Source organism: Bradyrhizobium sp. B117 (assembly GCF_038969555.1).
GTDB lineage: Bacteria > Pseudomonadota > Alphaproteobacteria > Rhizobiales > Xanthobacteraceae > Bradyrhizobium.
The window spans coordinates 57,672-509,577 of the sequence record NZ_CP152414.1; the positions used below are offsets into that span (position 1 = coordinate 57,672).

414 protein-coding genes, 5 tRNA genes, 7 pseudogenes and 2 riboswitches (1 of these 428 running past the window's edge) are annotated in these 451,906 nt (G+C 65.1%); of the genes and pseudogenes, 227 read left to right on the forward strand and 199 right to left on the reverse strand.

Annotated elements, in window-relative coordinates; genetic code table 11:
• Positions 1–1,148: the 5' portion of a gamma-glutamyltransferase gene (gene ggt / locus AAFG16_RS00295; protein ID WP_342736409.1), read on the reverse strand. 604 nt of this gene lie to the left of the window's left edge; 1,148 of the gene's 1,752 nt are visible here — the first part of the coding sequence; the start codon lies at positions 1,146–1,148; its stop codon lies beyond the left edge, outside the window.
• Positions 1,149–1,249: 101 nt separating this feature from the next.
• Between ggt and AAFG16_RS00300 the strand changes: the two genes are divergently transcribed.
• The gene (locus AAFG16_RS00300; protein WP_342736411.1) at positions 1,250–2,635 is read left to right on the forward strand and encodes an MFS transporter; all 1,386 of its coding nucleotides are present in this window, start codon (positions 1,250–1,252) and stop codon (positions 2,633–2,635) included.
• A 182-nt stretch (positions 2,636–2,817) separates the two neighbouring features.
• Here the strand turns inward: AAFG16_RS00300 and purH are convergent, their stop codons facing one another.
• The 3 genes from purH to rsmB form a co-directional block, all read right to left on the reverse strand.
• Positions 2,818–4,410, reverse strand: coding sequence for a bifunctional phosphoribosylaminoimidazolecarboxamide formyltransferase/IMP cyclohydrolase (gene purH, locus AAFG16_RS00305; RefSeq protein WP_342736413.1), 1,593 nt, complete (start codon positions 4,408–4,410; stop codon positions 2,818–2,820).
• Positions 4,411–4,434: 24 nt separating this feature from the next.
• A riboswitch (ZMP/ZTP riboswitch) is annotated at positions 4,435–4,516 on the reverse strand.
• A 161-nt stretch (positions 4,517–4,677) separates the two neighbouring features.
• Complete coding sequence (locus tag AAFG16_RS00310; RefSeq protein WP_283087131.1) at positions 4,678–6,396, reverse strand: heparinase II/III family protein; 1,719 nt, start codon at positions 6,394–6,396, stop codon at positions 4,678–4,680.
• A gap of 155 nt (positions 6,397–6,551) precedes the next feature.
• Complete coding sequence (gene rsmB, locus AAFG16_RS00315) at positions 6,552–7,898, reverse strand: 16S rRNA (cytosine(967)-C(5))-methyltransferase RsmB (protein ID WP_283083032.1); 1,347 nt, start codon at positions 7,896–7,898, stop codon at positions 6,552–6,554.
• Positions 7,899–8,087: 189 nt separating this feature from the next.
• On the opposite strand from rsmB, the gene AAFG16_RS00320 reads away from it, so the two are divergent.
• Together AAFG16_RS00320 and AAFG16_RS00325 are read left to right on the forward strand one after the other, a co-directional pair.
• Positions 8,088–8,288: a succinate dehydrogenase assembly factor 4 gene (locus AAFG16_RS00320; protein ID WP_342736415.1), complete on the forward strand. Its 201-nt coding sequence runs from the start codon at positions 8,088–8,090 to the stop codon at positions 8,286–8,288.
• Between the two features lie 42 nt (positions 8,289–8,330).
• Positions 8,331–8,921 (forward strand): thermonuclease family protein, encoded by a 591-nt coding sequence (locus tag AAFG16_RS00325; protein ID WP_283083034.1) that lies wholly within the window; start codon positions 8,331–8,333, stop codon positions 8,919–8,921.
• A gap of 55 nt (positions 8,922–8,976) precedes the next feature.
• Here AAFG16_RS00325 and AAFG16_RS00330 read toward each other — a convergent pair whose 3' ends face one another.
• Positions 8,977–9,492, reverse strand: coding sequence for a L,D-transpeptidase (locus tag AAFG16_RS00330; protein ID WP_283083035.1), 516 nt, complete (start codon positions 9,490–9,492; stop codon positions 8,977–8,979).
• Positions 9,493–9,912: 420 nt separating this feature from the next.
• Positions 9,913–11,859, reverse strand: a complete 1,947-nt coding sequence (acs, locus tag AAFG16_RS00335; RefSeq protein WP_342736419.1) for an acetate--CoA ligase — start codon at positions 11,857–11,859, stop codon at positions 9,913–9,915.
• 404 nt (positions 11,860–12,263) lie between these two features.
• On the opposite strand from acs, the gene AAFG16_RS00340 reads away from it, so the two are divergent.
• A complete protein-coding gene (locus tag AAFG16_RS00340; protein ID WP_342736421.1) occupies positions 12,264–13,433 on the forward strand; it encodes a DNA topoisomerase IB in 1,170 nt (389 codons plus the stop codon).
• 149 nt (positions 13,434–13,582) lie between these two features.
• Here the strand turns inward: AAFG16_RS00340 and AAFG16_RS00345 are convergent, their stop codons facing one another.
• Positions 13,583–14,038, reverse strand: coding sequence for an SRPBCC family protein (locus AAFG16_RS00345; protein ID WP_283083038.1), 456 nt, complete (start codon positions 14,036–14,038; stop codon positions 13,583–13,585).
• Positions 14,039–14,150: 112 nt separating this feature from the next.
• Between AAFG16_RS00345 and AAFG16_RS00350 the strand changes: the two genes are divergently transcribed.
• Entirely contained in the window at positions 14,151–15,245 is a 1,095-nt protein-coding gene (locus AAFG16_RS00350; RefSeq protein WP_342741095.1) for an adenylate/guanylate cyclase domain-containing protein, read from the forward strand.
• 43 nt (positions 15,246–15,288) lie between these two features.
• Here the strand turns inward: AAFG16_RS00350 and AAFG16_RS00355 are convergent, their stop codons facing one another.
• The 4 genes from AAFG16_RS00355 to tsaD all read right to left on the reverse strand — a co-directional run bounded on the left by AAFG16_RS00355 (position 15,289) and on the right by tsaD (position 19,264).
• The gene (locus AAFG16_RS00355) at positions 15,289–15,702 is read right to left on the reverse strand and encodes an EVE domain-containing protein (protein WP_283083039.1); all 414 of its coding nucleotides are present in this window, start codon (positions 15,700–15,702) and stop codon (positions 15,289–15,291) included.
• Positions 15,703–15,796: 94 nt separating this feature from the next.
• The gene (locus AAFG16_RS00360) at positions 15,797–16,912 is read right to left on the reverse strand and encodes an alpha/beta hydrolase (protein WP_342736423.1); all 1,116 of its coding nucleotides are present in this window, start codon (positions 16,910–16,912) and stop codon (positions 15,797–15,799) included.
• 109 nt (positions 16,913–17,021) lie between these two features.
• Complete coding sequence (locus AAFG16_RS00365; protein WP_342736425.1) at positions 17,022–18,002, reverse strand: NAD(P)H-dependent glycerol-3-phosphate dehydrogenase; 981 nt, start codon at positions 18,000–18,002, stop codon at positions 17,022–17,024.
• 188 nt (positions 18,003–18,190) lie between these two features.
• Entirely contained in the window at positions 18,191–19,264 is a 1,074-nt protein-coding gene (gene tsaD, locus AAFG16_RS00370; RefSeq protein WP_342736427.1) for a tRNA (adenosine(37)-N6)-threonylcarbamoyltransferase complex transferase subunit TsaD, read from the reverse strand.
• Between the two features lie 141 nt (positions 19,265–19,405).
• Between tsaD and AAFG16_RS00375 the strand changes: the two genes are divergently transcribed.
• From AAFG16_RS00375 to AAFG16_RS00390, 4 genes are all read left to right on the forward strand, one after another.
• Positions 19,406–20,152: a uroporphyrinogen-III synthase gene (locus AAFG16_RS00375; protein ID WP_342736429.1), complete on the forward strand. Its 747-nt coding sequence runs from the start codon at positions 19,406–19,408 to the stop codon at positions 20,150–20,152.
• Positions 20,153–20,216: 64 nt separating this feature from the next.
• Positions 20,217–21,422 carry a hypothetical protein gene (locus AAFG16_RS00380; protein WP_342736431.1) on the forward strand — a complete coding sequence of 402 codons (1,206 nt, stop codon included), beginning with the start codon at positions 20,217–20,219 and terminating at the stop codon, positions 21,420–21,422.
• Positions 21,423–21,457: 35 nt separating this feature from the next.
• Positions 21,458–23,290, forward strand: a complete 1,833-nt coding sequence (locus tag AAFG16_RS00385; protein ID WP_342736433.1) for a heme biosynthesis HemY N-terminal domain-containing protein — start codon at positions 21,458–21,460, stop codon at positions 23,288–23,290.
• A gap of 100 nt (positions 23,291–23,390) precedes the next feature.
• A tRNA-Thr gene (locus tag AAFG16_RS00390) sits at positions 23,391–23,466 on the forward strand.
• A gap of 43 nt (positions 23,467–23,509) precedes the next feature.
• On the opposite strand, the gene AAFG16_RS00395 is transcribed toward AAFG16_RS00390, so the two are convergent.
• Entirely contained in the window at positions 23,510–23,665 is a 156-nt protein-coding gene (locus tag AAFG16_RS00395) for a hypothetical protein (RefSeq protein WP_342736435.1), read from the reverse strand.
• A gap of 81 nt (positions 23,666–23,746) precedes the next feature.
• Entirely contained in the window at positions 23,747–24,802 is a 1,056-nt protein-coding gene (locus AAFG16_RS00400; protein WP_342736437.1) for a polysaccharide deacetylase family protein, read from the reverse strand.
• Positions 24,803–25,054: 252 nt separating this feature from the next.
• Here AAFG16_RS00400 and AAFG16_RS00405 point away from each other — a divergent pair, with 252 nt between their 5' ends.
• Both AAFG16_RS00405 and AAFG16_RS00410 read left to right on the forward strand, forming a co-directional pair.
• Positions 25,055–25,348: a hypothetical protein gene (locus tag AAFG16_RS00405; protein WP_342736439.1), complete on the forward strand. Its 294-nt coding sequence runs from the start codon at positions 25,055–25,057 to the stop codon at positions 25,346–25,348.
• A 172-nt stretch (positions 25,349–25,520) separates the two neighbouring features.
• Positions 25,521–25,736 carry a cysteine rich repeat-containing protein gene (locus tag AAFG16_RS00410; RefSeq protein WP_027561760.1) on the forward strand — a complete coding sequence of 72 codons (216 nt, stop codon included), beginning with the start codon at positions 25,521–25,523 and terminating at the stop codon, positions 25,734–25,736.
• A gap of 131 nt (positions 25,737–25,867) precedes the next feature.
• Here AAFG16_RS00410 and AAFG16_RS00415 read toward each other — a convergent pair whose 3' ends face one another.
• Entirely contained in the window at positions 25,868–27,556 is a 1,689-nt protein-coding gene (locus AAFG16_RS00415) for an MFS transporter (RefSeq protein ID WP_283083048.1), read from the reverse strand.
• A 136-nt stretch (positions 27,557–27,692) separates the two neighbouring features.
• Here AAFG16_RS00415 and AAFG16_RS00420 point away from each other — a divergent pair, with 136 nt between their 5' ends.
• The 7 genes from AAFG16_RS00420 (at position 27,693) to AAFG16_RS00450 (ending at position 35,711) form a co-directional block, all read left to right on the forward strand.
• Entirely contained in the window at positions 27,693–29,063 is a 1,371-nt protein-coding gene (locus AAFG16_RS00420; RefSeq protein ID WP_342736442.1) for a hydrolase, read from the forward strand.
• A gap of 35 nt (positions 29,064–29,098) precedes the next feature.
• Positions 29,099–30,469: a cytochrome P450 gene (locus AAFG16_RS00425; RefSeq protein ID WP_342736444.1), complete on the forward strand. Its 1,371-nt coding sequence runs from the start codon at positions 29,099–29,101 to the stop codon at positions 30,467–30,469.
• A 50-nt stretch (positions 30,470–30,519) separates the two neighbouring features.
• On the forward strand, positions 30,520–31,929 hold the full coding sequence (locus tag AAFG16_RS00430; RefSeq protein ID WP_342736446.1) for an adenylate/guanylate cyclase domain-containing protein: 1,410 nt from the start codon (positions 30,520–30,522) through the stop codon (positions 31,927–31,929).
• A 366-nt stretch (positions 31,930–32,295) separates the two neighbouring features.
• Complete coding sequence (locus AAFG16_RS00435; protein WP_342736448.1) at positions 32,296–32,796, forward strand: TerB family tellurite resistance protein; 501 nt, start codon at positions 32,296–32,298, stop codon at positions 32,794–32,796.
• Positions 32,797–33,022: 226 nt separating this feature from the next.
• Positions 33,023–33,802, forward strand: coding sequence for an SDR family oxidoreductase (locus AAFG16_RS00440; RefSeq protein WP_283083053.1), 780 nt, complete (start codon positions 33,023–33,025; stop codon positions 33,800–33,802).
• 180 nt (positions 33,803–33,982) lie between these two features.
• A complete protein-coding gene (locus tag AAFG16_RS00445) occupies positions 33,983–34,777 on the forward strand; it encodes a glutamine amidotransferase (protein WP_342736451.1) in 795 nt (264 codons plus the stop codon).
• A 121-nt stretch (positions 34,778–34,898) separates the two neighbouring features.
• The gene (locus AAFG16_RS00450) at positions 34,899–35,711 is read left to right on the forward strand and encodes an enoyl-CoA hydratase (RefSeq protein WP_342736453.1); all 813 of its coding nucleotides are present in this window, start codon (positions 34,899–34,901) and stop codon (positions 35,709–35,711) included.
• A 112-nt stretch (positions 35,712–35,823) separates the two neighbouring features.
• Here AAFG16_RS00450 and AAFG16_RS00455 read toward each other — a convergent pair.
• A tRNA-Ala gene (locus tag AAFG16_RS00455) sits at positions 35,824–35,899 on the reverse strand.
• Between the two features lie 188 nt (positions 35,900–36,087).
• Here AAFG16_RS00455 and AAFG16_RS00460 point away from each other — a divergent pair.
• The 3 genes from AAFG16_RS00460 to folD are packed head-to-tail and all read left to right on the forward strand — an operon-like array spanning position 36,088 to position 37,648.
• Positions 36,088–36,378, forward strand: coding sequence for a YggT family protein (locus AAFG16_RS00460; protein WP_283083056.1), 291 nt, complete (start codon positions 36,088–36,090; stop codon positions 36,376–36,378).
• Positions 36,379–36,393: 15 nt separating this feature from the next.
• On the forward strand, positions 36,394–36,753 hold the full coding sequence (locus AAFG16_RS00465; RefSeq protein ID WP_342736455.1) for a DUF167 domain-containing protein: 360 nt from the start codon (positions 36,394–36,396) through the stop codon (positions 36,751–36,753).
• 10 nt (positions 36,754–36,763) lie between these two features.
• The gene (gene folD, locus AAFG16_RS00470; protein ID WP_283083058.1) at positions 36,764–37,648 is read left to right on the forward strand and encodes a bifunctional methylenetetrahydrofolate dehydrogenase/methenyltetrahydrofolate cyclohydrolase FolD; all 885 of its coding nucleotides are present in this window, start codon (positions 36,764–36,766) and stop codon (positions 37,646–37,648) included.
• Between the two features lie 69 nt (positions 37,649–37,717).
• Here folD and ppa read toward each other — a convergent pair whose 3' ends face one another.
• The gene (gene ppa, locus AAFG16_RS00475; RefSeq protein ID WP_235541995.1) at positions 37,718–38,254 is read right to left on the reverse strand and encodes an inorganic diphosphatase; all 537 of its coding nucleotides are present in this window, start codon (positions 38,252–38,254) and stop codon (positions 37,718–37,720) included.
• Positions 38,255–38,433: 179 nt separating this feature from the next.
• Entirely contained in the window at positions 38,434–38,943 is a 510-nt protein-coding gene (locus AAFG16_RS00480) for a GNAT family N-acetyltransferase (protein ID WP_342736458.1), read from the reverse strand.
• Positions 38,944–39,210: 267 nt separating this feature from the next.
• On the opposite strand from AAFG16_RS00480, the gene AAFG16_RS00485 reads away from it, so the two are divergent.
• The 4 genes from AAFG16_RS00485 to AAFG16_RS00500 are packed head-to-tail and all read left to right on the forward strand — an operon-like array spanning position 39,211 to position 42,370.
• Positions 39,211–40,110, forward strand: a complete 900-nt coding sequence (locus AAFG16_RS00485; protein ID WP_342736460.1) for an alpha/beta fold hydrolase — start codon at positions 39,211–39,213, stop codon at positions 40,108–40,110.
• The gene (locus AAFG16_RS00490; protein WP_283083059.1) at positions 40,107–40,574 is read left to right on the forward strand and encodes a DUF2269 domain-containing protein; all 468 of its coding nucleotides are present in this window, start codon (positions 40,107–40,109) and stop codon (positions 40,572–40,574) included. Before AAFG16_RS00485 ends, AAFG16_RS00490 begins: the two co-directional genes overlap by 4 nt.
• Positions 40,575–40,582: 8 nt before the next feature.
• The gene (locus AAFG16_RS00495) at positions 40,583–41,902 is read left to right on the forward strand and encodes an SDR family oxidoreductase (protein ID WP_283083060.1); all 1,320 of its coding nucleotides are present in this window, start codon (positions 40,583–40,585) and stop codon (positions 41,900–41,902) included.
• 60 nt (positions 41,903–41,962) lie between these two features.
• Complete coding sequence (locus AAFG16_RS00500; protein WP_283083061.1) at positions 41,963–42,370, forward strand: DCC1-like thiol-disulfide oxidoreductase family protein; 408 nt, start codon at positions 41,963–41,965, stop codon at positions 42,368–42,370.
• Between the two features lie 5 nt (positions 42,371–42,375).
• Here the strand turns inward: AAFG16_RS00500 and AAFG16_RS00505 are convergent, their stop codons facing one another.
• From AAFG16_RS00505 to AAFG16_RS00530, 6 genes are all read right to left on the reverse strand, one after another.
• Complete coding sequence (locus AAFG16_RS00505) at positions 42,376–43,623, reverse strand: NAD(P)/FAD-dependent oxidoreductase (RefSeq protein WP_283083062.1); 1,248 nt, start codon at positions 43,621–43,623, stop codon at positions 42,376–42,378.
• 162 nt (positions 43,624–43,785) lie between these two features.
• Complete coding sequence (typA, locus tag AAFG16_RS00510; RefSeq protein ID WP_342736463.1) at positions 43,786–45,612, reverse strand: translational GTPase TypA; 1,827 nt, start codon at positions 45,610–45,612, stop codon at positions 43,786–43,788.
• Between the two features lie 239 nt (positions 45,613–45,851).
• Positions 45,852–46,136: a hypothetical protein gene (locus tag AAFG16_RS00515; RefSeq protein WP_342736465.1), complete on the reverse strand. Its 285-nt coding sequence runs from the start codon at positions 46,134–46,136 to the stop codon at positions 45,852–45,854.
• A complete protein-coding gene (locus AAFG16_RS00520) occupies positions 46,133–47,590 on the reverse strand; it encodes a radical SAM protein (protein WP_342736467.1) in 1,458 nt (485 codons plus the stop codon). Before AAFG16_RS00520 ends, AAFG16_RS00515 begins: the two co-directional genes overlap by 4 nt.
• On the reverse strand, positions 47,571–48,287 hold the full coding sequence (locus AAFG16_RS00525) for a prolipoprotein diacylglyceryl transferase family protein (RefSeq protein WP_342736469.1): 717 nt from the start codon (positions 48,285–48,287) through the stop codon (positions 47,571–47,573). Before AAFG16_RS00525 ends, AAFG16_RS00520 begins: the two co-directional genes overlap by 20 nt.
• A 225-nt stretch (positions 48,288–48,512) precedes the next feature.
• Complete coding sequence (locus AAFG16_RS00530) at positions 48,513–49,277, reverse strand: Crp/Fnr family transcriptional regulator (protein WP_342736471.1); 765 nt, start codon at positions 49,275–49,277, stop codon at positions 48,513–48,515.
• 187 nt (positions 49,278–49,464) lie between these two features.
• Between AAFG16_RS00530 and AAFG16_RS00535 the strand changes: the two genes are divergently transcribed.
• A complete protein-coding gene (locus AAFG16_RS00535) occupies positions 49,465–49,848 on the forward strand; it encodes a response regulator (RefSeq protein WP_283083068.1) in 384 nt (127 codons plus the stop codon).
• A gap of 4 nt (positions 49,849–49,852) precedes the next feature.
• On the opposite strand, the gene AAFG16_RS00540 is transcribed toward AAFG16_RS00535, so the two are convergent.
• The 3 genes from AAFG16_RS00540 to AAFG16_RS00550 form a co-directional block, all read right to left on the reverse strand.
• Complete coding sequence (locus AAFG16_RS00540) at positions 49,853–50,566, reverse strand: hypothetical protein (RefSeq protein ID WP_342736473.1); 714 nt, start codon at positions 50,564–50,566, stop codon at positions 49,853–49,855.
• 111 nt (positions 50,567–50,677) lie between these two features.
• Positions 50,678–52,219 carry an alkaline phosphatase D family protein gene (locus tag AAFG16_RS00545; protein WP_342736475.1) on the reverse strand — a complete coding sequence of 514 codons (1,542 nt, stop codon included), beginning with the start codon at positions 52,217–52,219 and terminating at the stop codon, positions 50,678–50,680.
• A gap of 190 nt (positions 52,220–52,409) precedes the next feature.
• Positions 52,410–53,855 (reverse strand): TAXI family TRAP transporter solute-binding subunit, encoded by a 1,446-nt coding sequence (locus AAFG16_RS00550; protein ID WP_283083071.1) that lies wholly within the window; start codon positions 53,853–53,855, stop codon positions 52,410–52,412.
• A gap of 152 nt (positions 53,856–54,007) precedes the next feature.
• Between AAFG16_RS00550 and AAFG16_RS00555 the strand changes: the two genes are divergently transcribed.
• The gene (locus tag AAFG16_RS00555; protein WP_283083072.1) at positions 54,008–54,298 is read left to right on the forward strand and encodes a 4a-hydroxytetrahydrobiopterin dehydratase; all 291 of its coding nucleotides are present in this window, start codon (positions 54,008–54,010) and stop codon (positions 54,296–54,298) included.
• A 101-nt stretch (positions 54,299–54,399) separates the two neighbouring features.
• Entirely contained in the window at positions 54,400–54,783 is a 384-nt protein-coding gene (locus tag AAFG16_RS00560; RefSeq protein ID WP_342736477.1) for a YkvA family protein, read from the forward strand.
• A gap of 156 nt (positions 54,784–54,939) precedes the next feature.
• Here the strand turns inward: AAFG16_RS00560 and AAFG16_RS00565 are convergent, their stop codons facing one another.
• The 3 genes from AAFG16_RS00565 to AAFG16_RS00575 form a co-directional block, all read right to left on the reverse strand.
• The gene (locus AAFG16_RS00565) at positions 54,940–56,100 is read right to left on the reverse strand and encodes a TAXI family TRAP transporter solute-binding subunit (protein WP_342736479.1); all 1,161 of its coding nucleotides are present in this window, start codon (positions 56,098–56,100) and stop codon (positions 54,940–54,942) included.
• Positions 56,101–56,118: 18 nt separating this feature from the next.
• Positions 56,119–56,904, reverse strand: a complete 786-nt coding sequence (locus tag AAFG16_RS00570) for a hypothetical protein (protein WP_342736481.1) — start codon at positions 56,902–56,904, stop codon at positions 56,119–56,121.
• A 518-nt stretch (positions 56,905–57,422) separates the two neighbouring features.
• Complete coding sequence (locus AAFG16_RS00575; RefSeq protein ID WP_342736483.1) at positions 57,423–58,397, reverse strand: NADPH:quinone oxidoreductase family protein; 975 nt, start codon at positions 58,395–58,397, stop codon at positions 57,423–57,425.
• A gap of 218 nt (positions 58,398–58,615) precedes the next feature.
• Here AAFG16_RS00575 and AAFG16_RS00580 point away from each other — a divergent pair, with 218 nt between their 5' ends.
• The 6 genes from AAFG16_RS00580 (at position 58,616) to argG (ending at position 64,541) form a co-directional block, all read left to right on the forward strand.
• A complete protein-coding gene (locus AAFG16_RS00580) occupies positions 58,616–59,455 on the forward strand; it encodes an SDR family oxidoreductase (protein ID WP_342736485.1) in 840 nt (279 codons plus the stop codon).
• Between the two features lie 117 nt (positions 59,456–59,572).
• The gene (locus AAFG16_RS00585; protein WP_342736487.1) at positions 59,573–60,217 is read left to right on the forward strand and encodes an invasion associated locus B family protein; all 645 of its coding nucleotides are present in this window, start codon (positions 59,573–59,575) and stop codon (positions 60,215–60,217) included.
• A 200-nt stretch (positions 60,218–60,417) separates the two neighbouring features.
• Positions 60,418–61,620: a 23S rRNA (adenine(2503)-C(2))-methyltransferase RlmN gene (gene rlmN / locus AAFG16_RS00590; protein WP_342736489.1), complete on the forward strand. Its 1,203-nt coding sequence runs from the start codon at positions 60,418–60,420 to the stop codon at positions 61,618–61,620.
• A 134-nt stretch (positions 61,621–61,754) separates the two neighbouring features.
• Positions 61,755–62,249 carry a hypothetical protein gene (locus tag AAFG16_RS00595; RefSeq protein ID WP_283083080.1) on the forward strand — a complete coding sequence of 165 codons (495 nt, stop codon included), beginning with the start codon at positions 61,755–61,757 and terminating at the stop codon, positions 62,247–62,249.
• Between the two features lie 83 nt (positions 62,250–62,332).
• Positions 62,333–63,109, forward strand: coding sequence for a phosphatase PAP2 family protein (locus AAFG16_RS00600; protein WP_283083081.1), 777 nt, complete (start codon positions 62,333–62,335; stop codon positions 63,107–63,109).
• Between the two features lie 94 nt (positions 63,110–63,203).
• Positions 63,204–64,541, forward strand: coding sequence for an argininosuccinate synthase (gene argG / locus AAFG16_RS00605; protein ID WP_342736491.1), 1,338 nt, complete (start codon positions 63,204–63,206; stop codon positions 64,539–64,541).
• A gap of 193 nt (positions 64,542–64,734) precedes the next feature.
• Here the strand turns inward: argG and AAFG16_RS00610 are convergent, their stop codons facing one another.
• The 11 genes and pseudogenes from AAFG16_RS00610 to AAFG16_RS00660 form a co-directional block, all read right to left on the reverse strand.
• Complete coding sequence (locus AAFG16_RS00610) at positions 64,735–66,966, reverse strand: OmpA family protein (RefSeq protein ID WP_342736493.1); 2,232 nt, start codon at positions 66,964–66,966, stop codon at positions 64,735–64,737.
• Positions 66,967–67,132: 166 nt separating this feature from the next.
• The gene (locus AAFG16_RS00615) at positions 67,133–67,393 is read right to left on the reverse strand and encodes a hypothetical protein (RefSeq protein ID WP_283087134.1); all 261 of its coding nucleotides are present in this window, start codon (positions 67,391–67,393) and stop codon (positions 67,133–67,135) included.
• Positions 67,394–67,476: 83 nt separating this feature from the next.
• Positions 67,477–67,863 (reverse strand): annotated as a pseudogene (locus AAFG16_RS00620) (VOC family protein).
• A 24-nt stretch (positions 67,864–67,887) separates the two neighbouring features.
• A complete protein-coding gene (locus AAFG16_RS00625) occupies positions 67,888–68,712 on the reverse strand; it encodes an FkbM family methyltransferase (protein ID WP_342736495.1) in 825 nt (274 codons plus the stop codon).
• A 227-nt stretch (positions 68,713–68,939) separates the two neighbouring features.
• A complete protein-coding gene (locus AAFG16_RS00630) occupies positions 68,940–70,895 on the reverse strand; it encodes an ABC transporter ATP-binding protein/permease (protein WP_342736497.1) in 1,956 nt (651 codons plus the stop codon).
• A 53-nt stretch (positions 70,896–70,948) separates the two neighbouring features.
• Complete coding sequence (locus AAFG16_RS00635) at positions 70,949–73,087, reverse strand: ATP-binding protein (RefSeq protein WP_342736499.1); 2,139 nt, start codon at positions 73,085–73,087, stop codon at positions 70,949–70,951.
• Between the two features lie 190 nt (positions 73,088–73,277).
• Positions 73,278–74,060: a succinate dehydrogenase iron-sulfur subunit gene (locus AAFG16_RS00640; RefSeq protein WP_283083087.1), complete on the reverse strand. Its 783-nt coding sequence runs from the start codon at positions 74,058–74,060 to the stop codon at positions 73,278–73,280.
• Between the two features lie 102 nt (positions 74,061–74,162).
• Complete coding sequence (sdhA, locus tag AAFG16_RS00645) at positions 74,163–75,998, reverse strand: succinate dehydrogenase flavoprotein subunit (protein WP_342736501.1); 1,836 nt, start codon at positions 75,996–75,998, stop codon at positions 74,163–74,165.
• A 3-nt stretch (positions 75,999–76,001) separates the two neighbouring features.
• The gene (gene sdhD, locus AAFG16_RS00650; RefSeq protein ID WP_027561806.1) at positions 76,002–76,406 is read right to left on the reverse strand and encodes a succinate dehydrogenase, hydrophobic membrane anchor protein; all 405 of its coding nucleotides are present in this window, start codon (positions 76,404–76,406) and stop codon (positions 76,002–76,004) included.
• Entirely contained in the window at positions 76,403–76,801 is a 399-nt protein-coding gene (gene sdhC, locus AAFG16_RS00655; RefSeq protein WP_027561807.1) for a succinate dehydrogenase, cytochrome b556 subunit, read from the reverse strand. Before sdhC ends, sdhD begins: the two co-directional genes overlap by 4 nt.
• Positions 76,802–77,201: 400 nt before the next feature.
• A complete protein-coding gene (locus tag AAFG16_RS00660; protein WP_283083089.1) occupies positions 77,202–78,107 on the reverse strand; it encodes a LysR family transcriptional regulator in 906 nt (301 codons plus the stop codon).
• Positions 78,108–78,328: 221 nt separating this feature from the next.
• Here AAFG16_RS00660 and AAFG16_RS00665 point away from each other — a divergent pair, with 221 nt between their 5' ends.
• The gene (locus AAFG16_RS00665) at positions 78,329–79,186 is read left to right on the forward strand and encodes a sulfite exporter TauE/SafE family protein (protein ID WP_283083090.1); all 858 of its coding nucleotides are present in this window, start codon (positions 78,329–78,331) and stop codon (positions 79,184–79,186) included.
• A gap of 119 nt (positions 79,187–79,305) precedes the next feature.
• Here the strand turns inward: AAFG16_RS00665 and AAFG16_RS00670 are convergent, their stop codons facing one another.
• Positions 79,306–80,835, reverse strand: coding sequence for a malonyl-CoA synthase (locus AAFG16_RS00670; protein WP_342736506.1), 1,530 nt, complete (start codon positions 80,833–80,835; stop codon positions 79,306–79,308).
• Between the two features lie 95 nt (positions 80,836–80,930).
• Between AAFG16_RS00670 and AAFG16_RS00675 the strand changes: the two genes are divergently transcribed.
• From AAFG16_RS00675 to AAFG16_RS00690, 4 genes are all read left to right on the forward strand, one after another.
• A complete protein-coding gene (locus tag AAFG16_RS00675; protein WP_283083092.1) occupies positions 80,931–81,692 on the forward strand; it encodes an SDR family oxidoreductase in 762 nt (253 codons plus the stop codon).
• A 350-nt stretch (positions 81,693–82,042) separates the two neighbouring features.
• Complete coding sequence (locus AAFG16_RS00680; RefSeq protein WP_283083093.1) at positions 82,043–82,597, forward strand: fasciclin domain-containing protein; 555 nt, start codon at positions 82,043–82,045, stop codon at positions 82,595–82,597.
• A gap of 184 nt (positions 82,598–82,781) precedes the next feature.
• Positions 82,782–83,411: a cytochrome b/b6 domain-containing protein gene (locus AAFG16_RS00685; RefSeq protein WP_342736508.1), complete on the forward strand. Its 630-nt coding sequence runs from the start codon at positions 82,782–82,784 to the stop codon at positions 83,409–83,411.
• A 12-nt stretch (positions 83,412–83,423) separates the two neighbouring features.
• Positions 83,424–84,206, forward strand: a complete 783-nt coding sequence (locus tag AAFG16_RS00690; protein WP_283083095.1) for a molybdopterin-binding protein — start codon at positions 83,424–83,426, stop codon at positions 84,204–84,206.
• A gap of 120 nt (positions 84,207–84,326) precedes the next feature.
• On the opposite strand, the gene AAFG16_RS00695 is transcribed toward AAFG16_RS00690, so the two are convergent.
• Positions 84,327–85,529: a YbfB/YjiJ family MFS transporter gene (locus AAFG16_RS00695; RefSeq protein WP_283083096.1), complete on the reverse strand. Its 1,203-nt coding sequence runs from the start codon at positions 85,527–85,529 to the stop codon at positions 84,327–84,329.
• 131 nt (positions 85,530–85,660) lie between these two features.
• Here AAFG16_RS00695 and leuB (AAFG16_RS00700) point away from each other — a divergent pair, with 131 nt between their 5' ends.
• Both leuB (AAFG16_RS00700) and AAFG16_RS00705 read left to right on the forward strand, forming a co-directional pair.
• A complete protein-coding gene (gene leuB, locus AAFG16_RS00700; protein WP_342736512.1) occupies positions 85,661–86,773 on the forward strand; it encodes a 3-isopropylmalate dehydrogenase in 1,113 nt (370 codons plus the stop codon).
• A gap of 130 nt (positions 86,774–86,903) precedes the next feature.
• The gene (locus tag AAFG16_RS00705) at positions 86,904–87,542 is read left to right on the forward strand and encodes a DapH/DapD/GlmU-related protein (RefSeq protein ID WP_342736514.1); all 639 of its coding nucleotides are present in this window, start codon (positions 86,904–86,906) and stop codon (positions 87,540–87,542) included.
• Between the two features lie 182 nt (positions 87,543–87,724).
• Here AAFG16_RS00705 and AAFG16_RS00710 read toward each other — a convergent pair whose 3' ends face one another.
• Positions 87,725–88,108 carry a hypothetical protein gene (locus tag AAFG16_RS00710; protein WP_283083099.1) on the reverse strand — a complete coding sequence of 128 codons (384 nt, stop codon included), beginning with the start codon at positions 88,106–88,108 and terminating at the stop codon, positions 87,725–87,727.
• Between the two features lie 157 nt (positions 88,109–88,265).
• Entirely contained in the window at positions 88,266–89,054 is a 789-nt protein-coding gene (locus AAFG16_RS00715; RefSeq protein WP_342736516.1) for a hypothetical protein, read from the reverse strand.
• Positions 89,055–89,170: 116 nt separating this feature from the next.
• Between AAFG16_RS00715 and AAFG16_RS00720 the strand changes: the two genes are divergently transcribed.
• Positions 89,171–90,205, forward strand: a complete 1,035-nt coding sequence (locus tag AAFG16_RS00720; RefSeq protein WP_027561821.1) for an aspartate-semialdehyde dehydrogenase — start codon at positions 89,171–89,173, stop codon at positions 90,203–90,205.
• A gap of 47 nt (positions 90,206–90,252) precedes the next feature.
• Here AAFG16_RS00720 and AAFG16_RS00725 read toward each other — a convergent pair whose 3' ends face one another.
• The gene (locus tag AAFG16_RS00725) at positions 90,253–90,894 is read right to left on the reverse strand and encodes a carbonic anhydrase (protein WP_342736519.1); all 642 of its coding nucleotides are present in this window, start codon (positions 90,892–90,894) and stop codon (positions 90,253–90,255) included.
• A 111-nt stretch (positions 90,895–91,005) separates the two neighbouring features.
• Between AAFG16_RS00725 and AAFG16_RS00730 the strand changes: the two genes are divergently transcribed.
• Both AAFG16_RS00730 and AAFG16_RS00735 read left to right on the forward strand, forming a co-directional pair.
• Complete coding sequence (locus tag AAFG16_RS00730) at positions 91,006–91,887, forward strand: CoA ester lyase (protein ID WP_283083103.1); 882 nt, start codon at positions 91,006–91,008, stop codon at positions 91,885–91,887.
• 220 nt (positions 91,888–92,107) lie between these two features.
• Positions 92,108–92,860, forward strand: coding sequence for a hypothetical protein (locus AAFG16_RS00735; protein WP_283083104.1), 753 nt, complete (start codon positions 92,108–92,110; stop codon positions 92,858–92,860).
• 162 nt (positions 92,861–93,022) lie between these two features.
• Here AAFG16_RS00735 and AAFG16_RS00740 read toward each other — a convergent pair whose 3' ends face one another.
• Positions 93,023–93,778: an SDR family oxidoreductase gene (locus tag AAFG16_RS00740; RefSeq protein ID WP_342736521.1), complete on the reverse strand. Its 756-nt coding sequence runs from the start codon at positions 93,776–93,778 to the stop codon at positions 93,023–93,025.
• A gap of 190 nt (positions 93,779–93,968) precedes the next feature.
• On the opposite strand from AAFG16_RS00740, the gene AAFG16_RS00745 reads away from it, so the two are divergent.
• Both AAFG16_RS00745 and AAFG16_RS00750 read left to right on the forward strand, forming a co-directional pair.
• Complete coding sequence (locus AAFG16_RS00745; protein ID WP_342736523.1) at positions 93,969–94,862, forward strand: AraC family transcriptional regulator; 894 nt, start codon at positions 93,969–93,971, stop codon at positions 94,860–94,862.
• Positions 94,790–95,647, forward strand: a complete 858-nt coding sequence (locus AAFG16_RS00750; protein WP_342736525.1) for an N-acyl homoserine lactonase family protein — start codon at positions 94,790–94,792, stop codon at positions 95,645–95,647. The genes AAFG16_RS00745 and AAFG16_RS00750 overlap by 73 nt, the downstream gene beginning before the upstream one ends.
• Positions 95,648–95,652: 5 nt before the next feature.
• Here AAFG16_RS00750 and AAFG16_RS00755 read toward each other — a convergent pair whose 3' ends face one another.
• The 4 genes from AAFG16_RS00755 to AAFG16_RS00770 form a co-directional block, all read right to left on the reverse strand.
• Positions 95,653–96,072 (reverse strand): hypothetical protein, encoded by a 420-nt coding sequence (locus AAFG16_RS00755; protein ID WP_342736527.1) that lies wholly within the window; start codon positions 96,070–96,072, stop codon positions 95,653–95,655.
• A 280-nt stretch (positions 96,073–96,352) separates the two neighbouring features.
• Complete coding sequence (locus AAFG16_RS00760) at positions 96,353–97,138, reverse strand: hypothetical protein (protein WP_342736529.1); 786 nt, start codon at positions 97,136–97,138, stop codon at positions 96,353–96,355.
• A gap of 82 nt (positions 97,139–97,220) precedes the next feature.
• Positions 97,221–97,826, reverse strand: a complete 606-nt coding sequence (gene leuD, locus AAFG16_RS00765) for a 3-isopropylmalate dehydratase small subunit (protein ID WP_283022723.1) — start codon at positions 97,824–97,826, stop codon at positions 97,221–97,223.
• 81 nt (positions 97,827–97,907) lie between these two features.
• Complete coding sequence (locus AAFG16_RS00770; RefSeq protein WP_283083108.1) at positions 97,908–98,306, reverse strand: metallopeptidase family protein; 399 nt, start codon at positions 98,304–98,306, stop codon at positions 97,908–97,910.
• Positions 98,307–98,465: 159 nt separating this feature from the next.
• On the opposite strand from AAFG16_RS00770, the gene AAFG16_RS00775 reads away from it, so the two are divergent.
• Positions 98,466–98,759, forward strand: coding sequence for a hypothetical protein (locus AAFG16_RS00775; protein WP_342736533.1), 294 nt, complete (start codon positions 98,466–98,468; stop codon positions 98,757–98,759).
• Between the two features lie 44 nt (positions 98,760–98,803).
• Positions 98,804–99,064 (forward strand): hypothetical protein, encoded by a 261-nt coding sequence (locus AAFG16_RS00780; RefSeq protein ID WP_342736535.1) that lies wholly within the window; start codon positions 98,804–98,806, stop codon positions 99,062–99,064.
• A 4-nt stretch (positions 99,065–99,068) separates the two neighbouring features.
• Here AAFG16_RS00780 and AAFG16_RS00785 read toward each other — a convergent pair whose 3' ends face one another.
• Positions 99,069–99,368 carry a DUF1330 domain-containing protein gene (locus AAFG16_RS00785; protein WP_283083111.1) on the reverse strand — a complete coding sequence of 100 codons (300 nt, stop codon included), beginning with the start codon at positions 99,366–99,368 and terminating at the stop codon, positions 99,069–99,071.
• A 177-nt stretch (positions 99,369–99,545) separates the two neighbouring features.
• Here AAFG16_RS00785 and AAFG16_RS00790 point away from each other — a divergent pair, with 177 nt between their 5' ends.
• Positions 99,546–100,109, forward strand: coding sequence for a hypothetical protein (locus AAFG16_RS00790; protein ID WP_342736538.1), 564 nt, complete (start codon positions 99,546–99,548; stop codon positions 100,107–100,109).
• A 109-nt stretch (positions 100,110–100,218) separates the two neighbouring features.
• Here AAFG16_RS00790 and AAFG16_RS00795 read toward each other — a convergent pair whose 3' ends face one another.
• The 7 genes from AAFG16_RS00795 to ffh form a co-directional block, all read right to left on the reverse strand.
• Positions 100,219–100,428 carry a hypothetical protein gene (locus AAFG16_RS00795; protein WP_283083113.1) on the reverse strand — a complete coding sequence of 70 codons (210 nt, stop codon included), beginning with the start codon at positions 100,426–100,428 and terminating at the stop codon, positions 100,219–100,221.
• A gap of 91 nt (positions 100,429–100,519) precedes the next feature.
• A complete protein-coding gene (gene leuC, locus AAFG16_RS00800; RefSeq protein WP_342736540.1) occupies positions 100,520–101,926 on the reverse strand; it encodes a 3-isopropylmalate dehydratase large subunit in 1,407 nt (468 codons plus the stop codon).
• A gap of 326 nt (positions 101,927–102,252) precedes the next feature.
• Complete coding sequence (gene rplS, locus AAFG16_RS00805) at positions 102,253–102,633, reverse strand: 50S ribosomal protein L19 (protein WP_018643929.1); 381 nt, start codon at positions 102,631–102,633, stop codon at positions 102,253–102,255.
• 108 nt (positions 102,634–102,741) lie between these two features.
• Positions 102,742–103,497, reverse strand: a complete 756-nt coding sequence (trmD, locus tag AAFG16_RS00810) for a tRNA (guanosine(37)-N1)-methyltransferase TrmD (protein ID WP_342736546.1) — start codon at positions 103,495–103,497, stop codon at positions 102,742–102,744.
• Positions 103,498–103,614: 117 nt separating this feature from the next.
• Complete coding sequence (gene rimM / locus AAFG16_RS00815) at positions 103,615–104,172, reverse strand: ribosome maturation factor RimM (protein ID WP_342736548.1); 558 nt, start codon at positions 104,170–104,172, stop codon at positions 103,615–103,617.
• A gap of 9 nt (positions 104,173–104,181) precedes the next feature.
• The gene (gene rpsP / locus AAFG16_RS00820) at positions 104,182–104,514 is read right to left on the reverse strand and encodes a 30S ribosomal protein S16 (RefSeq protein ID WP_027561838.1); all 333 of its coding nucleotides are present in this window, start codon (positions 104,512–104,514) and stop codon (positions 104,182–104,184) included.
• Between the two features lie 87 nt (positions 104,515–104,601).
• Positions 104,602–106,149, reverse strand: coding sequence for a signal recognition particle protein (gene ffh / locus AAFG16_RS00825; RefSeq protein WP_342736550.1), 1,548 nt, complete (start codon positions 106,147–106,149; stop codon positions 104,602–104,604).
• Positions 106,150–106,615: 466 nt separating this feature from the next.
• Between ffh and AAFG16_RS00830 the strand changes: the two genes are divergently transcribed.
• Entirely contained in the window at positions 106,616–107,680 is a 1,065-nt protein-coding gene (locus AAFG16_RS00830; protein ID WP_342736552.1) for an MBL fold metallo-hydrolase, read from the forward strand.
• A 192-nt stretch (positions 107,681–107,872) separates the two neighbouring features.
• Here AAFG16_RS00830 and AAFG16_RS00835 read toward each other — a convergent pair whose 3' ends face one another.
• Positions 107,873–108,574 carry an SIMPL domain-containing protein gene (locus tag AAFG16_RS00835; protein ID WP_342736554.1) on the reverse strand — a complete coding sequence of 234 codons (702 nt, stop codon included), beginning with the start codon at positions 108,572–108,574 and terminating at the stop codon, positions 107,873–107,875.
• Positions 108,575–108,579: 5 nt separating this feature from the next.
• Positions 108,580–109,347: a GyrI-like domain-containing protein gene (locus tag AAFG16_RS00840; protein ID WP_283083120.1), complete on the reverse strand. Its 768-nt coding sequence runs from the start codon at positions 109,345–109,347 to the stop codon at positions 108,580–108,582.
• Positions 109,348–109,586: 239 nt separating this feature from the next.
• Here AAFG16_RS00840 and dapF point away from each other — a divergent pair, with 239 nt between their 5' ends.
• Both dapF and mtaB read left to right on the forward strand, forming a co-directional pair.
• A complete protein-coding gene (gene dapF, locus AAFG16_RS00845) occupies positions 109,587–110,462 on the forward strand; it encodes a diaminopimelate epimerase (RefSeq protein WP_283083121.1) in 876 nt (291 codons plus the stop codon).
• On the forward strand, positions 110,462–111,715 hold the full coding sequence (mtaB, locus tag AAFG16_RS00850; RefSeq protein ID WP_342736556.1) for a tRNA (N(6)-L-threonylcarbamoyladenosine(37)-C(2))-methylthiotransferase MtaB: 1,254 nt from the start codon (positions 110,462–110,464) through the stop codon (positions 111,713–111,715). The genes dapF and mtaB overlap by 1 nt, the downstream gene beginning before the upstream one ends.
• 132 nt (positions 111,716–111,847) lie before the next feature.
• Here the strand turns inward: mtaB and AAFG16_RS00855 are convergent, their stop codons facing one another.
• Together AAFG16_RS00855 and AAFG16_RS00860 are read right to left on the reverse strand one after the other, a co-directional pair.
• Positions 111,848–112,957 carry a DUF2336 domain-containing protein gene (locus tag AAFG16_RS00855; protein WP_342736558.1) on the reverse strand — a complete coding sequence of 370 codons (1,110 nt, stop codon included), beginning with the start codon at positions 112,955–112,957 and terminating at the stop codon, positions 111,848–111,850.
• A gap of 273 nt (positions 112,958–113,230) precedes the next feature.
• On the reverse strand, positions 113,231–113,932 hold the full coding sequence (locus AAFG16_RS00860; protein ID WP_342736560.1) for an RNA pseudouridine synthase: 702 nt from the start codon (positions 113,930–113,932) through the stop codon (positions 113,231–113,233).
• A 225-nt stretch (positions 113,933–114,157) separates the two neighbouring features.
• Between AAFG16_RS00860 and ftsY the strand changes: the two genes are divergently transcribed.
• Both ftsY and AAFG16_RS00870 read left to right on the forward strand, forming a co-directional pair.
• The gene (gene ftsY, locus AAFG16_RS00865) at positions 114,158–115,105 is read left to right on the forward strand and encodes a signal recognition particle-docking protein FtsY (RefSeq protein ID WP_342736562.1); all 948 of its coding nucleotides are present in this window, start codon (positions 114,158–114,160) and stop codon (positions 115,103–115,105) included.
• A 148-nt stretch (positions 115,106–115,253) separates the two neighbouring features.
• Positions 115,254–115,856 (forward strand): septation protein A, encoded by a 603-nt coding sequence (locus AAFG16_RS00870; RefSeq protein WP_283083126.1) that lies wholly within the window; start codon positions 115,254–115,256, stop codon positions 115,854–115,856.
• A 9-nt stretch (positions 115,857–115,865) separates the two neighbouring features.
• Here the strand turns inward: AAFG16_RS00870 and AAFG16_RS00875 are convergent, their stop codons facing one another.
• The 5 genes from AAFG16_RS00875 to ccmA form a co-directional block, all read right to left on the reverse strand.
• Complete coding sequence (locus tag AAFG16_RS00875) at positions 115,866–116,459, reverse strand: DsbE family thiol:disulfide interchange protein (RefSeq protein WP_342736564.1); 594 nt, start codon at positions 116,457–116,459, stop codon at positions 115,866–115,868.
• Entirely contained in the window at positions 116,456–116,641 is a 186-nt protein-coding gene (ccmD, locus tag AAFG16_RS00880; RefSeq protein ID WP_342736566.1) for a heme exporter protein CcmD, read from the reverse strand. Before ccmD ends, AAFG16_RS00875 begins: the two co-directional genes overlap by 4 nt.
• Positions 116,638–117,423 (reverse strand): heme ABC transporter permease, encoded by a 786-nt coding sequence (locus AAFG16_RS00885; protein ID WP_283083129.1) that lies wholly within the window; start codon positions 117,421–117,423, stop codon positions 116,638–116,640. Before AAFG16_RS00885 ends, ccmD begins: the two co-directional genes overlap by 4 nt.
• A gap of 92 nt (positions 117,424–117,515) precedes the next feature.
• Positions 117,516–118,184 carry a heme exporter protein CcmB gene (ccmB, locus tag AAFG16_RS00890; protein WP_063198473.1) on the reverse strand — a complete coding sequence of 223 codons (669 nt, stop codon included), beginning with the start codon at positions 118,182–118,184 and terminating at the stop codon, positions 117,516–117,518.
• 274 nt (positions 118,185–118,458) lie between these two features.
• Entirely contained in the window at positions 118,459–119,061 is a 603-nt protein-coding gene (gene ccmA, locus AAFG16_RS00895; protein WP_342736570.1) for a heme ABC exporter ATP-binding protein CcmA, read from the reverse strand.
• Between the two features lie 240 nt (positions 119,062–119,301).
• Between ccmA and acnA the strand changes: the two genes are divergently transcribed.
• From acnA to AAFG16_RS00910, 3 genes are all read left to right on the forward strand, one after another.
• A complete protein-coding gene (acnA, locus tag AAFG16_RS00900; protein WP_342736572.1) occupies positions 119,302–122,022 on the forward strand; it encodes an aconitate hydratase AcnA in 2,721 nt (906 codons plus the stop codon).
• A gap of 218 nt (positions 122,023–122,240) precedes the next feature.
• Entirely contained in the window at positions 122,241–123,017 is a 777-nt protein-coding gene (locus AAFG16_RS00905; protein WP_342736574.1) for a DUF1223 domain-containing protein, read from the forward strand.
• A gap of 633 nt (positions 123,018–123,650) precedes the next feature.
• The gene (locus AAFG16_RS00910) at positions 123,651–124,022 is read left to right on the forward strand and encodes a DUF2794 domain-containing protein (RefSeq protein WP_283083133.1); all 372 of its coding nucleotides are present in this window, start codon (positions 123,651–123,653) and stop codon (positions 124,020–124,022) included.
• Positions 124,023–124,132: 110 nt separating this feature from the next.
• Here AAFG16_RS00910 and AAFG16_RS00915 read toward each other — a convergent pair whose 3' ends face one another.
• The 4 genes from AAFG16_RS00915 to AAFG16_RS00930 form a co-directional block, all read right to left on the reverse strand.
• Positions 124,133–124,663 (reverse strand): N-acetyltransferase family protein, encoded by a 531-nt coding sequence (locus tag AAFG16_RS00915; RefSeq protein ID WP_342736576.1) that lies wholly within the window; start codon positions 124,661–124,663, stop codon positions 124,133–124,135.
• Positions 124,664–124,885: 222 nt separating this feature from the next.
• Positions 124,886–125,677, reverse strand: a complete 792-nt coding sequence (locus AAFG16_RS00920; RefSeq protein WP_025575992.1) for a Bax inhibitor-1/YccA family protein — start codon at positions 125,675–125,677, stop codon at positions 124,886–124,888.
• Positions 125,678–125,947: 270 nt separating this feature from the next.
• The gene (locus tag AAFG16_RS00925) at positions 125,948–128,518 is read right to left on the reverse strand and encodes an FtsX-like permease family protein (protein WP_342736581.1); all 2,571 of its coding nucleotides are present in this window, start codon (positions 128,516–128,518) and stop codon (positions 125,948–125,950) included.
• The gene (locus AAFG16_RS00930) at positions 128,515–129,237 is read right to left on the reverse strand and encodes an ABC transporter ATP-binding protein (RefSeq protein ID WP_092217832.1); all 723 of its coding nucleotides are present in this window, start codon (positions 129,235–129,237) and stop codon (positions 128,515–128,517) included. Before AAFG16_RS00930 ends, AAFG16_RS00925 begins: the two co-directional genes overlap by 4 nt.
• Positions 129,238–129,292: 55 nt before the next feature.
• On the opposite strand from AAFG16_RS00930, the gene AAFG16_RS00935 reads away from it, so the two are divergent.
• The 12 genes from AAFG16_RS00935 to AAFG16_RS00990 all read left to right on the forward strand — a co-directional run bounded on the left by AAFG16_RS00935 (position 129,293) and on the right by AAFG16_RS00990 (position 143,318).
• On the forward strand, positions 129,293–129,928 hold the full coding sequence (locus AAFG16_RS00935; RefSeq protein ID WP_283083136.1) for an arylesterase: 636 nt from the start codon (positions 129,293–129,295) through the stop codon (positions 129,926–129,928).
• A gap of 174 nt (positions 129,929–130,102) precedes the next feature.
• Positions 130,103–130,639 (forward strand): RNA 2',3'-cyclic phosphodiesterase, encoded by a 537-nt coding sequence (gene thpR / locus AAFG16_RS00940; protein WP_027561862.1) that lies wholly within the window; start codon positions 130,103–130,105, stop codon positions 130,637–130,639.
• A 122-nt stretch (positions 130,640–130,761) separates the two neighbouring features.
• Positions 130,762–131,946, forward strand: a complete 1,185-nt coding sequence (gene zapE / locus AAFG16_RS00945; RefSeq protein ID WP_342736585.1) for a cell division protein ZapE — start codon at positions 130,762–130,764, stop codon at positions 131,944–131,946.
• 244 nt (positions 131,947–132,190) lie between these two features.
• Positions 132,191–133,159 carry a malate dehydrogenase gene (mdh, locus tag AAFG16_RS00950; protein WP_008145224.1) on the forward strand — a complete coding sequence of 323 codons (969 nt, stop codon included), beginning with the start codon at positions 132,191–132,193 and terminating at the stop codon, positions 133,157–133,159.
• 220 nt (positions 133,160–133,379) lie between these two features.
• Positions 133,380–134,576, forward strand: a complete 1,197-nt coding sequence (sucC, locus tag AAFG16_RS00955; protein ID WP_342736587.1) for an ADP-forming succinate--CoA ligase subunit beta — start codon at positions 133,380–133,382, stop codon at positions 134,574–134,576.
• A gap of 4 nt (positions 134,577–134,580) precedes the next feature.
• Complete coding sequence (locus AAFG16_RS00960; protein WP_283083139.1) at positions 134,581–135,060, forward strand: DUF1579 family protein; 480 nt, start codon at positions 134,581–134,583, stop codon at positions 135,058–135,060.
• A gap of 36 nt (positions 135,061–135,096) precedes the next feature.
• Positions 135,097–135,981, forward strand: a complete 885-nt coding sequence (gene sucD, locus AAFG16_RS00965) for a succinate--CoA ligase subunit alpha (protein WP_342736589.1) — start codon at positions 135,097–135,099, stop codon at positions 135,979–135,981.
• Positions 135,982–136,118: 137 nt separating this feature from the next.
• Positions 136,119–139,088, forward strand: coding sequence for a 2-oxoglutarate dehydrogenase E1 component (locus tag AAFG16_RS00970; protein ID WP_283083141.1), 2,970 nt, complete (start codon positions 136,119–136,121; stop codon positions 139,086–139,088).
• A 158-nt stretch (positions 139,089–139,246) separates the two neighbouring features.
• Entirely contained in the window at positions 139,247–140,488 is a 1,242-nt protein-coding gene (odhB, locus tag AAFG16_RS00975; RefSeq protein WP_283083142.1) for a 2-oxoglutarate dehydrogenase complex dihydrolipoyllysine-residue succinyltransferase, read from the forward strand.
• Between the two features lie 52 nt (positions 140,489–140,540).
• The gene (locus tag AAFG16_RS00980; RefSeq protein ID WP_342736591.1) at positions 140,541–141,296 is read left to right on the forward strand and encodes an SDR family oxidoreductase; all 756 of its coding nucleotides are present in this window, start codon (positions 140,541–140,543) and stop codon (positions 141,294–141,296) included.
• 57 nt (positions 141,297–141,353) lie between these two features.
• Positions 141,354–142,754, forward strand: a complete 1,401-nt coding sequence (lpdA, locus tag AAFG16_RS00985; RefSeq protein WP_342736593.1) for a dihydrolipoyl dehydrogenase — start codon at positions 141,354–141,356, stop codon at positions 142,752–142,754.
• Positions 142,755–142,787: 33 nt separating this feature from the next.
• On the forward strand, positions 142,788–143,318 hold the full coding sequence (locus AAFG16_RS00990; protein ID WP_342736595.1) for a hypothetical protein: 531 nt from the start codon (positions 142,788–142,790) through the stop codon (positions 143,316–143,318).
• 218 nt (positions 143,319–143,536) lie between these two features.
• Here AAFG16_RS00990 and AAFG16_RS00995 read toward each other — a convergent pair whose 3' ends face one another.
• Both AAFG16_RS00995 and AAFG16_RS01000 read right to left on the reverse strand, forming a co-directional pair.
• Positions 143,537–144,127 (reverse strand): DUF4337 domain-containing protein, encoded by a 591-nt coding sequence (locus tag AAFG16_RS00995; protein ID WP_283083146.1) that lies wholly within the window; start codon positions 144,125–144,127, stop codon positions 143,537–143,539.
• Positions 144,128–144,252: 125 nt separating this feature from the next.
• Positions 144,253–145,218, reverse strand: coding sequence for a tyrosine recombinase XerC (locus tag AAFG16_RS01000; RefSeq protein ID WP_342736597.1), 966 nt, complete (start codon positions 145,216–145,218; stop codon positions 144,253–144,255).
• Positions 145,219–145,341: 123 nt separating this feature from the next.
• Here AAFG16_RS01000 and AAFG16_RS01005 point away from each other — a divergent pair, with 123 nt between their 5' ends.
• A complete protein-coding gene (locus AAFG16_RS01005; protein WP_342736599.1) occupies positions 145,342–147,552 on the forward strand; it encodes a primosomal protein N' in 2,211 nt (736 codons plus the stop codon).
• 617 nt (positions 147,553–148,169) lie between these two features.
• On the opposite strand, the gene AAFG16_RS01010 is transcribed toward AAFG16_RS01005, so the two are convergent.
• Positions 148,170–148,670 (reverse strand): septal ring lytic transglycosylase RlpA family protein, encoded by a 501-nt coding sequence (locus AAFG16_RS01010; protein ID WP_342736601.1) that lies wholly within the window; start codon positions 148,668–148,670, stop codon positions 148,170–148,172.
• A 660-nt stretch (positions 148,671–149,330) separates the two neighbouring features.
• Here AAFG16_RS01010 and AAFG16_RS01015 point away from each other — a divergent pair.
• The 6 genes from AAFG16_RS01015 (at position 149,331) to AAFG16_RS01040 (ending at position 156,315) form a co-directional block, all read left to right on the forward strand.
• Positions 149,331–149,891, forward strand: a complete 561-nt coding sequence (locus tag AAFG16_RS01015; protein WP_283083150.1) for a F0F1 ATP synthase subunit delta — start codon at positions 149,331–149,333, stop codon at positions 149,889–149,891.
• Positions 149,891–151,420 carry a F0F1 ATP synthase subunit alpha gene (gene atpA / locus AAFG16_RS01020; RefSeq protein WP_283083151.1) on the forward strand — a complete coding sequence of 510 codons (1,530 nt, stop codon included), beginning with the start codon at positions 149,891–149,893 and terminating at the stop codon, positions 151,418–151,420. Before AAFG16_RS01015 ends, atpA begins: the two co-directional genes overlap by 1 nt.
• A gap of 172 nt (positions 151,421–151,592) precedes the next feature.
• On the forward strand, positions 151,593–152,465 hold the full coding sequence (locus tag AAFG16_RS01025) for a F0F1 ATP synthase subunit gamma (RefSeq protein ID WP_283083152.1): 873 nt from the start codon (positions 151,593–151,595) through the stop codon (positions 152,463–152,465).
• A gap of 85 nt (positions 152,466–152,550) precedes the next feature.
• The gene (gene atpD / locus AAFG16_RS01030; protein ID WP_027561880.1) at positions 152,551–153,984 is read left to right on the forward strand and encodes a F0F1 ATP synthase subunit beta; all 1,434 of its coding nucleotides are present in this window, start codon (positions 152,551–152,553) and stop codon (positions 153,982–153,984) included.
• A 93-nt stretch (positions 153,985–154,077) separates the two neighbouring features.
• A complete protein-coding gene (locus AAFG16_RS01035) occupies positions 154,078–154,485 on the forward strand; it encodes a F0F1 ATP synthase subunit epsilon (RefSeq protein WP_283083153.1) in 408 nt (135 codons plus the stop codon).
• Between the two features lie 150 nt (positions 154,486–154,635).
• On the forward strand, positions 154,636–156,315 hold the full coding sequence (locus tag AAFG16_RS01040; protein WP_342736609.1) for an adenylate/guanylate cyclase domain-containing protein: 1,680 nt from the start codon (positions 154,636–154,638) through the stop codon (positions 156,313–156,315).
• Positions 156,316–156,599: 284 nt separating this feature from the next.
• Here AAFG16_RS01040 and AAFG16_RS01045 read toward each other — a convergent pair whose 3' ends face one another.
• The 10 genes from AAFG16_RS01045 to proB all read right to left on the reverse strand — a co-directional run bounded on the left by AAFG16_RS01045 (position 156,600) and on the right by proB (position 166,494).
• Entirely contained in the window at positions 156,600–157,100 is a 501-nt protein-coding gene (locus AAFG16_RS01045) for an RNA pyrophosphohydrolase (protein WP_342736611.1), read from the reverse strand.
• Between the two features lie 152 nt (positions 157,101–157,252).
• Positions 157,253–157,759, reverse strand: coding sequence for an RNA pyrophosphohydrolase (locus AAFG16_RS01050; protein WP_342736613.1), 507 nt, complete (start codon positions 157,757–157,759; stop codon positions 157,253–157,255).
• Between the two features lie 77 nt (positions 157,760–157,836).
• Positions 157,837–159,069, reverse strand: a complete 1,233-nt coding sequence (locus AAFG16_RS01055; RefSeq protein WP_342736615.1) for a divergent polysaccharide deacetylase family protein — start codon at positions 159,067–159,069, stop codon at positions 157,837–157,839.
• A gap of 226 nt (positions 159,070–159,295) precedes the next feature.
• Complete coding sequence (locus AAFG16_RS01060; protein WP_027561886.1) at positions 159,296–160,654, reverse strand: S41 family peptidase; 1,359 nt, start codon at positions 160,652–160,654, stop codon at positions 159,296–159,298.
• Positions 160,651–162,009 carry a peptidoglycan DD-metalloendopeptidase family protein gene (locus tag AAFG16_RS01065; RefSeq protein WP_342736619.1) on the reverse strand — a complete coding sequence of 453 codons (1,359 nt, stop codon included), beginning with the start codon at positions 162,007–162,009 and terminating at the stop codon, positions 160,651–160,653. Before AAFG16_RS01065 ends, AAFG16_RS01060 begins: the two co-directional genes overlap by 4 nt.
• Before the next feature lie 35 nt (positions 162,010–162,044).
• Positions 162,045–162,527: a 23S rRNA (pseudouridine(1915)-N(3))-methyltransferase RlmH gene (rlmH, locus tag AAFG16_RS01070; protein WP_027561888.1), complete on the reverse strand. Its 483-nt coding sequence runs from the start codon at positions 162,525–162,527 to the stop codon at positions 162,045–162,047.
• Positions 162,528–162,622: 95 nt separating this feature from the next.
• Positions 162,623–162,979, reverse strand: a complete 357-nt coding sequence (gene rsfS, locus AAFG16_RS01075) for a ribosome silencing factor (protein WP_092217824.1) — start codon at positions 162,977–162,979, stop codon at positions 162,623–162,625.
• A gap of 203 nt (positions 162,980–163,182) precedes the next feature.
• On the reverse strand, positions 163,183–163,827 hold the full coding sequence (locus AAFG16_RS01080; RefSeq protein ID WP_283083158.1) for a nicotinate-nucleotide adenylyltransferase: 645 nt from the start codon (positions 163,825–163,827) through the stop codon (positions 163,183–163,185).
• A gap of 20 nt (positions 163,828–163,847) precedes the next feature.
• Positions 163,848–165,155, reverse strand: coding sequence for a glutamate-5-semialdehyde dehydrogenase (locus AAFG16_RS01085; RefSeq protein ID WP_342736622.1), 1,308 nt, complete (start codon positions 165,153–165,155; stop codon positions 163,848–163,850).
• 217 nt (positions 165,156–165,372) lie between these two features.
• Positions 165,373–166,494: a glutamate 5-kinase gene (proB, locus tag AAFG16_RS01090; RefSeq protein WP_235541890.1), complete on the reverse strand. Its 1,122-nt coding sequence runs from the start codon at positions 166,492–166,494 to the stop codon at positions 165,373–165,375.
• A 198-nt stretch (positions 166,495–166,692) separates the two neighbouring features.
• On the opposite strand from proB, the gene AAFG16_RS01095 reads away from it, so the two are divergent.
• Entirely contained in the window at positions 166,693–167,658 is a 966-nt protein-coding gene (locus AAFG16_RS01095; RefSeq protein ID WP_342736624.1) for a Bug family tripartite tricarboxylate transporter substrate binding protein, read from the forward strand.
• 147 nt (positions 167,659–167,805) lie between these two features.
• On the opposite strand, the gene AAFG16_RS01100 is transcribed toward AAFG16_RS01095, so the two are convergent.
• The 3 genes from AAFG16_RS01100 to AAFG16_RS01110 all read right to left on the reverse strand — a co-directional run bounded on the left by AAFG16_RS01100 (position 167,806) and on the right by AAFG16_RS01110 (position 171,470).
• Positions 167,806–169,440: an alkaline phosphatase family protein gene (locus AAFG16_RS01100; protein WP_342736626.1), complete on the reverse strand. Its 1,635-nt coding sequence runs from the start codon at positions 169,438–169,440 to the stop codon at positions 167,806–167,808.
• Positions 169,441–169,701: 261 nt separating this feature from the next.
• Positions 169,702–170,742, reverse strand: a complete 1,041-nt coding sequence (gene obgE / locus AAFG16_RS01105) for a GTPase ObgE (protein ID WP_342736628.1) — start codon at positions 170,740–170,742, stop codon at positions 169,702–169,704.
• Positions 170,743–170,990: 248 nt separating this feature from the next.
• Complete coding sequence (locus tag AAFG16_RS01110; RefSeq protein ID WP_283083163.1) at positions 170,991–171,470, reverse strand: MaoC family dehydratase; 480 nt, start codon at positions 171,468–171,470, stop codon at positions 170,991–170,993.
• A gap of 261 nt (positions 171,471–171,731) precedes the next feature.
• Between AAFG16_RS01110 and AAFG16_RS01115 the strand changes: the two genes are divergently transcribed.
• On the forward strand, positions 171,732–172,646 hold the full coding sequence (locus AAFG16_RS01115) for a DMT family transporter (protein WP_342736631.1): 915 nt from the start codon (positions 171,732–171,734) through the stop codon (positions 172,644–172,646).
• Between the two features lie 179 nt (positions 172,647–172,825).
• Here the strand turns inward: AAFG16_RS01115 and AAFG16_RS01120 are convergent, their stop codons facing one another.
• From AAFG16_RS01120 to rplU, 3 genes are all read right to left on the reverse strand, one after another.
• A complete protein-coding gene (locus AAFG16_RS01120) occupies positions 172,826–173,419 on the reverse strand; it encodes a GNAT family N-acetyltransferase (protein WP_342736633.1) in 594 nt (197 codons plus the stop codon).
• A gap of 152 nt (positions 173,420–173,571) precedes the next feature.
• Positions 173,572–173,841 carry a 50S ribosomal protein L27 gene (gene rpmA / locus AAFG16_RS01125; protein ID WP_018643862.1) on the reverse strand — a complete coding sequence of 90 codons (270 nt, stop codon included), beginning with the start codon at positions 173,839–173,841 and terminating at the stop codon, positions 173,572–173,574.
• A 102-nt stretch (positions 173,842–173,943) separates the two neighbouring features.
• Positions 173,944–174,318 (reverse strand): 50S ribosomal protein L21, encoded by a 375-nt coding sequence (gene rplU, locus AAFG16_RS01130; protein WP_235541884.1) that lies wholly within the window; start codon positions 174,316–174,318, stop codon positions 173,944–173,946.
• A 331-nt stretch (positions 174,319–174,649) separates the two neighbouring features.
• Here rplU and AAFG16_RS01135 point away from each other — a divergent pair, with 331 nt between their 5' ends.
• Complete coding sequence (locus AAFG16_RS01135; protein WP_342736639.1) at positions 174,650–175,771, forward strand: ROK family protein; 1,122 nt, start codon at positions 174,650–174,652, stop codon at positions 175,769–175,771.
• 276 nt (positions 175,772–176,047) lie between these two features.
• Here the strand turns inward: AAFG16_RS01135 and AAFG16_RS01140 are convergent.
• Positions 176,048–176,910 (reverse strand): annotated as a pseudogene (locus tag AAFG16_RS01140) (alpha/beta hydrolase).
• A 136-nt stretch (positions 176,911–177,046) separates the two neighbouring features.
• Between AAFG16_RS01140 and AAFG16_RS01145 the strand changes: the two are divergent.
• The 8 genes from AAFG16_RS01145 (at position 177,047) to AAFG16_RS01180 (ending at position 184,343) form a co-directional block, all read left to right on the forward strand.
• Positions 177,047–177,136: transfer RNA gene (locus tag AAFG16_RS01145), tRNA-Ser, on the forward strand.
• A 155-nt stretch (positions 177,137–177,291) separates the two neighbouring features.
• Positions 177,292–178,245: a LysR family transcriptional regulator gene (locus AAFG16_RS01150; RefSeq protein WP_342736641.1), complete on the forward strand. Its 954-nt coding sequence runs from the start codon at positions 177,292–177,294 to the stop codon at positions 178,243–178,245.
• A 165-nt stretch (positions 178,246–178,410) separates the two neighbouring features.
• Entirely contained in the window at positions 178,411–179,820 is a 1,410-nt protein-coding gene (gene leuC / locus AAFG16_RS01155) for a 3-isopropylmalate dehydratase large subunit (protein ID WP_342736643.1), read from the forward strand.
• Positions 179,821–180,456 carry a 3-isopropylmalate dehydratase small subunit gene (gene leuD, locus AAFG16_RS01160; RefSeq protein ID WP_342736645.1) on the forward strand — a complete coding sequence of 212 codons (636 nt, stop codon included), beginning with the start codon at positions 179,821–179,823 and terminating at the stop codon, positions 180,454–180,456.
• A complete protein-coding gene (leuB, locus tag AAFG16_RS01165) occupies positions 180,453–181,592 on the forward strand; it encodes a 3-isopropylmalate dehydrogenase (protein ID WP_342736647.1) in 1,140 nt (379 codons plus the stop codon). The genes leuD (AAFG16_RS01160) and leuB (AAFG16_RS01165) overlap by 4 nt, the downstream gene beginning before the upstream one ends.
• Positions 181,592–182,641 carry an ABC transporter substrate-binding protein gene (locus AAFG16_RS01170; protein WP_342736649.1) on the forward strand — a complete coding sequence of 350 codons (1,050 nt, stop codon included), beginning with the start codon at positions 181,592–181,594 and terminating at the stop codon, positions 182,639–182,641. Before leuB (AAFG16_RS01165) ends, AAFG16_RS01170 begins: the two co-directional genes overlap by 1 nt.
• Positions 182,642–182,685: 44 nt before the next feature.
• A complete protein-coding gene (locus AAFG16_RS01175) occupies positions 182,686–183,471 on the forward strand; it encodes an ABC transporter ATP-binding protein (RefSeq protein ID WP_342741096.1) in 786 nt (261 codons plus the stop codon).
• Entirely contained in the window at positions 183,468–184,343 is an 876-nt protein-coding gene (locus tag AAFG16_RS01180; protein WP_342736651.1) for an ABC transporter permease, read from the forward strand. The genes AAFG16_RS01175 and AAFG16_RS01180 overlap by 4 nt, the downstream gene beginning before the upstream one ends.
• Before the next feature lie 23 nt (positions 184,344–184,366).
• Here the strand turns inward: AAFG16_RS01180 and AAFG16_RS01185 are convergent, their stop codons facing one another.
• Positions 184,367–185,260 (reverse strand): LysR family transcriptional regulator, encoded by an 894-nt coding sequence (locus tag AAFG16_RS01185; RefSeq protein WP_342736653.1) that lies wholly within the window; start codon positions 185,258–185,260, stop codon positions 184,367–184,369.
• A 109-nt stretch (positions 185,261–185,369) separates the two neighbouring features.
• Here AAFG16_RS01185 and AAFG16_RS01190 point away from each other — a divergent pair, with 109 nt between their 5' ends.
• Both AAFG16_RS01190 and AAFG16_RS01195 read left to right on the forward strand, forming a co-directional pair.
• Positions 185,370–187,010 carry an FAD-dependent oxidoreductase gene (locus tag AAFG16_RS01190; RefSeq protein ID WP_342736655.1) on the forward strand — a complete coding sequence of 547 codons (1,641 nt, stop codon included), beginning with the start codon at positions 185,370–185,372 and terminating at the stop codon, positions 187,008–187,010.
• Between the two features lie 25 nt (positions 187,011–187,035).
• Complete coding sequence (locus AAFG16_RS01195) at positions 187,036–188,016, forward strand: tripartite tricarboxylate transporter substrate binding protein (protein WP_342736657.1); 981 nt, start codon at positions 187,036–187,038, stop codon at positions 188,014–188,016.
• Between the two features lie 30 nt (positions 188,017–188,046).
• Here AAFG16_RS01195 and AAFG16_RS01200 read toward each other — a convergent pair whose 3' ends face one another.
• Positions 188,047–189,465, reverse strand: a complete 1,419-nt coding sequence (locus tag AAFG16_RS01200) for a PLP-dependent aminotransferase family protein (RefSeq protein ID WP_283083203.1) — start codon at positions 189,463–189,465, stop codon at positions 188,047–188,049.
• A gap of 107 nt (positions 189,466–189,572) precedes the next feature.
• Between AAFG16_RS01200 and AAFG16_RS01205 the strand changes: the two genes are divergently transcribed.
• The 3 genes from AAFG16_RS01205 to AAFG16_RS01215 all read left to right on the forward strand — a co-directional run bounded on the left by AAFG16_RS01205 (position 189,573) and on the right by AAFG16_RS01215 (position 192,619).
• Complete coding sequence (locus AAFG16_RS01205) at positions 189,573–190,445, forward strand: DMT family transporter (RefSeq protein ID WP_342736661.1); 873 nt, start codon at positions 189,573–189,575, stop codon at positions 190,443–190,445.
• 287 nt (positions 190,446–190,732) lie between these two features.
• On the forward strand, positions 190,733–192,172 hold the full coding sequence (locus AAFG16_RS01210; protein ID WP_342736663.1) for a DUF1254 domain-containing protein: 1,440 nt from the start codon (positions 190,733–190,735) through the stop codon (positions 192,170–192,172).
• A 75-nt stretch (positions 192,173–192,247) separates the two neighbouring features.
• Positions 192,248–192,619 carry a hypothetical protein gene (locus AAFG16_RS01215; protein ID WP_342736665.1) on the forward strand — a complete coding sequence of 124 codons (372 nt, stop codon included), beginning with the start codon at positions 192,248–192,250 and terminating at the stop codon, positions 192,617–192,619.
• A 26-nt stretch (positions 192,620–192,645) separates the two neighbouring features.
• Here AAFG16_RS01215 and AAFG16_RS01220 read toward each other — a convergent pair whose 3' ends face one another.
• From AAFG16_RS01220 to AAFG16_RS01230, 3 genes and pseudogenes are all read right to left on the reverse strand, one after another.
• The gene (locus tag AAFG16_RS01220; protein ID WP_283083207.1) at positions 192,646–193,860 is read right to left on the reverse strand and encodes an EAL domain-containing response regulator; all 1,215 of its coding nucleotides are present in this window, start codon (positions 193,858–193,860) and stop codon (positions 192,646–192,648) included.
• Positions 193,861–194,144: 284 nt separating this feature from the next.
• A pseudogene (locus tag AAFG16_RS01225) lies at positions 194,145–194,544 on the reverse strand (hypothetical protein).
• A 352-nt stretch (positions 194,545–194,896) separates the two neighbouring features.
• Positions 194,897–196,060 carry a hypothetical protein gene (locus tag AAFG16_RS01230; RefSeq protein ID WP_342736667.1) on the reverse strand — a complete coding sequence of 388 codons (1,164 nt, stop codon included), beginning with the start codon at positions 196,058–196,060 and terminating at the stop codon, positions 194,897–194,899.
• Between the two features lie 342 nt (positions 196,061–196,402).
• Between AAFG16_RS01230 and AAFG16_RS01235 the strand changes: the two genes are divergently transcribed.
• Positions 196,403–197,023, forward strand: a complete 621-nt coding sequence (locus tag AAFG16_RS01235) for a LuxR C-terminal-related transcriptional regulator (protein WP_342736669.1) — start codon at positions 196,403–196,405, stop codon at positions 197,021–197,023.
• A 48-nt stretch (positions 197,024–197,071) separates the two neighbouring features.
• Here the strand turns inward: AAFG16_RS01235 and AAFG16_RS01240 are convergent, their stop codons facing one another.
• From AAFG16_RS01240 to AAFG16_RS01255, 4 genes are all read right to left on the reverse strand, one after another.
• A complete protein-coding gene (locus AAFG16_RS01240) occupies positions 197,072–197,320 on the reverse strand; it encodes a hypothetical protein (RefSeq protein WP_283083211.1) in 249 nt (82 codons plus the stop codon).
• A gap of 97 nt (positions 197,321–197,417) precedes the next feature.
• Entirely contained in the window at positions 197,418–197,795 is a 378-nt protein-coding gene (locus tag AAFG16_RS01245; RefSeq protein WP_342736671.1) for an Hpt domain-containing protein, read from the reverse strand.
• 151 nt (positions 197,796–197,946) lie between these two features.
• The gene (locus tag AAFG16_RS01250) at positions 197,947–198,645 is read right to left on the reverse strand and encodes a Crp/Fnr family transcriptional regulator (protein WP_283087136.1); all 699 of its coding nucleotides are present in this window, start codon (positions 198,643–198,645) and stop codon (positions 197,947–197,949) included.
• A gap of 177 nt (positions 198,646–198,822) precedes the next feature.
• On the reverse strand, positions 198,823–199,533 hold the full coding sequence (locus AAFG16_RS01255; RefSeq protein ID WP_283083213.1) for a Crp/Fnr family transcriptional regulator: 711 nt from the start codon (positions 199,531–199,533) through the stop codon (positions 198,823–198,825).
• Here AAFG16_RS01255 and AAFG16_RS01260 point away from each other — a divergent pair.
• The 7 genes from AAFG16_RS01260 (at position 199,532) to AAFG16_RS01290 (ending at position 205,916) form a co-directional block, all read left to right on the forward strand.
• On the forward strand, positions 199,532–199,897 hold the full coding sequence (locus AAFG16_RS01260) for a hypothetical protein (RefSeq protein ID WP_342736673.1): 366 nt from the start codon (positions 199,532–199,534) through the stop codon (positions 199,895–199,897). The genes AAFG16_RS01255 and AAFG16_RS01260 overlap by 2 nt on opposite strands.
• A 366-nt stretch (positions 199,898–200,263) precedes the next feature.
• Entirely contained in the window at positions 200,264–203,089 is a 2,826-nt protein-coding gene (locus AAFG16_RS01265; protein ID WP_342736675.1) for a hybrid sensor histidine kinase/response regulator, read from the forward strand.
• Between the two features lie 24 nt (positions 203,090–203,113).
• Positions 203,114–203,587 carry a chemotaxis protein CheW gene (locus AAFG16_RS01270; RefSeq protein ID WP_342736677.1) on the forward strand — a complete coding sequence of 158 codons (474 nt, stop codon included), beginning with the start codon at positions 203,114–203,116 and terminating at the stop codon, positions 203,585–203,587.
• Between the two features lie 31 nt (positions 203,588–203,618).
• Positions 203,619–204,005, forward strand: a complete 387-nt coding sequence (locus AAFG16_RS01275) for a response regulator (RefSeq protein ID WP_027563594.1) — start codon at positions 203,619–203,621, stop codon at positions 204,003–204,005.
• Between the two features lie 60 nt (positions 204,006–204,065).
• Positions 204,066–204,944 (forward strand): protein-glutamate O-methyltransferase CheR, encoded by an 879-nt coding sequence (locus AAFG16_RS01280; RefSeq protein ID WP_342736681.1) that lies wholly within the window; start codon positions 204,066–204,068, stop codon positions 204,942–204,944.
• A gap of 2 nt (positions 204,945–204,946) precedes the next feature.
• A complete protein-coding gene (locus AAFG16_RS01285) occupies positions 204,947–205,264 on the forward strand; it encodes a hypothetical protein (RefSeq protein ID WP_027563592.1) in 318 nt (105 codons plus the stop codon).
• 148 nt (positions 205,265–205,412) lie between these two features.
• The gene (locus AAFG16_RS01290; protein ID WP_342736688.1) at positions 205,413–205,916 is read left to right on the forward strand and encodes a response regulator; all 504 of its coding nucleotides are present in this window, start codon (positions 205,413–205,415) and stop codon (positions 205,914–205,916) included.
• Between the two features lie 54 nt (positions 205,917–205,970).
• On the opposite strand, the gene AAFG16_RS01295 is transcribed toward AAFG16_RS01290, so the two are convergent.
• Complete coding sequence (locus tag AAFG16_RS01295; RefSeq protein ID WP_283083217.1) at positions 205,971–206,261, reverse strand: hypothetical protein; 291 nt, start codon at positions 206,259–206,261, stop codon at positions 205,971–205,973.
• A gap of 150 nt (positions 206,262–206,411) precedes the next feature.
• On the opposite strand from AAFG16_RS01295, the gene AAFG16_RS01300 reads away from it, so the two are divergent.
• Positions 206,412–207,047 carry a response regulator gene (locus AAFG16_RS01300; RefSeq protein WP_283083218.1) on the forward strand — a complete coding sequence of 212 codons (636 nt, stop codon included), beginning with the start codon at positions 206,412–206,414 and terminating at the stop codon, positions 207,045–207,047.
• A 154-nt stretch (positions 207,048–207,201) separates the two neighbouring features.
• Here the strand turns inward: AAFG16_RS01300 and AAFG16_RS01305 are convergent, their stop codons facing one another.
• The 3 genes from AAFG16_RS01305 to AAFG16_RS01315 form a co-directional block, all read right to left on the reverse strand.
• The gene (locus tag AAFG16_RS01305; protein WP_342736691.1) at positions 207,202–210,798 is read right to left on the reverse strand and encodes a PAS domain S-box protein; all 3,597 of its coding nucleotides are present in this window, start codon (positions 210,796–210,798) and stop codon (positions 207,202–207,204) included.
• Positions 210,776–211,195, reverse strand: a complete 420-nt coding sequence (locus tag AAFG16_RS01310; RefSeq protein ID WP_342736693.1) for a response regulator — start codon at positions 211,193–211,195, stop codon at positions 210,776–210,778. Before AAFG16_RS01310 ends, AAFG16_RS01305 begins: the two co-directional genes overlap by 23 nt.
• 246 nt (positions 211,196–211,441) lie before the next feature.
• Entirely contained in the window at positions 211,442–212,146 is a 705-nt protein-coding gene (locus AAFG16_RS01315) for a GntR family transcriptional regulator (RefSeq protein WP_342736695.1), read from the reverse strand.
• Between the two features lie 94 nt (positions 212,147–212,240).
• On the opposite strand from AAFG16_RS01315, the gene AAFG16_RS01320 reads away from it, so the two are divergent.
• The 6 genes from AAFG16_RS01320 to AAFG16_RS01345 all read left to right on the forward strand — a co-directional run bounded on the left by AAFG16_RS01320 (position 212,241) and on the right by AAFG16_RS01345 (position 218,641).
• Positions 212,241–213,260, forward strand: a complete 1,020-nt coding sequence (locus AAFG16_RS01320; protein ID WP_342736697.1) for an ABC transporter substrate-binding protein — start codon at positions 212,241–212,243, stop codon at positions 213,258–213,260.
• Positions 213,260–214,021 carry an ABC transporter ATP-binding protein gene (locus tag AAFG16_RS01325; protein ID WP_342736699.1) on the forward strand — a complete coding sequence of 254 codons (762 nt, stop codon included), beginning with the start codon at positions 213,260–213,262 and terminating at the stop codon, positions 214,019–214,021. The genes AAFG16_RS01320 and AAFG16_RS01325 overlap by 1 nt, the downstream gene beginning before the upstream one ends.
• 11 nt (positions 214,022–214,032) lie before the next feature.
• Positions 214,033–214,893 (forward strand): ABC transporter permease, encoded by an 861-nt coding sequence (locus AAFG16_RS01330; protein ID WP_342736701.1) that lies wholly within the window; start codon positions 214,033–214,035, stop codon positions 214,891–214,893.
• Entirely contained in the window at positions 214,890–216,629 is a 1,740-nt protein-coding gene (gene araD / locus AAFG16_RS01335; protein ID WP_342736703.1) for an L-arabinonate dehydratase, read from the forward strand. The genes AAFG16_RS01330 and araD overlap by 4 nt, the downstream gene beginning before the upstream one ends.
• Before the next feature lie 124 nt (positions 216,630–216,753).
• On the forward strand, positions 216,754–217,473 hold the full coding sequence (locus AAFG16_RS01340) for a ribonuclease activity regulator RraA (RefSeq protein WP_342736705.1): 720 nt from the start codon (positions 216,754–216,756) through the stop codon (positions 217,471–217,473).
• Between the two features lie 76 nt (positions 217,474–217,549).
• A complete protein-coding gene (locus AAFG16_RS01345) occupies positions 217,550–218,641 on the forward strand; it encodes an SMP-30/gluconolactonase/LRE family protein (RefSeq protein WP_342736707.1) in 1,092 nt (363 codons plus the stop codon).
• Positions 218,642–218,795: 154 nt separating this feature from the next.
• Here AAFG16_RS01345 and AAFG16_RS01350 read toward each other — a convergent pair whose 3' ends face one another.
• Positions 218,796–220,895 carry a S9 family peptidase gene (locus AAFG16_RS01350; RefSeq protein ID WP_342736709.1) on the reverse strand — a complete coding sequence of 700 codons (2,100 nt, stop codon included), beginning with the start codon at positions 220,893–220,895 and terminating at the stop codon, positions 218,796–218,798.
• A gap of 281 nt (positions 220,896–221,176) precedes the next feature.
• Here AAFG16_RS01350 and AAFG16_RS01355 point away from each other — a divergent pair, with 281 nt between their 5' ends.
• Both AAFG16_RS01355 and AAFG16_RS01360 read left to right on the forward strand, forming a co-directional pair.
• Positions 221,177–222,613 carry an MBOAT family protein gene (locus AAFG16_RS01355; protein WP_342736711.1) on the forward strand — a complete coding sequence of 479 codons (1,437 nt, stop codon included), beginning with the start codon at positions 221,177–221,179 and terminating at the stop codon, positions 222,611–222,613.
• A complete protein-coding gene (locus AAFG16_RS01360) occupies positions 222,613–223,713 on the forward strand; it encodes a hypothetical protein (RefSeq protein ID WP_342736713.1) in 1,101 nt (366 codons plus the stop codon). The genes AAFG16_RS01355 and AAFG16_RS01360 overlap by 1 nt, the downstream gene beginning before the upstream one ends.
• 191 nt (positions 223,714–223,904) lie before the next feature.
• On the opposite strand, the gene AAFG16_RS01365 is transcribed toward AAFG16_RS01360, so the two are convergent.
• The 3 genes from AAFG16_RS01365 to AAFG16_RS01375 form a co-directional block, all read right to left on the reverse strand.
• Positions 223,905–225,092: an aminotransferase class V-fold PLP-dependent enzyme gene (locus AAFG16_RS01365; protein WP_342736715.1), complete on the reverse strand. Its 1,188-nt coding sequence runs from the start codon at positions 225,090–225,092 to the stop codon at positions 223,905–223,907.
• A 107-nt stretch (positions 225,093–225,199) separates the two neighbouring features.
• Positions 225,200–225,922 carry a thermonuclease family protein gene (locus tag AAFG16_RS01370; protein ID WP_342736717.1) on the reverse strand — a complete coding sequence of 241 codons (723 nt, stop codon included), beginning with the start codon at positions 225,920–225,922 and terminating at the stop codon, positions 225,200–225,202.
• A 248-nt stretch (positions 225,923–226,170) separates the two neighbouring features.
• Positions 226,171–227,898, reverse strand: coding sequence for a hypothetical protein (locus tag AAFG16_RS01375; RefSeq protein ID WP_342736719.1), 1,728 nt, complete (start codon positions 227,896–227,898; stop codon positions 226,171–226,173).
• A 427-nt stretch (positions 227,899–228,325) separates the two neighbouring features.
• Here AAFG16_RS01375 and AAFG16_RS01380 point away from each other — a divergent pair, with 427 nt between their 5' ends.
• Positions 228,326–229,177, forward strand: a complete 852-nt coding sequence (locus AAFG16_RS01380; protein ID WP_283083234.1) for a caspase family protein — start codon at positions 228,326–228,328, stop codon at positions 229,175–229,177.
• Positions 229,178–229,431: 254 nt separating this feature from the next.
• Here AAFG16_RS01380 and AAFG16_RS01385 read toward each other — a convergent pair whose 3' ends face one another.
• From AAFG16_RS01385 to AAFG16_RS01395, 3 genes are all read right to left on the reverse strand, one after another.
• A complete protein-coding gene (locus AAFG16_RS01385; RefSeq protein ID WP_283083235.1) occupies positions 229,432–230,319 on the reverse strand; it encodes an HlyD family efflux transporter periplasmic adaptor subunit in 888 nt (295 codons plus the stop codon).
• Between the two features lie 332 nt (positions 230,320–230,651).
• Positions 230,652–231,779: a beta-propeller fold lactonase family protein gene (locus AAFG16_RS01390; protein ID WP_342736722.1), complete on the reverse strand. Its 1,128-nt coding sequence runs from the start codon at positions 231,777–231,779 to the stop codon at positions 230,652–230,654.
• Positions 231,780–231,904: 125 nt separating this feature from the next.
• Positions 231,905–232,042 (reverse strand): hypothetical protein, encoded by a 138-nt coding sequence (locus AAFG16_RS01395; RefSeq protein WP_342736724.1) that lies wholly within the window; start codon positions 232,040–232,042, stop codon positions 231,905–231,907.
• 132 nt (positions 232,043–232,174) lie between these two features.
• Here AAFG16_RS01395 and AAFG16_RS01400 point away from each other — a divergent pair, with 132 nt between their 5' ends.
• From AAFG16_RS01400 to AAFG16_RS01410, 3 genes are all read left to right on the forward strand, one after another.
• Positions 232,175–232,351, forward strand: a complete 177-nt coding sequence (locus tag AAFG16_RS01400; RefSeq protein ID WP_342736726.1) for a hypothetical protein — start codon at positions 232,175–232,177, stop codon at positions 232,349–232,351.
• Positions 232,352–232,446: 95 nt separating this feature from the next.
• Positions 232,447–232,569, forward strand: a complete 123-nt coding sequence (locus tag AAFG16_RS01405) for a hypothetical protein (protein ID WP_342736728.1) — start codon at positions 232,447–232,449, stop codon at positions 232,567–232,569.
• Positions 232,570–232,727: 158 nt separating this feature from the next.
• Positions 232,728–234,827: a methyl-accepting chemotaxis protein gene (locus AAFG16_RS01410; RefSeq protein WP_342736730.1), complete on the forward strand. Its 2,100-nt coding sequence runs from the start codon at positions 232,728–232,730 to the stop codon at positions 234,825–234,827.
• Positions 234,828–234,941: 114 nt separating this feature from the next.
• Here the strand turns inward: AAFG16_RS01410 and AAFG16_RS01415 are convergent, their stop codons facing one another.
• On the reverse strand, positions 234,942–235,280 hold the full coding sequence (locus AAFG16_RS01415; protein WP_342741097.1) for a hypothetical protein: 339 nt from the start codon (positions 235,278–235,280) through the stop codon (positions 234,942–234,944).
• 284 nt (positions 235,281–235,564) lie between these two features.
• Between AAFG16_RS01415 and AAFG16_RS01420 the strand changes: the two genes are divergently transcribed.
• On the forward strand, positions 235,565–236,659 hold the full coding sequence (locus AAFG16_RS01420; protein WP_342736732.1) for a phosphatase PAP2 family protein: 1,095 nt from the start codon (positions 235,565–235,567) through the stop codon (positions 236,657–236,659).
• 44 nt (positions 236,660–236,703) lie between these two features.
• Here the strand turns inward: AAFG16_RS01420 and AAFG16_RS01425 are convergent, their stop codons facing one another.
• Together AAFG16_RS01425 and AAFG16_RS01430 are read right to left on the reverse strand one after the other, a co-directional pair.
• Positions 236,704–239,367, reverse strand: a complete 2,664-nt coding sequence (locus AAFG16_RS01425; protein ID WP_342736734.1) for an EAL domain-containing protein — start codon at positions 239,365–239,367, stop codon at positions 236,704–236,706.
• A 234-nt stretch (positions 239,368–239,601) separates the two neighbouring features.
• Positions 239,602–240,297, reverse strand: a complete 696-nt coding sequence (locus AAFG16_RS01430) for a hypothetical protein (protein WP_342736736.1) — start codon at positions 240,295–240,297, stop codon at positions 239,602–239,604.
• A 170-nt stretch (positions 240,298–240,467) separates the two neighbouring features.
• On the opposite strand from AAFG16_RS01430, the gene AAFG16_RS01435 reads away from it, so the two are divergent.
• The 4 genes from AAFG16_RS01435 (at position 240,468) to AAFG16_RS01450 (ending at position 243,625) form a co-directional block, all read left to right on the forward strand.
• Complete coding sequence (locus tag AAFG16_RS01435; RefSeq protein ID WP_342736738.1) at positions 240,468–241,496, forward strand: LysM peptidoglycan-binding domain-containing protein; 1,029 nt, start codon at positions 240,468–240,470, stop codon at positions 241,494–241,496.
• 145 nt (positions 241,497–241,641) lie between these two features.
• Positions 241,642–242,919, forward strand: coding sequence for a Spy/CpxP family protein refolding chaperone (locus AAFG16_RS01440; protein WP_342741098.1), 1,278 nt, complete (start codon positions 241,642–241,644; stop codon positions 242,917–242,919).
• 77 nt (positions 242,920–242,996) lie between these two features.
• Positions 242,997–243,227, forward strand: a complete 231-nt coding sequence (locus AAFG16_RS01445; protein WP_283083245.1) for an AbrB/MazE/SpoVT family DNA-binding domain-containing protein — start codon at positions 242,997–242,999, stop codon at positions 243,225–243,227.
• On the forward strand, positions 243,224–243,625 hold the full coding sequence (locus tag AAFG16_RS01450) for a PIN domain-containing protein (protein WP_342736741.1): 402 nt from the start codon (positions 243,224–243,226) through the stop codon (positions 243,623–243,625). The genes AAFG16_RS01445 and AAFG16_RS01450 overlap by 4 nt, the downstream gene beginning before the upstream one ends.
• Positions 243,626–243,701: 76 nt before the next feature.
• Here AAFG16_RS01450 and AAFG16_RS01455 read toward each other — a convergent pair whose 3' ends face one another.
• The 3 genes from AAFG16_RS01455 to AAFG16_RS01465 all read right to left on the reverse strand — a co-directional run bounded on the left by AAFG16_RS01455 (position 243,702) and on the right by AAFG16_RS01465 (position 249,569).
• Positions 243,702–244,529 carry a hypothetical protein gene (locus AAFG16_RS01455; protein ID WP_342736743.1) on the reverse strand — a complete coding sequence of 276 codons (828 nt, stop codon included), beginning with the start codon at positions 244,527–244,529 and terminating at the stop codon, positions 243,702–243,704.
• A gap of 265 nt (positions 244,530–244,794) precedes the next feature.
• Positions 244,795–247,242 carry an adenylate/guanylate cyclase domain-containing protein gene (locus AAFG16_RS01460; RefSeq protein ID WP_342736745.1) on the reverse strand — a complete coding sequence of 816 codons (2,448 nt, stop codon included), beginning with the start codon at positions 247,240–247,242 and terminating at the stop codon, positions 244,795–244,797.
• A 254-nt stretch (positions 247,243–247,496) separates the two neighbouring features.
• A complete protein-coding gene (locus AAFG16_RS01465) occupies positions 247,497–249,569 on the reverse strand; it encodes an AsmA family protein (RefSeq protein WP_342736747.1) in 2,073 nt (690 codons plus the stop codon).
• Positions 249,570–249,792: 223 nt separating this feature from the next.
• Between AAFG16_RS01465 and AAFG16_RS01470 the strand changes: the two genes are divergently transcribed.
• Positions 249,793–250,467: a Crp/Fnr family transcriptional regulator gene (locus AAFG16_RS01470; protein ID WP_235541835.1), complete on the forward strand. Its 675-nt coding sequence runs from the start codon at positions 249,793–249,795 to the stop codon at positions 250,465–250,467.
• Between the two features lie 5 nt (positions 250,468–250,472).
• Here AAFG16_RS01470 and AAFG16_RS01475 read toward each other — a convergent pair whose 3' ends face one another.
• The 6 genes from AAFG16_RS01475 to AAFG16_RS01500 form a co-directional block, all read right to left on the reverse strand.
• Complete coding sequence (locus AAFG16_RS01475) at positions 250,473–250,757, reverse strand: type II toxin-antitoxin system RelE/ParE family toxin (RefSeq protein WP_342736750.1); 285 nt, start codon at positions 250,755–250,757, stop codon at positions 250,473–250,475.
• On the reverse strand, positions 250,754–251,062 hold the full coding sequence (locus AAFG16_RS01480) for a hypothetical protein (protein ID WP_283083252.1): 309 nt from the start codon (positions 251,060–251,062) through the stop codon (positions 250,754–250,756). Before AAFG16_RS01480 ends, AAFG16_RS01475 begins: the two co-directional genes overlap by 4 nt.
• 30 nt (positions 251,063–251,092) lie before the next feature.
• Positions 251,093–254,242, reverse strand: coding sequence for an efflux RND transporter permease subunit (locus AAFG16_RS01485; RefSeq protein ID WP_342736752.1), 3,150 nt, complete (start codon positions 254,240–254,242; stop codon positions 251,093–251,095).
• Positions 254,242–255,171 (reverse strand): efflux RND transporter periplasmic adaptor subunit, encoded by a 930-nt coding sequence (locus tag AAFG16_RS01490; protein WP_283083254.1) that lies wholly within the window; start codon positions 255,169–255,171, stop codon positions 254,242–254,244. Before AAFG16_RS01490 ends, AAFG16_RS01485 begins: the two co-directional genes overlap by 1 nt.
• A 158-nt stretch (positions 255,172–255,329) precedes the next feature.
• Positions 255,330–256,004 (reverse strand): OmpA family protein, encoded by a 675-nt coding sequence (locus AAFG16_RS01495; protein ID WP_342736754.1) that lies wholly within the window; start codon positions 256,002–256,004, stop codon positions 255,330–255,332.
• 146 nt (positions 256,005–256,150) lie between these two features.
• The gene (locus AAFG16_RS01500; RefSeq protein WP_342736756.1) at positions 256,151–257,686 is read right to left on the reverse strand and encodes a caspase family protein; all 1,536 of its coding nucleotides are present in this window, start codon (positions 257,684–257,686) and stop codon (positions 256,151–256,153) included.
• A gap of 383 nt (positions 257,687–258,069) precedes the next feature.
• Here AAFG16_RS01500 and AAFG16_RS01505 point away from each other — a divergent pair, with 383 nt between their 5' ends.
• Positions 258,070–258,876: an N-acyl homoserine lactonase family protein gene (locus AAFG16_RS01505; protein ID WP_342736758.1), complete on the forward strand. Its 807-nt coding sequence runs from the start codon at positions 258,070–258,072 to the stop codon at positions 258,874–258,876.
• Positions 258,877–259,175: 299 nt separating this feature from the next.
• On the opposite strand, the gene AAFG16_RS01510 is transcribed toward AAFG16_RS01505, so the two are convergent.
• Positions 259,176–259,919, reverse strand: a complete 744-nt coding sequence (locus AAFG16_RS01510; RefSeq protein WP_342736760.1) for a methyltransferase domain-containing protein — start codon at positions 259,917–259,919, stop codon at positions 259,176–259,178.
• A 57-nt stretch (positions 259,920–259,976) separates the two neighbouring features.
• Positions 259,977–260,519 carry a MarR family transcriptional regulator gene (locus tag AAFG16_RS01515; RefSeq protein ID WP_283083259.1) on the reverse strand — a complete coding sequence of 181 codons (543 nt, stop codon included), beginning with the start codon at positions 260,517–260,519 and terminating at the stop codon, positions 259,977–259,979.
• A gap of 110 nt (positions 260,520–260,629) precedes the next feature.
• On the opposite strand from AAFG16_RS01515, the gene AAFG16_RS01520 reads away from it, so the two are divergent.
• The 5 genes from AAFG16_RS01520 (at position 260,630) to fahA (ending at position 266,265) form a co-directional block, all read left to right on the forward strand.
• Positions 260,630–262,249: an FAD-dependent oxidoreductase gene (locus AAFG16_RS01520; RefSeq protein ID WP_342736762.1), complete on the forward strand. Its 1,620-nt coding sequence runs from the start codon at positions 260,630–260,632 to the stop codon at positions 262,247–262,249.
• 8 nt (positions 262,250–262,257) lie between these two features.
• Positions 262,258–262,482, forward strand: coding sequence for a DUF2783 domain-containing protein (locus AAFG16_RS01525; RefSeq protein ID WP_342736764.1), 225 nt, complete (start codon positions 262,258–262,260; stop codon positions 262,480–262,482).
• 22 nt (positions 262,483–262,504) lie between these two features.
• Complete coding sequence (locus tag AAFG16_RS01530; protein ID WP_342736766.1) at positions 262,505–263,461, forward strand: MBL fold metallo-hydrolase; 957 nt, start codon at positions 262,505–262,507, stop codon at positions 263,459–263,461.
• 2 nt (positions 263,462–263,463) lie between these two features.
• On the forward strand, positions 263,464–264,810 hold the full coding sequence (gene hmgA / locus AAFG16_RS01535) for a homogentisate 1,2-dioxygenase (RefSeq protein WP_342736768.1): 1,347 nt from the start codon (positions 263,464–263,466) through the stop codon (positions 264,808–264,810).
• 180 nt (positions 264,811–264,990) lie between these two features.
• Positions 264,991–266,265, forward strand: a complete 1,275-nt coding sequence (gene fahA / locus AAFG16_RS01540; protein ID WP_283083264.1) for a fumarylacetoacetase — start codon at positions 264,991–264,993, stop codon at positions 266,263–266,265.
• A 121-nt stretch (positions 266,266–266,386) separates the two neighbouring features.
• Here fahA and AAFG16_RS01545 read toward each other — a convergent pair whose 3' ends face one another.
• Both AAFG16_RS01545 and AAFG16_RS01550 read right to left on the reverse strand, forming a co-directional pair.
• The gene (locus tag AAFG16_RS01545; RefSeq protein ID WP_283083265.1) at positions 266,387–266,698 is read right to left on the reverse strand and encodes a DUF1272 domain-containing protein; all 312 of its coding nucleotides are present in this window, start codon (positions 266,696–266,698) and stop codon (positions 266,387–266,389) included.
• A 73-nt stretch (positions 266,699–266,771) separates the two neighbouring features.
• Entirely contained in the window at positions 266,772–267,251 is a 480-nt protein-coding gene (locus AAFG16_RS01550; RefSeq protein WP_342736771.1) for an Lrp/AsnC family transcriptional regulator, read from the reverse strand.
• A 122-nt stretch (positions 267,252–267,373) separates the two neighbouring features.
• Here AAFG16_RS01550 and hppD point away from each other — a divergent pair, with 122 nt between their 5' ends.
• Entirely contained in the window at positions 267,374–268,492 is a 1,119-nt protein-coding gene (gene hppD / locus AAFG16_RS01555; RefSeq protein WP_342736773.1) for a 4-hydroxyphenylpyruvate dioxygenase, read from the forward strand.
• 135 nt (positions 268,493–268,627) lie between these two features.
• Here hppD and AAFG16_RS01560 read toward each other — a convergent pair whose 3' ends face one another.
• From AAFG16_RS01560 to AAFG16_RS01575, 4 genes are all read right to left on the reverse strand, one after another.
• Positions 268,628–269,734, reverse strand: coding sequence for a CaiB/BaiF CoA-transferase family protein (locus tag AAFG16_RS01560; protein ID WP_283083267.1), 1,107 nt, complete (start codon positions 269,732–269,734; stop codon positions 268,628–268,630).
• Between the two features lie 207 nt (positions 269,735–269,941).
• A complete protein-coding gene (locus tag AAFG16_RS01565; RefSeq protein WP_342736775.1) occupies positions 269,942–270,742 on the reverse strand; it encodes a xanthine dehydrogenase family protein subunit M in 801 nt (266 codons plus the stop codon).
• A 14-nt stretch (positions 270,743–270,756) separates the two neighbouring features.
• Entirely contained in the window at positions 270,757–273,099 is a 2,343-nt protein-coding gene (locus tag AAFG16_RS01570) for a xanthine dehydrogenase family protein molybdopterin-binding subunit (protein ID WP_342736777.1), read from the reverse strand.
• 83 nt (positions 273,100–273,182) lie between these two features.
• The gene (locus tag AAFG16_RS01575) at positions 273,183–273,668 is read right to left on the reverse strand and encodes a (2Fe-2S)-binding protein (protein WP_027563543.1); all 486 of its coding nucleotides are present in this window, start codon (positions 273,666–273,668) and stop codon (positions 273,183–273,185) included.
• 342 nt (positions 273,669–274,010) lie between these two features.
• Here AAFG16_RS01575 and AAFG16_RS01580 point away from each other — a divergent pair, with 342 nt between their 5' ends.
• Both AAFG16_RS01580 and AAFG16_RS01585 read left to right on the forward strand, forming a co-directional pair.
• A complete protein-coding gene (locus tag AAFG16_RS01580; protein ID WP_342736780.1) occupies positions 274,011–276,050 on the forward strand; it encodes a HAMP domain-containing methyl-accepting chemotaxis protein in 2,040 nt (679 codons plus the stop codon).
• 386 nt (positions 276,051–276,436) lie between these two features.
• A complete protein-coding gene (locus AAFG16_RS01585; protein WP_342736782.1) occupies positions 276,437–278,470 on the forward strand; it encodes a HAMP domain-containing methyl-accepting chemotaxis protein in 2,034 nt (677 codons plus the stop codon).
• 196 nt (positions 278,471–278,666) lie between these two features.
• Here AAFG16_RS01585 and AAFG16_RS01590 read toward each other — a convergent pair whose 3' ends face one another.
• On the reverse strand, positions 278,667–279,050 hold the full coding sequence (locus AAFG16_RS01590) for a DUF3175 domain-containing protein (protein ID WP_342736784.1): 384 nt from the start codon (positions 279,048–279,050) through the stop codon (positions 278,667–278,669).
• 175 nt (positions 279,051–279,225) lie between these two features.
• Between AAFG16_RS01590 and AAFG16_RS01595 the strand changes: the two genes are divergently transcribed.
• The 3 genes from AAFG16_RS01595 to AAFG16_RS01605 all read left to right on the forward strand — a co-directional run bounded on the left by AAFG16_RS01595 (position 279,226) and on the right by AAFG16_RS01605 (position 283,331).
• Positions 279,226–280,713, forward strand: a complete 1,488-nt coding sequence (locus AAFG16_RS01595) for an MFS transporter (protein ID WP_283083273.1) — start codon at positions 279,226–279,228, stop codon at positions 280,711–280,713.
• A gap of 3 nt (positions 280,714–280,716) precedes the next feature.
• Positions 280,717–281,532 (forward strand): trehalose-phosphatase, encoded by an 816-nt coding sequence (gene otsB, locus AAFG16_RS01600; RefSeq protein WP_283083274.1) that lies wholly within the window; start codon positions 280,717–280,719, stop codon positions 281,530–281,532.
• Positions 281,533–281,867: 335 nt separating this feature from the next.
• Positions 281,868–283,331: a trehalose-6-phosphate synthase gene (locus tag AAFG16_RS01605; protein ID WP_283083275.1), complete on the forward strand. Its 1,464-nt coding sequence runs from the start codon at positions 281,868–281,870 to the stop codon at positions 283,329–283,331.
• Between the two features lie 130 nt (positions 283,332–283,461).
• On the opposite strand, the gene AAFG16_RS01610 is transcribed toward AAFG16_RS01605, so the two are convergent.
• A complete protein-coding gene (locus tag AAFG16_RS01610) occupies positions 283,462–283,803 on the reverse strand; it encodes a hypothetical protein (RefSeq protein WP_342741099.1) in 342 nt (113 codons plus the stop codon).
• A 196-nt stretch (positions 283,804–283,999) separates the two neighbouring features.
• Here AAFG16_RS01610 and AAFG16_RS01615 point away from each other — a divergent pair.
• Positions 284,000–284,089 (forward strand) — tRNA-Ser (locus tag AAFG16_RS01615).
• 55 nt (positions 284,090–284,144) lie between these two features.
• On the opposite strand, the gene AAFG16_RS01620 is transcribed toward AAFG16_RS01615, so the two are convergent.
• Positions 284,145–285,551: a DHA2 family efflux MFS transporter permease subunit gene (locus AAFG16_RS01620; RefSeq protein WP_342736787.1), complete on the reverse strand. Its 1,407-nt coding sequence runs from the start codon at positions 285,549–285,551 to the stop codon at positions 284,145–284,147.
• Positions 285,552–285,814: 263 nt separating this feature from the next.
• Here AAFG16_RS01620 and AAFG16_RS01625 point away from each other — a divergent pair, with 263 nt between their 5' ends.
• The 3 genes and pseudogenes from AAFG16_RS01625 to AAFG16_RS01635 form a co-directional block, all read left to right on the forward strand.
• Positions 285,815–286,123, forward strand: a complete 309-nt coding sequence (locus tag AAFG16_RS01625; RefSeq protein ID WP_283087138.1) for a hypothetical protein — start codon at positions 285,815–285,817, stop codon at positions 286,121–286,123.
• 20 nt (positions 286,124–286,143) lie between these two features.
• Positions 286,144–287,034: a sigma-70 family RNA polymerase sigma factor gene (locus tag AAFG16_RS01630; RefSeq protein ID WP_342736789.1), complete on the forward strand. Its 891-nt coding sequence runs from the start codon at positions 286,144–286,146 to the stop codon at positions 287,032–287,034.
• Between the two features lie 9 nt (positions 287,035–287,043).
• A pseudogene (locus AAFG16_RS01635) lies at positions 287,044–287,306 on the forward strand (hypothetical protein); the annotation flags it as partial.
• A gap of 124 nt (positions 287,307–287,430) precedes the next feature.
• On the opposite strand, the gene AAFG16_RS01640 reads toward AAFG16_RS01635, so the two are convergent.
• Positions 287,431–288,384 carry a LysR family transcriptional regulator gene (locus tag AAFG16_RS01640; RefSeq protein ID WP_342736791.1) on the reverse strand — a complete coding sequence of 318 codons (954 nt, stop codon included), beginning with the start codon at positions 288,382–288,384 and terminating at the stop codon, positions 287,431–287,433.
• Positions 288,385–288,482: 98 nt separating this feature from the next.
• On the opposite strand from AAFG16_RS01640, the gene AAFG16_RS01645 reads away from it, so the two are divergent.
• Together AAFG16_RS01645 and AAFG16_RS01650 are read left to right on the forward strand one after the other, a co-directional pair.
• Positions 288,483–289,664, forward strand: coding sequence for an MFS transporter (locus AAFG16_RS01645; protein WP_342736793.1), 1,182 nt, complete (start codon positions 288,483–288,485; stop codon positions 289,662–289,664).
• 11 nt (positions 289,665–289,675) lie between these two features.
• A complete protein-coding gene (locus tag AAFG16_RS01650; RefSeq protein ID WP_283083282.1) occupies positions 289,676–290,710 on the forward strand; it encodes an aldo/keto reductase in 1,035 nt (344 codons plus the stop codon).
• On the opposite strand, the gene AAFG16_RS01655 is transcribed toward AAFG16_RS01650, so the two are convergent.
• Positions 290,707–292,332, reverse strand: a complete 1,626-nt coding sequence (locus tag AAFG16_RS01655) for an amidohydrolase family protein (protein WP_342736796.1) — start codon at positions 292,330–292,332, stop codon at positions 290,707–290,709. The two genes, AAFG16_RS01650 and AAFG16_RS01655, sit on opposite strands and share 4 nt — an antisense overlap.
• Positions 292,329–293,147, reverse strand: coding sequence for a uracil-DNA glycosylase (locus AAFG16_RS01660; RefSeq protein WP_342736798.1), 819 nt, complete (start codon positions 293,145–293,147; stop codon positions 292,329–292,331). The genes AAFG16_RS01655 and AAFG16_RS01660 overlap by 4 nt, the downstream gene beginning before the upstream one ends.
• A gap of 519 nt (positions 293,148–293,666) precedes the next feature.
• On the opposite strand from AAFG16_RS01660, the gene AAFG16_RS01665 reads away from it, so the two are divergent.
• The 4 genes from AAFG16_RS01665 (at position 293,667) to recQ (ending at position 298,940) form a co-directional block, all read left to right on the forward strand.
• Positions 293,667–294,968 carry an O-acetylhomoserine aminocarboxypropyltransferase/cysteine synthase family protein gene (locus tag AAFG16_RS01665; RefSeq protein WP_342736800.1) on the forward strand — a complete coding sequence of 434 codons (1,302 nt, stop codon included), beginning with the start codon at positions 293,667–293,669 and terminating at the stop codon, positions 294,966–294,968.
• A gap of 12 nt (positions 294,969–294,980) precedes the next feature.
• Complete coding sequence (locus AAFG16_RS01670) at positions 294,981–295,976, forward strand: homoserine O-succinyltransferase (protein ID WP_342736802.1); 996 nt, start codon at positions 294,981–294,983, stop codon at positions 295,974–295,976.
• A gap of 105 nt (positions 295,977–296,081) precedes the next feature.
• Entirely contained in the window at positions 296,082–296,825 is a 744-nt protein-coding gene (locus AAFG16_RS01675) for a polysaccharide deacetylase family protein (RefSeq protein ID WP_342736804.1), read from the forward strand.
• 249 nt (positions 296,826–297,074) lie between these two features.
• Positions 297,075–298,940: a DNA helicase RecQ gene (recQ, locus tag AAFG16_RS01680; protein WP_342736806.1), complete on the forward strand. Its 1,866-nt coding sequence runs from the start codon at positions 297,075–297,077 to the stop codon at positions 298,938–298,940.
• 186 nt (positions 298,941–299,126) lie between these two features.
• Here recQ and AAFG16_RS01685 read toward each other — a convergent pair whose 3' ends face one another.
• Positions 299,127–300,143: a 1-aminocyclopropane-1-carboxylate deaminase gene (locus AAFG16_RS01685; RefSeq protein WP_342736808.1), complete on the reverse strand. Its 1,017-nt coding sequence runs from the start codon at positions 300,141–300,143 to the stop codon at positions 299,127–299,129.
• Positions 300,144–300,303: 160 nt separating this feature from the next.
• Between AAFG16_RS01685 and AAFG16_RS01690 the strand changes: the two genes are divergently transcribed.
• Positions 300,304–300,768, forward strand: a complete 465-nt coding sequence (locus AAFG16_RS01690) for an Lrp/AsnC family transcriptional regulator (RefSeq protein ID WP_152102070.1) — start codon at positions 300,304–300,306, stop codon at positions 300,766–300,768.
• A 100-nt stretch (positions 300,769–300,868) separates the two neighbouring features.
• On the forward strand, positions 300,869–301,429 hold the full coding sequence (locus tag AAFG16_RS01695) for a hypothetical protein (RefSeq protein WP_027563499.1): 561 nt from the start codon (positions 300,869–300,871) through the stop codon (positions 301,427–301,429).
• A 16-nt stretch (positions 301,430–301,445) separates the two neighbouring features.
• Here the strand turns inward: AAFG16_RS01695 and AAFG16_RS01700 are convergent, their stop codons facing one another.
• Both AAFG16_RS01700 and AAFG16_RS01705 read right to left on the reverse strand, forming a co-directional pair.
• Positions 301,446–303,026: a diguanylate cyclase gene (locus AAFG16_RS01700; protein WP_342736813.1), complete on the reverse strand. Its 1,581-nt coding sequence runs from the start codon at positions 303,024–303,026 to the stop codon at positions 301,446–301,448.
• Between the two features lie 236 nt (positions 303,027–303,262).
• Positions 303,263–304,165, reverse strand: coding sequence for a hypothetical protein (locus tag AAFG16_RS01705; protein ID WP_342736815.1), 903 nt, complete (start codon positions 304,163–304,165; stop codon positions 303,263–303,265).
• A 183-nt stretch (positions 304,166–304,348) separates the two neighbouring features.
• On the opposite strand from AAFG16_RS01705, the gene AAFG16_RS01710 reads away from it, so the two are divergent.
• A complete protein-coding gene (locus AAFG16_RS01710; protein WP_283083293.1) occupies positions 304,349–304,597 on the forward strand; it encodes a hypothetical protein in 249 nt (82 codons plus the stop codon).
• A 167-nt stretch (positions 304,598–304,764) separates the two neighbouring features.
• Here the strand turns inward: AAFG16_RS01710 and AAFG16_RS01715 are convergent, their stop codons facing one another.
• Entirely contained in the window at positions 304,765–305,700 is a 936-nt protein-coding gene (locus AAFG16_RS01715; RefSeq protein ID WP_342736817.1) for an alpha/beta hydrolase, read from the reverse strand.
• 135 nt (positions 305,701–305,835) lie between these two features.
• Between AAFG16_RS01715 and AAFG16_RS01720 the strand changes: the two genes are divergently transcribed.
• A complete protein-coding gene (locus AAFG16_RS01720) occupies positions 305,836–306,723 on the forward strand; it encodes a branched-chain amino acid aminotransferase (protein ID WP_342736819.1) in 888 nt (295 codons plus the stop codon).
• Between the two features lie 151 nt (positions 306,724–306,874).
• Here AAFG16_RS01720 and AAFG16_RS01725 read toward each other — a convergent pair whose 3' ends face one another.
• Together AAFG16_RS01725 and phaR are read right to left on the reverse strand one after the other, a co-directional pair.
• Positions 306,875–307,495: a class I SAM-dependent methyltransferase gene (locus tag AAFG16_RS01725; protein ID WP_342736821.1), complete on the reverse strand. Its 621-nt coding sequence runs from the start codon at positions 307,493–307,495 to the stop codon at positions 306,875–306,877.
• 106 nt (positions 307,496–307,601) lie between these two features.
• Positions 307,602–308,192 (reverse strand): polyhydroxyalkanoate synthesis repressor PhaR, encoded by a 591-nt coding sequence (gene phaR / locus AAFG16_RS01730; protein ID WP_342736823.1) that lies wholly within the window; start codon positions 308,190–308,192, stop codon positions 307,602–307,604.
• 315 nt (positions 308,193–308,507) lie between these two features.
• Here phaR and AAFG16_RS01735 point away from each other — a divergent pair, with 315 nt between their 5' ends.
• The 3 genes from AAFG16_RS01735 (at position 308,508) to AAFG16_RS01745 (ending at position 311,639) form a co-directional block, all read left to right on the forward strand.
• The gene (locus tag AAFG16_RS01735; protein ID WP_342736825.1) at positions 308,508–309,686 is read left to right on the forward strand and encodes an acetyl-CoA C-acetyltransferase; all 1,179 of its coding nucleotides are present in this window, start codon (positions 308,508–308,510) and stop codon (positions 309,684–309,686) included.
• 239 nt (positions 309,687–309,925) lie between these two features.
• Positions 309,926–310,651 carry an acetoacetyl-CoA reductase gene (gene phbB / locus AAFG16_RS01740; protein WP_283083299.1) on the forward strand — a complete coding sequence of 242 codons (726 nt, stop codon included), beginning with the start codon at positions 309,926–309,928 and terminating at the stop codon, positions 310,649–310,651.
• 118 nt (positions 310,652–310,769) lie between these two features.
• A complete protein-coding gene (locus AAFG16_RS01745; RefSeq protein WP_283083300.1) occupies positions 310,770–311,639 on the forward strand; it encodes an EamA family transporter in 870 nt (289 codons plus the stop codon).
• Between the two features lie 73 nt (positions 311,640–311,712).
• On the opposite strand, the gene AAFG16_RS01750 is transcribed toward AAFG16_RS01745, so the two are convergent.
• Positions 311,713–312,135, reverse strand: a complete 423-nt coding sequence (locus AAFG16_RS01750; protein ID WP_283083301.1) for a cupin domain-containing protein — start codon at positions 312,133–312,135, stop codon at positions 311,713–311,715.
• A 23-nt stretch (positions 312,136–312,158) separates the two neighbouring features.
• A complete protein-coding gene (gene gloB / locus AAFG16_RS01755; RefSeq protein ID WP_342736828.1) occupies positions 312,159–312,926 on the reverse strand; it encodes a hydroxyacylglutathione hydrolase in 768 nt (255 codons plus the stop codon).
• A 108-nt stretch (positions 312,927–313,034) separates the two neighbouring features.
• Here gloB and AAFG16_RS01760 point away from each other — a divergent pair, with 108 nt between their 5' ends.
• Complete coding sequence (locus AAFG16_RS01760; protein WP_342736830.1) at positions 313,035–313,781, forward strand: methyltransferase domain-containing protein; 747 nt, start codon at positions 313,035–313,037, stop codon at positions 313,779–313,781.
• A gap of 53 nt (positions 313,782–313,834) precedes the next feature.
• On the opposite strand, the gene AAFG16_RS01765 is transcribed toward AAFG16_RS01760, so the two are convergent.
• Positions 313,835–314,608, reverse strand: coding sequence for a DUF4167 domain-containing protein (locus AAFG16_RS01765; RefSeq protein ID WP_342736832.1), 774 nt, complete (start codon positions 314,606–314,608; stop codon positions 313,835–313,837).
• Between the two features lie 463 nt (positions 314,609–315,071).
• Positions 315,072–315,962, reverse strand: coding sequence for a peptide chain release factor N(5)-glutamine methyltransferase (gene prmC, locus AAFG16_RS01770; protein WP_342736834.1), 891 nt, complete (start codon positions 315,960–315,962; stop codon positions 315,072–315,074).
• A 91-nt stretch (positions 315,963–316,053) separates the two neighbouring features.
• On the opposite strand from prmC, the gene AAFG16_RS01775 reads away from it, so the two are divergent.
• Positions 316,054–316,479, forward strand: a complete 426-nt coding sequence (locus AAFG16_RS01775; RefSeq protein WP_342736836.1) for an HIT family protein — start codon at positions 316,054–316,056, stop codon at positions 316,477–316,479.
• Positions 316,480–316,544: 65 nt separating this feature from the next.
• On the opposite strand, the gene AAFG16_RS01780 is transcribed toward AAFG16_RS01775, so the two are convergent.
• Both AAFG16_RS01780 and AAFG16_RS01785 read right to left on the reverse strand, forming a co-directional pair.
• On the reverse strand, positions 316,545–317,486 hold the full coding sequence (locus AAFG16_RS01780; RefSeq protein ID WP_342736838.1) for a DUF5996 family protein: 942 nt from the start codon (positions 317,484–317,486) through the stop codon (positions 316,545–316,547).
• A 141-nt stretch (positions 317,487–317,627) separates the two neighbouring features.
• Positions 317,628–318,321 (reverse strand): annotated as a pseudogene (locus tag AAFG16_RS01785) (ABC transporter ATP-binding protein).
• 32 nt (positions 318,322–318,353) lie between these two features.
• Between AAFG16_RS01785 and AAFG16_RS01790 the strand changes: the two are divergent.
• A complete protein-coding gene (locus AAFG16_RS01790) occupies positions 318,354–318,833 on the forward strand; it encodes a MarR family transcriptional regulator (RefSeq protein WP_342736840.1) in 480 nt (159 codons plus the stop codon).
• Positions 318,834–318,843: 10 nt separating this feature from the next.
• On the opposite strand, the gene prfA is transcribed toward AAFG16_RS01790, so the two are convergent.
• From prfA to AAFG16_RS01805, 3 genes are all read right to left on the reverse strand, one after another.
• Positions 318,844–319,929, reverse strand: a complete 1,086-nt coding sequence (gene prfA, locus AAFG16_RS01795; protein WP_342736842.1) for a peptide chain release factor 1 — start codon at positions 319,927–319,929, stop codon at positions 318,844–318,846.
• 57 nt (positions 319,930–319,986) lie between these two features.
• On the reverse strand, positions 319,987–322,254 hold the full coding sequence (gene ptsP, locus AAFG16_RS01800) for a phosphoenolpyruvate--protein phosphotransferase (protein ID WP_342736844.1): 2,268 nt from the start codon (positions 322,252–322,254) through the stop codon (positions 319,987–319,989).
• A gap of 354 nt (positions 322,255–322,608) precedes the next feature.
• Complete coding sequence (locus AAFG16_RS01805; RefSeq protein ID WP_283083310.1) at positions 322,609–323,865, reverse strand: aspartate kinase; 1,257 nt, start codon at positions 323,863–323,865, stop codon at positions 322,609–322,611.
• Positions 323,866–324,014: 149 nt separating this feature from the next.
• Here AAFG16_RS01805 and AAFG16_RS01810 point away from each other — a divergent pair, with 149 nt between their 5' ends.
• The 3 genes from AAFG16_RS01810 (at position 324,015) to AAFG16_RS01820 (ending at position 326,283) form a co-directional block, all read left to right on the forward strand.
• Positions 324,015–324,482, forward strand: coding sequence for a PH domain-containing protein (locus AAFG16_RS01810; RefSeq protein WP_342736846.1), 468 nt, complete (start codon positions 324,015–324,017; stop codon positions 324,480–324,482).
• Between the two features lie 14 nt (positions 324,483–324,496).
• Positions 324,497–325,270 carry a bifunctional 2-polyprenyl-6-hydroxyphenol methylase/3-demethylubiquinol 3-O-methyltransferase UbiG gene (gene ubiG / locus AAFG16_RS01815; protein ID WP_167381064.1) on the forward strand — a complete coding sequence of 258 codons (774 nt, stop codon included), beginning with the start codon at positions 324,497–324,499 and terminating at the stop codon, positions 325,268–325,270.
• Positions 325,271–325,383: 113 nt separating this feature from the next.
• The gene (locus AAFG16_RS01820) at positions 325,384–326,283 is read left to right on the forward strand and encodes an EamA family transporter (protein ID WP_283083312.1); all 900 of its coding nucleotides are present in this window, start codon (positions 325,384–325,386) and stop codon (positions 326,281–326,283) included.
• 153 nt (positions 326,284–326,436) lie between these two features.
• On the opposite strand, the gene AAFG16_RS01825 is transcribed toward AAFG16_RS01820, so the two are convergent.
• Genes AAFG16_RS01825 through AAFG16_RS01840 form a run of 4 tightly spaced genes read right to left on the reverse strand, consistent with a single transcriptional unit; the run spans position 326,437 to position 328,911 of the window.
• A complete protein-coding gene (locus AAFG16_RS01825; protein ID WP_342736850.1) occupies positions 326,437–326,919 on the reverse strand; it encodes a DUF1178 family protein in 483 nt (160 codons plus the stop codon).
• Complete coding sequence (locus tag AAFG16_RS01830; protein WP_342736852.1) at positions 326,916–327,794, reverse strand: carbon-nitrogen hydrolase family protein; 879 nt, start codon at positions 327,792–327,794, stop codon at positions 326,916–326,918. Before AAFG16_RS01830 ends, AAFG16_RS01825 begins: the two co-directional genes overlap by 4 nt.
• Positions 327,791–328,066: a glutaredoxin 3 gene (gene grxC / locus AAFG16_RS01835; protein ID WP_342741100.1), complete on the reverse strand. Its 276-nt coding sequence runs from the start codon at positions 328,064–328,066 to the stop codon at positions 327,791–327,793. Before grxC ends, AAFG16_RS01830 begins: the two co-directional genes overlap by 4 nt.
• A gap of 35 nt (positions 328,067–328,101) precedes the next feature.
• Positions 328,102–328,911 carry a ComF family protein gene (locus tag AAFG16_RS01840; RefSeq protein ID WP_342736854.1) on the reverse strand — a complete coding sequence of 270 codons (810 nt, stop codon included), beginning with the start codon at positions 328,909–328,911 and terminating at the stop codon, positions 328,102–328,104.
• 207 nt (positions 328,912–329,118) lie between these two features.
• On the opposite strand from AAFG16_RS01840, the gene AAFG16_RS01845 reads away from it, so the two are divergent.
• Positions 329,119–329,988, forward strand: coding sequence for a methyltransferase domain-containing protein (locus AAFG16_RS01845; RefSeq protein ID WP_342741101.1), 870 nt, complete (start codon positions 329,119–329,121; stop codon positions 329,986–329,988).
• A 219-nt stretch (positions 329,989–330,207) separates the two neighbouring features.
• Here the strand turns inward: AAFG16_RS01845 and AAFG16_RS01850 are convergent, their stop codons facing one another.
• Positions 330,208–330,618 (reverse strand): (deoxy)nucleoside triphosphate pyrophosphohydrolase, encoded by a 411-nt coding sequence (locus tag AAFG16_RS01850; protein ID WP_283083317.1) that lies wholly within the window; start codon positions 330,616–330,618, stop codon positions 330,208–330,210.
• Between the two features lie 139 nt (positions 330,619–330,757).
• Here AAFG16_RS01850 and AAFG16_RS01855 point away from each other — a divergent pair, with 139 nt between their 5' ends.
• Entirely contained in the window at positions 330,758–332,116 is a 1,359-nt protein-coding gene (locus AAFG16_RS01855) for a TadE/TadG family type IV pilus assembly protein (protein WP_283083318.1), read from the forward strand.
• Between the two features lie 156 nt (positions 332,117–332,272).
• Here the strand turns inward: AAFG16_RS01855 and argJ are convergent, their stop codons facing one another.
• On the reverse strand, positions 332,273–333,514 hold the full coding sequence (gene argJ, locus AAFG16_RS01860) for a bifunctional glutamate N-acetyltransferase/amino-acid acetyltransferase ArgJ (protein ID WP_342736857.1): 1,242 nt from the start codon (positions 333,512–333,514) through the stop codon (positions 332,273–332,275).
• Positions 333,515–333,631: 117 nt separating this feature from the next.
• Positions 333,632–334,564, reverse strand: coding sequence for a peptidylprolyl isomerase (locus tag AAFG16_RS01865; RefSeq protein ID WP_342736859.1), 933 nt, complete (start codon positions 334,562–334,564; stop codon positions 333,632–333,634).
• A gap of 353 nt (positions 334,565–334,917) precedes the next feature.
• On the opposite strand from AAFG16_RS01865, the gene secA reads away from it, so the two are divergent.
• A complete protein-coding gene (gene secA / locus AAFG16_RS01870; protein WP_283083321.1) occupies positions 334,918–337,758 on the forward strand; it encodes a preprotein translocase subunit SecA in 2,841 nt (946 codons plus the stop codon).
• A gap of 330 nt (positions 337,759–338,088) precedes the next feature.
• On the opposite strand, the gene AAFG16_RS01875 is transcribed toward secA, so the two are convergent.
• Positions 338,089–338,532 carry a MarR family transcriptional regulator gene (locus tag AAFG16_RS01875; protein ID WP_342736861.1) on the reverse strand — a complete coding sequence of 148 codons (444 nt, stop codon included), beginning with the start codon at positions 338,530–338,532 and terminating at the stop codon, positions 338,089–338,091.
• Positions 338,533–338,711: 179 nt separating this feature from the next.
• On the opposite strand from AAFG16_RS01875, the gene AAFG16_RS01880 reads away from it, so the two are divergent.
• The 7 genes from AAFG16_RS01880 to AAFG16_RS01910 all read left to right on the forward strand — a co-directional run bounded on the left by AAFG16_RS01880 (position 338,712) and on the right by AAFG16_RS01910 (position 346,248).
• The gene (locus AAFG16_RS01880) at positions 338,712–339,896 is read left to right on the forward strand and encodes a substrate-binding domain-containing protein (protein WP_342736863.1); all 1,185 of its coding nucleotides are present in this window, start codon (positions 338,712–338,714) and stop codon (positions 339,894–339,896) included.
• Between the two features lie 155 nt (positions 339,897–340,051).
• On the forward strand, positions 340,052–341,566 hold the full coding sequence (locus AAFG16_RS01885; RefSeq protein WP_342736865.1) for an amidase: 1,515 nt from the start codon (positions 340,052–340,054) through the stop codon (positions 341,564–341,566).
• Positions 341,567–341,602: 36 nt separating this feature from the next.
• Positions 341,603–342,460 carry a branched-chain amino acid ABC transporter permease gene (locus AAFG16_RS01890; protein WP_027563457.1) on the forward strand — a complete coding sequence of 286 codons (858 nt, stop codon included), beginning with the start codon at positions 341,603–341,605 and terminating at the stop codon, positions 342,458–342,460.
• Between the two features lie 2 nt (positions 342,461–342,462).
• A complete protein-coding gene (locus tag AAFG16_RS01895) occupies positions 342,463–343,680 on the forward strand; it encodes a substrate-binding protein (RefSeq protein WP_342736867.1) in 1,218 nt (405 codons plus the stop codon).
• Positions 343,681–343,750: 70 nt separating this feature from the next.
• Complete coding sequence (locus AAFG16_RS01900) at positions 343,751–344,839, forward strand: branched-chain amino acid ABC transporter permease (protein ID WP_342736869.1); 1,089 nt, start codon at positions 343,751–343,753, stop codon at positions 344,837–344,839.
• Positions 344,829–345,560, forward strand: a complete 732-nt coding sequence (locus AAFG16_RS01905) for an ABC transporter ATP-binding protein (protein WP_235541745.1) — start codon at positions 344,829–344,831, stop codon at positions 345,558–345,560. The genes AAFG16_RS01900 and AAFG16_RS01905 overlap by 11 nt, the downstream gene beginning before the upstream one ends.
• Positions 345,553–346,248, forward strand: a complete 696-nt coding sequence (locus AAFG16_RS01910) for an ABC transporter ATP-binding protein (RefSeq protein WP_342736873.1) — start codon at positions 345,553–345,555, stop codon at positions 346,246–346,248. The genes AAFG16_RS01905 and AAFG16_RS01910 overlap by 8 nt, the downstream gene beginning before the upstream one ends.
• 219 nt (positions 346,249–346,467) lie before the next feature.
• Here AAFG16_RS01910 and AAFG16_RS01915 read toward each other — a convergent pair whose 3' ends face one another.
• The 4 genes from AAFG16_RS01915 to AAFG16_RS01930 all read right to left on the reverse strand — a co-directional run bounded on the left by AAFG16_RS01915 (position 346,468) and on the right by AAFG16_RS01930 (position 350,959).
• Positions 346,468–348,006, reverse strand: a complete 1,539-nt coding sequence (locus tag AAFG16_RS01915; protein ID WP_342736875.1) for a murein L,D-transpeptidase family protein — start codon at positions 348,004–348,006, stop codon at positions 346,468–346,470.
• Between the two features lie 487 nt (positions 348,007–348,493).
• On the reverse strand, positions 348,494–349,456 hold the full coding sequence (locus AAFG16_RS01920) for an acetyl-CoA carboxylase carboxyltransferase subunit alpha (RefSeq protein ID WP_283083331.1): 963 nt from the start codon (positions 349,454–349,456) through the stop codon (positions 348,494–348,496).
• Positions 349,457–349,811: 355 nt separating this feature from the next.
• Positions 349,812–350,795, reverse strand: coding sequence for a site-specific tyrosine recombinase XerD (gene xerD / locus AAFG16_RS01925; protein ID WP_342736877.1), 984 nt, complete (start codon positions 350,793–350,795; stop codon positions 349,812–349,814).
• Positions 350,796–350,812: 17 nt separating this feature from the next.
• Positions 350,813–350,959, reverse strand: coding sequence for a hypothetical protein (locus AAFG16_RS01930; RefSeq protein ID WP_014439243.1), 147 nt, complete (start codon positions 350,957–350,959; stop codon positions 350,813–350,815).
• Positions 350,960–351,120: 161 nt separating this feature from the next.
• Here AAFG16_RS01930 and AAFG16_RS01935 point away from each other — a divergent pair, with 161 nt between their 5' ends.
• The 3 genes from AAFG16_RS01935 (at position 351,121) to AAFG16_RS01945 (ending at position 354,275) form a co-directional block, all read left to right on the forward strand.
• On the forward strand, positions 351,121–351,744 hold the full coding sequence (locus AAFG16_RS01935) for a shikimate kinase (protein WP_342736879.1): 624 nt from the start codon (positions 351,121–351,123) through the stop codon (positions 351,742–351,744).
• Positions 351,741–352,889, forward strand: coding sequence for a 3-dehydroquinate synthase (aroB, locus tag AAFG16_RS01940; RefSeq protein ID WP_342736881.1), 1,149 nt, complete (start codon positions 351,741–351,743; stop codon positions 352,887–352,889). Before AAFG16_RS01935 ends, aroB begins: the two co-directional genes overlap by 4 nt.
• A gap of 81 nt (positions 352,890–352,970) precedes the next feature.
• Positions 352,971–354,275 carry an HlyC/CorC family transporter gene (locus AAFG16_RS01945; RefSeq protein WP_283083336.1) on the forward strand — a complete coding sequence of 435 codons (1,305 nt, stop codon included), beginning with the start codon at positions 352,971–352,973 and terminating at the stop codon, positions 354,273–354,275.
• A 162-nt stretch (positions 354,276–354,437) separates the two neighbouring features.
• On the opposite strand, the gene AAFG16_RS01950 is transcribed toward AAFG16_RS01945, so the two are convergent.
• Entirely contained in the window at positions 354,438–354,716 is a 279-nt protein-coding gene (locus AAFG16_RS01950) for a BolA family protein (protein ID WP_283087141.1), read from the reverse strand.
• Positions 354,717–354,855: 139 nt separating this feature from the next.
• On the opposite strand from AAFG16_RS01950, the gene AAFG16_RS01955 reads away from it, so the two are divergent.
• Entirely contained in the window at positions 354,856–355,491 is a 636-nt protein-coding gene (locus tag AAFG16_RS01955) for a DnaJ domain-containing protein (protein WP_342736883.1), read from the forward strand.
• A 187-nt stretch (positions 355,492–355,678) separates the two neighbouring features.
• Here the strand turns inward: AAFG16_RS01955 and AAFG16_RS01960 are convergent, their stop codons facing one another.
• Positions 355,679–356,773 (reverse strand): citrate synthase/methylcitrate synthase, encoded by a 1,095-nt coding sequence (locus AAFG16_RS01960; RefSeq protein ID WP_342736885.1) that lies wholly within the window; start codon positions 356,771–356,773, stop codon positions 355,679–355,681.
• A gap of 79 nt (positions 356,774–356,852) precedes the next feature.
• On the opposite strand from AAFG16_RS01960, the gene AAFG16_RS01965 reads away from it, so the two are divergent.
• Positions 356,853–358,067: a citrate synthase family protein gene (locus AAFG16_RS01965; protein ID WP_342736887.1), complete on the forward strand. Its 1,215-nt coding sequence runs from the start codon at positions 356,853–356,855 to the stop codon at positions 358,065–358,067.
• Positions 358,068–358,271: 204 nt separating this feature from the next.
• Here AAFG16_RS01965 and AAFG16_RS01970 read toward each other — a convergent pair whose 3' ends face one another.
• Positions 358,272–358,931 carry a DedA family protein gene (locus AAFG16_RS01970; protein ID WP_342736889.1) on the reverse strand — a complete coding sequence of 220 codons (660 nt, stop codon included), beginning with the start codon at positions 358,929–358,931 and terminating at the stop codon, positions 358,272–358,274.
• A gap of 334 nt (positions 358,932–359,265) precedes the next feature.
• On the opposite strand from AAFG16_RS01970, the gene cobS reads away from it, so the two are divergent.
• From cobS to AAFG16_RS02005, 7 genes are all read left to right on the forward strand, one after another.
• A complete protein-coding gene (gene cobS / locus AAFG16_RS01975) occupies positions 359,266–360,264 on the forward strand; it encodes a cobaltochelatase subunit CobS (RefSeq protein ID WP_018643488.1) in 999 nt (332 codons plus the stop codon).
• Between the two features lie 163 nt (positions 360,265–360,427).
• Positions 360,428–362,335, forward strand: a complete 1,908-nt coding sequence (gene cobT / locus AAFG16_RS01980) for a cobaltochelatase subunit CobT (RefSeq protein WP_342736893.1) — start codon at positions 360,428–360,430, stop codon at positions 362,333–362,335.
• Positions 362,332–363,405: an esterase-like activity of phytase family protein gene (locus tag AAFG16_RS01985; RefSeq protein WP_342736895.1), complete on the forward strand. Its 1,074-nt coding sequence runs from the start codon at positions 362,332–362,334 to the stop codon at positions 363,403–363,405. Before cobT ends, AAFG16_RS01985 begins: the two co-directional genes overlap by 4 nt.
• Positions 363,406–363,509: 104 nt before the next feature.
• Positions 363,510–365,321 carry a hypothetical protein gene (locus AAFG16_RS01990; RefSeq protein WP_342736897.1) on the forward strand — a complete coding sequence of 604 codons (1,812 nt, stop codon included), beginning with the start codon at positions 363,510–363,512 and terminating at the stop codon, positions 365,319–365,321.
• 117 nt (positions 365,322–365,438) lie between these two features.
• A complete protein-coding gene (locus tag AAFG16_RS01995) occupies positions 365,439–366,134 on the forward strand; it encodes a hypothetical protein (protein ID WP_283083343.1) in 696 nt (231 codons plus the stop codon).
• 120 nt (positions 366,135–366,254) lie between these two features.
• Positions 366,255–367,367 (forward strand): NADH:flavin oxidoreductase/NADH oxidase, encoded by a 1,113-nt coding sequence (locus AAFG16_RS02000; protein ID WP_342736899.1) that lies wholly within the window; start codon positions 366,255–366,257, stop codon positions 367,365–367,367.
• 277 nt (positions 367,368–367,644) lie between these two features.
• Positions 367,645–368,052, forward strand: a complete 408-nt coding sequence (locus AAFG16_RS02005; RefSeq protein WP_342736901.1) for a hypothetical protein — start codon at positions 367,645–367,647, stop codon at positions 368,050–368,052.
• A gap of 176 nt (positions 368,053–368,228) precedes the next feature.
• Here the strand turns inward: AAFG16_RS02005 and AAFG16_RS02010 are convergent, their stop codons facing one another.
• Entirely contained in the window at positions 368,229–368,474 is a 246-nt protein-coding gene (locus AAFG16_RS02010; protein WP_342736903.1) for a PilZ domain-containing protein, read from the reverse strand.
• A gap of 310 nt (positions 368,475–368,784) precedes the next feature.
• Positions 368,785–370,116 carry a DUF2235 domain-containing protein gene (locus tag AAFG16_RS02015; protein ID WP_342736905.1) on the reverse strand — a complete coding sequence of 444 codons (1,332 nt, stop codon included), beginning with the start codon at positions 370,114–370,116 and terminating at the stop codon, positions 368,785–368,787.
• A gap of 270 nt (positions 370,117–370,386) precedes the next feature.
• On the opposite strand from AAFG16_RS02015, the gene AAFG16_RS02020 reads away from it, so the two are divergent.
• Positions 370,387–370,932 (forward strand): hypothetical protein, encoded by a 546-nt coding sequence (locus AAFG16_RS02020; protein ID WP_342736907.1) that lies wholly within the window; start codon positions 370,387–370,389, stop codon positions 370,930–370,932.
• Positions 370,933–371,137: 205 nt separating this feature from the next.
• Here AAFG16_RS02020 and ftsZ read toward each other — a convergent pair whose 3' ends face one another.
• From ftsZ to AAFG16_RS02035, 3 genes and pseudogenes are all read right to left on the reverse strand, one after another.
• Complete coding sequence (gene ftsZ / locus AAFG16_RS02025; RefSeq protein WP_342736909.1) at positions 371,138–372,397, reverse strand: cell division protein FtsZ; 1,260 nt, start codon at positions 372,395–372,397, stop codon at positions 371,138–371,140.
• A gap of 50 nt (positions 372,398–372,447) precedes the next feature.
• Positions 372,448–373,017, reverse strand: a complete 570-nt coding sequence (locus tag AAFG16_RS02030; protein WP_342736911.1) for a hypothetical protein — start codon at positions 373,015–373,017, stop codon at positions 372,448–372,450.
• A 124-nt stretch (positions 373,018–373,141) separates the two neighbouring features.
• Positions 373,142–373,279 (reverse strand): annotated as a pseudogene (locus AAFG16_RS02035) (DUF2235 domain-containing protein); the annotation flags it as partial.
• 313 nt (positions 373,280–373,592) lie between these two features.
• Here AAFG16_RS02035 and AAFG16_RS02040 point away from each other — a divergent pair.
• The 3 genes from AAFG16_RS02040 to AAFG16_RS02050 are packed head-to-tail and all read left to right on the forward strand — an operon-like array spanning position 373,593 to position 377,051.
• Positions 373,593–375,077, forward strand: a complete 1,485-nt coding sequence (locus AAFG16_RS02040) for an ATP-dependent endonuclease (protein WP_342736913.1) — start codon at positions 373,593–373,595, stop codon at positions 375,075–375,077.
• On the forward strand, positions 375,064–375,330 hold the full coding sequence (locus AAFG16_RS02045) for a hypothetical protein (RefSeq protein ID WP_342736915.1): 267 nt from the start codon (positions 375,064–375,066) through the stop codon (positions 375,328–375,330). Before AAFG16_RS02040 ends, AAFG16_RS02045 begins: the two co-directional genes overlap by 14 nt.
• On the forward strand, positions 375,327–377,051 hold the full coding sequence (locus tag AAFG16_RS02050; protein ID WP_342736917.1) for an ATP-dependent helicase: 1,725 nt from the start codon (positions 375,327–375,329) through the stop codon (positions 377,049–377,051). Before AAFG16_RS02045 ends, AAFG16_RS02050 begins: the two co-directional genes overlap by 4 nt.
• Positions 377,052–377,211: 160 nt before the next feature.
• Here AAFG16_RS02050 and rpmB read toward each other — a convergent pair whose 3' ends face one another.
• Positions 377,212–377,520 carry a 50S ribosomal protein L28 gene (gene rpmB / locus AAFG16_RS02055; RefSeq protein WP_092220416.1) on the reverse strand — a complete coding sequence of 103 codons (309 nt, stop codon included), beginning with the start codon at positions 377,518–377,520 and terminating at the stop codon, positions 377,212–377,214.
• Positions 377,521–377,993: 473 nt separating this feature from the next.
• Between rpmB and AAFG16_RS02060 the strand changes: the two genes are divergently transcribed.
• The 5 genes from AAFG16_RS02060 (at position 377,994) to AAFG16_RS02080 (ending at position 384,888) form a co-directional block, all read left to right on the forward strand.
• Entirely contained in the window at positions 377,994–378,857 is an 864-nt protein-coding gene (locus tag AAFG16_RS02060) for a DUF3108 domain-containing protein (protein WP_342736919.1), read from the forward strand.
• Positions 378,858–379,515: 658 nt separating this feature from the next.
• Complete coding sequence (locus AAFG16_RS02065; protein ID WP_342736921.1) at positions 379,516–382,905, forward strand: helicase-related protein; 3,390 nt, start codon at positions 379,516–379,518, stop codon at positions 382,903–382,905.
• Between the two features lie 111 nt (positions 382,906–383,016).
• Entirely contained in the window at positions 383,017–383,259 is a 243-nt protein-coding gene (locus tag AAFG16_RS02070) for a S4 domain-containing protein (protein WP_283083357.1), read from the forward strand.
• A 132-nt stretch (positions 383,260–383,391) separates the two neighbouring features.
• Entirely contained in the window at positions 383,392–383,730 is a 339-nt protein-coding gene (fdxA, locus tag AAFG16_RS02075; RefSeq protein ID WP_342736923.1) for a ferredoxin FdxA, read from the forward strand.
• 345 nt (positions 383,731–384,075) lie between these two features.
• On the forward strand, positions 384,076–384,888 hold the full coding sequence (locus AAFG16_RS02080) for a CarD family transcriptional regulator (protein WP_283083358.1): 813 nt from the start codon (positions 384,076–384,078) through the stop codon (positions 384,886–384,888).
• Positions 384,889–384,984: 96 nt separating this feature from the next.
• On the opposite strand, the gene AAFG16_RS02085 is transcribed toward AAFG16_RS02080, so the two are convergent.
• From AAFG16_RS02085 to cyoA, 8 genes are all read right to left on the reverse strand, one after another.
• Positions 384,985–386,382, reverse strand: coding sequence for an adenylate/guanylate cyclase domain-containing protein (locus tag AAFG16_RS02085; RefSeq protein ID WP_342736926.1), 1,398 nt, complete (start codon positions 386,380–386,382; stop codon positions 384,985–384,987).
• Positions 386,383–386,512: 130 nt separating this feature from the next.
• Positions 386,513–387,046, reverse strand: coding sequence for a response regulator transcription factor (locus AAFG16_RS02090; RefSeq protein WP_027565016.1), 534 nt, complete (start codon positions 387,044–387,046; stop codon positions 386,513–386,515).
• The gene (locus tag AAFG16_RS02095) at positions 387,036–388,427 is read right to left on the reverse strand and encodes an ATP-binding protein (RefSeq protein WP_342736930.1); all 1,392 of its coding nucleotides are present in this window, start codon (positions 388,425–388,427) and stop codon (positions 387,036–387,038) included. The genes AAFG16_RS02090 and AAFG16_RS02095 overlap by 11 nt, the downstream gene beginning before the upstream one ends.
• Complete coding sequence (locus tag AAFG16_RS02100; RefSeq protein ID WP_342736932.1) at positions 388,399–389,247, reverse strand: SURF1 family protein; 849 nt, start codon at positions 389,245–389,247, stop codon at positions 388,399–388,401. The genes AAFG16_RS02095 and AAFG16_RS02100 overlap by 29 nt, the downstream gene beginning before the upstream one ends.
• Positions 389,244–389,624, reverse strand: a complete 381-nt coding sequence (gene cyoD, locus AAFG16_RS02105; RefSeq protein ID WP_283083362.1) for a cytochrome o ubiquinol oxidase subunit IV — start codon at positions 389,622–389,624, stop codon at positions 389,244–389,246. Before cyoD ends, AAFG16_RS02100 begins: the two co-directional genes overlap by 4 nt.
• The gene (cyoC, locus tag AAFG16_RS02110) at positions 389,621–390,250 is read right to left on the reverse strand and encodes a cytochrome o ubiquinol oxidase subunit III (protein ID WP_027565013.1); all 630 of its coding nucleotides are present in this window, start codon (positions 390,248–390,250) and stop codon (positions 389,621–389,623) included. Before cyoC ends, cyoD begins: the two co-directional genes overlap by 4 nt.
• Positions 390,251–392,248 (reverse strand): cytochrome o ubiquinol oxidase subunit I, encoded by a 1,998-nt coding sequence (cyoB, locus tag AAFG16_RS02115; protein WP_283083363.1) that lies wholly within the window; start codon positions 392,246–392,248, stop codon positions 390,251–390,253.
• Positions 392,249–392,259: 11 nt separating this feature from the next.
• Positions 392,260–393,420 carry a ubiquinol oxidase subunit II gene (gene cyoA / locus AAFG16_RS02120; protein ID WP_342736936.1) on the reverse strand — a complete coding sequence of 387 codons (1,161 nt, stop codon included), beginning with the start codon at positions 393,418–393,420 and terminating at the stop codon, positions 392,260–392,262.
• A gap of 180 nt (positions 393,421–393,600) precedes the next feature.
• Here cyoA and AAFG16_RS02125 point away from each other — a divergent pair, with 180 nt between their 5' ends.
• On the forward strand, positions 393,601–394,929 hold the full coding sequence (locus tag AAFG16_RS02125; protein ID WP_283083365.1) for an MFS transporter: 1,329 nt from the start codon (positions 393,601–393,603) through the stop codon (positions 394,927–394,929).
• 194 nt (positions 394,930–395,123) lie between these two features.
• Here the strand turns inward: AAFG16_RS02125 and AAFG16_RS02130 are convergent, their stop codons facing one another.
• The 3 genes from AAFG16_RS02130 to AAFG16_RS02140 all read right to left on the reverse strand — a co-directional run bounded on the left by AAFG16_RS02130 (position 395,124) and on the right by AAFG16_RS02140 (position 397,737).
• Positions 395,124–396,515, reverse strand: a complete 1,392-nt coding sequence (locus tag AAFG16_RS02130) for a M48 family metalloprotease (protein WP_283083366.1) — start codon at positions 396,513–396,515, stop codon at positions 395,124–395,126.
• Positions 396,516–396,646: 131 nt separating this feature from the next.
• Positions 396,647–397,498: a thermonuclease family protein gene (locus AAFG16_RS02135; protein WP_342741102.1), complete on the reverse strand. Its 852-nt coding sequence runs from the start codon at positions 397,496–397,498 to the stop codon at positions 396,647–396,649.
• Between the two features lie 71 nt (positions 397,499–397,569).
• On the reverse strand, positions 397,570–397,737 hold the full coding sequence (locus AAFG16_RS02140; RefSeq protein ID WP_342736939.1) for a hypothetical protein: 168 nt from the start codon (positions 397,735–397,737) through the stop codon (positions 397,570–397,572).
• On the opposite strand from AAFG16_RS02140, the gene AAFG16_RS02145 reads away from it, so the two are divergent.
• From AAFG16_RS02145 to AAFG16_RS02160, 4 genes are all read left to right on the forward strand, one after another.
• Positions 397,736–398,941, forward strand: a complete 1,206-nt coding sequence (locus AAFG16_RS02145) for an ABC transporter substrate-binding protein (RefSeq protein ID WP_342736941.1) — start codon at positions 397,736–397,738, stop codon at positions 398,939–398,941. The genes AAFG16_RS02140 and AAFG16_RS02145 overlap by 2 nt on opposite strands.
• Positions 398,942–399,108: 167 nt before the next feature.
• Positions 399,109–399,897, forward strand: a complete 789-nt coding sequence (locus tag AAFG16_RS02150) for an enoyl-CoA hydratase (RefSeq protein ID WP_283083370.1) — start codon at positions 399,109–399,111, stop codon at positions 399,895–399,897.
• Between the two features lie 2 nt (positions 399,898–399,899).
• Positions 399,900–400,649: a hypothetical protein gene (locus AAFG16_RS02155; RefSeq protein WP_283087143.1), complete on the forward strand. Its 750-nt coding sequence runs from the start codon at positions 399,900–399,902 to the stop codon at positions 400,647–400,649.
• An 84-nt stretch (positions 400,650–400,733) separates the two neighbouring features.
• The gene (locus AAFG16_RS02160; protein WP_342736945.1) at positions 400,734–402,587 is read left to right on the forward strand and encodes an acetate--CoA ligase family protein; all 1,854 of its coding nucleotides are present in this window, start codon (positions 400,734–400,736) and stop codon (positions 402,585–402,587) included.
• 84 nt (positions 402,588–402,671) lie between these two features.
• Here AAFG16_RS02160 and AAFG16_RS02165 read toward each other — a convergent pair whose 3' ends face one another.
• Together AAFG16_RS02165 and AAFG16_RS02170 are read right to left on the reverse strand one after the other, a co-directional pair.
• The gene (locus AAFG16_RS02165; RefSeq protein ID WP_342736947.1) at positions 402,672–403,481 is read right to left on the reverse strand and encodes an SDR family oxidoreductase; all 810 of its coding nucleotides are present in this window, start codon (positions 403,479–403,481) and stop codon (positions 402,672–402,674) included.
• Between the two features lie 156 nt (positions 403,482–403,637).
• Positions 403,638–404,696, reverse strand: coding sequence for a polysaccharide deacetylase family protein (locus AAFG16_RS02170; protein WP_342736949.1), 1,059 nt, complete (start codon positions 404,694–404,696; stop codon positions 403,638–403,640).
• Positions 404,697–404,861: 165 nt separating this feature from the next.
• Here AAFG16_RS02170 and AAFG16_RS02175 point away from each other — a divergent pair, with 165 nt between their 5' ends.
• From AAFG16_RS02175 to phoB, 12 genes and pseudogenes are all read left to right on the forward strand, one after another.
• Positions 404,862–406,256, forward strand: coding sequence for an OmpA family protein (locus AAFG16_RS02175; RefSeq protein WP_342736951.1), 1,395 nt, complete (start codon positions 404,862–404,864; stop codon positions 406,254–406,256).
• Between the two features lie 2 nt (positions 406,257–406,258).
• Entirely contained in the window at positions 406,259–406,555 is a 297-nt protein-coding gene (locus tag AAFG16_RS02180; protein WP_342736953.1) for a hypothetical protein, read from the forward strand.
• 358 nt (positions 406,556–406,913) lie between these two features.
• Positions 406,914–407,504 carry a TetR family transcriptional regulator C-terminal domain-containing protein gene (locus tag AAFG16_RS02185; protein ID WP_342741103.1) on the forward strand — a complete coding sequence of 197 codons (591 nt, stop codon included), beginning with the start codon at positions 406,914–406,916 and terminating at the stop codon, positions 407,502–407,504.
• On the forward strand, positions 407,501–408,427 hold the full coding sequence (locus AAFG16_RS02190) for a haloalkane dehalogenase (RefSeq protein ID WP_283083376.1): 927 nt from the start codon (positions 407,501–407,503) through the stop codon (positions 408,425–408,427). Before AAFG16_RS02185 ends, AAFG16_RS02190 begins: the two co-directional genes overlap by 4 nt.
• Before the next feature lie 632 nt (positions 408,428–409,059).
• Positions 409,060–410,115, forward strand: a complete 1,056-nt coding sequence (locus tag AAFG16_RS02195; protein WP_342736955.1) for a UPF0104 family protein — start codon at positions 409,060–409,062, stop codon at positions 410,113–410,115.
• A gap of 134 nt (positions 410,116–410,249) precedes the next feature.
• Positions 410,250–411,548 (forward strand): ATP-binding protein, encoded by a 1,299-nt coding sequence (locus AAFG16_RS02200; protein WP_342736957.1) that lies wholly within the window; start codon positions 410,250–410,252, stop codon positions 411,546–411,548.
• Positions 411,549–411,692: 144 nt separating this feature from the next.
• Entirely contained in the window at positions 411,693–412,706 is a 1,014-nt protein-coding gene (gene pstS, locus AAFG16_RS02205) for a phosphate ABC transporter substrate-binding protein PstS (RefSeq protein ID WP_283083379.1), read from the forward strand.
• Positions 412,707–412,891: 185 nt separating this feature from the next.
• A complete protein-coding gene (gene pstC, locus AAFG16_RS02210; protein ID WP_167381106.1) occupies positions 412,892–413,881 on the forward strand; it encodes a phosphate ABC transporter permease subunit PstC in 990 nt (329 codons plus the stop codon).
• A 1-nt stretch (position 413,882) separates the two neighbouring features.
• Positions 413,883–414,742: pseudogene (pstA, locus tag AAFG16_RS02215) on the forward strand (phosphate ABC transporter permease PstA).
• Positions 414,739–415,557, forward strand: coding sequence for a phosphate ABC transporter ATP-binding protein PstB (gene pstB / locus AAFG16_RS02220; RefSeq protein WP_027564822.1), 819 nt, complete (start codon positions 414,739–414,741; stop codon positions 415,555–415,557). Before pstA ends, pstB begins: the two are co-directional and overlap by 4 nt.
• 11 nt (positions 415,558–415,568) lie before the next feature.
• Positions 415,569–416,285 (forward strand): phosphate signaling complex protein PhoU, encoded by a 717-nt coding sequence (phoU, locus tag AAFG16_RS02225; RefSeq protein WP_283083381.1) that lies wholly within the window; start codon positions 415,569–415,571, stop codon positions 416,283–416,285.
• A 22-nt stretch (positions 416,286–416,307) separates the two neighbouring features.
• Entirely contained in the window at positions 416,308–417,015 is a 708-nt protein-coding gene (phoB, locus tag AAFG16_RS02230) for a phosphate regulon transcriptional regulator PhoB (protein ID WP_008143479.1), read from the forward strand.
• 105 nt (positions 417,016–417,120) lie between these two features.
• Here phoB and AAFG16_RS02235 read toward each other — a convergent pair whose 3' ends face one another.
• On the reverse strand, positions 417,121–417,633 hold the full coding sequence (locus AAFG16_RS02235; protein WP_027564820.1) for a GcrA family cell cycle regulator: 513 nt from the start codon (positions 417,631–417,633) through the stop codon (positions 417,121–417,123).
• Positions 417,634–418,088: 455 nt separating this feature from the next.
• Between AAFG16_RS02235 and AAFG16_RS02240 the strand changes: the two genes are divergently transcribed.
• The 3 genes from AAFG16_RS02240 (at position 418,089) to AAFG16_RS02250 (ending at position 421,515) form a co-directional block, all read left to right on the forward strand.
• On the forward strand, positions 418,089–419,291 hold the full coding sequence (locus tag AAFG16_RS02240) for an aspartate aminotransferase family protein (protein ID WP_283083382.1): 1,203 nt from the start codon (positions 418,089–418,091) through the stop codon (positions 419,289–419,291).
• Complete coding sequence (argF, locus tag AAFG16_RS02245) at positions 419,291–420,214, forward strand: ornithine carbamoyltransferase (protein ID WP_283083383.1); 924 nt, start codon at positions 419,291–419,293, stop codon at positions 420,212–420,214. Before AAFG16_RS02240 ends, argF begins: the two co-directional genes overlap by 1 nt.
• A 293-nt stretch (positions 420,215–420,507) precedes the next feature.
• The gene (locus AAFG16_RS02250; RefSeq protein ID WP_342736964.1) at positions 420,508–421,515 is read left to right on the forward strand and encodes an Hsp33 family molecular chaperone; all 1,008 of its coding nucleotides are present in this window, start codon (positions 420,508–420,510) and stop codon (positions 421,513–421,515) included.
• Between the two features lie 143 nt (positions 421,516–421,658).
• Here AAFG16_RS02250 and apaG read toward each other — a convergent pair whose 3' ends face one another.
• Positions 421,659–422,051, reverse strand: coding sequence for a Co2+/Mg2+ efflux protein ApaG (apaG, locus tag AAFG16_RS02255; protein ID WP_027564816.1), 393 nt, complete (start codon positions 422,049–422,051; stop codon positions 421,659–421,661).
• A gap of 185 nt (positions 422,052–422,236) precedes the next feature.
• Here apaG and AAFG16_RS02260 point away from each other — a divergent pair, with 185 nt between their 5' ends.
• From AAFG16_RS02260 to AAFG16_RS02270, 3 genes are read left to right on the forward strand one after another with little or no spacing between them, the layout of a single operon-like run.
• Positions 422,237–423,469, forward strand: a complete 1,233-nt coding sequence (locus tag AAFG16_RS02260; RefSeq protein WP_283083385.1) for an OpgC domain-containing protein — start codon at positions 422,237–422,239, stop codon at positions 423,467–423,469.
• Positions 423,469–424,251, forward strand: a complete 783-nt coding sequence (locus tag AAFG16_RS02265; RefSeq protein ID WP_342736966.1) for an SGNH/GDSL hydrolase family protein — start codon at positions 423,469–423,471, stop codon at positions 424,249–424,251. Before AAFG16_RS02260 ends, AAFG16_RS02265 begins: the two co-directional genes overlap by 1 nt.
• A gap of 12 nt (positions 424,252–424,263) precedes the next feature.
• The gene (locus AAFG16_RS02270) at positions 424,264–425,256 is read left to right on the forward strand and encodes an SGNH/GDSL hydrolase family protein (RefSeq protein WP_342736968.1); all 993 of its coding nucleotides are present in this window, start codon (positions 424,264–424,266) and stop codon (positions 425,254–425,256) included.
• Between the two features lie 123 nt (positions 425,257–425,379).
• Here the strand turns inward: AAFG16_RS02270 and AAFG16_RS02275 are convergent, their stop codons facing one another.
• On the reverse strand, positions 425,380–426,567 hold the full coding sequence (locus AAFG16_RS02275; protein ID WP_342736970.1) for an O-succinylhomoserine sulfhydrylase: 1,188 nt from the start codon (positions 426,565–426,567) through the stop codon (positions 425,380–425,382).
• 75 nt (positions 426,568–426,642) lie between these two features.
• Positions 426,643–426,722, reverse strand: a riboswitch (SAM riboswitch).
• 110 nt (positions 426,723–426,832) lie between these two features.
• Here AAFG16_RS02275 and AAFG16_RS02280 point away from each other — a divergent pair.
• From AAFG16_RS02280 to AAFG16_RS02295, 4 genes are all read left to right on the forward strand, one after another.
• Positions 426,833–427,939 (forward strand): 2'-deoxycytidine 5'-triphosphate deaminase, encoded by a 1,107-nt coding sequence (locus AAFG16_RS02280; protein ID WP_283083388.1) that lies wholly within the window; start codon positions 426,833–426,835, stop codon positions 427,937–427,939.
• 174 nt (positions 427,940–428,113) lie between these two features.
• The gene (locus AAFG16_RS02285; RefSeq protein ID WP_342736973.1) at positions 428,114–428,527 is read left to right on the forward strand and encodes a PAS domain S-box protein; all 414 of its coding nucleotides are present in this window, start codon (positions 428,114–428,116) and stop codon (positions 428,525–428,527) included.
• A gap of 105 nt (positions 428,528–428,632) precedes the next feature.
• Entirely contained in the window at positions 428,633–429,685 is a 1,053-nt protein-coding gene (locus AAFG16_RS02290) for a hypothetical protein (RefSeq protein ID WP_342736975.1), read from the forward strand.
• Positions 429,686–430,021: 336 nt separating this feature from the next.
• Complete coding sequence (locus tag AAFG16_RS02295; protein ID WP_342736977.1) at positions 430,022–431,467, forward strand: MATE family efflux transporter; 1,446 nt, start codon at positions 430,022–430,024, stop codon at positions 431,465–431,467.
• Here AAFG16_RS02295 and AAFG16_RS02300 read toward each other — a convergent pair.
• From AAFG16_RS02300 to AAFG16_RS02320, 5 genes are all read right to left on the reverse strand, one after another.
• Positions 431,464–431,949 (reverse strand): hypothetical protein, encoded by a 486-nt coding sequence (locus tag AAFG16_RS02300; protein ID WP_342736979.1) that lies wholly within the window; start codon positions 431,947–431,949, stop codon positions 431,464–431,466. The genes AAFG16_RS02295 and AAFG16_RS02300 overlap by 4 nt on opposite strands.
• Before the next feature lie 113 nt (positions 431,950–432,062).
• Positions 432,063–432,461: an SRPBCC family protein gene (locus AAFG16_RS02305; RefSeq protein ID WP_283083393.1), complete on the reverse strand. Its 399-nt coding sequence runs from the start codon at positions 432,459–432,461 to the stop codon at positions 432,063–432,065.
• A gap of 124 nt (positions 432,462–432,585) precedes the next feature.
• Positions 432,586–432,945 (reverse strand): VOC family protein, encoded by a 360-nt coding sequence (locus AAFG16_RS02310; RefSeq protein ID WP_342736981.1) that lies wholly within the window; start codon positions 432,943–432,945, stop codon positions 432,586–432,588.
• Positions 432,946–433,001: 56 nt separating this feature from the next.
• Positions 433,002–433,841, reverse strand: a complete 840-nt coding sequence (locus AAFG16_RS02315) for an AraC family transcriptional regulator (protein WP_342736983.1) — start codon at positions 433,839–433,841, stop codon at positions 433,002–433,004.
• Between the two features lie 96 nt (positions 433,842–433,937).
• Positions 433,938–434,516 (reverse strand): methylated-DNA--[protein]-cysteine S-methyltransferase, encoded by a 579-nt coding sequence (locus AAFG16_RS02320; protein ID WP_342736985.1) that lies wholly within the window; start codon positions 434,514–434,516, stop codon positions 433,938–433,940.
• Positions 434,517–434,690: 174 nt separating this feature from the next.
• Here AAFG16_RS02320 and AAFG16_RS02325 point away from each other — a divergent pair.
• Positions 434,691–434,764 (forward strand) — tRNA-Gly (locus AAFG16_RS02325).
• A gap of 4 nt (positions 434,765–434,768) precedes the next feature.
• Here the strand turns inward: AAFG16_RS02325 and AAFG16_RS02330 are convergent.
• Positions 434,769–435,761 (reverse strand): alpha/beta hydrolase, encoded by a 993-nt coding sequence (locus AAFG16_RS02330; RefSeq protein WP_342736987.1) that lies wholly within the window; start codon positions 435,759–435,761, stop codon positions 434,769–434,771.
• A 188-nt stretch (positions 435,762–435,949) separates the two neighbouring features.
• On the opposite strand from AAFG16_RS02330, the gene AAFG16_RS02335 reads away from it, so the two are divergent.
• The 11 genes from AAFG16_RS02335 (at position 435,950) to AAFG16_RS02385 (ending at position 446,297) form a co-directional block, all read left to right on the forward strand.
• Positions 435,950–436,531 carry an XRE family transcriptional regulator gene (locus AAFG16_RS02335; RefSeq protein WP_342741104.1) on the forward strand — a complete coding sequence of 194 codons (582 nt, stop codon included), beginning with the start codon at positions 435,950–435,952 and terminating at the stop codon, positions 436,529–436,531.
• Complete coding sequence (locus AAFG16_RS02340) at positions 436,531–437,043, forward strand: N-acetyltransferase family protein (RefSeq protein ID WP_342736989.1); 513 nt, start codon at positions 436,531–436,533, stop codon at positions 437,041–437,043. The genes AAFG16_RS02335 and AAFG16_RS02340 overlap by 1 nt, the downstream gene beginning before the upstream one ends.
• Positions 437,044–437,045: 2 nt before the next feature.
• Complete coding sequence (locus AAFG16_RS02345; protein ID WP_342741105.1) at positions 437,046–437,510, forward strand: GNAT family N-acetyltransferase; 465 nt, start codon at positions 437,046–437,048, stop codon at positions 437,508–437,510.
• Positions 437,511–437,600: 90 nt separating this feature from the next.
• Positions 437,601–438,641: a LacI family DNA-binding transcriptional regulator gene (locus AAFG16_RS02350; protein ID WP_283083400.1), complete on the forward strand. Its 1,041-nt coding sequence runs from the start codon at positions 437,601–437,603 to the stop codon at positions 438,639–438,641.
• Between the two features lie 81 nt (positions 438,642–438,722).
• Positions 438,723–440,177, forward strand: coding sequence for a xylulokinase (xylB, locus tag AAFG16_RS02355; protein WP_342736991.1), 1,455 nt, complete (start codon positions 438,723–438,725; stop codon positions 440,175–440,177).
• Complete coding sequence (gene xylA / locus AAFG16_RS02360; RefSeq protein WP_342736993.1) at positions 440,178–441,500, forward strand: xylose isomerase; 1,323 nt, start codon at positions 440,178–440,180, stop codon at positions 441,498–441,500. It abuts the gene before it with no gap.
• Between the two features lie 12 nt (positions 441,501–441,512).
• On the forward strand, positions 441,513–442,271 hold the full coding sequence (locus tag AAFG16_RS02365; RefSeq protein WP_342736995.1) for an ATP-binding cassette domain-containing protein: 759 nt from the start codon (positions 441,513–441,515) through the stop codon (positions 442,269–442,271).
• The gene (locus tag AAFG16_RS02370; RefSeq protein WP_342736997.1) at positions 442,271–443,353 is read left to right on the forward strand and encodes an ABC transporter permease; all 1,083 of its coding nucleotides are present in this window, start codon (positions 442,271–442,273) and stop codon (positions 443,351–443,353) included. The genes AAFG16_RS02365 and AAFG16_RS02370 overlap by 1 nt, the downstream gene beginning before the upstream one ends.
• A 94-nt stretch (positions 443,354–443,447) precedes the next feature.
• Entirely contained in the window at positions 443,448–444,380 is a 933-nt protein-coding gene (locus AAFG16_RS02375) for a sugar-binding protein (protein WP_027564792.1), read from the forward strand.
• Between the two features lie 93 nt (positions 444,381–444,473).
• The gene (locus AAFG16_RS02380) at positions 444,474–445,451 is read left to right on the forward strand and encodes an aldo/keto reductase (RefSeq protein ID WP_342737001.1); all 978 of its coding nucleotides are present in this window, start codon (positions 444,474–444,476) and stop codon (positions 445,449–445,451) included.
• A 3-nt stretch (positions 445,452–445,454) separates the two neighbouring features.
• The gene (locus AAFG16_RS02385) at positions 445,455–446,297 is read left to right on the forward strand and encodes an amidohydrolase family protein (RefSeq protein WP_283083406.1); all 843 of its coding nucleotides are present in this window, start codon (positions 445,455–445,457) and stop codon (positions 446,295–446,297) included.
• 188 nt (positions 446,298–446,485) lie between these two features.
• On the opposite strand, the gene AAFG16_RS02390 is transcribed toward AAFG16_RS02385, so the two are convergent.
• From AAFG16_RS02390 to AAFG16_RS02405, 4 genes are all read right to left on the reverse strand, one after another.
• Positions 446,486–446,851 carry a nuclear transport factor 2 family protein gene (locus AAFG16_RS02390; RefSeq protein ID WP_342737003.1) on the reverse strand — a complete coding sequence of 122 codons (366 nt, stop codon included), beginning with the start codon at positions 446,849–446,851 and terminating at the stop codon, positions 446,486–446,488.
• A gap of 112 nt (positions 446,852–446,963) precedes the next feature.
• Positions 446,964–447,314 (reverse strand): RidA family protein, encoded by a 351-nt coding sequence (locus AAFG16_RS02395; protein ID WP_011083946.1) that lies wholly within the window; start codon positions 447,312–447,314, stop codon positions 446,964–446,966.
• Positions 447,315–447,447: 133 nt separating this feature from the next.
• Positions 447,448–448,365, reverse strand: coding sequence for a PHB depolymerase family esterase (locus AAFG16_RS02400; RefSeq protein ID WP_342737005.1), 918 nt, complete (start codon positions 448,363–448,365; stop codon positions 447,448–447,450).
• Positions 448,366–448,368: 3 nt separating this feature from the next.
• Positions 448,369–450,027: an FAD-binding dehydrogenase gene (locus tag AAFG16_RS02405; RefSeq protein ID WP_283083409.1), complete on the reverse strand. Its 1,659-nt coding sequence runs from the start codon at positions 450,025–450,027 to the stop codon at positions 448,369–448,371.
• 264 nt (positions 450,028–450,291) lie between these two features.
• Here AAFG16_RS02405 and AAFG16_RS02410 point away from each other — a divergent pair, with 264 nt between their 5' ends.
• The 3 genes from AAFG16_RS02410 (at position 450,292) to AAFG16_RS02420 (ending at position 451,732) form a co-directional block, all read left to right on the forward strand.
• The gene (locus AAFG16_RS02410; protein ID WP_283083410.1) at positions 450,292–450,813 is read left to right on the forward strand and encodes a hypothetical protein; all 522 of its coding nucleotides are present in this window, start codon (positions 450,292–450,294) and stop codon (positions 450,811–450,813) included.
• Positions 450,814–450,991: 178 nt separating this feature from the next.
• The gene (locus tag AAFG16_RS02415; RefSeq protein ID WP_283083411.1) at positions 450,992–451,117 is read left to right on the forward strand and encodes a hypothetical protein; all 126 of its coding nucleotides are present in this window, start codon (positions 450,992–450,994) and stop codon (positions 451,115–451,117) included.
• A 24-nt stretch (positions 451,118–451,141) separates the two neighbouring features.
• Positions 451,142–451,732, forward strand: coding sequence for an SCO family protein (locus tag AAFG16_RS02420; protein WP_283083412.1), 591 nt, complete (start codon positions 451,142–451,144; stop codon positions 451,730–451,732).
• Positions 451,733–451,906: the final 174 nt, after the last annotated feature.

Consider the following 451,906-nt stretch of genomic DNA (forward strand, 5'->3'; position numbering starts at 1 on the left):
GCGAGATCCTTCGACGGCGTGGCGCGATCGGCAGAGATGCCCGCGCGCAGCTTGGCGGCGTAGTCCTTCGCGATGAGCGTCTCGGTTGGCGCGGTGACGAAGGCGGGATCGCCGAGATGGCGCGCGCGGTCCGCATAGGCGCGCTTCATGGCCTCGATCAACAGATGCAGCGATGCCGCCGAGCCCTGCTTCAAACCGGCGAGCTGATAGCCCTCGAGGATGTTGAGTGTCTCCACCAGAACCACGCCACCAGAGGACGGCAGCGGCATCGAGACGATGTCGTAGCCGCGATAGGTGCCGCGCACCGGCGTGCGGATCACCGCCTGATAGGAGTTCAGATCCGCCGCCGTCATGATGCCGCCGGCATCGGTGACGGCCTTGGCGAGCTTTTCCGCAACCGGCCCTTCGTAGAAGCCGCGCGGACCCTGCGTCGCGATCGCCGCCAGCGTGTCGGCAAGGTCGCTCTGCACCAGCCTGTCGCCTTCACCGAGCGAGGTGCCGTCGGGCCGCGAGAAGATCTTCGTCGAGGACGGCCAGCGCACGAAACGCCGGTGCCAGCCCGGGAGCGTGTCGGCGAGGTCGTCGGTGATGACGAAGCCGTCGCGCGCGAGCGCGATCGCAGGCTCGAGCAGTTGCGCCAGCGTGAACTTGCCCGAGCCATATTTCTCAAGCGCCAGGGAAAGACCGGCAACGGTACCGGGGACGCCGATGCCCAGTGCAGAGTCTCGCGACTTCGTGACATCAGGCTTGCCGTCCGTGCCAAGGAAGATCTGCGGCGTGGTCGCTGCTGGCGCCGTCTCGCGATAGTCGATCGTGATGTCTTCGTTACGCTCGGCCGAATGGATCACCATGAAGCCGCCGCCGCCGATATTGCCGGCGCGGGGATAGGTCACGGCCATTGCAAAGCCGGTGGCGACCGCGGCATCGACCGCATTGCCGCCGCGTCGCAGGATATCGGCGCCGACACGCGCAGAGATATTCTCCTGCGCCACCACCATGCCGTGCTCGGCGGAGATCGCGTGCACGGTGTCGAGCGCCGGAGGAACGTAGGGTTTTCGCGCATCCTGTGCGGTCGCGGGCGCAAGGCCAAACGCCAAGGTGGCGATGATCGCGATAAATGTGCGCCGTGTCGAATATGACGACATCATCAAACTCTCGCTACGCCCTGGAGCCAATTCACATGCGTCCCTGTCATGCTATACGGGTTGCGCCGTGGACGAGGCAAACTGTTCGTGATGGGGATTTGATGATGACGACGATTGCCTCGGATGCGCGTCTGGATGCGCAGCGGACCTACCCGCCGCGCGCCGCCGTCGTCAGCTGGATCTTCTTTGATTGGGCCGCGCAGCCTTATTTCACGTTGATCACGACTTTCGTGTTCGCGCCCTATTTCGCCACCAGCGTTGCGCCAACTGCTGCCACGGGCCAATCGCTGTGGGGCTTTGCGATGGCGGCCGCGGGCCTCGCGATCGCGCTGATGTCACCCGTGCTGGGCGCCATCGCCGATGCGTCCGGCCGCAGGAAGCCGTGGATTGCGGGATTCGGTGCCGTGCTGGTGCTGGCATCCTGCACGCTGTGGATCGGCAAGCCCGGCGATCCCTCGATCATTCCGCCGCTGCTCACCGCGGTGGCGCTCGCCAGCGTCGGCGCGGAATTCGCCACCGTGTTCAACAATGCGATGATGCCGACCTTGGTGCCGCCGGATCGGATCGGCCGGCTCTCCGGCACTGGCTGGGCCACGGGTTACATCGGCGGCATCGTCAGCCTGATCATCGTGCTCGGCTTCCTCGCTGCGAATCCCGAGACCGGACTCACGCTGCTCGGCTTCAAGCCGCTGTTCGGGCTTGATCCCGCAACCCACCAGGGCGACCGCGCCGCCGGGCCTTTGACCGGGATATGGTTCATCATCTTCGTGACGCCGATGTTCCTGTTCACGCCGGACTATCCGGCAAAGCGGCCGGTGCGCGAGGCGCTGCGCGAAGGACTATCGGAGCTGAGGCAATCGATCAGGAGCCTGCCGCAACAGAAATCGCTCGCGGCGTTCCTGCTTGCCAACATGATCTACACCGACGGCCTGGTGTCGCTGTTCGCGTTCGGCGGCATTTACGCCGCGGGCACGTTCGGCTGGCACACGATCCAGATCGGCACCTTCGGCATCATGCTCGCGATCGCCGGCACGTTCGGCGCGTGGCTTGGCGGCAAGCTGGATGATCGTCTCGGACCGAAGCGCGTCATCGCCGGCAGCCTGCTGATCCTGCTGCTGGCGGTGGCGGCGATCCTCCTGGTCGACAAGGACAGCGTGCTGTTTGTGAAGGTGACGCCGCCGCAAGCAGGCGCCCCCTTGTTCTCGAGCGCGGCCGAGCGCGCCTATCTCGTGCTGGGCTGTCTCATCGGCGCGGCCGGCGGCCCGCTTCAGGCCGCCTCGCGCACGCTGCTGATCCACCTCGCGCCGAAGGACCGCATCGCGCAGTATTTTGGTCTGTTCGCGCTGACCGGAAAGGTGACGTCCTTCATCGGCCCGCTGCTGATCGGGATGATCACCGCTGCAACGGCGAGCCAGAAGGCCGGCATGGCCGTGCTGGTGGTGTTTTTCGTTACGGGGCTGGGGTTGTTGATGCGGGTGCGGGAGAATTAGCTCCGCTGTCGTCCCGGACAAGCGCAGCGAAGCGGAGCGCAGAGCCGGGACCCATAACCACAGGGCGTGATTTGGCGACGACACGTAGTTACCAGCTCGCGCTGCGATTTCTCCCTGGGGTTATTGGTCCCCGCGTTCGCGGGGACGACCCGTTGAGAGTTCGGTGCACGACGGCGGGGGCCTCAATGCCTGAAATGCCTTGTGCCCGTGAACACCATGGCGATGCCGTGCTCGTCGGCAGCCTTGATCACCTCGTCGTCGCGCATCGAGCCGCCGGGCTGCACCACGGCGGTGGCGCCGGCTTCGATGCAGGCGAGCATGCCGTCGGCGAACGGGAAGAACGCGTCCGACGCCACGACCGAGCCCTTGGTGAGCGGCTCGGCGAGCTTCAGCTCGTTCGCGGCATCCTGGGCCTTGCGCGCGGCGATGCGGGCTGAATCGACGCGGCTCATCTGGCCCGCGCCGATGCCGACGGTGGCGAGATCCTTGGCGTAGATGATGGTGTTGGACTTGACGTGCTTGGCGACCCGGAACGCGAATTTCAGGTCGCGCATCTCGGCATCGGTCGGCGCGCGCTTGGTCACGACCTTGAACGTCATGTCGTCGACCACGGCGTTGTCGCGGCTCTGCACCAGGAGGCCGCCGGCAACCGTCTTGGCCGTGAGGCCGGGCGCGCGCGGATCGGGCAGGCTGCCGGCGAGCAGCAGGCGCAGGTTTTTCTTCCCGCCGATGATGGCGATCGCCTCCTCGCTGGCATCGGGCGCGATGATCACCTCGGTGAAGATCTTCGTGATCTCACGCGCGGTGTCGGCGTCGAGCGGACGGTTCATCGCGATGATGCCGCCGAACGCCGAAGTGGAATCGCAGGCGAGCGCCCTGCGATAGGCCTCGACGAGATTCGCGCCTTCGGCGACGCCGCAAGGATTGGCGTGCTTGACGATGACGCAGGCCGCGGTGCGCTTGGCGTCGAACTCGCCGATGCATTCATAAGCCGCATCGGTGTCGTTGATGTTGTTGTAGGAGAGCTCCTTGCCCTGCAGCTGCCGCGCGGTCGACACGCCCGGGCGCTTGTCCGGCGTGGCATAGAACGCGGCGGTCTGGTGCGGGTTCTCGCCATAGCGCAGCGACTGGATCAGTCTGCCGCCGAAGGCGCGGAAGTCGGGTGCGTCGATCTCGAGCTGGCGGTTGAACCAGTTCGAGATCGCGGCGTCATAGGCCGCGGTGCGCGCATAGGCCTTTGCGGCCAGCCGCCGGCGCAGCTTCAGCGTGGTCGCACCCTTGTTGGCGGCGAGCTCGTCGAGCACAGCCTTGTAGTCGTCGGCCTCGACCACGACGGCGACGTCGTCATGGTTCTTCGCCGCGGCGCGGATCATCGCGGGGCCGCCGATGTCGATGTTCTCGATGCAATCCTCGAAGCCCGCACCCTTCTCGACGGTGGCCTCGAACGGATAGAGATTGACGACGAGCAGGTCGATCGGCGCGATGCCATGCGCCTTCATCGCCTCCGCATGCTCCTTGTTGTCGCGGATCGCGAGCAGGCCGCCATGCACCTTCGGATGCAGCGTCTTAACGCGGCCGTCCATCATCTCGGGGAAGCTGGTGAGGTCGGAGACGTCCTTCACCTTGAGGCCGGCCGCGGCGATCGCTTTCGCAGTGCCGCCGGTCGAGACCAGCTCGACATCGTGCGCGGCAAGCGCTTTGGCGAACTCGATCAGGCCGGTCTTGTCGGAAACGGAGAGAAGGGCGCGGGTGACGCGGCGGGGTTGGTCAGTCATGAGCAAGATCCTCAGCTAAGGGAGTGTCTATGCCCAGGCGCGCGGCAGATATGTGTCGCGCTTCCCGATGGTGCTCCATCCAAGGTCGCCAGTCGCGCGAGCGAGGGCTCGATAGCAGCTTTTGACGCGTGTCTCAACGGGTAGAGCCATTTCCGTTCCGATGGAATCGGAACGGGGCTCTACGTTCTTGTTTTGACGCGTTTTCTTTACGCGAACCGGTATCCACGTCGCTCGAAAACGCTTTGGATAGGACCGGATCGCGCCTGTTTACAGCGGAAGTTCCGGCTCGCGCCGGGCGTTACGGCGGGCATTGGTGACGGTCGGCGAGGCGGTGGAGCGGACAAAGCTCCAACGGATCGAGGGCGCTTGCCGCGCGTCCTGGCGGATCACGATCTGGGCGGTGCGGCGGGGGCCGTCATTGCCGGCCAGGAACACGCTGTCTTCGAGATCGACCTTGTCGTCCAATGCCTCAAAGGTCCAGACGTCGCGGTTCGGCAGCACCAGCATGACGCCGCGCGCATCCGACAGCCGGCTCGCCTTGACGGCCGGATGCAGATGGAAGCGCAGCGCGAAATCGGCGTCCGCGCCCTTGAAGCGCCCGCCCTGCGGCGGCGACAGCGTGTCCTCGCCGTCGATGCGCGCGCCGTCATTGGCGATCATCAGTACGCGGCGATGGATCGCGCCGAATTTAGAGAGATAGCCGTCATGCGAGGTCGTCAGCAGCGTGCCGTTCTGCACCACCTCGCGATAGCTCTCGACCTCGACCGGCCCGCTGGTGACGGGCGAGCCGTGCAGCAGCCGCTTCATCGCCGACATCTCGACGAACTGGCATGAGGATGTGTCGTGATAGGTCAGCGTCGAATGCGCCGCGGTGCCGCGCGCGAACGGTCGCCAATTGTCACGGCCCGTGGTCGGCATGCCGCAATTGGTGACGATGCGGCTGATGCCGGACGACAGTTCGAACGACAGGCAGCCGGCATGGGCGTCGTGGCTGACGCCAGCCGGCGGCGGCGGGCCGGTGTCGATAATCACAGTGGTCTGGCCGGCATCGAGGCGCTGGAAGCCGGTATGCGGCATGTTCGCCATCGGCGCGCCGTGGGTGTCGTCATAGGCGAGCAGCGTCGCGAGCAGGTCCGAGGGCGTCGCGCTCATGCCGTTGAACAGCGCGAAATTACCGTCGCCGTGGCGGAAGAAGCGCAGCATCGGCATCATGCGGTCGATCGCATTGAGCAGCGCCGGCGGCGGCGCGATGTTGCGCGCGGCGAAAGTCTGCCGCAGCGGCAACAGGTCGATCAAGAGCTCGATCAGCGCGCCCGGGTTGCGCGAGATGTGTCCGCCATCGGGCAGGATCTGCCGCTGCAACTCGTCCGAGAGTTTTTTCGAGACGCTGCGGATGTGACGCGCCTGATTGGCGAGGCACAGTGCCGTGTAGCACAGCGCGATCAGCACCTGGAGCTTCGGCACCCCGTCGGGGATGTCGACCATGCTGTAACGCAGCAAGCGGATCTCGCGCGCGAGCGCGCGCAAGTAACGGCGATAGAATTTGTTGTCGGTGTCGCCCAGCACCAGCGGCGCCTGCGACAATAGCGAGATCACGCGCCGCGCCAGCACGTCCGCGCGTCGTGCGACCGGGCGGCGCTTGTTGGCGGGGTTTGCGATCCAGTCCTCGACCAGCGCGCGCGCATTGGCCCGCGTCAGCGCAGTGTCGGCGGCACGTAAATGGCGCAGCCAGCCGAAGCCGAGCAGCGCGACCTCCCAATCCTCGGACGGCGGCTCGAGATCAAAGATCGAGCGGCCATGGCAATTGACGATCTTGCCGGCGAACACAAAGCGGCCGGCATAGATCTCCGCGGCGCGGGTCGCATCCGCGGTACGCAGATCATGCGGCGCGATGATGAGCCGGTCGGTACGGCCGGGCCAGACCCGCGACAGCGCAACGGGGCCGCCGGTCGCGCGCGCGAGCATGTTCCGCGCGAAGCGGTTCATCACCAGCGTCGAGATACGTCTGCGTTGAGCGACCGACACGCCTTGCCTTGGAGGGGAGAGGATTCCGACGAATCCTTATTAATCCCAAAATCGGACGGCTGACACCACCTTGAACGGTCCGAATCAGGATCGTGGTGGCAAAATCCGGTGCAAAATCAGGATTTAACGAGCCGGGCCGCGTAAAATCCGTCGAGCCCGCCGAGCTTGGGATCGGGGTTCGGCAGATGGCTGGGCAGGGTGCGGAGGTCGCCCTCGGAGGTGACGATCTCGCTCAGTCCCGACACCTCGGAAGCTTCGATCGGCACGCGCCGCAGGCCGGACTCGGCCTGGAGCAGGGCAGCGATCGCCTGCTCGCCCTCCTCCGGTTCCAGCGAGCAGGTGCAGTAGACCAGCGTCCCGCCGGGCTTCAGCAGCGAGATGGATTTCTTCAGCAACCGCTGTTGGAGCGCGGCCAGCGTCGCGATATCGGATTCCTGCCGGAGCCACGCGACATCGGGATGACGGCGGATCGTGCCGGTCGAGGTGCAGGGCGCATCGATCAGGATGCCGTCAAAACCTTCTGACGGGCCGGCCCATTCCACGGCGTCGGCGACGATAGTCTCGGCCTGGAGCGACAGCCGCGCCAGATTCTCGCGCAGCCGCGCCACCCGGGCCGGCGAGCGGTCGATCGCGGTGACCTGCGCGCCTGATAACGCCAGCTGAGCGGTCTTGCCGCCGGGCGCGGCGCAGAGATCGGCAATGGACTTGCCCTTGGTGTCGCCGAACAGCCGCGCCGGCAGCGCGGCGGCGGCATCCTGCACCCACCATTGTCCTTCGGCAAAGCCCGGCAGCATCGTCACCGAGCCGTGCAGCAGCATCCGCACCGTCCCGGTCGGCAGCGTCTCGCCATGCAGCCGGCTCGCCCATTGCGCGGCGTCCGACTTGACGGTGAGATCGAGCGAGGGCTCGTGGCCGAGCGCCAGCGCCATCTCCCTCGCGGTCGCCTCGCCGTAATGCGCGCTCCAGCGCGCGAGCAGCCAGGGCGGCAGATCCAGCGATTGATTGGCGACTTCCTCGACCAGCGCCTTGCCCTCGCGCGCGCAGCGGCGCAGCACGGCATTGACGAGACCTGCATAGCGCGCAGCGCGGCGATCTGATTGCACGAGGCGCACGGAGAGATCCACCGCAGCGTGATCGGGCACGTCCATCCAGAGGATCTGTGCGGCGCCGATCAAGAGCGCGCTCTGCGCGCGCGGCGCATCGGAAGGAATGCCCTTGTCGAGCAGGCGGGACAGCACATGGCCGAGTGTGCCGAGCCGGCGCAGCACGGTCGCGACCAGGCGGCGCATCAGCGCGCGGTCGCGGTCGGCCAGTGTCTTCAGTCCAGGGTGAGCGCCGCCGCCGTCGAGCTGGTCGTCAAGCGTGCGATGCTTGTGCAGCACGCCGTCCAGGATGTCGGCGGCAATCCGCCGTGCCGCAAGACCAGGCACTTCGGACGGAGGGGCGAAACGTTGAGATGGCATGCGGAAGCAAGGTTCTGAGCGAGCGGCAGTTCCGCCGCGATGGGCGCATGCCTTAACGAATCCACATCTGGCACGCGAATATGCCAAATGTAAGAATGGCATCTCGCCTTTGCAGGCCACGATCACCATTTCAGCAATGCGATATTGGACCTCGCGTGTGCCGTGATCCTGCGCTAGGAACCGTCCACGATGAGTGACCAGCCCTCCGCTCCCGATCGCAAGCAGCTTTCGCCGGCCGCCCAGCGCGCGCTGGCCGAAGCCGAAGCGCGCCGGCAGGCTGCGGCTAAGGCGCATGCCGAAGCGGCGCCCAAGGAATTGCAGGGACCGAAGGGGCCTGAACCCACCCGCTACGGCGATTGGGAGCGGAAAGGGATCGCCTCGGATTTTTAAGGCATCTTGCCGGTTCAGCCGACTCAGCCCTAGCGTGCGCGGATGTCGCGCTTCGACCCCAATCATCCCTACCGGCGCTCATACAGCGGCTCGCCGTTCAGCCGCCGCTTCTCCGGATTGCTGCCGTGGATGTTCGTGGTCGGCGTCGTGACGGCGATTGTGCTCGGCTTCCGCCAGGGCACGATCTGGCCCATTCCGCATGCGGATGACGGACAGTCGCGCGATGCCAAAATCATCCTGCAGCAGTCCGGCAATTCCGACACGCGCCTGGCGGTCGATGTCATCAGGACCGTCGACGGCGATACTTTCCTCGCGCGCGTGCATCAGCAGGGTGGCCGCGATCTCGTCGCACGCGTCCGTCTGCGCGGTATCGACGCGCCCGAGATGAAAGCATCCTGTCAGGACGAGCTGGATAAGGCCGAAGCCGCCAGCGACGCGCTGCGCAACCTGCTCGGCCAGGGCGGTGTGACGATCTACAATCTTGGCCAGGACAAATACGGCCGCGTGCTTGCCGACGTCGCGACCAGGCGAACCGCCAACGTTTCAGCGGCGTTGCTCGCCGGCGGTTACGCGCGCAGCTACAATGGTGGCCATCGCGACGGCTGGTGCGCCCGCAGCTGGCGCTTCTGGTAGCAAAAAAGCCGCGTCGGATGACGCGGCTTTCTGTGTCCTGTCCTGATCTGTTCGATCAGCGCGTCACGACCACCGTCGTGCCGACCGAGACACGGCCGTAGAGATCGGTGATGTCGTCGTTGAGCATGCGGATGCAGCCGTAGGAGACGAAGCCGCCGACCGAGCCCGGCACGTTGGTGCCGTGGATGGCGTATTCGCCGCCGGCCAGCGTCATCGCCGCAACGCCCATCGGATTGCGCGGCGAGCCGCCCGGAATCACGTCCGGCATGTTCGGCTTGTCGCGCTTGACCTCGGCGGGCGGCGACCAGGCCGGATTGCGATACTTTCCGTCGATGCGGGTGGTGCCGGCCCACTGCTTGCCGGACCTGCCGACGCCGACCGGGTAGCGCACGGCGTGGCCGTTATCGAGGATGAGATAGAGCCGTCGCTCGCTGGTTTTGACCACGATGGTGCCCGGCGAATAGTCGGCGAGATGCGCTCCCACCATTTCCGGCCGCGCCTCGGCCGCCGTCGACATCAAGACCCCTGCTCCGATGGTGGCGGCCAACGCCACCGCAATCCTCATCGACATCGAATTTCCCCTTGAACGGATTCGTTGAAATCTACGCACAACCGGCAATCCCCAGCATGCCCAGACAATCTTAACCGCGCGCGTTAACCGGATGGTTTCCACGCGCGGCCGCCAAGGGCCCGCCAGCGGGGGGAACAAAGGAAATGTTCGAAATAAAGTAAATGACAAGAAAACAACACTCGACCGGAAAGATGCGGCCATGCCGGCTCGCGCCCTGACAAGAGCGTGAGGATGTGAACCGGCGTTGTTGAGGGGGCGTGGAGCGGGTGACGCGGTCTCGTGTCCCGGACGCGCTGCAACGCGTAGCGTTGCTGCGCAGAGCCGGGACCCAGTGTTTCCTTAGGCGCGGCTGGATGGGCCCCGGCTCAGCAGCGCACCGCGAAGGCGCGCTGCGCTGCGTCCGGGGCACGAGAGCGTGCCTTACGCCGACTTCTTGTTCTGCCGGTTCTTGACGAGGTCGTCGACCACGGCGGGATCGGCCAGGGTCGAGGTGTCGCCCAAGCTGCCCGGCTCGTCCTCGGCGATCTTGCGCAGGATGCGGCGCATGATCTTGCCGGAGCGCGTCTTGGGCAGGCTCGGCGCGAACTGGATCTGGTCGGGCGAGGCGATCGGGCCGATCTCCTTGCGCACCCAGGTCACGAGCTCCTTGCGCAGGTCGTCGGTCGGCTCGACGCCGGCCATCAGCGTGACATAGGCGTAGATGCCCTGGCCCTTGATGTCGTGCGGGAAGCCGACCACGGCGGCCTCCGAGACCTTGTCATGTGCGACCAGCGCGCTCTCGACTTCCGCGGTGCCCATGCGATGGCCGGAGACGTTGATGACGTCGTCGACACGGCCGGTGATCCAGTAATAGCCGTCGGCATCGCGCCGGCAGCCGTCGCCGGTGAAGTATTTGCCCTTGTAGGTCGAGAAATAGGTCTGCTCGAAGCGGGCGTGGTCGCCATAGACCGTGCGCATCTGGCCGGGCCAGGAGCGCGTCAGGCAGAGATTGCCGGTGGTTTCGCCCTCCAGCACCTTGCCGTCGGCATCGACGATTTCGGGCACGACGCCGAAGAACGGCTGCGTCGCCGAGCCCGGCTTCAGCTTGGTCGCGCCCGGCAGCGGCGTGATCAGGATGCCGCCGGTCTCGGTCTGCCACCAGGTGTCGACGATCGGGCAGCGATCGTCGCCGACGACGCGGTAATACCACTCCCAGGCTTCGGGATTGATGGGCTCGCCGACCGAGCCGAGCAGGCGCAGGCTCGCGCGCGAGGTCTTCTTCACGGGCTCGTCGCCCGACTGCATCAAGGCGCGGATCGCTGTCGGCGCGGTGTAGAAGATGTTGACCTTGTGCTTGTCGATGACGTTCCAGAACCGCGAATTGTCCGGATAGTTCGGCACGCCTTCGAACATCAGCGTGGTCGCGCCGTTGGCCAGCGGTCCATAGAGAATGTAGCTGTGGCCGGTGACCCAGCCGACGTCGGCGGTGCACCAGTAGATGTCGCCGTCGTGATAGTCGAAGACGTATTGATGCGTCATCGAGGCGAACACGAGGTAGCCGCCCGTGGTGTGCAGCACGCCCTTGGGCTGGCCGGTCGAACCTGAGGTGTAGAGGATGAACAGCGGGTCCTCGGCGTGCATGTGCTCGGCCGGGCATTCCGTCGTCACCATCTTGGCAGCGTCGTGATACCAGAGATCGCGCGACGGATTCATCTCGACCTGGCCGCCGGTGCGCTTGACCACGACGACCCAGTCGACGCCGTCGGCTTTAGTGAGCGCTGCGTCGACATTGGCCTTGAGCGGCACCTTCTTGCCCCCGCGCAGGCCTTCATCGGCGGTGATGATGACCTTGGATTGGCAATCGTTGATGCGCTGGGCGAGGCTGTCAGGCGAGAAGCCGGCGAACACCACCGAGTGGATCGCGCCGATCCGCGCGCAGGCCAGCATCGCATAGGCCGCTTCCGGGATCATCGGCAGATAGATGGTGACGCGGTCGCCTTTCTTGACGTTGCGGGTGCGCAGGATGTTGGCCATCCGGCAGACCTCGTCATGCAGCTCCTTGTAGGTGATGTGCTTGGACTGCGAGGGATCGTCGCCTTCCCAGATGATCGCGGTCTGGTTGGCGCGGGTGTGCAGGTGCCGGTCGATGCAGTTCCAGGCGACGTTGAGGACGCCGTCCTCGAACCATTTGATCGAGATGTTGCCGGGCGCGAAGGAGACGTTCTCGATTTTCGTCGGCGCCTTCATCCAGTCGATGCGCTTGGCCTGTTCGGCCCAGAATGCGTTCGGGTCCGAGATCGAGCGGGCGTACATCTCCTTGTACTTGGCCTGGTCGACCCAGGCGCGCTTGGCCCACTCCGCCGGGACGTCGTAAATCTTCTCGGACATGTTTCCCTCCACCTACGCCAAGCCGAACGCATGCGACTGGCAAGCCGACCTGATCGTTGAATCGATTATGCGTCGGGCTAACCGGCCCCGACAAGCCGCACAAGCTGGACCTTCGGCGAGCGGCCCGCCATACGGCGGATCAAGCTGCGCGGGCCGGCTGTCGCAAATCTGAAACAGGCCGGAGCGGCGGCTTACGGCTCTTTACCCAAATCTCCGGAATAGGCCCCGCGCAGGGCGCCCATGCGCCTGATGGAGGTATTTAGGAACCGTCTGTCACTGATTCGGGACTCGCAATACGGTTCGGAACACCCTAAGTGGCTAACCCGGGTCCAAAAGAGACCCCAGGGAACAAAAATCAGAACAGCGGCATTGAACGACAACAAACAGGGTCAAGGCATAACACTATGATGGATCAGCAGAATCTCGGGACGATGCGGCCCGCTTCAGCCGATCCTGCCGCTATTGCGCTGGCTAAGGCCCTTGGACAATGGCCGAAATCGGCCGGTTCCGCCCGCCCCAGCCCGAAAAAAGTCTTCGACCAGGCGCCCGCGGCGACGGTCGAGGCCCTCGCGAGGGAGCTGGGCCTGCGGCTCGGCGACCAGAATGAGCTCACCATCCGCCGTATCAGGCGCGGCAAGGGCTATTCCTTCGTCCGTCCCAACGGCGCCCATATCCGCGACGCCCGCACCATCCGCCGTCTGCACGCCATGGCGGTGCCGCCGGCCTATCGCGAGGTGCGCTACTCCGCCGATCCGAACTCGCATCTCCAGGCCGTGGGACGCGATGCCGCGGGGCGGCTGCAATATCGCTATCACGCCGACTGGGAAAAGGTTCGCGAGCACCGCAAGGCGCATCGCCTGGAAAAGCTCGTCGGTGCGCTGCCAAAGATCCGGCGCAAGGTCTCGGCGTTCCTGTCGGGCGAGGAGCCGACGCGCGAATTCGCGCTCTCGGCCGTGATCGAGCTGATCGCGCGCACCGCGATCCGCCCCGGCAATGAATCCTATGCCCGCCTCAACGGCACCCGCGGCGCCACCACCCTGCTGAAGTCCAACGTCACGCTGGAAGACGACTGCTTCGTGCTGACCTTCAAGGCGAAGGGCGGCAAGGCGGTGCGGAAAGAGTGCGACGCGGCCAAGCTGGTCCGCGCCATCGGCATTTTGCAGGGGGTTCCCGGCAAGCGCATGTTCCAGTATCGCGATGCCTACGGCATCGTGCGCGCGGTCAACACCACGCAGGTGAACGCGTTCCTGCGCGAGATCGCCGGTATCAAGATTTCGCTGAAGGATTTTCGCACGCTGATGGCCTCTGCCGTCGTCGTGGAATCGCTCTCGCGGATCACGCCGGCGACCAGCCAGCGCGGCCGCAAGAAGCAGGTGCTGGACGCGATCCGCGCCGCCGCCGACAAGCTCTCCAACACGCCGGCGATCTGCCGTAAGAGCTACGTCCACGACACCATCGTCACGGCCTTCGAGGAGGGCATCCTCGAGCGTTTTGCGGCGACGATGAAAGGCCAGCGCTCGCAAGCGCGGCGCGAGCAGCTGCTGGCGCAGGTGGTGGCGACCGCGGCGGTTTAAGTCGTGCTGCCGCAACTGTCGTAGGGTGGGCGGAGGCGCAAAGCGCCGTGCCCACCATCTCTCCATGGTCGCAAAAATGCGTGGGCACGCGGAGCCTGTCATCGGGCGCGCGTTCGCGCGACCCGGTGGCTTTGCCCACCCTACGAGAGCTACGCCTTGGTTGATACACCCATGTCCGGGCCGGGATCGCCGCCCGCGGCCGCAGTGGTGAGCCGTCCCAGATAATGGGCCCACCCCGTCGCGTGCGCGGCCGCCTGCTCCTCGGTCGGCAGGCCGCTATGGGTCATGCGCAGCAGGGTGCCGCCGTCGCGTTCGATCAGGTCGATCTCGATCAGGCTCGAGCCGGGCGGCACTTCCTGTCCGCCCTCCCAGCCGAACGTGTAGGCGAGGCGGTGCACCGGCACGACCTCGCGGAAGGCGCCGCGGCCGACGCCGCCGCGCGGGCCGATGCCCCTCAGCAGATAGAGCCCGCCGGGATGCGGCTCGGTGGTCGCATCCGAGCCCATCCAACTCAGGATCTTCTCGGGGTCGGTCAAATAGGCAAAGACGGTGGCGCGGGGGGCTGCGATCTGGGTCTCGCGTCGCACTACGAAGGATTCGGTCATCGGCGATCATCCATGGTCTTGCCTTGGGCTGACGATGGGACATGGCGGCGCTACGGGGCTCCGTCAAGGATTGCTCGTGACAAAGTCGGTCTCGCTTCGCCATCATCGGATCATGCAGCTCTCCCCTACCCTCGCCTGGCTCGTCGACGCCGCCTCGGACAGTCCCGGGGCCGACCGCCTGCTGGCGGAACTCGGCGCGCATCTGGTCGCCGACGGCGTGCCGCTTGCGGCCGGCAGCCTGACGCTGGAGGTGCCGCATCCCCTGATCGCGAAGCGGACCTGGCTGTGGCGCGCCGACACCGGCCGGGTGATCGAAGCGCTCGGCTTTGCACCGGGCGGACTCGCGCCCGACCTACCCAACGATGCCGGCCGCCGCTGGCTGCGCGACATCGCGGCCGGCGAGGTGCACGAAGACGTCGTCGGGCGACAAGATGGCCCGCTGCTCGGCTGGATCGGACCGCGGCCGTTCACATCGGGCGAAATCGCGCGATTGCGCGAAGCGGCGCGCTTTGCCGCGACGCCGCTTGCCGTGCTCGCCGCCCGCGCCACCTTGCGCGCGACGCTGGAGGCCTATCTCGGCAAGCGCAGCGCGGCGCGCGTGCTGGCCGCGCCGCTGCGGCGCGATCTCGGCGAGACCATCCAGGCGGCGCTGCTCTATGCGGATCTGCGCAATTTCACGACCTTGTCGGAGACCACACCACCTGCCGATGTCATCGCGGCGCTCGATGCCTGGTTCGATCGCATCGCCGGCGCGGTCCATGCCTTTGGCGGTGAGGTGCTGAAATTCATCGGCGATGGCGTGCTTGCGATCTTTCCAGTGGTCGAGGCGTCACCGCGCCATGCCTGCGATGCCGCGCTGCGTGCCGCAGGCGCGGCCGAAGCCGGCATGGCGTATCTCAACGCGGAGCGCAGCGCGCAAGGACTGCCGCCGCTGTGGTTCGGCGCCGCGCTTCATCTCGGCGAGATCCTGTGGGGGAATATCGGCGCCGCCAATAGGCTCGACTTCACCGCGATTGGTCCCGCCGTCAATCTCGCCAGCCGGCTCGAGGGATTGTGCAAGCCGCTGGGCAGGACCGTGCTGGTGTCGGGCGCGCTTGCGGCGGAGACGGAGATGCAGCTGATCGCGCTCGGACTGCACAAGCTGCGCGGCATTGCCTCGCCGTGCGAGGTGCTCGCGCTGCCGGAGACGCAAGCGCGGATTCCGTAGGGTGGGCACGCTTCGCTTTGCCCACCCTACAATTCGTGGCGGATTAGACCCCGCCCATCTTGCAGACCAGCTTCCACTCCTCCGCGGTCACCGGCTGCACCGACAGGCGCGAATATTTCACCAGCGCCATGTCTGCGAGCTTCTTCTCGGCCTTGATCGCGGCCATCGTCACCGGCGTCTTCAAGGGCTTGTCAGCCTTGATGTCGACGCAGACGAACTTCTCGGTCTTGTCGGTCGGATCAGGGTAGGCCTCCTTGATGATCTCCGCGATGCCGACGATCTCCTTGCCCTCGTTGGAATGATAGAAGAACGCCTTGTCGCCCTTCTTCATGTTCACGAGGTTCTGGCGCGCGGTGTAATTGCGCACGCCGGTCCAGGCTTCGCCCTTGGCGCCCTTCGCGACCTGCTGGTCCCAGGACCACACCGAGGGTTCGGATTTCACCAGCCAGTAGTTCATCGCAATCTGCCCCGTTCCTGGATACGCCGGTGCGATGTTTAGGGCACGCGGATGCCCGCGACAAGCGCGGGCATCCGCGGGTCCATCGCAGCCCTCACTCCTTCAGATATCGATCGAAGAACCTTGCGATGTCGGTGAAGGCTTCCTTCGTCTCGGGCACGTTGATGTTGAACTGGTACTGCGCGTGAGACTGACCCTCATAGACGTTGAGATCAGCGATCACGCCGGCGCGCCGCAATTTGCGATGCGTGCGAACCGTGTTGCTGAGGAACAGATCGCGCGTGCCCGATGTCAGGATGGTCGGCGGAAAGCCCTTGAAGTCGCCGTAGATCGGCGAGATGTAGGGATTCTTCAGGTCCGTCCCGTTGGCATAGAGCTTTGCGGCGCGGCCGAGCCAGCCGTCCCAGGTCACCAGCACGTTGTCGACCCACTCGTTGCTGGCATAGGTGTCGCCGACCTTGTCGATGTCGGACCACGGCGTGCCCGGCGCGATCGCCGCCGGCCTCGGCAGCTTCTCGTCCCTGGCCCGCAGCACCATCGCGAGCGTCATCGCGCCGCCCGTCGACGTGCCGAAGATCGCCATGCGGCGGGAGTCGTGGTCCCTGGTGACCTCCTTCCAGACCGCCATCGCATCGTCCATCGCGGCGGGATAGGGAAAATCGGGCGGCATACGGTAGTCGACCGAGATGACCTTGAAGCCGCCAAAGCCCGCCATCATGATCGCCTCCGGCAACGCGGCTTCACCCGGCCCGAACACATAACCGCCGCCATGGACGTGGACCAGGAGGCGCCGCCGGTTCTCGGGCGGGATCTTGCTGGGCGTGACGATGAAACAATGCACGCCGGCAATCTTGGTCTCCTCGACCTTGACGCCGAGCTTCTCCTTCATCGTCGGAACGTTCGCGATCGACAGCTTTGCGCGCCGCTCGATCAGTTCCTTCCACTCCGCCGGGGTTTTGGGATCTGCATTGAAGTGCGGCGGAAATGGCGCGCCGATCATGGCCTGCATGTCGGAGCTGACGTCATTGGAGGGATTGGCGATGGATTTGACGGGCGCGACCCGCTTGCCGTTTTCGGCATTGGCGGCCGCCTCGTTCTTGGCGAGCTCGTCATAGGAGATCGCGGCCTCGGTGTAGGCAGCGGTGGGTAGGGCAGTGGCGACAAGCGTGATGATGGCGATCGAAACGATCGCGTGCTGCGGTTTGCGCATGCGGTTTCCCCTGGGATCCGTTTGATTATTGTTGGACCGGGATCCTGCGGTGTACCGCTAGGCTAGACCAGCGTGCAGAGGCCGTGAAGTACTACCCGACGCTCGGGTGCTATTCCTCGGCTTTGAAGGGGCGCGTCAGCAATCCCTCAATCGCGGCGTCGATCGTCAGCCGGCCGTCCAGGATGGCGGCGACGGCCTGCGAGACCGGCATGTCGACGTTCCGCGCCGCCGCGAGCTCGACCAGCACCGGCGCGGTGAACGCGCCTTCCGCCAGCTTGCCCGCCGGCGCGGCCTCGCCGCGGCCGAGCGCGATACCGAGCGCGAAATTGCGCGATTGTGCGGTCGAGCAGCTCAGCAAGAGGTCGCCGAGGCCGGAGAGGCCCGAGAGCGTTTCCGTGCGCGCGCCGCAGGCGCGCCCAAACCGCGCCAGCTCGCTGAAGCCGCGCGTGGTCAGCGCGGCGAGTGCCGAGGCGCCGAGGTTGCGGCCGACCACGATGCCGGCGGCGATCGCCAGCACGTTCTTGGCGGCGCCGCCGATCTCGACACCGCGGATGTCGGTGGAGTGATAGGGCCGAAACGTCGGCGAGCCCAGCGCCTGCACCAGCGCGCTCGCCAAGGCTTCGTCCTTCGCCGCCAGCGTCACCGCCGTGGGCAGGCCGCGCGCGACGTCGTCGGCAAAGCTCGGGCCCGACAGGATCGCCGGTTGCGCGTGCGGCGCGGCTTCAGCGATGACATCAGTCATGAATTTGTGGGTGCCGTGCTCGATACCCTTCGCGCAGGCAATGATCGGCGCCGGCTTCGCCAGATGCGAGGCGAGCATGTTGACCGCACCGCGCAGATGCTGAGCCGGAGTTGCGATCAGGATCATGTCGGCACCTGCGGCGTCGGCAAGCTCGTGCGTGACGGCGATCTCAGGCGCCAGCCGTACGCCGGGCAGCCGCGGATTCTCGCGGGTCGATGCGATCCGCGCCGCATGCTCCGCAGTGCGCGCCCACAGCGTCACGTTCCGCCCGGCGCGCGCCGCCACGGTCGCCAGCGCCGTGCCCCAGGCGCCGGCCCCGATCACAGCGACGGACTGGAACGCGGTCATGGCTCGATCTCTCCACTCCCTCTCCCCGCTTGCGGGGAGAGGGCTGGGGTGAGGGGGAGGCTCCGCGGGGACGGTGACAGAGAGACTCGCGGAGAGTCCCCCTCACCCGGATTGCATCTGCGATGCAATCCGACCTCTCCCCGCCCGCGGGGCGAGGTGAAGCTGAGCCCGTGGCGACACCACACCATTCAGTATCCCGCCCGCGTTTTGCTGTAACCCGCCGGCGCCGTCGCGTTGGCATCGAGCAGCCAGCGTGCGCGCGGCTGGGCTTCCATCGTGTCGGTCAGGCCGAGCGCCAGGCGTTCGGCGCCGGCCCAGGCGATCATCGCGCCATTGTCGGTGCAGAGCGCGGGCGGCGGCATGATCAGCTGCGTTCCGGCCCGTTGCGCAACGTCTTGCAGGGCGCCGCGGATCGCCTGATTGGCGGCGACGCCGCCGGCCGCCACCAGCGCGCGCGGCGCGCCGAACTGCTCGCGAAAGAGCTTCAGGCCAACACTCAACCGGTCGGCAGTCGAATCGAGCACTGCGGCCTGGAAGCTGGCGCAGAGATCGCTGATGTCCTGCGGCGTGATTTTGCCGAGCCGGCTCGCCTCGGTGCGCACCGCGGTCTTCAATCCCGACAGCGAGAAATTGGCGTCGGGGCGCCCATGCATCGGCCGCGGAAACGCAAACCGCGTGGCATCGCCGCTCGCCGCCGCGCGCTCGACCTGTGGGCCGCCCGGATAGGGCAGACCCAGCATCTTCGCGACCTTGTCGAAGGCCTCGCCGATCGCATCATCCACGGTGGTGCCGAGCCGCACATATTGACCGACGCCGGTGACCGCGACGATCTGGGTATGGCCGCCGGAGGCGAGGAAGAGGCAATAGGGAAATTCGATCCCATCGGTGAGGCGCGGCGTCAGCGCATGCGCCTCCAGATGGTTTACCGCGACCAGCGGCGTGTCATGCACCATCGCGATCGCCTTCGCGGTGGTGAGCCCGACGATGACGCCGCCGATCAGGCCCGGTCCCGCGGCCGCCGCGACACCGTCGAGCTCGGCGAAGCCGATGCCGGCCTCGCTCATGGCGTGGTCGATGATGCCGTCGAGCAGGTCGACATGCGCGCGTGCGGCGATCTCCGGCACCACGCCGCCGAAGCGGGCGTGTTCCTCGACCTGCGAGCGCACGATGTTGGACAGGATTCTGCCGGCACCGTCGGCCGCCCGTTCGATCACGGCCGCCGCGGTCTCGTCGCAGGTGGTTTCGATGCCCAATACCAGCATTGGCGAATTGTTATCCAATTTGCGCCCTTGCGCTCATCCGGAAAGCAGAGTTCTGGTAACGCGGTAGCATTCCGGGGTCGGCTTGCGCAATCGTCACGCGCGGCCGTCCTCGTCAATGCGTCGTGCCCGGGAACACCAGCGATGTCCATTCTTGTCACACGGCCGCATCCTGACAATGAGGCGACCGCCGACAATCTGCGTGCGCGGGGGCATGCGGTGCTGCTCGCGCCGGTGCTCAAGTTCGAGCCGGTCGCTTTCCATGACGAGAGCGAGGCGGGCTATGGCGCCATCATCGTGACGTCAGCCAATGCGATCCGCGCCGTGGCGCCGCAGTTGCGGGATCTCGGGCTTGTGGAGCTGCCGGTGTTTGTCGTCGGCGAGCATACGGCCGCTGTTGCGCGCGAGACCGGCTTCACGAATGTGATCGTCGCCGGCGGCGATGCCGCTTCCTTGCGCGACAAGGTGATGCAGAGCGCGCGCGAGAAGCTGCTAGAGGCAAAAAGCACGCTGCTTTATCTCGCGGGTGCGGATCTGTCGCGCGATCTCGGCGGCGAGCTCGGTGCGGAAGGATTCAGCGTGGTGACGCAGACGACCTATCGCATGGCGCCGGTCAAAATTCTTCCGCGCGAGGTCTGCGATGGATTCGCTGCTCAAGGGATCGAGGCGGTGCTGCATTACTCCCGGCGCAGCGCGCGGGCGTTCCTGGATGCGGCGCGCGACGAAGGCGTTGAAATTTCGGCATTGGCGATCCCACAATGCTGCCTGTCCGAGAACGTGGCCGCTGTGCTGCGCGAGGCCGGTGCGTCGCAGGTTCTGGTGGCTGCAACGCCAGACGAAAATGCCTTATTTGATACCTTGGAGCGTGCTTTGAGGACCCGTTTGGCGTAAGAGGTCGGGCCGAATCCGACGTAATCGGGTCCGCTCTGGTATGGAAGTGTGAGGAACCGTCACGATGGCCGACGACAAGCCTGAAGATACAGGATTGGCCCCCGAGTCCGGCCGTGCCAAGCGGACACCGCCGACCATCGACCTCGAGGCGACTGATGTCTCGACCCAGCCGCAGGAGACGGCGGGTGAGCCTGAAGCTCCGCCGGAGCCCGCCGAGCCCGAGCAGGCAAAATCCGAGCCGGCCACTGCCGAGCCGGAGCACGTCGAGGAGCAGGCCGCGGCCGCGCCCGCTCCCGCCTCGCCACCGGTTTCGCCCTGGGTCATTGCGCCGTTCGCCGGTGCCGTCGCTGCCGCGCTCGTCATCGCCGTCGGCTGGCTGCTGGGCTGGCCTGCCGTGCAGGCGCCGCCTGCCGCGCCGCAAGTGACGAGCGCGACCGTCGATGCGCTCGCCGGTCGCGTCGCCGCGGTCGAAGCCAAGGCGGGCAGGCCCGCCGTCGATCCCGCCATGGCGGCGCGGATCGACGCGCTGGAAAAATCCGCAAGCTCCTTGCGCAGCGACATCGCCAATCTGCGCACGCAATCCGACAAGACCGCGAGCGCCCTGAACGACACGAAATCCGCACCAAGCATTGCCGCGCCCGATCTTGCCGCTCTCAACGAGCGCGTCGCGCAGCTCGAGCGCGCCAGCAGGACCGAGAGGGCGGAGCTCGCGCAGCAGGGCGAGAAGATCGCCAATGCGAAGTCAGCGGACGACAAGCCGCTGCGCCATGTGGTGGCAGCGGCCCTGCTCGACGTCGCCGTTCGCCACGGCGATCCCTATCAGTCGCAGCTGTCCGCAGCGCGGTCGTTCGCAGCCAAGCCCGACATGCTCAAGCCGCTCGATGCGTTTGCGGCGGCGGGCATCCCGACGCCGGTCGCGCTGAGCCGCGAGCTGCTCAACATCGTGCCCAAGCTCTCGCCGCCGGCGGAAGCGCCGGCCGCGAGTGCCGGCATCGTCGAGCGTCTTCAGGCCGGAGCATCGAAGCTCGTTCGCATCGAGCGCACCGACGGGGTCGGCAACGATCGCGGCGCGATTGTTGCGCGGGTCACGGCTGCGGCGCTGCGCAACGATTTCGTCGAGGCGCGGCGCGAGCTGAAGACGCTGCCGGAAGCCGATCGTGCGCCGGCGCAGACCTGGCTCGACAAGGCCGATGCGCGCGACGCCGCGCTCGCCGCCTCACGCAAATTCGCAGACGACGCCATGGCGGATCTCGCCAAGCCTGTTCAATAAGGTTCGCGCAATAATCAGCGCGTATAGGGATCGCCATGCTTCGCATCGTCCTCTTCCTTGTCCTGATTGCGCTGGCAGCGGCCGGCGCGGCCTGGGTTGCCGATCAGCCTGGCGATCTCGTCCTGACCGCAGGCGGTTTCCGCGCCTCGACGACGTTGCCGAGGTTCGTGTTCCTGCTTGGCGTCTTTGCCGCTGTTGTCGTGCTGGTCTGGAGCATCGTGACGATGGTCTGGCGCGCGCCCGGGCGCTTGCGCCGCCGCAGCCGCGAGAAGCGCCACGCACGCGGCCGCCACGCCATCACCCACGGCCTGCTCGCGATCGGCCATGGCGATATCGGGCTTGCGCGCCGTCATGCCGAATCTGCCCGGCGGCTTGCGCCGAACGATCCGCTGGCGCTGCTGCTGCACGCGCAGTCGGCCCAGCTCGAAGGCAACCGCGACGAGGCCCAGCGCGTCTTCCGCGCCATGGCCGAGCGCGAGGATACCCGCCTGCTCGGCCTGCGCGGCCTGTTCATCGAGGCGCAGCGCGCCGACGATGCGGTCGGTGCCGTCATGATCGCGGAAGAAGCGATCAAGCTGTCGCCGTCCTCGACCTGGGCCTCGCATGCCGTGCTCGGCTTCCGCTGCGCACGCGGCGACTGGAGCGGCGCGCTCGCGATTCTCGATTCCAATCTGGCCGCGGGCCTGATCGACAAGAAGGCCTATCGGCGGCAGCGCGGCGTGCTGCTCACCGCACGCGCGCTGGAACTCGAGACCATGGACCGCGACGTGGCGCGCGAGAGCGTGATGGAGGCGATCAAGCTAGCGCCGACTTTGGTGCCAGCCGCGGTGCTTGCCGCGAAATTCGAGAGCGAGGCGCATCAGGTGCGCCGTGCCATGAAGCTGGTCGAGGCCGCCTGGCTCGCCAATCCGCATCCCGATCTCGCCGATGCCTATGCGCATGTGAAGCTCGGCGATTCCGCGCGGCAGCGCTTGCAGCGGGTCGAGACGCTCGCGGCCAAGACATCCGCCGACAAGATGGGCCATGTCGAGGGCCAGCTCGCGATCGCGCGTGCCGCGATCGATGCGTCCGAATTCGCGCGGGCGCGTGAGGTGCTGGCGCCTTACGTCAACGATCCGACCCAGCGCGTGGCGCTGCTGATGGCCGAGCTCGAGCGCGCCGAGCATGGCGACAGCGGCCGGGCCCGCGCCTGGACATTGCGCGCGGTGCGTGCCCGCCACGATCCGGCCTGGACCGCGGACGGCTATGTCAGCGACCGCTGGCGGCCGGTCTCCCCGGTCACCGGCCGGCTCGACGCCTTCCAGTGGCATACGCCGGTCGCGAGCCTTCCGTCCGACAAGGGCACCACGATCGAATCCTCGGCCTTCGAGGAGGCCATGCTGGCCGCCCCGCCGCCGAAGCGGGTGACGGCGGCTCCGACCGAAACCCCGGTGGAACCGCCCGCGGCCACGCCCGTTCCGGCGCCGGCCGCCCAGGACAATTCGCCTCCCGAGGCCAAGGAGGTCGTCGACGAGCCCATCAAGGAAATCGTCAAGGAAGCTCCCAAGGAAGCTTCGAAGGAAGCTTCGAAGGAAGTCGCCAAGGAGGAGCCGGCCGCCCCGCCCGCCGAGCCGGTCAAATCGGCCGCCGAAATCGCCGAATCATCGCCGGTTGCGGCAACCCCGGTGTTCCGGACCCGCGCCGACCTCGGCATGCCTGCTTCCGTGCCGATCCAGGCCGTCATTCCGATCGTCCGCGCCCCCGACGATCCCGGGATCGACGATGACGGCCCGACCGATGAATTTACGGAACAAATCGGCACGCCCAAGGGCCACGCCAAGGCCCAGGCCGGCGGCTGGCGCGGATTCTGGTCCCGCTGGGGCGCGTGAGGCGCATTTCGCCTCCCGCTTGTTCTTGCCAATTCGGGCCGTGCCCGATATCAGGAGCGCGCGTATCGGGACCGGCCTCGCCGAGATCCCGGCAGGGTTCGCCGCAATAGCTCAGTCGGTAGAGCACGTCATTCGTAATGACGGGGTCGGGGGTTCGAATCCCTCTTGCGGCACCAGCGCCTAAATGTCCGGCCCGGAGACATAGGTCACGGATCGTACCTAAGAGATGGGTGACAACCTCGTGCCGAACGGGTTGTCGAGGGGGTGCAGGGTTTTCTGCTCCAGGTCGAAATATCCCAAATCATAGTGCATGAAGCTGACGAGCCAAATGCCGTCGTCGACCTCCTTGATGCCGGGCTTGACCCGGGCGTCCACGTCTTCGGCCTTGATCCAAGAACGTGGATGGCCGGGACGAGCCCGGCCATGACGCAAGAGATCCGGATCTGATCAGTCTCGTTACTGCGAAACCGTCTGCACCACGCTCGAGATCGGACGCTGGGTCGTGCTCGCGGTCGGCACCTTCATGTCCTTCATCAGCGCCTCATCATATTCCGGCAGCGTCTGAAGCGTCGTCTTGGCCTTCATCTGCACGACCTTGTAGCCGCCGGCCTTGAGGCGCGCGAGCAGCGCCGGCAGCGCTTCGCCGGTGTGCTTCTGGAAATCGTGCATCAGGATGATGCCCTTGCCGAGCTTGTCGAGCCGCGTCATCACCGTCTCGATGATCTTCTCCGGCGTCGCGCCCTTCCGGAAGTCGAAGGAGTCGATGTCGGTCGAGAACATCGCGACGTTGCGGGTGCCGAAATAGCTCACGATCGCCGGGTTGTGCTGAAGCTGGGGGAAGCGGAAGAACGGCGCGGGGTTGGCACCGAGCGCGAATTTCACCGCGCTGATGCCCTTTTCGACCTCGTCCTTGGCCATCTGCTCGGTCATCTTCTTGCCGTTCAGATTGACGTGCGACCAGGTGTGAGTGCCGACCGTATGGCCCTGGGCCAGCACCTGGCGCAGGATTTCGGGATGATAGGTCGCATGCTTGCCGACCGAGAAGAACAGGCCCTTGGTGCATTCATCCGCGAGCGCCTTCAGCACCGCGGGCGTGTTCACCGGCCAGGGACCGTCGTCGAAGGTCAGCACGACCTCCTTGTCGGTGAGGAAGTCGAACTGCTTGAAATGATCGAAGCCGAAGCCGGGGCCGCCGGTGGTGTCGATCTCGACCACGCGGGAGACGCCCAGCGCGTTCGGATTGGCGCAGGCCTGTTTCGGCTGCATCGGCATGGCCGGGGCGGGCGCGGGTGCCTGGGCAAATGCCGTCGGCCTGGCCGCGACCGTGGCGGTGGTCTCGACGTCGTCCCTGGCGACGAGCTTCGCCGGTGCCGGCAACGGATCGGCGGCACGGGCGGCAACTGTCTTGGGGGCGCCCTGGTCGGCGCGCGCGGAATAATAAAACCAACCGCCGGCGGCGATGACGACCGCGGCAACTACACTGGCCAGCATCAGGCCCAACGCATTACGCATCGCTACTCTTTCCAATTACGCAACCAAACCGGCGGAATCCCCCGCGCGACGAGCCATTAATGCGAAGGAACAGTTAACGTGACACCAACACGACAGCGGATGCGGTGGAATTTCAGCGGGGTGCGCCAAAGTGACCGATGTCACAGAAGGGGGGCTGCCCGTGACCGTCATCACAGTGGAAACTGTTTTGCCGGAGCATCGTAGTTCCCATCAACAAGGGCCCGCCGTCCGCGGTGCCAATGGGAGCTTCAAATGACCAAGTCCTTCTCGGCCAAGATCCGCGACACCAGCCTGGCGCTGGGCTTTGCCGCCATGGTGTCCATCGTGTCGACGACCTCGAGCTTCGCCTTCTCGGCCGAAGCGCAGCAGATGTGCACCGGCGATGCCTTCCGCCTCTGCTCGTCGGAAATCCCCAACATCCCGAAGATCACCGCATGCATGATGAAGCATCGCTCGGATCTGAGCGCCGGCTGCCGCGCGGTGATGGACAAGGACCTCGCCAAGGGCGCCTCACGCAAGGTCGCTGACGCTCAGGACAGTCATTAAGAGAACTTGCAACGCCGCAAGCGTCGCGATCTGCGAGCTCCCCACCGATGTGCCCCGGCGTCAAGCCGGAGCCACGCGGCGGCGAAGGTGTCTGCTGCCAATAAAGCCGTTGCGGCTGAGAGATCGTCGCACTAGCTTCGCCCCACTTTCTTTCGGGTAAAGGCATTACGCGATGACCAGATTTCTTTTCACTGTTTCTTTGCTTCTGTGCGCATCGGCTGCGTCCGCGCAACAGCAGCCCGGTCACGATGCCTGTGCGCGTGATGTCAGCCGTCACTGCCGCGCCGTGATGAACAATGGCGATGGCGCCGTGCTCGCCTGCCTGAAGCAGAACCGCTCCCGCCTCAGCAAGGCCTGCGACAAGGTGCTGACCGACCACGGGCAGTGACTGTCATTCCGGGGCGCGCGAAGCGCGAACCCGGAATCCACCGAGTGGCATATGCGTTGGGAAATGGATTCTCTGATGCGCAATCGCGCATGATAGTTCGTGCCTGACGGTCCGCCCCGGAATGACGCGGCTTACGTGCTGCTCCCCGCCGCAGTCGCGACCACCGGCAGCACCTCCTTGCTGCCGCGGTCCGGCGTCTCTTCCTTCCAGCGCACCGAGCCGAACGGCCGTTCCAGCATGCGGCGGACGCGCACCGGCTCGGGGCCGATGTGGAAATCGATCGCCTGTTGATGCAGCGCGCGTTCGGACAGCGTCGAGCGGTTGCGCTGGCGTAGGTAATCGAACCAGGTCGGGCAGTGATAGCGCTCGGTCCACAATTCGGGATCGGCGATGTCGCGCGCGATCGACCAGCCATAGGCGCCGTTGCGCTGCCTCGAGAGCTGCACGTCCTGCATCACATTGTGAAAGGCGCGCGCATTCTCCTGGGACACGCGATATTCGATCTCGACCACCAGCGGCCCGCTGCGCCCGGTGATCGACAGCTTCACCTCGGGATCGGCCAGCACGTCGGCGTCCTCGTTGCGGGCGCCGACGCGCGGCATGGTGAGCCAGATCCCGAGCAGCGGCGAGATCAGCATCAGGCCGGCAGCAACCAGCAGCGCGACCTCGACGCCGGCATAGTCGGTGAGATGGCCCCAGCCCCAGGCGCCGATCGCGATGCCGCCGGAGATCGAGGCCTGGAACGCCGCGAGCGAGCGGCCCGCCACCCAGCGCGGCGCCGAGAGCTGCACGCCGATATTGAACAGCGCGACCGCCGCCATCCAGACCGCGCCGGCGAGCACCAGCGCGGTTGCGGTGAGCACCGGCTCGGTGCTCACGGCAAGGGCGGCCATCGCGAACGCCATCGAGATGGTGCAGGCGCGGATCGCGGCCTCGCCGCTCATGCGCTTGCGCAATTCGTGGATGTTGAGCGCACCGACCACGGCGCCCATGCCGAACGCGCCGAGCATGATGCCGTAAGTCTGCGCGCCGCCATGCAACAGGTCGCGCGCGACCAGCGGCATCAGCGCCATGATGGCGCCGCCGATCAGGCCCATCACCAGCGTGCGCAGCAGCACGATCTTGATCGGCGGCGAATTGGTGATGTAGCGGAAGCCCGAGACCATGGCGCGGTTGAGCTTTTCCCGCGGCAGGCGCGACGGCTCCACCGAGCGGCGCCAGAGCAGCAGCACCACCAGCAGCGGCAGATAGAGGATCGCATTGCAGGCGAACGCGGCGACGGCGCCGAGTGCGGCGACGATGACGCCGCCGACCGCGGGACCGAAGCTGCGCGCGATGTTGTAGCTGATGCCGTTCAGCGCGACGGCCGAGGGCAATGCTTCGGGCGGCACCTGCTCGCTGACCGAGGATTGCCAGGCCGGCCCGAACAGCGCGTTGCCGCTGCCGACGACGAAGCAGAAGGCGAGCAGCGTCTCCGGCGTGATCAGTTTGAGCCCGGCCAGGATGGTGAGCGCGGACGCGCCCGTCAGCGCGATCGCGAGCGACACCAGGGTCACGATGCGGCGGTCATACATGTCGGCGATGGCGCCGGCCGGCATCGAGATCAGCATGATCGGCAGCATCAGGGCGGTCTGCACCAGCGCCACCTGGTCGGCGGAAGCCGACATCTGCGTCATCGCCCAGGCCGCGCCCACGCCCTGGATGAGGAGGCCGAGATTGGAGAGCAGGCTGGCGAGCCAGATGCGCCGGAACACGGTGAACCGCAGCGGCGCGGTGATGCCGTCGGCGGCCAATTTCTGACGGTTCGGCTGCTCGGTCATATCCCCTTCCATATGGGCTGGCAGAAGTGGTCTAACGTGATTCCGGCAGGTCCAGTGATGCCCGCGAAAGTCCTTCGCTGTCCAGTGGTTAGGCCGGTATAAGCGGTGCAAAGATAGTCTTGCCGGGGAGGAACAGATGAAGCTGTCGCGACGGACAATTCTGCAAGGGGTGAGCAGCCTGCCTTTCGCGGTTGCGAGCTTGCGGACGGGGGCGCTGGCCCAGACCGCGCCCGCGGCCCAGACCGTCGAGGTGCCGCCGATCCTGTTCGTCCATGGCAATGGCGACTATGACGCGCTCTGGATGACGACGCTTTGGCGGATGGAATCCAACGGCATCGCGCGCGATCGCATGATGGCGATCAATTTCACTGATCCCCTGGCGCGCAGCGACGACACGGTCGAGCAGGCCGGTCGCTCCTCGATCGAGGACCAGCGCCGCGAGCTTGCCGCCGCCATCGCGGACCTGAAGCGCCGGACTGGCGCTCCGCGCGTGGCACTGGTCGGCAGCTCGCGCGGCGGCAATGCGATCCGCAACGTCATCAGAAGCGGCGGGGCCGGCGACGTCAGCTACGCCGTCTTGTGCGGCACGCCCAATCACGGCGTGTTCGCGACCGACGATCAGCCCAACAACGAGTTCAATGGCCGCGGCCCGTTCCTGCGCGGCCTGAACGAGGGCGAGAGCGAGGTGACGCCGGGCGTTGCCTTCCTGACCTTGCGCAGCGACGGCATGGACAAATATGCGCAAGCCGACGGCCGCTTCATCGGCAAGCCCGGCACGCCGACCAATGTGACCAACGAGGGGCCGGAGCTCAAGGGCGCCACCAATCTCGTGCTCGGCGCGCTCGACCATCGCGAGGTGGCCTTCCACCCGCGCGCCTTCCGGGAGATCTACAAGTTCATCGCGGGACGCGAGCCCGCGCGGATCGCGATCGTGCCGGAGCAGAGCGTCAGGCTGAGCGGCCTGGTCACGGGCACCCCGGGCGGCGCGCCGACCAATCGTCCGGTCGCGGGCGCAACCGTCGATGTCTTCCGCGTCGATCCCCAAACCGGCGAGCGCATTGGCAATGCGGTGCACAGCGCGAAGACCGGCGTCGACGGCCGTTGGGGACCGGCGCAGGTCGATCCTTCATGGTCGCTCGAATTCGTCCTGACATCGTCGGAGGCGCCGACGACGCACATCTACCGCTCGCCGTTCCCGCGCTCGTCCGATCTCGTGCATCTCAGGCCTGCGCGCCCGCTCGGCCCCGCAGACAAGGATGCCGGCGCGGTCGTGATCATGTCGCGCCCGCGCGGCTATTTGGGCCTGCCGCGGGACGTGGTGCTGTTCGACGGCAAGGAGCCGGCCGACGTCAAGCCGGGCGTGCCCACGGATGCGGCGGCAACCTTGCGTCTGCCCGCCAGCGAGGTCGGGCGTAACATCGTGGCCCAGTTCGGCGAAGAACGGATTGTGGCACGGCTCTGGCCTGCCGCCGAGAACAGGATTGCGATTGCCGAGCTGACTTACTAGCTATTGACCTGCGCCATATCTCTCGGGAGGGAGCCATGAATATCGCCAGTGTGCGTCGGCCCATCGTCCCCCCGGCCCCGCCGCGCGCGCCCGACGACATGTCGTTCCTCGGCCGCGTCGCGGTAATCAGGCGCAACATGATCGCAACCTGGGGCCAGCGTGCCTACGAGGAAGAGGTCATCAAGGGCCGCTTCTTCCTCCGCAACAGTTTCATCCTGAACCAGCCGGATGCGATCCGGCACGTGCTGCTCAGCAATTACGAGAATTACACGCGCACGCCGGCCGGCATCCGCATGCTGCGTCCCGTGCTCGGCGACGGCCTTCTGATCGCGGAAGGCCATTCCTGGACGTTTCAGCGCCGCACGCTCGCGCCGGCCTTCACGCCGCGCGCGACCGCGAATCTGGTTCCGCACATGACCGCGGTGCTCGACGAGACCATTGCGAAGCTCGAAACGCGCACGAGCGAGCCGGTCGATCTGCGCGAGATCTTGCAGCGCATGACGCTGGAGATCGCCGGGCGGACGATGTTCTCGTTCGGGATGGATCGGCACGGGCCGACCTTGCGCAATTTCGTCATGGAGTACGGCGAGCGGTTGGGACGGCCGTATTTCCTCGACATGCTGTTGCCGGTGTCCTGGCCGACCCCGATGGATTTCGCCCGCGCCCGCTTCCGCGAGCGCTGGACCGAATTCGTCGCGATGCTGATCGCCGAGCGGCGCAAGATGGGCAAGAAGGACGGCGCGCCGCCGCGCGACCTGTTCGATCTCATGGACGCCGCACGCGATCCCGAGACCGGCAAGGGCTTTTCCGACGAGCAGCTCGTCGACGAGGTCGCGACCATGATCCTCGCTGGTCACGAGACCACCGCGACCGCGCTGTTCTGGGCGCTCTATCTGCTCGCGCTCGATCCGGAGACGCAGGAGGAGGTGGCGCTCGAGACAAGCGGCGAGCATCTCGACAGCATGGCCGACATCGACCGGCAGAAATTCACCCGCGCGGTGATCGAGGAGACGATGCGGCTCTATCCGCCCGCTTTCCTGGTCGCGCGTGCGGCGCGCGAGAAGGACAATGCGGCCGGCGTCGAGATCGGCAAGGGCGACATCATCATGATCGCGCCCTGGCTGCTGCACCGGCACGAGAAGCTGTGGGACCAGCCGAATGCGTTCATTCCAAAACGATTCATGTCGGCGGAGGCGCCCGATCGCTTCGCCTATCTGCCGTTCGGCGCGGGGCCGCGCGTCTGCGTCGGCGCGCCGTTCGCACAGGCCGAATCGGTGCTGGCGCTGGCGCGCCTGATCGGCGCGTTCCGCGTCGAGCTCGCGGATACGACGACTCCAGTGATTCCGCTCGGCGTCGTCACGACCCAGCCGGACCACTCACCCATGTTCCGCATCACGCGTCGGTGACAGGCGATGGCCTGGCCGATGGCGTGATCCAAGAGAGATAGAGTTGCGCCATGAGCGACATCCAGGCCCAGTTTTCCGTTCTGAAGCAGACCGCCGACGCCAAGGTGGTCGATGCGATCGCGCAGATGATCGCGGACGGCGAGGATCACGAACTCAACCGCGTCAATGTGCTCGACTTCGCGAGGCACCATGGCGTCGACGAAGAGCACGCGATCTCCACCTTCCTGCACGCGGCGCGGCTCGGATTGTTCGATCTCGGCTGGAACGTGTTGTGCCCCGGCTGCGGCGGCGTGCTGGGCGCCCACACGACGTTGAAGGCGCTCAAGCCGGACGATTACCACTGCGCGCTCTGCGCCTGCGGCTACAAGGCTTCGGTCGACGATCAGGTCGAGGTCTCCTTCACCGTGAATCCGCGTGTCCGGCGCATCGCCGCGCATGACCCCGATACGCTGCCGGTGTGGGAGTATTTCAAGCAGGTGTTCTGGAGCTCGGGCGTCGACTTCAACAAGGAATCGTTTGCGACGCTGGCTAACGAGGTGACGCTGGATACGATGGAGCTGCCGGCCGGCGAGAAGGCGACGATGTCGCTGCAGCTGCCGAACGACTTCATCATCATCTTCGAGCCGGTGACGCACGCCGCCCAGTTCATCGACGTCCAGGGCGAGCCGACCAAGGATCGCCAGCAGCTCGCCATCATGTACAACAAGGTGCAGGCGCCGACCGGGACCACGACGATGCGGCCGGGTCCGCTGCGGCTGTCGCTGGAGAACCAGGCCGGCGTGCGCGTGCTGCCGTCTGTGTTCATCGCGGCCGAGGCGCTTCATCATCTCATCGGCAAGCGCAAGCCGTTCCTCACCGCCAAGCGCATGCTGTCGAACCAGACCTTTCGCGACGTGTTCAAGGCGGACAATCTCAGCCTCGATCAGCGACTCCAGATCACCTCCCTCACCTTCCTGTTCACCGACCTGAAGGGCTCGACCGCGCTCTACGAGCGCGTCGGCGATCTCGCCGCCTTCGATCTCGTGCGCGCGCATTTCCACGCGTTGCTCGAGATCATCTCCTCCGAGAAGGGCGCGGTGGTGAAGACCATCGGCGATGCCGTGATGGCGACCTTCGTCCGTCCCGAGCACGCGATCGTTGCCGGCCTGCGGATGCGCGCGGCGATGGACGAGCTCAACAGGCAGCGCGGCACCGCCGACCTCATCGTCAAGATCGGCATCCATGAAGGGCCGTGTCTCGCCGTGATGCTGAACGAGCGGCAGGATTATTTCGGGCAGACCGTCAACATCGCCGCGCGCGTGCAGAGCCTGTCGACCGCGCAGGAGATCCACATCACGGGCCCGGTGCTCGATGCTCCCGCGGTCGCCGAGGTGCTCGAGCGTCGCGCGATCAAGCCGATCCAGAAGCAGGCCGCGCTGCGCGGCATCGCCGACAAGATGGTGGTGTACGAGATACCGTGAGTGATGGTCGCGGTCCCACACACTCTCCGTCATTGCGAGGAGCACTTGCGACGAAGCAATCCAGAATCTCTCCGTGGCGGCAGTCTGGATTGCTTCGCTACGCTCGCAATGACGACGTGGAGATGGATGCGCACTGCACTTTCCTTCGTCATGCCCGGGCTTGATCGGGGCATCCACGTCTTTGCTAGCGGATATACGTGGATGGCCGGGACAAGCCCGGCCATGACGGTGAATGAGGCAGCCCAGATTGCCGAAACGTAATGGCGCGCGCAACTGACGCACATTGCGCCGGTTGGGTTTCCCGCTCATATAATGCTGGTCACGACCGCGCTTGTTGCGGCGTCATCGATTTCGGTAGGACCTTATATGCTCGACGGCCTGCGCCAGTTCATCGCCGACATTGTCGCTCCGCATGATCAGAATCGCGCCTTCGACGACGGCGATTATCGCCTGGCCGCGACCGCGCTGCTGGTCCACGTGGTGTCGCTGGATGGCCAGCCGACGGCAGCCGAGCAGCGCAAGCTGCACAGCCTGATTGAAAGCCATTTCGGGCTCGATCGCGGCACCGCGGACCGGCTGATCGCGGATGCGACCCAGGTCGAGGGCGAGGCGGTCGATCTGTATCATTTCACCAGCGTCATCATGCGCTCGCTCGACGAAGAGGGCCGCAAGCGCATCGTCCGGATGATGTGGGAGCTGGTCTATGCGGACGGCCAGGTCAGTGAGTTCGAGGACAACGTCGTCTGGCGCGCCTCCGATCTGCTCGGGATCTCCCAGCGCGACCGCATCGACTTGAAGCATGCCATTGCCGAGCGCGCCGGTGGCCAAAACGGTAGCCAGGTCAAGGACGACGCCATCGGCGGCTGAGCCGATTCGGCCCGGCGGCCTGCCGGTTGTACCGACCACATGACGAAACTTTAATGTAGCCGCCGCAGCGCCGGTATCGGCTTCACCCGCAAATTCCGCGGTTTTCCTGCGCGCCCTGTCGCCGGTTCAAGCGGCCATGCTGACAGCACCGCTTGCCTGCCACGCATGGCCTATGCTCTCGTTCCGGCATTGCGGGGCAAAAACTTCAATTCAAGAGACGTCGATCGTGACTGAGCGGGTAACGTTGATCACCGGTGCCTCGGCGGGGATAGGTACGGAGCTGGCGCGCGTGTTCGCCGCCAATGGCCACCGTCTCGCATTGACGGCGCGACGGGCGGACCGGCTTGAGGCGCTCGCGAACGAGCTGTCCACCAAGTGCGGCAAGAAGCCGATCGTGATCGCCTGCGATCTTCAGGACACCGACGCCGGCGAGAGGATCGCTGCGGCGCTTGCGGCCGAAGGTGTCGAGCTCGACCATCTTGTCAACAACGCCGGCTTCGGCGTGTTCGGCGATGCCATCGAGCGCGACCGCGACGAGCAGGTCGGCATCGTCGACGTCAACGTCAGGGCGCTGACCGATCTGTCGCTGCGCTTTGCCGATCAGCTGATCCGGAACAAGGGCGGCCTTCTCAATGTCGGGTCGGTCGCGGGTTTCCTGCCCGGCCCCGGCATGGCCGTCTACTACGCCTCCAAAGCCTATGTGATTTCCCTGACCGAAGCGCTGCGGGCGGAGCTTGCGCCGCGCGGCGTTCGCGTCACCGTGCTTTGCCCGGGTCCGGTGCCGACCGAATTCCAGGCACGCGCCGGCGTCGGCTCCGGACATGATACGGCGCTGCTCAATGTGTCGGCCACGGCGGTTGCGCGTGAGGCCTATCGCGGCCTGATGGCCAACAAACGGGCAGTGCTGCCCGGCCTCGGCATCAAGATCGTGCCCTTCGCGCTGCGATTCTTTCCGCGCGGCTTCATCCTGTCCGCCACCAGCCGGTTTCAGCGGCAGCGGCGCTGAATTTGTTGTTTTGACGCGTTTTCGAGCGAACCGGTATCCGCTTCGCTCGAAAACGCTTTGAGCGCCCCCGTAGTGGCCCGGAGCTTGCTTTAATCTCGAGGCGTGTGTGCGCGAACTCACACGATGTTAACCTTCGCTTAGCTATGCTGGCGAACTGAACCGATAGCACTCGCAGAGGCCATGTCGTTCCGGACGGACAGGTTTGGTGGCGCAGAACTGGTACCCTTCCGAAAGAGGGCGCCGGGCGCCGCCGCCTCCGAACCCCTTCTGCCGGTGCTGATCGTCCTGCATCAGGAATCCTCGACACCCGGCCGCGTCGGCAATGCGATGCGCGCGCTCGGCCATGGTCTCGACATTCGCCGTCCTCGCTTCGGCGATCCCTTGCCTGAAACGCTCGACCGCCATGCCGGCGCCGTGATCTTCGGAGGCCCGATGAGCGCCAACGATCCCGACGATTACATCCGCCGCGAGATCGACTGGATCGAAATTGCGCTCCGCGAACAGCGGCCGCTCCTCGGCATCTGCCTGGGCGCGCAGATGCTGGCGATGCAGCTCGGTGCGCGCGTCGCGCCGCATGCGCAGGCGCTGACCCAGATCGGCTACTATCCGATCCGCCCGACCGCCGCAGGACACGCGCTCTGCCCGGACTGGCCGGCGCAGGTCTATCACTGGCATCGCGAAGGCTTCGAACTGCCGCGGGGCGCCGAATTGCTGGCGGAAGGCGATGATTTTCCGATCCAGGCGTTCCGCGCCGGCAATGCCTTCGGCGTGCAGTTCCATCCCGATGTGACCTACGCGATGATGCATTGCTGGACCACGCGCGGCTATGACGGCCTCAGCGCGCCTGGCGCGCGCGAGCGGCATCATCATTTCGCGGATCGCGCCGTGTACGATGTGGCGGAACGCGCCTGGCTCGATCATTTCATCGACGGCTGGCTGGCGCGCCGCGTGGTGCTGGCGCAAGCCGCCGAGTGATCGCGTCTTCGCGCAATTCCCTGGCGCAATTCCTTGGCGCAAGTTCTTGCCTCTTCCCTCGATATGCTAGGCTTGCTGCCAACGAGCACGCCCGAACGCGTGCCGGCAAAGGGAGAGCGCCATGGCCTACGAGCACATTCTCTACGAGGTGAGCGACAAGATCGCGACCATCACGCTCAACCGTCCCGATCGCATGAATGCGTGGACGCCGATCATGGAGCGCGACGTGCGCCATGCGATGGAAGCCTCGAGCGCCGACGACAATGTCCGCGTGATTGTGCTGACAGGCGCGGGCCGTGCCTTCTGCGCCGGCGCCGACATGGATGCGCTGAAAGGGCTCGATCCCAACGACGTCAGGCGCGCATCGAACCTGCCGCCGTTCGACATGAATCGCAGGCCGGACTGGCAGACGCGCTACGGCTTCTATCCATCGATCGGTAAGCCCGTCATCGCGATGCTCAACGGCGCGACCGCCGGCATCGGCCTCGTCCACGCGCTCTATTGCGACCTGCGCCTTGCCGCCGACAATACGGTGTTCACGATGGCATTCGCGCGGCGCGGATTGATCGCCGAGCACGGCATGTCGTGGATGCTGCCGCGCATCGTCGGCCACGCCAATGCACTGGATCTCTTGCTCTCGGCGAGGCGCGTCTCCAGCGAGGAGGCGCTGCGGATCGGGCTGGTGAACCGGCTGTGCTCGCCGGAAAAGTTGCGCGAGGAGACCTACGCCTATGCGCGCGACCTCGCCGATTTCGTCTCGCCGAGCGCGATGGCCGTGATCAAGCGTCAGCTCTACGAGGTGCCGTTCCAGACCCTGGCCGAGGCGACGATCGAGGCCAACAGGGAGATGATGGTGGCGCTGAACGGGAGCGATTTCCGGGAGGGCGTCGCGAGCTTCATGGAGAAGCGGCCGCCAAGGTTTACGGGGAGGTAAGGGGGAGCTGATCGGAGACAGTCCGTCTTCGCCCTGCGGGCTTCGCCGGACACCACGCTTCACCCATCAGGCTCCGCGCGGCTGCGCCACGCGTAGCCTGATGGGCGAAGCGTGGTGGAGCCAGGCGGGATCGAACCGCCGACCTCGTCATTGCGAACGACGCGCTCTCCCAGCTGAGCTATGGCCCCTTTGCTGGCCGCTCTGGTAAACGCGGCCGACAACCGGGCGCCATTTAAGTCCCCGCCAAGGTCAAGTCAAGGACGGGGTGTAAGGGGGTTTTAGCCATCCGGGCACCGACTTCCCTTGTTTGGGCCGGGGGGAACCGATATCTAGCGAAAGACGTCAATCCCACCCGCAGCCAGAGTCTTCAAAAGCCATGCGTGCCGTTCTCGACATCGTCATCATCGTGCTCGACCTCTACGTCTGGCTGCTGATCGCCTCTGCGATCCTGTCCTGGCTGATCGCCTTCAACGTCGTGAACACCCGCAACCAGTTCGTGTCGGCGGTGGCGGAGTTCCTGTACCGGATCACCGAGCCGGTCCTGGCGCCGATTCGCAATTTTCTGCCGAGCCTCGGCGGCCTCGACATCTCGCCGATCATCGTGATTCTGATCATCATGTTCATCGAGCGGGTGATTCTGTACTACATCTACCCTAACGTGATCTGAGCAGGCTGGAGCGCCTTGGTTGCCAACGACGCTTTTAGGGAACCTTGGCGCTACTCTGCCGCAGGGATCAGCATCGCGCTGCGGGTGACGCCGCGCGGCGGCCGCGACGACATCGACGGGATCGAGCAATTGGCCGATGGCCGCAGCGTGCTCAAGGTGCGGGTGCGCGCAATCGCCGATGGCGGCGAGGCCAACAAGGCCGTTCTGGTGCTGCTGGCGAAATTGCTTGGCGTGCCCAAGGCCAATGTAAGACTGCTATCCGGTGCCACCTCCCGGCTGAAGCAGATCGCGGTTGACGGCGATCCGGGGCGGCTCGGCGAAGCTCTGCGCCGGCTGGCCCAAGCCAAATCAGCAGACGCCAAATCGACAGACTGAGGGAACTGACATGACGGCCAAGATCATCGATGGAAAGGTCATTGCCGCGGAGCTCCGCGCGCGCGTCGCCGATGAGGTCGCCCGGGTCAAGCGCGAGCACAATCTGGTGCCGGGCCTTGCGGTGGTGCTGGTCGGCAACGACCCCGCCAGCGAGGTCTATGTCCGCTCCAAGCACACCCAGACCCAGGCGGCCGGCATGGCTTCGTTCGAGCACAAGCTGCCGGCCGACGTCTCGCAAGGAGATCTGCTCGCGCTCGTCGCAAAGCTCAACCGCGATCCCGCCGTACACGGCATCCTGGTGCAACTGCCGCTGCCGAAGGGGCTCAACACCGAGGCCGTCATCAATGCGATCGATCCCGCCAAGGACGTGGACGGCCTGCATCCGAACAATGCCGGCCGCCTTGCCGGCGGCTTCGAGGCGCTGTCGCCCTGCACGCCGCTCGGCTGCATCATCCTGACCAAGAGCGTGCACGCCTCGCTCGAAGGCCTGAACGCCATCGTCATCGGCCGCTCCAACCTGGTCGGCCGTCCGCTGGTGCAATTGCTGCTGAACGAGAATGCCACGGTGACGATCGCGCATTCCCGCTCGCGCGATCTGCCCGGCCTCGTGAAGCGCGCGGACCTCGTCTACGCGGCAGTTGGAAAGCCGGAGATGGTGCGCGGCGACTGGCTGAAGCCGGGCGCAACTGTGATCGACGTCGGCATCAACCGCATTCCGAAAGAGGACGGCAAGACCCGTCTCGTCGGCGATGTCGCCTATCAGGAAGCGCTTGGCGTTGCCGGCGCAGTGACGCCGGTGCCCGGCGGCGTCGGCCAGATGACGGTGGCGTGCCTGCTGGTGAATACGCTGCGCGCTGCGTGCGCGATCGCCGGGCTGCCGAAGCCGGCGGTGTAGGGTTTCTTCACCTCGCCCCGCTTGCGGGGAGAGGTCGGATTGCGAAGCAAGCGGGGCGAGGGGGAAAGATCAGCCCTTCTTCTTCTTCTCGCGCTCGATGCCTTCGAGGATCAGCTTGTGGGCTTCGTCCGGGCCGCCCCAGCGCAAGATCTTCACCCACTTGCCCTTCTCGAGATCCTTGTAGTGCTCGAAGAAGTGCTGGATCTGCTGCAGCGTGATGTCGGGCAGGTCGGAATACGACTTCACCTTGTCGTAGCGCTGCGTCAGCTTCGACGACGGCACCGCGAGAATCTTCTCGTCGCCGCCGGCTTCGTCTTCCATGAACAGCACGCCGACCGGGCGCACGCTCATCACGGCGCCGGGGATGATGGCGCGGGTGTTGATGATCAGCACGTCGCAGGGATCGCCGTCGTCGGACAGCGTGTGCGGGATGAAGCCGTAGTTACCGGGGTAACGCATCGGCGTGTACAGGAAGCGGTCGACCACCAGCGTGCCGGCCTCCTTGTCCATCTCGTATTTGATCGGTTCGCCGCCCACGGGGACTTCGATGATGACATTGACGTCGTGGGGGACGTTCTTCCCGATCGAGACCGCATCGATACGCATTCAAGGCTCCGTTATTGCCGAGGTTTAAATCGCGCCCGGCAGCGATTTTGGCGCTGTCATACGCGGGCTTGGCCCGCCGATCCATCGTGTTTTTGTGAAATAATGAATCCCGCGATCACCGGCGGAAAAGGCTGGCGGTATCGGCGGAGGGAAAGGCTGCCGGTTAGAGTTTCAGCAGCTTAATTGGTCCAAGCGAAGGCAACCTTGTCGAGCGACTTCGGCCCGAAACGCTCGGAGGAACGCGCCACCATGCGGCCGCCCAGGGCACGGTAGAATTCGGTGGCGGGATCGTTGTCCGAGAGCGCCCACACCACCATGCTCTTCAGGCCGCTCTGCATCAAGTCGCGGCGAGCGGCGGCGAACAGGCGACGGCCGAAGCCGAGGCCCTGGAATTCGGGGCGCAGATAGAGCTCGTAGATCTCGCCGTCGAAGTGCAGGCTGCGCGCGCGGTTGCGACCATAGTTCGCATAGCCCGCGATCTTGTCGCCGAACACGAGCACGCTGACGCGGCTGCCCTTGCGGATCGCGCTGTCCCACCATTGCGGGCCGCGGCGGTTGATCAGCTTCTCCAGCTCGGCGCCGGGAATGATGCCCTGATAGGCGGAACGCCAGGCTTCGTCATGGGTGGACGCCACTGCAGTTGCATCTGCAGTTTTGGCCGGCCGGACCTCGATCAGGGTTGTGCTCATGGGCGTGATCAAACCAAGTCGCCGCGCCGGCGGCAAGACCTATCGTTAATTATCGGTTAACGTGTGGACTTTGTGCATCAGTATTTGAACCATGTTGTACCGAAAAAAGACAGGACGCCAGTTCGAATGGCATCGCAGCGCCGTGCGTCGGTGCAAAATTGCCTTGCGGCAACGAATGAACGGCAATGGCAGCGCAGAAAGTCCGCCCAGAATGATTCGTTCCTACTAGTCTCGCTGTCGGTTGTCCGTGTTCGCCTTTGGCAATTCATGCGACTCTTCAACGCTCTCGCTCTCCTGCCTGTGCTGGCCTTGCTGACGGCGGCACCGCTGTGTGCAGAGGTCACATTCGGTGCGTCGGGGGAGGAGCGCGAACCGTTTCGCCGCCAACAATGGCGTGTGCCATCGCCCGAGGCCGACATTGCCGCGCATGCGCTGTTGTTTCGCCCAGCCGGCGCTGGTCCATTCCGGCTCGCAGTGATTGCGCATGCCTCGACGCAGAACGTGTTGCGTCGCGCGCAAATGCCGCAGCCGGAATACCGCGCGCTCGCGGCCTTTCTCGTCGCACGTGGCTTCGCCGTGCTGGTGCCGGAGCGGCTCGGCCATGGTGCGACCGGCGGCCGCTATGTCGAGGACCAGGGCGGCTGCGACGAAGCGGATTACGCGCGCTCCGGCCGCGCGACGGCGGACGAAATCTTGCGCGCGTTGAAATTCTTGCGAAAGCAGGATTTTATTCGCAAGGACGCAGCCATCGTGATCGGCCATTCCGCCGGCGGCTGGGGCGCGCTGGCGCTGGCCAATGCCGATCCGAACGCCGTCGCTGCGATCGTTGCGTTCGCGCCGGGCCGCGGTGGCCATGCCAATGATGAGCCGAACCGGATCTGCGCGCCGCATACGCTTCTGGCGGCAGTGGCTGAGTTCGGCAAGGCGGCGCGGATTCCCGTCACCTGGCTCGTTGCCGCAAACGACAGCTATTTTGCACCGGCATTGTCGCAGAGAATGGCCGATGCGTTTCGCACCACCGGCGGCAACGCCCTCTTCCACACGCTGCCCGCCGTCGGCAGCGAGGGGCACTGGATGATCGAGACCGAGGCCGGGGTCAAAGCCGCAAGCAGCGAGCTCGCGCGCGCGCTGAACCCGTCGAGGCCTGTGGCGACCAAGAAGCCATGACGCTGTATTTCCTGGTCAAATTCTTTCATGTGCTCGGCGCCGTCATTATCCTCGGCACCGGAACCGGCATTGCCTTCTTCATGCTGATGGCGCATCGGACACGCGATGTCGCGTTCATCGCGCGCACCGCGTCGGTGGTGGTGATCGCGGATGCGATCTTCACGCTTTCGGCCGTGCTGCTCCAGCCGCTCACGGGCGGCCTGCTGATGACGCTGTCGGCGACGCCGATCACCGAGCGCTGGCTGCTGGCCTCGCTCGCGCTCTACGTCTTTGCCGGCCTGTTCTGGGTCCCCGTCGTCTTCATGCAGATCGAGATGCGCGATCTCGCGCGCAAGGCCGCCGAGCAACGCAGCGCGCTGCCGGAGCGCTACTTCTTGCTGTTCCGCCGCTGGTTCGCGTTCGGCTTCCCCGGCTTCGGCGCGACGATGCTGATCCTGTGGCTGATGATCGCCAAACCATTTTGAGAGACGTGATGAGTGAGCGGACCATTTTGGTGCTCGGCGCCTCCGGCCTGATCGGGCGCTTCGTCACCGACGATCTTCGCGCGCGGGGCTTTCGTGTCGTCGGCGTCGCGCGTAGCCTGTCGCCAGCGCAGAAGACGAGCGCGCTGGATCTCGAGCTGCCGATCCTCTCGCTCGATGCGGCCGCGCTGACGCGCCTCTTCAGCGAGCGCGCGGTGGATGTCGTCGTCAACTGTCTCGGCGTGCTCCAGGATGGCCCTGGCAGCGACACCAATGCCGTGCATCGCGATTTCGTCGCGCGTCTGCTTCAGGCCGTCGGTGGCAGCGGCCGTGTGATCCGGCTGGTTCACATCTCGATTCCCGGGACCGCAGAGGCCGATCGCACCGCCTTCGCAACGACCAAGCGCGAGGCCGAACGCCTGATCGCGGCCTCCGGCATTCCCCACGCCATTTTGCGGCCGGGCTTCGTGGTCGCGCCCTCAGCCTATGGCGGCAGCGCCATGCTGCGCGCGCTCGCCGCCTTCCCGCTCGACCTGCCTGCGAAGGAGATGGCGACGCCGTTTCAGCCCGTGGCGATTGAGGATATTTCGGCCACCATCGCCTGGCTCGCCGCACGCGACATCGGCGATGCCGGCGTGAAAGCCGTGACCTGGGACCTGATGCAGCCTGAGCCGATTACCATGGCCGGCGTCATCAAGCAGTTCCGCCACGCCTTCGGCACGGACGGCTGGCCTCGCCTCGCGATGCCCTCGCTCATGCTCGATCTCGGCGCGAGGATCGGCGATCTCGCCAATTATCTCGGCTGGATGCCGCCGATGCGCTCCACCGCCATCGCCGAGCTGCGCCGCGGCGTGAGCGGTGATCCCTCGGCATGGATCGCCGCCACGGGCATCGCGTCGAAGTCGCTCGCCGAGACGATCGGGCGCCATCCCGCCGCCATCCAGGACAAATGGTTCGCGCGGCTGTTCCTGATCAAGGCGCTGATTGTCGCCAGTTTGGTCGCGTTCTGGCTCGTCTCCGGCTTCATCGCGCTATTCGTGTCCTACCGCGCCGCCGTAGGCATCCTGACGGTACACAACTTCCCGCCGGCGCTGGTCGATCCCATCACCATCGGCACCAGCCTGATGGACATGAGCATCGGCATGCTGATCGCCTTCCGCCGCACGGCCGCGATCGGGCTGGTGACGGGCATTGTTGCTTCGCTCGGCTACATGGTGGGCGCAGCGATCCTCACGCCCGACCTCTGGATCGAGCCGCTCGGCGCGCTGGTGAAGACAGGGCCGGCGATCGTGCTGATGCTGGTCGCGCTCTTGATGCTGGATAATCGATAGCGTTTTTGAGCGAAGTGGATCCCGGTTCGCGTGAAGAAAATGCGTGAAAAAGAGAGTCTGATGAGCAAATGGCCCGATGACGACGTGATCCTGTTCGACGGCGTCTGCGTCTTCTGCTCGCGCTGGGTGCGTTTCGTCGCCAAGCGCGACACGGCGAAGCGCTTTCATTTCACGCCGATCCAGTCGGACTATGGTGCCCGGCTGGCGCGCACATTCGGCATCGATCCCAACGACCCTGATACCAATGCCGTCGTCCATGGCGGCGATGTCTTCATGAAGTCGGACGCCGCGCTGACAGTGCTCTCTCAGCTCCCAGGCTGGGGCTGGGTGCGCATGCTGTTCGCCGTGCCGAAGCCGCTGCGGGACCCCGTCTACAGCCTCATCGCGCGCAACCGCTATCGCATTTTAGGGAAGTACGACGCGTGCTTCGTGCCGGATGCGGATCTGCGGGCGCGGGTGATCGAGTAAATTCGTCACGGCTTGGCGAGAGCGGCCAGCACTTCCTTCGCCGCGCGCTCGCCGCTGTCGCGCGCGCCGTGGGCTGTCGAGAAAAAGTGCGGCGATGTCGCCTCGCCCGCAAAGAACAGCCGACCGTCGACCGGCGCGGCCAGCACGGCGCGATCGCCGGCGTGGCCAGGGAGCGCATGCGAGTAAGCGCCGCGAGCGAGGCGGTCGTGGCCCCAGCGCGACTCTGCCAGCGGCTTCAGCTTGCGGCGGATGTCGTTGCCCAAATAGTCCGCGATCTCGTCGATGCTCTGCGCCGCGAAGGCGCCCTCGCCGGCGTCCTCCAATTCGCGCGCGAAGCTGCCGCCGAAAAATCCGTCGATGCAGGGCTGGCCGAACGGGCGGATGTGGTAGGTGCCCATTGCGGTGCGCATGGTGGCGCCGCGCAGATTGCCTTCCTTTGGAAAGGCTTCCGCATCCTGCAGCGCCAGCACCACCTTGTCGTCGACGCCGAGCGGCAGGCCACATGCGGCGTCGACCTTGGCCGGCAGCGGCGGCGAGAAGCGGATTGCTTCATTCGCAATCAGGTTGGTCGGCACTGTGACGATCACCCTGTCCGCGGTGAGCGTGCCCGATGACGTCTCGATCCGGATGCGCTTGCCGGAATGGTCGATCAGCGAGACGTTGCAGTTCAGTGCCACCGGGCAGGAGGCTCCATAGGCCGCGATCAGCGCACCATAGCCGGCGCGGACGCGCCAATTGAAATAGGTGTCCTCGTAGGCGTCCATATCGAGGATCGAGACCCGATCGAGCTCAGAGCCGTTCACATAGGTCGAGACGGCATTGATCATCGGGTTCCAGCGATTGCCCGGCTCGAGATAGCGCTCGGCCGGCGCATCCTCGCCCGCTTCCGCAGCTTCGCTGACGCGCTCGTAGAATTCGTCGATCGTGCGCGCGAACTCATCCCGCTCACGCTCCGGAAACACCTCGCCAAAGGCACGGTCACGCCAGGGCGGCAGATCCGTGTTGACCTCGAAATTCAGGCTCTTGGCGATTGCGACGAACGAGTTCTTGTCGGCCGAGTGCAGCCAGCCGCAGCCGACGTCGAAGATGACTTCGGGCGAGGCCTGCACGGTCCAGGCGCGGCCGCCGAGCCGACCCCGTGCCTCCAGCACGATCACGGAGAGACCCGAGCCATCAAGCGCATGCGCGGCGCCGAGACCAGCGGCACCGGCCCCGATGATCGCGACGTCGACGGAGGAAGGGAGGGAGCTCATGGGTCGGCTCTAGCACGTTCGCTGAAGCGCCACCACAAAACGAACTGTCATCACCCGCGAAGGCGGGTGATCCAGTATTCCAGAGACGATTGTGAAGTACGGAGAGGCCGCGGCGTACTGGATTCCCCGCCTTCGCGGGGAATGACAGTTGGCGGCGTGGCCTTAAGCCACCGCTTCCTTGGCCTTTTCCGCGCGCTTGCGCTCGTTCGGGTCGAGGTGCTTCTTGCGCAGGCGGATCGACTTCGGGGTGACCTCGACGAGCTCGTCGTCCTCGATATAGGCGAGCGCCTTTTCCAGGGTCATGCGGATCGGCGGGGTCAGGCGCACCGCTTCGTCCTTCGACGTCGTGCGGATGTTGGTGAGCTGCTTGCCCTTGAGCACGTTGATCTCGAGATCGTTGTCGCGGGTGTGCTCGCCGACGATCATGCCCTTGTAGACCTTCCAGCCTGGCTCGATCATCATCGGACCGCGGTCTTCCAGCTTGAACATGGCGTAGGCCACCGCCTCGCCCTGGTCGTTGGAGATCAGGACGCCGTTGCGGCGGCCCTGGATCTCGCCCTTGTACGGGGCGTAGCCGTGGAACAGGCGGTTCATGATCGCGGTGCCGCGGGTGTCGGTGAGCAGCTCGCCCTGGTAGCCGATCAGGCCGCGGGTCGGCGCGTAGAACACCAGGCGCTGACGGTTGCCGCCGGACGGCTTCATCTCAATCAGCTCGGACTTGCGCTCGCTCATCTTCTGCACGACGACGCCGGAATGCTCCTCGTCGACGTCGATCACGACCTCCTCGATCGGCTCCATGGCGCCGCCGGTGGCTTCGTCCTTCTGGAACACGACGCGCGGACGCGACACCGAGAGCTCAAAGCCCTCACGGCGCATGGTCTCGATCAGGATCGCGAGCTGCAATTCGCCGCGGCCGGACACTTCCATCGCGTCCTTGTCGGCGGATTCGACGACGCGCAGCGCGACGTTGCCCTCGGCTTCGCGCAGCAGACGGTCGCGGATCATGCGGCTCGTCACCTTGTCGCCTTCGGTGCCGGCGAGCGGGGAGTTGTTGACGATGAACGACATCGACACGGTCGGCGGATCGATCGGCTGCGCCGGCAGCGGTACCTCGACGGTCGGATCGCAGAAGGTGTCGGCGACGGTGCCCTTGGTGAGGCCCGCGATGGCGACGATGTCGCCCGCTTCGGCTTCCTCGAGCGGGGTGCGCTCGAGGCCGCGGAACGCCAGGATCTTCGTGATGCGGCCGGACTCGACCAGCTTGCCATCGGCATGCAGCACCTTGACCTGCTGGTTCGGCTTGAGCACGCCGGACGAGATGCGGCCGGTGATGATGCGACCGAGATAGGGGTTGGCCTCGAGGATGGTGCCGATCATGCGGAACGGGCCTTCCTCGACCTTCGGCGGCGCGACGTGGCGCAGCACCAGCTCGAACAGCGGCTCCATGCCCTTGTCCTGCGGACCCTCGGGGCTATCCGCCATCCAGCCTTGCTTGGCCGACCCGTAGAGGATCGGGAAGTCGAGCTGCTCCTCGCTGGCGTCGAGCGCCGCGAACAGGTCGAACACCTCGTTGATGACCTCGGTCGGGCGCGCGTCGGGGCGGTCCACCTTGTTGATGACGACGATCGGCTTGAGGCCAACCTTCAGCGCCTTGGAGACCACGAACTTGGTCTGCGGCAGCGGGCCTTCGGCGGCGTCGACCAGCACCAGGGCGCCGTCCACCATGTTCAGGATGCGCTCGACCTCACCGCCGAAATCGGCGTGGCCGGGGGTGTCGACGATGTTGATGCGGGTGTCCTTCCACTGCACCGAGGCCGCCTTGGCCAGAATGGTGATGCCGCGCTCGCGCTCCAGGTCGTTGGAGTCCATGGCGCGATCGGTCACCTTCTGGTTTTCGCGGAACGTGCCGGATTGCTGGAGGAGCTTGTCGACAAGGGTCGTCTTGCCGTGGTCGACGTGGGCGATGATGGCGACGTTGCGGAGGTTCATGAGTGAGCTTCTTTGCGGTCGAACAATGGGTTAAGCGCGATCTCGCCGGTCGGACCGGGACCTCTTCACGGACAACGCTGGAAACGTGGAAAACGGGGCCGGCTTCGCCCAAAAAGGAAGCCCGGTCAGCTCGACCGGGCACCCTACGCGTTTGCGGCGCAATATATGCAAAAACCGCCAAAAAACAATGTGTTCTTTGCTGGTTGGTTGATTGAATTTTGTCCGGGCATTCCCGGGGCCTAGGGCTGGGTTCCGGGGTGGGCGGGGGCCTTCCGCCCCTTGATCGCCGCCCAGATCAGGGCGACGCCTCCGATGCCGACGACGAGGCCCAGGAAGACCAGCGGCGCGATGTCCGAATCGATCTTGCCCCCGTCGATCACCGAGTCTGCGCCGAACAGCAGGGCGCAGAGGCCCGGCAGCAGCAGGACGAGCCCCGAGATCACCATGAGCGCGGTCAGGCAGCCGCTTCGTGCCTCGCCGGCCGTCGGAACGGGTGGCAGAACCGGCGGAGGCGTGTCGCTCATCGTGGTGCCTCCTCGCGCTGCCTTGCCTCGCGATAGGTCTGCCCTTCGAGCCCGGCGCGGATGCCGTCGATCTTGCCGTTCCGATAGAACAGATTGTAGGTGTCGAACGGGATGATCGCGCCCTGCTCCGTCACGAAATGGATGCAGCTCCGCTTGACGTTGCCGATGCAGAAATTGAAGCGGTCGAGAAACTGCACGATGGTGACGCGGAAGACGTTCTCGTAACTGAGTCCTTCCGGCACCTGAAAGCTCGGCAGGCAGCACAAGAGCTCGCAGACGCGCTCGGAGGTGTTGAGCGGGCCCGACGACAGCGAGAACAGGTCCAAGAACTTTTCCTGGAATTTCTCCCTCAGCATCGGATATTTTTCCGGGCTGATGGTGTTGGGCATCACCGCGACCAGCTGCTCCTGCGGGATCAGCGAGGTCAGCGGCAGCACCTTCTCGCCATTGCGCAGGCCGTAGCCGATCGAGATGCTCTCGGGATTGCAGGGCAGCGGGATCATGTCCTTGTCGCCGAACACACCGGTCTCGACGACGCGGTTGCGGATCTCCGACAGCATGATGCGGTCGGTAGCCTTGTCGAAATTCTCGTTGCGGCCGGCATCCTGCACCGGCTGGAGCGTGACGCCGCGCACGCATTTCCAGGTGAGGGCGTGGCGGACGATGTCGCCGATCTCGGTGTCGTTGACGCCGCGCTTGATGGTCGCGACCAGCGTGGTCGACACGCCGTAATGCTCGAGATTCTCCAGCGCCTGTTGGCGGATTTTCCGCAAATCCGCGCCGCGTAAATTGATCAGCGCATCGCGCTGAAGCGAATCGAACTGGAGATAGATCTCGAGCCCGCGCCTGTTCTCGGCGAGCCGCGCCACGAAATCCTTCTCGCGGGCGATGCGCAGGCCGTTGGTGTTGATCATGACGTGGCGGATCGGGCGGGCGCGCACCGCGTCCAGGATCTCGAAGAAATCCGGATGCAGTGTCGGCTCGCCGCCGGAAATCTGCACGAGGTCGGGCTCCCCTTCGCTGGCGACCAGCGCGTCGAGCATCTTCTCGATCGTCGCGAGCGGAGTGAATTTCGTTCGGGCCGGCGCGGAGTCTGCAAAGCAGACCGGGCAGGTGAGATTGCAATGCTCGGTGATCTCGATCAGCGCCAGGCAGGAATGCTGCTCGTGGTCGGGACAGAGGCCGCAATCATAGGGACAGCCGTATTCGGTGCGCTGCTGGAATTGCAGCGGCCGGTCGCCCGGCTTGATGAAATCCTTGCACAGGCGCCAATAGGCCGCGTCGGTGGACACGAGCGTCGACTGGACGCCGTGCTCCCGGCAGCGCTTCTCGTACCAGACCTCGTTGTCGAGGATCTGGATCTTGGTCGGCACCAGTTTCAGGCAGGTTTCGCAAAGGGATTGGGTCTGGCCCCAGAAGATGTAAGGGCGCGACTTACGCAGCGGCGCGTTCATGCACAGGCCTCGCTTGGCGCGCCGTCGCCAGCATGACGGCGGCGTAGAGCAGGATGGAGAGCGACAGCAGGTGAAACAGCGTGAAGGGGCCGATCAGCGGGCCGTAAGGCTTGAGGAATTCCCACAGGAAGCGCTGCGCTCCATAAAAAGCGAGAACCAGGTAGAATCCATTGGTGATCACAAACGCATTCCGGTTCACGACCGCCAGCACATAGAGCTGGGCGAACAGGGCCATCGCCGCGCTCTCGTAGAGCTGCACGGGATGGCGCAAAATGCCGTCGCCGAAATCATGGCCCCAGGGCAATGCCATCGCCGTGCCATAGGTGAAATCGTCGAGGCCCGCGAAATAGCAGCCGAGCCGCCCGATCGCGATGCCGAGGGCGAGCGGCAGGGCAAACCGCGCACCGGTGCGGACCGCGATCCCTGCGGTCCATTTGTAGAGCTCGATCGCGACGATGCCGCCGGCGAGCGCGCCCTCGACCGAGCGCGCAGTGCCGCTCTGCCCCGACAGCCACAGATTGACCGAGCCGAACAGATAGGCGCCAAGGCCGGCGCCGAACACCAGCGCGGCGATGTAAGGCAGCTCGAACGATTGCGCCGGAAACCGCAAACGCTGTCGCGACAGCCAGTAAACGGCGGCTGCGGCCGCCAGCCACGCCGCAATGTCGAAGATCGTGTGAAGAAAAGCCCCGCTCATGCGGGGACAACCATAGCACGATCACGTTTAAAGGCGCGGCGCGCTTTTTTTGTGCCCTCTCCCCTTGTGGGAGAGGGCAGCTCCGTATCAGCCACAACCTCATTTGGGTGAGGGGTTGTCTCCGCGAATTCAGCCGCCGCGGTGTGCGCGGATAGAGACCCCGCATCCGGCTTTGCTTCGCAAAGCCACCTTCTCCCACAAGGGGAGAAGGAAGAAGCAAGACCCTTAGCTGGCCTCTCGCTCCTCGGTCGGATACACGCCCCGCAGCACCTCCTCGAAGTGCATCTTCACCGCGTCGTTGCACAGGCAGGCGCGCAGGCGCAGGCCGTCGCGGTTGCGGACCAGGATTGAGCCGCGCCGTGTGTCGAGCACGCCTTCCGCCTTGAACGATTGCAGCACGCGGCTCGCATAGCTGCGCCCCACTCCGAGTAGCGTCGCGAGCTGTTCGTGGGTCAGCGGCACGCTGCTGTCGTCGCCGGTACGCTCCATCGCCGCCAGAATCCATTTGGCCGTGCGCTGCTCGATCGAGTGGATGGCGTTGCAGGCGGTGGACTGGAAGATCTGCGCCAGCATGCAGTCGGCGTAGCGGGCAAAGATGTTGCGCAGCGAGGCCGAGCGTTGCTTGGCCGCTTCGAGCTTGCCGACATGGATGCGCGCAAACGGTCCGCCGAACTTCACGCAGATGCGTGTATAGGCCGGCAGGAATCCCTCGCTGACGATGCCGCCCACCGCGCCCTCGCGGCCGACCAGAATGGTCTCGACATCACGGCCGTCTTCGTTGGGGACGAGAAAAGTCGCAAGCGATGGTCCGCAGGGAAAGTGCACGACCTGGACGTCGTCGCCGGGACTGTAGAGCAGCTCGCTCGCCGCAGCCTTGTCAACGGTGACGTGCGGCGCCAGCAGCGCGTAATCCGCCGCGCTCAAGCGCCGCAACAGATTGTTGAGAGGCCTGGTGTCGACCTCGGTTGTCTTGCTGATGCGCGCGTCCATCGTCGATCCCCTGCTCTCCTTTCAACACTAGCGAGCTCCGCGTCCTGGCTGTGTGCACAAGTGGACAGACGTTAAAACTGTTCTGTGGTGAGTTTCGTTCCGGGAACCCTCCGATGCGCTGGGCGCAGGCGTCGGGCTGAGGCTGTCCTTAAGGCACAAAAACATGCAGCCCTCGATAGCCAGCACCATGATACCTGCCTCCCCGAACGGCTCGGCCGACGTGCCCAGCGATATCCTGATCGTCGAGGACGATCCGATCATCGCGATCGATTTCGAGGATCGCCTGCTTGGATTTGGCGCGAAGAGCGTGCGCACCGTCGGATCGGTGGCGCAGGCGCTGAACGCGATCGCGGCGCGTGCACCGGATTTTGCGCTGCTCGACGTCGAGTTGAGCCGCGAGAAGAGCTTCGCCGTCGCCGAGCGGCTGGCGGCGGCGCAAATCCCGTTCGTGTTCGTGACCGGCTACGGCGCCGAAACCCGGATCCCGGCCGAATTCAAGGCGCGGTCCCGGCTGCAAAAGCCCTGCTCGAGCGAGGCGCTGGAGGCCGCGCTGCGCTCGCGCGGCGCCTGACGTCTCATTTGCCGGAGCGGATGCAGAGCTCGGCGAGTTCGCTCTCGACGCCGCGGAAGTATGTATGCGCAAGCGGCGGCGGTGATGAGCTCTTCCCGATCGCGTCTTGCTGGGCGAGCGCTGCCTGCTCGGACAATTGCAGGAAACGTTTCAGCACGGACGACTTGGTCTTCGCAACGAATTTTTCCAGCGCGTCTTCGGTCGCCCCGGTCGGATTGCGATCGAGCAATTCCTTGTTGCCGGTCGCGACCGGCGACACCGCGCCGAGCTTGATCCGGCTGAGCAGAACGTAGCGGTCGAAATGCTCGAAGATCAGATCGAGGCTCCGGGCCTGTCGCATCGGCTCCTCGATCGCAAGAAAGCGTTTGACGTCTGCATTGCGCTCGAGGCGTTCCCGCTCGGCTGCGCCGGGGAACGGATTGGCGGCGTTCTGCCGATCGATGAGGGTGCCCGTGCTCTCCAGCATGCGCGTGCCCCATGAAATGACGATGTCGCGGCCGCGCGGCTCAAGCTGATCTGCCGCAAGCCCCTTTTCGGCCAGGCACGCGGGATCCGCGCTGGCGCGCAATGCCTTGCCGAGCTCGACGGTCAGCGCCTTGCCGTAAGGCGATGCGAAAGCCTCGCGCACCAGCGCGGCCCTGTCCTGGGTCTGCGCCCATGCCGAAGACGCTGCGCTCAGCAGGAGCGCGATGACGATGGTTCGGCGGCTGAACAGCACAGATCAACTCGAAAATGGCTCGGACGGCATCAGGCTCGTGAAAATGACGAGCCTGCAATGGTCGTCCGGGCCGACCGGATGGTTCACCGCCATCCGGCTCGACGTTGGCCTTTACGCAAGCTTCGGATCGAGCGTGGTCGACCACAGCGCGACGTCGGTGCGATCGCGCAAGGTCACCGTCATCCGGCCGGAGGCGCCGTCGATCTTGACGTGACCGAAGAACTGCATGCCGGCCGAGGGCGGCAGGTTCTGCTTGTCGGGGCCGGGCGCTTTGACGAAACGCACCTCGGGCCCAAAGGTGTTGTCGAGCGCGTTCGGACCGAAGGTGCCCGCATGCAGCGGGCCCGAGACGAACTCCCAGAACGGCTCGAACTCCTGGAATTGGGCCTTGTTCGGATCGTAGTAATGCGCCGCGGCGTAGTGCACGTCCGCGGTCAGCCACACCGTGTTGTTGATCGGCGCCATCTTGATGAAGCGCAGGATGTCGGCGATCTCGAATTCGCGGCCGCGCACCGGGCCGTCACCCTGCGCGAAAGCCTCCGAGCCGCCCTTCGGCGTATCAGGCACGACGAGGCTGAGCGGCATGTCGGAGGCGACCACCTTCCAGGTCGCGCGCGAGTTGAGGAGGCCGCGCTTGAGCCAGGCGATCTGGTCCGGGCCAAGGAAGTAGCTGGCCGGGCCATAAGCGGTTTCGAGATTGGCCCCATTCGGGCCGCGATAGCTGCGCTCGTCGAGCATGAAGACGTCGAGATGCGGACCATAGGAGATCTGGCGGTAGACGCGGCCGGGCTCGACGATGCTCTCGCGCATCGGATACATCTCGTGGAAGGCGCGGCCCGCCCGCGCGGCGAGCAGCGTGATGTCGCGCTCCTTGTAGGTCGCCGGCAGCTCCTTCGACAGCGACCAGTTGTTGGTCACCTCGTGATCGTCCCACTGCACGAAGATCGGCACTTCGGCATTGAAGGCGCGGACATTGTCGTCGGTGAGATTGTATTTGTGCGCGGCGCGGTACTCGTCCAGCGTCTCCGCGACCTTGGCCTTCTCGGGGATGGTGACGTTCTTCCAGATCTTGCCGTCCGCGAGCTTCACCTCGGATTGAATCGGGCCGTCGGCATAGATGGTGTCGCCGGAATGCAGGAAGAAATCCGGACGATGCTTACGCATCGCCGAGAAGGTGAACATGCCGCCGTCGTCGGGATTGATGCCCCAGCCCTGGCCTGCGACGTCGCCGCCCCAGACGAAGCTGACGTCGCGGCGGTCGGCCGGCGCGGTGCGGAAGCGGCCGACCACCGGCTCGCCCTCGATCGCGGTGTGCGAGAGATCGCGAAAGCGGACACGGTAGAAGATGTCCTGGCCGCCCGGCAGGTTCTCCAGCAGCATCTTGGCGGTGAAGTCGCTTTCGGGAAGGGCCGCGATCGGCGGCAGCGCGCGGGCGTCCTTGAATGACTCGGTCGTTGCCACCTCGACCAGCATCTGCGCGGGCCGATCGGTGCGCGCCCACACCACGCCACCGTCGACGGTGACGTCGCCCGATTGCACGCCATGCGTCACCGCCGGCCGGTCGGCCGCGCGCGACAGATGGGGCATCGCGATCGCGCCAAGCGCGCCGGCGCTGGTGGTGAGGAAACGGCGGCGGGAGAATTTGATCTTCATGGGCTGGCTCGCAGGCTGGCTGTGTGCGCATCTCGCGCCGTCATTCCGGAGCGCGCGAAGCGCGAATCCGGAATCTCGAGATTCCCCGGTGCGCAATTGCGCACCTGTGGTCTGGTCCTTCGGACCATCCCGGAATGACGGCGCAAGCTATATTGAGATAATGTGACGCAGCAATTACGCGCGCAAGCGTTTACGCGTTGCCGGCGGCGCGGAATTGCGCGCCCGTCCGTTGCAGGTTCTGGGACAGGCTGAGAAGCACGGCCTTGCGGTCGGCGACCGCGGCGTGGAACTGGTCGAGCGCGATGTTGAAAGCCGTGAGCGCGGCTTCCTCGATCGCGCCGTGATCGAAGCAGCGCAGCGTGTCGCGCAGGATGTCGTCGGCCTCGGTCTGCATCTGGTCGAGCTCTTCGGCCGTCTCGGACTTGCGCGCCGCCGCGATCATGTCGAGCAGGCGGTCGCGCAGATGGCTGTTGTTGTCGCGCTCGTCCTTCTTCAAATAGCCCGCAAACCAGGCGCCAAGCGAGCCCATGGCCGAAAGCGCCATCAGGCCCCACCAGATGAAATCGCTGTACCTGTCGAGGAAGGTCTTTTCCTCGCCGTCGACGAAGGCGGCGGCGCCGGGATGCACGGGGATCACGGCGTCCTTGTCGGTGTCGGGCGTCTCGATCTTGGCCGCCAGCGGGAATTCCGTCACCAGTTGCTGGCGCACGGCGAAGAGCTGGCGGGTGAATGCCGCGATGGTGGTTTCGGAGATGCCTTTGCGCGCCACGATGTGGTGCGAGAAGCTGATGGTCTTGACCTCGTCCTCGGGCCGGTCAGGCGAGCCGCCATAGGTGCCGGCGGGAATCTCCGAGGCTTCATAGACCGGATGGTTCTGCGCGATCGCGTCGGCGGAATCGATCGCGATGAAGGTCGGCGTGCCGCCGTCCCTGGCCGAGGCCGCGATCGCATCCGCCGTGATCTTGCTGTTGACGGGGCCGGCGGCGAGATAGGCATCGGCCTTCTGGGCCTTGATCGCCTCGGCGGCTTCATTCGCCGGGAACTGGATGATCTCGACCTTGGCGGGATCGACGCCGTATTGCTGCAGGATCACCTTGAGCAGATTGACGTTGGCCTGGGTGCGGCCGACCACGCCGACGCGATGACCGGCGAGCTGCGCGATCTTGGTGATCTTCGCGCCCTTCTTCTTGCCCTTGCCGGGCACGGACCACAGCACCACGACGTTCTTGCGCAGGGTCGCGACCGCTTGCGCGTTCTTGGGAACGTCGACGTCGCCGCGCACGATGGCGAGATCGACCTTGCTCTCCGCAAGCGCCTCGGCGCTGGCGGTGGCGCCGTCGGTCTGGATCGGCCGCAGCCGCACGTAACTCTTGTTCTGCGAGAAAGCCTGGGTCAGCGCCTGCACGACCTTGACGTCGTCGCTGTTCGCGGGGCCGACCGCGATCTTCAGCGTCACCGGCCGCATCGCGAAATAATAGCCGCCGGTGATTGCGCCGATGATCGCAAGCACCAATGCGAGGGAGACAAGCGCGGTGCGCCGCGCCGCTGATCGCGGCGACGTCGAGTTGGGCGTTTCGGCCAGGTCCGATTCCCCGGTCATCGATCTCCCGAACAGGCGCTTGAGGCTCAGTTTCATCTCGGCCGGCGATTTACGCCCGTAATTATAGCAAAATTCTTGTCCGGACGGGTTACATCTCCGTCATGGTTAGCGGATGGGCCAAATCCCCTGTGAACCTGGGCCATATGCACGGTGTTAGGGTAAAGTTCCCCTGAAGGACGGAGGCGATCATGGCAGAGCGGCTGACGGCGGAAGCACGCAAGCAGGCGCTGGGCGCCATACCGGGCTGGACCGAGGTCCCGGGCCGGGACGCCATCGGGAAAACCTTTGTCTTCAAGGATTTCAACGAGGCGTTCGGCTTCATGACGCGCGCCGCGCTGGTCGCCGAGAAGATGGACCATCACCCCGAATGGCGGAACGTCTACAAGACGGTGGAGGTGGTGCTCTCGACCCATGACGCCGGCGGCGTCACCAGGCTCGATATCGAGCTCGCCCAGAAGATGAACGCCATCGCCGGCTGACACCGGGCTTACATCTTGTCGGCGCCGGCAGCATCCCCATGTTGTGATCAGCAATGGATGCGGCGATCTGCCGCCCTGGCTGAACGGGGAGTTTGCAGGACATGGCTGCCGAACACAGCGTCGGTTTCGAGCCCGCCGATCGGCTCGCGGAGGATCGCGAGAGCGTTCGCCGTCGCTTCTGGCGCAAGCTGAAGCGTGTCGCCGCGCACCTGCCGTTCGCGGAAGATCTGCTCGCGGCCTATTATTGCGCGTTCGACCGGCAGACGCCGCGCCACGTCCAGGCCTCGCTGCTGGGCGCGATCGCCTATTTCATCCTGCCCTTCGACTTCGTTCCCGACGTGATGCCGATCCTCGGTTTCACGGATGATGCCGCCGTGCTCGCCACGGCCATCCGCATGGTTGCGAGCCACATCACCAGCGAGCATCGCGAAGCCGCCCGCGCCGCGCTGAAGCGCGGCGTGGACGAAGCGGAGGTGGCGCAGTAGGGGCAGTTCGACCAAGTCCACTGCTGTCATTCCCCGCGAAGGCGGGGAATCCAGTACGCCGCAGCCTCTCGATTCAATCGCTGACGTCCCGGAGTACTGGATCGCCCGGTCAAGCCGGACGATGACGGCTGTATGTGGAGCGACGAGACGCGCCCGCTACTTCTTCCCCGCCTCCGCCCGCGCGTTCTCCGCGTCCCACGCCTGGAATTGCTTGAACAGCGTTTCCTTGTCGGCATCTGACACTTTCGCGGCCGCGGGATTCTGCTTCAGGAATGCCTCGAAGCGCTGGCGCGTCACCGGCTCGACGCCGTGCTTGTCGAGCCATTGCTGCGCCACCGGCAATCTGTTCCAGCCGGCGAGCGGGGCGGGGAGCGAGACTTCCTTCCACTTGGGATGGAACGGCGGGTTCTGGAGCGCGGGGAATTTGGTGAAGAACGCGTCCACGAACAGCGCGAGCTTACGGTAACGCTCGGTGTTCGGCGCCCAATTATAGGCCGCGAGCACCGCGGGCACCGCGATCGTGTCCACGCTCTCGCCCTCCTTGATCAGGTTCGGATAGTCCTTGGCCGTGAGCGTCGCCGGCAGATAGTCGCTCTGCAGCGGCTTGGCGTAGTCGACCTTGGCGAGATGGAAGCGGCCGTCATTGCCGAAGGTCGAGACCGATTTGTACGGCTTGCCTCCGACCACGATGACGGCGTCGATCTCGCCGGACTTCAGCTTCTCCATCGCGATGCGCTGCTCGACATAGACGAAGTTCGCCTTGATCCCGAGCCGCTCGAACACCGTCAGTGCGGTGACGAAGGTCCCGCCATTGGGCAGGTCGACGCTGACCTTCTTGCCCTCGAGGTCCTTCAGCGTCGCGATCGACTTCGGCGCGATGACCTGCATCTCTTCATTGTAGAGCTTGGTCACGTAAGTGAACTGTTTCTTGATGTCCTTGGCAAAGCCCTTGCGCTCGAGATAGTCGAGCGTGTCGGCGCGCACGACGCCGAGATCGACGCCTTGCAGGAACAGGATGTCGGCGACGCTCTGCACCGAGCCGCGGCCGACGATCGGCAGCACGCGGATCTTGTTGCCGTCGTCGAGCACGGAGGCAAGGTCGGCGCCGAATTGCACATAGGTGCCGCCGATCGTGCCTGTGATCAGCGTGACGGTATTGGCGTTCAGCGCCTGCTTGGTCGAGTTCGAGCCGAACTGGAAGATGGCCTTCAGGCTGTCCGAGACCTTGGCCGGATCATATTCGGTCTGCTCGGCGCGGGCGGTGAAGGCACAGACGGTCATGATGGCGGCGAGCGCCACTCGATAGACGTTACGCATGGTGTCCTCTGAAGAGTTCTAGTTCGAGAGCTGGCCGAGGCGCTGCCGCGCCTCCGCCGATCCGAGGCTTGCGGCGCGCTGGTACCAGTCGCGTGCGGTGGACGCGTCGCCAATGACGGTCCGCGCATCGCTGGTGCCGAGCACCGCAGGATCATAGGTTTGCGCCAGCAGCAGCGCGGCGGTTGCATCCCTCGCGTTGGCCGCGCGCTCGAGCAGCAGGCGCGCCGCGGCGATGTCGCCGACGCCGATCAGGCTCCGCGCGCGCGTCATCAATCCTGCCAGCGTGTCGGCGTCGAGCGTCCTGACGGGTTCGGGCGGTGGTGGTGCCGGCTGCGCCGCGACAGGCGCGGGCGCTTGCACGGGCGTCTGGGCTTGCAGCGCAGTCTGGTAGGCGCTCGCGATCGCTTCGCGGCTTGGCGCCGGCGGCGCCGGAACAGTCTGCGCGTCGGCGCTCGCCAGCACCGCATTGGTGACGCGGGCCGCGTCCTTGACCGGGGTCTGCCGTGCAGCCGGCGGTGGAGGGGCGAGGGTCTGCAGCGTCGAGGCGCCGGCATAGGCGGCGACGAGATCGCGCAGGTCGGATTGAAACACCCCGGCCAGGATCGTGGCCGCGGAAACCGCCAGAACCATCCCGAGAATGGCCGGGATGAACCTGGTTCTCGAGCGCAGCGCCTGCGGCGCAAATTCCCGCGGGTCCGGCGCCCCGAGCGGGTCGGACAGGAACAGCGGCATTGGATCGTCCTGTGGAAGATCAGCCCGTGCGGCGCGCGCACGGATGTAGTCCGCGGTGGACGATTGTGACACAGATTTATCGGAGTCGAACGCTCGCGACTCCCTGGACTGACGGTACGCCGTCGTCTCCATGGTGATGCTCCCCATTACTGACGCTACTCAGGGGCATCCCGGCTTCAGTCTTCTTATTATTGTCCAGAAGCGCCCCGCGAACTGGAACCGGTAAATCGCCGTCTGAATCAGCCCAAAAAACGACAGCGGTTTGCGCGAATCAGGAAATATTTGGGTTTGATTGCGGCAAGGCCGGGGAATGCACCGCCATTTTGGCGTATTCCGTTGAGGGTAGATTTACCAAGCGGGCCATGTGCGACGTCGCGCGAACAGCCGCGAGCGCCCATGCTGCCTGTCCCATCATCGGTGTCATGCCCCGCCACCGGGTCTCGCCTTCGGCGAGCCCGATGACAGGCTCCAGCGGGGCAGCCAGCACGCCGCTGCCTCGCGGTTAAGTCACTCGCGTCTCTGGAATATGCAGTCGCCTGGTCAAGCCGGGCGACGACAGTGAGTGTGTGAGGATTGCGTAGGTCGCATCCTCACGGATGCAGGATCACCTTGCCCATGGCCTGACGTCCCGCCAGCACCTTCAGAGCGTCGGCGGTCTGCGCCAGCGGGAAGGTGCGGTCGACATGCGATGAAATCTTTCCTTCCGCGGTCCACTTCACGAGCTTTTCGAGATTGGCGCGGTTCTTCTCCGGGTTGAGCCGGGTCCAGGCGCCCCAAAACACGCCGCGGATGTCGCAGCCTTTCAGCAGCGCAAGGTTCAGCGGCATTTTCGGAATGTCGCCGGCGGCAAAGCCGATGACGAGGAAACGGCCTTCCCAGGCGATCGAGCGCAGCGCCTGCTCGGCATACGCACCACCAACCGGATCGAAGATGATGTCGACGCCCTTGCCGCCGGTGAGTTTTTTCAAGCCTTCCTTCAGATCTTCCTTGGCGTAGTTCAGCGTCAGCTCGGCGCCGTGCGCCTTGGCGAATTCGAGCTTCTCGTCCGACGAGGCGCAGGCGATCACCTTCAGGCCCATCAGCTTGCCGAGCTCGCAGGCAGCGAGGCCCGTGCCGCCGGCAGCTCCAAGCACCGCGAGCGTCTCGCCCGGCTTCGGGCTCGCGCGATCTTCCAGCGCATGCAGCGCGGTGCCGTAGATGATGATGATGCCGGCCGCGCGGTCATAGTCGAGATTGTCCGGAATCTTCACGATCGACGCCGCCGGCAGCGCGATCTTCTCGCGCGCGCCATTGTGGCCGCAGGAGGCGACGACGCGATCGCCGACCTTGAGGTCAGTGACGCCAGGGCCGATGCTCTCGATCACGCCCGCGACTTCCGCGGCCGGCGAGAACGGGAACGGCGGCTTGATCTGGTACTTGCCCTGGATCATCAGGAGGTCGAAGAAGTTCAGCGCCGCCGCCTTGATCGCGATCACGGCTTCGCCGGGACCCGCCACCGGATCCGGCACCTCGGCGAGCACGAGATCGTCGGGCTGGCAATATTGCGAGCAGAGGATGGCTTTCATGGCGGCACCTTGGGGCGTTTCGAGTGGAGTTATGGTTGGGCCGGTTTTGCCGGATTTGGGCAGTGGCGACAATCCGGATTCTTTGCCGGATGCCATGTTCGGCCTATCCTCGTCATTGCGAGCGAAGCGAAGCAATCCAGACTATTTCCGCAGGACGGATTCTGGATTGCTTCGCTTCGCTCGCAATGACGGAGTGTTCGGAGACAAGGATTCAAACGATGTTTGAAACAGGTCTGCTCAGGGACAAGCGCATTCTCGTCACCGGCGGCGGCTCGGGGCTTGGCGCTGCGATGGGGCGCCGCTTCCTCGCGCTCGGCGCTGAGCTCGTGATTTGCGGCCGCAAGCTCGACCGGCTCGAAGCAACCGCGCGCGAGATGCGCGAAGAGATCGGCGGCAGGGTCACGACGATCGTCTGCGACATTCGCGATGGCACGGCTGTCGACAGCATGATGGACGCGATCTGGCGTGAAGCGCCGCTCGACATCCTCGTCAACAATGCTGCCGCGACCTTCATCGCTCAGAGCGAGCATCTCTCCTTCCGCGCAGCGGATGCCATCCTCGCACCGACGCTGCACGGCGCGATGTATTGCACGCTCGCCGCCGGCAAGCGCTGGATCGAGCGCCAGCACAAGGGCGTCGTGCTCTCGATCCTCTCGACCTCCACCATCACCGGCCGCGCCTTCACCGTTCCCTCGGCGATGGCGAAGTCGGCGGTGCTGGCGATGACCAAGAGTCTCGCCGTGGAATGGGGCCCGAAGGGCATCCGCACCGTCGCGATCGCGCCGGGCCCGTTCCCGACCGCCGGCGCATCGGGGCAGCTCCGCCCCGAGGGCCGCGACGAAGGCTGGACCACGCGCAACCCGCTTGGGCGTACCGGCGAGCACGGCGAACTCACCGATCTCGCCAGCTTCCTGGTCTCCGACCGCGCCGGCTACATCAACGGCGAGATGGTGGTGATCGATGGTGGCGCGCATTTGCGCAGTTCCGGCGCGGAGGATTTGTTGCGTTGGACCGACGCGCAATGGGCCGCGCAGCGCGCCGCGCGATCCAGGGCCTAGTCGCCGCGACTTCCGCTAACTGCCTTCCCAAATTGAGCTTTCCCGGCTATCCCTGCGCCGGGGACAACGCGCAGCCGGGCCATCTTCCAGTCACAATATTGAGGGAACCACTCCAGCATGTGGCGGGTGCTGATTTTAGCTTTGATGAGTGGCGTGCTGACCGGGGGAATCGCCGATTCCGCGCGGGCGCAGACGGCGCAACCCGCGCCCAAGCCTGCACCGGCTGCACCGAAAGCGGCTGCGCCGGCCGCAAAGACGGCGGCAAAGCCCGAGAGCAAACCGGCGGCCCCGCCCGCTGCGGTTGCCGGCGGCGCGGAGCCGACGCTGATCGGCCAGTTCGGCACCTGGGGCGCTTATTCGGCGACGCCCAACGGCAAGAAGGTCTGCTTCGCGCTGGCGAAACCCTCGTCGTCGAAGACCAATCCGCCGAATCGGCCGCGCGATCCGGCCTATGCCTTCGTCTCGACCCGGCCGGCGGAGAAGGTGAACAACGAAGTCTCGGTCATGATCGGCTACGCGCTGAAGCCGGGGTCGGAATCCTCGGTCGAGGTCGGCGGCGCCGCGTTTGCGATGTACACGCAGGGCGACGGCCTCTGGATCAAGAACGCGGCCGAGGAGGAGCGGATGGTCGAGGCCATGCGCAAATCCGCCGATCTCGTGGTCAAGGGCGTCTCGGCCAAGGGGACGGAGACGACCGACACCTTCTCGCTGAAGGGTCTCGCCCAGGCGCTCGACAAGATCGCCCAGGATTGTAGGCGGTAACGCCTAGTCGTTAAGGCTGAGGGCGATAAGGTCGCAATCGGCAGTTCCGGTTGCTATATAGGGGCGGTTCCAGATTTCTTCCGTCATTCCGGGGCGCGCGAAGCGCGAACTACGATGCCCGGTTGGGCACCTGAGAATCTCGAGGTTCCGGGTTCAGCTCTTCGAGCTGCCCAGAACGACCACAGCAATTAGGCCCATAGATGCAACCGACGACCGAGCCGCACAACGCAATCCTGGTGGAGAAGACTCCACTCGAAACCTATGTGCCGCCGGCAAAGCCGTCGCTGATCGGCCTGTCTCGCAATGAACTCGCCGATCGCCTCGGCGAGGTCGGCGTCGCGCCCGCCCAGCGCAAGATGCGCGTGCAGCAGCTCTGGCACTGGCTCTATTTCCGCGGCGCCCAAAGCTTCGACGAGATGACCTCGATCTCGAAGGGCATCCGCGCCGATCTCGCGCAGCATTTCACCGTCAACCGCCCCGAAGTCGTCGCCGAGCAGATCTCCAACGACGGCACCCGCAAATGGCTGCTGCGTCTGCCGAGCGGCGACAATGTCGAGAAGGCGCATGAAGTCGAGTGCGTCTACATCCCCGAGACCGATCGCGGCACGCTCTGCGTCTCCTCGCAGGTCGGCTGCACGTTGAATTGCTCGTTCTGTCACACCGGCACGCAGCGCCTGGTGCGCAACCTCACCGCCGGCGAGATCGTCGGCCAGATCATGGTCGCGCGCGATCGTCTGAACGATTGGGCCGATCGCGAGGACGGCACCCGCCGCGTCACCAACATCGTGATGATGGGCATGGGCGAGCCGCTCTACAATTTCGATGCGGTGCGCGATGCGCTTCTCATCGTCGGCGACAATGAAGGTATCGGTATCTCCCGCCGCCGCATCACGCTGTCGACGTCGGGCGTGGTGCCGAACATCGTGCGCGCCGGCGAGGAGATCGGCGTCATGCTCGCGATCTCGCTGCATGCGGTGCGCGACGAGCTGCGCAACGAGCTGGTGCCGCTCAACCGCAAATATCCGATCAAGGAGCTGCTGCAGGCCTGCCGCGATTATCCCGGCGCCTCGAATGCGCGCCGCATCACCTTTGAATATGTGATGCTCAAGGGCGTCAACGATTCGCTCGACGATGCAAAGCTGCTGGTGAAGATGCTCAAGGGCATCCCGGCAAAAATCAACCTGATCCCGTTCAATCCCTGGCCCGGCACGGCCTATGAATGCTCGGACTGGGACCAGATCGAAAAATTCTCCGAATACATCTTCAACGCCGGCTATTCCTCGCCGGTGCGTACGCCGCGCGGCCGCGACATCCTCGCCGCCTGCGGCCAGCTCAAGTCGGAGACCGAAAAGCTCTCGGCCCGCGAGCGCCAGGCGCTGCGCGCCATGGCGATGACGGATTAGCTAGACATGTGCGTGCTCTCGCCTCCTCGTCATTGCGAGCGAAGCGAAGCAATCCAGACTGTCACCGCGGAAGCAGTCTGGATTGCTTCGTCGCAAGTGCTTCTCGCAATGACGGAAGTGGTGGTTTTGGCATCATGTCCCTGATCGGCCGCCTCATCGTCATCTTCATCGGCTTCCTCGCCGCCTGCTTCGTCGGCGGGATGATCGTCGTCATTGCGCTGCTGTTTCCGGAGTTCGCCGATCTCGGCGCCGGCCCCGTGGATCAGGGCGCCATCGACATCCTGCTCGGCTTCGGCTTCATCTTCGTCTCGGGCTTTGCGCTGGTGCCTGCGGCGGTGATCGTCGCGATCACCGAGGCGCTCTATATCCGCAGCGCGCTCGCTTATGCCGTCGGCGGCGGTCTCGTCGGGCTCGCCTGCTATCTCGGTCTCGTTCCCTTCCACCCCGACACCTTGCAGTTCGAAGGCATCGTGCGGCGGCATCTGGAAATCATGACCGGCGCAGGCATCGTTGCCGGCGCGGTCTATTGGCTGATTGCCGGCCGCAATGCCGGCGCCTGGCGCATCCCGCCGCCCCCGCACAAGCCGCCTCCGCCGCTGCCGTCGAATTCGCGGCCGGATGTGCGGTGACTTTCTCACCCTCCCCTGGAGGAGGAGGATGGGCACTTCCGTTGGGGTTTCCATCCCTGCCCCACTCCGCTAAACCGCGCGCCATGAACCGGACTGGACTCTTCATCGCCCTGGCGCTGTGGCTCGTGATCGGCGTCGTTTTCGGCCTTTATCCCGAGCTCGATCTCAAGCTCGCGTCACTGTTCTTCGACCCCGAGACCAAGACGTTTCCGCTCAAGCTGAATGAATGGGCCGGCGTCGCGCGTGATGCCGCGATGTGGGTCTCCTGGGCGTTCGTGCTGCCGCCGCTGGTCGCGCTCGTGGTCAAGATGATCCGGCCCGACCGTCCCTTGATGGTGTCGGGGCGCGCGATCGTGTTCCTGCTCGTCACCATCATCCTGTCGGCCGTCATCATCACCAACCTCACCTTCAAGACCTATTGGGGCCGGCCGCGCCCGGTGGTGGTGACCGAGTTTGCCGGCGACCAGCAATTCGTGGCGTGGTGGGATCCGCGTGGCGACTGCGCGCGCAACTGCTCTTTTTTCTCGGGTGAGGGCGCGACCGCCTTCTGGACGCTGGCGCCGGCCGCGCTGGCGCCGCCGCCATGGCGGCCGCTCGCCTATACCGGCGCGGTCGTCTTCGGCCTCGTCACCAGTGGCCTGCGCATGGCTTTCGGCGGCCACTTCTTCACCGACGTCTCGACCGCCGGCCTCGTCACCTTCGTGGTGATCTGGCTCTTCTACGCGCTGATTTACCGCTGGCCGCGAACCCGGTTCTCGGACGCGGCGGTCGATGCCGCCCTGACCCGGCTGAACATGCCCGCCTACCGGCTGCGCCAGCGCCTGTTCGCCCGCAGAGCGGGCGCCGAACCCTCGGTTTGAGCCATTAAATGGGTGCCGAGCCCGGCGAAATTTGTTATTCGCCCGGTCAAGTTCCTTCCTGACACCAGCCCTTTGAGACCCGATTGGAAGCCCCATGACCACGATCCTGAAAAGCCTGCCCAAGGGTGAGAAAGTCGGCATCGCGTTTTCCGGCGGTCTCGACACCAGCGCGGCGCTGCTCTGGATGAAGCAGAAGGGGGCGCGCTGCTACGCCTACACCGCCAATCTCGGCCAGCCCGATGAGGCCGACTACAACGAGATCCCGCGCAAGGCCGAAGCGTTCGGCGCCGAGAAGGCCGTGCTGGTCGATTGCCGCACGCAGCTGGTGCACGAAGGCATCGCCGCGATCCAGTCCGGCGCCTTCCACATCTCGACCGGCGGCATCACCTATTTCAACACCACGCCGCTCGGACGCGCGGTGACCGGCACGATGCTGGTCGCGGCGATGAAGGAGGACGGCGTCAACATTTGGGGCGACGGCTCGACCTTCAAGGGCAACGACATCGAGCGCTTCTACCGCTACGGCCTGCTCACCAATCCTGCCTTGCGCATCTACAAGCCCTGGCTCGACCAGCAGTTCATCGACGAGCTCGGCGGCCGCGCCGAGATGTCGGCGTTCATGACGGCGCAGGGCTTTGCCTACAAGATGAGCGCGGAGAAGGCGTATTCGACCGACAGCAATCTGCTCGGCGCGACGCACGAAGCCAAGGATCTCGAGAGCCTCGACAGCAGCATCAAGATCGTCAACCCGATCATGGGCGTGCCGTTCTGGCGTGACGACTGCACTGTGAAGGCCGAGAAGGTCGTGGTGCGGTTCGAGGAGGGACAGCCGGTCGCGCTGAACGGCCAGACCTTCACCGATCCCGTCGCGCTGTTCCTCGAAGCCAACGCTATCGGCGGTCGCCACGGCCTCGGCATGAGCGACCAGATCGAAAACCGCATCATCGAGGCCAAGAGCCGCGGCATTTACGAGGCGCCCGGCATGGCGTTGCTGCACATCGCCTATGAGCGCCTCGTCACCGGCATTCACAACGAGGACACCATCGAGCAGTACCGCATCAGCGGCATGCGTCTTGGCCGTCTGCTGTATCAGGGCCGCTGGTTCGACTCGCAGGCCTTGATGCTGCGCGAGACCGCGCAGCGCTGGGTCGCGCGCGCCGTCACCGGCGAGGTGACGCTGGAGCTGCGCCGCGGCAACGATTATTCTATTTTGAACACGGAAAGTCCGAACCTCACCTATGCGCCTGAAAGGCTCAGCATGGAGAAGGTCGAGGATGCCGCCTTCACGCCGGCCGACCGCATCGGCCAGCTTACCATGCGCAACCTTGATATCGCGGATACGCGTACCAAGCTCGGTCTCTACTCGAAGACCGGCCTGCTCTCGAGCAGCGAAGGCTCGCAGATCTTCAAGCTCGAGAGCGACAAGGGCTGACACTCTCGCTCTCGTAGGGTGGGCAAAGCGCAGCGTGCCCACCACCTTTCCACGAAGGCAGTGATGGTGGGCACGGCGCGTGCGCGCCTTTGCCCACCCTACGAGTTCGCGGCCCGTGTCACCAGGCCGCGCGTAATCGCCCAAAACAAAAATGGCCGGGATCGCTCCCGGCCATTTGCATTTGTATGTGCCGTTACCGCGGCGGCGCGGTGCCGGGCGGGGGCGGCGGCAGCGAGGCCGTGCCGCCGTTGAGCAGCGGCGTGATGCGGCGGATGGTGACGCGCCGGTTGATCAGGCTCGGCCCTTGCGTCTGCTCCTTCAGATACTGCTCGCCGTAGCCCTGCGACGTCAGGTTCTCGGCGGGCACGTTGAACTGCTGCGTCAGCAATTCGGCCGCCGCCTGCGCACGGCGGTCCGAGAGCGACAGATTGTCGACCTCGTTGCCGACCGCGTCGGTGTGTCCCTCGATCAGGAACACCTCGCGCGGGTTGCGCTGGATCGCCTGGTTGAGGCCGTCGGCAATCACCTGAAGCCGGGCCGCCTGGTCCGGCGGGATGGTCCACGATCCCGTCTCGAAGTTGATCGTGTTGACGTCGATGCTCGGCATCTGCATGCGGACATTGGGGCTGTAGCGGATCTCGTCGAGCGAGTAGCGCCGATCGATCCGCTGCACCGGCGGTGCCTGCATGGTCGCGTAGATCACGTCCGGCGATGCTTCCTGGGCATCGACGATGTAGCGATCGTAGGGGATGTTCACGACCGGCGGCGGCACGTCGACATAGAAGCCGCCGACCGACCGCGGATCGCGGTAGCTGTTGTCGATGATGACGATCTCGCGCCCGCCAGGGTCCCTGCGGATTCGCCGTAGCAGCGAACCGTCCGGGCCGACCACGGTGATCACCTCGCTGCCATCGGGACGGATCACGACAGTGCGGGTTTCGCCGCCTTCGTTGAAGGTGCGGATGTCGCGGGCACCATAGCGGAAGCGGTAGAGATCGTTGCCGCGGACATAGGACTGCCCGCCCGGATCGCTGATGATGATGCGATCCGGCTCGGTGTAGACGGTACGGCCGCCCTCGATGACCTCGCGCCGCTGGTTGTGCATGTCGGCGATGGTCGCGCCGATCACGGCGCCGGCCACCACGCCAGCACCGATCGCGAGCGGCGTCAGGTCACGCTGCGGCGGACGCGGCGGAGGCGGCAACGGTGCTGCGATCGTCGGCGCGGCCTGGAAGGCCGGGGCGACCGTCGGCGGACGGTATTGGGCCCGGTCGGGCGGAGGCGTAGCAGCCGCGGAGCCGGGGACGACCGTCGGAGCTGCAGCGCCGGCGGGTGCCGCGGGCCGGGGCGGGAGACCGCCCGCCTGGGGCGGCGCAGCCGGAGCTCCGGCCGCGGGCGCGCCAGCAGGAGGCGTTCCACCCTGTTGGCCGGGCGTCGGCGTCGGGGCTGGAGCCGCGCCGGGCGTCGGCGTCGGCGTGGGAGCCGCGCCGGGCGCTGGCGCCGCCGCACCAGGGCGTCCGGGCGGCGGGGTCGGAGTGCCAGTGGGAGCCGGCGTGGCCGTGGCTCCCGGAGCCGGCGATCCCGCGGCCGGCGGCGCGCCCGGGCGTCCGCCGCCGGGCGGCGGTCCGCCGGGACGGCCTGCTGGCGTGCTGCCCGGAGCCGGCGTTGCGGTCGGCGCAGGCGTTGCCGCCGGAGCGGGCGTCGCTGTCGGAGTGGGAGTAGGCGCGGGCGCGCCGGGACGGGCCGCAGGCGCAGCCGCTGCAGGCGGGGTCGCGGGTGTCGGCGTCGCCGTCGGCGCAGGTGTAGGTGCAGGCCGCGCCGGGGGAGCCGCGGCCGGAGGCGGCGGCGTCGGAGTCGGCGGGTGAGCTGCGGGCGCCGGGGTCGTCGGAGCATGCTGCTGCGGAGCCGCGGCAGGCGGCGGCGCTGGCGGCGCTGGCGGCGTCGGCGCCGGACGAGCTGCAGGCGGTGGTGGAGGCGGCGGTGGCGGGGCGTGCTGCTGCGGAGCCGCGGCCGGAGGCGGCGACGGCTGCTTCGGAGCGGCAGGCGGTGGAGGCGGCGGCGGCGCAGCCGGGCGGGCCGCAGGCGGAGGCGGTGGCGGCGGAGGCGCTGCTGGGCGTGGCGGTGCGGCGGCAGGCGGCGGCGCGGCCGGCGGGTGAGGCGGTGCGGCAGCCGGCGGCGGCGCAGCTGGTGGGTGAGGCGGTGCAGCGGCGGGCGGCGGTGCGGCCGGACGTGCGGGCGCTGCAGGCGGCGCAGCCCCTGGCGGTGCCTTCGGCGGCTGCTTCGGTTTTCCGTCAGGGCCCGTTTCTTGAGTCTGGGCCTGCGCGACCACGAGCGGCGAAGCGCTTTGCGCATGCGATGCGGAGCTTGCCAATTGCATCGCGGTCAGAGCCGTGGTCGCAAGCAGCACGAAACGAAGGTTGGTCATGTGGTGAACTTCCCCGGAAGGTTCTTTGACGAAGTGTTGGGATGAACAGCTACGCGTTAGGCCGGATTGTGGCGAGCGAAGCAGTGGCGGGCCGATTTATTTCTGCATGTAAATCACGTCACTATAGCGACGTTCATTGCGCATTCAGACGCTGGTTGCAATCGCCTCACATGTGATGGTTCGTCTCATGTGTGATCCGCGGCGAAGTTGCATCCGTCGCAGGATTCGGCGTGAGCGGCCCGTTCGGTCCGCGTGGTGGAATCTCCTCAGGGATGCGGCCCGGCAGTTCGTCGGGCCGCGGTGATTCGCCGGGCTCGCGCACAGGCGGCGTGATTTCAGGCTGCGGGTTGCCCGGCGGAATTCCCGGTGGCGGCTCGCTCGGAGTGCCCGGTGTCGACGGCGGAATCTCGGGCGGTTCGATCGGCATCGGCATCATCAAGATCAGTTGTCCGGAAAACGACAACGATGATGCCGCGCCGATGTTCCTTGTCGCGGCATCTCGGAATCCGCCTATTCCGGCGCGTGGCAGACGGCTTCGATGTTGTGGCCGTCGGGATCGAGCACGAACGCGCCGTAATAGTTCGCGTGATAGTGCGGGCGGATGCCGGGCGCGCCGTTGTCGCGGCCGCCGGCGGCCATCGCCGCCTTGTAGAAGGCATCGACCGTGGCGCGGTCTTTCGCTGCAATCGCGACATGCACCGGCTTGTTCATCGCGCCCTCGGCACCGAACCAGAAGTCCGGCTTGCCGTCCGCGCCGAAGCCGGCTGCTGCGGCGTGACCGGTCTGCTCGGCCGTGACTTACATGATCAGGCCGTAGCCGAGTGGCGCCAGCGCCTTGGCATAGAACGCCTTCGCGCGCTCATAGTCGGAGACGGAAAAGCCCAAATGGTCGATCATCGCAAGCTCCGTTGTTCGTTCCTGTCAGCGCGACAGGAAGGTATTGCTCCGCGTCTTGCGCACGATCGCAAAGCCGCGCGCGACCATGTCGGCAATACAATCCTGCTGCCATTCGTTTTGTGACAGATGTTCGATCACCACCGCGCGCGGCCACAGCGATTGCGGCGCGTCGCGGAAGAAGCCGATCAGAACACGGTCCTCAAAGCCCTCGACGTCGATCTTGAGTGAATCGACCTGTGCGACGCCGGCCTCCTCGAGAATGCGCGTGAGCCGCAGCGACGGCACCTTGATCGCCTCGGCACTGGCGGTACCGGTGACGACATGCGTGGCGCCGAGATTGCCGCCGCCGCTCTCGATCATCAGTTCACCGTCGCTATCGCCGGCCGCGGCCTGCACCAGGCTCACCTGCGTTGCTCTCGATGCGGCATGGTTGAACGAGAGTCGTCCGAATGTCAGCGGATGCGGCTCGATCGCAACCACCTTGCCTGATGGGCCAACCTGCCGCGCCATGACCAAGGCAAAGGTGCCGACATTGGCGCCGACATCGACGAATGTGCCGCCCGCCGGCGTATGCTGGCGCAGGAAGTCGAGCTCGTCGAGATTGTAGTCGGGATTGAACAACGCGCCGCGCTCGGTCGCGCTGCCCTGGTGATAGAGCCGGAACGAGGCGCCCTGGTACTGCACGTCGACCGGGCCGCCGCGCAGCAGGTTCACCAGCCGCGACATCCACGGCCGGAACGCCCCGCGCTTCAGCCCCGACTGCTGCGTCAGGCGAATGATCGCGGCCTGCGCCGCATTCGGCGCAAACGCGCCGAACGGCGCGGTCGATGGGGCGGTGTCGGGCGTCAAGCAGGCGGTCCTCATTGCAGGCGGCGCATGCATAGCCGGTTTTGGTGGAGGCCACAATTTCAGTGTCGTCCCGGGGCGCGAAGCGAACCCGGGACCCATAACCACAGGGAGGCGTGTGGCGCGAGACGCCCACTCCGAGTCTTCGCCAAACCTCTCCCTGTGGGTATGGATCCCGGATCTTCGCTCCGCTTCGCTGCGCTTGTCCGGGACGACAGAGAGAGCGAGCCTCACGCTGCTTTCTTCGGCGCCTTGCGCTGCCTCAGGAATCGCCCGAGCAGTCTGCGCTTGCCTTTGCGCGGGATCAAATCCACGTCGCTGACGAGTTTTGCGCCGCCCTTGCGGCGCTCCAGCACGATCTTGCGGCTGTGGAAGGCTTCCAGCTCGACGCGATGCGCGACGCTGACGATGGTCGCCTTCGGCAGCTCGTCGGTGACCATTTTCATCATCTTGTCCTGGCTCTTCTCGTCGAGCGCCGAGGTCGCTTCATCGAGCACGACGATGTCGGGGTTGTGCAGCAAGAGCCGCGCGAAGGCGAGGCGCTGCTTCTCGCCGCCCGACAGCGTCTGGTCCCACGGCCCCTCTTCCTCGATCTTCTCCTTGAGATGATCGAGGCCGACCTTGTGCAGGGCCTCGCCGATCTCCGCCTCGCTCCAGTTCTCGGCAGCACCTGGATAGGCGACAGCACGGCGCAAGCTACCCGACGGCACGTAGGGCCGCTGCGGCAGCATGAACAACCGCCGGTCGGCATGGAAATTGACGCTGCCGCCGCCCCAGGGCCACAGCCCGGCGATGGCGCGCACCAGCGTGCTCTTGCCGGTGCCGGATTCACCGGCGACCAGAAGGCGCTCGCCGGGCTCGATCACCACTTCGGTCTCGCCGACGACAGCCGTGCCGTCATCGAGCGTGACGGAGAGATCCTTCAGCTCTAGCATGGCGTCGTTTTTGGTTTCACCGCGCTTGATGCGGCCGAAGCCGTCGCCCTGTTCGGCGCGTTCGAGACCGTCGAGCGACATCATCAGCGAGGCGATGCGGCGCGCGCAGGCATTCCAGTCAGCGAGCCGCGGATAATTGTCGACCAGCCAGCCGAATGCGCTCTGCACGATGGTGAAGGCGGACGCCGCCTGCATCACCTGCCCGAGCGTCATGCTGCCGTCGAGGAATTTTGGCGCGCAGAGCAACAGCGGCACGACGGGAGCAACGAGGCTCGAACCCTGCGACACCAGCGTGGTGCGCATGTGCTGGCCCGCAAGCAGCGCCCATTGCCGCAGCACGCTGGTAAAATTGCGGTCGATGCCGTCGCGCTCTTCCTCCTCGCCGCCGAGCAGCGCGATGCTCTCGCCGTTCTCGCGCACGCGCGTGAGCGTGTAGCGAAAATCGGCTTCCGCCTGGTTCTTGTCCTCGGACACCTGCACGAAGCGCCGCCCGATCACCATGATCGAGCCCGAGGCGATCGCGGCGTAGAGGATCGCGGCGATCACGAGAAAGCCGGGTATGGTGATCGCCGAGCCGCCGAGCGTCACGGTGAGCGCGCCGCCGATGGTCCAGAGCACGACGATGAAGGTCGCGGCCGACAGCAGCGCCGAGGTCACGCCGGCGAGGAAGTCGACCGGCGAATCGGTCGCGATGCGCAGATCCTCGGCGATGCGGTATTCCGGATTCTCGTGGTCGCCGCCGACGAGATTGAGCTGATAGTAGCGGCCATTCTTGAGCCAGCGCGTCAGCACGCTTGCAGTCAGCCAGGCGCGCCAGCGCCGCTGGATGCCCATGCGCGCGAACACTTGCGCGACGCCGAACACGATGCTGCCGATCGCGAGCGGGAAGAACACGGCGGTGAGATGAAACACGCTCGCCGCATCGCGCTTTTCGATGGCGTCGAAGATCGCGCGATTCCAGACATTGATGCCGTACTGGAAGCCGACGGTGAGGACGATCAGCACGACGAGGCCGATCGAGAACGGCCAGGCCAGCCGGTCGCCGTTGCGGCCCCAGAAGCCGCGCGCGCTGATCCAGAAGCGCGTCAGCAGATAATCCTTGCGGACCTGCTCGGCCTCCTCCGGCGACAGCTCGGGGTCGGGCTCGAGCAATTCGGGCGGTGGCGGGGCGACGTCATCGCCACTCTCGCCGGTGATCTCGACGATGGGCGGCTTGTCGCCCTGTTCGCGCTTTGCGGCCGGCTTCTGCATGCGCGGACAACGCAAAGGAAATCAACCGGTTCCCCTCGGTTCCGGAGTACCTGTCATTCCGCGGCGCCGTCGCGCACCCGGCGCAGCCGCGCAGCCCTGTAGAGAACCTGCGACAGCTCCTCGATCGAATAGGGCTTTTGCACGAGGTCGAAGCCGAGGCTGCGCTCCTGCGCGAGCGCCTCGCTGTAGCCGGTCGTCAGCACCACCGGCACGCCGATGCCGCGGTCGCCGATTGCGTGCGCGAGGTCGAGCCCGGTCATCCCCGGCATCACCACATCCGAGAACACGACGTCGAAACGGTCTGCATCGACGACGAGTTCGGCGAGCGCGTCGGTCGCGTTGTCGACGAGCGTGATGCTGTAACCGAGCTCGGTGAGGCCGTCGGCGGCGAAATTCGCCAGCTCGATATTGTCCTCGACCACCAGCACCGACATGCCGCTGCCGGCCAATGCCGGCGCGGTGTTCGGCGCCTGACGCTGCGGCAGCAGGTCCGCCGGCACGCGCGGCAGATAGAGCGAGAAGGTGCTGCCCTGGCCGACCTCGCTGATCACGGTCACCTCGCCGCCGGACTGCCGGGCGAAGCCGAACACCTGCGACAGGCCGAGGCCGGTGCCGTGGCCGACCTGCTTGGTGGTGAAGAACGGCTCGAAGATGCGGCCGAGCCGCGCGGCGGGAATGCCGATGCCGGTGTCGCTGACCGCGATGCTGACGAAGCCGTGGCTGCCGACAAGGTGGGCCAGCGAGTCCGGCACGGTCGTCGCCGGCTGCACGGCGAAGGTGATCCTGCCCTTGCCCTGCATGGCGTCGCGCGCATTGGTCGCCATGTTGATCAGCGCGGTCTCGAACTGGCCGGCATCGGCATTGACGAGGCAGGGCTCGGCCGGCAGCCGGATCGCGATCTCGATCGCCGAGCCGAGCAGCGTGGCGAGCATGTCGTGCAGCGATCGAATCCGCGCGCCGACGTCGAACACTTCCGGCTTCAGGGTTTGCCGCCGCGCAAAGGCGAGCAGCTGCGAGGTCAGCTTGGCCGCGCGCGCGACCGCGTCCGCGATGGCGGTGACGTAGCGCTGCCGCCGCTCCTCGGTCAGCTGCGGCCGGTTCAACAGGTCGACCGAGGCGCGGATCACCGTCAGCAGATTGTTGAAGTCGTGCGCGACGCCGCCGGTGAGTTGCCCCAGCGCTTCCAGCCGCTGGCTGTGCTTGAGCGCCTCCTCGGCCTCACGCCGCGCGGCGGCCTCGGCCTGGAGATGCTGGGTGCGGCGGAATGCCAACGCCAGCAGCAGGAACAGCAGCGCGGTGGCGGGCACGCCGAACACCAGATGCTGGCCGATGGTGGCGTACCAGCGCGCGCGAATCGCCGAGGTCTCGAGGCCCGCGCTGACATAGATCGGATATTCGGCGACGCGCCGGTAGCCGATGCGGCGCTCGATCCCGTCCGAGGCCCAGTCGATGGTCATGAGGCCGTGGTCCGGGTGAGCTGCGATCTTCTGGCCGACCGGCCCGGCTGGATCGAGCCGGAGATCGCGGTCGAGCCGCGGAAAATGCGCCAGCACCGTGCCGTCGGTGCGCCCGATCGCGAAGAAGCTGCCGGGGTCGGTGCCGATCCTGCCATAGAAGCTCTCGAAATATTCCGGCAGGACGGAAGCCTGGATCACGCCGATGAAACGGCCGTCGTCGGAGTCGCGGCGGCGGCTGACGCCGAAGAAGCGCGCGCCCTGATAGGGCGGACGCGGCGTCAGCGGCGTGCCGATGAAGGTGCCGATGCTATGGTCGACATGGGCGAGGAAATAGTCGCGGTCGGCAAACCTCTGCTCCGGCGGCGGCGAGACGAGGCTGTTGACCAGCGACCGTCCATCCGCATCGAAGATCCAGGCCGATTTCAGCTGCGGCAGCGAATCGGTCAGTCGCTTCAGGCGCTGATGCAGCGCCGGCTCGCGCGCGCGGATCGCATCGTCGGGAAGGCCGCGCACGACCTCGTTGATCTCGGCGAGGCTGCGGTCGATGGTCTCGAACACCTTGAGCGCGTGCTCATGGGCGACGTCGAGCGTGCGCTCGATCTCGCGGTCGGCGATGTCGTTGGTCGAGGTGTAGGAGATCCTGGAGGCGAAGACGAACAGCGCAATCGGGAGCGCCAGGGATGCAGCCATCATCCACTGCAACAGTCTCAGCGAGTTGCGTTGCGCGCCCTGCACGGTCGCTCCCGGTCCCTGGCCGGAGAGCTTACTTGAATTTCCCGCCGGGAAGGAAGCGGCTTATGAATGGAACCTTTGGTTGTGTTCCAAGGATTCGCGCGCGACGCGGGCCGTGGTAAATTCTACTCAAACTGACGTCGATCGTGGAATGCCCCGGCCGCGGCGGCCGGGGTCGTGGCATGATTGAGGCCTAGATCTGCCGCTCGACCATCTTGAGCTTGAGCTCGGCGATGGCTTCCGCCGGGTTCAGGCCCTTCGGGCAGGCCTTGGCGCAGTTCATGATGGTGTGGCAGCGGTAGAGGCGGAACGGGTCCTCGAGATTGTCGAGCCGCTCGCCGGTTGCCTCGTCGCGGGAGTCCGAGACCCAGCGGTTGGCCTGGAGCAGCGCAGCGGGGCCGAGATAGCGCTCGCTGTTCCACCAATAGCTCGGGCACGAGGTCGAGCAGCAGGCGCACAGGATGCACTCGTAGAGGCCGTCGAGCTTCTCGCGGTCCTCGTGGCTCTGGCGCCATTCCTTCTGCGGCGTCGGCGAGGTCGTCTTCAGCCACGGCTCGACCGAGGCATACTGCGCGTAGAAGTTGGTGAGGTCGGGGACGAGGTCCTTCACGACAGGCTGATGCGGCAGCGGATTGATCTTCACCGCGCCGTCCTTGACGTCGTGCATCGAGCGGGTGCAGGCCAGCGTGTTCTGGCCGTCGATGTTCATGGCGCAGGAGCCGCAGACGCCTTCGCGGCAGGAGCGGCGGAAGGTCAGCGTCGGGTCGATGTGGTTCTTGATCCAGATCAGCCCGTCCAGCACCATCGGACCGCAATCATGGGTGTCGACGTAATAGGTGTCGACGCTCGGATTCTTGCCGTCGTCAGGATTCCAGCGATAGACGCGAAACTCGCGCAGCTCGGTCGCGCCCGCGGGCTTCGGCCAGGTCTTGCCGCCGGTAATCTTGGAGTTCTTCGGAAGTGCGAATTCAACCATTAGTCCTGCCTCTGGTTTCTTTCGTCATGCGCGGGCTTGACCCGCGCATCCATCGTTGAAGGATGGATTGCCGGGTCGAGCCCGGCAATGACAAGCAGCAAATCAATACACGCGCGCCTTCGGCGGGATGTACTGCACGTCGTTGGTCATGGTGTAGTCGTGAACCGGGCGGTACTCGATCTTGACCTTGCCGGAATCGTCCAGCCAGGCCAGCGTGTGCTTCATCCAGTTCTTGTCGTCGCGCGCGGAGAAGTCCTCGCGGGCATGGGCGCCGCGGCTCTCGGTGCGGTTGGCGGCCGAGTTCATCGTCACCACCGCCTGCGAGATCAGATTGTCGAACTCCAGCGTCTCGACGAGGTCCGAATTCCACACCAGCGAGCGGTCGGACACGGCGATGTCGGTGATGCCGCTGTGGACCTTCTGGATCAGGTTTTGGCCTTCGCTCAGGACTTCGCCGGTGCGGAACACTGCGCAATTGTTCTGCATCACGTGCTGCATGCCTTCGCGCAGCTTTGCGGTCGGCGTGCCGCCGGAGGCGTAGCGATAATGGTCGAGGCGGCCGAGCGCGAGCTCGGCCGAGTTCGCCGGCAGCTCCGGCTGCTTGGCATTGGGTGTGAGCTTCTCGGCGAGGCGCAGCGCCGCGGCGCGGCCGAACACCACGAGGTCGATCAGCGAGTTGGAGCCGAGGCGGTTGGCGCCGTGCACGGAGACGCAGGCCGCTTCGCCGATCGCCATCAGTCCGGGGATCACCGCGTTATCGTCGCCGTCCTTCTTGGTCAGCACTTCGCCGTGATAGTTGGTGGGGATGCCGCCCATGTTGTAGTGCACCGTCGGCACGATCGGGATCGGCTCGCGCGTCACGTCGACATTGGCGAAGATCTTTGCGGATTCGGAGATGCCCGGCAGCCGCTCGGCGAGCACTGCGGGATCGAGATGGTCGAGATGAAGGAAGATGTGGTCCTTCTTCTTGCCGACGCCGCGGCCTTCGCGGATCTCGATGGTCATCGCCCGCGAGACGACGTCGCGCGAGGCGAGGTCCTTCGCCGACGGCGCGTACCGTTCCATGAAGCGCTCGCCCTCGGAGTTGACGAGATAGCCGCCTTCGCCGCGCGCGCCTTCGGTGACGAGACAGCCCGAGCCGTAGATGCCGGTCGGGTGGAACTGCACGAACTCCATGTCCTGCATCGGCAGGCCGGCGCGCAGCACCATGCCGCCGCCGTCGCCGGTGCAGGTGTGCGCCGAGGTGCAGGAGGCGTAGGCGCGGCCGTAGCCGCCGGTCGCGAGGATCACAGTCTGGGCGCGGAAGCGGTGCAGCGTGCCGTCGTCGAGCTTGAGCGCGATGACGCCGCGGCAGGTGCCCTGGTCGTCCATGATCAGGTCGATGGCGAAGAATTCGATGAAGAACTCGGCCGCGTGGCGCAGCGACTGGCCATACATCGTGTGCAGCATGGCGTGGCCGGTGCGGTCGGCAGCGGCGCAGGTACGCTGCGCCTGACCCTTGCCGTAGTCCATGGTCATGCCGCCGAACGGACGCTGATAGATCTTGCCGTCCTCGGTGCGCGAGAACGGCACGCCCCAATGCTCGAGCTCGTAGACCGCGTCGGGCGCGTTGCGCACCATGTATTCGATCGCGTCCTGGTCGCCGAGCCAGTCCGACCCCTTCACGGTGTCGTACATGTGCCAGCGCCAGTCGTCCTTGTGCATGTTGCCGAGCGAGGCGGAGATGCCGCCCTGCGCCGCAACCGTGTGCGAGCGGGTCGGAAACACCTTGGTGATGCAGGCGGTGCGCAGACCGGCTTCGCTGCAGCCGACCACGGCGCGCAGGCCCGCGCCGCCGGCGCCGACCACGACGACGTCATAGGTGTGGTCTTCGATCGGATAGGCTTTGCCGTTGGTGGCGGGAGCGCCGTTGCCCTTGCCATTCGTCTCGTTGGCCATGGGTTACACTCCGGATGACAGTTGGAGAATCGCGTAGATCGAGGCGAGCGCGACCGCGATCGAGAAGAAATTGTTGAGCATGATCGCGGTGAGCTTCAGCTTCTCGTTGTGGACGTAGTCCTCGATCACGACCTGCATCCCGATCTTCATGTGCCAGGCGCTGGCGATGATGAAGAGCACCATGATGATGGCGACCGGGAGCGAGCCGAGGATCTGCTTGGCGCCAGCCTGGTTGCGGCCGAGCAGCATCATGATGATCACCAGCACCGGGATCATCAGCAGCGTCATCGCCACCGCGGTGAGGCGCTGGCGCCAGAAGTCGGACGTGCCGGAATGCGCCGCGCCGAGATTGCGGACGCGGCCGAGCGGGGTGCGCATGCTGCGCTTCGGCGTATCGGTCGCGCTCATCGTCCACCTCCGATCGCGTAGGCGATGATCCAGATCAGCACCGTCAGGGCGATGCCGCCGATCGCTGCCCCCCAGGTCAGCGCCTCGCGCTCATTGGCCTTGAAGCCATAGCCGAGGTCCCAGACGAAATGTCGGATGCCGCTAAGCATATGGTGCATCAGCGCCCAGGTGTAACCGAACACGATCAGCCGGCCGATGATGCTGCCGGTGAAGGCCTGGACATGGGCATAGGCGGCGGGGCCGGAGGCCGCCGCGATCAGCCACCAGGCCAGCAGCAGGGTTCCGACGTAGAGGGCAATACCGGTGGCGCGGTGGACGATGGACAGGGCCATCGTCAGCGTCCAGCGGTAGACTTGCATATGTGGTGAAAGCGGTCGTTCGATCCGTGCGGTCATGGGCTTTGATGTTTTATGGCGGCCCAACAGGGCGCGCGCGGGGATCGCGAGAGGTCGGCTCTATTTACGGAGTCGGTTTCGCCTGCGCAATCACCAAATCGCCATAAATCGAACCTGCGTTCAGCTCTAGACCCTTGATGAAACAAGGCCAATCAGGTCTTGGTATACCAGAAGGTCGGTCCGCCAACGAAGAAGGGAATCCATATTCATCATTTCGAAAGTGCCGAGGCGCGTTGAAATTGCTATTGGAACACCTCTAAACGGACCATGCGTCCAAACCGGGCAGAGATCGGCCAAAGGCGTCGCCAGCCTCATTCACCCGGGCGCCGACCTTCCCCCTCACCATCCGATTTGATCCGGTCCGGATATGCGCAACCTGCATTCCACCCCGCCGCGGAGATCAGCGGCTGAGCGGATCGCTTCCGCGCCACCGCTCGACCAGGAAATCGATGAAGGCGCGAATCTTCGTCGAGCCCAGTCGCGACGGCTGATACAGCGCGTTCAGCGGCGCCGGCGCAGGCTCGTGCTCGCGCAGCAGACGTCGCAGGCGTCCTTCCGCCAGTTGTTTCTCCACCTGCCATGACGGCACGCGGACGATGCCCGCGCCGTTCTCGGCGGCGGCGGCGAGCGCATCGAGGCTGTTGACCCAGAGTCGTCCCGAGATGCGGATTCGCGTTCCGCCGTTCGCCTCGCGGCCGAATCGCCAGGTTGCGGCGCCCGGCGCGTCCGAAAACACCAGGCAATCATGCTGCGCCAGATCGGCAGGCGTATGCGGCTCGCCGCGGCGTGCGAGGTAATCGGGCGAGGCGCAGTGAATCATCTGCACTTCCGCCAGCTTTCGCATCACCAGTTGCGAATCCGGCATGCGCCCGACGCGAAGCGCCAGGTGAACGTCCTCCTCGATCAAATCGACATTGCGATCGACCAGCAGCAGGTCCACCGAGAGCGACGGATAGGTGCGCAGGAAATCGCCGAGCAGCGGTGCGATCAGCAGGCGCCCCATCAATGTGGGCGCGCTCACGTTCAGCCGTCCGGACGGCTCGCGGCGATTTCCGGCCAGGCCCTCTTCGATCTCCTTGAGCTCGCCCAGGATCGATTTGGCGCGCTCGTAGAGCATGCGTCCATCCTCCGTGAGCGCGAGCTGCCGCGTCGTCCGCATCAGCAGGCGCGTGCCGAAGTGGCGCTCGAGCGCGGAAATCTGCCGGCTCACCGATGTCAGAGAGCTCGGCAACGATCGCGCCGCCGCCGACAGACTGCCGTGGTCCACGGCCCGCACAAAGGTCGCCATCGCCGCAATCTGGTCCATGGCCATCCTTCCGCATATCGCAAGAGAGTATATCGACTGTCAGAGATAGCGCCGAAAAACGGAAGGGTCTACGTTGCGGTGGCTCCAAGCAGTCCGGGACTTCCCATGCCCACCCATGTCAGCCTGACGTCCATCCCCCACCGGCGCACCGCGCCCGCCCTCGCCGCCGCAGCAGCCGTCTGCGTCGCGCATTCGCGAGAGCTGCCGACGGATCGCCGCCGGTGAGTGGCCTCGAGGTTTTCGACGTCGTCGAGCTCGCGCTGCTGTTGATCGCAACCGGCGCGCTCTCGGGATTCCTGGCCGGCGTGTTCGGCATCGGCGGCGGCGCGATTCTCGTGCCGGTGTTCTACGAGTGCTTTCGCATTGCCGGCGTTCCGCTGGAGGTGCGCATGCCGCTCTGCATCGGCACCTCGCTGGCCGTGATCATCCCAACGTCGATCCGTTCGTTCCAGGCGCATTACAAGCGCGGTGCGGTCGACATGTCGATCCTGCGGGTGTGGTCGCTGCCGATCGTGATCGGCGTTGTCGCCGGCAGCGTGATCGCGCGCTATGCGCCGGAAAAACTGTTCAAGATCGTGTTCGTCTGCGTCGCCTGGTCGGCGGCCGCGCGTCTCATCTTCGCGCGCGAAGGCTGGAAGTTCGGCGATGATCTGCCGAAGGGCCCGCTGATGCGCGTCTACGGCTTCTGCGTCGGCATCCTCTCGACGCTGATGGGCATCGGCGGCGGCCTGTTCTCGAATCTCTTGATGACCTTCTATGGCCGTCCGATCCATCAGGCCGTCGCGACCTCATCGGCGCTCGCCGTGCTGATCTCGATCCCCGGCGCGCTCGGCTACATCTACGCCGGCTGGCCCGCGGCGGCGACGTATCCGAGCGTAGCGGCGCTGCAGATTCCCTTCGCGCTCGGCTACGTCTCGCTGATCGGCGCCGTACTGGTGATGCCGATGAGTCTCGTCACCGCGCCGCTCGGCGTGAGAGCCGCACATGCGATGTCGAAGCGGACGCTGGAGGCTGCGTTCGGGTGCTACCTGTTTGTCGTCGGCAGCCGGTTTGTGATGAGCCTGGTGGGCGGGCAGTAGCCGCCCCGCACTCCGTCATTGCGAGCGCAGCGAAGCAATCCAGAATCTCTCCGCAGAGGCAGTCTGGATTGCTTCGTCGCAAGAGCTCCTCGCAATGACGAGGCGAGAGAGCCGTCCCCTCATTTCTTCGCGTAAATATCCTTGTACGTATCCCGCAGCACGTTCTTCTGCACCTTGCCCATCGTATTCCGCGGCAGTTCGTCGACGACGAACACCCGCTTGGGCATCTTGAATTTGGCGAGCCGCCCGTCGAGCGCCTTCAGCACGGCGGCTTCGGTGATATCGGCGCCCTTGTTGCAGACCAGCACCGCCGTGACACCTTCGCCGAAATCGGCATGCGGCACGCCGATCACGGCGGACTCGATCACGCCGGGCATGGCGTCGATCTCGCTCTCGATTTCCTTGGGGTAGACGTTGAAGCCGCCGGAGATGACGAGATCCTTGCCGCGGCCGAGGATGTGGACATAGCCCTTGTCGTCGATCTTGCCGAGGTCGCCGGTGATGAAGAAGCCGTCGGGCCGGAACTCCGACTTGGTCTTCTCGGGCATGCGCCAGTAGCCCTTGAACACGTTCGGGCCCTTGACCTCGATCATGCCGATCTCCTCGCGCGGCAGCTCCTTGCCGGTCTCGGGCTCGGTCACGCGCACGGAGACGCCGGGGAGGGGAAAGCCGACCGCGCCGGGCACGCGCTCGCCGTCATACGGGTTCGACGTATTCATGTTGGTCTCGGTCATGCCGTAGCGCTCGAGCACGGCATGGCCGGTGCGCGCCGACCATTCACGATGGGTCTCGGCCAGCAGCGGCGCGGAGCCCGAGATGAACAGGCGCATATGCTTGGTGGTTTCGCGCGACAGCGCGGGATTTTGCAGCAGTCGCGTATAGAAGGTCGGTACGCCCATCAGCGCCGTGGCGCGCGCCATCAGCTTGATGATGAGGTCCGGATCGAGCTTCGGCAGGAAGATCATCGAGGCGCGGGCGAAGAGCGTCACGTTGGTCGCCACGAACAGGCCGTGCGTGTGGTAGATCGGCAGCGCGTGGATCAGCACGTCCTTGTCGGTGAAGCGCCAGTAGCCGACGAGCGAGAGCGAGTTCGACGCGAGGTTATCGTGCGTCAGCATCGCGCCCTTGGAGCGGCCGGTGGTGCCCGAGGTGTAGAGGATCGCGGCGAGATCGTCGCCGGCCCGGGTCACCGTCGCAAAATCGCTGCTGGCCTTGTCGGCGGCGTCCGTCAGCGAGCCCTTGCCGTCAGCTCCAAGCGTCTCGACCCTGGCCTTCGCCTTGGCGACGATCGGGGTAAGACCCTCGGCCTTGGAGGGATCGCAGACCACCAGCGACGGCTCGGCATCGCCGATGAAGTAATCGAGCTCATTCAGCGTGTAGGCGGTATTGAGCGGCAGATAGACCGCGCCGGCCCTGACAGTGCCGAGATACAGCACGATATTGGCGACGGATTTCTCCACCTGCACCGCGACGCGGTCGCCAGGTTTCACGCCGCGCGCGGCCAGCACATTCGCCATCTGCCCGGCCCGCGCGATCAGATCGCCATAGCTGATATGGCCACCGTCCTGCGTCTCGATCGCGAGGCGTTTGGGGTCGTCGAGGCCGTCGAACAGGCGGGAAAACAGGTTGGCGTTGGCTGCTTGGTTCATGCAAGATTTCCTCGACCGCAAGACTGACAAGGCCGGTCAAAACCGAGGGCTGGATTAGCAAAAACCGCCCCATTGAAGCAACGGAGACAGTTTGCATGACCAAAAACGGGAAACGCGTGGCCTGGGTCACGGGCGGCGGCAGCGGGATCGGGGAGGCCGGCGCCGAGGCGCTGGCGGCCGACGGCTGGACCGTCGTGGTTTCGGGCCGCCGCCAGTCAGCCTTGGATACCGTGGTTGCGAAGATCACCAAGGCCGGCGGCGCGGCCGAGGCCATCGCGCTGGACGTGGCTAACGCGGACCAGGCCCAGAAGGCGGCCGATCAGATCGTCGCGAAGCACGGCCGGATCGACCTGCTCGTCAACAATGCCGGCATCAATGTCCCCAAGCGCAGTTGGAAGGACATGGAACTGGAGGGCTGGGACAAGCTGGTCCAGGTCAATCTCAACGGCGTGCTCTATTGCATGCGCGCGGTGCTGCCGACCATGCGCAAGCAGCAGGACGGCTCGATCATCAACGTCTCATCCTGGGCCGGCCGCCACGTCTCCAAGATGCCGGGCCCGGCCTACACCACGACAAAACACGCGGTGCTGGCCTTGACCCATTCCTTCAACATGGACGAGTGCATCAACGGCCTGCGCGCCTGCTGCCTGATGCCGGGCGAGGTGGCGACACCAATCCTGAAGCTGCGCCCGGTGGTGCCGAGCGAGGAGGAGCAGGCGAAGATGCTGCAGTCCGAGGATCTCGGCCGCACCATCGCGTTCATTGCCTCGATGCCGCCGCGCGTCTGCATCAACGAGCTGCTGATCAGCCCGACGCATAATCGCGGATTCATCCAGACGCCGCAGAGCAGGGATTGAGGCGGGCAGACTGCTGCAACGGGCACACTGCCTTAACGGGCACACTGCCGTAGGGTGGGCAAAGCGAAGCGTGCCCACGCGTCTCAAACGCTAAGAGGTGGTGGGCACGGCGCTTCGCGCCTTTGCCCACCCTACGGCACTGTCTGCTCGGCTCGCGCGCATCGCACGGGCACGCCGCCCCATAGTTTCACCCATCACAAAGAATTTTTCCTCGAAACCGCATCTCAGGCCGTCCCGTAGTTCGGCCAACGACGGCGCTGCTGCTTCACCTCGAGACTGCCGCAAGCCGCCTTCGTTGCCCCAACTCAACGCCGGCCCTTGCCGGTCACCATTCAATCGGGAGACTTTCCATGTCGAAGCGTATTGCCTATCTCGCTGCTGCCGCCTTCAGCGCTCTGGCCATCACCGCGACCGTCGTCGCGCCTGTTCGTGCCGAGGAGAAGACCGTCATGGTCGGCGGTGCCGCGATGTTCCCGTCCAAGAACATCGTCCAGAACGCGGTCAACTCCAAGGACCACACCACGCTGGTCGCGGCCGTGAAGGCTGCCGGTCTCGTGCAGACGCTGGAAAGCAAGGGCCCGTTCACGGTGTTCGCGCCGACCAACGCCGCCTTCGGCAAGCTGCCGGCCGGCACCGTCGACAATCTGGTCAAGCCCGAGAACAAGGCGACGCTGACCAAGATCCTCACCTACCATGTCGTGCCCGGCAAGCTCGAAGCCTCCGATCTCACCGACGGCAAGAAGCTGAAGACCGCCGAGGGCGAGGAGCTCACGGTGAAGAAGATGGACGGCAAGGTCTGGATCGTCGATGCCAAGGGCGGCACCTCGATGGTGACGATCTCCAACGTCAACCAGTCCAACGGCGTCATCCATGTGGTCGACACCGTGCTGATGCCGGCGACGTAACACCGCGCAGCCCGGTTTCATCCCCCGAACCGGATGCGACGAAAACGGCGAGCCGGGGGCACCCGGCTCGCTTTATTGTGACCGGCATAGCCTGACGGTATCGATTCGATGCCGGACAGGGCGTAACGAAAGCGGCCGCAGCGGCGTATATTCTGTGTCAGACCACGTTCAGGACGGAACCATCATGTCGAGCCTCACAGTCTCAGGCGAGCAGGTCAGCGCCACCCCGGCCAAGGTGATCCAGCCGGCCTGGGTTCGCGTCATGCACTGGATCAATGCCCTCGCCATGATCCTGATGATCCTGTCGGGCTGGCAGATCTACAACGCTTCGCCGCTGTTCGGCTTCAGTTTTCCGCGCGAATACACGCTCGGTGGTTGGCTCGGCGGCGGCCTGCTCTGGCATTTTGCCGCGATGTGGCTGTTGATGATCAACGGCCTTGCCTATCTCATCACCGGCTTTGCCACCGGCCGCTTCCGGAAGAAGCTGCTGCCGATCACGCCGTCAGGCGTGCTCCACGACGTCAGGGCCGCGCTGACCTTCAAGCTCGGTCATGACGACCTCACCGTCTACAATTACGTGCAGCGCCTGCTCTATGCCGGCATCATCGTGGTCGGCGTGCTGATTGTGCTCTCCGGCCTCGGAATGTGGAAGCCGGTTCAGTTCTATTACCTGGTGATGCTGTTCGGCGATTATCCGACCGCGCGCTACGTGCATTTCTTCTGCATGGCCGCGATCTGCGCCTTCCTCGTCATTCACGTTTTGCTCGCGCTGCTGGTGCCGAAGAGTCTGCGCGCGATGATTATCGGGCGATAAAGGAGAATAGCGATGGCCAAGCGTTCATTCCTGATCCCCGGCGTCGACAAGCGGCTGCTGATCAAGGACTCCATCAAGGCGATGCCGGATTTTACCCGTCGCCGCTTCATCGCCGGCGGTGCCAGCCTGGGGGCGCTGACGCTGCTCACCGGCTGCGACGTGATCGACTCGTCCTCGGCTGAGACCATGCTGGCCAAGGTTTCGAAGTTCAACGATGCCGTGCAGGGCTTCATCTTCAATCCCGATGCGCTGGCACCGACCTTCCCGGAGAGCGCGATCACAAAGCCGTTCCCGTTCAACGCCTATTACGATCTCGACGACGCGCCCGATGTCGACGGCAAAGACTGGAAGCTCGAGGTGCGCGGCCTCGTCGACAACAAGAAGTCCTGGACGCTGGACGAGCTCTACAAGCTGCCGCAGGTGACGCAAATCACCCGTCACATCTGCGTCGAGGGCTGGAGCGCGATCGGCAGCTGGACCGGCACGCCCTTGCGCGATTTCCTCAAGCTGATCGGCGCCGACACGCGCGCGAAATATGTCTGGTTCCAGTGCGCCGACAAGGACGGCTACAACTCGCCGCTCGACATGCGCAGCGCGCTGCATCCGCAGACCCAGATGACGTTCAAATATGCGAACGAGATCTTGCCGCGCGCCTATGGTTTTCCCATGAAGATCCGCGTGCCGACCAAGCTCGGCTTCAAGAACCCGAAATACGTGGTCTCGATGGAAGTCACCAACGACTACAAGGGCGGCTATTGGGAAGACCAGGGCTATAATTCGTTCAGTGGGAGCTAGCTCCGCTGCCGTAGTGCCGTAGGGTGGGCAAAGGCGCGGAGCGCCGTGCCCACGCAGTGTTGGTGGGCACGCTTCCGCCTTCGCTCCTCGAGCTACGGCGGACAAGTCGCTTTGCCCACCCTACGGCACCGATGACTTGGCCGGCCCCACCTTGCGCTGGCACAGCGCTGCAACCGCCCCCAAGGCCAGCAGCGCTGCCGACACATTCAGCGCGTAACTCAAGCTCCCCAGCGCATCCGTGATCGCACCCACGACGATCGGGCCGAGCGTCTGGCCGACGCCGAACGAAATCGTCATCGCTGCGATCGCGGTTGGCCACATCTGCGGCGGATAGTTGAAGCGGACGAAGGCGGTGGTCGAGCCGACCACGGCGAAGAAGGCAACGCCGAACACCACCGCTGAAATCGCAAGCCATGTCGGGGAATGCCCGAGCATCGGCAAGCCGGCGCCGAGCGCGTTGGTGCCGAGGATGATCGCGGTGGCAAGCCCGCCGCGATCGAGCGCGAGCACGCCGCGCCAGGCCCAGGGCGTGACGAAGGCGCTAAGACCGATCAGGCCCCAGAATGCGGCCTGTGCCGCCGCACCGCCGCCGCCGTCGCGGACATAGGCGATCATGAAGGTCATGTAGGCGATGTAGCCCGCACCGAACAGGAAATACGCGGCGAGATAAATCAGCACGGGCAGGATCGCGAAGGTGGCGTGGCTGCCTTCGGAGAAGCGCGCGCCGCTCTCGATGCGAGTCAGGAACAGCGGCACGGTCATCGCCGCCGAGAGCAGCGTCAGCGCCCACCATACGATCCACCACGAGCCCGGCCCGAAATATTGCAGCGTGAACGGGGCGATCAGCCCCGAGGAGAGGATGCCGATGCCGGGCCCGGCATAGAACAGGCTGAGCAGGAAGTTGGCCCGCTCCGGGTGCGACTGCGCGATGGTTGCGGCGAGCGCGCCGCCGGCGACGAAGCCGGCCGCGGCGCCGAGGCCCAGCACGAGGCGGGCGAGGCTCAGCGCGACGAAATTGCCCGTCAGCGCGCAGGTGGCGAGCGCGGCGACGCAGGCCAGGGTCCCGCCGCGGATCGCCGCCGCCCAGCCGACCCGCTGGATCAGCCGCGACGCCGCAAGCGCGCCGACGAGATAGCCGACGGCATTGATGGTGTTCATGAAACCCGCCGCCGAGTAGGACCAGCCGAGGTCCTCCCGCATGTCCGGCAGCACCAAGGCATAGGCAAAGCGGCCGATGCCGAGCCCGACCGTCGCCGCCAGCGACAGGGTCAGGATCAGCCGCGCGGGATGTGCGTCGGGTCGAGGGCGGTCAGGCGCGTGCAAGGGGTTCTCCGGCCGGTGCAGTGTGGCAGGCCCGGTGCGCCTTGCACAGGCGCGGTGCGGCAATGGTGTCTTGCCAAGCACGCAACGCCGCTCTAGCACTCCGGCCGAATTCGATCTGAGAGGAAACGACCATGGCGACCCACAAATTGCTGCTGCTCCCCGGCGACGGTATCGGCCCCGAGGTGATGGGCGAGGTGAAGCGGCTGATCGATTGGCTCAATTCGGCCGGGATCGCCAAGTTCGAGACCGACACCGGCCTCGTCGGCGGCTCGGCCTATGACTCCCACAAGGTGTCGATCTCCGAGGGCGACATGGCCAAGGCGCTGGCCGCCGACGCCATCATCTTCGGCGCGGTCGGCGGCCCCAAGTGGGACGCGGTTCCCTACGAAGTGCGTCCCGAAGCCGGTCTGCTCCGGCTGCGCAAGGATCTGGCCCTGTTCGCCAACCTCCGTCCCGCCGTGTGCTACCCGGCGCTGGCCGATGCCTCCAGCCTGAAGCGCGAGGCGGTCGAGGGCCTCGACATCGTCATCGTGCGCGAGCTCACCGGCGGCGTCTATTTCGGCGAGCCCAAAACCATCACCGATCTCGGCAATGGCCAGAAGCGCGCCGTCGATACCCAGGTCTACGACACCTATGAGATCGAGCGCATCGGCCGCGTTGCCTTCGAGCTTGCCAGGAAGCGCAAGAACAAGGTGACGTCGATGGAGAAGCGCAACGTCATGAAGTCGGGCGTGCTCTGGAACGAGGTCATGACTCAGGTCCACAAGCGCGAATACCCCGACGTCGCGCTCGAGCATCAGCTCGCCGATTCCGGCGGCATGATGCTGGTGAAGTGGCCGAAGCAGTTCGACGTCATCGTTACCGACAATCTGTTCGGCGACATGCTGTCCGATATCGCGGCGATGCTGACCGGCTCGCTCGGCATGTTGCCCTCGGCTTCGCTCGGCGAGGTGGATGTGAAGAGCAAGAAGCGCAAGGCGCTGTACGAGCCGGTGCACGGTTCGGCGCCTGACATTGCCGGCAAGGGCCTCGCCAATCCCATTGCGATGATCTCGTCGTTCGGCATGGCGCTGCGCTACTCCTTCGACATGGGCGATCTCGCCGACAAGGTCGACGCCGCAATCGCCGCCGTGCTGGCGAGCGGCCTGCGCACCGCCGACATCAAGTCGGAAGGCACGACGGCTGCTTCCACCACGCAGATGGGCGAAGCGATCCTGAAGGAATTGCAGAAGCTGCACGCCTGACGGCAAGCACCGCACTCGTAGGGTGGGCAAAGCGAAGCGTGCCCACCAATAGATTGCGATGAGAGAGAGATGGTGGGCACGGCGCGCTGCGCCTTTGCCCACCCTACGGCAGCTGCTTCCGGAGCCATTCATGGATGCCTCACCCCGCCCCAAGATCGCAGAAACCGTCATCCATGAAACGGTGCGCCAGCGCGAAGCGCAGATCGGGCGCCGCTGCGAGATCCTCGCCAACACCCGCATCGAATATGCCTCGCTCGGCGACTACTCCTATCTCGGCGAGTCCTGCGACGTCGCTGACGCTGCCATCGGCAAATTCACCGCGATCGCCAATTCGGTGCGGATCGGTGCGCCCAATCATCCGATGGGCCGCGCGTCCCAGCATCGCTTCACCTATGTCCCCGAATATTACGAGGCGAGCGCGACGCGTGACCGCGACTTCTTCGCTGATCGCCGCGGCGACCGCGTCATCGTCGGCAATGACGTCTGGATCGGCCACGCTGCGATTCTGCTGCCGGGTGTCACGGTCGGCGACGGCGCGGTGATCGCGGCGGGCGCGGTCGTCAGCCGCGATGTCGCGCCCTACACGATCGTCGGCGGCGTTCCCGCGCGCCCCATCCGCAAGCGTTTTCCCGATTCCGTCGCGGCGAGCCTGCGCCGTATCGCCTGGTGGGATTGGCCGGACGAGCTCATCTTCGAGCGCCTCGGCGATTTCCGCTCCGAGGCGATCGAGGAATTTTGCCGACGCTATGACCCGGCTGCCAACGCGTAGCCTCAGCTGTCATTGCGAGGAGCGAAGCGACGAAGCAATCCAGAATCGTTCCGCAGAGAGATTCTGGATTGCTTCGCTGCGCTCGCAATGACGATGTAGAGGCAAGTGTGCCCTATGACACCTCGCAAAATCAAAAAGGCCGGGCGTGAAGCCCGGCCTTTTGATTCGGTCGCCGCGTCGCCTCAGTACAGCGGGAAATTCCGCGGATAGCCGCCGACGTCGGCCGGCGTCGAGAGCGGCTGGCGATCGATCGGACGGTTGTTGTTCTCGCGTGCGAAGGTCGGATAGCCGATCTCCGGCGGGAAAGCGTAATCCATGAACTTGCGGTCGCCCGGATTGACCTCGGTGCCGCCGTCGAGCCAGGAGCGCTTGCTCACATAGATGCGGGTGCGACCCTGCTGGTAGACCGAGTTGGGGCCGCTCGGGCCGTAATAGACCCGGCCGCGCTCGTCATAGCGCTTGGTCTTGGTGTCGGCCGCAGCCGGCGTCGCGAAGGCCGCGGCAATGACGGCGCCCGCCGCTAGCCAGGTCGCCAATTTGGTTGCCGCAGAAAATGTCGAGCTCATCACGTCCCCTTCAGGCGGCAGGCCGCCAGTCGATTTCGCCCTATACTAGCCCGGCCGGGGTGGTTGCAACTAGGTCTATTGGGTCACACCGGGTGGGAATAATCGTGCGCGCCGGCAAAAAGTTGCATCAATACCAGCCACTTGAGCTTGATGCCGATCAAAGCGCCCCGCGCAATTGCGCGTTGGCCGCGCCCAGCAGCCAGTCGGAGGCAGCAGCGCCCTCGCAGGCGCGGCGCTTCAGCTCGGCATGGGCGAAGAATTCCGCCAGTTTCGGCTCGTTGCCCGAAGCCAGCAGCGTCAGCCGGTTCAGCAGGCAGGCGACCGCCGCGCGCCGGGCGGGCAGCGTGTCGCCCTGGCAGGAGAAGCCGGAGATCTGCAGCGCCGGCTCCTCGTTGCGCTTGAGGTAGCCGAGGCAGGACGGCGCCGCCTTGTCCATGCCGACCGGCCGGAACAGGGCCACGGGGCCGAATTTGGTGTCGATCAGTCCGGCCTGCTCGAGCGGGGTGGCCGAACCCAGGCCCATCTGGATGGCGAGGTCCGCTGCCGCCGGACGGGCCACGTCGAATTCGCCGCCTTCCCGGTAAATCTCGAGCTCGGCTACGGGCTTGTCCGCCTCGCCGGCCCAGCGCATCACATCCCTACGGCCGCCTTCGGGATGCCTGAGGATGGTGTAAGAGGCTGTTTTATCTGATGAATCAAGCCGGCTCACAGCGAAGGCCGGATGCGAGCGGTCGGCCACGGTCCAGCCGGGCCTTGTGGCCGGCTCATCGTCCCGCATGTCGGGCAGCTGGTTGAGGGCCGCCAGCGCCAGGATGGCAAACAGGGCGAGCGCCCCCACATAGGCGAACAGGCGCGCCAGCGTGCCGACGACCTCGTCGGCGAAGGCTGCAAGCGCCAGATAGAGCTGGGTAGGAGTTTCGGCCGTCCTGGCCTCAGGCGATTGCATCCACGGCCTTCAGGCATGGTCCAACGTTGTCTTGGGGCCGGTTCTCGCATAGAAGCGCTGCTCTTCCTGTTTAAGCGTCAGCTTCGGGAACGGGCTTTTTCATCGGAGAGTGAACGATGGGTTACAAAGTCGCAGTCGTCGGCGCGACCGGCAATGTCGGACGGGAAATGCTCAACATCCTCGATGAGCGCAAATTCCCTGCGGACGAGGTCGTGGCCTTGGCGTCACGCCGCAGCGTCGGCGTCGAGGTCTCCTATGGCGATCGTACCCTGAAGGTCAAAGCGCTCGAGCATTACGACTTCTCCGACGTCGACATCTGCCTGATGTCGGCGGGCGGCTCGGTGTCGAAGGAATGGTCGCCGCAGATCGGCGCCGCCGGCGCGGTCGTGATCGACAACTCCTCGGCTTGGCGCATGGACCCGGACGTGCCGCTGATCGTGCCCGAAGTCAACGCGGCTGCGACCGAAGGCTTCAAGAAGAAGAACATCATCGCCAACCCGAACTGCTCGACCGCGCAACTCGTGGTCGCGCTCAAGCCGCTGCACGACAAGGCGACGATCAAGCGCGTCGTGGTCTCGACCTATCAATCGGTGTCGGGCGCCGGCAAGGACGCGATGGACGAATTGTTCTCCCAGACCAAGGCCGTCTACACCAATGACGAGCTGGTCGCGAAGAAATTCCCAAAGCGCATCGCCTTCAACGTCATCCCCCACATCGACGTCTTCATGGAGGACGGCTACACCAAGGAAGAGTGGAAGATGATGGCGGAGACCAAGAAGATTCTTGATCCCAAGATCAAGCTCTCCGCGACCTGCGTGCGCGTGCCCGTGTTCGTCGGCCACTCCGAGGCCGTCAACATCGAGTTCGAGAATCCGATCACCGCCGATGAAGCGCGCGAGATCCTGCGCAAGGCGCCCGGCTGCCTCGTCATCGACAAGCAGGAGCCCGGCGGCTACGCCACGCCGTATGAAGCGGCCGGCGAGGACGCGACCTATATCAGCCGTATCCGCGAGGACGCGACGGTGGAGAACGGCCTGGTGCTCTGGTGCGTGTCCGACAACTTGCGCAAGGGCGCAGCCCTCAACGCGATCCAGATCGCGGAAGTCCTGATCAACCGCAAGCTGATCAGCGCGAAGAAGAAGGCGGCGTAACCGGCGAATGGTGAGTTGCGAATAGCGAGTGGACCATTCGCCACTCGCTATTCGCCATTCGCTCTCTTGAATTCCTTCGCCGCCTTGTCCAGCACGAACAACGTGCCCTCGGCGACGCCGAAATAGGCGCCGTGCAGCTGCATCTGGCCGCCCTCGACGGCCTTCTGCACGAACGGGAATGTCGTCAGGTTTTCCAGGCTGCGGAACACCGCGGCCTTCTCGATGCGCTCGACGAACTGCGCCATGGTCTCGTGGTCGCGTTGCTCCACCACCTCGCCCGGCTTGATGAACATCTGCATCCATTTGCCGATGAAGTCGCCGGGCGTGAGCGGCTCGATCTTGTCGACGAAGGCGCGGATGCCGCCGCATTGCGCGTGGCCGAGCACCACGATGTGCTTCACCTTCAGCACCGTCACCGCATATTCCAGCGCCGCCGAGACGCCGTGCGCGTTGCCGTCGGGCTGGTACACCGGCACCAGGTTGGCGATGTTGCGGACCACGAACAATTCGCCGGGGCCGACGTCGAAGATCACCTCGGGCGAGACGCGGCTGTCGCAGCAGCCGATCACCATCACTTCTGGGAACTGCCCCTTCACCGACAGCTCGCGGTAGCGGCTCTGCTCGGTCGGCAGCCGCTGGGTGGCGAAGGCCTTGTAGCCTTCCAGCAAATGCTTCGGGAATGTGATCATGACCTATGCCTAACCATAGAGCCGGGGAACGAACAAGCCTTTCGAATAGGCAGGCCAAGTGCTATCGGCTCGGGGCAGAATGGACACGAGGAAACCGGAAGGAACGTCAGCATGACCCGCCCGCGCCGCAGCCATCTGTTCATGCCCGGATCCAACCCCCGTGCGCTGGAGAAGGCGAGGAATCTCGCCGCCGACGGTTTGATCCTCGATCTCGAAGATTCCGTCGCGCCTGACGCCAAGGCGGTGGCGCGCGACGGCATCGCCGCCGCGATCGCGGCCAAGGGGTTCGGCAAGCGCGAGATCCTGATCCGGACCAACGGCCTCGACACGCCGTGGTGGGCCGACGACGTCGCGATGGCAGCCAAGGCCTCGCCGGACGGCATCCTGGTTCCAAAGGTCTCCAGCGTCGAGGACCTCGACACGATCGGCCGCAAGCTGGCCGAGCTCGGCGCGGCGCCGACCGTGAAGGTCTGGGCGATGATCGAGACCGCGCGCGCGGTGCTGCATGCCGAGGAACTGGCCGCGGCCGGGCGCGATCCGAAGACGCGGCTGTCAGGCTTCGTGTTCGGCCCGAACGACATCTCGCGCGAGACGCGCATCCGCATGCTGCCGGGCCGCGCCGCGATGATCCCGATGATCTCGCACTGCATCCTGGCGACGCGCGCTCACGGCCTCGAGATCCTCGACGGTCCCTATAGCGACATCGCCAATTCCGACGGCTTTGCCACCGAATGCGCGCAGGGCCGCGATCTCGGCTTCGACGGCAAGACGCTGATCCATCCCTCGCAGATCGAAGCCTGCAACGTGATCTTCACGCCGCCCGAGGAGGAAGTCGCGCGCGCGCGAAAGATCATCGCGGCGTTCGAGCTGCCGGAAAACGTCTCGCGCGGCGCGATCCGCCTCGACGGTGCGATGGTCGAGCGTCTGCACGCCGACATGGCGCGCCGCACGATCGAGATCGCGGACGCGATCGCTGCGATGAGCAAGGGCTGAGATTGCCCTGAGCGCTTCGTCCTGCGCGACGACAGGGGGGAATTTGCGGCTGGGAACTCAGCTAATCCATTGATTTGGCTGATGCTGCGGCGCTGCTTTCGATCACGACCGCGCGAATAAGCGTCGCGGCCGCCGCCGTTGACTTGCGCAAGGCCCACGTCGCAAGGTAACTCCAGCAACAGTTGAACATATTTGGCCCAACCTTGGACGAGGTGTCCCCATGACGGCGCTTGCGGAAGTCGCGGCTCCTGCCAACCTGGTTGACGAACTCACGGCACACGCGGTGCGCAGCATCGAGGCCGCCGATCATTCCGCGGCTCCGTTTCCGCACATCGTCTTCCGCGAGTTCTTTCCGGAGGACTTCTACCGTGACCTGATCCGGAGCGTGCCCACTCAGGGCTACGATCCGATCACCGGGACCGGAACGCGCATGGCGCTGCGCCTCTACGGCGAGAACGTCGACAAGATCGAGCCGTCGCTGCGGCCGGCATGGGCTGCGGTGTCGGCCATGCTGACGTCGAAGAGCGTCGAGGAGGCGATCCGCAAGCGGCTGCATGACGGGCTCGAGATTCGCGCCCGTGGCGACAAGGTGGCCGGCGCCGACGATCTGACCTTGGTGGCAAAGCCGGTCGTCTACGTGGACAGGGACGGCTATCAGATCAAGCCGCATCCGGACACGCGCAAGAAGGTCGTGACGATGCAGCTCTATTGCCCCGCCGACGCCAGCCAGGAAGCCTTGGGGACGACGCTCTACAAGGCCTCGCTCAAGGGACTGCTTCATGTCGGCTCGTATTGCCTGGAGCCGGTGAAGACGATCCCGTTCCTGCCCAATGTCGGCTACGCCTTCGTGGTCCTGAAGGCCTATCACACGCTGACCAGGATGAGCTGGCACGGCCGCCCGCCGATCCAGACCGATCGCGACCGCGTCACCATCCTCAACACGTTCTATGTGAACGAGAAGGTCGGCTTCTAGAGCATGATCCGGAAAAGTGTGCAGCGGTTTTCCGAAAAGATCATGCTCAAACAACAACCTAAAGCGCGATGACGATTCGTCCCAATCTCATCGCGCTTTAGGCGTTTGATCTGGACCGCGCCGGGTTCGCGACTCGATCGCGAACCCCCAGTGCCGCCTCGCTCAGATCGTCTGGCCCCCGGACACCTCGATGCGCTGGGCCGTGACCCACCGGTTGTCGGGACCGAGGAGACTTGCAACCATCGGTCCGATGTCGTCGGGCAGGCCGACGCGGCCGAGCGCGGTCATTTGGGCGAACTGCTGGTTCAAATCCGGCATGTCCCGGACTGCGCCGCCGAGAAAATCGGTTTCGATCGCACCCGGGGCGACGACGTTTGCGGTGATGCCGCGTCCGCCGAACTCTCTGGCCATATAGACCGTCAGAACCTCGATGGCGCCCTTCGCGGCAGCATAGGCTGAGAAGCCGGGGAAGGATACGCGCGTCAGCCCGCTGGAGAAGTTAATGATCCGGCCGCTATCGGCGAGCAATGGCAGCAAGGCCTGCGTCAGAAAGAACGGTCCTTTGACGTGCGTGGCGAAGAGAGCGTCGAATTGCTGCTCTGTCGTTTCGGCAATCGCGGCCATTTCACCCTGACCGGCGTTGTTGACGAGGTGATCGAGCATCTCGGCGCGCCAATGCTCCGTCAGTGCCGCTCGGACTTTTGCGACGAACGCTGGAAAGGTCGATACGGCGGTGACGTCAAGCTCGAGCGCGACGGCCTTGCGTCCCAGCGATTCGATCTCGGTGACGACGTCGCGAGCGGCTGCGGCTCCGCTGCGATAGGTCACGATCACATCGCCGCCGTGCTGCGCGATCGCGATCGCGGTATTGCGGCCAAGGCCGCGGCTGGCGCCGGTGACGAGAGAAATGGTGGGCATTGGCAGGTCCTCGAAAAGTTGCGGTGAACTCCGTTTGCCCGCCATCGATCATCCATTGTTGCCGGATTCTCGGATTGCCTTGCCCAACCCTCCCGAATGCAGCCGCGGGGGCTTGCCCAAAACTCCCGTTTCTCTGCCCGATCCGCTGGCCCGGATTGCTCGCGCGCCGAGCCCGGCCTAGAATTGGCGGGTGACCGAAACGCTGCTTCAGATCGCCAGCCGTTATTCCGCAGCTCATGCCGACGACAAGGGCCTTGCCTCCACGCCTTTCGCCGGCATCTCGATCATCCGCGAGAGCGCGCCGAGCGCACTTCAATATGCGATCTCAAAACCTCTCGTCGCTATGGTCCTGCAAGGGGCGAAGCGCGTCGCGACCGGCCGGACGTCTCTCGATTTCGGTGCGGGCGCTTCGCTGCTGATCGCGAGCGACGTGCCGACGGTCAGCCAGATCACGCGCGCGACAGTGGCGGCGCCCTATCTGTCGCTCGTCGTCGAGCTCGATCCTGTTGTCATCGAGGGGCTGGTCGTCGAGATGGGGGCGGTACCGTTCGTTCCATCCCAGCCGGTGCGTGTCGAGCCGACGGAGCAGGAGGTTGCAGACGTGGCGCTGCGGTTGCTGCGGCTGATCGACCGTCCTTCTTCCCTGCCGATTCTGCAGCGCCAGCTGGTGCGAGAGCTGCATTACTGGCTTTTGGCCGGCCGGCACGGTGGCGCCATCAGGGCGCTCGGCATCGCCGACAGCCACGCACAGCGGATCGGTCGTGCCGTTGCGATCATTCGCGCCGGCTACGCCAAGCCCCTGCGCATCGACCGGCTCGCCAAGGCCGCGGGCATGAGCCAGTCGGCGTTTCACTTGCACTTTCGCAGTGTCACGTCATTGACCCCACTCCAGTTCCAGAAGCAGCTTCGCTTGATCGAGGCCCGTCGCGCGATGCTGGCCGATGGCGCGCAGATCGCGACCGCGGCGCATCTGGTCGGCTACGAAAGCGTCACGCAGTTCACGCGGGAATATTGCCGGCTGTTCGGCATACCGCCCGGGCGCGACATGCGCGAGACGAAGCGCCGCGTCGAATCGGCGGCTTGAAGAGTTCCCCAATGGCGACGATTGACAGGATCTACATCCTCGACGGAGGCATTGCAGAGGTCGCAGACGGCTCGATCTATTCTCCGGGTATCAACGTCGGCGTCCCCATGACGTTGAGCTGCAATGCCTACCTCATCAGCCATCGCGGCGAATGGCTGATCTGGGATACGGGCATAGAGGATAAGCTGGCGAAGCATCCGGAAGGACGCATCATTGCCCATGGCATACGCGGCATCGTGCGTCGTCCCATCGCGGACCAATTGGATGAAATCGGGGTGCGGCCCCGCGATGTCAGTACGATCCTCCTTTCCCACGCGCATTTCGATCACATCGGAAATGTCGATCTGTTCGAGAATGCGAGATGGATCGCCCAGCGGGCCGAGTTCGAGGCCATGTTCGGAAACGAGCCTGAAGAATTCGGCTATTCGCTGCAGCACTACGAGGCGCTGAAGGAGCGGCCTTACCAGATCGTCGATGGTGACCACGACATATTTGGCGACGGCGCCGTGCGGATGATCTTCACGCCCGGCCACACTCTCGGGCATTGCTCGCTGATGGTGAGGCTGCCGCGGCGCGGCGTCGTGCTGCTGAGCGGCGACGTCGCGCACAATCGGGAAAACCTCCGGCACATGCGCGTGCCGTCCTTCAATGCGGACCAGCAGGCAACGGTCGCGTCCATGGCCAGAGTCGCCGAGCTGCTTCGCGTCGAGAACGCCGAAATCTGGATCAATCACGATACGGCACAGAGCGAGGCATTGCCTCACGCGCCAAGCTGGATCGCGTAAACGCGTCAATGCGGCGCGACGTCGGCGCGTTCGAGCGATTCCAGTGTCGAGGCATTGCCGCAATAGCCGTGATAGTTTTCCGCGGCGGTGCCGTCGGCGAGGTCGCGGTCGCACTGGCCCTTGTGATCGCAGAGCGAGCAGACCCGTTCCATGTCGCGCAGCAGCAGCGGCTGTGCGCGTCCGAGCCCCTCCGCGCTGATGCCGAGTTGCTCCAGCATCTTCGGCAGCTCGTCGGCGGCATGCTTGCCGTGACGGACCAGCTCCTCGAGGTCGTCCGGGGCAATCCTGAGATCGCTCGCGATCCGGTCGAAATCTCCACGGTCGAGCTGCCGCATCTCGTTCATCTCGCGGCGATGCTTCAGCCAGGCGGCAAAGGACTCGATGAGGTCCTGGACGAGGGGATACGGCCTGCTTGCGGTGCTCATGCGAGGCTCCATAGGGATCGTGGAACTGGAGCGAGACTACGCACAATGATGCAGGGGCGCGTTGCGCTGGATCAAATTCGACTCGTCTCCCCGACGCGGCAACGCGATCGAATGTAAGGCCGCGAACCCTCCACATCGTCATGGCCGGGCATAGCCGTCCGAAGGACGGCGTCGCTTCGCTCGCCTATGTCCCGGCCATCCACGCTTTGCGCAAGAAGAACGTGGATGCCCGGGACAAGCCCGGGCATGACGACCGACGATGGGTCCGAGCGCAGAAGAGCTACGCGAACCGCTCCGCTGCCCATGCATAGAGGCTGCCGGGTACCGCCGGCTGCTTGCTGCGTTCCTTGCCCGAGATGTGGAGGCCGATCACGTCGGGGTCGGTGACGATGCCGAGATAGCTCGATGGCTCGAAAAACAGTTTCGGCTCGGAATGCACCGCGTAGAACGATTTCTTCGGCAATGCTTTTTGAAGATCGCCCGAACGCTTGGCGAGGATGGTGAGTGCCGGCGGCCCGTAGATGGCGATGCGAAGGTCGGACAGGCGCTGCGAGCCGCCGCTCAGCCGTCGCATCGCAAAGCTCAGGCGATGGCTGAGCGAGAGCCATTCCGGGGTGAGCTCCTCCTGCTCCATCAGCGCTTCGAAGGCGCGAACGATCTGGTGTCCGCGCGGCAGATAGAGCACGGAGTTGCCGAGCCGGCGCGATCGCTCCCAGGCGAAGTACGGCTTTGCCGGATCGATCTCGACAGGCCTCAGCAGCACCACGTCGGCATCGAGCCAGAGGCCGAGGCCCATCGCCATCAGCTTCATGCGGAAGAAGTCGCTGAACTGGAGCGTGGTCCAGTCGCGCCAGCTGCCGTCCGGCTGCGGCGGCCGCAGGCGTTCTGAGAACGCGTGCGGCAGCACCGCCTCGGCATCGGCGTTCGCAACGCCCGCGGGCAGGCCGGGAATGGGGTCGAAGCTGTAGAGCGTGACCTTGTGCCCAGCGGCCAGCTGCGAGCGCAGACAGGTCTGGCGCAGCGCATCCATCGGGCCGTGCCAGAAGGTGACGATGTCGGGTAGCATCAGGGAAAAGCTATAGGCGATATCGAGGGCAAAGAAAAAGCCCCGGCGCGCCAGGCGCCGGGGCTCGAATGGGATGTCGATCTCAGGCCCAGGCGCGTTCGCGCTTGAGCTTGTCCTCGTAGCTGTCGATCGAGGCCTTCTTCTCCATGGTGAGACCGATGTCGTCGAGGCCGTTGATCAGGCAGTGCTTGCGGAACGGGTCGATCTCGAACTTGACCTTGCCGCCGTCCGGACCGCGGATCTCCTGGTTCGGCAGGTCGATCGTCAGCGTCGCGTTGGCGCCGCGCTCGGCGTCGTCGAACAGCTTGTCGAGGTCTTCCTGCGAGACGCGGATCGGCAGAATGCCGTTCTTGAAGCAGTTGTTGTAGAAGATGTCGCCGAACGAGGTCGAGATCACGCAGCGGATGCCGAAGTCGAGCAGCGCCCAGGGCGCGTGCTCGCGGCTCGAGCCGCAGCCGAAATTGTCGCCGGCGACCAGCACCTTCGTGTTGCGATAGGCGGGCTGGTTGAGGACGAAATCCGGGTTCTCGCTGCCGTCGTCCTTGTAGCGCTGCTCCGAGAAGAGCCCCTTGCCAAGGCCGGTGCGCTTGATGGTCTTCAGGTACTGCTTCGGAATGATCATGTCGGTGTCGACATTGATGATCTTCAGCGGCGCCGCGACGCCTTCCAGCGTGGTGAACTTGTCCATGGTTGCGCTTTCCCGGGTGGTTCTGGGGGAACCGGTATTTATCGCGATCGGGGCCAAAATCCTAGGCCGATTTCGGCAGATCTAGTCTGCTTTGGCCTCAATTGCCGCCATATCGTCGTCCGAGAGGCCGAAATGGTGGCCGATCTCGTGGATCAGGACGTGGCGGACGATGTGGCCGAGGCTTTCGTCGTGCTCGGCCCAGTAATCCAGGATCGGCCGGCGGTAGAGCCAGACCATGTTGGGCAGCCGCGCCACGTCGCCAAAACTCTGCTGGGGCAGGCCGACGCCCTGGAACAGGCCGAGCAGGTCGAACTCGCTCTCGCATTCCATCTCGTCGAGGACCTCGTCGGTCGGGAAGTCGTCGACGCGAAGAATCACGCCCTCGCAGAGCTTAAGAAACTCCGCCGGCAGGCGCTCGAATACGTCATGAGCCATCGCTTCCATCTCGGCCAGCGAGGGCGCTTTCAATTCCGTCCACATGCGCTTCTCTTAGCGCGGGTTCCGCGGCGATGCATCCGGCTTTATAGGTGGGCGTTGACGCCGCGCGCGAAAACGAGGAGCGTATGGCGCTTCAAGGGGTTGGCAGAGGTCGGTGGTGGTATGATGCGGGCGGGAACAGCGATACCGGTTCTACTGTGCATGGGGTTGTTTTCGACTTTTTTTGACGGCGCTCGAAGCCAGGTCCAGGCGCAGGCGGCCGGCCCCGAGATCCGGCTGGCCCAGGCGGCCTCGCCCGACGACGTCCCCTCGCTGCGCAGGCGGCCTCCGGCGCGCTTGCGCGTCACGCCCTATTACAGCCCCGACGGCGTCTATCCGCGCTACAACCCCGGTCCCGATGCGGTCCGTGAATGCAACGTTGCCTATGTGCAGGAGCACAGGCCCAGCGGCACCGTGATCACGCCGCATATGAGCTGCTACTGGCGGCGGGGCTGACGGGCCGGTTCAACGGGCAGCGCGGAGGCCTCGTGAGGGTGGTCATGGCGAGATGGATTGCACTAGCCGCCGTTGCCGTCGCGCTTGCCACCGGCCTGCCCCGTGCGTCCGCAGCACATAGGGTGACGATCCCCGAGGCCTCGGCGGGGATCGCGGTTTTCAATGCGCGACACGCGCGAACCCGTGAGATTGTGAGGCCTGCCGTGCGCCGTGATCCTCGCTATTACGCGCGGCCGGTTTACTACCGTCCCTATCCCTACGCCGTGCCTGCTCCCTTCGTGCTCGGCTACGGGCCGTTCTGGTGATCCGCTAACCGGACGGCGCAAATCCCTTGACCAGCAGCACCGTCGCCTGTGCGCCCGCCTTGCGATCGCGCGAGATGTCTTCGTACTCGGGTGAATTCGAGAAGGCGAGAAACGCAGCTTCGTCGGGAAACGACATCATGACGAGCTTGTCGTGCGGCCATGTGCCTTCGAGCACGCGCGGATGTTCATCGGCGGCGAGCAGGCGTCCGTTGTACTTCCTGAACACGTCGAAGAACCGCGCCTGATAGCGTTCGTAGGCTGCGCGGTCCGTCATCTTCAATTGCGCAATCGCATAGACAGTCATCTCGAATCCTCACCTCGCGGCCCTGCGTCGCAGCGCGTTGCCAGCAACGTCGTTCATTCACGGGGCGTTCACGTCGCTGTCCCTAACTTAATCTTGGGAGCGACTGCAAATGAACAGGGATGACTCGGGCCGGTCACGAGCGTCGCAACTCCGCTGTTCAGTCTCAGGGAGAAGTCCATGCTGAGGAGTTTGGGTCTCAGGGCAAGCCCGATGCGCTTGCTCGGGATCGCGGCGGCTGCGACGTTGATGCTGTCGACCGGCACTGCGCGACGTGCTGAAGCGCTGACCTTGATCAATCCGGTGACGTCACCCGCGACGAAAGCTGCGACCGACGGCCTCGTCACGCAGGTTCGTCACGGCGGTGGTGGCGGACATGGCGGTGGCTTCCACGGCGGAGGTTTTCACGGCGGTGGCGGCTTCCACGGTCGCGGCGGACATTTCGGCGGCTTTCGCGGCGGTGGCTTCCATGGTGGCGGTTTCCATGGTGGCGGCTTCCGCGCCGCGCCGGCGTTTCACGGCGGTGGCTATCGCTACGGCGGATTCCACCGCTACGGCGGCTTTCATCGCTACGGCATCTATCGCCCGCATTACGGCTATCGCCACTTCCACCGGCGCTATTATTACGGCGGCTACTATCCCTACTACCACTATCCGCGCCGCTGCCGGATCATCTGGACCTATTACGGCCCGCGCCGCATCTGCCGCTGGCATCGCTGGCACTATCCGTATCGCTATTGGTGATGTGATCGGAGTCGTCATGCCCGGGCTTGTCCCGGGCATCCACGATCTTTCTATGCACGCCTAAGAACGTGGATGGCCGGGACAAGCCCGGCCATGACGGAGAAACTCGCTAGAGCCAGTCCTTCAGCTTCCACGACGAAGCCTTCCAGCGCATCAAATTCTCGACCTTCCACTGCCGAAACATCGCCGGCGGCCAGCGGCTGAGCTTCGAGGTCTCCTCGACCTCCGGCTTGGCGACGATGCGCAACGGCGTGGCGCGCCGGCGGTGCTGGCGCGTCGCCTCGCTGATCAGATCGACATATTCAGGCTTGTTGGCCATCAGAAGTGTCCTCGCGAGATCGTCGCGAGGACACTGTCGGCGCTGCCGATTAACGGCGGTTTGCCGGGTTAGCTCAAATTGCAGGGATGGCTTAGCGCCAGTCCCTGACGTCGACGAAGTGACCCGCGATCGCCGCTGCGGCGGCCATCGCCGGCGACACCAGATGGGTACGGCCCTTGAAGCCCTGGCGGCCTTCAAAGTTGCGGTTCGAGGTCGAGGCGCAGCGCTCTTCCGGCTTCAGCTTGTCCGGGTTCATCGCAAGGCACATCGAGCAACCGGGCTCGCGCCATTCGAAGCCGGCCTTGATGAAGATCTTGTCGAGACCCTCAGCCTCCGCCTGCTCCTTCACGATGCCGGAGCCCGGCACCACCATGGCGTTGACGTTGGCCGAAACGGTCTTGCCTTCCGCGATCTTGGCGGCGGCGCGCAGGTCCTCGATGCGGCCATTGGTGCAGGAGCCGATGAAGACGCGGTCGAGCTTGATGTCGGTGATCTTGGTGCCGGCGGTCAGGCCCATGTACTTCAAGGCGCGGTGCTTGGAGAGACGCTTGGCCTCATCCGCGATCTTGTCGGGATCGGGCACGATGCCGGTCACCGAGATCACGTCCTCAGGGCTGGTGCCCCAGGTCACGATCGGCGGCAGTTTTGCCGCATCGAGGCGCAGCTCGTGGTCGAAATGCGCGCCTTCGTCGGAGCGCAAGCCCTCCCAATAGCGCATCGCCGCGTCCCAGGCCGCGCCCTTCGGCGACTTCGGCCGGTCGCTCAGGAAATCGTAGGCCTTCTGGTCGGGCGCAACGAGGCCGGCGCGGGCGCCGCCTTCGATCGACATGTTGCAGACCGTCATGCGGCCTTCCATCGACAGCGAACGGATCGCATCGCCGGCGTATTCCAGCACATAGCCGGTGCCGCCCGCGGTGCCGATCTCGCCGATGATGGCCAAGATAATATCCTTGCCGGTCACGCCGTTGGGCAATTTGCCGTCGACGGTGACGCGCATGTTCTTGGCCTTCTTCTGGATCAGTGTCTGCGTCGCCAGCACGTGCTCGACCTCCGAGGTGCCGATGCCGTGCGCGAGCGCGCCGAACGCGCCATGCGTCGAGGTGTGGCTGTCACCGCAGACGATGGTGGTGCCGGGCAGAGTAAAGCCCTGCTCGGGGCCGATGACGTGGACGATGCCCTGGCGCTTGTCGAACTCGTTGTAATATTCGATGCCGAATTCCTTGGCGTTCTCGGCGAGCGCCTTGATCTGCTCGATGCTTTCAGGATCGGGATTGGGCTTGGTGCGGTCAGTGGTCGGCACGTTGTGATCGACGACCGCGAGCGTCTTCTCGGGCGCGTGGACCTTGCGCCCCGTGGCGCGCAGGCCTTCGAACGCCTGCGGCGAGGTCACCTCGTGCACCAGATGGCGGTCGATATAGAGAAGGCAGGTGCCGTCGTCGGCTTCGTGCACCAGATGGTCGTTCCAGATCTTGTCGTACAGGGTGGTCGGCTTGGACATGAGCGTCAGCTCCGAAGGAATGTGTGTAAGCGATGAGCGCGGCGAGCGCGCGGGCAACCAAATCGTCAGCGCAGCTTTTAGGCTGCGCGCGTAAGCTCTGACGTTGCCGAGGTCGCGAAGCGTCCGAAGAACCGGCCAGGCAGCCGCGAGCGATCGTCGATGACGATGCGTTGGGGGCTTACGAAGCTGGTCAGATCTGGAAACATTCTAGGAATATATAGCAGGCCGATTTGGAAGCGCGAGGGCTTTGACGCGCACGGCTGACGCAACAAAAAAGCGCGGAGCCGAGCCCCGCGCTTTTGAAAAGCTTGCCTGGTGGCGAAAGCTTACTCGCCGACGGCGGCCTGACGGTCCTGCTTCTCGACGATGCGGGCCGACTTGCCGCGGAGGTTGCGGAGGTAATAGAGCTTGGCGCGACGCACCTTGCCGCGGCGCACCACCTTGATCGAGTCGATCATCGGGGAGAGCAGCGGGAATACGCGCTCGACGCCCTCGCCGTAGGAGATCTTGCGGACGGTGAAGCTCTCGTTGAGGCCACCGCCGGAACGGCCGATGCAGACGCCTTCATAGGCCTGCACGCGGGTGCGGTCGCCTTCGACGACCTTCACGTTGACGATCACGGTGTCGCCGGGGGCGAATTCCGGGATCTCCTTGGTGGCGGAGAGCTTCTCGAACTGCTCTTTTTCAAGCTGTTGGATCAGGTTCATGGGGTAATCTCCATCGGCGCGCCCAGCCGCAGATCGGGGGCTGCGCGAAATTCGTCTATCCAGCCATTGCGGATGTGGCCGCTCCTATAAGGCAAGCCGGAGCGTTTGTCACCCGTCTGTCTTGTTTTTTGGCGTTTTTTGGCGACGGGGCCGATTCGGGGGCTTGGGCGGGATTTGGGCCCATAAATCCGGCCGCCGGGCCTCTGTCAGGGCCTCGGATTGCGCCCGCCGCCAGCTAGCAACCTTGGCATGGTCGCCGGAGGTGAGGATGTCGGGGATCGGAACCCCCTCGAACAGCTGCGGGCGGGTGTATTGGGGATATTCGAGCAGGCCGTCCGAGAAGCTTTCCTCGGTTCCCGAGGCTTCCTTGCCCATCACCCCAGGCAGCAGCCGGACGCAGGCGTCGATCAGGGCTAAAGCTGCGATTTCGCCCCCGGACAGCACGTAATCGCCGATCGAGACCTCCTCCAGGCCGCGGCCGTCAATCACCCGCTGGTCGATCCCTTCGAACCGACCGCAGACGATCAGGGGCCCGGGGCCTTGCGCGAGCTCTTTCACGCGGCCCTGGGTCAGTGGCCGACCGCGCGGGCTCATCAGCAGGCGCGGCCGATCCGGAGCGATCTCGGCGGCATCAATCGCGGCCGCCAGAACATCCGCCCGCAGCACCATGCCCGGCCCGCCGCCGGCCGGCGTGTCATCGACGCTGCGATGGCGGTCGGTCGCAGAGGCCCTTATGTCCCGCGCCTCGATCTCCCACAGCCCGCCCGCCAGCGCCCGGCCGGCCAGGCTCACGCAGAGCGGCCCCGGAAACATCTCCGGAAACAGCGTCAGCACCGTCGCGCGCCAGGGTGAGGGGGTTGTCATGGTCTCTCAACTCTCGTCGTCCCGGGGCGCGCGAAGCGCGAGCCCGGGACCCATAACCACCGCTCTTCGTTTTGCGATGATCGGGGCCATCAGCTTAGCCAAAACCACGGCCTGTGGTTATGGGTCCCCGCTTTCGCGGGGACGACTCGCGGAGGGATCGTTGCCTTCGTCGTCGCCCTCGATCTCCTGCGGCAGCGCAATCACGACGCGGCCGCCTTTGAGATCGACCTCGGGCACTACCGCATTCGAGAACGGCAGCAGCATCGTCGGCCCCTTGAGCGGCGCGATCTCGATGATGTCGCCGGCGCCGAAATTGTGGATCGCGAGCACGCGGCCGAGCGCATCGCCGTCGGTGGTGACGGCGGCGAGCCCAATCAGATCGGTGTGGTAATATTCGTCCTCGTCCGTCGCGGGCAGTTTCTCGCGCGCAACGTAGAGCTCGATGCCGTTGAGGCGCTCGGCCTCATCGCGGGTCGTGACGCCCTTGAACGTCGCGACCAGATGATCCTTGGCCTCGCGCGCCGTTGCGACCTCGAACTGGCGCTTGCCGTCCTTGGCGAGAAGCGGACCGTAGCGGCGGACGGCAAACGGATCTTCGGTGAAGGTCCATAGTTTGACCGCACCGCGCACACCATGCGCGGCGCCGATCCGCGCGACGCAGACCAGCGCCGACATGATCTGGCCTTAGGCCTTCGCGGCGGCTTCGGCCTGCGCCTTGCGCTCCTTGCGCGGCACGGCCTTCTCGGGGTTGTTGCGCGCTTCGCGCTTCTTGACGCCGGCGGCATCGAGGAAACGCATCACGCGGTCCGACGGCTGCGCGCCCTTGGCGAGCCAGGACTTCACCTTCTCCATGTCGAGCTTCAGGCGGGTCTCGTTGTCCTTCGGCAGCAGCGGATTGAAATAGCCGAGACGCTCGATGAAGCGGCCGTCGCGGGGAAAACGCGAATCGGCGACGACGACGTGATAGACGGGACGCTTCTTGGTGCCTGCGCGGGCGAGGCGGATAACGACGGACATTCAGTTCTCCTTCAAAGTACGTTTTGTTCGGTTGATTGGTATTTTCGCGCCGCGCGAGACCGGTTGCGATCCCGTGCGACGAATTCCTCATTTCTTCTTGCCCGGGAAACCGCCGAGGCCCGGCAGCGTCGGCTTGCCGCTCAGCCCGGTCAGTCCGGGAAGGTTGGGCAGGCCGCCGCGAAGACCGGGCGGCAGATCCTTCGGCAGGTTGGGCAGACCCTGTCCGCCGCCGCTCTGCATCTTCTCCTGCAGCGCCTTCATCTCTTCGGGCGAGGGCATCTTCATGCCGCCGCCAAATCCCATGGCCTGCGCGATACCGGCGAGCGGGCCGCGCTTGCCCGAGCCCATGGCCTTCATCACGTCGGCCATGTTCCGGTGCATCTTCAGGAGCTTGTTGACGTGCTCGACGCTCTGGCCACTGCCGGCGGCGATGCGCTTCTTGCGGCTGGCCTTGAGCAGGTCGGGATGGCGGCGCTCGTCGCGCGTCATGGAATCGATGATCGCGACCTGGCGCTTCAAAATCTTGTCGTCGATGCCGGCGGCCGCGATCTGGTTCTTCATCTTGGAGATGCCGGGCATCATACCCATCAGCCCGCTGATGCCGCCCATGTTGGACATCTGCAGCAGCTGCTCGCGCATGTCGTTGAGGTCGAACTGACCCTTGCGCATGCGCTCGGCAGTGCGCGCGGCCTTCTCGGCGTCGATGTTTGCCGCGGCCTTCTCGACCAGCGAGACCACGTCGCCCATGCCGAGGATGCGGCCGGCGATACGGTCAGGATGGAAGTCCTCCAGCGCGTCGGTCTTTTCACCAGTGCCGATCAGCTTGATCGGCTTGCCGGTGACGGCGCGCATCGACAGCGCGGCGCCGCCGCGGCCGTCGCCGTCGACGCGGGTCAGCACGATGCCGGTGAGGCCGACGCGCTGATCGAAGGCGCGCGCGAGGTTCACCGCGTCCTGGCCGGTGAGACTGTCGGCGACCAGCAGCACTTCATGCGGATTGGCCGCTGCTTTGATGCTGGCTGCTTCCGCCATCATCTCTTCGTCGAGCGTGGTGCGGCCGGCGGTGTCGAGCAGCACGATGTCGTAGCCGCCGAGCTTGCCGGCTTCCAGCGCGCGTTTTGCGATTTGCGGCGGCTGCTGGCCCGCCACGATCGGCAGGGTCGGGATGTCGAGGTCGCGGCCGAGGACGGCCAGCTGCTCCATCGCCGCCGGGCGATAGACGTCGAGCGAGGCCATCAGCACCTTGCGCTTGTCGCGCTGGACCAGGCGGCGGGCGAGCTTTGCGGTGGTGGTCGTTTTACCCGAGCCTTGCAGACCGACCATCATGATCGGCACCGGCGGCACGGAATTGACGTCGATGGTCTGGCCTTCCGCGCCGAGCGTGTTGACCAGCTCGTCATGGACGATCTTGACCACCATCTGGCCGGGCGTGACCGACTTGACGACGGTGGCGCCGATCGCCTGCTCGCGGACGCGCTCGGTGAAGCTGCGCACCACTTCGAGCGCGACGTCGGCTTCCAGCAGCGCGCGGCGCACCTCGCGCATCGCGGCGTCGACGTCCTTTTCGGTCAGCGCACCGCGCCCCGTCAGACGATCGAGAATGCCACCAAGCCGTTCCGACAGATTGTCGAACAATGCCGTTGTCCTGTTGCTGTCCCCTGATGAGGGGCGCGCCGTTATTTTCCGCTGTCATGCCCCGGCTTGACCGGGGCATCCAGTACGCCGCGGCACCTCGGTTCTCGCCGAGCCGCCGCTGGAATACTGGATCCCCCGCCTGCGCGGGGGATGACCACTCACTTGGGTAAGCAATCTTCCAAACACCTTTACGCCCGAGGGCGCACAGCGCTGTCGGGCGTTGACCTCCGGCCTCCAGGGCCGGTCGGCGGGTCGAAAAGAAAGCCTTTCCGAGAAAGTGGCGGGGTTAAACGCCGCTCCCGCCCAAAAGTCAAGGAAAGTTAGGGTGCCGGGGCGCCTTTGCCGAGGCCAGGTCCTGAAATAAGGCCTTGAAATCTGGCCACTTCCGGCGACGGGTTCCTTTTTCGCCCGTCCCGCCCATATAGCCGGTCATGACTTCCCTCCGCTATCATCACTGAAGCCGCCCGTGCGCATCACCCGCCGCCGCCTGTTCGGGGTGCTGGCCGGGGCCGGCGCCCTCGTCGGTGTTCCGTCCTTTTGGATGTCCCGCATGAAAACCTATGATGGTCCCGTCTCCGATCATTTCGACGGCCTGCACTTCTTCGACCCCAACGGGGCGTCGCCACGATCGCTCGGCGAGGTCCTGCGCTGGCAGTTCGGCGGCGGCCGCAAGCGCGAGACCTGGCCGGACTGGGTCCCCAGCCCCCATGCCGACATCCCGCCCCCGCGGGTCGATGGCGACAAGGTGCGGCTCTCCTTCATCGGCCATGCCAGCTGGCTGATCCAGGCCGGCGGGCTCAACATCCTGGTCGACCCCGTCTGGTCGATGCGGGTCTCGCCGGTCGCCTGGGCGGGTCCGAAGCGGCACAACGATCCCGGCATCGCCTTCGAGAAGCTGCCGAAGATCGACGTCGTGCTGGTCTCGCACGGGCACTACGACCATCTCGACATCGCGACGCTGTCGCGGCTCGCCAAGAATTTCGCCCCGCGCGTGGTCACCCCGCTCGGCAACGACGTGACGATGCGGAGCTCCGATCCCACCATCAAGGTGGAAGCGTTCGACTGGCACGATCGCGTCGAGCTCGGCGAAGGCGTTGCGGTGCATCTGGTGCCGACGCGGCACTGGACCGCGCGCGGCGTGTTCGATCGTAACAAGGCGCTGTGGGCGAGCTTTGTCTTGGAGACGCCGGCAGGGAAAATCTATGTCGTCTGCGATTCCGGCTATGGCGATGGCGGGCATTTCCGTCGCGTCGCGGAGAAGCACGGGACGTTACGCCTCGCGATCCTGCCGATCGGCGCCTACGAGCCGCGCTGGTTCATGCGCGACCAGCACATGAACCCGGAAGACGCAGTGAAGGCGCTGGCCGATTGCGGCGCCGAGGCCGCGCTCGGGCATCATCACGGCACGTTCCAGCTGACGGACGAAGCGATCGACGCGCCGGCGAAAGCGCTAGTGGAAGCACTGGACGTCGCGAAGATTCCGCAGGAGCGGTTCGTCGCGATGAAGCCGGGGCAGGTGGTGGAGATTTAGCGTCAATCTCCGCTGTCGTCCCGGGGCGCGACGAAGTCGCGAGCCCGGGACCCATAACCACAGGGAGACGTTTGGCGAGGACTCGGAGTTACCGCCTGCGCGCAACAACCACTGCCTGTGGTTATGGGTCCCCGCCTTCGCGAGGACGACACCATTGGTGTTGCGGCGATGTGCCTCTTACGAAGCCCCGTCTTACTGCCCCTGCTTGATCGCCCAGCTCACATTCACCGTCACCGACAGCGTCTCCTCGCCCGGCGCGACCGCAGCAGGCGCAGCCATTGGCGCTGTCGCCATCCGCGCCTTGAACAGCGGCACCGGGCCGCCACCCTCGGATACACTGAGCGGCGCGCCCAGCGTCACGCCGGTGGCCTTGGCGTAGATCTCGGCCTTGCGGCGCGCATCGGCCACCGCCTGCTCGCGCGCATCGTCGAGCAGTTTTGACGCCTGCGTCACCTCGAACGAGATGTTGCCTATGTCGTTGGCGCCGGCGCCAACCAGCGTGTCGATGATGCCGGCGACCTTGGTCACGTCGCGAATTTTCACGGTGACGCGGTTACTGGCGCGGAAGCCGACGACAGGAGAGGCGCCGGTGGATTTGTTCTGGCCGTATTGCGGCTGCAGCGACAGCCGCGAGGTCTGGTAATCCTTCTCGGCGATGCCGGCGCCCTTCAGCGCCAGCAGCACCTTGCCCATCGCGGCGTTGTTGGCGTCGGAGGCCTCTTTCGCCGTCTTGGCGTCATTGGCGACGCCGGCATCGATCTGCGCAAGGTCCGGCGCTGCGGAAACATTGGCTTCGCCGCTCACCGTAATGGCGGAGGGAAAATCATCGGCGAGGGCAGGCGTTGCCAGCAGCGTGGCGGCGAAAGCGGCAGCGAGTACGGCAGGCTTCTTCATCTCTCTCACTTCAATGGCACGAACACGTTGATCACGAGCTTGTCCTCGGCCGTCTTCAGGGGATCGGTGAGGTACTCCTCGATGAAGGTGTCCTTGGCTTCCAGCTTCTTGTCGTCGAGGTGATTGGTGATCGCCTCGTAGGTGTTGTCCATGTTGTCGTAGGAGCCGCGATGGACGAATTTCAGCGCCTTGCCCTCCGGCGACTTGCCGATGCTCATGTCCTTGGACAGGTTCTTCGGATCCTGCTCGACCGGAATCTCGGCGAGGAAGGTGAAGCCGGTGTCGTCGGTCGAGGTGTAGACGATCATCGAATTGCCTGATGGCTTGATGCCCTGCTTGTCCAACAGCGTGTTCAGCGCCTTGAAGGCGTCGATCAGGGTGTCGAAGGCCGAGTCCCAATTGGCAGTGCCCTTGACCATCACGACCTTCTTGGCCTCGAGCGTGGTCTCCTGGCCGAACGGGTCGGCGGTCTGCACCGGGGCGGGCGTGGCCGCGGCTGCGGGCGGCGGGGCTGCCGGGCTGGGTGAGGCGCTGGCTGCGGGCGAAGGCGTAGCTGCAGGTGCCGGTGAGGCGCTCGCGGCCGGCGCCGGGCTTGCCGCTGGCGCGGGCGAAGCGCTTGCGGCCGGGGCGGGCGATGCCGACGGGGCCGGCGAAGGGCTTGCTGATGCGGCTGGTGCCGGGCTCGGGGTCTGCGCCAGGGCGCCGGACAGGCCAATCGACATGGCCGCCGCCGGGATCAGCGCGGCCAGAGCGAGACGACGAAAGCTGATCATTTTACTCTCCCCAAGACCTTGTACACCAAGGCCTAAATCCATCCTTGCGCCCGCCCGCGCGTCCCTCCCCGCGCGAGTCGCGCCGTTCTAACACGCGAGCGCCGAATTCGTCCCATGACAGATGCGTCATGGCAGCTCACCTTGGCAGTTCACCTTGGCAGACACCCTCGGTCGCCGCCAAATGACTGGCCAAGCCGGCAAGGATCGCCATATAAGGCAGGCGAAATTCGGGAATTTTCATGAGCGCGCTGGCCAACCACGCATTTGCCAAGATGAACGGCATCGGCAACGAGATCGTCGTTGTCGACATGCGCGATTCTGCCTCGCCCGTGACGCCGGACGACGCCCGCGCGGTGGCGTCCGCTCAAGGCGGCGTGCCCTACGACCAGCTCATGGTGCTGCAGAAGCCGCGGCTCGACGGCACCGAGGCCTTCATCCGCATCTACAACAATGACGGCTCCGAGGCCGGCGCCTGCGGCAACGGCATGCGTTGCGTGGTGCGGCGGATTTTCGAGAGGACCGGCCAGACCACGGCGACGTTCGAGACCGCGGCCGGCCTGCTCAATGCCTGGCAGGGTCCGGCGCCCGATCTCTACACCGTCGACATGGGCGCGCCGAAGTTCGGCTGGCAGGACATTCCGCTGGCTGAGGAGTTTCGCGATACCCGCTACATCGAATTGCAGATCGGGCCGATCGACAATCCGATCCTGCATTCGCCCTCGGCCGTGAGCATGGGCAATCCGCACGCGGTGTTCTGGGTCGACGACGTCAACGCCTACGACCTCGGCCGCTTCGGTCCGCTGCTGGAAAATCATCCGATCTTCCCCGAGCGCGCCAACATCACGCTGGCGCATATCGTCGATCCCCAGCACATCACGATCCGCACCTGGGAGCGCGGCGCAGGCCTGACCCGGGCCTGCGGTTCGGCGGCCTGTGCGACTGCGGTCGCGGCTGCGCGGCTGAAGCGCGCCGAGCGCAATGTCGAGATCACGCTGCCCGGCGGCAAGCTCGGCATCGAATGGCGCGAGCGCGACGATCATGTGCTGATGACCGGCACGGCGACCTTCGAATACGAAGGCAATTTCGATCCGGCGCTGTTCGCGCCGGTCGGGTAATGGCCGTCGACGTCGTCAGCTTCGGCTGCCGCCTCAACGCCTTCGAGGCCGAGGTGATCCGCCGCGAGGCCGAGGGCGCGGGGCTCGAAGACACCATCGTCATCAATAGCTGCGCCGTCACCAATGAGGCCGTGGCGCAGGCGCGCCAGTCGATCCGCAAGCTGAGGCGCGAGCGGCCTTCGGCGCGCATCGTCGTCACCGGCTGCGCGGCGCAGACGCAAAGCGCGATGTTCGCCGACATGGCCGAGGTCGACCGCGTCGTCGGCAATGACGACAAGCTGCGCGGCGAAGCGTGGCGCGAGGCGCGCAACGCTTTCGACCTTGGCGCCAGCGAGAAGATCGCCGTCAGCGACATCATGGCGGTCAAGGAGATGGCGCCGCATCTGATCGACGGCTTTGCGCGCGGCCTGCCGCGCGTGTTCGTGCAGGTTCAGAACGGCTGCGACCATCGCTGCACCTTCTGCATCATCCCCTATGGCCGCGGCAATTCGCGTTCGGTGCCGATGGGCGCGGTGGTCGATCAGGTGCGGACGCTGGTGGAGCGCGGTCATGCCGAGATCGTGCTGACCGGCGTCGATCTCACCAGCTACGGCACTGACCTGCCCGGCGCGCCGAAGCTCGGGATGCTGACCAAGCAGATCCTGCGGCATGTGCCCGAGCTCAACCGCCTGCGTATCTCCTCGATCGATTCGATCGAAGCGGACGCCGATCTGCTGGATGCCATCGCTGACGATGCGCGGCTGATGCCGCACCTGCATCTGTCGCTGCAATCCGGTGACGACATGATCCTGAAGCGCATGAAGCGGCGGCATTCGCGGAAGCAAGCGATCACGTTCTGCGACCAGGTCCGCCGCCTCCGCCCGGATATCGCGTTGGGTGCCGACATCATCGCGGGATTCCCGACCGAGACCGAGGAGATGTTTTTGCGCTCGCTCGATCTGGTCGAGGAGTGCGGCCTGACATTCCTGCACGTCTTCCCCTATTCGCCGCGCCCCGGCACGCCGGCCGCGCGCATGCCGCAGGTCGCGGGTGGCGCGATCAAGCAGCGCGCGAAGCGGTTGCGGGCGGCCGGTGAGGTGGCGCTACGGCAGCGGCTGCAAGCCGAGATCGGCGCGACGCGCGATGTGCTGATCGAGAGTGACGGGCAGGGACGCACGGAGCACTATCTGCCGGTGGCGATTGCGGGCGGACGTGTGGGCAGCGTCGTGCAGCTGATGATTGCCGGCAGCGATGGCGAGCGGCTGACCACGTAATCAGTGTCGTCGCCCGGCTTGACCGGGCGACCCAGTACGCCGCGGCCTCTTCGTATTCCATAATCGTCTCTGGAATACTGGATCACCCGCTTTCGCGGGTGATGACACCGTCAATTTGGCGAATGGCACGCCTTACTGCGCCCTGACCTGCCAGAACCTGAGCGTCCGCCGCGCGTTCTCCGGCGTCATCCGCGCAAAATGCCCTTGCGCTCTGACTATGTCGGCCGGCTTCATCGCGCCGGTGGCGTAACGGCTTTCGAGCACGGCGGCCGTGGTTTCCCAGCGGAGCTGCGCGGCCTTGCACGGCACCAGCAGGCCGTCGTCGCGCAGGCTCTGCATCAGCGGGCGAATCACCTCGACGGTCGAGCCGGACAGCGCGGCCAGAGCCGCGACGGTCTCCTCATAGCGCCGTTGCATGGCGAAGCCGAGCAGCGTCGCCTCGTTGAGCTGGCCGGCGGCCTTGAGACTGGCGATCGCGCGCTTGGCGCCTTCGAAATCGCGGACTGCAGACATCTCGCGCTCGACGCCGACCGTGACGGCCGTGATCGCGCCCTGGATTTCCTCGAACAGATGTGGCGGCGCGCGCGACAACAGGCGGGTGCGCACCGCATCCGTTGCCGAGCGCAGCAATTGCCGGCGCAGGTCCGACGGCAGATCGACGCGGACGCCGACACTGACGGCGAGCTCGGGATCGCTCTCGGCCTGTCCGACGATGAGGGCAAATCCGTTGCCTGAGACGCGCGCGCCCGGATTGGTCGCGAGGCGCCGGCTGACGCTGGGATAACGCCGCGCCAGCAGCGCGTCGGTGACGATCTCCTTCAGCCACCAGCGCCCGGCGACCGCGAGCAGATGCGGCTCGCCCTTGCTGGAGGCGATCTTCACGAGCTCGCCGTCGTCGAGGCGTGCGGATTCTTGCAGCACGGGGCCGGCGATGCGGATCTCGTCATTGTTGGCGAGGCGGCGGATGACGGAGGGCGGCGCCTGCGCGATCGGCGCGAGCTGCGCGCTGATCTCGGCCAAGGCAACGCGCGCGCCGATGTCGGCGATGGCGCGCAGCTCGATGGTGCCGATCAGGCGCTCGAGCACATCGTCGAACAGCGCGATCTGCTCGTCGTCAAAGCTGCCGGCGGAAGAGAGGAACAGATCGGTGACGCGCCGGGCGGTTTCCAGGCCCTTTTCCGCCGAGCCCATCCGAATCGCGGATTCGACCTCGTCGATGATCGATAGTTCGGCCTTGGACATGACGCGCAGCTCGTCCTGAGCGGATTGACGGAAGCTTGTTCTAAGCAACCGCTATCATTAGAGGCGAGCGCTGAAGGTTTCGTAAACCATGGGGCGGGAGCGGTTGGCGTTGGCGAGCCGCCGCCGCGAATGCGGTGCGCTCCCTCCCCCGCTTGCGGGGGAGGGCTGGGGAGAGGGTGTCTCCACAATCGAGAACCCCCAAGAGGAGAAAGCCCTCACCCGCGCCTTCGGCGCGACCTCTCCCGCAAGCGGGAGAGGTGAACGGCACCGCTGCTACTCCCCATTCCACCCGCACGCCCTGAGCTTCTCATGCATGTGCGGCGGGGCCGGCGCGACCACGCGGACCGGCTCCTTGTTCCGGGAGATCGGCACCACGATCTCGCGGGAATGCAGGTGCAGCTTCGGCTCGCCGAAGCGCGGGCCGTTGCCGTAAATGTTATCGCCGAAGATCGGCCAGCCGGATGCGGCCGAATGCACCCGCAATTGGTGGGTCCGCCCGGTCACCGGTTCCATGACGAGCCAGGTGAAACCGTCGCCCCGCCCCATCACCTTCCAGTTAGTGACGGCCTTCTGGCCTTCAGGGTCGGGCTTCTGCCACCAGCCGCGCTCGGCATTGAGCCGGCCGAGGGCTAAGTCGATCGTGCCTTCGTCCTCGGCAGGGCCGCCCTCGACCACCGTCCAGTAGGTCTTGCCGATCTTGCCGTGTTTGAACAGCAGGCCGAGCGACGCGGTCGCCTTGCGATGGCGGCCGAGCACGAGGCAGCCGGAGGTGTCCTTGTCCAGCCGGTGGGCCAGCACCGGCGGCCGCGGCAGGCCGAACCGGAGCGCATCGAAGGAATCCTCCAGATTGGGGCCGCCCTTGGGCCCGCGATGCACGGGAAGGCCGGCCGGCTTGTCGATCACCAGCATCAGGCCGTCGCGGTGGAGCACACGGGCCAGGATCTCGTCGGCGGTCAATTGGGGAACATCGAGCAATCGCAGGACTTTCGGTCAAGACTTTCGTTTGGCAGCCGGAACGGCTAACACACCACCAGTGCGGTGGATTTGGCATTCGCTCAGCGGCAGCCGCGAAATGCGAAGCGAATGCCAAATCCAGGGCCGCACTGGCAACAATATTTTCTCGTGCCGCTCTTCGATTTGAAGTTCCTAACCGGACTTGCGGCAAGAGAGTAGGAACTTCAAATCGGCGGCACGAGAACCATGAACGATACCACGTCAGATCCCCCCAAGCTGAGCTGGTGGCGCCGCCTGTCCAACGGGCTGAAGCGCACCTCGTCCTCGCTCGGGACCGCGGTCGCCGATCTCGTCACCAAGCGGAAGCTTGACCGCGCCATGCTCGACGACATCGAGGACGTGCTGCTGCGCGCCGACCTCGGCACTTCGGTCGCGGTGCGGATCGCGGACGCGGTCGGCACCGGGCGCTACGACAAGGCGATCTCGGCGGACGAGGTCAAGGACGTCGTCGCGACCGAGGTCGAGAAGGTGCTGGCGCCGGTCGCAAAACCCCTTGTGATCGATACGGCGAAAAAGCCGTTCGTCATTCTCGTCGTCGGCGTCAACGGCTCCGGCAAGACCACGACCATCGGAAAACTCTCGCAAAAATTCGCCTCCGAAGGCCGCAAGGTGATGCTGGCCGCCGGCGATACGTTTCGCGCTGCCGCCATCGAGCAGCTCAAGGTCTGGGGCGAGCGCACCAAAACGCCGGTCATCGCCGGCGCGCAGGGCTCAGATTCGGCGAGTCTTGCCTTCAACGCGCTGACGGCGGCGAAGGAGCAGGGCATCGACGTGCTCCTGATCGACACCGCCGGCCGGCTCCAGAACAAGGCCGAGCTGATGAACGAGCTCGAAAAGGTCGTGCGCGTGATCCGCAAGGTGGATGACACTGCGCCGCATGCCGTGCTGCTTGTGCTGGACGCCACCGTGGGCCAGAACGCGCTGTCGCAGGTCGAGGCCTTCCATCGCACCGCCGGGGTCACCGGCCTCGTGATGACCAAGCTCGACGGCACCGCGCGTGGCGGCATCCTGGTGGCGCTCGCGGAGAAATTCAAACTGCCGGTGCATTTCATCGGCGTCGGCGAGGGCGTCGACGATCTCGCCGCCTTCACAGCGCGCGATTTCGCCCGCGCGATCGCCGGAATCGAGTCATAGGTTTTCTTTCGTCATCCCCCGCGAAGGCGGGGGATCCAGTATTCCGAGGCGCCTGTGGTCTGCAACGAGCGGCGCGGTGTACTGGATGCCCCGCCCCCAGTGCGCAATTGCGCACAAGGCGGGGCATGACAGCAACAAAGGTCAGGTAATGGACAAGACCCAGCCGCATCCGCTGTTCAAGCTTGCCACCGAGCTCGGTCCGCTGCTCGTGTTCTTCTTCGTCAATGCGAAGTTCAATTTGTTCGCCGCCACCGGCGCCTTCATGGTCGCGATCGTCGCGGCGATGATCGCGTCCTATGTGGTGACGCGTCACATCCCGATCATGGCGGTTGTCACCGGCGTCATCGTGCTGGTGTTCGGGACGCTGACCCTGGTGCTGCATGACGAGACCTTCATCAAGGTCAAGCCGACCATCATCTATGGCCTGTTCGCCGCGATCCTCGGCGGCGGCCTCCTGTTCGGCCGCTCCTTCATCGCCGTGATGTTCGACCAGATGTTCAATCTGACGCCGCAGGGCTGGCGCATCCTCACGCTGCGCTGGGCGCTGTTCTTCGCCGGCATGGCGGTGCTGAACGAGATCGTCTGGCGCACCCAGAGCACGGACTTCTGGGTGAACTTCAAGGTGTTCGGGGTGACCACGATCACGATGATCTTCGCCATCGCCCAGATGCCGCTGACCAAGCGCTACGGCATCGAGCCGGCCTCGCTGGAGGCGAGCGAGGCTGAGGCGGGGGATGTGAGGAAGGGGTGACGGTCTTGGCTAAGATCCCGCCTTCAACGCCTTCTCCATCTGCGGCAACAGCACCGTCCGCAGATTGTCCGGCGTGATCGGCCCGACCAGCTTGTAGACGATCGTGCCCTCGCGGCCGACGACAAAGGTCTCCGGCACGCCGTAGACACCCCATTCGATCGAGGCGCGGCCGTTGGCGTCGACGCCGACGCGGCCGAACGGGTTGCCGTAGCGCCCCAGGAAACGCCGCGCGTTGTCGGCGCTGTCCTTGTAGTTGATGCCGACGAGCTCGAAGCGCTTGTCTTTTGCCAGTTCGGTCAGCAGCGGCGCCTCGTCGTGGCACGGCACGCACCAGGACGCCCAGACATTGACGAGGCTGACCTTGCCCTTGAATGCGGCAGGATCGAGCCCCGGCACCTGCGCATTGCCGGTCTGTAGTCCCTCGAGCGGCGGCAGCGTGGTCTGCGGCGCCGGACGACCGATCAGCGCGGAGGGGATTCGCGAGGGATCGCCGCTGCCGAGCCGGAACCAGAACAGGAGCGCAAGCGCTATGAAGGCGAGCAGCGGCAGCACCATCAGGAAGGTGCGGCGCTGCGGTGCCGCGGGTGTCGATTGTTCGCTCATGATCGATCCGTCGCGCTGCGGCCCGAGCGGCGCGTGACGCCGCTGCGGTCAAGCTCGCGCAGGCGCTCGGTCTGGCTGCGATAGTCGAGCACGATCCAGCCGACCAGGATTGCGACCACGAGAGCCACGGCGGCATAGGACGTCACGATGAAGGACGCATAGGGACCAAGCGACATCGTCATGCGGCCCCTTTTGACGCGTTTTCTTCACGCGAACCGGTGCCCATTTCGGTTGAAAACGCGATGCGGCTTGCCTGCATCATCTGCAGCGAGCGGACACGTCGGCGTAAAATCTCGTTGCGCATGGCGGCCAGATGCAGCGTGACGAACAGCAACGTGAACGCGATCGCCATCACCAGCAGCGGGACCAGGAACGACTTGTCGAGCGTCGAGCCGCCCATGCGCATCACCGAGGCCGGCTGGTGCAGCGTGTTCCACCAGTCCACGGAGAACTTGATGATCGGCAGATTGATCGCGCCGACCAGCGTCAGCACGGCGGCGGCGCGCGCCGCGCGCGAGGGATCGTCGACCGCGCGCCACAGCGCCATCAGGCCGAGATACATCAGGAACAGGATCAGCACCGAGGTCAGCCGCGCGTCCCATTCCCAATAGGTGCCCCACATCGGCCGGCCCCACAGCGAGCCCGTCAGCAGCGCGAGGAAGGTGAAGCTGGCGCCGATGGGCGCTGCCGCCTTCGCGGCGACGTCGGCGAGCGGATGCCGCCACACCAGCGTGCCGAGCGAAGCGATGCTCATCACGCCCCACACGAACATCGACAGCCAGGCATTGGGCACGTGGATGAACATGATCTTGACGGTCGCACCCTGCTGATAATCGTCGGGTGCGAGCGCCGATTGATAGAGGCCGATCGCGAGCAGGATGACGGTCGCGGCCGCAAGCCACGGCAGCAGCCGCGCGGTCAGCGCGAGGAACCGTGTCGGATTGGCGAGGTCGATCAGCGTCATGGTCTTTTGATTAATCACAGGTCAGCGCTCACGCAATCAGCATAAAAGCGCGCAGCGAAAGTTGATCGGGGTCAAGGACGGCCGAGCCATGGTCAGTCGAGCCCGTGCCGCAGGCTTGCCGCCGCCGCGAACGGGCCGATCACGAGGCTGACCAGCGACAGCGCGCACAGGATCGAGAACGGCGCGCCGAACGTCATGGGGCCGACGATCACGGCCTGCGAGGCCGCAACGCCGAAAATCAGCACTGGGATAGACAGCGGCAGCACCAGCACCGCCATCAGGAGCCCGCCCCGGTGCAGCGTCACCGCCAGTGCCGCGCCGATCATGCCGGTGAAAGTGAGGGCCGGAGTGCCTGCCAGCAGCGTCAGCGCCACCGCAGCGGTGGCGACCATGTCGAGATTGAGCAACAGGCCAAGCACGGGGGTTGCGACAATCAGCGGCAGCCCCGCCGCTAGCCAATGCGCCAGCGCCTTAGCCGCGCAGGCGAGTTCCAGCGGGGTCCGGCTCATGGTGATCAGGTCGAGCGAGCCGTCCTCGTGATCGGCCATGAACAGCCGGTCAAGCGTCAAAAGGCTCGCCAGCAGTGCGCCAAGCCACAGGATCGCGGGCCCGAGCCGCGACAGCAGCGCCAGATCGGGTCCCACCGCGAACGGCATCAGCACGACGACGGTCAGGAAGAACAGCACGCCGATCAGCGCCCCGCCGCCGACGCGGAGCGCGATCCTGATGTCCCGGCGGATCAGGGCGGAGAGGGCGGTCATGGGGGGCCTCCCGCGAGGCGGCCATGGGAGCCCGGCTCGCGCTCCCGGCAAACCGCGCTCCCTCCCCCCTTGCGGGGGAGGGCGGGGGAGAGGGGTAGCTCCGGGCGCGGTGCCTTTGAGGGGCGGATTGCAAACAGCAATGCACCTGCTTTCCCGACGCTTGAACCGAGAGGTCTTGCCGTGCGGCACCCCTCTCCCTGACCCTCCCCCGCAAGGGCGGAGGGAATGCAGAGAGCAGCGCCCGGCCGCTCGGAAAACTGAGGGTGCTTCGATTTCACGCCATCCCCCCGATCCGCAGCTCCCGCGATTCGATCCCGAGCGGCGCATGGGTCGCTGCGATGATCATCCCGCCGTGCCCCAGATGCTCCCGCATCAGCCCCCCGAACATCTCCTGGCCGGCGACATCCAGCGCATTGGTCGGCTCGTCCAGCAGCCAGATTGGCCGACGGACCGTCAGCAGCCGGGCCAGCGAGAGCCGGCGGCGCTGGCCGGCGGAGAGGAACGCGGCGGGCAGGTGGGTGGCGTGGTCGAGGCCGACAATGGCAAGGCTTTCAGCGGCGTCACCGCGCTCGCCGCCCAGGAAATCAGCCCAGAATGACAGATTTTCAGCCACGCTCAGCGCAGGCTTCAGGGCGTCGCGATGGCCGAGATAGTGGCACTGCTCGGCCAGCGTCATGTCGGCGTCGCCCCCGTCCAGTACGATCGTGCCGCCGGCCGGAACGAGCAGGCCGGCGATCAGCCGCAGCAGCGAGGTCTTGCCCGAGCCGTTGCGGCCGACCACCGCCACGGCTTCGCCGGAGACGGCCTCGAAATCGAGCCCGGCAAACACCTCGCGGCCGCCGCGCACGCAGGTGACCTCTCGCCCGGACAGCTGCATCTTGCCTGGTATCAACCCGTCCACCGTCGGGCCTCAGGAAAACTTGGGGTAGCGCATCAGAATTTTTGGCTCGCGACTTGCTGGGTTCGATTGTGGCTGTGGCGGCGCGGTTAGAAAGCTTCTATAAGCCCGGAACTACTTGATGCAGCAACTCAACCTGCCCCTGCAAGCGACCCAGCCTGCTATGCTGACGGTGTTAAAATACCCTGCCGGGTATAACTGACAATTGGGATTTCCTACATGACCTCGCTCGACAGCTTCAAATGCAAAAAGACCCTCAAGGTCGGCGCCAAGACCTATGTCTATTACAGCCTGCCCACGGCCGAGAAGAATGGTCTGAAGGGAATTTCGAAACTCCCCTATTCGATGAAGGTCCTGCTCGAGAATCTCCTGCGCAATGAGGACGGCCGCTCGGTCAAGAAGGAAGACATCGTCGCGGTGTCGAAGTGGCTGCGCAAGAAGTCGCTGGAGCATGAGATCGCGTTCCGCCCGGCCCGCGTGCTGATGCAGGACTTCACCGGCGTCCCGGCCGTCGTCGACCTCGCCGCGATGCGCAACGCGATGCAGAAGCTTGGCGGCGATGCCGAGAAGATCAACCCCTTGGTGCCGGTCGATCTCGTCATCGACCACTCCGTGATCGTGAACTTCTTCGGCGACAACAAGGCTTTCGCCAAGAACGTCACGGAAGAGTACAAGCAGAACCAGGAGCGCTACGAGTTCCTGAAGTGGGGCCAGAAGGCGTTCTCGAACTTCTCCGTCGTGCCGCCCGGCACCGGCATCTGCCATCAGGTCAATCTCGAATATCTCTCCCAGACGGTCTGGACCAAGAAGGAGAAGATGACGGTCGGCAAGAAGACCGGCACCTTCGAGGTCGCCTATCCCGACTCGCTGGTCGGCACCGACTCCCACACCACCATGGTCAACGGTCTCGCCGTGCTCGGCTGGGGCGTCGGCGGCATCGAGGCGGAAGCCTGCATGCTCGGACAGCCGCTGTCGATGCTGCTGCCGAACGTCGTCGGCTTCAAGCTGAAGGGCGCGATGAAGGAAGGCGTCACCGCGACCGACCTCGTGCTGACCGTGACGCAGATGCTGCGCAAGCTCGGCGTCGTCGGCAAGTTCGTCGAGTTCTTCGGCCCCGGTCTCGACAATCTCTCGGTCGCCGACAAGGCGACGATCGCCAACATGGCGCCCGAATACGGCGCGACCTGCGGCTTCTTCCCGGTCGACGCCGCCGCGATCGACTACCTCAAGACCTCCGGCCGCGCGCCCGCGCGCGTCGCGCTGGTGCAGGCCTATGCCAAGGCGCAGGGCCTGTTCCGCACCGCCAAGTCGGCCGATCCGGTGTTCACGGAAACGCTGACGCTCGACCTCGCCGATGTCGTGCCGTCGATGGCCGGCCCGAAGCGTCCCGAAGGCCGCATCGCGCTGCCGTCGGTCGCAGAGGGCTTCTCGCTCGCGCTCGGCACCGAGTACAAGAAGGCCGAGGAGCCCAACAAGCGCTTTGCCGTCGAAGGCAAGAAATACGAGATCGGCCATGGCGACGTCGTCATCGCCGCCATCACCTCCTGCACCAACACCTCGAACCCGAGCGTCTTGATCGGCGCGGGACTGCTGGCGCGCAACGCGGCCGCAAAGGGCCTCAAGGCCAAGCCGTGGGTGAAGACCTCGCTCGCCCCGGGCAGCCAGGTGGTCGCGGGCTATCTCGCCGATTCCGGTCTGCAGGCCGATCTCGACAAGGTCGGCTTCAACCTCGTCGGCTTCGGCTGCACCACCTGCATCGGCAATTCCGGTCCGCTGCCGGAGGAGATCTCGAAGTCGATCAACGAGAACGGCATCGTCGCCGCGGCCGTGCTCTCCGGTAACCGCAACTTCGAAGGCCGCGTGTCGCCGGACGTGCAGGCGAACTATCTGGCTTCGCCGCCGCTGGTCGTCGCGCATGCGCTCGCCGGCAGCGTCACCAAGAACCTCGCGGTCGAGCCGCTCGGCGAAGGCAAGGACGGCAAGCCGGTTTACCTCAAGGACATCTGGCCGACCTCGAAGGAAATCAACGCCTTCATGAAGAAGTTCGTGACCGCCTCGATCTTCAAGAAGAAGTATGCCGACGTGTTCAAGGGCGACACCAACTGGCGCAAGATCAAGACCGCCGAGAGCGAGACCTATCGCTGGAACATGTCTTCGACCTATGTGCAGAACCCGCCCTATTTCGATGGCATGAAGAAGGAGCCGGAGCCGGTCACCGACATCGTCGAGGCGCGCATCCTCGCCATGTTCGGCGACAAGATCACCACCGACCACATCTCGCCGGCCGGTTCGATCAAGCTCACCTCGCCCGCCGGCAAATATCTCAGCGAGCACCAGGTGCGCCCGGCCGATTTCAACCAGTACGGCACGCGCCGCGGCAACCATGAAGTCATGATGCGCGGCACCTTCGCCAACATCCGCATCAAGAACTTCATGCTGAAGGGCGCTGACGGCAACATTCCGGAAGGCGGTCTCACCAAGCACTGGCCCGACGGCGAGCAGATGTCGATCTACGACGCCGCGATGAAGTACCAGCAGGAGCAGGTGCCGCTCGTCGTGTTCGCCGGTGCCGAATACGGCAACGGCTCCTCGCGCGACTGGGCCGCGAAGGGCACGCGTCTGCTCGGTGTGCGCGCCGTGATCTGCCAGAGCTTCGAGCGCATCCATCGCTCCAACCTGGTCGGCATGGGCGTGCTGCCGCTGACCTTCGAGGAAGGCACCTCGTGGCAGTCGCTGGGTCTGAAGGGCGACGAGAAGGTCACGCTGCGTGGCCTCGTCGGCGACCTCAAGCCGCGCCAGAAGCTGACCGCCGAGATCGTCTCCGGCGACGGTTCGTTGCAGCGCGTTTCGCTGCTCTGCCGCATCGATACGCTGGACGAGCTCGACTATTACCGGAACGGCGGCATCCTGCACTACGTGCTGCGCAAGCTCGCGGCCTAAGCGCGAATTTGTGAACAGTGGCTCACCGCGACGTGAGTAGAAGGTTAAACGAAGGCGGCCTATCACAGGGCCGCCTTCGCGCGTTTGCGGCATGCTTCAGATGGGCCCGCCCGGCGGAAATCCCGCCCAGGACGGTTGAATCTGCCGCGCCCCGTAAGATTACGGTGACCTTCAGGCGATAAGTTTCCCCTAACGACTGACGATGTGTGACGTTCGACATGACGACAATGATGGCTTCTAATCTGGCTTCGCGCTGGTCCGGTGCATTCTGGTCGGGAGCGCTCAGCATCTGCGCCATCGTCGCCATCATCCGTCCCGCGCACGCCGATCCGCGCGCCGTTGTCGAATTGTTTACCTCGCAGGGCTGCTCGTCGTGCCCGCCCGCCGACAAGATCATCGGCGATCTCGCCAGCGACCCCTCGATCATCGCGCTGAGCATGCCGATCGATTATTGGGACTATCTCGGCTGGAAGGACACGCTGGCGGATTCGCGTTTCTCGGCGCGGCAGCGTGCCTATTCGCGCATGCGCGGCGACCGCGAGGTCTACACGCCGCAGGTCGTCGTCAACGGCTCGGCGCACGTCATCGGCAGCGATCGTGCCGGCATCGAGAATGCGATCGGCAAGACCGACAAGAGCGGTGGCGTGATGAGCGTGCCGGTGACGATGTCGCTCTCGGGCAAGCAGATCAACGTGTCGGTGGCCGCGAGCAAGGAGCCGGCGGTCTCGCATGGCGAGGTCTGGATCTGCTCGGTCGCCAAATCGGTGCCGATCTCGATCGGCCGCGGCGAAAATCGCGGACAGCAGATCACCTATCACAACGTGGTGCGCAATTTGCTCAAGGTCGGCGACTGGACCGGTCGCTCGGAAAGCTGGACCGTGCCGCTCGAGAACCTCGCGCGCGACGGCGTCGACGGCGCGGTGGTCTATGTCCAGGACGGCAGCCGCGACAAGCCCGGCCCGATGCTGGGCGCGGCGTACACGTCGCTGCACTGATTCTCTCTAGCGTCGCACTCGCACCAACTCGTCATGTGGAGAGCGAGAGTATGCGCGAGATCGTCTCAGGAGATCTTGTCTCCCGTCATTCCGGGGCGCGCGAAGCGCGAGCTATGGTGCGCAATTGCGCACCTGAGAATCCATCGATCCACAATCCGAGCTGAGAAATGGATTCCGGGCTCGCGCCAAGCGGCGCGCCCCGGAATGACAGCGCGTCAGAAACAATCCGACCCAAACAAAAAAGGACCAACTTGCGTTGGCCCTCCTTGTCGCGCGTACAGACCCGATCCTGTTCGACCCCGGGGGGCTGGGGGCTGAGGAATCCGGAACCGAAAGGACCGGGCCAACGCACTCGAATCTTTTCGCAGTGCAGGGCGGCGGGCGCTTGGCGGAAAAGCGGCGACAGTATGATTCCTGCTAACGATCCCGTGACGCTTTGCCGCGACAAAGTTCCACTTTTGCGTGTGGGCGGATTCGTACCCCATCAGGCCGGTTGAGCCCAGAGCTCTGTCCCGGATTCGCAAGAGCCCTTGCGGCGCGGAGCGGTTGGCGCAATCATGTGATTGTCATGATCCGCGGTTCCGGGGACGGTTTCGCGGGCGCGGTCATGCTGTGTGCGATGAGGAGGCGCCCATGAGCCTGACGACGGAGGATGCCGATCCGAGCGAGCAGCGCGCGGCGGCGCGGCCCGTCGCGGCGAATGCGCAGCCGAACCGGGTGACGTTCAACCGGCTCGAGCTGCACCGTATTCTCAATCTCTACGGCCGCATGGTCGCCGACGGCGAGTGGCGCGACTATGCTATCGACTTCCTGAAGGACCGCGCGGTGTTCTCGGTCTATCGCCGCGCCTCGGAAGTGCCGATCTACCGCATCGAGAAGGACCCGCGCCTCGCGCGCAAGCAGGGCATGTACAGCGTGATCTCGGCAACCGGCCTGATCCTGCGCCGCGGCCACGAGCTCGAGCGCGTGCTGCTGGTGATCGACCGCAAGCTGGCGGTGGTCTAGCAGCACGACCGGTGCCGTAGGGTGGGCAAAGGCGCAAAGCGCCGTGCCCACGTCCTTTCTCTATCGCCGCGAATGGTGGGCACGCTATCGCTTTGCCCACCCTACGAGACCTACCTTGTCGGCACCGTCTTCGCGCCCTCGCCGAGGTCGCGCTGCATCATCACCGTGTCCAGCCAGCGGCCGAACTTCAGCCCGACATTGGGATGGGTGCCGATCATCTTGAAGCCGCCCCGGGTGTGCACGCCGATCGAGCCGGCATTGGCGGAATCGCCGATCACGGCGATCATCTGGCGGAAGCCGCGCGCCTCGCATTCGGTGATCAGCCGGTCCAGCAGCAGCGAGCCGATGCCGCGGCGGTGGAAACTCGGATCGAGGTAGATCGAGTTCTCGACCGTGAAGCGATAGGCCGGCCGTGGCCGGTAGGCGCCGGCATAGGCATAGCCGGCGATGCGGCCGTCGAGCACGGCGACGAAATAGGGATAGCCGCCGTCGATCAGCGCGCGGTAACGGCGCGTCATCTCGGCTAGGTCGGGCGGATCCAGCTCAAACGTCGCGGTGCCCTCGCGGACGGCCTGCTGGTAGATGGCGGTGATGGCGGAAAGGTCGGCCTCAAGCGTGGGCCTGATTTCAGGTGCGGACATGGGGGCGAGATTAGAGCCTTCCCGCTGGTGCTGGAAGGGGCCCGGCTGTCTCTACACCCGTCATTGCGAGCGCAGCGAAGCAATCCAGAGATGCGTCCGCGGAGGGACTCTGGATTGCTTCGTCGCAAGGGCTCCTCGCAATGACGAGGAGAGACCACCGCCCCCAAACAAAAACCCCGGCCTCTCGGCCGGGGTTCGTGTCCGTTCTCTCGGGTCTGGCGCTTAGTCGCGCTGGCCGAGGAGCTGCAGCAGCAGCGTGAACAGGTTGATGAAGTTCAGGTACAGCGACAGTGCGCCGGTGATGGCCGCACGCTCTGCGATGTCACCGCCGGCCGAGGCGTAGCCGTAGATGTAGTCGTTCTTCAGCCGCTGGGTGTCCCAGGCGGTGAGGCCCGCGAACACCAGCACGCCGACCACCGACACGATGAACTGCAGCATCGAGCTCGCCAGGAACAGGTTCACCAGGCTCGCGATGATGATGCCGATCAGGCCCATGAACAGGAACGAGCCCATGCCGGTCAGGTCACGCTTGGTGGTGTAGCCGTAGAGGCTCAGTGCACCGAAGGTCGCCGCGGTGATGAAGAACACCCGCACGATCGAGGTGTGGGTGAACACCAGGAAGATCGACGACAGCGAGATGCCCATCAGCGCCGAGAACACCCAGAACAGGATCTGGGCGGTCGAGGGGGCAAGACGGTTGATGCCCGCCGAGATCACGAACACCATCGCGAGCGGCGCGAGCATGAACAGCCACTTCAGGGGGCTGACGAACATCGCGTAGCCGAACGGGGTCAGGAACAGCTTGCCGACACGGACGGCTTCCGGCGTCGGAACGTCGGTCACGGCAGCCATGTAGACACCGAGCGCGGCCAGGCCGGTGATGGCGAGGCCAATGCTCATGTAATTGTAGATGCGCAGCATGTAGGCGCGCAGGCCGGCGTCGACCGTCGCGGCGTCAACACGCCCGGCGGCCCTGCCGAAAGGAGAAGCGTAGTTACGGTCTAGGTCCGACATGGTCGAATTCCCGTTGGTTGGCCGGTCCGGCATGAGGGTCGCCATGCCGCCGGTTCGTCAAGTTCTATCCGGATACCGAGGTCTGCCGACATTAAATTTGGCTAACAATCGGGGGCTCCGAACCCATTCGATATGTGGGAAACTAACACATTCGCTGCAACCGTCCACGCGCGGCTGAATGTCGCCCTCGGGCACAATCCTGGCGAGCGGACGTGGTTAATCGCAGGAATCGTGCGATTCCGCTACCGCACGGCCTCCCGCTACATTTTGTCACAAATTCCGCAACACCGTAGCCGGCTTTTTGTTCAACGCCAGCAGCGTGCCGGCAAGCCCCAGCCCCACGGTGACGACCAGTGCGGCCGCGACCACGCCGGCGGCGCTGCCGGCCTGCCAGACGAAGCTCAGGGTCATCAGCCGCGTCACGATCATCCAGGCGGCGATACTACCGGCGATCACGCCGAACACCGCGGTGGCGAGCCCGATCAGGAGGTATTCGAGGGCATAGGCGCCGAGCAGCCGCAGCCGGGTTGCGCCCAGCGTCTTCAGGATCACCGCATCATAGACCCGGTGGCGGTGGCCGGCGGCGAGCGCCCCGCCCAGCACCAGGATCGCCGAGATCAGGGTCACGGCGCTGGCGCCGCGGATCGCCAGCGCAAGGTTGGTCACGACCGAGCCGACCGTCTCCATCACCTCGCGCACGCGCACGCTCGTCACCATCGGATAGGCATCGGCAACCTGCTTGATGATCTTGCCGTCGCCGGCCGCATCGCCCCCGGTTTCGGTCAGCGTCGCGATGTGGGTGTGCGGCGCGCCCTTGAAGGCGTTCGGCGAGAACACCAGCACGAAATTGATGCCCATGCCCTGCCAGTCGATGGTGCGCAGATTGCCGATTTTGGCCGGAATGTCGCGGCCGAGCACGTTGACGACGATCTCGTCGCCGAGCTTGAGGTCGAGCCCGTCGGCGATCTTCTTCTCCATCGAGACCAGCAGCGGACCGGAATAGTCGGGGCTCCACCATTTGCCCTCGACCACCTTGGAGCCCTTCGGCAGCTCGGCGGTATAGGTCAGGCCGCGGTCGCTTTGCAGCACCCACTCCGAATCCGTGGTGGGCTTGAGGTCCTCGGCGCGGACCCCGCGCGCGGCGACGATGCGCCCGCGCAGCATCGGCACATCCTCGACCTTCGCGCCGGGCGCGATCTGCCGCAGATAATCGTCGAACTGCTCGGCCTGCGTGCTCGGGATGTCGATGAAGAAGAACGAGGGGGCACGATCAGGGAGCGCCGCCAGGAACTGCCGGCGCAGATTGCCGTCGATCTGGGTGATGGTGACGAGCACGGCCAGTCCGAGACCGAGCGACAGCACCACCGAGGGCGTCAGCGCGCCGGGCCGGTGGATGTTGGCGATCGCCAGCCGCAGCATCGGCAGCCGCGTCCGCGGCAGCCGCCGCGCAATTCCCATCAACAGCGCGGCGATGCCGCGCAGCAGGGCGAACACGACGACGGAGGATGCCACGAACACCGCGGCGATGCGCTTGTCGAACGAAAGCCCGATCACGACCGCGACGAGCAGCGCGATCACGACGCCCATGAACACGAGATAGCTCGCGCGTGGCCGGTGCCATTCGGAGCTGATGGTGTCGCGGAACAGCGCGGCCACCGGCACGTCGTGCACCCGCCCGAGCGGCCACAGGCCGAACGCGAGCGCGGTGAGCAGGCCGTAGACGAAGGACAGCGCGAGCTCGTCGGCATGCACGGCCGGCACTACCGGCAGCGGCAGCAATTTTCCGAACAGGCCGACGATCGCGAACGGCATGGCGGCGCCGAGCGCAAGGCCGATCACCGAGCCGATGGCGGCGAGCAGGAGCACCTGCGCGAGGTAAATGCCGAAGACGTCGCGGCCGGTGGCGCCGACCGCCTTGAAGGCCGCGATCACCTCGAGCTTGCGGTCGATATGGCTCTTCACGGCATTGGCGACGCCGACGCCGCCGACCAGCAGCGCGGCGAGGCCGACCAGCGTCAGGAACTGCGTGAAACGGTTGATGTTGCGCTCGAGCTGCGGCGAGGCGTTGGAGCGGCTGCGAATCTCCCAGCCGGCCTGCGGCGCCGCGTTGCGCGCATCGTTGATGAAGGCTTCGGTGGCGCGCTCGCTGTTGGCGCCATCGGGCAGCTTCACCCGGTAGACCCAGCGCACCAGGCTGCCGGGCTGGATCAGCCCGGTGGCGCGCAGGCCGGCCTCGCTGATCAAAAAGCGCGGACCGAAGCCGATGCCGCCGGCGAGCTTGTCGGGCTCGGCCTCGACGGTCGAGCGGATCTGGAAGGTGGCCGAGCCGATGGTGACGCGGTCGCCGGTCTTGAGGGACAGTCGCGCCAGCAGCGTCGGATCGGCCGCCGCGCCGAACGCGCCATCGCGCTCGGCGAGCAGATCCGACAGCGGCATCGGCGGGGACAGCGTCAGCTGTCCCAGCATCGGATAGGTGCCGTCCACCGCCTTCATCTCGACCAGCGCGAGCTTGCCCTCGGCGGAGCGCGCCATGCCGCGCAGGGTCGCGGCGGTCGAGACGGTGCCGCGCGAGCGCAGGAAGCTGACCTCTTCGGGCTTGGCCTCGCGCTGGAACAGCACGAAGGAGACGTCGCCGCCGAGCAGCGTGCGGCCCTCGCGGGCGAGGCCGTCGGAAAGGCTCGCCGAGACCGAGCCGACGCCGGCGATGGCCATCACGCCGAGCGCGATGCAGGCGATGAAGACGTAGAAGCCGCGCAGGCCGCCGCGCAATTCGCGCAATGCGTAACGCAGCGACAGCGCGACGGCGCTCGGCTTCGCGAACGGTTCGGCGACAGTGCTCATGCCGGCGCGGTCTGCGTGTCGATGCGGCCGGAGCGCAGGCGGATCACGCGATCGCAGCGATGCGCCAGCGAGGAATCGTGCGTGACCAGCACCAAGGTCATGCCGCGCTCGGCATGCTTGCTGAACAAGAGATCGACGATCTGCTTGCCGGTGGCTTCGTCGAGATTTCCGGTCGGCTCGTCGGCGACGAGGATGGCCGGATCAGGCGCCAGCGCGCGGGCGAGCGCGACGCGCTGCTGCTCGCCGCCGGACAGCTGCGTCGGATAATGATGCAGGCGGTCGCCGAGCCCGACCGATTGCAGCTCCTGCGCCGCGCGCTTGGCCGCATCGGGATTGCCGGCGAGCTCGAGCGGCACGGCGACGTTCTCCAGCGCCGTCATGGTCGGGATCAGATGGAAGGACTGGAATACGATGCCGACCTGTCGGCCGCGGAAGCGGGCCAGCGCGTCTTCGTCGAGGGCATTGAAAGGCGTGCCGTTCACCACCACCTCTCCGCTATCAGGACGCTCCAACCCCGCCATCACCATCAGCAGCGTGGATTTGCCCGAGCCTGACGGGCCGATCAGGCCGATCGTCTCGCTACGGCCGACCCGCAGGCTGATATCCTTGAGAATGTGAACGCGTGCCGCGCCCGTACCCAATGAGAGATTGACGTTGGAGATGGCGATGGTGTCCGACGAGGTGTCGGCAAGCGAAGAGGGATCGATGCGAGTGTCCATGGTCCGGTCATATGGCAAGTCCGCACGCGCGGTCGAGAGGCGTTGCGGATTCTTCATGCACATAGCCGTGTTGATGCTCGCTTTGATGACGATGGCGAACCCGGCCTGGGCGGACGCGACAAAGCCGGTCAAGCTTGTCGTTCTCGGCGATTCCTTAAGCGCCGGCCTCGGCCTCCCGGGCCAGGAGGCATTCCCTATAAAACTTCAAAAAGCCTTGCAAGCCAAGGGTATAACCGTCGACATGACCAATGCGGGGGTGTCCGGCGACACCTCCTCCGGCGGCCGCGACCGGCTCGACTGGTCGGTGCCCGACGGAACCGATGGCGTGATCGTCGAGCTCGGCGCCAACGACGCGCTGCGCGGCATCGATCCCGACTTGACGCGCAAAGCGCTGACCGACATCGTTGCGCGTCTGAAGGAGCGCAAGATCCCGGTGATGCTGTGCGGCATGCTGGCGCCGCCGAATTACGGCGCCGAATATGCTGCGCGCTTTAATTCGATTTATCCGGATCTGGCGAAAACATTCGACGTGCCGCTCTATCCGTTCTTCCTCGACGGCGTCGCGGCCGACGCCAAGCTCAACCAGGCCGACGGCATTCATCCGACAGCGGCCGGCGTCGACATCATCGTCGGCAGGATCATGCCCACCGTGGAGGCATTCGTTGGCACGATCCACGAGCAACGACGTTGAAAAACAGGCAGCGCTAACCCTAATTCCCAGGGTTTTTCCGGGGTGAGGCGCGGCATGCTTCGCAGAGTCACACAACTGCGATAGGAATCAGGGTACCGGTGATTCGTCGCCGGCTCTAATTTGGATATGGTCCTTGCCTCGAGGGTCGTACCCAAGCATCGGGAGTGCTGAACGATGCCGCGTTTGTTCACTGGTCTGGAAATTCCGGCCGAGATCGGCCAGTCGCTTTCCAATCTCAGGGGCGGCCTTCCCGGCGCCCGGTGGATCGATCCCGAAAATTATCACGTCACCTTGCGCTTCATCGGCGATATCGACGGCGCCTCCGCCAACGAGATCGCCTCGATGCTGTTTCGCGTCGACCGCAAGCCGTTCGAGGTGAAGGTGCAGGGACTGACCAGCTTCGGCGGCCGCAAGCCGCGCGCGGTGGTCGCCACCATCGCGCCGAGCAAGCCGCTGATGGAATTGCAGGCCGAGCTCGAACGCATGATGCAGCGGATCGGTCTCGACCCCGAGGGACGCAAGTTCATCCCGCACGTCACGCTGGCTCGTTTGCATGACGCCACCGACCGCGACGTCGCCGACTATCTCTCGATCCGTGGCTACTTCCCGAGCAAGGCCTTCATGGCCGAACGTTTTGTCTTGTTCTCGTCGCGCGCATCGACCGGCGGCGGTCCGTATGTCGTCGAGGACGCCTACGAGTTGTGTGAGTAGCGCCGACGCCGCGATGTACGAAATAGTGGGTCCGCACGCCGCTGCGTCCGGGACACGGAACGCATAGGCCCCGCACCAATTCACGGCTTGCAATTTCCGCCCATCTCTGGCGGTAAAGAGCCATGCTCTCCACCCCGAACTCCTCATTCCGCGAGGCCTACCAGGCCCAGATCGCATCCGGCGCGATCGAGCCCGATGCCGCGCAGGCCGAGGTCGCCGAGGCCTATGCGGCGCTCGACCTGCGGCTTGCGAACTACAAGCCGCAGCGCAAGCAGGGCCTGCTCAGCCGCCTGTTCAGCAGCGACAAGGACGATGCGCCGCGCGGGCTCTACATCCATGGCGAGGTCGGCCGCGGCAAGACCATGTTGATGGATCTGTTCTTTCAGCAATCGAGCGTCGAGTACAAGCGCCGCGCGCATTTCCACGAGTTCATGGCGGAAGCGCATGAGCGCATCTACGACTATCGCCAGGGCATCGCGCGCGGCGAGATCGCCGACGGCGACGTCATCGCGCTGACGGCGACGGCGATCTTCGAGGAGAGCTGGCTGCTCTGCTTCGACGAATTCCACGTCACCGACATTGCCGATGCGATGATCCTGGGGCGCCTGTTCGCCAAATTGTTCGAGCTCGGCACCGTTGTGGTTGCGACCTCCAACGTCGCGCCCGACGATCTCTACAAGGGCGGCCTGAACCGGTCGCTGTTCCTGCCCTTCATCAAGCAGATCACCGACCACATGGACGTCGCGCGGCTCGACGCCCGCACCGACTTCCGCCTGGAGAAGCTCCAGGGCGTGCCGATGTGGCTGACGCCGGCGGATGGCGATGCGGACGCCGCGCTCGACCGCGCCTGGTCCAGGATGACCGGCAACGCCAAATGCAAGTCGCGCGATATTTCGATCAAGGGCCGCACCCTGCACGTGCCGTGCTCGGCCCATGGCGTGGCGCGCTTCAGCTTCGCCGATCTCTGCGAGAAGCCGCTCGGCGCATCCGACTATCTCCGGCTCGCGCACGACTACCACACCATCCTGGTCGACCATATTCCAGTGATGGACTTCTCCCAGCGCAACGCCGCCAAGCGCTTCATCACGCTGATCGATACGCTCTATGACAATGCCGTGAAGCTGATGGCCTCGGCGGACGCCAACCCGATCTCGCTCTACCTCGGCACCGAGGGCAACGAGGCCATGGAGTTCAAGCGGACCGCCTCGCGCCTGATCGAGATGAGCTCGGAATCCTATCTGGCGCTGGCCCACGGCCGCAAGGATTCCACCGCCAGCGGCTCCACCAAGGGGCTGGTGGAGACTTAAGTCCTATTTGCCAGCGCTGTCATTCCGGGGCGCGCGAAGCGCGAGCCCGGAATCCATACTCCCGATGGTGGTTATGGATTCCGGGCCTGCGCCTGTCGGCGCATCCCGGAATGACGGCGTAGAGTTTGCTGGCCGGATTCTCAGCAAGCCCGACAAATGGGCATCCACCGACTTGAACGAGGGAGGCGAAAGGGATAACCACCCATCAGTTTTCCCTCCTTACGTGTCTAAAGGACAGGTTCACATGGCGCGCGACAAGATTGCTTTGATTGGCTCCGGTCAGATCGGCGGAACGCTGGCTCATCTCATCGGCCTGAAAGAACTGGGCGACGTGGTGATGTTCGACATCGCCGAAGGCGTGCCGCAGGGCAAGGCGCTCGACATCGCACAGTCCTCGCCGGTCGACGGTTTCGACGCGCATTACACCGGCGCCAATTCCTACGAAGCGCTCGACAACGCCAAGGTCTGCATCGTCACCGCCGGCGTGCCGCGCAAGCCCGGCATGAGCCGCGACGATCTCCTCTCCATCAACCTCAAGGTCATGGAGCAGGTCGGTGCCGGCATCAAGAAGTACGCCCCCGACGCGTTCGTCATCTGCATCACCAACCCGCTCGACGCGATGGTCTGGGCGCTGCAGAAGGCCTCGGGCCTGCCGCACAAGAAGGTCGTCGGCATGGCCGGCGTGCTCGACTCCGCGCGCTTCCGCTACTTCCTGGCCGACGAGTTCAACGTCTCGGTCGAGGACGTCACCGCCTTCGTGCTCGGCGGCCATGGCGACACCATGGTGCCGCTGGTGAAGTACTCCACCGTCGCCGGCATCCCGCTGCCCGACCTCGTCAAGATGGGCTGGACCTCGCAGGCGCGCCTCGACGAGATCGTCGACCGCACCCGCAACGGCGGCGCCGAGATCGTCAACCTGCTCAAGACCGGCTCGGCCTTCTACGCGCCGGCCGCGTCGGCGATCGCGATGGCCGAGAGCTATCTGCGTGACAAGAAGCGCGTGCTGCCCTCTGCCGCCTATCTCAATGGCGAATACGGCGTGAAGGACATGTATGTGGGCGTGCCCGTCGTGATCGGCTCCAAGGGCGTCGAGCGCGTCGTCGAGATCGAGCTCGCCGGCAAGGACCGCGAGGCCTTCGACAAGTCGGTCGGCGCGGTGCAGGGCCTGGTTGACGCCTGCAAGAAGATCGCACCCGATCTTCTCGGCCGCTAAGGCGCAAACAATCCCGCCGAAGACCGAAACCCGGTCTTCGGCGGTTTCACTTCCGGGGCCCGGCTGACCGGGCGGGCTTTCGGCAAGTTCAGCAATTCCGCAGTCCAGAGATCTCGAAGTCAAAGAATCCGGGTTGCAGTTCCTGTGGTATATGGTATGCCAGCCACAAGACTGAGGTGGGCCCATAGGGTCACCGCCCGCGGGTTCAGGGAGCGACCATATGAATATCCATGAATATCAGGCCAAAGCGCTGCTGGGTGAGTTCGGCGTACCGATCTCCAAGGGCGTCCCGGTTCTCAAGGCCGCCGACGCGGAGGCCGCCGCCAAGGCGCTGCCCGGTCCGGTCTATGTCGTGAAGAGCCAGATCCACGCCGGCGGCCGCGGCAAGGGCAAGTTCAAGGAAGCCTCAGCCGGCGACAAGGGCGGCGTCCGCATTGCCAAGTCGGCCGCCGAGGTTTCCGAGTTCGCCAAGCAGATGCTGGGCGCAACGCTGGTGACCGTGCAGACCGGCCCCGCCGGCAAGCAGGTCAACCGCCTCTACATCGAGGACGGCTCCGACATCGACAAGGAGTTCTATCTCTCGATCCTGGTCGACCGCGAGACCTCGCGCGTCTCCTTCGTCGTCTCGACCGAAGGCGGCGTCAACATCGAGGACGTCGCGCACAATACCCCTGAGAAGATCGTGACCTTCTCGGTCGATCCCGCGACCGGAATCATGGGCCATCACGGCCGCACGGTCGCGAATGCGCTGAAGCTCTCCGGTGATCTCGCCAAGCAGGCCGAAAAGCTCACCGCGCAGCTCTACGCCGCCTTCGTCGCCAAGGACATGTCGATGCTGGAGATCAACCCGCTGGTCGTGACCAAGCAGGGTCAGCTCCGCGTGCTCGACGCCAAGGTGTCGTTCGACGACAACGCGCTGTTCCGTCATCCCGAGGTGCTCGCGCTGCGCGACGAGACCGAGGAAGACGCCAAGGAAATCGAGGCGTCCAAGTACGACCTCAACTACGTCACGCTCGACGGCAACATCGGCTGCATGGTCAACGGCGCCGGTCTCGCCATGGCGACCATGGACATCATCAAGCTCTACGGCATGTCGCCGGCGAACTTCCTCGACGTCGGCGGCAGCGCCAGCAAGGAGAAGGTCGCGGCCGCGTTCAAGATCATCACCGCCGATCCCAACGTGAAGGGCATCCTGGTCAACATCTTCGGCGGCATCATGAAGTGCGACGTGATCGCCGAGGGCGTCACGGCTGCGGTTCGTGAGGTCGGCCTCAGCGTGCCGCTGGTGGTCCGCCTCGAAGGCACCAATGTCGAGCTCGGCAAGAAGATCATCCGTGAATCCGGCCTGAACGTGGTGCCGGCCGACAATCTCGACGACGCCGCGCAGAAGATCGTGAAGGCCGTCAAGGGAGGCTAAGGCCATGGCCCAGGACCATCTCGCCGCATCATCTCCGCTTGCAGAGCATGCGCGTCTCGCCGCGTTCGCCGGCGAATGGGATGGCGAAGAGACGGTCTTCCCGTCGCGCTGGACCAAAGGCGGACCGGCGACCTCGCGCACCGTCGCGCGCATGGATCTCAACGGGTTCTACCTGATCCAGGACTCGGTGCAGATGCGTGACGGCAAGCAGGTCTTCGCGACCCACGGCATCTTCACCTACGATCGTGACGACCGGACCTACAAACTGTTCTGGTACGACTCGCTCGGCTACACGCCGCCCTCGCCCGCTTCCGGCGGGTGGGTCGGCAAGACCCTGACGCTGGTGCGCGGCTCGCTGCGCGGCAATGCGCGCCACGTCTACGAGATCATCGACGACAATTCCTACTCGTTGAAGATCCAGTTCTCGCCGGACGCGGAAGGCTGGGCTGACGTCCTCACCGGCGTCTACCGCCGCATCCACTGACCCTCTCACTCTGTTAGTTTCGCGAAAGCAGACCTCATGTCCATCCTGATCGACAAGAACACCAAGGTCATCTGCCAGGGCTTCACCGGCAAGAACGGCACCTTCCATTCCGAGGCTGCGCTCGCCTATGGCACCAAGATGGTCGGCGGCACCTCGCCCGGCAAAGGCGGCTCGATCCATCTGAACCTGCCGGTGTTCGACACCGTGCGCGAGGCGCGTGAGAAGACCGGCGCCGATGCGTCGGTGATCTACGTGCCGCCGCCGGGCGCGGCGGATGCGATCTGCGAAGCCATCGACGCCGAGATCCCGCTCATCGTCTGCATCACCGAAGGCATTCCCGTCATCGACATGGTGCGCGTGAAGCGCTCGCTGGCCGGCTCCAAGTCGCGCCTGATCGGGCCGAACTGCCCGGGCGTCATGACCGCCGGCGAGTGCAAGATCGGCATCATGCCCGCCAACATCTTCAAGACCGGCTCGGTCGGCATCGTCTCCCGCTCCGGCACGCTGACTTATGAAGCCGTGTTCCAGACCTCCCAGGAAGGCCTCGGCCAGACCACCGCGGTCGGCATCGGCGGCGATCCGGTCAAGGGCACCGAGTTCATCGACGTGCTCGAAATGCTGCTGGCCGATCCCAAGACGGAATCGATCATCATGATCGGCGAGATCGGCGGTTCCGCCGAGGAGGACGCCGCCCAGTTCCTCAAGGACGAGGCCAAGCGCGGCCGCAAGAAGCCGATGGTCGGCTTCATCGCCGGCGTCACCGCACCTCCCGGCCGCCGCATGGGCCATGCCGGCGCGATCATCTCGGGCGGCAAGGGCGACGCCGGTTCCAAGACCGAAGCGATGCAATCGGCCGGAATTACCGTCTCTCCGTCGCCCGCACGCCTCGGTCACACGCTTGCCGAAAAGTTGAAAGGCTAATTCACTTCTTCGTGCTTTTCCGGGCGAAGTTTCGCAGCAAATAGGGTAAATGGTGCCAGTCGCGTCGGGCCTCTGCCGGGGAGCCCGACGCCAGCGCCGTTTGTTATGCGCGAACCGAAATCGCCAGGAACTCAAGTATGTCTCGCCAGGACGCGAACGCAGCCTTTGCCCTCTCTTCGTTTTTGCAGGGCACCAACGCCACCTACATCGACGAAATCTACGCCCGCTACGAGAAGGACCCGTCCTCGGTCGATGCCGAGTGGCAGGAGTTCTTCAAGAGCCTCAATGACCAGCCGGGCGACGTCCGCAAGAACGCGGAAGGCCCGTCCTGGGAGCGCGACAACTGGCCGCTGACCCCGAACGACGACCTGACCTCCGCCCTCGACGGCAACTGGGCTGAGGTCGAGAAGGCGGTCGGTGCCAAGATCGCCGCCAGGGCGCAGGCCAAGGCAGGTGACAAGGGCGCCGACATCTCCTCCGCCGACGTGCTTCAGGCGACGCGCGACTCCGTCCGCGCCCTGATGCTGATCCGCTCCTACCGCATGCGCGGCCACTTCCACGCCAAGCTCGATCCGCTCGGCATCGAAGCCCAGCGCAACCGCGAAGAACTCGATCCCCGCACTTACGGCTTCAGCGAAGCCGACTTCGACCGCAAGATCTTCCTCGACCATGTGCTCGGCCTCGAATTCGGCACGCTGCGCGAGATCACCGCGATCTGCGAGCGCACCTACTGCCAGACGCTCGGCGTCGAGTTCATGCATATCAGCAATGCCGCGCAGAAGGCCTGGATCCAGGAGCGGATCGAGGGACCCGATAAGGAGATCTCGTTCACTCCTGAAGGTCGTCGCGCCATCCTGACGAAGCTGGTCGAAGCCGAGGGTTTCGAAAAGTTCTGCGACACCAAGTTCACCGGCACCAAGCGCTTCGGACTCGATGGCGGTGAAGCGCTGATCCCCGCGCTCGAGCAGATCATCAAGCGCGGCGGCAATCTCGGCGTGAAGGAAATCGTGCTCGGCATGCCGCATCGCGGCCGCCTCAACGTGCTGACGCAGGTGTTGGGCAAGGCCCATCGCGCGCTGTTCCACGAGTTCAAGGGCGGCTCGGCCAATCCCGACGCGGTCGAAGGTTCGGGCGACGTCAAGTACCACCTCGGCGCCTCATCGGACCGCGAGTTCGACGGCAACCGCATCCATCTGTCGCTCACGGCCAACCCCTCGCATCTCGAGATCGTCGATCCCGTCGTGCTCGGCAAGGTCCGCGCCAAGCAGGACCAGCACGGCGATCCGCCGGATATGCGCATCTCCGTGATGCCGCTCCTGATGCACGGCGACGCCGCGTTCGCCGGCCAGGGTGTGGTCGCGGAGTGCTTTGGCCTCTCGGACCTGAAGGGCTACCGCACCGGTGGCTCCGTGCACTTTATCGTCAACAACCAGATCGGTTTCACCACCTATCCGCGTTACTCGCGCTCCTCGCCCTATCCGTCGGATGTGGCGAAGATGATCGACGCCCCGATCTTCCACGTGAACGGCGACGATCCGGAAGCCGTCGTGTTCGCCGCCAAGGTCGCCACCGAATTCCGGCAGAAGTTCCACAAGCCGGTCGTCATCGACATGTGGTGCTATCGCCGTTACGGCCACAACGAGGGCGACGAGCCCGCGTTCACCCAGCCGGTGATGTACAAGCGGATCGCGGCCCATCCCTCGACCCTCACTCTCTACTCCAAGCGCCTGATCGCCGAAGGCGTGGTCACCGAGGGCGAGGTCGACAAGCTGAAGGCCGACTGGCGCTCGCGGCTCGATGCCGAGTTCGAGGCCGGCACCTCCTACAAGCCGAACAAGGCCGATTGGCTCGACGGCAAGTGGTCCGGCTTCAAGATCGCCGACCAGGAAGAGGATGCGCGGCGCGGCGTCACCGGCGTCGACATCGCCACGCTGAAGGATATCGGCCGCAAGATCACCAAGGTGCCGGATGGCTTCCGCGTTCACCGCACCATCCAGCGTTTCCTCGATAACCGCTCGAAGGCGATCGACACCGGCGCCGGTATCGACTGGGCGACCGGCGAAGCGCTGGCGTTCTGCTCGCTGCTCAATGAAAACCATCACGTCCGCCTGTCCGGACAGGATTCGGAGCGCGGCACCTTCTCGCAGCGCCACTCGGTCCTGATCGACCAGGAAGACGAGAGCCGCTACACGCCGTTCAACCATCTCGGCCACGAGCAGGGCCATTACGAGGTCATCAACTCGCTGCTGTCGGAAGAGGCCGTGCTCGGCTTCGAATACGGCTACTCGCTCGCCGAGCCGAACACGCTGACCCTTTGGGAAGCCCAGTTCGGCGACTTCGCCAACGGCGCGCAGGTCGTGTTCGACCAGTTCATCTCCTCGGGCGAACGCAAATGGCTGCGCATGTCCGGCCTCGTCTGCCTCTTGCCGCACGGCTATGAGGGCCAGGGACCGGAGCACTCCTCGGCGCGCCTCGAGCGTTACTTGCAGATGTGCGCGGAAGACAACATGCAGGTGGTCTACCCGACCACGCCGGCGAACTATTTCCATGTGCTGCGCCGCCAGCTGCATCGCGAGATCCGCAAGCCGCTGATCCTGATGACGCCGAAGTCGCTGCTGCGCCACAAGCGGGCGGTGTCGCGTCTCGAAGAGCTGGCGAAGGGTACGACCTTCCACCGCATCCTCTATGATGACGCCCAGATGCAGCCGAACGAGGCGATCAAGCTCGTTCCGGACGAGAAGATCCGCCGCATCGTGCTGTGCTCCGGCAAGGTCTATTACGACCTCTACGAGGAGCGCGAGAAGCGCGGTATCGACGACATCTATCTGATGCGCGTCGAGCAGCTCTATCCGGTGCCGCTGAAGGCGCTGGTGGCCGAGCTGTCGCGTTTCAAGAAGGCCGAGATGGTGTGGTGCCAGGAAGAGCCCCGCAACATGGGTGCCTGGCACTTCATCGAGCCCTATCTGGAATGGGTGCTGAACCAGGTGAACGGTGTGAGCCGGCGTCCGCGTTATGTCGGCCGCGCCGCTTCCGCCGCGACCGCGACTGGTCTGATGTCCAAGCATCAGGCGCAGTTGAAGGCATTCCTGGACGAAGCACTGAGCTAGACAATTTGGACTGAGTCATGCCCCGCGAAAGCGGGGCATCCAGTACTCCGCGCCGTTTGTGATGATCACCAACGTCTCGGCGTACTGGATCGCCCGCTTTCGCGGGCGATGACATTTGAAATTCATGACCGCATTGGCGATCCCTTAAGGAAAAGACCATGACTGAAATTCGTGTGCCGACGCTCGGCGAATCCGTCACCGAGGCCACCATCGGCCGCTGGTTCAAGAAGGCCGGCGATCCCGTCGCTGTCGACGAGCCCTTGGTGGAGCTCGAGACCGACAAGGTCACCATCGAGGTCCCGGCGCCCTCCGCGGGCACGCTGAGCGAGATCATCGCCGCCGATGGCGCGACCGTTGCGGTCGGCGCGCTGCTCGGCCAGATCACCGACGGTGCCGGCGCTGCCAAGCCCGCCGCCGCACCTGCCAAGCCTGCTGCAGCTCCGGCTCCCGCCGCTGCTGCTCCCGCGCCTGCTCCGGCCGCGAAGGCGCCGCCGGCCGATGCGCCGCTCGCCCCGTCTGTGCGCAGGATTTCGGCCGAGAGCGGCATCGACGCTTCCACCGTTCCGGGCTCCGGCAAGGACGGCCGCGTCACCAAGGGCGACATGCTGGCTGCGATCGAGCGTGCGGCCTCCGCGCCGACGCCGGTCAACCAGCCCGCCGCCGCCGTTCAGGTGCGTGCGCCGTCGCCGGCCGATGACGCCGCCCGCGAAGAGCGCGTCAAGATGACCCGCCTGCGCCAGACCATCGCGCGCCGCCTCAAGGACGTGCAGAACACCGCGGCCATGCTCACGACCTTCAACGAGGTCGACATGACCAACGTCATGGCGCTGCGTGCCCACTACAAGGACGCGTTCGAGAAGAAGCATGGCGCCAAGCTCGGCTTCATGGGCTTCTTCACCAAGGCCGTCGTGCAGGCGCTGAAGGACATCCCGGCCGTCAACGCCGAGATCGACGGCACCGACCTGATCTACAAGAACTACTATCACATCGGCGTCGCCGTCGGCACCGACAAGGGCCTCGTCGTGCCCGTGGTGCGCGACTGCGACCACAAGTCGATCTCCGACATCGAGAAGGGCATCGCCGATTTCGGCCGCCGCGCCCGTGACGGCCAGCTCAAGATCGACGAGATGCAGGGTGGTACCTTCACCATCACCAATGGCGGCATCTACGGCTCGCTGATGTCGACCCCGATCCTGAACGCGCCGCAGTCCGGCATCTTGGGCATGCACAAGATCCAGGAGCGCCCGATGGTCGTCGGCGGCAAGATCGAGGTCCGCCCGATGATGTACCTGGCGCTGTCCTACGATCACCGCGTCATCGACGGCAAGGAAGCCGTCACCTTCCTGGTTCGCGTCAAGGAGAGCCTGGAAGATCCGGCGCGCCTGGTGCTCGATCTCTGATCCCTGATGCTCTGCGAGCGCCGTCGCCATTCGCGACGGCGCATGTCGAACCATGGAGGCGCGCGTGACGGATAAGGTCGTTGTCATCACCGGCGGCAGCCGCGGCATCGGGCGGGCAACCGCGCTTGCGGCGGCCGCGCGCGGCTTCCGCGTCGTATATGCCAGCAACAAGCAGGCCGCCGACGAGGTGGTCGCGCAAATCGAGGCTAGCAACGGCAAGGCCATCGCCGTGAAATGCGATGTCGCCGAGGAAAGCGACATCCTCGATTTGTTCAAGGAAGCCGACAAGTTCGGCACGCTCGGCGCGCTCGTCAACAATGGCGGCATCGTCGGTAAGAGCGGCGTGCGCGTCGACGAGATGTCGGCCGAGCGCATCCAGCGCGTCATGGCCGTCAACGTCACCGGCTCCATTCTCTGCGCGCGCGAGGCGGTGAAGCGGATGTCGACCAAGCACGGCGGCAAGGGTGGCGTCATCGTCAATCTGTCGTCCGTCGCTGCCAAGCTCGGCTCGCCGAACACTTACGTCGACTATGCGGCGTCCAAGGGTGCGATCGATTCCTTCACCATCGGCCTCGGCTATGAGGTCGCGAGCGAAGGCATCCGCGTCGCCGGCATCCGTCCCGGTCTGATCGACACCGAAATCCATGCCGCCGGCGGCGAGCCCGACCGCGCCCATCGTCTGGCCCATCTGGTGCCGATGAAGCGCGTCGGCACAGCAGACGAAATCGCCAACGCCATCGTCTGGCTGCTGTCGGACGAGGCGTCCTACGTTACCGCAGCAACTCTCGATGTGTCCGGCGGACGCTGACGCGCCGGCGGACGCTGACACATCCTCATCACGCTAAACCTTACGGGACTTTCTCTCATGGCTACCTACGATCTCGTCGTCATCGGCACCGGACCGGGCGGTTATGTCTGCGCGGTGCGCGCCAGCCAGCTCGGCATGAAAGTCGCCGTGGTCGAAAAGAACGCAACCCTCGGCGGCACCTGCCTCAATGTCGGCTGCATGCCGTCCAAGGCGCTGCTGCACGCCTCCGAAATGTTCGAGGAAGCCGGGCATTCCTTCGCCAAGATGGGCGTGTCCGTTTCCGCGCCGAAGCTCGAATTGCCCGCCATGATGAACTTCAAGCAGCAGGGCATCGACGGCAACGTCAAGGGCGTCGAGTTCCTGATGAAGAAGAACAAGGTCGACGTGCTCAAGGGCACCGGCAAGATCCTCGGCACCGGCAAGGTCGAAGTCTCCGCCGATGGCAAGTCGCAGGTCATCGAGACCAAGAACATCGTGATCGCCACCGGCTCGGACATCGCGCGCCTCAAGGGCATCGAGATCGACGAGAAGCGCATCGTCTCGTCGACCGGGGCGCTGTCGCTGGAGAAGGTGCCGGGCAGATTGCTGGTCATCGGCGCCGGCGTGATCGGGCTTGAGCTTGGCTCGGTGTGGCGCAGACTCGGATCCGAAGTCATGGTCGTCGAATTCCTCGATCGCATCCTGCCCGGCATGGACGGCGAGATCGCGAAGCAGTTCCAGCGCATCCTCGAAAAGCAGGGATTTGCGTTCAAGCTTGGTTCGAAGGTCACCGGCGTCGAAGCGAATGGCAAGGCACTGCTTGCGAAAATCGAACCGGCTGCGGGTGGCGCGGCCGAGACCATCGAGGCCGACGTCGTGCTCGTCTGCATCGGCCGCGTGCCGTACACGGATGGGCTCGGATTAAAGGAAGCCGGCGTTGCGCTCGACACTCGCGGCCGCGTGCAGATCGATCCGCATTTCGCCACCAGCCTGAAGGGCGTCTATGCCATCGGCGACGTCGTCGCAGGCCCGATGCTCGCGCACAAGGCCGAGGATGAAGGCGTTGCGGTTGCCGAGATCATCGCCGGCCAGGCCGGCCACGTGAATTACGACGTTATCCCAGGCGTCGTGTATACCACGCCGGAAGTGTCCTCCGTCGGCAAGACCGAGGAGGAGCTGAAGCAGGCGGGCGCGGCTTATACCGTCGGGAAGTTTCCCTTTACCGCCAACGGCCGCTCCAAGGTCAACCAGACCACCGACGGCTTTGTGAAGATTCTCGCAGATGCGAAGACCGATCGCGTGCTCGGCGTGCACATTATCGGCGTCGAGGCCGGCGAAATGATCCATGAGGCCTGCGTTCTCATGGAGTTCGGTGGCAGTGCGGAAGATCTCGCCCGCACCTGCCACGCGCATCCGACCCGCTCGGAGGCCGTCAAGGAAGCCGCGCTTGCAGTGGGCAAGCGGGCCATCCATATGTAGGCGAAGCCCAGCTCCGAATCGGGCGGGAAACACATGCTGCGCCGCTTACTTCAACCGCTCTGGGTCCTGCTGGCGATCATCTTCCTGATCGAAGCCTGGCTGTGGGACCATCTCGAGCCGATCGTCGCACGGGTTGTCGCAGCCATCCCGCTCGCACGGTTCAAGCAATGGCTGACGGAGCGCGTCGATGCGCTGCCGCCGGCCATGACGCTGATCGTGTTCGCGGTGCCGATCATCCCGCTGTTTCCGCTCAAGCTGATCGGCCTGTATCTGCTCACGCATCAATACTGGCTGACCGGCGTCTCCACGTTCCTGTTCGCAAAGCTGCTCGGCGTCGGCGTCACCGCGTTCGTGTTCGACGTCACGCGCGACAAGCTGCTGGAGATGCACTGGTTCGAGCGGCTCTACGATCTCGTCATGAAGCTGCGCGCCAAGGCGCACCTCTTGGTCGACCCGATCAAGCGCCGCATTCGCGAACTGATCGCCGGCAACGGCGAAGGCTGGTCCTCCCGCACGCTGCGCCTGATCCAGCGTTTCAGGAAGAGCGTGCACGAGGCGCGGTAGCTGCTCGCTGCAGAGGCTGCTCGCCGCAGGCTCTCACTGTCATCACCACACACTCAACTGTCATCGCCCGGCTTGACCGGGCGATCCAGTATTCCACCAGCAGTCGTGATTGAACCGAAGGGCCGCGGCGTACTGGATGCCCCGCCCCCGTGCGCAATTGCGCACTAGGCGGGGCATGACACCATTCGAGTGGCGGCGCGTGTACCGCCACACGCCCCTCAATGCAAATGCAGCAGGTGCGGCCACCACAGGCCGAGCGCGGTCATGATCAGGCCGGCGAGGGTCAAGATGCCGCCGACATAGGCGAGCGCGAGCATGCCGGTGATGATGGTGGCCGAGGCCAGCACGATGCCGATCTGGAAGGCGGCCGATGCCAGCTCGAAATGATGATACTTTGCGGTCGCCTCGTCGCGCTCGTGCTCGGCGTGCTTGGCCTTCTCGGCGAGCTGTTCGGTGCCTTCGCCGGTCTCCGGCTCGGAGCGGTAGCGCTGCGCGGTCTTGGTCCAGTCGTCGATCTGCTTCTGCACGAGCGCCTTCTGGGCGTCGTCGGTGGTGGCGCCGAGCGTGAGCTTGCCCTGCTCGGCCGCGGTCACGACCACGGTGCGGCGGATGCTCTTGGCCTGGAAGAACGCCCAGAGATTGGCGGCCTCGACGTTCTTGCTGATCGCTTCGGTCTGCGCACCCTTGCCGAGCGTCTCCGAGATCGCCAGAAACAGCGCCAGCACGGCGATCAGGAGCGCGATCTTCTTGTTCGACCCGGACGCGTGTTCGGCGTGCTCGGCATGCTCCATGCTTTCATGTGCGCTCATACAAATCCCCTCCTGTCGTGGCGCCCCACGATTGACCGAACCGCGGGCGCCGCGCAAGAGGCACGCACGCTGTGACAGCTTGATGTCAGGATCGAGCGGCTATTCAGCGCTGGTTCAGCAATGGCTCAGCGCCGCGGATGCGCGCTGGCATAGACTTCGAGAAGGCGCTCGGAATCGATGCCGGTATAGATTTGCGTGGTCGAGAGCGAGGAATGGCCGAGCAATTCCTGGATCGCGCGCAGATCGCCGCCGCGCGAGAGCAGGTGCGTGGCGAAGGAGTGGCGCAGCGCGTGCGGCGTCGCGCTGTCGGGCAGGCCGAGCGCGCCGCGCAGTCGCTCCATCGCGAGCTGGATGATGCGCGGGCTGAGCGGTCCGCCGCGTGCGCCGACGAAGATCGGTCCCTCGGCTGGCAACGGATACGGGCACATCGCCGCGTATTCCTGCACGAGCTCCAGCACGTTCTGCAGCACCGGCACCATGCGGGTCTTGTTGCCCTTGCCCGTGACGACCAGCACGTCGCCTTCGCCGGGCCGCGGCACCTCGCGGCGCTTCAACCCCAACGCTTCGGAGATGCGCAGGCCCGAACCATAGAGCAGCGCCATCACGGCGGCATCGCGCGCCAGGATCCAGGTCTCGCGCTCCTCGCCGGCACGCTCGTCGGCATCGGCAAGACGTTTTGCCGACGCCATCGGCAATGGCTTCGGCAGGCTCTTGGCCACCTTCGGCGCGCGGATCGCGGAGAGGGCGCCGACCTTGCCTTTGCCCTCGCGCTCGAGGAAGCGGCCGAACGAGCGCAGGCCCGCCAGCGCGCGCATCAAGCTGCGGCCGGCAATGTCGTCGGCGCGGCGCATCGCCATGAAGGCGCGGATGTCGGTGGCTTCAAGCGATGCGAAACGCGCCAGTGTCACGCGCTCGCCCCAATGATTGCAGAGGAAATCCAGGCACTGCCGCAGATCGCGGCCGTAGGCCTCCAGCGTCTTCGGCGACAGCCGCCGCTCGGCGCCGAGATGCGCCAGCCAGCGCGTCATCTCCTGCGCGATCGAGGGATCGGCGCTGGCGAGCTCGATCTGGGGGGCGGCCGCTTTGCTCATGCGCTCTGGACGTAATGATTCCGCACAGTATATCGCATCACATCCGTTTACTGTTCGCTAAGGCCGCCTCGCGGCGCTAGCCTGAAGGCCGCAAGGTTCCGATTCTCCCTCCAAAGACCTTTGATGGATCACACGTCGCGCAGCAACGCCGCCCCCACCAATGCGAGCCGCATGGTCGACGTGCTGGTGCCGGTCGCGCTCGACCAGACCTATTCCTACAAGGTGCCGCGTGGGATGGAGCTGAAGGCCGGCGATCTCGTTGGCGTGCCGCTCGGCCCGCGCGAGGTGCTGGCCGTGGTCTGGGGCGAGAACGCCAACCCCGATCCGCGCCTGCACAACCGCCTCAAGGAGGTCAGCGAGAAGCTCGACATCCCGCCCTTGAAGCCCGAGCTGCGCCAGGTGGTCGATTGGGTCGCCAATTACACGCTGAGCCCGCGCGGCATGGTGCTGCGCATGTGCCTGCGCATGGGCGAGAATCTCGGCCCCGAGCGCGTGCGCCCGGGCGTGCGCCTCGTCGGTGATCCCCCCAGGCGGCTGACGCCGGCACGCCAGCGCGTGATCGAGGTGTTGTCGGACCGGCTGCTGCACGGCAAATCCGAGGCCGCCAAGGAAGCCGGCGTCTCCGCCGGCGTGATCGACGGGCTCGTCGACGAAGGCACGCTGACGGTCGAGCCGATGCCGCCGCCTCCGCCGCCACCGGCACCCGATCCCGATTTCGGCCGTCCGGATTTCTCGCCGCTGCAGCGTGCCGGCGTCGATGCAATGCGCGCGCTCGCGGCCAACGGCACCTTTCACGTCGCGCTGCTCGACGGCGTCACCGGCTCGGGCAAGACCGAGGTCTATTTCGAAGCGGTCGCGGAAACGATCCGCCGCGGAAAACAGTCGCTGATCCTGATGCCGGAAATCGCGCTCACCGGCCAGTTCCTCGACCGCTTTGCGCAGCGCTTCGGTGTGCGCCCGATCGAGTGGCACTCCGAGCTGACGCCGCGCACCCGCGCGCGCAACTGGGCTGCGATCTCCGAAGGCACAGCGCCCGTCGTGGTCGGCGCGCGCTCGGCGCTGTTTCTGCCTTACGCCAATCTCGGTCTCATCGTCGTCGACGAAGAGCACGACCAGGCCTACAAGCAGGACGAGGGGGTGCATTATCACGCCCGCGACATGGCGGTGGTGCGTGGGCACATCGCAAAGATCCCGGTCGTGCTGGCCTCGGCGACGCCGTCGGTGGAATCCGAGGTCAATGCGCGCAAGAACCGCTATCAGCGCGTCGCGCTGCCGTCGCGCTTCGGCGGCCAGCACATGCCGCATATCGAGGCCATCGACCTGCGCCGCGAGCCGCCCGCGCGCGGCCGCTTCATCTCGCCGCGGCTCGCGGGCGAGATCAGGACCGCGATCGAGCGGCGCGAGCAGGCGCTCTTGTTCCTCAACCGCCGCGGCTATGCGCCGCTGACGCTGTGCCGTGCTTGCGGCCATCGCTTCGCCTGCACCATCTGCGATGCCTGGCTGGTCGATCACAGATTCCGCCAGCGCCTCGTCTGCCACCATTGCGGCTTCTCGATGCCGCGCCCGCATCTCTGTCCGAACTGCTCGGCGGAGGAATCGCTGGTCGCGGTCGGCCCCGGCGTCGAGCGCCTGCAGGAGGAGGCGGCCGCTCTGTTTCCGGACGCGCGCACCATGGTGCTGTCGAGCGATCTCATCACCTCGATCGAGACGATGCGCTCGGAGCTCGCCGAGATCGCGGAGGGCCGCGTCGACATCATCATCGGCACCCAGCTCGTCGCCAAGGGCCACAATTTCCCGCGGCTCAATCTCGTCGGCGTGGTCGATGCGGATCTCGGCCTCTCCAACGGCGATCCGCGCGCGGCGGAACGCACCTGGCAATTACTCAACCAGGTGATCGGCCGCGCCGGCCGCGAGCAGGGCCGCGGCGTCGGCTATCTCCAGACCCATCAGCCCGATCATCCCGTGATGAAGGCGCTGATCGCCTGCGACCGCGAGGCCTTTTACGACAGCGAGATCGACCTGCGCGAGAGGACGCTCTATCCGCCGTTCGGCCGGCTCGCGAGCCTGATCATCTCCGCCGGCGACCGCCCGAGCGCTGACGGTTTCGGCCGCAAACTGGTGGCGCTCGCCCCGCGCGACGAGCGCGTCGTGGTGCTCGGCCCGGCGGAAGCCCCGCTCGCCGTGATCAAGGGCCGTTACCGCTTCCGCATCCTGGTGAAGTCCGCGCGCGGCTTTGACCTCTCGGATTATCTGCGCAACTGGCTCGCGGTCTGCCCGAAGCCGACAGGCAATCTGAAGCTCGAAGTCGACGTCGATCCGCAGAGCTTTTTGTAGCGCTGGCGCCACAAGACACCCTGTGCTCCCTCCCCCCTTGCGGGGGAGGGCGGGGGAGAGGGGTGGCCCCGGAAACGGTGTCAGTGAGTGTGGCAAATTTTTTTAAGGCGATGGAGAGCGTCCCCGTGTGAACCCCTCTCCCTAACCCTCCCCCGCAAGGTAGTGCAATCGCATGTGAATTTCACGAGGATTGTCTGCGGGCTTGCTCCGCCTCTCCCGCTTGCGGGAGAGGCCGACGCGCTCGCAGAGCGCGGCGGGTGAGGGCTCTTTCCTCTTGGGGATTATCCCGTTGCGGAGGCACCCTCTCCCCAACCCTCTCCCGCAAGCGGGAGAGGGAGCCCAGTGCCGATGCCGCCGCATCGTGCAACTCATATGCGATTGCCCTGCCCCGCAAGGGGGGAGGGAACGCAGTGTGCCCTCCATCCACGTCATTACGAGGAGCCCTTGCGACGAAGCAATCCTGCGGAGCCTGTCATCGGGCCGCGCTACGCGCGGACCCGGTGGCCCGGAATGACAGGGAATAAAAAAGCCCGCGGTCCCCCAAGACCGCGGGCTTGTTTTACGCGCGCATCAAACTGATGAAATCTGCGCGGGCAATGTGAGGCGCCTTGAACGCCTTACGAGACGACTTCCGCGGTGACGCGGCCGACACCGGCGCCGGTGAGGCCGATGGCGCGGGCAGCGCCCGTGGAGAGGTCGAGCACGCGGCCGCGGATGAACGGGCCACGGTCATTGATGGTGACAACCACGCTCTGGCCACGGTGGGTGACGCGCAGCTTGGTGCCGAACGGCAGCGAGCGGTGTGCAGCAGTCAGGGCGTTCTGGTTGAAGCGCTGGCCCGAGGCGGTGCGGCTGCCGGATTCGTTGCCGTAATAGGAGGCCATGCCGGAGAAGCTGTGCCCCGTGCCCGATGACGGGGTCATCGACGCATTGGCGTTGCGCCAATCCGAGCCGGCGTTGGTGTCGGCCTGGGCGTCGTGGCGGTGATGATGATGACGGTGATGCCGGGATTTGGCGGAAGCTTCGGTGGCAGTTCCACCGACGATGAGAGTTGCGGCAACAAAGGCAATCGCCGTGCGCGGCCGGGTCACGGTGCCCAGCGTCTTCAAAGACAGCATTTATCAGTCCCTAAGCTAGTATTGCCACATATGTGGCAAGTGGAGCCCCCATCAGTTTGTGAGCGGGACGGCGTTTCGATTCCTAATGAGGCATGAATTGGGCAGCAAATCCATTATGTGTCGTCATGACATATCTTGTGACTGGCATCGATATTGCAGCCGGTATTCCGTAGTCTCGCGCTTTAATAATCTGTTAACCTCTATATTACTTGCGAATACTGTAAAGCGAAGTCGTTGTTCCCGATCTTTAGAATTCGATAAGTATTCGGCGGCTCACGCCGGCGCGCGAAATGTCACGCCTCAGCGATCCGTGTTCATGGCCGCTATGCGCTGAGGGCGGGAACGAAATGCCGAGATGCCGCCGTAACTGTCGCGGCAATTCCGTGGCACGGCAGGTTGTCTGGCAGGTTGCCTGACACCTCGTCATTTCGCGCGAGCGACTGCGACGAACTGGCGAACGAACCTCGTGCCTTTAATTTGGCGTCATGTTGCACGTGCGCGCCTGCTATGTTAGCAAAGCCGCGATTTTAACGGATCCGGCACCTCCCGTGTCGGCCGAAAATCGAAGTCCCGCTTGAATTCCAAGGGCTTGGATCGCTAGGCGCCGCTTCGTGGCGACGGTTTTTCCCTTGCGAGTTTGACAGCAAAAAGAGCGCGTCTGTGGCTGCAGAAGATACGTCCGTTTCAGGTGTGTCGGGCCGTTATGCAACGGCCTTGTTTGAACTGGCCCGCGACCAGAAAGTGGTCGATGAGGTCAAAGCCGATCTCGACAAATTCGATGCCTTGCTGAACGAGAGCGCCGATCTCAAGCGCCTCGTCCGCAGCCCGGTGTTCGCGGCCGACGCCCAGTCCAAGGCGCTTGGGGCCGTGCTGGACAAGGCCGGCATCGCCGGCATCTCGGCCAATTTCCTCAAAGTGCTGACCGCCAACCGCCGCCTGTTCGCGGTGGCTGACGTCATCCGCGCCTATCGCGCCCTCGTCGCCAAGTTCAAGGGCGAGACGACGGCCGACGTGACCGTGGCGGAAGCGCTCTCTGACAAGAATCTCGACGCCCTCAAGGTTGCCCTGAAGTCGGTGACCGGCAAGGACGTCGCGCTGAACGTGAAAGTCGATCCCGCGATTATCGGTGGCCTCGTCGTCAAGCTGGGCAGCCGCATGGTCGATGGTTCGCTTCGCACCAAACTCAATTCGATCAAGCACGCGATGAAAGAGGCAGGCTGATGGACATCCGCGCCGCGGAAATTTCCGCGATCCTCAAGGACCAGATCAAGAATTTCGGCCAGGAAGCTGAAGTCTCCGAAGTCGGACAGGTGCTGTCCGTCGGCGACGGTATCGCCCGCGTCTATGGTCTGGACAACGTCCAGGCCGGTGAAATGGTCGAGTTCGAGAACGGCACCCGCGGCATGGCGCTGAACCTCGAAACCGACAACGTCGGCGTCGTTATTTTCGGTGCCGACCGTGAAATCAAGGAAGGCCAGACCGTCAAGCGCACCCGCGCCATCGTGGACGCGCCGGTCGGCAAGGGCTTGCTCGGCCGCGTCGTCGACGCGCTCGGCAACCCGATCGACGGCAAGGGTCCGATCCAGGCCGACAAGCGCATGCGTGTCGACGTCAAGGCGCCCGGCATCATTCCGCGCAAGTCGGTGAGCGAGCCGATGGCGACCGGCCTCAAGGCGATCGACGCCCTGATCCCGATCGGCCGCGGCCAGCGCGAGCTGATCATCGGCGACCGTCAGACCGGCAAGACCGCGATTGCGCTCGACACCATTCTGAACCAGAAGCCGCTCAACGCGCAGCCGGACGAGAACATCAAGCTGTACTGCGTCTATGTCGCGGTCGGCCAAAAGCGTTCGACCGTCGCCCAGTTCGTGAAGGTGCTGGAAGAGCAGGGCGCGCTCGAATACTCGATCGTCGTCGCCGCCACCGCCTCGGATCCGGCGCCGATGCAGTACATCGCCCCCTTTACTGCCTGCACCATGGGCGAATTCTTCCGCGATAACGGCATGCACGCCGTCATCATCTATGACGATCTGTCCAAGCAGGCCGTCGCTTACCGCCAGATGTCGCTGCTGCTGCGCCGTCCGCCGGGCCGCGAAGCCTATCCGGGCGACGTGTTCTATCTGCACTCCCGCCTGCTCGAGCGCGCGGCGAAGCTCAGCAAGGATCATGGCTCGGGCTCGCTGACGGCGCTGCCGGTCATCGAAACCCAGGCCAACGACGTGTCGGCCTACATCCCGACCAACGTCATCTCGATCACCGACGGCCAGATCTTCCTGGAAACCGACCTATTCTTCCAGGGTATCCGTCCCGCGGTGAACGTCGGTCTGTCGGTGTCGCGCGTCGGTTCGTCGGCGCAGACCAAGGCTACCAAGAAGGTCGCCGGCAAGATCAAGGGCGAGCTCGCGCAGTACCGCGAAATGGCGGCGTTCGCGCAGTTCGGCTCCGACCTCGATGCCTCGACCCAGCGCCTGCTGAACCGCGGCTCGCGCCTGACCGAGCTCCTGAAGCAGCCGCAGTTCTCGCCACTGAAGATGGAAGAGCAGGTGTGCGTGATCTGGGCCGGCACCAACGGCTATCTCGACCCGCTTCCGGTCAACAAGGTGCGCGCGTTCGAGGACGGCCTGCTGTCGCTGCTGCGCGGCAAGAATGCCGACATCCTCAATTCGATCCGCGACAGCCGCGACCTCTCGGATGACACCGCCGCCAAGCTGAAGTCGGTGGTCGAAGGTTTCGCGAAGAGCTTCGCGTAATAAAGAACCGTCATGGCCGGGCTAAAGCGCGAAGCGCGTCTTCGCAATTGAAGTCCCGGCCATCCACGCATCACCGCGTGGAGGGGAAAGACGTGGATGCCCGGGACAAGCCCGGGCATGACGAAAGGATAGGGTCGCGGTCGAGCCACAGGCTGATCGCTGGGGACGAAGAATGGCGTCACTTAAAGACATGCGCGTCCGCATCGCCTCCACCAAGGCGACGCAAAAGATCACCAAGGCCATGCAGATGGTCGCGGCCTCCAAGCTGCGCCGCGCGCAGACCGCGGCGGAAGCCGCGCGTCCCTATGCCGACAAGATGAGCGCGGTGATCTCCAACATCGCCGGCGCCGCTGCGGGGTCGCCCGGCGCGCCGCCGCTGCTGGCCGGCACCGGCCGCGATCAGGTCCACCTGCTGCTGGTCTGCACCGGCGAGCGCGGCCTGTCCGGCGCCTTCAACTCCTCGATCGTGCGTCTTGCACGCGAGCGCGCCTTGGCGCTGATCGCGCAGGGCAAGGAAGTGAAATTCTTCTGCGTCGGCCGCAAGGGCTACGAGCAGCTGCGCCGCCAGTTCGACAAGCAGATCGTCGAGCATCTCGACCTGCGCAGCGTCCGCCAGCTCGGTTTCGTCAACGCCGAGGACATCGCCAAGAAGGTTCTGGCGCGCTTCGAGGCCGGCGAGTTCGACGTCTGCACGCTGTTCTATTCGCGCTTCAAGTCCGTCATCGCGCAGGTCCCGACCGCCCAGCAGATCATTCCGCTGGTGGTCGAGGAGGGCGCTGCCGCCAGCACGACGTCTTACGAATACGAGCCGGAAGAGGACGAGATCCTCACCCGCCTGCTGCCGCGCAACCTCGCGGTCCAGATCTTCCGCGCGCTGCTCGAGAACAACGCCTCGTTCTACGGCGCGCAGATGAGCGCGATGGACAACGCGACGCGCAACGCCGGTGAGATGATCCGCAAGCAGACGCTGGTCTACAACCGCACGCGTCAGGCGCAGATCACCAAGGAACTGATCGAAATCATCTCGGGCGCCGAAGCCGTCTAGCAAGGACGCATCGAGACCCATCAACGCAACAAACATCCCGGTCAGCTGGCCGTGGTCTAGAAGTTCGGATCGAAGGAGACATTCAATGGCAGCCCAGGTCGGTCGCGTCACCCAGGTCATCGGCGCCGTCGTCGACGTGCAGTTCGAAGGCCACCTCCCGGCCATTCTCAATTCGCTCGAGACCAAGAACGGCGGCAACCGCCTGGTGCTCGAAGTTGCCCAGCATCTCGGTGAGTCCACCGTCCGCACCATCGCGATGGACACCACCGAGGGTCTGGTCCGCGGCCAGGAAGTCACCGACACCGGCGCTCCGATCCGCGTCCCCGTCGGCGAGGGCACGCTCGGCCGCATCATCAACGTCATCGGCGAGCCGATCGACGAAGCAGGTCCGGTCAAGACGGAAGGCCTGCGCGCGATCCACCAGGAAGCGCCGACCTACACCGACCAGTCCACCGAAGCTGAAATTCTCGTCACCGGCATCAAGGTCGTCGACCTCCTCGCGCCTTACGCGAAGGGCGGCAAGATCGGCCTGTTCGGCGGCGCCGGCGTCGGCAAGACCGTGCTGATCCAGGAGCTGATCAACAACGTCGCGAAGGCGCACGGCGGTTACTCCGTGTTCGCCGGCGTCGGCGAGCGGACCCGCGAAGGCAACGACCTCTATCACGAGTTCATCGAGTCCAAGGTCAACGCCGACCCGAAGAATCCGGATCCGAGCGTCAAGTCGAAGTGCGCGCTGGTGTTCGGCCAGATGAACGAACCGCCGGGCGCCCGTGCCCGCGTCGCGCTCACCGGTCTGACCATCGCGGAAGACTTCCGCGACCAGGGCCAGGACGTGCTGTTCTTCGTCGACAACATCTTCCGCTTCACCCAGGCCGGCTCGGAAGTGTCGGCGCTCTTGGGTCGTATTCCTTCGGCGGTGGGTTATCAGCCGACGCTCGCCACCGACATGGGCGCGCTGCAGGAGCGCATCACCACGACGCAGAAGGGCTCGATCACCTCGGTGCAGGCCATCTACGTTCCGGCCGACGACTTGACCGACCCGGCGCCCGCGACCTCGTTCGCGCACTTGGACGCGACCACCACGCTGTCGCGCTCGATCGCTGAAAAGGGCATCTATCCGGCCGTGGACCCGCTCGACTCGACCTCGCGCATGCTCTCCCCGCTGGTCGTCGGCGAGGAGCACTACGCGGTCGCCCGTCAGGTCCAGCAGGTGCTGCAGCGCTACAAGGCGCTCCAGGACATCATCGCCATTCTCGGCATGGACGAGCTCTCGGAAGAGGACAAGCTGACCGTGGCCCGCGCCCGCAAGGTCGAGCGCTTCATGTCGCAGCCGTTCCACGTCGCCGAAATCTTCACGGGCTCGCCGGGCAAGTTCGTCGACCTCGCCGACACCATCAAGGGCTTCAAGGGCCTGGTGGAAGGCAAGTACGACCACCTGCCGGAAGCTGCCTTCTACATGGTCGGCACCATCGAAGAGGCGGTCGAGAAGGGCAAGAAGCTGGCGGCGGAAGCTGCCTAAGGGGCGAATGGCGAATAGGGAGTAGCGAATAGACGCGCTGCTCCCACTCGGTTCGCTACTCGCCATTCGCTATTCGCTACTCGCAGGTACACCATGGCCACCTTCCACTTCGATCTCGTCTCTCCGGAAAGGCTCGCATTCTCGGGCGAGGTCGACCAGGTCGACGTCCCCGGCTGGGAAGGCGATTTCGGCGTGCTCGCCGGGCATGCTCCCCTCGTGGCTGCGGTGCGGCCGGGTATTCTGACCATCATCGCCGGCGGTCGGAAGCAGAAGGTCATCGTGACCGGTGGCCTCGCGGAAGTGTCCGACGATCGCCTGACCGTGCTGGCCGACGTCGCCACGTCGATCGAGGAGCTTGATCGGGCGCAGTTCGCTGACAAGATCGCCGAAATGCAGGAAAAGCTGTCCGAGCAGGAAGGCTCCGAGCTCGATCTCGCGATCGCGCGACTCGACCACTACAAGAGCATCCAGCACGAGCTCAACACCACGGCTATGCATTAAGCCCCGGGGCACCGCTCCGGGGCTCAAGCCTAAAATTCCTGAACAGGTTCAGCGCTCGTCACCGACCGTGGCGGGCGCTGAAACTTTGTTGCACCGCGCCGAAGATAGCGGCATTCTGCGCCCGCGAATTTGTTCCGGGGCTGGGTGCAGATGAAACGCAAGATCGCGGCGATTTTCGCAGCCGATATTGCCGGGTATTCGAGGCTGGTCGCGGAGGACGAAGAGGAGACGCTGCGGCGTCTCGCCTCCTACCGCGAGGTCGTCGACGATTTCATCGCCAAGGCGGGCGGTCGCATCTTCAACACGGCGGGCGATGCCGTGCTCGCGGAATTCCCGAGCGCGGTCGATGCGGTACGATGCGCGATCGACATCCAGGAATCCCTGCGGACCCGCAACATGGCGTACCCGCCGAGCCGGCAGATGTCGTTCCGCATCGGCATCACCATCGGCGACGTGGTCGAGCGCGACGGCGATCTGTTGGGCGACGGCGTCAATATCGCGGCCCGGCTCGAGGGCCTCGCCGAGGTCGGCGGCATCTGCGTCTCCCGCGCGGTGCACGAGCAGGTCGCCAACAAGCTCTCGGTGCAGTTCGCCGATATCGGTGCGCAAGAGGTCAAGAACATCCCGACGCCCGTGCACGCCTACATGGTGGCGATGCGGCGAGAGGACGGTACCTACGCCAAGCCGCAGGTGAAGAAGGCGGGTGCGAAGCTCGCTGCCGCGCCGGTGTGGATGTGGCCGCTCGTGGTTGCCGTCGTCTCGATCGTTGCCATCGTCGTCTCGGGCTTCCTCTACAACACCAAGCTCAAGCAGACGGCGACCGCCGCATCGACGCCGGCGGTCACACCCGGTGCCGTGCCGAGCGCAACGCCGGCTGCGGTGGCCGCGTCGCCGAGCCCAACGCCGACCCAAATTGCAAAGGCGCCGACGGCCCCGATGGCTCCGCCGAATGCCGGCGCTGCGATGGCTCCGATGCCGGCGCCGTCACCATCCGCCGTGCCGATGACGGGCAAGCTTGCCGCCGACAGCGTGCCCTTCATCAACGAGCGCATCCGCAATTACCTTGCCGGCGACTATTCCGCGGCTGGCGACTACAAGGCCTTCGCGCTCAATATCGGCGGCTTCACCGGCTCGGTGTTGAACCAGCCGAGCGAGGAGGCCGCGCGCAACGGCGCGATCGAGCAGTGCCAGAAGCGCGCCGATGCCGCGCAATCGCCGCGGCGCTGCGAGCTCTATGCGGTCGGCAACGACGTCGTCTACGCGCACGGCAAGCCGCCGATGCCGCCGGCTCCCTATTTCCGGCATGACGCCATGACCGAGCGGGCGTTCGCGTCGAAGGATTTTCCGATCGTGCGCGAACAGCAAAAGGTGCGGCTTGAGAATATGTTCGCGCCGGCGGCGAAATCGCGGACGGTCGCGCTCGGCCCAGGCGGGCAATATTTCATGGTGCTCGGCGCATCATCCCCTGAGGACGCGGCGCGGCGTTCGCTGGAATCGTGCGGCGCCATCGCCGGCGTCGCCTGCATGATCGTCGCGGTCGACGACAATTTCGTCGTGCCGATCCCGACCCTGTTCAGGATCACCGGCTTCTTCCATGCTGCCAGCAATCCCTCGATCGTCGCCGACACCCGCGACGACGTCGTGCGCAAGCTCGGCGATGCCATGGGCTGGAATGCGGTTGCCGTCGGCACCGCAGGCCGTCCCGGCCTTGGCCTGAAGGCCGCCGACGAGCAGACCGCCGTCAATGCCGCACTCGCCGAGTGCGCCAAGCGCGACAGCGATTGCCACGTCATCGCCATCGGCCCGTTCACGGTGGGGCCGACGAACTAGCACTTGCTTTGATAGCGCCCCACTAGCGCACCAACAAAGGTGCGTTCCCTCCCCCTTGCGGGGGAGGGCTAGGGAGAGGGGTAGCCCAGCAAAGGGTGCCGGTTGTTGATACGCTGAAGCCGGTGAGCGATGGAAAGAATCCCCGTGTGGCACCCCTCTCCCCAACCCTCCCCCGCAAGGGGGAGGGAGCGAGAGAGCGGTGCCTTCCTTACGCGCACCCCTGACAAAAATTCTCAAATGATTTCAATCCCCATTCTACTGTGCATGGGGTTGTTTTCGCCGCTTCAGTTTCCGAATGCCGCAAACTTGCGCGCCACGGCGCGGTAGACCTCACGGCGGAACGGCACCACGAGGTCGGCAACGCGGTCGAGGCGCTCCCAGCGCCAGGCGTCGAACTCTGCGGGCTGGTTGTTGCGCGGTGTCAGCGGACCGATCTCGTCATCGCGGCCGGTGAAGCGCAGCGCGAACCATTTCTGGCGCTGGCCGCGGAATTTCGCCAGCCGATGCGTCTGCGGTCCGTCATAGGGCGGGAATTCGTAGGTCAACCAGTCGGTCTCGCCGAGATAGTCGGCGCTGACGACGCTGGTCTCCTCCCACAGCTCGCGCATCGCCGCGTCGCGCAGATTCTCGCCCTCGTCGACGCCGCCCTGCGGCATCTGCCAGTCGAGGCCCGGCAGGATGATCTCGGGCCCGTCGCCCTTGAAGCGGTGGCCGATCAGCACGCGGCCGTCGGCATTGAACAACGCGATGCCGACGTTGGGGCGGTACGGTTTTTCGTTGGTCATCTCAGTCATTCCGGGGCGCGCGGAGCGCGAGCCCGGAATCCATAACCACAGGCTGGTGTTGCTTGAAAGGCCGTGGTTGCCATCTCCTGTCCAACGTCTCCCTGGGGGTATGGATCCCCGCGTTCGCGGGGATGACAGCGAGGGCGTGGCAGCTAGTCATCGGCCAGCGCGGAAAATTCCTGCACCACGCGCTCGTAGACCGGGCGCTTGAACGGGATAATCAACCCGGGGAGGTTCTTCATCGGCTCCCAGCGCCAGCTGACGAATTCGGCCTTGTGGCCGCCGCCGCCGGGCTTCTCGACATTGATCTCGCTGTCCTTGCCGGTGAAGCGCACCGCGTACCATTTCTGGCGCTGGCCGCGATAGCGGCCCTTCCAGGCGCGGCCCGCCACCGTGCGGGGAATGTCGTAGGTGAGCCAGTCCGGAACCTCGCCGAGCCGCTCGACCGAGCGCACGCTGGTTTCCTCATAGAGCTCGCGCCGCGCCGCTTCCCAGGTGTCCTCGCCGGGATCGACGCCGCCTTGCGGCATCTGCCAGACATGGCTGTCGTCGACATGCTCTATGCCGCCGGCGCGGCGGCCGATGAAGACCAGTCCCTTTGGGTTGATCAGCATCACACCGACGCAGGTCCGGTAGGGCAGATCCTCGTAACGCGCCATTCCGCCAGACCTCTCCGCGTGCTGTCGGGTGGGCTCGAACAGGCCCCGCCGACCCCGTGCCGCACCAATCCGTTGATTTAGCTGGATTTTGATTTCAGCATCACGGTTGTCAATGGCACCAAAAGGATACCTCGGTCGCTCAACGTCCTGGTCCAGGCACCGATGCGCTCGATCGAGACCGGCAGGGCCGAGGCGGTGCCGATTGCGGCGCCGCGCTCGCGCGCTGCCGCTTCGAGCTTGTTCAGGGCGCGGTCGATCTCGGTCGGGGTCGGCACCGCGTCGATCGCGATGTCGCCCTTTCCGAACGGCATCGCCTGGCTCCCGGCGACCTGGGGCGCGATGCTGCGCGGCGAGGAGCCGTCGTCGAAGAAGCCGAGGCCGCGCTTGGCCGCCTCGCGGATGACCGGCTGCATTGCCGCGTCCGTCGCGATGAAGCGGGCGCCCATGAAATTGGTGATGCCGGCATAGCCTTGCATCCGGCTCAGGTGCCAGTACAGGCGGTCCATGTTCTGGTCGGTGGTGAGCGAGGTCAGCAGCGTCTGCGGCCCCGGATCGTTGTCCGGGAAGTCGTAGGGCTCCATGGGGATCTGGAGGAAGATCTCGTGGCGCTGGGCGCGGGCGCGTTCGGCGAGCTTCCCCGGATCGGCACCATACGGCGTGAAGGCCAGCGTCACCGCGGCCGGCAGCTTCATGATGGCATCGGTAGTTTTCGCCGCGCCGACGCCAAGGCCGCCGATCACGATCGCGACCACCGGCATCTTGGCGGCCTTGGCGCGATCGGCGTCGGCCGCGTACACGTTGAACGGCTTCAGGTCCCCGGCGACCACGGGGATCATCCCGTAGCGCGACTTCTCCAGCAGTTTCGGATCAATCCCGGCCATGACGGGCGGCGGGGCGGATGCGGCCGCCACATCGCCCTTGTCAGCGGCATCGCCGGCGCCGATCACGACGTCATGGCGCGTGCCGGTGGAGCCGTCGATCATGGTGACGGTCTTCTGCTCGCTTGGCTGCTTCGCCGTTTCCCTTGTCTCTTGCTTGCTCGCATGACCCTGCGCTTGGCCCTGCTCCTGATGGCCGGAGGCGACCGGCTTCTCGTCGGTCGCTTTGGGCTCCCGGATCGCCATACGCGCCATCGGCTCGCCGCCGAGCGGATCCTTGTTGAAGATGGCGAAACCGGCGAAGGTGACGAGGAACAGGCCGAGCATGACGGCGAGGAGCTGCATGGCCGTGAACGGCAGCCGCAGCCGGCGTTTGCGGCGCGGCTTATCCTGTCCGAGCGGGGCGCTCAGATCATCGGCCGTTTCAGTCATGCGAGATCCCGAATCACTCCACCGACGATACCACGCCGGGGTCAAGTGGCGGCAGGCCGGGAGAGGCCGGGGACGCGTGATCGAATCGGACGGAGGTGCGCCCCCTCTCCCGCAATCGGGAGAGGGGAGGAAGCGCCGCTCTTCCGGAGCCGCCGGCCTGAGTTCTAAAGCAAAAGGGCGGCTCTGGGAGCCGCCCTTTTTCCTTGGATCGGTTTGATGCGCCGACTTAGTTGGCGGCTTTGGGCCTGTCGGCCGTCGCCTTGTTGTCGCCGCCCGGCGTCGGCGCTGCGGAAGCGCTGTTCTTGATGCCGTGGAGCAAATCGTCGGCGAGCTTGAGCGCCTTGTCGTCCTTGGCGTCCGGCGGGACGTAGGACTGCGAGCCGGTCTTCTCGTCGCCGTCGTTCTTCAGATGGCCGCGCAGCGAAGCCTCGCCCTTGGTGTCGGTGCGCGACTTCAGCTCGTCCGGCACGTCCTGCAGCACTTCGATGTCGGGCACGATGCCCTTGGCCTGAATCGACTTGCCCGACGGCGTGTAGTAGCGCGCCGTGGTCAGGCGCAGCGCGCCATTGCCCGAGCCGAGCGGGATAATGGTCTGCACCGAGCCCTTGCCGAACGAGCGCGTGCCGACGATGGTCGCGCGCTTGTGGTCCTGCAGCGCGCCGGCGACGATTTCCGACGCCGAGGCCGAGCCGCCATTGACCAGCACGATGACCGGCTTGCCCTTGGTGAGGTCGCCCGCATGCGCGGTGCGGCGCTGGGTCTCCTCGGCATTGCGGCCGCGGGTCGAGACGATCTCGCCCTTCTCCAGGAACGAGTCGGAGACGGTGACCGCTTCCTCGAGCAGGCCGCCCGGGTTGTTGCGGAGATCGATGATGTAGCCCTTGAGCTTGTCGCCGATCTGATTCGAGAGGTTGGCGACCTCGCGCTTCAGGCCTTCGGTGGTCTGCTCGTTGAACGTGGTGATGCGGATATAGGCGATGTCGTCGGCCTCGATGCGGGCGCGCACCGAGCGGACGCGGATGTTGTCGCGCACCAGGGTGACGTCGATCGGATTGTCCTGGCCCTTGCGGATGATCTTCAGCTTGATCTTGGTGTTGACCGGACCGCGCATCTTCTCGACCGCCTGGTTCAGGGTCAGGCCCTGCACCGCCTCGTCGTCGAGATTGGTGATGATGTCGTTGGCCATGATGCCGGCGCGCGAAGCGGGCGTGTCGTCGATCGGCGAGACCACCTTGATCAGGCCGTCTTCCATCGTGACCTCTATGCCGAGACCGCCGAACTCACCGCGGGTCTGCACCTGCATGTCGCGGAAGCTCTTGGCGTCCATGTAGCTCGAATGCGGATCGAGGCCGGTGAGCATGCCGCTGATGGCGGATTCGATCAGCTTGGTGTCGTCGGGCTTCTCGACATAGTCGGAGCGCACGCGCTCGAAGACGTCGCCGAACAAATTGAGCTGGCGATAGGTGTCCGCGGTCGCGGCTCGCGCGCTCGAGCCCATGAACACCGCGCGGGGCTGGGTCACGAACAGCGTCAGCGCCGCACCGGTGGCCGCGCTGAGGAGGATAACTGAAGTCTTGCGCATCATCCGCGAACCTTCTCGCCTTCATTTGCGGCCCACCATGGGCCTGGATCGATTGGAGTGCCGTCTTTGCGGAACTCGACATAGAGCACAGGTTGACTCGCATTCGTGGCGAGAATGGAGGCGACTTGAGAGGTCGACCCCATGGTCGCGACCGGCTCCCCCGTGAGCACAAACTGTCCGATGTTTACCGAAATGCGCTCCATCCCGGCGATCAGGACATGATACCCGCCCCCGGCATTGAGGATCAAGAGTTGTCCATAGCTGCGGAATGGGCCGGAATAGACCACCCAGCCGTCACACGGCGTTGTGACCTGGGAGCCGGGCTTGGTGGCCAGGGAAATGCCCTTCTGGACCCCGCCGACCCCGTCGGAACCGCCAAAGTCCCTGATCTTGTTACCGTTAACCGGAAGCGGCAGGAGCCCCTTGGCCGAAACGAAGGCAATTGCAGGGGTGGTCCGGGAGCGGTCCTTGAAAGCGGCCGGGCCGGACTTTGCGCTGGCATTGGCACTGGCGGCCGCCTTGGCCTCGGCCTGCCTTGCGGCCTCGGCCGCCTTCTCGGCGGCTTTGGCGGCGCTCTGCAGGTCCTGCTCCATCTTGGTGATCAGCCCCTGGAGATCGCCGACCTGTTTTGAAAGCGCGATGGCGCGCGAGCTCTCGGCATCGAGGTCCTTTTCGCGTGAGGCCTGCTGGCGCTGCCGTTCGTCGATCAGGGCGGCGAGGCGGGTCTGGTCGCTCCTGACCTTGTCGCGGTCGGAGGCGAGCTGGTCGCGTTCGCTCGCGATGGTCTTGCGTAGCGCCACGAGCTCGCCGATCTCACTTGCGATCTTCTCCGCGCGGCCGCGCAATTCCGGCACAACCGCGCCGAGCAGCATCGCCGTGCGCAAGGATTGCAGCGCATCCTCGGGCCGCACCAGCAGCGCCGGCGGCGTGCGCCGGCCGGCGCGCTGCAGCGCCGCCAGCACCTCGACGATGTCGGCGCGGCGCGAATCGAGCGAGGAGCGCATCTCCTGCTCGCGGCCGTTGAGTGTACGCAGCCGCGCTTCGGCCTCGTCGATCTTGGTCTCGACGGAGCGCACATTGGCGGCGGTGTCGATCAATTGCTGATTGAGCTGGGTCCGGTCCTGGCCGAGCGAGGTGATCTCGGCCTTGAGCTTGGCCTGCGCCTCCTCCGCGCTCTTCTGCCTTGCGCGCGCGGCCTCGAGCTCCTGCTCGCGCTGCTTGATCGCGTCGGGCGAGACGGCGGCGGTCTGCGGCGCCGGCGCTGTGGTCTGAGCTTGCGCGAGACTTACGCAAGCTTGCGCGAAGCTTGCGCCCGAGACGCTCGCAATCAGCAGCAGGTTAAGGGCGGGCGCTCGCATCGAGTCTCGGACAAAGGTGCTTGTTGTGGCGCGCATCACGCGCGGTGATAGGGGTGGCCGGCCAGGATGGTGGCGGCCCGATAAAGCTGTTCCAAAAGCATGACGCGGACCATTTGATGCGGCCAGGTCGCAGCGCCGAAAGCGATCGCGAGCTTGGCCTTACGGCGCAATTCGGGCGAAAGTCCGTCCGCCCCTCCGATCACGAAGATAGTATGACCGGCACCCTCGTCGCGCCAGCGCCCGAGATGCCGTGCGAATACGGTGGAGTCGAGATTCTGGCCGCGCTCGTCCAGCGCCACCAGGATCGATTTCTCGGGAACATGCGCGGAGATCGCCGCGGCCTCTTCGGCCATCCGCGTCGCGGCGTCACGCGCGCGGCTTTCGGGGATTTCGTGGATGCTGAGCTCGCGGAAACCGAGCTTGCGGCCGGCTTCGTCGAACCGCTCGAAATAGCGGTCGGCAAGCTCCCGTTCGGGGCCCTGCTTCAGCCGGCCCACCGCAATGACAGCAACGCGCATGATATCTTCAGAGTCGTGTTTTCGGGGCCGCGCGCAGGTTGCGCGCGCACGACGCTAGCATGCGCGTCAGCCGATTCGAAATCGGCTCGATGAGCCTAGATCGCCTTCGCCGCCCCTGGGCCCTGGGTGTACAACCGCTCAAGGTTGTAGAACTCGCGGACCTCGGGTCTGAACACGTGCACGATCACATCGCCGGAATCGATCAGCACCCAGTCGCAATTGGGCAAGCCCTCGACATGGATGCTCTTGATGCCGTTTTCCTTGAGGCCCTTCGTGACGTTGTCCGCGATCGCGCCGACGTGCCGGTTCACCCGGCCGGTGGTGACGATCATGTAGTCGGAGTACGCCGATTTGCCGCGAAGGTCGATGGTGACCGTCTCTTCCGCCTTCATGTCCTCGAGGCGGGAGAGGATCAGGCTCAGCGTCTTGTCGGCGTCGGGTTGCGCCTGCAAGGCCGCTTTGGTCGATGTTTTACGCGTAGGCTTGGCAACCTTGGGTAAAACAGACTTGGACAATACAGATGTGGTCAGGGACCATTCCTTTCACTGTATCGCGAACGCCGAATCCGGCGCCCACCGGTTACACTACATCATGTGGGGTTAAGGGTTTCAATATGCCAGACAGCCCCAAATCCCACGACTCCACACACGCCCTCTCACGTGGTTCCCTTCCAGCTCCCGTCCGGGTTCCGCAGGCCGGTTGAGGAGAGATTCAGCTTCAAACCGGTCAGAAAGACCCAGGCCGGCGCCGGCCGGTCCGCAAGCAAGGCTGCCTTGTCCTCGGGCAGGCGGTAGCGCGCGAGGGCCTTGGCGGCGGGCGAGGCGAGGGCACGGAAACTCTTCGGCGGGCGATCGATCACGGCCATCGGCACCTGGGCGGCGATGCGCCGCCAGTCCTGCCAACGATGGAATTGAGCGAGGTTATCGGCGCCCATAATCCAGACAAAGCGCAGGCCCGAGAAGCGGCGGCGCAAGGTGTTGATCGTGTCGATAGTATAGCGGGTACGAATGACGGATTCGAGACAGCTCACCTCGATCCGCGGGTCATCAGCGACGTCGCGCGCGGCCTGCATGCGCTCGCCGAGCTCATGCAGATTGCCGTTCTCCTTGAGCGGATTGCCGGGGGTTACCAGCCACCAGACGCGATCGAGTTGCAATCGCGTCAGCGCGAATCGGCTGATCGCGCGATGGGCCTGATGCGGCGGATTGAACGAGCCGCCGAGCAGGCCGATGCGCATGCCCTCGGTGTGGGGCGGGACCGCTTGCGCCACGAACCGCGGCACGACGAAATTGTTGCTCAATGCCCGCCCCGCGACGTTGCTTACGGCCGCGTCTGCCCGGTGCCGTGAACGCGATACTTGAAGCTCGTCAATTGCTCGGCACCGACAGGGCCGCGGGCGTGGAAGCGGCCGGTGGCGATGCCGATCTCGGCGCCGAAACCGAACTCGCCGCCATCGGCGAACTGCGTCGAGGCGTTGTGTAGCACGATCGCGGAATCGACCTCGCTGAGGAATCTCTTCGCCGCCGCGTCATCCGCGCTCACGATCGCATCGGTGTGGTGCGAGCCGTGATTCTGGATATGCGCGATCGCGCCGTCGACGCCGTCGACCACCTTCGCCGCGATGATCGCGTCGAGATACTCCGTATCCCAATCGTCTTCGCTGGCAGGTTTTACACGCGCGTCGGCTTTTTGAACGGCATCGTCGCCGCGCACTTCACAGCCGGCGTCGATCAGCATCTCGACCAGCGGCTTCAGGTTTGTGCCGGCAGCGGCGCGATCGACCAGCAGCGTCTCGGCCGCACCGCAGACGCCGGTCCGGCGCATCTTGGCGTTGAGCACGATCGACTTCGCCATGGCGAGGTCGGCGCTGGCATCGATATAGACATGGTTGACGCCTTCGAGGTGCGCGAACACCGGCACGCGCGCTTCCTGCTCGACGCGGGCGACGAGGCTCTTGCCGCCGCGCGGCACGATCACGTCGACGGCGCCGTTCAATCCTGAGAGCATCATGCCGACCGCCGCGCGGTCGCGCGTCGGCACCAGCGTGATCGCAGCTTCGGGCAGGCCGGCTTCGCGCAGGCCCTGCACCAGGCAGTCATGGATGGCGCGGCAGGAACGGAAACTGTCGGAGCCGCCGCGCAGGATCACGGCATTGCCGGACTTCAGGCACAGCACGCCGGCATCCGCCGCAACGTTCGGCCGGCTCTCGAAGATCACGCCGACGACGCCGAGCGGCACGCGCACGCGCTCGATGGTCATGCCGTTCGGCCGCTGCCAGCTCTCGGTGACGACCCCGATCGGATCGGCGATGCCGCGCACAATGCCGATGCCCTCGGCCATCGACTCGACGCGCGCCGGTGTCAGCGTCAGGCGATCGATGAAGGAGGCGGTCATGTTGCTCGACGCGCGGGCCTCCGCGACGTCCTCGGCATTGGCGGCAAGGATCGCGGCTGAGTTCGCGCGGATCGCCCGCTCCATGGCTTCCAGCGCCCGGTTCTTCTGCTCCGGCGGCGCCAGCGCCAGCACGCGCGCGGCGGCGCGGGCCTTGGTGGCGAGATCGGACATCAGCGCCAAGAGATCGCCAGTCCGATCGGCATTGCCGTCAAGGGCTTTGAGGGGGGCGGCCATGGGGTCAAACCTTCTGCTAAGGCGGTGTCCTAGCACGGAAATCCCGCGTCTGCGAAGGGCGGGGAGGGTATGGCTGGGCTTCGGTCGGCGGGATCGGGGTTCGGCCACTGGCCTATCCCCGGCGTCATGGCCGGGCTTGACCCGGCCATCCACGTCTTAGCCGGGCCAAGGAAGTACGTGGATGCCCGGGACAAGCCCGGGCATGACGGCAAAGGCCTTACCCACCCACCACCAGGTCGTCGCGATGGATCATTTCCGACCGCCCGCTGATGCCGAGGATGGCCATCACGTCCGGGGAGGAGCGGCCCTTGATCCGCTCGGCGTCGTCGGCGTCATAGGCGATCAGGCCTCGGCCGACCTCGCTGGTATCGGGGCCGCGCACGATCACGGCGTCGCCGCGGGCGAACTGGCCCTCGACCTTGATCACGCCGGCCGGCAGCAGGCTGGCGCCGGCGCGCAACGCCGCGACCGCGCCGGCATCGATCGTCAGCGTGCCCTTCGGCTCCAGCGAGCCGGCGATCCAGCGCTTGCGCGAGGTGATGGGATTGGCCGGCGTCAGGAACCAGGTGCAGCGGCCGCCATTGGCGATCGCCTGCAAGGGATGCTCGATCTTGCCGGAGGCGATCAGCATATGCGTGCCGCCGGTGGTCGCGATCTTGGCGGCCTCGACCTTGGTGCGCATGCCGCCGCGCGACAGCTCGGACTCGGCGTCTCCCGCCACCGCCTCGATCTCGGAGGAAATGCTTTCCACCACCGGGATCAGTTTGGCATTCGGATTGTTCTTCGGCGGGGCGTCGTAGAGCCCGTCGATGTCGGACAGCAGCACCAAGAGGTCCGCGCTCGCCATGGTGGCGACGCGCGCGGCGAGGCGGTCGTTGTCGCCATAGCGGATCTCGTTGGTGGCGACCGTGTCGTTCTCATTGATCACGGGGATGGCGCGCCATTCCAGCAGCTTGCCGATGGTGGAGCGGGCGTTGAGATAACGACGGCGCTCCTCGGTGTCCTGCAGCGTCACCAGGATCTGGCCGGCCCCGATGCCGTGCGCCCCTAACACCTCCGACCAGATCCGCGCCAGCGCGATCTGGCCGACGGCGGCCGCGGCCTGGCTCTCTTCCAGCTTCAGCGGGCCGCGCGGCAGCTTGAGGCGGCTGCGGCCGAGCGCGATCGAGCCCGAGGACACGACGAGGACGTCGCGGCCCTCGCGGTGCAGCTTGGCCATGTCGTCGGCGAGCGCGGCCAGCCAGGAGGCACGCACCTCGCCCTTGTCGGAATCGACCAGTAGCGCGGAGCCGACCTTGACGACGATGCGGCGGAATTGACTGAGTTCAGGACTGGCCATGTGGGTATGTGCTGGCGCGTGCGGCGAATTGCTCTGGAAACGGCGGAGCGAAAAGGCGGCGCCGATGAGCCCTGCTTTTGCAGCAGGATGGTGACCGGCGCAAGGCGGCCAGGATGGTAAACGGCGAAGGTCGGCCTTGTCTTAAACGCTGGCCCGGCTCTAATGCCGCCAAGCAATAATGGGCTGGAGGGGACGCGAATGGATCGCCGCAAATTCATCGCCGGATGTCTCGGTCTGCCGCTGCTCGCGCAGGCGGGCGATGCGCAAGCGCAGGCCGGGCTGAGCAAGGTCATCTTCCCGTTCGCGGCGGGGGCCGGCGGTGACACGCTGTGCCGGCTGATCGCGCAGGAGATGGCGCCGGTGCTGCAACGGACCATCGTGGTCGAGAACCGTACCGGCGGTGACGGCCTGATCGGCATCAAGGCGGTGAAGGGCGCAAGTCCTGACGGCAGCATGGTGCTGGTGACGACAGGGCCGACCATGTATTTGCTGCCGATGGTGGAGACGACACCGAGCTTCGACACGGCCAAGGACTTCATGCCGGTGTCGCTGCTGGCGCGGTTCGAATTCGCGTTGGTGGTCAGTCCGGCGATGGACGTCGCCGATTTCAAGGGATTTGTCGCCTGGTTGAAGGCGCATCCGAACAAGACCTCGTTCGGCGTGCCGAGCAACGGCACCATTCCGCATTTCATGGGTTCCAAGCTCGAGAAAGATCTCGGCATTCCGCTCACGCGCGTGCCCTATCGCGGCAGTGCGCCGATCCTCAACGACCTCGTCGGCGGCCACATTTCTTTTGGGATCACCACACTAGCCGACGCGCTGCCGCAGCATCGCGCCAAGGGCGTGAAGATCATCGCGGTCTCGAGCGCCGAGCGCTCGCCATTCGCGCCTGACGTTCCGACGCTGAAGGAAAGCGGCATCGATCTCGTCGCGGACGCCTGGTACGGCATGTGGCTCCCCGCCGGCAGCCCGCCGGAGTTTGCGAGCAAGCTCGGCGCCGCCGCAAGCGCCGCGCTCGCCAAGCCCGAGGTGAAGGAGAAGCTCACCGCGATCGGCTTGATCCCGGTCGGCAGCAATGCGGAAGAATTGTCGAAAGAGCTCGCCGCGAATACGGCGTTCTGGCAGCCGATCGTGAAGGCGACGGGGTACAAGATCGAGAACTAGGTCTCTCCTCCCGTCATTGCGAGGAGCCCTTGCGACGAAGCAATCCAGAATCTCTGGGGAAAAGAACTGGATTGCTTCGCTGCGCTCGCAATGACGGCGTGGATGGATGTTCGATTGTATCGACGATGCAGAGTCGCGGAGAGCAGCTCACATCTTCCCGCGCTGCGCGATGCCGTCCTTGATTGCGGCAAGCTCTTTCTCATCCCAGATGCCGATCAGGACGCCGCCCTTTACCTGGAGCTGGTTGTCCGCATAGGCCGCGATCTTCTCGCGCGGCGTGGTGATGTGGTCGTTCGGATGCAGCGCCCAGTCGAACAGCTCGGCCTGGAGCCGGACGATGATCGCGGCGCATTCAGGATCGTCACCGCGGTCGACATATTCCTGCGGATCGGTTTCGAGATCGTATAGCATCGGGCGGAAGCCTGAGGCGTGGATGTACTTCCAGCGGCCGTCGAACACCATGAACAGGCGGCAGCGCTCGATCGGCTGGTTCAGCTTCAGCCGCACGTCCTGCATGGCGTAGTCGTATTCGGAGAACGCCACCTTGCGCCAATCCGGCGGCGTGGGCCCGCGCAGCAGCGGCAGCAGTGAACGTCCCTCGAGGATGTGGCCCGGCACCTTGCCGCCGAAATAATCGACGAAGGTCGGCGCAAGGTCGATGCCTTCCACCAGCGCGTCGCTACGCATGCCGCGCGTGGCATCCGCCTCCTGCGAGGGATCGATGATGATCAGCGGGATTTTTGCCGACTGTTCGTGGAACAGGTCCTTCTCGCCCATCCAGTGATCGCCGAGATAGTCGCCGTGATCGGAAGTGAACACGATCATGGTGGTGTCCAGGAGGCCGCGCGCCTCCAGAAATTTCATCAGCACGCCCATCTGGTCGTCGATCTGGGTGATCAGGCCCATATAGGTCGGGATCACCTTCTCGCGGGCCTCGTCGCGCGCCATGTTGCGGGAGTAGCGCATGTCCATGTAGGCGCCGAATACCGGATGCGGGCTCGAGCGCTCGCGCTCGGAGCGGATCGCCGGGATCATGTCATCGGTCGAATACATGCTCGCGTAGGGCTCCGGCGCGATATAGGGCCAGTGCGGCTTGATGTAGGACAGATGCAGGCACCACGGCCTGCCGTCCGTCTCGGCTTCGCTGATGAAGTCCATTGCGCGCCGCGTCATGTAGGGCGTCTCGGAATGCTCGTCCGGCACGCGCGCGGCCTTGTCGGCGTGCACCAGCAGCCAGCCGTTCTGCAAGCTGCCGTCTTCCGCGGCGCCAGAATTGGCCCAATGCTCCCAGGGATTGGTCGCTTCAAAGCCCTGCTGGCGCAGATATTCATCGTATTTCGGGCGCGGCCGGCCGGTCGGATGCAGGCCGTCGTCGCGCTCATAGGGCTCGAAGCCGCATTCGGCGACGTGCACGCCGATCATCGACTCCGGCGGGATGCCGAGCGCCTTCATGCCTTCGAGGTCGGGCGCCATGTGGGTCTTGCCGACCAGCACGTTGCGCACGCCGATCTTCTTGAGGTGATCGCCGAGCGTGGGCTCGCCGACGCGCAGCGGCCAGCCATTCCAGTGCGAGCCGTGCGAGCGCATGTAGCGCCCGGTGTAGAACGACATCCGTGACGGGCCGCAGATCGGCGATTGCACGTAAGCCTTGGTGAAGAGCACGCCACGCTTGGCCATGGCGTCGATGTTCGGCGTCCTCAGCGTGGGATGGCCGGTGCAGCCGAGATAATCATAGCGAAGCTGGTCGCACATGATCCAGAGAACGTTTTTCGCGCGCGCCATGCGTCGCCCCTGCATTTTCTTGATTGGTTGATGCTGCGCTATCGCGGTCGGGATGGCAACCTGCCAGTGATGCGCGCGCCCGGAGCCATACACTCCTCTGTCGTCCCTGCGAAAGCAGGGGACCCATAACCACAGGAAGTGGTTTGGCGAAGACTAGTCGTTCGGTACTGCAACCATCCGCAACCGATAGATCACGCGGTATGGGTCCCCGCTCCCCGTGCGCAATTGCGCACTAGGCGGGGACGACGGCGGGGCGCGAGTTTAGGCCGACCACGGCTCCGCTTCGGCCGCGCTCTTGGCCTTGCTCGACACCGGGCTCTCGCCGATCACGTCGGCCAGCGCGCGCAGCGCTTCCTTGACGCCGTCGCCTGTCACGCCGGAGAGCAGCAGCGGCGTCTTCTTGGCGGCGCGCTTCAGGCGGTCCTTCTGCTTCTTGAGTTCGTCCGGCTCGACAGCGTCGATCTTGTTCAGCGCGACGATCTCGATCTTGTCGGTGAGCTGCCCGCCATAGGCGTCGAGTTCCTTGCGCACGGTCTTGTAGGCCTTGCCGGCATGCTCGCAGGTCGCATCGATCAGATGCAGCAGCACGCGGCAGCGCTCGACATGGCCGAGGAAACGATCGCCAAGGCCGGTGCCTTCATGCGCGCCTTCGATCAGGCCGGGGATGTCGGCAAGCACGAATTCACGGCCGTCGGCGTTCACGACGCCGAGCTGCGGATGCAGTGTGGTGAAGGGATAGTCGGCGATCTTCGGCCGCGCCGCGCTGACCTTGGACAGGAAGGTCGACTTGCCGGCATTGGGCATGCCGACGAGACCGGCATCGGCGATCAGCTTCAGCCGCAGCCAGATCCAGCGCTCCTCGCCCACCTGGCCGGGATTGGCGTTGCGCGGCGCGCGGTTGGTCGAGGATTTGAAGTGCGCGTTGCCGAAGCCGCCATTGCCGCCCTCGGCCAGCACGAATTTCTCGCCGACCTTGGTGAAGTCGTGGATCAGCGTCTCGCGATCTTCGTCGAAGATCTGCGTGCCCATGGGCACCTTCAGCACGATGTTCTTACCGTTGGCGCCGTGACGATCCGAGCCCATGCCGTTCTCGCCCTTCTGGGCCTTGAAGTGCTGCTGGTAGCGGTAGTCGATCAGCGTGTTGAGGCCGTCGGCGACCTCGATGATGACATTGCCGCCGCGGCCGCCATTGCCGCCGGAGGGACCGCCGAACTCGATGAACTTCTCGCGGCGGAACGCCACGCAGCCGTTCCCGCCGTCACCGGAGCGGATATAGACCTTTGCTTCGTCGAGGAATTTCATGGGCCATAGGTAGGCCAGCCGGGCTGGCGCGGCAACCCGGGCTTACCCGCAAATTGGCCGAATTTCCGCGAATTTGACCCCTTGCTTAACCAACCGGGCGCCGGCTCTCACCCGTCGTCCCGGGGCGCGCAACGCGCGAGCCCGGGACCCATAACCACAGGGAGACGTTTGGCGAAGACAGGTCATTACTATCTCGTGAAACGACACAGGCCTGTGGGTATGGATCCCCGCGTTCGCGGGGATGACGGTTAGAGGGGCCGGCGGCGGATCAGGAATTTCTGCATGCCCTCCAGCACCAATTCCTTGCGCTGGTTGAACACGGTGCTCCGCAGCGTCACCGTGCCGGTCGTGCGGCCCGGCACGAGCTCGGTGACCTCGAGCGCGGGATAGATCGTGTCGTCGGCGAAGACCGGCTTGAGGAACCGGCTCGACTGCTCGAGGAAGCCGACCAGGGATTCCTCGACCATGAACGGAAACAGGCCGGCGCCGGGCGCGGTGTGGATCAGGGTCTGGAAGCCGTGGGCGAGCAGGTGCGGCATGCCGCGGCTGCGGCAATATTCCACGTCGTAATGCACGGGATGGGTGTCGCCGCTCGCGGTCTGGAATGCCGCGAACACCGCGGTGGTCTGGGTCCGGCTCGGCAGCACGAACCGTTCGCCGACCACGAAATCCTCAAACCAGCGTTGCGTGGGGATCATGCGATGCTGGGCCGGATCGAAGTCGGTCATGTCGATGCTCTTTCGTTCGTGGGCGGCCTATCGCTACCGCGACGCGAAGAGTGCGACAATCCGTTCAATTCGGCTTGCGCGGGCTTGTCGCGGTGGCTCACGTCATTAAAACGACCGCAAGCGACTCTATTCGCCGGATTCCGCCGCTCTCTCAGCCGTCATTGCGAGGAGCGAAGCGACGAAGCAATCCAGACTGCCGCTGCGGAGACAGTCTGGATTGCTTCGCTTCGCTCGCAATGACGACCCCTCACAGTTCGATCAATGCCCTTCTTCAAAAATCTCTCCGCCTATGACGATCGCTCCGCGCGCCTGGCCGGCATTGCGCTGATGGTGCTGTCGATCTTCATGTTCTCGTTCGGCGACGCCATGGGCAAGTTCCTGGTCGGGACCTATTCGGTGGGGCAGCTCCTGTTCCTGCGCGCCTGCGCGGCGCTGCTCTTGCTGTCGCCGCTGATCTGGAAACAGCGTCACCAATTCCTGAATCTGGAGCGGCCACGATTGCAGCTCTTCCGCGTCATCCTGTCGACGCTGGAAGTGGCCGCCTTCTTCCTCGCGACCGTCTACCTGCCGCTTGCCGACGTCATCACCTATTATCTCGCCGGCCCCATCTTCGTCACCGCGATGTCGGCGATCTTTCTGGGAGAGAAGGTCGGCTGGCGGCGCTGGACCGCGATTCTGATCGGCTTCTGCGGCGTCTTGATCGCGCTGCGGCCGTCGGCGCAGACGGTGAGCCTGCCGGCGCTGATCGCGCTCGGCGGCAGCCTGTCGTTCGCGACGTTGATGCTGATCACGCGCAGCCTGCGCAAGACGCCCGACATCGTGATGGCGTCCTCGCAATTCATCGGCACGTTCTCGCTAGGTGCTGTGCTGTCGGCATTCCACTGGGTGCCGCCGACGCCAGGCAGCCTCGTGTTCTTCGCGCTGGCCGGGCTCATCTCGGTCACCGCGCTGTTCTGCGTCAACCGCTCGCTCAAGCTCGCGCCTGCGAGCGTCGTGGTGCCGTATCAGTATTCGATGATCGTCTGGGCCGTGATCTTCGGCTTCGTCGTGTTCGGCGACGTGCCACAGGTCGCCACCATCGTCGGCGCCGCCATCATCATCGGCGCGGGGTTCTACATCTATCTGCGGGAGCGCGATCTGGGGCGCGAGAGCGCGGAGGTGAATCCGCCGGTGTAGCCGCAACGTCGTCCCGGGGCGCGCGCAGCGCGAACCCGGGACCCATACCCACAGGAAGTCGTTTTGCGAAGACTCGGAGTGGGTGCTACGCCTCACACTCCTCCCCGTGGTTATGGGTCCCGGGTTCGCGCTGCGCGCGCCCCGGGACGACAGCTGTGAACGCGGCAGCGCCTCGCGCTTTACCTCATCCGTCTCGCGCTGCTCCAGCTCTTCAGCGACGACCACACCCCGCGCGAGAGGCGGAAGCAGTCGACCGGCGTCGAGGAGCCCAGCGCCAGGAAGCGGTGCAGCTGCACGCCGCTCCATTGGAAGCCGCACTTCTCCAGCACCTTGCGCGAGGCCGGGTTGGTGACGCGCGCGCCGGCGTAGAGGTGGTCGTCCTCGAACTCCTCGAAGAAGAAGTCGATCGCGCCGCGCGCGGCTTCCGTTGCAAAGCCCCGGCCCCAATGCTCGACGCCGAGCCAATAGCCGAGTTCGGCATTGCCAGGGGTGGAGCAGTCGATGCCGACCATGCCGAGCGGGCCGCTGTCGTGCTCGATCAGGAACACGGTCTCGCTGCCGAACTCGGACGTGGCCCGGATGAATTCGACGGCGTCGTCCTGCGAATAGGGATGGGGGAGGCGGCGGGTGTTCTCCGCGACGCGGCGATCGTTGGCGAGCTGGGCGATGGTCCTGACGTCGGCGAGGGTCGGCCGCCGCAAGGTCAGCCGCTCCGTGGCGACGACGCTCGGTCTCGCCTCCCGCAAGGTCACGCTCGAGAAATCCTGCAACATGTCCGGCTCCGTGAAAGTCACTAAGTGAAAGTGAGCAAGTCAAAGAAAAGGGGAGGCCGGTTTCCCGCCTCCCCTTGGAGCCTTCGATCTCTAGGATCTCTGGGACTCCGCCGGTTTGGTAGGACCCGGCGGACTCCAAATTGATCCACCGTCTATTCAGCCGCCTCTGCGATCGGGAGTACCGATACGAAGGTGCGGCCGTTGGCTTTGGCCTGGAACGCAACACGACCTTCGACCTTGGCGAACAAGGTGTGGTCCGTGCCCATGCCAACGTTAAGGCCCGGATGCCAGGTGGTGCCGCGCTGACGCGCAATGATGTTGCCGGGAGTGACGATCTCCCCGCCGAACGCCTTGATGCCGAGGCGCTTACCCTTCGAATCGCGTCCGTTGCGCGATGAACCGCCTGCTTTTTTGTGAGCCATGGCTCGTCTCCGAAATCCTGCGTAGTTCTAGGTCAATTCCTTGACGGAATCATTTCAAAACGTCGCACGCATCAATTCGTGAATTGGCGTGATCGGTTTTCGTTACTCGGCGGCTTCCTTTGCCACCTTCTCCTTCTTCGGCCGCGGGCCCTTGGTGGGCTTGGCGTTATCCGTCAGGATCTCGCTGACGCGCAGCACCGTGATCTCGTCGCGGTAGCCGCGCTTGCGGCGCGAGTTCTTGCGGCGGCGCTTCTTGAACGCGATGACCTTCGGCCCGCGCTTGTGGTCGAGCACCTCGACCGCAACGGACGCGCCTGCGACCGTCGGAACGCCCAGCACCGGCGTGTCGCCGCCGAGCACCAGAACTTCATTCAACTGCACGATCGAGCCGACTTCGCCTTCGATCTTGCCTACTTCGAGAACATCATCCGGCACGACGCGGTATTGCTTGCCGCCGGTTTTGATGACTGCGAACATCGTTTTTGTCTCCGTGTTCAATCCCGGCCTCGCGACGAGAATCGTCCGGGCCGGCTTTTTGTCAGTCGCTATGGGTTTATCTGCGTTTTGTGCGGGTGGGAGTTATCCCTTTGAAAACCCACGCAAAAACAAGCGGCGCGAGAAACGCCCCGCGCCGGCTGTGGGACTTATAGCCGCTGGTCCCCGCAAGTCAAGGAAAACCGCCGAAACGGCCCGGATTTGAAGGATTTGGGCCGTTTCCACGGTCTCAGCGAATCTTGGCCCAAGCTGCAACCAACGAGTTCCCCCGCCGTTAGTCCCGCCGGAACAGGTATGCGGGCAAGGGCTCCCAATGGCAACAGACGAACTGGTCAATACGACGGGCATCGCCCAGCACGGGGCGGAGCGGCTGCCGTCGGTGGACGTCAACAGCTTCAACCTCGAGATCAAGGACGAGGACGGTTTCCTCGGCGACCGCGCCAGCAAGAGCGCATTCCGCGAGATCCTCGACCGTTGGCGCAAGCCGCTGCGCAAGACCGGCGAGGACCCGTTCGGCAAGGAGCCGTCGGAGAGCATCAGCAAGAAGACGCTGGACGCCATCCTGATCGGCGACGACACCGAGGCTTCCGCGGTGGTGCACAGCGCGATCGAGGATTTTGCCCAGGAGCTCGCCTACGTCACCCGCCGTTTCCTCAAGACCAAGGCCTGGGCCAAGACCGAGCGCATCGTGGTCGGCGGCGGTTTTCGCGATTCCCGGCTCGGCGAGCTCGCGATCGCGCGCACCGAGATCATCCTGAAGTCCGAGGATTTCAAGATCGATATGATGCCGATCCGCCATCACCCCGATGAAGCCGGCCTGATTGGTGCGCTGCACCTGGCGCCATCCTGGATTTTCGAGGCCCATGACAGCATCCTTGCGGTCGACATCGGCGGCACCAACATCCGCTGCGGTCTGGTCGAGACCGGCTGGAAAAAGGCAAAGGACCTGTCCAAGGCCAAGGTGGTGGACTCCGAGCTGTGGCGTCATGCCGACGACGAGCCGACGCGCGAAAGCGCGGTGAAGCGGCTGACGAAGATGCTGAAGGCACTGATCACCGGGGCCGAAGCCGAAGGCTTCAAGCTCGCGCCCTTCATCGGCATCGCCTGTCCCGGCGTGATCAACGCCGACGGCTCGATCGAGAAGGGCGCGCAGAACCTGCCGGGCAATTGGGAGAGCAGCAAGTTCAACCTGCCGGCGAGCCTGATCGAGGGCATCCCCGAGATCGGCGAGCACGACACCGCGATCCTGATGCACAATGACGGCGTGGTTCAGGGCCTCTCGGAGGTGCCGTTCATGCAGGATGTCTCGCGCTGGGGCGTGCTCACCATCGGCACCGGGCTCGGCAATGCCCGCTTCACCAACCGCCGCAAGGAGGGCAACGGCAAGGACCGAGATTCTACTGAGAACGGCAAGAAAAAGAGCAAGTCGGACTAACCAGCGTTTTCAAGCGAAGTGGACGCCGGTTCGCGTCAGGAAAACGCGCAAAACATGGATTCGATGCCCCGTTCCGACTTCGTCGGAACGGAAGCGGCGCCGGAGTAACCTTGACTGGTTAGGTTAAGGACCGCTTTGCGTTGCGGCGCACCGGCTGCACGCTAGGGTCGAATCGTCGCCTCACCCTGGCCGGCGAAGCCGCCCTTCCTGGCCAGCATTTCAATGAGCGGCACCGGGACCGCCAGTGTTTACCGCGTCTGGCGGTCCCACCCGTTTTCAGCTCCAGCCGATGCGCTGAAAGAACGTCGCGATTTCCGCGGCCGCGCGATCAGGGTCTTCCCGATGTGGGAAGTGGCCGACGCCGGGGAACATCGCGAGATCGAGCGCGCGGAAGGTCTCGCCGAGACGGTCGGTCCAGGAATAGGGAAATAGCGGATCGTGCTCGGCCCAGCGCACGCCGGTCGGCACAATGATCGGCGGCAGTCGCGGCGCTTCGCCCTTCATCATCGCGACCCGCCCGGCATGCGAGGCCCGATAATGCGCAAAGCCGCCGGCGAGATTGCCGGGCTTGAAGAAATTGTCGGCGAAGGCGTCGAGGACATCATCGAAGGCATCCTTGCGATGCGCCCAGCCCTTGAGGAAGTGGCTGATATAAAGCCGGCAGCTCTCCCGGCTCGCGCCGACCAGCGCAGGCGCCATCTCCATCTGGTGGAAGGACTGGTACCAGATGTGGTTGAGCCGATCTGGGGCCGCCATGCGCGGCCCGATGCCGGGATAGACGAAATCGAAGAGGAACAGCCCCGCCAGCCGCTCCGCCGCCTGCCGGGCCAGCGGCTGCATCACGGCGCCGCCGACATCGTGGCCGACGACGCCGAATCGGTCGATGCGGAGCGCCTCCATCAGCGCCAGCATGTCCGCGGCATGGCCGTCCGGGCCGTACGCCCGTCCGGCGTGTCGCTGTCGCCGAAGCCGCGCAAATCGGGCGCGATCAGGGTGAAGCGGTCCGCCAGGCGGGCCATCACCGGCTTCCAGGTCAGCCAGAATTCCGGCCAACCATGCAGCAAAAGCAGCGGTTTTCCGCCTCCAGCGCGGACCACGTGGAAATTGGCCCCATTGGCCCTGACCGTGAGATGCTCCATGGCGGTTCCTCCAGGGCTGACGAACGGCGGGCGAAAGAGGCAGCGGATTTTCCCTTTTCGCGCCTTGTCTGGCCAGCCGTCCTCGCCTATTAACGCCCCCAACCACAGGGGCCGCAGCTCCTATATGGCGCCTTCAGGAGAGGTGGCAGAGTGGTTGAATGCACCGCACTCGAAATGCGGCATAGGTGCAAGCCTATCGGGGGTTCGAATCCCTCCCTCTCCGCCAGTTAAGCGTAAAGCCCCGCCCCAAATACAGCCTCTCAGCACCGCAGCAGCGTCTGGCGTCGTCCCCAGGCCACCGCAGTCTGACGCCGCACTTGCGATGGGCCGCCCAGCTTCTCCACAATGCCCCCGTCATGGCCCCGCCCGAGGACCCTCCCGATGACGGCTAAAATCGACCTCCTGACGCTGCAGCTGTTCGTTGCGATCGTCGAGGAGCAGAGCATCGCGAAGGCGGCGGAGAAGAAGAACATTGCCGCGTCCGCGGTCAGCCGGCGCATCTCTGATATCGAGGACCGTTTCCAGGTCGAGCTGCTGCATCGCCATTCCAAGGGGATCGAGCCGACGCCGGCCGGGTTCGCCCTGCTCGAGCATGCCCGCATCATCCTGGGAAACCTCTCTAGGCTCGAGAGCGAGCTGACCGGCTACCGGCAGGGCAAGCGCGGGTTGATCCGGGTCTGCGCCAACAAATCCGCGATCCTCGAAGCCCTCGCCGATGAGCTCAGCCTGTTCCTGGAACGGCATCCGCTGGTCCACATCGACATCGAGGAGGACTTAAGCCCCGCGATCGTCCGCGCGGTGGTGGAGAACCGGGCCGACATCGGCATTTTCGGCGGCAACATCGACGGACAGGACCTGGAGCTGCTGTCCTATCGCAGCGACAGCCTGGTCGCGCTGGTCACGCGCGACCATCCGCTGGCGGGCCGGAGCAACGTTCGCTTCCGCGAGCTGGTCGATTTCGACTTCGTTAGCCTCGAGAAGGGCAGCTCGATCGAGACACTGTGCGTCAGGGCCGCTGCGGCGCTCGGGCAGCACCTCAAGGTGCGCATCCGCGTCAGCAGTTTCGATGCGCTGTTCCGCGTCATCGATGCCAGGATGGGAGTGGGGGTCGTGCCGCTCGAGATCGTTCGCGGGCGCTATGGCGTCGACAGCCTCGTCACCATCCCGCTCGATGAGTCCTGGGCGCGGCGCGAGCTGGTCATGGGCGTGCGCGACTACAAATCGCTGCCACCGGTCACGAAACTGCTGGTGGACCATTTGCGCAACCCGGATGATGCGCGTCTCACCGCGAGCAGCGGCTCCGACCGGCTGACGGTCGTCCGCAGCAGGAGCTGACCTCGCCGGTGCCAACGGCCTGCCATCGCCGGCCGCGATGGCCGACTGCCCAACCGTCACTGCACATTTGCGGAACGCTCTTTTATCCTCCTTCCCAACATCTCTGCCGGTCGGCATGATCGGCAGCAATACGGCACATCAGATGCCGGATAGGGAGGACGGATCGTGGACACGCACGGTCGTACGCTGCTGGCCAAAATCTGGGACCAGCATGTCATCGCCCATGTCAGCGATGATACCGATCTGCTTCATGTGGATCGCCATCTGCTGCATGACCTCGGCGGCTCCCGCGGCCTGCTCGACCTGAAAAGCCGCGACATTCCGGTCCACAATCCCGAGCTGACCTTTGCGACGCCCGATCATGCGATTTCGACCGCGTCCGGGCGAGCCGGCACGATCAAGTCTGGGTGGGAGCTGCTGGCGGCATTGCGGACCGAGACATCGGCCAGCGGCATCCAGCTGTTCGATCTCGACCAGCCCGGGCAGGGCATCGTCCATGTCATCGGGCCGGAGCTCGGTCTCAGCCTGCCCGGCTGCCTGATCGTCTGCGGCGACAGCCATACCTGCACCCATGGCGGGCTCGGCGCTCTCGCCTTCGGCATCGGCTCCAGCGAGCTCACCCACGTGCTGGCGACCCAGACCATCATCCAGCGCCGGCCGAAAACCATGCGCGTGACGTTTGACGGCCGGATGCCGTTCGGTGTCACGGCGAAGGATCTCATCCTTGCCTTGATCGGCCACGTCGGCGCCGCCGGCGGCACCGGCTATGCCGTCGAATACGCCGGCAGTGCCATCAGGGACATGCCGATCGAAGGGCGGCTCACCATCTGCAATCTGTCGGTCGAGCTCGGCGCCAAGATGGGGCTGATCGCGCCGGACGATAAAACCTTCGATTACATCCGCGGCCGTCCCTATGCGCCGAAGGGCGAGATGTGGGAGCGGGCGGTTGCGGCATGGCGGGCGCTTCGAAGCGACAGCGACGCCGTGTTCGATCGCGAGGTGTCGATCGATGTCGGAGCCATCATCCCCCAGATCACCTGGGGCACCAGTCCGGAGCACGTCCTTGGTGTCGATGGCCGCATCCCGGATCCCGCGAATATCGCTGACCCCGCTCGCCGCAGCGCGATCGAGATCGCGCTCGACTATATGGGCCTGAAGCCGGGCGCGCCCATCGCCGGCACGAAGGTCGATTGGGTCTTCATCGGCTCCTGCACCAACAGCCGCCTCAGCGATCTGCGCGCCGCGGCCGAAGTCGCGCGTGGCCGCAAGGTTGCACCAGGCGTGCGCGCCTGGGTCGTGCCGGGCTCGGAGACCGTCAAGCGCGATGCGGTGGCGGAAGGGCTCGACAAGATCTTCATCGATGCGGGCTTCGAATGGCGCGAGCCCGGATGCTCGATGTGCCTGGCCGCCAACGGCGAAACCGTGCCGCCCGGCCAGCGCTCGGTGTCGACGTCGAACCGGAATTTCATCGGCCGGCAAGGGCCGCGGGCCCGCACCCATCTGGCGAGCCCGGCCATGGCCGTCGCGGCGGCGATTTCCGGCGCGATCGCCGACGTCCGGACGATGGAGCGATAGATGCCCCAACCCTTCACCAAACTGACCGCGACGGCCGCGCCGATCATGCGCACGAATGTCGATACGGACGTCATCATCAGCATCAACCGCATGGTCGGAAATTCCGTTCGCGGCAGTCTCGGCAAATGGGCGTTCGGCTCGCTCCGCTATCTGCCTGACGGCTCGGACAATCCCGAGTTCATCCTCAATCGCGAGCCTTATCGCCAGGCGGAAATCCTGGTGACCGGGCCGAATTTCGGCTGCGGCTCCTCGCGCGAGGCGGCGGTGTGGTCGCTGCAGGAAATGGGCATCCGCGCCATCATCGGATCCGGCTTCGGCGACATCTTCTTCGCCAACTGCTTCCAGAACGGCATCCTGCCGGTGGTGCTGGACAAGGCCGTCATCGACAGCCTCGCCGCGGAGATCGAGGCGAGCCAGGGCGCGGGACGCCTCAGCGTCGATCTGGTGGAGCAGACGGTCACCTCGCCGTCGGGCGAGCGGCATGTCTTCGAGATCGATCCGCGCCGGCGTTCGGGTCTGCTCGAAGGCCTCGATGAGATCTCGCTGACGCTGCGGCGCGACCCCGAGATCCGCGCATTCCAGGCATCCGACCGCGACGCGCGGCCGTGGATTCATCTTGCAGGACTATCGGCATGAATACGCTCTCGAACATGATCAAGGTCGCCGTGGTCGGCGGCGAAGGCATCGGCCCTGAAGTGACTGACCAGTCGCATCGCATTCTCAAATGGTTTTCGGCCCGGCGCGGCATTCCCGTGGCGCTGCGCGAAGCGCAATATGGTCTCATCCCTTATCTCGCGACCGGCAAGGTGTTGCCGGACGATACCGCCGAGGCGATGGAGGAGGCCGACGCGATCCTCTGGGGCGCGACCGGTGGCCCGGAGACCACTGAGGTTCCTGCCGCAGCGCGCAAGGCGGGAAGCCTGCTGTCGCTGCGCAGCAAATACGACCTCTATGCCAATCTCCGGCCCATCGTTGCCAGTCCGGCGCTGGCGGATTCGGCGCCGCTCAAGGCCTCCGTGCTGAAGGATGTCGACTTCATCATCATTCGCGAGCTCACCAGCGGCATCTATTTCGGCGAGCCGCGCGGCATCGAAACGCTGCCCGACGGCCAGCGCCGCGGCTTCAACACCCAGCAATACACCACCAGCCAGATCCGTCGCGTGGCGCGGACCGCGTTCGAGCTGGCGCGGACCCGCAAGGGCCGGGTCTGCTCCGTCGACAAGGCCAATGTGCTCGAGACCAGCGTGTTGTGGCGCGAGGAGGTGACGGCGCTGCATCAAGCGGAATTTGCCGATGTCGAGCTGACGCATCTCTATGTCGACAACGCCGCGATGCAGATCGTGCGGGCGCCGTCGCAGTTCGACGTCATGGTGACCTGCAACATCTTCGGCGACATTCTCTCCGATTGCGCCGCGATGGCGTCGGGCTCGCTCGGCATGCTGCCGTCGGTCTCGCTCGGGCCGCCGGACCGGCTCGGACGCCGCAAGGCGCTCTATGAGCCGGTCCACGGCAGCGCGCCTGACATTGCGGGCAAGGGCATCGCCAATCCGCTCGGCTCGATTCTCAGCGTTGCAATGATGTTGCGCATCACCCTCAATCGGCCTGATGATGCCGTGCTGCTGGAGAAGGCCGTGGATACGGCCCTGGCGGCCGGCGCAAGGACCGCCGATATCGCCGAACCCGGCGCAAGAAAACTTTCGACCCAGGAGATGGGCGATGCGGTGCTGAACGCGCTCGACAAGGTGGCCGGCAAGGAGAGGGAGCACGCGTGATGAGAACCAGGATCACCAGACGGTCCGCGCTGACGATTGTCGCCGGCGCAGGTGTCTCCATGACGGCAGGGCGGGCCTGGGCAGATGCGCCCTCTGGCCGCGTGATCTATCCGGTGGCCATTCCCGTCTATCAGTCCCAATTCGTCGCCGACCGGGCCGGGTTCTTCAAGGAGGCTGGTCTCGACTGCAAGCTGATCCAGGGCGGCAGCGGCGTGAAGACACGCGAGATCATCGCCTCGTCCCAGGGCGATATCGGGATCGGCGACATCACCCACCCGATGCAGCTCAGCAATCACGGCCGCAGCGCGCGGGTCCTGATGCCGGTCGATACCCGCAGTAACGCCGCGATCTTCATCATCCGCAAGGATCTGTTCGATCAGGGCATCACCACGCTCGACGCGCTGGCGAAGTGGAAGCGGCCCGACGGACGAAAGCCGATCGTCTCGGTGTCGTCGCTTGGCGGCACCAACCACGTCTGGGCCTCCTACTACATGGAAACCATGGGACTGGACGACAAGGTGACCTGGATCGGCACCGGCAATGTCGACACCATGATGGGCACGTTGAAGACGAAACAGGTCGACGTTCTCATCAACTCGCCGTCGATCCTGAAGGATTCGGTCGAGCAGGGCTGGGGCGCATTGTTGTTCGACGGAACGGACGAGGCGGTCTGGGCCAAATATATCGGCGGCAAGGTTCCGGTGACGTCGCATTTCACGCTGCAGTCGAGCATCGACAAGGACCCCCAGAAGATGCAGGCGTTCGTCACCGCGCTGTGGCGCGCCACCCAGTGGATCAAGGGGCACTCGCCCGAAGAGATCTATGACGCGATCGAGCCTTATGTCGGGAGCACGTCGCGCGACGCCAACATTTTCGACATCGGCGTCATGAAGAAGATCACCGACTACGATTGCATCATCGACGAGGCCAGCTTCGCACGCGGTCAGAAGGTCTGGTTCCGCGAGATGACCGGCATCAAGCCGCTCGCAATGGGTGATGTCGTCAACACCAGCTTCATTGAAGCCGCACGCAAGGCCTATCCGGCTTGAGCGTGCAGGCATTACATTTGCCACAGCTCGATGCGCCGCCCGACATGCGGCGCATCGACGTGCGCGGATTGTGCAAGACCTTCCAGCTCGCGGGTACGGCCATCGAGGCGGTGCGCGACGTCTCCTTCAACGTCCGCCGCGGCGAATTCGTCGCTCTTCTGGGACCGTCCGGCTCGGGCAAGAGCACCGTCCTCAACATGATCGCGACGCTGCTCAAGCCGACCAGCGGTCAGATCCTGATCGACGGAACGCCCGTCATTCACGGACGGGCGACGCCGAACGTCGGCTATGTGTTCCAGCGCGATACCCTGTTTCCCTGGCGTACCGTCGCCGACAATATCGGCTACGGCCTCGAGCTCGCGGGTGTCCCGGCGGCGGAGCGAAAGGATCGTGTCAATACGTGCCTGATGCAGGCCGGGCTCGAGGGCTTTGGTAACGCCTATCCTTCCGCATTGTCGGGCGGCATGCGCCAGCGCGCAGCCTTGATGCGAACGCTGGTGGTCGAGCCGCAGGTTCTGCTGATGGACGAGCCGTTCGGCGCGCTCGACACCCACACCAAGATCGACATGCACGACGTGCTGCTTCGCATCTGGGAACGCGAGCAGCAGACCGTGCTGTTCGTGACCCACGATCTCGGCGAAGCGCTGACGCTGGCGGACCGTATCATCCTGTTTTCCGCCCGGCCCGGCCGGATCAAGGAGAGTTTCGATGTGGATTTTGCCCGCCCGCGCAACGCCGTGAAGATCCGGGAGACGCCGCGTTACGCCGAGCTGTTCCAGCTGATCTGGCACTCGCTCGGCGAAGAATTCATGAAGGGCCGCAAGCCATGAGGCGAGCGCGCAGCCACGGCAGAACATTGGCGTGGCAAATATTGATCTGTGTCTGCCTTCTGTCGATCTGGCAGTGGGGATACGCCCTGCACGGGCGACTTCCATGGCTGGTGCCGGATCTGCTCGATCCGTACTTCGTGTCCAGGCCCTCCGACATCTTCGAGCATTTCCTGATTCTGAGCTGCCTCAAGTCCAAGCTCGGCGTCTTCAACGGCTGGTTCAATGGCGAGTTCGCCCGCTGCATGGCACGCTCGGAAAACAATCTCTGGATCGCGACCGCCGTCACGCTGAAGAACACCTTCTTCGGCTTCGTGACCGGCGTCGGCAGTGGCTTTGCCGCAGGCCTCGTGCTGGGCCGTTCGGACCGGCTGAGCGCGATTTTTCAGCCGTTCATCACCGCAGTGAATTCGATTCCCCGCATCGCGCTGGCGCCGATCATCGTGCTGGCCTTCGGCATCGGCGATACCTCGAAGGTCGTGACGTCGTGGATCGTGGTCGTCTTCCTCGTCTTCTTCAACACCTTCGAAGGCGCGCGCTCGATCGACGAAGGTTTTGTCAACGCGGCGCGGTTGCTCGGCGCCAGCGAGTGGCAGATCACCCGCACGGTGGTCATTCCCTCGACCATGGCCTGGGTGTTCGCCTCGCTGACGCCCGCGATCTCCTTCGCCCTGATCGGGGTGATCGTCGGCGAGTTCATCGGCGCGGAACGGGGAATCGGTCGCCTGATCATCGAGTCCGAAGCGCGCGCGGAGGCCTCGGGAATGATGGTCGCCGTCATCGTCCTGATGCTGGTCGGTGTCGCGCTGTCCGCGCTGATCTGGCGGTTGCAGGCCTATCTACTGCGCTGGCAGCAGCACAATCTCGCAGAATAGCCGGACTGCGGGGCGCGTCCTTGTCACGGCCCCGTCAGCATTGTCCGCGCCGTCGCGACAAACGCCTGCGCCGCCGGCGACAGCGTCCGGCCCTGCCGCTGGAGCAGTGACACCGGACGCGTGATGGCCGGGCGCACCAGCGGTCTTGCGATCAGTGTCGGAAACTGGTCGGCCGGCAGCATGGTCGCGGGAAGGATGGCGAGGCCGAGGCCCTGAGCAGTCATGGCGAGCGCGGTGTTGATCAGCGTCACTTCATAGGTCGGATTGAGGTGCTTGCCCTGCGTGCCGAGCGCCTGGTCGATCTGCATGCGGATCCGCGTCTCGCGGCGCATCGCGATCGTCGGCATCTGCGCAAGCTCATCCCATGTGAGGGAACGCCGCGCGGCAAAGTCGGCGGAGCGGCGGCCGATCGCGCTGAGGCGCCCGCTGGTCAACGTCTCGATCGTCATGTCGGCGAATTCGCCTTCGACGCTGCCGATCGCGAACTCCGCATCGGTCGCGGTCAGACGCGGAACGAGATCGTCGGCGGCGACATCCCGCATGTCGATCTCGATGTCGGGATGGGCGGCGCGGAATTTCGCCAGCACCCGCGGCAGCAGCGCGGAGGCGGCGCCCGCGGAGGCGAGAAACGCGACGCGGCCGGCGCGAGCCTGCGCGAGGTCGCGCATGCGCCGCGACAGGCCCTGCGCATCGCTCAGCATGCGTTCGGCGGCGTGAAACGCCTCGTCGGCGGCCAGCGTCGGTTGCACCGAGCGCGTCGAGCGGTCGAACAGCTTGACGCCGAGCTGGCTCTCGAGCTGCTGGACCAGAAGGCTCGCCGCCGATTGCGTGATCCCGAGCTCGCGCGCGGCCCGCGTGATGCTGCGCGTGCGGTACACGCCGGTGAAGGCCCGCAGCTGCCGCAAGGTGACATTCATAGGCAAAGCTCATGAATTGATGAGTTCTTTCTGGCTTATCTTATAAGCGAGCCTGCAATAAAATGCATGCTATGCGGACGGTGAATCCGCCGGGCAAGAGGAAACGAGCATGAGGACACAGGTGCTGGTGGTGGGCGCCGGGCCCGTGGGATTGACCGCGGCCATGGATTTGGCCTCGCGCGGGATCGACGTCGTGGTCGCGGAAATCCGCCACGCCGGCGATCCGCCCAGCGTCAAATGCAATCACGTCTCGGCGCGCTCGATGGAGATCTTCCGAAGGCTGGGCGTCGCCGCAAAGTTGCGCGACGCCGGGCTCCCTGCCGACTTCCCGAACGACTGCTCGTATCGGACCACGGCGACCGGCATCGAGCTTTGCCGCATCGACATTCCCTCCCGCGCGCGCCGCTACAGCGCCACCGGCGGCCCCGACACCTGGTGGCCGACGCCCGAGCCGCCGCACCGGATCAACCAGATCTATCTCGAGCCGATCCTGTTCAGCCACGCCGCGGCTCAGCCGCGCATCACCATTCTGGCCCGCACCGAGGTCACCGACATCGAACAGGACGCCGACCATGTCGTCGCGCAGGCGCGCAATCTCGACAGCGGAGAGACCCTCCGCATCGAAGCCAGCTTCGTGATCGGCTGCGACGGCAGCCGTTCCCTCGTCCGCAAATCGATCGGGGCGAATCTGTCCGGCACGCCGGTGATCCAGCGCGTGCAATCGACCTTCATCGAGGCGCCGCAACTCAAGCAGCTGATGGGCGCGCACAAGCCGGCCTGGATGGTGCTCTCGCTCAATCCGAGGCGCTCGGGCACGACGGTCGCGATCGACGGCCATGACCGCTGGCTGATCCACAATCATCTGAGGCCCGATGAGCCCGAGTTCGACTCGGTCGACCGCGACTGGTCGATCCGCGCCATCCTCGGCGTCGACGAGCGCTTCGAGTACAAAATCCTCAGCAAGGAGGACTGGGTCGGGCGCCGCCTCGTGGCCGATCGCTTCCGCGATCGCCGGGTGTTCATCTGTGGCGACGCCGCGCATCTGTGGATGCCCTATGCCGGCTACGGCATGAATGCGGGCATTGCGGATGCCGTCGATCTCTGCTGGCAATTGGCGGCGCATCTCAACGGCTGGGCGCCGGCCGCGATCCTCGATGCCTATGAGGCGGAGCGTCAGCCGATCACCGAGCAAGTCTCGCGCTTTGCGATGGATCACGCGATGAAGATGATGGCGCAGCGCGGCGGCGTCTCAGTGGAGATCGAGGACGACACCCCCCGCGGTCACGCAGCGCGCGCGGCGCTGGCGAGGGCGGCCTACGATCTCAACGTTCAGCAATATTGCTGTGCAGGATTGAACTTCGGCTACTATTACGATGCCTCGCCGATCATCGCCTATGACGGCGAAACCCCGCCGGCCTACACGATGGGCAGCTTCACGCCCTCGACCGTGCCGGGCGCCCGTGCGCCGCATCTGTTCCTGCGCGACGGACAATCGCTCTACGACGCATTCGGGCCGGGCTACACATTGCTGCGGTTCGATCCGGCGATCGACGTGGCTCCGCTGAAATCCGCCGCGGCGGAGCGCGGCATGCCGCTCGCGCTGGTCGACATTGCCGCAGACGAAGCCAACGGCGCTTATGCTGAAAAACTGGTGCTGGTGCGGCCCGACCAGCACATCGCCTGGCGCGGGCAGGCCGCGCCGGAAAATCCACCGGGCTTGCTCGCGCGCATCACTGGCGCTGCGGCGTAACGAGAACGCAACTGGGGAGGAGAACGTGTTTCACGTTGCAAAGCGCCGCATCCTGGCCGTGCTGACGGCCGCGACTTTCGCCGTGCTGCCGCTGGAGCCCAGCGAGGCGGCCTATCCGGAGCAATTGATCAAGATCATCGTGACCTTCCCGCCCGGCGGCAGCGCCGACACCGTGATCCGTGCGCTCGAGCCGGTGGTCACCGCCGAGCTCAAGCAGGGCCTGGTGATCGAGAACCGCGCCGGGGCAGGGGGCAATATCGGCATGGCCGCGGTCGCGCAGGCCGCGCCGGACGGCTACACGCTCGGCGTCGCGCCCGCAGGTGCGCTGACCGTGAACCCGCACCTCAATCCGTCGATGCCGTTCGATCCAAAGCAGCTCGCGCCCATCACGTTGCTTGCGGAAATCCCCTTCGTGCTGGTCGCCTCCGCCAACGTGCCGGCGCATTCGGCGGCGGAGACGATCGCGCTCGCCAAGGCAAAGCCGGGTGCGCTGTCGATCGGACATGGCGGCAATTCCACGGCCATGCATCTGACGGCGGCGCTGTTCACGCAGAAGACCGGCATCGCCATGGAGCTGGTGCCCTATCGCGGGACCGCGCCGGCGACGGTCGATGTGCTCGCCGGCCACGTCCCCTTCGCGGTGCTGGACATTCCCGCATCGAAGCAGCTGATCCTCGAGGGCAAGCTCAACGCGGTCGGCGTGTCCTCGGCGCGCCGTCTGTCATCCCTTCCCGATGTGCCGACACTGGCCGAGAGCGGCATCGCGGGTTTCGAATCCGTCGGCTGGTTCGGGCTCGTTGCCCCGGCCGGCACGCCGCCCGCCATCGTCGGGAGGCTGAACGAAGCCTTCGTGAAGGCCCTGAAGGATCCGTCGGTCGCCGAGAAGATCCGGACCCTCGGCGCAGAGCCCGCGCCAACTTCGCCGGAGCAGTTCGGCCGCTTCATCGAGAGTGAAAGCACAAAATGGGGCAAGCTGATCAGCGAGGCCGGCATCAAGGCGAACTGAATGTCATCTGCGGCGCCTTCTCGTCGGCCATCATGCCGGCGCCGTCATCAACGCCCGCCGCATCACGTCCCACATCCGCGGCTCGTTCATGTGCGTCACGTTGAACCGCATGAAGTTTTGCGCGGTCTGCGACACGCTGAAGACGTTGCCGGGCGCGAGCACGACGTTCTCATTCAGCGCTGCGCGGGCGACCTGCGTGGCATCCTGTCCGGCCGCGAGGCGGCACCAGAGGAAGAAGCCGCCGCGCGGCATCAGCCAGGGCTCGATGCCAAGAGCCTGAAGTTTGCGCGCGACGTCGCGGCGCGTGCGTGTGAGCCTTTGCCGGAGCTCGTCCATGTGCTTGCGATAGCTGCCGCCGGCCAGGACGGCGGTGATGATCTCGGTCGCGACCGGGCTTGGGCCGCCGAAACTGGTTGCGACCTGGAGGTCGACGAGATGCTCGATCCAGTCGGGCCGCGCGGCGATGTAGCCGCAGCGCACCGAAGCCGACAGCGTCTTGGAGAAGCTGCCGATGCGGATCACGCGGTTCAAGCCATCCAGCGCGGCCAGGCGCGGCGAGCGCTCCGGCTCGAAGTCGCCGAAGATGTCGTCCTCGATGATGGTGAGGTCGTGGCCCGTGGCCGCGGTCAGGAGCCGGTGCGCAGTCTGGAGCGAGATCGTCGCGCCAGTCGGGTTGTGCAGCGCTGAATTGGTGATGTAGAGCCGCGGCTTCTCGCTGCCGAGAATCTGCTCGAAGCGCGCGATGTCAGGGCCCGACGGCGTGTAGGGTATGCTGACGATCCTGACCTGATGCGCGCGCAGCAGCGCACGAAAATTGAAATAGCAGGGGTCGTCGACCAGCACGGTGTCGCCGGGCCGCAGCAGGAAGCGGCAGATCAGGTCGGTCGCCTGCGTGCCCGAGCCGGTCAGCATCAGCTGGTTGATCGAAGCCTCGATCCCGTCTTCGGCGAGGCGCGCCAGCAGCAGACGGCGCAGCGCGAGCGAGCCGGACGTCGAGCCGTAATTGGTCAGCACGCTCGCCTCGGTCCGCGCCAGCGCGCGGGCGGCGCGGCGTAAGGCCTCTTCGGGCATCCACTCCGGTGGCAACCAGCCGCAGCCGGGTTTTGGCACGGCCGGGTCGGTATCGAGCGATTGCCTGGAGACCCAGAACGGGTCGACCTCGCGGTCGCGGCGCGGCTCGGCCTCGGCAAGTGCCAGCGGCGGCGCCGCCGTCGGTGACACATAGAAGCCCGAGCCGCGGCGGGGGCGGATCAGGCCTTCGGCGGCGAGCCGGTCATAGGCTTCGACGACGGTGGACGGCGAGACGCCCATCGCTGCGGCAAGGCGGCGGATCGACGGCAGGCGGTCGCCGGCACTGAGCGCGCGGCCCGCGACCTTGGCGCGGATCGCGCTCATCACATCCAGGGTCCGCGTTCCGCCGCGTCCCTTCGCTTGCGCCGTGCCGTCCAAGGTGTACTGCCTTCCATACCCATACAGCTCTTCCGGATTGTACTGGATTGTCGCTGGTCTCGCCAGCGCAGAACGCCGAGGATGGCGACCCAACAAGCGAGATGAAAATGCAATCTGCGGGCAGCGGCTGGGGCAGCGGACTTCCAAACGGTCTGTTGGGCGTCATCATCTTCAGCGGCTCGCTGCCGGCGACGCGCGTCGCGGTCGGCGGCTTCTCCGCGCTGTTCCTGACCTCCGCGCGCGCGATCATTGCCGCGCTGATCGGTGCGGCCGTGCTCCTCCTGCTCCGTCAGGCGCGGCCGGAGCGCAAGGATCTCGCTTCGCTCGCGATCGTCTCCATCGGCGTCGTAGTCGGCTTCCCCTTGCTGACCGCACTCGCGCTCCAGCACATCACCTCGGCGCATTCGATCGTCTTCATCGGCCTCCTGCCGCTGTCGACCGCGATCTTTGCCGTGCTGCGCGGCGGCGAGCGTCCGCGGCCGCTGTTCTGGCTGTTCGCCGTACTCGGCAGCGCGACGGTGGCGGGCTTTGCCGTGTCCAGCGATGGCTCGGCCTCGCTCACCGGCGATCTGCTCATGGTCGCCGCGATCGTGCTGTGCGGGCTCGGCTATGCGGAAGGCGCCGCGCTGTCGCGCCGCGTCGGCGGCTGGCAGGTGATCTCCTGGGCGCTGCTGCTTGCGTTGCCGCTGATGCTGCCGCTCGCGATCTGGGCATGGCCGCCGACGTGGAGCGGCGTCGGCGCGCCGGCCTGGATCGGGCTCGCCTATGTCTCGGTCTTCAGCATGTTCGTCGGCTTCATCTTCTGGTACCGGGGACTCGCGATCGGCGGTATCGCGCGTGTCGGCCAGTTGCAGCAGCTCCAGCCGTTCTTCGGCCTCGCGCTCGCAGGCCTGCTGCTGCACGAGCCGGTCGCCTGGAGCATGATCGCCGCGACCGCGCTCGTGGTCGTCTGCGTGTTCTTCGCACGGCGGTACGCGTGAATGCAGTGCAATTCCTGACCAGGCATGTGCGAGCACCAATGTTGATCTAGATCAACGTCCGTGCCGGCACGCGGTATCTCATGGCATGAGGAGAGTTATCTCCCTGATGCATCGCGTGCCTATTTCGCAACGACGTAACAACGCATGGCCGATATCCCCTCTGCAGGTTGGCTGATGTGGCGGTGATCGGCAACCTCGCTCGATCGACAAAAATGCGCCCATCGTTGCGAGAGTATCCATAATTCAATTCGATCTCTCGAGATCAGAGTAGGTTTGGGAGTAGCGTCATGAACATGACTCGTCGGAATCTCTTGTCTGGCGGTTTGGGAAGCGCGATCTCGGCACTTGCACTCTCGGTCGGCCGAGCGGATTACGACGGTCCTTTGTTGAGCGCGGTTGAAGGTGGCGAAGATTTCTGGCTTGCCACCGACGCCTATGTGTTCGGCTATCCGCTCGTGACGATGGAGATGACGCGGCGGGTCATGACCAATATGGCTGCCGTCGAGGGTACGCGCGGGCCTATGGGGCAATTCATCAAGCTGCGGACCTATCCCGACGCAAGCTTCAGGGATGTGACGGCTCCGAATGCGGATACGCTCTACACCAGTGCGTGGATCGACGTGGGAGACGAGCCGTGGGTCGTCAGTATCCCCGACATGAAGGACCGCTATTTTCTGTTTCCGATGCTTGATGGCTGGACAAACGTATTCCAGGTCCCGGGCAAGCGCACGACGGGGACCAAGGCGCAGGTCTATGCGATCACCGGCCCGGGTTGGAAAGGCAAGCTCCCTGCCGGCGTGAAGGAATACAAGTCGCCGACGAGCATCGTATGGATTCTAGGTCGCATCTACTGTACCGGCACACCCGAGGACTACGCGGCGGTGCACGCCGCCCAGGATGAGTGCAAGCTCTTCCCCCTGAGCGCCTACGGGCAATCCTACACGCCTCCACCTGGCAAGGTCGATGCGGCGATCGACATGACCACGCCGGTGCGCGATCAGGTCAATCGTATGGACGCCGTGGCATATTTCAGCCTTCTGGCTCAACTGATGAAACGCAATCCGCCGGGAGCCGCCGACGCTCCTGAGCTGGCCAAATTCGCGAAGATCGGTCTCGTTCCGGGCAAGGATTTTGACGCGAGCAAGCTCGACGCCGATTTTGCGAAGCGCATCCCGCAAGTCGGTTTTGACCGGATCATGATCCAGTTCAAGGTCAACAAGGCCATCAGGAACACGAACGGCTGGGCATTCGACACGGAGACCGGCGTCTACGGCACCGACTACCTCAATCGCGCCCTGGTCACAGCCATCGGGCTCGGTGCCAACCGAATCCAGGATGCCTGCTATCCGACGTCGCAGAAGGACGTCGATGGTAAAGATTACGTCGGCAGCAACAAGTATGTGATGCGCTTCCCGAAGGGGCAGCTTCCTCCTGTCGGCGGTTTCTGGTCGCTGACGATGTACGATGAGAAGTATTTCTTCGTCGCCAATCCGCTCAACCGCTATTCGATCAGCGCTCGTCAGAATCTCAAGCCCAATCCGGACGGAACGATCGACCTTTATATCCAGAAGGATTCGCCTGGAACGGACAAGGAGTCGAACTGGCTGCCCGCACCCGCCGGCAAGTTCGTTCTGATGCTGCGGATGTATTGGCCGAACGAGAAGGCGCCTTCGATCATCAACGGCAGCTGGTCTCCGCCGGCCGTCAGGAGGGTTGCGAGCAGCTGATCGCAAGGGGCCAGCAGGCGCAGCCGCGGTGGGAGCACTCAAGCTCATGGGCTGGCAGAACCTGAGGAGGTCAGGATGAAGGTTGCGCTTTTGTCGGCGGCACTTCTCGGAGGCCAGCTGGTCACGCCCGTTTCTGACCGCGTCCCCCATTTGAATGTGGAGGTCCTGTGCAAGGCGACGGTGGCTGATGACAAGGCAAACGGAGTCGTTCTGGGGCAGAGCCTCGAGAAATGCATGAGTGATGAAACAGACGCTCAGCAACAGCTGAGCGCCCTTTGGACCGCAAATGCCGGTCCCGTTCGGGATCGCTGCGAAGCCGAGGTAACCTCAATCCCCTACGCCCAAAGCTACGTTGATCTTCTGTCTTGTATTCAGTCTGCTGAATCGGCGAACCCACGGCCCTCGGCGCCTCTCAAGGGCGCAAGCAAGAATCGAAATGCGAAATAGCTCTCGGTTTGGGTGAGGCGATGGCCTCACTCGCCTCCCATCACGGTCCGGGTCAGCGCGCTCCGTGCAAACTTCTTCAGCGGCATCGGCTTGCCGAACAGATAGCCCTGCACGTGGTCGAAGCCGAGCTCGTTCGCGGCGACGAGGTCGGCGCGGCTCTCCACGCCTTCGGCGATGGTGCACGCGCCGTAGCCGTGCGCGAGCTCGACGATGTGGCGGCACACCGTGCGCTTGAGGCGATCATTGCCGCTGCCGGTGACGAAGTGCCGGTCGGCCTTCAGCTTGATGAAGGGAATCTTGTCGAGGTCCATCAGCGACGGCCAGTTGGCGCCGAGATTGTCGATCGACAGGCCGATGTTGTGTAGGCGCACCTCGCGCGCGACCTCGGCGAGGAGATCGAGGTCGCGGATTGCCTCCTCGCTGTCGATTTCGATCGTCAGTCCGCCGAAGGCCGGATGCGTCGGCATGCGGCGGCAGAGGTCGCGCGCGGCCTGCGGCTCCTTCAGATATGACGCCGGCAGGTTGATCGAGAGATCGACCGGGCTCTGCTGCTCCAGGAGATAGTGCCAGTCCTGCACGGCGCGCTCGATCACGAATTCCGACAGGTCGCGCAGATGCGGATCGTGGGGCTCGGGAATGAAATAGGCGGGCGGCACGACGCCCCAGGTCGGATGCCGCATCCGCACCAGCGCCTCGGCGCCGCTGCGGATCAGCGTGCGCGCGTCGATCTTGGGCTGGTACCAGAGCTCGAGCCAGCCGGCATGCAGGGCCTCGCCGACATACACAGCCGGGCTCGGCGCCGGCTCCTCCGGCAGCAGCATCGCGATGCGCTCGCGCAGCGTCTCCGCGGCAAAGGGCGTCGTCAACGGCGGCAGCATCGCAAGGCCATACTCCTCGCCGACCTGCTGCACCGCCTTGACGATGATCGACTCGCGGGCGCCCACGGTCAGAACCTTGCCGTCGAAGGCCTCGCGCACCAGCGTCTCCAAAAACTTGCCGGGCTCGATGCCGTCGGCGGCGATGCCGAGCAGGATCAAATCCGGCAAGTCGCTGGTCAGCACGGCTTGCAGCTCTTCGGCGCTGGCGCATTCGCTGGTGACGAAGCCGAGATCCTCCAGCACCTCGGCGAGGAAAGCGCGCAGGTGGCGCTTGCTGTCGGCGACGCATGCGCGCGGCATCATTTTTCGCCGTCCGAAGGTTTTGGGCCTTCGTCCGGCGAGCTCAACAAGTTCATCGTTCATCGCAAACCACTCCCGTTCCGCGAATGGTGTTAGCGATGGGAGCAGTTTCAAATATGGAGGGCTTCAGCCGATTGTTGAATTATCTGGGTAACGTTAAAGCACGCAGCTCGTTTAAAATTGTTCGGATTTCGCTAGAGAAGTTTTTACGTCTGAGCGTGCGTGACGGCTGTGTGACACCGTCATCGCGGAAGATTCCCGAACGTCGCGGCCGGTGCGCAGGAAGCAGCGGTGTCCTGCAATAGGACGAAGCCGTTTGCGTTTCGCCCAATTGAATAATGGACGCCTCAATTGCTTGTGGCCTTGTCGTGTTGGGCCATCCCGATCGCCTTGTAATCGTAGGTCGGATAGAACTCGGTGCGGTAGGGGCCCCCACGCGGTGTCCTCGATGATGCGATTGACTTCGCGTAAGCGCGAGGCCGGCAGGCGCAGCGTGATCACCTGGCCGATTCCCATCATCACGTACCAGCTCACGACCTCGACGCCGGGCGGCGGGAAGGATTTGTAGTAGCCCTGCTTCTCGAGCTGCGCGTTCAGCTCGTTCAGCGGGCGGGACTGGTCGTGCTTGAAGAAGATGGTGAGCAGCACCGCATTGTCGGCGGTCGGCGCGGCATTGCCTTGCGGCGGCGACGTCTGCGCTGTCGTCGCCGATGTGAGCGCCAGCGCGCCCGTGAGCAACGCCACCATCGTCAACGTCAGTCGAGCCGGTCTCATCGCGACCTCCTTCTCAATGCTTCTGCGGCGCATCGGAGGATAGTTGCGGCGGCCATGAGCGACGAACTCATTTTCGCGCGATGCGCGCAAGTTCCGCCTTCGCTCGTGACAGTTCTGCGACAATGGGTCCGGCCGCGACGGCCCAAATGTGAAATACCTCACATGCGCATTGCTGCACGTGCGCTATTGCTCCGCACAGCCGGTGGTGGGCTGTCGAGGATTGCAGCTATGTCGATGCGGCGAATGATCTATTGGTGGTTCAGGTTCGTGCTGTCAGGGCGATTTATGGATCGCTTCCTGTGCCTGCCGCGTTAGCCGCGCGAGATCAGGTCTGCCCGATCAATTTGCGAAACGCGGCCGCGCCGTCCTGCACGGCGTCGCGTCCCTTCCAGGCCAGATAGGAGAGCTTGCCGCCAAGCGTGTCGTGGCTGCGCAGCCGTCGTGAGCCGAGGATGTGCCCGACATTGGAGGGGAAGCGGCTCACCTCGGCGGACACCAGTGCCGCGATCGCGTCCATCAATTGCTGAAGGCGGACCCCCCATTCGCTGGCCTCGATGCTGTCGATGCGGACCTTGAGCGCATATTCGGTGTCGTAGATCTCGGCGAGCAGGTCGCGCGCGACCAGCACGCGGTTGTGCCGGAGCGCGACCCGCAGGGCGAGGCGCTTGTCATCGAGCCTGTCGAGCACCATCGGCACGACGCAGGCATAGGGCGTCGCGGCGACGTCGGCGGCGCTCTTGCTGGCAGCCGCCTTGGTGGCGAGGCGCGCCAATTGCCAGGACGTCTTCAGGCGCCGTGCCACCAGCGTCAGCGCGTAGGGCAGCGCTTCGGGATGGGCCTTCTTGAAGGCGTCGAGCTGCGCGGTGATCTGCGCGACCTGGCCGTCGTCGAATTTCGCGATCTTCTCGGGCAGCTTTTCGTTGAACTTCGGCAGCGCGTCGCCGGCGCGCAGCACATGCTGCATCTTCCTCACGTCGTCGAAGGCGGTGCGCGAGGCGGTGTACTGCGCGAGCTTGCCGCGCGCGAACTCGGCGCTCTCGGCTGAAGCCAGCGTGTTCTCGAGGACCTTGATGACCTTGGTCTGGAAGATCGAGGCGGTCTTCAGCACTTCCTTCGGGTTGTTGGCGGCGACCTGGTCGTTGATCGCCTTGATGTAGTCGCGCGCCATGGTCGGCAGCAGGTCGCGGCAGATCCACTCCCAGATCGGGGTGAGGGTGTTGCGCGAGATCCGCCCCAGATTGGCATGCTCAGGCGCGCCGTCGATCAGCAGCAGCTCGAGCGGCGCGAAGAAATAACGCGACGGGTTGGTGGCGCGCGCCTGGTTGGATCCGTCCTTGCGAAACTCGGCGCGCAGGCGCGCTTGGATCTCGGCCGAGCCCGGCATGTCGATGCCGCAGAGCTCGAGCCGCTCAAGCTCGCTGAGCAGACAGCTCCGCGACAGCGGCGTCAGCCTCTGCAAGAACTCGGACAGCCGATCGATCTCGTTCATGGCACGCAATCTTTCGCAGCGTTTCCCACCAAGCCCTACAGGGCTCGAGGCGGGGAGGCATTTGCGCGCTCTCAATCCTGCCAAGAGAAGCAAGTCATTGTTAATTAATCCGTAAAAACCGGGCGCCGCGAGGTCCGGCCGGGACGCCGTGGTTAAGGAGGTTGCCGCGCGCCGGCTCGGGTTCCGAGCGGAAATCTCAACTCTGGCGCGGTGAGTAGTCGCGGCCCGCAAGCACAAATTGTGCCGAAGTCGATATTTCAGCACAAAACCGTCAAAATCACCGTAGTCTTACGGAGCAAAAAGTTAACCACAGACCGGGGTGGGTTCCGGTAAACGAACCACATGGGGTCACAGAATGATACGGCCACTGATTCGCGGCCGTCGGAATGGTACGAGAGCGCTGCTCCAGCTGATGAGCTCGATTTCGTCCGCCTGAACGCGGCCCGGACCAAGGCTGCCGACGAAATGGCCGCCGCCATCGCCCGCGAGCTCAACGGCCCCCTGACGGCGCTGCTGCTCTACATGGGCGAGATCAAGCATCACAGCGATCAGCTCGCGCCTGTCACCGGCGACCGTGCCTATTTGCAGCGGGTGGTGGAGAATGCGCTGGCGCAGACCGAGCGCGTTTGCGGCCTCGTCAAGCAGCTTGCCGGCCCTCACAAGGGTGTCCTGCCGGCCCCGTCCGGCGCCGAGGATGCAGAATTGAAGCCGGCCCGCGCGGCGCAGCCGCAGCGCCTGCCCAGCGCCGAGCTTATCGGCCTGTCGGGCCAGAAGCGGCTGACCAAGCGCGAGCGCGAAGTTCTGCGGCTGATCAGCGAGGGCTATTCGAACAAGCAGGGCGCGCTGCGGATGCAGATCAGCCCGCGCACGTTCGAGAGCCATCGCGCCGAGGCGATGCGCAAGCTCGGCGCGCGCAACACCGCGGACCTCGTCCGTGCGGCGCTGCTGCATTCGATCGATTGAGATCCATGTGTTGCCCGGGCCTGAGACAGGCCGGGAACCCCAACGCGCTCAGAAATAGTCTTCGGCGAAGGGACGCGCGCGCGAGCCGGACCGCAGCGGCTTGGGCTCTTCCTTCGGCGCGTTCGGGATGATCGTGATGGTCCAGCGCGGCGGCGTGCTCGATTCCTGCTCCAGCACCGAACGAACGAAACCAGTCACCGTCGCCTCGCCAGACTTCACCGTCGCCATCCGGCCGTTGAACTGTGCGATGCGGAAGCGACGGACCTCTTTCTGGTCCGCGGTCTCATAGGTGAACATGGAAACCCTCCTGGTTTCCGGCGACTATCACCACCTATGATTAGCCATCTCTAAAAATCCCAAACCGTAGAAGTACGGCGGGCTTTCATAGAGTTTGCTACCTCTGCGGCTCCTGCGCGCGCGCCGCGTCAAAGGCGCCGTCCATCAGGTCCAGCAGATCGCGGAATTCGATCTCGTCAAGCGTTTCCGCGGTCTGCTCCAGCCGCAGCGCCAGCGCCGCGAGCCTGACATAGCCGAACGTCCCGGCCGCGCTCTTCAGCGAATGCGCTTCACGCGCGATCCTGGCGTGGTGCTGCGCGAGCGCCAGCGTGCGGAACAGTTGCAGGCGTGCGCAGGTCTCGCTCCAGAACACGGTGCGCACTTCCTGGGCGCCGTCCTCGCCGATCTCCGCCACCAGCGCTGCATACGCACCCGGCTCGCGCACGGGTGCGGCATCGATCGCTTTCCGAACAGGCGCGACGGTCACTTCAAACATGGCTTTGCCTGTCCTGATTGCGGTTCACCGGTCGCGCGGCGCGTGCGGCGCGAGCCCCGTGTCTACGGCATCCGCATTTCAGTTCCGGTAGCAGGACGGAGCGTGTTTGCGCGCCGGCGTTAGCCGAAGGTTTACCATGCGAGGGCGCCGCTCAGTGCGAGCCGAGCAGCCGGTCGTACTGGGCCTTCACGGTGGCGTAGCATTCGCACGCGGTCTGGCGCAGCCCGTCCAGATTGAGGATCTGGATGTGCCCGCGGCTGTAATGGATGAAATTAGCCTGCTGGAGCGTGTTGGCGACCAGCGACACGCTGTTGCGCCGAGCCCCGATCATGTGCGCCATCGCCTCCTGGGTCAGCAGCAGCCGATAGTCGCCCGACAAATCGTGGGTGTGCAGCAGGCAGCGCGACAGCCGCGATTCCACCGGATGGGCGACGTTGCAGCCCGCGGTCTGCTGGACCTGGGCGTACACCGCCAGCCCGTGGCGCGTGAGCAGCGTCCGCAGGCTGCTGCTCTGCTCGGCCGCGCCGCGCAACCGGTCGAGATCCATCACGGACGCGACGCCGGGAACCAGCACGATCGCCGTGTTCAGCGCGCAGGCGTCGCCCATGGTGGAAAGCGTCCCGAGCAAGCTGTCGCGGCCGATCATGGCGACCTGCACATGCTCGCCCTTGGCGAGCTTCACCACCAGCGAGATCACGCCGCGGTGCGGGAAGAAAGCGCGCCTGAGCGTCTCGCCGGTCTCGACCAGCACCGCGTCATGCGGCAGATCCACGGTGCGCAGATGCGGGCGGATCAATTCATAATCGTCTGCCGACAGCGCGGACAGGAAACCGTTGGATGGGCGCACCATCGTTTCCAAAGCTGTCTCCGTCTCCTGCGCCAGCAAAGTCGGGGCAAGCGAAATCGCTCCCCGCACGAGCAGTTTCATCATCTGCCCGTCGGGATATATTGGCAATTGGGACAAGATGTCCGGTCGCGCCGATCGCCGCGTCGCTGTGTGCGTCACGGCATGCAGCCAGCGCCATCGTCACGGCAAGGCGCCGATCAGGCGCATGTGCTGGGCTTTCACCGCCGAATAGCAGCCGCAGGAGGTCGTTTCCAGCGCCTGCAGGTCGACGATTTCGATCTGGCCGCGGGTGTAGTGAATGATGCCGGCCTGCTGGAGCGCATGTGCGACCAGCGAAATGGCGTTGCGCCTGACGCCCATCATCTGCGCCAGCGCTTCCTGCGTCAGCGGGAGCATCTCGCTGTTGGAGAGGTCGCGGGCCCGCAACAGCCAGCGCGCCAGCCGCGCCTCGACGGAGTGGAGCGTGTTGCAGAGCAAAGATTGCTGGGCATGCGCGAGGAGGGCCTGCTCATGGCGGACCATGAGGCTGCGAAACGGCGCGCTTGCGGCGGCCACCGCCCGGAACGCCGCGATTTCCAGCATGGATGCAGCTCCGGGGAATAAGACCACCGCGTCCGCCGGCGCGATGCCGTCGGCCAGCGCCGCGCCGGCGCCGACGACGCTGTCGCAGCCCAGCATCGCGACCTCGATCATCTGTCCTTCGGCCAGACCCACCGTGATGGAGACGGAACCGCCATGCGGGAAGTAGACGTGTTTCAGCGCGGCGCCCGCCTTCCCCAAGACAGACTCCCTGACCATTGCCACCGTCGTCAGATGAGGGCGCAGCAGATCGAAGTCTGCCGCGTCGAGTCTTTGCAGCAACTGGTTGGGCGGGCGGCTGCTCGCGGTCATGCAGGTCAATCCGGCGCATGCAATGGATGATCGGCGCCGCGCACCGTTCGTCATTCAGTTGCACGGCAAGAGATTCTATTGCAAAGGTTGTGTATCGTCCATATCGCCGTTAGGGGCAGACAGCCTGCCGCATTGGCGGCGAAGCAAAAACCGGCGCTATTCGCTCACGGGTTTGCGTCCCGATCCCTGCAGCCATCGCAGGAAAAAGCGGCAAGGGCGCTTTCATGTCGCCGCCATCAACGATTGCCTAGCGGAGCATCGTCCCGCTGGCGACGTTGCCGCGGCCGCGCGGCTGGGTTACCGCGGCGCGGGTCGCCACGGCCGCGAGGTAACCGTCCGTTTACTGCAAACGCGAACTTCGTAACTCCATGCAAGCGGGGAATCGATGGCCGCGTGAGCGCTGCCGCTGCCGGGCCACGCGATTCGATGTCGCGCGCCTCACGTGTATCGCCCTTCAGAAGCAGGACTTTCTCGCGCGGCTCGTCGCGCCGTTGTCGTTGCGTTTACCTCACGTGCTTTGCGGCCGCAGCGCGGCACCGGTTTTGCTGAAAAACGCTTTCGCATCCGGCCGAACGGCAAATTTCTCTTCAATATCCGTATTAGGACGGAGGCTGAAATTAACGGGACCGTGAAAGGGGATGTCTAACGATCCAGAAGCGGACTTCCGTCGATTGCCAGGCGCGACGGCTCGGGCGTCCAGATGCAGGTCGAGGTCAGTAAGGCGTAGCTCATGGATGATCTGTTGCGGGAGTTTTTGACGGAGACCAGCGAGAGCCTGGACACCGTCGACAATCAGCTGGTGAAGTTCGAGCAGGAGCCGAACAACGCCAAGATCCTGGATAACATCTTCCGCCTGGTCCACACCATCAAGGGCACCTGCGGCTTCCTCGGCCTGCCGCGGCTCGAAGCGCTGGCGCATGCCGGCGAGACCCTGATGGGCAAATTCCGCGACGGCATGCCGGTGACCGGCCAGGCCGTGACGGTGATTCTGTCCTCGATCGACCGCATCAAGGAGATCCTCGCCGGCCTCGAGGCGACTGAAGCCGAGCCCGAAGGCAACGACCGCGATCTCATCGACAAGCTGGAAGCGATGGTCGAGCAGGGCATGGCGGCCATGTCCGGCTCGGCGCAGCCGATGCCGAGCGGCGCTGCTGCTCCAGTCGCTGAGGCCCCGCCGCTGGTGCCGGAAGCACCCGCCGCTGCACCCGCACCCGCAAAAGAAATGACGACCGGCTCGCTGATCGAGCAGACCCTGGAGCGTCCCTTGCGTCCGGGCGAAGTCTCGCTCGACGAGCTCGAGCGCGCCTTCCGCGAGACCGCGATCGAAGCGCCGGCGCCTGCGCCAGTCGCGAAGGCCGAGCCGGCACCTGCGCCGGCGGCCGCGGCTCCCGCTCCCGCAGCGAAGGAAGCCAAGGAAACTGCCAAGCCCGCCGCCAAGGAGAAGGCCGCGCCGAAGAAGTCGATGGCCGACGAGAGTGTCGGTGAGGGCGACCGCATCGCCAACCAGTCGATCCGCGTCAACGTGGATACGCTGGAGCATCTGATGACCATGGTCTCCGAGCTGGTCTTGACCCGCAACCAGCTGCTGGAGATCTCCCGCCGCAACGAGGACACCGAGTTCAAGGTGCCGCTGCAGCGCCTCTCCAACGTCACCGCCGAGCTGCAGGAAGGCGTCATGAAGACGCGCATGCAGCCGATCGGCAATGCCTGGCAGAAGCTGCCCCGCATCGTCCGCGACCTCTCCAGCGAACTCGGCAAGCAGATCGAGCTGGAGATGCACGGCGCCGACACCGAGCTCGACCGCCAGGTGCTCGACCTGATCAAGGACCCGCTCACCCACATGGTGCGCAACTCCGCCGATCATGGCCTGGAGACCCCCGCCGAGCGCCTGGCTAGCGGCAAGGGCGAGCAGGGCACCATTCGCCTGTCCGCCTATCACGAGGGCGGCCACATCATCATCTGCATCGCCGACAACGGAAGAGGCCTCAACACCGAGAAGATCAAGGCCAAGGCGCTCTCGTCAGGTCTCGTCACCGAGGCCGAGCTCGAGAAGATGAGCGAAGCCCAGATCCACAAGTTCATCTTCGCGCCGGGCTTCTCCACCGCGGCCGCCATCACCTCGGTGTCGGGGCGCGGCGTCGGCATGGACGTGGTCCGCACCAATATCGACCAGATCGGCGGCACCATCGACATCAAGTCGGTGGCGGGTGAAGGCTCAAGTGTCACCATCAAGATCCCGCTGACCCTCGCCATCGTCTCCGCGCTGATCGTGGAAGCCGCCGGCGACCGCTTCGCGATCCCGCAGCTCTCGGTGGTCGAGCTGGTCCGCGCCCGCGCCAACAGCGAGCACCGCATCGAGCGCATCAAGGACACCGCGGTCCTCAGGTTGCGCAACAAGCTGCTGCCGCTGATCCACCTCAAGAAGCTGCTCAAGATCGACGACGGCGCCGCCTCCGATCCCGAGAACGGCTTCATCGTGGTCACGCAGGTCGGCAGCCAGACTTTTGGCATCGTCGTCGACGGCGTGTTCCACACCGAAGAAATCGTGGTCAAGCCGATGTCGACGAAACTGCGTCACATCGACATGTTCTCCGGCAACACCATTCTGGGCGATGGCGCGGTGATCATGATCATCGACCCCAACGGCATTGCCAAAGCGCTCGGCGCCGCCGGCTCCTCGGCCCATGACATGGCCGACGAGAACGGCGCGCATCACATCGGAAGCGGCGAGCAGACCACCTCGCTCCTCGTGTTCCGCGCCGGCTCGTCGCAGCCCAAGGCGGTCCCGCTTGGCCTCGTCACGCGCCTCGAAGAGCTGCCCGCCGACAAGATCGAGTTCTCCAACGGCCGCTACATGGTGCAGTACCGCGAGCAGCTGATGCCGCTGGTGGCGATGGAGAGCGTCACCATCGCAAGCCAAGGCGCCCAGCCGATCCTGGTGTTCGCCGACGATGGCCGCTCCATGGGCCTCGTCGTCGACGAGATCATCGACATCGTCGAGGAACGGCTCAACATCGAGGTCGGCGGCTCCTCCTCCGGCATTCTCGGCTCGGCCGTGATCAAGGGCCAGGCCACCGAGGTGATCGACGTCGGCCACTTCCTGCCGATGGCGTTCGCCGACTGGTTCACCCGCAAGGAGATGAAGCCGTCGATGCACTCGCAGTCGGTGCTGCTGGTCGACGACAGCGCCTTCTTCCGCAACATGCTGGCGCCCGTCCTGAAAGCCGCCGGCTACCGCGTCCGCACCGCGCCGACCGCGCAGGAGGGCCTTGCGGCACTGCGCGCGCAAAACTTCGACGTGATCCTGACCGACATCGAGATGCCCGACATGAACGGGTTCGAGTTCGCGGAAGTGATCCGCTCCGACAACAACCTTGCGGCAACGCCGATCATCGGCCTGTCGGCGCTGGTGTCGCCGGCGGCGATCGAGCGCGGCCGGCAGGCCGGCTTCCACGATTATGTCGCCAAGTTCGACCGTCCCGGCCTCATCGCGGCGCTGAAGGAGCAGACCGCGGGCGCGGCCGGCGCCTCCGAGCTGAGCCGGGCGGCGGCGTAAGACGGCGGATCAGGAGATACGCAGATGAGCAAGAAGACGCAAGTTGGCGAAGGCGCCATGGTCGAATACGTCACCGCAATGATCGGCGGCCAGCTGTTCGGCCTGCCGATCTCGCGCGTCCAGGACGTGTTCATGCCCGAGCGCGTCACCCGCGTGCCGCTGGCCTCGCGCGAGATCGCCGGCGTGTTGAACCTGCGCGGCCGCATCGTCACCGTGATCGACATGCGCGCCCGTCTCGGCCTGCCCAAGGTCGAGGACGGCAAGGCGCCGATGGCGGTCGGCGTCGACCTTCGCGGCGAATCCTATGGTCTCCTCATCGACCAGATCGGCGAGGTGCTGCGCCTGCCCGAGGACGGCAAGGAGGAAAACCCCGTCAACCTCGATCCCCGCATGGCCAAGCTCGCCGGCGGCGTCCACCGTCTCGACGGCCAGCTCATGGTCGTCCTCGATGTTGACCGCGTGCTCGAATTGAAGACCGAAGTGCAGATGGCTGCGTGAACCAACGAAACATCGAAGCCGGAGAACCAAAATGAAAACCTGTTTGGTGGTCGATGATTCCAGCGTCGTGCGCAAGATCGCGCGCCGGATCCTGGAGGGCCTGGAATTCCAAGTCACCGAGGCCGAGGACGGCTCCAAGGCGCTCGAGATCTGCCAGAAGCAGCTGCCCGATGCGGTGCTGCTCGACTGGAACATGCCCGTGATGGACGGCTTCGAGTTCATGGGCCACATGCGCCGTCTGCCCGGCGGCGACCAGCCCAAGGTGGTGTTCTGCACCACCGAGAACAACGTGGCTCATATCGCCCAGGCGCTCAGCGGCGGCGCCAACGAGTACATCATGAAGCCCTTCGACAAAGACATCATCGCCGATAAGTTCGCTGAAGTTGGTTTGATCCCGGTCGGACAAGCCATGGTCTGAGTGTGTCTGGCCTGACGTTCGGGCCAGAGTGTTCCCAGTACAGCTTCGAAGAGGCTATCCGTGACCCCGACCGAGTACGAGTATCTGCGTAAGTTCCTGAAGGACAATTCGGGTCTCGACCTGTCCGCAGACAAGCAATATTTGATCGAAAGCCGCCTGCTGCCGCTCGCCCGCAAGGTGGGGCTGTCCGGCATCGCCGACCTCGTGCAGAAGCTGCAAGCCGGCTCACGCCAGCTGATCACCGACGTGGTCGAAGCCATGACCACCAACGAGACCTTCTTCTTCCGCGACAAGGTCCCGTTCGATCATTTCCGCGACACCATCATGCCCGAGATCATCAAGGCGCGCGCCGGCAAGCGCAGCGTGCGCATCTGGTGCGCCGCCGGCTCGACCGGGCAGGAGCCGTATTCGCTGGCGATGTGCCTGAAGGAATTGGGCGCGGCCCTCACCGGCTGGCGTATCGAGATCATCGCGACCGACCTGTCGCAGGAGGTGCTGGAGAAGGCCAAGGCCGGCATCTACAGCCAGTTCGAGGTGCAGCGCGGCCTGCCGATCCAGATGCTGGTGAAATATTTCAAGCAGACCGGCGAGACCTGGCAGATCAATCCCGAGCTGCGGGCGATGATCCAGCACCGCCAGCTCAATTTGCTGCACGACTTCGCCCAGCTCGGCACCTTCGACGTCATCTTCTGCCGCAACGTGCTGATCTATTTCGACCAGGACACCAAGATCAACATCTTCAACCGCCTGGCGCGCCAGATCGAGCCCGACGGCTTCCTGGTGCTCGGTGCGGCCGAGACCGTGGTCGGACTGACCGATACGTTCAGGCCGATCCCGGAGCGGCGCGGCCTCTACAAGCCGAACGATCCGCGTGCCGCAGTTGCCAAGCCGGTGCTCCCCGGTGCGGCGCCGCGCATGGCGGTCATGGCAGGACGATAGGCATGGCCGAGGATGGCAAGGGCACCGAACGCGTGACGTTCAGTCGCGGCTATGATGTCTGCATCATGGCCATCGACGGCACCTGGCGCCGCGACTGCAAGCTCAATGCGATCTCCGACACCGACGCCATCCTCACGGTGGAAGGCTCGATCCAGGGATTGAACCTGAAGGAGTTCTTCCTGCTGCTGTCGTCCACCGGCCTTGCCTACCGCCGCTGCGAGCTGGTGCGGGTCAACGGCGCCGAGATGGACATCCAGTTCCTGCGCGGCAAGAACCGGAAGAAGCGCGGCGCGGCCGGCGGCCACGACGCGGCGGCCTGATCGGCAGCGCGCCTGCGCAGGACTGCGCGCTTTCCGCGACGTTGCTTTATATTTGCTGAAACATCCGGAAGAATTTGCCGCGGCGGTTTTACGTCGCCTAAGCGCGAACCGTGTATCCATTGCCGGTCTCAATCTCAGGAATACGGCAATGCCCAGAAGTTCCCTCTCCCCTGTCACGTCCAACCTGCCCGACGTCGCCGAGCGGCGTGCGCTCCAGCTGCTGGTGGTCGACGACGACGCCACGCAGCGCAGCCTGATCACAGTCGCGGCCAAGCAGGCCGGCCACGAAGTCACCGTGGCGCCGTCCGTGGCGGAAGCCATCGAGAAGCTCCGCGCCGCGCGCTTCGACTGCGTGACGCTCGACCTCGTGCTGGAGGACGGCGACGGCGTCGACGTGCTGCGCGAGATGGCGGAGGCGAAATTCGCCGGTGCCGTGATCGTCATCAGCGGCATGGACGGCAAGCGCCGCAGCGCCGCCCGCAGCTTCGCCCGATCCGTGGGGATCGAGCTCCAGAGCCTGCCGAAGCCGCTGGACCTCGCGGCCCTGCGCATCAGCCTCGCCAATCTCGGCAAGACCGCGATGGGCCTGCCGGCGATTCACACCTGGGGTGGTGTCGCCACCGACGCGATCGTGGAACGGCACCGCGCCTGAAGCGCGGAGCTGCCATGCGATCAGCCGCGGCAGGTCAGCCGCGCTGACTGCGACTTACGCTGCGCCGCCAGATTCCGACAATTGCTGCAGGGCGTGGCTGAGCTCCGCCCGGCAGGCGTTGAGGGCGGCGCTCGCGGTGGCATAACGCGGCGTGACGTCGTCGAGCACGACGATCTCGGTGGAACCCGCGGTAGCGCTATCGTCTTCGTCCTCCATCGCCGCGTCGATCAGACGCATGCTGATCTCGATGCGCGCGATCAGAGAGCGAAGTTCGGCTGCGATCAACTGACGGCTGTCAGTATCGGCCATCGCGGCGAGCGGGGGTATGCCGGCGTAATTTAGCATGGATATTCTCCGTACCCCGCAATTAGACACCCTGCCGCTACTTGTGCGTTAAGTCCATGTCCCGTACAAATACGGGTGGGCCGAATCCGCGCCGAACGCCATAACGGGATGGCGCGGACGCGAGTCCTTCATGCCAACTGGATGTGGCACATGGCCGAACAAAGCTCTCGCGGTGAAATCTTCGTGGTCGACGATGACCCTGCCGTTCGCGACACCTTGTCGATGGTGTTGAAGGCGGCGGGCTATGAGGTGATCTGTTTTGCGGACGGCGCTGCGCTGCTCTCCGTCGCGCGAACCCGCACACCGGCTGCGATCCTGCTCGACGTGCACATTCCCGGAAAGTCGGGCCTCGACATCCTGAAGGAGCTGCATGGCGAGGACTATCCGGCACCGATCTTCATGATCTCCGGGCAGGGCGACATCACCATGGCGGTGGGCGCCATCAAGAGCGGCGCGCTCGACTTCATCGAGAAGCCGTTCCGCGGCAGCGAGATCGTCGGTCGGCTCGACGAGGCGATCGGGGCCTATGCGCGCAGGCAGGCGGAAAACGCCTCGCCGAAATTCGGCTCGCTGCATTTCCCAGGACGCGAGCCGTTGACGCGCAGGGAGCGCGAGGTGCTGGAGCAGTTCGCCTCCGGTGCGTCCAACAAGGAAGCCGGCCGCACCCTCGGCATCAGCCCGCGCACCATCGAGGACCATCGCGCCAACATCATGAAGAAGCTCGGCGCGCGCAACGCCGCCGACCTGATCCGCATCGTGATGACCGCGGCCCAGCGCGCGTCGTAAAATGGTCTCGTGCCCCGGACGCGGTGCATCATGAAATGATGCACCGCTGAGCCGGGGCCCATCTCTCCGATCTCCGCGCTGGATCGTTCTGGGTCCCGGCTCTTGCACTGCAGCGCTGCGCGCTGCAGTGCGTCCGGGACACGAGAGCGTGGCATCACCCGTTCAGCGCCTTGCGGATCATCCGCGCGAGGTCCGATTTGCGGTAGGGCTTCGCCAGCAGCAGCACGCCCAAATCCAGCCGGCCGTGATGGATGATCGCGTTCTCGGTATAGCCTGATGTGTAGACCACTTTCAGATCGGGACGCGTCTTCGTCAGCTCGTCGGCGAGCTGCCGTCCGTTCATCTTGCCGGGCATGATGACGTCGGTGAAGAGCAGATCGAACGGCTTGCCGGCGGCGACGATCGCAAGCGCCTCGGCGGCGTTCGCGGCCTGCAGGGTGACGTAACCCAGCGAATGCAGCTGCGCCAGCACGTAGTCGCGCACCAGCCGGTCGTCCTCGACCACGAGGATCGTCTCGTGTCCGCCCTCGATCGTCGCTGGCGTCACACCTTCGCCGACCACCGTCGGCGTCTTGCCGGGCGGCAGGTACATCTTGATCGTGGTGCCGTGGCCTTCCTCGCTGTAGATCTTGATGTGTCCCGCGGACTGCTTGATGAAGCCGTAGACCATCGAAAGCCCGAGCCCGGTGCCCTTGCCCGGTCCCTTCGAGGTGAAGAACGGGTCGAACACCTTCGCCAGCATGCTCGCCGGAATGCCGGTGCCGGTGTCGCTCACGGCGATCAGCACGTAATGCCCGGGCCTGACATCGTTGACGCTGCCATAGACCTCGTCGAGATAGGCGGCGCCCGTCTCCACGATCAGCTTGCCGCCGCCGGGCATGGCGTCGCGGGCGTTGAGCGCGAGGTTGAGGATCGCGGTGGTGAGCTGGTTGGGATCGACGATCGCGACGCAGTTCTCGTCCTCGAACACCGATTCGATCTGGATCTGCTCGCCCAGGGTCGGCCGCAACAGCTTCGCGGTGTCGATGATCAGCGAATTGATGTCGATCTCGCGCGGCTGCAGCGGTTGCTTGCGCGCGAAGGCGAGCAGATGCTGGGTCAGCTCGGCGCCGCGCGCGGCGGCCTCGTCGATCATCTTGGTGATGGCCGCGAGCTGCGGCTCCTTCTCGACCGCCTCCGCCAGGATCTCGATCGTCCCGGTGATGACGGTGAGGATGTTGTTGAAGTCGTGCGCCACGCCGCCGGTGAGCTGGCCGACCGCCTCCATCTTGTCGGCGTGGCGGATGCGCTCCTCGGCCGCGATCTTGTCGGTGAGGTCGCGGTAGAACACGTTGAACAGCAGGCCCTCGCGGCGCTTCAGCGCGGTGACGCTCAGCTCGGCCTTGAATTCCTTGCCGTCCCGCCGCCGGCACATGAGCTCGCGGCGGCGGTTCAGCGTCCTGCCGTCCTCCTCTTCGAGGAAACGCTGCAGGCCGGCCCTGACCCGATCGCGTTCGCTCTCGGCCACGATCAGGTCGATCGTGCTCTTGCCGAGCACCTCGTCGCGACGCCAGCCGAACAGCTGTTCTGCCTGCGAGTTCCAGTTCAGGATCCGGCCGGCGTCGTCGGTCTGGACGAAGGCATCGAGCGCGGTCTCGACGATGTTGCGGGCGAGCCGTTCGCTCTCCCGCAGGGATTCCTGCGCGAGCCTTGCCTCCGTCATGTCGCGCCCGACGAAGAAGAAGCGGTGCGCCTGCTCGGACCAGCTGCCGAGCCATGACAGCCAGACCTCGTGCCCGTTCTTGTGGAAGCAGCGGGTGTCGTCGAGCTTGGGGCGCTCGCCGCGCCGCAGCGCGCGCATCTGCGCGCGGGAATGCTCGAGATGATCAGGGTGAACGAAATCGGCGCCGCTGCGGCCGATCATCTCGCCCGGCCGGTAGCCGAGAATGGTCTCGCTGCTCGGGCTGATCTGCGCGACATGGCCGTGTGCGTCCATGATCATGATCAGATCCTGCGAGGTGTCGAAGATCTGGCGGCGCTCCTCGAGCTGCTGCTGGAGCACCCGCTCGGCCCGCCGCGCCTCGGTGAGGCTGCGCGCGCTCCCGGAGGCGCCGACGATCTCGCCCGAAGGTCCCCTGATCGGCGAGAGGCCGAGCGAGATCTCGACCGGCGTGCCGTCCTTGCGCAGGCGCACCGTCTCGAAGCGCTCGATCGGCTCGCCGCTCGCGATCCGCCGCAGATAGTCCTTGCCCTGCTCGCGGCGGTCAGGCGGGACAATGATGGAGGTGGGCTGGCCGATTGCCTCGTCCGCCGAATAGCCATAGAGGCGCTCTGCCGCCGGATTCCAGCCGGTGATGATGGCCGCGAGCGTCTGCATCACGATCGCATCGTCGGACGATTCGACCGCGGCGCTGAACAATTGCTCGCGCGCCGCATGATGGCTGCGTGCAGCCTCGGTACGGCGATGCTCGCGGACCTCGCGCTCGAGCGCGGCTGTTTTCGCCCGAGTCTCATCGACCATCTGGGCGAACGCGCGCGCCAGCACGCCGGTCTCGCCGCTGGCGTCGACCGGAATGTCCGCCGGCCGTCCGCTGCCGATGGCCTCCACCGCGGCGGTCAGGCGGCCGATCGGGCGGGTCAATGACCGCGCCAGCAGCACCGCGAGCGCAGCCGCGGCGAGGACGGCGAGCACGCCGACGAGCAGCGACGTTTTCTGAATCGCGGCCGGCACACGGCCGAACACGGCCGGGGGAACGGTCACGATGATTGCGATCCACTCCTTGCCCGCAAGCAGCGCCGGCGCGAGCGCCGCGCCGCTTGGCCGGCCCGCTGCGTTGGTCGTGAGGTGCGTCGACACGTCAGGCGTGCCGGCCGCGGTCGAAAAAAACGGAAAATCATTGCGCCAGTTGGTGGGATGGCCATGCAACGAGCCGAATTCCCGCGTGCGATCGGGATGGACGAGATAGTCGTCACGCGAATTCACGACATAGATTTCCCCTCCCGAGTTCGTCGTCGCGCGGACGCGCTCGAGTGCCGGACGCATGTCGATATTGGCGACGATGATGCCGAACGGCTTGCCCTCCGGCGTGAACAGCGGTGTCGCGACCCGCAGGGTCGGACTGTGCAGGTCCGTGGTCCCGCCCTGACGGGTCGCGAGGTCAATCGGCGACACGTAAATCTCGCCCGGCGCGAGCTTGATCGTTTCCTGGAAGTAGGCTCGGTCGGTCTTGTGCGCCAGCTCGCTGTCTGGGACGATCCGTGCCGCGCCATTCGGGCCCGAGCGATCGACCCGGACCAGCTCGCGCTGGTCGTCGTCAAGGCCGATGATTCGAAACTGCCCGTAGCTGGGCTTGGCCTCGATCTCGGCCACGAGCCGCGTCGCGATGCGCTCGCGCCAGGTCTGCTCCGAGACGCCGTCAAATGCATCAGTTCCGCCGCCGATATGCGCGCGGATCAGGCCGTTGATTGCCGCGGCGGAGCGATAGCCGATCAGATCGCCGCGAACGCCGGAAACGTAGAATTCGAGATTGGTCGCCAGCAGCCGCGACTGGGCTTCGACCCGCTCCAGCACGCGCGGAATGACGGCTTGCGTGATGTTGCGATAGCCGAGCCAGCCGACTGCGGCCACCGTCACCGCCACCAGCAGGATCATCGCGATGGCTAGCCGCGTCGCCAGCGTCATGGGGATGTTCGCTGGACTTCCCGTTTGGCGGCGCTTGTTCTGGACTGGAGCCGAGGAGGCGCCCTCGTCATCGCTGGCCGGAGCTGACATCGGACCTCTCCGGCAGAGCCGCCTTAAGGCAGTCATCGACCGCGGCGAGCAGGGCGCCGGGCCCGAACGGCTTTTGCAGGCTCGCCGCCGCGCCGAGCTTGATCGCCATCTTCAGGAAATCCGGCTCCGCATAGGCGTTCGGCGCGGCCGAACGGCCGGAGATCACGATGATCGGAACGGCCCGCCGCTGTGCCCGGATGTGGCGCATCGTCTCCAGCCCGTCCATGCCGGGCATGAATATGTCCAGAAACAGCAGGTCGAATGCACTGGCTCCGAATAGGGAAAGCCCCTTGCGGCCGTCGCCGGCGACTGTCACGTGATGCCCGGCCCTCTCCAGGAGCAGCCGGATCGTGATCTGCACGGCGGGGTCGTCATCCACGATCAGGATGTTGGCCACGTCTGAAATCCTCCGGGGCGGAGGGGAATAGTCCAGCGCCCCCAAATCAAACCATCAAATATGAAATTGTTGCGCGGATTCCGCCCAGGCTGCAAGCACTTCGCGACGATGCGACGGTTTCCCGGCGCGCCTCGTCCTGGTGCCGCCATTATGCATGCTTTCGTGCACATGGCTTGGCCGGATTGGTAATTGAGGCGGTGGAACTGTCCTTCGCGCCGGCCGCGGGATGAGCGCGGCCAATCGCAGCTAGTCGGTCAGGTACTCAGGATAGCGAGCCCGGATCTTGTCCAGCTCGCTCAGGGTGCCCGACAGGTGCTTGCGCAGGTGCTGCTGCGCGGTATCGGGGTCACCGGCCTCGATCGCGCGCGTGATCAGCTTGTGATGGCGGACGATGTTCTGGGCCTTGCCGGGTGAGGGCAGATGCAGCCGGCGCAGCCGGTCGATATGTCCGCTGCGGCTGCGCACCAGCGACCAGAGGTCCTGCTTGCCGGCGGCGGCATAAAGCTGCGCGTGAAAATCATTGTCGCCGGCGATGAAGCTCTCGAAATCTCCGGCCTTGGCGGATTGCTGCTGCAGCGCGATCGCGTGGTCGAGCCGGATCACCAGGGCCGCGTTATGCTCTTCCGCGAGCAGCCGGACGATTTCGAGCTCCAGCGCCTGGCGCAGAAAATGGGCCTGCTCGGCGCGGCCGACATCGACCCGGCTGACCACGGTCGCGTGCTGCGGAAACACCTCGACCAGCCCTTCTTCCTCCAGCCGCATCAGGGCGTCGCGGATCGGTGTCGAGCTGACACCGAATTGCGCGGCGAGCTCCGTGCGCGACAGCGGCGCGCCCGGCGGCAGTTCGAGCGCGAGAATGGCGTTGCGCAGCCGCTCGAACACCTGCGGCGCGGCTTGCCGGGCCCGGTCGAGGCGGGCGGCCGCACGCGGCGCGGTATGGACGGTTTCCATGGTGATGGCTCCGGCAGGCTTGCCTTTGATGCACTAATGCATTAGTGCATCAGTAAGATCGCACGTCAATGGCGGCCGGAGGAAACGAACAACAATGATGAAGCAATTGCAGCGTGGCCTGGCGGCCATGGCCCTGATCACCGCCGCCGCCCTTTTCGCGCCCGCAGCGCAGGCGCAGCAGAAATCCGAGATCGCGCTGTCGCGCCAGCCCGGCATCTTCTACATGCCGAGCCACATCATGGAGAAGCTGAAGCTGATCGAGAAGCATGCGGCCGCTCTCGGCGTCTCCGGCGTCACCACCAAATGGATCACCTTTTCCGGCGGCGGCGCGCAGACCGATGCTCTGCTCGCCGGCGGCGTCGACATCCTCAACACCGGCACCGGCAATCTGCTCCTCTTGTGGGATCGCACCCGCGGCGGCGTGAAGGGCATCGTCGCGAGCTCGGCGCAGCCGATGACGCTGATCAGCCGCGACGACAACATCAAGTCGATCAGGGATTTCGGCCCCGCCGACAAGATCGCGGTGCCGACGGTGAAGGTGTCCACGCAGGCGATCGTGCTTCAGATCGCCGCCGCCGAAGCGTTCGGCGCCGACCAATGGTCGAAGCTCGATGCCAACACCGTGCAGCTCGGCCACCCCGACGCCTATGCGGCGCTGTCCAATCCGAAGCACGAGGTGCACACACACTTCTCGATCCCGCCCTTCACCTTCCTGGAGCTGAAGAACGTGCCGGGCGCGCATGTCGTGCTGAACTCGCCCGACGTGATGGGCGGCCCGCTCAGCCAGGCGCAGTTCTTCACCACGACCAAGTTTGCCGACGCCAATCCGAAGATCATCCAGGCGGTGCGCGATGCCACCAAGGAAGCGCAGGATCTGATCCGCAGCGACACCAGGCAGGCGGTCGAGATTTACAAGGAGATCACCGGCGACAAGACCTCGGTGGAAGAACTGCTCGATCTCCTCAAGCAGCCCGGCATGATGGAGTGGAATCTCGAGCCGCAGGGCACGATGAAGTTCGCCGCGCATCTCTACAAGACCGGGACGCTGAAGACCCAGCCCAAGGCCTGGACTGACTACTATCTTCCCGTCGCGCACGACCTGAAGGGCAACTGATGGCGCTGCTCGACGTCAACTCCGTGACGCTGCGCTACAAGACATCCAGCGCCGTCGTCACCGCCACCGAGAGGGTGAGTTTCACGGTCGACAAGTCCGACCGCTTCGTGCTGCTCGGGCCGTCCGGCTGCGGCAAGTCCACCTTGCTCAAGGCCGTCGGCGGCTACATGTCGCCGAGCGAAGGCCGCATGAGCATCAGCGGCCGCGAGATCCACGGCCCCGGCGCCGACCGCATGATGATCTTCCAGGAGTTCGACCAGCTCCTGCCGTGGAAGAGCGTGCTCGCCAATGTGATGTTCCCGCTGCTGACCGCGCGAAAGCTCTCGCGCAAGGACGCCGAGGCGAAGGCGCGGGCCTATATCGAGAAGGTCGGCCTCACCCGCGTGGTCGATGCCTATCCGCACACGCTGTCCGGCGGCATGAAGCAGCGTGTCGCGATTGCGCGCGGCATGGCGATGGAGCCGGATATCCTGCTGATGGACGAGCCGTTCGCCGCGCTCGACGCGCTGACGCGCCGGACCTGCCAGGACGAGCTGCTCCAGCTCTGGAGCGAGACCAAATTCACCGTGCTGTTCGTGACGCATTCGATCGCCGAGGCGATCCGCATCGGCAACCGCATCCTGCTGCTGTCGCCGCATCCCGGCCGGGTCAAGGCCGAGGTGGTCGACGTCGACAAGGTCTCGAACGAGAACGGCAGTGCCGGCCGGCTGGAGAAGGAGATCCACGATCTCCTGTTCGCCGGCGAAGCAACGGCGCACTAAGGGAGCCGCGCATGGGCGAAGCGAGAATATTGCTGCGTGACGCGCAGATCGCCGTCACCGGGGCAGGCGAGGTCGAGCGCAAGCTGAGTGTGCTTGAGCTGCTCTGGAACGACGGCTTTGTGCGCAAGACCGTGATCATCCTGTTCCTCGCGGCGGTCTGGGAGGCCTACGGCGTCTATCTCGACAATCCCCTGCTGTTTCCGACGCTGCACGACACCATTGTGACGCTGTACGACCGCGTGAAGGACGGCACCATTCCGATGCGGGCCTGGACCTCGCTAAAAGTGCTGTTCATGGGTTATTCCGCCGGCATCGCGCTTGCCGCGATCTTCACCATCCTCGCCATCTCCACTCGCATCGGCACCGATTTCCTGGAAACGGTCACGGCCATGTTCAACCCGCTGCCGGCGATCGCGCTCCTGCCGCTGGCGCTGATCTGGTTCGGGCTCGGCAATGGCAGCCTGGTCTTCGTGCTGATCCATTCGGTGCTGTGGCCGGTCGCGCTCAACACCCATTCCGGCTTCAAGAGCGTGTCCAACACGCTGCGCATGGTCGGGCGCAATTGCGGCCTGCGCGGATTGCCTTATGTGGCGAAAATCCTCATCCCCGCAGCGTTCGGCTCGATCCTCACCGGCCTCAAGATCGGTTGGGCCTTCGCCTGGCGCACCCTGATCGCGGCCGAGCTGGTGTTCGGCGTGTCCTCTGGCCAGGGCGGGCTCGGCTGGTTCATCTTCGAGAACCGCAACCTCCTCGACATACCTGCGGTTTTCGCGGGCCTCTTGACGGTGATCATCATCGGGCTCTTTGTCGAGAACCTGATCTTCCGCGCCATCGAGCGGAACACCGTCCAGAAATGGGGCACCCAATCATGACCAAGAAGAAAATCACGCCCGACCAGCTGCGCAGCGCGCGCTGGTTTGCACCCGACGACCTCCGCTCGTTCGGCCATCGCTCCCGCACCATGCAGATGGGCTACGCTCCCGAGGAGTGGAAGGACCGCCCGATCATTGCGATCCTCAACACCTGGTCGGATGCGCAGCCCTGCCACATGCACTTCAAGTCGCGCGTCGACGACGTCAAGCGCGGCATCCTGATGGCGGGCGGCCTGCCGGTCGAGCTGCCGGCGCTGTCGCTGTCGGAGTCGCTGCTCAAGCCGACCACCATGCTCTATCGCAATCTCCTGGCGATGGACGCGGAAGAGCTGCTCCGCAGCCATCCCGTCGACGGCGTGGTGCTGATGGGCGGCTGCGACAAGACCACGCCGGCGCTGCTCTTGGGCGCGACCTCGATGAACATCCCGGCGATCTACCTGCCGGCCGGTCCCATGCTGCGCGGCAACTGGAAGGGCAAGACGCTCGGTTCCGGCTCGGACGGCTGGAAATATTGGGACGAGCGCCGCGCGGGAAAGATCTCCGACAAGGACTGGCTCGACATCGAGGCCGGCATCGCCCGCAGCTACGGCACCTGCATGACCATGGGCACGGCCTCGACCATGACCGCGATCGCGGAAGCGATCGGCATGACGCTGCCGGGCGCCTCCTCGATCCCCGCGGCCGACGCCAACCACATCCGCATGGCCAGTGAATGCGGCCGCCGCATCGTCGAGATGGTGTGGGAGGATCTGACGCCGAAGGTGATCCAGACCCGCAAGGCGTTCGAGAATGCGATTGCGGTCGCCATGGCGATGGGCTGCTCCACCAATGCGATCATCCATCTGATCGCGCAGGCCCGCCGCGCCGGCCAGGACATCGGCCTCGACGATTTCGAGATCGCGAGCCGCAAGGTGCCTGTCATCGCCAACGTCCGCCCGAGCGGCGATGCCTATCTGATGGAGGACTTCTTCTATGCCGGCGGTCTGCCGGCGCTGATGGGGCAGATCAAGCAGCATCTGCATCTCGACTGCGTCACGGTGACAGGCAAGACGCTGGGCGAGAACATCGAAGGGGCCGAGGTGCACAATGCCGACGTCATCCGCGGCGTCGACAATCCCATCTACAAGGAGGGCGCGCTCGCCGTGCTCAAGGGCAATCTTGCGCCCGACGGCTGCGTCATCAAGCCTTCCGCCTGCGCGCCGCGCTTCCTCAAGCACACGGGTCCGGCGCTGGTGTTCGACGACTATCCGTCGATGAAGAAGGCGGTCGACGATCCCAACCTCGACGTCACCGAGGATCACATTCTCATCCTGCGCAATGCCGGGCCGCAGGGCGGGCCGGGCATGCCGGAATGGGGGATGCTGCCGATCCCGACAAAGCTCGTGAAGCAGGGCGTGCGCGACATGGTGCGCATCTCGGATGCGCGCATGAGCGGCACCAGCTACGGCGCCTGCATCCTGCACGTCTCGCCGGAATCCTACATCGGCGGCCCGCTGGCGCTGGTGCAGAACGGCGACCGCATCACGCTCGACGTCGCCGCGCGCACCATCAATCTCGACGTATCAGAGGCCGAGCTCGAAAAGCGTCGTGCCGCCTGGAAGCAGCCCGAGCGCCGCTTCGAGCGCGGCTATGGCTGGATGTTCACCAAACACATCAAGCAGGCCAATGACGGCTGCGACTTCGACTTCCTCGAGACCGATTTCGGCGCGCCGATCGGCGAGCCGTCGATTTATTAGTGACCCTGTCATTCCGGGGCATCGCGAAGCGATGAGCCCGGAATCCATAACCACGATCGTGAGTATGGATTCCGGGCCTGCGCCGTTCCGGCGCATCCCGGAATGACGAAAGAGAGAGTATGAGATGACAAAACTCAGCGAAGCCACCCGCAACAAGCTCAAATCCGTCTCCACCGCCACCGTCGCCACCGCTTTGTTCAAGCGTGGCCTGCGCATCCAGATGATCCAGGATGTGCATCCCGTCGGCCCCGACCAGCCGACCATGGTCGGCGAGGCCTTCACGCTGCGCTACATGCCGGCGCGCGAGGATCTCAACACCATCGACGTCTTCAAGGACCGCTCGCATCCGCAGCGCAAGGCGGTGGAGGACTGCCCGCCCGGCGCCGTGCTGGTGATGGACAGCCGCAAGGATGCGCGCGCGGCCTCGGCCGGTGCAATCCTGGTGACGCGGCTGATGAAGCGCGGCGTCGCCGGCGTCGTCACCGACGGCGGTTTTCGCGATTCGGCCGAAATTGCAAAACTCGGCATTCCCGCTTACCACCATCGCCCCTCGGCGCCGACCAACCTCACGCTGCACCAGGCGATCGAGATCAACGTTCCGATCGGCTGCGGCGATGCGCCGGTGTTTCCCGGCGACGTCATCCTCGGCGATGCCGACGGCGTCATCGTGATCCCCGCACATCTCGCCGACGACATCGCCAACGAGACCTTCGAGATGACCGCGTTCGAGGATTTCGTCACCGAGGAAGTCGGCAAGGGCCGCGGCATTTTCGGTCTCTATCCCGCCACCGATCCGCAGACGCTCACCGATTTCGCGGAATGGCGGAAGAAGAACGGCCGCTGAAACCAAAACTACAGCAGATCAAGAAACAGGCCGGCCGCATCAAGCGCCGGCCTTTTAACAAGCAGGGAGGACTTATATGAACTTCACGCGACGTAACCTCATGGCCGGCGCTGGCGCGGCGGCAGCTTCGACACTTCTCGCCCGCGCCGCCGGTGCCCAGGCGTTCGCGTTCACGCCGAACCAACGCTATCCCGATCCCGCCGTCCAGGTCCTCGATCCGAGCTTTGGCAAATACCGGCTCTATTCCTCGACGGTCGAGCAGGTCGCGACCGGCATGCGCTGGGCCGAAGGGCCCGCCTATTTCCCCGAGGGCGGTTACCTCCTGTTCTCCGACATTCCCAACAACCGGATCATGAAGTTCGACGAGAAGACCGGGCAGACCAGCGTGTTCCGGGCCAATGCCAACTACGCCAACGGCAATGCGCGCGACCGCCAGGGCCGCCTCGTCACCTGCGAGCACTCCGTCACCCGCCGCATCACCCGCACCGAGAAGGACGGCAAGATCACCGTGCTCGCCGACAAGTTCGAGGGCAAGCGGCTGAACGCGCCGAACGACATCGTGGTGAAGTCGGACGACAGCATCTGGTTCACCGATCCCTTGTTCGGCATCAACGGCGAGTGGGAAGGCAAGAAGGAGAAGGCCGAGCAGGCCACCACAAACGTCTACCGCATCGCCAAGGACGGCAAGCTCAGCGCCGTCCTCACCGACCTCGTCAATCCGAACGGCCTTGCCTTCTCGCCGGACGAGAAGAAGCTCTACATCGTCGAATGGAAGGGCACGCCCAACCGCAGTATCTGGAGCTACAATGTCGGCGACGACGGCTCGCTCAGCGGCAAGACCAAGCTGATCGATGCCGCCGACCAGGGCTCGCTCGACGGTTTTCGCGTCGACCGCGACGGCAATCTCTGGTGCGGCTGGGGCTCCAACGGCGCGCTGCAATCCGAGCCGACCGACATTGGCGGCCGCAAGGTGTTTCAGCTCAAGGGCAAGCCGGAGGATCTCGACGGCGTGATGGTGTTCAATGCGGACGGCAAGCCGCTCGCCTTCATCAAGCTGCCCGAGCGTTGCGCCAATCTCTGCTTCGGCGGGCCGAAGAACAACCGGCTCTACATGGCGAGCAGCCATTCGGTTTATGCGCTGTATGTCGAGGCGCACGGGGCGGTGTGAACTTTCGCCTCTCCCCGCTTGCGGGGAGAGGCCGGAATTTGCGACAGCAAATTACGGGTGAGGGGGAGTCTCCGCGAGTCTCTATGCCACCGTCCTTGCGGAAGCCGCCCCTCACCCCAACCCTCTTCCCGTAAGAACGGGGAGAGGGAGAAGATCAGGCCTCGGCCATCCCGGCCGCCCACAGCGCGAACGCATACACGATCGCCACCTCATCCAGCCGGTCGAACCGTCCCGATGCGCCGCCGTGGCCGGCGCCCATGTTGGTGCGCAGCAGGACGGGGCCGCCGCCACTCATGGTGGCGCGCAGGCGCGCGATCCATTTGGCGGGCTCCCAATAGGTGACGCGTGGATCGGTCAATCCGCCCATCGCCAGGATCGCCGGATACTCCTTCGCCGCGACATTGTCGTAGGGCGAGTACGACAGAATGGTACGAAAGTCCTTCTCGCTCTCGATCGGGTTGCCCCATTCCGGCCATTCCGGCGGCGTCAGCGGCAGCGTGTCGTCGAGCATGGTGTTGAGCACGTCGACGAACGGCACCTCCGCGACGATGCCGGCGAACAACTCGCCGGCGCGGTTCGCTACCGCACCCATCAGCATGCCGCCGGCCGAGCCGCCATGACCGACGATACGCTTGGCGCTGGTGTATTTCGCGGCGATCAGCGCGCGGGCGCTGGCGGCAAAGTCGTCGAACGAGTTCGTCTTCTTCTCGCGCTTGCCGTCGAGATACCAGCCCCAGCCCTTGTCGGCGCCGCCGCGGATATGGGCGATGGCGTAGACGAAGCCGCGATCGACCAGCGACAGGCGGTTGGCGCTGAACGAGGCCGGCATCGCCATCCCGTAGGAGCCGTAACCGTAGAGCAATAGCGGCGCCGTGCCGTCGAGCTTGAGCCCGCGGCGATAAAGGATCGACACCGGCACCTCGGCGCCGTCATGCGATTTCGCCATGATGCGCGTGGTGACGTAGTCGGCCGCATTATGGCCGGACGGGATTTCCTGGCGCTTGCGCAAGCTGCGCGTGCGCTTGACCATGTCGTAGTCATAGACTTCCGACGGCGTCGTCATCGACGAATAGGAGAAGCGCAAGTTGGTCGTCTCGAACTCGTAGGAGCCCATCGTATCGAGCGAATAGGCGGCCTCGTCGAAGGCGATGGCGTGCTCGTCCCCGCCGGTGAGATCGCGGATCACGACCGACGGCAGCGCATTGGCGCGCTCCAGCCGCACCAGATGGCCCGCATAGAGATCGAGGTCGATGATGTAGATGCCGGGACGATACGGGATCAGGTCGCGCCAGTTCTTGCGCTCGGGCGAAGCGAGCGGCGCGGTGACGATCTTGAAGTCGATGGCGTCGTCAGCATTGGTGAGGATGAACAGCTCGTCGCCACGGTCGGCGAGCGAATATTGCACGCCCTCCTCGCGCGCCGCGACCAGGCGCGGCGGCGCCTCGGGGTTGGCGAGGTCGATCAGCCGCTGCTCCGAGGTTTCGTGATCGCCGCCCGCGATCACGCAGAAGCGGCCGCTGGTGCTCTCGTGCAGATGGGTGAACCAGCCGGAATCCTGCTCCTCATAGACCAGCGTGTCGTCGGCCTGCTTGGTGCCGAGCCTGTGCCGCCACACCTGCATCGGCCGATGATTGTCGTCGAGCTTCACATAGAAGAAGCTCTTGCAGTCGGCGGCCCAGACCACGCCGCCATCGGTCTCCTCGACGAGATCGCCGAGATCTTTCCCCGTCGCCCAGTCGCGGACGCGAATCGAAAAATATTCCGAGCCCTTGGTGTCGGCGCTCCAGGCCTGCAGCTTGTGATCGTATGAGTGCCGGCTGCCGCCGAACTTGAAATATTTGTGGTCCTTGGCGAGCGCGTCGCCGTCGAGCACGATATGCTCGTTTCCGCCGTTGCGCGGCATACGGCCGAACAGCTCGTGCTGCCCGCCCTCTCGGAACCTACGGAAATAGGCGAAGGACCCGTCCGGCGACGGCACGCTGGAATCGTCCTCCTTGATCCGTCCGCGCATCTCGCGCACCAGCGTCTTCTGCAAGGACGAGGTGTGGCCGAGCAGGCTCTCGGTGTAGACGTTCTCTTCATCCAGATATTTGCGGATATCAGGGTCGATCACCCCGGGCTCGCGCAGCACCTCCTGCCAGTTCGCGTCCTTCAGCCAGGCATAGTCGTCGGTCACGGTGATGCCGTGCCGCGTGAAGGAATGCGGCCGGCGCGGGGCGACGGGGGGCTTCGAAGGGGTCTTGGCGTGGGTCACTCGTTCCTCATCATCTCTCGTTCGCGCGGGGGGTACAGGTCTCTCTACAATTTCATTCGCGGAGAGAGGCCCCTCACCCCAACCCTCTCAGGGCGAGCGTAGCTCGTCCCGGCCCGTAAGAACGGGGAGAGGGAGGGGCACGCACCGTGTTCCACCTTATATCGTTCCGATTTCACGGAATGCCAGCGCCGCTGCGCCAAAGGACTGCGCCAAGTCGCCGGGTTGTTGATCCGTCCCTTGTATGCTTTGACGGGCCATACCCCCCGCGCTGGTCCAGCCTGATGCTGTTCAACTCCTATCCTTTCATCCTGCTGTTCCTCCCCGCTGTGCTCGCCGGCTATTTCTGGCTGGGGCGGCGCAGCAATCTGGCGCCGGTGATCTGGCTGGCGCTGGCCTCGCTCACCTTCTATGCGATCGGAAGCTGGCAATTCGTGGCCCTGCTGCTGCTCTCGATCGCGTTCAATTATGGCATCGGCCATCTCCTCATCCGGCCGGAGCTCGCCCCAACGCAACGCAAGGCCACGCTCGCGCTCGGCGTTGCCGGCGATCTCCTCGTGCTCGGCATCTTCAAATATGCCGGCTTTGCCACCGAGAACATCAACGCTTTGCTCGGCACGCATCTTGCGATTCACATCCTGCTGCCGGTCGGCATCTCCTTCTACACCTTCACGCAGATCGCGTTCCTGGTGGACGCGTATCGCGGCCAGGTCGCAGCTTACGCGCTGCCGCATTACGCCCTCTTCGTGACCTACTTTCCGCATCTGATTGCGGGGCCGATCCTTCACCACAAGGACATGATCCCGCAATTCGAGCGCAAGGAGACCAAGCATCCCGACGCGCATCTCATGCTCTGCGGCGTCATCATCTTCGCCATCGGCCTGTTCAAGAAGACCTGCCTTGCCGACGGCATCCAGCCACTGGTTGCGCTCGCCTTCGAGGCGCGCTCGCCGAGCTTCGACCAGGCCTGGTGCGGCGCGCTCGCCTACACGTTCCAGCTCTATTTCGACTTCTCCGGCTACTCCGACATGGCGATCGGGATCTCGCTGATGTTCGGCATCTTCCTGCCGGTCAATTTTAACTCGCCCTACAAGGCCACCAGCATCGTCGATTTCTGGCGGCGCTGGCACATGACGCTGTCGCAGTTCCTGCGCGACTATCTCTACATCCCGCTCGGCGGTAACAGGCGCGGCCGCGTGCTGCGCTACGTCAACCTGCTGGTCACGATGCTGCTCGGCGGCCTCTGGCACGGCGCGGCCTGGACGTTTGTCGTGTGGGGCGCGCTGCACGGCGCCTATCTCTGCGTCAACCATGCCTTCAACGCGCTGGTGCCTGATGTTCCGGCATTGTTTGCGCGCCCGGCTCGCATCGCCGGGGCCGTGCTGACCTTTCTCGCTGTCGTCGTCGCCTGGGTGTTCTTCCGCGCCGAGAGCGTCGCATGGGCGCTGCGGATCCTCCACGCCATGGCCGATCCAGCGAATATCGTGTTCGGCCGCGAGGAGATCGCGGCGCTGGTGATGATTGCGGTCTACGCGGCGCTGGTGTGGCTCGCGCCGAACACGCAAGACATCATGGGCTACGATCACGGCAACCGCCGGGTCGGCGAGGCCTTGCGGGCCGGGCGCATGCGGCCGCTGGTCCTCTATGCGGCATCGCTGGTGCTCGCGTTCGGCGTGCTGGGCATCCAGAGCCACAGCGAATTCATCTATTTCCGGTTCTGATGCGCAGGCCGTTCACGCATCTGAAGCGTCTTCTGCTCGCGAGCGTCCTGTGCGTGCTCGGCGCAGCCGCGCTCGTCTATGTGGTCGATCCCCTGCAGCTGTTCCGCACCTCGCATCTCGCCTTCTATTCCGACGATACGCGGGTGCAGAACGCCGGGCTGATCCGCAGCCAGTCGTTCGACACCGCCTTCATGGGCACCTCGCTCGCGATTCATTTCCGCCAGAGCGATATCGACCGCGCGCTTCGTGTACGTTCGCTCAAGCTGGCGATGACCGGCTCCAACTCGCGCCAGCAGGCTTTTGTGCTGGAGCAGGCGATCGACCGCGGCGCAAGGCGCGTGATCTGGGAGATGGACGACTTTATTTTCGTCGATGCCGCGGGCATCGAGGCCGACCCCTATCTTTCCGTCGATCTCTACCGCAGGACGGCCAAGGGCATCGCGTCCTATCTGTTCAGCGCCGCGATGGCGAAGGAGTCCTTGTTCGCCTTGCTGCGGTCGATCCCTCCTCTGCGAGAGCCGCTGACCCGGGCGGCGCCTTATCTGCCCGTCAAGTTTGCGCTGGCTGACGTCGATGACATCTATGCGTCGCCGCGGGATGTTGACCTCGCGCGCGATTACAATGCGAAGAAGACGCTCGCCTCTTTCGCCTACATCACCGCGCCTGCGCGCATCCGCTTTCTCGGCGAAGGCTACGATTATGATGCGATGGTGCGGCATTTCGAGCAGGACGCCATCGGCCTGATCACGCGCCATCCGGACGTGACCTTCGACGTCTACTTCCCGCCCTATTCGATCCTGCAATTCGTCGCGATGCGCGATGCCTCGCCGGAGACGCTGAAGATCGTGATGGATCTCACGGCGGTGATCGCGCAGCGATTGACCCAGCTCCCCAATGTGCGCCTGCACGATTTCCGCGCGATCAAGGCCGTGACGCACGATCTCAATAACTACGGCGACGTCATCCATCATTCGCCTGAGGTGGACGCGATGGTGCTGAAATGGCTGGCGAGCGGGGAGCATCGCGTCGATCCGAAGAAGCCGACGGCGTCGCTGGATGAGCTGAAAGCGCAGGTCGAAGCGTATCGCGTCGAGTACTGATCTTTCCCTCTCCCCTTGTGGGAGAGGGTGGCTCGCCGCGGAGCGGCGAGACGGGTGAGGGGTACCTATCCGCGCGCGAAGCCGCCTGTTGAGCCCGCGGAAGCAACCCCTCATCCGGCGCTTCGCGCCACCTTCTCCCACAAGGGGAGAAGGAAGAAAGAAGAGACGTTCGCAGGGATGACGGCGGCTTGTTACACCGCCACCTCTTCACCGAGATACGACACCGCCGCTTCCAGCCCGCCCTTGCCGTGGGGGATCTTCAGTGCGTTCAGGGCGATCTCGACCACCCCGAGCGTGCCGAGCAGCATCGGCGCGTTGACATGGCCCATATGGGCGATGCGGAAGGCTTGCCCCGAGAGGTCGCCGATGCCGGTGCCGAGCACGACGCCGCATTTGTCCTTGCAATAGCGTTGCAGCACCGCCGGGTCATGGCCGTTGCTCATGGTCACCGTCGTCACGGTGTTGGAGCGCTCGTTCGCCTCCGCGACGTTGAAGCCAAGCACCTGGCCTTCGGCCCAGACCGAAACCGCGCGGCGCGCGGCCTCGCCGAGCAGGCTGTGGCGGCGGAAGGCGTTCTCCAGCCCTTCGGCGTGCAGCATGTCGATCGCCTGGCGCAGCGCGAACAACAGATGCACCGGCGCGGTGCCGGCATATTTGCGATAGTTCTCGGTGCCCTCGCGCTCGCTCCAGCTCCAATAGGGCGTCGACAGATTGGCCTTCTTGTGCACCTCGAGCGCGCGGGCATTGGCGGCGACGAAGCCGAGGCCGGGCGGCGTCATCAGGCCCTTCTGCGAACCGGACATCGCGACGTCGACGCCCCATTTGTCCATCTCGAACGGCATGCAGCCGAGCGAGGCGACAGTATCGACCATGTACAGCGCGGGATGGCCGGCCGCCTTGATCGCCTTGCCGATCGCCTCGATGTCGTTCTGCACGCCCGAAGCCGTGTCGACCTGGACCACCACGACGGCCTTGATGCTGTGCTCCTTGTCGCGGCGCAGGCGCTCCTCGACCTCGTGCGGACGGACCGCACGGCGCCAGTCGCCCTTGAGCACCTCGACCTCGGCGCCCATCAAGGCTGCCGCATTGCCCCAGCCGATCGCGAAGCGTCCGCTCTCCAGCACCAGCACCTTGTCGCCGCGCGACAGCACGTTGCTGAGCGCGGCTTCCCAGGCGCCGTGACCGTTGGCGATGTAGATGTAGGACTTGCCCTTGGTCGCAAACAGTTTCGAGATGTCGCCGAGCAGGCTGTCGGTCAGATCGTGCATCTCCTTGGAGTAGATGTCGATCGCCGGGCGGTGCATCGCCCGCAGCACCTCGTCGGGCATCGTGGTGGGCCCGGGGATGGCCAGAAATTCCCGGCCCGCGCGAACGGTCATTGCTGTTGGTCCTTGTTGTTGGAGGACAGGCTGGTAGGTCGCTGATTCCTACTTTTACGCGGCGCTGGGGCCTGAGAAAAGCGCCGAAAATGCAGGCCTGAAGTGGGTTATCTCTTAGTCTCCCGGCAGCCGGCCGCTTCCGCCTCTTCCACCGAGCAGAACCAGCGGGTGCCCTTGCTGATCTTCATCTTGATCTGCGTGTACCAGCGGCTGGTCGGCTGGTGATAGATGCACTCGCCCGATGTGTTGACGTTGCCCTTGATGGTGCAGTCCGGCGAGGGCGCGACGGGGCCCGAGGCGGACGCGAGCAGCACCGCATGCGCGCCCTCCGGCGGCTTGGTCGCGCCCAGGATCGGGGTCTTCTTGTTGCGCACCCGCCAGTCCCAGGGTGCGATGAAGGCGCCCTGCCACATCCCGGCTTTTGCCTCACGCGCGGCAACCTCATCTGGCTCGTAATCATGGGAGATGCGGGTATAGGCCAGCGCCCAGCCGCTGCGCACCAGCCATTTCTGGATGTCCTCGCCGCCGACCTCGCAGCGCGCCACGGTGCGGCCACGCCGATCGATCGATCGGGCATGGCAGACCCAGGTCTTGCCCTCGGTGTATTTGGCGAGCTCGTCGCGGGCGGCGACGCCGCAGGTCCAGCGCTCGCCCTTGGTGTTGAGGCAGAGCTGGTCGGACGACGGCGCGTCGACGCCGCCGAGCCGGATCCGCGTGTTGCCGATCACGACGGAATCGCCGTCGCGGATCTTCGCCGTGCCGGTGATGTCGGCGGCCTCGGCCAGCGACGGGACGAGGAAACACAGCGCAATCAGGAATTTTCGCAACATGCCGGTCCGCGTGTGATGAAAATGTCGATAGAGGCGCGCAATTGTGGTCGGCTTTTGGCCTCGCGGCCAGCTTATGCCTAACGGATAGGCTTTCAACTTCCTGTCATTTGCGACGGCCTTCGTGCGGTCGACGGTGCCGTAGGGTGGGCAAAGCGAAGCGTGCCCACGATGTCTTGCGTGGCGAGAGATCGTGGGCACGGCGCTCCGCGCCTTTGCCCACCCTACGAGACCTGCGTCGGGGGCACGAGTCACCCCCGCGCCATCGCCCTTTTCGCCACGGCCAGCCCCATCAACACGAACGCCGACGTCACCTCCGGCCCGCCGACCAAAATCCGCGTCGGCGTCTTCATCTTGTTCCATTCGTAGGCGCGGAACGGGCCGCGGCGGCCGCCTTCGCCGAGCCCGGAGACGATCACGTTCAGCGCCGGCGCGAAGGCGCGCGGATCGGCGCCGAGATGGCCGAGCGCGATCAGCGCCAGCGCGGCGTCGAACACGTTCATCTCCGCGGCCATCAGCTCGCCCTTGACGTAGGACAGCACGCGGTGGCGGATGAAATCGAAATCGCCGTTGGGATCGATCAGAGCCTGCGCCGCCAGCGGCAGCGTCAGGAACGCCGCATAGCAGCGGCCGAAATAGGCGCTGTAGAGCTCCGGCAGGTAATAGATGTGCGAGCGCGGATTGGCGAAGGCGCCGCTGGCGGCGAGACGCTTCTGGAAGCCGATGATCCGGTGCACGGTGGCGAGCCGCGCCGGCGTCTCCAGGATCTTCCAGCGCGCGAGGTTGCGAAAGCTCACCTCGAGAATGTCGAGATTGAGCGTGGGATCGAGATCGTTGCCGTAGGGCCGCTCGCCCTTCAGGTTGTCGATCCAGGTCGCAACGCCGCCCTCATAGTCGATATTGTCGTTGAGCGGCACGGTCACGCGTGGTTCGTTGATCCCGGCGCGTACCTGATAGCCGGCATAGAAATCCAGCAGCGGCTGGTCGATGATCGCATCAAGGCAGCCGGCCTGCGTCGCCGCCGAGATCGAGCACGCCGTGGTGTCGCAATCCGGCACGTAGACGCCGAAGCCGAGGTCCTGCTTGATCTGCGCGAAATAGCGCGAGAAGCGCGGATGCGGCGGAGGTGCCAGCGCGGTGATGACGTTGAACCGCGCGCCGTCGACGCCCTCGACCTCCTCGCGGCTGATATTGACGCAGAAATCCACCATGTCGGCGATCGCGCGCTCGGCTGCCGTCTTGTCCGCGGGCGAAGCCAGCCCGGTCTCGACATAGCTCAGCAGCGCCTCGATGAAGAAGGCGTCGTAATAGGCCGAGCGGTGACGGATCTGCACCGGCTCCCACATCGGCTCGGCGATGCCCTTCCAGGGTGGATTGACCACGGCGGCTGCGTGCGAGCGCGCGATGAAGACGCGGGCGAGGTTGAACAGCAGCGATGAGTTCTTGTAGCCGCGCGCGTTCAGGCCCGTCAGCGCCATGATCAGCTCGCGTCCGCGGAAGTCGGGATCGCCGATCAGGTTGAAGGCGGCATAGGTCGGCAGGAAACCGTTCTTGCGATACGAGCCGAGGAGATGCTGCGCGCAGTCGCGGATCACGCCGTCGATCTGCGATTGCTGCGGCAGCGCCGCGGTGAACGCCGCTGGCGGCGGCTTGGGATGATCGAGGGCCATGCAGTCGACGAGATCGGCGACGGGCTGGCCGACCGCGGCCCAGTCCGGCTCGGCATCGTCGCGGGCGCGGGCGAGCGCCTCGCGCAGCCGGGTCAGCTTCGCCTCCTCGCGCAGCTCGGGCAGGCCGGCGCGACGGAGCAGCAGGCGCAACGCGGGATTGCCGAGCGCGGTCTTGTAAAACTTGGCCAGATGCGGATCGCCGCCGGTGGTCACCGCCAACACGGGATCGCACACGTCATAAAGAGAAGGGCCATCCTTGCGCGCTGTCAGCGCCCGGCAGGCGGCACCGGCGAAATAATGAAAGCTCATGAAATACCTGGTCGCGGGGGCCTTGGTCAGGAGCGGCCCGGCACGCTCCCATCCGCGCGCCACCCCCTCGCCAAGTCTTTGAAAAAGCTACCCGGATTCGCGGGAAAAACAAATGTGACGATGGTCACGGAAAAAACCGGCACGGAGGCTGCATGATGAGGCTGCGGAAGGCCACGGGGACGCAAAAAATCCACATATTGGGCCGGGAGAATTAGTTAATACATTCAGTGTCTTAGCTCAAATTTAGGACAATCTATTGCCCCGCGGGCGATATCCGGTTAAGGGTTTGTTTGGTGCGGCGCCGCAAATTGCGCGCAATTCGGGGGCACATCCCCGGCCAATCCCTCAAACCTAAAGCCGCTATCGCGCTACTCAAACTGTGTGCGCGCGCTTGGCTGGTCTTTGGCACTGACAGGAATGAAGCGAGATGAATTTAAGGCAGCTCGACATTTCCCGACGCACGATCGCAGTCGCCGCAGCCCTCATCGGCACGGTCTCGCTTGTGATCGGCGCCCATGCTGCCCTCAACATGCGTGCGCTCGATGCCGCCAAGGCCGTCTCGACCGACCAGGTCACCGGCTCGATCGGCCAGACCTCGCGCCTCGCCCTCGTCATCGGCAATGGACATTACCCCGACGCCAGCGCGCCGCTGACGCAGTCGATCAACGACGCCCGCGCGCTGTCCTCGAGCCTGCGCAAGAGCGGCTTTGACGTCGACATGGTGGAAGACGCGACCAAGGACGACATGATCCGCGCCGTCAACCGCCTGAAGTCGCGGATCAAGCCCGACACCGTCGTCATGCTGTTCTTCGGCGGCTTCGGCGTGCAGGCCGGCCGCGAGAGCTACATGCTGCCGGTCGATGCCGTGATCTGGAAGGAAAGCGACGTCCGCCGCCATGGCGTGTCCATCGAGGGCGTGCTCGACATGATGAAGCAGCAGGGCGCCAAGGCCAAGCTGGTCGTCGTCGACGCCTCCCGCCGCAATCCCTATGAGCGCCGCTTCCGCTCCTACAGCCACGGTCTTGCGCCGATCAGCGCGCCCGACAATGCGCTGATCCTGTCCTCGGCCTCGCCTGGCAAGGTCGTCGATGACGGCAAGGGCGAGCACAGCGTGCTGATCAGTGAGCTGCTCGGCAATCTCAATGCGCAGAGCAGCAGCGCCGAAGCCGTCTTCAACAAGACCCGCGTCGCCATCTCCCGCGCCTCCGAAGGCGACCAGGTCCCGACCGTGTCGTCCTCGCTGCTCGAAGACGTGCAGTTCGACCAGGCCGGCGGCTAGTTCGCGGCAATCGCAGCTCTTGTAGGGTGGGCAAAGGCGCAAAGCGCCGTGCCCACCATCTTTTACGTTTCGATAGAAAGACGTCGATAGAAAGACGTGGGCACGCTCCGCTTTGCCCACCCTACGATAGCCGTGCCTTAGCGCACGTCTGCCTCTCCACCGTCATTGCGAGGAGCTCTTGCGACGAAGCAATCCAGGATCCCTCCGCGGAGAGATTCTGGATTGCGTCGCTTCGCTCGCAATGACGGCTGAGACTACTTCGCCGCTTCCGCGGCCATCGCCGGGCGTACCGGATCGCCTTCGCGCAAGAGCGCGCCGGCGCGGGCGATGACGATGTCGCCTTCGTTGAGGCCGTCGCGGACCTCGATATTGCCGCCCGACATCAAGCCGATCTCGACGCGCTTGGTCTCGACGCGGTTGCGGCGGATCACCTGCACCACGGTGCCGGCGGAGGAATATTGCACGGCGGTGAGCGGTACCGCGACGTTGCAGCTCTGCCCGGTCTTGATCAGCGCGCGCCCGCTCGCGTTCAGCAAGAGCCGCTTCTGCGAGGAGATGCCGATATAGACCATGCCCTGCTGGATGTTCGGCTCGACGGTCGGCCCGATGCGGCGCACCTTGCCGTCGAGATCGCCGGCGCCGGCGATGCGCACCGTCGCCTGCTGGCCAACCGCGAGCTTGCCGATATCGGTGGTCGCGACCAGGCCGACGAGGTCGTATTCGCTGCGCGCCACGATCGTGAACAGGGCTTCGCCCTTGGCCGAGGCGAAATTGCCGATCTGCGCCGTCGAGGTCGCGATCACGCCTGCCACCGGCGCGGTGACCTGAAGCGTGCCGCCTTCGGGCAGCGCCAGCCGCGCCAGCACCTGGCCGGCCGTAATGGTGTCGCCGGCTTCCGCCAGCACCTCCGTCACCTTCAGGCCGGGACGCTCGGGCCGCACCGAGGTTTCCTCGCGCGCGATGATCGTGCCCGTCGCCTCGACGATGTCGGAGAAGCAGGATTTTGCCGCCTTCAGCACCGTGACCGCCGGCCCCTTCGGCGCCTCGTCTTCGGCGGCTCGCGCGAATGGAGCGGACAGCAGCAATAGTCCGGTGAGCGCAACGAGATGTCTGGAGAGGAAACGCGCAGGCAATGGACGCATCGGTCATTCCGGTTGGAGCCTTGACGGCCTCATCGATAGCAGAAGCAACCGCGGCGGGCCATGGGCCGGCCGGATGAGAATGCCGCAGCGCAGGCGGCGCGATGCCGCTTGTTGAATTAGTCTGCGGGAATGGAGGTAAGGTTCGCGGGTAGTTGTCCCGCAAACTCGTCATGGCCGGGCATAGCCGTCCGAAGGACGGCGTCGCTTCGCTCGCCTATGTCCCGGCCATCCACGTCTTGGCCACGTGGAACGAAGGACGTGGATGCCCGGGACAAGCCCGGGCATGACGGCCTCCTATGATGTTGCGCGAGGAGGGGAGGTAGGAGCAGCCATCACGGCAGGCTCAAGAACTCCACCCAGTTCGGCTTCTTTCCGGTCGGATAGGATTTCAGTTTCCCCAGCGCGCCGCTCGACTGGTCGATGGCATAGACCGTCATGCTGTCGGAGAGCTCGCCGACCGCGGCGAGATAGCGGCTGGAGGGATCGATGTGGAAGCCGCGCGGCTGCTTCTCGGTCGGCACGCTGCCGATGGTGGTCAGCTTGCCGCTGGTCGCATCGACCTTGTAGGCGGCGATCGTGCTGGTGGTGCGCTCGGAGGCGTAGAGGAAGCGGCCGTCGGGCGTGATGTGGATGTCGGCGGCCCAGGGCTTCTTACCAGACTCCTTGCCGGTGAATCCTTCCGGCAATGCGGTGGTGCGCTGGATCTCGTCCCATGCGCCGCTCTTGGCCTCATAGCTGAAGGCGGCGACATCGCCGTTCAGCTCGTGGATCATGTACACGAACTTGCCGTTGGGATGGAACACGAAGTGTCGCGGCCCCGATTTGTCCGGCACCTTGTAGGCCGGCGGATCGTTCGGCGTCAGCGTGCCGGCGGTGGCATCGAATGCAAAGCCCAGTACCTGGTCCGAGCCGAGATTGGTCGCGAACACGAAACGGTTGTCGGGCGAGGGCAGGAAGGCGTGCGCGTTGAGGCCGGTCGGAATCACCTGCTTCGGCTCACCAACGACGCCGTTGGCAGGAAGCGGATTGAGCGCGACCTTGTTGCCGCCATAGGAGGCGCTGAACAGGAATTTGCCGCCGTGGTCGACGGCGATGTTCGCCATGCTGTCGGCGAGCGGCCCGTTGCCGATGTGGCTGAGCTGTCCTGTCTTGGGGTCGATCGCAAAGCTCACCGCGAGGAACGGCTGCGAACGCACGCCGGCGATCAGCACGCGGTGGTCGGGCGTGATCGCGAGCGGCGTCGAGGAGCCGGGCTTCTCGACGCCGGTGAAGGCGGCGGTCTGCACCGCCGTCATCTCGCCGTTGTCGGCAAGCTTGAACACGCTGATGTCGTTGCTGTCGGCGTTGCCGACATAAGCGAAGGTCTCGGCCATGCCGGGGCGGACTCCAGGGATGAGGGCGAAGAAAGCGAGTGTGGCGATCGCAGCGCGCGATGCGCTGCGGCGTATCGGTCTCAACATGGGCTCCTCCATCAAGCCGGTGCGGCCTGGTTCTTTTGCCGGGGAGGATAGCGGGAGCCGCGCCGCCGCACCAAATTCCAATTGAGATCGATCGATGCCGAAATCGTATCGGTCGTGCGGGCCGGCTAGCGCACCGCCGCCGTCAGGTTGCGGGAGGGCAAATGCGGGCCGGTCGCATAGTCGGGTGCTCCGAGCACGCCCCACACCGCGACCGCAACCAGCGCGCAGGTCAAGATCGTCCAGACCACGAGTCGTTTCCGCATCAGGCCAGATCCATCATTCGTTCGATACCCCCATCGCCGCCAGCGATCGTGCACTGCAAACGGCGACGATCCTATGAACTCATTCACAGGCGAACCCAGCGAACCAATGTCGCGCCCGCGCATTGACCCGTCATGCCCCGCGAAAACGATCTTGAAGGCAAGCCCGACATGGGCGGCAAGCATGGCGGTCAGGCCGGCCAGCCGAAGCCGCCGCCGCGCCCGCGCCAAGGGCCGCGCGATGAGGACGTCGTGGCAAAGCGCCACACCGGCCAAACCGATCGCACGCCGCCGCCGACCAAATCAAAATAGCGCCTCGCCCGCGCGCACTTTCATTGGGAACGGCGGCCCCGCCTTGCCGTTACCCTGATCCCGCGGGCGGAGGAGAGCGAAAGGGAGGCTGGCACGTGTTTTGGATCTATTGGGACACCGCCTGGTCGCTGATCATCAGCGGCATCTGGGTCGCCACCATCATCAGCCATCCCGACGCCGAGTTCGTCGAAATCCAGGCCGCCCGCCAGGCGAAGTGAGCCGGCGCCGCCCGCGGCCCTGATTTCCGTAGTTCAACCGACCGGAATTTAACGGAGTCCCGGGCTCGCATGCCCGCGCCCCCACGCATTTGGTGAACCGAATCTTAGGAGCCGCCCGGTATTTTTCTGCATCTTTTCCGCAAGGCCCGGCGCTCACTATGGCATTGTTCGGCAATCCCTCCATTCGCTCCGTTCTCGGCGCGATCATCGGCGTTCTTGGCGTGTTCCTGATCGGGCAGCTCGCGACCGGGCTCCTTGCCGCCGTCGAGCGCAACAGCGCGGCGCAGAAGGTCGAGCGCTTCGCCAGCACCGACCAGCAGCTGTTCGCGACCCTGCTCGGCTTCCGGCTCGAGCGCGGCACCTTCCTGTCGGCACTCGTTGCAGACGCCCCGGCCAATGCCAATGCCGACAGCCGCATCGCCACCAACCGGCAGTTGTCGGAAGCGGCTTACAAGAGCGTGCTCGAGCGTCTCGATGGCGTGTCCGATTCGCGCCTTGCCGGCGCCCTCGGCAAGCTGGTTGCAGTCCACGATGCACTGATGCCGCTGCGGCCCAGGGCGGAAGCCGCCATTCACCAGGCGAAGGCCGAGCGCGATCCGAAGGTCGGCGACGAGTTTCGGAAAGTAGCCCAGGACTATCTTGATGCGATCCTGGCGCTGACCGGCGAGCTCGAGAACGCGCTCAAGCTTACCGATCCCGTGGTCGATCATCTGCTCAGCGTCAAGCAGTCGGCCTGGGCCGCGCGTAATTTCGGCGGCCTCGTCGCCATCCGTCTGGAAGCTGCGGCCGCGAGCGGCAAGCCCTGGAGCGCCGCCGACATGGTCGGTGCCGCCGAGGACACCGGCCGCGCCAAGCAGGCCTGGAGCCAGGTGTTGGATGTAGCCAGCCGCGCGGATGCACCCGCCAGCCTCACCGACGTGGTCGCGCGCTCGAAGCAGGGCGAGGCCGCCGCCATGGCCGAGCGCCAGCAGGGCTTCATCAAGGCGCTGAGCAACAACCAGACCATCGACATCAAGATCGAGGACCTGTCGAAGCTCAACACCGCCATCCTCAACTCCAGCGTCGAAGCCGGCCAGGCCGCGCTCGCCGAAATGGTCGCCCGCGCCGGGCAGCAGATGACATCGGCGAAATGGAGCCTCGCGCTCAACGGTGCGATGATGCTGGTCGCGCTTGCCATCACGTTGTCCGGCTTCATCCTGGTGCGCCGCCGCGTCAGCGCGCCGATCCGTCAGATGACGCAGGCGATGCGCTCGCTTGCCGAGCGCGACTATGCGATCGAGCTCACAGGCATCGCGCGCGGCGACGAGATCGGCGAAATGTCGCGCGCGGTCGCCGTGTTCAAGGAGAACATGATGACCGGCGACCGTCTCGCCGAGGAGCGGGCCGCCGAGCAGGCGAAGAAGGAGCGGCGCCAGCTCGCCGTCGAGCGGCTGATTGGAGAGTTCGAGCGGACCGTCACGGAATCGCTGCACACGCTCGCCTCGGCCTCCGGCGAGCTGAACGGCACTGCGCAATCGATGTCGTCGACCGCCGAGCAGGGCTCCTCCAAGGCCGCCTCGGTCGCGACCCTGTCGGGCGATGCCTCCTCCAACGTGCAGACGGTTGCCGCCGCCACCGAAGAGCTCTCGGCCTCGATCAGCGAGATCAGCCGCCAGGTCGCCGAATCCTCCAGCATTGCCGGCGCCGCCGCGAGCGAGGCCGCGCGCACCAACGGCGAGGTGCAGGCGCTGGCGGATGCCGCCCAGCGCATCGGCGACGTCGTCGCGCTGATCACGGGCATTGCCGAGCAGACCAATCTGCTCGCGCTCAACGCCACCATCGAGGCCGCGCGTGCCGGCGAGGCCGGGCGCGGCTTTGCGGTGGTCGCATCCGAGGTGAAGAACCTCGCCACGCAGACCGCCAAGGCGACCGAGGAGATCACCGGCCAGGTCGCCGCGATCCAGGGCGCGACCCAGTCGTCGGTGACTGCGATCCAGTCGATCGGCACCACCATCCAGCGCGTCAACGAGATCGCAGCGGCGATCGCGGCTGCCGTCGAGCAGCAGGGCGCCGCGACGCGCGAGATTGCGCGCAATGTGCAGCAGGCCTCGCAAGGCACGAATGAAGTCTCGCGCCACATCTCCGGCGTCTCGCAAGCCGCCGGTCAAACGGGCGCCGCCGCCGGCGAGGTGCTGGAGTCTGCCAAGATGCTGGCGCGTCTGTCCGACGATCTGAAGCGCGACGTCGACCGCTTCGTCGGCGACCTCCGCGCCGCGTAGCCTTGATGTCGTAGGGTGGGCAAAGGCGCACTTCGCGCCGTGCCCACCATCTCTCGCGGATGGAGGATTGGTGGGCACGCTGCGCTTTGCCCACCCTACAAGAATTCCAGACCCTCAGATCATGCTGCCGGGCATGAAGCAGCGGATCATGGCGCGGCCGTTGACGTAATAGGGCCAGACCATGGTGCGGCCGACGCGGTTCGGCTCGGTGATCACGGCGTCGTCGGGCACCGCGATCCAGGCGCCCTGAAGCCTCACGCGATAATGTCCGTCGCGCGTGTCCCAGTCGACATCGTCGAGCGCGGTGCCGTCGGCATCGGCGCAGCAGGGGCCGCCGGCCTTGCTGTGCAGGCTCTCGAACCAGCCCTTGAGCGGCGAGTTGGCGTAGCGGCCATCGTCGCGGCCCTGCGCTGGCGGGCCGATCATGGCGATCGCCGCCAGAAGAGGGATCATCCTGAAAGTCACGACCGCCATGTCGCCTCGCTCGATCCGCGCACGCGCGAGCGCGCAGACGCGGCGCCTGCTGCGATGCGCGTGATGCATGTTGGCTGCCGTCCGCCGGCCGGAGTTCCGGCCGTCTCGGCAGCGCGATAACCGCAAGGCCCGAGGTTTGATCCTATTTTTTGCGGGGCCGTGAGCGGGGCGATCTCCGCCGTCCGTCAAAGGCACCTGAACGATCGAAAGAACGAGTCCTTAACCCTTCGTACAGTAAGTGTGGCCTCGACTGGCCGGATTCGGTGATCGTCATTGCCCGCGTCAGGTGCCGGTGTTTCCGCGGTCGAGCCCGTGCCTCGTCCGTAGAACTCACTCCGTCGTTTCTGGTCGATCGCCGCATGACCCAACGTCTCCACCTTGATCGGTTGAAGTACGCCGATCGTGTCGTCTGGATCGTGATTGCGGTCATGGCCGGTCTGGTGTTGAGCGCATCGATGCTCGGGCCGTTCCAGATCGAATGGATGACATTCTGGAAACCAGGGCTCGTCGCCTCTCTGCTGGTGCTGGGAAGCTGGTTCTACTCGACGGTCAGAAAAGACGCGGCTCTCGCCGACGCGCTGGTCAGTGCCGCCCAGATCATCGCCTTTGCGGCGGTGGCTGCGCCCGTGTCGTATGTCTCGGCAAGCGCGGCCTTTCCGCTATGGGACAGTGAGCTCATGGCGCTCGATCGGCGCATGGGCTTCGACTGGATGTCGTGGCTCGATGCCATGAACGCGGCGCCGCTGCTGCACCGGATCCTGGCGCTTGCCTATGCGAGCTTCGCCGTGCAGGCGACGGCCATCGTCGTTGTCCTCGCCGCGGCAGGGCATTCACTGCGATTGCGCGTGTTCATGCTCAGCTTCGCGCTGACGACGCTGGTGACGATCGGCGTCTCGACATTGATGCCGGCCCAGGGCGTCTGGGGTCATCTGCATCTGTCGGCGGTCAATTCTCCCGCCATCGTGCCGGTGACGCGGGATCTGCCTCTTCCCGTATTCTTCGGATTGCGCGATGGCACGTTCGTCCATCTGGTCGCCGAGGGCGCCGAGGGCATCATCAGCTTCCCGAGCCTGCATGCCGCGCTCGGGCTTCTCTTCCTGCTGGCGCTGTGGCGCGTCAAATATGTCGGCTGGATCGCAACCATGCTCAACGTCGCGATGATCGCGGCAACGCCGGTGGACGGAAGTCATTACTTCTCCGATGTCGCCGCGGGTCTGGCCATCGCGCTTTTAAGCTGGGTTGCGGTCCGGCACACGCTCACCCGCATGATGGGTGAGCGGATGGAAGCCGGTGGCGAGCTGTATCTGCCCCCGGTCGGCGCGTACGAAAAGGCCGACGCGCTTCGCCGGGCGTCGTAGCGCTGTCGAAGCGGCACCTTGCGTCCACTTCCGGACATCAATAGCTAAGCCGCCGCCGCCTGCTTCGACAGCAGCTGCTTCAGCTTCGCCGCGGGCACGGCCGGGCTGAACAGCCAGCCCTGCATCTGGCTGCATCCGAGCTGGCGCAGCACCTCGCGCTGGGCTTCGGTCTCGACGCCTTCGGCCGTCGTCGCCATGCGGCGCGCGGCGGCCATGTGCACCACGGCCTGCACGATCGGCGAGGAGTCCTCGGATTGACCGATGTCGCTGATGAAGCTGCGATCGATCTTGATCTTGTCGAAGGGGAAGCGATGCAGATAGCTCAACGACGAATAGCCGGTGCCGAAATCGTCGAGCGCGATGCGCACGCCGAGCTCGCGCAGCTGCTGCAGGATGGTGAGCGCCTCCTCGTCGTCGCGGATCAGCACCGTCTCGGTGACCTCGAGCTCGAGCCGGCCGGGCGAGAGCCCCGACTCCACGAGCGCCGCGGCGACTTTCAGCGCCAGCGTCCGCGAGCGGAACTGCACCGGCGAGACGTTGACGGCGATGTGGATATCGCCGGGCCAGCTTGCCGCCTCGGTGCAGGCCTGCCGCAAGACCCATTCGCCGATCTCGCCGATCAGCCCGGTGTCTTCCGCAACCGGGATGAAATCGGCGGGCGAGACCATGCCGCGTTCGGGATGGCGCCAGCGCAGCAGCGCCTCGCAGCCGGTGACGACATTGGCGGCAAGATCGACCAGCGGCTGATAGTGCACCTCGAACTCGCCGCGGGTCAGCGCCTGGCGCAGATCGAGCTCGAGCTGGCGGCGCTGCCGTGCCTTGGCGTCGTATTCGGGGATGAAGATGCGGAAAGTGCCGCGGCCCTCGGTCTTGGCCGCATACATCGCAAGATCGGCGCGCTTGAGCAGATCGTCGAGATTGTCGCCATGGTCGGGCGCGATCGCGATGCCGATGCTGGCATCGGTCGGGATCTCCTGGCCCTTGCAGTTCACCGGCGTGCGCAGCGCTGTCAGGATATTGTCCGCCAGATTTGTCAGCTCGGCCTCGTCGCAGGTCCCGGCCTTGATGATGGCGAATTCGTCGCCGCCGAGGCGCGCGACCAGATCGTTGCCGCTGACGCAGCCGCGCAGACGGTTCGCGACCTGGCGCAGCAGCTCGTCGCCGACCTCGTGTCCCAGCGAATCGTTGACGCCCTTGAACTCGTCGACGTCGATATAGAGGATCGCGAACGGCTTGCCCTGGGCGAGCTCGGCGATGCGGCGCTCCAGATGACCGCGCATCAGCACGCGGTTGGGCAGGTCGGTCAGCGCGTCGTAATGCGCCATATGCGCGATGCGCTCGTCGGCGCGGATACGCTCGGTGACATCGTCATGGGTGGCAAGCCAGCCGCCGGCTGCACCAGGCTGGTTCTTGACCTCAATCAGGCGGCCGTCGGCGGTCTCGACGATGGCGCTTTGGGTGCGGCCGACATTGTCCAGGATGTCGTCGCAATAGGCATCGACGTCGCCGTGGAACGAGCCGGTGTCGTAGCGGTGCTGGATCACGTCGCGGAAATAGGCGCCGGGCTTCACCACGCCCGTGGAGAGGCCGTACATCTCGATGTAGCGCCGGTTGCAGACGATCAGGCGCTGGTCCTGATCGAACATCAGAAGGCCCTGCGTCATGGTGTCCATCGCAGTGTCGAGCCGCTGCTTCTCCACCGAGAGCCGGTTCGTCATCTGGCGGAAGATCAGGAACAGCGTGAGCACGAGCAGGCCGATCGACAGCACGGCCACGAAGACGAAGAATTTCGTCTGCGTGCGCCAGGTGGCGAGCGTCGCGTCCAGCGACTTGGTCGCGACCACGACCAGCGGCTCGCCGGTCAGGAGGCGCGAGGCGACGATGCGGTCCTTGCCGTCGATCGGGCTTGCGAGCTGCGTGGTGACGAAGGTGCGTTCGAACACCGCCCGCTGTTCCGGCGTGCCGTTGCGGAAATTCTCCCCGATCATGGCATCGACATGCGGAATGCGCGCGAGCAGCTGGCCGTTCTGGTGATGCATCGCGATCGAGGATTCCTCGCCGAGTCCGCTCGAGGCGAAGAAGGATTCGAGCTGGTCCGGCGTGATCGCGCGCGAAACCATTCCGAGGAATTCGCCGTGCGGGCCGGAGACGCGCCGCGCGAACACGATGGCGGGACCGTTGCCGAGCCGGCCGGGAACGACCTCGATCTCCTCCTGCGTAGCCGGATCGTTCCTGAGGCGGTTGAAATAGTCGCGGTCGGCGACCGAGATGTCGGCGACGGGCCAGCGCCGCGACGAGTTGATCAGAACGCCGTCAGCATCGAACACGTTGGCGCCGGCGACGTCGGACCAGCCGCTGGCTTTCGCGCGCAGCACCTCGTGCATGGCGAGGGTGGCCATCTCGCTGCGGAACACGTCGGCGGATTCGATGCCGTGGCTTTCGAGCTCGGCGATGACGCTCTTCTGCAGCACCGCAAAGTCGGCGAATTCGCGATCGAAATGCCGGGCCAGCAGCCGCACGGAGTTTTCCAGGCTGTCGCGGCCGCTTTCGATCGCATTCTGGCGAAAGCGGTCGACGGTGAGCGCGGTGCCGATGGCCATTGCGACCATCAGCACGAAGCCGCCGACGATCAGCCATGTCAGCGGCGCTCCCTGCCAACGGCGCAGCAACGCGCGCATCCGCGCGGTCCATCGGATTGATGTGCCCATCCAGCCCTCCCGTGGGATGCAAGATGCAGCAAAACCGACAAGACCCCGTTACCAGTAACGGTTACGAGAATATGAATCGAAATGGAATCAGAGGGTTGGGTTCCCCTTGCGGTACTTCAGACCGTAGGGTGGGCAAAGCGAAGCGTGCCCACCAAATTCGGCGTACGGAGACAGATGGTGGGCGCGGCGCAAGCGCGCCTTTGCCCACCGAAGCTACGTCGTCACGAAACGGCCCTACCGCTTGATCTCCCACTCCAGCGCCTCCGCGTTGCCCTTGGCGAACATCTGCGGCACATCGAACTTGCCGGTCTTGAGGTCATAGCGGCATGTCCAATCCGCCAGTCCCTTCACGGCGACGTTCTTCGGATGCTTGTCCATCGCGCCCGACAGCGAGATCAGGAGGTAACGGTTGTTGGGCCAGTCGACGCCAAGCCAGCGATAGCCATCTTCGGTGCCTTTCATCAGATTGGCCGAGATGTGGTAGTCGAGCTTCATGTTCTTGGTGTCGCGCCGGCTGTGAAAATAGGCCCAGGCGAGATCGCTGAGCGACTTCTTCGTCGCGTTGACGAAGGCGCCGTTCTCGACATGGTAGAGGAACAGATCCTGCGAGCCCGAGCCGGTCTTCTGCATCCGCACCAGCCATTGCGAGTCGGCGGTGAAGCGGAAGCCGGCGCCATAGCCCTGCTCGGGCTTCAGCTCCGTCATCTGATCGCCGCGTCGCGCCCAGACCTGCCATTTCACGCCGAACAGGTCTTCACTGTCCTTCATGTACTGCTCGAGCTTGGTGGCGCCGTCGGGCGAGGTGAAGGCCAGATCGGCATTGTCGGTGAGGACGAATCCCGGCGGCGGCCCGGATGCGGCGAGCGCGGGGGAGGCGGCGAGGAACAGGGCAAGCGCCAGCCATGGCGCGGGGCGGCAAAATCTGGTCACGGAAGAAATCCCTAAAATAAATGCCGCGCTGCGGCCTTGCGCATTGGACTCCGGCGGGGCCGTGCCGGTTCATCCGAAAGAGTGATCATCCCATCGACCGTCTTGCTGCCGCAGCGAAATCGGCGCAATTTGCTGCCATCGGCTGATTTGCGATCCAAGGTTCTGCATCGATGATGACCGCGTCCAAGGCCTTCATTGCGTTCTGTCTGCTCGCACTGGGTGGCACCGTCCTGGTAATCGGCCCCACCGAGCTGCGCCGGCTGCTGCCGGGCGGCGCGAAGACCGAGGTCGCCGTCGCCGCCAAGCCTGAGGTCAGGGCTGAATCCAAGGTCGAGCCCAAAGCCGAAGCCGGGCCGGATGAGTCCAAGCTTGCCGCGACGCAGCCTGCACCATCGGCGTCCCCGGAACCGGTCGTCCCGCCGAAGGCAGCGGCGCCGCTCGCCGAGACGCAAAAGCAGATCGCGGCACTCGGCGAACTCGCCCCGGCCAAGCCGCCGGCGGCCGCGGCCGATGCCGGCCCCCGGTTCGACGTCGCGCGCGTCGAGGATCACGGCGAGGCTGCGGTGATCGCGGGGCAGGCCACGCCGGGTGCCAAGGTCGAGCTGCTGCGCGACGGCAAGCCGCTCGACACCGTGACGGCCGATGCGTCGGGCCAGTTCGTGATGACCCCGCCGCAGCTTCCGGCCGGCTCCTATGAACTGACCCTGCGCGCGACAGCGTCCAACGGCACCGTCACGCAGTCCGCCCGCACCATGCCGGTGACCATCGCCGAAGCCGCGCCGCCGCCGGCACGCCCGGCACCTGCCGCGCGGCAGGAGGCCAGGCAGGCCGAGAAGCCCGACGACAAGTCGGATGTCGTGGCGTCGCTGCCGTCAGCTGCCCCGCACCTGGCCTCCGCGCCGGAGAGGTCAGCGGCCCGGCCGAGGCTGATGGGGACGCCGAAGCCGAAGGTCCTGGCGCGCGCGCCGGCCGCCAATGCGGTCGCATCGGCCTCGCCGGCGGAGGTCTTCAACGCTGCGCCGGCCGAAGCGGGCGGCAGCCGCGTGATCTCGCGTGGCGACAGCTTGTGGGCGCTCAGCCGTCTCGCTTACGGCGACGGCTCCCGCTATGCGGTGATCTTCAACGCCAACCGCGACAAGATCCACAATCCGAACCTGATCTATCCTGGCCAGACTTTTGTGCTGCCGAAGGCGCACTGAGGATTTCTGCGACGCTTTGACCGCCGACGCGCGGGAACCTTTGGTTCCGCTCTGAGTCATGTCCTTGCGGCGCGATACGCGCTTGGCACTGGAGGAGGGCCAAGACGTGTTCAAGCAAGACGTGTTCAACTCAGTGGTCAGTTCGATGGTCGTTTCGAGATCGCGCATTGGACCGGCGCTCGCGGTCGCGGCCCTCGCGATTCTGGCAGTGCTGCTGCCTGGTAGAGCTGAGGCGCAGTTCGGATTGCGCGGCGGTCCGCTCGGCGTCGCGCGCTTCGCTGTCGGCCACATGATCGGCATGTCGCGGCTGCGCCACTCCCGCATGGCGGTGCGGGGCAGCCGGTACCGCTCCGCCGCGCTGAGATCGCAGGATCCGCGCGGCGCCGAGCGCGGTCAGCCACCCAATCCCTACATCCTGCGTGCGGCGCTCACGGCGCAAGCTGCGCTGTCCGGCTGGCGTGGCGGCCGCCGTCCGCAGGGCTGGTGGCGCCATCCCGACGGCAGCTATGGCTGGGCCGGCCCGGTGTTCTGGCCGTTCGCGCAGGACGATCTCGCCAATGCCGTCATCCTTGGCGATATGACCAGTCTCTCGCTCTATGGTTATGGCGACATCTATGCCGCGATCTTCGCGCCCTATGCCGCGACTGAGCTCGCCGCCTATACCGCGCCGCAAGGCCGGCGCACGCGCAGGGTTCCGTCGGCGCAGAACGTCTGTGATGCCAGCGATCCCGCTGGTTTCCCAATGGATCGCATCGTCGCCGCCGTGCAGCCGAACGAAGTGCAGCGCATGGCGCTCGACGATTTCGGTGCCGCCTGGCTGGCGGCCCGCGACAGCATTCGCGCGGCCTGCCCGGCAGGAGTGCCCGCGACCGCAGCGGAGCGCCTCGGCCTGATGCGCGAGCGCGTCGCGGCGATGATCAAGGCGACCGACGCGGTCGCAGCGCCGCTGGCAAAGTTCGAGGGCCTGCTCGACGACGGCCAGAAGAAAAAGCTCGATGCGCTCGGCCAGGAGCGTCGCGCCGCGCTCGCGGCCGGCCAGAAGAAGGATGCGCAGGCGGCAAGCGCCTGCGAGGCCGACAACGATCCGCGCTATGATGTGCAGATGCAGCGCCAGTACGAGCAGCTCGTGCAGCAGCAATGGCCCGCCGCCGACATCGGCTCGACGCTCAAGCTCGACGACACCGGCCGCGCACGCCTCGACGTGCTTCAGGACACCACGCTGCGCACCATGGAGACGCTGAGCCCGTGCACGACGAAATCCGCAGCGACCCCGCAAGCCCGCCTCGCTGCGGTGAAGGCGCGGCTCGGCGCGATGCTGGAGGCAGTCAACGCCGTCGGCGATGCGCTCGATGATTTCGAGGCAGACTTGACCGACGAGCAGAAGGCCGCCTTCGAGGCGATCGGACCGAAGCGGGGGGTGTGAGCGGTCCTCTCGACTTGAAGCGGGAGGATATCCGGCCTATGATATACATAAATTGGTGTATATCATGGAGCTTCCCGGTGCTGGTTTCCAAATGGGGAAATAGCTTGGCGGTTCGGCTGCCCAAGGCACTCGTTGAGGCTCTGAAGCTTTCACCGGGCGACGAGCTCAATGTGGTGGAAGCCTCGAAGGGCCGGCTCGCAGTGGAGAAGGTTGACAAGCGCGCAGAATTTCTCCGGCAGGTCGAGCAGTTCCAGTTTCCGTTGCCTGAAGACTACAAATTCGACCGCGACGAAGCGAACGAGCGGTGAGTGCTTTCTTCGACAGCAATATCCTGATCTACGCCTACTCAACGGACACAAGGCGGCAGCGGGCGCTGACGACGATTGCCGGCGGTGGCATCATCAGCGCGCAGGTGCTGAACGAGTTCACCAACGTGCTGCGCAAGAAGCAAAGGCAGGATTGGCCGGTGATCGAGGCAGCCGTGCAGTCTCTGCGCTTCCGCTTTCCAGACATCGTGCCGCTGACGTCGGACACGCACACTGCGGCGCTTGCGCTCGCGCGCGACCACACGCTCGCCTTCTATGACGCCCTGATGGTCGCCGCGGCGATCGAGGCCGGCTGCGACACGCTCTACAGCGAAGACCTGCAACACGGCGGCAGCATCGGCGGGCTCACCATCGTCAATCCGTTTCTTGGCAGCACGTGACCCGTCCGATGACTTCAAGACGGATCTGACCGACGAGCAGAAGGCCGAGGCGATCGGTCCGAAGCGGGGAGTGTGATCACCCGCACGCCCAGTCGAACTTCATGTCCCTGAAGTCGAGCTGCGCATTGCCGCCGCCGAAATTGTAGCCGCCGAAATATTCCTCGAACTCGACGTAGAACGGGCTCATCTCCGGCACCGCCTGGCAGGGCCGCATGGTGCCGCCGAGATGGTTGTGGGCGTGGTCCTTGCTCCAGTCGTGCAGGCGGAAATTGTCGCGGCCAGGGACGCCGCCGACATAGTAGTAATAGGGCTGATAGCCGGTCGGCGGGTTTTCCCTGGTGTACTCGTCCTGCGGCCCCTTGCCGGCATTGGGATCGTTCGCGCGCGGGGTCAAGGCGATGGCACGGGTCTCGCTGAGATCGGCGCGCGGCGACGCTGAAAACATCTTCTTCGCGTAAGGCGCGGCGGCCGCGAAGAAAGCGCAGGCGCCGCCGACATCGAGCCAGCGCGGCCGGTCGGCCGTCGCCAGCGCAAGCGGCTCCGGCGGCGTCGCGAATGCGCCTTCGTACTCATTCTTGGTCAGCAGCAGCGCGGCATATTCGTAGTCGAGAATGTCTGTCATGCGCGATAGCCGCGGATGCGAGGAGCGCGCCATCACCGCCTCGCGGATTTCAGGATCATCGGGCGCGCCGCCGTCATTGTGGTCGGGCGCAGTGGCAAAGAACGACACCGCGACGATGTCCGCGCCGTGCACGCGATAATCCTCCGGCAGCAGCAGCGTGAAACCGTGCATCAGCGGATAGCCGGTGACGGGATCGAGCGGCCATTGCTCGCTACTGATGCCCGGCGGCAGCCCGTAAACCCAACCCTGGTCGCGCGCCCGCTCAGTGGGACGGTCCAGCATCTGCAAATCATACGCGCGCGAAGGCAAGCCAAACGCCACAGGCCGTCTCCCATCGGAATTGAGCCTCGACGCCGAGGCGATGGTTAGTCGCGACGAGGCGAGATGTGGTTCGGGATGGGAAGAACGGGATGATGCCATTCTGCCGGTGTTTTGCCCGACGCGTCAAAGGCAATCTCGTAAAATCCGCAGGGTCGGCGAAAAGTTGCTGTGCTGCCAGCGCCTTGGCTACTGTGCATGGGGTTGTTTTCGAATTTATTGTCGGCGGCTATCCGCGCCGCCGCGCGACCGATGCGTCCACGACGTTCTCCACCTCCTCGCGCCAGCTCAGAATCTCCATCGCCAGCACCGGGTGATTGAACCCCTTGAGCTGGAGATCGTCGAGCGCGCGCGCCTCGACCCAGGGCTCGACCATGCCGTAGACGCGGCGGCTGACCACGATCTGGTTGGGCTTGGCCTCGCTGCAGAGGCGCGAGGCGAGGTTGGTGACGCTGCCGATCGCGGCATATTCCAGCCGCTGCTCGAAGCCGACCTGGCCGAGCGTGGCATAGCCGAGCGCGATGCCGATGCCGAAGCCGAGGCTGTGCCCGCGGTTGCGCCAGCGCTCGGTCAGCGGGCCGATGGTGTCGCGCATCTCGACCGCCATCTTCACGGCGCGCTTGGTGTGGTCCTCGAACTGGATCGGCGCGTTGAACAGGATCATCACGCCATCGCCGGCATATTTGTCGAGCGTGCCCTCATACTTGAAGATGAGCTGGCCCAGCGCCGCGTGATATTCGCGCAGCACGTTCATCGCCTCTTCCGGCTCGGTCGCTTCCGTGAACGCGGTGAAGCCGCGCAGGTCGCAGAACACGACCGTGACCTCGCGGCGCTGGCTGGTGAGCAGGCCCTCGGGGCTGTCGGAGGAGGCGATCAGCTGCGCCACCTGCGGCGCCAGGAAGCGCTCGAGCTTGCGGATCCGCTCGATCTCGCCGAGCTGGGTCCTGACGCGCTCCTCCAGCGACTTGTTCCAGTCCTTGAGCTGCTCGGTCTGCACGCGCAGCTTGTCGGCCTGGGCGCGCACGGTCTCGTTCGCCGTCTCCAGCGCATGGCTCTTGTGATCGACCTCGGTGAACAGCCGCGCATTGCGCATCGCCAGCACGGCCTGGTTGGCGAAGGTGCGCATCAGGCCGATGATGCTGGCGGCGAACGCGCCGCTGGCGCGGCGCAGCAGCACCAGCGAGCCGAGCGTGCCCTGCTGATCCACCAGCGGCACCACCAGCACCGAGTGGAAGCCGGCTTCGACCGCGGCGTCGCGCAACGGCTGCTCGGCGGCCTCGTCGAGATCGGCAATCGCGATCGGCTCGCCGCTCTCGGCGGCATCGCTCAGGATGTTCTGGCCCTCGTCGATGATGACATGCGCGCCTTCGGCCGATCGATCGATGCCGCCCGCCTCGACCAGGTTGAAGCGGCGCTGTTCGGCGTCATAGCCGTAGATCAACACCGCATCGGCATGGGTGATCTCGATCGCGCGGGCGGCAATGGTCGGCAGAACCGCGTTGAGATCGAGCGAGGAGGCCACCGCACGGCCGACCTCTTCCAGCACCTTGAGCTCGTGGTTCGACTGAGCGAGGTCGCGGGTGCGCTCCTCGACCTTGGTCTCCAGGTTCGAATAGGTCTCCTGGAGCTGGGTGGCCATGCGGTTGAACTGGCCGGCGAGGTCTTCGAGCTCGTCCGAGGTGTGCACGTCGATGCGGTGGCTGAAATCGCCCTCGCCGAGCCTGTGCGCGCCGTCGCGCAGCGCGGTGATCGGAATGATCATGCGGCGGGCGAGCAGCGTGCCAGCGAGGATCGCCACCATCAGGCCCATGCCGATCAAAAGCGCGATGCGCACCAGCTGGTCGCGGATCGGCGTCAAGGCCTGCGTGGTCGGCTGCTCGAACAGCACGCTCCAGCCGAGCTTCGGAACGGTGCTCGCGGCGCTCATCACCGACTGGCCGTTGAAGTCGGTGCCCGATGTTTCGGATTCGCGCCCCGGCGCGATCGCCGCCGCCACCTGCGGCAGCTTCGACAGGTCCTTGCCGAGGTCGGGCCCCTTCGACGACGTCGCCAGCACCCGGCCGCGCGGATCGACGACATAGGCGAAGGCGGCCTTGCCGACCTGCGCGTCGGACAGGAAGTCGGAGAGGAAGCTGAGATCGATCTCGGCAACCGTGACGCCGGCATTGAAGCCGGAATGCGCCACCGAGATCGACATGATCGGCCGCTGGTCGACGAAATAGGCCGGCGAATAGCTGACACCGCGGGCGACGGTGTCGGTGAAGCGCATGTCGCGGGAGAGGTCGGCATTGCCACCGGTCGTGGCCGACTGGCGCGAGACGCGCAGCACCTCGCGGCCCTCGCCGTTGAGCTGGAACAGCTGATTGACGACCGAGACCTGGTGCAGCAGCTGGGAGTAGTCGGCGCGGCGCTTATCGAGCGTGTCCTGGCTCGCCCGCGTCACCCAGCTGATCTGGCGCTCGAGCTCGGAGATCGACTGTTCCATGCGCCGGGCGACGGCCTGCGCCCTGTCCTCGAGCCCGTCGGTCAGTGATGTCTTGGTGGCGCGGTAGGAGATCCAGGTCTCCATCGCGCCGTTGACGGCGAGGACGAACACGACGAGGCCGACGAGGGAGACGACATATTTGGCGAACAGGCCCTCGCGCAGAAACCGTGTCTTGTCGTTCGCCCCTGCCATCCCGATCCTCTTGCGCCGCCATCGACGCCGGCGCTACGGGCCGTACCAGCCCGGCAGCCTTCTACCATAATTTGGGCCAAGGGATCGTTCCGTGGCCGTCCCGGCACCGGCCGAGCAGCAGGTGTGGTTACCCGTTGTGGACGGCGGGGCTGCTCGAACGGCGGTGAAATGTCGCAGCCTCATCCGTTCGGAGGAAGCTGCGGATGGCGGGCTCGGGTAAGGGGGGACGTGGAGTCCCGTCCTTGGTCCGCCAATCACCGATTGAAGAGCTGCCGCAGCACATCGTTCATGGGCTGGCTGTCCTGCTGCGCCGCCGGCGGGTCTTCCAGGGCCGGGGGTGCGGGCGAGGCCTGCGGTGGCGGCGTGGACGGTGTTGCCGGCAGGCTGCGGCTGCGGCCGGTGCCCGTCGCCGTACCTGTTCCGGCACCGCTGGAAAGCCCCTGCTGGATCAGGCTGCCGATCGCCTCGCCCAAGGGGCCGCCGAGCAGATTGTTCTGCCCAGGCTGCTGGGGTTGCGGATTGGCATTTCCGGCTGCATTGCCGCCACCCGGCGCGGTCGTGCCGCCGAGGCCGAGGCTGCCCAGGATATTGCCGAGCCCGGCGCCATCGGGGCCGAACAGGCCCTTGCCCATCTCGCGCAGCTTGGCATAGGCGGCTTCGGGATTGTCGAGCATGCCGGCCATGTCAGGATAGATCTTCGGCTGCGACCAGCTGCCCTGGATCATCACGGGGATGCCGAAGCCGACCGGCTCGTTGGTTCGGCCCTGGCCTTCGGTCGTCATCACCAGCTTCGGCTCGACGCGGAAGCCCATCATCTTGGTGTCGAGTGCGATCGTGCCGGCGCCGGTCACGCGGACGAGCGGCCCGATCAGATTGAGGTCGGTCGTCACCGCCTGGCCCTTGTCGATGCGGAAGGAGGCCGAGAGCTGCGACAGGTCGGTGCTCTGCTCCTGGCTGCTGTTCTGGTTGCTGTTCTGGTTGTCTTGCCAGCCGGACAGCGTGCCCGATGTCAGCGAGCGGATCATCTGCGCGACGTTGATGCCGCGGATGGCGCCGTCCTGGAAATTGACGAAGGCCGTACCCTGCATGTTCGCCATCAGCGCGCGCTGGCTGGTGCCGGCGCTGCGCAGCGCGAGCTTGGCCTGCAGCTTGCCGTCGATGCGGTCGAATTCGGCAAGGCCCTGGAGCAGCGGCAGCGCGCGCACGCCGACGAGGTCGGAATGCATGGCAAAGCTCGGCGCGCCGGTGGTCGCATCCAGGATCACCTCGCCCGAGACCTGGCCGTCATAGGCGCCGAGATTGGCGGTGCCGGCCTTCAACACGCCGCCGGCAAGTTTCGCATCGACCGCCAGCGGCGCGAGGCGGGCATCGCCGATCACGGCCTCGTTCGCGGAGAGCCTGATTTGCGCATCGACGTAGTTGAGCCCGGAGACGTCGATCGGTGCATCGCTCCAGGGTCGCCCGGACGCGCCGTCAGGCGATTTCGCCAGCGGAATCGCCAGCCGCTGGAAGTCGAGATCGAGCTTGACCAGCGGCTTGCTCGCGATGTCGACGGAAGCCCAGCCGTTGAAAGCGCCGTCGCCGAGTTTGCCGCTCACGCCGTTGATCATCACGATGTCGCCGTTCAGCCGCATCTCGGCATGGCCGGCGAGTTGGGACTTCAGCACGTCGGGCATGTCGATGGCGAAATCCACCGGGATGGTTGGCCGCTCGGCCGGCGGGGCCGGCGTCGTCGCCTTGATGTCGAACCGGGTCGGATGCTCGCCGACGCGCGCGGTGCCGGTGATGTTGACCTTGCGGTCGCGATCGACGACGGCATCGGCGTTGATGGCGCTGATACGACCCTCGACGCGATCGCGCAGCCGCGAGAACGCGACTTCACCATCGGTGACCTTGACGCGGTCGATGGTGGCGCCGCCCGTGTCGAGCGCGAGCGGCTTGGGCGAGCCGCCGGCATTCGGCAGGCGCTCACGCAGCAGCGGCTGATAGAGCACGGGATGGGTGACGACGAGCTCGCCGATCTTCGGACGGCCCGACCATACGCTGGCCAGCGACATGTCGGCCTGCATGCTATCCACCGTCAGGCGCGTGATGCCGCTGCGGTCCTTGGGATCCTGGAGCGTAAGGTCGTTCAGCGTGACGTTGAGCGTCGGCCAAACGCTGATCTTCGTGGTGCCGTCGATCGACAGGCGATAGCCGGTCGCGCTCTCGACCCGCGAGGTAATCGTCGAGGTCAGGAAGCCGGAGGGAACCCCGACCACCAGCAGAAGTGCGATCACGATGATGACGGCGGCCACCGCCGCGCCGGCGAATTTCACAGCTCTCATGTCGACTTTCCAGCGGCGGACCATCGGCGTCGAAATCGGCCACCGATCCGTCCTTTGCGCCTGAGTTTATCCCGGGACGGGAAGCGGCTCCAAGCGGTCAAAAATAGTCTGGGGGAGCTGCAAAGTTATGTGACTTATGACACACTTCCTCGGCGCGGTTTTACGCGATCCTGATGTTGATGGTTCCAAGCGATTTGCCAAAAAGATTCACAAGGACATTGAAATGAGCAAGCAGGCCGAATTTGCGGTCATCCTGAAGATGAACGCGATGTTCGCCGACCTCGGCGCGGATGAGCTCCAGCGGCTGTCCAATCTCTGCCACACCCAGCATCTGGGCAATGGCGAGGTGCTGTTCCAGAAGGGCGATCCCGGCGACGCGCTGTTCGGCGTGCGCCGCGGCCAGGTCCGTATCGAGACCGGCGCATCCGACGGCAGCCGGCTGACGCTGAATTTCATGGGGCCGGGCGATTTGTTCGGCGAGGTCGCGGTGCTGGACGGCCAGAGCCGCACGGCGGACGCGACCGCGGGCGAAGCCAGCGAATTGTTCGTGCTGCGGCGCGAGGATTTCCTCGGCTTCCTCGAGCGCGAGCCCAAGGTCGCGATCAAGATCATCGCGCTCTTGTGCCAGCGCATCCGCTGGCAGAGCGAGCGCATGGAGGAATCTATGTTGCAGCCGCTGCCGGTGCGGCTGGCACGGCGGCTCTGCGCCCTTGCCGCCGATTTCGGCTCCGAGGTGCACATCTCGCAGGAGCAGCTCGGCGTCTTCGTCGGCGCCGCCCGCGAGAGCGTCAACCGCCAGCTCCAGGCCTGGCGCAAGGAAGCGATCCTCGATCTTCAGCGCGGCCGGATATTGCTGAGGAACATGACCAAGCTGACCGCGATCGCGCGGAACGAGTAGGGGCGCTAAGTGCGCTCCTCACGACCGTGCCAGAGCCGCGTGATGAGAATGTCGCCCGACTCGGCAATAATGACGTACCGCACGATGTAACCGGATGAACCGAACCGGATAACAATCTGGCGGATGCTGTCCTCGTGCGTCGGTTTGCCAAGGGATGGAAACTCCGACAGCCGATCGATGGCCTTCCAGATCAATTGCAAGGCACGTGTGGCCGCGTCGGGATTAACTGCGTCAAGGAAGCTTCGCAGCCGCTCGATATCCTCAAGAGCGGCCGGCGAAAGCAGGATCATCTGATCTTGCGCGGTTGTGGGCGAGGCAGCTCGTTCACGGAACCCCAGCTTGCCACCCACGCCTTGACGTCGTCGAGGGGGACGGCAAGTCCGGTGCGTTTGAATTCCTCATAGCGTCCGCGATCCTCTGCGAGATCCGGGCCTGAAAGGTCGATAACCGAATCCAGCAACGCGACGGCCTCGGCGAGCACCGTTGCAACGTCCTTCCCGCGCTCAGAAGCAATCTCCCTGAGACGGGCGTCGGTATCGGCGTCGATTTCAAGAGTGCGGCTTACGAGGTTCATCTTCTGAAGATAACACTTCATCTGCGTGTGTCGAGCCCACGGGGAAACTATCTACTCCGCCGCCGGGTGCACGATGTTCTTCGGCGCCGGCGCCGCATCCGCCGGTGCGGACCCGTGATGACTAACCGTCTCGGCATCCTCGCTGTGCACGATCAGCCGCTTACCGAAGCGCCAGATCAGCGCGCCGAGATCGTCCATCACCATGAACATCGCGGGCACGAACACCAGCGACAGGATGGTCGAGAAGATCAGGCCGCCGATCACCGCCAGCGCCATCGGCGAACGGAACTCGCCGCCGGCGCCGACCGCGAGCGCGCTCGGCATCATGCCGGCGGCCATCGCGATCGTGGTCATCACGATCGGACGGGCGCGCTTCATGCCGGCGTCGATCATCGCCTCGTCGCGCGGCTTGCCGCCGTTGATCGCCTCGATCGCGAACTCCACCAGCATGATGGCGTTCTTGGTGACAATGCCCATCAGCATCAGGATGCCGATCCAGACCGGCGTCGTCAGCTGCTTGCCGGTGACGAGCAGGGCCGCGATCGCGCCGCCGATCGACAGCGGCAGCGAGAACAGGATGGTGATCGGCTGCAGGAAGGTGCCGAACAGCAGCACCAGCACCGCGTAGACCATCATCAGGCCGGCCGTGATCGCCGTGGCAAAGCCGTCGGAGAGCTCGTTGAGGCTTTCGGCATCGCCGGACGGTGAGACCTTCACGCCCTTCGGCAGGCTTTTCATCACCGGCAGTTCGTAGATCTTCTTGGTGGCATCGCCGAGAGCTGCGGAGCCGACGAGGTCGGCGGCGACGGTGGCCTGCCGCTCACGATCGTAGCGGTTGATGCTGGTCGGGCCCTGGTCGAGCTTGACGTCGGCGATCACCGAGAGCGGCACGCCGCCCTTCTCGCCATGCTCGCCGAGCGGCACACGCAATTGCTCCAGCGTCTTGAGATTGCCGCGCGCGGCGTCCTCGAGCTGGACGCGGATCGGCACCAGGCGGTCGCCGACGTCGAACTTGGCGAGTGCGGGTCCGACGTCGCCGATGGTGGCGACACGGATGGTCTGCGACAGGCTTTCCGTGGAGACGCCGAGACGCGCGGCGAGATCGGCGCGCGGCTCGATGCGCAACTCGGGCCGCTCCAGTGCGGTTTCCGAGATCACGTTGGAGATGGTCGGAATCCGCTTCATCTGCGTCGCAAGCTCGCTCGCGACGTTGTTGACGATGTTGGCGTCGACGCCGGTCACGACCAGCGAGATCGCGCGCAGGCCGTTCTCGTCCAGGAACCAGAAGCGGATATCGGGAACGTTCTCCAGCTCCTGGCTGATCGAGAATTCGAGCTCGCGCTGGGTGATGTCGCGGTCGTTCTTGGGCGTGTAGTTGATGATCAGGGCGGCGCGCCGGACTTCCTGGGTCCCCGGCGGCACGCGGCCGCCGTCGACGAAGATGCTTTTCACCTCCGGCCGCTTGCGCAGGCGGGCGACGATGTCCTCGGTGACCTTTTCGGTGTAGGCGAGCTGGGTGCCCGGCGGCAGCTCGAGGGCGAGCAGCGAGCGCGCGCTGTCCTGCGCCGGCAGGAAGCCCTGCGGCAACAGCGTGATGCTCCAGATCGAGGCGGCGAAGATGCCGAAGCCGATCAGCACGGTGATGAAATAGTGCTTCACCGACCACGACACGATGCTGTGGTAGGTCCGCAGGATACGGCCGGGCGGCGGCTCGTTGTGCGCGTGATGCTTGAGGAAGTAGGCCGCCAGCATCGGCGTCACGAAACGCGCGGCGAGCAGCGAGAAGAACACCTGCACCGAGACGGTGATGCCGAACTGCTTGAAGAACTGTCCGGCGATGCCCGACATGAAGCTCGCAGGCGCGAAGATCGCGATGATGGTGAGCGAGATCGCGATCACGGCGAGGCCGATCTCGTCGGCGGCTTCCAGTGCAGCACGATAGGGCGACTTGCCCATGTTCATGTGCCGCACGATGTTCTCGATCTCGACGATGGCGTCGTCGACCAGGATACCTGTCGACAGCGTGATGGCGAGGAAGCTGACGAGGTTGAGCGAGAAGCCGAGGATGTCCATCACCCAGAACGCCGGGAAGATCGACAGCGGCAGCGAGATCGCGGCGATGATGGTCGCGCGCAAATCGCGCAGGAACAGCAGCACGATGACGACGGCGAGGATGGCGCCTTCGAACAGGGTCGAGATCGCCGCCTCGTAATTGCCCTTGGTGAATTCGACCGAGGTGTCGATCAGCTTGAGGTCGACCTCGGGATAGGCGGCCTTGAGCGCGTCGATGCGCTTCTGCACGGCGGCGGCGACCACCACGTCGCTGGCGCCCTTGGAGCGCTTGATGCCGAGTGCGACCACCGGCTCGCCGTTGAAGCGGGCGAAGGTGCGGCGGTCGGCGATGGTGTCGGTGACGGTGCCGAGATCGTCGAGCCGGACCTCGCCGCCGCCGAACAGCGGGATCATGGTGCCGGCGAGGTCGCTCAGAGTCTTGGCGCCGGCCAGGGTGCGGATCGCCTGGTCGTTCTTGCCGATCTCGGCGCGGCCGCCGGCGACGTCGACATTGGTGCCGCGCAGGCTCTGGCTGACATTGACGGCGGTGAGTCCCATGGCCTGGAGCCGGTCGGGATCGAGTGAAACCAGGATCTCGCGCTCGACACCGCCGATGCGCTCGACCTGGGCGACGCCGCGCACGCCTTGCAGCGCGCGCTTGACCACGTCGTCGACGAAATAAGACAGCTGCTCCGGCGTCTTGCCGGGTGCGATCGCGGCGTAGGTGACGATCGGCAGGCCGATCACGTCGACGCGCTGGATCAGCGGCTCGGTGACGTTCTGGGGCAGGTTGGAGCGCACGCGCGTCACTGCGTCCTTGACGTCGTTGAGAGCGCGGTCGGTGTTGGTCTCCAGCGCGAACTGGATCGTGGTCAGCGACAGGCCGTCGGTGATCGACGAGGTGATATGCCGCACGCCCTCGACGCCCGAGACCGCGTCTTCAATGGTCTTGGTGACCTGGGATTCGAGCTCGGCGGGCGCCGCCCCGAACTGCGAGACCGCAACCGAGATCACGGGAATGTCGGCCGAGGGCAGCCGCGTCACCGCGAGCTTGGTGAAGGAGACCCAGCCGAGAATCAGAAGGATGATCGAAAAGACCACCGACGGCAGCGGATTACGGATCGACCATGCCGAAATATTGAGAGCCATCAGCGTACCCGCGTGCGATCGAGTTCATCGGCGAACATGGTCTTGATCTGGTCGCCGTCATGCAGCGAAGAGCCGGCATCGGCCACGACGATCTCGCCGACCTCGAGACCTTCCAGGATTTCCGTCGCGGTGTCGGACGTCAACCCGACCCGCACCTTGCGCGTCTCGACAATGTTGCCTTTGACGACCTGCACGGTGAGATGGTCGATCGCGGTCTTGGGAACCGCGACGCCGCAGCTTCGCTTGGCATCGATGGAGGCGCGGGCGAATACGCCGACCTTCAGCGAAGGATTGTTGGTGACGCTGATGCGGACGCGGCCGAGCTGGGTGGCGCGATCGATCTCGGGCGCAACCAGGCGGACCCGGCCGATCAGATCGGGTGCGTCGTCGCGGCTGATGCGCACCGTAGCGCCCGGGCTGAGCTTGGGCATGTGCACGGCCGGGACCTGCGCATCCAGTTCGATCTCGTTGTTGACGGCGATGCGGAACATCGGGCCGGCCTGCGGCGAGGCGGGCGCGCCGACGATGGTGCGGACCTCGGTGACGAGGCCCGGCGCGGGCGCCTTCAGCGAGATCGGGCCTTGCGGCCCGGGCCGCTGCGGTTGCCCCGGTATCTGCGGCGGCGGCGTCAGGCGCGCGAGCTCCTGGTTCTCGGTGACGACAGTGCCTTCGGTGACGAAGACGTCGGTGACCCTGGAGCCTTCCTGGTCGGCGACGACCACGGCCTCGCGGCGCGGCACGAAGAAGCCGGTCACCCGCACGAGGTCGGAGAAGCAGGCATTGGTCGATTTCGTCACGATGACGAGCGCCTCGCCCGGCGTTTCCTTCGCCTCGGGGCGATGCCGATGCTCGAACAGATAATAGCCGACACCGAGCACGACGACGAACAACACGGTTCCGGCAGGTTTGAGATATTCGGAGACGTTCATCGCCGGATTGTCCTGGCCTGGCTCACGGCCATCCGCGCGAGGCCTATGAAGAGCGTTTCCCTGAAATAAAGCGGCGTCCCGCAAGGCTGCGGGACGCGCTTCGGAAGCAAGACTTTACACCACATCACGACGGGTCTTTGCAAAGGATTGCGTCGTGCTCACTTCGATGCGGTGGCCTTGTTTTCCATGTTGACGACCTGCACGCGGCGGTTGACCTCCGCCATCGGCTGGCTCGGATCCTTCAGCTTGCTCTTGCCGTAGCCGACGGTGACGAGGTCGGTCGCGGAGATGCTGTACTTTTCGATCAGGTAACGCTTGATCGAGTCCGCGCGGCGCTCCGACAGGTCCTGGTTGTAGGCCTCGCTGCCGGCGGCGTCGGTGTGGCCGGCGACCACGAAGGTCGAGCCCTTCAGGTCGGCGCTGGTCAGCGCGCGGCCGAGCGCCTGCACCGAGGGCAGCGACTTGGCACTAATATTGGCGGAGTTGTAATCGAACGTGATCTCGAGATCGATGTTCGGCTTGTCCTTGGCGACCGAAGCGATCTCCTCGCGCTCGGTCGACGACAGCGAGCGGGTCGAGCGGCCGCGCACGGACTGGATCAGCTTGGTCTCGGCCGCGTTCGGCGCGGGGTCTGCCTGCGGAGCGCCAATAGAGAGGCCGCGGGTCAGCGGCTTCTTCGGCGGCGGTGCCAGCGCGCGGACGATCTCGTCCTCGGTGACGTTCTTGCTGTTGCCGTCCTCGCCGGCGAATGCGGGTGCGGCCGGCAGCGACACCGCGGCGCCGATCGCCATGACCGACAGGATCGCGGTAAGTCCTTTTGCAGCAAATCTCATTGCCAGTCCCTCCTGCGCAGCCGACCTGCGCGGTTCCAAAATTCCTTGCAATAAGCCCCCGGAAAGGCCCCTTTGCGGCATCCGTTGTTTAGTCTTGCTTGGGCCGCCGAGGTTCGAGGCGTACGCTGCCCCAATTCAAAAAAATACTAGCGTACTCCGTAGCTTGCGAATTCCTGAACGATGTTCGGATCCATCGCCTTGGCATTGGCGATGTCGAGCGCGCCTTCCTGGGCCGAGCCGTTGCGCTGCTTGGCGAGCCCGCGGCCGTAGAGCGAGGAGGTCAGACGCGGGTTGATCCGCAAGGCCGCATCGAAATCGGCGATGGCGTTCTTGACCGCACCCGATTTGAGGTTGACGAGCCCCCGGCTGTCCAGCGCATCGACGAAGTTCGGCCGCAGCCGGAGCGCCTCGTTGCAATCCTTCAGCGCGCCCTGGAGGTCGCCGACCACGGTGCGGGTCCAGCAGCGGTTGTTCAGCGCCTCGACGTCCTTCGAGTTGATCCGCAGCGTGTCGTCGAAATCCTTGATGGCGAGGTTATAGGCGCCCTTGCTGGCATAGACCTGGCCGCGCCGGTACAGCGCGTTCACGTCGTCTGGGTTGGCCGCGATCTTGGCGGTCAGGCCCTTGATGGTGGGGTCCTCAGCCAGGGCGGCCGCGCTCGGCCCGCTATCCACGCTCGGGGCGGGGGTTGTCTCGGCCGGCTTCACCGGCGGTGGCGGCGGGGGCAGGGCGGCCTCGACCTGCGGCTTCGGCGAGGGGGCCGGTGCGGGCGCGGGGGGAGGCGCAGGAGCAGGCGCGGGCGCTGCAACCGTGTCGGCCGGCTTCGGCGGCGGAGGTGGCGAGGGCGGCGCGGGTGGTGCCGGCGGCGGGTTGTTGGCGACGACCGGCGGAGCGGGAGGCGCGGGCGTCGTTGTCGGACGCGAGCCAGCCGCTCCCGGAATGAACGAGAAATCTTCGGCCAGGGAAGAGGATATCCACGGCACCTGCTCGCCGCGCGAGGCGCGGGTGACACCCATCTTGGTGCGGTTCAGCGTCTCCTCGGCCATCAGGTCGGGGACGCGGATCTCCTTGAGCAGTTCCTGCACGAACAGGCTGTGGTCGCCACCGGCGTCCGATACCACCGAGGCCAGCGCCGCCGAATACATCACCAGCGTGCCGTTCGGCGCGATGACGGGCGTGAGGCCAGCAGAGAAGCTGCGGAACCGGCGCTCGAACGGGTTGCGCCTGGAGGCATCGATCAGCGCGATCTTGACGCCGGCGCCGCGGGTGTTGAGCTCGCCGAGCACGGTCTCGAGGCTGAAACCGTCGCGGCGCACGTCGGATTCGGTCCAGATCTGCGCGTCAACCGGCAGCATGTAGCTCTGGCGCGCCGACTGGATGCCGAACCCGCTGAAGAACACCAGCGCCACCGACCCGGGCTTGATCTTGCCGTACAGCTTGTCGAAGGCGCGGCGCATGCCGTCGCCGGTCAGGTTCTCGCCGATCTCCACGGAAAAGCCGTCGCGCTTGAGCTCGTCGGCGACGTCGTGCGCATCGTTGATCGGTTCCTTCAGCGGAGCATCCGCATCCGGATATTTGGCGTTGCCGATGACCAGCGCGTAGCGGTCGCCGGCGGCCATAGATGGCGTAGCCGGGACAAGCGAAATGAGGAGAGACAGAAGAACAAGAAAGCGAATTTTCATAATCAGCGCGGTCCAGCCAAAAAGGCGCCGTTCCCAGCTTGCGCCGCGGCGACCTTAACTTACGCTCCAGGCATTATCAAACCCGGGAAGGGGGGCGTCAACCGCTTGGAGATTCGGGGTAATCGTGACGATTGATCGCAACGCATGGGCGCGCCGGGAGGAGAATGAACGGGCTGTCATGATTGCGGCTCGATGCGATCCGGTTCGACCTTTACGGCAGCATGTTAGGGCAGGCGGGGCGAAGAGAATGTGATTGGTCTCACATCGCAGGCTCACATGGCAGGCTCGCGGTCACCGCAGCCTCCGGCGTTTGACCTTTCTTGCGGACAATGGCTTGGTGCGCCCGATCGTCCCGCAAGATCCAACTCAAGAAAAGCAAGACCATGGGAAACGCCTACGAAATCTACGCGCTGCGCTATGCGACGATGTCGCCTCGCACCCCCAACATGAATTTTTTGGCGCCCGACCCGCATGACAGTGCGGCGCAGGACCTCGACTATTTCGTCTGGCTGGTCCGAGGGCAGGGCCGCGACATCCTGGTTGATACCGGCTTCAATGCCGAGGAGGCGAGCCTGCGGGCGCGCAAGCTCACGCTGAATCCGGTCGACGCGCTGGAGCGCTTCGGTGTCGCTGCCTCAGCCGTTCGCGACATCATCGTGACGCATCTGCATTACGACCACGCCGGCAATCTCGACCGGTTCCCGAACGCGCGCTTCCATCTCCAGGAGCGCGAGATGGCTTACGCGACCGGCCGCTGCATGTGCAACGGCCTGCTGCGACACCCGTTCACGGTCGAGCACGTCACGCAGATGGTGCGCCATGTCTATGGCGAGCGCGTCACGTTCTATTCCGGCGACGGCGAGGTTGCGCCCGGCGTCACCGTGCATCGTGTCGGCGGCCATTCGGACGGCTTGCAGGTGGTGAAGGTCGAGACCGCGCGCGGCCCGGTGGTGCTGGCGTCCGACGCCGCGCATTACTACGCCAATCTCCAGCGCAGGAGCCCGTTCCCGATCGTCTACAATGTCGGCGACATGGCGGCAGGCTGGGAAACGATCGAGCGTCTCGCCGGGCATCCAGATCGATTCATTCCTGGCCACGATCCGATCGTGACCGAGATCTATCCGCGCGCCAGCGACAAGGTCGATGCCTGGGCGCTGCATCTGCCGCCGACAAGGTCGTTTGCGAAATGACGGTGCGGCCGTCATTCCGGGATGCGCCGAAGGCGCAGGCCCGGAATCCATAACCACGATCGGGCGTATGGATTCTCAGATGCGCAATTTGCGCATCATAGCTCGCGCCCAAGAGGGCGCGCCCCGGAATGACAGCAGAGACTAATACGCCTGCTTGGCGTCCGCTTCTTCGCTGGTCTGGGCTCGCTTCGATCTTGCCGAGCAGGATCGAGAGCGCCAGTTTGAGTCTCAACCGGCAATTCCAGCCGGACCTTTTCTTCGGACGTGTGCAGTTTCCGAGACGGGCGGCAGATATGGTATCAACGCGTGCCGGCAGGATCCGCGCAAGCAACGATATCGCGGGGAGATTTTCGCGCCGCTAGCTCCGGCGGAGAGAATATCGCCAAATATCCTGCGTCCCTTGCGAGCTGATATGCGGCGACCTCGCGATAGCCGACGGCAGTCAATTCGCAGCGCAAGAGCTCGATTGGCGTGCCATGCTTCGACGTCGGAAGCTCGAGATCGACAATCCCGACCCGCGCACCCTGCTTCAAGGCAGGCGCGAGATTGTAGAGGAAGGCATAGGGCTGGGCTATCTCGTGATACATGTGCACGAGGATTGCGGCATCCAGCGAGGAGGCGGGCAGGCGTGGGTCATGTGGTTCGCCGAGCGCGAATTGCACGTTCGTCAACTTCAGATGTTCTGTTCGCCTTGCGAGTTCGACGAGGTAATCCCGCGTGACGTCCTGGGCAATGACAGAGCCGGCGGGTCCGACGAGGCGCGAGAGCCTCACCGTGTGGTAGCCGCTGCCCGCTCCGACGTCGCCGACCGTCATGCCTGGTTTCAGTTCGAGAGCACGTGCGATCTGTCCGGCCTCATTGAGGGCGTCGCGGCGCTCTTCGGCGGCGCGGCGTGCGCTGACGATCTGCGCAACAGGGCGCTGCGGTGAGGGAAACTCGCTTGCAGCGACTCCGGGCGGAGCCAGATAACCTATGTCGGCGGCGTATGCGCGCGTTGCGGCAAATGCCACAAGTAGCACCGCGATATGAGCCAGTGCCTTCACGAGCCTGCCACGCTTTCTCAACTGGTCGAGGCGTCTGCGCCTCTATGCGTATGCGCGCTAATACGCCTGCTTCGCGTCGGCCTCTTCGCTGGTCTGGATCAGGTCGAGGCTCTCCTCGATCTTGCCGAGCAGTGCAGAGAGCTGCTTGCGCTCCTGCGCGGAGAGGCAGGCGAGGATCTCGTCTTCCCGCCGCAAGAGTTGCGGGAATAGCTCTTCGTACAGCGCACGGCCCTTCTTGGTCAGTTGCAGGCGGAATTCGCGGCGGTCGGCTTCGTTCTCGACGCGCTCGATCAGCTGTGCATTGAGCAGGGTGGTCACCGCGCGGCTGATGGTGGATTTGTGCGTGCGGGTGCATTGCGAGATGTACTGCGCGCTGCAGGCATCGTTGCGGAAGCCGAGCGTGGCGATCACGCGCCAGGCCGGAATGTCGAGGCCGTGACGTTCCTGATATTCGACCGCGAGCGCGGAACTCACCTCCGCCGCGAGCCGGTTGAGGCGGAACGGCACGAACTTGAACAGATCGAGGCGCGCCTTCGGCCGCAGTGAAGCCTCATCGGCTTGCCGCGTCTTCAGCGCGATGTCGCTGGATGTCCTCGCCAAAGAGAGCGCTCCGAATTCCAGTTGACGGCCGGCCGGCTCCGGTCCAAAATAGTTGCATGTGAGACTATCTAGCAGATCAGTCCCCTCCTGACCAGAGCCGAGGTTAGTGTATGGCGCCGGCCAATACGCAAAAGGCCAAGACCCAGTTCGGCTATCGCCGCCACCCCGATCAGGATCGCCCCGGCCCAAATCCGGCCGAGCATCCGGTGGTGGTTGTCGGCGCCGGCCCGGTCGGGCTGTCGCTGGCGATCGATCTCGCCCAGCGCGGCCAGCGCGTCGTCCTTCTGGATGATGCCGACCGCATCGGCGAAGGCTCGCGCGCAATCTGCTTCTCGAAGCGTTCGCTGGAATATTGGGACCGGCTTGGTGTCGGCGACCGCATGGTCGACAAGGGCGTGGTCTGGGGCGTCGGCCGCATCTTCCACGGCGAGTCGCAGCTCTATCAATTCAACCTGCTGCCCGAGGACGGTCATAAGCGGCCGGCCTTCATCAACCTCCAGCAATATTACGCCGAGGCCTATCTGGTCGACCGCATCGGTGATCTGCCCGCGATCGACCTGCGCTGGCGCAACAAGGTGACGGCGCTGGAGAGCCGCAACGATTCCGTGGTGCTGACGATCGACACGCCGGAGGGCGCCTATCGCCTCCACGCGCAATATGTCATCGCCTGCGACGGGGCGCGCTCCTCGTTGCGACAGATGGTTGGCGCCGACTTTGCCGGACAGGTGTTCGAGGACCAGTTCCTGATCGCCGACGTCAAGATGACGGCGGAATTCCCGACCGAGCGCTGGTTCTGGTTCGATCCGCCGTTCCATGCGGGACGCTCGGCGCTGCTGCACCGGCAGCCCGACGATGTCTGGCGCATCGACCTCCAGCTCAATCGCTACGCCGATCCCGTGGTCGAGAAGAAGCCGGAGAACGTGCGGCCGCGGATCGCGCGCATGCTCGGCCACGACCAGTTCGAGTTCGAGTGGATCTCGCTCTACAAATTCCAGTGCCGCCGGATGGACCGCTTCATCCATGGCCGCGTGATCTTCGCCGGCGACTCCGCGCATCAGGTCTCGCCATTCGGTGCGCGCGGCGCGAACTCGGGGCTCGAGGATGCCGAGAATCTCTCCTGGAAGCTCGATCGCGTGCTCCGTGGCACGTCGCCGGCGAGCCTGCTCGAAAGCTACCATGTCGAGCGGAGCTTCGCGGCCGACGAGAACATCCGCGAATCCACCCGTTCGACCGATTTCATGGCGCCGAACTCGCACCAGGAAGCACGGCTGCGCAAGGCTGTGCTGTCGCTCGCCAAGGAAACCGAGTTCGGCAAGCGCATGGTCAATGGCGGCCGGCTCTCGGTGCCGTGCAGCTATGACTCGCCGCTGTCATCGCTTGATACAGATGAGTGGCGCGCTGGCCCTTCTCCCGGCTGTTCCATGCTCGACGCTCCTGTTGCCGGCGAGCAGGCCTATCTGACCGATGCGTTCCGCAAGGGTGGAACGGATTTTACCTTGATGTCGTTCAGCAATGGCGCGCCGACCGACGTGCCGGAAGAGCTGAAGGATATCCGCATCGGCGGCGAGGATGGGCTTGCCGATCCCCAGGGCCTGGTCGCAAAGCGCTACGACGCCGGGCCGGGCGCAGCCTATTTGCTCAGGCCCGATGGCTATGTCGCAGCGCGCTTCCGCCATCCGACGCGCGAGGCGATTGCGGCGGCGCTGTCGCGCGCCACCGGCGTCAATTGAGGTTTCGCATGCCGCTTTCGACCAGCTCGAACTTCACACGGCCTGACGACGCCTTCCGCGCCATCGTCGAGGCGCATCGCGGTCTCACCGAGGAGCAGAGCGCCGATTTCGACGCAGCGCTGGTGCTGATCCTCGCCAACCATATCGGCGACATCGACGTGCTCCGCGAGGCGATCGGGCTGGCCAAGCGCCGCATGATCGACGGCCAGCAGCAACAACAGCAACAACAATAACCACTGACTTAAGGATGACCTGATGGCGAAGAACTTCGCATCCACCGGCGATCTCTCCGAGAAGAAGATCACCTTCTCGGAGATCGGTGCCGATCTCTACGCCTTCACCGCCGAGGGCGATCCGAACACCGCTGTTATCGTCGGCGATGACGGTTGTCTCGTGTTCGACGCGCAGGCGACGCCTGCAATGGCGAACAAGGTGATCGAGCGCGTCAAAGCCGTCACCGACAAGCCGATCAAATATGTCGTGCTGTCGCATTATCACGCCGTGCGCGTGCTTGGCGCCTCCGCCTACAAGGCGCAAGGAATCGTGGCTTCGCAGGAGACCCATCGGCTGATCGCCGAGCGCGGTCAGCAGGATTGGGATTCCGAGTACGGCCGCTTCCCGCGCCTGTTCCAGGATGCGGCCAGCATTCCCGGCCTGACCTGGCCGACGCTGACGTTCGAAGGCGAGATGTCGATCTATCTGGGAAAACGCGAGGTGCGGCTCATGCAGCTTGGCGCGGGTCACACTTCCGGCGACATCGTCGCCTGGGTGCCGGATGCCGAAGTGATGTTCTCCGGCGACCTCATTGAATATCACTCCGCCTGCTATTGCGGCGATGCGCATTTGCGCGAATGGCCGCTGACGCTGAACGAGATCCGCAACTTCAATCCCAAGGCGATCGCACCGGGTCGCGGCGATGCACTGAAGGGCGTTGGCACGGTACGCGAGGCCATCGCAATGACGCGCGACTTCGTCACCTCGCTCTATGGCGCGGCCGAAATTTCGGTCGCCAAGGGGCGCACGCTGAAGGAATCGATGGCGGCGACGCGCGAGGTGATGGATCCGAAATTCCATAGCTTCGCCATCTACGAGCACTGCCTGCCGTTCAACGTCTCGCGGGCCTATGACGAGGCGTCGGGAATCGACGATCCCGTGATCTGGACCGACAAGCGCGACCAGGAAATGTGGGCCGCCCTGCAAGGAGGAGGATAGTCATGAACATCAATACCTCGCCTGATCAGATCGTCCGCAGCTCGGCCCAGGTGACGCCGGGCTATATGTCCGGCTTCGGCAACAGCTTTGAGACCGAGGCGCTGCCGGGCGCGCTGCCAATCGGGCGCAACTCGCCGCAGCGCTGCGCCTACGGCCTTTACGCCGAGCAGCTCTCCGGCTCGCCCTTCACCGCGCCGCGCGGCACCAACGAGCGTTCCTGGCTCTACCGCATCCGTCCTTCGGTGAAGCATTCCGGCCGCTTCGAGAAAGTCGATGCCGGCCTGTGGCGCTCGGCGCCGTGCCATGAATACGACCTGCCGATCGCGCAGCTGCGCTGGGATCCGACGCCGCTTCCGAAGGATGAGGTGACTTTCCTCCAGGGCGTGCAGACCATGACCACCGCCGGTGATGTCAACACGCAGGCCGGCATGGCCGCGCATGTCTACCTCATCACCAAGTCGATGGTGGACCAGCATTTCTACAATGCCGACGGCGAGCTGATGTTCGTGCTCCAGCAGGGCAATCTGCGTCTCGTCACCGAGTTCGGCCGCATCGACGCCGAGCCCGGCGAGATCGTCGTGATACCGCGGGGCGTCAAATTCCGCGTCGAGATCACGAACGGGCCGGCGCGCGGCTATCTCTGCGAGAACTACGGCGGCGCCTTCACGTTGCCGGAGCGCGGCCCGATCGGCGCCAATTGCCTCGCCAATGCGCGTGACTTCCTGACGCCGGTCGCGAACTACGAGGATAAGGACACGCCGACCGAGCTCTTCGTGAAGTGGGGCGGCTCGCTGTTCAAGACGACCCTGCCGTATTCGCCAATCGACGTCGTTGCCTGGCACGGCAATTACGCGCCCTACAAATACGATCTGCGCGCGTTCTCGCCGGTCGGCGCGATCGGCTTCGACCATCCCGATCCCTCGATCTTCACGGTGCTGACCTCGCCGTCGGAGACCGCGGGCACGGCGAATATCGACTTCGTGATCTTCCCCGAGCGCTGGATGGTCGCCGACAACACCTTCCGGCCGCCCTGGTATCACATGAACATCATGAGCGAGTTCATGGGCCTGATCTACGGCGTCTACGACGCCAAGCCCCAAGGTTTTGTCCCGGGCGGCATCTCCTTGCACAATTGCATGCTGCCGCACGGCCCCGATCGCGACGCCTTCGAGCACGCCAGCAATGGCGAACTGAAGCCGGTGAAGCTGACCGGCACCATGGCCTTCATGTTCGAGACCCGCTATCCGCAGCGCGTCACGGCGCACGCCGCGAAGTCGTCGACGCTCCAGGACGATTACGCGGATTGCTGGAACGGCCTGGAGAAGCGGTTCGATCCGAATAAGCCGTGACGTTCCTACCCTCTCCCCTTGTGGGAGAGGGTGGCTCGCCGCGATAGCGGCGAGACGGGTGAGGGGTCTCTCTCCGCGAGCGACTCTCTTGCAATTGAGCTCGCCGATAGAGACCCCTCATCCGGCGCTTCGCGCCACCTTCTCCCACAAGGGGAGAAGGAAGAAAGAATCGAGCGAAAAGTGACAATTCACCCCAACGACCCCAGCCTCCGCTCCTTCATCGAAATCGATCCCACCTCCGATTTCCCGATCCAGAACCTGCCCTATGGCGTGTTCTCGACCGCGGCCAATCCGACGCCGCGGGTTGGCGTTGCAATCGGCAATTACGTGCTCGACCTCTGGGAGCTCGAGCAGGATTCGCGGCTCGACGTCGGCCCGCTTGGCGTGTTCTCCGGGCCTTCGCTCAATCCCTTCATGGCACTCGGACCAAAGGTCTGGACCAGGACGCGGGCGCGGATCAGCGAGCTGTTGCGCCACGATAATCCGGAGCTGCGCGACAACGAGGAGCTTCGCAAGCAGGTGCTGGTACCGATGCGCGATGCAAGACTCCATCTGCCCTTCGCGGTCTCCGGCTATACCGATTTCTATTCGTCCAAGGAGCACGCCACCAATGTCGGCGTGATGTTCCGCGGCAAGGACAATGCGCTGCAGCCGAACTGGCTGCATATGCCGATCGCCTATAACGGCCGCGCCTCCACCGTCGTGGTCTCCGGCACCAAGGTGAAGCGGCCGCGCGGGCAGCTGAAGCCGCCGAACGTCGATGTGCCGAGCTTCGGCCCGTGCAAGCGGCTCGACTTCGAGCTGGAGATGGGCGTCGTGATCGGCCAGCCCTCACCGATGGGCGGCATGCTCAGCGAGAGCCAAGCCGAGGAGATGATCTTCGGCTTCGTGCTGCTCAACGACTGGAGCGCGCGCGACATCCAGCAATGGGAATATGTGCCGCTCGGGCCGTTCCTGGCGAAAGCGTTCGCGACCTCGATCAGCCCCTGGGTGGTGACGCGCGAGGCGCTGGAGCCGTTCCGTCAGAAGGGGCCGGAGCAGGAGCCGGTGCCGCTGGATTATCTCAAGCAGGCGAAGCCGCAGAACTACGATGTCGAGCTCGACGTCTCCTTGCGCGCTGCGGGTGCCAACGCGCCCGCCAGCATCAGCCGTACCAATTTCAAATACATGTATTGGTCCTCGGTGCAGCAGTTGATGCACCACGCCTCCTCCGGCTGCGCCATGAATGTCGGCGATCTCCTCGGCAGCGGCACGATCTCCGGTCCCGAGAAGAACCAGCGGGGAAGCCTGCTCGAGATCAGCTGGAACGGCACCGAGCCGGCCGAGCTGCCCGGCGGTGCCAAGCGTTCGTTCCTCGAAGACGGCGACAGCCTCGTGATGCGCGGCTGGTGCCAGGGCAACGGCTATCGCGTCGGGTTCGGCGAGGTCGAGGGGACGATATTGGCGGCGGAGTGAACTCCGCCATCGCCACAAGCTCCGTCATTGCGAGGAGCGAAGCGACGAAGCAATCCAGACTGTCTCCGGGGAGATAGTCTGGATTGCTTCGCTGCGCTCGCAATGACGAAGTGGAGGCAGTTCACCTCTGCTCCGGCGGCACGTCGCGCACCCGCGCGCAGTGCGCCGCGACGTCCTCCAGGCTGTACTTCAGATGCACCCGCTTGTCGGACGGCGCCTGCTTGCTCGTGCACACGCCCGGCCGCCATTCCTGCGTCGGCCTGATCGGGCGCGGGGCAAAGCCGCCGCCGCAGTTCGGGCAGACGTTGGAGAGCTTGGTCTCGACGCAATCCGCACAGAACGTGCATTCGTACGAGCAGATCCGTGCGTCCGTTGCATCAGGCGGCAGGTCGCGGTCGCAATATTCGCAGTTCGGTCTCAGCTGGAGGGCCATGGCACGATCTCCCGGATTGGCCGCAATCATCGCAGATCGCCGCTGAAGCGCGAATGCCGTAGTTCCCACCATTTCAGCCGGGCTTGATCTCATTGAGCGGCAGCTTTGAGCTTTCCTTCAGCCGGTCGAGCACGATCGAGGAGCGCACATGAGCGACGCTCTGGTGCGGCATCAGCACGTCGTTGACGAGGTTGGAGAGACCTTTGAGGTCCCGCAGCACGGCCTTGAGCACGTAGTCGGCATCTCCCGTGAGCGAATAAGCCTCCTGGATCTCGTCGATGCGATTCACCAGTGCGCGGAAGCGTTTTGAATTGTCCGGCGAGTGGGTCGCGAGCCCCACCTGGATGAAGGCGATGACGCCGAAGCCGAGTGCCTCGCTGGAGAGGTCGGCGTGATAGCCCGCGATCACCTTCTCCTCCTCCAGCCGCATCCGTCGCCGCGAGCATTGCGAGGCCGAGAGACCTGCGAGCTCGGCGAGTTCCTGGTTGGTGAGGCGGCCGTCGTCCTGGAGCGCGGTCAGGATCTTGAGGTCGAAGGCGTCCACGGAAATCATGCGTCGTTTGTCCATTTTATGCACAGATCGTGCATAGGATAGCCAAAATACGTCCCGTTTGCACGCTCATTGCGCGTCCGATGAAGGATAGTTCCTCTCCAGCAGCCATTTGGGAGAGCACCATGGGTCCGTTTCCGCACGATGCACCGCCGGCCACGATCACCGCCGACAACCCGATGGGCACCGACGGGTTCGAATTCGTCGAATATGCGCACCCCAATCCGGAAGAGCTGCACGTGTTGTTCAAGCTGATGGGCTATGCGCCCGTCGCGCGCCACCGGACCAAGAAGATCACGGTCTATCGCCAGGGCGACATCAACTACCTCGTCAACGAGGAGCCCGGCACCCACGGCTACGAGTTCGTCGCCGCCCACGGCCCCTGCGCGCCGTCGATGGCGTTCCGCGTCGTCGATGCCAAGGCGGCCTATGACCGCGCGATTGCGCTCGGTGCGGAGCCCGCCGACGTATCATCGGCGCAGAAGACGCTCGACGTGCCCGCGATCAAGGGCATCGGCGGCAGCCTGCTTTATCTGGTCGATCGCTACGGCGCCAAGGGCTCGGCCTATGATGCCGAGTTCGACTGGCTGGGCGCGCGCGATCCGCGGCCCCATGGTGCCGGCCTGTTCTATCTCGACCACCTCACCCACAACGTCCATCGCGGCCGCATGGATGTCTGGGCCGGCTTCTACGAGAAACTGTTCAACTTCCGCCAGATCCGCTTCTTCGACATCGAGGGCCGCGCCTCCGGCCTGTTCTCGCGCGCGCTGACCAGCCCGGACGGCAAGATCCGGATTCCGATCAACGAGGACGCCGGCGATTCCGGCCAGATCGAGGAATATCTGAAGACCTATCGCGGCGAAGGCATCCAGCACATCGCCTGCGGCTGCCGCGAGATCCACGGCACGATCGAGGGCCTGCGCGCCGCCGGCCTGCCGTTCATGCCGTCGCCGCCCGAGACCTATTTCGAGAAGATCGATGCACGCCTGCCCAAGCATGGCGAGGACGTCGCGCGGTTGCAGCGGAACGGCATCCTGATCGACGGCGAGGGTGTGGTCGATGGCGGCCAGACCAAGGTGCTGCTCCAGATCTTCTCCGCCAACGCAATCGGCCCGATCTTCTTCGAGTTCATCCAGCGCAAGGGCGACGACGGCTTCGGCGAGGGCAATTTCAAGGCCCTGTTCGAGTCGATCGAGGAGGACCAGATCCGGCGCGGGGTGCTGAAGGTGGGGAACGCGGCGTAGGGACGCGGCCGTCAGGCACATTGCCGTAGGGTGGGCAAAGGCGCGCAGCGCCGTGCCCACCATCTCTCCGTGATCTCGGTCAAAGTGGTGGGCACGCTTCGCTTTGCCCACCCTACGAGAGCGTGCCCGTCGGCCCTATCTCTTCCACGCCGCCGTCACGGTGCCAATCTCCGCACCCTCCGGCTCCCGCACCGCCGATGGCGTGCGCGAGAATCTCGGCGCCGGCGCGGGCTGCTTGACGCCGTGGCGCTCGAGGAAGACGTTGCGGGCCACCATGTGCGGATGCTGCGTCGCTTCCGACATGGTCAGCACCGGCGCAAAGCAGATGTCGGTGCCTTCCATGATCTTGCACCAGTCCTCGCGCGTCTTGCTCTTGAACACGGCCTTCAGCTTCTCCTTCAGCGCCGGCCAGGCCTTGGGATTCATCTGCGCGTCGAAATCTGCGTCGGAAAGGCCCGCGCGCTCGCGCAGCAGCGCGTAGAACTGCGGCTCGATCGAGCCGATCGAGACGAAATGGCCGCAGGCGCATTCGTAGACGCCGTAGAAATGCGCGCCGCCATCGAGGAAGTTCTGGTTACGCCCCTCGGTCCAGCGGCCGAGGGTCGTCATGTCGAAGAAGAACGACATCAGCGATGCCGCGCCGTCGCACATCGCGGCGTCCACCACCTGGCCCTTGCCGGACTTTTGCGCTTCCAGCAGCGCGGCGAGCACGCCGACGACGAGATAGAGCGCGCCGCCGCCGAAATCGCCGACGAGGTTGAGCGGCGGCACCGGCGCTTCCTTGGTGCCGATCGCGGCGAGCGCGCCGGTGATGGAGATGTAGTTGATGTCGTGGCCGGCCGCGTTGGCGAGCGGGCCTTCCTGGCCCCAGCCGGTCATACGGCCGTAGACGAGTTTTGGATTGCGCGCGAGCACCACATCGGGGCCGAGCCCGAGCCGCTCCATCACGCCGGGACGAAAGCCTTCGACCAGCGCATCGGCGCTGGCGAGCAGGTCGAGCACTTGCGCGATTGCCGCCTGGTCCTTGAGGTCGAGCTCGATCACCTTGCGGCCGCGCCCCGCCACCGACTTCATGCTCTTCTTGGCGCCGACGCGGTCGAGCGTGACGACATCGGCGCCCATGTCGGCCAGCATCATGCACGCGAACGGGCCGGGCCCGATGCCGGCGAATTCGACGATGCGGAAGCCCGAGAGCGGGCCGGAGGTACGAACGGATGTGTTCTGGGCTGGTTTATCGAGCACGTTGTTGTTTCCTCGGGTCGCGGCCAAATGCCGGTGGTCCGGCAAGCGCCTCTGACGTTGCTCTTGGGGGCGAGTTAATTGGCTGATTAACTTTTCTCGCCTTCACGCCAGCGAGGCAAGCGCTTTTCGCGCATGGGCGCATCAAAAAAGCGGCGCGCATTTCTGCGCGCCGCGGAAAATTTGTGTCGAGGCGCTAGAGCGGGGTGGTCAGCCTGCCGCAGCCACTGCGCGTTGCGCCATCACCTTGACGAGATTGGCGCGGTACTCGGCCGTGCCGTGGATGTCGGCCAGCAATCCATTTGCGGGAATGCTGACGTTGTCCAGCGCCGACGGCGACCAGTTTGCCTTCAGCGCGGCTTCGATGGCGCCGACCCGCATCACGCCGCTCTGCGAGGCGCCGGTCGCAGCGACGCGGATCTCGCCGGATTTGGTCCGCGCGACGAATACGGCGGTCAGCGCGAAGCGCGAGGCCGGGTGCCGCATCTTGGCGTAGCCCGCTTTCGCCGGAACCGGGAACGACACCGCGGTGATGATCTCGCCGTCTTCAAGCGCCGTCGTGAACAGGCCCTGGAAGAAGTCCTCGGCGGAGATCGACCGCTTGTTGGTCTTCACGGTGGCGCCGAGCGCGAGCAGCGCGGCCGGGTAATCCGCGGCGGGATCGTTGTTGGCGATCGAGCCGCCGATCGTGCCGCGATAGCGCACGGCGGGATCGCCGATCAGCGACGCCAGATAGGCGAGCGCGGGGATCGCCGTCTTGGCGGCATCGCTGGTCGCGACGTCGTAATGCGGCGTGGCGGCCTTGATGGTCAGCGTGTCGCCGGCGGCCTCGACACCGATCAGCTCCTTGATCTTGCCGAGGTCGATCACGTCGGAGGGCCCCGCGAGGCGCTGCTTCATCACCGGCAGCAGCGTCTGGCCGCCGGCGAGGAATTTTGCCTCGCTGCTCTTGCCGAACAGACTGGCGGCTTCGTCGACCGAGGAGGCGCGATGATAGGTGGTCTGGTACATGTTCGGTCCTCCTCTTAAGCCGCGTGGATCGTGCGCCACACCCGATCAGGGGTTGCGGGCATTTCCAGATTGTTCTTGCCGATCGCATCCGTGATCGCGTTGATCACGGCCGCCGACGCGCCGATCGCGCCGGCCTCACCGCAACCCTTGATGCCCAGCGGATTGCCCGGGCACAGCGTCGTGGTGTGGGAGAGGTTGAAGGAGGGCACATCGTCGGCGCGCGGCATTGCGTAGTCCATGAACGAGGCCGTCACCGGCTGGCCGTTGGCATCGTAGATCGCGTGCTCCAGCAATGCCTGACCGATGCCTTGAACCAGGCCGCCATGGACCTGGCCCTCGACGATCATCGGATTGATCAGCCGGCCGAAATCGTCGGCCGCGACGAAGTTGACGAAGGAGGTCTTGCCGGTGCCGGGATCGACCTCGAGCTCGCAGATATAGGTGCCCGCCGGGAAGGTGAAGTTGGTCGGATCGTAGAAGGCGCTTTCCTTCAGGCCCGGCTCCATCCCGTCAGGCAGGTTGTGCGCGGTGTAGGCCGCGAGCGCGACCATCGGGAAGGCGATCGCCTTGTCGGTGCCCGTCACCTTGAACTCGCCGTTCTCGATGACGATGTCGGCTTCCGACGCCTCGAGCGCATGCGCGGCGATCTTCCTGGCCTTGGATTCCATCTTCTCCATGGCCTTCAGGATCGCGGTGAGGCCGACGGCTGCGGAGCGCGAGCCGTAGGTGCCCATGCCGAACTGCACCTTGTCGGTGTCGCCATGGACGATCGAGACCTGGCTGATGGGAACGCCGAGGCGATCGGCGACGAGCTGGCAGAACGTCGTCTCATGACCCTGGCCGTGGCTGTGCGAGCCCGTGAGGATCTCGATGGTGCCGACCGGGTTGACGCGCACCTCGGCCGATTCCCACAGGCCGACGCCGGCGCCCAGGCTGCCGACCGCCTTCGACGGTGCGATGCCGCAGGCTTCGATGTAGCAGGACACGCCGATGCCGCGCAGCTTGCCCTGTGACTTCGCCTGCGCCTTGCGCGCGGCGAAGCCGGCATAGTCGATCGCCTTCATCGCCGCATCGAGCGAGGCGTTAAAGTCGCCGGTATCATAGGCCATGATCACCGGCGTCTGGTGCGGGAACTGGGTGATGAAGTTGGTCCGGCGCAGCTGGGCCGGATCGACCTTGAGCTGCCGCGCCGCCGTCTCCATCAGCCGCTCGATCAGATAGCTCGCCTCGGGCCGGCCCGCGCCGCGATAGGCGTCGACCGGCGTGGTGTTGGTGTAGACGCCGATCACCTCGGCATGGATCGCCGGGATGTTGTACTGGCCCGACAGCAGCGTCGCGTAGAGATAGGTCGGCACTGACGAGGAGAACAGCGACATGTAGGCGCCGAAATTGGCGTAGGTCTTCACCTTCAAGCCGATGATCTTGTTGTTGGCGTCGAACGCCATCTCCGCATGGGTGACGTGGTCGCGGCCATGCGCGTCGGTGAGGAAGGCCTCGGTACGGTCGCCGGTCCATTTCACGGGACGGCCGACCTTCTTCGAGGCCCACAGCGCCACCATCTCTTCCGGATAGATGAAGATTTTCGAGCCGAAGCCGCCGCCGACGTCGGGGGCGATCACGCGCAGCTTGTGCTCTGGGGCGATGTTGTAGAACGCCGACAGCACGAGGCGGGCGACGTGCGGGTTCTGCGAGGTCGTATAAAGGGTGAAGTGCTCTTCCGCCGCATCGTAATCGGCGATCGCCGCGCGCGGCTCCATCGCGTTCGGAGCGAGGCGGTTGTTGGTGACGTCGAGCTTGACGACATTGGCAGCCTTCGAGAAGGCGGCGCTCACCGCGCCCTCGTCGCCGATCACCCAGTCATAGACCTGGTTGCCGGGAGCTTCGGGGTGAAGCTGCGGCGCGCCAGCCTTGATGGCCGACGGCATGTCGGCGACGGCGGGCAGCTCTTCATAATCCACGACGACGGATTCGGCCGCATCGCGTGCCAGATTCTTGCTGTCGGCGATCACGACCGCGACGGCCTGCCCGACGAAGCGCACCGTCTCCGGCGCCATCGCCGGCCATGCGCCCATCTTCATCGGGCTGCCGTCCTTAGAGGTGATGGCCCAGCCGCAGATGAGGTTGCCGACCTTGTCGTCGACCAGCTGCTGTCCGGTGAGCACCGCGACCACGCCCGGCATCTTCAGCGCGGCGGACGAGTCGATCTTCTTCACCTTGGCGTGCGCGTGCGGGCTTCTGATGAAATGGGCATGGGTCATGCCCGTGAGCTTGATGTCGTCCACGTACCGGCCCTTGCCGGTAATGAAACGCTTGTCTTCCTTGCGCACGACGCGCGCGCCGATGCCTTCAACACCCATGTCTGGTCCTCCCGACCGGAAATTGTTTTGACCGCGCTTTCCCTCGAAAGCCGCGGCGGTGGTTCTTATTCGAGGCGGGCCGCTTACTCGGCCGCCTGCGAGACCTTCATGCGTCCGGCTGCATCCAGCACGGCCTTGACGATGTTGTGGTAGCCGGTGCAGCGGCAGATATTGCCTTCGAGCTCTTGGCGGACTGTGGCCTCGTCGAGCTGACCGCCATGGCGGTGCACGATGTCGATCGCCGACATGATCATGCCCGGCGTACAATAGCCGCACTGCAGGCCGTGATTGTCGCGGAAGGCGGCCTGCATCGGGTGCAGCTCGTCACCCTTGGCGATGCCTTCGATGGTGGTGACGTTGGCGCCGTCAGCCTGGCCCGCCAGCATGGTGCAGGACTTCACCGCACGGCCGTCCATGTGGACGACGCAAGCGCCGCATTGGCTGGTGTCGCAGCCGACATGGGTTCCCGTGAGATTGAGGTGATCGCGCAGCAGATGGACCAGCAGCGTGCGATCCTCGACGTCGACGGCGACGGCCTTGCCGTTCACCGTCAGTTTGACTGTAGACACGGTTGTAGTCCTCCCGGGATGATTTTGATTGTTTCTAATTAGAGACAGCGGCGTCCGGACTTTGCAACTGGGATTTTGGTCGCCCCGGTCATGGAAAAGTCATCGATCCGGCCGTGGACGCAACGACTTGCGCGGGCGGGTCGAGGATTTGGCGGCCGGACCGGCCAGCTTCGTGGGATGCCAGCCGTCATCCCACCGGTCGGCCTCTGGCCGATCAAGCCCCGCATTGGGCGGACGTGCCGAATTTACCGCCCCTTATCGATTCTGCCTTAGTTTTGCGCATCCAGGTCGGGGGGCGGGGCGCCTCCGGATCTCGGCTGAATAGAATAAATGGGGGTTGGAATGTCCGGGCGTATCGCGTCGCCGTCGAAGCGTACAATATTTCCGACCCTCAGGTTCCGCGCAAAGATCATCCTCGGCTTCGCCGCGGTGCTGGTGATCTCCGCCGGCAGCATGGCCTTCTCCTATTTCGGCTTCGAGCGGGTGTCGTCCGGCGTCGGGGCCTACCGCAGCAGCGTTTCCGAGGCGGATCTTGCCCGTAACATCGACCGCGAGCTGCTGGGCTACCGTTCGGCCGTCAAATATTTCGTCGTTACCGGCAAGGAAGATGACGCCAAGACGGCGCTGGATGCCGAGGCCAGTCTGAAGAATGCCATCGACCAGGCCGCCAAGGGTGCCAAGACGCCGGCGCGGCAGGAGAGCCTTTCCAAGCTCGCCAAGGAGTTTTCGAATTTCTCCGCGACCTTCGCCAAGGTGCTCCAGGCAAAGCGGGACAGCGCGCTCTTGGTGCAGAACCAGCTCACACGCCAAGCTAATCTCTTGAAGTACAAGCTCGACGACATCGGCAACAATGCCTCCGATTCCGAGGCGCAGGCGATCGAGTTCGGCACCAAGCAGGTCAACGCCCAGTTCCAGACCGCAAGCGCTGCGGCCACCAATTTCGTGCTGACGTCCGACCAGGCCATCGCGACCAGCGCCCTGGCCCGGCTGAAATTCGTCGAGAACTCGCTCGGCGCGGTCTATTCCATGGACGACAAGATCGTCGGCGGCCTGAAGGACGCCAAGACCATCCTCGTTGCCTATCGCGAAGCGCTGGAGAAGCTGATCGCCAACGCCAAGATGGTCGACGATCTCGTCACCGAGATGAGCGGTTCGGCCGGCGCGATCCTGCAAGGCGCCACCGCTATGAAGGCGGACCTCGTCGCCGAGCAGCAGCGGCTGGATTCGGAGTCTGAAGCGACCATCGGCAAGACCGAGCAGCTGGTGCTGATGCTGGCCGTCGGCGGCACGCTGTTAGGTGCGGTCCTCGCCTTCCTGCTCGGCACCGGCATCTCGCGTCCGATGATCGCGATGTGCAAGGCGATGCGCGAGCTTGCTTCGGGCAATTTCGACGTCGTGCTGCCCGGCCTGGGGCGCAAGGACGAGATCGGCGAGATGGCCGGCGCGGTCGAGGAATTCAAGGTTCAGGCGGTCGCCAAGGCCGAGCGCGATGCCGCCGCCAGCGAAGCCCAGAACAGGGAGCAGGCGACCGCACGCCGCTCCGAGCTGATCCGCTTTGCCGATGATTTCGAAAGCGCCGTCGGCGCCATCGTTTCCAACGTCTCCTCCTCTGCGGTGCAGCTGGAATCGGCGGCCTCTACGCTGACCCGCACCGCCGAGACCACGCAGACCTTGTCGAGCCAGGTCGCCGGCGTCTCCGAGCAGGCCTCGAGCAACATGCAGTCGGTCGCGACCGCGACAGAAGAGCTGTCGGCCTCGGTCGAGGAGATCGGCCGCCAGGTCCGCGATTCCAGCCGCATTGCAGAGGCCGCCGTGGTGCAGGCCAAGGAGACCGACGGCCGCATCGGCAAGCTCTCCCATGCCGCCCAGCAGATCGGCGAAGTCGTCAAGCTGATCACGGCGATCGCCGAGCAGACCAATCTTCTGGCGCTCAACGCTACGATCGAGGCAGCCCGCGCTGGCGAGGCCGGCCGCGGCTTTGCGGTGGTCGCCAGCGAAGTGAAGTCGCTCGCCAGCCAGACTGCGAAGGCGACCGACGAGATTTCATCGCACATTGCGGGCATGCAGGGCGCGACCGCCGAATCGGTCGCCGCGATCAAGGAGATCGGCGCGACCATCGGACAGATCTCGTCGATCTCGACCTCGATCGCGAGCGCGGTGGAGCAGCAGGGCGCGGCGACGCAGGAGATCGCCCGCAGCGTCCAGACCGTCGCGCAAGGCACCCAGACCGCGGCCACCGATATCGGCCAGGTCAACCGCGGCGCCGCCGAGACCGGCTCAGCCTCGGAAGAGGTGCTGAACTCGGCCAAATCGCTCTCCAGCGAAAGCACGCGCCTGCGCGCCGAGCTCGATCGCTTCATGGTGAATATCCGCGCGGCGTGAGCGCTGCCGTTGCATCATCCTCCGCTGTCGTCCCGGACCAGCGCGCCCCAAGCGCGCGCCGATCCGGGACCCATACTCCCAGGGAGAAGTTGCGGCGCGAGCCGGTAACTCCGAGTCTTCGCCAAACCACTCCCTGTGGCTATGGGTCCCGGATCTTCGCTGCGCTCGTCCGGGACGACAGCGGAGTGTGGCGCGGTACCTAAGTGAGAACATTTATAGCGGCGCGAGAAAGCGCGCCTTAACAATTCCCTGCGACACCTAACCGCCGGTTGCGGCGCCACAAATTTACCACAGCTTATCCTTTGCCCCGTAACGTGCCGGTGAGTCAGGAAGCGGGCTGCTTCCGGGCTGCGCCTGGTTTTCCGCGAATGGAATGGGGTGGGGGAATGTCTGCCAAGTCGAAGCCGAGCTCATCGAAGCTGTTCACCTTGCGCTTTCGCGCAAAAATCATCCTCGGCTTCGTGGCGGTGCTGGCCATCCTCGCCGTCAGCATGGCTTTTGCCTATTTTGGCTTCGAGCGGATCCAGGGCGCCGTCGCCGCCTATCGTGCCAGCGTGTCGGAAGCCGACCTCGCCAGGACCGTCGACCGCGAGCTGACCGCCTATCAGGGGCTGGCGCGGGCCTATACCCTGACCGGCGCGCCGGACGACGAGACCGCGGCCAAGGCGGCGGAAGAGAATCTGAGGGGCGCAATCGCCAAGTCGATGGCAGCCACGACCGGTGCTGCCCGCCGCGAGCAGGTCGGCAAGCTCGAGGCCGAGTTCCAGCGCTTCGCCAAGATCTTCAGCGAGATCATCACGCTGACGCGCGAGAACAACAAGATCGCGGCCGACGAGCTCAACAGCGTCGGCAACAAGATCCGCTTCAAGTTCGACGATCTCGCCGACACGGCCGCGCTGGCGGGGCTTGCTTCGGTCCAGACCACGGCCAAGGACGTCACCTCGCAATATCTGGCGGTCTCCACCTCGGTGAGCGCATTCGTCGCCAAGCCGGAGCCGAAGAACGCCGACGGCGTCGTCGCCCGCATCAAGTTCCTGGAGACCCTGCTGGTCTCGATCTATGCCAACGATCAGAAGATCACCGATCGCGTCACCGAGATCGGCAATCTGCTCAAGCAGTACCGTACCTCGTTCGCCAAGCTGACCGAGAACGTGAAGATCATCGTCAAGTCGAACGGTGACATGACGAAATCGGCGGCGTCGATCCTCAAGCTCTCGGCCGAGCTGCGGTCGGACCTGACCGCCGATCAGCAGCGCATCGAGGCCAGTGCCAATGCGACCATCGGCGAGACCGAGCAGTTGATGTTGATGATGGCACTGGGTGGCCTCGCCATAGGCGCGGTGCTCGCGCTGATGCTCGGCAACGGCATCTCGCGTCCGATGATCGCGATGTGCAAGGCGATGCGCGAGCTTGCCTCGGGCAATTTCGATGTCGTGCTGCCCGGCCTGGGGCGCAAGGACGAGATCGGCGAGATGGCCGGCGCGGTCGAGGAATTCAAGGTTCAGGCGGTCGCCAAGGCCGAGCGCGATGCCGCCGCCAGCGAAGCCCAGAACAGGGAGCAGGCGACCGCACGCCGCTCCGAGCTGATCCGCTTTGCCGATGATTTCGAAAGCGCTGTCGGCGCCATCGTTTCCAACGTCTCCTCCTCTGCGGTGCAGCTGGAATCGGCGGCCTCTACGCTGACCCGCACCGCCGAGACCACGCAGACCTTGTCGAGCCAGGTCGCCGGCGTCTCCGAGCAGGCCTCGAGCAACATGCAGTCGGTCGCGACCGCGACAGAAGAGCTGTCGGCCTCGGTCGAGGAGATCGGCCGCCAGGTCCGCGATTCCAGCCGCATTGCAGAGGCCGCCGTGGTGCAGGCCAAGGAGACCGACGGCCGCATCGGCAAGCTCTCCCATGCCGCCCAGCAGATCGGCGAAGTCGTCAAGCTGATCACGGCGATCGCCGAGCAGACCAATCTTCTGGCGCTCAACGCTACGATCGAGGCAGCGCGCGCCGGCGAGGCCGGCCGCGGCTTTGCGGTGGTCGCCAGCGAAGTGAAGTCGCTGGCGAGCCAGACTGCGAAGGCGACCGACGAGATTTCATCGCACATCGCAGGCATGCAGGGCGCCACCGCCGAATCGGTCGCCGCGATCAAGGAGATCGGCGCCACCATCGGCCAGATCTCGTCGATCTCGACCTCGATCGCGAGCGCGGTGGAGCAGCAGGGCGCGGCGACGCAGGAGATTGCCCGCAGCGTCCAGACCGTCGCGCAAGGCACCCAGACCGCGGCCACCGATATCGGCCAAGTCAACCGCGGCGCCGCCGAGACCGGCTCGGCCTCGGAAGAGGTGCTGAATTCGGCAAAATCGCTCTCCAGCGAAAGCACCCGCCTGCGCGCCGAGCTCGACCGCTTCATGGCGAATATCCGCGCGGCGTGAGGCTGCCGCAGCGCCACCCTCCACTGGTCGTCCCCGCCTAGTGCGCAATTGCGCACGGGCGCGGGGACCCATAACCACAGGAGAAGTTTGGCGCGAGCCGGTAACTCCGAATCTTCGCCAAACTACTCCCTGTGGTTATGGGTCCGGATCGGCGCTTCGCTTGTCCGGGACGACAGCGGAGCAACAAGCACGAATCTCACTCCCTCCCGAACGCCCGCTTCAATTCCACCTTCGCCCGCTCCAGTCGGGAGCGCTGCGTCTTCGGCAGCGTCTTGCCGGCGCGGTTGATGTAGAAGGTCAGCATCGACAGCGCCGACCGGTATGCGCCGGTCTTGCGGCGCGAGCTGTGCTCGGCCGAGCGCTTCAGGGAGGCCGCGATCTTCTTCGCGCTGGTCAGCTTGAACACGCCCTGCTTGAGGTCGAGTGCGTCGCTCGCCTTGGTCACGCGCTGTGACCAGCGCTTTGGCGCGGCGCGCTTGGTGCTCTTGCGCGCGGTGCTCCGGCGGGCGCTGGTTTTCCGGCGCGCGGTCTTGTGGGTGCTCGCTTTACGCGAATGTGTCGTCTTTCTGACGTGAGCCATGCGTCAACTCCTTGCGGCTCCATCGGAAACGGGCGGTATCGGTTGCCGTTCCCACGGGAACCCGCCTTCGTCGCAGACGTTGTCACAGGTGGCAGGCCGAATGCCCCACCCCCATGATCGCCCCTGTCCACATCCTGTGAACCGGGGCTGCTTTCGTTGGCCAGACAACAACGCGATGGAATTGCAGCAGAGCCCAGCGCTGAATTATGGATCTGCGGTCTCGGCGGCGGTCGCGACTGAGCGCATCGTCGAGACCAGCATTCCCGCGCGGCTCGACGCGCTGCCCTGGAGCGGCTTTCATACTCGCGTCGTGCTGGCGCTCGGGATCACCTGGATCCTGGACGGGCTCGAGGTGACGCTGGCCGGCGCGCTCTCCGGCGCGCTGAAGCAGAGCCCGGTGCTGCAATTCTCCAATCTCGATCTCGGCATTGCCAACTCCGCCTATCTCGCCGGCGCGGTGCTCGGCGCGCTCGGCTTCGGCTGGCTCACCGACCGCATCGGCCGCAAGAAGCTGTTCTTCATCACGCTCGCGCTTTATCTCTCCGCGACGGCCGCGACCGCGCTGTCGTGGGATGTGGCGAGCTACGCGGTGTTCCGCTTCCTCACCGGCGCCGGCATCGGCGGCGAATACACCGCAATCAATTCGACCATCCAGGAGCTGGTGCCTGCGCGCTATCGCGGCTGGACTGATTTGGTCATCAACGGCAGTTTCTGGATCGGCGCAGCAATGGGCGCGGTCGCGGCGATCGTCCTGCTCGATCCCGCCGTGATCGGCCCTGATCTCGGATGGCGCCTGGCCTATCTCATCGGCGCGGCCATCGGCCTCGTCGTGCTCCTGATGCGGATGTGGATCCCGGAAAGTCCGCGCTGGTTGATGATCCATGGCCGGCCCGACCAGGCCCATGCGATCGTCGATGATATCGAGCGCTCGGTGATCGGCCATGACCAGCATGCGAGCGACGGTCGTTTCGCAAAAATCCGGTTGAAGATGCGCGATCATACGCCGATCCGCGAGGTCGTGCACACGCTGTTTTTCGTCTATCGCCAGCGCGCGCTGGTCGGCCTCGTGCTGATGAGCGCGCAGGCATTCTTCTACAACGCCATCTTCTTCACCTTCGCGCTGGTGCTGACCGATTTCTACGGCATCAGCGCCGAACACGTCGGCTGGTATCTGCTTCCCTTCGCGGCCGGCAACTTCCTCGGTCCGCTGCTGCTCGGCCGCCTGTTCGACACGCTCGGCCGCCGCACCATGATCATGTTCACCTATGGCGCATCGGGCCTGCTGTTGGCGCTGTCGGGCTATCTGTTCTCGATCGGCGCCTTGAGCGCGCAGGGACAGACCATCGCCTGGATGGTGATCTTCTTCTTTGCATCGCCCGCCGCGAGCGCGGCCTATCTCACCGTCAGCGAGACCTTTCCGCTCGAGGTCCGCGCGCTGGCCATCGCCGTGTTTTATGCGGTCGGCACCGGCATCGGCGGCGTGATCGGGCCGGCGCTGTTCGGCGCGTTGATCGACACGGGATCGCGCAACAGCGTGTTCGCCGGCTATCTGCTGGGATCGTTCTTGATGATCGCGGCCGCGATCGTGGCGTGGCGCTATGCCGTCTCTGCGGAACGCAAATCGCTCGAACAAATCGCGCGGCCGCTCGCCTTCATGGAGTAGACTATGACATCAGAACTCGCTGAACTGGATCAGACGCACGCCATGGCCGATGATGAAGCCCCTGATGCGGTGCCGGTGCCGCATGCGCTCGTGCCGCATCTCGGCGAAACCGCGATCCTGCTCGACATCGACGGTACGCTGCTCGACCTGATGCCGACGCCACGCGAGGTCTGGGTGCCGCCGGGCCTGTCGGAGACGCTCAAGGCGCTGGTGGAGCGCACCTCCGGCGCGCTGGCGCTGGTCAGCGGCCGCTCGCTGAATGACATCGACCTGATCTTCGCGCCGGATGTCTTCCGCGCCGTTGCCGGTCACGGCGCCGAGATGCGGCTGTCGGTGGACAGTGAAGCGGACGACGTGCACGCGCCGCCGCTCGACAAGGAGCTGAAGCGGCGCTTAGCTGCGATCGCCAAGCTCAGCCCCGGCATCCTGCTCGAGGACAAGGGCTATTCGCTGGCACTTCATTTCCGCCTCGCGCCGCACGCGGAGAAGGCGATCTACGAATCCGTCTCGTTGATCCGCGCCGACTTGCCCAACGCGCCGATCGAGGTGCTGCCCGGCAAGTTCGTCTGCGAGATCAAGCATTCGGGATTCACCAAGGCGAGCGGCGTGCGCGAACTGATGAAGCACGAGCCCTTCAAGGGACGCCGCCCGATCTTCATCGGCGACGACGTCACGGATGAAACCGTGTTCGCGATCATGCCTGATATGAACGGCCTCGCCTTCTCGGTCGGCCGCCGCGCCATCGGCGTCAACGGCCACTTCGATGCACCGAGCGACGTGCGCGCGTTTCTCGCGCGCCTGCTCGATCCGAAAGCATGATCCGGACCCGAAGGGCCGCGTTGGCGCAAAGTGTGGAGCGGTTTTCCGAAAAGATCATGCTCAAAACGACCGAAAGCGCGAACGCGCTTTAGGTGAAACCAAGGCAGCGCCACGTCACCGACACAATGAACTCGGCGCGGTATCATTGCGCGCCGGGATGCGTGCTGCGCGATCAGTCACAAATGCTGTCTTTGCAGTGAAATTTCCGGGTTCCGCAAGGAAAACCTGTTCCAACGCGCATGCCTGATTTTGGTTTCAATCCGAAGAAATCATGACAGGAACCATATTGATGAACGGCAGTTAAACGGGGTGGAATGAACAGGAGGGGACGACCTGTGAACTTGGTTGTCGTTTCAAATCGTGTCGCGCGCGGCAAGCCCAACGAGCCCATGACGGGCGGCTTGGCGGCCGCGTTGCTGCCAGTTGTTGAACATTCAGGAGCGATTTGGGTGGGTTCCTCCGGCCGCGTGCGCGACGGCCATCAGAAGGAACCGTTTGCCGAGGTCGAGGCGTTGGGTTCCGGCGCGATCGCGACGCTGGATCTGCCTGCAGCGCATTACGGCGGCTATTACGAAGGCTTTGCCAATTCGGCGCTGTGGCCGGCGCTGCATTCGCGCAGCGATCTGATCCGTGTCTCGCGCGACGACTATGTCAGCTATCGCGAGGTCAACGCCTTCATGGCGCGCGCCTTGATGCGCTTCCGCAAACCCAAGACCGCATTCTGGGTGCAGGACTACCATTTCCTCGCGCTCGGCGCGGAGCTGCGCGATCTCGCCGTCGATGATCCCATCGGCTTCTTCCTGCACACGCCGTGGCCGGTCGCCGCGGTGATGCAGGGCGTGCCGCATCATCGCGAGTTGATCACGGCGATGCTGGCCTACGATCTCATCGGCTTCCAGACCGAGGAGGATCGCCAGAACTTCCTCTCCTATGTCGGCGGTGAGCTCGGCCTCGTCGTCGAGGATGGTCTCGTGCTTTCGCAGCACGGCCGCACCCGCTGCGAGGTCTTCCCGATCGGCATCGATGCGGAGAAGTTCGCAGCCTATGCCGCGAAGTCGGCGTCGCATCCCGATGTCTCGCGGCTGCGCCGCAGCCTCAATGGCGAGCGTCTCGCCATTGGCGTCGACCGGCTCGACTATTCCAAGGGTCTCGTCAACCGCATCAGCGCGTTCGACCGGCTCTGGACCGAGCAGCCGCAATTTTCGCGCAGCATCTCGCTGCTCCAGATCGCCAATCCCTCGCGCGGCGGCATCGAGGCCTATGGCAACCTCCAGAACGAGGTCGCGCGCCTCGTCACCGACGTCAACGGCCGCCATGGCGAGGTCGACTGGACGCCGATCCGCTACCTGAACAAAGGCTTCAGCCAGGCCGTGCTCGCGGGCCTCTATCGCACCGCGCAGGTCGGCGTGGTGACGCCGCTGCATGACGGCATGAACCTGGTTGCCAAGGAATATGTCGCCGCGCAGAATCCGGCGGATCCGGGCGTGCTGGTGCTGTCGAAATTCGCCGGCGCCGCCAACGAGCTCGACACCGCGCTGCTGGTCAATCCGCACGACATCGACGGCATGGCGCGCGCCATCGCGGTTGCCGCCGCGATGCCGCTCACCGAGCGCAAGATGCGCTGGGAGGCGATGATGAAAAAGCTGCGCGGTCACACCATCCAGCAATGGTCGGCGGACTTCGTCGCCGAGCTGGAGAAGTGCCGCACCGAGAAGGCGGCGGTCGCCCCGCTCGCAGCCCAGCCGCCGCAGGCACTGCGCTGGCTGAAATCGGCGATCTCGGGCGTGCGGTTGATTTAGCGTTTTCGTAGGCTCTATCAACTCGTCATGGCCGGGCTTGACCCGGCCATCCACGCCTTGCCACGCGGCCTCAACAACGTGGATGCCCGGGACCAGCCCGGGCATGACGGTATAGAGCGTGGCTCCAACCTCAATAACAATACGACACGCCATCCAGGATCGCGCACTGCCGCTTGTTCGGCGCGTTCGGATCGTCCAGCGGCACCATGCCCTTGCCCTTGCCGACGAACACGCCGGGGCCGACATGGATCGAGCTCTTGTTGCCGATGATGACGCTCTGATGCGGCGTCGAGCTCGAGCGCGTGCCGTCCGGCCAGAGGATGGCGTCACCCGACAGGATTCCGCGCCGCCCGTCGTCGCAGCTCACGTCGACGCCCTGCCGGGTGCAGACCTGGGCCAGGGCCGGCCCGGCTAAGGCGGAGCCAAGGGCCGAAATCAGGCTCAGTGCGGCGATGGTCTTGCGGATGGTCATGGCGTCCCCGGTGGTCATTGGTGGGCTCAGGTGAATCGTCGCGCCAAACCCGCCGCCGGTTCAGCCTATGGGCGGTTCCGAACGGTTTCGCGACGCGCGATATTCTTTTGCAAATACAATATGTTGCGGAAAAATCGCCCGATTTCCCCGCGATCCCTTGCAAAATCACCGCCGCCCCTTCAAGAGAGGGCGCTCCGGAGAGATGGCCGAGTGGCTTAAGGCGCACGCTTGGAAAGCGTGTGTGCGGGAAACCGTACCGTGGGTTCGAATCCCACTCTCTCCGCCAGCATCACACCCTTCGCACCAACGAGATACCGGGCACAGGCCTATCCCTGTGAGCGTCACGCATCTTGCGTCGCGGCTGCGCCGGCGGTCCGTCGCCGTGCCGGTAGGAAAAATCCGGCGATCGCGCCGGCCAACGACAGCGTTGCGGCGAGCATCATCGCAGCAGCGAATCCGCTCTCGAAATGCGCGGCCGAATCGACCCCGCCGTTGGCCGAGAAGTTCGCCACCAGCGCAGCGATGCCGAACATGCCGCCGAGGAAGCGGCCCATGTTGAAGATGCCGGACGCCTTGCCCATTTCGGCCACCGCGACCGAGCTCAGGATCGCGTTCTGGGCTGCAGGCATCGCCATCGAGACGCCGACGCCGGCCAGCACCAGCGGCGCGACCAGAGCGGAATAGGCAACCGCGGGGCTCACGATCTCCGCGATCCAGCCAAGGCCGATCGCCTGCATCAGCAATCCCGTCACCACCAGCGGCCGCTCGCCTAGTCTGTTGACGACCGCGCCGGCGATCGGGGCGGTGACGAACAGCGTCGCCGTCCATGGGAGCAGGCGAAGTCCGGCGCCGAAGGCGTCGAAGCCCAGGGTGGTCTGCAGGAACTGCGGCAGCAGGAACAATACGCCATACATCGCGGCGTAGAACAGGACGCTTGCGGACATGCCGGAGGCGAGGGCGCGCGATGCAAACAGCCGCATCGGCACCATCGGCGCGGCCGCGCGCAATTCCCAGAGCACGAAGCCGGCGGTGAACACCAGGCCTGACATCAGCGTGCCCATGACCTCGGCGCTCGCCCACCCCACGGCGTTGCCGCGCAACAGGCTCCAGACCAGCGCGAGCGCTGCGAGGGCGACGAGCGACAGTCCGGGGATGTCCAATGCGGCGGCCGGTCCGAAGCTTTCGCGCAACCGTGCCAGCACCAGGGCGATCGCGATCAGGCCGATCGGCAGGTTGATCCAGAACACCCAGCGCCAGCCGAGATGTTCGGTGATGAAGCCGCCGATGGCCGGGCCGACGATCAGCGCGCAGCCGGTGATGCTGCTGAAAATGCCGAGCGCGCGGGCGCGCTCCTCACGGCCGAACGTGCCGCTCAGGATCGCCATCGCCAGCGGCATCACCAGCGCGGCGCCGGTGCCCTGCAGCGCGCGGGCAGCGATCAGCGCGGTGGCGTTGCCGGCGAGCGCACAGGCCACTGACGCAACGACGAACAGGGCGATCCCGGCCGCGAACATGCGGCGGCGACCGAAGCGGTCGCCTAGCGCGGCGCCAGTCAAGAGCAGCACGGCAAAGGTCAGGTTGAAGGCGTTGACGGTCCATTGCAGCGTCTCGACCGGGCTACCGAATTCGGCGCGGATGGTCGCGAATGCCGTCGTAATGATCATGGCGTCCAGCGCCATCATGAAGGATGCCAGCGCGGTGACGCCAAGCACCCAGTTCTTCTCGGCGCGATTGGTCGGGGTCTGCATTGCCCACTCTCCATATGCCGCACCACCCTGTCGCGGCGCGTTCTGCGGGCTAGACGAGACCGGAGGGGCAAAGGATGCGCCCGAAATTAATCTTTCCCGGGCCGCATCCTTTGCCGGCCGGCAAACGTCCTAGGAGTGACGCGGCCATTGACGCGAGCTTGATCCGGAAAAGCGGAGCACCGGTTGTCTGGGAAAGCCATGCTGAAATGGAAAGATGGCGCGCGATGAGCGAGCCAGGTCGCGACATGAGCAAGGAGCGCGCGATGAGAAGGACATTGATCAGGTACAAGGCCAAGCCGGAGCTGGCCGACAGGAACGCCGAACTGGTTTCGGCCGTATTTGCGGAATTGAAGGCGGCCGGGCCGGACGGCGTGCGCTATCTGACGCTGCGGCTGGAGGACGACACCTTCATCCACTTTGTCGAGGCCACGGCCGAGGACGGCTCGAGCCCGATCCCGAAACTCAAGGCTTTTCAGGCGTTCCAGGACGGCATCCGCGACCGTTGCGCAGAGCCGCCGCTGGTTCGTGATGTGAGGATCGTCGGCAATTACCGTATGCTGGACGAGTCCTGAACAGGCGAGGCGGAGGAACAATGGCGCCAGACCCGCTGGCCACCGTCGATATCGAGGCGCTGCTGGCGCGGATGCGGCCGAAGCTGCATCGCTACTGCGCGCGCATGGTCGGCTCGGTCATCGACGGTGAGGATGTGCTGCAGGATGCACTGATCAAGGCGATGGGAGCGCTGCAATCGGTCTCGCCCGTCGTCAGTCCGGAGGGCTGGTTGTTCCGCATCGCGCACAACACCGCGCTGGATTTCCTGCGCCGCCGCAACCGGCAGGAGGCGCTGCATGCGGCTGAGGAGGTCGAGATGATTGCCGACCAGCTCGATGATTTGGAAAGCCGCCAGATCGCTGCGACCAGCCTGCGCACCTTCATGCGGCTGCCGGTGGTGCAGCGGTCCAGCGTGATCCTGATGGACGTGCTCGGCTGCTCGCTTGCCGAGGTCTGCGACATCATGGATTTCGGCCTGCCGGCGGTGAAGGCCGCGCTGCATCGTGGGCGCACGCAGCTGCGTGAGTTCGCCGAGGAGCCGGACGACGCGCCGCAGCCGGGCCTGTCGAAAGCCGATCGCGCGCGGCTCAACGCCTATGTCGGCCATTTCAATGCCCGCGACTTCGACGCGATCCGCGCCATGATCGCCGATGACGTCAGGCTGGAGCTCGTCAACCGCACCAGGCTGAAAGGCAAGGCCGAGGTGTCGCGCTATTTCGGCAATTATTCCAAGGTCAACGACTGGCAACTGGTGACGGGGCAGGTCGAGGGGCGTCCCGCGATCCTGGTGTTCGATCCGAATGAGCCGAACGGGCGGCCGAAATACTTCATGCTGCTGAACTGGTCCGCCGACAAGCTCGCCACCATCAGGGATTTTCGTCACGCGGCGTACGTTATCGATGCCGCCGAGTGGGTCGTGGATAGAGGGTGAGGGGACAATCCGTTGCCCGTCGCGGCGCCGGCCAACTCGATGACGAAAATCTCCCTCAACTCCGAGCCGATCCGTCTGACGTTCGATGCATCCAAGGCGATATGGGGTCCGAAATTTTCGCCTATATCGATGTCTGGGTGGCCTATCGCTACTGACAAAACAAATACGGTCTCGATCACAAGGTCAGCAAGCTCTGCATGATATCGCCGGGCGTGAGCAACAACACCTGCACCGAATCGAGCCTGTACAGCGGCATTACGATGAAGTTCTAGCTTCGCTTGCCTCCAGGAAGCGAATGATGCCGCGTGACTCGCGGCATCATGCTTTGGGAGCCATCAAGCGGGTGCGGCATGACAATTCAATGAGGATTGACCGACACTCTCGCCGCCATCAGCCTCATCTCACCAATTTCCACCGCCCATCCCCCGCGCGCTTCAGCGCGGGGTCGCTCACTCGCACGTGCTCAGCGAGGAAATCGATGAAGGCGCGCACGCGGGCGGGTAGCGGCGCGGTGTGGCCGACATAGACGGCGTGGATGTCTTCGCGGTCGCCGGGATTGTAGTTTTGGAGGACTGGGACAAGACGCCCAGCTTCGATGTCGGGGCCGATATGGAAGAGGGCGAGGCGGGCTAGTCCCACGCCGCCAAGGCAGAGGCGGCGGGCGGCCTCGCCGTCGCTGGCGCGCGCGGCCGGTGGTGGCACAGCTTCCTCGGCGTGGTCGCCGCGCTTGAACGGCCAGCCGCGGATGCTGCGCGGAAAGGTCCAGCCGATACCGCGGTGATCGGCGAGATCGGCCGGTGTCTTCGGCGCGCCGCAGCGGGCGAGGTAGTTTGGAGCGCCGACCACGACCATGCGGCTGGTGCCGAGCTTGCGCGCGACCAGGCGCGAGGCCCGCAGCGGGCCGACGCGGATGGCGACGTCGGCGCGCTCCTGCATCAGGTCGATCAGCGTATCGGTCAGCACGAGATCGAGCGTGACGTCGGGATGCTGCGCCATGAAGCGCGGGATCAGCGGCATCACATGCAACATGCCGAATGGGATGTTGCTGTTGACGGTCAGGCGGCCGCGCGGCGCCGCCCCCGAGGCCGCCTCGCGCTCGGCTTCCTCCATCTCGCTGAGGATGCGCACGGCGCGGTCGTAAAATGCCTGGCCTTCCTCGGTCAGCGTGAGCTTGCGCGTGGTGCGGTTGATCAGCCGGGAGCCGAGCCGCGCCTCCAGCCGCGAGATCAGCTTGCTCACGCCCGACGGCGTCAGCCGCAGTTTTCGCGCGGCCTGGGTGAAGCCGCCGAGATCGACGACGCGGACGAAAACTTCCATCTCGGCGGAGCGGTTGGTGTCGAAACGGGCCATGTTGAATTCACGTCACAAATGATTGGATTGCGGGCATTCTAATGGTTTTGCCGCGGTGCAGCTATCTGCGTGGTTCGTCTCATCCATTGGAGCAACGCATGCCTCCCGCCGTCCTCGCCCTCACCGCCGGTGCCTTTGGCATCGGCACCACCGAATTCATCATCATGGGCCTCTTGCTGCAGGTCGCCGCCGACATGCATGTCTCCGTGCCGGTCGCCGGCCTGCTGATCTCCGGTTACGCTCTTGGCGTATTCGTGGGCGCGCCGGTCCTCACGCTGGCGACGCGCAAAATGCCGCGGAAAACCGTGCTGCTGGCGCTGATGGCGATCTTCACGCTCGGCAATGCGGCCTGCGCGCTCGCGCCGAACTATGAATTGCTGATGGCGGCGCGGGTGCTGACCTCGCTCGCGCACGGCACGTTCTTCGGCGTCGGCTCGGTGGTCGCAACCGGCCTCGTCGCTGAAGACAAGCGCGCCTCCGCCATTGCCACCATGTTCATCGGCCTCACGGTCGCAACGCTGCTGGGCGTGCCGTTCGGGGCCTGGTTCGGCCTGATGCTCGGCTGGCGCGCGGCGTTCTGGGCGGTAACGGTGATCGGCGCGATTGCGTTTGCCGTGGTGGCCGCACTCGTGCCCGGCCATGTCGGCAAGGACGACAAGCCGATCTCGCTCGCGGAGGAGGTCGCGGTGCTCGGCCGTCCGCAGGTGCTGCTCGGCCTCGCCATGACCGTGTTCGGCTTCGCGGGCCTGTTCGTCGTCTTCACCTATATCCAGCCGATCCTGACGCGCTTCACCGGTTTTTCGGAGGCTGCGGTGTCGCCGATCCTGCTGGTGTTCGGCGTTGGCCTTGCGATCGGCAACGTCGCTGGCGGCAAACTCGCCGATCGTGGCCTTGCGCGTGCGCTGATCGGCACGCTCGCCGCGCTCGCGATCGTGTTGCTCGGCCTGGCCGCCCTGCTGTCGGTCAAGATCGCCGCCATCGCGCTGATCCTGCTGCTCGGCATTGCCGCCTTCGCAACCGTCGCGCCGCTTCAGCTGCGCGTGCTGGAAGCGGCCGGCCCCAGTGGCCGCACGCTGGCCTCCAGCCTCAACATCGCCGCGTTCAATCTCGGCAATGCGCTCGGCGCCTGGGCCGGCGGCGTCACCATCGATCGCGGGCTCGGCCTCTCCGCGCTGCCGCTGGTCGCAGCCGGCATCACGGCGGTCGGCCTGTTGCTCGCGCTCTGGAGCCTCCAGCTCGACCGCACGACTGTCGCGGCCGCGGCATGTCCGGCGGAATAGGGAGCGCGATCATGGAGTACCGCAATCTAGGCGCCTCGGGCCTCAAAGTCCCCGTCCTCAGCTTCGGCACCGGTACGTTCGGCGGCCAGGGCCCGCTGTTCTCGGCCTGGGGCCGCAGCGGCGCGGAGGAGGCGCGCAGGCTGATCGACATCTGCCTCGATTCTGGCGTCAATCTGTTCGACAGCGCCGATGTCTATTCGAACGGTGCGTCGGAGGAGATTCTCGGCGCCGCGATCAAGGGCCGTCGCGACAAGGTGCTGATCTCGACCAAGATGAGCCTGCCGATGGGCGATGGTCCGCTCGACGCCGGCTCCTCCCGGCAGCGGCTGCTGTCATCGGTCGAAGCGGCGCTGCGCCGCCTCGGCACCGACACGATCGACCTGCTCCAGCTTCATGCCTTCGACGCGTTCACGCCGATCGAGGAGGTGCTGTCGACGCTCGACGCGCTCGTGCGCGCCGGCAAGCTGCGCTATGTCGGCGTCTCGAATTTTGCGGGCTGGCAGCTGATGAAGTCGCTCGCCATCGCGGACCGGCACGGCTGGCCGCGCTACGTCGCGCACCAGGTCTACTACTCATTGCTCGGCCGCGACTATGAGTGGGAGCTGATGCCGCTCGCGCGCGACCAAGGCGTCGGCGCGCTGGTCTGGAGCCCGCTCGGCTGGGGCCGGCTCACCGGAAAGATCCGGCGCGGCCAGCCGCTGCCGCAAGGAAGCCGCCTGCACGCCACCGCACAGTTCGGCCCGCCCGTGGACGAGGACCGTCTGTACGCCGTGGTCGACGTGCTGGATGCGATTGCCGCAGAGACCGGCCGCACCGTGCCGCAGGTCGCGATCGCCTGGTTGCTCTCGCGTCCCACGGTCTCCTCCGTGATCATCGGCGCGCGCGACGAGGGGCAGCTGCGCGACAATCTCGGTGCGGTCGGCTGGTCGCTGAGCGCGGACCAGATCAAGCGGCTCGACGAGGCGAGCGCGGTGATGCCGCCTTATCCCTATTACCCCTATCGCATCCAGGAGGGCTTTGCGCGGCTGAACCCGCCGCCGGTCTAGGCCGGCGACTGGTAGAATGCCGCGATGGCCGTTGCGATTCCCGGCGGGAGATTCGACTCGCTCTTCAGCGTGTCCAGGAAGGCGGCATCGCCCGCCACCGTGAGGCCATCCAGCTTGATCGGATGCAGCGGCTCGGGCGCCGCCGCAGCGGCGGCCTGCAAATCGGGACCGGTCCGGTCGCCGTTATAGACGAGCCGCGGACGCAGTTGGACATTGTTGCCGAACTGCTCGTCGAGCGCGAGGCGCCAACCTGTGCGCGACACGGTTCCGCCGGCGATCGCCGCCGACATCGCGAGGCTGTGCGGTTGCAGCGTGCCGAGATTGCCAAGCGCAGCGGCCAGGCGGTTCGTCGCCTCCACCAGCGTGATGTTCTCGATCCCCGGGTCCTGGTCGGGCGAGGTGAAGTCGATCACCCGCGCACTGCTGCCGATCTTGAGCGCTTCGCCGACTCCGCTCGCTTTTTGCATGGCGCTTTTCGTTCCATAGCGCGGCCGTCCGCCGATCACCACCAGCACGACATCCTGCTCGCGCGACTTGATCAGATGGCCGTAGGGATCGCCGGTGACGCCCTTCACGACCAGCAGATCGGCGAACTTGCCCTGGGCGATCGTCCCGAGCTTGGCATCCCATTTCAGGATCGTTGCCGGATTGCGCGTCGCCATCGAGACAATATCGTAATCACTGAAGCCGAGATTGAAATGCGCCGAGACGACCTTCGCCGCTTTCAGCTCACCCAAGAGATTCTTGCTGCCGGATGGCGACCAGTCCGAGCCGAGCGCGATGTTAAGGCCGGCTGTGCGCGCGGCGGCGACATCCGTCGTCTTCCCATAGAGCAGCAGATTGCTCAGGGGAGACCAGACCACCTTCGCCTGGTGCTGTGCCATGGTTCCGAAATCGGTCGCATCGAGCGCCGTGCAGTGAATGCCGGCCAGCGACGGCTCGATCGCCCAATCGCCCGAGCCGTTGCGCAAGGCGAGGAAGTGGCTGTGCGCCTTGGCATCGATGCCTTCGCTGAGGTGCAGCAGGAAGCACGCCGACGATTTCAGCTCGTTGTCGAACTTCGCCCAATCCTCGGCGTCGATGTCGGGAATCTTCGAGTGCGCCCGCGGAAGGTCGGGAGGACTGCCGATCTCGGCGGCACGCAGCGCGCCTTTGTAGTATTTGTGGATCGTGCCGCTCCAGTTCGACAGCGTGATCCCCTGGCTCGTCGTCGTGCCCGCGACCAGGCATTTGGCTTCGACGTAGCGAACCAGAGCCGGCAGCAGCGAGCCGTCATCGGCCAGCGCAATCGCGCTCATGGGTCCGGTCACGGACGTCTTGTACGATTTGGCGTTCTGCCACTGGTCACGATTGCCGTAGAGCTGCGGCACACGCCAGAGCGGCAGGATGTTGTAGCTGAGGTGATTGTGCAGTTCGATCAGGCCGGGATAGATGGTGCCGCCGGTTGCGACCGGAACGACCGCCTCGAAGCCCGCCGGGGCCGGCTGTCCCTTGGGCACGACCGCGGCGATGCGACTGTCCTCGATGAAGATCGTCCCGCTCTTGATGACCTCGCCCTCGGCCGCCATCGTCACGATCCGCCCGGTCAGGGCCCAGCGCTTCGGATTTGCGGCCGGGCTCATGGGATCACCCCGTCGGGTATGGTGATGGTGATCGTGCGTCGTTTGGTCGCCGCGTCAGTGCCCTGGCGCACCGCCCATGCCGCATCGCCGCGCATCCAGGCCGGCAGGCCAGCGGGAAGATCCTTCGCGATGATGTCGACGAGCTCGGCAGGCTTGAAGGCGTCGCCATAGGGCACCAGCGTCGTCGGCACATCGGGATGCATGATCGTGGGTACGAGAGCTGCGAGCGCGGCATTCCACTTGGTCAGCATGATCTTGGTGTTCGCGGCCTGGGTGGCGGCATCATGCGCCGAGCTTTCCGGCCAGGTCGGGTGCGGGATGTGCTGATAGGGAAGCGTCTTGTAGGCCGCGCCATCGGACGTCTTGAGCCAGGCCTTCCAGGCCTCGTCCGCAAGGCCGCCGAGCGAGACCACGGCTTCGATGTTGCCGGGCGCGAGCACCGCTTTCAGCCATTTGTTGCGATAGCCGACGATGCCCGGCTCATTCTTGTGCTTGCTCCCGCCGCTCTGCCCATAGACGCTGTACAGGAAGGTGTTCACCATGACGTAGCTCTGCGTGACGCCGAGCTTCGCCAGAAAACCCTGCGTCCGGCGGCCCGCGGTGCCGACCAGGATCCTGCGTACGATGGTTTCGTGCTGGGCCGGATCTTGACCGACGACGAGCACGCGCGCCGATCCGTCGAGGCGGCCGCGGTGAAAGATCGGACCCCACTCGATCCGGAAATCGTGTGGATCGTAGGCCTCGGCGCCGGGATAGTCGGCGCATAGATCGCGAAATGGCTGTTGGTCGTATCCGCCGTCGAATTCCGTGAGCATGGCAATTGCTCCGATAATGGTCGCGGTCGAAATGGCTGCGTCGAAAAAAGCTGGTCGCAATGTCGCAATCTTAGCGGTAATTCGCCGTCATATTCAACCGCAATATGGGTCAGGAGAGAGGACCTAAGAGGGCCTCAATGAGCGCGACGCAAAGAGGCGGAGTTGGCTGACGAATCGATCATTCCGAGCCCCTTCGACGGAAGCGATTCGATCTCGAACGAAGCACAGCCGTTGAGAGCTGTGAGAACGTTTGAAGTGCTCGCCTGCGCATGATGGCGCACTCGGCCCGCAATGAGAAAAAGAAATAGCGCCGGGCAAGCTGCACCAGCGCGCTGCGATTCATTAATCCAAATTAACCCGAATTCCGGCCAATTCACCAACAGCTGTTAGGGTTACTTCCTCGATCTCTATGCGAATTATTGTCCGCTTTACCACCCGCCTCTAACAGAGGGACGGCGGACAACGCACATGCCTCATACAGGCCAATAAGTGCGGCCCGCTCCACGCGGAGGTGGCACGATGCGCAACGAGACGATCGCTATTCACGCCGGTTACGAGCCCGAAGCCACCACGCACGCAGTTGCCGTGCCGATCTACCAGACCGCAGCCTATGCCTTCGACAGCGCCGACCATGGCGCGGCGCTGTTCAATCTCGAAGCCGAAGGTTTCCGCTACAGCCGCATCGCCAATCCGACCAGCGCGGTGCTGGAGAAGCGCATCGCCCAGCTCGAAGGCGGCGTCGGCGCGCTTGCGGTCGCGACCGGTCAGGCCGCGCTGCATTTCGCCTTCGTCAATGTCGCCGATCACGGCGGCAACATCGTCTCCGTGCCGCAACTCTACGGCACCACGCACACGCTGCTTTCGCACATCCTGCCGCGGCAGGGCATCACCGGCCGTTTCGCCGAAAGCGACGCGCCGGACGCGATCGCGAGGCTGATCGACGAGAACACCCGCGCGGTGTTCGCCGAGACCATCGGCAATCCCGCCGGCAATGTCTGCGACATCGAGGCACTCGCGAAGATCGCGCGTGCCCACGGCGTGCCGCTGATCGTGGACAACACGGTTGCCACCCCGATCCTGCTCAAGCCGTTCGATTACGGCGCCGACATTGCCGTGCATTCGCTGACCAAGTTCCTGGGCGGCCACGGCACCACGCTCGGCGGCGCTATCGTCGATTCCGGAAACTTCCCCTGGGCCAAGCACGCCGACCGCTTCCCGGCCTACAACAAGCCGGACGCCTCCTATCATGGCCTCGTCTATGCCGAGCGCTTCGGCCGAACCGCCTATATCGAGCGCGCGCGCAGCGTCTATCAGCGCACGATGGGCTCGGTGCTGTCGCCGTTCAACGCCTTCCTGCTGCTCCAGGGCATCGAGACCGTGGCGCTGCGCATGGAGCGCCATGTCGAGAACGCCCGCAAGGTTGCCGAATTCCTGCGCGGCGATCCGCGCGTGGCCTGGGTGAATTACACCGGCTTCCCGGACAGCCCCTATTATCCGCTGGTCGAGAAATATCTCAACGGCAACGCGTCGTCGCTGTTCACCTTCGGGATCAAGGGCGGCATGGAAGCCGGCAAGACCTTCTACGATGCGCTCAAGCTGATCACGCGCCTCGTCAATATCGGCGATGCCAAGTCGCTGGCCTGCCATCCGGCTTCGACCACGCACCGGCAGATGTCGGCCGACCAGCAGCGTGCCGCCGGCGTGCTGCCGGAGACGATCCGCCTGTCGATCGGCATCGAGCATGCCTCAGACATCATCGAGGACATCGACCAGGCGCTCGCAAAGGCCTGTCCGTGGGCGCGCCTCCAGGCCGCGGAGTAGGCGGCGGGGCCGATGACGATCTTGATCGACAGGGATCAAGGTATCTCGAGCCCGGCGCTGGTGCCGGCGGAGCGCGATCTCGCGCGCGACCACGGCGAGCTCACCATCGGCCTGATCAATAACATGCCTGATACGGCGCTGAAGGCGACCGAACGGCAGTTCATGAAGCTGCTTCAGGCCGCGGCCGGTGCGCGCCGCATCCGCTTCCACTGCTTCTCGCTGCCTTCCGTGAAACGTTCGCCGGAAGCGAAGTGGCATGTCGAGAGTGAGTATTCCGATCTCGCGGATCTCAGGCGGCACAGATTCGACGGGCTGATCGTGACCGGCGCCGAGCCGGTCGCACCCGAGCTCGACCAGGAGCCGTATTGGCGGGATCTCACCGATCTGATCGACTGGGCCAAGCTCCACACGCGCTCGACGATCTGGTCGTGCCTTGCCGCGCATGCGGCGGTGCTGCATCTCGATCGTATCGAACGGCGGCGGCTGCCGACCAAATGTCACGGTGTCTTCGACTGCGAGGCCGTGACGGACGATACCCTGATCCGCGCGGCGCCCGCGCCGCTAAAAGTCTCGCATTCGCGCCTGAACGAGATCGCCGAGAGCGATCTCGACGACGCCGGCTATCGGGTGCTGACGCGTTCGGCTCAGGCCGGCGTCGACGTCTTCATCCGGCAATATGCCAGCCGCTTCGTGTTCTTCCAGGGCCACCCGGAATACGACGCGTTGTCGCTCCAGCGCGAATATCTGCGCGACATCGGCCGCTATCTTGCCCGTGAGCGCGAGATCTATCCGCACCTGCCGGTGAGCTATTTTGACGCAGCCACGGAAGAGAAGCTCCTCCGCTTCGAGAAGCAGGCGAAGCACCAGCGTCATCCGGCGCTGACCAACGAGCTGCCCGCGCTGAATCTGCGCACGGATATCGCGGCCGGCAGCGCGGCAGCGGTGCTTTTCCGCAACTGGCTGCAATATCTCGGCGCGAACGCCGACGCGTCGGTCGTGGCGCGCTAGATCGGGGCGGCGGGCTCCATGTTAGGACTAACGAAGTGTGAAGCTTGCCTCGGGCCGCATACGAATGTTTGATTGAGCGAATCGGGGCGAACAGGAAATGCGGTCGTGTGGTCGGCACTTCAGGGACGCGTGAGCAATCGGCTGGCCCGGCATTTCCGCGCCGCGTCGCACCGCCTGCCCGCGCATGCGCCAATGGTGAGCTTCACCTTCGATGACGCGCCCGACAGCGCCGCAGGCGAGGGTGCTTCGCTGCTCGAAGCGCATGGCGGCCGCGGCACCTATTACATCGCCGGCAGCCTGATCGACCGTCCGTCGGACCATTGGCATGGCCTGTCGAATGACGCCATCGTACGGCTGCACCGCGCCGGTCACGAGATCGCCTGCCACACCTTCTCGCACCGGAGCTCGGCCGATCTCGACGAGGCTGCGATGGCCCGCGAGATCGAGCGCAACCGCAGTCATTTCCGCGGCATCGATTCCTCGATCAGGCTGGAGAACTTCGCCTACCCCTATGGCATCGCCTCGATCTGGCGCAAGCCGCAGCTCGCCAAGGCTTTCCGCTCGGCGCGCGGCATCCTGCCCGGCGTCAACAGCGACGTCATCGACCTCCAGTTCCTGCGCGCTTCGCCCCTGGTCGATCGCGAAATCGACAAAGCGGGCATCGATCGCTATTTCGACGTGGCGGTCGCAAGCGGCGGCTGGCTGATCTTCTACGGCCACGACGTCGCTGATACGCCGAGCCCCTATGGCTGCACACCGGCCCTGATGCGCCACGCGCTGGAGGCGGCAGGAAAGCGCAACTTGCCGATCGTGACGGTCGCCGAAGCGCTGGGACGAATCGGGGCGTAGCCGCTCTCTTCCTTCTCCCCTTGTGGGAGAAGGTGGCGCGAAGCGCCGGATGAGGGGTTCTATCGGCAAATCCAACTCCATCGAGTTTGCTGATAGTACCCCTCACCCGTCTCGCCGCTCATGCGGCGAGCCACCCTCTCCCACAAGGGGAGACGGGAAGACATCGTCCAGCCCCCCAAACGGTCTTGCCACGCCCGCGCCAGCATGCGACTGGCCTTGTGACGAATCCCAAAGCATCGCTCCGGCACCATGTCCACGTCCTCTACCGCTCCGCTGTCTGCGCCGGCCAATGGTCGCGACGCGTTGTCGGTGCTGCATTCGGTGTTCGGCCTGCCGGGGTTCCGCGGCGCGCAGGGCGAGATCGTCCGGCATGTCACCGACGGCGGCAATTGCCTCGTGCTGATGCCGACCGGCGGCGGCAAGTCGCTGTGCTATCAGCTTCCGTCGCTGCTGCGGGAAGGCTGCGGCATCGTGGTCTCGCCGCTGATTGCGCTGATGCGCGACCAGGTCGCCGGCCTGATCGAAGCCGGCGTCAACGCTGCCGCGCTGAACTCCTCGCTCAGCCCGCAGGAAGCCTCCGATATCGAACGCCGCCTGATCGCCGGTGATCTCGATCTGCTCTATGTCGCGCCGGAGCGCCTGGTCACGCCGCGTTGCCTGTCGCTGCTGGCGCAGGCGAAGGTCGCGCTGTTCGCGATCGACGAAGCCCATTGCGTCTCGCAATGGGGCCATGACTTCCGCCCTGAATATGTCGGCCTCTCCATCATCGCCGAGCGCTTTCCCGAGGTGCCGCGCATCGCGCTGACGGCGACCGCCGACGAATTGACGCGCAAGGAGATCGTCGAGCGGCTTCGGCTCACGGACGCGCCGCAATTCGTCTCCAGCTTCGACCGCCCCAACATCCGCTACGAGATCGTGGACAAGCGCAACGCGGTATCGCAGCTGAAGGACTTCATCCGCGAGCGGCATGCCGGCGATGCCGGCGTGGTCTATTGCCTATCGCGCAATCGCGTCGAGGAGGTCGCCGCCGCACTCGACGATGCCGGCATTGCCGCGCTGCCCTATCACGCTGGTCTCGACAGCAGCGTGCGCTCGCGCAACCAGGACCGCTTCCTCAACGAGGACGGCATCGTCATCGTGGCGACCGTCGCTTTCGGCATGGGTATCGACAAGCCCGACGTGCGCTTCGTTGCCCATCTCGACCTGCCCAAGAGCATCGAGGCCTATTACCAGGAAACCGGACGCGCCGGCCGCGACGGCAAGCCGTCGGCGGCCTGGATGGCCTATGGCCTCTCGGACATCGTGCAGCAGCGCCGCATGATCGACGAATCCAGCGGCTCGGACGAGTTCAAACGGGTCTCGATCGGCAAGCTCGACGCGCTGGTCGGCCTTGCCGAGACGGCGCATTGCCGGCGCCGGCGGCTGCTCGCCTATTTCGGCGAGATCGTGATGGGCGAGAGCTGCGGCAATTGCGACAATTGCCTGACGCCGCCGAAGATGCGCGACGGCAAGGTGCTGGCGCAGAAGCTGCTCTCCTGCGCCTATCGCACCGGCCAGCGTTTCGGCGCGATGCATCTCATCGATGTGCTGATCGGCCGCCTGACCGAGAAGGTGACGCAGTTCGGCCACGACAAGCTCTCGGTATTCGGCATCGGACGCGAGCTCAACGAGAAGCAGTGGCGCACCGTGTTGCGGCAGCTGGTGGCGATGGGCCATTTGCAGAGCGACAGCGAAGCCTATGGCGCACTGAAGCTGACGGACTCTTCGCGCGGCGTGCTGCGTGGTGAGACCGAGGTGTGGCTGCGCGAGGAAGCGCCCGGCACGCGTGTCCGCGCCAGCCGCGCCAAATCCCGGCGCGGCGATCTCGCGCCGGCCGCAGACGCGCCGCAAGGCGATGTCGATCCCGAATTGCGCGCGCGGCTGCGCTCCTGGCGCTCAGACGTCGCGCGCGAGCGCGGCGTGCCGGCCTATGTCGTGCTGCACGATGCCACCATCGACGGCATCGTCCGCGCATGGCCGACCACGCTGGACGAACTCCGCAATGTGCCTGGTATCGGCGACAAGAAGCTCGAGCACTATGGCGAGGAGCTGTTGCAGATCATCAGGACACGGTAGAGGGGCCTTCCATCCACCTCGTCATCCCGGGGCGCGACGAAGTCGCGAGCCCGGGATCCATAGTCACAGGCAGATATGGTTACGGAAGGCTGGTAACCACAAGTCTTCGCCAAATGCGATCCTGTGGTTATGGGTCCCGGGCTCGCGACTTTGTCGCGCCCCGGGACGACAATCTTCGTGTCTACCTCACCCATTCCTGAACGCATACGCATAACCGTTCAGCGCCGGCGCGCCGCCGAGATGCGCGTACAGGATCTTCGCGCCCTTCTCGAAATGGTCCTTCTGCACGAGGTCGATCAGGCCCTGCATCGACTTGCCCTCATAGACGGGGTCGGTGATCATGCCTTCGAGGCGCGCGGTGAGGCGGATCGCCTCCTTGGTCTCGTTCGACGGCACGCCATAGGCGGGATAGGCGTAGTCCTCGATCAGCACGACGTCGTCGGCGACGAGCTCCTTGCCGAGCTCGACGAGCTTTGCGGTGTTCTGCGCGATCTCGAGCACCTGCGTCTTGGTCTGCGCCGGCGTGAAGGACGCATCGATGCCGATCACCTTGCGGGCGCGGCCGTCCGCCGCAAAGCCGACCAGCATGCCGGCATGGGTCGAGCCGGTGACGGTGCAGACGATGATGTAGTCGAACTTGAAGCCGAGCTCCTTCTCCTGCTTGCGCACCTCTTCGGCGAACCCGACATAGCCGAGGCCGCCGAACTTGTGCACGGACGCGCCGGCGGGAATCGCGTAGGGCTTGCCGCCCGCCGCCTTCACCTCCTCGATCGCCTGCTCCCAGCTCTTGCGGATGCCGATGTCGAAGCCGTCGTCGACCAGGCGCACGTCGGCGCCCATGATGCGCGAGAGCATGATGTTGCCGACGCGGTCGTAGACCGCATCCTCGTGCGGCACCCAGGCTTCCTGCACCAGGCGGCACTTCATGCCGATCTTGGCGGCGACCGCTGCGATCATGCGGGTGTGGTTCGACTGCACGCCGCCGATCGACACCAGCGTGTCGGCGTTCGAGGCGATCGCATCGGGGATGATGTATTCCAGCTTGCGCAGCTTGTTGCCGCCATAGGCAAGGCCGGAATTGCAGTCCTCGCGCTTGGCATAGATCTCGACCTTGCCGCCGAGATGCTTTGACAGCCGCTCCAGCTTCTCGATGGGCGTCGGGCCGAAGGTCAGCGGGTAGCGCGGAAATTTGTCGAGCTTCATGGGATATCCCGATTGGCGTTGAGGTCTGGAGACGTCGCTAGCACCAACCCGGGAAAATGTGCTCTCGAATATTGCGCCCATATTGCGCATGAACTTGCGAGAATGGCGTCATCAAGGCATATTTCTTCCGAATTATCATCTATATGTGGAAGCATCTTCCATGGCCGCCCGGCTCGATCGAACTGACCTTAAGATATTGAGATTGCTGCAGAATAACGGCCGGCTCAGCAATGCAGAGCTGGCCGAAACCGTCGCGATAAGCCCCGCCACCTGCCATCGCCGCACCCAGCGACTGTTCGAGGACGGCTTCATCGCGACCGTCCGGGCCATGGTGGCGCCGAAGAAGGTGGCGAAGGGAACGCTGGTGATGGTCGGCGTCGTGCTCGACCGTTCGACGCCGGAGAGCTTTGCGATCTTCGAGCAGGCGATCGCAAAACTGAAATTCGTGCTCGACTGCCATCTCGTCGCCGGCGACTTCGACTATTTCCTGAAGATCCGCGTCGGCGACATGGAGGACTTCAACCGCATCCACGGCGAGCAGCTCATCGCGTTACCAGGCGTGCGCCAGACCCGCACCTTCTTCGTGATGAAGGAAGTCGTCGACAACGCGCCGCTGGAGTTTTGAGCACGCCACTTTTCGAATCGCACGGTCGTCACGGCAACTTCACTTGCCATGCAGGCGCATGCGGGCGAGCCTCCGCGCTTCTCAACGAGGAGATCCTGCCGTGCGCCTCCCCATTCTCGATCCGAAGGATCTGACCGCCGAACAGAAGCCGCTCTATGACGACATGCGAGCGGGCATCAAGGACCACTTCAAGGGCTTCGTGAACATGCGCGACGACGGCGCGCTGCTCGGGCCATGGAACCCCTGGATTCGCGAACCGCGCTTCGGTGGGCCGGTGTGGGAGCTGGTCAAGGCGGTCGCGTCGAACCCGCTGCTGCCGGCGCCGGTGCGCGAGGTCGCTATCCTCGTCACCGGCTCGCACTTCCGCTCCGGCTATGAGCTCTATGCCCACGTGCTGGTCGCCGAGCAGCGCGGCCTCTCCGACGAGAAGCTCGCCACCATCGTCGCCGGCCAGCGCCCGGTGGATCTCACCAAGCAGGAAGCGGTCGCCTATGACATGGCCTCGGCGCTGGTCAGCGGCGGCGTGCTGCCGGAGCTGACCTATCGGGCGGCGGTGAAGGAATTCGGCGAGCACGGAGCGGCCGAGCTGTCCTATCTCGTCGGCGTCTACTGCATGGTCTCGGTCACGCTCAACACGTTCGACGTGCCGGTGCCGGACTAAGAGCCGCTTCGTTCGATCACTCCGCCGCCTTGCTGGCGGGCGGCGGGGGTGCGAAGGCGATGCAGCGATTGCGGCCTTCGGCCTTGGCCTGGTAGAGCGCCTGATCCGCCGCGCCCATCAAGGCGTCGATGCCGGACATGCTGACGGTGGCCTCCGCGATGCCGATGCTCACGGTGAGGCCGAACTGAATCTTGTCGGCGAGAACCTGCGTGCTCATCACGCGCTTGCGGATACGTTCGGCGACAGTCCTCGCCCGGGACAGGCTGGTCTCGGGCAGCAGCACGGCGAATTCCTCGCCACCGAGACGGCCGACGATGTCCGACTTCCGCTTGCCGTCGAGGCAAGCGGCCGCGACCGCCTTGATCGCGGCGTCGCCCACGGCATGGCCGTAGCGATCGTTGACCGACTTGAAGTGATCGATGTCGAGCATCAGCACCGAGACGGCACGGTAGTAGCGCTGGAACCGGCTCCATTCCGCATCGAGATTGTCGAGGAAGTGGCGGCGGTTGTAGAGGCCGGTGAGCGGATCGGTGGTGGCGAGCGTCTCCAGCATCGCGGCCTTCTGCGTCAGGTCGGTGATGTCGACATAGGTCAGCATGCGGCCCCCATTCGACATCGTGGTGCAATGGGCTCTGATGCGCCTTCCATCCGGCGTCTGCAGGTCGCGGACGTGATCGCCGGCCTTGACCTCTTCGACGCGTCGCGCCGGGAATTTCACGAGCTCGTTCGTTGGCAGATTGGGCGCGCTGGCCCGGTGGAGGCGCCGCACCAGCGACGAATAGGCAGGCCGGTTTGCGGCCTCGTCTTCGCTGACCTCCCAGAATCGCCGCATCCGCCGGTTCATGAAGGTGGCGTGCAAGTCGGAGTCGAGAAGGAGGACGCCGTCCTGGACGTTCTCCAGCGCATCCCGCAGCAGCTTCAGTTCGTCCGAGGTGCGCACGATGTCGGTGACGGGCGTATAGGTCAGCATGCGTCCCCCATCGGGCAATGGCGTGACCTGGACGCGCACCACATCGCCGTTGGTCCGGCGCAGATCGATCGGCGTCGGATCGCCCGCCTCGATTACGCGGACACGCTCCGCCACCAAGGCATCGAGCTCAGGGTCGGGCACCTCATAGGCGCCAGTGTCGCGTCCGTGATGAAGCAGCGTGAGGATGGAGGGATTACTGTCGGCGACCTCGTCGGGCAGGCGCCACATCTGCCGAAACGACTGGTTGATCAGGCGCGCTCGGAGATTGGAGTCGAGCAGCACGATGCCAGTTGGCACATGATCGAGCGCGGCGCGCAGTGCCAGCATCTGGCTGCGCATCAGCGCGTCGGACGAGCGCTCTCGCTCCTCGCCGGTCGGGCGCTCGCTGCCTGGCTGCTCGAAGGCGACGCCGACCTGGCGGTCGGATCGCCAGATCACGCGGCAGGCCAGGATCTCGCGCCCGGCGAGCCTGAGCTGGAATCGCTCGGGCACTCCGAGGCCGCTCTCCATCTCGAGCGTCGCGGCCTCCTCGGTCAGCCGGCGCACGACGCAATCGATCGACGATTGGCCGAAATTGAAAAAGATCTTCCCAGCAAGGAACGTCCGTTCCGAGACCAAGCGGGACATTCGCAGCCTCCAGGGCGCACATGATGCGAAACGCCGGCCCAGTTTCGCGCAAGGTTACTTGTGGCGATGTAACGCAACAGACGTTTTCGGATGAAGATTAACGATCGGTTGACGGCCGACGCGGCACGGCGGGTGCGAAAAAGCTCGTCATATCAGCGGCAAGGCTCCCGGTCCGGGCCCCGCCATCCGGCCAATCGCGGGCGGCGCGCTTCATCCAAAATCCACCATGACCGCAGTCAGTTGCGCACGGCATAGAGCGGGGTGCGCAAGGTCAGCTGATAGGACGGCTTCGGCATCCACGCGATCAGCGCGGTGATGCCGAACAGGCGGTTGTCATTGTCGTCCATGCGATCGAGGTCGAGCCGCAGGATCGGCTGGGTGAAGGACTCCGCCAGGGTCCGGCCCCCGAGCTGCGCGCCGCCGAACGACTGCACGCCAAGCCGCCCCGTGAACTTCCAATTGCTCGGCCATTGGTAATAGCCGCCGGCATAGAGGATCGTGTTCGGCTTGATCCTGGCGAGCTGGCTGGCGATGTCGGTGTGGGTGTACTGCACGCCCGCGAGCCAGCCGCGCGTCTCGTCCTCGTCGAGCGCGTAGTCGAATTCCAGGATGTTGTTGAACGAGGTCGTCATGCCCTGCTCGTTCGGCACCGACTGCGTCAGGGTCGATTGCAGCGTGATGGTCGGGATCTTTCCGCCGTTCTGCTGATAGAGATCGGCCTGCACGCCGATGTTCCAGCTCGTGATGTCGAACGATGACCAGCCGCCGCCGATATCTATCGTCGAGCCCGATACGCCGCCATAGAGCGAGACGCGATCGCTGACGTCGACCGTCAGCGGCAGGTCGACGACGATCGATTTTGCCGCGGGCAAGCCGTTCGGCAGCGTCGTGCCGCGCTGTGCCGCCAGCGCTTCGAACGCGGCGGACAAGGACGTGTTGCCGAAGCCGAGCCCGAGCGTGCCTGCGGGGATCGTCGCATAGATGGTGCGGAGATCGAGGTAGATGTTCGGGATGGCGGGCTTTGTGGGTTTGTCCTCGTCGTCATCGGCGGCGAAGGCTGTGCCTGCCGAAATCGTCAGGCCAAGCAGCCCGATCACGACGGGCGAGGCCGGACGGTATGATCGGCGCGGGTGGGACACGTGACAATCCGGCGCGTGGCGCTCTGGTGACGGAATCGTGTTCTAGATGGAACGTGATCATTCTCGCGGTCAAGCGCCATCCGCAAGCGGTGGACGGGGCCGATATGCGCGGTTACCCTGCCGTGATCGCATTGACACACTCGCCGGCCAGAGTGCGGGCCGGACAATGGAAGGACGACAGAAATGAACACGTCACGCCGCATTTTGCTCACGGGTCTGGCGGGGCTTGCTGTTGCTCCGACTGCTGTCGCCGCCGCCGCGCCGTTGTCCGAGCCCGGGGACGTGACGGTCGCCGAAGAGCGCTTCGCTCGCACGATCGCCGCCGCCCATGCGCCCGATATCAACTGCGCGCGGCAGGCGGAACGTTATGCGGACGCGCACTGGCCGGAATATGTCGTGGCGGCAAGGGCGGTGATCGGCGCGCGCGCGTGATTCTTTCTTCCTTATCCCCTTGTGGGAGAAGGTCGCGCGAAGCGCCGGATGAGGGGTATGCCTCAACCAGCGAGCTCTATCGCATTCGCGGAGAGAGACCCCTCACCCGTCTCGCCGCTGCGCGGCGATCCACCCTCTCCCGCAAGGGGAGAGGGTAAGGAAGTGCCTCACTTCTCCACCGCCCGCCTGACCTGCTCGCCGATCTGGGACAGCACGAGCTGGGCCTGCGGCAGGATCGCGCCCATGGCGTGGAAATTGTGGACCATGCCGTCATGGCAGACGTGCTCGACCGCGACGCCCGCGGCGAGCAGCTTGCGGGCGTAAGCATTGCCCTCGTCGCGCATCGGATCGAACTCGGCGGTGTGGATGATCGCCGTCGGCAGGCCGGCGAGCCGTGTCGCGCGCAGCGGCGAGATGCGGGGATCGGCGGCATCCAGGCCCTCGGGCAGATAGTCGGCGAGATCGGCCTCGATCGTGTCGCGATCGATCAGGTGGCCTTCGGCGAATTCCTCGCGCGACGGCGAGGTCTCCTCGAAATCGAGCACCGGGCAGATCAGGCATTGTGCGACGATGGAAAGGCCGGCGCTTTGCGCGGCTTCCTGGCACACGATCGCAGCCAATGTGGCGCCGGCGGAATCACCGCCAACCACCAGCCGCTCGGCGTCGATGCCGAGCGAAGCGGCTTCGCGCGCGACCCATTCGGTGGCGGCGATCGCATCCTCGACGGCGGCCGGGAATTGATGTTCGGGCGCGAGCCGGTAATCGACCGAGACGAGGCGGCAGCCGGTTGCGTGCGCCAGCGCCGCCGCGATGCGGTCATGCGTCGCAATGCTGCCGGCGACGAGCCCGCCGCCGTGAAAGAACACGAAGCCCGGCGCGTGCTCGCGGGCGCTTGCGGGCGAATAGAGCCGATAGGGCAGCTCTCCGCCTGGGCCGGGCAGCACGCCGTTGGACGCCGTCACGTCAGGCGCGTCGGCGCGCGCGAACTGCATCAGCTTCGCCAGCGACTGCCGCCGTGCGTCCACACTCGGCCGGCTCCGCGCTCGCGGCCCAGCCGCAGCCATCATGGTCAACAAACGCTTTGCGAGCGGATCGAGCGGCATGGGAGACTCCGTGACTCCAGGACATTATAGCCGCTTTGCGCCGTCTTACCCCCTCCAAGAGGGTGTCCAAATTCCGCAGCAAATCGTTTAGAAATTGGGACAATAGTGCCGAAACAGTTCCACGGGAGGCCAGCCATGGCCGAGATCAAGAAGCCGATCGAATATTCGCCGAGCTGGACCTTCTTCGAGGGCAAATGGCACGACGGCAATGTGCCGATCATGGGCCCGCGCACGCACGCGGCCTGGCTCGGCTCTGTGGTGTTCGACGGTGCGCGCGCGTTCGAAGGCGTCGCGCCCGATCTCGACCGTCACGTCGCTCGCGCCAATCAATCCGCGATCAATTTCGGCCTGAAGCCGGTGGTCGACACCGGCACCTGGCTCTCGCTCGCCAATGAAGGTATCGCGCGCTTCGGAGCGAATGCCGAGCTCTACATCCGTCCGATGTACTGGGCGCAGAACGGCTCGGGCGGCGGCGTGCTGTTCGACCCCGACACCACCAATTGGTGCCTGTGCATCTACGAGGCGCCGATGCCGAAGCCTGTCGGCAACGCCATCACGCTGTCGCCGTTCCGCCGGCCGACCGCCGAATGCGCGCCGGTGGAGGCCAAGGCCGCCTGCCTCTATCCGAACAATTCGCGTGCGCTCGCAGAGGCCGCCTCGCGCGGCTTCCAGAACGCGCTGATGCTCGACATGCTCGGTAACGTCGCGGAGTTCGGCAATTCCAACGTGTTCATGGCCAAAGACGGCGTGGTGTTCACGCCGGTGCCGAACGGCACCTTCCTCAACGGCATCACGCGCCAGCGCGTCATCAGCCTGCTCCGCGGCGACGGCGTCACCGTGGTCGAGAAGACGCTGCGCTATGCCGACTTCCTCGCCGCCGACGAGATCTTTTCAACCGGCAATTTTGCAAAGGTCGCGCCGGTGATCCGCATCGATGCGCGCGAGCTGAAGCCGGGCCCGCTCTATACCAAGGCGCGAAAGCTCTATTGGGATTTTGCGCATGCGGTGAAGCTGGCGGCGTAGGTCTCGTTGCTTCCGCGTACTCCGTCATTGCGAGCGCAGCGAAGCAATCCAGAGTCTTTCCGCGGAGGGATTCTGGATTGCTTCGCTGCGCTCGCAATGACGAGCTTGTGGGAGCATCGAGAATCCACAGCTTCGAGCGCCCGTCGCGTGCTTATGAACCCCGCCTCCGAAACCTGCTGAATTGAAACGCCTGCGTCGAATCCCACGGCGTGTGATGCGTCTCGCGGCGCGTCTCGACCAGTGCGAATTCCGGCCCGAGCTCCGCGGCGAGGCTCGTACTGTCGTGCCGCTGCACCGGCAGGCCGCTGCATTTCTCCGGGCCCTCGGGCGCAAACGTCGCGATGATGACATGCCCTTCTGGTTTGACTGCCGACCGCAGGCGCTCGACATAGGCAGCCCTGTCGTGCGGATCGGTCAGGAAGTGAAACGCCGCGCGATCGTGCCAGACATCGTAGGTCTTTGCCGGCCGCCACGTCGTGGCATCGGCGACGATCCAGTCGACCGTTGAAGCGGCGGCGCCGATCCGCCTCTTCGCCGCATCAAGCGCGTTGGCGGAAAGATCCAGCACGGCGAGATCGCGATATCCGTCCCGCAGCAGCGCATCGATCAGCCGCGAGGCCCCGCCGCCGATATCGATGATGGCCGCGTCATGGTCCGGAGCGGCCGCGCGAATCATGTCGAGCGAGATCGTTGGGCTGTCCTGAAACCAGCTGACCTCGGCCTCGCCCTTGGTGGCGTAGACGTTGTCCCAGTGCGTGGTGCGGTCAGGCATGGCGGCTCCGGCCTCGGCCGGGACGGCAGCGCGTAAGCGGCGCTGCCGGGATAAAGTGGCAATTCGCGCGTCCGCCGGATGCGGACGCGCCGGCGCGAACGAAGGGCTACTCGTCCTTCTTCGACATCCGCTCGAGGCGTTCCTGCATTTCCTTCATCTGCTGGCGCAGGTCGTCGATATTGCTGTCCTTGGGTGCCTCGGCGTTCGCATCCGGCTCCGGCTCGGGGCTCGCTGCAGAGCGGGGCGCGGCGAACGGCTTGAACATCGAGAAGGTCTGCTGGAACAGCTCCATGTTGCGGCGGACCTGCTCTTCCAGCGGCGCGAACGGCGTGCCGGACAGCGTGTTGGCGATCTGCTTGCGGAATTTCTCCTGCTCCTGGGTCAGCGTCGCGATCGACTGCTCCAGATATTTCGGCACCACCATCTGCATGCTGTCGCCGTAGAAGCGGATCAGCTGGCGCAGGAAGGTGGTCGGCAACAGGTTCTGGCCGGCCTTGTTCTCCTGCTCGAAGATGATCTGGGCCAGCACGGAGCGGGTGATGTCGTCGCCGGTCTTGGCGTCGTAGACCAGGAAATCTTCGCCGTCCTTGACCATGGCGGCGAGGTCTTCCAGCGTCACGTAGGTGCTCGTTCCGGTGTTATAGAGCCGGCGGTTCGCGTATTTCTTGATCGTGGTGGGTTGGTCTGATTTCGCCATGGGCTCTCACTTGCAAACGCTGAGAACGGGAACCCGGCGGCTATGCCGCAGGGCGGGAAGAGTACGCAACGCAACAAAATAAGCATTTTCAAAGGGGTCACGCTACCGTTTTGTGCGCCACGGTTAATCGGGCGGCAAAAACGTGCTTGCGAAAGCGCCAAGAACGCTATTTTGAATGCGCTGCGGCATGGATTCGGTCGCCGGCCGATTGACATGCCTCAACGACGTTAACAGGATGCCTGACGAGACTGACGGGCCTTTTCCCAACCGCCCGCCTGCCCCTTTTTAGAAAACCTCAAGCCCCAGGAGATGCCCATGTCAGACGATGTCGTCATCGTCAGCGCCGCTCGCACCCCGGTCGGAAGCTTCAACGGAGCCTTCGCGACCCTTCCCGCCCATGATCTCGGCGCCGTCGCCATCAAGGCCGCGCTGGAGCGTGGTGGCATCGAACCCGGCCGGGTCTCGGAAGTCATCATGGGCCAGATCCTGACCGCGGCTCAGGGCCAGAACCCCGCCCGCCAAGCCTCGATCATAGCCGGCATTCCGGTCGAAAGCCCGGCTTGGGGCGTGAACCAGCTTTGCGGCTCGGGCCTGCGCACCGTCGCGCTCGGCTACCAGGCGCTGCTCAACGGCGATTCGGAGATCGTGGTTGCCGGCGGCCAGGAATCCATGAGCATGGCTCCGCACGCCCAGCACCTGCGCGGCGGCGTCAAGATGGGCGGCCTCGAACTGGTCGATACCATGATCAAGGACGGCCTGTGGGATGCCTTCAACGGCTACCACATGGGCAACACTGCCGAGAACGTCGCGCGGCAGTGGCAGATCACCCGCGCCCAGCAGGACGAGTTCGCAGTCGCCTCGCAGCAGAAGGCCGAGGCCGCGCAGAAGGCCGGCAAGTTCAAGGACGAGATCATTCCCGTCACCATCAAGACCCGCAAGGGCGACGTCGTCGTCAGCGACGACGAATATCCGCGCCATGGCGCAACGCTCGATGCGATGGCCAAGCTCAAGCCTGCCTTCGAGAAGGACGGCACGGTCACCGCAGGCTCGGCCTCCGGCATCAATGACGGCGCTGCCGCCGTGGTGCTGATGACCGCCAAGCAGGCGGCCAAGGAAGGCAAGAAGCCGCTGGCACGCATTGTGTCGTGGGCGCAGGCTGGCGTCGATCCGAAGATCATGGGCTCGGGCCCGATCCCGGCTTCGCGCGCCGCGCTGAAGAAGGCCGGCTGGAGCGTCGGCGATCTCGACCTGATCGAGGCCAACGAGGCCTTCGCGGCGCAGGCCTGCGCCGTCAACAAGGACCTCGGCTGGGATACCTCGAAGGTCAACGTCAATGGCGGCGCGATCGCGATCGGCCATCCGGTCGGCGCCTCCGGCGCGCGCGTGCTGGTGACCTTGCTGCACGAGATGCAGAAGCGCGATGCAAAGAAGGGCCTCGCCACGCTGTGCATCGGCGGCGGCATGGGTATCGCGATGTGTCTGGCGCGCGACTGAACGTCGCTGACGTGAACTGACGCGTGCGCCGCACACCTGATCGAGTGCGTTGCACGCGACTAAAAAGGCAGCGGTTGCAAATCAAATATTCTTCGCAACTGCGCAAGCCTCAACTAAATACAAACGCCCGGCTCAACGCCGGGCGTTTTGTTCTTGATGTCCGTCAAACCAGCCGCATAATCCACCGTTAAAAACGATCACTCAGAAACGTCCGAAGAGTCCAAGGGAAGGAATACGATATGGCACGTGTTGCATTGGTGACGGGTGGTACGAGGGGCATCGGAGCTGCGATCAGCAAGGCGCTGAAGGCGGCAGGTTACAAGGTCGCGGCGAGCTACGCCGGCAACGATGCCGCGGCGGAGAAGTTCAAGGCCGAGACCGGCATCGCCGTCTACAAATGGGACGTCAGCAGCTTCGACGCTTGCGCCGAAGGCGTGAAGAAGGTCGAGGCCGATCTCGGGCCGATCGAGGTGCTCGTCAACAATGCCGGCATCACCCGCGACACTGCCTTCCACAAGATGACGCTCGAGCAGTGGAATGCCGTCATAAACACCAATCTCGGCTCGCTGTTCAACATGACGCGCCAGGTGATCGAGGGCATGCGTTCGCGCAAGTTCGGCCGCATCATCTCGATCTCCTCGATCAACGGCCAGAAGGGACAGTTCGGCCAGGTCAACTATTCCGCGGCGAAGGCCGGCGACATCGGCTTCACCAAGGCGCTCGCGCTCGAGAACGCCAAGGGCGGCATTACCGTGAATGCGATCTGCCCCGGCTATATCAACACCGAAATGGTGCAGGCAGTGCCAAAGGACGTTCTGGAGAAGAACGTGATTCCGCAGATCCCGGTCAGCCGGCTCGGCGAGCCCGAGGAGATCGCGCGCGCGGTCGTGTTCCTCGCCGCCGACGAGGCCGGCTTCATCACGGGATCGACCATGACCATCAATGGCGGCCAGTATCAGGCCTGATATATCGCCGCAGGTCTTTGACCCAAAAGCCTGTAGCTTCGGGCCAGACAAGGCGATAGTGAAGACGAAAATGCCCGGCCTCGTGCCGGGCATTAGCGTCCTCAGAGCCTTTTGATCGATGACCCCCCGCACAGCCACACTGATCGGATTGACCGCGATCCTGATGTGGTCGCTGCTGTCAGTGATGACGGTGGCGACCGGAAAGATCCCGGCGTTCCAGCTCGCCGCGATGACCTTTGCGATCGGCGGTCTCGTCGGCTTGCTGACCTGGATCGGCCGCGGCGATGCCGCCAAAAGCCTGCGCCAGCCGCTGGTCGTGTGGGTCGTCGGCGTCGGCGGCCTGTTCGGCTATCACGCGCTGTATTTCCTCGCGCTGCGCTTCGCGCCGCCGGCGGAAGCTGGCCTTCTGAACTACATGTGGCCGCTCTTGATCGTGCTGTTCTCGTCCTTCCTGCCGGGCGAGCGGCTTGCCTTACACCACATCATCGGCGCCGTGCTCGGTCTCGTCGGCACCGTGCTGCTGTTCGCCGGCAACACCAGCGGCTTCGCGCCGGGGGCGGTGCCGGGATTGATTGCAGCCTTCATCGCCGCCTTCGTCTGGGCGACCTATTCGGTGCTGTCGCGCCGGCTCAAGGCGGTGCCGACCGATGCGGTCGCCGGCTTCTGCCTCGCCACATCCGTGCTCGCCGCGCTGATGCATGGTGTGCTTGAGACGACCGTGTGGCCGGAGTCCGCGCTGCAATGGCTCGCCGTGATCGGGCTCGGCATCGGCCCGGTCGGCGCTGCCTTCTACGCCTGGGACATCGGCATGAAGCGCGGCGACATCCGCGTGCTCGGCGCGGCGTCCTACGCGACGCCGCTGCTCTCGACCGGCTTCCTCATCGCCGCGGGTTTTGCAAAGGCCAGCGCGAACATCGCGATCGCTGCGATCCTGATCGCGGGCGGCGGCCTGATTGCGGCGAAGGACATGGTGCTGCGGAAAAGGTGATTGTCATTCTCCGATGCGCAATTGCGCATCATAGTTCGCCGCTTGCGCGCCGTTCCCGAATGACCGCGTCGAGCTACGGCTCCCAGCCCTTCGGCGCCAGCTCGAACTTGGCGAACTCGAAGGCGGGCGCAACAGTGCAGCCGACCAGCGTCCACTCGCCCGTGGTCTCCGCCATCTGCCAGGCATTCGCCGGCACGATCGCCTGCGGGCGCTCGCCGCCGAGCAGGTCGGTGCCGAGCCGCACCTCGTGCTGGGAGCAGCCGTCATGGGCGATGCGCAGCATCAGGGGGGCGCCGGCGTAGTAATGCCAGGTCTCGACCGCATCGATGCGGTGCCAGTGCGAGCGTTCGCCGCGTGCGAGCAGGAAGTAGATGAGGGTCGAGCGCGAACGGCCATTGGCATCCGTGCTCTGGTCGCGAAACGTCTCGCGATAGTGCCCACCCTCGGGATGCGGGCGGAGTTCGAGGCGTGCGATGATCTCGGCTGCGGTCGGCATCGATCCAGTCAGGACTTGCTTGTTCAGGACTTGTTTTTTCGCTCGCGCAGCTCGCCGAACACCGCGGCGGCATCCGCGCCCTTCATGTGTAGCTTGGCTGCGACCTCGGGCGCATCAGCTCGCAGGAACACGTTTGCTCGCTTCTCGTCACCAAGCAGCGAGGGAATCGTCGGCTTGTTCTCGGCCCGCAGCTTCGCCACCTCCGCCGCGCGCGCCTGGAGCGCCGCGTTATCAGGCTCGACGGTGAGCGCGAATTTGACGTTGGACGCCGTGTATTCGTGGCCGCAATAGAGCTTGAAGTCGTCGGGCAGGGCGCGCAGCTTCAACAGCGAGTCCCACATCATCGGATAGGTGCCCTCGAACACTCGGCCGCAGCCGATCGAGAACAGCGTGTCGGCGGCGAACACCGTCTTCTCATTGTCGAACATGTAGGAGACGTGGTCGAGCGTGTGGCCCGGCGTCTCGACGACGCGCGCCAACAGATTGCCGATCTTGACCACGTCGGCATTGGCGACGCGCAGATCGACGTTCGCGATCTTCGTCGTCTTGTCGTGCGGCGCGACGACGCGGCAATTGTATTTCTGCTTGAGTTCGGCGACGCCGCCGACATGATCGCCATGATGATGGGTGATCAGGATGTCGGTGAGCTGCCAGCCCTCGCGCTCCAGCGCCGCAAGGATGGGGCCGGCCTCCGGCGCATCGATCGACGCGGTTGCCTTGGTTTCCACATCGTGGATCAGATAACCGAAATTGTCGCTTAAACAGTTGAAAGTACGAATTTCGGCGGCCATGACATCTCCATCGCGCTCAGCCCCGCCAGACAAATATGGCGTTAACGTTGCGCAGGCAATGCAATATTCCGCGCGCAGCAGTGCCCTTGTGCATGTTACATTGCCGTCATGAGCATCGATGTCGTCGATCTTCGCGAGTTCTATTCCCGCCGCCTCGGGATCGTGGCGCGGCAAATGATCAATCGCGGCATCAGGGAGCGCTGGCCGAATGCCGGGGGCCAGCGCGTGCTCGGCATCGGCTATCCGACGCCCTATCTGGGGCTGTTTCGCGAGGATGCCGAGCGCTGCATCGCCTTCATGCCGGCGGCCCAGGGCGTGCTGAAATGGCCGACGGGACGGCCGGCGCTGGCCTCGCTGGTGGATGAATTCACGCTGCCGCTCCCCGACGCCGCCGTCGACCGCATCCTCTTGGTCCACGCGCTGGAGATGTCGGACGATCCGGCGGCGCTGCTGCGCGAGGTGTGGCGCGTGCTGTCGCCCTCGGGGCGCGTCATCGCGGTGATCCCGAACCGGCGCGGGGTGTGGACCCGCACCGACAACACGCCGTTCGGCCACGGCCGGCCCTATTCGCGCTCGCAGATCACCGAGCTGCTGCGCCAGACCTGGTTCACGCCGACCGCCTGGGGCGAGGCGCTGTTCATGCCGCCCTATGCCGGCGGCTGGGTGCTGAAATCGGCGCAGATGTGGGAGCGTGCCGGCGCGGCGCTGTCGCTGCCCTTTGCCGGGGTGCACATCGTCGAAGCCACCAAGCAGGTCTACCGCGCGATCCCCGCCAAGCACGAACGCGCGCGCCTCATTCCCGCACTGACCAAGCCGGTGCTGGTGCCGTCCTCGACCACGGTCACGCGGAGCTAAAAAAATCGTCCCGGCGGGGCCGGGACGATTCCATTCAGACTTTCGGAAAAGGCTTACTCGCCGGGCGCGAGATCGTCGCTCGAACCGGCGGGCGCTGCCTCGCGCTCGGGGCGCGGGCCATGCGGCCGGCGCCGGCGGCGCGGATAGCGTTCGCCACCGCCACCCTCAAAGCCAGCCTGGCCGCCATTCGCGCCGACATTCGCTTGCGGCTGTGCGCCGGTGATGAAGGAAGGCAGGCGGTCGACGCTGCCGGCATCGGCGATGACGGGCTGCGGCTGGTTCGCAGGTTGCGGCTGCGGCTGATATTGCGGCTGCGGACGATGGTCGCGTTCGCGGTGCTCGCGCGGCTGCTGGTTGTCGCGCTGATAGGGCTGCTGGTTGTCGCGGCTCTGGTGATCACGCTGGTGATGATCGCGCTGGCCCTCGCGCGCGTAAGGCTGCTGCGGCGGCTGCGGAACGAAACCCGGCTCCTGGCCGAAATTCGAGAAATTCTCGCCGTCGTCCTCGCCATCGTCGCTGGTGCTGACCGGCTCGTCGCCGCGCGGCTGCTGCTGGTTCTGCCGGAACTGTTCCTGGGCCGCCGCGATCAGGCGGAAATAGTGCTCGGCATGCTGGTAGTAGTTCTCGGCTGCAACGGGGTCGCCGGAGGAGCGCGCGTCCCGCGCCAGCTGGAGATACTTTTCAGCAATATGCGAGGCCGTGCCGCGGATCTTGATGTCGGGTCCGTTGGACTCGTAGACCCGGGTCATCGGGTTCTGGCCGCGCCGGTTGTTGTTGTTATTGTTGTTGCGGTTGCGCATCCGCTGCTTGTTCTGACCGTTTCTCATGTCCTGCCTTTAATTCCAGCCCTAAAGGTTGCACGCATTACTGATTGCTAGGAGTGACCTGCTGACAGCGGTTCACATGTCTCGCGCGCACCGCGCGCAAGAGCGGATCGAACCCTGCCGATGTTCGTCGACCGTCGCGTTCAACAAAGACGCGTTCCCCACTCGCCAGCATCCATCGCCAGCGAACCCATTCATATCGCCTGCCGAAACAAGCCCAGCTTTGTTGCGTAAGTCTTCAAGCGCAATATCTGGCTTTCGTTCACGTTGCGGTCGGAGAGCAGCGCAGCTCCACTGGCCATCGCGCTCAACAGGACCTGCGGCTTGGAACCTATAATCAGTAACGCTCTCGCCCGAGAGCCCCGGCTTTCGCCCGTAGGTCTACGGGGCCGGCACCGATGTGTTGAGCGGAACGTAGTCGTTCCCAAGGGATATTCCAAGAGGTTTTTGCAGGCCAATCCGGCTTTTATGGAGGCATTTTTCGGGCCGATACGGCTCGTAGAATGCCTCCAAGGTCGGCCTTGGGTGGCCTGTCCACCGATAACGCCGCGCCCCCCATCAAGGTTTCAATATTCCGGGCCTGGCCCTGGCCGGCCTCGACGATCAGCGCCCCGCCTGCGGCGAGACGCTCGGCCGCCTGCGGGATCAGGATGCGGTAGGCGTCATAGCCGTCATTGCCGCCGTCGAGCGCCAGATGCGGATCGTGCTCGCGCACCTCGATGCTCAATTTCGGAATTTCAGCCGAGGGAATATAGGGCGGGTTCGACACGATGAGGTCGAACGGGCCCCGAAGCGCCGCCGCGTAGGAGCAGGCGACGAAAGCGGCGCGGCCGGACAGGCCGAGCGCGGCCGCATTATCTCGCGCCGTGTTGAGCGCGGTGAGGCTGACATCGGTGCCGACGCCGAATGCCTCGGGTATCTCGTGCAGCAGAGCGAGCAGGATGGCGCCGGATCCGGTGCCGATATCGGCGATACGCGGGCGCCGCCCCGAGATCCTGAATTCGCGAAAAATCTCGAGCGCCAGCTCGACGACGGTTTCGGTGTCCGGCCGCGGCACCAGCGTTGCCTCGGACAGGCGGAACGGCAGGCCCCAGAATTCCCGCGCCCCCAAAATGCGGGCGACCGGCTCATGCGCGAGCCTGCGCTGCGCATAGCCTTCGAGCCGCGCAGCCTCTTCAGGCGTCAGTCCTCGCGCCGCCTGCGTCACCATGGCGGTGAGATCGAGCTCCACTGCGGCGCCGACGAGCAGGCGTGCATCCAGGCCCGGCTCATCGATGCCGGCCGCTTGCAGCCGTGCGGCAAGCGCGCGCCGCGCGCTCTCGATGCTGTGTCCGGAATCTGTCGCCAATGGAACCATCCTGCCTTGGCATCGTGGATAGATCGGCGGACTTGCTTGCGTCAACGGAAAGGAGCGCGTTGGATCGCGCCGCGTGGCGAGGGAGGCATCCATGACGGCCTATGACGATCAGAACGTCTTCGCGAAGATCCTGCGCGGCGAAATTCCCTGCTTCGAGGTGTTCAGGGACGACCGCAGCCTCGCCTTCCTCGACATCATGCCGCGCTCACCGGGGCACACGCTGGTGATCCCGAGGGCGCCGGCGCGCGGCATCCTCGACATCGCCGATGACGATCTCGCCGCGGTCGCCCGCACCGCCAAGCGGATCGCAATCGCGGCGATGAAGGCTTTCGACGCCGAAGGGATCATCCTCCAGCAGTTCAGCGAGCCCGCCTCCGGGCAAGTGGTGCTTCATCTGCACATGCATGTCATGCCGGTCAGGGCCGGAATCGAGCTGCTGCCGGCGCAGACGCGCAAGGAAGACATGGCCGTGCTCGCCGAGCATGCCAAGCGGATGATCGCGGCGCTTGGTGGCTGATTTTGCGTCTGACCTGATCAGCTCGCTGCACCAATTTCTTGCCAGCGAGCTTTCCTCGATCTTCATCATCGTTTGTTCAGCGGGCGCGGTCGAAGGGGGGAGCCAATCGGACATTCGAGCGCGGCACGATCCCAGCCTCCGGTATCAGCCGCCGCCCGATAGGTGCTTTGCAGAAACGCCATGAGCGTCTCCTCAGGCTCGCTGGATTTTCGCACGAGGTCGTAGGGCAGGACATGTTCGCCGAGCTTCTGATCGAAGTATGCGCCTTCCGGCATGACCTGCCCGTCGGCGAAGCCGTTCGGGGTGGGATAGGCATAGGAGTAGAAGGCCGCGAAATCCGCACCGCCTCCGCCCGGCCAGAAGCCGGCGGAGGAGACCTCATCGCTATAGGCCTCACGGGTCACGACATCAGGCAAACCCGGAACGCCACCCGGATGCAGTGGGGCGGGACGACCGGAGAAGCGCGTCACCGCCAGATCGAAGCTGCCCCAGAAGAGATGGACCGGACTGACTTTCCCGGTGAACCCTGTCCGAAATCGATGAAAGACTCCGTTGATCGCGACGAGGGCGCGAAAGAACCGCGTCACGGCGTCTGCGTCGTAGGGCCTGATTTGGCGGTCTTCCCGGAACGGGATCGGATCCGGGACCTCGCTGGGCCGACCGTCGAATTCCGGTATTCCGCCGAGACGTCCTACCACTTCGCAGAATCGGGTGTGAAATTCGGCGACGGACATTCGCCCGAGCGGCATTTCGGCTCTGCAGCCGTCGGCCGCCTCTGCGATCAGGACATGACGGACGAGATCGAAGATAATCTCGATGCCGGATCCGTCCGGAACCAGCGAAGTCGTCAGTCCGCGCGCATTCACGTAGAAAGTCGCGTGCCAGGAATGGTTGACCCACGGCGTTCTCGCGAGCCGATACTTGCCGACAACCTGGCAATACAAATGAAGCGCGGAACAGCTTTCGCGCCATGCCTCGAAGGGGATGTCCGGCCAGATCGTGCTCATGGTGTCTTCTCCCGGCTTGGCAAGACCTCACCTCCAGGGGCGACCTGGTGTCCGCTTTGGGCACAAGTCGACATTCCGGGGTGGGGCCGCGCGTCCGCTCGCCCCTCGAAAGCAGACCTCCCGAGTTTATGGGTAGACGCCCTAGACGCCAAGATAGCGTTGCAGCAGTTCCGGCTGGGCCTTGAGTTCCTGCGCCGGACCTTCGTGCACACGATGTGGCCGTTGTTGATGACGTAGATCCGCGTCGCCAGCGCCAGCGAAGCCGTCAGATTCTGCTCGACCAGCTCGACGGTCTGGCCGGTGGCCGCGAGCTCGCGGCAGGCCTTCACGAGATCACGGGCGCGAGTCCCTCGAACGGCTCGTCCAGCAGCACGATCTTGGGATCGCACACCAGCGCCCGTGCGATCGCGAGCATCTGCTGCTCGCCGCCGGAGAGCTCGGTGCTGCGATTGTTGCGCCGCTCCTTCAGCCGCGGAAACATCTCGTAGATGCGTCCGAGCGGCCAGCGCTTCGGCGCAGTGATGCCGGCGAGGACGATGTTCTCCTCGACCGACAGGCTGCCGAAGATGCGGCGCTCCTCGTGCACGAGCTGCATGCCCGCCTGGGCGATCTTGTGGCTCCGGCGGCCGGCGACGTCGATGCCGTCGAACCTGATGTTGCCGCTGCGCGGCGTCACCACGCCCATCAGGCTCTTCAGCGTGGTGCTCTTGCCGGCACGGTTGCGGCCGAGCAGGGCCACCACCTCGTGACGCTCGACATGCATGGCAACGTCGAACAGGATGTGGGAATCGCCAGCGCCGATATTTGTGCATCCCCGGCGCCCGCCGGGTTGCATTGCCGGGCGGCGAGGCGCGGAGGCGGCACGACATGGTTCAGGCGAAGAAGGCGCAACGCTCAAGGGCGGCGATGCCTGCACGGTCTTCAAGCCGCCGCCGGACCATGCGCGACGCCGACTACGCGGCGCTGGCGCAATTCCGCTATCAGCTCCGAATCTTCCTGGCCTTCAGCGAAGCCGCGGCCCAGAACGCCGGATTGACGGCGCAGCAGCACCAGGCGCTGCTCGCGATCAAGGGATTGGCCGATGCCGACGGTGCCAGCGTCGGCGATATCGCGCGCTTCCTCCTGATCCGGCACCACACGGCGGTGGAGCTGGTGGATCGGATGGCGAAGCTGAAGCTGATCGCCCGGCAAGCCGATCCCGAGGACGCGCGTCGCGTCCTGGTCAAGCTGACGGCCAAGGGCGAGCAGAAGCTGCGATCGCTCTCGCGCATTCATCTGGACGAGCTGAGTGTCGCCGCGCCCGCTTTGGACAAGATTCTGCGATCGTTCGGAGCCAAAGCGCGCTGAGGCGCGAGCTTCAAGCCGCAGCGCCTTGCGCGGCGAGCTGCGCGGCCTGGTGCTCGGTGGTCAGCGCGTCGATCAATTCGCCCAGCGCTTCGCCCGCGATCACCTGGGGCAGCTTGTAGAGCGTCAGGTTGATGCGGTGGTCGGTGACGCGGCCTTGCGGGAAATTGTAGGTGCGGATGCGCTCGGAGCGGTCTCCGGAGCCGACCTTCTCCTTACGCTCGGCCGAGCGCGCCGCATCGACGCGCTGGCGCTCGGCGTCGTAGATGCGCGAGCGCAGGATGTTCATGGCCGAGGCGCGATTCTTGTGCTGCGAGCGCGAGTCCTGCATCATCACCACGATGCCGGTCGGGATGTGGGTGATGCGGATCGCCGATTCCGTCTTGTTGACGTGCTGGCCGCCCGCGCCCTGCGCGCGCATGGTCTCGATGCGCAGGTCGTCGTTCTTGATGTCGACGTCGACGTCCTCGACCTCCGGTAGCACCGCGACCGTCGCCGCGGAGGTGTGGATGCGCCCCTGCGTTTCGGTATCGGGCACGCGCTGCACGCGATGTACGCCGGATTCGAATTTCAGCTTGGAGAACGCGCCGCGCCCCTGCACCTCCGCGATGATTTCCTTGTAGCCCCCGACGGTGCCTTCGCTCGCCGAGATCACCTCGACCTTCCAGCCCTGCAAGCTGGCGAAACGCTCGTACATGCGGAACAGGTCGCCGGCGAACAGCGAGGCTTCGTCGCCGCCGGTGCCGGCGCGGATTTCCAGCATCACGTTGCGGTCGTCCATGGCGTCCTTGGGCAAGAGCGCCACGCGGATCTTCTGGACCAGCTCCTCGATCCTCGGCGTCAGCTCGTCGCGCTCGCTCTCCGCCATGCTGCGCATCTCGGCATCGGTCGCGGGATCGGCGATCAGCGCCTCGGTGTCGGCGAGCTCTTTGACCGCGGAACGATAAGCCTTCACCGCCTCGATCAGCGGCGTGATCTCGGCGAGCTCGCGGGTGATCTGCACATAGCGGTCAGAGGCGAGCTGCCCCAGCGATTCAGCCTCGAGCGAAGCATGATGCGCGAGCAGGACGTCCAGTTTGGCTTCAGGGAGTGACGACATCGGTTCAGTCTCAAAGTGCGGAAAGCGGCGCGGCGGCGGGAAGCGGCGACAGGCCCGCTACAAGGCCAGGCCTTCGGCCTCGGCAAATTCCGTCAGCTTCTGCCGGATCGAGACGCTGCCGGAGGGCGCATCCAGCAGTGGGTTGAGCATCGCTTCGGCCTTTTTGGCGTCGAGGTCGATCACCATCGCCTTGACCGGGCCGAGTGCGGTCGCCGACAGCGACAGCGAGCGATAGCCCATCGCGATCAGCGCCAATGCGCCGATCGGCTTGGAGGCCATCTCGCCGCACAGCGACAGCGACTTCTTCGCCGCGTTCGATTTGCGCGCGATCTCGCGCAAGACACGCAGGATCGGCGCCGACATGGTGTCGAAGCGCTCGGACACCTTGGCATTGCCGCGATCGACCGCGAACAGGAACTGGAACAGGTCGTTGGAGCCGACCGAGATGAAGTCCACCTTCTTCAGCAGCTCGTCGAGCTGGTAGAGCAGCGCCGGCACCTCGACCATGGTGCCGATGTCGATTCTTTCAGGCAGCGTGTGGCCGTGCTGGCGCAGATAGGTCAGCTCGCGCTCGACCAGCGCCTTTGCGGAGTCGAATTCGGCGACCTCAGAGATCATCGGAAACATGATGCGCAGCGCGCGGCCGCCGCCGGCGCGCAGCAGCGCGCGGATCTGGCCGCGGAGCAGGCCGGGACGATCGAGCCCAAGCCGAATCGCGCGCCAGCCGAGCGCGGGATTTTCCTCGATCACGGCTTCCATATAGGGCAGCGCCTTGTCGCCGCCGATGTCGAGGGTGCGGAAGGTGACGGGCTTGGTGCCGGCCGCATCCAGCACGGTGCGATACAGCGCGAGCTGGTCGCTGGTGCGCGGCAGGCTCTGCCCGACCATGAATTGCAGCTCGGTGCGGAACAGGCCGATGCCGGCGCTGCCGGTATCCTCGATATGCGGCAGGTCGATCGCAAGACCTGCATTGATCATCAGCTCGACCGTCTGGCCGTCCCTGGTGACGCAGGGGCGGTCGCGCAGCGCCAGGTACTGCGCCTGGCGGCGGGCGCGGAAGCGCACGCGCTCGGCGAAGGCGGCCTCGATCTCCTGCGACGGGCGCACATAGATCGACCCCGAGGTGCCGTCGACGATGATGGCATCGCCGGGATCGGCGATACCCGGTGCGTTCGGCACCTCGCCAACCGCGGGAATGCCGAGCGCGCGCGCCACGATCGAGACGTGGGAATTGGCGGTGCCTTCCTCCAGCACGATGCCGCGCAGGCGCTTGCGATCGTAGTCGAGCAGCGCCGCCGGTCCCATTGCGCGCGCGATGACGATGGCATTGTCGGGCAATTGCTCGCGCGAGGGCGCGTGGTCCTGGCCGACCAGCTGCCGCATCAGGCGGTAGCCGAGATCCTCGAGATCATGCAGCCGGTCGCGTAAGTAAGGATCGGTCGAGCGCAGCATGCGCGCGCGGGTGTCGGACTGCACGCGCTCGACGGCAGCTTCCGCGGTGAGGCCGGTGGCGACCGCCTCGTGCAGCTTGTGCGACCAGCCCTGGTCGTTGGCGAACATGCGGTAGGCTTCCAGCACCTCGCGATGCTCGCCGCCCTCGGCGACGTCGCCGCGCTCCAGCATGCGGTCGAGATCGGCGCGCAGCTTGGCGAGCGCGGTGTCGAGCCGCTTGATCTCCTTCGGCAGGTCCTCGGCGATGTAGTCCTTGATGACGACGCGCGGCTCGTGCAGCACGACATGGCCGAGCGCGATGCCTTCCGACAGGATGGCGCCGACCTTCTGCGCGGAATGGCGTGCGGCAGGCTCCATGCCCGGCGGGGCGAGGGCGGACAGCTCGCCGGAGGCGATCAGCTCCGCCAGCACCATCGCGGTGGTCTGAAGCGCCTCGAGCTCCTCCTCGACATAGTTGCGCTTGGCGCGGTTCTGCACGACCAGCACGCCGAGCGTGTTGCCGGCCCGCAGGATCGGCACGCCGAGAAAGGAGTGATAGATCTCTTCACCGGTCTCCGGGCGGAACGAGAAGGCCGGGTGGCTCTGCGCATCGCTCAGGTTGAGCGGCGTCGCCTCGCTGGCGACGAGGCCGACCAGGCCCTCATGGGCGCTGAGCACGGTATGGTGCACCGCCTCGCGGTTGAGGCCTTCGGTCGCGTAGAGCTCGAGCGTGTTGTCGATGCGCAGCACATAGACCGAGCACACCTCGGCCACCATGTTGGCGGCGATCAGCACCACGATCTTGTCCAGCCGCTCCTGGGCCGAGACCTGCTCCGCCATGGTTTCGCGGAGCCGTCTCAACAAGACGCGGGGACCTCCCGACGCGCTCCGCATGTACCGCAATCTCCTCCGTCTGCCGGGCCCGGCGCTATCGGCCGGCGGCTGGCCAAAAATTCCAGAAAAACAACCAAATTGTTTGTCCGGCGCAGGCGCAAACCCTCGCTTGCACCGAATCAGCGGCCTGAACTGGGACACAGTCTGCGGCAGCCCACCCTGTTCGCCGTATAGCGAATTGAGGCTTGTTTTGCCAAGCAAAACGCCTGCCAAACGCGAAGGTGTGTACACCTTCGCGTTTGCTGCGACCGCTAAGAGAAAATTAGCCTAAGCATGGTCCGGAAAGTGCGAAGCGGTTTTCCGGAAACACACCATGCTCAAAGGACAATCGGAAGCGGGACGACGGGTCGCGCTTTAGGCCTGGTCGAGGCCGTAGAGCGTGTGCAGGGTGCGCACCGCCAGCTCGGTGTAAGCCGTGTCGATCAACACCGAGAATTTGATCTCGGAGGTTGTGATGGCCCGGATGTTGATATTCCGCCCCGCGAGAGCCGAGAACGCCTGGGCGGCGACGCCGGCATGGCTGCGCATGCCGCTGCCGATCACCGAGATCTTTGCGACGTCGGTGGCTGTATCCAGCCGTGCATAACCGATCTTGTCCTTGGCGGCGGTGATCGTGTCCTTGGCGCGGGTGTAGTCGGCGGCGGGCACGGTGAAGGTGAGATCGGTGGTCTTGCCGTCCTCGGACACGTTCTGCACGATCATGTCGACGTTGATGTTGGCATCCGCCAGCGGACCGAAGATCGAAGCGGCAACGCCCGGCTTGTCCTCGATCTGGCGCACCGAGATCTGGGCCTCGTCCTTCGAAAAGGCGATGCCGGTGACGACGTGGCTTTCCATGATCTCCTCCTCGCTGCAGATCAGCGTGCCGGGCGGCTGGTTGGCATGCGGGTCGATATCCTCGGGCTTGTCGAAGCTCGAGCGGACGAAGATCGGCATGTTGTGGACCATGCCGAGTTCCACCGAGCGGACCTGAAGCACTTTGGCGCCCTGGGAGGCCAGTTCCAGCATGTCCTCGAATGCGATCTTGTCGAGCCTTTTGGCCTTCGGCACGATTCGCGGGTCGGTGGTGTAGACGCCGTCGACGTCGGTGTAGATGTCGCAGCGGTCGGCCTTGACGGCCGCGGCAACCGCCACGGCCGAGGTGTCCGAGCCGCCGCGGCCGAGCGTGGTGATGCGATTGGTCTCGGGGTTGATGCCCTGGAAGCCGGCGATGACCGCGACTTCCTTGCGCTCCTGGAAGCGCTTGACGATCTCGCTGCCGTCGATGTCCTCGATCCGGGCCGAGGCATGGGCGTCGCTGGTCTTGATCGGGATCTGCCAGCCCTGCCAGGAGCGGGCCTGGATGCCCATGCCCTGCAGCACGATGGCAAGAAGGCCCGACGTCACCTGCTCGCCCGAGGCCACCACGGCGTCGTATTCGCGCGCGTCGTGCATCGGCGAGGCCTCGGTGCACCAGGCCACCAGCTCGTTGGTCTTGCCGGACATCGCCGAGACGACCACGGCCACCTCATGGCCGGCGTCGACCTCACGCTTCACATGGCGCGCGACGTTGCGGATACGATCGATGTTGGCGACGGACGTGCCGCCGAATTTCATCACGAGGCGGCTCATGACGACGCGTGCATTCCTTCATAAGGATCAGTATGGTGACCCGCGCTGGACGGATGCCAGGGGATACCGACCGCGCGTATACAGAGGGGCGGGGCCGGGGGCAAGCGGGTTCCTGCGGGGCCAATCCGTGCAATGGGTTAACCGAGGTCATGGCGCGCTATATTGACGAAATCCTGCAGCCCGGAGAGCGGGTGCTGTATTCGACCAATGCGCACTGGATCTTCCATTTTCCGGCGATTGTGGCCTGGATCGTGGCCTTAGGCCTCCTGGTTCTGTCGCGGCAGACCACGGTCGACGGGCTTGTGATCCTCTGCCTCATCGCCGCGGGCGTGGTGGCTCTGGCGGCCCTGTTCTGGACCGTGAAGGGCTGGTTCCACCGCTCCACCACCGAGACCGACGTGACCAACCTCAGGGTTGTGCACAAGACCGGGTTCATCAAGCGCCGCACCTTTGAAATGGCGCTCGACAAGGTCGAGAGTGTCGACGTCAACCAGTCGATTCTTGGACGAATTCTCAACTACGGCGACGTGACCATCAACGGCGTCGGCGAAGGCCGCGAAACCATCCGCACCATCGCCTCGCCGCTCGCCTTCCGTAGTTCGATCACCACGCGGTAGGACCGCGCGTAACCATGAGCATGCAGCAAAATACCTCCGCCACCGCAACCGCCCAGCCGGGCTCGACCGTCGACGCCGCCGAGATCGCGAAATTCTCAAAACTCTCCGCGGAGTGGTGGGACCCCAAGGGCAAGATGGCGCCGCTGCACCGGATCAACCCGCTGCGGCTCGGCTATATCCGCGACGCCGCCTGCCGCAAGTTCGAGCGCAATGTGCGCAGCCTCAATTGTCTCGGGTCCTTGCGCGTGCTCGACATCGGCTGCGGCGCCGGCCTGTTGTGCGAGCCGCTGGCGCGTCTCGGCGCGCAGGTCATCGGCGTCGATCCGTCCGCGAGCAACATTGCGGCTGCCAAGCTGCATGCCGACAAGAGCCATCTGGCGATCGACTACCGCTGCACCACGGTGGAGGAGATCGACCCGCGCGAGCGCTTCGACATCGTGCTGGCGATGGAGGTGGTCGAGCACGTCGTCGACGTCGGCGTCTTCCTCAAGCGCTGCGCCGCGATGCTGAAGCCGAACGGCCTGATGGTGGTCTCGACCCTGAACCGAAACTGGAAGAGCTTTGCGCTCGCCATCGTCGGCGCCGAATATGTCCTGCGCTGGCTGCCGCGCGGCACCCACGAATGGAACAAGTTCGTCACTCCGGACGAACTGACCAAATACCTCCTCGACAACCGCCTCGTCATCACCGAGCAGACCGGCGTCGTCTACTCCCCCTTCGCCGACAAATGGTCGCTCTCGTCGGACATGGACGTGAACTACATGGTGGTGGCGGAAGGGATGGTGTGAGGGGGACGAGTAGGGCGCGAGCATCGCTCCTATGACGTGAGCGTGATTGACGTGCCTCGCGGCTAGCGTCAGGCTGGCCGAAGTCTTCAGCCCTCCGCCTGTTTTCACCCCCCATGCTCACCATCACCAGTCTCTGGATTCCCTTTACCGTCATCGCAGCGCTCGGGCAGGTCGCGCGCAATGCGATGCAGCGGTCGCTGACCAAGCCGCTGGGGACCTGGGGCGCGACCAACATCCGCTTTTTGTTCGGCTTCCCGTTCTCGCTGCTGTTCTTGGGGTTGGTGCTGGTCGCGACCGGTGATCATCTCGGCATGCCGCCGTCGGCGTTCTGGCCGTGGCTGCTGCTCGGGGCGCTCAGCCAGATCGTCGGCACCGGCTTGATGCTGCTGGCGATGAATGACCACTCGTTCGTGGTGACCACGGCTTATCTGAAGACCGAGGCGATCCAGACCGCGATCTTCGGCTTCGTCTTCCTCGGCGATCACCTGACCTGGCCGAAGGTGCTGGCGATCGTGATCGCGACCATCGGCGTCGTCATCACGGCGCTCCGGCCCGGCGGAGAGAAGAGCTTTGCCGAATTGAAGCCGACCATCCTTGGGCTTGTCGCGGCCGCGGCGTTCGCGCTGTCCGCGGTCGGCTTCCGCGGTGCGATCATCAACGTGCCGAACGTCTCCTTCGTCACCGCGGCGTCGTTCACGCTGGTGCTGGGCCTGTTCGCGCAGACAGTGATCCTGTCGATTTATCTGCTCTGGCGCGCGCCGAAAGTGCTTCAGGCGATCCTTGGCCTGTGGAAGCCGTCGTTGTTCGCGGGCTTCATGGGCGCCTTCTCGTCACAGTTCTGGTTTCTGGCGTTTGCGCTGACCGCGGCGGCAAATGTCCGCACGCTGGCGCTGATCGAGGTGCTGTTCGCACAAGGCGTCGCCTATTACTCGTTCAAGCAGCCGATCGCGCCGCGCGAGATTTTTGGGATCGTGCTGATCGTGGCGGGCGTTGCGCTGCTGGTGGGCGTGTAGCCGCGCTCTTCAGCCGCCGTCATGCCCGGGCTTGTCCCGGGCATCCACGTTCTTCGTGCTGTGAGAAAGGCGTGGATGGCCGGGTCATAGGCGAGCGGAAGCGACGCCGTCCTTCGGACGGCTATGCCCGGCCATGACGAAGAAGGCGAAAGCCTAATTCCTGTCTTCCGGCAGCGTCGGCAGCGGCGAGACCTCGATGCCTTCGTCGATCAGCGACTTCGCCTCTTCCGGTGAGGCCTCGCCATAGATCGGGCGGTGCTCCTTGTCGCCGTAATGCATCGCGCGGGCTTCGTTGGCAAAGCGCTCGCCGACATTGTCGGCGTTCTTGACGATGTGGTCGCGCAGCTCCTTCAGCTTGGCGCGCAGCTCGCGCTCCTGCGCCATTAGCAGCGAGGTCGGTCCTGACGGCGTAGCCTCGGGCGTGGTCGCAGCCACAGGCTCCGGCGGCGGCGTTGCACGGCCGCAGCCCTTCTTGCCGACGATGCGCGGGGCCATGATCGCCTTGTCGACCTTGGCCGAGCCGCAGATCGGGCAGGTCACGAGCTTGCGCTTCACCTGGGAATCATAGGCCGAAGAACTCTGGAACCAGCTTTCGAAGTCGTGGCCGCGGTCGCAGTGCAGTGCGTAGCGGATCATGCCGATCCCCGCACGAGGTGCAAATGATCCGGCCCCGCCTTGGGGTCGGCGACGCCAAAGCGGCGGCCGTGCTGGAGCGAGGGGATGGCGCGGCGGGCGGTCTCGACCTTCGCCGGGTCGATCTTCGCCATGATGATGCCGGGCTCGACATCGCCTTCGGCGAGGATCTCGCCCCAGGGATCGATGATCAGCGAGTGACCGTAGGTCTCGCGCTTGTTCTCATGGGTGCCTGCCTGGGCGGCGGCAAAGATGAAGCAGCCGGTCTCGATCGCCCGCGAGCGCAGCAGCACGTGCCAATGAGCTTCCCCGGTCTTGCGGGTGAAGGCCGACGGCACCGTGATGAAATAGGCACCGCTCTCGGCCAGCGCCCGGTAGAGCGCGGGGAAGCGCACGTCGTAGCAGATCGTCAATCCGACGCGGCCCCAGGGCAGGTCGGAGATCACGGCGGTCTCGCCCGGCTGGTAATTGGCGGATTCGCGATAGCTCTCGCCGTCCGGCAGCTCGATGTCGAACATGTGGATCTTGTCGTAGCTCGCGAGCACATTGCCCTCGGGCCCGATCAGGAACGAGCGGTTGACCGCTTTCTCCGGCGAGAAGCGCAGCGCCAGTGAGCCGACATGGATGTGAATCCCGAGCTCTGCCGCGAGCGCGCGATAGGCCTTCAGCGAGGTGTCGTTCTCCTCACTCTGGAGATGCTCGAACAGCGCCTTGCGGTTCAGCTGCATCATGTTGCTGACTTCGGGCGTCTGCACGTAGTCGGCGCCATTGGCCGCGGCCTGCCGGATCAGCCGGGTGGCCTGTTCGAGGCTCGGCCCGGGCATCAGGCCGGTGCGCATCTGCACCATCGCGGCGGTGAAGGTCCTGTTATCGCTCATGAGATGGCCTTCACGCTTTCGAGCAGGCCGTCGAGCTTGCCCTCGCGGTCGAGCGCGTAGAGTTCGTCGCAGCCGCCGACATGGGTTCCGCCGATCCAGATTTGCGGGAAGGTCGAGCCCTCGCCGGCGCGGTCGTACATCTCCTGGCGCCAGGTCGGGTCCTTGGCGACGTCGAACTCCGCGAAGGTCGCCTTCTTGCGGGTCAGCAGGGACCTCGCGGCGGAACAATAGCCGCAACCCGGCCTCGTGTAGATCTCGACAGCAGCGGTCATCTCGTTCAGCGCTTTCATGTCATGAATTCATTGAACTATATGGGACGGGGGCCGCTCTCGACAACCCGGGCAAAGACCAGCACGTCCACCTGGGCCGCCTTGGCGCGGAGCAGGGCCCGCGCGCAGGCGTCCAGCGTCGCACCCGTGGTCAGGACGTCGTCGATCAGGATGATGCGGCGGCCCTGAATCTCGGCCCGATGGTCAGGGGATACCTGGAATGCGCCCTGTACGTTGGTGGCGCGCTGGGCCCGCGACAGGCCGATCTGCTGCTCGGTAGCGCGCACCCGGCGCAGCACCTCAGCCCTGACCTTGACCCCGCTCTGCCGCTCGATGATGCGCGCCAGCGCCCCGGACTGGTTGTAGCGGCGGCGCCAGGCCCGCCGCCAGTGCAGGGGTACCGGCACCAGAATGTCGGCGCCTGCGAGCAACTCGCCGCCCGCGCGCGCCATCCAGCGGCCCATGGCCGGGGCCAGATCGGTGCGGTCCTGGTATTTCAGCGCGTGCACCAGCGTGCGCGCGACGTCGTCATAGCGCACGGCGGCTCGCGCGCGCTGGTAAGCCGGCGGGCTCGCGATTGCCTCCATCGACAGCATCTCGGGGCCGGGATCATAGACGAAGGGAATGCCGAGCCGCGGACAATAGGGCCGCTCGATGAACGACAGCCGCGCCCAGCACGCGGCACAGACGCCCTCGCCCTCGACCGGCTCGCGACAGGAGACGCACAGCGTCGGCAGCGCGATGTCGAGCGCGAGCCGCGCCGCTCGCGTCAGCACGCTGCAGCCAGCCGACCATGCGGCCCGCAGCGGCGCGGCGATGGAGCGGGCAGGGGCGCTTTCGGCTTCCATGAGGGGAGGCTAGCGTTCAGCTGGACCGCGCTCAAGCCACTCTCTCGTGCCCCGGACGCAGCGCAGCGCCACTTCGGCGGTGCGGCTGCAGAGCCGGGGCCCATCTCACCGCATCATACGATGTTGCCTTCTGGGTCCCGGCTCTGCGCAGCAGCGCTAAGGGCGCTGCAGCGCGTCCGGGACACGAGAATGATTGCCATGGCCAGCATGATCGGCGTAACCAGCGGCATGGCCCAGACCCCGCAAATCCCGCCCGCTCTGTTCGATCGCGCCCTGCTGCATGCGCGGCAGCGGCGTGCGCAGGCGCAGGGTGCCGTGAGCTTCCTGCTCGATCGTGTCGCCGAGGACGTGTCCGACCGGCTGGCGGCGGTGATGCGGGAGTTTCATGCGCCGGTCGATCTCTGGACGCCCGGTGAGGGGCTCGCGGGGCTGCGGGCGCGGCTCCCTTCCATCGAGCGGATCGCGCTCGATGCGGCGGGCGCGGAGAAATTGCCCTTCGCGCCCGAGAGCCTTGATCTCGTCGTGTCGGCGCTGGCGCTGCAATTCGTCAACGACCTGCCGGGCGTGCTGGCGCAAATCCGCCGCGCGCTGAAGCCGGACGGGCTGCTGCTTGCCGCGATGATCGGCGGCGACAGCCTGACCGAACTGCGGCAGGCCTTTGCCGCAGCGGAGGCCGAATGCGAAGGCGGTGTCTCCCCGCGCGTGGCGCCGTTCACCGATTTGCGCGACATCGGCGCGCTGTTGCAGCGGGCGGGCTTTGCGCTGCCGGTGACCGATGTCGACCGCGTCGTGGTGCGCTATGGCAATGCGTTCGCGCTGATGCAGGACCTGCGCCGCATGGGCGCGGCCAACGTGCTGATCGAGCGCCGCCGCGCGCCGAGCCGCCGCGCCACGCTGCTGCGGATGGCCGAAATCTATGCCGAGCGTTTCGCCGATGCCGACGGCCGCATTCGCGCGACGTTCGACATCATCTGGCTGTCCGGCTGGGCGCCGCATGCGAGCCAGCAGCAGCCGCTCAAGCCGGGATCGGCGAAAGCAAGCCTGGCGGAGGCGGTGAAGAAGGCGGGAGAGACCTGAATCGTTCTCTCCGTGATGGCCGAGATCGTCGTCCAGAATCCGATGTCGTCCCGGCGAAGGCCGGGACCCATAACCACAGGCCCTAGTTGTTGCGACGACTCGGAGTGACCACTTCCTCTACAACATGACCCAGTGGTTATGGGTCCCGGATCTGCGCGCGCTTCGGGCGCGCTTGTCCGGGACGACGATGGAGATTGAGGCGTGGCGCGCTCTTCGGCGTCACATCAGCAAATCAATCAGATGCGGGATCAGCGGAATGTCCGCGGGCGGCATCGGGTAGTCGCGCAGTCTGTTGGCGCGGACCCAGGCGAGGTTTTGGCCTTCGCGCGCGGTGACCAGCCCTTCCCAGCGCCGGCAGATGTAGAGCGGCATCAGGAGGTGAAACGTGTCGTAGCCGTAGCTCGCAAACGTCAGCGGCGCCAGGCACGGCTCGGCGACGGTGATGCCGAGCTCCTCATGGAGCTCGCGGATCAGGCTCTGCTCCGGCCGTTCGCCGGGCTCGAGCTTGCCGCCGGGGAATTCCCACAGGCCCGCCAGCGCCTTGCCCTCGGGACGCTGTGCGATCAGGACGCGCTTGTCGGCGTCGACCAGCGCACAGGCCACCACTAATGTCAGTTTGAGATCGGCCATGCCAAGAATATTGCTCGTTGAAGATGATCCGTAACGGTTCGTTAACTGCGTCGCGGCCGCATTTCCGGGAACCCCATAAGTCATATTTAATCGTCGGTTCCTAGGGTGGGAACTCCTAAAACCACTCTGGACCCGAGCTATGCGCGCTGCGTTTCGCACTCTCTTATGCCATTTCGTCCGCGACCGGCGTGGCAACATCGCGGTGATCTTCGCGCTGGCCTGCGTTCCCTTGATCACGGTGGTCGGCTGCGCGGTCGATTACTCGCGCGCGACGCAGATCCGGTCCAAGCTTCAGGCTGCGGCCGATGCGGCCAGCGTCGGCTCGATCGCCAAGGCCTCGCCGGCCTTTGCCGCCGCGGGCACGATGACCTCCGACGGCTCGATTGCGGTGGGCGTCACCGACGCGCGGAACATCTTCAATGCCAACGTTGCCAATCAGACCGGCTATACGCCGGGCACCGTCACGCCGACCGTGGTCAAGAGCGGCTCGACCGTCACCTCGACCGTCACGTTCAGCGCCACCGTCAACACCATGTTCCTCGGTGTGATCGGCAAGACCTCGCTGGCCCTCACCGGCACGTCCACCGCGACGGCCACCATGCCGCTCTATGTCGACTTCTACCTCTTGCTGGACAATTCGCCGTCGATGGGCGTGGCAGCAACGCCGACGGACATCACGAATATGCAGGCAAGGACAGGTGGATGCGCATTCGCGTGTCACGACACCACCAAGGCGGCCGGCACAAGCAACTACGACATTGCCAAAGCAAATGGCATCACGACCCGAATCGACGTGGTGCGCCAGGCAAGCGCGAACTTGATGGACACAGCCAGGAACACGCAGACTTACACGAACCAGTTCAGAATGGCGATCTACGATTTCGGCGGTGCGTCAGCCACGATCGGATTGAGAAATCTGTTTTCGCTCTCGTCGAGCCTGACATCCGCCAAGACCGCGGCGGGAAGCATCGACCTGATGGCGGTGGCCGGTCAGAATGACGCGTATACTGCCGACAAGGATACGCCCTTCACCACCATTTTTCCTGCGATCAATAACGAAATCGCCTCGCCGGGACCCGGCACATCCGCCTCACCGCTGAAATATCTGTTCCTTGTATCGGATGGCGTCGCCGACGAGACCAACTCGGGCAAGACGATGTGTAGCGTCTCATCCGCCGCGTATCCACTTTACACCCCAACAAACCGCTGTCAGTCGCCGATCAATCCGGCGCTCTGCAAGACGCTCAAGGACCGGGGTATCAAGATCGCGGTGCTGTACACAACATATCAACCCCCGACAGACAATTGGTACAGCACATGGATCGCCCCCTTCAACGCCGGGACGTGGGGGCCGTCTCCGAACAGCAAGATCGCGCAGAACATGCAGGCCTGTGCCTCGCCGGGGCTGTATTTCGAGGTGAGCCCGACGCAAGGCATCTCGGACGCGATGAACGCGCTGTTCAAGAAGGCAGTGGCGGACGCGCGGATTTCGGGGTGAGACTTGTTCACCTCTCCCCGCTTGCGGGGAGAGGTCGGAATTCGCACGTAGCGCGGACTCCGGGTGAGGGGGTACAGGTGCCTCGCCGATCTCACGTGTGGAGAGAGGCCCCTCACCCCGACCCTCTCCCCGTAAGAACGGGGAGAGGGAGAAGACTCAAGACCGGTAATCCCCGTTGATCGCCACATATTCCTTCGTGAGATCGCAGGTCATGACGCGGTCGCGGCCCTTGCCGAGGCCGAGCGAGACCTTGATCGCGATCTCCGGCGCCTTCATCGCTTCCGATACTTGCGCCTCATCATAGTCGGGATCGCGCGCGCCGCTCTTGGCGACGCGGATGCCGTTGAAGGAGATCGAGAGCTTGTCGCGATCGGCGGGCTCGCCGGCCTTGCCGACGGCCATCACCACGCGGCCCCAATTGGCGTCCTCGCCGGCGATCGCGGTCTTGACCAGCGGCGAGTTGGCGATCGACATCGCAATCTTGCGCGCGGAGGCCTTGGTCTTGGCGCCTTCGACGGTGATCTCGACCAGCTTGCGCGCGCCTTCGCCGTCACGGGCCACCTGCTCGGAGAGATTGGCGAGGATCTGGTTGAACGCCTTCACGAAGGCCTTCAGGCGCGGATCGCTGGCGCGGCTGATCTTGGGCGCACCGTGCGCGGCAGCAGCGCCCGTCGCGAACGCCAGCAGCGTGTCGGAGGTCGAGGTGTCGCCGTCGATCGTCACGGCGTTGAACGTGTCCTCGACGCCGGCCTTGAGCAGGGCCCGGAGCGCGGCCGGCGCGATCGGCGCGTCGGTGAAAATGAAGGACAGCATCGTCGCCATGTCGGGGGCGATCATGCCGGCGCCCTTGGCCATGCCGTTGATGGTGACCTTGGCCTTGCCGAGCTTGACCGTCGCGGTCGCGACCTTGGGGAAGGTGTCGGTGGTCATGATCGCCTTGGCCGCGGCGAGGTAGTCGCCGGGCTCGGCGGCCTCGGCGAGGCGACCCAGCACGCCGTCGAACTTGTTCGCGTCCAGCGGCTCGCCGATCACACCGGTCGAGGCCAGGAAGATTTCACCCTCGCTGCACCCGACCGCCTTGGCAGCGATCTTGGCGGTCAGCGCGGTGGAGGCACGGCCGGTCTTGCCGGTGAAGGCGTTGGCATTGCCGGAGTTGACGACCAGCGCGCGGGCCTTGCCGCCCTTCAGCTTGGCGCGGCACCATTCCACCGGCGCCGACGGGCACTTCGACTTGGTGAAGACGCCCGCGACCGCGGTGCCCTTGTCCATCACCGCCAGCAGCACGTCGGTGCGGTTCTTGTAGCGGATGCCGGCCTCGGCCGTCGCGAGACGGACCCCCGCGATCACGGGCATGTCGGGAACGTTCTTCGGGGCGAGCGGGGAGACGGCTGAGGACATCGGGGGGCGCCTTGGTGGGGTCTGGACATGCAGATGGCCGGGGGATGCCCGGCCATTGCGACGTTAGATACTATTGGCGTCCGTGAAGTGACAGCGAATTCTGACTTCTTAGCGGCCTTACTTCTTGGCGGGCGGAGCCATCTTGCTGTCGGAGGGCTTCGCCGCGTCGGCCGGCTTGGCATCCGGCTTGGCGTCCTTGGACGCGTCGGCCTGATCCATCCGCTCGACCTTGGCCTCGCTCCGCAGCTTGGCGACGTAGTCGGCCTGGGCCTTGCGGGTGACGTAGTTCTCGATCTGGGCCTTGACCTGCTCGAAGTCCGGCGCCTTGCGGTTGCGCTTTTCCTCGACCTTGATGATGTGCCAGCCGAACTGCGACTTCACGGGGTCGGAGATCTTGCCCGGCTCCAGCGCGAACGCCACCGCCGAGAATTCCGGCACCATCTGCTCCTTGGTGAAGAAGCCGAGGTCGCCGCCGTCGGCGGAGCCCGGATCCTTGGACTTCTTCTTGGCGAGCTCGGCGAAATCGGCGCCCTTGTCGAGCTCGGCCTTCACCGCCTTGGCCTCGTCCTCGGTCTCGACCAGGATGTGGCGGGCACGCACCTCCTGCTCGCCGGTGATCTGCTTGGAGGCCTCCTCATAGACCTTCTTCATGGCGTCCGGGGTGGTGGCGGCCTTGCCCTCGCCCGCGAGCAGGTTGTCCATCAGCAGGCGGTTGCGGGCGAACGCCAGGCGCTTCTTGAACTCCTCGCTATCCGCGATCTTCTTGTCCTCGGCGGCCTTGGAGACGATCTTCATGTCGATCAGGAACGACAGGACGTTCTCGTCCTTGGTAGCAGGGTCCATCTGCGCGAGGCTCGGTCCGAGTTCCTCCTCGGCCATGGCGACGTCGCTCTTCTTGATCTCGGCGCCATTGACCTTCGCCAGAACCGGATCGTCGGCGGCCCGGAGCGGGCCTGCGATCGCCAGGGTCAGCGCCAGAGCGAGGCTGCCAGCCAGGGCGGAAGCAAGGCGGAAACGCTGGCCGGTGGTTACCGGGAACGAGGTGGTCATGGAAAATCCTTTTGTTGAAGCAGGGGGCTGCTCGAGCGGGGCGGACACTCGCCCAATTCAGGGGGCCTTTGCAACGCGAAAAGTCTGTCAATTTGATGAATTAGCCGCAATGCGGCCGCCGTTGACAAGGCTCGGACCCGGCCATATCTCTGCCCGGTCGCGTCCATGGCGATGGCGTTTATTTTGCTGCGTTTTTGGCCGTTGAACCCTGACTTGCCCAATTCCCACCCATATGGCGGACGACCCCCGCAGTCCGGGCTCTGGCGCCATCAGGCGTCACGGTGAGTTGATAGGCAGGCGGGTGACAACCTTTTGGCTGCCACGCGGTTAAATCGCGAACACAGGAACTGGTCATGATCGGCGCGCTCGCCCGCAAGTTTTTCGGCTCCTCCAACGACAGGCGGGTGAAGGGATACCAGTCCCGCGTCAACGCGATCAACGCGCTGGAGCCCGAAGTCTCGAAGCTTTCCGACGAGGCCCTCAAGGCCCGCACCGCCGAGTTCAAGAAGCAGCTCGCCGAAGGCAAGACGCTCGACGACCTCCTCGTCCCCGCCTTCGCCACCGTGCGCGAGGCGGCCAAGCGCACGCTCGGCCAGCGCCATTTCGACGTCCAGCTGATCGGCGGCATGGTGCTGCACGAGGGCGACATCGCCGAGATGAAGACCGGCGAAGGCAAGACGCTGGTGGCAACGCTCGCGGTCTATCTCAACGCGCTCGCCGGCAAGGGCGTCCACGTCGTCACCGTCAACGACTACCTCGCCCGCCGCGACTCCGGCTGGATGGGCCAGATCTACGGCTTCCTCGGCCTGACCACCGGCGTGATCGTGCATGGCCTGGACGATGCCGAGCGCAAGGCGGCCTATGCCTGCGACATCACCTACGGCACCAACAACGAATACGGCTTCGACTATCTGCGCGACAACATGAAGTACCGGCTCGAGGACATGGTCCAGCGGCCGCACTTCTTCGCCATCGTCGACGAGGTCGACTCCATCCTGATCGACGAGGCGCGCACGCCGCTGATCATCTCCGGCCCGCTCGACGACCGCTCCGACTTCTACAACACCATCGATGGCTTCCTGCCCAAGCTCGACAAGACCGATTTCGAGGTCGACGAGAAGCAGCGCACGGTGACGCTGACCGAAGCCGGCATGGAAAAGATCGAGACGCTGCTGCGCGATGCCGGCCAGCTCAAGGGCGAGTCGCTCTACGACGTCGAGAACGTCTCGGTTGTGCACCACATCAACCAGGCGCTGCGCGCCCACACGCTGTTCACGCGCGACAAGGACTACATCGTCCGCGACAACGAGGTCGTCATCATCGACGAGTTCACCGGCCGCATGATGCCGGGCCGCCGCTATTCGGAAGGCCTGCACCAGGCGCTGGAAGCCAAGGAGCACGTCCAGGTCCAGCCCGAGAACCAGACGCTGGCCTCGATCACCTTCCAGAACTACTTCCGCATGTACGAGAAGCTGGCCGGCATGACCGGTACGGCCGCGACCGAAGCTGATGAATTGTTCGACATCTACAAGCTCGAGGTCGTGGAGATCCCGACCAATCTGTCGATTGCGCGTCTCGACGAGGACGACGAGGTCTATCGCACCCAGAAGGAAAAATACCAGGCCATCCTCGCCGAGATCGAGCGCGCGAATTCGCGGCTGCAGCCGGTGCTGGTCGGCACCGCCTCGATCGAGAAGTCGGAAGTGCTCGCCGAATTCCTGAAGCAGAACGGCTACAAGCAGATCGACTTCGGCAAGGAGCACGCGCTCGACAAGCTCTATGCCGCCGCCCGCGCCGGCAAGCCGGCAAAGCTGTTCGCGGTGTTGAACGCGCGCTTCCACGAGCAGGAAGCCTATATCGTCGCGGAAGCCGGCGTGCCCGGCGCGATCACGATCGCGACCAACATGGCTGGCCGCGGTACCGACATCAAGCTCGGTGGCTCGCTCGAGATGCGCCTCCAGCAGGAGACGGCCGGCATCACCGACGAGGCCGAGAAGGCCAAGAAGATCGAGCAGATCAAGGCCGACATCGAGCACTTCCGCGGCATCGTGCTGAAGGCCGAGGAGACCGTCGAGGTCGAGCCGGCGAAGGGCTCAAAGCCCGCCAAGACCGTGAAGAAGCCCGGTGGCCTCTACATCATCGGCTCCGAGCGCCATGAATCTCGCCGCATCGACAACCAGCTCCGCGGCCGTTCCGGCCGTCAGGGCGACCCCGGCCGCTCAAAGTTCTTCCTGTCGCTGGAAGACGATCTGATGCGCATCTTCGGCTCGGACCGTCTCGACAGCATGCTGCAGCGTCTCGGCCTGCAGGAGGGCGAGGCGATCATCCATCCCTGGATCAACAAGGCGCTCGAGAAGGCGCAGCAGAAGGTCGAGGCGCGCAACTTCGACATCCGCAAGAATCTCCTCAAGTTCGACAACGTCCAGAACGACCAGCGCAAGGTGATCTTCGACCAGCGCGTCGACCTGATGAAGGACGACAGCGTCGCCGAGACCGTCACCGACATGCGCCATGCCTTCATCGACGACCTCGTCGCCAAGCACGTGCCCGAGCATGCCTATGCCGAGCAGTGGGACGTCGCCGGCCTGAAGGACGAATTGAAGCGCGTGCTCGATCTCGACCTGCCGGTCGACGACTGGGCCAAGGAAGAAGGCATCGCGGACGAGGAGCTGCTGACCCGCATCGAGACCAAGGCCGACGAGCACATGGCTGCCAAGGTCGCGCAATGGGGCCCCGACGTGATGCGTTACGTCGAGAAGACCATCCTCTTGCAGACTCTCGACCATCTCTGGCGCGAGCACCTGATCATGCTCGACCATCTGCGGCAGGTCATCGGCCTCCGCGGCTACGGCCAGCGCGATCCGTTGCAGGAGTACAAGACCGAGGCCTTCAACCTCTTCCAGGAGATGAGCGCGCATCTGCGCGAGGCCGTCACGGCGCAGCTGATGCGCGTCGAGATCGTCCCGCCGGAGCAGGAAGCCCCCATCCTGCCGGCGATGGAAGCGCACAAGTTCGACCCAAACACCGGCGAAGACGAAATGGCCCTCGCCAGCGTCACCCTCGCTCCGCAGGCGACCGACGCGGCGCTGCGCGACCCGAAGAACCCGGCCAGCTGGGGCAAGGTCGGCCGCAACGAGGACTGCCCCTGCGGCAGTGGCAAGAAGTACAAGCACTGCCACGGGCGGTATGCGTAAGGCTTGAAACATGAGGCGCGAAGCTCGCGCCTCAATTCCCGCTGTCGTCGCCCGGCTTGACCGGGCGATCCAGTACGCTGCGGCCTCTCGGTTCAACCACATCAGTCTCTGGAATACTGGATCGCCCGCCCCTGTGCGCAATTGCGCACTAAAGCGCGATGAGATCAGGATGATTCGTCATCGCGCTTTAGGTTATTGTTTGCGCATGATCTTTTCGGAAAACCGCTGCGCACTTTTCCGGATCATGCTTTAGGCGGGCGATGACGGCGAGTGTGTGGTGCGTACTGCGCTCGCTCGTCCGGGACGTTGAGGGAGCTCGCTAGCCGCCCTTCAATTCGAGCTGTCGATCAAGCTCTCCAGGAGCCGCTTCAATTCGCTCGTGGACTTGTCGCCGTAGCTCTCCAGGATGTGCTCTTCCTGATCCACCGCGAGCGAGTTGAGCTTCTTGCACAGCACCTTGCCGCGGTCGGAGATGAACATCAGCACCTTGCGGCGATCGTTCGGGTCCTGCACGCGATAGACCAGCGTGTCGGAGACCATGCGGTCGATCATCTTGGTCAGCGTCGGATGGTTGAGCAGCACCGCGTCCGCAAGCTCGCCCATCGAATGGCCGTTGCCATCGGAGAGAACTTTCAGGATGCGCCATTGCTCGACGGGAACGCCCTCTTTGCTCAGGCGCAGTTCCAGCTGCCGGTTGATCTCCCGGTTGGCTTGCGCGAGCAGGTAGGCGAGGTGTTCGGTGATCGGGAAGTTTTCTTTCGACGGTTTTGCCACGGCTAAGACTTCGTCTTGACCCAAATGAGTGAATGTCTTGCAATCAATGCTGCATCTATATGCACTTCAATTGTTGAATATTCAATATTTTCAAAATAGGATGATTGCCCAACAAAAGGGCGGAAGCCGCGGCCGCCCGCAGAATGTGCTTTCAGGTCTGGTCCCAGACAGGAGTTGGCGTGCGCGCGACGGTAAACTTCCCGGCTCACGGCGGTCCGGCGTTGCCGCCGTCCTTGCTGTTCAGGAATCTGTCGTCATCGGCGGCTGACGGTGCGTTGTCGCCGAGCGATCACATGGTCTTCCGGCGACGCCGCGCCAACAAGCTGCGCATCGGCGGCTTCATCTGCTGCACCGGCTCGCCCGGAGTGTGGGGGCCTTGTGCGACCAACAGCGCGCAGCTCGCCGTCGCCGAGATCAACAAGCGCGGCGGCATCCTCGGCCGCGAGATCGAGTTTTCCGTCTACGACGCCGGCGGACCGCTGGATGAAGTGCTGAACCGCGCCGAGCAGGCGATCGCGTTCGACGAGATCGATCTCATCGTGGGCTTGCACACCAGCGCGGTCCGCGTCGCCTTGCGCGACGTCACCACGCGGCATCGTATCCCTTACATCTACACGCCGGTCTATGAAGGCGGCGAGCGCACGCCGGGCGTGATGGCGATCGGTGAGACGCCGCGCTGGCAGAGCCGGCCATCGATCCACTGGCTGGCGGATGTCAAGAAAGCAAAGCGCTGGTACCTGATCGGCAGCGATTATGTCTGGCCCTGGCAATCGCACCGCGCCGTGAAGAACTACATCAGGGAAACCGGCGGCCACGTCGTCGGCGAGGAGTTCGTTCCCCTCGGCGAGGACAATCATGAGCCGCATCTGGCGCGCATTCGCGCCGCGCGGCCTGACGTGGTGCTGATCTCGCTGATCGGCACGGACAGCAGCACCTTCAATCGCGCCTTCGGCGAATGCGGCCTCGGCGCCACCACGCTGCGGCTTGCGGGCGCCATGGACGAGACGGTGCTGCTCGGCATCGGCGCGGACAACAGCGAGAACATGTTCTGCGCCTCGGGCTATTTCACCGGCACCGGCGCGCGCGCCAATGACGACTTCCAGAGCCGCTATCGCGCGATGTTCGGACCGAATGCGCCGCCGATCGGTTCGGTCGGGCAGTCCGGCTACGAAGGCCTGCGTTTTCTCGAAGCGGTCGCCAACAAGGCCGGCTCATTGGCGATGGGGCCCATGCTCGCAGCCGGCCGCAATATCGTCTACGGCGGCGCCCGCGGGCAGGTCGCCGTCCGCAACGGGCATGTGCGGATGCCGATGCATCTCGCCGAGGCCGATGGTCTCGACTTCAAGCTGATCAAGCCGGTCTGACTGACGCAGTCAATTCGCCGGGCGCGTTGCGCCAAAATAATACTTGAAAAGGAAAATATTTCCGTTTTGAATGTTTTGGCGAGGCCGGTGGTGCGTGCGTCGCGCCGGGGGCGGCCGCGCCCAACGTTCGTTGCAAGAAACTTCAGGAGAGCGCCGTGACAGTTGTTCTTCCCACGCCAGCCCAGCTTCGCAGTGTCGCCGAGCAGTGCGGTCTTTCGCTGACCGACGACGACGTCGCCTCGTTCCGCGGCCTGATGCAGGGCTCGATCGAGGCCTACAATCTCGTTGCCGCGATGCCCGACGAGGTGCCCGAGGTGAAATACCCGCGCACGCCGGGCTACAGGCCCTCGGCCGAGGAGAACCCTCGCAATGCCTGGTATCGCAAGTCGACCGTGAAGGGTGCCGCCAGCGGCAAGCTCAAGGGCAAGACGATTGCCCTGAAGGACAACATCATGCTGGCCGGTGTTCCCATGACCAACGGCTCGTCGACGCTGGAGGGCTATGTGCCCGACTTCGATGCCACCATCGTCACGCGCATGCTGGATGCCGGCGCCGAGATCAAGGGCAAGGTGCATTGCGAGCACTTCTGTCTGTCCGGCGGCAGCCACACCGGCTCCTACGGGCCGGTGCATAATCCGCACAAGATGGGTTACTCGGCCGGCGGCTCGTCGTCGGGTTCGGGCGTCGTGGTTGCGCTCGGCGAGGTCGACATGGCGATCGGCGGCGACCAGGGCGGCTCGATCCGCATGCCGTCCTCGTTCTGCGGCATCTACGGCACGAAGCCGACCTGGGGCCTCGTGCCCTATACCGGGATCATGCCGATCGAGATCTATGTCGATCATACCGGCCCGATGACCGCGACGGTCGCCGACAATGCGCTGCTGCTCGAAGTGCTCGCCGGCGATGATGGCTACGATCCCCGCATCAAGGCGCCGAAGGTTGAGGAATACACCAAGGCACTCGGCCAGGGCGTCAAGGGCATGAAGATCGGCATCGTCAAGGAAGGCTTTGAGCAGCCAGTCGCAGAGGCCGCGGTGAATGAGAGCGTGCGCGAGGCGGCAAAGCGCTTCAAGGATTTGGGCGCCACGGTAGAGACCGTGTCGATCCCGATGCACCTCCTGGGTGGCGCGATCTGGACCCCGATCGGTACCGAAGGTCTGACCCAGACCATGATGTTCGGCGACGGCTACGGCCTCAGCCGCGGCGATCTCTATTCGACCTCGCTGATGGATTTTCATCGCGGCTGGCGCCGGCAGGCGGACTCGCTGTCGGAGACCACGAAGCTGTTCATGATGCTCGGCACCTACATCAACAACAATTTCGGTCCGCGCTTCTACGGCAAGGCGCTCAACATCTCCCGCCGGTTGACCGCCGCCTACGACAAGGCATTCGGCGATTACGATCTGCTGCTGATGCCGACCACGCCGATGAAGGCGACCAAGCTGCCGGAGCCCAATGCCAGCCGCGAGGAGTACGTTGCGCGCGCGCTTGAGATGATCTCGAACACCGCGCCGTTCGACATCACCCACCACCCCGCGATGTCGCTGCCCTGCGGCATGGTCGACGGCCTGCCGGTCGGCCTGATGCTGGTCGGCCGCATGTTCGAGGAATCCACCATCTATCGTGCCGCCCATGCCTTCGAGCAGATCGGCGACTGGAAGAAGATGTGAGCAAGGCGTTGACACAGGCGGACGGAACGGCACGGCATGGCTAATGCGTTCGTCGCGGCGTTCGAAATCCTGAGCTTCGGCGCGATCATCGTTCTGATCGTGCTGGGGCTCGGGATCATCGCCAGCATGATGGGTATCTTCAACTTCGCGCAGGGCGAGTTCGTCCTGCTCGGGGCCTACATCACCTATCTCGCCTATGCCAAGGGCCTGCCGATCTGGGCCGGCATGGTCGCGGCGCCCTTTGTGGTCGGCGCGCTCGGTTTCGTGCTGGAGGCGCTGATCATCCGCCGCTTCTACGCCGCGCCGATCGTGGCGATGCTCGGCACCTACGCGCTCGGTCTCATCATCCGCGAAGCCGTGCGCGGCCTGATCGGCGGCTTCTATCTCACCGTGCCCGAGCCGATCGGCGGCTCCATCGATTTCGGCACGATCCACATTTCGGCCTGGCGCTTCACCATCATCGTCATCACGCTGCTGGTGATGGCGGGCTGCTACCTCCTGCTGTCGCGCACCAGTTTTGGTCTGCGCATGCGCGCGACGCTGGAAAATCCGTCGCTGGCGCGCGCCTCCGGCATTTCCACGCCGCTGATGTACGGCGCCACGTTTGCCTTCGGCTCCGCGCTCGCCGGCCTCGCTGGTGCGCTGATCGTGCCGGTGTTCAGCCTCTACGCCGATCTCGGCCTGCGCTTCCTGATCCAGGGCTTTGTCGCGGTGATGGTCGGCGGCGTCGGCTCCTTCATCGGGCCGGTCGCCGGTGCCGGCGTCATCGGCACGCTCAGCGCCGCACTGCCATGGATCATGGCGCCCGTCGTCGCCGACGTCCTCGTCTTCGTTCTCGCCATTGTTTTCATCAAATTCCGGCCACAGGGCCTCATCGCTGGAAAAGGGGTTTAGTCATGTTCGATCGTACTCAGCTCTCACGCCGTCGCTTCCTCTCCAATTTCGCCTTTGCCTCGGGCGCGGTCGCGACCGGCGTCGGCAGCTGGGTCATCCCTGCGCCCTGGGCCAATGCCGCGGAAGCCCCGATCAAGGTCGGCATCGCGACCGATCTCACCGGCCCGATTGCCTATGCCGGCAATGCCGACGCCAACGTCGCGAAAATGGTGATCAAGGAGATCAACGCGGCCGGCGGCCTGCTCGGCCGTCCGCTCGAGCTCTACATCGAGGACACCGCCTCCAACGAATCCGTCGCCGTCGGCAACGTCCGCAAGCTGATCCAGCGCGACAAGGTCGACATGGTGCTGGGGGGCATCACCTCGTCGATGCGCAACGCGATCAAGGACCCGATCGTGGCGCGCGGCAAGACGCTCTACATCTATCCGCAGCTCTACGAGGGCAAGGAATGCACACCCTATCTGTTCTGCACCGGACCGACGCCGGCTCAGCAATGCGACGAGTTCATCCCCTGGCTGATCAAGAACGGCGGCAAGAAATTTGCGCTGCCGAGCGCCAACTATGTCTGGCCGCACACGCTCAACGTCTATGCCCGCAAGGTGATTGAATCGAACGGCGGCGAGGTCGTGTTCGAGGAATACTATCCGCTCGACCAGGTCGATTTCTCCGCGACGGTCAACCGCATCGTCTCCAACAAGGTCGATGTCGTCTTCAACACCGTCATCCCGCCGGGTGTCGGCCCCTTCTTCAAGCAGCTCTATGAGGCCGGCTTCCTCAAGAACGGCGGGCGCCTCGCCTGCGTCTACTATGACGAGAACACGCTCAACATCAATCAGGCCAACGAGATCGAGGGCCTCGCGAGCTGTCTCGACTATTTCAAGGTGCTGACCAAGGAGAACCCGTTCGACGCCAAGATCCAGGCGGCCTATGAGAAGGATTTTCCGGGCAATTTTCTGTTCGCGGCCGGCAGCGCCGCGACCGGCACCTATCGCGGCCTGAAGCTGTGGGAAGCCGCGGTGAAGGAAGCCGGCAAGATCGACCGCGAGTCGGTCGCAGCCGCGCTCGACCACGCCAAGATCGCCGAAGGTCCCGGGGGACCGGCCGAAATGGTACCGGGCAAGCGGCATTGCAAGATGAAGATGTACACGGCGGTCGCCAAGGGCGGGAACTACGAGATCGTCGCGCGCAGCGAGGGTCTGGTCGATCCCAAGGAATGCTAAGGCGGTCCGTCCTTCACCTCTCCCCGCTGGGGAGAGGTGCAAGGACCAGCACAAGGTGCTTAAATTCGGAATGCTGAAATCCATGGGTGCAGCTAAGCAGGCGGTTCAAGTCGATGTCAGCGGCGAGTCAAATGTTCCGGTGATCGAACGCGCTTCATCGGAGCGAGTAACCGCGCGAAAGATCCTGCCGATCGTGGAGGGCGTGGTGCTCGTCGCCGCGCTGATCGCGCCGCTGGTGCTGCAGGACTATCTCACGGTGTTCGCGACGCGCGTGATCATCCTTGCGCTGTTCGCGCTGTCGTTCGATCTGGTCTGGGGTTATGCCGGCATCATGAGCTTCGGGCAGGCCCTGTTCTTCGGCTCGGCTGGCTATGGCGTGGCGCTGCTGGCGCGCGACCTCGACATCACCAACATCTTCCTGGTGCTGCCCGCGGGCACGCTGATCGGCCTCACCTTCTCACTGTTGCTCGGCGGCTTCCTGCTGCTGGGACGGCACCCCTCCAGCGTGATCTTCGTGTCGCTCGGCACGCTCACCGGCTCCTACGCCGCCGATCGCCTTGCGCGCGGCTGGTACTATCTCGGGGGCCAGAACGGCATCCCCTCCATCGCGCCAATGTCGATCAGTGGCTACGAATTCACGGAGGGGCCGGCCTTCTATTATCTCGTGCTCGGCATCCTCGTCGTGGTTTACCTGCTCTGCCGCTTCCTGGTGCGCTCGCAGTTTGGCCTCGCGCTCGCCGGCCTGCGCGAGAACGAGCAGCGCATTGCCTTCTTCGGCTACAAGACGCAGCATCTTAAGGCGATCATCTTCGCGATCGGCGGCGCCATCGCAGGCCTCGCCGGCAGCCTCTATGCTTTCCACGAGGGCTTTGTCTGGCCCAACATGGTCGGCGTCGTCGTCTCCACGCAAGTGGTGCTCTACGTCCTGTTCGGCGGCTCCGGCACGCTGATCGGCGCCGTCATCGGCACTGTCATCGTCGAGGGCGTCAGCTTCTGGCTCTCGGACAATTATCGCGACATCTGGCCGATCATTCTGGGCATGCTGTTGCTGCTGGTGATCCTGTTCCGGCCGCTCGGTCTGATCAGCTTCGTGCTCGGCGAGCGCGAGCGGGTCGGCAGCTTTGGTGCCGCGCGCAAGGAGAAGCGCAATGCTCCTTGAAGCTGCCGGCATCAAAAAAGTCTTCGGCAAGCTCACCGCGCTCGACGGCGCCGCGCTCACCGTGGGTGAGAACGAGTTTCACGGTCTGATCGGCCCGAACGGTTCCGGCAAGAGCACGCTGATGAAGTGCATCGCGGGCGCCGAAGTGCCGACGCAGGGAAAGGTCTCCTTCGTCAACACCGACATCACGGCGTTCACGCCGACGGAGCGCGCCCGCGCCGGCATGAGCCTGAAATTCCAGATCACCAGCGTGCTGCCTTCGCTGACCCTTTACGACAACATTCTGCTCGCGCTGCAGGCGCAGTCGTCGCTGTTCGACCTCGTGTTCTCGCGTACTCGCGGCGCGCTGCACGACCAGGTCATGACCATGCTGACGCAGTTCCGGCTGGCGAACCGCGCTTTCGATGCGGCAGCGGCACTGTCGCACGGCCAGCAGCAATGGCTGGAGATCGCGATGGCGCTCGCGGGCAAGCCGAAGCTGCTGCTGCTGGATGAGCCCACCGGCGGCATGAGCCTCGAGGAGCGCCGCGTGACCGGCGAACTGCTTCAGCCGATCAAAAAGCATTGCTCGCTCGTCATCGTCGAGCACGACCTCGATTTCATCCGCGACATCTGTGATCGGCTGACCGTGCTCGACCAGGGCAAGGTGCTGGCCTCGGGCACGGTGTCCGAGATCCAGGCCAACCAATCCGTCCAGGAGATCTATCTGCGCCGTGCCTGAATTTTTGGACATCAAGCATCTCGATGCCGGCTACGGCCGCAGTCAGGTCCTGTTCGACGTCACCCTCGGCATCCCCTGGCGCGGCGGCGTCGCCGTGCTCGGCCGCAACGGCGCCGGCAAGACCACGCTGATGAAGACCATCGTCGGCGAATTGCCGGCGTGGAAGGGCGAGGTCGCCTTCGACGGCCGCGATATCAGCCGTCGCCGAACCGAGGAGCGCGTGCGCGCCGGCATCGGCTACGTCCCGCAGGAGCATTCGGTGTTCGCGCGCCTGTCGGTGCGCGACAACCTTGCCGTCGGATCGCTCGCGAAGAAGGATGCCAATGCGGTCGATCGCGTGCTCACCATCTTCCCCAAGCTCGGCCAGCGCCTCGACCAGCCCGCCGGCACGCTCTCGGGCGGCGAGCGCAAGATGCTCGCCATCGGCCGCGCGATGTTGGGTGATCCCAAGCTGTTGTTATTGGACGAACCCACCGAAGGCGTCTGGATCGGCGTGATCGAGGAGATCACCGAACGCCTGATCGCGCTCGCCAAAGAGATCGCCGTCATCATCGTCGAGCAGCACCTCGACCTCGCGCTGCGTGTTGCCGACTACGCCTATGTGCTGGACCGCGGACGAGTCGCGCTGCAAGGCGCGGCGGGCGAGGTGAGGGGCAATCCGGAGCTGATGCGGTATCTGGCGCCGTAGGGGACTTACTGCAAGCGCAACGCTGTTGCCCCGTGTCGCTGTCATGCCCCGCGAAGGCGGGGCATCCAGTACGCCGCGGCTTCTCGGTTCAATCACAGCCGCCTCTGGAATACTGGATTCCCCGCCGGAGCCTGTCATCGGGCTCGCCGAAGGCGAGACCCGGTGGCGGGGAATGACAGCGTCGAGCTTAGATGGATCGGAGAGACCAAGCCGAGCGCCTTACTTCACCGCCCCAAAGCGGCTGTCGAACGAGTTCGACGACACCACGGGCGCTGCGCCGGCCATCTGCTCGCTCGCACCATCGCCCACCGACGGCTTTAGCGCCGGGCGCGTCTGGGCGAGGCGGGTGTCGGGCTGCTGCGGCTTCGGCGCCTCGGCGGGCTTGGCGGCGGCGACCGTCGGCTTCGGCGCGTCCTTCGCTGCGTCCTTGGACTTGTCGTGGCCCGGCACGAAGCGAGTCACTGCGGCCTTCAGCCGGGACGCTGCGGTCGGCGCCGTCGTGGTGCTCGCGGCCGGAGCGGCGGACGCGGTGGCTTGCGGCGGAGGCGTCGTCGTCGCCGTGGTGTCGGCGGTGCCGAGGCCCATCTTGCGGCCGAGATTCGAGAAGAAGCCGCCTTGGGATTTCTCTTGGGATTTTTCCTGGGATTTCTCGGCCGGCTGAGCCGAGGCAACGCGGGTGTTGGTCGCGGGTGCGCTGACGGCGACGACCGGCTCCTGGCTCGCGGGAGCGGTGGCGACGGCATCGAGATTCGGCTTGGGCGGATTGACGTGGCCCGGGATCGTGCCCGGCGCCTTCGCCATCGCCAGCATTTCCAGGGTCGAGCCTTCGGCGCTCTCGGACAGGCCGGTCGATCCCTCCGGAATCTTGGAGGCGAAGATCTTGTTCATGCCGCCGTCGATGCCGGTGTTCATGCGCGCCATCGGCGTGCCCTTGGCGACGAGCTTGGCGTAGGCGGCCTCGTCCTGCTGCTGCTTCTCGCGCACAGCGCTGGCGATGTCCTCGGGGATCACATAGGCCGGGCATTTTGCGGAGGCGTCGAACACCGGATCGCGCTTGGCGTCGGCCGGCTTTGCCGCGTCGAAGACGTACTTCGTCTCGCAGAAATCGACCTTCGGCTCCTGCCGCGTCACCTCGAAATGATCATAGCCTTCCTTGATCATCTTCCAGAACGGCATGTTCGGATTGTTCCGGTGCTTAGCCATGTTCACCGGCGTCATCTTGAACGGATAGGCCTGCAGCTGGAACGCCTTCTGGCCGCCGAAGAAGGATTCGCGCCCGAGCGAATAGATCTCCGCGATCTGCTCGTCGGTCATCGCGTAGCAGCCGCGCGAGGAGCAATCGCCGTGCACCATCAACTGCGAGCCGGTGCGGCCCAGCGCCTTGTCGAACGCGTTCGGGTAACCCGTGTTGAAGGACAGGTAGTACGCCGACTGCGGATTCATCTGGCTCGGATTGATCGAATAAAATCCTTCCGGCGCCTGGCGGTCGCCTTCGCGCACCTTGGGGCCGAGATCGCCCGACCAGCGGCAGATCGGATAGGTCTTGAGCAGCGCGAACTGGCCGTTGCGAGTCTGCTTCCAGACCTCGAGCTCGGCCTCCTGCTTGAACAGGCGGACCAGGATCGGCGATTGCAGGTCCATGTTCTTCTCGACCATCGCGGCGAGAAGCTTTGGCGGCACCGGCTGGTTGGCCTTGGCATTGGTCGCGAGCGAGACCTGGTCGGTATCGCAGCCGGTCAGCAGGACGCCGGCCGTCATCAGCGCAACCGAAGCCAAGAGCGCGCGAGCAAGCGAACGAGAAATCAAGATGGACCCCACACCGTGCCGGGCAGAGAGCGCGAACCCCACTTCCTTTGGCGCATGATCCGAGCGGAAACCGACCCGCCGAAACGGGCTCGTTCAGACCACGCTCCAGCGCTTATGCCTGAAGCCATTCATTAAAATTCTAACCTCTGGGTCATGTGGTCGCAACCCGAGCGGGGATCACGAGGCCGTTGGCCCAGTGGCATGGTCAACAGAGACTAAATGGACGCAACTTTGGGCCGTACTTGGGCCTTTCGGCCAAAACGGTACAGAGATCGCCGATTTGGGCAAAAAAAGGGTTAACGCGGGGTTACCGGGGACGGCTGGGGGAGGTCCCGTAGGGTGGGCAAGGCGCGAAGCGCCGTGCCCACGAGCTGTTCGTAAGGTGGGGAATGGTGGGCACGTCGCTTTGCCCACCCTACGCCACCGAATCTAATCCGAATCAGCCCAGTTTCCGGCCGATATCGAGGAATTTCTGCCGCCGCTGCTTGCGGATGGCGTCGCCGTCCATGCCGCGCAGCTCGTCGAACGCCTTGGCGATGGCCTCGCCCGTGGTGGCGATCATGGCGGCGGGGTCGCGATGGGCGCCGCCGACCGGCTCCTTCAGGATCTGGTCGATCACCCCGAAGCGGAGCATGTCCTGGGCGGTGATCTTCATGTTGTTGGCGGCTTCCTGCGCCTTGGTGCCGTCGCGCCAGAGGATGGAGGAGGCGGCCTCCGGCGAGATCACGCTGTAGATCGCGTGTTCCAGCATCAACACCTTGTTGGCGGTGGTGATGGCGATGGCGCCGCCCGACATGCCCTCGCCGGTGATGATCGCGACGTTCGGCACGGTCAGCGCCAGGCACGCATCGGTCGAGCGCGCGATCGCCTCGGCCTGTCCCCGCTCCTCGGCGCCGATGCCGGGATAGGCGCCGGCGGAATCGGCGAGCGACAGCACGGGCAGGCCGAACCGCTCGGCCATCTCCATCAGCCGCACGCATTTGCGATAGCCTTCGGGGCGCGCCATGCCGAAATTGTGCCGGATGCGGCTGTCGGTGGAATCGCCCTTTTCCTGGCCCATCACGCAGATCGGCTCGCCGCGGAAACGGCCGAAGCCGGCAACCAGCGCCTCGTCCTCGCCGAATTTGCGGTCGCCGGCGAGCGGAGTGAATTCGGTGATCAGGCCCTTGATGAAGTCGTTGAAATGCGGCCGCTGCGGATGCCGCGCGACCAGCGTCTTCTGCCACGGGGTCAGGTTCAGATAGAGGTCGGCCAGTGCCTGCGCCGCCTTGTCCTCGATCCGCCCGATCTCCTCGGCGATGTCGGTGCCGGAGGCCGCCAGCGTCCTGAGCTCGTCGACCTTGGAGTCGAGCTCGGCGACGGGCTTTTCGAAGTCGAGATAGCTGCGCATCTGGTCTGGCATCAACTCAATATAGGAAGGATCGGGCGAAGCGGCGAAGCGGATTTGGGCTCGATGAGAGAAGTGTAGCTTCTTCAAGGGCTTGACCTGTGCGCTCTAAGAAGCGCGCCAGATCATTCGAAAGGTCCCGGCTCTTTCTGCGGAGATGTTGCCGAAGTCAAGGCGGTTTCGCTCCCTGCTGTCGTCCCGACCCGGATCTCGTGTCCCGGACGCGCTGCAGCGCTTCTATAGCGCTGCTGCGCAGAGCCGGGACCCAGCAAGCGGCAATGGGCCCCGGCTCTGCGGCGCCATAGCGCGTCGAAGACGCGCGTAAACGCGCTTATGTCACGCTGCGCCGCGATCGGGGCACGAGACCTGTTCACCTTTCCGCCAGCGGGTGCAGATCGCGCACCAGGCTCTTCAGCCGCTCCTCGACCACATGGGTGTAGATCTGGGTGGTCGAGATGTCGGTATGGCCGAGCAGCGTCTGCACGATGCGCAAATCGGCGCCGTTGTGGAGCAGGTGGCTGGCGAAGGCATGGCGCAGCACGTGCGGGGAGACCAGCCGGGCCTGCAGCCCCGAGGCAACTGCGAGCTCCTTGAGGTCGCGGGCAAAATGCTGGCGCGTCAGGTGCCCGCTCTCGCCGAAGGAGGGGAATAGCCATTTCGCGGCGGCGAGGCTGTCTTTCTTCTCGCCCTTGTTGTTTTCCTTGGCGGCTTCCGTCGCCGCGAGATAATCCGCCATCGCCTGCCGCGAAGCGTCGTTGAGCGGCACCAGGCGTTCCTTGTTGCCCTTGCCGCGCACCACGATCATGCGGGCGTCGCGCTTGGCCGCCGAGCGCGGCAGCGCCACCAGCTCGGAGACGCGCAGGCCCGTGGCGTAGAGCACTTCCAGCAGGCAGTAGAGCCGTAAGCTCCGCAGTCGTTTCGAAGGCGAGGCCTCTGCCGCCTCGCTCAATTCCTTGGCGCGGCGGAGCATGCGGTCGACATCGGAGATCGAGAGCACCTTTGGCAGGCCGCGGCCGCGCTTGGGCCCGGACAGGATCGCGGCGGGATCATCGCTCCGGATCCGCTCGCTCAAAAGGAAGCGGTAGAGATGCCGCATCGCCGACAGCCTTCGGGCGACGCTGGTGGATTTGAAGCCGCGGGTGTCGAGGTCGGCGAGATAGTCGCGCAGCGTTTGCGTCTCCGCATCCGCAAAACCATGGCCGACCCGGCCCAAAAACTCCGAGAAATCGGTGAGGTCGCGGCGGTACGCGTCGAGCGTATTGGGGCCGGCGCCCTGTTCCGCCGCGAGCATGTCGAGGAACAGGCCGATGAGCTTGGCATCTGAGGGCTTGCTGACAGAAGATTTGGCGCGCATGCCCGTCAGGCTAGCTCCTATTTCTTGAGAAATTTATCCGGCGGGATCGTCACGGTCATTTCCCGCGACTTGGGGCTGACGAAGTTCGCCAGCGCGAACACCACGCCATAGACGATGCCGGCGATCACGGCGACGACCGTCAGGAAGCGGAACAGGCTGGGCATCGGGATAGGGTCTCGAGGCGTGGCGAATTAACCAATGAAATCATCCAACATGTTCGCCGTTTCGTGGCAAGAGTCCTCTGGCGAGGCCCCCTGCGGGGTCGTATAGGTGGCCAAACCCCCCGCCCTTGGCGGCAGATTGAGCGAGATCCTGAGCGAAATTCATGTCCGACGCCGTCCTGCCGATTCCCGCGTCCCCCGAGGCCGACATCCTGTCGGTGCTCGGTGCGCGCTCGATCGTGCTCGTCGGCATGATGGGGGTGGGCAAGTCCACCATCGGCCGCCGCATGGCTCTCAGGCTCAAGCTGCCCTTCATCGACGCCGACACCGAGATCGAGGCGGCGGCCGGCATGACCATACCAGAGATTTTCGAGCGCCATGGCGAGCCGCATTTCCGCGACGGCGAGGCGCGCGTGATCGCGCGGTTGCTCGACGGCGGCCCTGTTGTGCTTGCGACCGGCGGCGGTGCCTTCATGCGCGAGGAGACGCGCAAGCGCATCGCGGCCAAGGCGGTCTCGATCTGGCTCAAGGCCGACCACGACGTCATCATGCGCCGCGTCCGCCGGCGCGCCGACCGTCCGCTGCTTCAGACCGCCGACCCCGAAGGAACCGTGACGCGCCTGCTCACCGAGCGTGAGCCGATCTACGGCAATGCCGACCTCACCATCGCCTCGCGCGACGTGCCGCACGACAAGATCGTCGAGGAGACCATCGAGATGCTGCACGCCCATCTCTGCGGCGCGCAGTCCGCCCCGCCACCTGCCGACGTCGCGAGTGCCGCACGATGACCGCGCCCCTGAAGCATTCCGACCCTGTCAACGTCGACGTCGCGCTCGGCGACCGCGCCTATGACATCGTGATCGGCCGCGGCGTGCTGTCTTCGCTCGGCGAGCGCGTCGCGGCGCTGCGCCCCGGCGTCCGCACCGCGATCGTGACGGATCGCACCGTCGCAAAGTACTGGCTCGAGCCGACCGAAGCTTCGCTCGCGGCGAGCGGCATCCCGACCGCGCGCATCGTGGTCGAGGAAGGCGAGATCTCGAAAACTTACGCGGGCCTCGAAAAGGTCAGCGAAGCCCTGATCGCCGCCAAGATCGAGCGCAACGATCTCGTCATCGCGCTCGGCGGCGGCGTGGTCGGTGATCTCGCCGGCTTTGCCGCGGCGATCCTGCGCCGGGGCGTCGATTTCGTGCAGGTGCCGACCTCGCTCCTGGCGCAGGTCGATTCCTCCGTCGGCGGCAAGACCGGCATCAACTCGCCGCAGGGCAAGAATTTGCTCGGCGCCTTCCACCAGCCAGTGCTGGTCATTGCCGACACCGCCGTGCTCGACACGCTGTCGCCACGCCAGTTCCGCGCCGGTTATGCCGAGGTCGCCAAATACGGCGTGCTCGGGGATGAAGCCTTCTTCTCCTGGCTGGAAAAGAACCATTCCGACATCTTCAAGGGCGGCTCGGCACGCGAGCACGCGATCGCGACCTCCTGCCGCGCCAAGGCCGGCGTCGTCTCGCGCGACGAGCGCGAGACCGGCGAGCGCGCGCTGCTCAATCTCGGCCACACCTTCGGTCACGCGCTGGAAGCGGCGACCGGTTTCTCCGATCGCCTGTTCCATGGCGAGGGCGTCGCCATCGGCATGACGCTGGCGGCGCAGTTCTCGGCGAAGCTCGGCATGATCGGCGAGATCGAGGCGGCACGCGTCGAGCGGCATCTGATCGAGGCGGGCCTGCCGACGCGCTTGCAGGACATCGCGGGTTTCGCGCAGGAAGGGCTCGCCGACGCCGACGCGCTGATGGCGCTGATGGCGCAGGACAAGAAGGTCAAGCGCGGCAAGCTCACCTTCATCCTGCTCGAGGCCGTCGGGCGCGCCGTCATCGCCAAGGATGTCGAGCCGGCCCCGGTGCGCGATTTCCTGAAGGACAAGCTCGCGCAGAAGGCTTGATGCGCTGAAGAGCGTTTTCGAGCGAAGTGGACACCGGTTCGCGTAAAGAAAACGCGTCAGAACAAGAATTTCGAGTGATGCATGGACTGGCTCGGCTTCACCATCGTCATCATCTGCCTGCTCGTCTCGGGCTTCTTCGCCGCGAGCGAGACCGCGCTGACCGGTGCCTCGCGCGCCAGCATGCTGAGGCTCTCCAAGCAGGGTAACCGCGACGCGGACGTCGTCTCGGACCTGCTCGACATGCGCGAGCGCCTGATCGGCGCGCTGCTGCTCGGCAACAATATCGCCAATATCGGGGCGTCAGCGCTTGCCACCGGCATCTTCACGGCCTGGTTCGGCGATGTCGGCGTGCTCTATGCCACCGGCGTGATGACCGCGCTGGTCGTGATTTTCGCGGAAGTGCTGCCCAAGACCATCGCGATCAACGCGCCCGACCGCATGGCGCTCGCTGTCGCGCGCCCGATGCGGCTGACCATGTATGTGCTGGGGCCGCTGCTGCGGATCGTCGAAGTCATCGTGCGCGTCCTGATGCGCCTGTTCGGCCTTGCGGGCGAGCACCAGGCGATCCTGTCGCCGACCGAGCGCCTGCGCGGCGCGGTCGACCTGTTGCATCACGAAGGCAAGGTCGAGAAGCAGGACCGCGACATGCTCGGCGGCCTGCTCGATCTGCGCGAGCTCCAGGTCTCCGACGTCATGATCCATCGCACCGAGATGATGATGATCAATGCCGATCTGCCGCCGGAGGAGCTGGTGCGCGAGGTGCTGGCGACCGAATACACCCGCATTCCGCTGTGGCGCGAGAAGCCCGAAAACATCATCGGCGTGCTCCACGCCAAGGACCTCCTGCGTGCGATCCGCGCCTCCGACGGCGACACCTCGCGCATCGACGTCTCCACCATCGCGCTGCCGCCCTGGTTCGTGCCGGAGATGCGCCCCGTCTCCGAGCAGCTGAAAGCCTTCCGCCGCCGCAAGACCCATTTCGCGCTGGTCGTCGACGAGTATGGCGAGGTTGAAGGTCTTGTGACGCTGGAAGACATTTTGGAGGAGATCGTCGGCGACATCTCCGACGAGCATGACGTCGTCGTCGCCGGCGTGCGCGCCCAGCCCGATGGTTCGGTGGTGGTCGACGGCTCGGTGCCGATCCGCGATCTCAACCGCGCCATGGACTGGCGTCTGCCCGATGAAGAGGCAACCACGGTCGCCGGCCTCGTCATTCACGAGGCGCGCTCGATCCCCGACCGCGGCCAGAGCTTTACGTTCCACGGCTTCCGTTTCCGCGTCCTCCGCCGCGAACGCAACCGCATCACTGCGCTCCGCATTTCACCGGTGCCGCGCGAGGCCGAGATGGAGGAGGCCAAGCCGAGAAGGGCGGGGACGTCGTTTTGACGCGGCAGTTGTAAGCACTGTAGCTCCCACATCGTCATGGCCGGGCTCGACCCGGCCATCCACGCCTTAATACCCAAACGAAGAACGTGGATGCCCGGGACAAGCCAGGGCATGACGACCATTTCGATTGTGTGCGAGGCCTTCCGGCGAGGGTGAAGAGCCTCAGCCTTCCCCCGGCGCCTGCGCGTGGATCGCCAGCGCGTGCACGCTGCCGGAAAGTTCCGCGGCCAGCGCCGAATTTATCATGCGGTGGCGGTCGACCCGGCTCTTCCCTTTGAAGGCCTGCGACACGATATAAACACGAAAGTGCGTCTCGCCGCTCGGCCGATGACCGGCGTGGCCCTCATGCAGATGTGACTCGTCGACGACCTGCAGGCTTTCCGGCGTGAAAGCTTCCTGCAACTTGTTGCTGATAGTGTCTTTCATAACCATGAGTGCCATTAAGGGACGCGATTGCACTCCGTCAATGCCATAGGCCGCCTCTGGCGGCCGTTCCAAAAACGCCGAAGTGCTACGGGGTTTCGTCCTAATTGCAATGTCAAGACTTGAAGGTTTTTGCATTGCGTAGTCAAAGTCAGCCATGCCGATCGATTCATCAAAGTTCTTCGACTCCATCCGCGTCAAGCCGCGCGGCAAGCAGCCGCAAGCGAAGCCGCGCGAGACCGTGGTCACTTGCGAATGGGCCGGATGCCAGAACAAGGGCTCGCACCGTGCGCCGAAGGGGCGCGAGAACCAGCGCGAGTATTGGCACTTCTGCCTCGACCACGTGCGCGAATACAACCAGAACTACAATTTCTTCTCCGGCATGAACGCCGACGCCGTCGCGCGCTATCAGAAGGATGCGCTGACCGGCCACCGTCCGACCTGGAAGATGGGCGCCAATGGCGGCGTCAAGAAGGGATCGGAAGCCGAGATCGACGGTGCGTTCGATCCGTTCAGCATGTTCAGCGAGATCAACGGCCGTGCCAGCTGGCGCAAGGGTCCGGAGGCCCAGCCCAAGGCCGAGACGCGCAAGGTGATGAACGCCGAGCGCAAGGCGCTCCAGGTCATGGGCCTCGGCCCCGACGCCACGCTCGCCGACGTCAAGACCAAGTACAAGGCGCTGGTCAAGCAGCACCACCCCGACGCCAATGGCGGCGACCGCTCGACCGAGGATCGCCTGATCGAGATCATCAAGGCGTATAATTATCTGAAGACCGTGGTGCGCGAGGCGTAGGGCGCTCGCTTTTCTTCCCTTCTCCCCTTGTGGGAGAAGGTGGCGCGAAGCGCCGGATGAGGGGTTGTCTCAGCGATTTCATCGCAAATGTTTTGCGCGCGGGTAGAGACCCCTCACCCGTCTCGCCGCTTTGCGGCGAGCCACCCTCTCCCACAAGGGGAGAGGGGAAGAGCTCCGCCCACCCGGGCTACGCCTCCGGCATCTCCCCCACATAGGACGAGCTCGGCCGGATCAACCGCCCGGTCCGCGCCTGCTCGCGCGCATGCGCGGTCCAGCCTGCGCTGCGCGCCACCGCGAAGATCGGCGTGAAGGCCTGCCGCGGGATCGCCAGCGCATCGAGCAGGATGGCGGTGAAGAACTCCACATTCGTCTCCAGCGGCCGCTCCGGATTTTTCTTCCGCAGGGCTGCGCGGATATAGGCCTCGACCTCGCCGGCGAACGGCAAATCGGTGCCGTTGGAGGCGAGCGCCTCGACCGCGGTCTTGAGCACGTCGGCGCGCGGATCGCGCACCCGATAGACGCGGTGACCAAAGCCCATCATCCGCTCGCCGCGCGCCAGCGCCGCGTCCACCCACGGCTGGATGCGCTCGCGCGTGCCGATTGCGTCCAGCATTTCCAGCACCGGCTCCGGCGCGCCGCCATGCAGCGGGCCAGTGAGCGCGCAATAGCCGGCGGTCACTGCGGCAAACAGATCGGCCTGCGTCGAAGCGACGACACGCGCGGTGAAAGTCGAGGCGTTCATGCCGTGGTCGCTCGCGGTGACGAGATAGGCGTCCAGCGCCGTGACCTCGCGCGATGCGGGCGAGCGCCCGTGCAGCATGCGCAGCGTATCTGCGGCGTGGCTCACGTTCGCGTCGGGCGCGACCGGGTCTAGCCCCTTCGCACGCCGCACCAGCGCGCCCGCGATCACCGGAAAGGCGCCGACGATGGTCGCCTCATGCTCCAGCCCGTGCTCGGCGCGAAGTCCGGCGACCGCCGCGCGAAACCCGTCGATGATGCCCATGCCGCTTGTTGCTGGCAAAAGCTCCGGTAGCCGCGCGAAGGCCCGCTCGCGCGCGACGCCCAGGCTCGCCCGCACGTTGGCTTCGGTGAGTGTCGTCTTGCTGGCGCCGTTCCAGAGCCGGGCGGTGACGCCTTCGAAACTCGATTTGGCGGCGAGGCGGCCGACATGCTCGCCGGCGATGATCAGTTCGCCGCGCTCGCCGTCGACGTGGCTCAGCACGGTTTCGGCCGCGGGAACGCCGTCCAGTCCGATCTGGCTTTTGGTGAGGTGGATGTTCATGACCCAATCTCCTTTGCACTGCACCAGGAGAAAATCGGCTCTCTCGACAGATTGATCAATCTTGATTACATAAATCAATATGAATAATTCCGAAGAGCTCTACCTCTCCGCCCGGGAAGCCGCGGCCGAACTCGCGATCTCGCCGGCCACGCTCTACGCCTATGTCAGCCGCGGCCTGATCCGCTCGGAGCCGACGCCGGATTCGCGTAAGAACCGGTACCGCGCCGAGGACGTCCGCGCGCTCAAGGAGCGCCGGGTGCCGTCGCCCGAGCCGCGCGGCCTGCGCAGCTTCGACGCCGACCTGCCGGTGATGGACACGGAGATCTCGACCATCACCGAGGAGGGCGCGATCTATCGCGGCGTCAATTGCGTCGACCTTGCCGAGAACGACACGCTGGAGCACACCGCAACGCTGCTCTGGGACGTCTCCGACGTCGATCCCTTCGCGCCGGACAATCAGCCGAAGATTTCCGACGAGATGCGCGCGATCGCGGAAGCCGCGCGCCGTGCGGCGCCGATCGACCGCGCCATCGCCGTGCTGGCGCTTGCCGCCAGCGCCGATCCCCGTGCCTTCACCCGCGCCCCCGATGGCCGCGCCATGGTCGGCGCACGTATCGTTCGGCTGCTGGTTGCGACCATGCTCAACGCCGAGCCGTCAGCCGAGCCGCTGCACCAGCAGGTCGCGAAAACCTGGGCGGCGGACAACAAGCACGCGGGCGATCTGATCCGCCGCGCGCTGGTGCTGCTCGCCGATCACGAATTGAACGCCTCGACCTTCACCGCGCGCTGTGCGGCGTCCACCGGCCTCAACCTCTATGATTCCGTGATTGCCGGCCTCGCCGCGCTGAAAGGCCCCAAGCATGGCGGTGCCGGCGTGCTGGCCTCGCAGCTCGTCAAGACGTTGATCGACCGCGATGTCGAGCCGATGGTGCGCGAGCGCGTTGCGCTCGGCGAGCGCTTTGCCGGCTTCGGCCACGGCGTCTACAAGCGCGGCGATCCCCGCGCGCAGTCGCTGCTGAACGCACTCGCCCGCGCCGGCGCGCCGCGAAAATTCACGCGCGAAGTGCCCGAGCGGATCATCGAGGCGACCGGCGAGCTCGTGAATATCGACTACGCGCTGGCCGTGCTCGTGCACGCGTTGCGGCTACCTGCCGGCAGCGAGCTCGCCTTGTTCGCCATGGCCCGCAGCGTCGGCTGGATCGCCCATGCGAGCGAGCAGTTGCAGTTCGGGAGGCTGATCCGGCCAAGGGCAAGGTATGTCGGGCCTGCGCCGGGGAGGAGGAGTGGATCTTAACCTCTCCCGCTTGCGGGAGAGCACAGGCCGCCCTTCGGCGGCCGTTCTCAAGAGACGCCGAGGCGGAGCCTCGGCTATGCCGAAGGCGCGGGTGAGGGCTCTCTCCTCTTGGGGGTTCTCGATTGGGGAGGCACCCTCTCCCCAACCCTCCCCCGCAAGCGGGGGAGGGAGCGCACTTCCGTCGCAGTAAGCAGTCAAAGGTAATCAGCCCCGCGGCTTCACCGTCGCGGCGCCAGCACCATTCCGCCGGCGATAGATCCACACCGCTATGCCCACCACGATCGCCACCGCCACCACCGTCAATATCCATATGTGCCTGAACGGATGCCCATGGTGCGGCACGCCGAAATATTGGTGGAAGGCCGACACCGCCAGCACGCCCGGCAGCACATGCGCCGGGGCCCAGACCAGGATCGCCGGGATATTCACGGCATAAAACCGTGCCGGCGCCATTCCGAGCGCGCCCGCCGTCACCGGCACGAAGGCGCGGATTGGCGGCACGAAGCGGGCGAAGAACACGGCCCAGGTGCCGAAGCGCTTGAAGAAGCTTTCGCTCTCGGCGACCACCCGCGGGTAATTGGTCAGCGGCCAGGCGGTGAGGATCTCGCGCTGGCGCCGGTGCCCGATCCAGTAGGCCGAGCCGTCGCCCAGCACGGCGCCGGCAGCGGCCGCCAGCAGAACCCATTGCAGCTTCAGCTCGCCGCCCGGAACCAGGGCGCTCAGCGCCAGGATGATGGTCGAGCCGGGGATCACCGATCCCACCACCGGCACGGCTTCCAGCAGCGCCGCCAGGAAAAGGGTCAGATAGCCCAGCCAGGCATGGGCTGAGACGAAGGAGATGAGGGGATCGAGAAAGGACGTCACGTCGTCTCTGTGGCGGTCGGGTAGACTTGGGTTCACCCTGGGGCTCACCCTTGGGTTCACCCTGGGGGTTCGGACCCTACATAAGTAAGGGCAGGCGGCAAAAGTGCCATTTGCCCGGGCAGGACGGCCGTTCAGGTTCGAAATTCGAGCATGATTCGCAAGGCAGCCCTCCAAAAACTGCGTTCCTGACCTATCTAAATGAAAAGACAACGGAACTTTGATTGAGGGGCGGGCTTCTGCCGGCACGTTGTCTCTGATAGGTTCGCAGCCGCACCCAGCCGCAGCCAACGTGCAAATAACTGGTCTCGGGACCGCCCGGGGCCTCGGAGGATTGATGACGACCGCCGCCATGTCCAAAGTTGAGGAAGTTTCCGGTCTGCCCGACATGAAGGTGTCGGTGCGCCAGGTGTTCGGGATCGACAGCGATCTCGAAGTGCCTGCTTATTCCGAAGTCGATCCTCATGTGCCCGAAGTCGATTCCGATTATCGCTTCGACCGCGCCACCACGCTTGCCATTCTCGCCGGCTTTGCCCGCAACCGCCGCGTGATGGTGACCGGCTATCACGGCACCGGTAAATCCACCCATATCGAGCAGGTCGCCGCCCGGCTGAACTGGCCCTGCGTGCGCGTCAACCTCGACAGCCACATCAGCCGTATCGATCTCGTCGGCAAGGATTCGATCGTGGTCCGCGACGGCAAGCAGGTCACCGAATTCCGCGACGGCATTCTGCCCTGGGCGCTCCAGAACAACGTCGCGCTGGTGTTCGACGAATACGACGCCGGCCGCCCGGACGTGATGTTCGTGATTCAGCGCGTGCTCGAAGTCTCCGGCCGCCTGACGCTGCTCGACCAGAACAAGGTGATCAAGCCGCATCCGGCCTTCCGCCTGTTCGCGACCGCCAACACCGTCGGTCTCGGCGACACCTCGGGCCTCTATCACGGCACCCAGCAGATCAACCAGGGCCAGATGGACCGCTGGTCGATCGTCACCACGCTGAACTATCTCAGCCACGATGAGGAAGTCGAGATCGTGCTGGCGAAGGCCAAGCACTATCGCACCCAGGAAGGCCGCGACATCGTCAACAAGATGGTGCGCCTTGCCGATCTGACCCGCAACGCCTTCGCCAATGGCGATCTGTCGACGGTGATGAGCCCGCGCACGGTGATCACCTGGGCGGAAAACTCCGACATCTTCGGCGATATCGGCTTCGCCTTCCGGGTCACCTTCCTCAACAAGTGCGACGAGCTCGAGCGTCCCCTGGTCGCCGAGTTCTACCAGCGCTGCTTCAATGCGGAGCTGCCGGAATCGGCAGTCAACGTGGCGCTCAGCTGAGGTGTGGGATGTCGTCCCGGACAAGCGCAGCGAAGCGGAGCGCAGATCCGGGACCCATAACCACAGGCCGTGGTTGTTGCGAAGATTGGGCCGTCAGTGTGCTCACTAACTGCTCCCTGTGGCTATGGGTCCCCGCGTTCGCGGGGACGACGGTGAGACCGAGATGAGCACATCATCATCCAACTCCAAATTCCGTAACACCAAGGAAGCGCCGACCGAGCCGTTCAAGCGCTCGGTCGCCTCCTGCCTCAAGGCGATCGCCAAGGCGCCCGAGCTCGACGTCTCCTTCGCAGCCGAACGTCCGGGTCTTGCGCCCGGCAAGGCGCGGCTGCCGGAGCCGGCGCGGAAGATGACCAAGCGTGATGCGGCGATCGTGCGCGGCCACGCCGATTCCATCGCGCTCAAGCTCGCCTGTCATGATCCCAAGGTGCATCGCAAGCTGATGCCCGGCAATCCGCAGGCGCGCGGCGTGTTCGAGGCGGTGGAGCAGGCGAGGGTCGAGGCGATCGGCGCGCGCCGCATGGCCGGCGTTGCGAAAAACCTCACCGCGATGCTCGACGACCATTTCCACCGCGGCAAGTTCGACGAGATCACCGACCGCGCCGACGCGCCGCTGGCCGATGCGCTGGCGATGCTGGTGCGCGAGCGCCTGACCGGCATGGCGCCGCCGGCGGCCGCCAAGAAGATGGTCGATCTCTGGCGCCCGATCCTCGAGGACAAGATCGGCAGGCGGCTCGACCGGCTCGACGGCGTGGTCGAGGACCAGACCCGGTTCGGCGATGCCGTGCATGATCTGCTCTCGGCGCTCGAGCTCGGCGACGAGCGCAACGCCGACAGCGAAGACAATGACGAGAACGACGAGAACCAGGACGGCGACAACGATCAGTCCGGCGCCGAGGGCTCGCCCGATTCCGATGCCGCGCAGGAGATGAGCGCCGACCAGGCGCAGGCCTCATCCGAGGAGATGAGCGAGAGCGCCATGGAAAGCGCGCAGGCCTCGACCTCCGACACCTTCGATGACGGCGAGCTCGGCGACGACGAGACGCCGGGCGAGGCGACGCGTCCGAACGCGCACGGCAAGAGCGAGCCGCGCGGGCCGGAATATCACGCCTTCGCGCCGAAATTCGACGAGGTCATCTCCGCCGAAGACCTCTGCGACCATGACGAGCTCGAGCGCCTGCGCGCCTATCTCGACAAGCAGCTTGCGCATCTGCAAGGCATCGTCGCGCGCCTCGCCAACCGGCTGCAGCGCCGCCTGATGGCGCAGCAGAACCGCGCCTGGGAGTTCGATCTCGAAGAGGGCATCCTCGATCCCGCGCGCCTCTCGCGCGTGGTGACCGATCCCTATCACCCGCTGTCCTTCATGCACGAGAAGGAGGCGACGTTCCGCGACACCGTGGTGACGCTGCTGCTGGACAATTCCGGCTCGATGCGCGGCCGCCCGATCACGGTCGCCGCGACCTGCGCCGACATTCTCGCGCGCACGCTGGAGCGTTGCGGCGTCAAGGTCGAGATTTTGGGCTTCACCACGCGCGCCTGGAAGGGCGGGCAGTCGCGTGAGGCGTGGCTTGCCGCCGGCAAGCCGGCCAATCCCGGCCGTCTCAACGATCTCCGCCACATCATCTACAAGTCGGCCGACGCCCCCTGGCGCCGTGCGCGCAAGAATCTCGGCCTGATGATGCGCGAGGGTCTCCTCAAGGAGAACATCGACGGCGAGGCGCTCGACTGGGCGCACAAGCGCCTGCTCGGCCGGCCCGAGCAGCGCAAGATCCTGATGATGATCTCGGACGGTGCGCCGGTCGACGATTCCACGCTGTCGGTCAATCCCGGCAACTATCTCGAGCGGCACCTGCGCCACATCATCGAGGAGATCGAGACCCGCTCGCCGGTCGAGCTGATCGCGATCGGCATCGGCCATGACGTCACGCGCTACTATCGCCGCGCGGTGACGATCGTGGACGCGGAAGAACTCGGCGGCGCCATCACCGAGAAGCTCGCCGAGCTCTTCAGCGAGACCAACACCGCACCAACCCAGCCGGCCGGTCGCCCGCGACGTAAATTGCATTCGTGAGCGCGCAACCATCCCGCCGCAGCTTTCTTGGCCACGCGGCGGCGGGATTTTCTATCTTAACGCTGCCCCGCTTGGCGCAGGCGCAAGCCACGACCGAGCCGCCGCCTCGCCCGGCGCAAATCGAGCACGCCGTCACCTCGCCTGTCAGCATCGAGGTCAATGCGCGGCAGATCCCCTCGTTCGAGCCGCGCGATCGTTCGCGCGTGCGCTTCGGCTCGCTGGAGTATCGCAGCGGCCTCGTGCTGACCTCGCCGCATCGCGGTTTCGGCGGCCTGTCCGCGCTCCGCTTCCTCGATACCAAGGGGGAACGTTTCCTCGCGCTGTCCGACCAGGGCACCTGGTTCACTGGCAGCATCCGTTATTCCAGTGGCAAGATGGTCGCCCTCGACAACGTCGAGGCGGGGCCGATGCTGAATAGCGAGGGGCGGCCGATCACCGAGAAGCGCTACTGGTACGACACCGAGTCGCTGGCGCGTGACGGCAATATCTTTTACGTCGGGCTCGAGCGCGTCAACCAGATCATGCGCTTCGATTTCGCCAAGGGCGGCACGCAGGCGCGCGGCGACGTGGTGCCGACGCCGGCCGCGATCCGCAAGCTGCCGAGCAACAAGGGGCTGGAGGCCTTGGTCTTCGTGCCGAAAGGCCAGCCGCTGGCGGGCACCCTGATCGCCTTCTCCGAGCGCGGGCTCGATGCCGACGGCAATCTTGTCGCCTTCCTGATCGGCGGTCCCACGCCCGGCCAGTTCAGCGTGCGCCGCACCGACAAGTTCGACATCAGCGATGCCGTGCTGCTTCCGAGCGGCGAGCTGCTCATCCTCGAACGCAAATTCTCCTGGTTCACCGGCGTCAACATCCGCATCCGCGCGATTCCCTTGAAGTCCATAGCGCCCGGCGCGGTTGTCGACGGCCCCGCGCTGTTCGCCGCCGACCTCGGCCACGAGATCGACAACATGGAAGGCATCGATGCCCACGTCACTCCCGAGGGCGAGACCGTGCTGACGCTGGTGTCGGACGACAATTTCTCGCTGCTGCAACGGACGCTGCTGCTGCAATTCACGCTGGTGGAGTGAACGCGCACCGACTGGCGATGTTCGGCTTGACCCCGGCAATCCGATCGAGACATGATCGGCGTGTATTTGATCGATTGTTAACGCAATGATTGACGGGGCGGCAGATGGCGCTGGTCGTCTTGATCGTTGTTTTCGTTCTGTTGTTTGTCTTGCGATATCTGAAATTCGGCGCCATCGGCGCCGTCGAGGGCATGCCCGAGACGGTGGGCCGCAAGACGCTCGTCGTGTATGGCCCGCCGCTCGGCGGCAGGACGTCGCGGAACGACCTCGAAAAGCTGGTGCGCGAGGCCTATCCCGACGCCGACATTCTCGTCCCGACCTACCGGCATTCCTGGATGTCGAACATCGACGCGTTCGAGCTCACGAGCCAGATCGAAGCCGCGATCCGGGACGCCGACGACAAGAACAAGATCGACGGATCATACCAATATGAAAAGATTGTGCTGTTCGGTTATTCGACCGGCGGGCTCCTGCTGCGCAAGGCCTACATCTGGGGACACGGGCTCGACGACGACCGCAGCGTCCCGCGCGGGCGGCATCCCTGGGTCGATCGGCTCGACCGCTTCGTGTCGTTGTCGGCGCCGAACCGCGGCTGGCCCAGCGACAAGCCGAAGCATCTCGATATCTTCCGCTATGCCATCGCCTATGTGCTTCAGCGGTTCGCCCGCCTGACCGGGACGGGCCGGTTCATCGAGAGCCTGATGCAGGGCTCACCCTTCGTATCCAACATGCGGGTGCAATGGATCGACCTGTTTCGCGACGGCAATGGCGCGTCCGCGGGTCGCAAGCCCCTGATCATCCACCTCGTCGGCGACAAGGACGAACTGGTCGATCGCGACGACAGCATCGATCTCGAAGCGGGCACGGGCGCGAACGTCATGATCAAGACGCTGGAGAGGCTTACGCACGCGGAGATATCGGAGAACCTCTACCGGGACGACGGCGCCGCGCCGATGAGCCCCACAGGCGAAGCTATCCGCATGGCGCTGATCACGCCGCCCGCCGCGTTTCCGGCCTATTGGGCCGATCGGGTCGGCGCGCTCCAGGCCGATGACAATGTCACGCAGCTGATCTTCATCATGCACGGCATTCGCGACGAGGGTAGCTGGCCGGCCGAGGTGAAGCGGTCGATCGAAAGCCAGATCGGAGATGCCGCCGCGCACGTCAAGATCATCCCGCCGCTTTACCGGCGCTTCGCCATGCTGCCGTTCCTGCTCTACTGGGATCGCCAGCACAATGTGCGCTGGTTCATGGACCAGTACACCCAGGCCAAGGCGATGTATCCGAAGTTGGAGCACGTGGATTTCATCGGCCACAGCAACGGCACCTACATCCTCGCCAGCGCGCTCGAGCGCTATCCGGTGCTGAAAGTTCGCAACGTCTTCTTTGCCGGCAGCGTCGTTCCCGTGCATTACGACAGGGCCAGACGGATCACGGACAAGCAGGTGACAGGCCGCGTCTGGAACGTCTGTGCCGACTTCGACTGGGTCGTGGCGATCTTCCCGCAGTTCTTCCAGCAGATCTCCGATTGGCTGGGGATCAAGAAATCCCGGCCTGGGCTATTGGATATCGGATCGGCCGGGTTTCGCGGCTTTCGTCAGGATGTGGAGACCGCGGGGATACTGACAAATCTGAAATACATCGCTGGTGAGCACGGCGCCGCCTTCGAGCCCGCGATGGTCGAACCGATCGCGGCCTATGTCAGCCGCGATCCTGAGATCGACTTCATCGCGTGCTGGCGGCCGCAGGACAGGCCGAAGCCGGTGTGGCTTGAATTCTTTTCCAATCTGAGCTGGGCGATCTGGACTGTGGGCGTTGGCCTGATCGTCGGGATCGGGATCCTGATTTCCGGGGTGGGCTGGCTCTGGCTGGTGGGCTATCTGATCGTGCTGTTCGGCCTGTTGACGACGCTCTGAGAGGGCTGCCTTGGAGGTCGCGCCTCTCCTTGCCAGTGGTGCTGCCGTTCACTCTGGCGGAGGGGCGGATGGCCCATCGGGGATGAACATGCACCCGCCCCGCCGCGACATATCATCATGCCCCTTCGCGCCATCCTCGCCCTCATCCTCACGCTCACCGCGCTGCCTCAGGCGCACGCCACGGCCGAGCACCAGTACAAGAAGGGCGAATACGCCATCATCCAGGGCGGGCGTGCGCCGAATGGGAAGCTCTCGGTCGCGGCTCATGCCGGCGGCGAGGCCGGGCGCGAGGGTTTTCGCCTCTATCTGATGGCGGAGCCGAGCCATCGCCGGCTGATGACGCTCGACAATGTCAATGACGACAACATCCTCGACACCGCGCCGGACGCCTTCCACGCGGCCTGGTCGGCCGATGCGCGCATTGTCGCGGTGAGCTTCCGCAGCGAGCGCCATATCGTCACCTTGAACCTCTACGCCGTCGACGGCGGCCGCGCGCGCCTGCTCAAGGGGCCGGACCTGTTCCGCGACGTCACCGGCCGCAGCATCGACGTCATGACTGACGTCGACATGCGCACCTCCGTGCCGGCGCTGACCTGGCAGGCCCCGCGCCGCTTCCACCTCACGGAGTATCGCGTGTTCGTGCTCGACGACCTGGCGCTCGCGGACAAGCTGGGGGTGCTCGCCAAGACGACGAAACGCGAGGGCGGCGGGAACACGGTCCAGTTCTCGGCCGAGGCCGATGGCGAGATCCTGCCTGATGGCAGCGTCCGCATGGGCAAGCCGGCGGCCGGGAAGTTCGAGGAGCTGGAGTAGGTCAGCCGCAATGCATGCCGTCCCGGTCGGCCATGCCCCCCGCGCAACTCGCAATTTGCCATCCACCCACTAAACTTCATGCAATCGCTTCCATCCCTCCATCCCCCTGGAACTCCCCGCATGAGCGCCCTGTTTTCCCCGATCAAGCTGCGCGGCCTGACGTTGAAGAACCGCGTCGTGGTGTCGCCGATGTGCCAATATTCGGCCGACGACGGCGTCGCCACTGACTGGCACTTCACCCACATCAACAATCTCAGCCTGTCGGGCGCGGCGATGTTCTGCATCGAGGCGACCCATGTCGAGGCGATCGGCCGCATCACGCCGGGCTGCCTCGGGCTCTACAGCGATGCCTGCGAGGCCGCGCTGAAGCAGATCCTCTCCTCCGTGCGCAAGCATTCCTCCACCGCGGTGGCGATGCAGCTCGCCCATGCGGGCCGCAAAGCGTCGAGCGCACGGCCCTGGGACGGCGGCCAGCTGATCCCGGTCGAGCACGGCGGCTGGCAGACGGTGGCGCCTTCAGCGGTGCCGCACAAGGAGGGCGAGGCCGCGCCGCTGGCGCTGGATGCGAGCGGCCTCAAGCGTATCCGCGACGCCTTCGTCGACAGCGCCAAGCGCGCGATGCGCATCGGCATCGATGCGATCGAGCTGCACGGCGCGCACGGCTATCTGCTGCACCAGTTCCTCTCGCCGATCTCCAACAAGCGCACCGACGAATATGGCGGCAGCCTGCAGAACCGCATGCGCTTCCCGCTCGAGGTCTATGATGCGGTGCGCGCCGTCGTCCCGCACGACAAGCCGGTCGGCATGCGGGTGTCGTCGACCGACTGGGTCGAGGGCGGCTGGGACCTCGCGCAGACCATCGAGTTCGCGAGCGCGCTGAAGGCGCGGGGCGTCGACTGGATCGATGCCTCCTCCGGCGGCGTCTCGCCGCTGCAGAAAATTACGCTCGGCCCCGGCTATCAGGTGCAGTTCGCCGAGGCCATCAAGCGCGAGACCGGATTGCCGACCATCGCCGTCGGCCTCATCACCGATCCGAAGCAGGCGGAGGACATCGTCGCGTCCGGCAAGGCCGACATGGTCGCGCTCGCCCGCGGCATGCTCTACGACCCGCGCTGGGCCTGGCACGCCGCCGCCGAAGTTGGCGGCGAGGTCGAAGCCCCGCCGCAATATTGGCGCTCGCAGCCCTCGACGCAGAAGGCGCTGTTCGGCAAGACGACGTTCGGGGCGAGGTGACTCCTTCACCTCTCCCCGCTTGCGGGGAGAGGTCGGATTGCGCGCAAGCGCAATCCGGGTGAGGGGGTACAGGTGCGGCGATAATCTCATGCGCGGAGAGAAGCCCCTCACCCCAACCCTCCCAGCGCGAGCGAAACTCGTCGCGCCCCCGTAAGAACGGGGAGAGGGAGTTGGCACCTCACCATCACGCGACCTCACGTATCCGTAAAACTCCTCGGCTTTCGCGCTCCGCAAAACTGGCCTAACCTTGCATCGTGGGGCATCACGGAGGCCCGCCATGCGGTTTCGTGTCCGGAAGACTGCTCATGTGTTCGAGCGCGTGGGTCTTGCGATGGCAGGCGCGGCGTGCGGGCTGTTCGTCGGTGCCTATGTCGGTTCGTCGATCGCGCACCTCACCACGCAGGGTTTCCTGCTGACGATGATGCTGCTCGGCTTCGTCGGCTTCTATCTCGGCATCGACACGCCGCAGCTTCCCTTCGACGACGCGCACAGCCATATCGACGCCGCCGAATTCTTGAGCGCCGCCGGCACGCTCTGCGCCACCTTCACCGCGCTCGCCTCCGTTGCCGTGATCGTGCTGCGGCTGGAGCCGCACATCGCCTGGACCTGGCTCGCTTTGCTCGGCTGGATCGCCGGCGTCGCCATGCAGATCGTCGCAGGGACGAAGGCGAGGATGCGGAAGTAGGGCTCTTCCTTCTCCCCTTGTGGGAGAAGGTGGCGCGAAGCGCCGGATGAGGGGTTGCTTCGGCAAGTTCAAATGCCAGAGTTTCGCGCGCGGAGAGAGACCCCTCACCCGTCTCGCCGCGTTGCGGCGAGCCACCCTCTCCCACAAGGGGAGAGGGTAAGAAAGAAGGCAGCCCCCTAAAACACCACGCCGATCCGCGTGCCGCGCTTCCACGCAATCCGGCAGCGCTTCTTCGTGTTGACGTGCAACAGTTCGAACCGGTCGGGGATGCTCACCTGCCCGCCGAGATCGACGCAGGCCCCGCCGGGCGAATAGTCGATCAGCGTGCAGGGGATGACCGGCTTGCGCGGGTCGGTGATGATCTTGGCCTGGCGGGACACCAGGCCTGCGGGTTTGACGCGGACAAATTTTCGCGGATGCATTGGCACATCTCCTCCAATTCCGCAGCTTACGGCGGGCTCGGTGCAGGATGATGCAGAGCAGTTGATGCGATGACGCTAAGGCGGCCCGGAGAATTTTAATGAAAAGTGGCGGTGAAGCGAGAAAGTGGCGGTAGCGAGGTGCGGTCTTCCCCTCTCCCCTTGTGGGAGAGGGGGGCTCGCCGCGCAGCGGCGAGACGGGTGAGGGGTTTCTCTCCACGCATCGAACTCCTGCATGCGCAGCGACAACCCCTCATCCGGTGCGCGTTCGCGCGCCACCTTCTCCCACAAGGGGAGAAGGGAAGCCGCCCCCTCACGCCACGTGCTCCTCCGCCGGCGCGTCCGTATGCGGCGGCACCGGCATCGGCACGGTGACATACTCTTTCGGCAGGTTCACCGGCTGGTAGTCCGGCTCCGCCGCCATCCGCTTCAACACGCTCTCATGCACATGCGCGCCTTCGGGGATGACGCGCGGCTCGCAATCGGGGATGTAGAAGCCGAGCACCACCGTCCTGTCAGGCCATTCCTTGTACTTCGCGCTCTTCGGCAGATATTCCAGCACGCGCCAGGCCGCATTCATCGAATTGTGCAATTCGCCCGTCTTGCCGGTATAGGCCGGTGCGACGTACTGGAACGGCGAGTTCTTGCGCTGGATGCCCCAGGCGAGCTGGTTCACGGTGCGCGGGTTGAACTTCAGCCCGGCTTTTTCCGCCTCCGCGATCATCCAGATCAGCGGATATTTGGACTCGCCGCTCTCGGCCTCCGCATAGCCGCCGCCGACGTCGCAATGCACGCCGGCGAACCACACCTGCAGAATGTCCTGCGGCACCTTCTTCTCGTCCGGCACGTAGCGGTTGCTCCAGAAGTCCTGCGGCTCGACATATTTGTTCAGGCGGAACATGCGCCGCCGTTCGTCGATCGCGATCGCCTGGCGGAAGATGTTGACGCTCGGATTGCGCCGCGTGAAGGCGAGCTCCTCCAGGCTGAACACGAAGAAGAGATTGTCGCGCCGCGGCACGATCACGCTCGCCACCGTGTCCCAGACGCCGATGAAGTGGATGGTCGGCCAGCGCGTCGAGGTGATGCGCGCGAACTGCGCGGCGAGGTCGAATTTGCCTTGCGGCAGCGGCCCCTGATCGTCGACGTCGACATCCCGGAGGTCCTCGACCTCGTTGCCGCGCCCGGTGCCGGAATATTGCTTGTAGGCGACCATGCCGCTTCCTGCGAGGTTCGCCTGCTCCGGCGAGATCAGGCCGATCTTGTGGATCAGCCCCGCCAGCACCCGCACCGTATAGGCCCCGCGCGAGAAGCCGAACAGGTAGATGTGGTCGCCGGGCGCGTAGTGCTCGATCAGGAAGCAATAGGCCGAGAGCACGTTGTCATCGAGCCCGTAGCCGGTGGCGAGCCCCAGCACCAGGTTGATGTTGGCCTTCCAGCGGTGCCACGTCGTCGGTTCCGTCACCGTGCCGACCCCGGGATCGTAAAACACCATCTGCCGCGGCTGCGTCTTGTCGGTCTTGCGCAGGCAGCGATAGAGTTTCAGGACGTTGGAGATGTTCTCCGAAATCTCGTTGCCGGTGCCGTCACAGCAGATGACGAGGTTTTTCGAGCCGGGTTTGCGGTCGGTGTCGTGCGCGTGCTCCACGGTATCCCCCTCCCAGTGATGCTACCGGGGCGAGCATAGCGGAAATGGATGGCAGCGAGGAGACGAAGTCGGCGTCGGCTCGGCATGTCGCCCCATTGCCGCATCATCTGTTGACATTAACCACTCGTTAACCATGCCGGCGCCTAATGGGGACGACTGGGGGTCACCATGTCGGCCCATGTGACGCGACCGCAATTGATGCCTGTTTCGGCCGGTCCAGCCCTCGGCTGGCTGGCGGTTCGCGCCACGGCTGTCCTACGGAGCAAAGCAATGTTCGGGAAGGACGATCTAGTGGACAATCTCAGCCGCGATCTCGATCGCGCGCGCACAAGACGCGATGCACTCGCATCGGAAGCCACCACCCTGACGGCTCAGATCGCCGAGATCGAAGCCCGCCTTTCGGAGGAGAAGAACAGGCGGGAGCGCGATCGCGTCCTCGCCGAAATCGAAGCGATCAAAACGCGAATCGCGCAAGCCGCCGGCGCGTTTGCCCCCGTCGTCGATGGTCTCTCCAAGGCGATCGCGCAGGCTTCGGCCGTCGTGCCCGAGGCGCGCGAGCTCAAGAGTTTCCTGGTGTCGGTGGCGACCGAGATCGACACCGTGCTCGATCCCCTGTTGCGCGAACTGGACCAGCGTGCGGACGCTGTGCGAACCGGACACGCCGTGCTGGACCTCCCGAGCTCGGCCAGTGAAGCGCCCATCGAGCCGCCAAAAGAGGCGGCCGATCGCCTGCTTCGCTTTCCGGCATGGCTGTCTCGCGACAAGGAGACGGAAAAACGGGAAGCAGCGGAGACCCCGCGCAGCACGGCAGCGTGAACCTAGGTCGCGCTGCGCGCCTTGGAATTGGAGAGTTGTTGTTTTGCTCCGTCATTCCGGGGCGCGCCTTTGGCGCGAGCCCGGAATCCATACTCACGATGGTGGTTATGGATCCCGGGCTCGCGACTTTGTCGCGCCCCGGGATGACGAGCTGTCGTTGGGCTCGCTGGTCGCCGAGCAGGCAACTTCGGCTGCAACCAATCGCTCAGTTGGCGGCGCGGCGCAGGAAGGCGGGGATATCGAGAATGCTTTCGTCGGCCATATTGCGCGGGGATGATCGGCCGTAGGGATCGAGCGATTGCTGAGCCGCCTGGCGCGCATAGTCCGGATTCGGCCTTGCCGGTGGCCCCACGGGGTTATGCGGCTGCGGGCGGAGCGGCGGGCTTTCCACCTGCGGCAGGCTAGCACTGCGCTCGATGCGATCGGCGATGCGGCGGCTGTCGTTGCGCAGCCGGCCGGCGAGCTGCGTGAGTGCTGTTTCCACCGCTGGCGCCTGTTGCGCCGGGTCGACATTGTCGATCCCGGTCGCCACCACCGAGACGCGGACGATGCCTTCGAGGCTTTCATCGAACGAGGCGCCGACGATGATGTTGGCGTCCGGATCGGCCTCGTCGCGAATGCGGGTGGCGGCTTCGTCGACCTCGTACAGCATGAGATCCTTGCCGCCGGTGATGGAGATGATGAGGCCACTGGCGCGCTTGATCGAGGGGTTCTCGATCAATGGATTGGAGATGGCCGCCACGGCGGCCGCGAGCACGCGTTTCTCGCCGGACGCCTCGCCCCGTCCCATCATGGCCTTGCCCTTCTCGCGCATCACGGAGAGAACGTCGGCGAAATCGAGATTGATCAGGCCTTCCTTGACGATGAGGTCGCTGATGCAGGCGACGCCCGAATAGAGCACCTGGTCGGCAAGCGCAAAGGCATCGGCGAACGTGGTCTTCGCGCTGGCGACGCGGAACAGATTCTGGTTCGGGATGATCAAGAGGGTGTCGACCGTCTTCAGCAGCTCCTCGATGCCGGCTTCGGCAAAGCGCATGCGGCGCTGGCCCTCGAAGTAGAACGGCTTGGTGACGACGCCGATGGTGAGGATGCCGAGCTCGCGCGCGGTCCTGGCGATGATGGGTGCAGCCCCGGTGCCGGTGCCGCCGCCCATGCCGGCCGTCACGAACACCATGTGCGCGCCGGTCAGATGCTCGCGGATCGTATCGATGACCTCCTCGGCCGCGGCGCGTCCGAGTTCGGGCTGCGAGCCGGCGCCGAGGCCTGCGGTGACGTTGGTGCCGAGCTGGATGAGGCGCGTTGCCTTGGACATGGCCAGCGCCTGCGCGTCGGTATTGGCGACGACGAACTCGACCCCTTGCAGCCCGGCCGTGATCATGTTGTTGACGGCGTTGCCGCCGGCGCCGCCGACGCCGAACACGACGATGCGGGCTTTCATCTCGCGGATGTCGGTGATGCCAGTCATTCTGTCCTCGCGGTTGCTCCGGCGGCCGGGAATGGGGAAAGGTTCAAGTGCTACCTGCGAGCCGCGCGGTCTGCCTGCACGATCGAAGCGGCCAGATGTCCCAATCGATGCGCGGCCTGTCCCGCGATCCCGCCGCCAGGGCGGCGACCGGTCCGCAAGTCCGCCACTTCGTCTTCCAGTCGTGCCGCCCACGCATTGGCTGCCGCCGTCTCGGCCGCCGCCTGCATCAGCTCGGCGGCCAGCCGATCGGCGCGCTCACGCTCGCGCTCGAACACGGCCCTGTAGGCGGTTGCGACCTCTTCGAGCCGCGCGACCTCCGCCTTGAGGGCCTCGATCTCCATAGCGTTTTCGAGCGAAGTGGATGCCGGTTCGCGCACGGAAAACGCGTCTGGCTCCAACGCCTCGATCCTTGCCGTGGCGGCATCGATATGGCCCACCTCGCGGGCACGTCGCGGGCGGGGCGTGAAGCTGAGCTCGGACAAATCAACGCTGATCAGGGCCTTGCCGTCATCCGACCGCGAGCGAGGCCACCGGCGACGTCGCGCCAGCGAACGCGCGGCCTCGCGCGAGATCTTGAGGTGGGCACCCAGATCGGCATACGTCAACAACGCAACGCACATCGGCACTTCTCCTGGAGCGAGCCGGGAAGGCATTTCGAGCTAATGATGGCTGGACGGTTACAGCAGGCTAGGCTGCGTTGGTTAACGGACGGTTAACGGGCGCGCGGTGGTGTTTACGGGTGCCCGTCACCGCACCGACTGCGGGATCGCAGAACTCCATCTGCCGCGGCTGCGTCTTGTCGGTCTTGTGCAGGCAGCGATGGAGCTTCAGGACGTTGGGGATGTTCTCGGAGATCTCGTTGCCGGTGCCGTCTCGGCAGATGACGAGGTTTTCGGCGAGGTGTTGCGGTCGGTGGCGTGCGCGTGCTCCGCGAGATGCGCCTCCGGGTGATGCTACCGGGACGAGTACAGCGGAAGATGGGGGTGTGCGCCGGGCTATGCGTTGGCCGCTTCCGTTCAAATACGTGCAACAATTGGCGCGAGAACAGCGCCCCTTGCCGTTTTCGCATTGACGCTACCAACGGCCTATTGTCAGGCGGGAGCAAGTGATGCAACGTTAAATTGTTTTCGCGAATCTATAAAAACAATCGCAGACCATTCATTGCACGACGCCGGTGAGAAGCGATAGGAATGAAATGTACTTAGCCGAACTGTCTATTAAGAATTTTCGTCGTCTGAGCGATGCCACTCTTAGATTCGTACCCGGCCTCAATGTTCTTGTCGGCCCCAACAACATCGGCAAGACTGCAGTCGTTGATGCGCTGAGGGCGCTATTAGCCGGCGCTGACGATCCTTATCCGAGATTCGATAGAGATGACATCCATATTCCCAAAAGCGGCGCCCCTGCGACTGAAATTCGTTTTGAATATATCTTCAGAGACTTGAGTCTCGATGATGAGGCGGACTTTCTTAATGCGCTTCGCAAGGGATCGGACGGTTCAATCGAAGCCCTGCTAGGCGTCAGCTACGGCGAGATCGATAAGGTCGGACGCCTACGTCCGCACAAATGGTGCGGTGAGCATGAAGACGTTTCGATGAGTGCAGGAATGCTAGAGAACCTGCGAAGCGTCTATTTGCAACCCCTCCGCGATGCAGAGCAAGGTTTAAAGCCAAGCAGGACAAGTCAGCTATCAAGGCTCTTACAGCTTCTGACCGATGAAACCGGCAAGACAACAATTGCCGATGCCTTGAAGGCGCTCGATTCAGAATTAAAGGCCAAGCAGCCTATTATCGATACGCAGAGCGCAATCACGAAGCGTCACATGTCGATGCTTGGAAGCAAGTTGGCTCAGATTCTTGAAGTAGGTCTGAGCGCAAGTGATTTTTCTAAGCTGGCCTCTCGCTTGTCGATCGTCGTTGATTCTCTGGAGATTGATAGTAACGGCCTAGGATACAACAATCTGATCTTCATGGCAGTCGTGCTGAGCGAGTTAGCCAAGAACGCAGATGCGGCCTTTCGCAGCCTGATTGTTGAAGAGCCAGAAGCGCACTTGCACCCACAGTTACAAGCCGTCCTTCTACGTTATCTATCTGATATGCAATCCGCCGCGGGTGAGCAACCTGTACAGGTCTTTGTGACCAGCCACTCGCCTAATTTTGCCAGTATTGCAAAGCTCTCCTCGATAGTTTGTCTCGTTGATGGAGAGACGAAAGTCGAGGCCTTTCATCCAAGGGACGTAAAGTTCGAAAAAGGAAAGCGGGAGAAACTTGAGCGATACTTAGATGTAACGAGGGCTGAATTGTTTTTCGCCCGTCGAGTTATCTTCGTGGAGGGCGCAGCTGAATTGATGATGATCAATTTGCTCGCTAAGCGACTTGACGTTGATTTGAGGGATCATGGCGTGAGTTTGATCAGCGTTGAAGGGCTAAATTTCGATTCGTTTATGCCGCTGTTCGGAGCGGGCGCAATCAGAATCCCTGTCGCCGTTGTAACCGACGCTGATCCACAAAAGGCGGTGGACGAGGATGGTTCGACTGAAGCAGTTTATCCCGCGCCAGGCGACATCGTCACTCTATCGGGCAATGCGGTCGCCATGAAGAAGAACGAAGATGAATTCGTAAAGGTGTTCTGCGGCTTAAAGACTTTCGAATATGATTTTGCTCTCCATGAAAAAAAATAGAGCCGCAATGATAGCGGCTTTGAAGGGTCTCCATCCCAAAATAGCGGCGCAGCTGCAGATCGATATCGCTGCGGCGGTCGGCGACGCGGCAAAGGCAAAAGTGCTCTTTCGGGGCATGTTTGAACGCTCCCAGAACAATGTTCAGAAGGGGCGATTTGCGCAGGCGCTTGCGGCCAAGATTGAAGATGAAGAGCTACCTATTACGGTCCCTGGCTACATCGCCGATGCTATCAATCATGTAGCCGGAACATGAGCGATCTTTCATCCGATCAAAGTGCTATCGTCGATCTACCTCTCGGCCCGACATGCGTGAGTGCTTGCGCCGGTAGCGGTAAGACGAGAACCGCGGTTCATCGCCTTTACCGGATGCGTCAGTCGCTAACAGATAGATGCGGGATTGTCGCGCTGCTCTCTTTCTCAAATGTGGCCGTTAATACCTTCAGAAGGGATTATTTTTCACTGACGAGAGATGAGGCTATTAGGGCGCGATCTTCAGCAGTTGAAATCGAAACCGTGGACGGCTTTCTCACGGCTAACATTCTGCGACCTCATGCCTCTAAGGTTATGAGATGCAACCGAACTCCTTTCCTCGTGGGGGGTTCAGAGCCCTTTCTGAAAGGGTTCAAAGTATTTTGCGGCGTTCGTTCACATGATATCGGAAACCTCAGTGCGAACCTAAGGAACGAAGTCTTCGAGTTTAGTTGTGACGAAGGTTATGCATCGATTCCTATTCCTTCGGCAAACGCGCGGAAGGTGATCGATAAGCTTGGTGCGGTGGGGGCCTACACTCATTCGCTCGGACGATATTGGGCCATCCGAACGCTAGAGCAGGATACTTATCTGCTGAGAGCTCTCGCGCGACGCTATCCTCATATCCTAATTGACGAAGCTCAAGATATCGGCCCTGAGCACCAATTCCTTCTTGAGATGCTGATAAGGAGCGGCAGCAAGCTATCGCTCATCGGAGATCCACATCAGGCAATTTACGAGTTCTCAGGTGCGGATGGGAGCTTTCTCAAGTTGTACGGCGCGCGCGGAGGGGTTTCGCCTCAAAGCCTTACGGTAAACTATAGGTCAGTGCCGATCATCGTCAGGGTGGCGAATAACTTGTCGGGACGCTCGGATGCCGCCGAAAGAACACCGCCTTCTAGCATGAATGGCGCGTACTACATTCCTTACAAGAAGGCGGAGAAGGACAAGCTGCTGGCGGCTTACACGAGCATGCTCGCGTCGGCCGACGTCGATGCGGAAGATGCGGCAATCGTCTGTCGAAGCACCAATTGGGTGGAGGAGTGGAGCGGAGGTGGAGAGGCGCAGGGCCAAGGAATTGTAAGATCGTTTGTAGAAGCCACTATAAAGCGCGATAAACTTGGCCGGTTTGACGAGGCTTTTGACAAGGCCTGTAGAGGTATTGTTGGTCTGTTAGGACAAGAACATGGTGACCTTGTTTCAATTCTGAAAAGAGGAGTGCCACGTGTCACGGCCGTTCCTCTGCGGCGAGCTATCTGGTCATTCGTGCGGGATGCAGACCGCGGATTGCCGTCAGGAAAGCTGCTTGCCAAGTCAGAGTGGCATCCGCTGTTGAAGGCACGTTTGCTTGTACTGCTTCAGCGTTTGGAGGCTGATTTTTCGCTCAAGCTGGGCGATAGCATAGGTCAGAAATTAGCCAACAAAGCTTTGCTCGATGCTCCGATCATAGAATTATCGGATCTCGCCACTGACCAAGGTAAGCCAGTGCATGTGTCCACGGTGCACCAAGTGAAGGGCGAAAGCATTGGCGCTGTTATGTACGTAGCTGACAGGGCGCAGGTGCGAAAGATGCTCGACGGAACACACACCGAAGATGGCAGGATTGGGTACGTGGCCGTTACACGCGCGCGTAATCTGTTCGTGCTTGCAGTACCTGAGAATTGTATCGGGAGTTTTGAGTCTGAGCTCGTCGCGTGCGGGTTTTCAAAAGCTGGTTCATCCTAAGCTGGCGGTAAGCAAACGACTAAGGTGAGGATTTCGGACCCCTCGCAGGGTCGCTGGGTCACAAAACAAAAACGGCCGGATCTTTCGATCCGGCCGCAATGCAAAACTCGACTGGCTAAGCCTACGCCACGCGACTTAGCCTCCGCTAGAAAAGAAAATCTTAGCTGGCCTTCTTCGCCGGCGCGGTGTCGCCGACCTTCTTCTGGATGGCGCGCTTCAGCTCCAGGGCGCGCGGCGACAGGGCGTCGGCGTTGGCCTTGAGCAGGAAGGCATCGAGGCCGCCATTGTGGTCGACGCTCTTCACCGCGTTGGTGGAAACGCGCAGGCGCACGTTGCGCTCAAGGGCTTCCGAAATGAACGTCACGTTGACGAGGTTCGGCAGGAAGCGGCGCTTGGTCTTGATGTTGGAGTGGCTGACCTTGTGGCCGACGAGGGGGCCCTTGGCCGTCAGTTCGCAGCGGCGAGACATGGCATTATCCTTGGTTCGAGCCCCCAATGAGTTGCGGCCGCCATTCGGGGCGCCACAGGGGCAAATTCTCTGTCCTTGCAGGGAGCGGGCGGACGTATAGGGGGGAAGGGGCGGGTAGTCAAGGATTTGGGCGGGGTTTTGGGGGTGCGCTCTGCCCCACCACGGTGTCATCGCCCGGCTTGACCGGGCGATCCAGTATTCCACCGGCGGCGCGGCCGGAGCCGAGGGGGCGCGGCGTACTGGATACCCCGCCTTCGCGGGGTATGACAGCGGAATGAGCGGGCCGCGTGCGCGCTCCTGACGCGGTACCCCGATCACCAAAACGGCAATGATTGAAACCCCTTACCATCACATAAAGGGCGTAATCGGACTGGAAAAGTCCGCTCAGGTTCCAGGCTGGAGATGCCCGGACGCATTGTCTGCCGCGGTTTTTGGCTTAAGTAACAACCGTCGCGCCCCGATTGGATCGTTTTGTGCCCAGAACTTCCCGACTTGCGTCCCGGCCGCGCTTGGCTCGCCGGCTGGCCTTCGCGGCCCTTTGCGGGTTCGCGCTCGCGTGGGGCGCCGAGCCGGTGGCGGCGCAGGGCAAGCTCGAGGCGCAATATGAGGCGACGCTGGCCGGCATTCCGGTCGGCAAGGGCGCCTGGAACATCGATATCGGCGACGACGTGTTCGCGGCTGCGGCCAGTGGCGGCACCACGGGGCTTTTGAAGTCGTTCGCGGGCGGGTCCGGCACCGGCGCCTCGCAGGGCCGCGTCGTCAATGGTGCGCTGGTTGCGACCGGCTACCAGGCCTCCACCACCACCTCGAAGAAGACCGAAGAGATCCGCATCACGCTCGACAAGGGCAATGTGAAGGAGTTCGGCATCGTGCCGGAGCCGCCGGTCGATCCTGACCGCATCGTCGTCACCGACGCGCATCGCCGCGGCGTCTGGGACCCGATGACGGCCTCGCTGCTGCGCGTGCCCGGCACCGGCGACCCCGTCACGCCCGACGCCTGCCACAACGGCGCACCCGTGTTCGACGGCCGCATGCGCTACGACTTGAAGCTCGATTTCAAGCGCATGGAGACGGTGAAGGCTGAGAAGGGCTATCGCGGCCCGGTCGTGGTCTGCGCGCTCTATTTCGTGCCTGTCGCGGGCTACATCCCCGATCGCCCCGTGATCAAATACCTCGCCGCCCAGCGCAACATCGAGATCGCCTTCGCCCCCGTCGCCGGCACGCGCATCCTGGTCCCGTTCTGGCTGAAGGTCCCGACGCCGCTCGGGCCTGCGATGCTGGAAGCCACCAGCTTCGTCACCGCGCCCCAGCCCCCGCGCGTGGCGAAGACGCAGTAGCCGCGCTGCCGATGGCGGCGCTTACCCTCCCCTGGAGGGGAGGGTAAGAAAGTGTGCAAATTCAATGACATGCCTACTGTGCATGGGGTTGTTTTCGCGCTTTTTGTTTCGGAGCATCGAGAACCGGGAATCCATTTGACTCCTCCCCGATTCTGATTCGACTCAGGCTCGTCCCCAACTTAAGCCTTTCCGTCCTCAAATCGTCGCTTGTGCGGCACCCCAAAACTCCATCTAGTGCACACGCAAAACGAGTCCCGCGACATGTTGCGTGAACGTAACAGGACTCAACGGGGAGTCAGCGATTCGGCCGCGATTCGTTCTAGAGTCGTTCCGAAGCTTAAAGAGAACGGGAAAAGCGTCGCAAAGTGAGACAGTTGCGCGAGGTTCGGGGAGGCGGCTTCCACACCCACGGTGGGCGAAGAGGCATTCACGCGTCGGCTATGTGTCCGAACGCCGCCATCCTCTCCGCTGTCATGCCCCGGCTTGACCGGGGCATCCAGTACTCCGCGGCTTCTCGGCTTTCCCACGACCACCTCGGCGTACTGGATCGCCCGGTCAAGCCGGGCGATGACAGCAGTGCGTAGGAACGACCACGCCCCCAACACGCCCCATCCAGCACTGACATTCGCCCAAATCGCCATTACCTAATCCCCCAGACATGCCCTTCTCTCCCTCCCCCTTCGCTTCCGAGCGCGCAGCCGGCGCGGGCGTCACCGCGGTGCTCGGGCCGACCAACACCGGCAAGACCCATCTCGCCATCGAGCGGATGCTGGCGCATCCCTCCGGCATGATCGGCCTGCCGCTGCGCCTGCTCGCGCGCGAGGTCTACAACAAGATCGCCGATCGCGCGGGCATCGAGAGCGTCGCGCTCGTCACGGGCGAGGAGAAGATCAAGCCGAAGAACCCGCGCTATTGGGTCTCCACTGTCGAGGCGATGCCGCGCGATATCGACGTCTCCTTCCTCGCGGTCGACGAGGTCCAGATCGCCTCCGATCTCGAACGCGGCCACGTCTTCACCGACCGCATCCTCAACCGCCGCGGCCGCGACGAGACGCTGCTGTTAGGCGCCGCCACCATGCGCCCGATCATCGAGCGGCTGTTGCCGGGCGTCTCCATGATCACGCGGCCGCGCCTGTCCAGCCTCGAATTTGCCGGCGACCGCAAGATCACGCGCCAGCCGCGCCGTACTGCGATTGTCGCCTTCTCGGCCGACGAGGTCTACGCCATCGCCGAGCTGATCCGCCGCCAGCATGGCGGCGCTGCCGTTGTTCTGGGCTCGCTGTCGCCGCGCACGCGCAATGCGCAGGTCGCGATGTTCCAGAACGGTGATGTCGATTACCTCGTCGCCACCGACGCCGTCGGCATGGGCCTCAATCTCGACGTCGACCACGTCGCCTTCGCCTCCGACCGCAAGTTCGACGGCTACCAGTTCCGCCGCCTGACGCCGGCCGAATTCGCGCAGATCGCCGGCCGCGCCGGACGTGCCACGCGCAACGGCACCTTTGGCACCACCGGCCGCTGCGCGCCGTTCGAGCCCGAGCTCGTCAACGCGCTGCAGAACCACACCTTCGATGCCGTGAAGGTGCTGCAATGGCGCAACGCGAAGCTGGATTTCTCCTCGCTCGGCGCGCTCCAGGTGTCCTTGAATTTGGCCCCCGGCCATGAGGCGCTGACGCGCGCTCCCGTCGCCGAGGACATGCGCGTGCTCGACCATGCCGCCCGCGACGTCGAGGTGCGCGATATCGCGCATGGCAAGGCCGCCGTGGAGCGGCTCTGGGAGGCCTGCCAGGTCCCGGATTACCGAAAGCTGTCGCCGGCCGCCCATGCCGAGCTCGTGACCACGCTCTACGGCTTCCTGATGCGGAAGGGCTGCATCCCCGATTCCTGGTTCGCGGCCCAGGTCGACCAGGCCGACCGCATCGACGGCGACATCGACACGCTGTCGGCCCGGATCGCGCAGATCCGCACCTGGACCTTCGTCGCCAACCGCCCGGACTGGCTGAAAGACCCCGAACGCTGGCAGGGGATCGCGCGGGAGGTCGAAAATAAATTATCGGATGCGCTCCATGAACGCTTGACTGAGCGTTTCGTTGATCGTCGGACCAGTGTATTGATGCGCCGCCTGCGGGAGAACACGAGCTTGAATACTGAAATCGGCAAGACCGGCGAAGTCATCGTCGAAGGCCATGTCATCGGCCGCCTCGATGGCTTCACCTTTGCACCGGATGCGGCGGAGGCCGGCTCCGATGCGAAAGCCTTGCAGGCTGCAGCGCAAGCGGTGCTCGCCGGCGAGATCAATGCGCGCGCCGAAAAACTGGGCAACGCGCCGGACGACCAGTTCGTGCTGACCTCGGAGGGCATGATCCGCTGGACCGGCGATGCCGTGGCGCGGCTGTCTGCCGCAGACGACGCGCTGCATCCGCGCATCCGCATCATCTCCGACGAGCGCCTCACCGGCGGCCCCCGAGAGAAGGTGCAGGCCCGCCTCGAGCTCTGGCTCAAAACGCATATCGAGAAGCTGCTCGGGCCGATGTTCGAGCTGTCCAAGGCCGAGGACGTTACCGGCATTGCCCGCGGCATCGCCTATCAGCTGGTCGAGGCGCTCGGCGTTTTGGAGCGTCCGAAGATCGCCAACGAGCTGAAGGATCTCGACCAGCCCTCGCGCGCGACCTTGCGCAAATACGGCGTCCGCTTCGGCGCCTATCACATCTATTTCCCCGGCCTCTTGAAGCCCGCCGCGCGCGCGCTCGCCGCGCTGTTGTGGGCGCTGAAGCAGGACAATGTCGATCTGTCCTCGCTCTCGGGCGCGCAGCATCTGGCTTCGTCCGGCCGCACCTCGTTCCCGGTCGACAAGCAGCTACCGCGCGATGCCTATCGCGTGCTCGGCTACAAGCAGGCCGGTGAGCGCGCCGTGCGCGTCGACATCCTGGAGCGTCTCGCTGATCTGATCCGCCCGGCGCTGGCCTGGCGCGAGAACTCGCCCGGCGAAAAGCCCGCCGGCGCATTCGACGGCCGCAGCTTTGTGGTGACGCAGGCGATGACCTCGCTCACCGGCTCGGCAGGCGAAGACTTTGCCTCGGTGCTGCGTGCGCTCGGCTATCGCATGGAGAAGCGTCCGCCGCTGCCGGTGAAGCCGGCAGCGCCTGCTGCGGAGACGGTCGCGGCCGAGACGCCGCCCGCCGAGGGCCGCGCGGAGACCTCGACCGAGACGGCCGCAGAAGCCGTTGCAGGCTTGCCTGAAGAGGCGGCCGTGTCCGCCGAAGCCGTCACCGTTGAAGACGCGCCCGGCATGGAGCAGCACGACGAGCCCGCCCAGGAAGAGCCGGCGCTCGAAGCTTCTCCCGAGGCGCCCGTCACGCCCGAGGATGCTCCCGGCATCGCACCGCCGGCGGAAGAAACCGCTACGCCTGCGGAGGCTGCCGGCCTCGAAGCCGCGCCTGCCGAGACCGCTGCAACCGAAGCCGCCGCATCGCCCGATGCTGCCGCGCCTGTCGAGGCCGCGGCTGCGCCCGCCGAGCCCGAGCTGGTCGAGGTCTGGCGTCCCGGCGGCCGTCACGAGGACCGCAAGCCGCGCCACGAGCGCCATCGCCACCAGCGCCATCACAACCAGCCGCGTTCGCAGGCTGGTGCTGAAGCCGGCAGCGCGCCCGCGGAGGCGACGGCCGGCGAAGCCGCCGATGGCGCCAAGCCTGGCGAGCGCCAGCGTCACGGCGGCGGTCATCGCCGGGATGGCAGGGATTTCCGCAAGGGCCGCGAGGAAGGCGGTGGCGAGCGCCGCGAGCAGCGCAACGACAACAACCGCCGCTTCGAGGGCAAGGATCGCGATCGTGACCGCGATCGCAACAAGGGCAAGCCGGGCGAGCGCGAGCACCGTGGCGGCCGCGACCGCGACAAGGGCCGCGATCGTCGCGATCGCGAGTCCGGTCCCTCGCTGCGCCCCTACGCCTCGAGCGCCAACCCGCGCGAGCGCGATCGTCCCATGGATCCGAACTCGCCCTTCGCCAAACTCGCCGCGCTGAAGGAGCAGCTGTCGGGGCGGAAGGAGTAGGATAGCGTTTTCAAGCGAAGTGCGGAGCGGTTCGCGTGAAGAAAACGCGCCATAAGGAATAGAGCCACGACCGAGCGGCAGCGCATCGACAAATGGCTGTGGCACGCGCGGGTGGTGAAGGCGCGCACCTCCGCGGCCGAGCTCGTCGAGTCCGGCCACGTCCGCGTCAACGGTACCCGCGAGACATCGCCGGGCCATGCGATCAAGCTCGGTGATGTCCTCACCATCGCGCTCGATCGCACCGTGCGCGTGTTGAAAGTCACCGGCTTCAACGAGCGCCGCGGCGATGCCGCCTCGGCCCGTGTCCTCTACGAGGAACTGAGCGAAGGCAATCCAGGTTCTCAGCGCAATTAATTGCGCTTTGAATTCATTTCTTGGTCGATCAAACACATAAAGCCGTCATGATCGAGCCTTCCCGACCTTGCGGCGCCGGGCCATCCGCGCTAGGCAAGCCGCGACTTCTAAAAGAGCTTTTCGGAGCGTTGGATGACTTACGTCGTCACTGAAAACTGCATCAAGTGCAAGTACACCGACTGCGTCGAGGTCTGCCCGGTCGATTGTTTCTACGAGGGTGACAACATGCTCGTCATCCATCCGGACGAATGCATCGATTGCGGCGTGTGCGAGCCGGAATGCCCCGCCGACGCCATCAAGCCGGACACGGAACCGGGCCTCGAAAAGTGGCTCCAGGTCAACGCCGACTACGCCAAGAGCTGGCCGAACATCACCCAGAAGAAAGAATCAGCCGCCGACGCCAAGGAGTTCGACGGGATGGACGGAAAGTTCGAGAAATATTTTTCTCCGAACCCCGGCTCCGGAGACTGAATCAGGGCCAAACTTAACCCTAATACCTTCGTCGGCGCCGAAAACCAGTCACAAAAGCCCCTAAATCATTGATTTTTGCGGGAAATGTGCTATATTGGGCACATTGAGCCGAACCCCGTCAGCCTCGTTGGCCCCTCTGGGTTCCCGTGAAACCTAAATGTCGAACAGGGGCGTGGCAGTTTCCGCGCGCAGGCTGTGTCACAGAAAACGCGTAAAAAGAGTACTTCAGCGAGGGCTTCCCATAAGGAGGCCAAAAAAGTCGCCGCGGCCAGCCGTAGCGCATCCAAGGGTCGGACCGCGACGAAGGCGCCGGCTGCAAAGTCCTCGAAGAACAAAAGAAGCGCAATGCCTAACAAGTCTGCCAAACCGGCCGCGAAAGCGACCGTTGCCAAGCCTGCTGCTGCCAAGCCCGCTGCTGTTAAGGCTCACGCTGCCAAGCCCGCCGCGCCGAAGGCCCCCGTTGCTGCTGCGCCTGCCAAGGCTCCCGTCGCTGCCGCCAAGCCGGCCGTGAAGCCCGCTGCGCCGAAGGTCGAGGAAAAGAAGGTCGTGACCCAGCGTCAGGGCTTCAAGGCCAACGAATTCGTGGTCTATCCCGCTCACGGCGTCGGCCAGATCCTGGCCATCGAGGAGCAGGAGATCGCCGGCGCAAAGCTCGAGCTGTTCGTCATCAACTTCATCAAGGACAAGATGACGCTCCGTGTTCCGACCGCCAAGGTCGCCAATGTCGGCATGCGCAAGCTGTCCGAGCCCGCGCTGGTCAAGAAGGCGCTGGAGACGCTCAAGGGCCGCGCCCGCGTCAAGCGCACCATGTGGTCGCGCCGCGCCCAGGAATACGAAGCGAAGATCAACTCGGGCGACATCGTCGCGATCGCGGAAGTCGTGCGCGACCTCTACCGCTCGGAGTCGCAGCCGGAGCAGTCCTACAGCGAACGCCAGCTCTATGAAGCGGCGCTCGATCGTCTTTCCCGCGAGATCGCGGTGGTGCAGCACTCGACCGAGACCGAAGCGGTCAAGGAGATCGAGGCCCAGCTCGCCAAGAGCCCGCGCCGCACCAACGCCAAGGCGGAAGCTGCCGATGGCGAAGGCGAGAGCGATGCCGAGGGCGATACCGACGATACGGATGGGGACGATACCACCGTTGCCGACGAGGCCGCGTAAACATCCCGTCGCGTCGATCGCAACAGTTCAAAAGCCCGGCCGTTTGGCCGGGCTTTTTTGTTTGGAGGCGTGATCCAGTGGCGGTCTGGCCTCGCTTTACGGCGTCGCGCGCGGCTGGGTCCAGATCGCGATCGGCCGCTCGAGACCGCGGATCACTTGGGGATCGACGGCGACCAGCGATGCAAACGTCTCGGCTGCGCTGCCGAGCTCGAGCCTGGCGCGACTGACGAGATCGTTGCTTGCCACCAGCGCGCAGTCGAGCGTGCGCGTCAGCCCCTCCAGTCGGCTTGCCGCATTGACGGTCGCGCCAATCACGGCAAATTCCAGACAGGTGTGCCCGATGTCGCCGAGCACCACCGGCCCGTAATGCAAGCCAAAGCCGACGCGCATCGGTGGTTCACTGGACGCCGCTCGCTGGGCGTTCCAGCCGTCCGCCGCCGCGATCATGGCCTGGGCGCAGCGCAGCGCGTTGCTGGCATCGCGCGCGCCTGCGAAGGGCGTGCCGAATGTCGCCATCAATCCGTCGCCCAGATATTTGTCCAATGTGCCGTCGTGGCGGAAAACCTCCTGCTCCATCAATCCGTGGAATTCGCGTAACGTCCGCACCACTTCCTCCGGTGTGCGCACATCGGCAAAGGCCGTGAAGCCGACGATGTCCACGAACAGCACCGCGACGTCCTGGGTGCGCACCTGCTTCAATGGCTCATCGTGCTTCGATAACTCCGTGACGACATTGGGTGAGAAGTAGCGCGCAAGATTGCCGCGTTCTCGCTCCACCGCAGCATGCCGGATCAGCAGATCATTGCTGCGACGGACCGCGAGCGCCAGCGTCCCCGCCACGATCAGGAAGACGACGATCTCCTGGATGCGGAGACCGAATCCGATCGCATCGGGCGAGATCAGCGCGAACAGCCTGTGATCGCTGCCCACCGCCTCCGCAATGCGGGCGGTCAGTGCGGGATCGCGATCAGGTTGCCACCACACCCAGGCCACGCCGATCACCCAGAGCGCTGCCGTCCATGTTCCGACCGTAATCACGGTTCGCCAGGAATAGGCCAGCGTGGCGCCTGCGAGCAGGACGAAGAAATAGATGAAGTTGCCGAAATGATATTGCATCGCGACCGGCCAGTGCGTCGTGCCGAATGGATTCGGGACGACGATGACGAATGTGAGCAGCGCCAGGTCGCAGAACAACAGTGCCAGCTCCGACCGCGATACGCCGACCCGCCCGACCCTGACCTGGGCCCATCCGATCAGTGCGAACAGGCCGAGCAACGCCACGTAGTAGAGCTGCTCCCACGCCGGGTTGATGGCCAGCAGCAGGCACGCGATGGCCGCAAGCGCGACATAGCGCGCTCGCACGGCCAGTTGCAGGCCCTCCTTCTTGCCGGCCTCGAGCGCCGCCTGTGCAAACTGAACGGTTTCGGTATCACGCTGGCTGCGCGCAGGCGACAGGGCGGCAGGCGAGTCGATGCGCTCGACGAGCAATGTCACGGGGCAGTCTCCTCGCTTGGGCCGCTGCAGCACAGCGGCGGCCGTCAGCCGCCGCATCCAATAGTCTAGTGATGCATGGCTGCAAGGTCATCAGCTCCGGTGCGTGTTTCCCCCCCGCGCGGCGAACCGTTCACTTCACCGGACGCTTCTCGAGCTTCCTTGCCAGCGTGCGCCGGTGCATGCCAAGCCGCCGAGCCGCTTCCGAGATGTTGAAATCCGTCTCGATCAGGGTCTGGTGGATGCGTTCCCATTCCAGAGTCTTGATCGAGGTCGGCCGCGTGTCGAGGGCAACCTCGGCATTGCCTTCGGCCCGGTTGAAGGCGGCCTCGATGTCGTCGGTGTTGGAGGGCTTGGCGAGATAGTGGCAGGCGCCGAGCTTGATGGCTTCAACGGCGGTCGAGATGCTGGCAAAGCCTGTCAGCACCACGATCAGCATCTCCGGATCGTGGGTATGCAGCAGCTCGACACACGCGAGCCCGGAGGCGCCGCCGAGCTTGAGGTCGACCACGGCATGGCCGAAGGAGCGCTCCTCCAGCACTTTCCGCACCTCTTCGATCGACGCCGCCAGCACGACCTCGTAGCCGCGGCGCTCGAACGAGCGTTTCAGCGTGCGCGCGAAGCCGGCGTCGTCCTCGACGACGATGAGCGAGCGGTCAGGTGTCAAACTTGCCTCCGATCGCGAGTGTTGCGAGCGGCAGCGTCAGGCGGACTGTGGCGCCGCGCTTCCTGTGGTTCTCGGCGGTCACGCTGCCGCCGAGCTTGCGCACGACGTTCACCACCAGGAACAGGCCGAGCCCGCCGCCGGCGCGGCCCTTGCTCGACTGATAGGGTTTTCCGAGCTGCGCCAGCATCTCCGGCGCGAAGCCCGGGCCGCGATCGCTGATCGCCAGCACGAGATTGTCGCCCTCGCGCTCGGCCACGAGCTCGACCCAGTCGCGCGAGACCTCATAGGCGTTGTCGAGCACGTTGAAGATCACCTGCTTCAGCGCGATGTCGGAGACGATCGCGACGTCCTCGCCGAAGGTGTTGACGAAATAGAGGGTGCGCGCCGAGCGCGCGTCGCGCCATTCTTCGACCAGCGCGGTGACGAACGCCGTCACCGTGGTCGGCGAGGAGCCTTCGCCGCGCGCTTCGCCGGCCGAGACGAGAATGCCCGTGACGATGGTCTTGCAGCGCTGCAGCGAGGTCTCCATCTCCGAGAGATCCTCGGCGAGCTCCTGATCGGCGGCGAGGTCGGGCATGCGCCGCCAGTCGCTGAGGATCACCGAGAGCGAGGCCAGCGGCGTGCCGAGCTCATGCGCTGCGCCGGAGGCCAGCAGGCCCATGCGGACGATGTGGTCCTGCTCGGCCGCATGCTGGCGCAGCGCGGCCAAGTGCGCGTCGCGCTCCCTCAGGTTTCGATTGATGCGGGTGACGAACACGACCAGCAGCACGGCGTTGAGCACGAATCCGAGCAGCATGCCGGCCACGGTGAGCGTATAAGTCTCGCTCAGCGGATTCGGCGGCAGGTCGAGCGGGCGATAGGCGATCGTCAGCCAGACGAAGCTGGCGCAAGTGAGTGCGACCAGCGACCAGGTCGAGCGGGCATCGAGCAGCACCGCGCCGAGCGTCACCTGGAGCAGGAACAGCGAGGTGAAGGGGTTGGTGGCACCGCCGCTGAGGTAAAGCTGCGCAGTCAGCGCGGCGACGTCGAGCATCAAGGCGACCAGCAGCTCGTTGCTGGAGACCGCGGCGCGATGGCGCACCCAGATCAGGCTGGAGACATTGAGCAGCACCAGCGCGCCGATCACCGCGCCCATCCGCTCCAGGGGCAGGGGAATGCCGAGCCAGAAATGCACGCCGCCGATGGTCACGATCTGGCCGACCACGGCGGTCCAGCGCAGCTGGATCAGCAGCGCCATGTTCTTGCGATTGGTCTCATCGTCGGTCGGTGCAGCGCCGATCAGCTCGCCGCGCGCGTCCGCCTGCGGTTGCAGCGTGACGGCGCTAGCGGCAAGCGTCTGAGTCTTTGCGTCGTCAGGCCTGTTCGACGATCGTTCCAGCATCTGATCCCGTCCTGCGGGCGGCGGCATCGGGCCCGCCTTCCGGTTCGTGGACGAAGCGCCTGCGGCGGAACAGCCCGCCGCCGAATGTGACGAAAAGCTTACCAGCCAGCATGAAAGCCAGGGCAAACCACGTCAGCGCGTAGATCAGGTGGTTATTGGGAAAGCTGATCACGGTCAATCCGCCGATCGGCCCGCCAGCGGTTTGTGATCCGGCGTCAGCATCGACGAAGAACGGCGCGGCGTGGGTGAGGCCGCGTGCAGCCGCAATCTCGGCGACATCGCGCGAATACCAGCGGTTGTGCTGGGGCACGTTGTTCCGGAGGAATCCGCCCTTCGGCTCGTTCATGCGCAAGAGGCCGGTGATCTCGACCTTGCCGTCGGGATTGCCGCCCTGGCGCGTCGATGCGTCACGCTGCTCGGACGGCACGAAACCGCGGTTGACCAAAACCTGCGTGCCGTCATCGCGCTGAAGCGGCGTCAGCACCCAATAGCCCGGACCTTCCTCGGTCACGGCCTGAACCAGCGTCTCGCGGTCGTGCAGGAAGCGGCCGGCAAGGCTGACATGCCGGTATTCGTCGTTCGCGGCGGTGACCGCAGGCCAAGACGCCGGCGCGGGAATCGGCTGCGCTGGGGCGTGGACGCGCTGCTCGACGCGGTCGATCAGCGCCAGCTTCCAGGCGCGGCGCTCGACCTGCCAGACGCCGAGCGCGATCAGAAGGACGAAAGCCGCGAGCGAGAGGACCGTGAGCCACAGGGAGGGCCGTGCGGCCTTGCCGCGCGTCCCCTCTGCCTTGCTCGTCACGGTCCAGGTGTCGCTCACTTCATTCCCGTCATCTGGTGGATCGGCATCATGTTGGTGTTGAGGTGGTTCATCACCCACAGCGAACCGGACAGCGCGATCACCACCATGACGATGGTGAAGATCAGCGCCATCATGCTCCAGCCGTTCTCCGAGGTCGTGTTCATGTGCAGGAAGTAGATCATGTGCACGACGATCTGCACGACCGCGAACGCCATGATGACGAGCGCGGTGATCTGCTTGCTCGGCAGCGCGCCGCTCATCACCAGCCAGAACGGGATCGCGGTCAGCACGACCGAGAGCACGAAGCCGAGCATGTAGGTCGAGAACGTGCCGTGGGCGTGGCTGTCGCCGTGGTGATGGTCGTGCGCGCCGGCTGCGTGGGTATCGGTGTTCATCGCAGGACTCCCAGGAGATAGACGAAGGTGAAGACGCCGATCCAGACCACGTCGAGGAAGTGCCAGAACATCGACAGGCACATCAGGCGGCGGCGGTTGGCCTCGATCAGGCCGAATTTCCAGACCTGCACCATCAGCGTCACCAGCCAGATCAGGCCGCAGGAGACGTGCAGGCCGTGGGTGCCGACCAGGGTGAAGAAGGCGGACAGGAAGGCGCTGCGCTGAGGGGTAGCGCCTTCATGGATCATGTGGGCGAACTCGGTGAGCTCGATGCCGATGAAGGCGAGACCGAACAGGCCGGTGATCGCCAGCCACATCTGGGTCTGGGCGACCTTGTTCTGCTGCATCGTCAGCATGGCAAAGCCGTAGGTGATCGACGACAGCAGCAGCATCGAGGTGTTCACCGCGACCAGGTTCAGGTCGAACAGGTCCTTCGGGGCGGGGCCGGCGGCGTAGTTGCCGCCGAGAACGCCGAAGGTGGCGAACAGGATCGCGAAGATGAGGCAGTCGCTCATCAGGTAGATCCAGAAGCCGAGCGAGGTGCTGTAGCCTTCCGGATGCGGGTGTTCGTCGGCGAGGTAGAACATCGGCTCGCCGGTTTGGGTGGGATTGACAGCGATGGTCATTTACTTGGCTCCGGCGAGCAGTTTGGTGCGCGCGTCCTCGGTCCGGATGACGTCTTCAGCCGGAATGTCGAAGTCGCGGTGATAGTTGAAGGTGTGACCGATCCCGACGGCGAGCATCGCGATGAAGCTCAAGGCGGCCAGCCACCACATGTACCAGATCAGGCCGAAACCCATCGCGGTGGCGAGGCCGGCGAGGATGATGCCGGTGCCGGTGCTGCTCGGCATGTGGATCGGCTTGAAGCCGGTGAGCGGACGCTGATAGCCGCGCTTCTTCATGTCCCACCACGCGTCATTGTCGTGAACGACAGGGGTGAAAGCGAAGTTGTAGTCCGGCGGCGGCGAGGACGTCGCCCATTCCAGCGTGCGCGCATCCCAGGGATCGCCGGTGACGTCCTTGAGCTGCTCGCGCTTGAGGAAGGAGACCGCGAACTGCATCAGCATGCACATGATGCCGAGGAGGACGAGGCCGGCGCCGATCGCGGCGACGACGAACCAGATCTGCAAGCTCGGATCGTCGAACACGCGCAGGCGGCGGGTCACGCCCATCAGGCCGAGCACGTAGAGCGGCATGAAGGCCATGTAGAAGCCGGTGACCCAGAACCAGAACGACAGCTTGCCCCAGAACGGATCGAGCTTGAAGCCGAACGCCTTCGGGAACCAGTAGTTGATGCCGGCGAACGCGCCGAACACCACGCCGCCGATGATCACGTTGTGGAAGTGCGCGATCAGGAACAGGCTGTTGTGCAGCACGAAGTCGGCCGGCGGCACCGCGAGCAGCACGCCTGTCATGCCGCCGATCACGAAGGTCAGCATGAAGGCGATGGTCCACAGCATCGGCAGCTCGTAACGGATGCGGCCGCGATACATCGTGAACAGCCAGTTGAACATCTTCGCGCCCGTCGGGATCGAGATGATCATCGTGGTGATGCCGAAGAACGAGTTGACGCTGGCACCCGAGCCCATCGTGAAGAAGTGGTGCAGCCAGACCAGGTACGACAGGATGGTGATGACCACCGTGGCGTAGACCATCGAGGTGTAGCCGAACAGGCGCTTGCCCGAGAAGGTCGACGTCACCTCGGAGAAGATGCCGAAGGCCGGGAGAACCAGGATGTAGACCTCGGGGTGACCCCAGATCCAGATCAGGTTCACGTACATCATCGCGCTGCCGCCGAAATCGTTCGTGAAGAAATTGGTGCCGACGTAGCGGTCGAGCGAGAGCAGCGCGAGCACGACGGTCAGGACGGGGAAGGAGGCGACGATCAGGACGTTAGTGCAGAGCGAGGTCCAGGTGAACACCGGCATCTTCATCATCGTCATGCCGGGGCAGCGCAGCTTGACGATGGTGCAGATCAGGTTGATGCCCGATAACGTCGTGCCGACGCCGGCGACCTGCAGCGCCCAGATGTAATAGTCGACGCCGACGTCAGGACTGTAGCCGATGTTCGAGAGCGGCGGATAAGCGAGCCAGCCGGTGCGGGCGAACTCGCCGATGAACAGCGAGGCCATCACCAGCACCGCGCCGCCGACCGTCATCCAGAAGCTGAAATTGTTCAGGAACGGGAACGACACGTCGCGCGCACCGATCTGGAGCGGCACGACGTAGTTCATCAGGCCGGTGACCAGCGGCATCGCCACGAAGAAGATCATGATCACGCCGTGGGCGGTGAAGACTTGGTCGTAGTGATGGGCGGGGAGGAAGCCTTCGGAGCCGCCGAACGCGAGCGCCTGCTGCGCGCGCATCATGAGGGCGTCGGCGAAACCGCGCAGCAGCATCACGATGCCGAGGATCATGTACATGATGCCGATGCGCTTGTGATCCACGGTGGTGAACCACTCGCGCCAGAGATAGCCCCAGAGGCGGAAATAGGTGAGGCCAGCGAGCAGAGTGACGCCGCCGAGCGCGACCACCGCGAAGGTGCCGACGAGGATCGGCTCGTGGAACGGCAGCGAATCGATGCCGAGCCGGCCGAAGATGAGCTTGAGAAGATCAGGAGACATGCGAGCTCTCTTTAGGAGTCGGATTTCGGACGTTGTCCGAGGAAGAAGGACGAGGACTTCAGCGGCGCGAAGGTCGGCCGCTTCAGGCCGGCGCCGAGGAGCGGCGCGGTGTCGAGCGGAGCCTTGATCGACGCGGTGCTCTGGCCCTGCGGCGCATCCGGCGTGCAGGTGCCGGCGACGAAGGTCGGCTCGGGTCCGAACACGGTGCCGCGGCGGGCGTGCTTGTCGTAAGTGAGCGGCAGGGTGTTGTTCAGGCCCTCATGGCCGTTGCCGCCCTTGGCGTCGATCGCCATCATCTCGCTCTGGCACATCTTGCCGGTCTCGACGCACATGTTGAGGATCAGGCGGTAGAGATCGGCATCGACCGTGCCGTAGCGGCGCACCGGCTCGTTCTCGCTTGGCTTCTCGAGCTGAAGATATTCAGCGCGGCCGAGCGAGCCGCCGGCCGATTTGGCCTGCGCAACCCAGGCATCGAAGCCCTTGTCGTCGAGGCCCTGGAAGTTGAAGTGCATGCCGGAGAAGCCGGCGCCGCTGTAGTTGGCCGAAAAGCCCTTGTAGGTGCCGGCGTGGTTCACCACGGCGTGGAGCTTGGTCTCCATGCCCGGCATCGCATAGATCTGGCCGGCAAGCGCGGGGATGTAGAACGAGTTCATCACCGAGGAGGCGGTGATGCGGAAGTTGATCGGACGATCGACCGGCGCGGCAAGGTCGTTGACGGTGGCGATGCCGTAGTCCGGATAGATGAAGAGCCACTTCCAATCGAGCGCGACGACGTCGACCTCGAGCGGAGCCTTGGACTGGTCCACGGCCTGCTCCGCCTTGATGCGGCCAAGCGTGCGATAGGGGTCGAGCAGATGCGTGCCCATCCAGGTCAGCGCGCCCAAGCAAACGATGATCAGAAGCGGCGCCGACCAGATCACCAGCTCGAGCTTGGTCGAGTGGTCCCATTCCGGCTCGTAGCGGGCAGAGCTGTTGGACTGGCGGTAGCGCCAGGCGAACAGCACCGTCAGCGCCATCACGGGGACGACGATGAGGAGCATCAGGACGGTGGAAATGATGACGAGGTCGCGCTGCTGGGCAGCGATGTCGCCGGCTGGCGCCAGCACGACGTAGTTGCAGCCGCTGAGCGCGACTGCCAGGGGTAGTAGCGCCAGGATCTTGAGACGAGACACGGGCCGAGCCTTTGAGAATGAGTTTCCTTTGCGGGGCCAACGGGTAGCTGCGGCGCAACAATCCGGACATTGGACAATTTGTCCAATGTTGCAGTGCGGGATGTTGGGTCAGACAGGGCCAGATTGCCTGGCATCCGCCGGGCGGTCGGCTTTGGTTTTCAGGACGTTAAGGGCGCACGAATGGCGACGGCACAGACCCCCGCAATGGCAGACCTCCACTCGGGCGAGCACGGCCACGACCAGGCCAGTCCCGGCGAGATCGCCATCGGCGTCATCATCGGCCGCACCTCGGAATTCTTCGACTTCTTCGTGTTCGCGATCGCCTCGGTGATCGTGTTCCCGCGCCTGGTCTTTCCGTTCACGAGCGAGCTGACCGGTACCCTCTATTCCTTCATGATCTTCGCGCTGGCCTTCATGGCCCGGCCGATCGGCACCGTGATCTTCATGACCGTCGACCGGAGCTACGGCAAGACTGCCAAGCTGGTGTCGGCGCTGTTCCTGCTCGGCACCGCCACCGTGGCGCTCGCGTTCCTGCCCGGCTATCACGACATCGGCGTCGCCGCGATCTGGCTGCTGGCGCTGGCGCGGATCGCGCAGGGTCTAGCCTGGGGCGGCGCCTGGGACGGCATGGCTTCGCTGCTGGCGCTGAACGCGCCGCCGTCCAAGCGCGGCTGGTACGCGATGGTGCCGCAGCTCGGCGCCCCGCTCGGGCTGATCGTGGCGAGCGCGCTGTTCGCCTATTTCGCCGGCAACCTGTCGGCCGACGATTTCTTCGACTGGGGCTGGCGCTATCCGTTCTTCGTCGCGTTTGCCATCAACGTCGTGGCGCTGTTCGCCCGCCTGCGCATGGTGACGACCGAGGAATACGCCTCGCTGTTCGAGACCCGCGAGCTCCAGCCCTCGCGTATCTCCGAGACGGTGGCGCGCGAAGGCCAGAACATCATGCTCGGCGCGTTCGCGCCGCTGGCGAGCTTTGCGCTGTTCCACATGGTGACGGTGTTTCCGTTGTCCTGGGTGTTCCTGTTCACCCGCGAGAGCCCGGTGCGCTTCCTGATCATCGAGATCGTGGCCGCCGTGTTCGGCGTCGCCGCGATCGTGGCCTCCGGCATCATCGCCGACCGCGTCGGCCGCAAGTCGCTCCTGATGGGATCGGCGATCGCGATCGCGATCTACAGCGGATTCGCCCCGCAGCTGCTCGACGCCGGCGCGTTCGGCGAGACCATCTACATGGTGATCGGCTTCATCCTGCTCGGCCTGTCGTTCGGGCAGTCCTCGGGTGCGATCGCCTCGAACTTCCGCCAAGCCTATCGCTACACCGCCTCGGCGCTGACTTCCGACATGGCCTGGCTGTTCGGCGCCGGCTTTGCGCCGCTGGTCGCGCTGCTGCTCGCCACCAATCTCGGCGTCATCGCCTCGGGTGCGTATCTGCTGTCAGGCGCGTTCTGGACCCTGCTCGCGCTCTGGCTCAGCGGCCAGCGCGAGGCCGGCGATATGGACGCGGGGGCCTAAGGCAAGTAGCCGCGATAAGCGCTCTTGTAGGGTGGGCAAAGGCGCGCAGCGCCGTGCCCACCACCTCTCAATGATTGCGTCTGGGAATGGTGGGCACGCTACGCTTTGCCCACCCTACGGCAGCGAGATTTGTAGCTCCAGATCCCGGGTTCGCTGCTCAAGCCCGCCCCGGAATGACGCGCGCTTAGCGCGCCTCAATCCGCCACGATCTTCACGCGGTCGCGCACCTTTACCTGCGCGGTGCGGTCGAGGCCGTTCAGCACACGAAACCGCTCGGCGGGGTGATCGATGCTGGCCATGCGGTGGGACAGCGATTCCACGGTGTCGCCCGGCTGCACGGTGATGACCTTGATGCGCAGCGGGCGCGCGGCCTGGATCTCGTCGAGCGTCAGGCGGCGGAACGAGTTGACTGTCTCGCGCGCGTTGCGCTCGCTCTCGGTCGATTTCTGCCGGGCCGCGAAGATGAAACGGTAGACGTCGCTGCCGAACCGCAGCGCGTAGACCTTGAACTGCCACTGGTCGCCCTTGGCGGTGACCGAGGCAGCCGGAAAACCGTTGATGGAGATGTCCTCGGTCGAGGCCTTCTCGACGCCCTCCATCCAGCCGGAATTGAGGTAATCGCCGAGCGACTGCTCGGCCGGCACGCGCACGACGTCGAAGCGCATCGCCTGCGAGCCGCCGTCGCGCACGCCGATCACCGCCTGCGCGGTGTTGTCGAGCGTGAAATTATCCGGCGCCTGGAAGGTGAAGCCGAGCTTGGGATGCAGGAATCTGCGGCCGCGGACGAAGCCTTCGCTGGGGTCTTCGCCGTAGACGAGGTTGTCGATCGCGGCGAGGTAGCTCTCGCGGTCGCGTTCTGCGCCCTCGGGCGCAGTATATTGCCGCGCGATGGTCTGTGCATTCTGCACGCGCTCCGGGGTAGCCGGATGCGACGAGGTGAAATCCTGCGCGCGCGGATCGAGCGAGGTCTTGCCGGCCTTCAGCTCCGCATTGCGTTCCATCGCCGAGAGGAAGCGTGCGGCACCATAGGGATCGAAATGCGCCTTGGCGGAAATGCCGACGCCGATGCCGTCGGCCTCGAACTCCTGATTGCGCGAGAAGCTCGCCATGGTGAGCTTGGTCTTGGCGAGCGCAAGCGCAGTGAGATCGGGATCGTTGCTCATGTCGGTGACGACACGGGTGACGATCGCGGCCTGGCGCGCCTGGTCCTCGCGCATCGCGGCGTGCTTGGACAGCACATGCGCCATCTCGTGGCTCAGCACGGAGGACAATTCCGAGGTGTCGCTCGCAAGCGCCAGCAGGCCGCGCGTGACATAGAGCTGGCCGTTCGGCAGCGCGAACGCGTTCACCGCGCCGGAATTGAGGATGGTGACCTTGTAGCCCTGGTCAGGGCGGTCGGACGCTGCGACCAGCCGGTCGACGGTCTTGCTGACGAGCGCCTCGAGCTTGGGATCGTCATAGGTGCCGCCATAGCTCGCCAGGATGCGCTCATGCTCCTTCTCGGTGGCGGGGGTCTGCGCGACGGCCGGCTTCGGCTTGGGCATCGCCACGGTCGGCGGGGCGGCTGCGGTCTGGAACCGGTTCATGTCGCCGCAACCGGCGAGAGCGGAACCCAGCAGGAGGCAAAGCGCTGCCGGCGCAGCCCGTAGGCGGCGGCAATCACCTCGTCTGTGCCGTTCTAGCACCCCATTCACGTCGATTAACCCGTGCCCGGCCGTTAAGGCCTTACCCCAGTAGGCTCGTTTGCGCCCAGCAATTCAACCTGTCCCAAGAGACGCACATCGATACGCGGCCCCGTCGTTCCCTCAATCCAGCCCCGGACTCGAATCCGTCGATTCTCCAAGGACTTAAGGGCGATCCCCGCGCCCTCGAAGGTCGGTAACGCGCGCTTTGAAATAGTCACGGCAAAGCCGCGTGTCCAGTTCCGTCCGAAGTTGAGGTATGTCATTGCCCCAGCTTGCCGGACCGACAGGACTTTGCCCTCGACCACCATAAAGCGCCCGATCCCTGCCAAAATATCGTCCGAACTTTCCGCGTTTTTTATGGCCGACGGGTCAGCCCAGCTGCCCATTTTTTGGCGCCGGGCCTCGGCCTCCGCCGCCATCAGGGCCGCGGCGCAGTCCTTGTCCGTGATCTCGGCGGAGACGATTGCGTCGCCCTGGGCGAGCAGCGTGGCCTGCACGGAGATGTCGCTTTCGCCGATGAACATGAGGGCGCCTTGCCGGCCGTAGCGGTCGGGCGTGTCGTCGGTGCCGCGCAGGATCACCTCGCGGCCGGCGAGCAGTGACGTCAACGTCTGCTTGGTCGCCGCCGTCGCCTCGATTCCGGTGAGGCGCACCTCGCGTCCGTCATCGAGACGCACGCTGCGCGCATCGACGATTCCCGCGACACGGCCCTCGCCCTGCGTGTCAAACTGGCACGGCGCGGCGAGCGCGGCGTGACCCGCGACGAGAAAAAATGCGACGATGAGATGAAGCCGTTGCGTCACGTGTCCCGGAGAGGTTGCGTTATGGTTCGACTTTAACCCATGCGCGCTGGAGCGCGAAGAGGCTTCCACACACGCCGTCATTGCGAGCCAACGGGGCCGCGCGTCGCGCGGACCCGTTGGCTCGCAATGACGTGGAAACATTTCGCCGTACTTCACCATTCCGCTTTGCGGAAAACATGGGCGACCATCATGCGCTTGCAACGTCTGCCGTGCTTGCTGCGCTGTCGCCCATGCGGCATGATCGCGGCAATAACAATTGCCAAGAGCAATAACCAAGCCGCCATCAGAGCAACGGCGCGATAACGGGAGGTCTTTTCCATGAAGCATATTTTGTCGGGCATTTTCGCCGCCGCGTTGGCGCTCAGCGCAAGCGCCGCGCAGGCCCAGGACAAGCCGCCGCTGAAGATCGGCGGCATCCTCGACATGTCGAGCCTCTATGCCGACATCACCGGTCCCGGCAGCGAGACCGCCGCGAAGATGGCCGTTGAGGATTTCGGCGGCGAGGTGCTGGGACGCAAGATCCAGGTGCTGGCGGCCGACCATCTCAACAAGGCAGACCTCTCCGCCAACATCGCGCGCGACATGATCGACAATCAGGGTGTCGAGATGATCTACGACGTCGCGGCCTCCGCGACCGCGCTTGCCGCCGGCGAGATCGCGAAAGCGCGGGGCAAGATCATCATGTTCAACGGCCCGGGCTCGATCCGTCTCACCAACGAGGCCTGCGGTCCCTACACCATCCATTACGTCTTCGACACGTTCGGCCAGGCCAACGTGACCGGCCTTGCCGCGGTGAAGTCGGGTCTCGACACCTGGTTCTTCCTCACCGCCGACTATGCCTTCGGCCAGGACCTGGAGAAGGACACCAGCGCCGTCGTGACCAAGACCGGCGGCAAGGTGCTCGGCAGCGTACGCCATCCGCTCAACACGTCGGACTTCTCGTCGTTCCTGCTCCAGGCGCAGTCGTCCAAGGCCAAGGTGATCGGGCTCGCCAACGCCGGCGGCGATACCGTCAACGCCATCAAGCAGTCGGCGGAATTCGGCATCATGAAGGGCGGCCAAAAACTGTCGCCACTGCTCGCCTTCGTCACCGACATCGACTCGATCGGGCTGGAGACCGCGCAGGGCCTTCTGCTGGCGGAAGCGTTCTACTGGGACATGAACGATGAGACGCGCGCCTTCTCGAAGCGCTTTCAGGAGCGCGTGAAGCGGCCGCCGACCTCGGCGCAGGCCGGCGTCTACTCCTCCGTGACGCATTACCTGAAAGCCGTGAAGGCGGCCGGCACCACCGATGCTGCCGCGGTGATCAAGGTGATGAAGGAGACGCCGATCAACGACTTCTTCGCTCATAACGGCAAGATCCGCGAGGACGGCCGCATGGTCCACGACATGTATCTGTTCGAGGTGAAGAAGCCTTCGGAATCCAAAGGCCGCTGGGACGATTACAAGCTGCTCGCCACCGTGCCCGGCAGCGAGGCGTTCCAGTCGCTGGAGCAGTCGCGCTGCCCGCTGGTGAAGAAGTGACGGCGTGACCAGCGAGCCAAATAACTGGGTGTCATCCCGGGGCGCGACGAAGTCGCGAGCCCGGGATCCATAACCACCATCGTGAGTATGGATTCCGGGCTCGCGCCAAGAGGCGCGCCCCGGAATGACGGAGCAAAATCGAAGCATCGAACAAGAGGCAAACACCCATGAACGACATGGTCCTGCAAAAGCTCGAAGGCGGGCTGCTCACCATCACCATGAATCGCCCGGAGCGGAAGAACGCGCTCAACCCCGAGATGGTGGCCGGTCTCGTCGAGGCGGCGCGGCGCGCGGCTGATGATCCCGAGGTGCGGGCGGTGCTGTTCAAGGGCGCGGGCGGCTCGTTCTGTGTCGGCGGCGACGTCAAGTCGATGGCGGCCGGCCGCGCGCCGCTGCCGTTCGAGGTGAAGATGGCGAACCTGCGCCGCGGCATGGAGGTCTCGCGCATCCTGCACCAGATGCCGAAGCCCGTGGTGGCGCAGCTCGACGGTGCGGCGGCCGGCGCCGGCCTGTCGATGGCGCTGTCCTGCGACCTGCGCATCGCCAGCGAGTCCTGCAAGATCACGACCGCCTTCGCAAAAGTCGGCTTCTCCGGCGATTACGGCGGCACCTATTTCCTGACCCAGCTGCTTGGCAGCGCGCGGGCGCGTGAGCTTTATCTGATGTCGCCGGTGCTCACCGCGAAGGAAGCGCATGCGATCGGCATGGTGACGAAGGTCGTGCCCGACGCCGAGATCGACACTGCCGCGCACGAGCTCGCGCTCGCGCTGGCGCAAGGCCCCTCGATCGCGCTCGGCTTCATCAAGCGCAACATCAACAATGCCGAGCATCTTGCGCTGGAAGATTGCTTCGATGGCGAGGCGATCCACCACACCCGCTGCGGCGACACCGAGGATCACAAGGAGGCCGCAAAGGCCTTCGTCGAGAAACGCAAGCCGACCTTCAAGGGCGCATGACCATGGCGCCCTATATGCGGCTGCGGCAGATCTGCCTCGTCGCGCCCCAGCTCGCGCCCGTGATCTCGGATATCGCGGAGATCATGGGCCTCGCCGTCTGCTACCGCGACGGCAATGTCGCCAAATACGGCCTGGAGAATGCGCTGCTCCCGGTCGACACGATCCTGCTCGAGGTGGTGGCGCCGTTCAAGGGCGGCACCGCGGCCGGCCGCTTCATCGAGAAGACCGGCGGCCGTGGCGGCTACATGGCGATCTTCTGCTGCGACGATCCCGATGAGCGTGGCCGCAACGCCAATGCGCTTGGCGTGCGCACCGCCAATGTGATCGACCACGCACCCTATCACGGCGTCCAGCTCCACCCGCGCGACTGCCGCGCCGCCTTCATCGAGTTCAACCACACTGAAGGTAGCGACGATATCTTGGGCGCCTATCCGCCGGCGGGGCCGGACTGGCAGAACTACATCCGCAAGGATGTGACGGAGGCGCTGACTGCGGTGGAGATGCAGAGCCCCGATCCGCAGGGACTGGCGGAGCATTGGGGGAAGATCATCGGTGTTGAGGCCGACAAGGCCGAATTGAAGCTGCCCAATGCGACCTTCCGTTTCGTGAGGGGCACCAGCGAGATTATGAGCGCGCTGGAGTTCCGCGTGGTCGACGTCGCAAGCGTGCTGCATGCGGCCAAGGCGAAGGGTCTGGCAGTGGCGGGCAATGAGTTCCTACTGGGTGGGGTGACGTTCCGGCTTGTTGCTTGACCACTTGCGACATTTCTCGTTGTGTCGTCATGCCCGGGCTTGTCCCGGGCATCCACGTTCTTGTCCGTCGTTGAGAGGCAGGACGTGGCCGCTGCGGGCGTGAAGAACGCCGTCATCATCTCATCCGGTTTTGCGGAAGAAGGCGGTGACAGCGCGGCGATGCAAGCTGCGATCGCGGCGCTGGCGAGGCGCACCGGCATGCGGATCTCCGGCCCCAACGCCGAGGGCTTTTTCAGCCAGATGCAGCGCGTGGCCGCGACCTTCAGTCCCGCCGTGGACGTCAAGCCTGATGTGGTGCCGCTGATCGCCACGGCGAAGCGGATCGGCATCGTCGCGCAGAGCGGCGGCATCGGCTTTGCGTATTATCATCGCGCCAAGGCGCTCGGCATCGCCGTCAGCTATGTCGTCAGCGCCGGCAACGAATCCGATCTCGGTGCCGGCGAGTTCCTGGATTACCTGGTGCAGGACGCCGCGACCGACGTGATCCTGCTGTTCATCGAGGGCATCCGCGACGTCGACAAATTCCTCGCGGCAGCACGGCGCGCTGCGGAGGTGAAGAAGCCGGTCATTGTCACGAAGGTCGGCCGCTCCGGCGCCGGGATGCGCGCCGCGGCGTCGCATACGGCGAGCATGGCGGGATGGTCAGCGGCCTACGACGCCGTGTTCGCGAAATACGGCTTCATCGTCTCGGACGATCTCGACGAGGCGCTGACGATCGCGGCGGTGCTGGCGAGCAATCCGTTGCCGCAAGGCGACCGCGTCGCTGTGGTCACCGTCTCCGGCGGCGCCGGCATCTGGGGCGCCGATGCGGTGGCGCTGCGCGGCTTGCAGGTGCCCGAACTGTCCGAACTCATCCAGGCGGAGATCAAGACGCTGATGCCGTCCTACGGCACCGCGCGCAACCCGATCGATGTGACCGCGCAAGGCGTCACCTCCGGCGGCTTGCAAAGGAGCGTCGATCTGCTGACCGCCTCCGACGAGGTCGATGCGATCCTGGTCGTACTGTCGCTGTCGAGCGAGGTCCGCAAGCCCTTCAAGGAGGAGGAGCTGACGCCGGTGCTGGCGGCGCGGAAGAAGCCGGTGGTGTTCTATTCCTATACGGTGCCGTCCGACTTCGCCCGCCGCGAGCTCGCCAAATCCGGCGTCGTCGTGCTCTCGGGGCTCACTCATGTCGGCGTCGCGATGCGGCAGCTCGTCGATTACGCAAAATTCAGCCTGCCCAAGCCCGCGCACGAAATGCGGCTGCCGGCGCGCGATCTCTCCGCGCATCTGACATCAAAGGCTCTGTCCGAGGCAGACAGCAAGGCGTTGCTCCGCGCCGCCGGCATCGCGCTGCCGGACGAGGTGCTGGTGAAGGAAAAAACCGGGCTCGACGATGCGGTCGCTAAAATCGGCTTTCCGCTGGTGATGAAGATCCAGTCGCCGGATATCGCGCACAAGAGCGAAGTCGGCGGCGTGCGCGTCAACATCACCACCAAGGGCGAGGTGTTTCTGGCGTTCGAGGCGCTGTTGGCCAATGCGCGCAAGCATAAGCCGGAGGCGACGCTCCAGGGCGTGCTGGTGAGCCCGATGGCCAAGCGCGGCGTCGAGATCATCGTCGGCACGATGACGGATACGACCTTTGGCCCGATGATCATGGTCGGCCTCGGCGGCATCACCACGGAGTTGTTCCGCGATGTCGTCTATCGCCCGGCGCCTGTCAGCGCGGAGGAGGCGGGCGCAATGCTGGCGGGCCTGAAAGCCGTGCCGCTGTTGAATGGTTTTCGCGCAGCGGCAAAGGCGGATGTGTCGGCGCTATCGCAGTTGATCGCCGATATCTCCCTGCTCGCCGCGCGGCATGCGCCGGAGATCGCGGAGATCGAGCTCAACCCGGTGCTGGTGCACGGCGAAGGCCAGGGCGTGACCATCGTCGATGCGCTGGTCGTGCGGCGGACGTAGATCGCCACAAGCTCCGCTGTCGTCCCGGACAAGCGAAGCGCAGATCCGGGACGACACCGAGTGTGGCGTGAGAGCCTCGAACCCTCAGCTATCCCACCCGCTCCCCTTGATCCCCGCGTTGGCATAGACGATGCCGCCATCGACAGCGATGGTCGCGCCCACGACGTAATCGCCTGCGCGCGAGGCGAGATAGATCGCAGCGCCCGCCATGTCCTCGTCGGTGCCGATGCGCCCGGCGGGCACGCGGGTTGCGACCTCGTCGCCATGGTCGCGGGCGGCGCGGTTCATGTCGGACTGGAACGGGCCCGGCGCGATCGCGGTGACCACGACGTGGTCGGAGATCAGCTTCACCGCCATGCGCCGGGTCAGATGGATCAGCCCGGCCTTGCTCGCGGCGTAGGAATAGGTCTCCATCGGGTTGACGAAGATGCCGTCGATCGAGGCGATGTTGATCACTTTCGCCGGCCGCTCGGCGGAAGCCGCCGCGCGCAACGGTGCGGCCAGCGCCTTGGTCAGGAAGAACGGCGCCTTGACGTTGAGGTTCATCACCTTGTCCCAGCCGCTCTCAGGAAATTCGTCGAACTCGGCGCCCCAGGCCGCGCCGGCATTGTTGACGAGGATGTCGAGCTTCGGCTCGCGCTTCTTGAATTCGCCGGCGAGCAGCTCGGCGCCGGCGACCGTCGAGATGTCGATCGGCAGCGCGATGCATTCGCCGTCATATCGCGCGGTGAGCTCCTTCGCGGTCTCCTCGCAAGGTCCGGCCTTGCGCGCGGTGATGTAGACCTTCGCCGCGCCGGCGCTGAGAAAGCCTGCCGCAATCATCTTGCCGATGCCGCGCGAGCCGCCGGTGACGAGCGCGATGCGGCCTTTGAGCGAGAACAGGTCGTTGAACATGGTGCCTCCCTGGGTTTGGCGCTCGTTGTGGGCGGGGAGGCGAGGGGAGTCAAGGAAGGCGCCGAGCATGGTGCCACGGCGGTTCAACAAACTCAGTGTCGTCCCTGCGCCACGTGCGCAATTGCGCACTAGGCAGGGACGACAGCGGTGATTGGATCAGGCCGCCGCGATCCGGCGAAAGCCGTTCCACATCGCCGTCGCAGCGCCCGAGGTCAGCACCGGCAAGATCCGCGTGTCCTGGTAATTTCCGTTGAGCGAGACCCGCGGCAGCGCGGTCATGTGGCCGGCGTTCTCGGCGAACAGCATGCCGGGCCGCGTCGTCACCGCGGTCTTGAAGCCGGCGGACGCGGCTAGGGTGAATTCGCGATCGCCCGCGGCTTCACGATCGCCGTAGGGATAGGCGAAATGCTGCACGGGGTGCCCCAGCGCCTGCTCGATCCGTGCGCGGCTCACCGCCATCTCCTGCGTGGCGATGTCCTCGGCCTGCTTGGCGAGATTGCAATGGCTGATGGTGTGGGCGCCGATCGTGACCAGCGGATCGGCGGCAAACGCCTTCACCTCCTCCCAGGTGAGGCACAGACTGCGGCACAGCGCGTCCATGTCGACGCCGTGTGTGGTGCAGAGCTGCACGATCTCGCGCTTGAGGTCGTGCTCGCCCGGCAGCGCGCGCAGCCAGTCGTGCAGGCGGTCGAACGCCGCCTGCTTTGCGGCGGGCGTGCTCGCATCGAGACGCAGCGCGGCGTTGCCGATCCTGACGTCGATCTGCTCGGCCTTGGCGATGACGGCCTCCAGCGCCGCCCACCACAGCCGTCCGGTGCCTTCCGCGAAATCGCTGGTGACATAGACCGTCAAAGGCGCGTCAAATTCGCGCAGCACTGGGAGCGCATAGTCCACGTTGTCGCGATAGCCGTCGTCGAGCGTGAAGGCGGCGAAGCGGCGGCTGAACCGGCCCTGCACCAGCCGCTCATGCAACTCGTCCATGCTGACGATGTCGATGTCGCGCGAGCGCAGATGGCACAGTGTGGCCCGCAGGAATTCCGGGGTGACTTCGAGATGCCGGTTCGGCTGGAACGCACCCTCGCGGGCCGGCCGCACGTGGTGCAGCATGAAAATGGCGCCGACGCCCGACAGAAGGGGGCGCAACAGGTGGTGCGCCCCGCTGAAATAGAGTGCTCCCAGCCCGGCGCGGATGACGTTATTGCGGAGTTGTTTCATTGCAGGCTGGCAGACCCCAGGCATTCCGCCCTCAACTTAGGGTGGGACCCTTGAAGAAAAAGTTATTCCAATTGTCCAGGCAAGGCCTTCGGAAGGACGCCATTTCCGGTTTGACAGCCCGCCAAGGGTTTGTTTTGTCTCCGGTTCCAGAGTTCGGGTCGTCGAATGCAGAAGCTTTTCAGGTGGGCCAGCAAATGGTGGCCGGGGCTGATCCCCTTGGCCGTCATGTGGGGATTTGCGGCCTGGAATAATACCTTGCCGGTCGAGGCGGACCTCTCCGCCCGCAGCACGGCGGCGCTCAAGGACACCGTCCTGGACAAAACCCGGATCACGGTGGACGGCCGCGACGTCAGCCTGGCCGCGGAGGCCTTTTCCGAGGAAGGGCGCCGCGACGCCGTGATGGCGGTTGAGATGGTTCCCGGCGTGCGTCTGGTCGACGACCTCACCCGCCTCGTTCCCGAAGCCAAACCTTTCGTCTGGAATGCCGAACGCGACGTGGTGCGGGTGACGCTGTCGGGCTCCGCGCCGTTGCCGTCGATGAAGCAGCGGTTGACCGAGGCCGCCCGCAAGGAGGTCAACGGGGTCGAGGTCGCCGATCAGATGGGCCTGGCGCGCGGGGCGCCGCCGCGGTTCGAGGCGGCCGCGATGCTGCTGCTCGACCAGATCGGCAAGCTCAAGGACGGCAAGATCACGATCTCCGACACCAAGGTCAGCCTGTCCGGCATGGCGCGCGAGCTCGGCGGCCGCGAGGCGATCGCCGCCGCGCTGAAGAACCTGCCCGAGGGCTTCTCGGTCGCCACGAACGACATCAAGGCGCCGCCTTACATCTTCCAGGCCTACAAGGACCCGGTCGCCGCGACCGTGACGCTGACCGGCTACGTGCCCGACAACAACGTGCATGCGGCGATCGCGACCAGCGCATCGCGCAAATTCTTCGGCGAGAAGGTTGTCGACAATCTCAAGGCCAGCGTCGGCGCGCCCGGCTCGTTCAACCCCGCCGTGGTCGCGGCGCTCGGCGCGCTGTCGCGGCTGTCGACCGGCACGCTCGTCGTCTCCGATCGCGAGGTGAAGCTGTCGGGCGATGCGCTCTATGAGGGCGCCGCCAACGACATCCGCGCAGGGCTCGGCAAGGACTTTCCGAAGAACTGGCAGTACAAGCCCGAGATCACGGTGAAGCCGGCCGCGGGCCCGGTCGACGGCACCGTCTGCCAGCAATTGTTCACCGAGCTCCTGAACAAGGGCAAGATCCGCTTCGCGACCAAGCGCGCCGACATCGATCCGGATTCCGCCGGCATTCTCGATCACCTGATCGAGACCGCGCTGCGCTGCCCCACCACCAATATCGAGGTCGCCGGACACACCGATGCCGACGGCGAGGATTCCTTCAACCAGGCTCTCTCGGAGAAGCGCGCGCAGGCGGTGATCGACTATCTGGTTAAGGCCGGCCTGCCCGCCTCCCGCTTCACCGCGGTCGGCTATGGCGCCACGCAGCCCCTTGCCGGCAATGACACCGACGACGGCAAGGCGCAGAACCGCCGCATCGAATTTCTGGTGAGGTGACGATGCCCTATCTCGTCTCATTCCACATGGGTTGGCTGATCGGCTCGTTGCTGCTCGGCTTCTGCATGGGCTGGATCTCGGTGGTCCAGCGCGGCAACGGCACGTCGAAAGTGACCGCGCGCTGGCTCGCCGTGCTCGTCGCGGGCCTCGTCGCGGTCTCGTTCGCGCATGTCGTCCCCGGCCGCTTCGGCTACTGGCTCGACCTCGGCCTGATCATGTTCGCCTGCTATCTCGTCGGCTGCACCATCGGCGCCTTGCTGCGCGACCGCGTGGTGTCGCGGAGCCAGCCTGTGGTTTGAGGCCTAGGGCTCGGTTAGCGGCCGACCGTTGCCATCGCGACGCATCGGAAAATTTGAGTGAGGTGGCCATCGCTCTCTCGCTCCCTCCCCCCTTGCGGGGGAGGGTCGGGGAGAGGGGTACCGCACGGGGACTCTCTCCGTGGTGCACCCACAGTCGATGCAATGATCGGCACCTGTTTCTGGGCCACCCCTCTCCCTAGCCCTCCCCCGCAAGGGGGGAGGGAACGCACCTCCATCGGAGCGCCAGGTGCGGCTCATCCTTAGATCCGACATTGCGATAAAGGCTTGATCGACAAGCAGATTGCTGAGGAGCAACGCGATGCTTGACATCAATACGTACGTACGTATTATTTGGTTTATGCCGAAGCCCTCGCTCAAAGACGCCATCCTCGACGCCGGCCTCAAGGTCATGTTCCGGACTGGTTATCACGGCACCAGCGTGCGCGACGTCACCGCTGCGGCGGGCGCGCCGCAGGGATCGTTCACCAACCATTTCCGCTCCAAGGAGGCGTTCGCCTCCGAGGTGCTCGACCGCTATTTCGGCGTCACCCGAGGATTGGTCGCCGAAGCGCTCGAGGACGCCTCGCTGACGCCGCGCGCGCGGCTCAGGCGCTACCTCGACATCATCAGCGGCCGCTTGGAGGCCGACGGCTACGGCCGCGGCTGCCTGATCGGCGACCTCAGCCTGGAGGCAACCGGCAGCAGCGAGCTGCTGCGTGCGCGCCTTGCCGAGATCTTTGCCGAATGGCGCGTGCCGTTCGCGGCCTGCATCAGGGACGCCCAGACCAGCGGCGAGATCGCCTCGGATTTCGAGCCCGAGGAGCTTGCCGATTTCCTGCTCGCATCCTGGCAGGGCGCGATCCTGCGCATGAAGGTCGACCGCAATCCCAAAGCGCTCGAGCGATTCAAGGCCATCGCATTCCAAACCGTGTTCAAGGAGCTGACATGACCAAGCAGATCGAGATCCGCACAGCGTCCGTCCTGGGAAGCAACATGGCCTATCGCGAGGCGGGCGCGGAAGGCGCCCCAGTCGCGCTGTTCCTGCACGGCAATCCGACCTCGTCGCACATCTGGCGAAACATCCTGCCGCTGGTGTCGCCGGTCGCGCATTGCATCGCGCCAGACCTCATCGGCTTCGGCCAGTCCGGCAAGCCCGACATCGCCTACCGCTTCTTCGATCAGGTCCGCTATCTCGACGCCTTGATCGACGAGCTCGGCATCTCCTCGGCCTATCTCGTCGCGCAGGACTGGGGCACCGCGCTCGCATTTCATCTCGCCGCGCGCCGACCGGAGCTCGTGCGCGGACTTGCCTTCATGGAGTTCATCCGGCCGATGCCGACCTGGCAGGATTTCCATCACACCGATGCTCCGGAGGAGCAGGATCATGCGGAGGCGGCGCGGGCCGCCTTTCGCAAGTTCAGGACGCCGGGTGAGGGCGAGGCCATGATCCTCGAGGCGAATGCGTTCGTCGAGCGCGTGCTGCCCGGCGGCATCGTGCGCAAGCTGGGCGAGGACGAAATGGTACCCTATCGCGCGCCGTTCCCGACGCCGGAAAGCCGCCGTCCCATTCTCGCCCTCCCGCGCGAGCTGCCGATCGCAGGCGAGCCTGCCGATGTCTACGCGACGCTCCAATCCGCGCATGCGGCGCTGGCCGCATCATCCTATCCAAAGCTGCTGTTCGCAGCTCAGCCCGGCGCGCTCGTTGCGCCCGAATTCGCCGAGCGGTTCGCGGCCGCGCTGAAGCACTGCGCGCTGGTCCAGCTGGGCGCGGGATTGCACTTTCTCCAGGAAGATCACCCCGAGGCGATCGGCCGCTCCGTTGCCGGCTGGATCGCCGGCATCGAGGCGATGCGTCCGCAACTCGCGGCTTGAGAGGCGCAGGCCGTCTTCGGCGGCCGCTCCAAGAGGCCCCGACGCACAACCTTGGTATGGCGAAGCGCGGGGTGAGGGTTTTCTCTTCTCGGAGGTCCTCGATTGAGGAGATACCCTCTCCCAAACCCTCTCCCGCAAGCGGGGGAGGGAGCAGACCTCCGTTGTGGCGTACCGTTGATCCCGGGATCAGAGTGTTGCGCTGCGGTGCACGCGGGCAATCCCTGCAGCCTTTCGGCGCGCCGGAAAATCCGTGTACGACGCGGCCCTTCGCCCCTCTTTCAACCGGCAGGCGCGCCCCATAGATTGATTTCGGCTTAAGCCGCGACGGAACATTGTGCGGCTGAAATCATCAAAACTTCATGGCGCTTGCGCAGGATTGCAATAGAGATTCGCCTCGAGCCTTGCCGCCGAAAGCGCCAAACCGTGCATCCGGAGTCCGCAACCTGCCTAAAACATTGAAGGCACGAGTTTTTGTTCGAATTGCTGAATTCCACTCGGCCCCAAAACGCGCTAGTGGAGGGGCGGGGGGCATACGCGATGCCGGAGCCGGCGGCGAAGGTTCGTTGAGTGCCAGTGCGTCGTCCGCCTGTTCGCCGGCCACCCCGGCCGCTGAAGCGTTGTTCGAGGTCTAGATGCTGGAAGCCATACGCAGGGCGACGTCGTTTCTGCGCCAGAAGCAAATCCTGCACAAACTTGGAGTTGTGATCAGCGTCGCGGTCATCGGCATCGCTTGCTATGTGCTCTACCACATGCTGCGCGGCATCGACTTCAACGAGGTCCTCGAGGCGATCAAGAGCACCGAGCCGAGCCAGATTGCGATGGCGGCGCTGTTCGTCGCCGCGGGCTATTTCACCCTGACCTTCTACGACCTCTTCGCCGTGCGCGCGATCGGTCATTCCCACGTGCCCTATCGCGTCAACGCGCTGGCCGCCTTCACCAGCTACTCGATCGGGCACAATGTCGGCGCCAGCGTCTTCACTGGCGGTGCGGTGCGCTATCGCATTTATTCGGCCTACGGCCTGAACGCGATCGACGTCGCCAAAATCTGCTTCCTCGCCGGCCTGACCTTCTGGCTCGGCAATGCCGCCGTGCTCGGCCTCGGCATTTCCTATCACCCGGAGGCTGCCGCCTCGATCGACCAGCTCCCGCCCTGGCTGAACCGGACGCTGGCGATGATGATCATCGCGGCCCTCGTCGCCTATGTGGTCTGGGTCTGGACCCAGCCGCGGGTGGTCGGCCGCGGACCCTGGACCGTGGTGTTGCCGGGCGGCCCGCTGACGCTGCTCCAGATCGCGATCGGCATTGTCGATCTCGGCTTCTGCGCGCTCGCGATGTACGTGCTGGTCCCGGACGAGCCCAATCTCGGCTTCGTCGTGGTCGCCGTGATCTTCGTCTCGGCGACTCTGCTCGGCTTCGCCAGCCACTCGCCCGGCGGCCTCGGCGTGTTCGATGCCGCCATGCTGGTCGGCCTCTGGCAGATGGACCGCGAGGAACTCCTCGGCGGCATGCTCCTGTTCCGCGTCCTCTATTATCTGTCCCCCTTCGTCATATCTGTAATCTTGCTGACGTTTCGCGAAGTTATAATCGGCGCACGATCGAAGCGTTTGCAGCAGGCGGCGCTCAAGCTCGACCCCGGCCCGGCGCATGAAGCCGCCTATGTGAGAGAGCGCAGCGACAGCGGCGCCTGACCGGCGCCGAGCCTCTAAAGCGCGATGAGATTTGGATGAATCGTCATCGCGCTTTAGGTTGTTGTTTACGCATGATCTTTCCGGAAAACCGCTTCGCACTTTTCCGGATCATGCTTTAGGAGAAGCCCGCCCCGATGGCGATCGACGCACCATCGTCTCCCTCCGCGCAGCCCTGGTCCGACCGGCTGCGCCATTCCACCGTCATCCTGATCGCCGCGGCGCTGGCGCTGTCGGTGGTGGTTTCGCTCGGCGAATTGTCGGTGATGCGCGCCGCGACGGTATTCCTCTGCATCGCGGCCGCGGCGCTGATCCCCTGGCGGCTGCACGACAATGCCGCCTCGCGCGACGACACCCGCCGCGTCAACCCGGTCGAAAGCGCGGCGGTGGCTGCGGTGGTCGCCGGCATGCCGGATCCGGCGGTGCTGCTCGACCGCGCCGGCCGCGTCATCCATCTCAATGCCGCCGCCGCCCAGCTCGCGCCGGCGCTGCGCAAGAACGAGCTCGCCCAGTTCGCGCTGCGCTCGCCGGAGATCATCACCGCGCTGCGCGAGTCGATCGCGACCACCGAGCCGCGGCGCGCCACCTATCTCGACCACGTCCCGGTCGACCGCTGGATGGAACTGATCATCACCCCGGTGCCGGTTCCGACGACCTTCGGCGGCGCCGACAAATGCATGCTGATGACCTTCCACGACCAGACGCCGCTGCGCCGGGTCGAGGAGATGCGCGCCGACTTCGTCGCCAATGCCAGCCACGAGCTGCGCACGCCGCTGGCCGCGCTGTCCGGCTTCATCGACACGCTCCAGGGCCAAGCCAAGGACGATCCCAAGGCGCGCGAGCGCTTTCTCGGCATCATGCATAACCAGGCCACCCGCATGGCGCGTCTGATCGATGATTTGCTCTCGCTGTCGCGGGTCGAATTGTCGGCCCATGTGCGGCCGGACACCCTGGTCGATCTGCTGCCGATCATCTTCCAGGTCGCCGACGGGCTGGAGCCGCTGGCGCGGGAACGCCAGGTCGAAGTCGAGACCCATCTGCCGGAGACCCCGGTGATGATCGCGGGCGACCGCGAGGAGCTGCTGCGCCTGTTCGAGAATTTGATCGAGAACGCGCTCAAATATGGCGCCTCGGGCGGACGTGTCATCGTGTCGCTGACGGTTCCGGCAGCCACTGATGGAACTCAGGAAATCCGGGTCATGGTGCGCGATTTTGGCCCGGGCATCGCGCCCGAGCACCTGCCGCGCCTGACCGAGCGGTTCTACCGGGTTGACGTCGGCGACAGCCGCTCGCAGGGCGGGACCGGGCTCGGATTATCGCTGGTGAAACATATTCTTAACCGTCATCGCGGCCGGCTTTTGATCGAAAGCGTGCCCCGGCAGGGTGCCACTTTCACCGCCTGTTTTCCCCAGGTGAAGTCCCTGACGCAGAGCTGAAACCAAAGCGATTTCAATCGCTTGGTTGTGTCATCCAACTGTCACTAAACCTTCGTAAAAGCACAGCCGACCGCTCCTAAAGGGGCGGCGCGGGGAGCGCGATCGGGCGCGGATGGCGCTTCGCTCCCCTGTATGGAGACCAGCATGAATTTCATCAAAACTATCGTCGCTGCTGGCTTGGTCGCCGCAACGACGACGGCGGCGTTCGCTGCCGATATCACGGGCGCCGGCGCGACCTTCCCGTTCCCGATTTATTCGAAATGGGCTGACGCCTACAAGAAGGAGACCGGCAACGGTCTGAACTATCAGTCGATCGGCTCCGGCGGCGGCATCAAGCAGATCCAGGCCAAGACCGTGACCTTCGGCGCCAGCGATGCGCCGCTCAAGGCCGAGCAGCTCGAGAAGGACGGCCTCGTCCAGTGGCCGATGGTGATGGGCGCAATCGTCCCCGTCGTCAACATCGAGGGCGTCAAGGCCGGCGAGCTGGTGTTCGACGGCGAGACCCTCGCCAGCATCTATCTCGGCAAGATCACCAAGTGGGACGACGCCGCGATCAAGAAGCTCAATCCGAACGTGAAGCTGCCGTCGGACGCGATCACCGTGGTCCGCCGCTCGGACGGCTCGGGCACCACCTTCAACTTCACCAACTATCTCTCCAAGGCCAGCGCGGACTGGAAGAGCAAGGTCGGTGAGGGCACCGCGGTCGAGTGGCCGGTCGGCGTCGGCGCCAAGGGCAACGAAGGTGTGTCGGGCAACATCAGCCAGACCAAGAACTCGATCGGCTATGTCGAGTACGCCTATGCCAAGCAGAACAAGCTGACCTACACCGGCCTCGTCAACAAGTCCGGCAAGACGGTTCAGCCGACCGTCGAAGCCTTCCAGGCGGCCGCTTCGAACGCCGACTGGGCCAAGGCTCCCGGCTACTATGTCATCCTGACCGACCAGCCCGGCGACAAGTCCTGGCCGATCACCGCGGCGACCTTCATCCTGATGCACAAGGAGCCGGCTGATAAGGCGGCGTCGAAGGAAGCCATCAAGTTCTTCACCTGGGCGTTCAAGAACGGCGCCAAGGCGGCCGAGGAGCTCGACTACATCCCGATGCCCGAGAGCGTCGTGAAGCTGATCGAGAAGACCTGGTCGGCTGACATCAAGAGCTAAGCTCTCCTGTTCCGGAAGGCGGCGCGGCTTCGAAAGCCGCGCCGCCGGTCCGGAGCTCTCGCGAACGATCGTTCTCCGGGCTGGCGCCGCAATGGCGAACCATCCGGGGGCACGAGATGGTGATCTAAAAAGACGTATAGACCTAAAAAAACGTATAGTCAGTGCAGGGGATCGGCGTGGCAGAGATGGCTGTCGAGAGCAATGTAGTTGATGCCGCCGGACCGTATGATCGCGCCAAGGCGTTGAGCGCGTTCAAGCTCGGTGACCTCACCTTCTACTGGATCACGCGCCTCAGCGCGATCTCCGTGCTGCTGATCCTCGGCGGCATCATCGTTTCGCTGATCGTCGGTGCCTTCCCGGCGATGAAGGAATACGGCCTCTCGTTCCTGTGGACGCAGCGCTGGGCGCCGTCGGCAGATCCGCCCGTGCTCGGCGCGCTCGGCCCGATCTACGGCACGCTCGTCACCTCGTTCATCGCGATGCTGATCGCCATTCCGGTCGGACTCGGCATCGCCATCTTCCTCACCGAGCTCTGCCCGCAATGGGCGCGCCGCCCGATCGGCATGGCGATCGAGTTGCTCGCCGGCATCCCCTCGATCATCTACGGCATGTGGGGCTTCTTCGTGCTGGGCCCGTTCCTGGCCAACACCTTCCAGCCGTTCATGATCAAGATCTTCGACGGCATCCCCGTGCTCGGCGCGATCTTCGCAGGTCCCCCGTCCTATCTCAGCCTGTTCAACGCCTCGCTGATCCTCGCCATCATGGTGCTCCCCTTCATCACCTCGATCTCGGTCGACGTGTTCAAGACGGTGCCGCCGGTGTTGAAGGAAGCCGCCTACGGCGTCGGCTGCACCACCTGGGAGGTCGTCCGCAGCGTCGTGATCCCCTACACCCGGGTCGGCGTCATCGGCGGCGTCATGCTGGCGCTCGGCCGCGCGCTCGGCGAGACCATGGCGGTGACCTTCATCATCGGCAACTCGTTCCGCATCTCCTCGTCGATCTTCGCCCCGGGCACCACGATCTCGGCGGCGATCGCATCCGAGTTCGCCGAAAGCGACGGCCTGCACCAGTCCGGCCTGATCCTGCTCGGCCTGCTGCTGTTCGTGCTGACGTTCTTCGTGCTCGCGGCCGCGCGCCTGATGCTGCTGCGTCTCGAAAAGAAGGCGGGAAAGTAACATGAACCCGATTTACGCACGCCGCCGCCGCATGGACATCGTCATCCGCGCGCTCTGCATTGCCGCCGCCGCCTTCGGCGTCACCTGGCTCGCGCTGATCCTGCTGACGCTGTTCTACAACGGCCTGAGCGGGCTCAACTTTCAGGTCTTCACCGAAAACACCCCGCCGCCCGGCTCGACCGAGGGCGGCCTGCTCAACGCCATCGTCGGCTCGGTGATCATGACGGTGCTCGGCGTCGGCATCGGCGCGCCGCTCGGCCTGTTCGCCGGCACCTATCTCGCCGAGTACGGCCGCAACGACAAGCTGACCTCGGTGATCCGTTTCATCAACGACATCCTGCTGTCGGCGCCCTCGATCATCATCGGCCTGTTCATCTACGGCGCGGTGGTGGTGCCGATGCGCGGCTTCTCGGCGATCGCGGGCTGCCTCGCGCTCGCGGTGATCGTCATCCCGGTGGTGCTGCGCACGACCGAGGACATGCTGCTCCTGGTGCCGAACGCATTGCGCGAGGCGGCCTCCGCGCTCGGCCTGCCGCGCTCGGCCTGCCGCGCTCGCTGGTGATCAAGCGCATCGCCTATCGCGCCGCGCGCTCGGGCCTCATCACCGGCGTGATGCTGGCCACCGCCCGCGTCGCCGGCGAGACCGCGCCGCTGCTCTTCACCGCGCTGTCGAACCAGTTCTTCAGCCTGAGCCTGAACAAGACGATGGCCAACCTGCCCGTGACCATCAACAACTTCGTGCAGAGCCCCTATGCCTACTGGAAGCAACTCGCCTGGAGCGGCGCCCTGCTGATCACGTTGACCGTGCTTGCCCTGAACATTGGCGCGCGCATCCTGAGCGCCGAGAGGACCGCAAAATGAGCGATATGTCAGTTACCGTCAGTACGCCCGTTCAGCACGGCTCGCAGCCGCTGCCCGAAGCTCCGGCCAAGGTGACGGTGCGCAACCTCAACTTCTATTACGGCGAGCACCACGCGCTGAAGAACATCAACCTGACGCTCGGCACCAACCGCGTCACGGCGTTCATCGGCCCGTCGGGCTGCGGCAAGTCGACCCTGCTGCGCATCTTCAACCGGATGTACGACCTCTATCCGGGCCAGCGCGTCACCGGTCAGCTGATGCTCGACCAGACCAACATCCTCGACCCCAAGCTGGACCTCAACCTGCTGCGCGCCCGCGTCGGCATGGTGTTCCAGAAGCCGACGCCGTTCCCGATGACGATCTACGAGAACATCGCGTTCGGCATCCGTCTCTATGAGAAGATCTCGAAATCCGAGATGGACGACCGCGTGGAGAAGGCGCTGCGCGGCGGCGCGCTCTGGAACGAGGTCAAGGACAAGCTCAACGCGTCCGGCCTGTCGCTCTCCGGCGGCCAGCAGCAGCGCCTCTGCATCGCCCGCACCGTTGCGGTGCGGCCCGAGGTGATCCTGTTCGACGAGCCCTGCTCGGCGCTCGACCCGATCTCGACCGCCAAGGTCGAGGAGCTGATCCAGGAGCTCTCCGAGAACTACACGATCGCGATCGTCACCCACAACATGCAGCAGGCGGCCCGCGTCTCCGACAAGACCGCCTTCATGTATCTCGGGGAGCTGATCGAGTTCGACGACACCAGCAAGATCTTCACGTCGCCGAGCGATCGGCGCACGCAGGATTACATCACCGGCCGGTTCGGCTGAGGAGACGGGATATGGGTTCTGAACATACCGCAAAGGCCTTCGACACCGACCTCCAGGAGCTCACCCGCCTGGTCGCCGAGATGGGCGGCATTGCCGAGCGCATGATCGTCGATTCCGTCGACGCGCTGATCCGCCGTGACGTCGCTCTCGGCCAGCGCGTCGTCACCACCGACGCCGACATCGACGCACTCCAGAAGAAGATCGAGGAGCGTGCCGTTCTCACCATCGCCCGGCGCCAGCCGATGGCGGTGGACCTGCGCGAGATCGTCGGCGCCATGCGCGTCGCGACCGATCTCGAGCGCATCGGCGACCTCGCCAAGAACATGGGCAAGCGCGTCGCGGCGCTGGAGACCGACTTCCATCCGCTGAAGCTGTTCCGCGGCCTCGAGCACATGACCGACCTCGTGCAGCAGCAGGTCAAGTCGGTGCTGGACGCCTACGCCGCGCACGACCTGCCGGCGGCGATGGCGGTGTGGAAGGGCGACGAGGAAGTCGACGCCATCTGCACCTCGCTGTTCCGCGAGCTCCTCACCTACATGATGGAGGATCCGCGCAACATCTCGTTCTGCATCCACCTGATGTTCTGCGCCAAGAACATCGAGCGCATCGGTGACCATGCCACCAACATCGCCGAGACCGTGTTCTACATGATCGAGGGCCAGGCGATCACCGACAAGCGGCCGAAGGGTGACATGACGACCTTTGCCACGACGGTCCCGAATAGCTGAAGAGTCAAGGAGCGACGACACCATGGGCGCACGCATTATGGTGGTTGAAGACGAGGAAGCTCTCACCGAGCTGCTTCGCTACAACCTCGAAGGCGACGGCTATGACGTCGAGACGGTGATGCGCGGCGACGACGCCGACACCCGTCTCAAGGAGCACATCCCCGACCTGATCGTGCTCGACTGGATGCTGCCGGGCCTCTCCGGCATCGAGCTGTGCCGGCGGCTGCGCACCCGCCCGGAGACCAAGCAGCTCCCGATCATCATGCTCACCGCGCGCGGCGAGGAGAGCGAGCGGGTGCGGGGTCTTGCGACCGGCGCCGATGATTACATCGTCAAGCCGTTCTCGGTGCCGGAGCTGCTGGCGCGCGTGAAGGGCCTCCTGCGTCGCGCAAGCCCGGAGCGGCTCGCCACCGTGCTCGCCTATGGCGACATCGAGCTCGACCGCGACAAGCGCCGCGTCGCGCGCTCGGGCCGGCCGATCGATCTCGGCCCGACCGAATATCGCCTGCTGGAGTTCTTCCTCGAGCATCCCGGCCGCGTGTTCTCGCGCGAGCAGCTGCTGGACAGCGTCTGGGGCCGCGACATCTACATCGACGAGCGCACCGTCGACGTGCATATCGGCCGTCTGCGCAAGCTGCTCAATCTTGGCCGCGAGCAGGACCCGATCCGCACCGTCCGCGGTGCCGGCTACGCGCTCGACGACCGCTTCGCGAAGGCGGAGCAGACGTAAGTACGATTGCAAGCGTGCAAAATAAAAGCGCGCCAAGTGGCGCGCTTTTTATATGTCTCGGGTCGTCCCGGCCGCGTGCCGGGACGATGTCGTTTGAAGCAGTGTTCAGCGCGTGCCGGGCTTTGCCGGCGCACGGCGGCGATCCGCCGCCGGCTGGTAGGCGACGCGCGAGTGCTGCGCGCAATAGGGCAGGCCGGAGAGCGCCTTGCCGCCGCAGAAGAAGAAATCCGGGCTCGAGGGATCGCCGACCGGCCAGTGGCAGGTCGCCTCGTTCAGCTCCAGCAGCGACAGCCGCTGGCTCATCGGCACCACGTTGTCGTAGGTGACCGGCTCGGCCTCCACCTCGACCTCGAAGGCCTGCGCCAGTGCGGTATTGCCGCGCGAGATCGGACGGCTCACGCGCATCATGTGCTGCGCGGGGCGGGCCTTGCGCGGCCGGGGCGCTGCCGATGAGGGGCTCTTGGCGCGGCCGGACAGGCCGAGCCTGTGCACTTTGCCGATCACGGCATTGCGGGTCACATTGCCGAGCTCGGCCGCGATCTGGCTGGCCGAAAGTCCGGCCTCCCAGAGCTTTTTCAGCTGCTCGACGCGATCATCGGACCAGGTCAAAACCGTCATTGCACCCTTTCCCTCGCTGCCGGCCAGCCATCCTGGGGCCTCACAGCGAATGCCTAAGCCTTGAAAAACCCGTGCCGCCAGAATCCCTTAAGGCTCGCCGGGCACGCGAGGTGCGCCCGAACGTTTACGCCGGTACATGAGGACTCTTGGGATCAGAACTGCTGCACGAGATGTCGTATCTGACAGTCCAAACGCTACAATATGGCGTGACTCGCGCGCAAGAGTCCGCCGACTCGCTTCCACATGTTCCGTGGTGAAAATCCCGCAAAATCGGCACCGCAAGACTACGGATTCAGCGTTTCCCGGGGCTTTCCGGGCGGCATTGACACCCGTCTCACCAGGCATAAGATAGTCGCACGTGCCGCCCTTAAAAGGCGGCACGTTTCGTTTTCCGGGCCGGTCAATGGTGCGTTGCGCAACGCATTCAGGCCGTCCGCAACATCCAAGTGATCGTCATGACCAACAGCGCCGCGCCGCATTTGCTTCCCGTTTTCGCCAGGGCCGACCTCGGTTTCGAGCGCGGCGAAGGCTGCTGGCTGATCGCGACCAATGGCGAGCGCTATCTCGATTTCACCTCGGGCGTCGCGGTGAACGCGCTCGGCCACGCCCATCCCGCGCTCGTCAAGGCGTTGCAAGAGCAAGCGACGAAGCTGTGGCATATGTCGAACCTGTTCCAGAGCCCGGACGGCGAGAAGCTCGCCGCGCGCCTGTGCAGCGAGAGCTTTGCGGACTTCGTTTTCTTCTGCAATTCCGGCGCCGAAGCGCTGGAGGGCGTGATCAAGCTGGTCCGCCATCATCATTTCTCCAAGGGGCATCCCGAGCGCTACCGCATCATCACCTTCGAAGGCGCCTTCCACGGCCGCACGCTGGCAACGCTGGCTGCGACGGGGGCTGCAAAATATCTCGAAGGTTTTGGTCCGCCGATGGACGGTTTCGACCAGGTGCCGCATGGCGACATCGAGGCCGTGAAGAAGGCGATCGGCCCGCAGACCGCCGGCATCCTGATCGAGCCGATCCAGGGCGAGGGCGGCGTGCGTTCGTCGCCGCCCGCCTTCCTCAAGGCGTTGCGCCAGCTCTGCGACGACAAGGGCCTGCTGCTCGCGTTCGACGAGGTGCAGACCGGCATGGGCCGTACCGGCGATCTCTTCGCTCACCGGCGCACCGGCGTGACGCCTGACGTGATGTCGCTGGCCAAAGCGCTCGGCGGCGGCTTCCCGATCGGCGCGATCCTCGCGACCGCGGAGGCGGCGGCCGGCATGGGCCCTGGCTCGCACGGCTCGACCTTCGGCGGCAATCCGCTCGCGATCTCGGCTGCGAACGCCGTTCTCGACGTCATGCTCAAGCCCGGCTTCTTCGATCACGTGCAGAAGATGTCGCTGCTGCTCAAGCAGAAGCTCGCCTCCGTGATCGATCGTCATCCCGATGTCGTCAGCGAAGTGCGCGGCGAGGGCCTCCTGATCGGCATCAAGGCCGTGGTGCCCTCCGCCGATCTCGTCGCGGCGCTGCGCAACGAAAAATTGCTCACCGTCGGCGCCGGCGACAATGTCGTGCGTTTCCTGCCGCCTCTCGTCGTCACCGAAGCCGAGATCGAGGATGGCGTCGCGCGGCTCGAGCGCGCCTGCACGGCGCTTGCCGGCAACAAGCGGGCGGCAAGCTGATGACCAGTTCACCCAAGCATTTCCTCGACATCAACGAGCTGCCGCTGACGGAGCTCAAGCGGATGCTCGCCGCATCCTCCGCGATGAAGGCGAAGCAGAAGGCCCACCAGCCGGTGAAGCCGCTCGAAGGCAAGACGCTGGCGATGATCTTCGAGCGTCCCTCGACCCGCACCCGCGTGTCGTTCGACGTCGCCATGCGCCAGCTCGGCGGCGAGCCCATCATGCTCACCGGCGCCGAGATGCAACTCGGCCGCGGCGAGACCATCGCCGACACCGCGCGCGTGCTGTCGCGCTATGTCGACGCCATCATGATCCGCATCCTCAACCACGAGGCGCTGCTGGAGCTTGCGCAACACGCGACCGTGCCCGTCATCAACGGCCTGACGCGGCGTTCGCATCCCTGCCAGGTGATGGCCGACCTCATGACCTATGAGGAGCATCGCGGCCCGATCGAGGGCCGGACGGTGGCCTGGACCGGCGACGACAACAACGTGCTGGCCTCCTGGGCCCACGCCGCCGAGCGCTTCAAGTTCAAGCTCAATGTCGCAACGCCCCCGGAGCTCGCGCCGAAGAAGGTGATGCGCGACTGGATCAAGGCGACGAACGCGCCGATCGTGCTCGGCACCGATCCCGAGGCCGCCGTGAAGGGCGCCGACTGCGTCGTCACCGACACCTGGGTGTCGATGGGCGACAAGGAAGGCGAGCACCGTCACAACGTGCTCAAGCCCTACCAGGTCAATGCCAAGCTGATGTCGCTGGCCAAGCCCGACGCGCTGTTCATGCACTGCCTGCCGGCCCATCGCGGCGAGGAGGTCACGGACGAAGTGATCGACGGCCCGCAATCGGTCGTGTTCGACGAGGCAGAAAATCGTCTGCATGCGCAGAAGGGCATTCTGGCCTGGTGCTTCGACGCGGTGAAGTAATCTCACCTGTAGCCAGGATGGAGCCAACGGGTCGGCGCGAAGCGCCGCCCGATGACAGGCTCCGCGAAATCCGGGTTTGCGTCCGCAGACGGAGTGGGCCCGGATTACGCTGCGCTCCATCCGGGCTACGCGGGCTATGACGCAATCCCGTGGCCATGAGGTCCCGTGTCAACGCTTCGCGCGCGCCGGGACGACATCGAATTTGCGTTATCGTATGCGATCATAACTGCATCCGGAACACACCACCCTCGCGCCCCTTCCATTTCACCACCTCCGACCCCAGATAGAGCGCCATGGTTTTCCAATCCCCTGACATGAAAACCGGGCCTGAAGGCCCGGTTCGCGCACCATCAGCGGTTCCGATCGATGACGCCGTGCTGCCCTACGAGGTCGACGCGCTCGACGTGCGCGGTCGCCTGGTGCGGCTTGGGCCCGCGCTCGACGAGATCCTGACCAAGCACGATTATCCGGCGCCGGTCGGCAAGCTGCTCGGCGAGGCCATCGTGCTGACGACGCTGCTCGGCTCGGCGCTGAAATTCGAGGGCCGCTTCATCCTCCAGGCCCAGACCGACGGTCCGGTGTCGTTCCTGGTGGTCGACTACCAGGCGCCGGATCGCTTGCGCGCCTATGCGCGCTTCGATGCCGCGCGGCTCGGTGACGCCAAGGATTCCGGGACGCTGCTCGGCCGCGGTCATCTCGCCATGACCATCGACCAGGGCCCCGACATGAGCCGCTACCAGGGCCTGGTCGCGCTCGACGGCGGTGGTTTGGAAGACGCCGCTCACGAATATTTCCTGCGCTCCGAGCAGATCCCGACCAAGGTGCGCCTTGCTGTCGGCGAGGAGTGGCGCAGTAGCGACGGCGGTAAGCACCGCTGGCGCGCCGGCGGCATGCTGATGCAGTTTCTGCCGAAAGCGCCCGAGCGCGCGCGGCAGGCGGATTTGCATCCCGGCGATGCTCCCGAAGGCGCCGAGGTGCACAGCGTTGCCGAGGACGACGCCTGGGTCGAGGCACGCTCGCTGATCGAGACCGTCGAGGATGTCGAGCTGATCGATCCGGAGCTGTCCGGCGAGCGGCTGCTCTACCGCCTCTTCCACGAGCGCGGCGTGCGCGTGTTCAAGCCCTTGTCTCTCAAGGCGCAATGCTCCTGCTCGCGCGATGCGGTCGCGTCCATGCTGAAGAGCTTTTCGCCCGACGATCGCGCAGCGATGGTCAAGGACGACAGGGTCGTCGTGACCTGCGAGTTCTGCAGCTCGGTGTATCAGTTCACGCCGGATGAGGCGGGCGTCGAGGACGCGTAAGCGTACTGCCGGCCAAGTGCTCGGTGCCGTAGGGTGGGCAAAGGCACAGAGCGCCGTGCCCACCACGCCTCCGCAATCGCGATATTGTGGGCACGCTTCGCTTTGCCCGCCCTACGGCACTACGGGACCGAGGCGCGCCTGCGCTAGTTCAACACCCGCTTGCTGTCCGGGCTGTCCAGCGAGAATGTCGGCACCTCGATCTCGAAACGCTCGCCGCTTTCGCTGACCATCTGGTAGCGGCCCGTCATGAAGCCGGAGGCGGTCGAGAGCGGGACGCCTGAGGTGTATTCGAAGCGCTCGCCGGGGGCGAGGATCGGCTGCTCGCCGACCACGCCCTCGCCCTTCACCTCCTGCTGGCGGCCGGAGGCGTCGGTGATGATCCAGTGCCGCGTCTTGAGCTGCACGGTCTCCTCGCCGGAATTGGTGATGACGATGGTGTAGGACCAGAAAAAGCGCGAGCGGTCGGCCGACGACTGCTCCGGAACAAAGTTCGGCTCGACGGTCACTTCGATCTGGCGGGTCACGGCGCGGTACATGGCCGCCATCATAACGAAATCCGGCTCCGGAACCAAACGCCCGAGGCGGTTTTCACGACATCGTCCCGCCAGAATTCGCGAGGAAGTAGACCCCCCAAATGTGATCCGGCGCGCTTTGCGAGACAGTGGCCGGACCTGTAAACTCCTTCATGCGTCGCGACTTGCGCAAGGGTTTCTAGGCCCCGATGACCATTGCCGACCAAGTGACGGGATCGATCGCGGGAACCGCGAAACCGCGCGCGGCCGCGCCGGCCATCTCGCTGCCCGCCATCGGCGAGCGCGAGCTCCGGCTCGACCTGTTCCGCGGCCTCGCGCTGTGGCTGATCTTCATCGACCATCTGCCGCCGAGCCTTCTGACCTGGTTCACGATCCGCAATTACGGCTTCAGCGACGCCACCGAGATATTCATCTTCATCTCCGGCTACACGGCTGCCTTCGTCTACGGCCGGGCGATGCTGGAGAGCGGCGTCGTCATCGCCACCGCGCGCATCCTGCGGCGCGTCTGGCAGATCTACGTCGCCCACGTCTTCCTGTTCACGATCTTTCTCGCCGAGATCTCCTATGTGGCGACCAGCTTCGAGAACCCGCTCTACACCGAAGAGATGGGGATCATGGATTTCCTCAAGCAGCCCGATATCACCATCGTGCAGGCGCTGCTGCTGCGCTTCCGTCCCGTCAACATGGACGTGCTGCCGCTGTACATCGTGCTGATGCTGGCGTTGCCGCTGATCCTGTGGTCGATGAAGTGGAAGCCCGACGTCACGCTCGCGCTCTCGGCCGTGCTCTACGCGGTGACCTGGGAATTCGATCTCTACTTCTCCGCCTATCCGAACGGCTTCTGGGCGTTCAATCCGCTCGCCTGGCAATTGCTGTTCGTGTTCGGTGCATGGTGCGCGCTTGGAGGTGCGCGGCGCATGTCGCGTATCCTGGCCTCACCGGTGACGATGTGGATCGCGGTCGCCTATATCGTTGCGGCGTTCTACGTGACGCTGACCTGGTATGTGCCGCAGCTGTCGCATCTGATGCCGAAGCGGCTCGAGCAGTGGATGTACCCGATCGACAAGACCGATCTCGATGTGCTCCGCTTCACCCATTTCCTGGCGCTGGCCGCGCTCACGGTGCGCTTCCTGCCGCGGGAGTGGCCGGGCTTGAAATCGCCCTGGCTGCGCCCGCTGATCCTGTGCGGCCAGCACTCCCTCGAGATCTTCTGCCTCGGCGTCTTCCTCGCCTTTGCCGGCCATTTCATCCTGGCCGAAGTCTCCGGCGGCGCCGTCATGCATGCGCTGATTAGTCTCTGCGGAATCCTGATCATGTGGGGCGTGGCCTCGGTGATTTCGTGGTACAAGCGCGTGGCTGACAAGAGCGGTGCGAAAACCAAAAACGCCGTCGGCAACGCCGATCTGGCGGGAGGGGGCTGATGAAGGCGAAGGTTCTCCTGAGCCTGATCCTGCTATGCGGTAGCCTCGCCGCGCCCCAGGCGCGCGCGGGCGATGCTGCGCCTGCTGCCGCTCCTGCCGCGCCCGCAGCCTGCGAATTGCCGTCCTATCTGCTCACCAGCGAGAGCCAGCTTCCCAGGGTCGCCGAAGCCGTCAAATCCGGCAAACCCCTTGAAATCCTGGTCATCGGCAGCCGTTCGACCACGATTCCGGCCTCCGAGGATGCCTCCTATCCGGCGCGCATGCAGGCCATTTTGAAGGACAAGCTGCCGCCGTCGGAGGTCGTGCACGTCTCCGTAGAAATACAGAGCAAGAGGACGGCCGAGGAGGCGGCCGGAACCTTCGTTAAGCTGATGGAAGCAAAAAGGCCTACTTTGGTCATCTGGCAGACCGGGACCGTGGATGCTATCCGAGCCATTGATCCCGACGATTTCCGCGGCGCTGTGACCTCAGGGGTTGCCGCGCTGCAAAATGCAGGGGCTGACGTCGTCTTGATGAATTTGCAGTACAGCCCGCGAACCGAAACCATGATCTCGGTGCCGCCATATCTCGACAACATGCGGGTCGTGGCGCAGGAGCATGATGTCCCGCTGTTCGATCGTTTCGCGATCATGCGGCAGTGGAATGATCAGGGTCAGTTCGACCTGTTCAGCCCGTCCCGTGGGCCCGAGCTGGCGAAACAGGTCCATGATTGCCTGGGCCGGGCGTTGGCACAGTTCGTGGTCGACGCTGCCCATTTAGGGCCGGCCCAGCAGCAGAATTGAGGACTAGCGTTAATGAGTACCTTCCGCCCTTTTTGCCTGACGGCATCGCTGGCTGCGCCCGCAGCGGCAGCGCTGCTGTTGCTGATCCCGGCCTCGCAGTCGCGCGCGCAGGCGCAAGCCGCGCAGGCGACGCCCGCGCCCGCACAATCGGCTAATTCCGCTCCCGCATCGCCTGCCCAGACCACGGTCGCCGTGACGTCACACGAGCAGCGTGGCATCACCTCGCGCGCCATCGACAAGGTGAAGCAGGTCGCGAAATCCGCCGGCGACATCTTCAGCCGCGTGCCCTGTCTGCCGCCCAAGGGCGCTTCGAAGGCGATGGGCTCGCTGCCGCATGTCGCAAGCAAGCTCGTCGCCGGCCAGCCCGTCCTCATCGTCGCGTTCGGCTCGTCGTCGACCGCGGGATTTGGCGCGAGCTCGCCGGAGTTCAATTATCCGAACCGTCTCGCCACGCAGCTGCGCCGGCAATATCCGACCGCCGACATCACCGTCGTCAATGCCGGCGTCGGCGGCGAGGACGCGCCCGAGATGATGAAGCGCCTCCAGAAGGAGGTGATCGACGTGCATCCGGATCTGGTGATCTGGCAGGTCGGCACCAACGCCGTGCTGCGCAATCTCGATCCCGGCGACACCGCCAAGATGGTCGAGGACGGCATCACCCGCATCCAGGCCGCCGGCGGCGCCGACATCGTGCTGGTCGATCCGCAATATTCGCCGGCCGTGAACCAGCGCGCCGAGAGCGCCGGCAAGATGGTGAAGCTGCTCGGCAAGGTCGCCGAGCTCCGTCACGTCGGCATCTTCCCGCGCTTCGAGGTGATGCGCGACTGGCACGAGAAGCAGTCGATCCCTGTCGAGAGCTTTGTGATCTCCGACGGTCTGCACATGAACGATTGGGGCTATGCCTGCTTCGCCCAGCTGCTCGGCGACGACATCATCCGCTCGGTCGGCCAGATCAAGATCGGCGTGAACGTGCCCGCGGACGTGCGGACGTATCGGCCGATGTAACTCCGCTGCCGTAGGGTGGGCAAAGGCGTGAAGCGCCGTGCCCACCATCCATCGGCATCGAGATTGTGAATGGTGGGCACGCTTCGCTTTGCCCACCCTACGAGACCGAGCCCTTGGCTCGCCTCACGCCTTCTCCAGCGCCGCCATCAGATCCTCGATCAGATCGTCCGCATGCTCGAGGCCTGCGGAGAAGCGGATGAATCCCTCGCTGATGCCGAGCGCGGCGCGGTCTTCCGGCTTCAGGCGCTGATGCGTCGTGGTCGCCGGATGCGTGACGAGGCTTTTGGCGTCGCCGAGATTGTTCGAGATCTTCGCAAGCTTGAGCTCGTTGAGCACGCGGAACGCCGCGGCCTTGCCGCCCTTGACCTCGAAGCCGACCAGCGTCGAGCCGCCGCGCATCTGCTTTTTCACCAGCGCCGCCTGCGGATGATCGGCGCGGCCGGGATAGACCAGCCGCGAGATCTTCGGATGGCTCGCCAGCACCTCGGCGATCCGCGCCGCCGTGTCGGTCTGCGCGCGCACGCGCACGCCCAGCGTCTCCAGGCCCTTGAGCAGGACCCACGCGTTGAACGGTGAGATCGACGGGCCGGTCTGGCGCATGAAATTGTGGATGTGCTCGGCGATGAAGGCTTCCGACGACAGGATGATGCCGCCGAGACAACGGCCCTGGCCGTCGATGTGCTTGGTCGCGGAATAGACGACGACGTCGGCACCGAGCGCCAGCGGGCTCTGCCAGATCGGCGTCGCGAACACGTTGTCGACGACGAGCCGCGCGCCGCCCTTGTGCGCGATCTCGGCAATACCGGGAATGTCGAGCACATCTAACGTCGGGTTGGTCGGGCTCTCCAGGAAGAACGTCTTGGTGTTCGGCTTCACCGCGCGTTGCCATTCATCGAGATTGGCTCCGTCGACCAGCGTGGTCTCGATGCCATAGCGCGGCAGCAGATCCTGAATGACGTAAAGACACGAGCCGAACAGCGCGCGGGAAGCGACCACGTGATCGCCGGCCTTCAGCGGCGCCAGGATCGCGGTGGTCACCGCGGCCATGCCGGTGGCCGCCGAGCGGGCGGCTTCGGCGCCCTCGAGCTCGATCATGCGGCGCTCGAACATCGCGATGGTCGGGTTGGAGTAGCGCGAATAGATGAAGCCGGGGTCCTCGCCCTTGAACCGCGCCTCGCACTCCTCGGCGCTGTTGTAGACATAGCCTTGCGTCAAAAACAGCGCCTCCGACGTCTCGCCATATTGCGAGCGCAGGGTGCCGGAATGGACCAGGCGGGTTTCGGGGCGGTAGGTGGCAGGCGACTTCGACATAGGACCCTCCGACATGACCGTATGATACGAAAACGGTCACAAAAAAACCGGCCTGGATATCTCCACGGGCCGGGATCACAGAGGTCCCCGGCCTGTTTAGCGACTTATTTAACGTGGCTGCAAGCCGGCCGGCTCAAATCACCACGGGATAAGTGATGCTCATATTCCGCAATGCCCTTTCCGTCAAGGCGTCCATCGGATAGCCGTAAAAGGCTAGTATTTCCGGCATGTCCGGATGCGTTTGCCCCCTGATGAGGACCCCCGGTTGAGCTTTACGGTTGCCGCCGACGCCAATGGTATCCTGCCCGACCGCATGATCGCGGCGATGGCGGAAGCGGGCCTCATCCTGCCCGCATACGATTTCGTCGAGAGCCAGATCCAGCCGGCGAGCCTCGATCTGCGCCTCGGCGACATCGCCTATCGCGTCCGTGCCAGCTTCCTGCCGGGACCCGGCGCCACCGTCGCCGAGCGCATCGACGAATTGAAGCTGCATGAGTTCAGCCTCGCCGACGGTGCGGTGCTGGAGACCAACTGCGTCTACATCGTGCCGCTGCTGGAGAGCCTGGCGCTGCCGCCGGAGATCGTTGCGGCCGCGAACCCCAAGAGCTCGACCGGCCGGCTCGACGTCTTCACCCGCGTCATCGCCGACGGCACCCGCCGCTTCGACATGATCGGCGCTGGCTATCACGGCCCGCTCTATGCCGAGATCAGCCCGAAGACGTTTCCGGTGCTTGTGCGCGAAGGCTCGCGCCTGTCGCAGGTACGCTTCCGCACTGGTGACGCCATCCTCAATGCCGACGAGCTCGATGGCTTGCATGCCACTGAGCGCCTCGTCGACATCGACGATGCCGATCTCTCCGGCGGCGTCGCCGTCTCCGTCGATCTCTCGGGCGAGAAAGCCAACGGCTTCGTCGGCTACCGCGCCAAGCGCCACACCGGCGTGGTCGATGTCGATCGCCGCGCCGGCTATGCGGTGGAGGATTTCTGGGAGCCGATCTCGGCGCGTCCCGACGGCAGCCTGATCCTCGATCCCGGCGAGTTCTACATCCTCGCCTCCAAGGAGGCGGTGCAGGTGCCGCCCGATTACGCCGCGGAGATGGTGCCGTTCGATCCCTTGGTCGGCGAATTCCGCGTGCACTATGCCGGCTTCTTCGATCCCGGCTTCGGCTATGCCGGCGCCGGCGGCCAAGGCGCCCGCGCCGTGCTGGAGGTGCGCTCGCGCGAGGTGCCGTTCATCCTCGAGCACGGCCAGATCGTCGGCCGCCTCGTCTATGAGAAGATGCTGGCCCGCCCCGACGCGATGTACGGCCAGCGCATCGGTTCCAACTACCAGGCGCAGGGCCTCAAACTATCGAAGCATTTTCGGGTGTAGCTACACACTCTACTGTCATGCCCCGGCTTGACCGGGGCAGGCATCCAGTACGCCGCAGCCTCGCGATTTGATCACTGCTGTCTCGGAATTCCGGATCGCCCGATCAAGTCGGGCGATCACAGCGAACGTGTGGCAGGATGCGCAACGAAATCCGGCATCATGCGAGGTGGCGCCATGACCGATCAATCCCAACTCGACGCAAACATCCTCAACGACGTCGCGGACGCGCTGATCTATTCGGATCGCTCCGGCACCATCACGCGCTGGAATCGCGCATCGGCCGCGCTGTTCGGTTTCTCCGCCGACGAAGCGCTCGGTCAGAACCTCGACTTCATCATTCCCGAACATCTGCGCGCCGCGCACTGGAAGGGTTTTGAGGCTGCGCTCGCGAGCGGGACGATGAAGCTTGCGGGCAAGCCGACGCTGACCCGCGCGCTGCACAAGAGCGGACGCAAGCTCTACATCGAGATGACCTTCGCGCTGGTGCGGGATTCCGGCGGTGCGGTGCAGGGATCGGTGGCGATGGCACGCGACGTCACCGAGCGCGTCGAGCGTGAACGCGCGGCGAGACTTGCGCAAAATTCGTGATGCGGAATTGACGGGCTGTCGTGCAGAGGGCCTTGCATCCACGTGAACTTGTCTGTCACCGGAGGCAGTGACACACTCGATCGCAACAATGATCGGGGAGCGAACATGACCGCCGCATCAGATGCCGCGCAGGAAGCCCAATGGAAGCGCTGGCGCGCGGTCGCCGATCTCTACCACGCTTACTTCACCGGCCTCATCCTCACCGTCGTCACGCGACGCGGCACGGCGGATGCGGCGGAGTTTGTCTTCCGCGTGTTCCGCCGCCAGCAGCAGGAGCGCTTCCTGCCCGGGCTCAAGAAGCTCGGGATCGATCATCTGCCGCCGGCGGTGGCTGCCGCGCAATATCACTACCTCTCCAACTGGATCGGCGGCGTGCATGTCGAATACATGCATGAGAGCGACACCAAGGCCTGGATCCGCTATCCACCACCGCGCTGGATTTGGAAGGGCACCGCGATCTGCGGCGTGCCGGGCGAGGTAAGCCGCGCGATGCTGCGCGGCTGGCACGCCAACAACGGCGTCGCGCTCGGCGATATCAGGCTCGGCTTCGTCTGCACCAAGCAGAGCGTCGACGGCCAGGACGGGCTCGAAGGCTACTATCATCAATATGACCATCCGCTCGAACTCGACCAGCGCCTCGTCTTCGCGCGGCATCTGGAGGCGCCGATGTTCGATGCCAGGACCGCGCCGGCTCTGCCTGTTGCGAGCTGGCCAAAGCCGCGGCTTGAAAAAGCCTATCGCAACTACGCGATGGAATATGTGCGCACCGCCGCTCCCGTGATGGTGCAGTTGTTTGGGCCGGAGGATGCCGGCTATCTCCTGCGTCTCACGGGCAAGCTGATCGGCATGCAGTATTTCGACGAGGTCGCGGCGGCGCTGTCGATGAGCCGCGGTGGCGCGGGCGAGTTCGCAGCGTTCCTCAATGCATTGTTCGCCGCGCAGGATGACGTTGCCGACACCACGCAGTCCGAAGGCAGCTTCGAAATCGGCCAGCAGAGCTGGAAGCTGATGGACGATGTCGCCGACTATCATCGCGCCTGCGCCAAGGTGCTCGAGGGTTTGTTCGAGGGCCTCGCCGCGGGATGCGGCCGGCACATCGGCGTGCAGATGCGCACCGCCGCAGGCGGGCGTCCGCCGCTGGTCTGGACGATCGAATAGCCGGCGCTGCCGCCGCGCACTTCGCCTCTCCCCGCGTGCGGGGAGAGGCCGACGCGCGTAGCGCGGCGGGTGAGGGGACTCTCCGCGAGTCTAGCTGTCACCGTCTTTGCGGATAGAGCCCCTCACCCCGACCCTCTCCCCGTAAGAACGGGAGAGGGAGAATAGCCGCAATTCCACGGGCTGAAATGCGCTGCCGCAGGGCACGCCTGCACCCGGCGCAGGAGGAATCGGCAATTGCCGTGCTAACAACCGTCGCAGCGCCTTCCGCGCGAAGACATTGATTGGCACACCTGTTCATTGCCGCGCCGCAAATGGCGCCTGCGCCCGGGAGAGGACATGTCCGACATCGCCGAAATCCCGGTCGATGAGCAAGAGCGCCCGCTGCCACCGCCTCCGCCGCCCGTGAAGAGCGCGCTGACGGACGGGCCGATCCTGCGTACGCTGCTCTCGCTCGCCTGGCCCAACGTGATCGCGCTGTCGGCCGGCACCTGTACGGTGATCGCGGAGACTTCCTATATCGGCCGGCTCGGCGTCGAGGCGCTGGCCGCGATGGCGCTGGTGTTTCCGACAGTGATCCTGACCATGACCATGTCCGGCGGCGCGATGGGGGGCGCGGTGGCCTCCGCCATTGCGCGTGCGCTCGGCGCCGGCGACCGCGAGCGCGCCGGCACGCTCGCCGTGCATGCGATGCTGATCGGCATCAGCTTCGGCCTCGTCTTCATGCTGGGCATGCTGATCTTCGGCCCCAGGGTGCTCGAGATGCTCGGCGGTCGTGGCGATGTGCTGACGCATGCCATCGCCTACACGCAGGTGTTTTTCGGCGGCGCCGTGCTGCCCTGGCTGCTCAACACCATGGCCGGCGTGCTGCGTGGCACCGGCAACATGAAGCTGCCGTCGTTCCTCATCCTCAACTCCGCGGTCTGGCAGATCGTGCTCGGCGGCACGCTCGGCCTCGGACTCGGCCCGATGCCGCAGCTCGGCATGCGCGGCGTCGCCGCCGGCGCGCTGATCGCCTACACCATGAACATCTGCATCATGGGCTGGTACCTGTTCTCCGGCCGCGCGCGGATCGCACCGAAGCTGCGCGGGCTTCGCATCCAATGGGCGATGTTTTTCGACATCCTGAAGGTCGGCGCCATCGCCTGCTTCTCGCCGCTGCAATCGGTGCTGACGATCTCGATCTTCACTCACATGCTGGCGAAGTTCGGCACCGCGATCCTCGCCGGCTACGGCATCGGCGCACGTCTGGAATTTTTGCTGACCTCGATCGCGTTCTCGTTCGGCATCGCCTGCGTGCCGATGGTCGGCATGGCGATCGGCGCGGGCCGCATCGCGCGGGCGAGGCGCATCGCCTGGATCGCCAGTGCCGCCGCCTTCGTGGCCGTCGGTACGCCGGCATGCCTGGTTGCGATCTTTCCCGATCTCTGGGTCAACATCTTCACCGACAGCGCGGCGGTGCGCGCGGCGAGCCATCAATATCTCTCGACGGTCGGGCCGTTCTACGCGTTCTTCGGCCTTGCAACGACGATGTATTTCTCCTCGCAAGGCGCGGCGAAGGTGATCGGCCCGGTGCTGGCGCAGACCGCGCGGCTGATCTACATCTCGGCCGCCGGCTGGTGGCTGTCGACGCATGAGGCGACCGCGCAGAGCTTCTTCTGGCTGGCCGCGAGCTCGATGGTCGTGCTCGGCGTGCTCTCCTGCTCCAGCGTCGTGCTGACGCGCTGGGGACCGCGCGACAGCAAGCCGGCGATCGGGCCGGCGCTGTCGGGCGCGGTGGATTAGCGATGCCTGTGGCGGCGATGGCCGCCACCGCCGGCATTGGCGAGCCGCATCAGTTGCGGGATCATCGCCATCATGTCGCCGCCGCCGGCGCCGCCGAGCATGCCCATGATATCGCCGCCACCCATGCCGCCGAAGCGGGCCGGCATGGTGCCGCCGCCCATCGGCATGGTGCCGCCGTAATGGGGCGCGCCGAACCCACCGCCGAGATTGCCGCCGCCGAGGCCGCCAAAACCACCACCAAACCCGCCGCCATTCTCCATCATGCGGCTCATCATCGGGCCCATGGTCTGCATCAGCATGGCGAAGCGGCGCTTGCCCATCTTCGCCTTCATCATCTCCAGCATCGGCGCCATCTGGGTCATCATGTCCTCGCCGCCGGCGCCGCCGCCGCCGAGGAACTGCGCCTTTGCCGGCGCGCTCGAAATTGAAAACAGCAGCAGCACGGCGGCCGCCTGGCAGATCACCTTGTCCGCACCTCTCATGGCCTGCTCCTCGCGTGCGCGGCGCCGCCGGGAGAGCGGAGCCAACCGGACGCACGCGGCCATGGTTACGGCCGGCGAAGGGAGGGCTCTGTGCCTGAAGTCACAGAGCGTGTTCAGGCTGCGGGCGGAAACGCCTTGTGCATCGCGACGACCGCTTCCTTCGTTTGCCCTTGCACGTAGGGCGCAAGCTCGTTCGGCAGCATGTCGATGATCCAGACCAGGCGGCAGCTCTTGTCGCCTTCGGCGATCACCTGCACCGAGGCGCTGTAATGCTTCAGCCGTTCGCTGTTGATCGCATACACCAGCCGCTGCCGCGCATCGTCGCAATCGACCAGCACCTCGCGCGCGACGGAGCCGTTGGCGAAGGTGACGATGCGCGCGTCGCCGTCGAGCGTGCAGGCGGTGACGAAGCCCGGCGCCAGCCGCTGAGGCAGCGCGCCGAAATCGCGCACCGCGTCCCAGACGTCGCTCGCGGAGGCGGAGAGGGGGATGTCGTTGTGGATGGAAGCCATGGTCTCTCTCTTGAGATGGGGTTCGTAGGGTGGGCAAAGGCGCGAAGCGCAATGCCCACCATTGATGGTAGGTGGGCACGCTTTCGCTTTGCCCACCCTACGAAAGCGCGTGCGCGGCTAGCGCTCACACACAAACCGCCTCGACATTGTTGCCATCAGGGTCGATCAAGAACGCCGCAAAATAAGTCGGGCTGTAATCCCTGCGCGGCCCGGCGCCGCCATTGTCGCGGCCGCCGCTCTTCAGCCCCTCGCTATGAAACGCCTTGACCGCGTCCTGATCCTTGGCACGAAACGCGATATGCGCGCCGTCGGCCTTCCGTCCCTTGTTCAGGTGCAGCCACAGCGCGGGCTCGCCTTTCGGCCCGAAGCCGGCATAGCCGTCGCCGCTGGTGCACAGGACATAGCCGAGCGGCGCCAGCACCGCGCTGTAGAAGCGCGTAGCGGCGTCGAGGTCGGCAACGCGCAATCCGATGTGGTCATACATAGTCGTCTCCATTTGCAAAGCGCGCCGCAACTGGCGCGCGCCGGAGACGAAACTAGTCAGTTGAGGGCAAGCTGCTCTTGGAGAATCTTGCGCATCCCCTTCGAGGCCTGCCGGAACTTCGTCGGCGATACGCCGGCGGCGCGATGAAACGTGCGGACGAAGTTGGAGAGGTCGCCGAAGCCGACGTCATAGGCGATGTCGGTGACGGCGATGTCGTCCTCAGTAAGGCGGCGCGCCGCATGCCGCAGCCGCGAGCGCACCAGATATTGATGTGGGGTGACGCCGAGCACGGCGGAGAACAACCGCAGGAAATGGAACGGGCTGAGGCCCGCCTGCTTTGCGGCCTGTTCGAGGTCGACCTCGGTATGCGAATTGTCGTCGATCCACAGCGCGGCCTCGACAGCGCGGCGGCGATCACGCACGGTCGGCGTCGTCGGCTTGCGCGCCTTGCCCGAGACGATTTCGACAAAGCGGCCAGCGAGGATCTGCCCGACCTCGTCGAGGCCCAAGTCACTGTTGCCATCTGCTGCCGTTTGGGCGAGCTCGCCCAGCACCATCAGCTCGGGCAGCGGCGGCGTCGCGCCGACCTGCCAGACCTCGCGCCGCCCGCCGAGGGCATCGACCAGGTCCTCGCTGAAGGAGAAGCCGAGGCAGACGTCGCCCGAGACATGCTCATGCGTGCAGGTGTATTCCTCGCCGGGCGCGCCGACCAGCATCGATCCTGCCACCAGCTCGAAGAAGCCGGCACGGCAATGGCAGCCGAAGCTGCCCGAGCGGACATAGCCGATGGAATGGCCGGTGCGGCATTCCGCAAATGGCGTGTCGTCTGGTCCCGCATCGCAGCGAAACTCGGAGACGGTCATCGAGCGTGTCGTCAGCAGGGTGGTTGCTTCCATCCCGCCTATCTAGGCATGATCCGGACAAGTGTGTAGCGGGCGTCCGACAAGATCATGCCCAAAAAGACAAAGCTAAGGTGCGATCGAGATCGCGCCTTAGCCGGGCGCGCGGGGCGGAACAACGGGCAGCAGCACCTCGAACAGCGTCTTGCTGGCGACCGGATGGGCGCCCTCCAGCGACAACAGTCGGCGTTTGGAGATCACCCCGCCGTAAGGCGAGATCCGGTCGGTGTAATTGCCGGCCTCCAGCACCCGGTGGCACGGCACGATCAGCATGTAGGGATTTTTCGCGATCGCCTGCGCCACCGAATGCGCGGCGCCGGAGGCGCCCAGCGCCTTGGCGATCTCGAGATAGGTGCGTGTCTCCCCGCGCGGGATCGTGCAGGTGTACTCGTAGACCCGCCGGTTGAAGCCGGCCACGCCGCCGGCGTCCAGGCTGACGTCGGAGAAATTGGGATCGCCGCCTTGCAACAGGCCCACGATCCCCTCGATCGCCAGCTCGGCGTTCTCCGACGGGCGCTGCTCGCGCGCTTCGGGATGGACCTGGAAAATCCGGCGGCGGGTGTCGATCTCCCGCGCCTCCGGCAATTGCACGGCAACGACGCCGGTGCTGCTCCAGATGATGCCGCAGCGCCCGATCGTCGTGTCGAATATCGCGTAAGCACGCCCCACCATGCACACGCCCCACTCAGTGCACGTCTCTCCCCAGACAAATTGATCATAACACCGCCACAATCCGGCGCACCCAAAATCTTGCCAAAACGTTACGAACCATCCGGTTGGACGCGCCAAACCGCTTGGCGGCGCGCGCCGTCTCGGCTAATCAGGACAGGCGCAAGACGCGCACGAGCGGGCGTAGTTCAATGGTAGAACGGCAGCTTCCCAAGCTGCATACGAGGGTTCGATTCCCTTCGCCCGCTCCAAGCTTTAGGTCGGCAGGCTCCGCAGAAACTCCACGAGCGCCGCGTTCACCTCCGCCGGCCGCTCCTGCTGCGTCCAGTGTCCGCAGCCTGGCAGCATCCTGATCTCGCGCAGCTGCGGCACCCATTGCTTCATGTTGGCGAGGTGCTCGGCGGCGCCGGGGAAGGCGATGACCATGTCGTGGTCGCCGGCGATGTAGAGCGAGGGCACGACCACCTTCACGCCCTCGAAGGCGCCCATCAGCTCCCAGTTGCGATCGATGTTGCGGTAGTAGTTGAGCGGTCCGCGAAATCCGCTGCGGGCGAATTCGGCGCCGTAATAATCGAGATCGGCGGCGCTGAGCCACGACGGCAGCGGCACCTGCACCTTCGGCAACATGCCGTCCTTGCGTGAGACCATGCCGACGCCGACGGTTCTGCCGGCGCGCTCGGCGTTGGCGCGGATCGCGGCGGCTCCTTCGCCGGAGCCGCCATAGAGCATGGCGCCGAGCGTTGCGCGCGGGTCGCGTTCGAACTCGGCTTCGGCGACCCCCGGCTCCTGGAAGTACAATTGATAAAACTGTGCGTCCGCCGTCTGCGGCATGACGCTGGTCGGCCGCACCTCGCTTCGCGGCCGATAGGGCACGCTGAGGATGGCGGCGGCGCGGAAGCGATCGGGCCGCAGGCGTGCGGTGTGCCAGGCGATCGTCGCGCCCCAGTCGTGCCCGACGATGACGGCGTCCTTTGCCCCGAAGGCGTCGAGTACGCCGACGAGATCGCCGACCATATGGAGGATCGTGTACTGGTCGATCGCTTCGGGCCGATCGCTCTTGCCGTAGCCGCGCATGTCGGGCGCAACCGCATGATAGCCGGCCGCCGCCAGCGCCTCGAGCTGGTGGCGCCAGGAGTACCAGCCTTCCGGAAAGCCGTGGCAGAGCAGCACCATGGGCCCCTCGCCCTGCTCGGCGACGTTGAGGCTGATGCCGTTGGCCTTGATCGTCCGCTGCGTCGGCTCGCCCATGTCGTCGCCTCCCAGGTCCATCGTGGTCGGACGCATCCTAGTCGGCCCTACGGGTCCCGCAAAGATTCTAATATATTAGCTCTTCGCTCCCGGCACGCGTACCTCGCCAGCCTTAAGCTTCTCCCGCCCCGATGGGTGCGGTCCTCCTGTCGGGCGATATTTGGATGAAGACCAGGACCTGCAAAGAGATGGACCAGCAGAAACTCGACCGCGCGATCGGTCGTCGGTTGAAGACGTTGAGGACGCAAGGCGGCATGACGTTGAACGAGCTGGCAGCGCGCTCCGGCGTCAGCCGGGCGATGATCGGGCGGGTGGAGCGGGCGCAGAGCAGTGCGACGGCTTCCCTGCTCAACAAGCTCTGCGCCGCGCTCGACGTCACGCTCAGCGACGTCGTCGCGCTGGCGGAGAAGCCGCCGGAGCGCCTGATGCGGCTCGCCGACCAGCCGCATTGGCGCGATCCCGACAGCGGGTACCGGCGGCGTCATGCCTCGCCGCCCGATGCGGCCAGCGGCATCGAGATCATCGTCGTCGACCTGCCGGCCGGCGCGCGCGTGTCCTACAGCCCCTGGGGCCGCAACGCCTTCACCCAGCAGCTGTTGATGCTGGAGGGCGCGGTCTGCGTGCATATCGACGCCAAATCGGTGCGCCTGCGCGACGGCGACTGTCTCGACTTCGACGTGATGCGTGCGGTGACCTTCGAGAACGAAACCAAACAGGATGCGCGCTACGTCATCATCACGCGGCGCGGTACCTCTTACGGGAAAATGTGATGCCGCTGATCGTGCGGGACGCCACGCTGGAGGATGCGACCGATATCCTCGCCATCTACAATTACGCCGCGCTCAACACCACGGCGGTCTGGACCGACGGCCCGGCTGATCTGGCTTCGCGGCGCGCGTGGATTTGCGCCCGACAGGAAGCCGGTTATCCCGTGCTGGTCGCGATGAAGGGCAGCTATGTCGTCGGCTTCGCCTCGTTCGGTGATTTCCGTCCCTTCCCCGGCTATCGCCACACCGTGGAGAACTCCGTTTACGTCGATGAACGGCATCATCGGCTCGGCATCGGCCGCAGCCTCGTTGCCGCGCTGATAGAACGCGCGACCGCGATGAACAAGCACGCGATGATCGCCGGCATCGATGGCGCCAACGCCGCCTCGATCGCCTTGCATGCCTCGCTCGGTTTCGCCGAAGTCGCCCGCATGCCGGAGGTCGGCTGCAAGTTCGGCCGCTGGCTCGATCTCGTCTTCATGCAGAAGCAACTCGCAAGCGGCGTGCGGCCGTGACGATGCAGATCCGCACCGGCGATACCTTCGATCCGCGCGTCATTGCGCTGCTCGATCATCACGTCACGGCGGCCCGGGCGCAGACCGCGCCAGGCAGCGCCCATGCGCTCGATCTGGCCGGCCTTCGCGCGAGCGACGTTGCGTTCTGGACCGGCTGGGACGACGACACGCTGGTCGCCACCGGTGCGCTGAAAACGCTCTCGGCCGACCATGGCGAGGTGAAGTCGATGCACACGTTGCAAGCCACGCGGCGTCGCGGCTTTGGCGGCCAGATGCTCGGCCACATCATCGCGGAGGCTCGCGCGCGCCGCCTGAAGCGGCTCAGCCTCGAGACCGGCTCGTGGGATTATTTCAAGCCCGCGCACGCGCTCTACCAGGCGCACGGCTTTGTGCTTTGCGGCCCGTTCGAGGGCTATGTCGAAGATCCCAACAGCCTGTTCCTGACGCTGGACCTGACCGGCGGCTAGCACGGCTTGGGCGCAACCGGGGCACGAAAATAATCTCCTGCCCCTCAAAATGAGTTGCGTACCTCAAAACACCTCTGCTAGCCTTCAGCCATGGCAGAGACGCTCACCACCGCCGCGCTGACGCTGAAGGACATCGCCCGTCAGGCGGGCGTGAGCCTGGCAACGGTGGACCGCGTGCTGCACAACCGGCCCGGCGTGCGGCCGGACACGGTCCGGCGCGTCAGGGAGGCGATCGAGCGCAATTCTTTCCAGCCGCATGTGGCGGCCGCCGAGCTCGCCCGCGGCCGCTCCCGCCGCTTCGCCTTCGTGATGCCGTCGGGGCCGAACCCGTTCATGCAGCAGATCGAGGCCTATCTCGGCGAGATGTCGGCCTGGCTCTCGGCCCGTCGCCTGAGTGTCGAGATGGTCGCGACCGATGTGTTCGATCCGTCCGTGCTCGCGATCTCGCTGGAGGCGCTGTCGGGCGACTACGACGGCGTTGCCGTCGTCGCGCTGGATCATCCCGGCGTCCGCGCCGCGATCAACGACCTCGTCGAGGCCGGCACCAAGGTCGTCACCCTTGTCTCGGACGTGCCGTCCTCGCGCCGGCATCATTATGTCGGCATCGACAATATCGCGGCGGGCCGCACCGCCGGCGCGCTGGTCGGGCGGCTGGCCGGCGGGCGCGCGGGCAAGGTTGCCGTCGTCGCGGGATCGCAGGGCCTGCGCGACCATGCCGAGCGCATCTTCGGTTTCAACCAGGTGATGGCCTCGGAATTCCCTGACCTCAGCGTGCTGCCGGTGCTGGAAGGGCGCGATGAGGACGGACGCTCGGAACAGCTGTTGGCGCGGCTGTTGGACAAGCATGCTGACGTTGTCGGCCTTTATAACGTCGGCGCCGGCACACAGGGCGTCGCAAAAGCATTGAGCGAGGCCGGCCGCGACAAGGTCGTGTTTGTCGGGCACGACGTCACTGCGCTGACGCGCCGGCTGCTGCTCCAGGGCGTGATGGATGCCGCGATCTCGCAGAACCCGGGACATGAGGCGCGCGCCGCGGTGCGCGTGCTGCTGGCGCTCGCGCGCGGCGAGCCGATCCTGCGCGAACAGGAGAAGATCAGGATCGACATCGTGATGCGGGACAATCTGCCCTAGCGGCAGCGGACTTTGAACGGCACGTTGCGGACAAGGCGACTTCAAGCTCGCACACCGCCGACAGGTAAAAGGGAGGATGACGTGTATCTCGGACTGGACATCGGCACATCCGGTGTGAAAGCGGTGCTCGTGAACGCAGCCGGCGCGGTCGTCGCGACGGCGGCGCGCGAGCTTGCGCTGTCGCATCCGGCGCCGCTGTGGTCTGAGCAGGATCCCGACGCCTGGGTCGAGGGCGCGATCGGCGCGGTTGACGATCTCGCGAGGCAGCATCCGCGCGAGGTCGCACGGGTCGCCGGCATCGGGCTATCGGGCCAGATGCATGGCGCGACGTTGCTCGGCGAGGATGGACGGCCGCTGCGTCCCGCGATCCTCTGGAACGATGGCCGCTCGCAGGCCGAATGCGCCGCGCTGGAAAGGCGCTGTCCATCGCTGCACATGATCGCCGGCAATCTGGCGATGCCCGGCTTCACCGCGCCAAAACTGCTCTGGGTCGCGCGGCATGAGCCGAAGATATTCGCGCGGGTCGCAAAGGTGCTGCTGCCCAAAGCCTATGTCCGCTACCGACTGACCGGCGAGATGGTCGAGGACATGTCGGACGCGGCCGGCACGCTGTGGCTCGACGTCGGCGAGCGCCGCTGGTCCGCCCTGCTGCTGCATGCGACCGGCCTCGATCTCCACCACATGCCGCGCCTCGTCGAGGGCAGCGAGGTCAGCGCAACGCTCGCGCCGGAATACGCGCGGCGTTGGGGCATGGCGAAGGACGTCGTGGTGGCCGGAGGCGCCGGCGACAACGCGGCGAGTGCGATCGGGCTCGGGGCCATCGCACCGGGCGATGCGTTCCTATCGTTGGGAACGTCCGGCGTCATCTTCCGTGTCACCGATCGCTTCGCGCCGGCGCCGGCTTCGGCTGTGCATGCCTTCTGTCACGCGCTGCCCGGCCTCTGGCACCAGATGGGCGTGATGCTGTCGGCGGCGGCCTCGCTCGCCTGGCTTGCCGGCGTGATGGAGACGCCGGCCGCCGCACTGCTGGCGCCGCTTGGCGAGCGCGTCGATGGGCCGAGCCCGATCAAATTTTTGCCCTATCTCGACGGCGAGCGCACGCCAAACAACGACGCTGCCGCCAGCGGCGCCCTCGTCGGCCTGCGGGGGGCGACCGGGCGCGGCCAGATCGTGCAGGCCGTACTCGAAGGCGTCGCCTTCGCCGCGCGCGACAATCTGGCGGCGCTCGGCTCGGCCAGCGGTCCGATCGCTGAACTCGATCTGGTCGGCGGCGGCTCGCGCTCGCCGCTGTGGGCGCAGATCTGCGCCGACGTGCTCGGTATTCCCGTCCACCGCGTCGAGGAAGGCGAGGTCGGCGCGGCGCTCGGTGCTGCACGGCTCGGCCGGCTCGCCGCGACCGGTGAAGATCCGGCTGACGTCTGCACCCGCCCGAGGCGGCTTGCGAGTTTCACACCCCGCCCATCCGTGGCCGCCGCCTATGACGAGGCCTATCGCCAATGGCGCGCGCTTTATCCCGCGTTGAAGGAGACGATCTAAGTGAACGCGTCAGTCAAATTCTTCGATGCCAGCACGCCTGTTGCCTTTGCGGGCCAGGATGCGGCGACCACGCATGCCTTCCGCTGGTACGACAAGGATCGCATCGTGCATGGCCGCCGGCTCGAGGATCATTTGCGCTTTGCAGTCTGCTATTGGCACTCGCTGTGCTGGCCGGGCGGCGATCCGTTCGGCGGCGAAACGTTCCTGCGGCCATGGCATCACGGCACCGATGCGATGGCCATGGCCCGCGCCAAGGCCGATGTCGCCTTCGAGCTGTTCCGCCTGCTCGACGTGCCGTTCTTCACCTTCCACGACGTCGATGCGGCGCCGGAAGGCGCTTCGCTTCGCGAGTCCGTCGCCAATCTCAACGCGATCGCCGATCTGTTCGAAGAAAAGATGGCCTCGGCAAAAGTCCGCCTGCTCTGGGGCACGGCCAATTTGTTCACGCACCGCCGCTACATGGCGGGCGCCGCGACCAATCCGGACCCCGATATCTTCACCTATGCGGCGGGCCAGGTCCGCGCCGCACTGGAAGCGACGCACCGGCTCGGCGGCCAGAACTATGTGCTGTGGGGCGGCCGCGAGGGCTATGAGACGCTGCTCAACACCGATCTGAAGCGCGAGCTCGACCAGCTCGGCCGCTTCATCTCGCTCGTGGTCGAGCACAAGCACAAGATCGGCTTCAAGGGCCCGATCCTGATCGAGCCGAAGCCGAAAGAGCCGACCAAGCATCAATATGATTTCGACGTTGCCACCTGCTACGGCTTCCTCGAACGCTACGACCTGCTCAAGGACGTCAAGCTCAATATCGAGCAGAACCACGCCATCCTCGCCGGCCACTCCTTCCATCACGAGGTCGCGCTGGCCGAGGCGCTCGGCGTGTTCGGCTCGCTCGATATCAACCGCGGCGACGATCTGCTCGGCTGGGACACCGACCAGTTCGCGATGAACGTGGGCGAGATGGCGCTGGTGTTCCACGAGATCCTGAACCGCGGCGGCTTCACCTCGGGCGGGCTCAATTTCGACGCCAAGATCCGCCGTCAGTCGATCGATCCCGATGATCTCATTCACGCCCATGTCGGCTCGATGGATGCCTGCGCGCGCGCGTTCCTCGCCGCCGCCGACATGCTCGATGCCGGCGCCCTCACTGCGCCGCTTGCGACGCGTTACGACGGATGGGCCAGCCCCGAGGGCCGCGCCATTATAGGCGGCCAGCGCTCGCTCGCCGATCTTGCCGACCGTGCGATGAGTCCCGGCTTCGACCCGCAGCCGCGCTCGGGCCGGCAGGAATATCTGGAATCCCTCGTCAACCGCTACGTCTGAGGAAGGCTGCTGATGACCAAGGCTGACGCGACACCGGTCCTCGAGCTCTCCGGCATCGGCAAGGAGTTCGGCGCGATCCGCGCATTGCATGACGTCGACATGCAGGTCCTACCGGGCGAGGTGGTCGGGCTGATGGGCGACAACGGCGCGGGCAAGTCGACGCTGGTCAAGATCATCGCCGGCAATTTCCGCCCCACCCACGGCGAGATCCGCTTTGCCGGCAGCGCGGTGCATTTCAATCGCCCGGTCGACGCCCGCGCTGTCGGCATCGAGGTCGTCTACCAGGACCTCGCGCTCGCCGACAATCTGACCGCAGCCGCCAACGTGTTTCTCGGCCGCGAGCTGAAGCGCAAGTTTGGACCCATCGCCCTGCTCGATCACAAGGCGATGGCGGCGCGCGCGCTGGACTTGTTCGGCGAGCTGCGCTCGGAGACGCGCCCCGACGACCTCGTCAAGCAGATGTCGGGCGGTCAGCGACAGGCCGTCGCGATCGCGCGGACGCGGCTCTCCAATGCCCGGCTGGTCATGATGGACGAGCCGACCGCCGCGATCTCGGTCCGCCAGGTCGAGCAGGTGCTCGGCCTGATCCACCGCCTGAAGGAGCAGGGCGTCGCCGTGATGCTGATCTCGCACCGCATGCCCGACGTGTTCGCGGTGTGCGACCGCGTCATCGTCATGCGCCGCGGCGAGAAGCGGGCCGACAAACCGATCCACGAGACCAGCCCAGAGGAAGTCACCGCCCTCATCACCGGCGCGAAGGAGGCGGCGTGATGGCCATGCCCATGGAATCCCCGATCACCTTCTCCAATGTCGGCAAGATCAGATGGTGGCAGCGCGGCATCTTCGCTTCGCAGACCGGCTATGTCCTGCTCGCGCTCGCGGTGCTGCTGGTGATCATGCATTTCGCCAGCCCGTATTTCTTCACCGAAGGCAACATGCAGAACGTGGCGAAGAATTTTTCCTTCATCGCCATCGCCACCCTTGGCGTCACCTTCGTCATCATCACCGGCGGCATCGACCTCTCGGTCGGCTCGATGATGTGTTTTTCCGCCATGATCACCTCGATGGTAATGACCGAGCTGTCGACGCCTGGCGGCTTCGGCGCATCGCTGTTTGTGCACATGGCGGCCGACGGCAAGACCGTGCTGGCCAACGTCCCCGGCCTGATCCTGCTGATCTCGATCCTCGCCGGCCTCGGCGTCGCGCTGATCGCGGGCCTCGTCAACGGCTTCTGCATTGCCGTGCTCGGCCTGTCGCCCTTCGTCACCACGCTCGGCATGCTCTCGATCGTGCGCGGACTCGGCTATGTCGTCTCCAACGGCCGCGGCAGTTTCCCGGGCGGGCCGGATGCCGATTATTTCTACGCGCTGACCTCGGGCGACGTGCTCGGCGTGCCGGCGCCGTTCATTTATCTCGTCATCCTCGCGCTGGCGATGGCGGTGGTGCTGCACCATAGCGCGTTCGGCCGCCACGTCTTCGCGCTCGGCGGCAACGAGAAGGCGGCGGAGCTGACCGGCATTCCGGTGGTGCGGGTGAAGATCGAGGTCTATGTGATCTGCGCGCTCGCCGCCGGCCTCCAGGGCATCATCATCTCCGGCTGGCTCGGATCGGCGCCCGCCAACATGGCGACCTCCTATGAGCTCAACGTGATCGCGGCGGCCGTGATCGGCGGCGCCAATCTCGCCGGCGGCATCGGTGGTCCGCTCGGGGCGATCGTCGGCTGCGTGCTGCTCGAGGTGATCCGCAACGGTCTCGTGCTGGCGCAGGTCTCCTCCTACTGGCAGCAGACGCTGGTGGGCGTGATCATCATTCTGGCCGTGCTGGTCGATCGCATCCGCTCGCGGATGACTTGACGTGACGTCGCTCCGGGAAGCCAACGAAAACGCTGCCTGTCCGCTTCCCGGGCGAATTCGAGAGGATGGGCACCAAACATGGGTGGAGGAGACAATGAGGAAACTTCTTCTTGCCGGTATCGCGGTTGCGATGATGGCGACGCCGGCGTTCGCCGCGAACTACCGCTTCGTGATCGTGCCAAAGGCGATGAACAATCCGTTCTTCGACTTCGCGCGCGACGGCTGCCTGAAGCGGGCCAAGGAGCTCGGCAATATCGAGTGCATCTACAAGGGCCCGGTTGAGCATGAGCCGGCGACGCAGGCGCAGATCATCCAGGACTTCGTCACTCAGAAGGTCGACGGCCTCGCCATCTCGGTCGCCGACGTCGCGGCCATGACCAAGTCGATCGAGGCGGCGACCGCCGCCGGCATCCCCGTCATCACCTTCGACGCGGACGCGCCTGGTTCCAAGCGCATCGCCTATATCGGCACCAACAACAAGGAGTTCGGCGTTGCGCTCGGCAAGCAGCTCCTGAAGATGCGGCCCGATGGCGGCAAATACGCGATGGTCTCGGGCGGTCCCGGCGCCAAGAACCTCGCCGAGCGCGTCGACGGCGTGCGCGAGGCGCTGAAAGGCTCGAAATGGACCGAGGTCGCGGGTTCCCCGACGTTCTGCAATGACGATCCTGCGCTCGCAGTCCAGCAGATGACGGACATGCGCACCGCAACGCCCGATCTCGCCGCGATCGTTCCGATCGGCGGCTGGCCGATGTTCGCCCCCGAGGGCTTCAAGGCCTTCGCCTCCAGGAACAAGAAGGACATCGACAGCGGCAAGTTCACGCTTGTCGTCGCCGATACGCTGAGGATGCAGCTCGAGCTCTTGCGTGACGGCTATGCCAACGCGCTGGTCGGCCAGCGTCCGTTCGAGATGGGCGAGAAGGCGATGGACACCCTGCTCGCCATCAAGAAGGGCGAGAAGGTGCCGGAGATCGTCTACACCGGCCTCGACCTCGTCACCAAGGACAACGTCGCGCAGATGCTGAAGTAGGAGCGCCGCCAGCCCCGCGCTCCCGCGTGCTCCCCCGCTTGCGGTTTCCGCAAGCGGGGGAGATGATCTTTGGACTGCCAGAAGGACATTGGAATGAAGCGGTCGCGGCTCGGCTCCCTCGACGTCACCTCAATCGGCCTCGGTTCCGCCCCGCTCGGCGGATTGTTCAGTCCGGTCAGCGATGCCGATGCGGAGGCGACGATCGCACGCGCCTGGTCGGCCGGCATCCGCTTCTACGACACCGCGCCGCTCTACGGCTTTGGTCTCGCAGAACGCCGGCTCGGCGGGTTCCTGCGGCAGCAGAAGCGCGACTCCTATGCCATCTCGACCAAGGTCGGCCGTTTGCTGCGCGCTCCCGATGGCGGCGCCGCCGAGGACGAGCACTACAAGGGCACGCCGCGCGAGCGGCCGGTGTTCGATTTCAGCCATGACGGCGTGATGCGTTCGGTCGAGGAGAGTCTTGCTCGCCTCGGGCTCGATTACGTCGATGTGTTGCTCGTGCACGATCCCGACGATCACTATGACGACGCCGTCACCGGCGCCTTCCGCGCGCTCCAGCGCCTGCGCAGCGAGGGCACGGTCAAGGCGATCGGCGCCGGCATGAACCAGTCGGAAATGCTGGTGCGTTTCGCCGAGGCCGTGCCGGTCGACTGCTTCCTCCTCGCCGGCCGCTACACGCTGCTCGATCAGGGCGCGCTGGATGCGCTGTTTCCGCTCTGTCAGGCGAAGAACATCGGCATCCTGCTCGGCGGCATCTACAACAGCGGCATTTTGGCCAATCCGCATGCGGGTGCGAAGTTCAACTATCAGGACGCTGATGCATCGCTGGTTGCACGGGCGCTCGAGCTGGAGGAACTCTGCCGCAGGCACGGCACCGAGCTGAAGGCCGCCGCGCTTCAGTTCTGCATGGTGCATCCGGCCGTGACCGTCGCCGTGATGGGCGCGCGCAACGCGGCCGAGGTTTCCGACAACATCGCGATGTCCGAGCAGGCAGTGCCGCCTGCCTTCTGGCACGAACTGCGCGCGCGAAATCTCGTCGACGCAAGGGCGCCGCTGCCGGGCGGAGCGTGAACCATGATCATCGACGCCCACCAGCATTTCTGGGATCCCGCGCGCGCCGATTATCCCTGGATGGGGGCGCCTGAGCTCGCGCCGATCCGCCGCGCCTTCGGCCCCGCCGATCTCGCGCCGCTGTTGAAGACGAGCGGCATCGACGCGAGCATCGTGGTGCAGTGCCGCTCCGCGCTGGAGGAGACGGAGGAGTTCTTGCGCGTCGCGCATGACACGCCCTCGGTGATCGGCGTCGTCGGCTGGGTCGATCTGACCGACGGCGGTCTTGGCGAAACGCTGGACCGGCTGCGTGCCTTGCCCGGCGGGGACAAACTCATCGGCATCCGCCATCAGGTTCATGACGAGGCCGATCCGGATTGGCTCCTCCGCGAGGACGTCCAGCGCGGTCTTACCGCCATCTTCGCTCGCGATCTCACCTACGATTTCCTGGTCCGCACCCGCGAATTGCCCGCCGCGATCGCAACCGCGCAGGCCTTCCCGCAGGCGCGCTTCGTGCTCGACCACGCCGCAAAGCCGCCGATCGCCGATGGCGGCAGCGACGAGTGGGCTGACCGTATCGACGCGTTAGCTGCCTGCGGCAATGTCTGGTGCAAGATCTCGGGCCTCGCGACGGAAGCAGCCTGGGACGATTGGGATGTGGAGCGGCTGTTCCCGTTCGTCGCGCATGCGGCGACATGTTTCGGCGAGGATCGCTTGATTTACGGCTCTGACTGGCCGGTGTGTTTGCTTGCGGGCAGCTATGGCGAGATCAAGGGCGCGCTGGAGGCGTGCCTGGCGAAGCTTGGGCCTAATGTACGGGAGAAGGCGTTTGGCGTGAATGCGATGGCGGCGTATCGGTTGGCTTAATCGAGGTCGAGGAGCGCTCTTACCCTCTCCCCTTGTGGGAGAGGGTGGCTCGCCGCAAGGCGGCGAGACGGGTGAGGGTCTCTCTCCGCGAGCCATCTTTCACATGTGAGTTCGCTGAAACAACCCCCTCATCCGGCGCTTCGCGCCACCTTCTCCCACAAGGGGAGAAGGAAGAAAGCCGCGCTCCCTCACGCGCCCGCGGGCACCTGGTCCAGGAATCCCGTGATGCTCCTGATCCGGCCGTCCTTCAGCACGGCAAAGTCCGTCCCCTTGATCGGGCTGTCGACACCATCAGGGCCAAGACCCCATGAAAACCGCAGATGGTCGCCGTAGCCGTTGGGCTCGCCGATCAGCTTGAATTTGAAGTCGGGGAAACGCTGCTGCACGCCTGATATCAGCGCATCGATGCCATCGGGGCCGTCGCCCTTCATCAGCGGATCGACATAGCTCGCATCCGCCGTCCAGGTCTCGCTCAGCAGCTCGCGCCGGCGGCTCGTCGTGCGCTCGTTCCAGAGATCGATATAGCAGTGGGCGATGGCGGTGTGGTCGGTCATGTTGCTCTCCTTCGATGACGCCGTGTCCGGCTGACCGTCACTATCGAAGGTTTGCGCGCGCCGATCGATTACCTCGGAGGTCATCGGCGCGCGCCAATTTGAAACGCGAAAACTACTTCGCGGCCGTCACCATGATCTCGACGGTGTATTGCGGCGCGGCCAGCTTGGCCTCGACCGTGGCGCGGGCCGGAGTGTTGCCGGGCGAGACCCAGGCGTCCCACACCGCGTTCATCTCGCCGAACGTCTTCATGTCGGTGATGTAGATCGTGGCCGAGAGCAGTTTCGACTTGTCGGTGCCGGCCTTGGCGAGATGACCGTCGATGGTGGCCAGGATGTCCTGGGTCTGCTTCGTGACGCTTTCGCCCGCGGCCTTGCTGGCGACGACGCCTGCGAGATAGACGGTGTTGCCGTGCACGACGACCTGGCTCATGCGCGGGCCGGTTTCGAAACGCTGAATGCTCATTGGGGATCTCCTGGTGGGAATGGCGGCCCTGTCTAGCCCAGCGCCTTGCGCTGTGCCACCCCGGGCACGCATGCATTGCCAGGCACGCATGCGTTGCCGGGCACGCATGCGTTGCCGCCGAAGCATGCGCCGCTCAGCGAAACTGGCTGAGAAAAGCCCAAATCGTCTCGGCGCCATCGATGTCGCCGTTCTGCGGTCCGAGCAGGCCGGTCGCGACCCTTGGGAAGCGCGCATCCGGAGCGAAGCCGGGCATGCGGTGGCCGCCGCCGTTGACGCGATAGAGCACGACATCGTGTCCGCTGGGGCAGCGCGAGGAGATCCGCGTCACCGTGGATTGGTCTGTGGTCGCCCTGCCGGGCAAGTCCGTTACTTCGCCGTCGTCGATCTCGCAGCCATTGAGCTTGCGCCAGAAGGCGAGCGTCTCCTCGGTCGACCAGAACCCGTCTGCGGCAAAATAGCTCGATCCGCGGCCGCCCTCATAAGGCACCAGCGGGTCGGCGGTCCCGTTCATGATCAGCATTGGCAGCGGCCGCGACGGATGGCATGTGACCGCGGCTTCATCGGTGAGATTCATGACCACGCTGGCGGCCGCGGCAAACAGATCGGCGCGGGCGCAAGCCAGCGTCATCGCCATGGCGCCGCCATTGGAGATGCCGGTGACGTAAACGCGTTTCGGATCGGCGGTGCCGTTCGCCACCAGCTTCTCGACCAGCTTTGCGATGAAGGCGACGTCGTCGGTGCCTGGCGGCGGGCCACGGAGCGCGGGTCCCGCCTTGGTCCGCGCGTCGGCCCAGGCGTGGTTGAGACCATCAGGAAACGCCACGGCAAAGCCTTCACGCTTTGCGACCTGCGGCCATGCCGTCCGCGCGATCATGTCGGCGCCGCGCTGGGTCTTGCCGTGCAGCACGACGACGAGCGGGACGGCGCGTTTGGCCGGCAGTTGCACGGTGTAGGACCGCATCACGCCGTTGACGTCGATGGTGTCGGCGAACGCAGTCGGGGCGGCGGTGAGACCCGCAACAAGTGCTGCGATCCGCATCCACCGCCGCATGATCTAGCCCACTGCCTTCGCCGCTGCGCGCCCGGCATTGCGGCCGGAGAACAGGCAGCCGCCGAGGAATGTACCCTCCAGCGAGCGATAGCCGTGCACGCCGCCGCCGCCGAAGCCGGCGGCCTCGCCAACCGCATAGAGACCGGGAATGACGCTGCCCTCTTGGCCGAACACACGCGAGTCGAGATCGGTCTCGAAGCCGCCGAGCGTCTTGCGGGTGAGGATGTTGAGCTTGACCGCGATCAGCGGCCCCTGCGCGGGGTCGAGGATGCGGTGCGGGGAGGCGGTGCGGATCAGCTTGTCGCCGATATAGCGGCGCGCATTGTGGATGTTCATCACCTGCGCATCCTTGACGTAAGGATTGGCAATCTCGCGGTCACGCGCTTCGATCTGCATCTTGATGTGCTCGAGCTTGAGGAGATCGCTGCCCGCGAGCTTGTTCATGGCGGCGACGAGATCGTCCAGCTTGTCCCGCACGATGAAGTCGACACCATGGCTTTTGAACGCTTCGACCGGCGCCGGTGCGCCCTTGTTGGTGGCACGGCGCAAGGTCATGCGCCAGCTCTTGCCGGTGAGGTCAGGGTTCTGCTCGGAGCCCGACAGCGCGAATTCCTTCTTGATGATGCTCTGGGTCAGGACGAACCAGGAATAATCATAGCCGGTCGACATGATGTATTTGAGCTGGCCGAGCGTGTCCGAGCCCGGAAACAGCGGCGCCGGCAGACGTGTGCCGGTGGCGTCGAACCACATCGAGGAGGGGCCGGGCAGGATGCGGATGCCGTGGCGCGGCCAGATCGGTGACCAGTTCTGGATGCCTTCGACATAGTGCCACATGCGGTCGCGGTTGATCAGCCGCGCGCCTGATTTCTCAGTGATGCCGATCATGCGGCCGTCGACATGCTCGGGCACGCCGGAGATCATGAATTTTGGCGGCTCGCCCAGCCGCTGCGGCCAGTTCGCGCGCACCAGATCATGATTGCCGCCGATGCCGCCGGACGCCACGATCACGGCCTGCGCCTTCAGCGAAAATTCTCCGACCACGTTGCGCGATGAGCTCTTGCCGCGCTCGACATTGTCAGGCGCGAGGATCGCGCCGCTGACGCCATCCACGGTGCCGTTGGTGATGGAGAGCGCGTCGACGCGATGGCGGAACTTGAAGGTGAGGCGGCCGCTCTTCATCGCTTCGCGCGCGCGGCGCTCGAACGGCTCGACAATGCCAGGCCCAGTTCCCCAGGTGACGTGGAAGCGCGGCACCGAATTGCCGTGGCCCATCGCGTCATAGCCGCCGCGCTCGGCCCAGCCGACCACGGGGAAGATGCGATGGCCCATCGCGCGCAGCCAGTCGCGCTTCTCGCCGGCGGCGAACGCGACATAGGCCTCGGCCCATTGGCGCGGCCAAAAATCCTCGTCGCGGTCGAAGCCGGCGGTGCCGATCCAGTCCTGCATCGCAAGCTCGAAGGAGTCCTTGATGCCGAGCCGGCGCTGCTCCGGCGAATCGACCAGGAACAATCCGCCGAACGACCAGAACGCCTGGCCGCCGAGCGATTGCTCGCCCTCCTGGTCGACCACGATCACGCGCTTGCCCGCGTCCGCAATTTCGGTTGCGGCGACAAGTCCCGATAGGCCTGCGCCGACAACGATGACGTCCGTTTCTTGGGCCATGCTTTCCCCCTCTTCAGGTTCCCCCCTGTAGTTGCCCGGATTGAAGCCAGCGGTCGTAACTGAGATCAAGGGCGTGGCGCGTAAGACCTCGTTAACTTGTTCCACTTTGGGATAGAGACCGGCCGGGTGCAGCCTGGACGCAACACTGGACTTGAATTTGTTTTGAGCGAGCCGGCCTGCCTAGACAAAACCTTGGTTACGACGGACGCTAGCACTGCATCACCACCTGACACGCAGATTCGAATTCGACCGGGGCGGGGGACAATGAAGTTTCTGACGGGGTTGCTTGCAGCGGTTCTCTTGATCGTGGGCATGGGAGCTTCTCATGCGGTGGTCCGCATCGCGGATGACCGGGGCGGCCGGATTGGAACCTACGTCGACAGATACCAGGACCTCAGGCAATCGGGCGAGACGGTCATCATCGACGGCCTCTGCGCCTCGGCCTGCACCATCGTCCTCGGCGCCATCCCGCACGACCGCATCTGCGTGACCTCGAGCGCGACGCTCGGCTTCCACGCCGCCTGGGATTTTGGCGCCAATGGCCGCGCCATCACCAATCCCGAAGCGACCCAGATGCTCTATTCGATGTATCCCTCGCAGGTGAAGCGCTGGATCAGCCAGCGCGGCGGCCTGACACCGCACATGCTGTTCCTGAGGGGCAAGCAACTCCAGGCCATGTACAAGCCCTGCTACCTGGACGCGCAGGCCTCGGCGATCAAGCCGTCGCGCCGGCCCCTCCCGCAAGTGGACCAGCTTGAGACGGCCCGGGGCCAGCTGCTTCACTGACATCACAGGCATGATGGGACCGTTGAGCCCGCCAGCGGCGCCTTGCCCGCAGGCGGGCTAAAGCCTATCTGAAAGCATGGGAACCGGGGCCTTCGCCCCTATCGTTATCATGGCTCAACCACTGCATCCGGGACATCCGTTACAGGACAATTCGTCCACTGCCGGCCGGACGTCGTCCGTGCTGCTCTTGGCAGGCGCTGGTGCCGGCGGGCTGGTCGTGCTCGGCGCGCTGGCGCTCTGGTTCCACTATGGCAGCCAGGTGTTCTTCGAAATGATCAGGACCGGCTTTGCCGCCTGCTTCTGATCCGCGACAGGAAGTTTTCCGCTCATGAGCTCCACCGCTCGTCCGCTGGTGATTGCGACCGCGTTCGCCGCAAGCCTCGTCCTCGGGCTGCTGATCATGTTCTGGGCCATGGGCGGGGTCAGCAAGGTGGCGCAGCCGGCTGCGATCGGCGGCCCGTTCCAGCTCACCGACCAGAACGGAAAGGCCGTCACCGACAAGAGCCTGAAGGGCAAGCCGACCCTGATCTTCTTTGGCTACACCCATTGCCCCGATGTCTGCCCGACCTCGCTGTTCGAGATCTCGGAAGTGCTGCGTGCGATGGGCAAGGACGCCGACAAGGTCAACGCCGTCTTCATCTCGGTCGATCCCGAGCGCGACACGCCGGCGACGATGAAGGACTATCTGTCGAGCTTCGACCCGCATCTCGAAGGCCTCAGCGGCGATCCCGCCGAGACCGCCAAGGTAATCACCTCCTACCGGGTCTATGCCAAGAAGGTCCCGACCAAGGACGGCGACTACACCATGGACCACACCGCGCTGATCTATCTGATGGACCGCGACGGTCGCTTCGTCTCGCCGTTCAACCTGAAGCGGACCCCGGAAGAGGCCGCGGCGGATTTGAAGCGGTATCTTTGATTTAGCCGTCATGGCCGGGAATAGCCGTCCGAAGGACGGCGTCGCTTCCACTCGCCTATGTCCCGGCCATCCACGTTCTTGAGCTGGGTGGGGAAAGTTCGTGGATGCCCGGGACAAGCCCGGGCATGACGGAGACCTTTACCCATCCCACAATCGGCGCTCGCGTTCCCGGCG

Bases quoted from the DNA above. Each gene is read 5' to 3' on its own strand.
- AAFG16_RS00885 (WP_283083129.1), bottom strand. From the start codon at position 117,423: ATGACGCTGATCGACCTCGCCAATCCGACACGGTTCCTCGCGCTGACC.
- AAFG16_RS00675 (WP_283083092.1), top strand. From the start codon at position 80,931: ATGACCAAAAACGGGAAACGCGTGGCCTGGGTCACGGGCGGCGGCAGC.
- AAFG16_RS00405 (WP_342736439.1), top strand. From the start codon at position 25,055: ATGACCAAGTCCTTCTCGGCCAAGATCCGCGACACCAGCCTGGCGCTG.
- sucD (WP_342736589.1), top strand. From the start codon at position 135,097: ATGTCCATCCTGATCGACAAGAACACCAAGGTCATCTGCCAGGGCTTC.
- AAFG16_RS01945 (WP_283083336.1), top strand. From the start codon at position 352,971: ATGGACTGGCTCGGCTTCACCATCGTCATCATCTGCCTGCTCGTCTCG.
- AAFG16_RS01425 (WP_342736734.1), bottom strand. From the start codon at position 239,367: ATGGGCACATCAATCCGATGGACCGCGCGGATGCGCGCGTTGCTGCGC.
- AAFG16_RS00740 (WP_342736521.1), bottom strand. From the start codon at position 93,778: ATGCCCACCATTTCTCTCGTCACCGGCGCCAGCCGCGGCCTTGGCCGC.
- AAFG16_RS00990 (WP_342736595.1), top strand. From the start codon at position 142,788: ATGCTGCGCCGCTTACTTCAACCGCTCTGGGTCCTGCTGGCGATCATC.
- AAFG16_RS02260 (WP_283083385.1), top strand. From the start codon at position 422,237: ATGACCATTGCCGACCAAGTGACGGGATCGATCGCGGGAACCGCGAAA.
- AAFG16_RS02330 (WP_342736987.1), bottom strand. From the start codon at position 435,761: ATGGGCGAGCCGACGCAGCGGACGATCAAGGCCAACGGCATCAGCCTC.
- AAFG16_RS01330 (WP_342736701.1), top strand. From the start codon at position 214,033: ATGGGCGAAGCGAGAATATTGCTGCGTGACGCGCAGATCGCCGTCACC.
- acs (WP_342736419.1), bottom strand. From the start codon at position 11,859: ATGTCCGAGAAGATTTACGACGTCCCGGCGGAGTGGGCCAAGCGCGCC.
- AAFG16_RS00575 (WP_342736483.1), bottom strand. From the start codon at position 58,397: ATGAAAGCCATCCTCTGCTCGCAATATTGCCAGCCCGACGATCTCGTG.
- AAFG16_RS00720 (WP_027561821.1), top strand. From the start codon at position 89,171: ATGGGTTACAAAGTCGCAGTCGTCGGCGCGACCGGCAATGTCGGACGG.
- rimM (WP_342736548.1), bottom strand. From the start codon at position 104,172: ATGTCGGCGCTGGTCTGCGTCGCGCGGATCGGCGCCGCGCATGGTGTG.
- AAFG16_RS00495 (WP_283083060.1), top strand. From the start codon at position 40,583: ATGAGTGAGCGGACCATTTTGGTGCTCGGCGCCTCCGGCCTGATCGGG.
- AAFG16_RS02295 (WP_342736977.1), top strand. From the start codon at position 430,022: ATGTCCGACATCGCCGAAATCCCGGTCGATGAGCAAGAGCGCCCGCTG.
- AAFG16_RS00660 (WP_283083089.1), bottom strand. From the start codon at position 78,107: ATGGACCAGATTGCGGCGATGGCGACCTTTGTGCGGGCCGTGGACCAC.
- grxC (WP_342741100.1), bottom strand. From the start codon at position 328,066: ATGACCGCTGCTGTCGAGATCTACACGAGGCCGGGTTGCGGCTATTGT.
- rlmN (WP_342736489.1), top strand. From the start codon at position 60,418: ATGCAACCGACGACCGAGCCGCACAACGCAATCCTGGTGGAGAAGACT.
- AAFG16_RS00600 (WP_283083081.1), top strand. From the start codon at position 62,333: ATGAACCGGACTGGACTCTTCATCGCCCTGGCGCTGTGGCTCGTGATC.
- AAFG16_RS01650 (WP_283083282.1), top strand. From the start codon at position 289,676: ATGGAGTACCGCAATCTAGGCGCCTCGGGCCTCAAAGTCCCCGTCCTC.
- AAFG16_RS00905 (WP_342736574.1), top strand. From the start codon at position 122,241: ATGACGACAATGATGGCTTCTAATCTGGCTTCGCGCTGGTCCGGTGCA.
- folD (WP_283083058.1), top strand. From the start codon at position 36,764: ATGACGGCCAAGATCATCGATGGAAAGGTCATTGCCGCGGAGCTCCGC.
- AAFG16_RS01115 (WP_342736631.1), top strand. From the start codon at position 171,732: ATGCCCTTCTTCAAAAATCTCTCCGCCTATGACGATCGCTCCGCGCGC.
- AAFG16_RS02345 (WP_342741105.1), top strand. From the start codon at position 437,046: ATGCAGATCCGCACCGGCGATACCTTCGATCCGCGCGTCATTGCGCTG.
- AAFG16_RS00640 (WP_283083087.1), bottom strand. From the start codon at position 74,060: ATGGTTGAATTCGCACTTCCGAAGAACTCCAAGATTACCGGCGGCAAG.
- AAFG16_RS01380 (WP_283083234.1), top strand. From the start codon at position 228,326: ATGAATTTAAGGCAGCTCGACATTTCCCGACGCACGATCGCAGTCGCC.
- AAFG16_RS01235 (WP_342736669.1), top strand. From the start codon at position 196,403: ATGGGGTCACAGAATGATACGGCCACTGATTCGCGGCCGTCGGAATGG.
- AAFG16_RS01850 (WP_283083317.1), bottom strand. From the start codon at position 330,618: ATGGCCGATCTCAAACTGACATTAGTGGTGGCCTGTGCGCTGGTCGAC.
- AAFG16_RS00680 (WP_283083093.1), top strand. From the start codon at position 82,043: ATGTCGAAGCGTATTGCCTATCTCGCTGCTGCCGCCTTCAGCGCTCTG.
- AAFG16_RS00725 (WP_342736519.1), bottom strand. From the start codon at position 90,894: ATGATCACATTCCCGAAGCATTTGCTGGAAGGCTACAAGGCCTTCGCC.
- AAFG16_RS02155 (WP_283087143.1), top strand. From the start codon at position 399,900: ATGGCGCCCTATATGCGGCTGCGGCAGATCTGCCTCGTCGCGCCCCAG.
- cyoC (WP_027565013.1), bottom strand. From the start codon at position 390,250: ATGACCATCGCTGTCAATCCCACCCAAACCGGCGAGCCGATGTTCTAC.
- AAFG16_RS00310 (WP_283087131.1), bottom strand. From the start codon at position 6,396: ATGAACCGCTTCGCGCGGAACATGCTCGCGCGCGCGACCGGCGGCCCC.
- AAFG16_RS02030 (WP_342736911.1), bottom strand. From the start codon at position 373,017: ATGTGCGTTGCGTTGTTGACGTATGCCGATCTGGGTGCCCACCTCAAG.
- AAFG16_RS01475 (WP_342736750.1), bottom strand. From the start codon at position 250,757: ATGATCCTGCTTTCGCCGGCCGCTCTTGAGGATATCGAGCGGCTGCGA.
- AAFG16_RS01180 (WP_342736651.1), top strand. From the start codon at position 183,468: ATGAGGCGAGCGCGCAGCCACGGCAGAACATTGGCGTGGCAAATATTG.
- prfA (WP_342736842.1), bottom strand. From the start codon at position 319,929: ATGTCGTCACTCCCTGAAGCCAAACTGGACGTCCTGCTCGCGCATCAT.
- AAFG16_RS01570 (WP_342736777.1), bottom strand. From the start codon at position 273,099: ATGGGTGTTGAAGGCATCGGCGCGCGCGTCGTGCGCAAGGAAGACAAG.
- otsB (WP_283083274.1), top strand. From the start codon at position 280,717: ATGACATCAGAACTCGCTGAACTGGATCAGACGCACGCCATGGCCGAT.
- AAFG16_RS00875 (WP_342736564.1), bottom strand. From the start codon at position 116,459: ATGAGCGAACAATCGACACCCGCGGCACCGCAGCGCCGCACCTTCCTG.
- AAFG16_RS01210 (WP_342736663.1), top strand. From the start codon at position 190,733: ATGAACATGACTCGTCGGAATCTCTTGTCTGGCGGTTTGGGAAGCGCG.
- AAFG16_RS01250 (WP_283087136.1), bottom strand. From the start codon at position 198,645: ATGGTGCGCCCATCCAACGGTTTCCTGTCCGCGCTGTCGGCAGACGAT.
- AAFG16_RS01435 (WP_342736738.1), top strand. From the start codon at position 240,468: ATGATGACCGCGTCCAAGGCCTTCATTGCGTTCTGTCTGCTCGCACTG.
- AAFG16_RS00715 (WP_342736516.1), bottom strand. From the start codon at position 89,054: ATGCAATCGCCTGAGGCCAGGACGGCCGAAACTCCTACCCAGCTCTAT.
- AAFG16_RS00565 (WP_342736479.1), bottom strand. From the start codon at position 56,100: ATGCGTAACGTCTATCGAGTGGCGCTCGCCGCCATCATGACCGTCTGT.
- AAFG16_RS02135 (WP_342741102.1), bottom strand. From the start codon at position 397,498: ATGACGGCGTGTGTGGAAGCCTCTTCGCGCTCCAGCGCGCATGGGTTA.
- AAFG16_RS00400 (WP_342736437.1), bottom strand. From the start codon at position 24,802: ATGCGTAATGCGTTGGGCCTGATGCTGGCCAGTGTAGTTGCCGCGGTC.
- AAFG16_RS01355 (WP_342736711.1), top strand. From the start codon at position 221,177: ATGCTGTTCAACTCCTATCCTTTCATCCTGCTGTTCCTCCCCGCTGTG.
- AAFG16_RS00410 (WP_027561760.1), top strand. From the start codon at position 25,521: ATGACCAGATTTCTTTTCACTGTTTCTTTGCTTCTGTGCGCATCGGCT.
- AAFG16_RS00595 (WP_283083080.1), top strand. From the start codon at position 61,755: ATGTCCCTGATCGGCCGCCTCATCGTCATCTTCATCGGCTTCCTCGCC.
- AAFG16_RS00360 (WP_342736423.1), bottom strand. From the start codon at position 16,912: ATGCGCAAACCGCAGCACGCGATCGTTTCGATCGCCATCATCACGCTT.
- AAFG16_RS01595 (WP_283083273.1), top strand. From the start codon at position 279,226: ATGGAATTGCAGCAGAGCCCAGCGCTGAATTATGGATCTGCGGTCTCG.
- AAFG16_RS02185 (WP_342741103.1), top strand. From the start codon at position 406,914: ATGCCGAAGCCCTCGCTCAAAGACGCCATCCTCGACGCCGGCCTCAAG.
- AAFG16_RS02130 (WP_283083366.1), bottom strand. From the start codon at position 396,515: ATGAACCGGTTCCAGACCGCAGCCGCCCCGCCGACCGTGGCGATGCCC.
- AAFG16_RS02340 (WP_342736989.1), top strand. From the start codon at position 436,531: ATGCCGCTGATCGTGCGGGACGCCACGCTGGAGGATGCGACCGATATC.
- AAFG16_RS01295 (WP_283083217.1), bottom strand. From the start codon at position 206,261: ATGCTAAATTACGCCGGCATACCCCCGCTCGCCGCGATGGCCGATACT.
- phbB (WP_283083299.1), top strand. From the start codon at position 309,926: ATGGCACGTGTTGCATTGGTGACGGGTGGTACGAGGGGCATCGGAGCT.
- AAFG16_RS00345 (WP_283083038.1), bottom strand. From the start codon at position 14,038: ATGACCGAATCCTTCGTAGTGCGACGCGAGACCCAGATCGCAGCCCCC.
- tsaD (WP_342736427.1), bottom strand. From the start codon at position 19,264: ATGCTGGTATTGGGCATCGAAACCACCTGCGACGAGACCGCGGCGGCC.
- AAFG16_RS01190 (WP_342736655.1), top strand. From the start codon at position 185,370: ATGAGGACACAGGTGCTGGTGGTGGGCGCCGGGCCCGTGGGATTGACC.
- mtaB (WP_342736556.1), top strand. From the start codon at position 110,462: ATGGCCGTCGACGTCGTCAGCTTCGGCTGCCGCCTCAACGCCTTCGAG.
- AAFG16_RS00710 (WP_283083099.1), bottom strand. From the start codon at position 88,108: ATGAGCTCGACATTTTCTGCGGCAACCAAATTGGCGACCTGGCTAGCG.
- AAFG16_RS01025 (WP_283083152.1), top strand. From the start codon at position 151,593: ATGGCGTCACTTAAAGACATGCGCGTCCGCATCGCCTCCACCAAGGCG.
- AAFG16_RS01000 (WP_342736597.1), bottom strand. From the start codon at position 145,218: ATGAGCAAAGCGGCCGCCCCCCAGATCGAGCTCGCCAGCGCCGATCCC.
- AAFG16_RS00490 (WP_283083059.1), top strand. From the start codon at position 40,107: ATGACGCTGTATTTCCTGGTCAAATTCTTTCATGTGCTCGGCGCCGTC.
- ccmB (WP_063198473.1), bottom strand. From the start codon at position 118,184: ATGACCGCCCTCTCCGCCCTGATCCGCCGGGACATCAGGATCGCGCTC.
- AAFG16_RS00445 (WP_342736451.1), top strand. From the start codon at position 33,983: ATGTCGTTCCGGACGGACAGGTTTGGTGGCGCAGAACTGGTACCCTTC.
- AAFG16_RS02390 (WP_342737003.1), bottom strand. From the start codon at position 446,851: ATGACCGACCACACCGCCATCGCCCACTGCTATATCGATCTCTGGAAC.
- AAFG16_RS01905 (WP_235541745.1), top strand. From the start codon at position 344,829: ATGCTCCTTGAAGCTGCCGGCATCAAAAAAGTCTTCGGCAAGCTCACC.
- AAFG16_RS01385 (WP_283083235.1), bottom strand. From the start codon at position 230,319: ATGCGTCCATTGCCTGCGCGTTTCCTCTCCAGACATCTCGTTGCGCTC.
- AAFG16_RS01415 (WP_342741097.1), bottom strand. From the start codon at position 235,280: ATGATCCCTCTTCTGGCGGCGATCGCCATGATCGGCCCGCCAGCGCAG.
- AAFG16_RS01095 (WP_342736624.1), top strand. From the start codon at position 166,693: ATGGATCGCCGCAAATTCATCGCCGGATGTCTCGGTCTGCCGCTGCTC.
- AAFG16_RS01485 (WP_342736752.1), bottom strand. From the start codon at position 254,242: ATGGCTCTCAATATTTCGGCATGGTCGATCCGTAATCCGCTGCCGTCG.
- AAFG16_RS01100 (WP_342736626.1), bottom strand. From the start codon at position 169,440: ATGGCGCGCGCGAAAAACGTTCTCTGGATCATGTGCGACCAGCTTCGC.
- acnA (WP_342736572.1), top strand. From the start codon at position 119,302: ATGACCTCGCTCGACAGCTTCAAATGCAAAAAGACCCTCAAGGTCGGC.
- AAFG16_RS02125 (WP_283083365.1), top strand. From the start codon at position 393,601: ATGGCGACGGCACAGACCCCCGCAATGGCAGACCTCCACTCGGGCGAG.
- argJ (WP_342736857.1), bottom strand. From the start codon at position 333,514: ATGTCCTCAGCCGTCTCCCCGCTCGCCCCGAAGAACGTTCCCGACATG.
- AAFG16_RS02165 (WP_342736947.1), bottom strand. From the start codon at position 403,481: ATGTTCAACGACCTGTTCTCGCTCAAAGGCCGCATCGCGCTCGTCACC.
- leuB (WP_342736512.1), top strand. From the start codon at position 85,661: ATGGCGACCCACAAATTGCTGCTGCTCCCCGGCGACGGTATCGGCCCC.
- AAFG16_RS01375 (WP_342736719.1), bottom strand. From the start codon at position 227,898: ATGAGCTTTCATTATTTCGCCGGTGCCGCCTGCCGGGCGCTGACAGCG.
- AAFG16_RS00355 (WP_283083039.1), bottom strand. From the start codon at position 15,702: ATGAACTACTGGCTGGTGAAATCCGAACCCTCGGTGTGGTCCTGGGAC.
- AAFG16_RS02195 (WP_342736955.1), top strand. From the start codon at position 409,060: ATGCTGGAAGCCATACGCAGGGCGACGTCGTTTCTGCGCCAGAAGCAA.
- AAFG16_RS02270 (WP_342736968.1), top strand. From the start codon at position 424,264: ATGAGTACCTTCCGCCCTTTTTGCCTGACGGCATCGCTGGCTGCGCCC.
- AAFG16_RS00960 (WP_283083139.1), top strand. From the start codon at position 134,581: ATGGCCCAGGACCATCTCGCCGCATCATCTCCGCTTGCAGAGCATGCG.
- AAFG16_RS00300 (WP_342736411.1), top strand. From the start codon at position 1,250: ATGACGACGATTGCCTCGGATGCGCGTCTGGATGCGCAGCGGACCTAC.
- AAFG16_RS01315 (WP_342736695.1), bottom strand. From the start codon at position 212,146: ATGGAAACCGTCCATACCGCGCCGCGTGCGGCCGCCCGCCTCGACCGG.
- AAFG16_RS01760 (WP_342736830.1), top strand. From the start codon at position 313,035: ATGAGCATCGATGTCGTCGATCTTCGCGAGTTCTATTCCCGCCGCCTC.
- AAFG16_RS01290 (WP_342736688.1), top strand. From the start codon at position 205,413: ATGCCCAGAAGTTCCCTCTCCCCTGTCACGTCCAACCTGCCCGACGTC.
- AAFG16_RS01810 (WP_342736846.1), top strand. From the start codon at position 324,015: ATGGCGCGCTATATTGACGAAATCCTGCAGCCCGGAGAGCGGGTGCTG.
- AAFG16_RS01690 (WP_152102070.1), top strand. From the start codon at position 300,304: ATGGCCGCCCGGCTCGATCGAACTGACCTTAAGATATTGAGATTGCTG.
- AAFG16_RS00525 (WP_342736469.1), bottom strand. From the start codon at position 48,287: ATGAGCGGGGCTTTTCTTCACACGATCTTCGACATTGCGGCGTGGCTG.
- AAFG16_RS00785 (WP_283083111.1), bottom strand. From the start codon at position 99,368: ATGACTGTCTATGCGATTGCGCAATTGAAGATGACGGACCGCGCAGCC.
- AAFG16_RS01965 (WP_342736887.1), top strand. From the start codon at position 356,853: ATGAATAATTCCGAAGAGCTCTACCTCTCCGCCCGGGAAGCCGCGGCC.
- AAFG16_RS02400 (WP_342737005.1), bottom strand. From the start codon at position 448,365: ATGCGGCGGTGGATGCGGATCGCAGCACTTGTTGCGGGTCTCACCGCC.
- AAFG16_RS01780 (WP_342736838.1), bottom strand. From the start codon at position 317,486: ATGAGCACGATCTGGCCGGACATCCCCTTCGAGGCATGGCGCGAAAGC.
- AAFG16_RS00980 (WP_342736591.1), top strand. From the start codon at position 140,541: ATGGAGGCGCGCGTGACGGATAAGGTCGTTGTCATCACCGGCGGCAGC.
- AAFG16_RS00385 (WP_342736433.1), top strand. From the start codon at position 21,458: ATGCTTCGCATCGTCCTCTTCCTTGTCCTGATTGCGCTGGCAGCGGCC.
- zapE (WP_342736585.1), top strand. From the start codon at position 130,762: ATGCTCTCCACCCCGAACTCCTCATTCCGCGAGGCCTACCAGGCCCAG.
- AAFG16_RS00585 (WP_342736487.1), top strand. From the start codon at position 59,573: ATGTGGCGGGTGCTGATTTTAGCTTTGATGAGTGGCGTGCTGACCGGG.
- AAFG16_RS02200 (WP_342736957.1), top strand. From the start codon at position 410,250: ATGGCGATCGACGCACCATCGTCTCCCTCCGCGCAGCCCTGGTCCGAC.
- xerD (WP_342736877.1), bottom strand. From the start codon at position 350,795: ATGCGCGCCAAATCTTCTGTCAGCAAGCCCTCAGATGCCAAGCTCATC.
- AAFG16_RS01325 (WP_342736699.1), top strand. From the start codon at position 213,260: ATGGCGCTGCTCGACGTCAACTCCGTGACGCTGCGCTACAAGACATCC.
- AAFG16_RS02175 (WP_342736951.1), top strand. From the start codon at position 404,862: ATGCAGAAGCTTTTCAGGTGGGCCAGCAAATGGTGGCCGGGGCTGATC.
- AAFG16_RS02410 (WP_283083410.1), top strand. From the start codon at position 450,292: ATGAAGTTTCTGACGGGGTTGCTTGCAGCGGTTCTCTTGATCGTGGGC.
- rsmB (WP_283083032.1), bottom strand. From the start codon at position 7,898: ATGCCATCTCAACGTTTCGCCCCTCCGTCCGAAGTGCCTGGTCTTGCG.
- AAFG16_RS00770 (WP_283083108.1), bottom strand. From the start codon at position 98,306: ATGTGGACGGAATTGAAAGCGCCCTCGCTGGCCGAGATGGAAGCGATG.
- AAFG16_RS02305 (WP_283083393.1), bottom strand. From the start codon at position 432,461: ATGGCTTCCATCCACAACGACATCCCCCTCTCCGCCTCCGCGAGCGAC.
- AAFG16_RS02240 (WP_283083382.1), top strand. From the start codon at position 418,089: ATGACCAACAGCGCCGCGCCGCATTTGCTTCCCGTTTTCGCCAGGGCC.
- AAFG16_RS00580 (WP_342736485.1), top strand. From the start codon at position 58,616: ATGTTTGAAACAGGTCTGCTCAGGGACAAGCGCATTCTCGTCACCGGC.
- AAFG16_RS00920 (WP_025575992.1), bottom strand. From the start codon at position 125,677: ATGTCGGACCTAGACCGTAACTACGCTTCTCCTTTCGGCAGGGCCGCC.
- AAFG16_RS02275 (WP_342736970.1), bottom strand. From the start codon at position 426,567: ATGTCGAAGTCGCCTGCCACCTACCGCCCCGAAACCCGCCTGGTCCAT.
- AAFG16_RS00855 (WP_342736558.1), bottom strand. From the start codon at position 112,957: ATGTCCAAGGCCGAACTATCGATCATCGACGAGGTCGAATCCGCGATT.
- AAFG16_RS01900 (WP_342736869.1), top strand. From the start codon at position 343,751: ATGCTGAAATCCATGGGTGCAGCTAAGCAGGCGGTTCAAGTCGATGTC.
- AAFG16_RS01275 (WP_027563594.1), top strand. From the start codon at position 203,619: ATGAAAACCTGTTTGGTGGTCGATGATTCCAGCGTCGTGCGCAAGATC.
- leuD (WP_342736645.1), top strand. From the start codon at position 179,821: ATGCCCCAACCCTTCACCAAACTGACCGCGACGGCCGCGCCGATCATG.
- AAFG16_RS00615 (WP_283087134.1), bottom strand. From the start codon at position 67,393: ATGCCGATCGAACCGCCCGAGATTCCGCCGTCGACACCGGGCACTCCG.
- AAFG16_RS02020 (WP_342736907.1), top strand. From the start codon at position 370,387: ATGTTCGGGAAGGACGATCTAGTGGACAATCTCAGCCGCGATCTCGAT.
- AAFG16_RS02150 (WP_283083370.1), top strand. From the start codon at position 399,109: ATGAACGACATGGTCCTGCAAAAGCTCGAAGGCGGGCTGCTCACCATC.
- AAFG16_RS00545 (WP_342736475.1), bottom strand. From the start codon at position 52,219: ATGAAGATCAAATTCTCCCGCCGCCGTTTCCTCACCACCAGCGCCGGC.
- rplS (WP_018643929.1), bottom strand. From the start codon at position 102,633: ATGAACCTGATCCAACAGCTTGAAAAAGAGCAGTTCGAGAAGCTCTCC.
- AAFG16_RS01685 (WP_342736808.1), bottom strand. From the start codon at position 300,143: ATGAAGCTCGACAAATTTCCGCGCTACCCGCTGACCTTCGGCCCGACG.
- AAFG16_RS00485 (WP_342736460.1), top strand. From the start codon at position 39,211: ATGCGACTCTTCAACGCTCTCGCTCTCCTGCCTGTGCTGGCCTTGCTG.
- AAFG16_RS01545 (WP_283083265.1), bottom strand. From the start codon at position 266,698: ATGGCCCTCCAGCTGAGACCGAACTGCGAATATTGCGACCGCGACCTG.
- AAFG16_RS00835 (WP_342736554.1), bottom strand. From the start codon at position 108,574: ATGAAGAAGCCTGCCGTACTCGCTGCCGCTTTCGCCGCCACGCTGCTG.
- AAFG16_RS01565 (WP_342736775.1), bottom strand. From the start codon at position 270,742: ATGTACCAGACCACCTATCATCGCGCCTCCTCGGTCGACGAAGCCGCC.
- hppD (WP_342736773.1), top strand. From the start codon at position 267,374: ATGGGTCCGTTTCCGCACGATGCACCGCCGGCCACGATCACCGCCGAC.
- AAFG16_RS00735 (WP_283083104.1), top strand. From the start codon at position 92,108: ATGACGGCGCTTGCGGAAGTCGCGGCTCCTGCCAACCTGGTTGACGAA.
- AAFG16_RS02005 (WP_342736901.1), top strand. From the start codon at position 367,645: ATGCGGTTTCGTGTCCGGAAGACTGCTCATGTGTTCGAGCGCGTGGGT.
- AAFG16_RS01480 (WP_283083252.1), bottom strand. From the start codon at position 251,062: ATGAAGTGTTATCTTCAGAAGATGAACCTCGTAAGCCGCACTCTTGAA.
- ppa (WP_235541995.1), bottom strand. From the start codon at position 38,254: ATGCGTATCGATGCGGTCTCGATCGGGAAGAACGTCCCCCACGACGTC.
- AAFG16_RS00500 (WP_283083061.1), top strand. From the start codon at position 41,963: ATGAGCAAATGGCCCGATGACGACGTGATCCTGTTCGACGGCGTCTGC.
- AAFG16_RS02040 (WP_342736913.1), top strand. From the start codon at position 373,593: ATGTACTTAGCCGAACTGTCTATTAAGAATTTTCGTCGTCTGAGCGAT.
- AAFG16_RS01660 (WP_342736798.1), bottom strand. From the start codon at position 293,147: ATGCTCACGGAATTCGACGGCGGATACGACCAACAGCCATTTCGCGAT.
- AAFG16_RS01085 (WP_342736622.1), bottom strand. From the start codon at position 165,155: ATGGCCGCCCCCCTCAAAGCCCTTGACGGCAATGCCGATCGGACTGGC.
- AAFG16_RS00690 (WP_283083095.1), top strand. From the start codon at position 83,424: ATGGCCAAGCGTTCATTCCTGATCCCCGGCGTCGACAAGCGGCTGCTG.
- AAFG16_RS02180 (WP_342736953.1), top strand. From the start codon at position 406,259: ATGCCCTATCTCGTCTCATTCCACATGGGTTGGCTGATCGGCTCGTTG.
- AAFG16_RS00915 (WP_342736576.1), bottom strand. From the start codon at position 124,663: ATGTCCGCACCTGAAATCAGGCCCACGCTTGAGGCCGACCTTTCCGCC.
- AAFG16_RS01460 (WP_342736745.1), bottom strand. From the start codon at position 247,242: ATGGCAGGGGCGAACGACAAGACACGGTTTCTGCGCGAGGGCCTGTTC.
- AAFG16_RS01005 (WP_342736599.1), top strand. From the start codon at position 145,342: ATGGATCACACGTCGCGCAGCAACGCCGCCCCCACCAATGCGAGCCGC.
- AAFG16_RS02335 (WP_342741104.1), top strand. From the start codon at position 435,950: ATGGACCAGCAGAAACTCGACCGCGCGATCGGTCGTCGGTTGAAGACG.
- AAFG16_RS01790 (WP_342736840.1), top strand. From the start codon at position 318,354: ATGGTTCAGGCGAAGAAGGCGCAACGCTCAAGGGCGGCGATGCCTGCA.
- AAFG16_RS01305 (WP_342736691.1), bottom strand. From the start codon at position 210,798: ATGTCAGCTCCGGCCAGCGATGACGAGGGCGCCTCCTCGGCTCCAGTC.
- AAFG16_RS01055 (WP_342736615.1), bottom strand. From the start codon at position 159,069: ATGACTGAAACGGCCGATGATCTGAGCGCCCCGCTCGGACAGGATAAG.
- sdhA (WP_342736501.1), bottom strand. From the start codon at position 75,998: ATGGCCAACGAGACGAATGGCAAGGGCAACGGCGCTCCCGCCACCAAC.
- AAFG16_RS01170 (WP_342736649.1), top strand. From the start codon at position 181,592: ATGAGAACCAGGATCACCAGACGGTCCGCGCTGACGATTGTCGCCGGC.
- AAFG16_RS00760 (WP_342736529.1), bottom strand. From the start codon at position 97,138: ATGCTACCCGACATCGTCACCTTCTGGCACGGCCCGATGGATGCGCTG.
- AAFG16_RS00630 (WP_342736497.1), bottom strand. From the start codon at position 70,895: ATGCAGAAGCCGGCCGCAAAGCGCGAACAGGGCGACAAGCCGCCCATC.
- AAFG16_RS00995 (WP_283083146.1), bottom strand. From the start codon at position 144,127: ATGAGCGCACATGAAAGCATGGAGCATGCCGAGCACGCCGAACACGCG.
- AAFG16_RS01720 (WP_342736819.1), top strand. From the start codon at position 305,836: ATGGCCGAGATCAAGAAGCCGATCGAATATTCGCCGAGCTGGACCTTC.
- ftsZ (WP_342736909.1), bottom strand. From the start codon at position 372,397: ATGACTGGCATCACCGACATCCGCGAGATGAAAGCCCGCATCGTCGTG.
- atpA (WP_283083151.1), top strand. From the start codon at position 149,891: ATGGACATCCGCGCCGCGGAAATTTCCGCGATCCTCAAGGACCAGATC.
- AAFG16_RS01590 (WP_342736784.1), bottom strand. From the start codon at position 279,050: ATGGCTCACGTCAGAAAGACGACACATTCGCGTAAAGCGAGCACCCAC.
- AAFG16_RS00320 (WP_342736415.1), top strand. From the start codon at position 8,088: ATGAGTGACCAGCCCTCCGCTCCCGATCGCAAGCAGCTTTCGCCGGCC.
- AAFG16_RS01035 (WP_283083153.1), top strand. From the start codon at position 154,078: ATGGCCACCTTCCACTTCGATCTCGTCTCTCCGGAAAGGCTCGCATTC.
- AAFG16_RS01865 (WP_342736859.1), bottom strand. From the start codon at position 334,564: ATGACCACCTCGTTCCCGGTAACCACCGGCCAGCGTTTCCGCCTTGCT.
- AAFG16_RS00970 (WP_283083141.1), top strand. From the start codon at position 136,119: ATGTCTCGCCAGGACGCGAACGCAGCCTTTGCCCTCTCTTCGTTTTTG.
- AAFG16_RS01400 (WP_342736726.1), top strand. From the start codon at position 232,175: ATGCCCCGCGAAAACGATCTTGAAGGCAAGCCCGACATGGGCGGCAAG.
- argF (WP_283083383.1), top strand. From the start codon at position 419,291: ATGACCAGTTCACCCAAGCATTTCCTCGACATCAACGAGCTGCCGCTG.
- AAFG16_RS01645 (WP_342736793.1), top strand. From the start codon at position 288,483: ATGCCTCCCGCCGTCCTCGCCCTCACCGCCGGTGCCTTTGGCATCGGC.
- mdh (WP_008145224.1), top strand. From the start codon at position 132,191: ATGGCGCGCGACAAGATTGCTTTGATTGGCTCCGGTCAGATCGGCGGA.
- AAFG16_RS00535 (WP_283083068.1), top strand. From the start codon at position 49,465: ATGATACCTGCCTCCCCGAACGGCTCGGCCGACGTGCCCAGCGATATC.
- AAFG16_RS01285 (WP_027563592.1), top strand. From the start codon at position 204,947: ATGGCCGAGGATGGCAAGGGCACCGAACGCGTGACGTTCAGTCGCGGC.
- AAFG16_RS00350 (WP_342741095.1), top strand. From the start codon at position 14,151: ATGCAGCTCTCCCCTACCCTCGCCTGGCTCGTCGACGCCGCCTCGGAC.
- AAFG16_RS01655 (WP_342736796.1), bottom strand. From the start codon at position 292,332: ATGAGCCCGGCCGCAAATCCGAAGCGCTGGGCCCTGACCGGGCGGATC.
- AAFG16_RS01960 (WP_342736885.1), bottom strand. From the start codon at position 356,773: ATGAACATCCACCTCACCAAAAGCCAGATCGGACTGGACGGCGTTCCC.
- hmgA (WP_342736768.1), top strand. From the start codon at position 263,464: ATGAACATCAATACCTCGCCTGATCAGATCGTCCGCAGCTCGGCCCAG.
- AAFG16_RS01320 (WP_342736697.1), top strand. From the start codon at position 212,241: ATGATGAAGCAATTGCAGCGTGGCCTGGCGGCCATGGCCCTGATCACC.
- AAFG16_RS01745 (WP_283083300.1), top strand. From the start codon at position 310,770: ATGACCCCCCGCACAGCCACACTGATCGGATTGACCGCGATCCTGATG.
- AAFG16_RS00325 (WP_283083034.1), top strand. From the start codon at position 8,331: ATGTCGCGCTTCGACCCCAATCATCCCTACCGGCGCTCATACAGCGGC.
- AAFG16_RS01260 (WP_342736673.1), top strand. From the start codon at position 199,532: ATGCAGGTCAATCCGGCGCATGCAATGGATGATCGGCGCCGCGCACCG.
- AAFG16_RS01610 (WP_342741099.1), bottom strand. From the start codon at position 283,803: ATGACCATCCGCAAGACCATCGCCGCACTGAGCCTGATTTCGGCCCTT.
- AAFG16_RS01630 (WP_342736789.1), top strand. From the start codon at position 286,144: ATGGCGCCAGACCCGCTGGCCACCGTCGATATCGAGGCGCTGCTGGCG.
- AAFG16_RS01825 (WP_342736850.1), bottom strand. From the start codon at position 326,919: ATGATCCGCTACGCACTGCACTGCGACCGCGGCCACGACTTCGAAAGC.
- AAFG16_RS01895 (WP_342736867.1), top strand. From the start codon at position 342,463: ATGTTCGATCGTACTCAGCTCTCACGCCGTCGCTTCCTCTCCAATTTC.
- dapF (WP_283083121.1), top strand. From the start codon at position 109,587: ATGAGCGCGCTGGCCAACCACGCATTTGCCAAGATGAACGGCATCGGC.
- AAFG16_RS01455 (WP_342736743.1), bottom strand. From the start codon at position 244,529: ATGCTGGACCGTCCCACTGAGCGGGCGCGCGACCAGGGTTGGGTTTAC.
- AAFG16_RS01185 (WP_342736653.1), bottom strand. From the start codon at position 185,260: ATGAATGTCACCTTGCGGCAGCTGCGGGCCTTCACCGGCGTGTACCGC.
- AAFG16_RS01585 (WP_342736782.1), top strand. From the start codon at position 276,437: ATGTCTGCCAAGTCGAAGCCGAGCTCATCGAAGCTGTTCACCTTGCGC.
- AAFG16_RS01520 (WP_342736762.1), top strand. From the start codon at position 260,630: ATGGCGCCGGCCAATACGCAAAAGGCCAAGACCCAGTTCGGCTATCGC.
- AAFG16_RS01775 (WP_342736836.1), top strand. From the start codon at position 316,054: ATGACGGCCTATGACGATCAGAACGTCTTCGCGAAGATCCTGCGCGGC.
- AAFG16_RS02395 (WP_011083946.1), bottom strand. From the start codon at position 447,314: ATGAGCATTCAGCGTTTCGAAACCGGCCCGCGCATGAGCCAGGTCGTC.
- proB (WP_235541890.1), bottom strand. From the start codon at position 166,494: ATGGCCAGTCCTGAACTCAGTCAATTCCGCCGCATCGTCGTCAAGGTC.
- ptsP (WP_342736844.1), bottom strand. From the start codon at position 322,254: ATGCGGAGCGCGTCGGGAGGTCCCCGCGTCTTGTTGAGACGGCTCCGC.
- secA (WP_283083321.1), top strand. From the start codon at position 334,918: ATGATCGGCGCGCTCGCCCGCAAGTTTTTCGGCTCCTCCAACGACAGG.
- AAFG16_RS02370 (WP_342736997.1), top strand. From the start codon at position 442,271: ATGGCCATGCCCATGGAATCCCCGATCACCTTCTCCAATGTCGGCAAG.
- AAFG16_RS00795 (WP_283083113.1), bottom strand. From the start codon at position 100,428: ATGGCCAACAAGCCTGAATATGTCGATCTGATCAGCGAGGCGACGCGC.
- phoU (WP_283083381.1), top strand. From the start codon at position 415,569: ATGGGTTCTGAACATACCGCAAAGGCCTTCGACACCGACCTCCAGGAG.
- AAFG16_RS02300 (WP_342736979.1), bottom strand. From the start codon at position 431,949: ATGAGAGGTGCGGACAAGGTGATCTGCCAGGCGGCCGCCGTGCTGCTG.
- AAFG16_RS02095 (WP_342736930.1), bottom strand. From the start codon at position 388,427: ATGCTGGAACGATCGTCGAACAGGCCTGACGACGCAAAGACTCAGACG.
- AAFG16_RS00555 (WP_283083072.1), top strand. From the start codon at position 54,008: ATGGCAGAGCGGCTGACGGCGGAAGCACGCAAGCAGGCGCTGGGCGCC.
- AAFG16_RS01935 (WP_342736879.1), top strand. From the start codon at position 351,121: ATGTCCGACGCCGTCCTGCCGATTCCCGCGTCCCCCGAGGCCGACATC.
- AAFG16_RS01725 (WP_342736821.1), bottom strand. From the start codon at position 307,495: ATGCCTGACCGCACCACGCACTGGGACAACGTCTACGCCACCAAGGGC.
- AAFG16_RS01990 (WP_342736897.1), top strand. From the start codon at position 363,510: ATGGCGCTGGTCGTCTTGATCGTTGTTTTCGTTCTGTTGTTTGTCTTG.
- AAFG16_RS00430 (WP_342736446.1), top strand. From the start codon at position 30,520: ATGAGCGACATCCAGGCCCAGTTTTCCGTTCTGAAGCAGACCGCCGAC.
- AAFG16_RS02145 (WP_342736941.1), top strand. From the start codon at position 397,736: ATGAAGCATATTTTGTCGGGCATTTTCGCCGCCGCGTTGGCGCTCAGC.
- AAFG16_RS00415 (WP_283083048.1), bottom strand. From the start codon at position 27,556: ATGACCGAGCAGCCGAACCGTCAGAAATTGGCCGCCGACGGCATCACC.
- AAFG16_RS01505 (WP_342736758.1), top strand. From the start codon at position 258,070: ATGGGAAACGCCTACGAAATCTACGCGCTGCGCTATGCGACGATGTCG.
- AAFG16_RS02080 (WP_283083358.1), top strand. From the start codon at position 384,076: ATGCCTAACAAGTCTGCCAAACCGGCCGCGAAAGCGACCGTTGCCAAG.
- ccmD (WP_342736566.1), bottom strand. From the start codon at position 116,641: ATGACGATGTCGCTTGGTCCCTATGCGTCCTTCATCGTGACGTCCTAT.
- AAFG16_RS00705 (WP_342736514.1), top strand. From the start codon at position 86,904: ATGGATGCCTCACCCCGCCCCAAGATCGCAGAAACCGTCATCCATGAA.
- AAFG16_RS00420 (WP_342736442.1), top strand. From the start codon at position 27,693: ATGAAGCTGTCGCGACGGACAATTCTGCAAGGGGTGAGCAGCCTGCCT.
- AAFG16_RS01270 (WP_342736677.1), top strand. From the start codon at position 203,114: ATGAGCAAGAAGACGCAAGTTGGCGAAGGCGCCATGGTCGAATACGTC.
- AAFG16_RS02310 (WP_342736981.1), bottom strand. From the start codon at position 432,945: ATGTATGACCACATCGGATTGCGCGTTGCCGACCTCGACGCCGCTACG.
- AAFG16_RS02285 (WP_342736973.1), top strand. From the start codon at position 428,114: ATGACCGATCAATCCCAACTCGACGCAAACATCCTCAACGACGTCGCG.
- AAFG16_RS02315 (WP_342736983.1), bottom strand. From the start codon at position 433,841: ATGGAAGCAACCACCCTGCTGACGACACGCTCGATGACCGTCTCCGAG.
- sucC (WP_342736587.1), top strand. From the start codon at position 133,380: ATGAATATCCATGAATATCAGGCCAAAGCGCTGCTGGGTGAGTTCGGC.
- AAFG16_RS01410 (WP_342736730.1), top strand. From the start codon at position 232,728: ATGGCATTGTTCGGCAATCCCTCCATTCGCTCCGTTCTCGGCGCGATC.
- AAFG16_RS02320 (WP_342736985.1), bottom strand. From the start codon at position 434,516: ATGGTGGGGCGTGCTTACGCGATATTCGACACGACGATCGGGCGCTGC.
- AAFG16_RS01040 (WP_342736609.1), top strand. From the start codon at position 154,636: ATGAAACGCAAGATCGCGGCGATTTTCGCAGCCGATATTGCCGGGTAT.
- AAFG16_RS01930 (WP_014439243.1), bottom strand. From the start codon at position 350,959: ATGCCCAGCCTGTTCCGCTTCCTGACGGTCGTCGCCGTGATCGCCGGC.
- prmC (WP_342736834.1), bottom strand. From the start codon at position 315,962: ATGGTTCCATTGGCGACAGATTCCGGACACAGCATCGAGAGCGCGCGG.
- AAFG16_RS00930 (WP_092217832.1), bottom strand. From the start codon at position 129,237: ATGGACACTCGCATCGATCCCTCTTCGCTTGCCGACACCTCGTCGGAC.
- AAFG16_RS00780 (WP_342736535.1), top strand. From the start codon at position 98,804: ATGGCGAGATGGATTGCACTAGCCGCCGTTGCCGTCGCGCTTGCCACC.
- AAFG16_RS00435 (WP_342736448.1), top strand. From the start codon at position 32,296: ATGCTCGACGGCCTGCGCCAGTTCATCGCCGACATTGTCGCTCCGCAT.
- AAFG16_RS01065 (WP_342736619.1), bottom strand. From the start codon at position 162,009: ATGCGAGCGCCCGCCCTTAACCTGCTGCTGATTGCGAGCGTCTCGGGC.
- recQ (WP_342736806.1), top strand. From the start codon at position 297,075: ATGTCCACGTCCTCTACCGCTCCGCTGTCTGCGCCGGCCAATGGTCGC.
- AAFG16_RS01920 (WP_283083331.1), bottom strand. From the start codon at position 349,456: ATGCCAGACCAGATGCGCAGCTATCTCGACTTCGAAAAGCCCGTCGCC.
- AAFG16_RS00520 (WP_342736467.1), bottom strand. From the start codon at position 47,590: ATGAACGCGCCGCTGCGTAAGTCGCGCCCTTACATCTTCTGGGGCCAG.
- AAFG16_RS00550 (WP_283083071.1), bottom strand. From the start codon at position 53,855: ATGAAACTGAGCCTCAAGCGCCTGTTCGGGAGATCGATGACCGGGGAA.
- argG (WP_342736491.1), top strand. From the start codon at position 63,204: ATGACCACGATCCTGAAAAGCCTGCCCAAGGGTGAGAAAGTCGGCATC.
- odhB (WP_283083142.1), top strand. From the start codon at position 139,247: ATGACTGAAATTCGTGTGCCGACGCTCGGCGAATCCGTCACCGAGGCC.
- AAFG16_RS01370 (WP_342736717.1), bottom strand. From the start codon at position 225,922: ATGTTGCGAAAATTCCTGATTGCGCTGTGTTTCCTCGTCCCGTCGCTG.
- AAFG16_RS01440 (WP_342741098.1), top strand. From the start codon at position 241,642: ATGGTCGTTTCGAGATCGCGCATTGGACCGGCGCTCGCGGTCGCGGCC.
- AAFG16_RS02050 (WP_342736917.1), top strand. From the start codon at position 375,327: ATGAGCGATCTTTCATCCGATCAAAGTGCTATCGTCGATCTACCTCTC.
- AAFG16_RS00730 (WP_283083103.1), top strand. From the start codon at position 91,006: ATGACCCGCCCGCGCCGCAGCCATCTGTTCATGCCCGGATCCAACCCC.
- AAFG16_RS02250 (WP_342736964.1), top strand. From the start codon at position 420,508: ATGGTTTTCCAATCCCCTGACATGAAAACCGGGCCTGAAGGCCCGGTT.
- rlmH (WP_027561888.1), bottom strand. From the start codon at position 162,527: ATGCGCGTTGCTGTCATTGCGGTGGGCCGGCTGAAGCAGGGCCCCGAA.
- AAFG16_RS00450 (WP_342736453.1), top strand. From the start codon at position 34,899: ATGGCCTACGAGCACATTCTCTACGAGGTGAGCGACAAGATCGCGACC.
- AAFG16_RS01360 (WP_342736713.1), top strand. From the start codon at position 222,613: ATGCGCAGGCCGTTCACGCATCTGAAGCGTCTTCTGCTCGCGAGCGTC.
- ubiG (WP_167381064.1), top strand. From the start codon at position 324,497: ATGAGCATGCAGCAAAATACCTCCGCCACCGCAACCGCCCAGCCGGGC.
- AAFG16_RS00790 (WP_342736538.1), top strand. From the start codon at position 99,546: ATGCTGAGGAGTTTGGGTCTCAGGGCAAGCCCGATGCGCTTGCTCGGG.
- AAFG16_RS00610 (WP_342736493.1), bottom strand. From the start codon at position 66,966: ATGACCAACCTTCGTTTCGTGCTGCTTGCGACCACGGCTCTGACCGCG.
- AAFG16_RS01830 (WP_342736852.1), bottom strand. From the start codon at position 327,794: ATGAGCGATAACAGGACCTTCACCGCCGCGATGGTGCAGATGCGCACC.
- AAFG16_RS01230 (WP_342736667.1), bottom strand. From the start codon at position 196,060: ATGAACGAGATCGATCGGCTGTCCGAGTTCTTGCAGAGGCTGACGCCG.
- AAFG16_RS01395 (WP_342736724.1), bottom strand. From the start codon at position 232,042: ATGCGGAAACGACTCGTGGTCTGGACGATCTTGACCTGCGCGCTGGTT.
- AAFG16_RS02350 (WP_283083400.1), top strand. From the start codon at position 437,601: ATGGCAGAGACGCTCACCACCGCCGCGCTGACGCTGAAGGACATCGCC.
- AAFG16_RS01855 (WP_283083318.1), top strand. From the start codon at position 330,758: ATGCGCGCTGCGTTTCGCACTCTCTTATGCCATTTCGTCCGCGACCGG.
- pstS (WP_283083379.1), top strand. From the start codon at position 411,693: ATGAATTTCATCAAAACTATCGTCGCTGCTGGCTTGGTCGCCGCAACG.
- AAFG16_RS00375 (WP_342736429.1), top strand. From the start codon at position 19,406: ATGTCCATTCTTGTCACACGGCCGCATCCTGACAATGAGGCGACCGCC.
- AAFG16_RS01845 (WP_342741101.1), top strand. From the start codon at position 329,119: ATGATCGGCGTAACCAGCGGCATGGCCCAGACCCCGCAAATCCCGCCC.
- araD (WP_342736703.1), top strand. From the start codon at position 214,890: ATGACCAAGAAGAAAATCACGCCCGACCAGCTGCGCAGCGCGCGCTGG.
- AAFG16_RS01490 (WP_283083254.1), bottom strand. From the start codon at position 255,171: ATGAACGTCTCCGAATATCTCAAACCTGCCGGAACCGTGTTGTTCGTC.
- AAFG16_RS01715 (WP_342736817.1), bottom strand. From the start codon at position 305,700: ATGCCGCTCGATCCGCTCGCAAAGCGTTTGTTGACCATGATGGCTGCG.
- AAFG16_RS01955 (WP_342736883.1), top strand. From the start codon at position 354,856: ATGCCGATCGATTCATCAAAGTTCTTCGACTCCATCCGCGTCAAGCCG.
- AAFG16_RS02380 (WP_342737001.1), top strand. From the start codon at position 444,474: ATGAAGCGGTCGCGGCTCGGCTCCCTCGACGTCACCTCAATCGGCCTC.
- AAFG16_RS01365 (WP_342736715.1), bottom strand. From the start codon at position 225,092: ATGACCGTTCGCGCGGGCCGGGAATTTCTGGCCATCCCCGGGCCCACC.
- AAFG16_RS00670 (WP_342736506.1), bottom strand. From the start codon at position 80,835: ATGAACCAAGCAGCCAACGCCAACCTGTTTTCCCGCCTGTTCGACGGC.
- AAFG16_RS00840 (WP_283083120.1), bottom strand. From the start codon at position 109,347: ATGATCAGCTTTCGTCGTCTCGCTCTGGCCGCGCTGATCCCGGCGGCG.
- AAFG16_RS00425 (WP_342736444.1), top strand. From the start codon at position 29,099: ATGAATATCGCCAGTGTGCGTCGGCCCATCGTCCCCCCGGCCCCGCCG.
- leuD (WP_283022723.1), bottom strand. From the start codon at position 97,826: ATGGACAAGTTCACCACGCTGGAAGGCGTCGCGGCGCCGCTGAAGATC.
- AAFG16_RS01995 (WP_283083343.1), top strand. From the start codon at position 365,439: ATGCCCCTTCGCGCCATCCTCGCCCTCATCCTCACGCTCACCGCGCTG.
- AAFG16_RS02420 (WP_283083412.1), top strand. From the start codon at position 451,142: ATGAGCTCCACCGCTCGTCCGCTGGTGATTGCGACCGCGTTCGCCGCA.
- AAFG16_RS01245 (WP_342736671.1), bottom strand. From the start codon at position 197,795: ATGTTTGAAGTGACCGTCGCGCCTGTTCGGAAAGCGATCGATGCCGCA.
- AAFG16_RS00505 (WP_283083062.1), bottom strand. From the start codon at position 43,623: ATGAGCTCCCTCCCTTCCTCCGTCGACGTCGCGATCATCGGGGCCGGT.
- AAFG16_RS00910 (WP_283083133.1), top strand. From the start codon at position 123,651: ATGAGCCTGACGACGGAGGATGCCGATCCGAGCGAGCAGCGCGCGGCG.
- cyoD (WP_283083362.1), bottom strand. From the start codon at position 389,624: ATGAACACCGATACCCACGCAGCCGGCGCGCACGACCATCACCACGGC.
- AAFG16_RS01205 (WP_342736661.1), top strand. From the start codon at position 189,573: ATGCAATCTGCGGGCAGCGGCTGGGGCAGCGGACTTCCAAACGGTCTG.
- AAFG16_RS02000 (WP_342736899.1), top strand. From the start codon at position 366,255: ATGAGCGCCCTGTTTTCCCCGATCAAGCTGCGCGGCCTGACGTTGAAG.
- leuC (WP_342736540.1), bottom strand. From the start codon at position 101,926: ATGTCCAAGCCGACCACCCTGTACGACAAGATCTGGAACGACCATCTG.
- AAFG16_RS01060 (WP_027561886.1), bottom strand. From the start codon at position 160,654: ATGATGCGCAAGACTTCAGTTATCCTCCTCAGCGCGGCCACCGGTGCG.
- AAFG16_RS01625 (WP_283087138.1), top strand. From the start codon at position 285,815: ATGAGAAGGACATTGATCAGGTACAAGGCCAAGCCGGAGCTGGCCGAC.
- AAFG16_RS01495 (WP_342736754.1), bottom strand. From the start codon at position 256,004: ATGAGATTTGCTGCAAAAGGACTTACCGCGATCCTGTCGGTCATGGCG.
- AAFG16_RS01255 (WP_283083213.1), bottom strand. From the start codon at position 199,533: ATGACCGCGAGCAGCCGCCCGCCCAACCAGTTGCTGCAAAGACTCGAC.
- AAFG16_RS02045 (WP_342736915.1), top strand. From the start codon at position 375,064: ATGAAAAAAAATAGAGCCGCAATGATAGCGGCTTTGAAGGGTCTCCAT.
- AAFG16_RS00480 (WP_342736458.1), bottom strand. From the start codon at position 38,943: ATGAGCACAACCCTGATCGAGGTCCGGCCGGCCAAAACTGCAGATGCA.
- purH (WP_342736413.1), bottom strand. From the start codon at position 4,410: ATGACTGACCAACCCCGCCGCGTCACCCGCGCCCTTCTCTCCGTTTCC.
- AAFG16_RS01670 (WP_342736802.1), top strand. From the start codon at position 294,981: ATGACGATCTTGATCGACAGGGATCAAGGTATCTCGAGCCCGGCGCTG.
- trmD (WP_342736546.1), bottom strand. From the start codon at position 103,497: ATGACAACCCCCTCACCCTGGCGCGCGACGGTGCTGACGCTGTTTCCG.
- ftsY (WP_342736562.1), top strand. From the start codon at position 114,158: ATGAACGATACCACGTCAGATCCCCCCAAGCTGAGCTGGTGGCGCCGC.
- cyoB (WP_283083363.1), bottom strand. From the start codon at position 392,248: ATGTCTCCTGATCTTCTCAAGCTCATCTTCGGCCGGCTCGGCATCGAT.
- pstB (WP_027564822.1), top strand. From the start codon at position 414,739: ATGAGCGATATGTCAGTTACCGTCAGTACGCCCGTTCAGCACGGCTCG.
- AAFG16_RS01665 (WP_342736800.1), top strand. From the start codon at position 293,667: ATGCGCAACGAGACGATCGCTATTCACGCCGGTTACGAGCCCGAAGCC.
- AAFG16_RS01050 (WP_342736613.1), bottom strand. From the start codon at position 157,759: ATGGCGCGTTACGAGGATCTGCCCTACCGGACCTGCGTCGGTGTGATG.
- typA (WP_342736463.1), bottom strand. From the start codon at position 45,612: ATGAACCTCCGCAACGTCGCCATCATCGCCCACGTCGACCACGGCAAG.
- fdxA (WP_342736923.1), top strand. From the start codon at position 383,392: ATGACTTACGTCGTCACTGAAAACTGCATCAAGTGCAAGTACACCGAC.
- AAFG16_RS00870 (WP_283083126.1), top strand. From the start codon at position 115,254: ATGGACAAGACCCAGCCGCATCCGCTGTTCAAGCTTGCCACCGAGCTC.
- AAFG16_RS01840 (WP_342736854.1), bottom strand. From the start codon at position 328,911: ATGGAAGCCGAAAGCGCCCCTGCCCGCTCCATCGCCGCGCCGCTGCGG.
- atpD (WP_027561880.1), top strand. From the start codon at position 152,551: ATGGCAGCCCAGGTCGGTCGCGTCACCCAGGTCATCGGCGCCGTCGTC.
- ccmA (WP_342736570.1), bottom strand. From the start codon at position 119,061: ATGCAGCTGTCCGGGCGAGAGGTCACCTGCGTGCGCGGCGGCCGCGAG.
- AAFG16_RS02405 (WP_283083409.1), bottom strand. From the start codon at position 450,027: ATGGCCCAAGAAACGGACGTCATCGTTGTCGGCGCAGGCCTATCGGGA.
- cobS (WP_018643488.1), top strand. From the start codon at position 359,266: ATGACGACCGCCGCCATGTCCAAAGTTGAGGAAGTTTCCGGTCTGCCC.
- AAFG16_RS00380 (WP_342736431.1), top strand. From the start codon at position 20,217: ATGGCCGACGACAAGCCTGAAGATACAGGATTGGCCCCCGAGTCCGGC.
- AAFG16_RS01640 (WP_342736791.1), bottom strand. From the start codon at position 288,384: ATGGCCCGTTTCGACACCAACCGCTCCGCCGAGATGGAAGTTTTCGTC.
- AAFG16_RS01175 (WP_342741096.1), top strand. From the start codon at position 182,686: ATGCGGCGCATCGACGTGCGCGGATTGTGCAAGACCTTCCAGCTCGCG.
- AAFG16_RS00515 (WP_342736465.1), bottom strand. From the start codon at position 46,136: ATGAGCGACACGCCTCCGCCGGTTCTGCCACCCGTTCCGACGGCCGGC.
- rpsP (WP_027561838.1), bottom strand. From the start codon at position 104,514: ATGTCCGTCGTTATCCGCCTCGCCCGCGCAGGCACCAAGAAGCGTCCC.
- AAFG16_RS00460 (WP_283083056.1), top strand. From the start codon at position 36,088: ATGCGTGCCGTTCTCGACATCGTCATCATCGTGCTCGACCTCTACGTC.
- sdhC (WP_027561807.1), bottom strand. From the start codon at position 76,801: ATGACCGCACGGATCGAACGACCGCTTTCACCACATATGCAAGTCTAC.
- AAFG16_RS02235 (WP_027564820.1), bottom strand. From the start codon at position 417,633: ATGACGGTTTTGACCTGGTCCGATGATCGCGTCGAGCAGCTGAAAAAG.
- AAFG16_RS02010 (WP_342736903.1), bottom strand. From the start codon at position 368,474: ATGCATCCGCGAAAATTTGTCCGCGTCAAACCCGCAGGCCTGGTGTCC.
- phoB (WP_008143479.1), top strand. From the start codon at position 416,308: ATGGGCGCACGCATTATGGTGGTTGAAGACGAGGAAGCTCTCACCGAG.
- AAFG16_RS02265 (WP_342736966.1), top strand. From the start codon at position 423,469: ATGAAGGCGAAGGTTCTCCTGAGCCTGATCCTGCTATGCGGTAGCCTC.
- AAFG16_RS01820 (WP_283083312.1), top strand. From the start codon at position 325,384: ATGCTCACCATCACCAGTCTCTGGATTCCCTTTACCGTCATCGCAGCG.
- apaG (WP_027564816.1), bottom strand. From the start codon at position 422,051: ATGTACCGCGCCGTGACCCGCCAGATCGAAGTGACCGTCGAGCCGAAC.
- AAFG16_RS01550 (WP_342736771.1), bottom strand. From the start codon at position 267,251: ATGATTTCCGTGGACGCCTTCGACCTCAAGATCCTGACCGCGCTCCAG.
- AAFG16_RS01700 (WP_342736813.1), bottom strand. From the start codon at position 303,026: ATGTCCCGCTTGGTCTCGGAACGGACGTTCCTTGCTGGGAAGATCTTT.
- AAFG16_RS00340 (WP_342736421.1), top strand. From the start codon at position 12,264: ATGATGGATCAGCAGAATCTCGGGACGATGCGGCCCGCTTCAGCCGAT.
- AAFG16_RS00685 (WP_342736508.1), top strand. From the start codon at position 82,782: ATGTCGAGCCTCACAGTCTCAGGCGAGCAGGTCAGCGCCACCCCGGCC.
- AAFG16_RS01390 (WP_342736722.1), bottom strand. From the start codon at position 231,779: ATGTTGAGACCGATACGCCGCAGCGCATCGCGCGCTGCGATCGCCACA.
- AAFG16_RS01915 (WP_342736875.1), bottom strand. From the start codon at position 348,006: ATGACGGCCGGCGTCCTGCTGACCGGCTGCGATACCGACCAGGTCTCG.
- AAFG16_RS01215 (WP_342736665.1), top strand. From the start codon at position 192,248: ATGAAGGTTGCGCTTTTGTCGGCGGCACTTCTCGGAGGCCAGCTGGTC.
- AAFG16_RS01010 (WP_342736601.1), bottom strand. From the start codon at position 148,670: ATGCTGTCTTTGAAGACGCTGGGCACCGTGACCCGGCCGCGCACGGCG.
- AAFG16_RS00775 (WP_342736533.1), top strand. From the start codon at position 98,466: ATGGGGTTGTTTTCGACTTTTTTTGACGGCGCTCGAAGCCAGGTCCAG.
- rpmB (WP_092220416.1), bottom strand. From the start codon at position 377,520: ATGTCTCGCCGCTGCGAACTGACGGCCAAGGGCCCCCTCGTCGGCCAC.
- AAFG16_RS01240 (WP_283083211.1), bottom strand. From the start codon at position 197,320: ATGTTCACCTATGAGACCGCGGACCAGAAAGAGGTCCGTCGCTTCCGC.
- AAFG16_RS01750 (WP_283083301.1), bottom strand. From the start codon at position 312,135: ATGCCGACCGCAGCCGAGATCATCGCACGCCTCGAACTCCGCCCGCAT.
- AAFG16_RS01110 (WP_283083163.1), bottom strand. From the start codon at position 171,470: ATGACCGACTTCGATCCGGCCCAGCATCGCATGATCCCCACGCAACGC.
- AAFG16_RS02190 (WP_283083376.1), top strand. From the start codon at position 407,501: ATGACCAAGCAGATCGAGATCCGCACAGCGTCCGTCCTGGGAAGCAAC.
- AAFG16_RS02385 (WP_283083406.1), top strand. From the start codon at position 445,455: ATGATCATCGACGCCCACCAGCATTTCTGGGATCCCGCGCGCGCCGAT.
- AAFG16_RS02170 (WP_342736949.1), bottom strand. From the start codon at position 404,696: ATGAAACAACTCCGCAATAACGTCATCCGCGCCGGGCTGGGAGCACTC.
- AAFG16_RS00755 (WP_342736527.1), bottom strand. From the start codon at position 96,072: ATGAGCACCGCAAGCAGGCCGTATCCCCTCGTCCAGGACCTCATCGAG.
- AAFG16_RS01710 (WP_283083293.1), top strand. From the start codon at position 304,349: ATGAACACGTCACGCCGCATTTTGCTCACGGGTCTGGCGGGGCTTGCT.
- rpmA (WP_018643862.1), bottom strand. From the start codon at position 173,841: ATGGCTCACAAAAAAGCAGGCGGTTCATCGCGCAACGGACGCGATTCG.
- thpR (WP_027561862.1), top strand. From the start codon at position 130,103: ATGCCGCGTTTGTTCACTGGTCTGGAAATTCCGGCCGAGATCGGCCAG.
- AAFG16_RS01500 (WP_342736756.1), bottom strand. From the start codon at position 257,686: ATGAAAATTCGCTTTCTTGTTCTTCTGTCTCTCCTCATTTCGCTTGTC.
- AAFG16_RS02375 (WP_027564792.1), top strand. From the start codon at position 443,448: ATGAGGAAACTTCTTCTTGCCGGTATCGCGGTTGCGATGATGGCGACG.
- AAFG16_RS01620 (WP_342736787.1), bottom strand. From the start codon at position 285,551: ATGCAGACCCCGACCAATCGCGCCGAGAAGAACTGGGTGCTTGGCGTC.
- cobT (WP_342736893.1), top strand. From the start codon at position 360,428: ATGAGCACATCATCATCCAACTCCAAATTCCGTAACACCAAGGAAGCG.
- AAFG16_RS01045 (WP_342736611.1), bottom strand. From the start codon at position 157,100: ATGACCAACGAAAAACCGTACCGCCCCAACGTCGGCATCGCGTTGTTC.
- AAFG16_RS02365 (WP_342736995.1), top strand. From the start codon at position 441,513: ATGACCAAGGCTGACGCGACACCGGTCCTCGAGCTCTCCGGCATCGGC.
- AAFG16_RS01950 (WP_283087141.1), bottom strand. From the start codon at position 354,716: ATGGCACTCATGGTTATGAAAGACACTATCAGCAACAAGTTGCAGGAA.
- AAFG16_RS00925 (WP_342736581.1), bottom strand. From the start codon at position 128,518: ATGAGCACTGTCGCCGAACCGTTCGCGAAGCCGAGCGCCGTCGCGCTG.
- AAFG16_RS02290 (WP_342736975.1), top strand. From the start codon at position 428,633: ATGACCGCCGCATCAGATGCCGCGCAGGAAGCCCAATGGAAGCGCTGG.
- AAFG16_RS01470 (WP_235541835.1), top strand. From the start codon at position 249,793: ATGAGCAAGCAGGCCGAATTTGCGGTCATCCTGAAGATGAACGCGATG.
- rplU (WP_235541884.1), bottom strand. From the start codon at position 174,318: ATGTTCGCAGTCATCAAAACCGGCGGCAAGCAATACCGCGTCGTGCCG.
- sdhD (WP_027561806.1), bottom strand. From the start codon at position 76,406: ATGAGCGCGACCGATACGCCGAAGCGCAGCATGCGCACCCCGCTCGGC.
- AAFG16_RS01150 (WP_342736641.1), top strand. From the start codon at position 177,292: ATGACGGCTAAAATCGACCTCCTGACGCTGCAGCTGTTCGTTGCGATC.
- AAFG16_RS00530 (WP_342736471.1), bottom strand. From the start codon at position 49,277: ATGGACGCGCGCATCAGCAAGACAACCGAGGTCGACACCAGGCCTCTC.
- phaR (WP_342736823.1), bottom strand. From the start codon at position 308,192: ATGGCGAAATCAGACCAACCCACCACGATCAAGAAATACGCGAACCGC.
- gloB (WP_342736828.1), bottom strand. From the start codon at position 312,926: ATGGCCGCCGAAATTCGTACTTTCAACTGTTTAAGCGACAATTTCGGT.
- AAFG16_RS02065 (WP_342736921.1), top strand. From the start codon at position 379,516: ATGCCCTTCTCTCCCTCCCCCTTCGCTTCCGAGCGCGCAGCCGGCGCG.
- AAFG16_RS01735 (WP_342736825.1), top strand. From the start codon at position 308,508: ATGTCAGACGATGTCGTCATCGTCAGCGCCGCTCGCACCCCGGTCGGA.
- AAFG16_RS01580 (WP_342736780.1), top strand. From the start codon at position 274,011: ATGTCCGGGCGTATCGCGTCGCCGTCGAAGCGTACAATATTTCCGACC.
- AAFG16_RS00330 (WP_283083035.1), bottom strand. From the start codon at position 9,492: ATGTCGATGAGGATTGCGGTGGCGTTGGCCGCCACCATCGGAGCAGGG.
- leuB (WP_342736647.1), top strand. From the start codon at position 180,453: ATGAATACGCTCTCGAACATGATCAAGGTCGCCGTGGTCGGCGGCGAA.
- AAFG16_RS01345 (WP_342736707.1), top strand. From the start codon at position 217,550: ATGAACTTCACGCGACGTAACCTCATGGCCGGCGCTGGCGCGGCGGCA.
- AAFG16_RS01120 (WP_342736633.1), bottom strand. From the start codon at position 173,419: ATGTTGCAGGATTTCTCGAGCGTGACCTTGCGGGAGGCGAGACCGAGC.
- AAFG16_RS01220 (WP_283083207.1), bottom strand. From the start codon at position 193,860: ATGAACGATGAACTTGTTGAGCTCGCCGGACGAAGGCCCAAAACCTTC.
- AAFG16_RS01265 (WP_342736675.1), top strand. From the start codon at position 200,264: ATGGATGATCTGTTGCGGGAGTTTTTGACGGAGACCAGCGAGAGCCTG.
- AAFG16_RS01525 (WP_342736764.1), top strand. From the start codon at position 262,258: ATGCCGCTTTCGACCAGCTCGAACTTCACACGGCCTGACGACGCCTTC.
- AAFG16_RS02140 (WP_342736939.1), bottom strand. From the start codon at position 397,737: ATGGAAAAGACCTCCCGTTATCGCGCCGTTGCTCTGATGGCGGCTTGG.
- AAFG16_RS01890 (WP_027563457.1), top strand. From the start codon at position 341,603: ATGGCTAATGCGTTCGTCGCGGCGTTCGAAATCCTGAGCTTCGGCGCG.
- pstC (WP_167381106.1), top strand. From the start codon at position 412,892: ATGGCTGTCGAGAGCAATGTAGTTGATGCCGCCGGACCGTATGATCGC.
- AAFG16_RS00935 (WP_283083136.1), top strand. From the start codon at position 129,293: ATGCACATAGCCGTGTTGATGCTCGCTTTGATGACGATGGCGAACCCG.
- AAFG16_RS01135 (WP_342736639.1), top strand. From the start codon at position 174,650: ATGGCAACAGACGAACTGGTCAATACGACGGGCATCGCCCAGCACGGG.
- AAFG16_RS00365 (WP_342736425.1), bottom strand. From the start codon at position 18,002: ATGACCGCGTTCCAGTCCGTCGCTGTGATCGGGGCCGGCGCCTGGGGC.
- AAFG16_RS01300 (WP_283083218.1), top strand. From the start codon at position 206,412: ATGGCCGAACAAAGCTCTCGCGGTGAAATCTTCGTGGTCGACGATGAC.
- AAFG16_RS01340 (WP_342736705.1), top strand. From the start codon at position 216,754: ATGACAAAACTCAGCGAAGCCACCCGCAACAAGCTCAAATCCGTCTCC.
- AAFG16_RS01805 (WP_283083310.1), bottom strand. From the start codon at position 323,865: ATGAGCCGCCTCGTGATGAAATTCGGCGGCACGTCCGTCGCCAACATC.
- AAFG16_RS01765 (WP_342736832.1), bottom strand. From the start codon at position 314,608: ATGAGAAACGGTCAGAACAAGCAGCGGATGCGCAACCGCAACAACAAT.
- AAFG16_RS01465 (WP_342736747.1), bottom strand. From the start codon at position 249,569: ATGAGAGCTGTGAAATTCGCCGGCGCGGCGGTGGCCGCCGTCATCATC.
- obgE (WP_342736628.1), bottom strand. From the start codon at position 170,742: ATGAAATTCCTCGACGAAGCAAAGGTCTATATCCGCTCCGGTGACGGC.
- aroB (WP_342736881.1), top strand. From the start codon at position 351,741: ATGACCGCGCCCCTGAAGCATTCCGACCCTGTCAACGTCGACGTCGCG.
- lpdA (WP_342736593.1), top strand. From the start codon at position 141,354: ATGGCTACCTACGATCTCGTCGTCATCGGCACCGGACCGGGCGGTTAT.
- AAFG16_RS01530 (WP_342736766.1), top strand. From the start codon at position 262,505: ATGGCGAAGAACTTCGCATCCACCGGCGATCTCTCCGAGAAGAAGATC.
- AAFG16_RS00560 (WP_342736477.1), top strand. From the start codon at position 54,400: ATGGCTGCCGAACACAGCGTCGGTTTCGAGCCCGCCGATCGGCTCGCG.